We start from the raw sequence: 461,373 nt of genomic DNA on the forward strand, positions 1-461,373 counted from the left end.
TCTGCCCAGTTCATCCGTATCCGGTTGACGTATGGAGAAAGCTCGCGCTCACTAAAAATGATGGCTGGTTTTTCCTCGAAAGGGTCATTCTCGGTAATGCTGTATCCGGCAGCTTTCATTGTCTCGATGATGTTGTCGGCAATCGCATTTTTCCCAATATTTCGGAAAGCGCCTGCGAGCCTTCCGGCTATTGTGCTATGTCCACCTTCAAGGAGCTTGTGTAAAATCTCGGAAGCGTCAGAAATCATGGACAGTGCTGCCCTGGCTTCCACAGCATTGTTTGAATAATAGCCGGGGGCGCATGAAATCAATGCAGCGGGTAGGGTCATTATCTGCAAATTTTCTTTTCGTTCTATGTCGCTCTTGTCCGGCAAATTCAGGCGAACATCCATTATCGATGTTTCGTGAAGAAGATTTATCGGTTTATTACCCCCTTTTGGGGTGCGGACAAGGAGTTGTCCGGGGACATTCCAGTTTTCGCTATGAATGCTCAATGATTGTTCGGGGGAAAGGCACCACTGATTACCAAATCTTGATTTAAGGTAATCGGCACAAAACCCCCAAAATGAGGCATACCAGGCTGTGCTCTCTCCGGCTGGTTCTTCAGGGTGGGCTGGAATATACCATCCCTTCATCACTTCTTTGATGAATCCGTTCCTGAGGAGCCGTTCCCGGTGGGTGCGTGTCATGTTTTTTGTATGAATTGCAACAGTGCCTTCATCCTGAAGTTTTTTCAGAACAGCGAGAGACTCTGCGAGCTTATCTTGTGGTTTTGCCATTTTTGACCTTTATATCGATGTATATGTTTTGGTTATTTTAGGTTATTACGTTATATCATTTTTAGGTTATTGTGTCAATTTATTTTTAGGTTATTAAGTTATGCTATTTTTAGGTTTTTTAGTTTCGCAATATTTAGGTTATTTTGTTGTATTTAAAGCCCCCGGACGGTTTTCAACCTTCGTTCCGGTGTCACGCCGGAAAACCGATCCGGCCACTAAACCCACCCGAATGACCTGCGCGGATTTTGCGCTTCGGTCATACCGTCTGCTTTTGAGATAAAAAGTGTAGCTTTTCCGTCAGGAAGTTCAAGCAGACGGTTTTGAAGGCAGCGGCAGGTCAAAGTGCCCGAAGATGATCAGATCGGTATTGTCCGTTTAAATTTGACAGGTGGCTGGCTTTGTCTCTATTCTTCCAATATTCTGAATTGGGCACGCATTGGTGGATTCCGTCATCGCAAATAATGAATCGGCTCTGACGATAAATTAGCAGGAGCAGCAATGGTTCCACTATTGGCAGGGACTGCGGTTGCGATGACCGCAAGATGTGTGCGTGTAGTACAAAATCAGAGATTTTTCCCCACTCGCACCATCTTGGCAAGGGAGATGGCTGTCGCTCTCCCGTTGCATCCCTCTTGACCGCTCTAAGCCTTCAAAGCCAAAAAACGGCGTTTGAAGGCAAGAGCTGGTTTGGCACATTGAGGTAAGACCATCCTCAATGCACCACAAACGTCTGGCCGTTTGATCACCATTGGGGAGCCTTCAGCGCTCCCACAAACCCCATCGACCAGAGCTTGGAGAAGTGCCTCTCCATCTGGACTGAACCATGCACCAACCGTCCGCCGATTGGATGCCGTGAGTGTTTCGCCGCTCAATCACGACCACTGTTTCGCCAGTGGATGACGACCAAGGAAACCGTCCTTGGATGCTTTGTTTGCATATATCCGGTCTCAGTGCAGCAGCCTTAAATTAAGTAAATTTTCCATTTAAAGGTTTGTTCAAGCTTTTATGCGCACTTCTATTTCTACTGCAGAAGTTCATTCATTCGCTCCTGGAAATAGTTTGGGTATTTCTCCATTACAGCATTGGCTCCGTCCCGGTCTTTTTTCAGCGCCTTCACGAATCGCTGGAAGCGCTCCAGAAAGACTTGGACGAGTGGTTAAGCCACTACAATCACCAGCGGCCTCACCGGGGATACCGTAACCAGGGACGTCGCCCGATAGAGACCTTTGAACTGGGCAAACAGCGTAGAATAGAACTCTCAAAAGAAGCCGCCTGATAAGCCTACATCCGAGAGGGCGAACTGTCCGGAAGGTTTTTGACTTTTACACTTTATTATTTCAATGGTTTTGTAATTTCACCATGACGATGTATTATTTTCCATCCATCAGGCTCCTTTTGACAGATAATAGTCGCTCTAATGTCTATTACAGGTTTCCCTGGAAAAACATATTGTTCAGTTTGAAGTATATATGCTGAATCTCCGGTGATTGAAATCTTTATGGGCTTATATGAGTATGAGCCATCTAAAGCCATTTTTGCTGCCGCTGTTAATCTATCTTCAACGTTACTCCATCCAGGTTCGACAAAACCTCCATATCCACCAAATATCGTCACATCGTTGCTGTGTGACCAAACAGCTTTTGTTACATCCCCTACAATTCCTTTAGCAAACTCAGAGTTTGATGCTTGAACCATGTCAATGAATTTGATCCATTCTTCAGATTCCATTGAAGTATCCTTCTGTTCCATAAACTTTCCCTATAGTAATTATATGGGGTTCCTCGCTGTTTCATGTGGGTAAATCGAACTTCAGTTTGCCTGCAATAAGATAAATCATGGTGATAAGTGTTCGCTCAGTTCGATACCCTCGGGCTCTGGCTTTGGCAGCTTGAATCAGACTGTTTATCCCTTCTATGATTCCGTTATTGATCCTGGAGGTAAACCAACGCAGGACGCCGTCCCAGTGGTTCTTGATGGTGTATGCGGCTTTTTTCATGGGCTCCAGGCGGCTGTGGGTTGCCCAGAAATACCATTTCTTCAAAAAGGTTTCGGCGGTCCGGGCGGTCTGATTGTAGAATTCCTGAAAGTTGAGTTTGATGTGGTACGCCCGGCTGGTTTTGAGGTTGAGCTTTTTGATCGTCAATTGTTCAAGCTGTTCGGCCTGGGACGCCTTGAGGTTGGATGGGTTCTTCAGCCAAAGATAGCGGCTGCCCTTTAGCACCGGCCGGCCTTTGGATTCTTCCCGGCGAACCTGGTCCACCGCTTCGTTGAGGACTTTCAGCACATGGAACTTATCGAAGGTGATATGGGCTTCGGGAAAATGTTTTTCGACACCGCTGATGAACGCCGGAGACATGTCGCAGCACATCTCCTCGATAGCGCCGGGATTGCCGCCATGGTCGGTGAGATCTCTTTTGAATCGATCAACGGTTGATGCATCCTTGCCGCCGGTGGCGAACAGAACCCGGGTTTCGTCAAGATCGACAAACAGGCTGACATAGTTGTGGCCGCGGCGTCTTGAGGTTTCGTCCATGCCGACATGCTTGACCTGACTGTGGTCGGCGGCCTTACGCGCTTCGCCCACATAGTGATGCAAGATACGCCATAACCGGGTATCGTGCTCACGGACAAACTCGGCGACGGTTTTCACCGGCATAGCCTTGGCCAGTATCATAATCATCGCTTCAAACAACAGCGTGAAGCCGCTGCCGGGTCTGGCCCAGGGCACATCAACCAGACGGATGCCGCATTTTTTGCAGTCGATTCTGGCAACCCTGGCGGTCAGATACGCTTCGTGCTGGAAGAAGTTCAGATGCCGCCATGTTTTCTCGACGGTATCGTGGGCCTTGACTCCCGATAGCCCACATTTCGGGCAAGTGAAGGTGCTCCCTTTGGGAAAATCAAGGCGGATATCCAGACGCTTTTCATCGGGGTTGAAATCCGCTGTCGAAACCTGCCAGGGCGGTTTCAGACCAAGAGCCATTTGAAGGAGTTCTGTATCTTTCATAGTGCTTAGCGATTATCACTAGTGCGGTAAGTCAATCAACTATCTACCCATACGAAACAGCGAGGAACCTTATATGGCTTTAGTAATTTGTGCTGCATCGCTAATTATGACAATTATTCAGGAAAAAATTGGGTAACACTTCCTCCGGTTTACTGATCCTGATCAACTGATTTTTTCCCATCCATTTTCTGGCCGATACGCGCCAGGCGGTGGAACAGATTTCATTCTTGCCGGACCTTGCCGATATGTCAACGGCCAAGTCCCGGATCCAGTTATAAACCTCCTTTCGCTGGCGTCTGGTGTATCGCAACCGGTCAGCACAAAAATAAGACCGGCAGGCGTTTCTCCCGGACAGGCTAAGCCGGGGTCTGTGATTCAATGCATGGGCGGCATTATCAACCTGCAGGGCCAGTTCCCTTTTGGATGTAGCGGTAAGGAGTTGAAGGAGCGGGTGGATCAGTAAGTCCTGATTTGATAACGTTTTTATCTTAAAGAAGATAAAAAAATTACAATATCCTCTTTCGCCTTTTTCAAGGCAGCGGCATTATTACCAAGTTTTGCACCACCTTGAACACATGATTTGAGTGCCTTCTTTTTTTCTTCAGGGTCACTAAGAGTGTAGCCGGAATTAAGTTCAAATGTGTGGCCATCTTCTCGAAGATACAATTTGCATTCGGTCAAATTGTATGCCTTTGAACTCGTATGAACGGCAGATGAGTCATCAAACGCATGATAGGCATTTGGATAAACGATTGTAGTGACCATTTGCTGTGACGTCCCTAAATCAATGCAGGGTGCAGCAGGTGTGTAATTGTCCTTTTCACCAGATAGAATCAAGACCTTGGAAACGAAATTCATATCCTTTGGATGTTTGCTGAAACAAAGCGGGTACAGAGCAATATGAAATTTAAATTTATGACCCTCACCCAGCTTTTCCTGTACTTTGTCCCAGGCAGAATAGGTTGCGGTGATTCCCCCTTTGCTGTTTCCCATTATACCGATGTTGTTGGCATCGATTCTGGGATTCTCGGCCAGATATTTTAATGCGTAATAGGCGTCAGCGATCATCATTTCAGATGTGACCTGAATGTGGTCACCGACAGATGATTTGATATTGCGCCCCTTGAAACAATCCAATTGCAAGGTGGCGTATCCCAACTCTCTAAACATATCCAACCATTGGTCATTTTTTGATGATTTACCGCCTGATCCATGAACGTATACGAGGGCAGGCACTTTCTTAGTTTCGTCATCATTGGGAAATGTCAGTACCCCATTGATGGTAGCTGCAGGATCTGGTTCTGAATCAAGGATGTGGCAATAATCGTATGGACTTTTCGACTGGAGCTCAACCTTGGTGTTTTTCATGGTGGTGGCGTTACAGGCGGTCAGAATTGTCACCATCGCTGCAATCGCTAAAAGTTTAAAAAGAGTCGTTTTCATGATTTGTAAGCATTCACGGGGTACTTTGAGGATCCAACTGGTCTCGCAACCCCCCGAAATCAAAGCACAAAAAATAGATCATAACTAACCGAAATAATACAAAATAAATCTAGATTTTTCTTTTTGACTATGGTAGAGTGCTTTTCATGGCACTCAAAAGACCCTTTTCGGAACTCGATTGGCAACTGACACCAGAGCCGGTGCGACAGTATATCATGGCTCTGGAACGGATGCTTTTCGATATGGAACAGCGGATTGTAGCCCACGAAAAGCGGCTGGAGAAGCTTGAGGTTCGGTCCAGCAAAAATTCTCATAACTCCAGTAAGCCGCCGTCATCCGATCCGCCCTTTAGCAGGCAAAAGAGAAAACAGAAAAAGAGTACACGTGCAAAAGGCGGTCAGAAAGGCCACAAGCCGCATCAGCGGCAGATGCTGGATCCGACCGAGAGCCATTGGTTGATGCCGACGCGCTGCGCATGCGGGCATGCGCAGTTCGATCCGCAAAAGATGCAGCCGTTTTATGCGCATCAGCATATCGAGCTACCCGAAATCGAAATGCAAATCAGCCACTATATTCTCCAGCAATGTGACTGTCCCAACTGCGGCAGGACGGTCAAGGCCGCGCTACCTTCTGACGTATCCACCGGTTATGGGCCGCGCTTTACCGCGCTTATCGGAGAATTGAGTGGGATCAAGGCCATGAGCCGCAACGACGTCAAGCAGTTGTGTGAGTCGGTTCTGGGCATCGGGATTGCCACCGGAACCATCCAGAAGCTTGTCGACCGCACGTCAAATGCGCTATTGCCGGCCTACGAACGCATCGGCCGGGTCGCCCGACGCTTTTGGTGCAACTACATCGACGAAACTTCCTGGTTTAAGGAAAACGACCTGCACTGGTTGTGGGCCATGGCCAACGAACGGGTGGCGTTTTATCGCATCGACCCGCATCGCTCCAAGGAAGCTGGAGGTGGACCCCATCGGCTGGACAGCCTGAGGGGTAGAATAAGCTATGAGCCGAGAGCTTTTTAAAAGATAAAAAGGCATCAGGCAGCCTCGGCGAAAGGATGGGGCAGACCGTAATAAACCTCATCCGGGGTTCTGTCGTCAAGGGCCGAATGGCCCCGTTCGTGATTGTAATAATCGAGCCACCGGCCCAGACCCTGCCGCAGCGCCTTACCGGTGTCGAATGCGTGCAAGTAAATGTATTGGTGTTTGAGGGTCCACCACAGCCGCTCGACGAATATATTGTCCTGGCAACGACCCCGACCATCCATACTGATGGCGACCTTGTTATCGATGAGAACCTTGGTGAACGCGTTGCTGGTAAATTGAGCCCCTTGGTCGGTATTGAAGATTTCCGGTGGCTCATAGCGGCTCAACGCCTCTTTAAGGGCATCGATACAAAAGGCGCTGTCCAGGGTGTTGGATATCCGCCAGGCGAGCACCTTGCGGCTGTGCCAGTCCATGATCGCCACCAGATACATGTACCCACTGGCCATGGGGATGAAAGTGATGTCGCTGGCCCAAACCTGATTGGTGCGACTGATGGTCATACCCCTTAGCAGATAAGGATATACCTTATGCTGGGGATGGGGGCGGCTGGTCCGCGGTTTGGGATACACCGCCTCGATACCCATTAATCGCATCAGCCGCTGAACCCGTTTGCGATTGGCTGTTATGCCCTGACGATCCAGCTGGCGGCTGATCGTTCGGCTGCCCGAGGATGGATTGGTAAGATACAGTTCGTCGATCTTGCGCATCAGTTCCAGCTCGTCTTGGCTTATGGGTATGGGTTGGTAGTAATAGGATGACCGGCTAAGATCGATTAGTTCACACTGCCGGGAAACGCTCAGCTGCCGATCCAACGGATCGATCATGGATTTACGCTGTTTGCGATTCAGCTGCTGAGCTTGCGTGCTAAAAAATCGTTTTCCACCTTGAGTTGACCGATCTGGCGGTACAGTTCGGCGGTTTGGGCATCGGCCTGTTTTCTGGATCGGTGGCTTTTATCGAAGATATCGGCTGCACCGTCGAGCATCTGCCGCTTCCAGGTGGAAATCATGGTGGGGTGAACACCAAATCGACTGGCCAACTGTGCTGCGGTTTCTTCGTTCTGAATGGCAGCCAGAGCGACCTTGGCTTTGAACTGTGGACTGTGTGATTTGCGCTTGTTACCCATCGTCAGATCCTCCTCATTTTTGGTCTGACTCATAGCTTAGCACATTGTCCAGTTTTTGGGGTCCACCGCCGCTTTCGAAAAACTGGTCCGGGATTGGGACGGGATTCTGGTCAGCGATGGTTACGGCCTATATCGAAAATGGGTTAACCGCCAAACCTGCCTGGCCCATCTGATCCGCAAAGCCGATGCCCTGGCGGAACGAAAGAAAACCGATCTTTGCCGCTTCGGAGAAATCGTCGCCGCCTGGCTGAGGCAACTGGTATCGTTTGCCAAAGAACCTCCCGACCCGGAAATGTGGTCGGATTTTTATACGTTCTTTTTGTTTACCGTCTCCGTTTGGGAGAAGGACAAGACCGACGCCGGAAAACTCGCCCGGCAGATTGTTCGCGAAATGGACAGTCTGTGGACCTTTCTCGATCACCATGGCATTGAACCGACCAACAACCGTGCCGAACGGGCACTGCGCTTTGGGGTGCTATGGCGAAAGCGCAGCCTGGGCACCCAAAGCGAAAAGGGAAACCGGTGGGTCGAAAGGATATTATCCCTGAAAGAAACCTGCCGTCTAAATGCAAAACCGACGTTCCCGTTCCTCGTGGAATGTATTACTTCCTATTTTCGAAGGTCGACGCCCAATCTCTCCTGGATTTAATTCAAACTGGAATATCCCGTGAACGCGTACCATGATTTTATCCTTATGTAACCAATTGGATATTTGTAATGCATGCATAAACCATAGATGGTGGCTTTATAGGCATGATAATATCCGTTTCGGTCATATTTTTTTGAACTTTAGCGCATTTGCAGGAAAAATTTAGTAAAATTAATACCTTTTTTTACGGATCTATCTTGAAAATAACCACTCACTGATGGTTCACAGGCAGCCAGTTTCAATGAACGCCCTTTCAAGGTGCAATTTCATGGTACCAGTACATTCTCCACCACCTCTACCGTATACCATTCACACCCACATCCGCCATTCGCAATCCATACGTGAAGGGATGATGACTCCTCGGGATCTGGCGGAAAAAACAAGTGTATCAACGGCGGCAATATCCCAATGGTTGAAACCGTTTGTTGAAAGGGGTGTGTTGAGTCGGTGTGACGATATCGTGGTCGAAATTGGAATTGTTTCTTCCTAATTGCATGATCCGTGTAAAACGGCAAAGAGTTGAATAGGGTTATCTCTAACAAAAATTTTTTTATTGAATTGTTACCATATGTTTACTATGCATCCAAAATTCTATAAAGTTTTAGTTTTAAAAAAATTATTTTAATTTCAAACAAACTGAATCCCACATTGGCCATTTTTAATCCACTTAACAACTGATCTTATTGTTAATTCTTTATTTCTTTTTGCGAATGGGATTGTCACATGTAATTCTGATTCTTTCCTTATAAAAAAATTATTATTAATAAGGATATTAGCGCCTCCCTTGCTAAGGTTATTTATCATTGCGGAAAGTATTATTGAATCTGTAAAAATTGTTATTTTTCTTTGATACATTTCCCTGGAATTTTTTCTTCTATAAAACTGAATCCCAAATCGGTCATTCTCAATCCACCTTACGGTTGATTTTTTTTTTATGCTGCTTTGTTTATTTTGAAAAGGGATAGCAATTAATATTTCGTTTCCAACTGCGACATTTACTAGACTATTGTTACTTATCAGTGCCCCTCCTGTACTAATATTGATACATTTACCATGAACGGACATTGTCCCTCTAACGAAGAATATATCTTGTTGATAACTTTTCCGTTCAAAAATTCTTTTGTTTATATTTATGATTTTTTCTGATTTCATATGAATTAAAATGAAAAAATATTGTTGCCTTATGATCAGCATTTTTTATTTAAAGGACGCCGTCTACTAAGAAACCGACCTCTTATTTGTTGATAGGATGCAAAAAAAAGCCTATTTAACAACAGTCGGCCAAAAGGAGTTCTTTCTGCAACCGTATTGGAGTAGATTCCCTTAAGCAAAGCAACGTGTTAATAACAGGAGAATACTTTTGAAAGTCAGGAATTTGGAGTCAGAAATGTCAGAAGTGCTTCAGATGAAAAACGGTATCGAATCAATATCAATTGGGCGCGTTGCTTTTTAATGCAACCTATGTATTACGATAAATATGATTTAAAATACTTAAGTTACTAAATCCTGTCAAACTGTTTTATGGTTCATCCGGCTGAAGCGTACTTAAAGGGTTAAAAAAAGTTGACAATCGAATTTCCCACTGTGTGTTCGCCAAAACATCCAGAAAAAAGGAGACCCTCACGTCCACTAACATTTTGTACCATGGATTCGGCCTTCGTGGCTATCGTTACCTTCCTGCTTAGTATATAAGCGGTCATGTCTATTTTAGATCGCTGTAGAAACCCCCACCCTTTGGGTGGGGTAAAGGGGACTGGCTATGCCGGTCCCAGATAGGTGTTTCGTAATTCATGCCACCACATGCCGAAACTGTGTAAACCACGGTAAGCAGTGCCCAGTTCCATTGGAAGGTAGTTGCTCACACCTGATATTTGAACGAGGAAACAATTTCGGCTTATTTGCCGGAATAAGAGGTCTGGTTGCATATTTTCTCAGGGTTTGTATCCCATATGTGGCGTTAACCCAGGTTGGTTCGATCATGTATTTTTTTCTTTATACCGGCGTCCTCGCACTATTTTTCTACATCCTGCTCTTTCATACCGGCTGTCCGAACTGAATCAATACGAAGTGTCCCATGAATCCGGATTTCAATGCTTGATATGTTTGAAGGTCCAAAGCTTGATCGTGATTATATTCGTAAAGTTTATTTGACCGACCAAGATCAATCGGTGATCTATTTCGCCGATGGTGGGTAAAAAGAATACTTCATAAATGACTGAAGATATTCAACAACGTAGCATTCTGGGTAAAATAGCCGAATGAATGGTTAGCCCAATTGACCTCTGATACAGGCATCAAAAGCATATTTAAGGTGTTGCCCTTTTAAATTTTAAGAGCCCATCCGTTGAACCTACGCCCCCATTCAAATCTATTCAGAACAAGGACAATCAATAAAGCCATACTGCCCGCAATACACGCTGAAATAAATTTAATCTTTTCCATTTTATCCCCTTGGTGCTGAAATTATTTCTACGGTTCCAGGGTCAGTAAAAACTGCTTTTATCTGAACAAACTCAAGAAATGTAATTACCGTTCACTCGGTAATCTTTTAGATCAAATAAATTTGACCCCAAAGCCCGTATTATTTAGCCATTGAATGCTCCCTCTGCGTTTGACATTATTCCGACCAGAGGAAAAAGGGATACTAAGGGTAACAATATCTTTGGTGGAAAATTGATTTACGCAGTATGTTTCAATATAGGCACCACCAAGGCTGACATCTTTTAGACTGCCTGCGTATAACCGATTCGCGTGGTGAAAAACGATCTCTGCCGGATACTTTTTTCTTTCGTTAAATCTTCTATAATCGTTATTTTTAAAAGCGAATTCTTGTCCCATTTTTATTTCCTTATTCGTTAATGTCTGGGGAACAATGAGTTTAGATAATCTATTATTTATCTGCATATTTGTTGATGCGGTTCATTCAGTTTGTTGTATCCTCCAGTTAAAAATTGGTTTATTATTCCAGAACGCAATTCGTATGCCAAAAACTTTTTAATAAATAAATATGGTAGGTTATTGTGATTGAGAGGTGTGTACTGAATTGAAGATCAGTATATTGAAAGGATTAAGCTAAAAAATATAACCTTTTTTACATAAATATTGAGAAAAGGGATGGAAATGAGGAATACCATCATTGCATGATAGCATTCAATAAACGGCGTTTTCACGCACATCACACTTGGGAGTGTTACTTCATTTTTCGGATTTTGAAGTGCCATAAACTGGCGGTTAGCACACTGGATGATCGTTGACCGAAGTTCACCAAAGTAGTTGACATTATCAGACGATTATTAATAAAATTAATATGTCATAACCATCCTGACTTTTTTTTATCTGTGCATTGTCGCTAACCCTTCAACCATCCGTGGGAAAAGTCCATCGCTGATCAACGGGCAACTTTTCGGCTGATCGGCAAGACGAAACAAGGACGCTTCAATGGGAAGGAAACCCATCACAGGGACAAAATCCCCCTCCGGCCAACGCAAGCCCGCATCAGCGGACGGTGCTGCCAAATTCGGCAAGAGAAAGCGGCTTGAAAGCAATACCGGCGACCCGCACCCCGAGAGCCAAATGATCCCGGACGTCACGGTTGTGGGCATCGGGGCATCCGCCGGCGGTCTGGAAGCCCTGCAGCAATTGTTTAAACCCTTGCCTGCGGATTGTGCGCTGTCGTTTGTGGTGATCCAGCACTTGAGCCCGAACTATAAAAGCGCCATGGATCAACTGCTCTCCCGGACCACGTCCCTGCCCGTCGTCCAGATCAAAAACAACCTGACAATCGAACCCGGCCGTATCTATCTGAGCCCGCCGGAAAAATTCGTTTCCATGGCCGGGGACAAGTTTCGGCTGGCATCGTCAAAAGCGCCGGGCAGAAGAAGTTTTCTCCCCATCGATCATTTTCTCAACGCCCTGGCAGTGGAGAAACGGGAGAAAGCCGTATGCATCATCCTTTCCGGTTCGGCCAGTGACGGAACCCAGGGACTGAAAGCCGTTAAAGCCGCCGGTGGCCTGACCTTTGTCCAATCTCCGGATAATTCCAAATATGCCAGTATGCCCGAAAGCGCCATCGCCACGCAGATGGTCGATTTTATCCTGCCGGCGGCGGACATTGCCGAGAAACTGATCGCCGTTCTCAAGCATCCATATATCTGCCCCGTCGAGGCCGCACCGACGGAAGAAAAAGATCTGGGTTTTAACCTGAAACAGATATTTTCCATTATTCAAAGTAAAACCGGCCACGATTTTTCCAACTACAAGCCGAGTACGATCAGTCGCCGAATTGCCCGGCGCCTGGCCGTCCATCAGCTGAACACGTTTTCCGACTACGTCAGGGTCATGGCCAAGGACCCTTCCGAACCGGGCCGCCTGGTCAAGGACATGCTTATCGGGGTGACCAGCTTCTTCAGGGATGCCAAGGCCTTCGAGACCCTCCAGGAAAAAGTGTTGGTGCCGCTGGTCCAGTCCAGGCAGCCCGGGGACGGCATCCGGGTGTGGGTGGCGGGGTGCTCCAGCGGAGAGGAGGCCTATTCCATTGCCATCCTGCTGGCGGAAGTTATGGAACGGCTGAGCATCCCGTTGACCGTGCAGGTATTCGCCAGCGACATCGAAACCAATGCGATCCATACCGCCCGCATGGGGACGTATCCGGAAAACATCGCAGCGGATGTCTCCCCACAGCGCCTGTCCCGTTACTTCACCCGCAGCGAGAGCAATTATCGCATCAAGAAAAAGATCCGGGACAGCATCGTCTTCTCGATCCATAACCTGACCAGCGACCCCCCGTTTTCCAGAATCGATCTGATCAGCTGCCGCAACCTGCTGATTTACCTCAAAACGGATCTGCAGAAAAAAATCCTGACCATGTTCCATTACGCCCTGAACCCGGACGGGCACCTGTTTTTGGGCCCTTCGGAGACCCTTGGCGAGTGCGCCGACTATTTCTCGACGGTGTCGCTCAAGCACAAGATCTTTAAGCATATTGACCTGGCGCCGATGGATCGCGATGCCATGAATCATTTGCCCGCGCCGGCGGGTCCCGCGCTTTGTAATACGATGGCCAAAAAGAAGGGAAGATCCACCTTGCCGGACATTTATGACCATGCGGAACGAATCATTCTGGATGAATATACGCCGCCGGCCGTGCTGGTCGACCGCAGTTTCGAAATCCTTCATTTTTTCGGCCATACCGATCCTTATCTGAAAATGCCCAAAGGCAAGGCCAGTTTCAACCTGTTGAAAATAGCGCGTGAAGAGCTGGCTCCCCAACTGACCCAGTGTCTCAGCCGAGCCTTGAAATCCGGTAAAACGGAACGCATCGACGGGATCGCCGTCAAATCCGCCGAGGGATTGATCGGTACGACGATTTCCGTTCGTCCGCTGCTGGAAAAGCCGGCGGGCAGGGAATTGCTGATCGTCGTGTTTGAAGAGACGAAAAGAAGCCCACAGAAAGATGCGCCCCCGGCCCCGGTGGAGGACACCGGCGAAACGCCCCTGGATGTCAAACAGCTGGAAGATGAACTGAACACCACCAGGGAATACCTGCAGTCGACCATCGAAGAGCTGGAAACCTCGAATGAGGAGTACAAAGCCGCCAATGAAGAGCTGCAGTCGGTCAACGAGGAACTGCAGAGCGCCAATGAAGAGCTGGAGACCTCGCGCGAAGAGCTTCAGTCCACCAATGAGGAACTGGTGACCGTCAACTCCGAACACCAGCAGAAGATCGACGAGCTGACCAAATCCAACAACGATATCAACAACCTGCTGGAAAGCACGGAAATCGCCTCGCTGTTTCTTGACCTCAACCTGTGCGTGCGCCGTTTCACCCCGGCGGTAACCCGGATCATCAACCTTCGCCAGACGGACATCGGGCGTCCGGTCAGCGACATCACCACCCTGATGGAAACGGTGAACATCCATGAACACGCCCAAGCGGTCCTTGAACGGCTGGAACGCAAAAAGCTGGAGGTCAGGGATAAGAACGACCGGTGGTATGAGATGCGCATCATGCCCTATCGAACCATCGATAATGTCATTGACGGGGTGACCCTTGCTTTTATCGACATCACCGATCTGCGGCAGCTCCACCTGCTTCGGCGGATCACGGCCGTGTTTGAAAATTCATCGGACGCCGTCACGGTGCAGGACTTCGACGGCAACATCCTGTCGTGGAACCGGACCGCAGAAAGGCTCTACGGCTGGACGGAGCAGGAAGCCACCCACATGCACATCACCGAAATTACCGCGGAGAACCATCGCCATGATTACGCGGCGGTGGCCCGCCGGCTGCAGCGCGGTGAAACGGTGGCGCCCTTTGAAATAACCCGGATTCCTAAATCCGGTGACCTAATCACCGTCTGGCTGCATGTGTCGGCCCTGGTGGACGAAAAAGGCCGGCCGGTCAAATTCGCCACCTTTGAAAGGCCGGTGATCCGATAACCAGTCAGCACCCGATGTCCCACGGAGCCATTGGTATGGCAGCGCAAAAAGTCGAAGATAAACAGTGGTCGGTGCTGCGGCGCAAAGCTGAAAAGCTGGTGGGCCTGCCATCCTCGGAAATCGACCATCAGCTGGGACGCGAGGTTACGCGCCTGATTCACGAGATTCAGGTCAACCAGGCCGAGCTGGAGATGCAAAATGAGGAACTGGCCGAAACCCGTGACACCGCCGAGGCGGCCAGGCGCAAATACGAAACGCTTTATCGCAACTTCGCCAGCCTGTTCAACTTCGCCCCCATCGGTTATCTGATTATCAACCGGGATGGGGTGATCCATGAAATCAACCTTGCCGCTTCCGTCTTATTGGATGCACCCCGGAGTGCGTTGACCGGGCGCTGCATCACCGACTTCATCCACCGGGACGATCAGGACGGCTTTTATTATCAAAAACTGAACTGCCGGAAGCATTTGGAAAATTCCATTTTTGAACTGAAAATGAAGAAAGCGGATGGTCGCCTGTTCGATGCCCAGTTGCAGCTGCAATCCTTTTTAGATGCGCACAGCGATGAACGGCACTATACGGTCTCCATCGTGGATGTCAGCGAGCAGGTGCAGCTATCCTCCAGCTTTACAGTGCAGCAACAATCCCTCGAACTTGCCAGTGGGGCCACCACCATGGCGGCGTTGTTGGATGGGTATGTTCAACTGGTAAAATCGTATCTTCAATGCGATGCGGTGGGCATCCGTATCCGCGATGAGGCCGGCAACATCCCCTACCAGGCCTATGACGGCTTCAGCCAGGCGTTTTATGAGTCCGAAAGCCCCTTGTCCCTTTATACCGACCAGTGCATGTGCATCGCGGTGATCAACGGCACCATCGATCCCGCCCTGCCTTTTTTCACGCAAAATGGATCGTTCTACATCAATGGAACCAGTCGTTTTCTGGCCACGGTCTCCCCCACGGACCTGGGTGCCACCCGAAATGTGTGCAATGCCCACGGCTACGAATCCGTCGTTCTGGTTCCCATTGGCATTGGCGAAACCATCGAAGGGTTGATCCATGCGGCCGACCATCGGGAGAACCGGTTTCCTCTCCGGGTCGTCGAAAACCTGGAAAATCTCGGTTCGCGGCTGGGTATGGCGATTCAGCGCTTTCACCTGCAGAAAAAGCTCGGGGATTCAATAGACGCACTCAATGATCTTACCAGTCACCTGTTGACGGTTCAAGAAGATGAGCAGCGGCGAATCGCCATGGAGCTTCACGACGGCTGCGGCCAGGACCTGAACGTGCTCAAGCTTCGTCTGAAAAGCATCCAAAAACGGCTGCCCGCCGATGCGGCCGATCTGAATCAGGCGTGCGATGAGCTGCTGACTTTTTCCGACAAGATCATCGACGAGATTCGCAACATTGCCCACGGCCTGAAACCGGCGGCATTGGAGACCCTTGGGCTGAGCGCTGCCACCAGGCAGATGATTCGTGAATATTCAACCTACGCGAATGTCGAGGTGGAGGCGAATATCGAATTGCTTGACCAGATCAAGGATTCAAAAGCTCAGATATGCCTGTTTCGTATTTTTCAGGAAGCGCTGACCAACGTCCACAAGCATGCCCAGGCCACATGGGTGGTATTGGTTGCGATCCGCGACGGGGACGCCATCCGGATCCGAATCGAGGACAACGGCATGGGGTTTGATGCCCAAAAGGAATTCTACCGGGCTAATGGTCATGCGGGAATGGGATTGTCCGCCCTGGCCCTGCGCTGCCGGATGATTGGTGCGGACCTGACCGTCGACAGTCAGGCGGGCAAGGGATGCCGGCTGGTCATCCGCGTGCCCTGCTCACACCCGGAGGCCGTCCGATGAACGATTACCGCATCATTCTTGCCGACGACCATGTGATGATGCGGGAAGGCATCAAATCCATGATCGATGCGGTGCCCGGGATCGCCGTGACCGGCGAAGCCGGAGACGGCCTGAAGCTGTTGAAAATGCTCAAGAAATCGCAGCCCGACATGGTGATTCTGGATATCTCCATGCCCGGGCTGCGGGGTCTCGAAGCGGCCCGTGAAATTCACTCCCTCTACCCCGACGTCCATGTGCTCATGCTCAGCATGCATAAGAGCGAGGAGTTTCTCTCCATGGCATTGGCGTCGGGTGCCAAAGGCTACCTGCTGAAGGAGGATTCGGGGGATGAACTGCTCCAGGCCATCGACCGGATCCGCAACGGTGAAACATACCTGTCCAAAAAGTTGGCCAGCGCATTTCCCTCGGCCATTATTTCCATTTGCAAGGGCACGCATAGCGCCGCTCCGGACCTCCTCACCCCCCGCGAACGCCAGGTGCTGCAGATGATCGCCGAGGGGCATACCGACCGGCAGATCAGCGATCAGCTATGCATCAGCGTCCGCACGGTCCACCGCCACCACGCCAACATCCGGTCCAAACTCAACCTCAAGGGTACGGCCGCTCTGGTCCGTTACGCCATCGCCCAGGGGTATACCTCCAACCACTCCTGACCCGCCCGAACCATCTTGCCATAGGTATAATTACCTATAAGCCATCCAATAATTGGGCAGTTTTGCGAATTGTTTCTGCCGCACCGGCCGGAGTATAAGAAAAATGAAAGAATCTGTACCTGCCCCGACGCTGTTTCCCCCCTGTCCGAAAGATTCTTTATTTCCAAAACCGACGGAAAAGGAGAGGCCATATGCCACCAATGATCGCAAACCGGTCGGAACCCCAGCCCGGCTCCCGGTATCCCGTATCGTCCGATAACTATCACCCATCACTGGACGATCCACCTTTGCAGTCGGCTGATGGGTTAAGGCTTGATTCCGATGCCAGTCGGATCTTGATTGTGGACGACAATCCGGACATTTTGAAGCTGGTGTCAAAAATGGCGGTGTGTCTGGGCTATCAACCTACCACCGCCGAGAATGGTGTGGATGCGCTCTATTATCTGACCCGGGGTTATTACGATCTGGTCATCACCGATTATGACATGCCCTTCATTGATGGCTATCAGCTGGCCGATCAGATCAAAGAGAAGCATTTCGGGACAAAGGTCATCATCATGACCGGCCACTGCGAGAAGGAGGTTGAGGATCTGTTGGACGGGTCCGGCATTGTGGACGGGCTGCTGTTGAAACCTTTCAACCTGGAGGCCATGAGAGAAAAAATCGAGCGGGTGAGCCCCTCATATCCCGGGGAATGGGGGGCCTGATTTCGGACGGTAAACCCGCTCATGCCGCTGCATGCAGGGTCTGGGTGTCCAGGCTTTCCAACCTGTAAAAAATGCCAACACCCACCGGAGGTTGCCGTCGAGAATGGAGATTCGATAGTGTAATGAAATTGGTAGGATAGGGGTTTCTAAACCTCGGCATGTATTTTGCTGACCGTTTCGATGAGGATGATCGCAAGCAAATGACCAGATGGATGGAGGAGAACATATGGCCAGGAATTTTCGTGTCCATGCCAAAGAAACCGGCGATCAATCGCTGGCTTTGCAGCTGTTCGGTGATTTTGATGCATCATCGGCATGCGAACTGATCAATCTGTTGGATGAAACCCTTAAACCCTCCGGTAAGGTGGCCATTAATACGGATGGATTGAAAACGATCAATGCGTTTGGTCTCGATGTCTTTATTCCCCGAATGTCCAGGTTGAACAGCACCCTGGCGGATATCGAGGTGACCGGACGGTTCAGCGGGGTCTTTCGGGAGGAGTGAGTGGTCCGGGAGGTCTTTTGGATATTCTTTTTGATAGCATGTCGCATCTATCTGCAGAGTGCAAGTGGTGACGATCGGTTTTTGTGTGATTCAGTAAACGGAGGTTAACAATGGGCATTAATAAGCAGTTTCTGAAGGGTAAACCCGTGTGCAAGGTCACCTTTAAAATTTCGGAAAAGGAGGGGAAGGGTATAACCATGGCGCATGTGGTGGGTGAGTTCAACGACTGGTCCACCTCGGCGACACCCATGAAACGATTGAAAAACGGTGCGTTCAGCGCCACCGTGGAGCTGGAAAAAGGCCGGTCCTACCAGTTCCGCTACCTGTTGGGACAAACCCACTGGGAAAACGATCCCGATGCCGACAATTATCTGCCATCTCCTTTTGGAGACAGCCACAATTCGGTGATCAGCTTGTAACCGCTTTATCTGCTATCTGTTCCCTCGGTCGATCGGTGTCTGTCGTATTCCCTGCGATCGGGTTGACATCCCTGGCGAAGGCACCAGGTGGGATGAACACTGGTGTATAGAGGGAAGGGAGGGCAGAACCATGACCCGAATAGTAGCTGTCATTTGTATCCTTCTGTTGGCCGCCATGGTGGTCGGATTTTTAGCGGGCAACCATCCACGGACCTTGATAGACCCGGTGAACAAATTCGAAAAGATCGGCAAATTGAAGGCTCATCCTGCCGTTGCAATTGAACACGAAACTTCACCACTGACTACGCCAACGGCCATCGGACGCGTCATGTTTTCCATGGATGGAGAGGTGCTCGGAATTCTGTTTCTGACGCCCGAATGTGATTTGTGCGAAAGCCGGTATGGGACACCGGCAGGCATTGTTGGATTGCAGGATGAGAAACAGTCACCCTTATGAACGGAGAGTTTGATAATCAAGACCTACTGCATTGAGGGGTAACCCCTGACAGCCGTATGGAAGACGATGGCAAGATCGGAAAATAAACACACTTAAACAGGAGGAGCCGCCATGTTTGATTTAATGCCCCATCGAAGACGATCCGGCAGAGAACTGGTCAGTTTCAGAGATGAAATGGATAGTCTGTTCAACCGCTTCTTTGACATGGATCTGCCGATCTCCCGACGTTTCTTCGGCGACGGGGAATGGGCGCCGCGCCTGGATGTGATCGAAGGCAAGGGTGAAATCACGGTCAAGGCGGAGATCCCGGGCTGCGAGGCCAAGGACATCGATGTGAAGCTGGATGGCCGGATCCTGACGATCAGTGGTGAGAAGAAACAGGAGAAGGAAGAGAAGGATGAAAATTTTCACCGTGTGGAAAGAACTTACGGCAGCTTCAGCCGCAGGGTGGAACTGCCTGGGGAGGTCGATCCGGAAGCGATCGACGCGACCTACAATAAAGGGGTGCTGAAACTGGCCTTTAAAAAGACCCAGGCGACCGAGGCCAAAAAAATCCAGATCAAAACCGGCTAGCCATTTCCTAACCGGTTTTCGTGCAGCACGCCGGCGTTGCATCCTTTTTAATGGGAAGGGGTGTCCGGCGTGCTGCATAGACACCAGGATGCGGAGGGCGGGATCCGTCCCGGATGAAAAATGAAAAAACCACCGGAGGAAAAAAAGAGAAAGCGAGGGGCGGCGCGCAGTCCCACGGAAGCCGCCATTACCTGCCGGCCTTATACCAGCAGCGGGGCCGTTCATCTATCGGATGGCGTCATGCGTAATTTTTCAAGCGACGGATCCTATATCGAAACCTCCCACGAATTCAAATCCGGAACCATCCTCATCGTGCGGATGCTCTTCTATCCCCCCCCGGCGTCAACCGTGAATGAAGAATCGCGGCCGCGCACCATCTGCCTGGCGGAAGTCAAATGGCGGCAGAAACTGGCTGACGAAAACGCTGTTCGATTCGGCATGGGGCTGAGATATCTCGACTAACAGGCAGCCCAAAAGAGGAAGGCATGACATCCCACCGTCACCATCCACGAATTCTGGTGGTCACCCCGGAAGTGACCTTCGTGCCACAGGGCATGGGGCCGCCTTCCCGGTCCATCTCCGCCCGGGCGGGTGGGCTCGGTGACATCTGTGCCGCCCAGATCCATGCCCTCTACGAGCGTGGCGTCGATGTTCACCTGGCAATACCCAACTATCGGAATGTATTTAAAATAAACGCCAACCGCATGCCGGAGGTCGATATCCGCAGCCGCCGGCACGAAATGCCCGACAGTCGCATCCATCTGGCCCAGGACCGATCATTCTACTACCATCCCAAGCTGTTTTCGAACACGGACCGGGAAAATATCCGCATTTCCCTGGCATTTCAGCGCGAAGTGATCAACCGCATCATCCCCGAAGTCCAACCGGACCTGATCCACTGCTACGACTGGATGACGGGGCTGATCCCGGCCATGGCCCGCTGCAACGGCATCGCCTGCCTGTTTACCCTGTACCGCCTGGATTCACCCCGGCTGCTTCTGTCGACCATCGAAGAGCGCGGCATCGATGCAGCCTCATTCTGGCAGCATTGCTACTATTGCCGAATGCCCGTCAATTACCAGGAAACCAGGAGCACCAACCCCGTGGACCTGCTGACCAGCGGCGTGTTTGCCTCCGGCCTGACCGTCACCCTGAGCCAGACCTTTATAAATGCGTGTGCCGATGCCCAATGCCAATTGGGCGGACCCTTGCTGAAGGCGGAACTGCAGCACAAGTTGCGGAGCGGTAACCTTTGTGCCGTGGCCCCGGCCCTGGATCCATCCTTCAATCCGGCCATCGACCGGGCGCTGGCACGGACCTACGGACCGGATACCCACTACGCGGGTAAACTGTTCAACAAACTCCAGCTTCAGGAAACACTGAACCTGCGCATGGATTCGACGGCGCCGGTGTGTTTCTGGCCCACGCGGCTGGACGGCAGCCGGCCCGGATGCCGGCTGATGGCCGACACCCTGGCCGTCATTCTGGAGCGCTACCGCGAACAAAGGCTGCAGGTGGTCTTTGTTGCCGACGGCGATTGCCAACCGCACGTGCGCGCAATGATCGACCGGCTGCATGCCGCGGACCGTGCGGCCGTGTGCGATTTTGACGCCCGACGCTACCGGCTGGCCTATGCCGGTGCGGATTTTGTGCTCATGCCGCTGTACCTGGATCCCTGCGCACTGCCCTGCAGGATCGGCCAGCGATACGGCGCCCTGCCCATTGCCTTCAATGCGGGTGCCATCCGCGATTGCGTAACGCATCTGGATGTCGAATCCAACCGTGGCACCGGATTCCTGTTCGAGCATTTCGATGCCAGCGGTTTCCTGTGGGCGATCGATCAGGCCATGGCTTTTTACGGTCGCCCCCGCGACACCCGCTCATCGCAGGTGCAAAGAATCATGACCGACAGCCTGGCGCGGTTCGACGCCGGGGAAACGGCGCGTCGCGGCATCGGGCTTTATGCGCGTGTCCTTGGCTGCCCGCCGGCGCATCTGACCGCCGATTCCGAGCTGTCGGCCGACGTACAGATAGCGGCCTGATGCCGGTTCCCCTCGCCCTGTCCTCTTTACGCTGCTCTTAACCGTCCCGCCGGAAGGAGGTACCCATGCCTACGCCCACCGTCCATCCCAATTTCCACAATCTGCCTGAAAAGATCTCGGGACTCGCCAATTTAGCGGAAAACCTGTGGTGGAGCTGGCGCCCGCGGGCCCGGATGCTCTTCAAGATGCTGAACCGGCAGGCCTGGAAGGAGAGCGGCCACAATCCGGACAAGATGCTTCGGGAGCTGTCTCCCGAAATATTGTCCGCCGCCGCCGACAATCCCGACTTCCTGCGCCACTACAACGTCGTCATGTCCCTTTTTAACAGTTACATGGTCAGGAAAGAGAACCCTTTATTCAATGCGGAGCTTGAATCGGCCTCGGATACGGCGGCGGTAGCCTATTTTTCGGCTGAGTACGGCCTGCACCGGTCGCTGCCGTTTTACGCCGGCGGCCTCGGGTTCCTGGCCGGTGATTTTATCAAGGAGTGCAGCGATCTGAACATTCCGGTGGTGGCGGTAGGCTTCATGTACCCGGAGGGATATCTGCTTCAACGAATTCGTGACGACGGGTGGCAGGAGCATATCGATGAACGCTTCGACCGGGAGGCGGCCGCCATTTCACGGGTCATGACGGACAAGGGCCGCCAGCTGATATTCAAAGTCCCGCTGATCGATCCGCCCATCCATGTGGCGGTCTGGAAAATTGCCGTCGGCACCAATGCGCTCTACCTGATGGATACCGATATCGAGCAGAACGACCCCTGGAACCGGACCATCTCCGCCCGGCTCTATTCCGGGGATCTGGAACAGCGCCTGCGCCAGGAGATCGTGCTGGGTATCGGCGGAGCTGAAATGCTGGAAAAACTGGGACTGCACTTCCGCCTGATCCATCTCAATGAAGGCCACGCCGCCTTTGCCCTGCTGGAACGGATTCGTGACTACCGCCTCGACGGCATGTCCTTCGACGACGCCTTTACCGCCGTCCGGGATCGTACCGTCTTCACCACCCACACCCCGGTGGCTGCCGGTCACGATGTGTTCCCTTTTTACCTGATGGAGAAGTATTTTCGATCCTACTGGCCCGATCTGGGATTGGACCGCAACGGCTTTCTGCAGCTGGGTGTCCATCCGCAGTATCCCCACCAGGGATTCAACATGACCGTCCTGGCGCTGAAGGCATCGGCGTTCCGCAATGCCGTCAGCCGGAATCATGCGTTGGTTTCCCGCAAGATGTGGCAATCCCTCTGGCCGGACAAAGCATTGGCAGACGTTCCCATCGATTCCATTACCAACGGCGTCCACATCCCCACCTGGGTGGAACCTAAAATCAAGATGCTCTATGATCGCTATCTCGGGTCCACCTGGCGCGACAATCACGACAACCCGTATATCTGGGAACTGGTGGAAAAAATCCCGGACCAGGAACTCTGGCAGACCCACTACTGGCTGAAGATCAAGCTGATCGATGCCATTCGGGAACGCTGCCGGAAACGCTGGGTGTCCGAACATGCCAGCCCGTCCATTCTCCTGGCCGGCGGCGCCATGCTGGACCCGTCCATTCTGACCCTCGGGTTTGCCCGCCGCTTTACCACCTATAAACGGGCCGATCTGATCCTGAACGATCTGCCGCGCATCAAACGCCTGCTCAACGACCGCTGGCAGCCCATCCAGATCATTTTCGCCGGAAAAGCCCACCCGGCCGACGACCCCGGGAAACACATCCTGCAAAAGGTGTTCAACGCCTGCCGCGACCCCCAGATGGGCGGCCGTATGGCCTTCGTGGAAGACTACGGCGAGCAGACCGCCCAGGTTCTGCTCCACGGGGTGGACCTGTGGCTCAACAACCCCCTGCCGCCCATGGAGGCCTGCGGTACCAGCGGCATGAAGGCCGCCTTGAACGGTGTTCCCCATCTGAGCATCCTGGACGGTTGGTGGATCGAGGGGTACAACGGCAGGAACGGCTGGGCTTTCGGGGACGTATCCGGCGAAAGCGACCGCACCGGCATCGATGCCGGATCCATCTATCAGTTTCTTGAAGATGAGATCATTCCGCTCTATTACGATATGAGCGACGACGGCTTCCCCAAAGGCTGGGTGAGGGTGATGAAAGAGGCCATCCGCAGCAACGCGGCGCGGTTTTCCGCCCGCCGGATGGTCAAGGAATACGTCCAGCGGTACTATGTGAATGCCATAAAAACCGTATAGACATCGTTGATCGGAAGATGCGCATCATTGCAAATGGATGCTTCAATGAGGCCTTCAAATAATCCAGATCGCCTTGTTGTATGCCATGGAGAGAACCTTGCGCGTCACCCGGCCCATGGTGAATTCCTTTACGGAAGAGGCGCCATGGCGGCCGACAACGAGGGTTCCGAATTCATGGGCGTCTGCTTCCCTGACAATCGCATCCGCCCGACTGATCTTCTTTTTCAAAATGGCGGTCCGGAAAGTATCGGGATCGAATCCGATGCTGCTCAGATGCTTCTTCACATCGACCATTGCCGGGATGATCAGCCGTGAGTGCTCATCCAGCCAGTGCGCTTCGGTTTTGGTTGAGAAATAGGTGCAGGTTACCGGATGGGGAACGGACAGGGGGCGGATGATGTGGCAGAGCAGGATTTCCTCAAGGGATCTGGAAAACAGGCGGCTGACGCTTTCAAACCCCTTGCGGATGCTTCGGGAGCGATCGAATGCCACAAGCACTTTGGTGGTTTCGGGCTGGCCGCCGACGACGACCAGCGGCACATGGGACATGCTTTCCGCCAGTTTGGCGGCAATGCTGCCCATCATGAAATCGGGCAGGGTACCGAGGCCCTTCCGGCCGATGACGACCAACGAATACGCCTGTTTGGACTCGTTGATGATATCGCGGGCGATACCGGTTTTTCTGGACCGGATGGTGGTATTGACCGCATCCGGCGGGAACCCGGCAGTCGTGAACACCTTCCTGGCTTTGTCCATGAAGGCTTGTATTTCGGTTCCCTTCAGGTCGTTCCACTGGTTGATCTCCGCCTCATATGCGGTGGTTCCGTCATCGCCGCCCTGGTCAAACACGGCTTCCGGCACCCCGGCCCTGACGTGAAACAGCTCGATAGCGATCTGGTTCGGAGAAAGGATGCGGCTGATGTAGGTTATGGCATCCATACACGGGTCGGAACCATCCACGGCCACGAGAATGACCGGCAGTGTCGTCATGGTGCACCTCCTTGGGTTGGTGGAACCCGGTTAAGGAACAAGCTGTCCAAACGTGTCTGTTGGCCCCATGGTTTTTCAGATTCAGCGTTTCACCGATTCATTTTAGCAAGGGCCATGCCATGGGCCAACGCCGGTGTCACTTCCTGGAACCGATCGTTCAACCGTGTATTGGCGCATCGCGCCAGGCGGCAGGCAGCGGATTGGGGTCGGGATCGACATCCGATCCTGTCAGTTAATTTTTCAGTCTGTAAAGGATGACGATGGCCGGTTACCGCCGGCATCGTTATCGAGGGGGCGGATTTTACCCGCTTACGCAGCACCATGGCCCAAACAGAAAGGTCGGGGCCGGTTTGAATCATGAACGCAATTCTTCCGACGCTGACGGCATGGTTTTTGATGGATTCCATGGTGGACATCGCTTCCGCCCGGGAAAGGGATGGAACTTCCCGCAACGATTACTGCTCCATAATTTTTACACGCGGGCATGCTGTCTGGCGCCGGGCCTCGACGGTCGACCCATTCAGGAGGAAAACGTGGTGGATATCCAGTCAAAACCTGCCTTCCAGTCGGCGGATGCGCCGGATTTCACGGCTGAAGAAATGTCGGCGGTGGATGCGATCATCGACCGCCATCGATTCAAACCGGGATCGCTGATACCTGTGCTCGAAGAGGTTCAGGAAGCGCTGGGCTACCTTCCCCCAGCCATTCAACGCAAAATCGCGCTGAGCCTGGGTGTGCCTTTGGGCGAGGTCTATGGCGTGGTAACCTTCTACTCGTTTTTTACCATGGTGCCCCGGGGAAGGCACACCGTAAAATGCTGCCTGGGAACGGCCTGTTACGTGAGGGGGGGCAAAAAAATCCTTGAAAAACTTTCGACGACCCTGGGGATCGAACCCGGGACCACCACTGCCGACAGGCGTTTTTCCCTGGAAACCGTCCGCTGCCTGGGGGCCTGCGGTCTCGCGCCCGTCATTACCGCCGATGCCGATACCTTCCGGCATGTCAAGCCGGCGAGGCTGATGGAACTACTCGACAAATATGATTAAGTTGTCCGTTGCGGTTATCAACGCCTGGGGGAAGGACCATGCTTCAGCTCACCATAGACGATCTCCATCGGATTAAGGAAGAGGTCCTCAGGGCATCGGTGCTGGAAGCGGGTAAAACAAGCACCCGCATTACCGTGCACATGGGCACCTGCGGAATCTCTTCCGGAGCGGACAGGGTTTACCGCATATTCAGTGAGGAACTGGCGGCAACCGGGAGAAAAGACATCGCCATCACCACTTCAGGCTGTGCGGGAATCTGCAACCGGGAACCGATCATCAGCGTGGAAAGGGTCGGGGAGGAGACCGTTAAATATGCCGCGGTGGATGAGAACAGGGCCAGGCTGATCTTCCGGAGACACATTCTCGAGGGACAGGTCGTCGCTGACTGGGTATTCGCCCGGGGATGGGAGCAGAAGGACGCTGACGGAGGCGAGTCCGGGTCGTCGGAGGCCGCGGTGGGCGACACCATCCGGCAGCTGCCTTTCTTCGGCCGGCAGGAACTGCGGGTGATGCGCAACCGCGGATTGATACGGGCCGAGAAGATTGACGAAACTATCGCCCGCGACGGCTTCTTTGGTGCCGCCAAGGCGCTGCTTCACATGACGCCGGATGCGATAATCCGGGAAGTCAAGGATTCCGGCATCCGCGGGAGGGGCGGCGCCGGGTTTCCCACCGGGATGAAATGGGATTTTGCCGCCCGGTCGCCCGGCGATGTCAAATACGTCCTGTGCAATGCGGATGAAGGCGACCCGGGGGCCTTCATGGATCGCTGCGTGCTGGAGTCGGACCCCCATGCCGTGCTGGAGGGGATGATTATCGCCGCCAGGGCCATCGGTGCGCATCAGGGGTATATCTACTGTCGGGCCGAGTATCCGCTGGCGGTGAAAATGCTGATTCTGGCCATCGACCAGGCCCGTCAGTACGGCCTGCTCGGCGAGAATATCTTAGGGACCGGTTTTGGATTTGACATCGACGTCTACCGCGGGGCCGGCGCATTCGTATGCGGCGAGGAGACCGCCCTGATGACCTCCATCGAGGGCAGGCGCGGGACTCCCCGACCCCGCCCGCCTTTTCCCGCCGTCCAGGGATTGTGGAAAAAACCGACCATCCTGAACAATGTGGAAACGCTGGCCAGCATCCCTCAGATCATCCTGAAGGGCGCGGCGTGGTACGCCGGTGTGGGCACCCTGCGCAGCAAGGGCACCAAGGTGTTCGCCCTGACCGGCGACGTCGCCAACGTCGGGCTGGTTGAAGTGCCCATGGGCATCCCCCTGGGCGATATTATCTTCGACATCGGCGGCGGCGTGCCCAGGGGCAAAACCTTCAAAGCGGTTCAATTGGGGGGGCCGTCGGGCGGGTGCGTGCCGGCGGGCCACCTGAACACCCCGGTGGATTATGAATCGATCACCCGGCTGGGAGCCATTGTGGGCTCGGGCGGCATGATCGTTATGGACAACGACAAGTGCATGGTGGACGTCGCCCGGTTTTTCATGGAATTCTGCATGGAGGAGTCCTGCGGCAAGTGCACGCCCTGCCGGGTGGGAACCCGCAAAATGCTGGAGGTGCTGACGCGCATTTGCCGTGGGGAAGGCCGGGCAGGCGACATCGCCACCCTGGAACGGTGGTCGGCGATCATGCAGCAGTCAGCCTTGTGCGGTCTGGGACAGACGGCACCGAACCCGGTGCTGTCGACCCTGCGCTATTTCCGGGATGAATATGAAGCCCACATTTACGAAAAGCGATGCCCGGCGGCGGTCTGCGCCAGTCTGTTTAAGGCGCCCTGCCAGCACGCCTGCCCCATCGGCATGGACATCCCCGCCTATATTGCATTGGTCAGGACCGGAAGAGTAGACGATGCCTATCAGGTGCTGCTTCAGACCAATCCGTTTCCCAGTGTCTGCGGTCGGGTGTGCGACCACGTATGCGAAACGAAATGCCGACGGTCAGCCGTCGATGAACCGCTCAGTATCAAGCATCTTAAACGCTACATCACCGATCATGCCTCCCGGCCGCCGGTCAAGCGGATGCCGGTTACCCGCCGGAAAAAAGTGGCGATCGTCGGTGCCGGTCCCTCCGGCCTGACCGCCGCCCGGGATCTCATTTCCAGGGGATATGTGGTGACGGTTTTCGAGGGGCTGCCGGAACCGGGCGGCATGCTGCGCTGGGGCATCCCGGCCTATCGCCTGCCGCGGGAGATCCTGGCCCGGGAGATCAGGGATATCACCGACATGGGGGTGGAGCTGCGCTGCAACACCTGGGTGGGCCGGGATGTCGGTTGGGAAACGCTTAAAAAGAACGTCGATGGCATCTATCTGGCCATGGGTGCCCAGAAAAGTGCATCGATGGGTGTGCAGGGAGAAGAACTGGCCGGTGTCAGGGGGGCCGTGGAATTTCTCAGGGCTCACAACCTGGGGAGAAATCCCGAGGTGGGCAGGCGCGTGGCCGTCGTCGGCGGTGGAAATTCCGCCATCGATGCCGCCCGATGCGTGCTGCGACTGGGGGCCCAGACGGTCATGATCCTCTACCGTCGGCGGCGGTCCGATATGCCGGCCCAGAAGGAGGAGATTCGCGCGGCGGAAGCCGAAGGGATAACGATTCACGATCTCGTTGCCCCCGTCCGCCTGGAAGGCGGGAACGGCCGCGTCGGGCGGATCGTCTGCCAACGGATGGTCCTGGGCGAGTTCGGGTCCGACGGTCGCCGGAAACCCGTTGTACAGGCCGGTGCCGAGTTCGTCCTGGAGGTGGACCAGGTCATTGTGGCCATCGGCCAGCAACCGGATTTTTCGGCGGCTTTTCCCGCGCCCGATGTTCAATTGACTCCCCATGGCTTTATCGAAGCGAATCGGGACGGCCGTGCGGCCGCGGCCATGATTTTTGCCGGCGGAGATGCCGTCCGCGGGCCGGATTCGGTCGTTCATGCCATTGCGGACGGGCATCGGGCCGCGGCGGCCATGGACCGAACCATTCGGGAAAAAAATGGAGAACCGCCATACCGGCCTTCACCGGGAGACGGCATCGACATCCCCATGACCGTTGCCGAAGAGATCCGGGAGGCACCGAGAGTCCGCATGCCGGAGAGCGATGTCAGCCAGAGATCCAGGACGTTTAAAGAGATTGAACTGGGCCTGTCCCCCCAGGATGCACAGGCGGAGGCCGACCGGTGCCTGCGCTGCGACCTAACGTCTTCCGGATAAGGAGATGATCCCCATGGAACGGGAGGCCATTCAAGTGAAAATAACCATCGACGGGAAGGAAACCCTCGTCGGCGCCGGCCTCACTATCCTGGAAGCGGCCCGGCAGCAGGGCATCTCCATCCCCACGCTCTGCCACCATCCGGCCCTTTCCGAGCGCGGGGGGTGCCGCATGTGTGTCGTTGAGGTGGACGGCGCACCCCGGTTGGCCGCCAGTTGTGTCACACCGGTCAGGGACGGCATGAACGTGGTCACCGTCAACGCACGCATCATCGAAACCCGCCGCACCATGCTGGAATTTCTGTTTGCCGAGAGAAATCACCATTGCATGTTCTGCCCCCGCAGCGGTGATTGTGAATTGCAGGCGCTTGCCTACGCCCTGCATATGGATCACCTGACGGTGCCCTCATCCTTTGATGCCTTCCCGGTGGACGCCACCAGCGATTATATCGGACTCGACCATAACCGCTGTATCCTGTGCGGCCGTTGCGTGCGTGCCTGCGAGGAACTGTCCGGATGCCGCGTCCTCAACTTCCACAACCGGGGACCCGCCACCCTGATCGGTTTCGACCTGAACGAGACGCGCGAGCATTCCACCTGCACCAGTTGCGGCGCCTGTCTGCAGGTCTGTCCGACCGGCGCCCTGTACCATCGGCACCGGACCCATTACACGGTCAAGGGACATTCCAGAAACTGGCAGACGATCCGGACGGTTTGTCCGCTGTGCGGGTTGCTGTGTCCTACCGTCTCGACGGTCAGGGACAATGATTTGATAAAAATCGAAGGCATCTTCCCCGCCGGCGAGGACCGGCCCGACCGCGGCATCCTTTGCCATTTGGGAAGATTTGAGGTGCTCAAGCCTTCCGGCCGTCGCCTTCTGCACCCCATGGCCAGGCAAACGGACGGATCCTGGGCTGAAACGAGCCGGGAGCGCGCCCTGGACCTTACCGTTGAAGGATTGAACCGGGTGCGCGATGCCCATGGCGGCCATGCGGTGATGGGACTGGTTTCGGGCCTGTCCTCCAATGAGGAACTGGTCTGTTTCAGGGACCTGATGGAAAGCGCGTGGCAGGCCGGAGCCATTGCCACCGTGGAATCGTCCGAATTTCAAAATATATACGACCTCGGGCCGGATAACGGACAGCCCTTTACGGAAGCCTCCTGGAAAAAGATCGCCGAAGCCGATTTTATTCTTACGGTCGGCGCCGTTTCCCCTGACCGCCAGCCGGCGGTGGGCAACCTGATCCGCAGGTGCTTGATCGAGCACCACCTGCGGTCCGCCGTTATCGGCCCGGATGATTTTCTGTATCCCCATGGAACCCATCATCTTCCGGTTAAAAATAAAGATGCGCTGTTGCTGGTCAGGCTGATTTCAAACGAAGCCGCCAAAGGAATGAAAAAAACGACTGCTGCGGCCGGCCCGGGCGAAGCCGTCAGGCCGATTGAAACGGTAAAGGCCACGGATATCGTTAAACGGCTGCATCTGGACGGTACGGCTCAGATCGTTTTGCATGAAATCATCCGGGATTTCGTGGATTCGGTCAACCCGTTGATTCTCGTTGGCGAGAACGTCGCCGCCCAAGCGGATAAGACCGGCCTGGGAGCGCTGGTGAACCTGGCCCGGTTAAAGGGGCTTGATCATGATCGGCGGTTGCGGCTGATTGTGCTGAAGCCGTGCGGCAACAGCATGGGTGCCTGGCGGCTGCTGAACCGGTCGGGCCGGAAGCATCGGGCCCGGGCCGGGATAAAAGGCGGTCTGATCCTGCTTGAGCAGTACCCGTTTCAAGGCGCGGTCGATTTAAAAATCCCCGATGATCTGGGATTCCTGGCGGTCATCAGCCCCTGCTGGCCCGATAGTCTGGATGACCGTGCCCATGTGCTCATACCCAAATCCTCGTGGAGAGAAACCGACGGCACCTGGTCCGGCCTGGACGGCTGCGAAACCATGTTTCGCCGGAAAATGCTGGATGCCCCGGCCGGCATCCAAGCAGCCTGGCAAACCCTGGCGGATCTGGCCGTACGGGCGAATGTCACTTCAGGCTGCACCACATGGGAAGCCTTGCGCCGGCAGGCCGAACGCGAGATGCAGAAGGAGGCCATCGGTGAAAAAACCTAAACTGGCCACGGTCTGGTGCGAGGCCTGTGCCGGCTGCCACATGTCGTTTCTGGATCTGGACGAAGGGCTGGTCGATATTCTCTCGCAGGTGGAATTGACGGTCTCTCCGCTGACGGATGTCAAGGATTTCGCCTTTCCCCCCGTCGACGTGGGAATCGTGGAAGGCGGCGTGGGCAACCAGGAAAATCGGGAAGTGATCGAACGGCTTCGCAGGCAGTGCCGTTTGCTCATCGCCTGGGGAGACTGCGCCGTTTTCGGCGGCATCCACACCCTGCGCAACGGGCTGTCCACGGACGAGGTGCTGCGCTGCAGCTATGTGGAAACAGCCGGCACCGTAAACGGGGTCATTCCCTGCCATGAAGACATTCCCCCGCTTCTGGACAAGGTGCTGCCGGTCAACGCGGTGGTGGCGGTTGACGGGTATGTGCCCGGCTGCCCGCCGGCGCCGGAAGTTTTGGCCTATTGTCTCAAGGAACTGCTGGCGGGCAGGCTGCCTGTGTTGCCCGAGGAAATGATCCATTTCGATTAGTGCCTATCCGGAAACGGTCTTTTTGCCCGATATCTGCGTTGTGCGAAAAATTTTATCCTTGGAATATCAACTATATGCCTGCGGTAAAATTTTTCGCACGCCTTGATCTCGAACAAAAATCCTCGTTTCCGAACAGGCACTGGTGAGGATTCCGTGTAGTGATCAGGTCAGCAATAGCGACACCGATTGGTAACGTACCATAGGATGTCGCCCCAACAGGAAGGCGTTGCATGGCCCCATCAAAAAAAATTACCATCAACCCCCTCAGCCGCATCGAAGGCCACGGCAAGGTCACGATTCATCTGGATGAAAACGGCGATGTGTGCGAGTCCCGGTTTCACGTTACCCAGTTTCGTGGCTACGAGCGGTTCTGCCAGGGCAGGCCTTTTGAGGAGATGCCCGTGCTCACCCAGCGCATCTGCGGCATCTGCCCGGTCAGCCACCAGCTGGCCTCGGCCAAGGCCTGCGATGCGATCCTGGGCGTGGTTGTTCCACCCACCGCCAGACGATTGCGGGAACTGCTGCATATGGGACAGTTCATTCAGTCCCATGCATTGCATTTTTTCCATCTCGCCAGCCCCGACCTGCTGCTCGGCTGGGATGCCGATCCGGGCAGACGCAATGTCGTGGGACTGATGGCGGCGTTTCCGGATCTGGCCATGAAAGGCATTCGGCTAAGAAAATTCGGGCAGGAAATCATCAAGGCCCTGGGCGGCAAGAAAATCCATCCGGCCTTTGCCGTACCCGGCGGGGTCATGAATCCGCTCAAGGATGAGGATCGCGGCAACCTGTTGAGCGGCTTCTCCGACGCCTATGCGTCAACCCATGCCGCCCTGGGTATCGTCAAGGAATGGCTCGGGGCCCATGGGGATGAGGTGGCACAATTTGCCAATTTCCCATCCATTTACGCCGGACTGGTAGATGAAAAGGGATGCCCGGCCCTGTACGACGGCAACATGCGCATGAGGGGGCATGACGGCGGCATCCTGGCCGAATTCGAGCCGGCGCAATACCTGGGGTTCATCGCCGAACATGTGGAACCCTGGTCCTATCTTAAGTTTCCGGTTTTCAAGCCCCTCGGCTATCCGACCGGCTGCTACCGGGTGGGACCGCTGGGACGGCTGAATGTCGTCGATGCCATGGGAACTTTCCAGGCACAAGCGGCGTTCGACGACTATCGTCAACGGACCGCAAACGGGCTTAAGGGCGGATCCCTGTTTTTCCATTACGCGCGGCTCATCGAACTGCTTTACTGCCTGGAGAAGGCTGAAACGCTTTTGGAAGACGAGCGGATCTGCGGCCGGGATATCCGCATTTCATCCAACCCGGCCCACCGGGAAGGGGTGGGGGTCATCGAAGCCCCCAGAGGGACCCTGATCCATCATTACCGGGTGGATAAATACGGAATCCTTGAAGCCGTCAATCTTATCGTGGCCACCGGGCATAACAACCTGGCCATGAACCGGTCGGTCGACCTGGTGGCCAGAGCCTGTATCCGTGGCGGTGAGGTTCGGGAAGGCATGCTGAACCGGATCGAAGGCGCCATCCGATGCTACGATCCCTGTCTATCCTGTTCCACCCATGCCGTCGGACAGATGCCGCTGGTCATCGACATTTTCAGCAGTACCGGCGCACGGGTAAAAACACTCGGGAGCACGTAAACCATGATCCTGCCGGAAACAACAACATCTGAATATTGGATCATCGGCTATGGCAACACCCAGCGCCGGGATGACGGCATCGGCCCGTATGTCGTCAACCGGCTGCGGCCCCTCGTTGCGAACCGCAGGGATGTTCACCTGCGGGTTTCCCACCAGCTGGAACCGGATTGGATTGAACCGCTGAAAAACGCGACTACCATTTTGTTTGTGGACGCCGCCATCCAAAGGGGGGTGCCGGGGCGTCGCTGGACGGCCATTCAGCCGGAACTCAAACCCATGGTCTGCCTGGGCCACCAGCTTACCCCGGCCTTCATCCTGGGTTGGCTGCTGTGTTTGTACCGCCGCTGCCCGACCGCCTGGCTGGTCACCGTTGAGGGAAACGATTTCGGCTTCGGCAGCGGACTGTCCCCCGTGGCCCGGAAAAGGGCTGAACAGGTCATCGGCGAAATCACCGCGTTGGTGTTGACGCAAGGGGGGGAAACCCGACCGGAACTCCCGGACAAACCGGGAAAGGTAATTAATAACGGACAAAACCCTATCAGGAGGCCGACATGAGTGCCGGAAAAGATATACTCGTCATCGACGACGACCGGGACCTGGTGGATACCCTTAGGATCGTGCTGGAAAGCCAAGCCTATGCGGTCAGGACGGCCTATGACGGTCAGGACGGGTTTCGCCGCATCCAAGAAAAAAAACCCGATCTCATCATCCTGGATGTCATGATGGCTACGGTTACCGAGGGATTCGATCTGGCGTGCAAACTCAACAACCGGCCCGAATACCGGGACATACCCATTATCATGGTCACCTCGTTTCCAAAGGTCATGGCCGAAACAGGTCCAGACACGTTTCAACACATCCTGGGAGAGGACTGGCCGGTATCGGTCTTTATTGAAAAACCGGTGGATCCGGAGAAATTGCTGACCACCATCGAGGATATCTGGAAGGAAAAAGACGAGACATTATGACGGACGGCCTCCACATGCAACTGGGCGATGAACTGGTCAGGGAGCAGCTGTTTTTCCGCAAGGAACTCAGGGAACGGGTCCGCTGGTTGATCCGTCTGAGGTGGATTGCCGCCGGTTCATCGCTGGTCGCAAGCTGGCTGGTATATTATCAATGGCGGACGCTGCCGGTTGTCACCGTCGATCTTATCCTCCTTTTTGTCTTGCTTTACAATATCGGTTTTCATTTCATCTGGCGGCGGCTGCAAACGGGCAACCCCCGGGAAGTAAAGCCCTTGACCATTTTTACCCACGCACAGATCATTTGCGACTTCTCAGCCCTTTATCCGTTAATTTATTTTACCGGAAATTTACACAGCCCGCTGCTCATATTTTTAATTTTCCATGTCATCCTGTCCGGGATGTTGCTCTTCCCGTTGAGCTGTTTTTTATATTGCTTCTCGGTCCCGGCGGTCCTGGGCGGGCTGGTGACATTGCAGGCGTTGGAAATTCTCCCTGTCCAGCCGGCCATGTTCCACGGATCGTCGTGGGTTTATCGTTTGTATGTTCCGGTGGATAGTCCGGACATGGTGCCTTTCTTTCTACTCTTTGTTGCCGCCCTGTTCATCACCGCTTTTCTGGTCACCTCCCTCAAGTTGAGTCTGAGGGTCAAAGGCAGAGCACTTCTTCAGGTCTCTAAAGCACTGGATGCCGGTAATGTTAAATTGAGGGCCCTGTATAAGATGGTCACGGAGATGGGCGGCTGCGTGTCGCTGCAGCCGTTGATGGATGTGGCCACCCGAAACGCGGCCCGGATAATGGGGGTCGACACCTGCTCCATCAAACTGCTGGACGATCAGCGGGAAAACCTGATCTTTGCTTCCACCTTCGGTCTCGGCGAGGAGTATAAGAAAAACAGTCGGGGGGTCAAGGTTGCCGGAAACCCCATTGCCCAGAAAATCATGGATGGGACGCTGAGCGTCATCGGTAAAATAGATGAAAAAGATTATTCCCAGTATCCGGAAGATATCCGCAAAGAAGGAATTGCTTCCATGATCTGCCTGCCCCTTTCCGTGGGCAAGACCGTTTCGGGGATATTTTGCGTATACGGTGCCGAGCCCGGCTATTTTTCGGAGGATGACGTCAAATTTTTTTCGTTGATGACCGACCTGACCGCCCTGTCCATGGAAAACCTGAAAAGGGACCTCGATAAATCATGGTTCCTGCAGAAAGCGGCCCACCAGCTTCGCTCACCGTTGAATACCGTGTTGAGCATGCTCAACCTGATAAAAAACCGTTATCTCGGTCCTGTGACGCCGAAACAGGCAACTACGCTCGACCGCAGTGTGAAACGCCTCCAGATTCTGGGAGACGTGGTTGCCGACCTGCTCAATCTTGAAATTAAACGGATGGACCTGCAAAAGGTTGTCTTGCATCCGGTCACGGCGGCCAGTGTATTGAACCCCCTGAGGGAGCCATACCAGGTGCTGGCGGCCGAAAAGCATGTGGACGTCGCCTTCGCTATCGACAAATCACTGCCTCATGTTCTGGCCGATGAGAAGCTTGTCGACGACCTGTTCACCAACCTGATTGCCAATGCGGTGAAATATACGCCGGTGGGAGGGGCGGTGCGTGTGACGTTAAGCCGGGAAAACAGCAAGCATGTCCGGTTTCAAGTCCGTGACACCGGTATCGGTATCACGCCGGATGATCTTCCCTGCATTTTTACGGAATTTTTCAGATCCGCCAACGCCAGACAGTTTGAGGAAGAAGGGACGGGGCTGGGACTGGTGGTCGTAAAGGAAATTATGGATCGTCTGAAAGGCACCATATCCGTGAAAAGCACGCTGGGGGAGGGCACCTGTTTTACCTGCCGTCTGCCGATAGCCGACCGGCCTTCAGCCAATGAGGATAACTGAAAAGGAGAGATGCCATGTACAAAAAAATACTCGTGCCCTTGGACGGTTCGATGCGCGCAGAGGCCATTTTACCGCATGTGGAGAGTCTGGCCCTGTGCCTTAAGGCCAGCGTGGTCCTCCTGTATGTGGACGAGACATCCGATTTGGCGCTTGAGCGCGACGAAGTGGTCGATGTGAACACGTACCTGGAAAAACGCCGGAAACGGATAACCACGACCCAGGCCTACCTGCAGACGATCATCGATAAATGGCGATCCATCGATATCGATGTGCAGATGCGTATCGGTCGAGGCGGGGTGGTGGCCTGCATCATTGACACCGCCAAGCGGGAATCGGCGGATCTGGTGGCCATGGCCAGTCATGGTCAGGGTGGCGGGGAGCGGACCTTTTACGGCAGTGTGGCCGTGGGCGTGCTCAATCGCATCGACCGGCCGCTGCTGCTGATCCGTTCGCGTTTCGCGAAGTAGCCGGCAGACAGCGTCCCGGCCGCCGTTCATAAAGAGGGTTCGACAGTGCTGGTAAAAGGCTTGTTTTCCATGCTGCCGGCCGCCAGCGACCGGGTCACATCCACAGGCATGCCATCCTGGCGGTCGAGGGCCTGACGATACTTGTCGAGGTCGACGCGCCAGGCATGCCTGCTCATTCGTAAATGGAATAAGCCATATTGCTGAAGGTTTCCGACCCTGCCGTAGATGTCCCGATGGACTTCTACGAACACCCGATCCGCCAGCGTGCCGATCTTGACCGGTTCATAGACCATGGTGACCCGCGTCCCCGGTTGAACGCGTTCGAAAAGCCGTTCGATGTCCTCGGGATACAGCCGGATGCACCCACGGGTCACCGCCCGCCCGATCGACCATGGGAAATCGGTGCCATGGATACCATAGTGCGTGTTCTCAAGGCCCATCCAGAACGCTCCCAGGGGATTGTCCGGACCGGGCGGAAGATATTGAAAAACATACTTTTGTCTCAACGAGGGCGGTACGGCCCAACCCGGGTGGATCTTCTTCTCTTTGATGGCGAAGCTGCCCTTCGGCGTTTGCCAGGCTTTCCCACCGATGCTTATGGGAAAAGTGACGACGCTGCTTTGGTCCGCGCTGAAGCAATACAGCCTTAATTCGGCGATATTGACAACGATGCCATTGAAAACCCCCTTCGGCAGGACCCACTGGGAAGGGATGTCCATGAGCATGCCTTCGGGGGGCAGCCAGGGGTCAAGCTGCGGATAGAGGTCCTGGATTTCATTGAAGCCCAGGTTATATTGCCGGGCGATGTCCAGCAGCGGATTCGGCCCGGCTGGCGGCTTTTTCGGCCTGGGCAGCCGCATCCATGGCGCGGTCGGCAGCCAACTCGGCCCGCGAAGCGGCCGCATTGGCATCGGCAGACATGGCTTTGGCCTGTTTCGCCTCCTCCATCGCCCGGCTGGACTGCTCCAGCGCCTGGGGATGGGGGGGACAGCTGTGCATCACTGGCTATGCCGCATCAGGTCAGGTGGAATGGAATTCTTTATAATCGTTTTCGGGATGGGGAAACAATGCGCAGTATTAACCATTTGTATGCGTCAATATGAGTATTTATATCTATGCCGGTCAGGCGGTTATGTTTTGCCGCGCATTTGCCTTCCATCCATTTTGGTTCGATCAGGAATAGAAGGCCGGCGTCTTTTTGTCGCCTTATACGCTTCATCAGGCCAATGGTTGCCGCTCCGATGGCCAGAACATCGAACTATGACTGTATGGCCACACCATTTCTGCCGCTATGGTCAATCAAACCAATTCAAGCTGCCTGGCGCATGGTGTCCAGGATTTAAGCGGTCGCACGCAACCCTTGCAACTCATCTGGCCTTGCCGGATTTTGCAATAGGAGTTGACGACGTAGTCAAACATGCGGGCATTTTTAACGGCCAAACCGACTTCATCGGCAATTGCGATCAACATCCTTTTGTCGCTTTCGTCGAAATGATCGCTGCCGACCTTGTTGATCGCTTCAATGACGCCTACCTTCACCTCTCCCACGATGATCGGTGCCGCCAGGATCGATTTGGTCACGAAGCTGCTGTCATTGTCGAAATCACTGAAAAAATAGGGACATGTCGTGACATCATTGACGATTACCGGTTCCCCATCCTGCAGGGCTTTGCCGGCAACTTTCTGTGCTGATGTTGGCGTTGGTCAGAAGCAGATCATTCGTAAGGTCCCTGCTGCCGGGCAACGCATCCGGCGCTTCGACCGGTGAGAAGCCCCGGTCACCTGCCAATAGCTTTTCGCTATAGGCGGCGACGGCATTCCTAAACTCCTCGTTTTCCAAAAGTTCCTGCCGGTAGCGCCGGTGTGCGCGTTGAATTCGCTGAATCAGTTTCCTCAGCAGATGCAGTGATACATCGGGATCCCGCTTCAATCGGTCAACCAACAGGGCTTTGGTCAACGGGATCAGGCGGGTGCGGCTGATCGCGGTGATGGTGGCGGATCTGCCGCCGGTTTCCAGCAGTGCCATTTTCCCGAAAAAATCACCTTTTTCGAGAATGGCGATCACATTTTCGCTGCCGTTTTTGTCCTGCGAAACTTCGACCGCCCCGGACTGAATGATATACATGACATCCCCGGGGTCGCCCTGGCGGAATACGACTTCTCCCCTGAGGTAGGTTGAACCGAAAAGTTCGGGACCATATTTTCTGTCCACGTCGACCCGTCCTTCGCGTCTAGTGGTCAAGAGGCCATCCGTACGTGCGCCCTGGTGGAATCCGGAAATACCTGAATGGTTATAAATTGTCTCGACAAATGCCGATCAGCCCATAAAAGCCGGGCAGTGATCGAGGCAACTGCGCCGATCGGAGTTGCCGACCACATGGCATTTCACTATTGGGTTTGTATCTGGGATATAGTTGTCGGACTGCAAGAACACTGAACCCGATAATCGCGCATCATACCACCCATGGCTGACGTTGCAAGCCTATTCTCTGATTCGTAGACGACGGTCCCCAGGTGAATTGGCCAGAACCAAAAAGAGCTGAATCGCGGGACCCGCAATCTCCGACGGCTCGTCGAACTGCTCAGAATCCTATTCCTCGAAATAGCAAGATGCCTTAAACGCCTCACCTCGTGGTTCTTTATTGTGTCTGGTGCCCTTTCAGGATAAGCGTGTCGAACAATAAAACCCGTAGAATGCCTAAGGGTTTAATCAGTACATTTTTATTGTTTACTATTTCTGTTGATTCGATAATATTCATAATGGGATGAAATTCCCATTTATGTAGTATCTGTATTTTTTGCAAAATCCTCTCGCCTGATGGCAGATATACTTTTTAATACTGAAGTTTCCTTTTGAGTTTTGGTCCGCATTACCAACGGTTCAGGGTGATGGGTTATATTGTGCTCAGCATATCACCAACTATTTAAAATTTATATATTTTTATATTTGTAGCGGTGAATTTCTCACCTTTTGCAATTCGGTCATCTGTTTGTCCCAGGGTCGTTAACCTATATGGGCCCTTGAAGTCAGACCCGCCAACCTCCGTGTTTGATTTTAATGGCCAGCAGGGGGGATCTAAGATGAATGGGGTAGCGCCTTATTTTGTTCGCTTTTTTGTCGCTGTTTCACTGTTTATGGGTATTCCGGGCCTCGCTGTCGCTGCCACAGCGAACTGCGATCCATCGGCGGCCAGAGCTGTGTCCGTGCAGGGGGCGGTTGAGTCCAGATCACCCGGGGGGGGGCAGTGGCAGCAGGTCACGCTGGATGACACCTTCTGCCCGGGCGATGAAGTCCGGGTGCTGGACAACAGCCGGGCCAGTCTGGCACTGGCCAACGAGTCCGTCCTGCGGCTCAATGCCAATTCCTCCATCGTTGTCCAGAAATTCGAGGAGAAGACCTCTTTCATCGACGTGTTCAAAGGGGCAGCCCACTTATTTGCCCGCAAACCCAATAAACTCGAGGTCAACACCCCCTATGTCGTCGCCGGCGTACGCGGCACCGAGTTTCTCGTCCGGGTGGAGGACGACCAGACCTTCCTGTCCGTCTTCGAAGGTAGCGTGTTGGCTTCCAACGACGCCGGCGAGGTGGCCTTGGCCAGCGGGCAGAGTGCCGTTGCCAAAAAGGGCAGCGCACCGGTGCTGACCACGGTGGTGAATCCCCGGGATGCCGTCCAGTGGGCGCTTTACTACCCGCCGGTGGTGTACGTGCCGCCCGGCCAGCCGGAAATGCGCGAGGATCTGAATGATTCGGTCTTCCTGGCCAACCGGGCGTCCCAGTCTCTTTCGGTGGGCAACATCGACGCCGCCGAATCGGATCTTCAAAAAGCCCTGGCCATGGATCCGAAAATGGCCGACGCGCTCTCCCTTTCATCTATCGTGGCCTTGGTCCGCAACGACAAGGAGAAAGCCTACGAATTGGCCCAGCAGGCTGTCGCTGCCAACCCTAAGTCGGCTACGGCCCTTGTAGCCAAATCCTACGCCCAGCAGGCCAGATTCGATCTTGAAGGCGCGCGTAAAAGCCTGATGGACGCCGTGGCGGCATCCCCCGACGACGCCCTGACATATGCGCGGCTGGCGGAGATTCAGCTTTCTTTCGGCGAACTGGACAAGGCCCTGCAATCGGCTCAGAAAGCGGCCACACTGGCTCCGGACCTCTCCCGGACCCAGACCGTGCTGGGGTTCGCCAACCTGACCCAGGTAAAAACCGATGATGCCAAGGCGGCATTTGAGAAGGCCATCCAGACCGACCAGGTCGATCCGCTTCCCCGCCTGGGAATCGGGCTGGCCAAGATCCGCGAAGGTCAATTGGAAGCGGGCCGTATGGACCTCGAGGTCGCCGCAAGCCTGGATCCCAACAATTCCCTGATCCGCTCTTATCTGGGCAAAGCCTACTACGAAGAGAAACGCACCGGGCTGGATGAACGCGAATATAAGGCTGCCAAGGAACTCGACCCCAACGATCCGACACCTTGGTTTTATGAAGCCATTGCCAAGCAGACTACCAATCGTCCAGTAGAAGCATTGCAGGACCTGCAGAAAGCCATTGAACTCAACGACAATCGCGCCGTCTACCGTTCCAAGCTGACGCTTGATTCGGACCTGGCCGCCCGCAGCGCCAGTCAGGCAAGAATTTACAGCGACCTGGGATTCCAGCAGCGGGCCCTGGTGGAAGGGTACAACGCTGTCAACACCGATCCGACCAACTACTCGGCCCATCGCTTTCTGGCCGACTCATATTCGGTGCTGCCGCGCCACGAAATCGCCCGGGTCAGCGAATTGCTGCAGTCCCAACTGCTGCAGCCGAACAACATCACGCCGATCCAACCCAGTCTGGCGGAGAGCAACCTTTATCTCATCAGTTCAGGCGGAGCCGCGAATACTTCCTTTAACGAGTTCAACCCGCTGTTTAACCGCAACCGGGCAACTGTGCAAGCTTTTGGTTTAATAGGTGAAGATAATACTTGGGGCGGTGAAGGTGTCATTGCGGGGATCTATAATAGGTTATCGATGAGTGCCGGCTATTCCAATTTCGAGACCGACGGATGGCGGACAAATGCGGACCAGGAGGACAAAATCGCCAACTTCTTTGCCCAGTACGAGATCACCCACAAAACCAGTTTGCAGGCAGAATACAGGTATCGAGAGATTGAAAGAGGTGATACACAACTTCGATTCTTTGAGGAAGATTTTGACGTTAACCTCCGGCAAAACGATGAAATTGATACAATTCGTGTTGGAATCCGACATGCATTTTCTCCAGAATCGATAATACTTGGCAACTTTGCTTACCAAGATGGTACTCGCAAAGAACAGACAAAAGACGAACCAGTGCTTCAGTTACTTGATCTTGAAGGTGATGACGAAGCATACAGTGGCGAGCTTCAATATCTTTTTCGATCAAAGCCGGTAAAAATTGTTGGGGGTGTTGGATATTTTGATATTGACACTAAAGAAAAACTAACCACGGTGTTAGAGCTATTTCCCGGCTTTACCATTACCGATGTTGTCGACATCGACGCCGGATTAGAGCATAATAACCTCTATCTCTATTCCTATTGGGATCTTATTGATAATCTGACATTTACACTTGGTGCCAGTGGCGACTTTTTGGATTCCGAAACTGAGGACATCAAGGAAAGGGATCAGTTTAATCCAAAATTTGGCATAAACTGGTCACCGCTAACTGGTACTACCATTCGAGCAGCCGCTTTTCGGGTCCTGAAACGGACATTGATTACCGACCAAACTTTGGAACCAACCCAAATCGCCGGTTTTAACCAGTTCTTCGATGACGACAACTCGACAGACGCCTGGCGCTATGGCGTAGGGATTGATCAGAAATTTACCAAAACCATATTTGGTGGACTTGAATATTCTGATCGTGACCTGGAAGTACCTTATCAGGACATTGATCTTAACACTGGGGCGCTATCTTTGAAAGATGCCGAATGGGATGAATCCTTGTTCAGAGCCTATCTCTTTTGGGCACCTCACCCGATGTTCTCTTTTAGCGCGGAATACATGTACGAAGAGTATGAAAGGGATGAAGCGTTCGCGTTCGGCGTCAAAAACGTAGATACTAGTTATTTCCCTCTGGGCATCAATTTTTTTCATCCTACTGGTTTAAGTGCATCGATTAAAGGCACCTATGTCGATCAAAAGGGGGAATTTGAACGCGGCTTTATGGTTTTTGAGTCTGGAGAGGATGATTTCTGGCTGGTAGATGCCAGCATTAGTTTTCGTTTCCCAAAGCGTTATGGCTTTTTAACTGTTGGCGCCAGCAATTTGCTTGATGAATCGTTCAAGTATTTTGATACTGACCCTGAAAATCCTCGTATTCAACCAGCGAGAACAGTTTTCGCCAAGATTACATTGGCATTCCCATAGCATTTAAGAAAACCTGAAAATAAAGGAGTAAGAAACAACTGACTAGGGGAGAAAACAAACTTTAATTGATAGTAAGATCAAAATGGGGGGGGCGAACTCATGAAAAGATTCATTTTTCTGCTGGTAATTGTATTGTTGCTGTCTTCTTTTCTGTTTCTGCCAACGGAGGGGTTGACGGCCAATGAATGTTATCCGGGAAGCTTTAGTTTCACAACGCCTAAAGAAGGTTACTCTATTACCGTTACGGCATTTAAGCGTGACAACAAGTTTCCGTTTTCAAGCACAAGCAGCGATCCTGATTTTCCATGTCCCGGTAGTGTTGATTCATGTAAGGTGGCTGTTTATGATATTGAAGGAGATGTCTCGAAAATAACTAAGGCTTTTGTAAAATTTCCGATATGCTGTAATGACGAGACTGTTCCTTACAATATTGGTACTGTTGATGACAATCCCACACCTGTAGATTGTAAAGATCCGAAAAAAACATTTTTTGTAAATACTTGCTCAGACAATACATATCTGATTTCTTTTGATACATCCGCCGGAGATAAGAAACGGTACATCATCTATTTCCCTGATAAAGAAATCAGCTTAGATTTCGGTGATATGGTCATACAAGTTAATAACGATCCATATTTCGGGACGATTGTTGTGCCAGGGTGCGAAGAGAACTGCCCGAAGCCTATGTATTCTTCTGAACAAATCAGTGCCACAAAGTGGCTTATGACTGGTGACCCCAATAAACAGGTCCAAGTTGAATATTTCTACAACCTTGATACAGGATGCATAGAGGCAATTTTTTATACCGTATACGATGCGAACGGTGAAATCATAGTGCCGAGAACAGAAGCTGTTACTGTGGATGTTAGCATTGAAACCGGGCTTGGTGATGAATTGTTAGTTGAATGTGGAGACTCAGAGGGAAATCAATACTGCCGGACATGTCAGTTTACGACCAAAAGAAATCCTACCTGCGTTTATGTTCGATCAGGGGGGACAACAAAAAGAATTTGTTATTAGATTGAATTCAGTCGTCAAACAGAAAAACTATGAAAGGGGATATTATAGCGTGTAATAAATTTTTTTAAATTGGAGCCCCAAAAGTGTATACTTGTGGGGCTCTTATTTTGGATTTCTTCGACCGTTTATTAACGTGAAGTATTTCCCTTGTAGTTAGCTATTTGCTCTTCGGTTCGAACACACAATCCCAATCCTCCGGCGGCGGGTCGTCCTTGTAGGCCATGCAGCGAGCCAGCATGGTCTTGGACGGTCCGTCGTCGGGGCGCAATTCCAATGCCCGTTTGAAGTGGTCGATCGCCTTATCCCAGTGCTGCCGGCAGTACTCGTCATAGCCGGCGGCATAGGCCTCCAGGGCGCCCAGGTGTTCCGGTGACAAGGTCTCGCCGGCACGGGCGATCAGTTCGTAGACCCGCACGCACTGCTCCTTGCCCACCACCCGCACCAGGTCCATATCCCGCACAATGAAATCGTCCTTGACCAGTTCGTAGGTGTTCTCACCGATGATGATGCTGGTTTTGTACTGTTTATTGAGGCCTTCCAGGCGAGATCCCAGATTGACCTGGTCCCCCAGCACGCCGTAGGCGAAACGGTAGCGCGACCCCAGGTTGCCGATGAGCATGGGGCCGGAGTTGACCCCGGTGCGCGCGTGAAGAATCGGCCGTCCAGAATCGGCCCATTCCTTGGACAATTTATGGCGTGCGTCACGCATGGCCAGGGCAGTTTCGCAGGCCCGCTTGGCATGGTCGGGTTGCTCGATGGGCGCCCCGAAGAAAGCCATGACTTCGTCGCCTACATACTCCTTGAGGGTGCCGCGCTGTTTGAAGATTTCCTCTGACACGCGGTTGAAATATTCACTGAGAATCTTGATCATCTCCCTCGGCCCGTAGCGCTCCGAGTAGCTCGTGAAGCGCTCCAGGTCGGAAAAGAGCACGGTCAGCACCTTCTCCTCGCCCCCCAGGGTCAGTTGTTCGGGGTCCTTGAGCATCTCCTCGATGACCATCGGGGCCACGTACTGCCGGAAGGTGCCTTTGATCCGTTTGCGGTCCCGCTCCACCGTGGCATAGCTGAAGACGGTGACGAACGTGTAGCTGACCACCAGCGCGGTCAGCGGATAGACCATGTTGAGCCAGAGGTTGAACTGGACGAAGAGCCAGCGGGTGAAGAGAATATGCAGGGTGAATATGGCCAGGGCAATCAGGAGCCCGACGATGGCTTTCAACCGGGGTAGGAACAGTCCGGGCAGCAGGCCGATGGTGATGATGGCGATCAGGTCGAAGATTTGCGACCACTGCGGCTTGGTGATGAACCGGCCGGTGAGCATGTTGTCGATGATGGTCGCGTGGATCTCCACCCCCGGGTAAACCGGGCTGAACGGCGTCGAGCGCAGGTCGTGGGTGCCGACAGCGGTGGCCCCAACCAAAACGATTCGATCCTTGAATGTCCCTGCCGGGATCTCGCCCTTGAGGATGTCGGTGATCGAATAGTGGGGGAAGGTCTTGGCCGGACCGAGATAGTTGATCCGCATCTGCCCGTTTTCGTCTGTGGGGATAAAGCGCGCGCCCATCTGGATGCCTTCCACGCCGTAGCGGGGAACGTTCACGATCAACTGGGGCCGATCCAGGTACTGCCAGGCGCACTGCACCGTCAGGTGAGGAAAGAGGTCTTCACCGCATTTTATCATCAGGGGAACGTTGCGGACCACGCCGTCCCGGTCGCTGGTCACGGTGAAAAATCCGGACCCGTCGGCGGCATCGGAGAGTATTTTCAGGTTGGCCTCCGGTGCATAGGCGGTGATGAACGGAAGCCGGGAGGCGTTCGGGTTCTGTTGGAGAATCATGGGATACTTGGATTTGTCGATCAGTGCCAGCTGGCGGTCGATTTCTTTCTTTCCGATGTCGTAATTCAATTCCGACGGACTCATGTGGAAGAAATAGCCCAGCACCGTGGTCGAATGCGCCTGGCGGATAGCATCCGCAAGGATTCGGTCGTTGATATCCTTGCGCATCTGCCCGGACGTGAGATCGATCAGGCCTTCGTTGGTCTCGGCCAGACGGTCGAGAGCCTCTTGAAACCCCTGGGAAACCGTCGGGTCTCCATTCTCTTCCGGCTCCAGGAATCCGATGTCAAATCCGATCACCTTGGCGCCGTCCTCGGAAAGCCGCTCCACGAGGGTAGCAATTTTGGAGCGCGGCCACGGCCAGCGGCCTTCCTGATCAAGGCTTTTTTCATCGATCATGGCCAGCACAACTACCGGTGATGGCTTTTGGTAGCCCCGCTGCAGGAAACGCAGGTCGTAGAGCTTCAACTCAAAGAGTTGCAGGATGGGCACATCGATTTGAAACAGGAATACGGTCAAGGCCACTGAAAGGAGGGTGACGGCGGCGACGCCCTTCAGGTATTTCGGTATTTTAGGCAATTTCATTTACAAATCCGGGTACTAGATATCCGCCGGTTTTCCGTTGGCGAACAGGTAGTTGCCGAACACGTTGGATTGCAGGTTGGCGATCCATTGTTTGCCCTCGTGGGTTACCTTCAGGTATCCGAGGGCTTCTTGAACGTAGGGGCTGACCCTGTCCCAGTAAAATTTCGCGTTGCAGTCCCTGAGGTCCCCGGGGGTTTTGTAGCCGAGCTTCTGGTTGAGCCCCAATTCTTCGAACTCATAGAACAGAGCCGTGCATTTCTGCAGCCGGTTGGGGTCGGCCAGCTGCCCGATGAAATCAGCGGCGCGCACCAGCCCGGGGAATCCGGACGTATCCTTGTACCGGTCGTCATTGGGAACAGGGAAGCGGGTCATCTCGATGTACGAGGCGATCAGCTCTGCGTCCACCAGACCGCCCGACTCTCTGAGCATCTTTTTCCCGAAACGCTCGAGAACGAAACGTTTGCTCCGGTCGATGTGGTAGGGCGCCAGCTGGGCATCGGTGGTGCCTTCCGGAAGGGTGATCGTTTTTTTGCCTATCCCCGTGGCCAGCTTGTAGCCATTGTCATCCGCGCAGATTCCCTTGACATAGCCGATGTCGTGGCACAGCAGGGCGATCATGAAATGCGTCCAGTCTTTTGGAGATACGCGCCCTTCCGACAGGTGCTTGCCTTCAAGGATGGACTGCCCGGCCAGGGTGACCATGATCGTATGTTCTGCGTCATGATAAAGGGCGTCGGAATTGGCGATGTTCTCCAGGGCCAGGTGCGCCGTCCAGGTGATGATGTTGCCCAAGCCTTTTTCCATGTCACTGTAGGTTCGCTGATAGGCCTCCATGATCTGGGTTTTACAGTAATCTGCTTTGATTTTCTGAAGATTAAGCATGATCGCCATCCTTATTATTTATTCTAAGAAAAGCTGGTCCTTGGGCTTGATCAGAGGCCGTAGGTTACGCCTTGGCAGTTTGTGTCAAAATCAAAAATCACAAGCACCAAATTACAAATAAAATTCAAATTCCAATAACCAATGACCACAACCTTCCAGGGTGAGACCTTGTTTGATTTTTGTCATTTGATCTTTGGGATTTCGATAAATCAATGAATATCTAACAAAGCAAATTTCCTATGGGCGCCACGAATTTCCGGTCCGGGAATCTTTGATTGTCACATCTTCAGTTCGCGGACTCGGTTTTAAACGACAACGGGGGATCATCCTCGGATCTCAGCCTTTGCAGGGCATCCTCGAGGTGCCGTTCCCCATCGGTTTCGGCTTCCAGGCGGAGGGTGGTGTATTTAACATCGATCGACAAGACGATGGTTTTTTCAAACCGGGCCTGCAGCTTATCCAGATCGCTTCGCAGCCGCCGCACGACCGCGCCTCCGTTTTTTCCTGACGCGCTGGAAACCAGCACGGCAAAGGTATCCGTATCAACCCGGCCGACCATGTCACAGCGCCTGATCGTTGCGGTGAGGGTATCACCGATGCCGCGTAGGACATCGTTTTTAATCCCATCAAACTGGTTGCCGTCAGCGTCGGTGAACTGGACCTTTATCATTGCCATTACAAGGTCTTCCCGCAGCCGGTGGGCACGGTTGGCTTCCTGCTCGAGGGAACGGACGAAGCCCTTGCGGTTGTTCAGGCCGGTCAGGTCGTCCGCCAGGCTTTCATTGGCCAGGCAGGTGGTCAGGCGCTCCACCCGATCGCATAGAATGCCCATCATGTTGACGAAGAACTTCTGGGCGGTGGGCGGATAGAGCCATTGCAGCCGCTGGATCACCTTCCAGTTGATGGGCAGCAGTTCACTGTCCTGGGTGGCCATCACGGTAGCCGACCGGGGCGCGGAGCGCAGCAGCCCCATTTCACCTAAAATGTCGCCGGTGCCGACTTTGGCAATGCACTTCTGGATGGCTTCGTGACTGCTCAGCGTGCAGGTGGGATCATAGTCGATGACGTCAAAGCCGCCCGATATGATCGCATACATGGATTCGCTCTGGTCACCCTTGTAGAACAGCGGCTGCCCCGCGTTGACCTTCTTGATCGTGCCGGCCATGATGATCGAATGAACCTCTGCGCGCGAAAGCCCTTGGAAGAGGGGGATGCCCAGGCCGGTCTCCCCGCCCATCTTGATGCGCACCAGATCCCAGAGGGTCACCAGTTCGACGCGCTGCATCAGGATCGGCAGCAGGACCAGGTCGCCCACCAGGGCCGAAAGCATCGTGATGACCATCATCGTCCCGAAGATGGCAGTGGGTTTGAAACCCGAGAAGGCCAGGATGAAAAAGCCTGCGCTGATGGTCAGGGTGGTGAAGATGATCGGTCGCCCGATGTGGCTGATGGTCTCTCTCAACGCCCGCTTGTCGTCGAGGTCTTTCTTGAACTCGTGGTTGAACCGCACCAGATAGTGGATGGTATCGTCCACGGCCAGGCCGATGGCGATGCTGGCGATGAGGCTGGTCGCCATGGACAGTTCGATGCCCAGCCATCCCATGAGCCCGAAATTGATCACGATGGGGAACAGGTTGGGGACGATGGCGATCAGGCCCACCGTGGACGAGAGAAACAGGGCGAACATGATGATGAAAATAATGGTCATGGTCAGAAAGAAGCTCTTGACCTGCCCGGATACCAGGTGGTGGCTGCTGGCGGAGATGACGATGCCGAACCCGGTGACGTCCCATTTCAGATCCCGGTTGAAGGCTTCGGCGACATGGCGGAGAATCGTTTTGCGCAGGCCCAGGAAGTCTCTGGAACTGGATATGTGGGTCAACAGGAGGATGTTGGCCTGTGACAACGACGGTCCCATGAAGGCGTTGAACATGTCCATGCCCAGTATGGATTTATAGGTGTTCATCAGCATCCTGAGTTCCCAGGATTCCGTGGGCAATTTGTAGAAGGCGGGATCGAAGCGGTTGGAGGCGTAGTTGACCAGTTTCAGGTAGTCGGCAAAGGAAATGGTCTTATCGACGCCGGGGAGGGTGTCCAGAAACGCTTGAAGCGTTTCGATGGAAGCGATGTTTTCCGCGCTTTCGAAGTAATCCTCCGTCGGTGACGATATGACCACATTGACAGGAAAACTGCCCGACAGGTGCTGGTAGATGTCATGGAAATTTCTGATTACCCGGGTGTTATCCTTGAAATACCCGACCGGGTTGGTTTCCGCTTTCAGACGCAACAGTCCGAAACCGGCGAACAGCGCCATCCCCGCAATCACCATCAGGGTCATGCGCTGGTGATGGAGATTCAGATCGACAATCCAGCCGAGGAAACGATCCATCATCGACGATGCTTCTTTTTTTTCGGGGGAGACCTTTTGCCGGCAGGGGACCAAAGAGAGTACGGCGGGCAGGTAGGTCATGACCAGGATCAGAAACGCGGCCATCCCGATGCACGAGAAAAGGGCAAATTCCCGGATGGCGGAGATGCGGTTGACAAACAGGGACCCCAGGCCGAGCAGGGTGGTCAGGATGGCCAGAAGGGTCGGCAGGGTCGTCCGGGAAAAGGCGATTGCCGCTGCCTCGACGGACGACCGATCCGGGCTGGCGGATTCCCGATATTCAGCCAGGATATGCAGGCAGTAGGCCGTTCCGACGGCAATCAGAAAGACCGGCACGATCATGGTCAGGATCGACAGCGGAACCCCGAGAAGGGAAACCATGCCGAAGGTCCAGATCAGGCACAGGGTGACGCAGGAGAGCGGAATCAGCGTGTATAGTACATTCCTGAACAGCAGGAAGAGAACCACCGCGATCAGCAGGAACGTGATCGGCGGCAGGCGCAGGAAATCCCTTTGGGTGAATTGCGCCAGCGCCTGGGAAATCAGCGGCATGCCGATCTGGTAAAGCCGGATATCCGGGTCGGTTTTATCGATCAACGACTGGACGGCATCGATGACATCGTCCTGAATGGCGTCTTTATTCAGCACCAGGGTGATCGCGGTGGTGTTGTGGTCTTCGGAGATCAGATTGTGTTTGAACAGATCGGCGCCGGAAACGAAGGCCACGAATTGCTCCATCGGCCAATTCCCGGACAGGTCAACCGCGTTCTTGATTCCGGAGAGGCCGATAACCCGCTGGACCCCTTCGATCTTTTTCCCCGCTTCCTCCAGTTGGGCGATCTTCTGAAAGTTGAGCGGATCGAAAACATTGTTGCACTTGACGACCACGCGGATGATCTCCTCCGATCCGAAAACTGTCTTGAATGCTTCGTATTGAACATTTTCGGGGAGATCTTCGATAATCAGATCGTGGATCGATGTCTTGAATGAGAGTCGAGGGATGAAGGCGGCCAGCAGGAGCGTTACCCCGGCAATCACAGCGAGGGCAAGCCGGCGGTGTTCAAGCACCCGCTGGACATAATCGATCGGGTTTAAGGACCTGGCAATCCGGTGAAGCTGATTGTTGTTGATTTTCTGTTTCATTGTGAATGCTCTTACAAAATGATTAACGGCCCAGATAAATAATTACGATCATCATCCCTTTTTGGGGTGAGTATTCATCCGCTGTTTGCCGTAGGCGTGTTGATAGCGTCTAACAGGCTGTTGAAAAACTATTGTGTTTGACAATACAGCTTTAAAATTTGGTTCAAAATTCTCATTTATCACACATAAACTTCGCTTTTTCACCAAATTTTGCCTTGTCTTGCCTGCGTTCATGACGTTTTCAACACCCTGCTAATCGACGCTGACCCGCCAGCCGGGTCCGAATCGCTTTTCATAGTATCCCTTGAGACGATCAAACCACATGCCGAGTGCCCCGGGTTGTTGACAATCATCTCTCAACACGTCCTCCAGAAAAACATCGATCTCGGAAAGTCTGTTTTTGGGTAAGTACGCATCGGCACCGCCCCTCATTGATTTGGCGAAATCGTCGGGGCTGAGTGCATGGTTGGTGAGCATCACTGCGCGAACCTTTTTTTCTTTTGCCATTTTCAGCAGGTCATAGCCCCGGACGCCCATGATATCCAGCACGGCAACATCGTAGACTTTCGAATGGAGCAGTTCCGCCGCAGAATCAAAATCACCTGCGGTATCGACATCACAGCCATCCAATGCTTCTTCAATGGATTCCAGAATGTCGGGTTCATCGTCGACGGCTAATATCTTTTTGTCTTTCAGCAGGCCTGTTTTATCCATCAATGAGCCATCACTTTCTCTCTCATCGTTGTTGACGCTGCTTGATGGGGGTTGCCGGTCAAGCGCCCGGTATCGGGAAAACAGACCGTGAAGGTACTGCCTCCCGGGCAGATGCAATCACAGGCCCCATGGATATGCCTGCACAACGACATCCGTCCGGGGCAGGTGTCCCCCTCTCCGGGAAGGAAGCGGCAGCGCTCACTTGAAAAATCAATTTTAAATCCGAACCGTTCCGAATAGGTCTTCAATCGCAGAAGGTCGGTTCCCGTGCCACCCGCGTTGAAGGCATAGGGCGTTTTGGATGAATAATGCTGGGTCGGCTGGGTGTGAAAGAAGCCCTTGAAGATGTTCTTTTTGTTTTCGGCGGTAATGCCTACGCCGTGGTCCTGAAACCGTAGGAACACCTCTTCAGTTCCTGAACCCGCAGTCAATTCTATCCGGCCTTCATCAGGGGTGTTTTCAATGGCGTTTTTCAATAATCCCCCACATATCTTTTTCAGGATCGTTTTATCCATTTTGATATAGAGGTTTTCTTCCATCTCCAGTGAGATATCCAGGTCCCGCTCATGGATGGCTTCAACTGCATCGTAGTGAATGTCCTTCAGGAAGAGGTCGGCCCGGATGGTTTCGATTTTCTCTTCTTCGAATCCAAAAATAGATTTGATGCGATCGATGACCGATGCGGCCAGTGGACCGCAAGGGACAGCCGGATCCTCGCCGGTTTCTTCAATCAGGCTGATAAGGTCCTCGAAAATATGAATGTACTGTTTCTCGTGATCGATGCGTTTTCTGCCGACGATGTCTTCCACCTTCTCTTGAATCTGGTTAAGCCGGTCAATGCTGCGTTGACCCCGCTCAATGATCTTTACCATGTGAATCAGATCCCGATCATGCGCCGTGTCGGCGAATCGCGACATCACGGCAGTCAGGATCGCCAAAGGGGTTTTCAGTTCATGCGCCAGGTGGTTGACCACCTTCTGCCTGACCCTGTCGGTCGCCTTCAACTCTTCGTAGAGGGATGAATTGTCGAGGGCGACCGCCACATAACTGGCGATGTAGGTCAGGATGTCTGCATCTTCTTCGGTGAAGTCGCTCTCTCTTTTGTTGAGCACCTGCATGGTGCCGATGCAGCCGCTGCCATGTACGATCAGGGGAACGCAGAGTAAATTGACCGTTCGAAAGCCTGTTTTTTTGTCGACATCTTTAAGGAACCGCGGGTCTTTATAGACGTTGTTTACGATCTGAGGGCGCTGGTTGCAGAATACCCATCCGGCGATGCCCTGATCCTTTGGAAATTGAAATTGATCGGCGTCCAAGTCTGCAGATACGAAAGGGCAGAGGTTGTGTTTATTTTCATCGATCAGAAAAATCGAGCATTTTTCGACATTCAGTATGCTGCCGACCTGGCCGGAGATGACGTCAAACAGCGCGTCGAAATTCAATTCGGAAGTAATGACCTGCCCGGCTTGGATCAGGCGTGAGTATTTATCGAGCCGTTCTTGAAGATGCCTGTCCGCAAGCCGGCGTGTTGTCCTTCGGGTTATGGGAAGGTGTTTTGGCACAGGTGTACCCGGTACCACAGGGATTCGCGTGATATCAATCAATGTTGAATAAAATCGAGTATATAAAATTACTATTTAGATTCGGAAAGATAAAATTATATTAATCCAGGCATGTAACCGGTGTCAAGGTCGAATCAGGTCGAATCAGGGGTATCCGGAAGCAGGCATGAAATTTCCCGGTTCAACCGGTCCTAATAAGCCACGTCAACCAAGAAGAGGCCTTGGGGAGGGGCCGTGGCGCCAGCCTGTGAGCGGTCTTTCGACAGCAGAATGGTCGGCAGTGCTTGAGGATCGATTTTACCCAACCCCACTTCCACCAGCGTCCCCACGATGTTTCTCACCATGAAGCGCAAAAATCCGTTGGCTTCGATATCATAGGTCAGGTTGCCGCCGCCGGTTTCTTTTACGGTCGAATCGGTTACGGTACGGACGGTGTGGTCTCTGGGGCTGCCGGTTCCCTCAAAAGCCTTGAAATCATGCGTGCCAAGCAAACTGCCCGCGGCTTTCGCCATCGCCGCCATGTCCAGCGGTCTGCGGATGTGCCAGACGAACTGCCGGCCGATGGCCGTTGCGATGGGCCGGTTGAGGATATGGTAGCGGTAGCGTTTGGACGCCACATCAAAGCGGGCGTGGAAGTTGTCGGGCATCTGCTTACATGCGCGGATCACCACATCACCGGGCAGAAGACTGTTAAGGCCGTTGAAAAAAGCCTCGGCATCCAAACGGGACCGGGTTTTAAAACCGGCCACCTGGGCCAGGGCGTGAACGCCGGCGTCGGTGCGGCCCGAGCCGATGACGGTTACTGGTTCCCGGGTCATGACGGCGAGGGCGTTTTCGATGGTTTCCTGAACCGTGCGGTCATTTTTCTGCCGCTGCCAGCCATGGAATCCCGAACCGTCGTATTCGATGATCAGTTTGAATGTTTTTGGGGAGGATTCAGTCAACGGTTCATTCTCCTGTGCGTTAGAATGACAGTAGCACGGCGCTCATGGAGAAGAAAGACAGCAGCGTGGACAGGACGATGGCTGCGGAGGCTAATTCCGTGTTGCTGTTGAGCTGGGAAGAGAGCACGATGATGGCCGGCGAAGCGGGCAGGGCGAAAAAGAGCATGCCCACCTGGAAGGAGAGGGGCGAGGCGTCAAAGGCGTTGAGAAAAAACCAGCCGACGGCCGGCAGCATCAACAGCTTGATGGCGGATCCCAAAAATGCCTGACCCATGTGGGTTTTGAGGTTCTTCAGGGTCAAGGTACCGCCGATGGAGAGCAGGGCCAGGGGCAGGGCCACCATGGCGGCCAGACGAAAGGTGTTGTCCAGAAAAACCGGGAATTCGCCGACGAGCCGGGAATAGGCCATGCCGGCCAGGCAGCCGATGATCAGCGGGTTGGAAATCAGGGCGCGCAGGGTGATGCGCAGCCGTTCACGGGCGTGTAGGGTCTGGCCGGAATACCAGATCAGGGTGGAAACGGCCAGCACGTTGATGATGGGAATGATGAAGCCGATGAGAATGCCGAATCGCGACACGCCCGTTTCGCCCAAAGCATTCATGATCACGGCCATTCCCACGTAGGTGTTGAACCGGTAGCAGCTCTGTGAAAAGGAGCCAGCGGCAAAATGCGAGACCTTGAACAGTTTCAGGCAGACGGCGCTGACCAGGTAGATGGCGGCCACGGCGCAGATGGCGGCAGCGATCAGGTCAGTGGCGCCGTTGTCCACCGAGGGTGCCGAGCCGATCTTCCAGAAGAGCATGGCCGGGAAGAAGATGAAGTAGACCAGACGGTCAGAGGACCTGAGAAAATGCTCACCGGTCAGGTGGATGTTTTTGAGAAGCGATCCCAGGCCGATCAGTGCGAATACGGGGAACAGGTTGTTGAGGATCATCATAGTGGTTTATATCCTGTCACAGCGCAAACCGGCCAACTGCTGCTCCATGGCTTCGTCCATCAGATGGATGTATCTGGCCAGTGGGTGTTCCGTGCCGCAGCCCGTGCAGCAAAAAACGACCGAGCGTCATGTCCGTTTCAGTTCCAGGGGGCTTTCGCAATGCTCGCATATGGGTTTTTCCATCGTTGGATTACTCCTCAGTTAATCGAAAACGGCTCTTTCCCAAAGGGTTAATAAAATATGGTCGTATCTTGCAAACAGGCGAGTTCTATGCCATACGGCGGCGGTTTGCAAGGGGTGTTGATTGACAACGGACTGAAATTGAGCGATGGAAAACAAAGAGTTCGAGACGTCGGGGGCTCAGGGAACTCAGCACACCCTTGGTAAAGGCAATTACTGAATATGATCCAAAAAGGATAATGCTATGGTTCCATTGACCTGTAAAGGGTTCACGGCCTGCGGAATGGCTGCCGGCATCAAAAAAAACGGCAACCGCGATCTGGGATTGCTCGTATCCGACCGGCCGGCCCGGGCGGCGGCGGTGTTTACCAAAAACCTCGTGCAGGCGGCACCCGTTCAACTGGACCGGGAGCGGATCAAATCCGGTACGGCCCGGGCCGTGATCGTCAATGCGGGGAATGCCAACTGCGCCAATGGCCGGCATGGCCGGGTTGCTGCCCGAGCCATGAGCGCTGCAGTTGCCCGGGCCTTGAACGTACCTGAAGATCACGTGCTGGTGGCTTCCACCGGCGTCATCGGTGCCCCGTTTCCCATCGAGATGGTGGAATCGGCCGTGCCGGATCTGGTTGAAAAACTGGATCCAGGTGGAATCCCTGATCTGGCCCGCGCCATCATGACCACCGACACCCGGCCCAAAACAGGGGCCCGTCAAGGTGCGGTGGACGGCGTCGCCTACCGCATCGTCGCCGTGGCCAAGGGCGCCGGCATGATCCGGCCGGATATGGCCACCATGCTCTGCTTTATCTGTACGGATGCCGCCATACCCGTTTCCGATCTCCAGACGGCCCTGAAGCGGTCGGTGGACCTGTCTTTCAACCGGATCACCATCGACGGAGATTCCAGCACCAACGATACGGTGATTATCATGGCCAACGGCGCCTCCGGGGCCGGGATTGAAGCGGAAACCGATAAAGCCGCTTTCCAGAAGCTGTTGGAGGACCTGTGCATGGATCTGGCCCGGCAGATGGTCAAGGACGGCGAGGGCGTCACCAAGGTGGTCGACCTGACCGTGCGCGGGGCCCGTTCAGACCCCGATGCCCGGGCCATTGCCGATACCATCGCCCACTCGCCGCTGGTCAAGACGGCTTTCTTCGGGGAGGATGCCAACTGGGGACGCATCATCGCGGCGGCCGGCCGGGCCGGTGTATTTTTAGATCCGGAACGGCTGGATCTTTATTTCGATGATGTGCAGATGGTTAAAAACGGAATGGGCTGCGGTCCGGACGCCGAAGAAAAGGCCACCAAAGTTCTCAGAAAACCGGAATTCTCAGTAACCTTGGATCTGAATCTGGGGGAGGGGGCGGCGACGATGCTGACCTGTGACTTTTCCCTGGACTATGTGAAGATCAACGCCGATTATCGGTCCTAATCATTTTAGCGTCCGGTGGTGTCCGCTCCGCGCGGCAACTTGGCCAACAAGAAGGACTCCCAGTCGGTTCCACACGGATGGTTTCGGGGGCGCAAGATCCTATCGGCGGAATAATTGCTGAACCCAACCCATGGATCGCGCCCCTGGACCGGGGGGGGATTGTATGAACCTGACCCATGGGGCTATATTAGAGATCCCCATTAAAATGACCGTGGTTTTTCAACCAGTCTCGATCCATCCATGCCCGCTGACGAAGCCCTTTTTGCGATTTATTCAGAAAAAAATTCGCGGATACCACCGGATCTGAGGCCTTTGACTGATTTTTAAACGGCATTGCTGAAAGCAAGGGCTTGATAAGCCTTACCGACAGTTCAGCATTCCTCTGGATTTCTTTATTCCGCTCTTTCAAGAGATAAGAAAGAATCAAGGCGTAGATGATAAACTGAGGATAGCCGGAGGTAAGTTCCTCGACGGTGAAATCGTTAAATCGGTGGTTGTGGATGTGGGGCCGAACTAAAAAGGGCCTTCAGGCCGGCGTTATTCAGCGTGCAGGCCTCAAACACCCTGTCTGGGGTCATTGGGAATGAACTTTTTCAAAGGACTGGATTTTCGAATTGATTATGGATGTGAAATATTCGTTGGAAAGTATAAAAAATATTTCCTATATTCAGGTTGATCCTAAGAAAAAAGAAACTGTCCGTGGTCGTATTGGAATATCAGGATACCGCTTAGTTCCAGGGGAACGGTTAGGGCTCAATTTCTTGAAAAAACTAGATTTTACTATCTATTTTTTCAGGCAGGCACTCCAATGGAAGCCCAGACATTGTCGAAAATCGACATTTCCGAGAAGTTGGCTAAAAACTTGCGTACTGTTGATGAAAGCCGGTATGTTGCTCTTGTGTAAATAAGAACCGGATACCCTTGTTCCTGCCGGTGATGCGCCTGTTCGTTTATTGGCAACTGAAAGCGGAGAGTTACACCGATGGCTAAAGATAATGGCTCGTTACATGTGCTCTACGGTGCCATATTGAGGCTTTTGCGCCCGCTTGTAAGATTGTCACTTAAAAAGGGAATCTCCTACGGGACCTTCACGTCTCTGTTGAAATGGGTATTTTATGATGTCGCCTACAAAGAGTTCATCATCGAAGGCAGGAAGCAGACCCAATCCCGGATTTCCGTCATAACAGGCTTTTCACGTAAAGAGGTTAAACGTTTATCGGAATTAGACCGGCCGACGACGCGACTCCAGAAGGAACAGTACAACCGGGCCGCTCGAGTGATATCCGGGTGGCGAAGGGACAATGAGTACGTGGATGACCAGGGACAGCCACTTATCATCCCGATCATCGGCGAAGGCGCGACATTCGAAACGCTGGTCAAACGTTTTAGTGGGGACATGCCGCCTCGGGCGGTTCTGGATGAATTAATCCGCCTCGGTACTCTCAAGCTGGAATCAAGCAACCGGGTCCGGCTGGTTCAGGAAGCTTTCATGCCAACGGCTGACGAAGCGATAAAATTTCATATATTGGGCACCGATGTCGGGTTTCTGATTTCAACTATTGACCACAATATCGACCCGGATAAGAAAGAGCCTTTTTTCCAGCGCAAAGTTTACTATGACAACCTGCCTGACGAGGTGCTGGCCGACTTCAGAAAGATGTCCGGACATAACGCCCAAAAACTCTTAGACAGTATGGACAGGTATCTCGCAATTAACGATCGGGACAATAATCCTGAGATCGAGGGGACAGGGCGCAATGTCGCCGGCATCGGAATCTACTATTTCGAAAAGCCATTTGACGAAGAGGATTGAGATGGGACGGTCATTTAAAAACTCAGGGGGGGTGGGGTTTTCCCTGATTCTTGCCGCTGCCGTAATATTTGCCTGCGGAGGCGAGGTGGTTGGCGATCTGGCCTATACCGGTGGCGGCTCGGGAGGGTCAGGTATCGATGGCGGCGGCACGGGAGGAACGGGCATTAGTGTCGGCTCTGTCTCCGACTTCGGAAGCATATATGTCAATGGTGTACGATACGATACCAGCAATGCGGAAATCTTCGTTGAAGGCCAGAGCAAGGGCTTTGGCGACATGACGGTCTCAGAGCAGCTTGCAAAAGGAATGGTTGTGCGGGTCGAGGGTGAAATCGAGGATTCCCAGAACGGCACGGCTCGCAAAGTCTATTTCAACGATGATATCAGGGGCCCGGTTGAATCGGTCCGGTGGATTGATTCCTTACCGGTAGCACTTACCGTGTTGGGTAAGGAAATTATTCTTCAAGACACCACCCAAATCGGCGGTCATGGCATTAATTCATTGGAAGTGGGGGATTGGGTTCAGGTCAGTGGTTTCGAGGATGTTGATGGACGAATTCGTGCCACATTCGTGACCGATAGCTACATCACGGCCAAGGCGAATATAAAAGGGGAAATAATTAATTTAAATACAATAAATAAACAATTCGAGATCCATGGCCTCGTCATCGATTACCGATACGCTAATCTAATCGACATCGATCAACTATCACCTGATCTGGTGGTCGAGGTGACCGGGGATCTTTCCGCAGACCACTCTACACTGGTTGCGGATACGATTGGGCGCGTTGATATTCTGGGTGCTGATGATTCCCCAAATATTGAACTCGAAGGCATCATTTCTGAAAAAGTTTCGGATACGGAGATCCTATTGGATGGGGTGACATCCTTTTTAGATGCACAGACCGTTTACAGCGGCGGTGATTTTTCTGATATCGACATCGGTGTTCTTGTGGAGATTGAAGGTGAACTGATTGGCGGAATGATCTATGTCGAAAAGATAATTTTCAGGGATGACGTAAAAGTGGAAGCCAACGTCAAGGCGAATGACGTGGCTCAATCGGAAATAATCCTTGTGGGTTTACAAGACATCACCATTCAGTACGTGGACGGAACAACCAAGGTCACCGGGGATGTTGGTACGACAGCCGCTATCACATCCGCAGATTATGTTAAAATAATAGGACGACAAATACTTCCAGACACTTTGACAGCTGTTCACATCATCGTTAAAAGTGGTCTGAACGACACAGTTAAACTGCAAGGACCATTGGAAAGTTATTCAGATCCGATCGCTACCATCCTCGGTCACCCGGTCAACCTGGCGTTGATCCCCGATGACAGCTTTGAATCACCGGAAGGGGTGAGTGTAACCCGCGAAGACTTTATCGATCTGATCACCGCTGGCGATCCTGTCTTTGTTTCGGCAAAAGGGCAACTGGACATTAACGAAGAGGTCGTGTGGCAAAACATTACTGCCGATTAAACGAATATTGATCTTGATCAACGTCGATTAGCGTTCCGAAAGGCTGCATCTCCAGCCATGGCATTGGTTCGTCTGCAAAAATTCCTATCCGAAGCCGGGGTGTGTTCGCGTCGTAAGGGGGAGGCGCACATCCTTGCCGGTGACGTGTCCGTCAACGGGAGGGTGGTTTCCACCCTCGGAACCAAAGTGGACCCCGGGACCGACGTGGTGCATCTCAAGGGCGTGCCGGTGGGAAGGCCGGATCGGCAGGTCTATGTGATGCTCAACAAACCCGAAGGGGTCGTGGCCAGCTGCGAGCACCGGGGCGAGCCGGTGGTGACGGACCTGGTGGACCTGCCCGAACGGCTTTTTCCGGTGGGACGGCTGGATAAGGATTCTACCGGCCTGCTGCTGATGACCAACGATGGCCGCATCCACCACCGCCTCTCCCACCCCTCCTTCGATCATGAAAAAGAGTACGAGGTGACGGTACGGTGGCCACTTGACGACCAGGCCCTGGCAGCCATGGAAAAAGGAATGCCGTTGTCCGGTGTCATGACCCGGCCGGCCCGCATTGTCCGCCTTTCCGGCAATCGCTTCCGCATCGTGCTGATGGAGGGCAAAAACCGGCAGATCCGGAGGATGGTGAAAAAGGTGGGCAACCGGGTCGTCCGTCTGCACCGAATCCGCGTGGCCGATTTAATGCTGGGCGACCTCGCCAAAGGCTCCTGGCGGCATTTGCGTCCGGAGGAGAGGCGGGGGCTGTTGGAACGGCTCCAGCTGAAAGCATCGAAAGATCGGCAAAAGCAAAAAAACAAAGGACAAATTTCAAATAAACCACAATAACCAAGCGTGGTGTATGTAATTTGTCGATTTCCGTCCACTTGTCCAAGGCGTTGTCCATTGCACTACGAAGGCCCCATCTATCGTCCCCCCAGTGAAGCCAACTCGCTGCTGGTTCAGGCCACCATCGGCTGCCCCCACAACCGCTGCACCTTCTGCATGGTTTACAAAAAGGGCCCTCCATACCGTGAGCGGCCGGCGGCGGATATTATCGCCGATCTGGACCAAGCCCGGACGCTTCACGGCAGCGGTATTCGCACGCTCTTTTTTCCGGCGGGCAACACCATCGCCATGCAGACCGATGCCCTGTGCCGCATCTGTTCCCATGCCCATCAAATCTTTCCGCATCTGGAGCGCATCACCGTATACGGCTCCAGCCAGTACATCCATAAAAAGGGCCCTGACGAAATGAAGCGCCTGGCCGGTGCGGGGTTAAGCCGCATCCATGTGGGACTAGAGTCCGGGGATGACGTGATCTTGAGGCTGATCAAGAAAGGTTCCACGGCCAGGCAGCAGGTGGAAGCCGGGCAGTGGACCCTGGCTGCCGGCATTCAGCTGAGCCTGTATGTCGTCCTGGGCATCGGCGGTGTGGATCGAACCCTGCCGCACGCCTCCCGGACCGCCGATGTGCTCAACCGCATCGCCCCGGATTTTATCCGATTGCGGACCTTCGTGCCCAAGATCGATACGCCGCTGCTCAAGATGGTGGAGAGCGGTGTCTTCAAGATGCTGGGGCCTCACGGGGTGCTGAAAGAGGCGGCCACGATGATCCGGTTGCTGGACGCACCATCGCAGTTGACCAGCGATCACTACACCAATTACATCAACCTTGAAGGCCGTCTGCCCGACTGCCGCAACCGCCTGCTGGCCCAGATCGATGAAGCACGCAAAAGACCGGAATCGGATTTCAGGCCCTTTTTCATCGGCGACCAGTAGATGGGGTGTGATTCCCGGAAGGCCCCGACCACCACTAACTCTCCTTATTGTTCTTTTATCCCGGTTAGATATGATGTATGGTGGCGTGCGATTGTAAGCTGTCAAACACACACGGGCGTTTGCCCGTGTTCCAAGAACCTGTTGAAAACAAGGAGAAGTGGCTGATGTTGACATTTGACGCGCTGTCGGCGAGACGAGAGAAGATAGCGGTGGTGGGCCTGGGTTATGTCGGGCTGCCCCTGGCCGTTCACCTTTCCCGGTATTTCGATGTGGTGGGCTACGATTTCAAATCCAGACGAATCGCCGAACTGAACGCCGGCAGGGATCGCACCCTGGAAGTCTCCGATGAAGAAATGGCCGCGGCCGCGGTCGTCTACACGGATGACCCCAAGGCCCTTGGCGACTGCCGACTGATCATTGTCGCCGTTCCTACCCCCATCGACCAGTACCGCATCCCGGATCTGACACCCCTGCGGAGCGCATCCGAATCCACAGGACGCCATCTGGCCAAAGGCAGCTGTGTGGTATTCGAATCCACCGTTTACCCCGGGGCCACCGAAGAGGTTTGCGTGCCCATTCTCGAAAAGGAATCGGGACTGGTTTTCGGCAGGGATTTCACCGTGGGCTATTCCCCGGAACGGATCAACCCGGGGGACAAGGTGCACACCGTGGACAAGATCATGAAGATCGTATCCGGGTCTGACGCCCCCACGGCCCAACTGCTGGAAAAGGTATACGGCAGCGTAGTCAGGGCCGGAATCCACGTGGCCCCCTCCCTCAAGGTGGCCGAGGCGGCCAAGGTCATCGAGAACACCCAGCGGGATCTGAATATCGCCCTGATGAACGAACTGTCCATGATCTTCGACATCATGGGAATCGACACCATGGCGGTGCTGGAAGCGGCCGGGACCAAATGGAACTTTCTGCCTTTCAGACCCGGCCTGGTGGGCGGGCACTGCATCGGTGTCGATCCTTACTACCTGACCTTCAAGGCCGAATCCATCGGCTACCATCCGGAGATGATTTTGGCCGGCCGGCGCATCAACGACGGCATGGGCAAATATGTGGCCGAGCGGGTCGTCAAGCTGATGATCCAGGAGGGGAAACAGATCAACCGCACCCGGGTCGGTGTGCTCGGCATCACCTTCAAAGAAGACGTTCCTGACCTTCGCAACACCCGGGTTGTTGACATCATCGCCGAATTGGCCGATTACGGCATCGATGTCGTAGTCCACGATCCGTTGGCGGATCCCGACGAAGCCAAGACTTATTACGGTGTCGACCTGAAGACGCTGGACCAGCTCAAGGGCGTGGATGCGCTGGTGGTGGCCGTTTCCCACAAACCCTATAAGGAAATGGGATTGGTGAGTCTTGCCGGATTGTGCGGCGGAAGCCGGTCCGTGGTCGTGGATGTGAAAAGCGCCTTCGATCCGGGTGATGCCGGAAAGGCGGGCATCACCTACTGGCGATTGTAATTTCTATTTTTCCGGCCGAGCGTCGACTACGCGTAATACCCGACGAATTCTCCGCACTTGCTGTTGAAAAAATCCATGGCCTCCTCGACGCTGTCGAAAATGATCCAGTCCCGTCTCAGGGTTCGACCGGCCCGCTGTCTGATCCGCTCGATCTCGGTGTTTCCGAAATACTCGAAATAGTCGTGATAATCGGTGGTGAGTTCGTGCTTTCTCATGGATTTCCTCCTTTTTAGGATTGATCAGTTTGTTGAATTGTTGAACAGAGATTATCACCCGGTTGTGACAGATCCGGTCACAGCGGTTCTCTTTTTTTTCGTCGGTGTCGAAAAAAACAGATTATTGCCTTCCATCTGAATTTCGAATAAAAAAAGAATGTCGCCGTAGCACTCGATTGCATGGAGATATCAGTGTGGTAAACGGCACCTTATTTTTTCTAACCGATTTGAAAGGAGGAACTGAAAATGGCTAAGCGGCCCGTGGTCTTTATTTTTCTATGGCTCTTATTCGGTTGCGGCAACGCAGTTTACGCCGGTTCAGAACTGAATATGCAGGACGGGATGTGGGAAATCACCTCTCAGGTGAAAATGCAGGGTATGACGATTCCCCCGATGACTTTTTCCCAGTGCATCACCAAGGATAATGCAGTTCCCCAGAACAACTCGCCCGGAGAGGACGGCTGCAAGGTCTCCGACATGAAGACCGTCGGCAGTACGGTATCCTGGACGGTGACATGCAATGAACAGGCCGGCAACATGAAGGGCAAGGGGAAGATAACCTATCACGGTGACCGGTTCGAAGGTGAGATGACCACGGAGCACATGGGGATGATCATGGTAACCGAGATGAGCGGAAGGCGCACCGGCCCCTGCCAGTAAGCCGCATCGATCCAACCGGTGGATTATGGCGGTGATGCGTAACCCGTTTCCCATGGGGCCAATCGGGTTACGCGGATTGAAAAAGGCCATTCCGGCGTTATTTTAATAGGAGTTGGATCGGATTCTTGATGAAAACAATCGGTGAAAGGGGAAAAATCAATGAAAGACCAGTGGGAACGCGATCTGGCATGCGCGGTTGCCTGCAACCGGTGCAATGCGAAACTGGCCGCCAGGGACCAACGGATTCTGTCCGTCTTCGACCACCAGCCCATTTGCCTGGCATGCAAGCAAGCGGAAGAAAAACAGCCTGACTATGCTCAAGCGTCAAAACACATGATCGGAACCTGTATGATCGAAACCGAGGTGATGTACGGTGATCCGGGCGGGTATTGTTTTTTTCACTTCTATCCCTTTACCTGTGATGGCTGATTGGTTTCCGTTGGGCGACACCCATGAACTATTTTCTGGATAAATTCCCACCCACCGTGGAAAAAGCCGTGGATAAACTCGCGGAGGATATGACGTTTGCAGACAAAACCCGTCTGGCCAACATGAACGAGGCGGCCCTGATCAGGTTTCACCATGCCTACGGCATTTTCCTGCGAAGTGAATTCCGCCTTCCGGGCAACGATCCGTTGATGAAATCATGCATGTCCACCGCAACCGTGAAAACGATCACTCCCGAACAGGCATCCTTTGTGATTTTGAAGCAACTCCAAATACGACTGCTGGCCGGACATACCTTGAAGGTCGTCAAGTAAAATTAGGTTCCTTCAGAACATTCGACAGGTTGTCAGGTAAGGCATCCAAGAATGTAACCGGCAATTCCCGTCCAGGGGGCCCCCTCTTTATTATCCGCAAACGCTTCCCTATAATTTTGCATAGCCAGTCGCCGTCGACCGCGATGGATAAGTTATTTCCATTTGCTGAATGGATCCTGACCTAGCCTGCACGAGATTTTTTTCCAGACAGCGAATCGGTCACGATCCGGTTGGAGAAACAAGGAAGGAGGATAATTGACAAACGGTTGGGTTCCATATAGGCTTAATGAAAATATTCGCCTTGTTGAACCATTTCCGGGCCGGCTCATCGGTTGTGACAACCCCCCTCCCGCGTAACAGGGCCGCATCTTCCGGGCTGCCGTGAAGATGGCAACGGACAACTCGTTTGCGATACGGCACGTTTATACTCTCTGACCGCTATACATGGCTGTTAAGGCTCCCATGCATGGGGCCGGTGTGGACAAGCGGATGGTAGATGCGTCAACGGTGTTGAAAATAAAAACCCCTGGATTTTCCGGGGATGGACCATGCCTGCCGGTTTGAGGCAGGCTGGCCAGTGGAACTGGGGTTGCCCTGCTTCGCAGTGGCGAGATACCTTGGCACTTCGTCGACCATGGCCGGTACAAGATAAATCTGGAGAAAGACAATGAGACAGAAATTCCGCATTTGTAAGTCGAAAAAGAAGAAAACTTTTAATATCAAAGAATTTGCCGTTCTTGATAAAGATACCAAGAAGGTGGCTTCATCCATGCTTCGCGAGGACCACTTTGACCTCATTTGCGACCAGGATTACGACGGAGAGACGATCGCCAGAGCTGCTGAAGCGGGATGTAATGAACTGGTGGAAACATTAAGAACCCCAAACCTTTACCCCATCGAGCCTTATGCCACTAAAATTGCCGAGTCAATGATCGATCTGTCCAATGGGAATGAAGACCGCTGTGTGGAGCTTTTTTTTGACGACTGCGAATTGTTTGTTGCCGAGGTCCCCATGGACTAATGATTCGGCGGCTTAGGGGTCAATGGTGCCTCGCGTAATATTACCACAAGGAGAACTGCATGACAGAAGAGATTAAATTTGAAGTCGGCGAAAAATATGAAAATATGAAAGGGACCTTTGAGGTCATCGCCATACGAAGGGATTCCATGGATATCCGGTGGGAAGATGGCGAGGAAATATCGACCTCCATCGATCTGCAGAAGCGCATTATCGAACGAATGCAATTCGAAAAAGAACTGGAAATCACCGAGGTTGCCCAGAAGGCCAAAAAAGCAAAAGCCTCGACGGCCAAAGGGGGAAAGCATTTTAACGGCCTTGAAGATGCAGACTTCAGCAACAGTGTATCCAAAACCACATGGCGGGGTCGCGGCCAACTCGGCGGTGCGGTTGCCCTGCGGTTAAAAAACAAACAGTACAAGTTCAACTCATGGGCCGTGCTGCGCAAGCCTGAAGTCGCCTGGCTGGATGTCATTCGGCAGAAGCAGGACGATCTGAAGCTTCAGGCAAAATTCTATGCCCGGGTGGAAGATGAGGGCTTCTTTTTTGGTGTGAACATCCCCGCACCGGATCCATCCGGAACCGAAAAAAGCGATTGGCATGCATTTACGGCCTGGCTGGACAGGCCGGAAAACGATTCATGGCTCAATAAGCAGTGCATATCCCACGGCCTTTATTTGTGCGATCTGGGCAAACAGGGGTTCAGCGGGAAGTTGAAAGCAAAAAAAGAAAAATGGGTGATTGGTGGTCCGGAGAAAAAGGATGCGCCCGTTGAATCCTTGAGTGCCTTTTTGACAACTGCCGGCAAGTCGGGCCCCATAGACCTGCGCATCGAAAAGCAGATGGAGAAGGATGCGGTCATTGAAAAAAAACAAACCATCGCCAGCGATATGGCGACCCTTTTTGAGACCCTCATGCCGGTGTATGCGGGTGCGGCTGACCGTAAAAGCTGACAGGGATAATTAAAGCAGGAGCGGAGATCGAGCGAACCATAAAGATCCTGAAAGATGATCTGGGCATGTCTACGTAATTTCATTCGGATGGCTCTGTCCGTGGGGTTCCCGTCAATGCGGTTGATTGCGAATTGGACGGCCGTGGGCCGTTCGAGCATGGTGACCAGTCGCACCAGGTCCGTCTTCCCGCAACCCGATTCGCCAATGCCTGCCGGGGCCTTTAAGGTCATGAGTTTTTGAACTGCTCCGTCCTTTTTGATCCGGCAGTCTCCTACAAGATCACGCGCGTTGATCGCCTCACCGTTCTTCATTGCCGTGAAACTCCATTGGCACGTGGAAAATGGCATCATACTGCACAGTCAGTGCTGTCGGCGCAAAGCAAGGGCGGTGGCGGGTATTGACTCGGGTTGCAGACAATGGCCCCGCAATTGAAAAATAAGGACCCATCCATGTTCTCTGCCGATGTCTACAGCAATAGACGACAACGCCTCAAGACGGATGTCCATTCCGGGCTGATCCTGTTCCTGGGAAATGGAGAAAGTCCGATCAATGCCCCGGATAACTGCTATTTTTTCCGACAGGACAGTTCTTTTTTATATTTCTGGGGGCTTGACCTGCCGAAGCTGGCTGCGGTCATCGATGTGGATGCCGATACGGAAACCGTGTTCGGCGACGACTTGTCGCTGGACGATGTGATCTGGACCGGATCGCAACCTTCTTTGTCGGAGCGCTGCAGGAGAGGCGGTGTCAACCGGTCACTGCCATTGACAGAATTGCATGAGACGATTGGCTCGGCAATTAAAAAAAACAGGCTGGTTCATTTTTTGCCACCGTACCGCATGGAGCAGACGATGCTGATTGCCGAGCTTTGCAGCCTGGATCGACGCGCCGTTGTCGGCGATGCCTCCGAAACGCTGATTCGTTCAGTGATTCGCCAGCGTTCGGTCAAAAGCGATGAAGAGTTGGCTCAGATCGAAGCGGCGGTAGCGGTCAATGGTGCCATGCAGAGAGTCGCCATGCGAATGGCCACCCCGGGGCGATACGAACGAGAGGTGGTGGGAGCAATGGAAGGCCTTGCCTACGGACAGTCCGGTAGAAAACCGCCGTTCGCCACCATTTTTTCCATTCACGGCCAGACGTTGCACAACCACTGCCACGATAACCGGATGAAGATGGGTGATCTGGCGATCAGCGACTGCGGGGCAGAATCGCCCATGGGCTATGCCAGTGATACGACCCGCACCATTCCGGTAGGCGGCCGGTTTACCAGCCGGCAAAAAGATATTTACGAAATCGTGCAGGGGATGCAGGCGGATGCGATGGCCGCCATGAAGCCCGGCGTTCCCTTCAAGGATGTCCATCTGGTCGCTGCCCGGCGACTTTCGTCAGACCTCAAGACCCTCGGGTTGATGCGCGGAGACGTGGACCAGGCCATCGAAACCGGAGCCTATGCCCTTTTTTTCCCCCATGGCCTGGGGCACATGCTCGGTCTGGATGTGCACGATATGGAATGCCTCGGAGAAGATTATGTGGGGTACACGGACAGGATCCAACGGGACAGGCGGTTTGGCCTCAACCGCCTTCGGCTGGCCAAAACGCTGGATCCGGGTTTTGTGGTGACCGTGGAACCGGGCATTTACTTCATTCCCCCGCTGGTTCAACAATGGCGTGCCGAAAACCGATTTGCCGATCAGATCGATTACGATAAGCTGGAATCCTTTCTGGATTTTGGCGGCGTACGCATCGAAGATGATGTGCGGGTCACTGCCACCGGAGCGACGGTTTTGGGCCCGCCCATTCCAAAGACCGTGGCGGCCGTTGAATCCTGCTGCAGCACCTGAGGTGGTGCTACCGGGAAACGGCTGGATCAATCCTTGACGGTTTCGTAAAAAGCCCGATATCTGCGTCACGCTTCATCCCCCGTCAACTGCGGCGTACCATAAGTACATCTCATTTCTTACGGATTCGCAAGCCTCGATCTCGAACTTTTTACGAAGCCGTCGGAAATGCTTTTTACGAGTTCATCGATCCTTGGAATGGCGATGCGTGGATATGTCTTTGGCCGGGGGGGATGCAGCGGCTTGATCGTCTTCATCCAGCAGGATAATATACGAAAACGGAGATAGTGGGGGGGCGTTATCTTTCCCGCAACGGTCCTTTGTATCCGGTGATTTTTTCCGCTTTCGAATGTCGTCGATTAAAATGGGTTTTGGCATGATTCAGACTGGTGGCAGGCCTGATACACCGCTGGCATCGGTCAGCATGCCGCCGGATTGGGTTATGGCCCTTGTCGGTTCGGGATGAACTCAGAAAAGAGCACGTTAGTCAGTTCTATGTAATGGAACGTTTAAAGGACGGGACAACTTGTTCAGACTGCGATTTGCAGTGATTGAAGCCGGTAAGGCACATCAATCTGCTTGGCAATAGGATAATTATTCGTATATAAAATGAGTATACCGAATAGCGCTTCAATTTACAAGGGGCAATTGAAGGCGGTTTCGAAAGAACTTGACCCGCGAGCAAACGGCGGTGTAGCATATTTTCAGATGATTGCATCGACATTCAGTTCCCGGATTCATTCGATTCCCGCGCCTCCTTGTAATTGACCGAAATCCGCCCGCGCCGATTTCTCCACCGCCCATGCAACCCAAAGCGCCGCCGGTCGTCCGTTTTAATAAAAAAATAACATTCGATGGGTAGGATAACGCATGACTGTTCGACGAAAAACGAACCCAAAGGCTTGAATTGGATGGTTGGGTATGGGAGCTGTGACCGCACCTGCCGGGAAAGAAAAAATGACCCAACTGCAAGAAAAACGAAGGTATGCGCGGTACGATGGTGAAGGCCCGATCACCCTGGTGTCGGCCGATAGCCAATCCAGGCAATTCGAGGCCGGCCTGCTCAATTTCAGTGCGGAGGGCATCAGTTTTTTCAGCAACCGACCATTGAAACCCGGTACTACCATCATTGTCCGTGCTTCTGTGGAAAATTATCAGCACGTGTCCGCCGATGTCGATTGCCAACTTCGATCAGTGGGGGTGGCTACCATAAAATGGTGTCAGCAAGGCAATCGAGAGGGCAGACCTATCCATGAAATGGGAGCCGTTTATATGATGGCCTATTGATGTGAACCATTATTTCGAAACGCACTCCCGAGCGTTCATAAGCATCCGATAAGATCGTATCGAATCCCCAGAGAAACGCTGTCTTCCATTATGAACTCCGCCGAATTTCCGGGATTACCCGACCTGCCTTCACCCCCTTCGTATCCAAAAAAAAGATGATCGGCGATTTTCGGGTGTACGATTCATATCCCGTCCGGTTCACAAAGAAAATGACACCGTGAACGATAGAAAATTCATTAGCAAAAAATGTTGACAAAAATAGCAAATTATTGTGGATTAAGAGGGCAAAATGTCCCTTAATGGGTTTGTCTGTGAAATCTTAATTTTATATCCAAACAATTAGAAAAGGAGGAGCTCAATGAAAAAAGTGAGTTTATGGGTTAGCGCGGCATTGGTATTGACGATGATCACCGCCGGCAGTGCCTTGGCTGCCGATCGGATCTTTTTCGGCATCGCCACCGGTGGTACCGGTGGAACCTACTATCCATTAGGCGGCATGTTGGCCCAGTTGATTTCCAACGCCGTTGAAATCGACGGTAAAAAATTGTCGGCCACTGCAGAAACCGGCAACGCATCCGTGGCCAATGCGACCCTGCTGGGCAGAGAAGGCATCGAATCGGCCTTCGTGGCCGCCGATATCCTCGATGCGGCCTACAAAGGGGAAAAACAATTCGACGGCAAGGCGATCAAGAACATTCGCGCGCTGGGTGCCCTCTATCCGGAAACGGTGCAGCTGGTGGTGCGGGCCAATGCCGGTATCAATACCTTTATGGACATCAAGGGCAAATCGGTTTCCTCCGGTTCTCCGGGCTCCGGCCAGTGGCAGCTGCTGGGCGACCTGATGGTAGCCCACGGCATGGACCGCAAGGACATTTCCGAGGATTACTCATCATTCTCTCAGTCTGTGGAGAAAATCAAGGACGGCAACCTGGACGCCTCTCTGATCACTGCCGGCACCCCCACCGCTTCAGTGATGGAACTGGCCAATCACCACAGCATCAAAATCGTTCCGCTGACCGGTGCGCCCATCGCCAAGTTGCGGGAAGTGCAGCCCTATTACGCGGAAACCATTCTGCCGGCCAACACGTATGAAGGCCAGACCGAAGATGTAAAAACCATTGCCGTGCGCGCCATCTGGGCAACCCACGACAAGCTGGATGACAAAGTGGCTTACGAAATCGTCAAAGCCCTTTACGAAAACACGGAAACCCTGGCCAAGGTTCACGTCAAAGGCAAGGAGATCTCATTGGAAAAAGCCCTGGAATCCGTATCGATTCCCCTGCATCCCGGTGCGGAGCGCTACTATCGGGAAAAAGGCCTGATCAAATAATATGAAACCGGTTATTGCAGGCGTGCTGGCTCTGTTGCTGGCCGCCTGCACCGCCTCCGGTGTGCGGCCCGACAAGGCACACCCGTGCCTGACCCTCAGTCGGTTCCCTTCCTGCCTGATACTGGGACAATATCCACTGCCGGGAGACGGTGCGTTTTCTCTTTCATTCATCCATTCGGTTTCCCAAACACCGGTCCGGGATGATTACCAGACCCTCGATTCCCGGATTATCCAGACCGCCGAGACCTTTCAGGCCCATGGTGCGGGATTGCCTTCCGGGACCGATGAAACCGGTGTAACCGGATGGGAGCACCACGACGGCCATTTTATCATTCGCATGCAACGGCCTATCCACCGGCTCATTGTACGAACCGATCGGAATTATCGTAATCGGCTGCACATTGACGGCAAGGAAATCGACCTCAACGCATGGGAAGACCAGGCCCTTGAACTGGCCATTGTGCCATGCACGGCCCCCTGAACCGCTATTGCAATTTTCGAGTATAAAAGGACGATGTTATGGTTAATGATCCAGCCGATCCCAGGACCCAAGACGGACCGATGGCCCCTGCTGCAGATACCGGTGAGAAGGAGCTAAGCAAAGCGGATGTGGATGCCATCGTAAAAAAATACGATGCCGAGTCCAATTTCAGAAACCTGAAAGGCATCACGGCAAAAGTCACTGTCGTCCTGTGCGTGATGCTTAGCCTGTTCCACGTTTACACCGCCGGATTCGGGCTGCTCAACGAGGTGTTGCACCGGACCGTGCATCTTTCCTTTGTGCTGGGACTGGTGTTCCTGGTGTTTCCCCGGCGACAGCCGACGCGTATGGGGTTTGCCTGGGGGTTCGGGATCTGTTTCGCCCTGTTCTACCTGTTTTTGGCCTGGCAGCTCGTTGACCGTTTTCAGGGGGATTTGCCGGTATGGGGCCCGCCTGCCCTGTTCATCATGGTGCTGTTTCTCGCCGTTACCGCCCTGCCCGTGGACTTTCTCAAAGGCAAAGGGGACCGGCTCTCCTTTTCAGACTGGCCCCTGGCTATCGCGGCTTCCGGCATATCCCTGTACCTGATCGTTTTCTTCAAACAGATATTCATCGAGAACATCGGTTTCCCTCAGATTGAAGAATACGTCATGGGGCTGCTGGCTATCATCATGGTCACCGAGGCCTGCCGCCGGGTCATGGGCGAGACGCTGCCCGTCATCGGCGCCCTGGCCCTGATGTACGGCCTGTTGGGGCCCTGGCTGCCCGGTGTCCTGGGTCACCGGGGATATGATATCGTCCGGATCGTAGAACATCTCTATCTGGGAACCGAGGGCATTTACGGCATCGCCGTGGGTGTTGTGGCGACCTATGTGTTTCACTTTGTGCTTTTCGGTGTTCTGGCCCAGGCGTCGGGCCTGGGACAGCTCTTCATCGATCTGGCCATGATTCTGGCCGGCCGTTATTCCGGTGGGCCGGCCAAGGTGTCGGTAGTTTCCTCCGGGTTTTTCGGTATGATCTCCGGGTCGCCCATCGCCAATACGGCAACTACCGGGTCCTTCACCATTCCCATGATGAAAAAAAATGGCTTTTCCGCCCAGTTCGCCTCGGCGGTGGAGGCGTCGGCTTCCTGCGGCGGGCAGGTGACGCCGCCCATCATGGGTGCATCGGCCTTTGTCATGGCCGAAATGCTTGGCATTCCCTACAACAAGATCATTCTGATCGCCATCGTGCCGGCCTTGTTCCACTATCTGGCCTGCTTGAGCATGGTTCACCTGGAGGCCAAACGACTGGGGTTGAAAGGTCTGTCCCGTGAGCAGATTCCCCAGTTGATGCATATCATGAAAACATCCTGGCACCTGATGATTCCGCTGACCGTCATGGTGACCCTGCTGCTCATGCAGTACACCCCCTATCTGGCGGCATTCTGGGGGATTATTCTCTCCATTGCGTGTTCGTATATTCCATTGATTACCGGACGGATGGGGATCGGCCAGTTGGATGACTCGATGACCCTGACGCCCCGCCGACTCATCGCCGGTTTGGATCAGGGCGCCCGTTATGCCCTGGCCATCGGCGCGGCCTGTGCCTGTGTGGGGTTCATACTAGGGATGATTACCCTGACAGGACTGGGTTTCAAATTTTCCGGCGCCGTGCTGCAGATTGCCTCCGCTCTCGGCAACCTGCTGGCCGCTATGGATCCCTTTCAATTTTTGACCGTTCAAGGCGGAACCCTCTTTTTCGGCCTTGTGCTCGTTGCCATTGCCTGTATCGTCATGGGCGCGGGAATCCCGACGACCCCCTGCTACATCATCCTGGCCTCCATCGCCGGTCCCGCCCTTAACGATATGGGTATTCCGCTGGTGGCGACCCATTTCTTCGTTTTCTACTATGGCGTGCTGGCCGATGTGACGCCGCCGGTGGCGCTTGCCGCCTACGCCGGCGCCGGCATCGGTGGTGCGGACCCCATGGCCACGGGTATGACCGCCTTCCGGCTTTCCATGGGCAAGGCCCTGGTGCCCTTCATGTTCGTTTATGCGCCGAGCATGCTGTTCATCGATTTTTCATGGGTGGAGTTCTCCATTGCCATGACCAGCGGTGTGCTGGGTATTATTTCCCTATCCGCGGCTTATATCGGATTTTTTAAATACAAGGTGGGGCTTATGGGCAAAATCGCGCTGACCATCGGCGGTTTGCTTCTGGTTTCCAGCAACGTTTCGGTTATTCTTGTCGGTGCGGTATTGGTGCTTCTGATTCTGGTTCCCAACGTCCTGAAGACCGGTCGATCGATTCCCGCCTCGGCCTGACAGGACGAAGAATGCAACGTGTTCAGGAGATAACCCGTGGATCATCAACAAAAAGCGAATACGGACTATATGGTGCCGGCCCTGAAAAAAGGGCTCCAGATCCTTGAATTGTTTTCAGTTCGGCAGCGCGTGCTGACTATCGGAGAACTGGCCGAACGGCTGGAGGTCAGCACATCCGCCATCTATCGTACCGTGGTGACGCTGACTGAGATGCACTACCTTAAAAAGGCCGGCCGGAATACGTATGAGCTTGGCTCCATGGTGCTCTCCCGCGGGTTCTGTTATCTGGCTTCGAGGGATATCCTGAACACCGCGGCCGCTCACCTGGACGAACTGCGCGACGAAACCAGTGCCTCCTGCCATCTGGCCATCCGGGAAGGAGTTGAAGCCATCTACATCTACCGGGCGGCATCACCGCAGATCATGATGGTGAACGTCCCCGTGGGAACCCGGTTTCCCTGCCACACCGTAGCCATCGGGCGGGCGCTGCTCTGCGGCCTCAATGACGAAACCCTGCGTAAGCGCTATTCCGGGGTTCCCCTGGATGGATACGCCAGCGGAGGCGTTAATTCACTGCCGCAGCTGTTGGTAGCCGTGGCTGAAGCACGGCGGACGGGAATCAGCGTCAGTGGATCCGACTATTCAACGGCCATTGCCACCCCCGTGAGGGATTACACCGGAAATGTCGTGGCGGCCATCAATGTCTCCGCTCCCGATTTTTTTATTGAAACCCCCGGCGTTCGTGAACATCTGACCGGGTGTCTGATAAGAACCGCCAGAACCATTTCAACCGGAATGGGCTGGCCTGAGGACCCCTAAATTGGGTCCTGTGCCCGGCTCGTCGCGTCATGTTCCTTGATTCTTTTCCAATTCAATAAACCCATAGCGAGCGTATCATGAGAAAAATCGTTGAGTGTGTCCCCAATTTTTCCGAAGGCAATAACCGGGAAACCATCGAAGCCATCGCCCAGGCCATCAAAGAGACGCCGGGTTGCACCCTTTTGGATGTGGACCCGGGGAAGTCCACCAATCGGACCGTCTACACCTTTGTCGGCGACCCTGATGCGGTGGTTCAGGGAGCGCTGAACAGCGCCAGGGTGGCCAGGGAAAAAATCGACATGCGTGTGCACAAGGGCGAGCATCCCCGCATGGGGGCCATGGATGTCTGCCCGTTCATACCCGTGGCCAACGTCACAATGGATGAGTGCGTGGCGATCTCGAAAACCTTTGGCCGGCTGGCTGCAGAAGCACTGGGGGTGCCCTTCTTCCTTTACGAGGCGGCAGCGGTTGAAGATTACCGTCGTAAATTGCCCCACGTTCGTAAAGGGGAATATGAAGGACTGGCCGAGCGCCTGAAAGAACCTGAATGGAAGCCTGATTTCGGACCGGCCGAATTCATTCCCCAGTGGGGCGCTACCGCCACCGGCGCCCGTTCTTTCCTGATTGCATACAACGTCAATATCCTGGGCACCAGCAACCAGGCCCACCGTATTGCCCTGAATCTGCGTGAAGCCGGTCGGGGACCGGATAAACCCGGCCGGCTCAAAGAGGTCAAGGGCATGGGCTGGTTCGTGGACGAGTATAACCTGGCCCAGGTAACGGTAAATCTCAACGATTATAAAGTGACGCCCATCCATGTTTTATTCGAGGAAGTGAAAAGGGAGGCCGCTGCCCTGAACGTCGGGGTTGCCGGTTCGGAAATTGTCGGACTGGTCCCCCTGGCGTCGATTCTCATGGCCGCCGATTTCTACATGGAAAAAGAAAACCTGTTTATCCTCGACGAAGACCAGAAGGTCAGGCTGGCGGTGGAACGGCTCGGCCTTAACAGTGTAGCCCCATTCGATCCACGAGAAAAGATCATTGAATACCGCGTGGCCGGAGAAAGAAATGAACCGCTGGCCGACATGAGTCTGAGAGCCTTTATCGAAGAAGTGGCCTCCCGTTCGTCCGCCCCGGGAGGAGGATCGGTTTCGGCCGCCATCGCCGCTATGGGCGCCGGATTGGGAGCCATGGTGGGTAAACTCACCTATGGGGTTCGAAAGTTTGAATCGGTAGATGCCCAGATGAGAAAAAACATCCCGCCGCTGCACGACGCATCGGCCAGGCTGATTCCCATGATCGATGCCGACACGACGGCCTTTAACGACTTCATGGAAGCGCTGCGCATGCCCAGGGGTACCGATGCCGAGCGGACGGTGCGGGCCGAGCGAATGCAGGCAGGCCTGAAGAAGGCCATCGACATTCCCCTGACGACCATGAAACTGGGCGACGGTGCCTGGGATGCCTTTTGTGAAGTGGCCCGTTACGGTAATCCGGCATCCCGGTCTGATGTCGAGGTGGGGGCCAGGGCTCTGGAGACGGGAATCTGGGGTGCCTATAAGAATGTGATGATCAACATGGCGGACATCACGGACAACGCCTTCAAAACCCGTATCACTCAGGAGGCTGAGGCGATTGTGAACCGTGCGGCCCGGAAGTGTGCCGAAGTGCTTGAAATCCTGGAAGCACGGTAAATTATCGAATCCCGGAAGTGGGGCCGTCGCAGGAAATTAAGGGAGGTGATGTATGGCAGATGCATTGGGCCTTCTGGTCCTGTTGATCGGATTGGAACTGGTGCTGGGGGTGGACAATGTACTGGTTATTGCCATCTTTGTGGGACGATTGCCCGAAACCCAACGCCAGAAAGCACGCATTGTGGGGCTGAGCCTGGCAATGGTGGCCCGCATCATCATGCTGGCCGTGGTGGTGGCCCTGACCGGCCTGACCCGGCCCGTTGCTGCCAATCTTTCAGTCAGGGACCTGATCCTGATAGCGGGGGGACTGTTTCTGCTCTACAAAGCCGTCCGTGAGATTCACCACACCGTCGAATTCAGGGATGAGGACCAGGGGCCGGGCCGGAAGGCGCCCGGTGCCTTTGCCTCGATTATTGCCCAGATCGTCCTGCTGGACATCGTCTTTTCCATCGATTCGGTGATCACCGCGGTGGGCCTTACCCAACACTTGTGGATCATCGTTTCGGCGGTGGTGCTTTCCTTCATCGGCATTCTCTTCTTTTCCCGCCCCATCGGCGACTTCATCCTTCGTCATCCGGCCCTGAAGATACTGGCGCTCTCTTTCCTGATTACCATCGGAGTCACCATCTTTATGGAGGGCCTGCATAAACATGTGCCCAAGGCCTATATATACCTGCCCATGGGGTTTGCCCTGATGGTGGAAATGCTCCAGATGCGATATGAGCACAATCGTCGCGGGAAAAGGGCCTGATACCCGATGGCTGAGGATGTTTCTCTCAATTTGTCCCCCCGGCAGGCCGCCAGTCCGGAGGAGATCCAGCGGGCCTTGGCCCTGAAGATCGGCCGTGAAATTTCTGTCGGTCGGTATGTGATCGTTCGCCGCTCCGTCGATGCCCGCAAGCGCCGGGTCCGGATGAACCTGGGTGTCCGTGTCTATGCCGAGGATGAAGCCCTGACGCCGGAGCGGCCTGAATTTCGATACCGGGACGTCCGGTCTGCAGCGCCGGTGGTCATTGTGGGCGCCGGACCGGCGGGCCTATTTGCCGCGTTGCGGTTAGTGGAGCTGGGGCTTAAGCCCGTGGTAATCGAGCGCGGAAAGTCCGTCAACGCCCGCCGCCGGGATGTGGCGGCCCTGAACCGGCGGGGGATACTCGACCATGAATCCAACTACGCCTTCGGCGAAGGAGGCGCGGGAACATTTTCCGACGGCAAGCTCTACACCCGATCCAGGAAACGAGGCGATCACCGCGGGGTGCTCCACCGATTTCATCAGCACGGCGCCGATGAACGCATCCTTTACGATGCCCATCCCCATATCGGCTCCAATCGGCTTCCGGAGGTTGTTGCGGCCATGCGGGCCACCATCGAAGCCCACGGCGGTGAAATTCAGTTTCAGCAAAAAGTCGTTGGGCTGTCGCTTTCCGGCGGACAGATGTCCGGCATAATCCTGGAGGATGGGAACCGCATCGAGAGTCGTGCGGTGGTCCTGGCCACAGGGCACAGTGCCCGGGATGTTTACGAGATGCTCATGGACCAGGGGATTGCCCTGGCGGCCAAACCCTTTGCCATGGGCGTGCGCGTGGAGCATCCCCAAAGGCTCATCGATCGGATCCAGTACCACGGTCAGGCCCGGGACGAATATTTACCGGCTGCCGCCTACAATCTCGTCCAGCAGGTGGATGGCCGTGGCGTTTACAGCTTCTGCATGTGCCCGGGCGGGTTCATCGTACCGGCCTCCACGCAGGATGACGCCTTGGTGGTCAATGGCATGTCCTTTTCCAGACGAAATTCTCCCTACGCCAACGCCGGCATCGTGGTGGAGATCACGCTTGCGGATATTCCCGAGTTGCAATCAGCCGGTCCCCTGGCCGGTCTGGATTATCAGCGATCCTTCGAGCAGGCGGCCTTTGGGAACGGTGGGGGGGGGATGGTCGTTCCGGCTCAGCGTCTGGCCGACTTTGTCGACAATCGACCGTCGAACCGGTTGCCGGCCTGCTCCTATCCGCCGGGTGTGGTGGCTTCACCCCTGCACCAGTGGCTGCCGGATCCCATCCGCAGGCGGCTGCAGACTGCATTCAAGGTCTTCGATCGGAAGATGAAAGGCTTTCTCACCAATGATGCGGTCGTGGTGGGAGTGGAGTCCCGGACTTCCTCACCGGTAAGGATCCCCAGAGATCCGCAGACACTGCAGCATGTATCGGTCAGGGGGCTCTTTCCCTGTGGCGAGGGGGCCGGTTATGCCGGCGGCATCGTTTCCTGCGCCGTGGATGGCGAGCGCACCGCCGATGCGGTCTTCCACTACATCGCCTGTATGTAAAACCGTCAGTATCACCCAGGCTGGGGCAACAAGCCGTTTTCTTGCCAGGTTAAGCTTACGGCGGATCCGGATGTCCTTCTTTGGCGTAATCCAGAATCAGGTCCATGTAAATCTGGGCGGCGATTTTCACCTGGGACAGGGAGATGGATTCTTCTGCGGTGTGGGCCTTTTCAAGCCTCCCCGGTCCCAGCAGGATGGGCTTGATCCCGGCCGCCCACAGGGTGTTGGCGTCGCTGTGGCTGGGAAAGCTGGTGGGGGAAAAGGAGAGATGATGCCGGTCGTACACCGTTTTTAAAAGATCCACCAGCGGTCCTTTTTGGGGCAGTTCGTAACCGGCGTGGATGGAATTGAAGTGGATGGCGGCATCACACTGGGCATTGGCTTTCAGGTAGGTGGTATGCAGTTCCTCGAGTTGAAAGGTGAGCTGGCCCATGTGGGTCAATGCCGGTAGATGCAGATCGATCCAGGCCTCGCAGTTGTCGGGGGCCGCAAAACCGGACCGGGCGCTCGTCAGATCCCGCAGGTTGTAAACCCCGTCAACAAGTTCCTGGTCGAAATACTGAATATACGCCAGGAGCAATCGAAGCATGGCGGTGGCGGCATTATTGGCCTGGGGGGCCAGGCTGGCGTGGACCCGCTGACCCTGGGTCGTCAGCTGAATTTCCAGATAGCCATAATGGCTCAGGCAGGGAAGCAGATCGGTGGGCTCTCCCACGATGGCCGCCGAAAAGTCGTATTCTCTGACCAGGCGCTGGGCCCCGTCGCCATAATCCTCTTCTCCTACCACCAGGGCCAGGGCGACGGGTCGGTTGGTATGGCCGTTTTCCCACAGGGTGAGGAAGGCCTCGATCATGGCCGCACAGCCGCCTTTCATGTCTGCCGTGCCCAATCCGGCGGCCGTATCCCCATCCAGGCTGAATTCATAGGACTCCAGGTCGTAGGCTTCAACCGTGTCCAGGTGCCCCACCAGCACCAGTTCCGCTTCCACGTCATCGGGTTCCACGATCAGGTTGTGCCGGTCCTCGTCCACGGCCTGGCGTACCACGGGAAGTCCATGGCGTTTGAGGTAGTTGTAGATAAAGTCAACTATATCCTTTTCCTTGCCGGGGGGGCTGTAGATGTTGACCATTTTGCGCAGCAGCTGCTGAAGGCGTCGCGGATTGATTTTGAGTTTCTGCTCAGCCATGGTCGCCCCGGTCCCCTTCATGGTCGTCGACCGTATAACGGATGATCCGCTCTTTGCGCCGGCCCTCCAGGCGCCGGCGGTCCTCGTCAACATTCATGGTCAGATAAACATGCTGGCGGGAATTGTTGAATCCCATTTTACGGAAAAACCTGAGGGATGCAGCATTCTCGGCATCGGTGTCCACCATGATGATGCGTGCACCGGCATCGATCATCGCGGGTTTGAGCTGGCGGAACAGCCGCTGGGCAATACCGGTTTTCTGGTAATCGGGGCGGACTCCCAGCCAGATCAGATAGCCGTAGTTCCATGAATGGTGCTTTTCGATGACCGTGCCCAGGGCAAAGCCGACTACCGTCTTGTTTTCATCCTCAGCCACGAAACAGAATTCGCAGTCGGTCTGGAAAAACCCCACCACCTCATATTCGTCCCAGGTCCGGTGGGCGTTGGGGGCATTTCGCGCGGTAAACAGCCGTTCTCCCAAGTGGAAGATGGCGGGGATGTCGTCAATGGTCATCAGGCGGACCACAACACTTTGCCCTCCGGTCGAATCAGTGGGTGGCATCGGCGGCGGATGGTCCTCTTCTATCATGGCGTGCTCCTGTCGGCATTTTCTTGAAGGTGTAGCCCGTTACCCATTTTGTTGAGAGGAATCTACCACAACCCGGTCTTCATGCCAAACAGCTTTTACGCTGATTTTTTTTCCATTTTCTTTTGTGCCGGGATGCTTTAGAATTGAACCTGAAATGAACAGCATCCCAACCTTCACAACCTCCGTCGAACACGCCAATGGGGTGGCGGGAACCTCATATTCCATAGGGAGACCATGATGACACCTGCAATGCTGACGATCGGCGGTGCCCAGGGCGCTTTGATCGCCCAATCCGGCCGCATGTGCAACCGGCATGGACTGGTGGCCGGCGCCACTGGTACCGGAAAAACGGTTACCCTGCAAACCCTGGCTGAAGGCTTTTCCCGTATGGGGACGCCGGTATTTGCCGTGGATGTAAAGGGAGACCTGTCCGGTATCGCCGCAGCGGGTGCGCCCCATCCCAAAATCGATGAACGACTGTCGAAAATCCCTTTGCCCGACTACCGGCGGCAACCTTGTCCCACGCTGTTTTGGGACATGGACGGGAAAAACGGGCACCCGGTGCGCACGACGATTTCGGAAATGGGTCCGCTGCTGCTGGGCAACCTTTTGGAACTCAACGACACCCAGATCGGAGTGCTCTATGCCGGATTCGATCTGGCCGACGACCAGGGCTTGCTGCTGCTGGACCTGAAAGACCTTCGGGCGCTGCTGGCCTGGATGGGAGAGAACGCAAATACGCTGAAATCAGAATACGGCAATATCACCGGTGCCAGTCTTGGCGCCATCCAGCGGCGCTTGCTGGTGCTGGAAGAGCAGGGGGCCGAGCGTTTTTTCGGCGAGCCGGGCCTGCAATTGGCCGATCTGATGCACACGGATTTTTCCGGTCGCGGGGTCGTGAGCCTTTTCGATGCCGGCCGGTTGATCAACAGCGCCCCGCGTCTTTATGCGGCCTTTTTGCTTTGGCTGCTGGCCGAACTGTTTGAGCAGCTGCCCGAAGCGGGTGATCCGCCGGTTCCTAAACTGGTGCTTTTTTTTGACGAGGCCCATCTGCTTTTTTCAGGGGCGCCGAAACCGCTGCTGGACAAAATCGAACAGGTGGTCCGGTTGATCCGGTCCAAGGGCGTTGGGGTCTTTTTCGTCACCCAAAACCCCATGGATCTTCCGGATACGGTGCTGGGCCAGTTGGGACTTAAAGTTCAGCATGCCCTGCGGGCATTCACGCCCAAGGATCAAAAAAGCATTCGGGCCGTGGCCGCGTCATTTGTGCCCAATCCATTATTTCATACGGCCGACAAGGTCACCACCCTGGGCATCGGGGAAGCCCTGGTGTCGGTGATGGGCGATGACGGCAGGCCTCAGCCGGTGCAGGAAACCTTGATTGCGCCGCCGGAAGGGCGCATCGGTCCGATATCGGATGATGAGCGGACGGCCGTCATGCATCGGTCCCCCATCCGCGGCCGCTATGATGCTTCCATTGACCGGCAGTCGGCCTATGAGATGCTCAAGCAGCGGGCTGAAAGGGTCCAGGCAGCGGAAGCCCAGCGGCTTAAAGAACTGGAATCGGAGAAAATTCAACGTCAGGCGCAGCGGCGCCAGTCTCCCACCGGACGCCAGCGCCAGACTGTTGGGGAAGCCATGTTCAAAAGCGCCGCACGATCCATCGGCAGCACTATCGGCCGGCAGATCATCAGGGGCGTTTTGGGGTCCATTTTCGGCAAGCGCTAAGGAACATTTCCATGAAAGATAACGGCGACGAACAGGAAGGTGACGGCGTGACGGATGAAGAGAAAGTAGCGTCGGAAGCAGACACTGAAGATGACGCTATTTTGCATAAGAAAAATGAGCCCTCGTCTCTCCGCGAAAACTTCTGATGATCAATCCTTTTTCCATCCTCAATCGGTACCTGTTTCTGGAGATGCTGCCGCCTTTCTTCATCAACCTGGCATTTTTCTCCTTCATTTTTCTGATGAAACAGATCCTTGATATCACCGACATGATCGTCAACCACAAGGTCGGTGTCGGTCCGGTGTGTCTGCTGCTGGTTTATACCATGCCGTATTTTCTTCAGTATATCATTCCCATGTCCATCATGATGGCGGTTCTGATGGCGTTATTGAGAATGTCCAGCGATAATGAAATCATGGCGCTCAAAGCCGCGGGGGTAAGCATCTACCGGCTTTTGCCGCCGGTGCTGATTTTCAGCCTGTCGGGAACCTTGATTACCGGTTATATGACCCTTGTGGGTGTGCCGTCGGGAGCCGAACGTTTCAAAACCCTGCTTTTCGATGTGGCCACCTCCAATCTGAACGTCAGTTTACGAGAGCGGACCTTTAACGAGAATTTCAAACAGATCATGCTTTACGTCAATAAAATAGACCCGCAAAGTGGCGAACTGCATAATGTGTTGATCGAAGACAGCCGAACGTCAGGGGTCAATAATACGGTCGTTGCCCGGAGGGGAAGGCTTTTTGGCGAGCCCAAGGAAATGGTCTATCATCTGCGGTTGTTTGACGGAACCATCAACCAGATGGATATGCGCGACCGATCTTCTCACACGATTAATTTCGAAACATACGACATCCGCTTGGATTTCAAGGCGGCCCTTTCCCATCGCGGCATATCGGAGAAGACGCCGGATGAAATGACCTTGTCCGGTCTCCGGACCTATTTGAAACGGGTCGAGGCTGACAAAGGGAAATATTTTGGCGCCCTGATGCAATATTACAAGAAATTTTCGATACCTGTCGCCTGTCTGGCCATGGGACTGCTGGCCATGCCATTGGGCATCCAGGCCCGCCATTCCAAAAAAGCATTGGGGATCGGGCTGGGCCTTCTCTTTTTTCTGCTTTATTATATTCTCCTTTCGGTGGGTACGGCATTCGGAGAGAATGGGAGTTACCCGCCGGTGGTCGGCATGTGGCTGCCTGACGTGATCCTCGGTGGAGTCGGCATTTTTCTTATGGTCCGATCGGCAAAAGAAAAACAGCTGACATTCACTTGGTTGGAACCACTTCTGGCCAGAACCATGAAATGGGTCGGGAAAAAATGACAATTCTTTTCCGCTATGTCGTCAGGGAGATACTCACAACCTTTTTTATCGTGCTGGTGGCGGTGCTCAGTATTTATGTGGCGATTGATTTCATTGAAAAAATAGACAATTTCATGGAAGCCGGTGTCCCCGCAACGCGTTGCGTCGTCTACCTACTGTACAAACTCCCCTTTATTTTTGTCCAAATTGCACCGGTGGGTTTTTTTTTATCGATTCTGGTTGCATTGGGGTTGATGAACAAAAACAATGAAATCATTGCCCTAAAAAGCTGCGGTATCGGCAAAGCCAGACTGCTCAAACCAACGATGGCCCTGGGCGTACTTTTTTGTGCAGGATTGTTTGTGGTTGCCGAGATACTTGTACCGATCTTTATGGTCAATGCCAACCAGATCTGGCTCCAGGAGGTCCGAAAAGCGAACATCTACGCATCCAAGACCAACGATATCTGGATGCGGGCCGCCCGGCAGATCATCCATATCAAGCAATATGCACCTGAAGAGAAACGCGTTACCGGCATTACGATTCATACTTTCGATGACAACTTCCGGTTGATTGAGCGGGTCGATGCCGGATCGGGCGTGTTTAAAAACGGCCGGTGGCAGCTCCACGATGCCATTAAACAGGTTTTTGAAACTGATGGCGGTGTCCACCAAATCAAGTTGAGCGACACGATGACGGCCGATATCGATCTGAACCCCGAGGATCTGGCCCAGGCGGCGAAACAGTCCGATGAAATGGGTTTGGCCGAACTGGGGCGATATATCCAAAAAGTGGAGCGGGAAGGATATGGTGCCACCCGCTATCGGGTCGACTATCAAAGCAAAATCGCCGCACCGTTTGTCTGCATCTTTCTCAGTGTGCTGGGCACTGGAATTGCGTTGCGGGGAAAAATGCGCGAAGGGATGCCGGTGAGCATTACCTATGGACTGGGGATCGCTTTTCTTTACTGGATCTTCAACAGCTTTTGCCTCTCGCTGGGTTATGCGGAAATGATGCCGCCCGTGGTCGCGGCATGGGTGGCCAACCTGGTTTTTTTCAGTGTGGCCGGGTTTTTACTGCTCAATACCCATTGAAAAGCAGTCGGGTCGCATACGATGATGGAACAATTGGTGATGGCCGTCATGATGATCGTCTATAATGTGGTAATGGTTTTGGCGATTTGTCTGTTGTGGCCGATCTGGGTCCCTTTGGTGTGGTTTCGCAAAAAACACCGCCACTCCTTTCTCAACCGAATGTTCATGGAAGGGCTTCCCGAAAAGGACGTTGTAGCTGCATCCGACCGGAGGCGAATCTGGATTCATGCCCTTTCCGTGGGAGAAGTGCTGTCGGCGGAGCCATTGGTCGAGGCATTGGCCCAAAAGCATGGCGCCCATTCCCTGGTTTTTACGGCTTCCACCCAAACCGGTTTTGAAATGGCCACCCGTTTGATTGCTCCGAACGTGGGCGCGGTGAGACATTTTCCCTATGACACCCTCTTTTCCGTGAACCGGGCGCTGAATGTCCTTCATCCCAGACAGGTGGTGGTCGTGGAAACAGATATCTGGCCGAACTTCCTCTACGGGTTAAAAAAACGCAGGATTCCCGTGCATCTGGTGAACGCCCGGCTCTCGGACCGGTCATTCAGCGGGTACAAACGGGTTGGCTTTCTAATGGCGCCGCTGCTTTCCGTGTTCGGGCGAATCTGCGTACAGACGGAATCAGACCGTCAGCGTTTCCGGGCACTTGGGATTCCTGATGAACAAGTGGTGACGGTGGGGAATATCAAGTTTGACCAGGCTCCCGTCAGCATGTCGACGGAGGAACGCAACCAGTTCTCGGAAACATTCAACCTTTCGGCGGATACGACCCTATGGGTGGCCGGCAGTACCCACGAGGGAGAAGAAGACATTCTTGCTGATGCCTACCGTAAGATTTGTGCATCCGGCATCCATCCGGTGCTGATTGTCGCACCGAGAGATCCGGTCCGGGCTGCCGCCGTGTGCAATATTTTCAACCGATTCGGCTGCGATGCCAAGACCCTGCATCAGATAGAAAGGCAACCGGCAGCGTCAAGCGTGGTGGTGATTGACCGCATCGGAATACTTCGCCAATGGTATGCGTTGGCAGACGTCGCTTTTGTGGGCGGCAGCCTGGTGAAAGCGGGTGGCCACAACCCATTGGAGCCCGCTTCCGCAGCCAAGCCGATTCTTTTCGGTCCTTACACCGAAGATTTTCGCTGGATCTGCCAAACCCTCGAAGACGCCGGCGGCGCGATCCGCGTGCATGATGCGGATCAACTCGCTGAAAAGGTAATCCATCTGATCGAAAACAAAGAAAACCGTCGCTGTGTCGGGCGGTTTGCCTATGGTGTGTTTGCTGAAAACAGGGGCGCCGTGGCGCGAACCCTTGCAGTTATCGAAGAAGGTGCCACCGAGGGGATCCATGACCGGGTTAAAAAAAATAGTTGAGCGGTTCAGGTACCGAATTGAAACCGCGATCCGGGGGAAAAGCACCTCGCCGGTTTTTTCCATTGAAACCGTTTTACTGGTTCTCTCCATTGTATATGGAGGCCTCATGTGTCTCCGCGCCCGTTTGTATGAAAAAGGGCTGCTCCCATCCAGAAACCTTCCATGCCGTGTGGTGTCCATCGGTAATATCATTGCCGGTGGAACGGGCAAGACGCCCATGACGATTATGGTTGCCCGGATGATCCGGGACATGGGTTACCGCGTGGTGGTGATCAGCCGAGGATACCGGGGGAGGATGGAAGATTCGGGAGGTATTGTCAGCGACGGCCGAACGATATTCAAAGGCTCCGGGGATGCCGGGGATGAACCTTACCTGATGGCCAGGATCTTAAAGGGTATACCGGTTGTCGTGGGAAAAAGAAGGTACACATCCGGAATGATGGCCGTGAAGCGGTTCAATCCGGATGTGATCGTGCTCGATGACGCCTTTCAGCATCTCCCGCTAAGAAGGGATCTTAACCTGCTGCTTCTGGACAGCCGGTCGCCATTCGGAAATGGTTACCTGCTTCCGCGCGGCGTTTTACGGGAGCCGGTTTCGGCGTTGCGCCGGGCGCAGGTGGTCATCTTCACCCGCACCAGTTCGGCGGTCAAACCTTCTATCCCTGATGCACTGCCCGACCACTGGCCGGTCTTTTACACCCGGCACGTCCCGGTAATCAGAAAGAGCGGCCAGGGGGATGACACTTTTTTAACGGATACCATGGATATGTCCATATTGAAGGGTAAACGTGTCGTGGCCTTTTCGGGCCTGGCGGACAACCTTCAGTTTTTCGATTCATTGGAACAGGCAGGGTGCCGGCTTGACCATACGTTTTCCTTTGCGGACCATCACCGATATGGCCGCAACGATTTGGACCGAATCGCCGATGCGACTAAAGAAAAAGGCGCTGACGCTATCGTCACCAGCCTTAAGGATTATGTAAAAATCGAAAACCATTCCCACTGGCCGGTGACGTTGGTAACTGTTGACGTGAACATTGAACTGACCAGGGATGCGGATCTCTTTGCCGCCAGGCTTTCAACTGCATTGAATGGAATCAGGTATAAAAAAGATTAATAGTTGGGGTCGTTTTGCCGGTTCTCTGGATATTGTATAACCATACGAAATATATAGTTATTATCTTTTTCTACCTTGTTGGCTTTAAAAAACATTTAGGGTTTAGGGCCATTTGGGAGCGATTGGTTGCGAAACGGTGGGCAAGGCGCCCGATTACGGTTTAGTTCTTTGTGTCTATATAATGAAAGATTCCCATCAAAAATACTTTGATTTAATGGAATTGTTGAAAGTCGGAAGATCCGTGTTGTTGCCATCTCAAAAACTTTTAATGTGCAACAATTACATATAGATATATTTATACACCGTCGCTTTAATGGCACTTCTTGGAAGTTAAATAAGGGTGCGAAAAATGGTGTTTGAAATAGGTTGATCAATCCAAATGGGGTTATCTGCAAAAACCAAAAGCGTGTAATGGTATGGATTTTGTAAGGACTCGAGACATGCATAACATGGAGAAACCAATGGACAGACAATCCGGATTTACGCTCATCGAACTGATGATCACTATCGCCATCATCGCCATCCTTTCCGCCATTGCGATCCCCAATGGAATCGCCTGGATATCCAATGGCAGGGTGAACAGCGCTGCACGGGATATTGTTGCTTTGATACAAAAGTCCCGTATCGAAGCGGTAAAGGGAAATTCAGATGTTGATGTAACCTTCGGCTCCAACTGCATTGCCTTTGTTGATAACGGCCAAGGAACCGTCGATAGCGACCTTGACGGGATCCTTGATGGTGCTGGGAATGGAGTTCAAGATGGCACAGAAAGGACTATATATTCAGGTCCGCTTCCGGTTGGAGTGACTATCAGCGGCATAGGTAATACAGTTTTTAACTCAAGAGCCATGCCGTCTGTGGCAGGCACCATTACGTTGGCGAACAGCCGGGGATACACAGTTAATATTAATTTGGGCGCCGGCGGTATTCCCACCATTTAATTCAAACCGGAAAGAGAAAAGCATGGCGACGAACACAAAAAAAATCGGGCAGAGCGGTTTTTCGCTAATCGAACTGATGGTGGCCATGGCGATTGGCAGCATCGTCCTTGCCGGTATCTATGGGGCTTATCAGGATCAGTTGCGCACCAGCCTCACCCAACAACGTATTGTAGATATGAATCAGAATTTAAGAGTGGCCATTATGATTTTGGAAAGAGAATTGCGCATGGGGGGAGCCAACCCGACCGGCAATGCCACGGCCGGAATTACCACGGCGCAGACTAATAATTTGGTAATTGCTATGGATGATGGTGGTACACTGAGTGACGCGTTAACAGACGGTATAGACAATGACGAGGATGGGGCGATTGATGAGACTGGTGAAGGGGAAGAATGGTACGATGGGGATACGAATGACCAGGGCGAAGTTGTCATGTTCGACTTGGTCGGAGGGAACCTCAGATGGGGGTTCAATGCCGCAGGCTCCACTGATCCCACAGCCGTTCCTGGCAATATCGTTCCTATTGCATCAAATATCGACGCAATAGATTTTGTCTACATGAACGGTGACGATCCTCCTGCCGTTATTCCTGCACCGGTCACAGGCAATGATCTGGACGATATCCGCTATGTACAGGTGACCATTGTTGCCAGAGCCGGGGTAACTGATCAGGGTTTTGTCCGGAAACATACCGACAACACAGTCTATCGCAACCCCCAGGGAACCGTTGTTTTTACGGCCCCGGGTGATCAGTTCCGCCGGCGGATGGTCACCACGACCATCAAATGCCGAAATATGGGGCTTTAAGAAAAGAGGTGCTTCTCATGCTGCACAATCATCGATTGAATTCAAACGAGCAGGGTGGTTTCACCCTTATCGAAGTGCTGATCGCCATGGCCATTTTCGCCATCGGGATTTTGGGGGTCGCAACCTTGCAGATAACCTCGGTGAAAGGCAACACCTCCGCCGGCAACCTGACGGCCAATACCTTCGTCGGCGAAGATCGTGTTGAAACGATCATGTCCGCCGCATACGACAACGTGATTCTTGGTGACGGTACCCATACGCCTGCTCAGGATGCCGATGGTGTGGACAATAACTCCGACGGCCAGACCGACGAAGCCGGGGAGACCGGTCCCATCGTCGTTTCCTACACCGTCGCCGACGATACGCCGGTGCTCCGCACCAAAACGGTCACTTACACGGTGACACGCACCCATGCGTTCGGACGTAAAACCACGACGTTCATCCAAGTGATACCGGAGATCATTTAAAATGGAAAAACATATACGTGCGCTAAGTTCTCCCTTGAACAACGAAAACGGCTCGGCCATCATCGCCGCCATTTTCATCCTGGTGGTCGTGACGGTTCTGGGTATTACCGCGACGAATACCTCTACCCTCGAACTCCAGATCGCCTCCAACGATCAGTTCATCAAGATGGCGTTTTATAACTCGGACAGCGCCGTTTGGGGTACCTCCAAACTGATCTCGCTTGCGGTGAACCGCAGCGAGAAGATTGACGCCGGTACGGGAAACGATGCCCCCGGAATCGCCTATCTGCCGGCGGACGTATCAACTAGCGATGAAGCCTTTTACCGCCAGATTGCCGGCTACGACGTATATGTCAGCGATCTCGACATCGATTTTACGCCCGGAGGAATCAATGCACAGGCCGATGCCAGACGGGTGCGGCAGGTACACATGGAAGGCGGGGGAGCCGAGTTTGCCACCGGTGCGGAGGGCGTGGGGCCCAGCGCCATCGCCATCTATTATGATGTCAATACCGGCGGGTTCAGCAACCGTCAGACCACCAGCAACCTGACGGCCAGCTACCGCAAGATGGTTGGTATCCCCGGGGGGTTGTAATCATCGCCCAGGACCGCCGTGATGAAAGATTGGCACCCGGTTTACTCGGAAAAAGCAAAGGTGACACCATGAATAAAAAGATCATTATATTTCTGATTATGGTTGGTTTGATCAACGGTCTGTTTATCAGCGGAACGGTTGCGGTGGCTAACGCCACGCCGCCGGTGGCGGTCGATTACGAAGCCTATCCGCCTTTCCTGGCGGCTTCGGTGCCTCCTTTGGTTATGCTGGTAATGGGAAGGAACCATAAGCTTTACTACGAAGCGTACAACGATGCCTCGGACCTGGACGGCGACGGTACGCTGGATATCACCTACAAGCCGGATGACATCGATTACTACGGATATTTCGATTCCTTTAAATATTACGTATACGATACTACCGATAAACGCTTTGAACCGGTTGGGATCACGGCCGACAAAAAGGTGCCGGCCGGTGTCAACCTTTACTGGAGCGGCGATTTTCTCAATTATCTGACCATGTCCCGTATGGATGCGGTGAGAAAAGTGCTTTACGGCGGTATGCGTTCGACCGACAGCACCACCGAAACCGTGCTGGAACGGGCCTATATCCCCCAGGATGCCCACTCCTGGGGCAAGGAATACACCAGCGTCGCCCATGACGGCTACGACATTCGCGACTACACGCCGCTGAGCCTGCCGGTGGTAGGCACCCGCCACCTGTTTGCTTCGACCTCCCTTGCCGATGCCGCCGCCGCCACTTATGCCCCGCTGTTGCGGGTACTGCCCAACAACACCCATCGCATCTGGGATTGGGTGTCCAAGGAGCGGCCGGTTTGTGACGATTCACTGGAAACCCCTGCCGCCGCCGGATCATGGCAGATCGTTCCCGCCAGTACGACTGCCGGCATCCGGGCCATGACCCAAACCACCTACCCTAAAGACGGGTCCCATCCGGCGGACCATGCTGCATTTAATACCCTGGTCTCCACTTATGCTATAGCGGGCAGTGCATATGGAACCGGCTCGGCCCCAACCATCAATGGATCCGGCAACCCATACGGCGTTGACTCTAATTACCTGACCATTTTTGAAGGTACCCTGACGGTCCCGGCTGACGGAGACTATACGTTTTCTGTGGATGGCGACGATGCGGAAGAATTTATCATCGACGGCGGCGATGGCGTATTCGACGACGTCGACGATACGGTGGTCGCTGGCTTTTACTCTGGCCACGGTTTCTGCAACTGCAATATCCACAGTGGCACTATTACCCTCACTGCCGGCGAACACAAGTTCCAGTTCCGGCATGAGGAAGGCACCGGGGACGACAGCTACTACCTGCGCTGGGAACTGAACAGCGCCGCCAGCGAAATCACCGATTTAGTGGTGCGTGTCAAGGTTGCCGATTCCGCCGTCGGCCTGGAAACCAACTGCAAGCAATATCCCAATGGAAATTACAAACCCATTGGCCTGCTGCAGCGCCACGGAGAGAGCAACAGCATGTATTTCGGACTGCTGTCCGGCTCCTACACCAAAAATACCTCCGGGGGTGTGTTGAGAAAAAAAGTCGGCACCATTACCGATGAAATCGTTGCCAATACGGGGCAGTTTACGGCCCTCAACGGTATTATTAAAACCATCAACCAATTCAGAATCGTGGACTTCAACTACGGAGACCATACATACAACAGCAACTGCGGCTGGATCACCACGCGTCCCATCAGTGAAGGCGAGTGCCGCATGTGGGGCAATCCCGTCGGCGAGATGATGTATGAAACCCTGCGCTACTTCGCCGGCGAAGGTTCACCCACCGCCGACTTTACTTATAGCGATGCCAATGACAACGCCGCCGGTCTGGATCTGACCCTTCCCAAGCCCGGCTGGAACAACCCCTACGATACCAGTGACGGTGGTTTCGAATACTGCGCCAAACCCTTCATGCTGGTGCTCAGCGACATCAATCCCACCTTCGATTCCGATCAGCTGCCCGGTGCCTATTCCGGTTTTGGCAGCAAGCCGGCTGAAACCATCGGCAACGCCGGCACCAGTTTGGATGTGGAAGAGATCTCGGATACCATCTTTTCCAACGAAATGACTGACGGCAACCGTTTCATCGGCCAGCAGGCGAACAATTTTGACGGGGCCTGCACCGAAAAGTACGTGGACAGTTTCGGAAATATCCGAGGGTTGTGCCCGGAGGAACCCACCAAACAGGGCAGTTACTATTCGGCGGCTGTGGCAAACTACGGCTGGAAGGAAGACATGAACACGGTCGACGGGAAGCAGGCGGTCCGGACTTATGCGGTCGGGCTGGCGTCGCCGCTTCCCCGAATAGAAATTCCTCTGAATGGTAAAACCATCACCCTGGTTCCCTTCGCCAAATCGGTCGGCGGTAGCAGCATCAGCTCAGCGGAAGGCAGCTTCCAGCCCACCAACACCATCGTCGATTTTTTTATCGAGGAACTGCATCCCTATTACGGCCGCTTCCGGATCAACTACGAAGACGTCGAACAGGGGGCCGACCACGACATGGATGCCATCGTCCTGTATGAATATCAGTTGGTGGACTCCTCCGATAATCCGGTTGACGCATCGAACATCGGCGATGCCGTAGCCCTGAATATTACCCTGACCTCCGAATACGCCGCCGGCGGTATTGACCAGCACATGGGCTATATCATTTCCGGGACTAAAAACGATGGTATCTACCTGGAAGTCAAGGACGTGGGCGGCGCGAATGTGGACTATTTTCTGGACACCCCCAATAACGCGACCGACCTTCCATTTATCACTACGCGCCGGTTTGAGGCTGACCCCGACGGCGGCAGCCTGACTGCCGGACTGCTGACCAACCCGTTGTGGTATGCCGCCAAGTGGGGCGGGTTCGACGATGAGAACGACAACGGCATCCCCGACCTGACCGACGAATGGGACAAGGACGGTGACGGCAACCCGGACACCTATTTTTACGTAGTCAACCCTTTAAAGCTGGAAGAGCAGCTCAACAAATCCTTTGCCGACATCCTTGAAAAAGCGGCCTCCGGTACCGCTGCATCGGTACTGGCTACCAACAGCGAGGGTGAAGGTCATCTGCTCCAGGCTTATTTCAAGCCGCGGGTGACCACTGCTTCGGGCAACGAACTGACCTGGCAGGGCTACCTGCAGAGCCTGTGGGTGGACCCCCTGGGCAACTTGCGGGAAGACAGCAATTCGAACCATCGACTGGACCTGACCAATACGACCGATTCCGTTTTGGCCGGAGCTAACGTTGACAAGATTATTGCCTATACGACCGACGTCAACGGTGACACCAAACTGATACGGTACACTACCCATTACCTGTATCACCCCAAAAACGGCCTTACTTCCGACTGTCGTCTTGGCTATATCGGCGAGACTTGCCCGGACCTGACCGATTCCAATAATTATGAATTAAAGGCCATCAATGCAATTACACCCATTTTCGAAGCCGGCGACAAGCTGCGCCAGCGCACTGCCGACACCCGCAAGATTTTTACCTTTATCGACGGGGATGGGGTTGACGAAGACGGGGACGGGTTGATCGATCAATCCGGAGAAGACGAAGGTGGTGCCGTGAAAATTGTGGGCCAGGTGCTGTCGCCGACCACCGATTTACCTTTTGATAACATTGACGAACTCATTGCTTTTCATGAAGATAACCTGGCAAAATTGAAACCTTTTCTAGGACTCAGTGACTCGACCGCCTGGGATTATCTGGATCCCTCCACCGGCCCTGATCATGACACGCGCGTTAAAAACCTGATCAACTATATCCGCGGCAAGGATTCCGCCGATCTCGTGGGTAACCCCGACACCCGCATCCGGACCACGGACGAGGGCACGGTATGGAAGCTGGGCGACATTGTCAATTCAACTCCGGTAAGCGTTTCCAAAGCGCCGGACTACTATCACCTCATTTACGGGGATGAGTCTTTCCAGACCTACCTTGATTTTACCAAGGACCGGGAGACGGTCGTCTATGTGGGAGCCAATGACGGTATGCTGCACGCCTTTACCTCATGGTACTACAATGCATCCGGCCAATACACCCAGCCGGCGGCTACCACTGAAGGCCTTGGCGATGAGTTGTGGGCCTATATTCCCCAAACCTTGCTGCCCCACCTGAAGTTCCTGGCGGCACCCGACTATGCCCATACCTTTTATGTGGATCTTAAACCCAAACTGTTCGATGCCCGGATTTTTTATGCTGACGCCACCCATCCGGGCGGCTGGGGGACCATTTTGCTCGTCGGACTGAATATGGGCGGGAAGCATATCTGGGCCGAAGGCGATTTCGACGGTGATACATCAACCCTGGAAACCCGGAATTTTTATCCCACTTACATCTGCATGGATGTCACCAATCCGCGAGCGCCCCGCCTGCTGTGGGAGCGCTCTTATGAAAACCTGGCCATGAGTACCTCGTTTCCGGCCGCCGTCGCCGTCGGTGCAAAGCGAACCGTGTCCGGCGGCAAGTATGTCTGGTACGACTCACAATGGTCGGTGGCATTCGGCTCGGGTCCCACCGAGTATGACGGCACCAGCAACCAGAGCGGCTACATGTTCGTCGTCGATCTGAAAACCGGTAAACCCTTCGGGTATAACGATGGAACCGTCACGCATGACTGGCTGTTTACCACCGGTACGGCCAATACATCGATGAATTCGCCGACCGCCTTTGACAAGAACCTGACCTACAATGTGGACAGTATTTACTTTGGCAGTATTGCCGATGCGGGCACGACGCCACCCAGCCTGGAAGGCAAGGTGTACAAAATCAACACCCATACGGTGGGTGTCGATACCGCTGACCCAACTTTTGGCGTGCCGTCTGAGACACCGACCGACTGGACGATGTGGCCCATGGCCGACTCACCCGGTCCCATCACCGCTCCCATTGCGTTGAGTACAGACAAGAAGAACAACGTGTGGGCCTTTTTCGGCACGGGACGCTACCAGTCCAACGCGGACAAAATGGACGAAAACCAGCAGTACTTTTTTGGTGTCAAGGATCCTTATTTCAACAAGGACCATGTGACTTCTCCGGACGATTACTACTATAATACTGCCAAAGCGCTGGAAGTGGATTGGTCCACCGACCTGTTCGATGCCACCGGCTACTCGGTGCACACCAACCGGACGGTAACCGGCGGCGTTGCCGGTGTTACCGATTGGAGCACCCTGCTTACCGAGGCACGCAAATACGACGGTTGGTATCATGAGTTGGAAGCGGTGGCCGGCAACCCGTCGGAGCGGGTCATCTCCAAAGCGACCATTCTGGGCGGAATCGTCTTCTTCCCGGGGTACACACCCAATGACGACATCTGCGGGTTTGGCGGGGATACCAATTTTTACGCGAATTATTATGAAACCGGAACTGCCTATTACAAACACATCCTGCCGGGTACCATCACGACGGTTACCCAGGGCTCGGAAACCACCGAGTTGGTAAACAGCAAGTATTTCGTGGGGCATGGGGCGCCGCCGCCGGCCGCAGGCTTCCATGTGGGCCGCGAAAAGGGTGCAACGGCCTTTCTGCAGATGAGCACCGGCGAGGTGGTGAAGATCAACGTTGAAACCGCTTTCCCCATCAAGAGCGGCATTGCGGCATGGAGAGATAAGAACAATTAAAAAGCGGTAAGCAATCAATCATACCAGCGCGCTCCGTTTAACCACCAGCGGGGCGCGCTGTTTTTTTTTAACGGCTGCGATTCCGGGTATTCATTCCTGATGCACGTACCTTAGAAATTGAACACTTTGGCCTCAGCGGCCATGTCGATGAGGTGAGGCCCGCCGTCCAACTGCATGTTGGAAAAAAAATTGGCCTCGTCCATGTTTCGGTTTTTCGCGCAGGGCGTGCAAATGCCGACCTTGACCTCGTTTTCAACCAGGTAGGGCAGGTAATCGTTGGGGCAGTCGCCGGTGGCTGTTTTTTTGCCCAGGTCCCGGTTTTTGTCGGCCCAGGCGACGCCGCCGTCGATGAAGAACATGTCCACATGATGGCCTTTGGAATGGGCGATTTTGGCAAACTGGCAGCAGCGGGTGACGGCCTCGTTGTCATCCTTGCTCAGCACGAACAGAAAATTGGGCATTTCTTTCTCCTTTCTTATAAACGTTACCAGTCTATCCGCTGCCGGGTGCCGAACCCGAAGCGGTTGTCGATGTAATATACTTCTGCCGGATCAAACGCATAGAGCCGTGCCTTGAATCGTGAGAAGAAGGCATCCAGGTCCGGGTTTGGATCATCCGCAAAAAATTCCCGGGTAAAAGGAAATCGTTTCAGATACAAGGCAATCGTCTTGATCGACAATCCCATGGAATGAATCCGGTCCACGGTTCCTTTCATCTGGATGCCACGGATGGATTGCCACGAATCCGCCTGGTGAAACAGCGATGCCGCCGCCTCCCCTGACGCCATGGTCTGCAGAATGTGACGGCTTTGGGGCGATGAGAAGAAATAAAAACGGTTGTCGAGGTAGACATAGTAAACCGGTACCGACCAGGGTCCCGATTCACCGGCAGTGGCCAGTGTCAGGGTTGATTCGCTTTGGATCAAGGATCGCGCTGCTTGTTGCCAATCTTCGGTTGTCGATTTTCCGCTTGTCGTCAAGCTACCCTCCCGCCCCCCTCCTACGGGATGCCGGATAAAAGCCTGTCCCTGACAATGATCCGGCATGACATTTCAATCCAGGCGCTGCCCATGGTGACCGGAAAAAACAGGGCAACCGCAGGGGTACCCCTAACCTCGTGTCATGCCCGTGCCCTTTCTCTTGAACCCTGGGACCCTCGAATCCTTGAGCCCTGGTCGTGTTACTTCTTAACCAGACCCACGGCCCTGACAGCCCGTTCCATCTGTTCCATGCGCTTCTCCAGGCTGCCCGTGTAGCCGATGGAAAACCGGACCAATCCGGGAGAAAGCCCCATTTTCTCCTGTTCTTCCCGGCTGATTTCAGATGATGTGCTTGCACCGGAACAGGACATCAGCGTATCGAAGTATCCCAGGGAGACGGCGATATAACCGAAATTCTCCGTGTTCTGGAGTTCGTCCAACAGGTCGTCGGCCCGGTCGCGGGTGCCGCAGTCGATGGTGAACATGCCGCCGTATCCGTATCCTTCGTTGATCAGATCAGTGGCCAGGCGGTGCTGGGCAAAGGATGCCAACCCCGGATAGACGACCGGAACGCCCAGTTCTTCCAGTCGGCGGCAGGTGGCCAGGGCCCGGCGGGAGTGTTCGCGCATGCGCAAGGCCAGATGGGGCAGGCGCTGGATAATGTCGTAAGCCATGCGAGGGTCCATTGTGGGTCCCAGCAGCATGACCCGGCCGGTATGCAGGTCCATGAGTTGGTGAACCATCGCTTTGGTGGTGCAGATGGCGCCGGCCACCAGATCGCTGGCGCCGTTGATGTATTTGGTCATGGAGTAGACCACCACATCCGCTCCAATGCGTGCCGGGGAGATCATCATGGGGGTGAAGGTGTTGTCGACAACCAAAGAAAGGCCATGGGTTTTTGCCAGTTTGGACAGTGCACGGATGTCCGCAATTTTCAATGTCGGGTTGCCGACGGCTTCCGTATAGAGTACGCGGGTTTTCGGGGTGATGGCCTTCTCAAACGCCGCTGTGTCGGTGGGGTTCACAAAGGTGGTGGTAATGCCGAACTGTGGCAGCAGTTCATCCAGCAGGGCATGGGTGCCGCCATAGATAGTATCGCTGGATACGATGTGATCTCCCTTATGACAAAGTTGGAGCAGGGTAGAGGAGATGGCGGACATGCCGCTGGCGGTGCACACGGCAAACTCGGTGCCTTCCATGGCCGACAGATAACGGGCCAGGGTGTCCACCGTGGGATTGAAATGCCGGCTATAAAGGAAGCACCCGCCTTGTTCAGGGCCGCGGATTCCGCCGAAGATCTCCGGCATGGTTTCCGGGTCCATCACGGTAAAGGTGGATGACCGGGATATGGACGGGGTTACGCCGCCGTGCTCGCCAAACTCCCTGCGGGTTTCGCACAGGGCCTGTTCCGGATGGAAGTTGTTCATTTCTGTCCTCCCTCTTTCTTCTTGCCGATGGAAAATGCCTTGCCCACGATGTCACCCAATCGATGGTAATTCCCGGTACCCGGTGAATAGACCAGCGGGTCCACTTTGACGGCGTCGGCCTGGCCATCGGTCAGGCAGCTTTCATTGACATGGGTCTGGATGACTTCTCCCACGACCAGGGTGTGTGCCCCCAAATCCAGTGTGTGGCGCAGTCGGCACTCCAGATTCACCGGGCAGGACGCCACCAGGGGTGCATGCTTCAGATCGCCGATGAACAGATCGAAAGTTGTCGATTTGTCCACTTTGCGACCCGAATAGATGCCGCAGAAATCCACCTGTTCAACCATGTTTGCCGAAGGTACATTGATGGAAAATTCACGGTGGCTGAGAATGCCTTTCAGGGTATGGCGCTCACCGCGAATGGCTACGGAAATGGCCGGTGGTTTTGACGAGGCGATACCGCACCAGGCGGCGGTCATGAAGTTGGCGCAACCGTCCACCATGGTGCCGACAAGTACAGCCGGGGTGGGAAACAGCAGGGCTTCAGGCCCCAGACGGGATTTGTTCATTCAAACCTCCTGATAAATGTTTACCGGACTCATTGATCGTGGGTGATGAACCCGTATTTTTCATAGATGGTGTGTGCATGCTCGGATGCGATGATGTCACACAATTTTTCTGTGTTTTGCGGATGAGAGAATGAATTGTCATCTTTGTTAGGGTGCGTTGAACGATTCAATCCTATTCAGGGAATCGAACCCTCAAGTGTTCAATTTTCTCGAACACCGGTTTGCATTACGTGCTATCGACCCTCAAGGGGAGCTTCCGCATTGGCCCAATAAGGCACCGGCCCGGCTCCTTTTTCTCCCCAGTCGTTGTTATCCGGAGCGATTCCGGTCAGTTCCTTCAATGCCTCGCGAATTTCGCGGGATCCCCTGTCATGGATCTGTTTTACCGTGGCATGTTCACTCACTACCTGTGACAGTGAAAATCGCCCGTTGCTGTTTTTTAAATTGACATAGAGCAGGTCGCGTATGGATGCCCAACTGTCACGACGGGTCTGGTTGGGAAGCGGGGTCAGACCGTCCAGTTGCCGCAACCATCTTTTCAAAAATCGTGAGTAAAGGTATTTTTGTACCAAGGCAAGCCAGAAGATAAGAATGATGGTGCTCAGCAGCCCCGCACCGGTGATCTGGAGCACCGGGTCCAGGCCGGCAAAGGGCGGCAGGCCCATGAGCCCCAGTCCGCCGGCAACCCCACCCACCACGGACACGGCCAATCCGGTGAAAAACGCCTTTACCCGGAACATGCGCGCTTTCTTGCGGTAGCTGATCATACCTTCCAGAAAATGGCATAGTCGTTCACCGTGCGTTTCCACAAAGGAAGCCAGGTTGTCCAGCCGGTGGCATGGCGCCTGGAGCACCGCTTTTTTCAATTCTTCCCGTTGGTTCTCCAGATAGTGAAGATAGGCGGCCTGGGGGTCTTCGGAGCGTCCTGTTTTTTCCGCGGCCGACGGGGAATAGGTCAGATGAATCATGGGGATGTCCTTGCGGCCGGTAATCTGGGACAGATTCCAGCACAAGGTGCCGTATACACGCAGCAGGTCGGTCATGGAGGCACATTCGTCGATGCGGTTGAGTACGTATAGCACCCGATCTTCGAATGTTTTGGCCGGAAGGGTGTCCCGCAGGCTGGTATGCGCCTCTCTTACGGTACCGGCTTTGTGGGGGTCGAACATCACCAGCACCAGGTCGGCAATCTGTGCCAGGTCGCCGATGACATCCTGATAGTTATATCCCCGGTCCCGTTCGGTAATGCTGTCGAGCATGCCGGGTGTGTCGATGATGGCCAGGTTCTTCAGAAACGGTGAATTGATTTTTTTAAGTTTGAAATGGGAGGCGAACCGCTGGCCGTGTTTCTTAAGCGTCTCAAAGGGATATTCAGGATCGTTGAGCAGAAACTTGCCGTCGCGTTGATCGGTGACCCGGACCGGTGCACCGTCCGGTTCACTCTCGTCGAAAGTCAGGACGGTGAAGGAGTCATCGGTTGGCGCCTGTCCGGTACCCTGGACGGCTGTTCCCAGAAATTCATTGATCAGGGTGGATTTTCCTGACGAATAGTTACCCAGCACCAGGACCTGGGGGCGCCATTTGATGTTGGTTTCTAAGGGCACTTCGCTGTAGCCATAGCGCATGGCCACCGGCGTCAGTTGCGCGGATACCATCTCCAGCAATTCGGTTCGCAGGGCGGTAATATAGTTGTCACGATACATGAACGTCTCCGGGCGGCAGACTGGCGCGTTTGGTTAAATAAGTGATTTGCATCAGAAACATTAGTAGGTATAAGAGGTTCCCGAAAACAAATCAAGCCTATAACGACACCGGCCGGCTGTCCTCCGGTTGGCTTCATGGGTGGGGGTTAATGGCCGCCGCAGCCGCAGCCGCAGTTACTGCAGCTGCCACCGGCTGCCATGGCTTTGACTACTTCCCGGTCAAGCGCCCTTTCCACGTCGACCACGGTGACCTGGAGCGACACGGAGGCCGTAATGCCGGATTGTTTGGACAAGGGAAGCTCAAGATGGCCAACGGTTTCACAAAAACCGCCGGGGGTCATGTCCAATCTGATCCGATCGCCGACACCCTTTCCAAACAGCGCTTTTTCAAACGGGGTGATGCCGGATGGCCCGACTCCGTAAATAAATACAAATGGCGCGGTGCCGGCATCTTCAGGTGATGGTTCAGCATTCCGGATGTTCAGGGTGACTTTCATCAGGTTTTCGATAGTGGGGTTCTTTTCGGTCATGGTTCCCTCATAAATTACAGCGAGTTTTCGGCCACCGCCCTGCTTTTACCGGCTGCTTTGGCCTTGTAAAGACATTGGTCGGCCCGGTCTACCAGGCTCTTAACCGTGTCGCCATTCCGGTAGGTACTTACACCGATACTCACGGTGATGGACACCACGTCCGCCTTGGGGGAGTCATCAGCGGCGTATTGGGCAGCGGCAATGGTCCGGCAGAGTTGCTTGGCCTTTTTGGTGGCATTTCGAAGGGATGCGCCGGGCAGGATTAGCATGAACTCTTCGCCTCCGTAACGGGCCAGAAAATCGTCACTCCTCACCGCTGCACGGCATTTTTCGGCAAAGGCCAGCAGCATCCGATCCCCCACGGTGTGTCCGTAGGTGTCGTTCAACTGCTTGAAATCATCGAGATCCATCATCAACAGGGAAAAGGGAGCCCGGGTGACCGTGTTCCTTTCCACCAGGCTGCGCAGATGATTGTCAAGGGATTTCCGGTTGTTGACGCCGGTCAGGCCGTCTGTATTGGCGGAATGCCGGGCCTTGTCCAGTTCTTTTTTCAGGACATCCACCTGGCTGGAGAGAGAATCGAGGGCTCTCTGGTCCAGGTTCTCCTTGTCCCGGACCATATTCCGCATCTTGTCGACCTCGCGAACCAGTTCACTTTTAATGCGTTTGATGTCGTCCAGCAGGGTGATCTGTTCGAACCGTTCTCCCTGCGAGCGGATGCTGCTGTAAAAATCGCGGTTTTCGTTGTCCAGCCCCCCCATGGCCGCCGTCATCAGATCGATGATTTCCCTGAATTCGGTTTCGCGTTCGCCGATGTAGGTTTTCTGTCGTTGGATGTGTTCTAAAATTTTTCCCTTTTGTCGGTCGAATTGCGTGGCAATGGTTTTAGTTTTTTCATCCGGCTGAAATTTTTCCTGAAGGGCCTCCAATTGTTTTTTAAAGTCCTCGGCATCGATTTCAGTGATGTCCAGCGTGTATTCGCGTACAAAGAGGAACAGAGCCCGAATGCTTTCTGAAAATACGTTCAGGCGCTCACGGGTCTCATCGATCGTTTTGGCCAGTGTCGCCGGATCGGTGTCGGTGGTGTTGGATTTGCCAAAAAGTTTCATTCTTCATCGTCCTTTTCGAAAATGGCGCCATGTGTCTTGGAATGGGGGTTGATCCATTCCCCATCTTTGAGATAGTTGACGCTGATCGGCTTGAGGGTTTTTCGCATGCCCATAAATCGTTCCTTCATGCCGATGAGCCAGGTTTTGTGGTTCCTGACATCCTGCCGGGTCAGAAACAGCTGGTGATCGGCCATTTCCATTTCAATAACGGCAGCACCGTTTTCCATGTGCAGGGTGCCGGCGTTGCTGCAGAGCATGCAGCGAACCCTGTGCGGTCCCATGAACCTGAACGTATCGCCCCCGCACAAGGAGCAGCAGGGGGCAGATTTGGAAACTTTGGGGCCGAACAGGCTGTGGGCTAACGTTTGGGCAACTTTTCGGTTGCCGTCATCGAGAAAGATTTCGCCGGGCAGGGCACCATACACCACCTGGGTCTGCCGGATGTCGGCCAGAATCAGTTTGAGGAAGCTTTCGATGCCCAGCAGCGTACTGCCTTCCATGCCGGGAATGCCGGCCACCGCTACGCCCACGGCCGGTTTGCCCCACATCCTGTCCATTTCTCCGTAAAACGAAAGCCCGCGGTCCAGGAATCGTTTCAGGGCGCTGTGTGCCCCTAAAAAATAAGCCGGGGCGGCAAGGATGAGGGCGTCTGCCGAACTGATGGCCGCCAGCACTGTCGAGCAATCATCGTCGATCACACAATCCCCGTCCTTGAACAGGCAATGGTAACACCCCCGACACGGATCGATCCGAAAATCGGTGAGCCGCAGCAGGTTCAGTTCACACGGCCCGGCAAGGTTCCGGAACACCTCTTTGACCATGATTTCACAATTGCCCAGCCGCCGCGCCGAACTGACGATGCCCAGAATTTTTTTCATCTAAAACTTTCCTGGAAAACGTACGATAGGAATATCCATGATTGCCGTTGGCCTTCAACCCGGCAATCTTATTTGGTTACACCCAATATCCCCCTTATCGCCGTTGGAATCTCCGCCGGCATCAGCACCACCTTGGCGTTTGGCGACATGGACAGACTTTTCAGAGATTCCACGTATTTTTCACCGATCAGGTACATGACGGGGATTTCATTGTCGCCGATGGCCTCGGTGACCTTCTGGATGGCCCGCTGGCTGGCTTCGGCAAGAACGACCTTGGCCTGCGAATCGCGTTTGGATGCCTCCAGACGGCCTTCGGCCTCTAAAATCGCCGCGGCCTTTTCTCCCTCCGCCCGGGTCACCGCCGCCCGCCGCTGACGTTCGGCCGCGGCCTGCTCTTCCATGGCGGACTGCATGGTCTGGGAGGGGTTGATGTCCTGGATCTCGACGGTCTTCATGGTGATGCCCCAGTCCGAAATGTCATCGGAAATGGCTGTTTTGAGCTTGGCCTTGATGTGGTCGCGGGAGGAGAGGGCATCGTCAAGATCCATTTCTCCCACGATCGACCGCAGAGAGGTTTGTACCAGGTTCTGGATGGCGAACTGGTAGTTCTCCACACCATATACCGCCTTTTCCGGGGAGATGATATTGATGTAGGCCACAGCGTTGGTGATGATCACGGCATTGTCCCGGGTGATGACCTCCTGGGAGGGGATGTCCATCACAATGTCTTTGGTGGTGACTTTATAGGCCACCGAGTCGATGTAGGGGATGATAATATTCAGGCCCGGGCCGAGGGTTTTTTGGTATTTGCCCAATCGCTGAACCACGTACTTGCTGCCTTGGGGAACGATCCGAACGCCCAGAACCAGGGTCACGATCACCAGCACGACAAAGACAACAACAACGATCAATCCTTCCATGTTTCCCTCCGAAAATATTAGGTAAAAGCAAGTTTAAAAACGGAATGATAAACCAATACGAGAGTAATTTTATGCTTTTTTGACCACCAGGGTGTTGCCGGAGATGTCCGCCACCGTTACCCGATCGCCTACGACTACTGCCAGATCACAGATAAACGACCATTCTTCCGATCCCAGCAGGGGCGTGGTGAATCGCACCATGCCGCGCCGTCCATCTTCAGGAGCCCGGATTACCTGTCCGGTTTCGCCGATGGCAGACTCGCGGGCAATTCCCGCGCGGGTCCGATCGGTCATTCTCGGTCGGATGAATTTGAACCAGAGATAGGTGAACACGCATGAGGCGATGGCCCAGATGAACAACTGCCAGGTGAAACTGACGCCGGAAAAGAGCAGCAACAGGCCGGCCACCACCAGACCTCCAAGGCCAAACCAGAAGATGGTGAAACTGGGAACGAAGATTTCGGCCATGATGAGGACCATGCCAAACACCAGCCAGTGCCAGTATTGAACGGTGATATCCATGTCGTTTCCTGAAAGGGGTTGATGGTTTGGAGATCATCCGACGCTGCAAACGCCGGGCTCGGCTTGTCAGCCTCATAAAAAGTATAAATTTTTTGTGTCGCGCTTCAACCGGATATCGGCAATTTCGACTTGAACAAAAGGAAAATTGCCCATTTCCGACCGGTTCTCGAAAAATAAAAGCTTAGCACATATCCAGGGCCGGTGGAAGTCGAAGCACTTCCGGTGTGGCTGAAAAACCGACCAGAAATCCAGTCCAAAAGTCCAGGTTGATCAATAGCCCTGACTCGTCTATATTACTTTGCCATTCCGCGGGCGTTAAGGCGAAGTTGCCGCGGAAAATCCATAAGCAGCGATTCAAATGGAGGAAACGTGGTCGTTGACCAGATCGGAGAAATCGCATACGGCATCCACATGTTGGGGCACCGGGCCATGCCGGTTTTTTTGGTCGACGGCGACCGACCAGCCCTGTTCGATGCCGGACTGGCCTTTCTCGGACCCGTGTATGCCCGGCAGGTTCGGGATGTGCTGGACAATCGCCAACCGGCGTGGTGCTTTCTCACCCACTCCCATTTTGACCATTGCGGTGCCGTCGCCTATCTCAAAACCCAGTTCCCGCAGATGAAGGTGGTCTGCTCGAAAAAGGCGGCCAATGTGTTTGGCCGGCCCAATGCGATTTCGCTGATCTCCGAGCTCAACCACTTTGCCGCCGGGATGGCGGCTGATCTGGGTGTCGACCCGGGCGACACCCACTTCGAACCGTTCGGGGTGGATGCGACGGCCGGGGAGGGGGACTGTTTTGAGATATCGCCCAAGCTTACCGTCCAGGCCATGGAAACCCCCGGTCACACCTGGGATTTTCTCTCCTATTTCATTCCCCAACGTAAGCTGCTGGTGGCTTCCGAAGCCTTGGGCACCCCGGATGAGACCGGCTACATCGTGACCGACTGCCTCGTGGATTACGATGTCCACTACCAGTCCATGCAGCGGCTGAACACCCTGGATGTGGAAACGCTATGCTTGGGTCACATCTACTCCTGCACCGGCAGCGATGCCCGGCAGCATATGGCAGAATCCCTGGCGCAAAGCCGTCGGTTTCGCCACATGGTCGAACGGTTTCTGGAATCCGAAAACGGGTATGTCCCTGCCGTGATGAAGCGGGTCAAAGCCGTCGAGTGGGATGGCAAACCCGGTCTACGACAGCCCGAGCCGGCTTATGTGCTCAATTTGGAGGCCCGCATTAAAACCGTTATGAAAAAATGGCAGGCTACGCAGAAATCGAAGGACTGTTAACAGGTTTTGTTCAGAGGTAATCCTCGCAGATTATTAAGTCTCAGCCTAACTTATTGAGAATTCGATGTTGGACGTTGGTAGTCCAAAGCCTTTCAAAAAAGAATCGAGGGTCTCATGACCGTTCCTGACCTGACCGTCGACATCGGCGGCCTGAAACTTCAGAACCCGGTAATGACCGCTTCGGGCACTTTCGGCTACGCCCGTGAGTTTGAGCACTATATTGACCTGAACCGCTTAGGTGGCATTATCGTCAAGGGCCTTTCCCTGAAACCGTCCAAGGGAAACCCGCCCCCGCGCATCGTCGAGACCGACTGTGGCATGCTCAATGCCATCGGGCTGGAAAACGTGGGCATTGACGCCTTCATCCAGGACAAACTGCCTTTTTTAAAGACCCTTTGCCCGCCCACCATTGCCAACATCTACGGTAAGACTGTTGAGGAATATGCCCTGCTGGCCGAACGTATGGAACCTCTCGATGCCGTCAAGGGGCTGGAGGTGAACATCTCCTGTCCCAATGTAAAAGAGGGCGGGGTAGCCTTCGGCTCGGATCCGACACTTGCCCGAGAGGTGGTCCGTGCTGTTCGTGAGAAGACCACCAAACATCTGATGGTCAAGCTTTCTCCCAACGTCACCGACATCGCCCTGATGGCCAGGGTGGCCGAAGATGCCGGGGCAGACGCTCTGTCGCTGATCAACACCATCACCGGCATGGCCGTCAACCTGTCCACCCGCCGGCCCAAATTAGCCAACGTCACCGGCGGCCTCTCCGGCCCTGCCATCAAGCCCGTCGCCCTGCGTATGGTCTGGCAGGTGGCCCAGGCGGTGAAAATCCCCATCGTCGGGGTGGGCGGCATCATGAACGCCACGGATGCCTTGGAATTCATGATGGTGGGCGCAACCGCCGTCCAGGTGGGAACGGCCAATTTTGTCAACCCGGGCAGCACCATGGCAATCATCGACGGGATGCAAAAATGGCTGGTGGAGGAAGGCCTCGATGATGTGAAACAGTTGATAGGGACGCTGAAATAATCATTTGCAATTTATCTGAATTACGATAAATTGCCAGCGATGTTAGCAACGTCAACAAAACCCTGATCCGGTTCGTTTCCAAACTTGCCATCTGATTGAATAGGCATCGGATGGGCTTTGACAATTAAAGGAGAAAAAAATGAGCAGAAGACTGTTTGCCTGTGTCATGGCCGTGGTGTTCGTATTCGTCGTTGCCGGTATCGGTTATGCCGGCGAAGTGGAAATCCTGGGTGTGAAGTTTCCCACTGAGAAGGTTGTCGAAGGCAAAACGCTCAAGTTGAACGGTGTCTCCTACCTCAAGAAACTGGGTTTCGTGAAAGTCTACGCGGTTGGGCTTTACCTGGAAAACCCCACCAAGGATCCCAATGAAGTCATCGAATCCGAACAGGTCAAGCAGATGGTTACCCATTACCTGACCAGCAAGGCCACTGCTAAAAAGATCAGCGAAGGGTTTATTGAACTAATTGAAGAAGGCAACCCCAAGGAATTGGTGGATGCCAACCGGGCAGATATTGAGAAATATGCTTCCTGGATGGACAAGGACATGGCCCCCGGTTTGACTGCAATTTCTACCTATGTCCCCGGTAAAGGCGTTATCTACGAATACCAGGGCCAGATCAAAGGCACTATCCCGGGGAACACCTTCGCCCAGATGTACTATCGCTATAATGTGGGGGAGAAGGCCGATAAGAAGATTCGGGAGGGTTTGTTGGGGTTGTAGGGAGAGGTGGGTAGGCTGAAAGGCTGTAGGGTTTGTGGAAAAATAATCAGCAGGTTTTTCGACCATTTGCCTAACCGTTCCATCCTGTCCCTTTTTTTGTGCCAGACATGGCGTAAATCTTGAGGGTACAAGTCCCTTACAGAACGTCGTGGTCGGAACTGTTAGCTGAGGGCAAGGGCGTTGTCGCGAGACAAAGTGTCGATTACCCGTTTTCTGGAAAACAAGCTGGGTTTACGTGTGAATCAGACAAAGAGTGCGGTTGCGCATGTTCAGGATCGCAATTTTTTTGGTTACCGGCTGTTGCGTGAAGGCCGTCTGGGGATAGCCCAGTCCAGCCTGAAGCGAGTGAAAGGCCGAATCCCGCAAATTACGCGCCGGAGAACCGGGGTGTGAGTATGGAGACGGTTATCGATGAACCGAACGGGTAAACGAAAGCGGCCTTGACTATCTTCACACGCTTGGCATCGATGGCGACGGCTGGGACAGCGACGATAAAAAGACGCCATTCAACACCGACGTCGAATCCCCATGGGCCGACTTCAAGCCCACATTGAACCAGACTACCATTTTTATTTAAGGTTTTTCATGTGGAAACCTTACGCCGAATTTGCCGATGAACTGGGTGTGTCAGTGCCGGCGGCAATCTCCCATTATCACCATGCAAAGGATCCGATGACCGAGGCGCTCAAGTTTGCGGATAATCGGGTGGCAGACCTTGGTCAAGTGAAAACAGGCAATGGCGTGCAGCGAGAAAGCCTCCGGGAGTTTTCCAAAATATATGAAATGATTTTTTATGGCCAAAGTGTTCAACCTGTTAATATTGGTTGGAAACATGGCTGTTGATACCGAATCAACGCTCCATCCTGACACATGGCAGAAGCCTATTTCTGGGCGAAAATCCAATAAATCCGACACCAAAGCTCGACACCAAATAAAAAGGCCGACTTTTCAGTCGGCCTAAGTACTTGATTTTATGGCGCGCCCGGTTGGGATCGAACCAACGACTCCCAGCTCCGGAGGCTGGTGCTCTATCCACTGAGCTACGGGCGCGAATATGTCGGGGAAAATAGAGTATCAGCCTGAACAAGTCAAGGCCGTTTTAAATCTGAAACAGCGCTCCCCCTGATTTCTCTAAGGCCGCCTTGGCTTCACCGACCACGTACAGGGAGCCGGCGACGCAGACCGCATCCTCGGGCCTGGAGGTGGCGATGGCATGGCGAACGGCGTCTCCCACATCGGCAATGATCTGGATGTCGTCGATCAATGGCCTGGCCGCCGCTTCAAGGGTTTCCGGGGGCAGTGAACGGTCGATCTTGGCACGGGTGATGATCAGGCGGGAGCAGGGGGCCACCAGATCTTTAAGGATCGATTCGTAGGGCTTGTCCTCTAAAATGCCGGCCACCATGGTAATCCGTCGGCCGGCAAGGGCGTCCTGTAAATAACGCCCCAGACGCCTGGCGGCCATGAGGTTGTGGGCGCCGTCCAGAATCACGTAGGGTTTCTGGGAAACCACTTCCAGGCGGCCCGGCCAGCGGTTCTGGGCCAGGCCGGATTGGATATGGTCCTTGGACAGCCGGGCATGGCCGCGCATGATGAGTTCGCAGGCAGCCAGGGTCAGCGATGCGTTGTCCAACTGATGGTTGCCCATCAGGCCGGTGCGCATGCCTGCCCAGCGGTGATCCATGCCAAAATAGGAAAACCGGTCGTCGGCGGTGCGCCGTACATGGAAATCCCTGCCCTTCATAAAAAGGGGGGCCGATTGGCCGGCGGCGGTTTTTTCGATGACGGCCCTGGCGCTTTTCTGGGTCACGCCGGTGACCACCGGTATGCCGGGTTTGATGATGCCGGCTTTTTCTCCGGAAATCGCCGCGATGGTGTTGCCGAGGTAGTTTTTGTGTTCCAGCGAGATGTTGGTGATGATGCTTACTGTCGGTGTGATGACATTGGTGGCATCCATCCGCCCGCCCATACCGGTTTCGATAACGGCGTAGTCAACATGGCGCCGGGCGAATTCATAAAAGGCCATGGCCGTCGAAAACTCGAAGAAGGTGGGTTCCCGGTCGCCATGGTGGACGGCTTTGACCGCTTCCCAGGAGGCCACCACCGCATCGTCGGAAATGGGCGTGCCGTCGATGCAGATCCTCTCGTTGAACCGGACCAGGTGCGGTGAGGTGTAAAGCCCCACGCGATATCCGGCTATCTGCAGGATCGTTGCCAGGGCGGAAGCGATCGATCCTTTGCCGTTGGTGCCGGCGATGTGGATGGCGGAAAAGGTTTGCTGGGGATTGCCGAGGCCGTCAAGGATGTTGGTGATGGTCGACAGGCCCAGGATAATGCCGAACCGTCTCATGCGGAACATGGCATCGAGGCATTCGGTGTAGGCGGTGGCTGGCATGACGGCGACTCCTTACCAAACAAAAACCCGGCGGGAAGGCGCTCCCTGCCGGGTCATGTCGTCAAACGGGTGTCGCTAACGGTATCTCCTGCTTCTTGCAACAGCGATGCGCTGTCTGCGCAGGGCCTCACGTTCTTTGCGACGACGGAACTCGCTCGGCTTCTCGTAGCTTTTTTTAAGCTTCAAGCGTTTGAACAGACCATCGTTCTGAATTTTCTTCTTCAGAATCCGCATGGCCTTTTCGAGATCGTTGTCGAAGACTTTGACTTCAATTGCTTTCAAACTGGCTCAACCCCCTTTTTTTCCCATCGCGTAAACAAGTCGATTTTTCACCCTCAACCGTGATGGTTATTTCTAAATTTTATAAAACGTTCTCAATATCAGATAAAAAAAATATTTTCAACAAAAAGATTCTTTTCAGGACGCGGAAAAACCGTGTGATACCCATTCCCCCGATTAGGGGATCGACAGCTGGAATATCGGGACGGAAACTGGAAAACGGCGAGGTCTTCACCGTTTTCCAGTGGATACGCTTAATCCAGTTTGGAGACCAGTTCGGCGGTCACCTTTTGTACGCTGGGGGCGCCGTCCAGGGTGATGTACTTCATGGATCCGCCTTTTGCAGCTAGATCTCTGAAATAATAGGCTGATGCCAAGGTTCCGACAGTGGTGTCATAATAAATGTTATGGCGTTTGTTGATGGCCGCTTCGTCCTGATCATCATCTCTGGTTTTCAGGCCGCCGCCGCACACCCGGCACTTGTCGCCGTCGGGTTTAATGGCATCGATGTAGATGTTGTTGGGGTGGTTGTTGTCATTCACACACAGGCGACGGCCCATGATGCGGTTTTTGGCGACTTCGCGGTCCAGCAGGATCTCGACGACAATGTCCAGGGCCATGCCGGCTTTTTTAAGGGCTTCATCCAGTTTGATGGCCTGGTTTTTGTTGCGGGGAAATCCATCCAGGAGCCAGCCTTTTTTACAGTCGGCCTGCTGCAGCCGGTCGAGGATCATGGGGATGGTGATCTCATCCGGGACCAAGTCGCCTTTGTCGATGAAGGCTTTTGCCTTGGCACCCAGTTCGGTTCCTTTGCCGATGTTTTCACGAAAGATCGCTCCGGACTCGATGTGAGGGGTGTTGTACTTGTCTTTCAGGATTGCGCCTTGCGTCCCTTTGCCGCTGCCGTTGGGGCCAAAAAACAAGATGTTCATTCACCTACTCCTTTCTGTTTCCCGTTCACTTTCACAGGATCATTGAAAATACCAATCGCACCACGATACCGGGTATCCATGCATTCAGGCCAGAAAATAAAGATCTCCGTGCAATCGTCGGGTGCCGTTCTTTTCGTTAGGTGCGGTTTCGGGCCGCATCCGTCAGCGTCCATCCATAATCGGTTATTTTGCCCGATATCTGCGTAATGCTCAAAATTTTATCTTCGGAATATCAACCATATACCTGCGGAAAAATTTTTCGGATGCCTTGATCTCGACCAAAATTCCTCGTTTCTGGACAGACACTATTATTGATGATTGTTTTCAGGCGGGCTGGCACCGAAGTGAGGTTCTTCCAGCTATCCGCGTTAGTACAGAAATGAAGGAGGCTTGTCAAGCATCGGCATGGGGAAGATGTTGGTTTCTGGCTTCCGGTCTACTCGTAAGAAGATTCAATACCGATGATTAAAAAGCTGAACGTCTACCATCGAACATCCAACGCCGAATCAAAACCCGTTGCCATGGGGGCAATTCAGCATGGAAAAACCCATGGTCCTGACCGGTTTATTGGTCTCCGGCTTCCGATAAGAGACAGGCCTTGACCCATTCCAAGGCCTGATCCCGGGTTTCCAGTTCTCCGGACAGCCGGCGCTCATTCACCCGGTTCAACAGGGTTTTGAATCGGGGAGAGGGGGAAAGACCGAAGACCGCAATGAGGTCATTCCCGCTGATCAGCGGCGGCATGGCCGCCTGTCTGCTTTTGTAGGCGATGTAGGCGTCGAGCAGGCCGTCGCAAAAAGAGATGAAACCATTGTCCCGGTCCTGCATGCTTTCGCCTTTGGCCATGATATCCGCCATGGCATGCACGATGATCGGCAGGGTCAAGTCGCTGCACCGGTTAAAAAAACGGACCCTGCCGTTGCGGCCGAGGCTGCCATTTTCCGATGCCAGGTACAAAAAAAGCGGCCGGATATGGTGGCGGATAATGGCATCGGAAACATGGCGCTGCCGGTTGGACAGCCTCAACCGGCGACTGATTTTTATGGCGATGTCGGCACTTTTTGCAGCGTGCCCGGGAAAACGGACTTGCCCGTCCCGGTCGAGCTGCCGGGTGGCCGGCTTGCCCACATCGTGAAGCAGGGCGGCATATTTCAGCATGGCCGCGTGGCCGGGCAGATGCACGTGTTCAGCGATGCTTGCCAGACGTGGAAACCGGTCCCCAAAGCCGGTAAGCAGTGCTTCCAGTGCATCATAAACCCGGAGGCTGTGCTCAAACACATCGAACGGGTGGTGGCGGTTCTGGGTGCAACCGATGGCCGACTGAAGTTCCGGGAAAATCGCCGTGAGCAGCCCGCCGACCGCCATGCGCATGATGACGGGTGAGGAATCGGCCGTGCTGAATATCTTGACCAGTTCCGCCCAGACCCGTTCTCCGGCAATGCTGCCGACAAGGTGGCGATGCCTGCCGATGGCCGCTTCGGTTTCGCCGGCAATGGAATAATGCATCACCGCCGCCATGCGGTATGCCCGAACCAGTCTGGCCGGGTCCTTCTCAAAGGCCGCCGGTGAAACCATTCGGATCCTTTTCTGCTGAATATCCGCCTGCCCGCCGGTGCAGTCCACCAGGCGCCGTGCTTTGACGTCGTAGGCCATGGCGTTGATAGTGAAATCCCGCTGCTGCAGGTCGGCTTCGATGGATGGATGGTCAAGGGGCGTGATGTCGATGGTCGTCTCCGGCGAAGCGACCCTTAACACGTCAAAACCCTTTTTCCCCAGATCGATGATACTGCCCCCGGTTTTTTCCGCGATCTGTCCGGCGGCATGGACGATATCCCCGGCCACCACCAGGTCGATGTCTGCCGGGCAGTGACCCGTCAGCAGATCGCGCACGGTTCCTCCAACCAGGAAAATGCCTTCCGGATTATCGGGCAGAAAATTGAGGTTGATTCCAGTTAACTCATCCATTTATCACACAATAATGTTTTCGGCAGGTGCGGTTGCGGCCAGGCGGCCTGACGGTCAGGGCAACACGCGCGCCAGCAGGTTCAAATTCCCTTGACACCAGCGGATTCATAGTATAAAAATTTTACTTATTCTCACAGGCAGACCCGTCTGGTGGGGTAAATTCGAATAACTTCTATCACAAAAACACGCATATTCCTCCAAAAAAACCAACAGTCCAACCCCATTCACCCGAAAGGCACCGTTGTAAAGTGAAATCCGAAATGCTGGCTTAGGGTATTAAACCTATCGCCATTAATGGTAACCGGAAACCGGGGTCGCTGTTGTTTTCCATATTCAAGTGAATTGCTTTTGCCGGGCAGCATTTGCAGGTTATGTGCGCTAATCAATCCTAAAGTGGGGTGTGTTGATGAACATCGTAGAACTGAAAAACAAGAAGATCAATGAACTGACCAAATTGGCCAAGCAGCTTAATATCGACGGTGCCGCCGGTATGCGCAAGCAGGAGCTGATCTTTTCTCTGCTCCAGGCCCAGATTGAAAAAGACGGACTTATTTTCGGAGAGGGAACGCTGGAAATCCTGCCCGACGGTTTCGGCTTTCTGCGCGCACCGAACTACAATTATCTGCCCGGCCCCGACGATATCTATGTTTCCCCATCGCAGATCAGGCGGTTCAACTTGAGGACCGGCGACACCGTCTCCGGCCAGATCCGCCAGCCCAAGGAATCGGAACGCTATTTTGCCCTGCTGAAGGTAGAGGCCGTCAACTATGAAGATCCGGAAGTGGCCCGGGAAAAGATCCTTTTCGACAACCTGACGCCCCTCTATCCGGAAGACAAGGTCAACCTGGAAAACGAGCCGGAGAATTATTCCGCCCGGATCATGGACCTGTTGACGCCCATCGGCTTCGGCCAGCGCGGTTTGATCGTATCGCCGCCCCGTTCCGGAAAAACCATGCTGCTCCAGTGCATCGCCAATTGCATTGTAAAGAACCACAAGGACATCGTGCTCTTTGTCCTGCTCATCGACGAGCGTCCGGAAGAGGTCACGGACATGCAGCGGTCGGTGAAAGGGGAGGTCATCAGCTCTACCTTTGACGAACCGGCCGAGCGCCATGTCCAGGTGGCCGAGATGGTCATCGAAAAGGCCAAGCGGCTGGTGGAGCACAAAAAGAACGTCGTGATCCTGCTGGACAGCATTACCCGTCTGGCCCGTGCCTACAACTCGGTCATGCCCCCCAGCGGCAAGATTCTTTCCGGTGGTGTGGACTCCAACGCCCTGCAGCGGCCCAAACGGTTTTTCGGGGCCGCCCGCAATATCGAGGAAGGAGGCAGCCTGACCATCATCGCCACCGCCCTGGTGGATACTGGTTCACGTATGGATGAAGTGATTTTCGAGGAGTTCAAGGGCACCGGCAACATGGAAATTCAGCTGGATCGCCGCCTGGCCGACAAGCGCATCTTCCCGGCGATCGACATCAAAAAGTCCGGTACCCGCAAGGAAGAATTGCTCCTCGACGAAAAAACCCTGAACCGGGTCTGGATTCTCAGAAAACTGTTTGCCTCCTTAAATCCGTCGGACAGCCTCGAATTTTTACTTGAAAAAATGAACGGAACAAAGGATAATGCAGATTTCTTAGATTCAATGAACGCTTAAAATACTTACAGGGGGTTGAAATTACAATGAAAGCCAACATCCATCCGGATTATTCCGAAACAACCATCCAGTGTGCCTGCGGCAACACGATCGAGGTGGGTTCGACCAGACAAGACATACGCGTGGAAATATGCTCCAAATGCCACCCGTTTTTTACCGGCAAGCAAAAATTGATTGATACCGCCGGCCGTATCGAACGGTTCAGAAAAAAGTACGAAAAATTTCAGAATCAGTAGCGGTTTTACCCTGTCTTCCTTCAGGCTGCGTCCGGTGCCCGGTTTTAAAGCCGGCACCGGGACCTGCCGGCCCTGACCATTCCCGATTGTACCCTTTTTCTAAAATATCGAAACGGAAAGACCGCCCTTGAGGAACCGTTGAATGGTTGAGGCGGCTTTCCCTTATGAATGGGTGGTGCGCCATGTTTGATAAATTAAAAGGCGTTGAAGACCGTTTACAGGAACTGGAACGGCTGTTGTCCGATCCGAAGGTGGTCGCCGACAGAGACGCCTATCAAAAATATATTCGTGAACATGCGGAGATTTCATCCATCGTCGCCGCATTCAGGGAATTCAAACGGGTGGACCGGGAACTGGATGACAGCCTCGACCTGCTCAATGATGAGGACCCCGAGATGAAGAAGATGGCCGGCGAGGAGGTCGACCGGCTGGAGCGGGAGAAGGAAAGATTGCAGGAGGAACTGAAAATCCTTTTGGTTCCCAAGGACCCGTTGGACGACAAGAATGTGATCCTGGAGATCCGCGCCGGGACCGGCGGCGATGAAGCCGGACTTTTTGCCGGCGACCTGTTCAAGATGTACCAGCGCTATGCAGACGCCCGCGGATGGAAGGTGGATGTGATCGACCACCATACCACCGGTGTGGGAGGGCTAAAGGAGATCATTGCCAACGTTAACGGCAAAGGGGCCTACAGCCGCCTGAAATTCGAAAGCGGCACCCACCGGGTTCAACGGGTACCCACCACCGAAACCCAGGGACGGATTCATACTTCCGCCGTGACCGTGGCCGTGCTGCCCGAGGCGGAGGAGATCGAAGTCCATATCGATGCCAATGAACTGAAAGTGGATGTGTTTCGATCCTCAGGACCCGGCGGCCAGTCGGTCAATACCACCGACTCGGCGGTCCGCATCACCCACCTGCCGTCCGGCTTGGTGGTGACCTGCCAGGATGAAAAATCCCAGCATAAGAACAAAGCCAAAGCCCTGAAGGTTTTGCGTTCCCGGTTGTTGGACCAGATGGTCAGTGAGCAGAATGCGGAGCGCTCCCAGAATCGCAAAAACCAGGTGGGCACCGGTGACCGCAGCGAGCGGATCCGAACCTATAATTTCCCCCAGGGCCGGGTCACCGACCACCGCATCGGGTTGACCCTCTATAGACTGGAATCCATTCTCCAGGGCGACGTTGACGAGATCATCGATCCGCTGATCACCTATTACCAGAGTCAGGCACTCCAGCATGCCGAACGCGCTGACGGATAAACCGTCACCCTGGACCGTCCTGGACCTGGTCAAGTGGACGACCGGGTATTTCGGGGATCATCAGATCGAAAGTGCCCGCATCGAGGCGGAAATCCTGCTGGCCCATACCCTGGGGGCCCGGCGCATCGACCTCTATTTGAACTACGACCAGCCCCTGTGTGAAGATGAACTCAGGCGATTCAAGGCTTTGATCAAAAGGCGGGTGGATGGTGAACCCGTGGCGTATATTACCGGCATTCGCGAATTTTGGTCCATGCCATTGGCGGTGAATCCATCGGTGCTGATTCCCCGGCCGGAAACTGAATGCCTGGTGGAGGCCGTGCTGCCTTTTCTCGACAATCCCCCCGGATTGACGAAACGGGTGTTGGAGATGGGGGCCGGATCCGGAGCCATCGTCATTGCCTTGGCCCGCGAGCATCCCGAGAGTCACTTCGTGGCCATGGACCGATCCTTGGCCGCCCTGCAAACCGCCCGGCAAAATGCACGGACGCACAAGCTGGACCATCGAATCGACTGGTTCTGCGGAAGCTGGGAATCGGCCCTTGTGCCGGACCGGGAAACCTTCGACCTGATCGTTTCCAACCCGCCCTATATCCGCAGCGGTGATATTTCCATCCTGCAGCCGGAAATCCGCAATTATGAACCCCGGATAGCCCTGGATGGCAGGGGCGACGGCCTGGGGTGCCTTCGACCCATCATCCAGTCGGCCCACCGGTTTCTGAGACCCGGCGGCCTGATTGCGTTGGAAATGGGATGCGACCAGGCGGCCGACGTACGGTCCTTGAGCGAAGCGACGGGGGCTTACGAGGGGTTCAGGGTCGTCAAGGACTACAGTGGGCTGGACCGGGTTGCGCTGATGGAGAAGCGGGGTTGAAGGGTGAAGGGAATTCCTTTGGCCCTGAAAGGCTTCAGCCTTCGGTCTATTTACCGGGCGAATCGAAGATTCGACATTTTTGGCTTGCGACCTCACACTAATTTTGTTAAGTAAACTCGTTTTAAATTCACACGCCCGTGGACCTGATCCCGGTGCTCTCTGTGGAGAGTCGGATTCAGGGGGGAAGCGGGCGAAGGAAAAACCAACCCACAAGGAGAAAACAATGGCTTACGTGACAATGAAAGAACTGCTGGAAGCCGGTGTCCATTTCGGTCACCAGACCAAACGATGGAACCCCAAGATGAAACCGTACATCTTCGGGGCCAGAAACGGCATCTACATCATCGATCTGCAAAAAACCGTGAGAATGTTCAGGGATGCCTATGATTTCATCGTGGACACGGTAGCGGCCGGGAAATCGGTCCTGTTCGTCGGCACGAAGAAACAGGCCCGTGAATCCATCTACGAAGAGGCCAACCGGGCCGAAATGTTCTATGTTCAAAACCGCTGGCTGGGTGGGATGCTGACCAATTTTCAGACAATCAAGAAAAGCGTCGACCGCCTGAACTACCTCAACACCATTGAAAACGATGGATCCATCAGCCTGTTTCCCAAAAAAGAACGCCTGAAGCTGGGCAAGGAACGCCTGAAACTGGACAGCACCTTAGGCGGCATCCGCACCATGACCAAACTGCCCGGAGCCATTCTCGTCATCGATCCGGGCAATGAAGCCATTGCCGTGCGTGAGGGTCGCCGTTTGGGCATCCCCATCGTGGCTATCGTGGACACCAACTGTGATCCCGATGTCATCGATCATGTCATTCCCGGCAACGACGACGCGATTCGGGCCATTCGACTGGTTACCTCAAAAATGGCGGATGCCTGTATTGAGGGCAGGGACCGATACAATGAACGCCAGCAGGCAAAATTAGATAAGGGTGAAGAAGAAACCGAACTGGAGTCCGCCGCGGCAGAACTCAAGCCCGGTGAACGCAAGGTGATCTCCGATGGGTCCGACGGACCGGTGGTCGAAATCATCCGCAAAGGCACATCCGCTGCCGAAACTATCGAACCTAAAGAGGAAGCAGTGTCCTCAGAAGCAGAACCGACGGGAGAATAAATCACATGTCAGGTATCAGTGCAGCAATGGTCAAAGAACTCCGGGAAAAGTCCGGAGCCGGTATCATGGATTGTAAAACAGCCCTGGGCGAGTGTGACGGCGACCTTGAAAAAGCCATCGACTTTCTGAGAAAAAAGGGAATTGCCACCGCCGCCAAACGGGCCGGCCGGGCCACTTCCGAAGGCACCGTGCAATCATACATTCATATGGGAGGCAAAATCGGCGTCATGGTGGAAGTGAACTGCGAAACCGATTTTGTGGCCAAGACGGACGATTTTAACGACTTTGCCAGAAACATCGCCATGCATATCGCGGCCACCAATCCGGTGGGCATCGTTCCCGAGGATGTACCCCAGGCGGTGGTCGACCGGGAACGCGAAATCTACAAGGCGCAGGTTCTTGAGATGGGCAAGCCCGAGCAGATGGTAGAGAAGATTGCCGAGGGTAAACTGAACAAGTTTTTCAAGGACAGTTGCCTGATGAATCAACAGTACGTCAGGGAGCCGGACAAGACGATTGCCGATTACCTCAACGAAGTGATTGCCAGAACCGGTGAGAAAATTACCATCAAACGATTCGCCAGGTTTCAGATCGGAACGGAATAGCGGTGGCGGCCAAATTCAAACGGATCCTGCTCAAGCTGAGCGGTGAAGCCCTGATGGGCGATCAGGGCTTCGGCATCTGTCCCAATATGCTTTCCTACGTGGCGGGAGAGGTGCGCTCCATCGTTGAACTGGATGTGCAGTTGGCCATTGTGGTCGGCGGCGGAAATATTTTCCGCGGCGTGGCAGCCGGTGCTTTCGGCATGGAGCGGACATCGGCCGATCACATGGGCATGCTGGCCACGGTGCTCAACAGCCTGGCCCTGCAGGACGCCTTGGAAAAACGGGATATTCAGACCCGGGTGCAGACGGCCATCTCCATGCATGAGGTGGCCGAACCCTATATCCTGCGCCGGGCGCTGCGGCATCTGGAAAAAGGGCGGGTAGTCATCTTTGCCGCCGGGTCCGGGAATCCCTATTTTACCACCGACACGGCGGCGGTTCTGCGTGCCAAGGAAATCCATGCGGAAATCCTGCTCAAAGCCACCAAGGTCAACGGACTGTATGACTCCGATCCCGAACGCAATGTCGATGCCCGGTTCATCAAAACCATCAGTTATATGGAAGTGCTTGAACGGCAGCTGCGGGTCATGGACATGACGGCCATTTCCCTGGCCATGGACAATCAGCTGCCGCTGATGGTGTTCAACCTGAAAGAAAAGGGAAACATACTAAAGGTGGTCAGCGGAGAAGCCGTCGGAACCACCATCGGCGGATAAACGCCGGTTCGACCTGCCCGCCGCGTTAACTTTCAACCCCCGTGCAAACGAGGTGACTCAGCCATGATCGAATCCACACTTCAGGAAACCAAAGACCGGATGGGCAAAACCATCATGGATCTTAAAAACGAGCTCAAACGGGTAAGGACCGGACGGGCGTCGTTGTCTCTTCTGGACGGCATCCGGGTGGATTACTACGGCACGCAGACCCCACTGAACCAGATGGCCTCGCTGTCGGTGCCCGAAAGCCGCCTGATCGTCATTCAACCCTGGGATGTTTCCGCGATCAAGGAAATTGAAAAGGCCATTTTAAAATCCGATCTTGGTCTTACCCCGTCCAGCGACGGCAAACTGATCCGGATTTCCATTCCGCCACTGACCGAAGAGCGCCGCAAAGATCTGGTCAAGGTGGTCAGCAAGATGTGCGAGGAGCACAAGATCGCCACCCGCAACATCCGCCGGGATGCCAACGAACTGCTCAAGGGTTTTAAAAAAGACGGCGACATTTCGGAGGACGATGCCTTCAAGGCCCAGGACAGTGTCCAGAAGGTCACCGATGAGTATATTGCCAAAATAGACGAGATATACAAAAGCAAAGAGAAAGAGATCCTTGAATTCTAGTTCATCCGCTTCCATGCGAAATGAACTCGACCCCGACCGGATGCCCAAACACGTTGCCATCATCATGGACGGCAATGGCCGTTGGGCTAAAAAACGCTTGCTGAACCGCATTAACGGGCACGAAAAAGGGGCGGATGCCGTACGGACCATCGTGCGGACCGCCCGCAAGCTCAATATCGCTGCGCTTACCCTCTACGCCTTCTCCACCGAAAACTGGCAGCGGCCCCAACCCGAAATTTCAGGCCTCATGCTGCTGCTCCGGCGTTTTCTGTCGTCCGAACGCCAGACGCTGGTCGATAACGAGATCCGGCTGAACACCATCGGGCAGATCGACCGCCTGCCCCAAGCGGTTCGTGAAAACCTCGAGGCGGTCATGGACGCCACCGCAAACAACAAGCGGATGATCCTGAACCTGGCCCTCAGCTACGGGGCCCGCGCCGAAATCGTCGAGATGGTTAAACAGATTGCTGCCAAAGCCCGAGCGGGAGCCCTCGATCCGGCGGCGATAACAACCGAGACTGTTGCCGATCACCTGTACACCCGCGGAATGCCGGACGTGGACCTGTTGATCCGGACCAGCGGGGAAATGCGGATCAGCAATTTTCTTCTCTGGCAGATCGCCTATTCGGAAATCTTTTTTACACCGACCCTCTGGCCCGATTTCGGGGAAGAGGAGTTCGTGGCGATCCTCCACGATTACCAGCATCGGGAACGCCGTTTCGGCGCTATCCCGTCAACCTAGCCCGGTCAGCAACGGCCTTAAGGACGCCCATGCACCTGAAACGCTGGATCACCGGAATTGTTGCTCTGCCGATCATCTACCTCCTGGTGTCAGCCGGCGGCATGGTCTTCACGCTGTTGATTGCGGCCGTCAGTGTGATAACCCTGTGGGAGTATTACCGGGCGGTCTTTAAATCGAATGCCGACGGTCCGGCGCGACTGATCCCTGTGCTCGGACTTTGCCTGTCTCCGGTGATCATCGGGTCGGTATCCCGGGGAGCGCTGATCCACATCCCGTTGATTCTTGCCGTGGACCTTATCCTTGTGGCCGGATTGACCCTGCCGCTTTTCAAAGACGATACCCAGGCTCCCCATCGGGTGGGCAAGCAGGTGCTGGGGCTGGTTTACATTCCCGTTTTCCTGTCTTTTCTGGTCCTCATCCGCTTTGGCGAGAGCGGCGCCCAATGGATTTTCTGGCTTCTCTGCATCGTCGCGGCCGGTGACACCGGAGCGTTTTATTCAGGCACCTACCTGGGTCGCCACAAGCTTTGCCCCTGGGTCAGCCCCAAAAAGACCATCGAGGGCAGCCTGGGCGGACTGGCGGCCAATATCCTGGTTGCCCTGCTGTTTAAAATGATTCTGCTCCCTTCGCTGGCGACATTGCCATGCATCGTCTTTGCGGCGGTCATCGGTATCGCCGGGCAGGTGGGCGACCTGTTTGCATCTGAATTCAAACGATCGGCCGGCATCAAAGACTCCGGGACGCTGCTTCCCGGACACGGGGGGTTTCTCGACCGGCTGGATGCCCTTCTGTTTGCCTCTCCGCTTGCCTATCTGCTGAAAATCAGTATATTCTGATCGGGATTGTAAATCCGGCGCGAGAGACACCACGACCATGAAATCACTTTCCATACTGGGGGCAACCGGCTCTATCGGTTCCAATGCCCTCGACATTGTAAGGCAATTCCCGGATCGGTTCACGGTGAATGCGCTGACTGCCAAGACCCGGGTGGCGGCGCTGGCCCGGCAGATTGTCGAGTTCGCCCCCCGCATGGCCGCCGTGATCGACGCCGAGCATGCCGGACAATTGAAGGCGCTGCTGCCGCCGACCGCTGACGTGGAGATTGTCTTTGGAGAGGCCGGGTATGTTGAGGCCGCCACCTGTCCCGAAACCGACATGGTACTGGGTGCCATGGTGGGATCGGCCGGTCTGGTGCCGACCCTTGCCGCCATCGATGCCGGCAAGGACATCGCCCTGGCCAACAAAGAAACCCTGGTCATGGCCGGCGCCCTGGTGATGGAAAAAGTCGCCCGCCGTGGCGTTAAACTGATGCCTGTGGACAGCGAGCACAGTGCCATCTTCCAGAGCATGGCCGGTCAGGGGCGCAACGGGGTCCGTGAGATCCTGCTGACCGCATCCGGCGGCCCGTTCCTGAAACGGCCGGCCACGGATTTCAACGCCATCACCCCCCAAGACGCCCTGCGACACCCCAACTGGTCCATGGGCAGAAAAATTTCCATCGACTCGGCCACGCTGATGAACAAGGGCCTGGAAGTGATCGAAGCCCGGTGGCTTTTTGATGTGGACTTTGAGCGGATCAAGGTTGTGGTCCACCCCCAGAGCATTGTTCATTCGATGGTGGTCTACCAGGACGGCGCGGTGATCGCCCAGATGGGCGTTCCGGACATGAAGGGGGCCATTGCCTACGGCCTCTCCCATCCCCGGCGGTTGCCGCTGGATGTCCCGGCACCCGATTTTGCCCATATCGGTCAGCTTACCTTCGAAGAACCGGATCTGGAGCGGTTTCCCTGCCTGGCCCTGGCCTATCGGGCCGGTGAACAGGGGGGAACTCTGCCGGCCGTGCTCAATGCCGCCAATGAAGTGGCTGTGGACGCGTTTCTCGACAACCGGCTGCCGTTTATGGGGATTTACCCGATCATCGACCAGACCCTGAACCATCATTCCGGAATATATGGCGCTGACCTCGGTCAGCTAATCGAGGCGGACCGCTGGGCCAGAGAGACGGCCGACACGCTGATCCGCCGACAGGAGCGTTAACGTATCGCCTATGACCACTAATGTATTCGCCTTTGTCGTCGTTCTCGGTATCCTCATCTTTTTCCATGAACTGGGCCATTTTCTGGTTGCCAGGCTGTTTGGTGTCGGGGTTGAGAAATTCTCCCTGGGCTTCGGGCCGCGCCTGTTCGGCCGAACCGTGGGAATGACCGATTACCGTATTTCCGCCATCCCGCTGGGGGGGTACGTCAAGATGGTGGGCGATGAACCCGACGCCGAACTCGACCCGGAGATGATTCCTTATTCGTTCACCCACAAACATGTGTTCAAGAAAATCATGATCGTGGCGGCCGGCCCGTTTTTCAACCTGCTGCTGGCCGTCATCATCTATGCCGGCTTTTTTACCTTCATCGGCACCGAGGATATCCGCCCGGTCGTCAACCATGTGGTCAAGGAAAGCCCGGCCGAACGGGCCGGCCTGCAGGCCAACGATGTGGTGGTGGCCATCAACGGATCGACGGTCGCCTCCTGGAGCGATATCAACCGCCTGATCGCCGATGGTCAGGGAAGTGAAGTGCGCATTACCGCCAGGCGTGATGGAACTCTCTTCGATGTCGCCGTCACGCCCCAGACCAAGGTGGCCAAGGATCTTCTGGGGGACGATGCCCCTTACTATGACATCGGATTCTCCGGACTGGCGCCTCTCAAGGCCGTGGTCGGCGACGTCGCCGACGGCTACCCGGCTAAAAAAGCCGGCATGCAGCCAGGGGATCTGATCGTTGCCATCGACGATCACCCGGTAGACAGCTGGAATACGATGAAAGCGATCATCTCCCAAAGCAAGGGCGAGCCGCTGGCGGTCCGGTTTGTTCGCGGAGAAGAAACCCGGACGGTCGATATCACACCGGTTCTGTACAGTGAGGAAAATGTAATCGGGGAAAAGGTGGACAGCTACCGGATCGGCATTTCGACGCCGGGCATCAATATCCCCGAGGCCGATCGCATCACCATTAAGCGGGGACCCTTCCAGGCGGTTGTGGAAAGCGTGGATCAGACCTACCAGATCTCCCGGCTGACCCTTCTGAGCATCGGCAAGCTGATCAAGGGGACGGTCTCCACCAAGACATTGGGCGGTCCGATCATGATTGCGGAAATGGCCGGACAGCAGGCCAAAGCGGGGTTTACCAACCTGATCTTTTTCATTGCCGTGCTGAGCATCAATCTGGCCGTGCTCAATTTTCTGCCTATCCCGGTCCTGGATGGCGGTCATCTGATGTTCTTTTTCATCGAGGCGGTCATTCGGCGCCCCATCAACATCCGTATGCGCGAAATCGCCCAGCAGGCCGGTATTTTCCTCCTGATTCTGCTGATGATTTTTGTGTTTTACAATGATATCATGCGCATTTTTTCAAACTGAAGGATGCTTAACCATGCCGCAACGAATCGAAGTCACGTTAAAAGAGCAGCTTCTGGATGCGGAGGGGCAATCCCTTCGCCTCAAGGCCAAGAACTATTTTGATATCGATCTGCACCAGGTGCGCACGATTCATATCGTCACCATCGATGCGGATCTGACCACCGATCAGGTTGAACGGGTCCGCAGGGAGATATTCACCAATCCGGTAACCCAGGTGTCCTCCCTGCAGCCGCTGGATGTGGATTTCGACTGGATCGTCTGGGTCGGATTCCGTCCCGGCGTTCGGGACAACCCCGGCGCCACCGCCGTTGAGGCGGTGGAAGACCTGCTGCGGCTGCGACTCAAATCCGGCCAGGCGATCTACACATCAAAACGCTACTGCCTGAAGGGCAGCGGCGTCACCCGCCGGGATGCCGAAAAGATCGCCGGCGAGCTGCTGGCCAACGATATTATTCAGCAGTGGGCGGTGTTCGATCCCAACCAGTGGGATCCGACTGTCGGCATCGGGTTTATCATCCCCAAGGTGATGCTCGACCACCAACCCGAGGTGACCACGCTTTCCATCGACAGCGACGAAACGCTGGCCCGGCTCAGCGACGAGCGCAGCCTGTCCCTCAACCCCAGGGATATCCCCACCATCCGGTCTTATTTCCTGAAACCGGAGGTGCAGCACCAGCGCCGGCAGGTATCTCTGTCCGACCCGACGGACGTGGAGCTGGAATACATCTCCCAGGCCCGCAGCGATCACTGCAACCACAACACTTTTGGCGGCCGGTTCCGTTACCGGGACCTGGAGACCGGAAAAGAGGAAACGCTCGACAGCCTGTTCAAGACCTATATCCAGGGTCCCACCCTGGCGCTGAAAAAGAAAAAACCCTGGGTGGTCTCCGTATTGTGGGACAATGCAGGGGTGGGGCGTTTTGATGACGGCCACAACTACGTGATTACCGGGGAAACCCACAACTCGCCTTCGAACATGGAAGCCTACGGCGGCGCCATTACCGGTATCGTCGGCATTTACCGGGACCCCATGGGTACCGGCAAAGGCTCCCGATTGATCATGGGCAGCTACGGTTACTGCGTCGGGCCGCGTGATTACGCGGGCGATCTCAAACCGCGCCTGCACCCCAGACGGCTGCTGGACGGCGTTATCGAAGGGGTGCGCGACGGCGGCAATAAAAGCGGCATTCCCACGCCCTTCGGACAGGTGATGTTTCACCCGGGATACCTGGGAAAATGCCTGGTTTTCGTGACGGCCCTGGGGATCATGCCGGCTCAGATCAACGGCGAACCCTCGGATCAAAAAACCATCCTGCCCGGCGACCTGGCCATTATGTTGGGCGGCCGGGTGGGCAAGGACGGCATTCACGGCGTAACGGCCTCTTCGGCCTCCTTTTCCGAACACACGCCGGCCGGTCACGTCCAGATCGGCGACCCTTACACCCAGAAGAAGATGCACGATTTTCTGCTGGAAGCCCGTGACGAAGGGCTGATCCGCTTTATCACCGACAACGGCGGCGGCGGACTTTCCTCTTCCGTCGGCGAGAGCGCGCTTTTCTCCAACGGGTGCAACATCCAGCTGGAAAAAGTGCCCCTGAAATATGACGGCCTGGACCAGTGGGAAATCTGGATCTCCGAGTCCCAGGAGCGCATGACCGTGGCCATCGATCCCGCGCATCTGGACCGCTTCATGGCGTTGAGCCGGCAGCATGCCGTCGAAAGCACCGTGATCGGCACCTACACCGATACCGGGAAACTCCACATTACCTACAACGGGGCCACCTGCGCCTACATCGACCTGGATCTGCTCACATCGGCTTTTCCCCAATGGGAGTTCGAGGCGGTCTGGCGACCGCCGGCCTTGCGCGGCCTGACCGAGCCGGTACTGGGCGTTCCGGAAGCGTGGGAGCCGCTAATCCTGGATATGCTGGCGCGACCCAACGTCTGTTCCAAGGAGTGGGTGTGCCGCCAGTACGACCATGAGGTGCAGGGCACCAGCGTGATCAAACCTCTGATCGGCGCGGGGCGGGATGTGCCCACCGATGCGGCCGTGATTCGTCCGGTGCTGACATCGCAGCGGGGCCTGGTTTTTTCGCAGGCATTGATCCCCATGTATTCGGCCATCGATGCCTATCACATGACCGCCTGCACCATCGACGAGGCCGTTCGCCGGGCCATCGCCGTGGGCGGGGATCCGGACCATCTGGGCGGCGTGGACAATTTCTGCTGGCCCACCATCCAATACGATCCGTTGAAAAATCCCGACGGCAGGCATAAGGCCGCCCAGCTGGTGCGTTCGTGCCGGGCGCTCGAAACGATGTGCCTGGCCTATGGCATTCCGCTGCTGTCCGGCAAAGACTCGATGTACGTGGATGGGCATCTGCCGGGCCGCTATGGTGAGACCCATAAGGTTTCGGCGCTGGAGACCCTCCAGTTCTCGGTTACCGGCGTGATCCGTGACGTGGGCCGATGCCTCACCATGGATGCCAAAGTACCCGGCGATCGGGTCTGGGTTGTCGGGAGCACCAGAAATGAGTTGGGCGGGTCGGAGTACTATGAGCATCTGGGCCATGTGGGTGTAAATGTCCCCGAGGTCGACCCCGACGGCTTTGCAGCCCGCTATCGCACCATGGCCGAAGCGGTGAAAAAGGGGCTTCTGGCTTCCTGCCACGGCATTTATCGCGGCGGGCTGGCCGTTCATCTGGGACTGGTGGCCATGGGCGGCGAATTGGGCCTGACGGTGGACCTGGCCAAGGTCCCGTCGGACGGCGTCGACCGGGACGACACCCTGCTGTTTTCGGAAAGCGCCGGCCGGTTTATCGTTACCGTGGCGCCGGACAACCAGGATTCCTTCGCTGCGCTGTTTGCCGGGCAGCCGGCAGCCTGTGTGGGCGAGGTGACCGAATTGCCGCAATTGAAAATCACCGGCATTAATGGTAATTGCATCGCGGCATTGGCTGTTGAACGGATGAAGTCGGCCTGGAAAAGGCCTTTTGGGGATCTGATATGAGCACAAAACCGAATGTATTGGTGCTGACGGGTTTCGGCCTCAACTGCGATTATGAAACCGCCTATGCCTTTGAGCTTGCCGGCGCCGCGGCCAGGCGGGCACACATCAACGCCCTGATCGCCGGGGACGTGCGTCTGGATGATTTTCAGATCCTGGCCTTCGGCGGCGGCTTCAGCTGGGGTGACGACCATGGCGCCGGGGTGATTCAGGCCCTGCGCCTGAAGACGAACATCGGCGACCGGCTGCTCGATTTCGTGGCCGCGCAGAAACTGATTATCGGCATCTGCAACGGGTTCCAGACCCTGGTCAACCTCGGCCTACTGCCGGGGATCGGCGGGGATTACACCCGGCGATCCGTGGCCGTCACCTATAACGACTGCGGCAATTTTCGGGATCAATGGGTGCACCTGAAGGCCAATCCCGACGCGGCATGCATATTCACGAAAGGCATAGAAACCCTCGAACTGCCGGTCAGGCATGGTGAGGGAAAGTTCTATGCGGAAAGTGAAACGCTGAAAACACTGACGGAAAACCACCAGGTTGTCCTTCAATATGCCCTGCCGGACGGCCGGCCGGCCAACGGTGTCTTTCCTCACAATCCCAACGGATCCCTGGTTGACATTGCCGGCATCTGCGACCCCAGCGGTCGCATCTTCGGCCTGATGCCGCACCCGGAAGCCTATAACCATATTACCAACCACCCGGAATGGACCCGGCAGATGGAAAAGAAAAAGAGGACCGGGACGAGCGACGGGGGTAGGATGGGGGAGGGGATCCGGATCTTTGAGAATGCCGTGGCCTGTTTCAGCGAATGATGTTGCAGGTGGGGTGGAGATCGATGGCGGTTTGAAAAAAATAGTACTGATACGGTCAACTTACTCCCCCTTCGGTGGCGTCGAACGGGTGGCGCTGGGCCTCATCGACGGGCTGCTCAACAAAGGGGTCGACGTCACCCTGCTGACCTTCCCCGGCCAACCCTGGCCGGTGTCCAACGAACACCTGCACCTGGTGCCCATGGGCATCTTCCGCACTCATCGGCTGGTCCAGGCCTGGTCCTTCGAGCGTGCAGTGACCGGCTATCTGCAGCGGAACGCCTTCGACTGTGTCTTCTCGCTGGACAAGGTCACCACCTTTACCCACCTGCACGCCGGTGGCGGCACCCACCGGACCTTTCTGCGCATCAAGGCGGGATACTCAGGCAGGCTCTCCCGTTTTCTCAGGCGTTTCAGCCTCTTCCACCGCTATATTCTCCACCTGGAGAAAAAAGGTTTCGAGAACCCCCGGCTGGTGAAGGTGCGATGCAACTCCAACATGGTGAAAAAGGACATCCAGGATGAGTACGGGGTTGCCGAAGAGAAACTGGCCGTCATCCACAGCGGGATCCGCTGGCAGGAGATGGGCGACACCTTTGCAGACCGGGCCGCCGTCGGCAAGGCCTTGCGTCGCCTGCACGGCATTGAACCCGGGTGGTCGTGCCTGCTTTTTCTGGGCAGCGGGTTTGACCGCAAGGGACTGGACGTCGCCATCAAGGGACTGGCGGCCATGCCGGCGGATTTCCATCTGCTGGTGGTGGGCAAAGGGTCTGCGGGACCGTATCGGAAGCTGGCCGCGCGTCTCAACCTTGACGGCCGGGTCCATTTCCTGGGCCCACAGTCCCAGGGCTGGCGGTATGCCGCCTTGTGCAGGGCCCTGGTCCTGCCGTCGCGCTACGATCCTTTTGGTGGGGCTGCCGCCGAAGGCCACGCCATGGGTGTTCCCGTGCTGGTGAGCGATAAAACCGGTTACGCCGATTTTGTTTCACCCGGTGTCAACGGGGTGATTGTTTCCTCCCCCATGGTGCAGCCGCTGATTGATACTGCTTTTGCGGACTTTCATGATCTTATCGAACGTCCCCAATGGTCCCCGGAAAGGATCAGGGACCACGCCCGCCAGGTGGATGACGAGGTGATCCTGGAGAAATTGTTGAGCGAGTTTATTGGTTAACCTTGCTTTAATTCCAGCAACATGATTTGGCCCGTGTCCTTGTGCCGCCACCGTCCCAGGATCGTGAAATCCTGCTCAAAGGGGGCGGCCATGAGATCAAACGCCTGCCGGGGCCATTGATTTTCTTCGTAAAACAGATAGCGTTGTCCATCGGCCCGCATGGACGCGATGAGTGCTTGGTACTGACTGGGAATTTTTTTTATACCGTCCCGCGCACAGAGCGGGCCCGGAAAATCGCGATGGGCATAGAAGAAAACCCACTCGTAGACGGTTGATTGGGCGCCGGCGATCGCTGCCACCTGCGTCGGTGCTTTCTGACGGGCGATTATTTCCCCGGCCTGTCGGTAGACGATCTTGTCTTCGTGGTTGGGTCGTAGATTTTTAGCCATTCCGAAAAGCAAAACAAAAGTAACTGCCGTGACGGTGGCCGTCAATGGCTTGAGGCGGCAGTGGCTGGTCAACCAACCAACCAGACGGTCGATTCCAAAGCCTATAAAGAGAAACCCCGGGTAGATCACAATGGCCAGAAAACGGTTGTAGATGAGCCACGTCTGCAGCAGATTAACATAGAGCACCAGGGTGCTGAACATTAGAAGACAAACGAAATAACTGACGCCGCCATCTGTGGACAGCCTCCTGCGGATACCGATCCAGCCGATGAAGAAGAGCAGCGCATAGGGGTAAAAAAAACCTTCGAGCACCGTATTGAATATCAGCCCCAATGGGACCATCCAGGTGACCGTGCGGACCCCGCGTAAAAATTCACCGAAGAAGCCCGGCTGGTTTCTGGCCAGGGATTTTAACTGGTCCCGCACCGCATCGTAATGAGAAAGAAATTGTGTCAGTGCGGTTTGAATCTTCTGGGTGCGGAAAAGATCCTCAAGGGGTCGGTCTATCAACACCGTTGCGGCGGCCAAGGCAATAACGGCGACCAGGACGGGCAGGGAGAAGAAGAATATCCGTCGCAACCGATCATTTGACCTGCCGATGACAAGATAAACGCCGGATGCCAGGATAAAAACCATGCCTTCGTACCTTGTCCAGGCAGCCAGCATGAATAGCGCGCAACTCCAGGTGAGATCCAGGGGCCATCTGCGCTCCGCGGGGGACTGGAGGTGGCGCACAAACATCAGCATGCCGCCGCAGATCAAAAACCAGAAAATGGGGCCCCGGACGATATCCGCGCTGCGGCTGACGAATACCGGGATAAGGGCATATACCAGCAGGGTGATGGCCGCGATCCGCTCGTCAAAAAAACGTCTTATCAGAAAATAGAGCGGAAAGAGGGTCGCAACGCTGAAAAACAGGGATACGGACCGGCCGGCGGCGATCCAGTCGCCCGCCAGGCCGAACGCAGGTGCAATTAAAAAGGGCAGGGGTGATATGAAACTGATGCGGCAGGCGGTCAGGGCATGCCATTGGTGGTAGAAAATCGCACGCGCCTGGTGAATATAGTGGATCCCGTCGGGGTTGATGATATGGGTATTCAGGCAGGCAAAAAGGCGTACCCCAAATGCCGCCGCGAACACCCAGAAAACAGGCTGCTTGACGATGCCGAGAAATTTTTCCAGACGATGGGTCATTTTGTTAGCCGGTAAACGGCGCGGACGCCGCGGTCAGTGGTAAATCCCATGAACTCAATGGTTTTGAACTTCAAATGATCCTCGAGGATATGTTTCAACTTGTCGAGCGACCTGATGCGGCTTGGCGAATTGTCTTCAAAAAAGCACGTTTTTGCGCAGTATGTGTTGATAATGTCCCAAAGCGGCTGTTTATTGACATGGGACCAGATGGAAAGCACGAATACGTAGTCAAAGGGAATCGGTCCGATGCACGATGTTAACGCGTCAACCCCTTCGTTGATGTCAAAGGCATGCAGGGTGACGTCGATGTCGTTCTGATTGAAGTGCCGGTTCATGGCATCGACCACATCCTGGCGATGATCGATGCCAATGGCCCGGAGCGCTCCCCGCTTTTTCATGTCGACACAAATGCGGCCGATGTTGCAGCCGATATCCAGTACCGACGCATCATCGAAACGATCCGGTACGCCCAATACCGCATAGCGATGGTTCATGTCCCTGCCGCGCGGATCCGAGTCATCCAGCGATTGATAGAACTTTCCGTCCCAACTGGTTTCGATGGCTTTGAGGAGATCCTTCTCCTTGCCGTTGGTCGTGTGTGGTGTGGCTGCCAACTCCAGCTTTTGTTCGAGACGGAAGGCAATGTCCAGTTTCGTGATCAGGCCGCGTTGCTGCTGTTTGCGTTTCAGGTCCCTTTTCATATGAAGGGTCATAAACGGTGCCTGAAGCTCTTCATTGATCAACCTGAGAACGATATGGCGGATCTGGTAATGGGCCAGTAAAAGGTCCAGCACCTGATCGACCCGGTTGCCGTCGATGAGATTGAGAACCTGAAGGGTGAATTTTTTGACTTCACGGGCAGCAGATTTATCTATATCTTCGGTAAGATGGCCCATTTCGAAGTCGATGTGGACGGCCTTCTCCTGGTAGAGGATCAGGTTCCTCAAGTTGGCATCGTAATGGATCAGGCGGTGGTTCTGCTCGAAAATTGCCTCACAGTGCCTGCGGTGCATTTCCCGGTAGATCTTTGCGATGGCGGACAGTTTGGCCGCTTCATTTATGGCTGGATCAACCAAAAAGCGATCCAGTCGTTGCCCCCGGATGGCAGCAAGTCCGATCGCGGGTGCCTCGGGTTGCATCTGGGCCGGTATCTCGCGGCGTTCGGGAACGTCGAATCCCCTTTCGTGCCAAAGGGCAAGGCAGTCGATCTCAAAAGCCCTTCTTTGCAAAGGCGAACGGTACTCCACCGGAACCTCACGTCCCAATGCGCCGATCAATTTGTATTTGACCATTTTCAGGGTGAGCGGCTTGCGGCGATAGCTCTTGATGACCATTTCACCGGTTTGACTGTCGTTCAGGTGCGTCACCAGATTAGAGTCCTGGATGACCTCTTGACCTGAGTTGGTTGGCTGCATATCTCCCCTTTTCGATGAAACCGGAGCCTCATGTTTTTTGTCTGAAATATTATCTCCCGCCGGTGGAACGGCGCCGCCATGAAAACCGTTGCTACTGGACTCGGGCCGTCAATTCGTGTTCGACCGTGATCCTGGGTGTGTTTTGGTATGCCTGAGTTTGACGAAAAACAAGTTCTCCTTTCGGTTCACCATATCGTTGAATCAACCGTTGCCGTCGTATTTCTTCCGGGAGTTCCACTTTTAAGAGAATATCGGCGTAGGTGATGCGTGATTCCGGATTGGATTTGACATAAAACCGGATGGGTTTTTTTATGCAAAATCGGAAAAAGGGCCGCAATTCATCAATGCCCCGGCAGGGATCCACAAATTTCCGGCGAAAGAAGAAGAGGGTGTCGACGCTCATGCAGTCGTCATCGATCACCGCGATCTTCCCCGGTCCGAAAGGGCCGAATCCCTTCTTGCGGATCAGCTTGCCCAGCGTCGTCTTACCGGCGCCTTTGTTTCCGGTGATGCACACGATCACGACATCCTTCCGGTCCAAGACCTTCTGGATGAGGTCGGCCAGGGTCTGGAATTTTTCCGGAGGCATGCCACCATAGGAGATGGTGCGACCGGTATGATCTTTTATTTTAATTGTCCGCTGCGAGTGAATGGCTCTTTCTCCGAAATTGTCGTACCACGGTCTTTACTTTTCCTGAACCCCAGCCCGGACGGTCGGGGTCAGGTACTCCGGTCCAGTGGATCCGATCTGGGCGATCCGGGCAAGGACCGCTGCGTGAACCGCGTCGACGCTCAACATTTCCAGGCAACGTGCCCGGCCGCTGCCGTCGCACCCTTTCTGGCCGCAATGGATACAGGGCATCGGCTGGTGGACGATACGGTTGGCGTTGCCCAGCGGCGCCCAGACACCGGGTTTGCCGGGGCCGAAAATGGTGACGCAGGGCGTCGATACGGCTGCGCCGATATGCCCCACGGCGCTGTCCATTCCGATGAGCAGTAAACAGTGGCGCAGGATCGCCGCGAGAAGATCCAGTGTCGTTTTGCCGGCAAGGTTGACGGCATGGCCGTCACAGTGTTCGATGATCGTCTGGGCGCGCGCGTGCTCCGCGGATGATCCCAGGATCAGGGCGGTACGTCTGCTCCCGGCCGTCAACCGCCGAACCAGTTCCGTGGTCTTTTCCAGCGGCCATTCTTTGTAACGCCACAGGGCAAACGGATGGACGGCGATGAGGCGGCTTTCCGGGTCAACGCCCTGCCGGGACAGAAAATGCCCGGCCTGTTCTATCTGGTTGTCGGTGAGGGCAATTTCGGGATGACGGTGACGCACCGGGATCCCGCATTGCATCAACAGGCTTTGATAATACAGGGATTGATGCCGGTTGGGGTCAGGCATGAACGGTTTGAGATGGGTAAAGGCCAGATCGCGCCAGAAGGTTTCTTTGGTCGAGTAAAACCCGATGCGCAGGGGCGCCCCGGACAGGCGGGCCAGGATGGCCCCGCGGGTACCGGCCCGCAAATCAAAAACCAGGTCGGCGTGGAAAGCGCGAAATTCCCTGAAGAAAGCGAACTGGTAACGGGCCGCGGCCGCGAAGCGCAACCGGGGCTGCTCGATCGAGACGACATCGTCGGCCCAGGGACAGATGTCCATGATTTCCCTGGCTTTGGCGCGGATGGCGACCACCACGCGCGCTCCGGGAAAGTTTTCCTTCAGTGCGCGGACGCAGGGCAGGCTCACGACCACGTCACCAATATCTCCGAGCTGGATCAGCAGGATGCACCTGATCTTTTCTGGATCCAAAAAAGGAGGGGAACCCTTTAGCCACACGGTATCAATTCCTCACTTGCGCCGGACGGTGTCCGTAACTGTTGGATAATGTGTCATTTCCCAATATTTGGCATATTTCATAAAAGAACCGCCGGCATTTAACAAGGAGATAATCAGACCATCCAGGCCGTATATAAAACCGAGCTTCAATACGTAAACGGAAAAAAAGGTCCACCCGCCGTGCAGCAGCGGAGAACAGCAGTTGACCCTGGTTTTGCGGCCCATCATTTCCTGCGCGGCCAGGGAGGAATAGTGCTGCAGTTTTTCTATCATGTCCGCATAGTCGCGAAAACTGTAATGGTCGATACAGCCGGCAAGCTCCACGATCGGCCCTTCCGCTATCCAGCGTTCGTGGACCCTGCTGTCGCTGAAAGCACCTTTGTGGGGCCTGACCAGGCGCACCACCGTGTCGGGCCACCATCCACAATGCCGTATCCAGCGGCCATGCAGGTAGTTGCGCCTCTGGAGGCGGAATGCCGCCACGTCGTCGCCGGCATGGGTCAGTTGCCGCTTGATGTCATCGGCCGTCGACTTGGGCAACCGTTCATCGGCATCCAGAATCAGGACCCAGTCGTGGCGGCACTGATCCACGGCAAACTGCTTTTGCCGGGCAAAACCGGCAAACGGGTGCTCGCAGACCGAACAGCCGAGCGACCGGGCGATGTCGCGGGTGCCGTCGCGGCTGCCGGAATCGACCACCACAATCTCGTCGGCAAAGCGGACACTTTCCACACACACCGGCAGCCTGTCCGCCTCGTTAAAGGTAATGATCGCCACTGAAAGCTCGGGGTTGTTCGGCATGCTCGGATCCTAACTCGGTTGGGGCGCACCGGCGCCGTTCGGACGGTTCAGGGTCGCCGGGTCCAGGGTTTCGATCCCGTGCGCACACAGGTAGGTTCCGGCAGCCTGGGCCGCTGCCAGCAACTGGTCATTGGCGGTCAGCTGGGTGCGGTCGTTTTCAGGATGCCAGAGGTGGAAGCAGATTGCAGCAAACGGGTGTTCCTTGCGTTTGAGACCATACTTGTAGAGCCGGACGACCATTTCGGAATCTTCCCGCCCCCACCCGCGAAAGGCCTGATTGAATCCGTTCACGGCATACAGATCCTTTTTGAAAATGGCGGCATTGCAAAAACGGGTGCCGCTGAGGCGGACATTGACCAACGGCGGCAGCCAGCCGATGCGCAACAGGTGATGACGGTTGCCCAGGTGGCGCGAGAACAGCAGGCGCAGGCGATGTCCGGCCACGTTCTGGTGCGTAAAGTGGTCCGACAGCGCACGGTCTACCAGAATCCGTTTGCCCTGTACAAAGTAGCCGGGAGCCGACAAGCGTTCATGGTCCGCGACAAAGTCCGGATCCGGGATGCAGTCGCCGTCGAGAAAGATCACGTAGTCACCCCTGCAGACGCGCAGCGCTTCGTTGCGGATTCTGGCCAGGCGAAACCCCTCGTCCGGCTGCCAGACATGGGTGGTCGCCACGCCGGCGCGTTTCTGCATTTTTTCGACGAGGTCGCGGGTGCTGCCTGTCGAGCCATCGTCGGCCACGATGATTTCATCGGCAGGGCGGCGCTGTGCATACAGCCCGCCTATCACCCTGGCGAGGGCGTCCGGCCGGTTATAGGTGGTGACGATCACACTGATCAACATCGTTGTCGTTCCCTTTACTCGACGTGCGCCTGAATCGCAACGCCTTCGCCCCGGGTTGCCAGCCTGCCGACGGCAGACATGACCCGGTCGGCAGTGATGGTCTGCATGCATTTTTTCGATAAGGGGCAGTGACGTTTGAAACAGGGGCTGCAGGGCCTATCGGCCCGGATCACCTGGTGCCCACGGCCGTATGGCCCTGTTCGCCACGGTGCCGTGGGGCCGAACAGGGCCACGGTCGGGGTACCCATGGCCGCTGCGATATGCATGGGACCGGTATCGGTGGTGATCATCAGCTTCGCCTGCTGCAGCAGGGCTGCCAGGGTCAGCAGGTCGGTCCGGCCTGCAAGGTTGGGCGCCATGGTCTTCATTTGCCCCCGGATGTTGTCGATATAGGCACGGTCCCCGGGGCCGCCGGTGAAGACGACCGGCCATCGCGCCTCCTGCTGGAGACGATCTGCCACCCGGGCGAATCCTTTGCCGGACCACAGCTTGCTTTCCCATTGCGCCATCGGGTTGATGGCCACGAACGGGGCGCCGGCGTCCCGGTCTAACCCGGACAGCAACTGCATTGCCTTTTTGCGGTGAACATCCGCAACGGGGAGTTTGTATTCGATTGGCCCGCATTCGACGCCTATCGCCTGAAGCATGATCAGATTGCGGTCCAGGGCGTGAATGTCCATGCTGACGGCCGGTATGTGTTCGTTCAGTGCCACGTAGCTGCATTCCTGGTGCGCCAGCCCGTGACCGAATCCGATTTTTCGCCGCGCGCGGGTCAGTGCGATCAGAACCGCTCCCTTCAGCGAGAACTGAAAATCCAGTACCATATCGAACCGATGCCGTCGCAGGCGGGTGACAAACCCGGCCAGCGCCCGCAGGTGCTGCCGGCGCCGGGGTGTTTTCAATCCCTTGAGCCATGTCTTGCGCTGCGAGACCAGTACCTCGTCCACGTCCGGGTGCCCCATTACCAGATCGGCGGCGGCCTCCTCGACGAGCCAGGTGATGCGCGCCCGGGGATAGCGGCGTCGCAGGGCCGTCAGCGCAGGCAGGGTGTGCACCACATCGCCGATGGCGCTCAGCTTGACAATGAGAATCCGGGGAGATGACGTCATGCCGACCGTTCCCGTGATATTTTAAGCAGCGCCAATGCCTGGGTCATCACCATGTCCACACTGATTGCGGTCATGCAGCGGTGATCGATGATGGGGCAGTCCGGTTCCAGGCACGGGCTCAGCGGGCAGGCGTCGGGAACCTGCACCAGGCAGCTGGCACGGTTGACGGGGCCGGTGGCCACCGGGTCGGTGGGGCCGATGATGGCCGCCTGGGGGACCTCAAGGGCCGCCGCCACGTGCATCAGGCCTGAATCGTTGGTGACGAACAGATGACATTGACCGATGAGGCACATGGCCTCGCGCAAGGGCGTACGACCGCACATATTGACCGCGCCGGCCCCGATCTCTCCGGCGATTCGCTGACCGATCGGGGCTTCCCCGGCACTGCCGAAAATGATGATGCGCGCGTCCACTTCCCGGACCAGGCGCCGCCCGAGTTCGGCAAACCGGTCGGGCAACCATCGCTTGGCCGTGCCGTAGGTGGCACCCGGGTTCAGCCCGACCAGCGTCCGGCTTCCTCCCAGTCCGAGGCTGTCCAGCAACAACCGGGTCGATGTTCGTTCGTCGGCACTGATGTGGAGGGCCAGGCGCCTGCCGTGCAAGGCCAGTCCGGCACCTGCCAGGAGCCCCAGATAATAATCGATCAGGTGTCCCTGCTTGAGTGGCCGCCACGTGCGGATTCGTTCGGTCAGCAGGGCCGTGCGGCCGTCGGTGGTAAAGCCCATGCGCTGCGGGATCCCTGCCAGAAAAGAGAGCAGGGCGGCTTCGAAAGCGTTTTGCAGCAGGATGGCCAGATCGAACCGGCGTTTTCGGATATCTCCGGCCAGGGTCCACAGGCCGGGCAGGCCGGCATGGCGGGCATCGGTCGCATAAACCATCACCTCGTCGATGTCCGGGTTGTTTTTGAACACCGGTACCACCCACGGTTTGGCCAACAGGGTAATCCTGGCGTTCGGGAAATTGCGCCGCACACTGTGCAGCGCCGGTGTGGACATGATCGCGTCGCCTACCCAGTTGGCGGAACGGATCAGGATTCGATGCACATCAGCGAATCTCGGTGTCGTCATGAGGCTCGATTCATTATTTTTGTCCGCCGGGACACGCGCTGGTTTTTTTTACGCGGCCACGGCTGGTATGGGCGCGTCTTCCAGCGCTGGTGGATCCAGAACCATTGTTCCGGAAAGCGTCTGGCGTAGCATTCGATGACCCGGTTGTACATTTCCGTGTTCAGGTCTACATCCTTGACGCGGTCACCGGTCCGGATCAAGGGCAGTTCCGGTCCGAATACGGCGTGAAAGCCGCGGGGGGTCCGGATCATGAACGCCGGCAACACCGGCGCCTCGCTTTTCAGCGCCAGCAGGGCCATGCCGGTATTGGTGCAGGCCCGGTGACCAAAAAAGTCGACAAAAACGCCTTCATACCAGTCCACATTCTGGTCCATCAACATGCCCACGGGATAACCCCGTTTCAAATTGATGTAAATCTGTCGCATCGCGCCGCGGCGGGTGGAAATGGGCAAGCCTCCGAAACGGGAACGGTTTACCTTGAAAAAATGATCGAGGAAAGGGGTGTCCAGCGGGCGATAGACGATGCGTACCGGCATGTTTCCCAGATACGAAGCAATGGGCCATAATTCCCAGTTTCCGAAATGGGCTCCCAGTAATAGCACGCCTTTGCCTTTGTCCATCGCCTGCCGATACGCCTCCAGACCGGATACCGTGAAATGGTCGGCCAATTGGGTTTCATCCAGTCGCAGCGACCAGCTGATTTCAAAAACCATTTTAAAGAGGTTCTCAAAAACGGCGCGGGCGATGGCATGGATCTGCGTAGCCGTTTTTTCGTCGCCGAATGCACGCCGCAGGTTTTCCAGGGCAATGCGTCGGTGCTTGGCATCGACGGCGAACACCAGATGCCCCAGATGTTTGGCCATTAATTTCCGGGCACGGGCGGGAAACCGGCCCATCAGGAGCATCCATGCCATTAACAGGTGGTATAACAAAAGGTCTATTTTACGCATCGGACTGGGTCGGATTGGCTGGTGCCGTGCCTGCCTGGGAAATAGGGTTGCTGCCAGTAAACTGCATGTCGTAAAGTTTGGCGTACTCGCCTTTCATCGCAAGCAGTGTGTCATGGGTGCCCTGTTCGATGATTTTGCCATCTACCACAACCACAATGTGGCTGGCTTTGGACACCGTGGAGAGCCGATGGGCGATGACAAAGGTGGTGCGACCGCGCATCAGGTTTTCCAGAGCGCTCTGCACCAGCGCCTCGGCCTCGGTGTCCAAAGAGGATGTCGCTTCATCGAGGATGAGAATTGGAGAATCCTTGAGCAGAGCCCGGGCAATGCAGAGGCGCTGCCGCTGGCCGCCTGAGAGCTGACCGCCCAGTTCCCCGATATACGTATCGTATCCCTTGGGGAGCCTGCGAATAAAATCGTCGGCATAGGCCGCTTCTGCTGCAGCGAAAATGGCCTGTTCATCGGCCTTTGGATTTCCATAGGCAATATTATCGCGGACTGTCTCGTTGAATAGAATCGGATCCTGGGTCACGAATGCGATCTCTTTTCTTAAATCGGCCACCTTGTAATCCCGGATGTCCGTGCCGTCGATACAGATGCGTCCCTCGGAAACATCGAAGAATCGGGGAATCAGATTGACCAGTGTCGTTTTGCCGCCGCCGCTCATCCCTACCAGCGCGATCACTTGGTTTCGGGGGACCATCAAATCGATCCCCTTGAGGATCGGTTTGTCGCCATAGCTGAAATGCACGTTCTCGAAGCGTACGTCATGGGGGCCGCGCACCATCGGACGAGGGGATTCGGATTCCAGGATATCGGATGGGGTCTCGACGATATCGAACACCCGGTCGGAGGCGGCCAGACCCTGCTGGATAGAGTTGTTCAGGCGGCTCAGTTTTTTGACCGGATCATACAGCAACAGGACGCATGCCAGAAAACTCATGAACGTGCCCGGCGTGGTTTCGCCCTCGATCACCTCCGATCCACCGTACCAGATGACGAAGGCGATGCCCAGTCCGCCGAAAAATTCCATGACCGGCGAGGAGAGCGACTGCACGATGACGCCCTTGATCTCAAGGTCGAAGAGCCGACGGGTTCTGTCGAAGAAGCGCTGTTTCTCATGCTGCTCCATACCGAAGGCCTTGACAATCTTGTTGCCGGCAAAGGTTTCATGTAGAAAGGCGTTGAGTTCGGCCATGGCCTGCTGACAACCGGTGCTGACCCGACGGACTTTGCGCCCGAGGATAAAGACCGGCCAGAAGGCCCCCGGCAGGACGATGAAGGCAATGATCGCCATACGCCAGTTCTGATAGAAGATCACCGCTGCCAGGCCGATGATCGTGGACGCGTCCCGCACGGATCCGGTGACTCCCGTGGATACCATCGATTTGAGAATGTTCACGTCATTGGTGATGCGCGACATGAGCGTACCGGTACGTTCTTTCTGGAAAAAAGCCAGGGGCAGGTCTTGAATACGGTCGTAGAGTTGGTTGCGCAACCGGCGGATGATATCTTCGCCGACGTAGTTTATGAAATACTCCTGGCCGTAACTGCCCACTCCCTTTATAAAAAAAACGGCGACCACCAAAAGGGGCAACCATATCAAACCGGTGGTATCCTTATTGACGAAAATATCGTCGATTACTGGTTTGATCAGGTAACCCGTCGCCGTGGTGGATCCTGATATCATCAAACTACAGGCGGCGGCAAAAATCAGGCGCCCGCTGTTTTTTTTGATCAACGACAGGATGCGCCGATGCCGTTCCTTGAATTCCATCTTGAAAATAGGCTTCACACGCTTTCCCCTGTTAATCGGTAAACGAATAGAGTCATAAATATAACGTGCCCCGTATTTAACCCATGGGATACGTTTTGTAAATAATGCGGTTAAAAGTGACCGGATTGATGGTCGATGCGGAAAGAAAAGCAAAAAACGGCTTTTTGGATTGCCATTGCCAATACTAATTCGGCATAATATAAAACGCTCGATTTAGTTAAAAGGGACCACCATGCACAAACCTTATCATATTACTCAGGAGGCCCTGAGGGCAAACAACCTGCTCTGATATGAGAGACAATGAGAATGGAAGCAGAATCATGCCCTATCAAGAAATTGACCTTTCGCTATTAACGACCTACCCGGCATCGACGCGGGCTTCAAAGGTAACGACGGCGCTTGAAGGCCGCCCCCTGAGACCGGGCATGCGCTTTTTATCTTTTTTGGAGGGCCTGCCCGCCGTCCTGAAAGCGGATGAACTCAAGGCCGTTGCCCGGGCGGTGGTGGATGCCAGGCGCCTGAAAAAACCAATATTGGTCATGATCGGCGGCCATGTCATCAAAACCGGTTGCGCGCCCGTGCTTGCCGGCCTCGCTGCCGACGGCTTCATCACCCACCTGGCCTCCAATGGCGCGGCGGCCATTCATGATACAGAACTGGCGCGGTTCGGCCACACCTCTGAGGATGTGGCCTCTCAGCTGGAAGACGGATCCTTTGGCATGGCGTCGGATACGGCCCTTCTTGTCAACGATGCGGCCAAACGGGCGGCCGCCGGCCGGGAAGGGTTCGGCGAGGCGGTGGGGGCGATGCTGCTTGAAGAGGACGCACCGCATGTCCACCGCGCCTTGATCGTCTGCGCCCATCGATTGAAGATTCCCTACACCCTTCACGTGGCCCTGGGTACCGACATCGTCCATCAACACCCGACGGCGAGCGGTGCCGCCATCGGTGAGGCCTCGCTCAGGGATTTCCGCATCTTCGCATCGACCGTCTCTAAACTGGGCGGCGGTGGTGTGGTGATCAACATCGGCAGCGCGGTTATCATGCCGGAGGTTTTTTTAAAGGCGCTGGCCGTGGCTCGAAATCTGGGCCATCCGGTCAAGGATTTCACCACGGCCAATTTTGACATGATTCAGCACTACCGCCCCGGCGTCAATGTGGTCCGGCGGCCGGTCCTCGCCGGCGGCAGCGGCTACGCCATAACCGGTCACCATGAAATCATGATTCCCCTGCTTGCCGCAGCGATCTGCGAATACGCGGAAACCGGGACTTGATTCAGGGCATCGGAAAAATGCTGCAAATCAACCCCGTGTATGCTATTTCGAAACCCAGGAGATCGACATCCCCATGCTGAATGCAATGATCGACGCACATGTCCAATGCCTGCAAAACCTGAGAGCCATCGAACCGGCCTTGGAGCGGGTGGGCGATATGCTTTTGCAATGCCTGCTCGGCGGCGGCAAGATAATGATTTGTGGCAACGGCGGAAGCGCGAGTGACGCCCAGCACTTTGCCGCCGAAATCGTGGGCCGGTTTGAGCGGGAACGGCGGGCCTATCCGGCCGTGGCATTGTCCACGGATACGTCCATCCTCACCGCCGTTGGAAATGACTACGGCTATGATGAAGTGTTTGCACGCCAGGTGGACGGCCTTGGCCGACCGGGTGATGTCCTGATCGGCATTTCCACTTCCGGGCACTCGGAAAACGTTATCCGGGCCATCAGGCGAGGCAAATCTTTGGGCATGAAGACCGTGGGACTGCTGGGAAAGGACGGCGGCGCCCTCAAACGTCTGGTGGATCAGGCCATCGTGGTGGGCAGTGACACCACGGCCCGCATCCAGGAAACCCATATCTTTATCCTGCACTATTGGGCCTGGCAGATAGAGAGCGGTCTGCCCCAAACCCGTGGAGGACAGGTGTGAGCGGCATTTCCCTCCATGAACATCTGGCCGACCGGCTGAATCGTACAAAGGTTCTCGTGGTGGGGGATCTGATGCTGGACTGCTACTACTGGGGAGATGTCCGCCGGATTTCTCCGGAAGCGCCTGTTCCGGTGGTCCGGGTTAAGGAAAAAACGTTCTCCCTGGGCGGTGCGGGAAACGTCGCTGCCAATCTGTCCGGGCTCGGGTGCAGCGCCGCCGTCATCGGATTGATCGGTCAGGATGCTGCATCACACCAGGTTCAGGGCCTGCTCTCCGCATTGCAGATCAAGGACCATTGCATCGCCGATGCCGGGCGGCCCACCATCACCAAGACCCGGATCATGGCCAGCAAACAGCAGGTGGTGAGACTGGACGAAGAGGACGGAAGTGATATCGGCCCCGGGACCACCGATCGCATTCTTTCGGCTGTATTGGAAATGCTTCCGCAGGTGAACGCGGTTATCCTGTCGGATTATGGTAAAGGCATGTTTGCTTCTTACGACTTTATTCAGGCCATGATCCGTGCATGTAAAAGAGAAAACGTTCCGGTATTCATCGACCCCAAGGGCAGGGAGTGGGATCGTTATGCCGGTGCCACCTGCGTCACCCCCAACACCGCGGAACTGGAACTGGCGGCCGGCAACGAAGTAAAAACAGAAAGGGAGCTGACTCCCATCGCCCGGGATCTTCGGCGGCGGTTGGCTCTCGACTGGCTGCTGGTCACCCGGGGGCCCAAGGGCATGGCCCTGTTCGGCAACGATGCCGCGCCGGTTATGATTGCTGCCCGGGCCAGGGAGGTGTTCGATGTATCCGGTGCCGGGGACACGGTTATCGCCACCCTGGCCGCCTGCGTGGCCGCGGGAATGAATTTTGGCGATGCCGCATCGGTGGCCAATACCGCCGCAGGCATCGTGGTGGGCAAGCTGGGCACCCAGCCGGTGCGTTGGCTTGAACTGGAGCGGGGTCTGGAGGACGTGTCGCAGCGTAAGCCCGCGTCGACGCTGTGGAAAGTGGCCGACGTCCAGGAGGCCTCGGCGCGGCTTTCCCGGTGGCGGCAGGCCAGGCAGCGGATTGTCTTTACCAACGGCTGTTTCGATCTGTTGCATCCCGGCCATGTCAGCCTGCTTCACCAGGCCCGGCATCTGGGGGACCGGCTGATTGTAGGGTTAAATACGGACGCATCCATCAGACGGCTTAAGGGGGAACAGCGGCCCATACTTCCGGGGAAAGACCGGGCCGCCATCCTCAGCGCGCTGGAGGACGTCGATATGGTGGTATTTTTTGATGAAGATACCCCCTTGACTCTCATCAACCAACTCAAGCCGGACATCCTGGTCAAAGGTGCGGATTACCGGGTTGCGGACGTGGTCGGCAAATCGATCGTGGAGTCGTATGGCGGTCAGGTCCGCCTGGTGGATATTCTCCAGGGGCACAGTACGACCGCCATTGCCCGCAAACTGTCCGGAACAATAGAAGAAGGAGTAAAAGATGGCCATCAACCAGGAACTGCTTGACATCCTCGCCTGCCCCCAGTGCAAAGGGGAGATCCGCCTCACCGACACCGAAGACGGTCTGATCTGCGAAACCTGCCGGCTGGTGTACGAAATCCGCGACGACATCCCCATCATGCTGATCGAAGAGGCCAAACCGCTTAACCCATGAGCCTGCCCCAGCTTCCCACGCCCGCCAAACTCATTGCGGGCTTTTTCGTGAAAGACAAGGCCCTTGCCGCGGATATCGTCAAGGATCTGCAGGACCGATTGGGCCCTGTGGACATGATCAGCGCCTGGCTTAATTTTGATTTCACGACGTATTATGAAAAAGAGATGGGTGCGCCGCTGAGTCGCCGGCTGGTCGTATTTAAAAAGCTGGTCGAGCAGACGGAACTGGCCGCGATCAAACGGATGACCAATGCGGTGGAACAACGATACCAGCGGCAGGGGAAGCGTCGGGTCAATATCGATCCGGGATATCTGCTTCCGGAACGATTTGTTCTGGCCACCGGGAAAAACTTTACCCATCGTATTTACATTGGCCAGGGCATATATGCGGACCTGACGCTGATCTATCAGAAGGGGGCCTTTCGGGTCCTGCCCTGGACCTACCCCGATTATGCCGACAGGCGCCTGATTGACTTTTTGACCCTGGTCCGAAATAAGTACATGCTGGATTTAAAACAATTGAAGGACTGAATCATGATCAAAAGCATGACCGCTTATGCCCGGGCGGAAATTCAGGCAATGCCTTACACGGTTCGTGTGGAAGTGCGTTCATACAACAGCCGTCACCTGGATGTGGCCTTAAAGCTCTCCCACGGGTTCGAATCGCTGGAGGAGCGGATAAAAGGCGTCATCGCCGAAACCGTGGCCCGTGGGCGCGTGGATATTCGGGTGCAGATCCACGATGAGTCGGAGGCGGGTATCGCCTTCGACGTTAATCTGCCGCGGGCCCGGGCTTATCATGAGGCATTGACCCAACTGAACCGGGCCTTGGGCCTGACCGGCCAGATGACCATCGAGACGGTTCTGGCGGCGGGCAGCCTGATCCAGGCGGTGGAGGTGGAAAAAGACATGGATGCCATATGGCCGCAATTGGAACCGTGCCTGAGGGCGGCCATGACCGATCTGGATGCCATGCGACGGGTGGAAGGGGATAACATGGCCCGGGACTTCCGGCAGCGTCTGGACGCCATCGAGACCATGCTGGAAGAGATCGGCGGCTTGGCCGCGCAGTTGCCGGAAATGGTTCGTCAGCGGCTGAAAGAGCGCATCGACGCCCTCACCCACGGTGTCGTGGAGATCGATCAGACGCGCATTGCTCAGGAGGCGGCCCTGTTGGCCGATCGGAGCGATATCTCCGAAGAGATCGTTCGGGCCGAGAGCCATATCCAGCAGTTCCGGGCACTGATGGAAGACGATACGCCGGCCGGTAGACCACTGAATTTTTTGCTCCAGGAGTTCAATCGGGAGTTTAACACCATGGGATCGAAATCGGGCAAGGCCGCCATGTCCCATATCATCGTGGCGGTGAAATCGGAGCTCGAGAAACTGCGCGAGCAGGTCCAGAACGTCGAATAGCAATGGATTGAGAAGGGAAGGGAATGGGAAAAAAACTGCTGAACATCGGCTTCGGCAACACGGTCGTGGCCGAACGGGTGGTATCCATTGTTTCGCCAAGTTCGTCGCCCATGAAGCGGCTGAAAGATGAAGCCCGCAATGAAAGGCATCTGGTCGACGCCACCCAGGGCCGCCGCACCCGGGCCATTATCATCATGGACAGCAATCACATCGTACTGTCGGCCATCCAGTTCGAAACCATCTCCCAGCGTTTCGAAGACCTGATAACGGAAAAGTGACAACTGATGACCCCTTCGATACAAACAGACGGGAAGGATGGGAGGAGAATGAATGGCGGCCGGCTCTTTGTGGTCTCCGCGCCGTCCGGGGCCGGCAAGACCACCCTGTGTAATGCGGTGCGCCGGTACCTGCCCGACCTGGTCTATTCGGTAAGTTCGACCACCCGGCCGCCCCGTGAAGGGGAGCAGGAGGGTCGGGACTACTTCTTTGTCACCGAAGCGCAGTTCCGCGAAGGTATCGACAAGGGGCAATGGGCGGAATGGGCCCGGGTCCATGACAACTATTACGGCACCGCCGCCCGGTTCATTGAGGATCATCTGGACGCCGGCCGGGATGTCCTGCTGGATATCGACGTTCAGGGCGCCGCGCAGATTTTGAAACGCTACCCGGATGCGGTCACCATTTTCATCATGGCACCTTCCATGGAAATCCTCCGCCAGCGGATTACCGCCAGAGGGCTGGACAGTGGTCCGGTGATCGACAAACGCATGAAGAACGCGGAAGCTGAAATCGCCTGCCGGGGGATGTACCGGCACCTGCTGGTCAATGATGACCTGGAGGCAACCGTCGCCCGATTCGTGTCAATAATAAAAGGCGGGGCTGCCTGATATGGCCGGAATAACAAAAAAACGAAGGATTGCGCCGGATACCCGGGAGGTGCTCTACGGATTTCATCCCGTAATGGAAGCGTTGACTGCTGGTAGGCGGACCATCTATAGCTTGATGGTGGATCGGACGGCGCTTTCCGAGCGTCAGACCCAGGTGGTAGAACTGGCGGAAAGGCAGCGGATTTCCTGGCAGACGGTTTCACCCGACCAGATTCGCGCGGTCTCGGGCAGCGACCAGCACCAGGGGGTTGCCGCCGCCGCATCGGCCATGCCCACCGATTCCATTGAATCGATCGTTACAGAAATCCGCCGGGACAGTGGCACCTGCCTGCTGGTACTTCTGGACAGCATTGTGGATCCGAACAATCTGGGGGCCATTGTCCGCACCGCCCACTGCGCGGGCGCCCATGCGCTGGTGATCCCCAAGGATCGCGCCGTCGGGGCGACACCGGCGGTGTCAAAGGCTTCTGCCGGTGCCCTGGAGCACACGCGGTTGTGCCGGGTGACCAATCTGGCCGGCACTATTCAATGGCTGAAAAAAGAGGGTGTCTGGGTGGCCGGCCTGGCCATGCAGGCCCAACAGACTGTTTTTCAGGCGGACCTGAAAGGTCCCCTGGCCCTGGTGGTGGGGGGGGAGGAAAAGGGCCTGCGTCCGCTGGTCCGGCAGCATTGCGATTACCTGATCTCCATCCCGCTGCGCGGCCGTGTGGATTCGCTCAATGCATCAGCGGCCGCGGCCGTGGTGCTTTACGAAGCCTTCCGGCAACGCCAGACGACGGGGTGAGGATATAGTTTTGAATGATGAATTTTTATTTCGGAATGGTGGATGGAGCCATTTTTCAAACGGCACAAAACCATCGTTTCCCATAATTCAAAATTTAGAATTTATCATTGGGTTTTAATCAAGGAGGAACGGCCCATGGCAAATGCAGAAAAAATCAAAAAGAACCGTGACGGCAGCCTGAATGTGCCGGATCATCCTGTTGTTCCTTTCATCGAAGGCGACGGAATCGGTCCCGATATCTGGCGGGCCACCCGGTTGGTTATCGATGCAGCGGTTGAAAAGACCTACGGCGGGGATCGGAAAATTTCATGGAAGGAACTGCCCGTGGGTGAAAAGGGATATGCGGAAACCGGCAGCTATCTGCCCCAGGAGGCCCTGGATGCCATTGAAGCCAATGTGGTGGCCATCAAAGGGCCGTTGACCACGCCCATCGGCAAGGGGATACGGAGTCTCAACGTGGCCATCCGCCAAAAGTTGGACCTGTATGCCTGCATCCGTCCGGTGCGTTATATCGAAACGGTTCCCAGCCCCATGAAGCACCCGGAAAAGATCAACATGGTGGTGTTCCGGGAAAACACCGAAGACCTTTATGCGGGCATCGAATGGGCCTCCGGAAGCGATGAGGCCAACACCGTGGCTGATTTTTTCAAAATGAAAATGGGGGTTGAACTGCCGCCCGCGTCCGGCATCGGCATCAAGCCCATCAGTCCGGCTAATACCAAGCGCCTGGTGGCCAGCGCCATCGTCCATGCCCTGAAGAACGGTTTTCCCAGCGTTACCCTCATGCATAAAGGCAACATCATGAAGTTCACCGAAGGTGCCTTTGCCCAGTGGGGCTACCAGGTGGCCAGGGAGCGGTTTGGCGATCGGACAATTACCGAAGCGCAGCTCTACGACACCTACGACGGAAAGGCCCCCGAGGGAAAAGTGGTGATCAAGGACCGGATTGCGGATATGCTTTTCCAGCAGGTGCTGCTGCGGCCCGATGAATACAGCGTCATCGCCACACCCAACCTCAACGGGGACTATCTATCCGACGCCCTGGCCGCCCAGGTGGGTGGGCTGGGCATGGCGCCGGGGGCCAATATCGGGGATACCTGCGCCGTGTTCGAAGCCACCCACGGCACCGCCCCGAAATACACCGGCATGGATAAGGTGAATCCCGGCTCCCTGATTTTGTCCGGTGCCATGATGCTTGATTACATGGGATGGAAAGAGGCGGGTACCACCATTCGCGATGCCGTACAGGCGGCCATTAAGGCCCGTCGGGTGACCTACGACCTGGCGCGGCAGATCGAGGGGGCGCAGGAAGTGAAATGCTCCGAGTTTGCCGCGGCCATCGTCGGGCAGATGCAATAAGGCGCTGGCGTGCTGAGCCGGACGATGCTGCCCGATGCGCTGCAGCGGCTGCTCAACAGTATGGCTGATGCGCTGTTCCCGGCCAAATGTCTGGGATGCGGCCGGCTTTTCCAGCATGACCCCGGAACGCCGCCCGCGGGCCATCCAAATGGTTTTTCCGCCGCGATGGCCGCTCATTTTTGTCCGCCTTGCCGAGATACATGGGTAGCCGTGGCATCCCCGTTGTGTTCCCGGTGCGGGCTGGTATTCAAAAGCCGCGAGGGCGAGGATCATCTTTGCGGCCGATGCCTGGATCGTCCCGGTGCATTCACCCGGGCCCGTGCTGCCGGTATCTATGCAAATGCCCTGCAAAGCGCTATCCATGCGCTGAAATTCAAGAGCCAGGTGAGCCTGGCCGGTCCGCTGGGAGCGCTGCTTTTCGATACGTTCCGGCACCATTGGACAGATGGCGACATCGATGTGGTGGCCCCGGTACCCCTGCACCGGCACCGATTCCGGCGGCGGGGGTTCAACCAGGCATACCTGCTGGTTCGACGATGGGCGTTGCCCGATGCGATCCTCGTCGTCCGTGACCTGCTGGTGAGAACCCGGGCCACGGCGCCCCAGACCGGATTGGACCGGAAGCAGCGGCGGATCAATATCCGAAATGCCTTTTCCGTGAGCCGTCCCGGTCAAAGCACCGGCAAGCGGGTGCTGCTGGTGGACGACGTGCTGACCACCGGTGCTACTGCCGACGCCTGTGCCGCTGCCCTGATCCGGGATGGAGCCAGGCGGGTGGATGTGTTGACTTTGGCCCGGGCACTGTAGTTCTGCACGTGTCCTTCCAGAAACGGCATCTTTTGACCCAGGCCGGTGTTCTCGTTCTGCCGAGCACGCAGTGAAGCTTCAGCGCTATCCTCAACGTGGCGCTGCCACGCCTGCGGTTTCGACATCGCTGCAGCCTTGGCCTGAACCAAAAGCTATTCTTTCTGGAAGGACACCATATTGCAATTTTTCGATATATAGGGAGGCCGCTTGTTTCTGGTAAAAAATAGGCAAAACTATCTGTTTCAGTTCCCGCCGCTCCTGCGGTTTACCGGACTGGTCCATGCCGTCGTGAGCCGAATCGGGGGAAACAGCCGACCGCCTTTTGACGGAATGAACATGAGCCAGGGGGTTGGGGACGACCCGGAGGCGGTTACGGCCAACCGGAAACGATTGCGGCAAATCACCGGCAATGGCATCTGCGTGTACACCCGCCAGAATCACGGCACGTCGATCCGGGTGATCACCCGGGACGCAGTGGCCCGTGGAGAGGCGGTTCAAACGGAACCGGTGCCGGCCGATGCGTTGATTACCGATGTGCCCGGTGTCCGGTTGCTGATCCAGACGGCAGACTGCCAGGCGGTGATGCTTTTCGATCCGCAAAAGCGCGTGGTGGCCAACATTCACTGCGGCTGGCGGGGTAGTGTGGCCGATATCATCGGCCATACCGTCTTGCGGATGATTTCCGGATTCGGCTGTGACCCCGGGCGGATGATTGCTGCCATCGGCCCTTCCCTGGGGCCCTGCTGCGCCGAATTTGTCAACTATCAAGATGAAATTCCGCGTCGATTGTGGCCTTTTCGCGTGGGGGAGCACCATTTTGACTTCTGGCGCATCAGCCGGCATCAGCTGATCACGGCCGGTCTTTCGGATAGCAACGTACACGGCCCCGGCATCTGCACCCGGTGCAATCCCCACCTCTTTTTTTCATACCGAGCCGCGCGGAAAACCGGTCGTTTCGCCGCCCTGATCGGCATGGATGAGAATATCGCTTCGAGGCATTGAAAACATGATCGCTCAAGATACCGTCGTATTGTGGAACCAGCCGGCAGCGCCGGGCTATTACCGGATGGGCCTGGCCTGTGCTACCGGTTTCGACGCCGCCAGGCCCGGACAGTTCGTCATGGTCCGCACCGGCACCGAAGCCAACCCGCTGTTGCGCCGGCCCTTTTCCCTGTTGGGTTTGATCCGGGAAGGGGACCGGGTGGCCGGGATCGAGATCCTGTTTAAAGTCGTGGGAAAGGGCACCCAACAGTTGTCCCGTTGCCGGGAAGGCGACCGGTTATCCGTCATCGGACCGCTGGGGAATGCCTTTCTGGTGCCCGAAACCTGCCGTCAGCTGATTCTCGTGGCCGGTGGGGTCGGCGTGCCGCCCATCCGCTTTCTGGCGCAGTCGATGCTGGAGCGGGAGGGCAGCCTCAGCCGTTGCGTGGTTTTCGTCGGTGGCCGAACCAAGGACGACCTGGTCTGCATTACCGAATTCGATCTACCCGGATTTTTACTGGACGTATCGACGGATGACGGCAGCCAGGGGAATCAGGGGATGGTAACCCGCAGTCTGGAAAAGGCATTGGATGCCGGTCCGGCGGATCTTATCTGTGCCTGCGGCCCGTCGGGGATGCTCAAGGCGGTTTCCGCCATTGCCGAGAAGCGCGGTATCCCCTGCCAGGTTTCCATCGAAGCCATGATGGCCTGCGGAATGGGTGCTTGTCTGGGGTGTGCCGTAAAATTGCAGGAAGACGAAACCCGCTACCGGCACGTCTGCGTGGACGGTCCGGTTTTCGATGCTCACCGGCTCGCCTGGTGATGGTTTTCGGCGCTGTGGATCCAATTTGAGATTGACTTGGACCCCGAGCTGTGTTAGACGCACATATTCCGATCAAGGCCTGATCTGACGCCACTCTGCGGTCGGAGAAGGGTCGAATCCCATGAACAAAGAAACGCGAACGTGGATACGAGATCTGGCTTACTACTCTAGCCTGGGATTCTCGGTGTCGCTCTCCATTTTTATCGGACTCGGGATCGGAGTGTACCTGGACAGGCGCTTTGACACAACACCATGGCTGACGCTTGTCTTTTTGGGGTTCGGCATCGCCGCCGGATACCGCAACATTGGCCTGGCTATTAAAAAGAGCCGGAAACTGTGACCCGAAGCAGCGAAACATTTTTATAGTGAATATTCAGCAGCGCTTACTCACATTCGTTACCCGATCCAACTGGGTGCTTCTGGCTTCGGTCAGCCTGCTGGGCTTGCTGGCAACGACACCGGCATTCGCCCGGGGAATCATTTTCGGCGGGCTCATCGTCACGATCAATTTTCACCTGCTGGCCAAAACCCTGAACAAGGCCCTTCGCCCCCAGCAACTGACTTCTCCCAACGTGGTCCTGATCAAGTACTACATCCGATTCGTCATCAGCGGCGTGATCATCTTCCTCCTCATCAGCCAGAAGGTGGTCAATCCCATCGGTCTGTTCATCGGTCTTTCCGTCGTGGTGGCCAGCATCACCCTGGCCACCATGGTTGAGCTCAAAAAACTATTTTTCAAGGAGGCGGTCTAAGGATGGAGCATCCCTATCTATTTTTCGTGAAGATTTTCGAAGCGATCGGGCTGGGGCATTTCGCCCACACATACACGCATGTGGTCTACTCCTGGGTTCTCATGGCGATCCTGATCATTGCCGGTGCCCTGGCCACCAAAACCATCTCCATGATTCCGGGAAAAGCCCAGAACCTGTTTGAAGTGGTCGTCTCGGGCATCGAAGAGTTCATGGTGGAAACGGCCGGTGAAGAGGCGCGATGGCTCTTTCCCTTGGCGGCCACTATTTTTCTCTACATTTTCATCGGCAACCTGATCGGTATCGTCCCCGGGTTCTTCCCGCCCACCGCCAACCTCAACACCACGGCCTCCTGCGCTATCGTGGTGGTGGTGTTCACCCACATCATCGGTATCAAATACCATGGTGCCAAATACATCAAACACTTTATGGGGCCGGTCTGGTGGATGGCGCCGCTGATCTTTATCATCGAGATCATCGGACACCTGGCACGGATCCTGTCGCTCTCTTTCCGTCTATTCGGAAACATGATGGGCCACGAGATCGTTCTGGCGATTCTTTTCGGTCTGGCCGGCGCCTTCTTTGCCCCGCTGCCGATCATGGCCCTGGGCATTTTCGTGTCATTCGTGCAGGGATTCGTTTTCTTTCTCCTTTCCATCATTTACTTCTCCGGGGCCATGGAACACGCCCACTGATGGGAAAGCCTTAAAAGGAAGCCCGTCGATTCTCCGATGCGGATCACCCCGGTATCGGAGAATCGGCTTGAGTTCAATCGGTTTGGGGTAACTGGAAGAAGCCCTAATCATCAATCTTTTAAAGGAGGTAGTGTAGGATATGGAAGCTCAAGCATTGCAGTTCTTCATCGCGTGTGTGACAGCAGCTGGTTTTGGTATTGCAGTGGCCGCCTTCGGTTGCGGTATCGGACAGGGCATGGGCCTCAAGTCCGCCGTTGAGGGTATCGCCCGGAATCCAGAAGCTTCCGGTAAGGTCACCGTGACCATGTTGATCGGTCTGGCCATGATCGAGTCTCTGTGTATTTACGCACTCGTTGTGGCGCTGATCCTGATCTACGCGCATCCCCAGGCAGGCGCTATTGCAGCATTGTTCGGCGCTCACTAATTTTTATCTGCCAAAGCAAAACATGAAAAGGGCCGCTGCTTGTTTGCCGCGGCCCTTTTCCATTTATAACGTGTTACTGCACTTGGCTGCGGTGCAGGATCTGTTGCAGATAACGACCGGTATGGGATTCGGCCACCCGGCAGACGGTTTCCGGGGTGCCGGCAGCCACCACCCTCCCTCCCGCCGCACCTCCTTCGGGTCCTAAATCGATGACATGATCGGCCGTTTTGATTACATCCAGATTGTGCTCGATCACCACCACGGTATTGCCCGCATCCACCAGGCGGTTCAGTACCCCCAGCAATTTGCGGATGTCGTCGGGATGCAGGCCCGTGGTGGGTTCGTCCAGAATATAAAGCGTGTTTCCCGTGTCTCGCTTGCTCAATTCCCGGGCCAGCTTGATCCGTTGGGCTTCGCCTCCGGAGAGTGTCGTGGCGGACTGGCCGATGGGGACATAGCCGAGTCCGACATCCACCAGCGTTTGAAGCTTGGATCGGATGACATCGATGTTTTTAAACATGGCCAGGCACTGGTCGACGGTCATGTCCAGCACCTCGGCGATGTTCTTGCCTTTATAGCGGATTTCCAGGGTTTCGCGGTTGTACCGTCTGCCCTTGCAAATGTCGCAGGGGACATAGATGTCGGGCAGAAAATGCATCTCGATCCGGATGATACCGTCCCCTTCGCAAGCCTCGCACCGACCGCCGCGAATGTTGAAGCTGAACCGACCGGGTTTATAGCCTCGCATCCTTGCTTCCGGTGTCCGACTGAAAAGATCCCTGATCGGGGTAAACAGGCCGGTATAGGTGCCGGGGTTGGAACGAGGGGTTTTGCCGATGGCGGACTGGTCGATATCGATAACCTTGTTGATCTTCTCCAGGCCGAGGATTCGCTCGTGGTGACCGGCGGCCAGGTTGAGCTGCTGAAGGCTGCGGATGGCTGCCCGGTAAAGAGTTTCCAGCACCAGGGTGGACTTTCCAGACCCGGAGACTCCGGTGACGCAGGTGAACACACCGGTCGGGAAAGATACGTCGATGTTTTTCAGGTTGTTCTGGCACGCCCCGATGATGCGGATTTCGCCCTTGCTGATTGACCTGCGTTTGGCCGGCACGTCGATTCTCAATCTGCCGGAAAGGTATTTGCCGGTCAGGGACCGGTCGTCTTCCAGCATCATGGCCGGTGCCCCCTGAAAAACCACATGGCCGCCGTCGATGCCGGCACCGGGCCCCATGTCGACGACATGGTCCGCGGCCAGGATGGTCTCTTCGTCATGCTCAACCACCAGCACCGAATTGCCCAGGTCCCGCATATTCATCAGCGTACCCAGCAGCCGCTCGTTATCCCGTTGATGCAGGCCGATGCTGGGCTCGTCCAATACATAGAGTACCCCCGTCAATTTCGACCCGATCTGTGTGGCCAGGCGGATTCGCTGGCTCTCTCCTCCAGACAGGGTGTGGGCCGGCCGATCCAAGGTTAAATAGGAAAGGCCCACGTCATTCAGAAATGCCAGACGCGCAGCAATCTCCTTGATGATCCTTTCGGAAATCAAGCCGCGCTTGCCGCCGGGTCGATAATCGTTGAAAAATGTCTGCAGCTCCATTATGGATCGAGCGGTCAAATCGCCAACGGACAACCCGTCAATTTTTATATACCGGCTTTCCCTGCGCAACCGTGATCCCTTGCAATGCGGGCAGGTCGATTCGGCCATATAGCCATTCAGGGTGTTTTTCTCAGCGGACGACACCGCTTCGGCATACTGCTGCTGCAAGTGCGGGATGATCCCTTCAAATGGTTTTAAAGTTTTTATGGTGCGACCGTTCTCATGGGCGGTAAAGGGGATCTGACGGTCTGCCGAACCATACATGAGCACCGTTTTGAACGCCTCAGGAAGGTCCCGGTAAGCGGTATAGATATCCACGCCGTAAAAGGCGGTGAGATCTTCCAGAAACTCTCCAAAGGCCACCGAACGGCGATGGGCCCAGACGGAAAGTGCTCCTTCTCTTAAGGAGAGGTCAGGATTCGGGACGATCTGAAGCGGAGAGAAACTTTTAATCGAGCCCAATCCATCACAATGGGAACAGGCGCCATGGGGAGAATTGAAAGAAAAACTGGCCGAGGACAGCTCCGGATAGCTGACCCCGCAGCGTTTGCAGGCGGCGTTCTCACTGAAGTGCAGGGTCTCGATGACCTCCTCCATGTGTTTGCCGACAAAGGCCACTTCTGCTTGGCCTTCGGATCGGGCAATAGCCAGTTCCAGGGAGTCCGCCAGCCGGTTGCGGATGCCTGGGTTGAGAATCAGCCGGTCAACCACCACGTCAATGTGCGGGGAAAGCAGGTCGGAAAGATCGACGGCGCGATCCAATTCGTGGATCTTCCCATCGATGCGGACCCGGGCAAATCCATCTTTTCTCAATCGTTTTAACAAGCCTCTGAAACTGCCCGCGGGTTCATTCGAAAGCGGAGCGAGAACCATGAGCCGGGAGCCTTCGGCCCGTTTCATGACGGCCTCCACCATCTCGTCGATCGTCTGGGAAATGATCGGCTGGCCGCACTGGTAGCAGTAGGCGGTTCCGGCGCGGGCGTAAAGCAGCCGGATGAAATCATAGATTTCGGTTACCGTGCCCACCGTCGACCGGGGGTTGTGAATGGCGGTTTTCTGCTCGATGGCAATGGCCGGAGAGAGGCCCTCGATAAGATCTACATCGGGCTTTTCCAGCCGCTCCAGAAACTGGCGGGCATAGGTGGACAGTGATTCCACGTAGCGGCGCTGGCCTTCGGCATAGAGGGTGTCGAAGGCCAGGGTGGACTTGCCGGAGCCGGACAGGCCGGTGATCACCACCAGTTGGTTGCGCGGCAGACGCAGACTGATGTTTTTCAGGTTGTGCTGCCTGGCCCCTTCAATGATAATTTCGTTTATCGTCGTCACGGATTCGGTTGTATTGAAGGCTCGGGGTTCATGATTGAAGCGGAGCGCTGGTTATGGGCTGCAATTGCGTTTCAGCCACCCAACCTGGTCTGCTGCCATGGTGATGGCCGCCACCATGCTTGCCGGTGAAGCCTCACCGGAGCCGGCAATGTCATAGGCCGTGCCGTGGTCCACCGATGTGCGGACGATGGGCAGCCCCAAGGTGGTGTTGACGCCGGTATCAAAATGAATCATTTTAAATGGCCCCAATCCCTGATCATGGTACATGGACACCACCGCATCGAATACACCCTGGGATGCCTTATAAAAGACGGTATCAGGCGGGTGCGGGCCGGTGACGATAATTCCCTGAGATGCGGCCAGGTCAATGGCCGGGAGGATTATTTTTTCCTCCTCTGTTCCAAAGAGACCGGATTCTCCGGCGTGCGGGTTGAGCCCGGCCACGGCGATGCGTGGTGCCGGCAGGCCGAAGCGGGTTTTCAGGGCATGATCGGTCAGCATGATGATATTCGCTATCCCTTGTGTGGTCAGTGCTCGAGGGACCTTTTCAATAGGAATATGAATCGTTGCCAGGACGACCTTGAGCCGGCTGCCGGCCAGCATCATGGCATAATTTTGTGTGCCGGTGCGCTGCGCCAGGATTTCCGTGTGCCCGCTGAACGGGATATCGGCCATTTTTAAGGCGAGTTTATTGATGGGGCCGGTCGCGATGGCTGCGATCCGGCCGGCCAGGGCGTCATCGATAGCCGTATTCAGGTAGGCCGCCATGGCCATTCCGGAAATGGGGGTGGGCTTGCCCCATGCCAGCCCTTCGGTATCGATGGCAGCGGGATTGATTAGGGGTATGCCAGGGTCCCCACCGCGGACATCATGGATCGACGGCACTTCTGTGATCGCCAAACGAACGCCGGTTGACGATGCCCCAGCCCGGAGGCGGGTTGCATTGCCGTAAATAACGGGTCGGCAGCATTGCAAGACGCACGGATCGGAAAGCGCTTTGGCAATAATTTCCGGGCCGACACCTACCGGATCACCCATCGTGATGCCCACCAGCGGCAAGTTCGCTTTCATTATCTGCTTGGTCCATGACAATTGGGTTTTAAAATTCTATTATCATACTCAGCCGTTCCAGGTTTGTAAATTCATTTCCATTTATCCAGGCATTCATGTTTTCCACCTTTTGCGGCCCACCCTGTGCCCGGAATCGATCATGGGCACGGGAGCAGGAGGCGCACCCTGCACCTTCAGGAACTATCGCATCCGGACGGTGGACAGTGCATTAGGCGAGTCGACCGATCTTTACCGGAATAAAAGTGGGAAAAACGTAAATGAGAGTAAAACAGAAGAAAACGGTGAAAAACGGAGTTTACCAGATTGTTTACACTTTGTTGATAACTCCCGATCTGCTTAAAATGCTTATGGAAAAATCACGGGTTTGAAAAACCTTGTATTTCGAAGCAGTTGCTGGGCAAAAATACAATAACCAACAGAAATTAAAGTAAAAAAAAATCTATGTGAGCATCGTGTTAGCAAATTGATTAACCGACTGTCTTCCAGATTGACTTGGAACATCCTATTCTGTAAATAACTCGCCAGTCGCTGGATCTTGCGGCTACCTCTCTGAAAACCTCAGATAATTAACCAAAAGCTGCATATTTTAGACCAGTAATTGGCTGTTCCAACAAAGCGGCACAAAAAAATTAAACGTTGCTGAAGGGAATTTATTTTTTAAATGGACCAAATCTGGACGTCAGTGAAATCTTTGCTCAAGGAAAAAATTCCTGGCCACAGTTATCGAATGTGGATTGAACCCATCGTCTTTAGCGAAAATGAAAACGGCGCCATCGTACTGTCCTGCCCCAATCTTTTTTCAAAAAAGCGGATTACCGACAATTATGGTCAAATGATCGAAGACGCCGTCTCCACTGCGGCAGGCAGGGCCTACAAGGTTCGGTTAATCGTCGGGCCAAACCAAACCTCAGAATTTAAAGAAAAAAAACAGGACCGGCAGATGAAACTGCCGGACATTGATACGCCACTCCATAGCGGCCGATTGCTCAGAAAAGACTACACGTTCGATCAGTTCGTCGTTGGCAAAAACAGCGATTTCGCATACTCTGCTGCGCTGTCACTGGCAGCGCGCAACCAGGGAAACCAGAACGCCCTTTATCTGCTTTCGAAAACCGGTCTTGGAAAAAGTCACCTCTCCCAAGCCGTGGGGCACCACATCTTCCAGACATTCCCCAATGAACGGGTCTATTATATCACGGCCGAAGATTTCATGAATGAAATGACCGACTCCTATCGGAGTAATAATATTCATCGTTTCAAGGAAAAATACCGCCAAAACTGCGATGTCCTGCTGCTGGAGGACGTTCACTTTCTGAGCGGGAAAAGCGGCACTCAAGAGGAGTTGTCCAATACGCTGGAGTCGTTGATGAACGCCAATAAAAAAATCATTTACTCCAGCAGCTATCTGCCGTCGGATATTCCCAAACTTAACGATAAACTCAAATCGCGGCTCTGTTGCGGCCTGATTTCGAAAATCGATGCTCCTGATTACAAAACTCGTCTTCGAATTCTTAAACAGACGGCTGTTTCCAGTGGGTACACCATTCCCGAAGAGGTTTTACAATATCTGGCTTCCGAACTGACCGAAGATGTAAGGCAACTGAAAAGCGGGTTTATCGGTGTCGCCGCCAAGGCATCGCTGCTAGGATCGGATGTGGATTTAGACCTTGCCCGGAGTATCGTCAAAAACATCGTTACCTCACGAGAAGGAATTACTCTCGATTCAATCAAGCGGCTTGTCTGTAAATACTACAATGTCAGCATTGCGGACATCATCTCCCCCTCCCGACGGCAATCCATCGTCCGGCCTCGGCAAGTGGCCATGTACCTCTCCCGACAGTACACCGACCACTCTCTTCAAACCATCGGCAAAAGTTTCAACCGGTATCATGCAACGACCCTGCATGCCCTGAAGGCAGTGGAAAAGGGCGTCAAGGAAAAGGGTCCCTTTCAGAAACACGTCGAGTTCCTTTCCGAACGTTTGGAAAAAGGAAAGATCTGAATCGGCAGAAATACAATGGCGATCAATCCTGACTTTCTGGAACACCTGGAACGCATGGTTGGTAGACCCTATTTTTCCGCCCATCGTGAAGATCTGGTCTGTTACGGTTATGATGCCACCGCCGCCCTTTATGTTCCCGATGCAGTCGTCTTTCCGGCGTCGGCATTAGAGGTTTCGCAGATCATGAAGCTTGCCGCCGATTTCCGAACCCCCGTGATTCCGAGGGGGGGCGGGTCCGGCATGACCGGCGGCGCGCTGGCTGTAAAAGGCGGCGTTGTCGTCGTCTTCAACCGCATGAACCGGGTATTAGAGATCGACGAGGAAAATCTCATTGCCCGTGTTCAGCCGGGGGTGGTTACCGCCGAGTTTCAGAATCAGGTGAAACGTCGCGGGCTGTTTTACCCGCCGGATCCTTCCAGCGCCAGCATTTCCACCATCGGCGGCAATCTGGCCGAGTGCGCCGGTGGCCCGAAGGCAGTCAAATACGGCGTTACCCGGGACTATGTGCTGGGGCTTGAAGCAGTGCTACCGACGGGAGAAATCGTCAAGACCGGCGTGTGCACAGCCAAAGGGGTGGTCGGATACGATCTCACCCGGCTCATCGTGGGATCCGAAGGAACCCTGGCCCTGGTTACCGAGGCAACCCTAAAACTGCTGCCGCTGCCTGAAAGTGTAATTACCATGACGGTGGCCTTTGGCAGTATGAACAGTGCCGCCCATGCGGTTTCTCAAATTATTCGCAGCCATGTCGTGCCCCGGACGATCGAATTCATGGATAATGCCTCCATTCGTCTGGCGGAAGATTATCTGCATGTGGGACTACCGGTGAGCGCTGGTGCCCTGCTGATCATGGAGGTTGATGGAAGACGGCAGGAAATAGGTGGATTGGCACACACACTGGAAGATCTGAGCCGGCACCTCGGCGCAGTTTCGGTCACCGTGGCTGAAACCGAAGAACAGGCGCAGCGGTTGTGGCAGGCCAGAAAAGCCATTTCACCGGCGCTGTTCAAACTGGCCCCCCACAAGATCAACGAGGATATCGTGGTCCCCCGAAGCCGAGTGCCTGATCTGGTAGCCAAGATCGACGATCTCAGGCGCGAGACCGGCCTGACCATGGTGGCTTTCGGCCATGCCGGTGACGGCAATATCCATTTTAACATCATGCTGGACAAATCCGATCAGACCGAACTGGAAAAAGCCAATCGCGCCGTTGACGCCCTTTTCGACACCACCCTGGCTCTGGGCGGGACCATCTCGGGAGAACACGGGGTGGGTATAACCAAAGCCCCCTATTTCCGTAAAGAGGTCAGTGATGAGGCGATGTCGCTGATGCTGCGCATCAAACAAGCTTTTGATCCGCTGGGATTGTTGAATCCTGGAAAGATTTTTCCTGAGCCGATCGATTAGATGGGAATTTGCAACGGAAGTAAACCGGTGATATCCGGGGCGACTCCTGTTTAATTGATTTTCATGACCATGCTGCTGGCCGAAACCAACTCTTCCAACATTTCAAACCGTTCATTCTGATCGTGTTCAATGGCGCAACGCAGATTCAGCGCACATCGCTGGCGGCATATCAGATCGTTCTTCCGGTATCTGCCGAAACAACCCACATATTGATCAAACGAGAGTTCCCTATCCTGCTCCGATGGTGTATGCAAAGCCTATTACTCCAATAAGTTGAGAAGTTCATTATGGATGACGCCGTTGGTGCTCACAATTTCATTCTTGTCGATGGAATAGGGGGCTCCCGAAAAAACCGTGGTTCGGGCACCGGCTTCCGTGGCCACCAGAAAACCGGCCGCCGTATCCCACGGTTTTAGATGCTGTTCCCAGAAGCCGTCAAAGCGGCCACTGGCCACATAGCAAAGATCGAGGGCAGCGGAGCCAAGTCGTCGGACCCCCTGGGTGGCCGTCAGGCATCGGCCGAAACGCTCTATCAAGGAATCGAATAGGGTCTGGTGATCGTAGGGGAAGCCGGTGACCAGCAGGCTGTCGGCAAGCATGGGGGTGCTGGATACAAAAATGGGCGCGCCGTTGAGTCGGGCACCCTGATTCTGGACCCCCACGAACAGTTCGCCCAGAAGAGGCGCCAGGACGAACCCGGCCAAGATGCGGTCATCGACCGCAAACGCGATGGAGACACAAAAGAGCGGCAGGTTGTGGGCAAAATTGGTGGTGCCATCTAACGGATCGATGATCCATCGCCCACCGCTGCCCGGATGGGTGCCGCTCTCTTCAGCCAGGATGGCGTGGTCGGGAAAGGCCTTGGCGATGGTGTCGATGATGATTGCCTCGGATCGGGTGTCCGCTTCGGTGACGAGATCGATGACCCCCTTTTTGCGGATTGACCGAAGCTTGCCGAAATGCTCCTGAAGAACCTTGCCACCCCTGCAGGCAGCAGCTATCCCCACACGTTTGATCCGTTCTATGTCCATAAGAGGAAACGTTTACAAATATTTCATGCACTCTGTCAACCGAATTGTCAGTTGAACATTAACTGTTTAAATATTTTATAAAATATTAAAATATAAGACCTGCTCAGGCGTTGTTCCCGTAAAGATGTTCCACAGCAGCCTCCATCTTTTCAGACAGGGGCTTCAGCGTTGATCGGTTTAACGCGCTGACCGCGATCCCATCCAAACGGTGAATCAGATGGTCGCGAATTTCAGAATCCACCAGGTCCATTTTATTGAGCACCCGTATCGTGGGTATGCTGCACAGGTTGAGTTCGGCGAGGATGGTTTCAACAGAACGGATCTGGTCCGGGTGGCGTGGATTGCTGATGTCGATGATATGCAGCAGCAGGTCGGCATTTTCCAACTCTTCCAGCGTGGCCCTGAAGGCGGCCACCAACTCTTTGGGTAGATCCCGGATAAACCCCACGGTATCGGTGATGATCACCTCGATGTCCCGGGGAAACCGCAGGCGCCGGCTGGAGGGGTCCAGTGTGGCAAACAGCTTGTTTTCGGCCAGGACCCTGCTTTGGGTCAACTGGTTGAGCAGGGTTGATTTTCCCGCATTGGTATAGCCGATGATGGAGATGATGGGCAGGCCCTTCTTGCTTCGTCGGCTTCGCTGCTGGCTGCGGTTTTTTTGAACGGTTGCCACTGCCTGCTCAAGGCGCCGAATGCGGTCCCTGGCCCGTCTCCGGCTGATTTCAAGGCGGGTTTCTCCCGGACCGCGCCCGCCGATGCCGCCTGTCAGGCGGGACATGGCGGTGTCCTTGGTGACCAGTCGGGGAAGGATGTATTTCAACTGGGCCAGTTCCACCTGAAGTTTACCCTCCCGGGTCTGAGCCCGCTGGGCGAAGATATCAAGGATCAGTTGTGTCCGGTCAATCACTTTAATTTCAGTGCGGTCGGTAATGGAGCGTATTTGGGAAGGATTGAGTTCCTGGTCGAAGATGATCAATGTGGCTCCCCGGTGAAGCGCCATGATGGACAATTCGTCCAGCTTGCCGCTTCCCATGAGAAAACGGGGATTGGCTTTTTTGCGTTGCTGCAAAACGGTATCAATAATGCTGATATTGGCCGTACGGGTCAACTCCTTCAACTCATCCAGCGAATCAACGGCATCTTTTCGGGATCCGGTAAAAACACTGACCAGCAGGGCGCGTTCCGATCCTGCCTGGCTGCCCGTATCCGTCTTTTTGCGGGCCAATTCGGCTTCGAGCGCCTGAATCATGTCAATGCAGTCGATCTCCGGCCGGAAGGGCGGGATCGGATCCATGATCTGGTAAGGGCTCGATTCGCTTCCACCCGGAAGGATGTGGGCCCAGTGGATGGCTTCCGGTGCACCGGTTTCAGTCATGGTGATGACTGCCATGAGATCCAATCGAAGGAGAGCCAGGTCGGTCAGGTCGTCCTGGGTGAGGGGGCTTTCGGTCAGATGCGTGTGGACGCATCGGAGCCCCCGCAGACGGTCCGGTGCCAGCCGGTAATCTTTCAGATCGGGGATAACAATGCGGTCCACTTCCCCCATCAGGATTTGAGCGATCTTTCCACTGCGATCGATAAGCAGACCGATCTGTCGGCTGGTCTCGGCAGAGAGGGCGCATAGGTCTCGGCACAACTCGTGGGAGACGATGGATTGGGGAGGGACCCGTCGGCGGCCGAGATTTTCCAACCGCTTGATTTGGCTGGCCTTAAGCCCTAACCGGTTGCCGAAGATCTCTTTCATTCAGTGGCCAGGTTTTCGAACCGGGTGTAAGATTTCAAAAAAGCCAGGGGAGCCATGCCGGTGGGGCCGTTTCGCTGTTTTGCCAGAATGATTTCCGCCGTGCCCCTGTGGGGGCTGTTTTCATCCCGGTTGTATACTTCATCCCGGTAGATGAAGGCCACCAGGTCAGCATCCTGCTCCAGGGCACCGGATTCCCTCAGGTCAGACAATTGAGGGCGTTTGTCGCTTCTTTCCTCCAGTTTCCGGTTGAGCTGGGACAGCGCGATGACGGGTATGTTCAGTTCTTTGGCTAGAATTTTCAGGGAGCGGGAGATGTCCGAGATTTCAAGATCACGCCGTTCGATATTGGCGTTGCCCCGCATGAGTTGAAGATAGTCGATGATGATCATGCCAAGGCCCTTGTCCATTTTCATGCGCATGGATTTGGTCCGAATGGACGTGGTAGAAATATCCGGTGAGTCATCGATAAAGAGGGGGGCTTCGGTGAGCCGGCCGGCAGCGTCGGTGATTCGGTTCCAGTCCTCTTTGTTCAAGAAACCGCTGCGGATGCGGGATGAATCCACCCGGGCCTCGGCGCACAGCATCCGCATGGAGAGTTGCTCTTTTGACATTTCAAGGGAGAAGATGGCCACCGGCACTTCCCCCTCGATGGCTGCATTGCGGGCCATATTCAGGGCAAAGGCTGTTTTTCCCATGGCCGGTCGGCCGGCAATGATGATCAAATCGGAGTTTTGAAACCCAGAGGTGAGCGCGTCCAGCTTCGAAAAACCGGTGGTGACACCGGTGACCAGGGCCCGGTTGCCCTGCCTTTCCTCTAACGCGTCGATATTGGCTTCGATTATTTTACTGATCGGAAAAAAGGCCTGCTTGGTCTTTCCTTCGGAAAGTTCGAAAATGGCGCTCTGGGCGAATTCGATGACGTTTTCGACTTCTCCGCGGTCTTCGAAACACCGATTGGAGATGGCGTTGGAGCGTTCGATGAGACGTCTTAAGATGGCTTTGTCGTGAATGATCCGGGCGTAGTGGTGTGCATTGACCGCCATGGGCACGGCATCCACCAGCCGGGCCAGATAGGCGGCGCCGCCTATTTTTTCCAACTCGTCCTTTTCCCTGAGAATATTGCTCAAGGTCACCAGATCCACCGGTTCGCTCTTGGCATACAGCGTCTCTATGGCGGTAAAGGTGATTTTGTGGGCAGTCTTGTAGAAATCATCGGCGGACAGGATTTCGAGAATGTCGATGAGCGTGCTGTTGTCGATCAGGATGGCACTGAGAATCGATTCTTCAGCCTCGATGCTCTGGGGTGGAAGTTTATGGAATGCGGGGTCTTTGGGTGCCGGATGAAGGGTTTCTGGCATGGACAATCAACTTTTTGAATAAACGCCGGGAGCCTTTTGCCGCTTTGGCGCGAGGACTCCCGGCGATCAGTATTGAATCACGCTTCCTCGGGAACGATTTCCACGGTAATCTCCGGCTTGATGCCCTGGTATACGCGGATGGGGACCTTGAACGTGCCGATGGTTTTAATGGGTTCATTGAGCAGCACCATCCGTTTTTCCACCTCGACATCCTGTTTCTTCAGGGCGTCAATGATGTCTCGAACGGTTACGGAACCATAGAGCTTGTCCGCCTCGTGGACTTTTGATGCGATAGTCACCATGACGGCTTCAAGACGGTTGGCCATTTCGCGGGCAAACTCTTTTTCCTTGGCGATCTGCAGTTCAAATTTAGCCTTTTCCTGCTCAAGAAGCTTGCGTTGCTGGGGGGTAGCCGGAACGGCTTTGCTTTGGGGGAGCAGGTAGTTGCGTGCATATCCGTCTGCCACATTGACTTCGCTTCCGATGATGCCTAACGAACTGATGGTTTCTTTCAAAATTACTTTCATGCTTAGCCTCCAAAATAAGGACCGCCTGGATTTTACGCGGGCAGGTCCGGTTCACGCTTATTCGTGTCAATTTTTCTAAAATTGATCCACATGTCAAATAGCCCGATGCAGATGATTACCAGCAGGAATAGTTGTTGGAAAGCAATCATCATGTACAGGACCACCCGAAAGGCCCGCGGCAGTTTCTTTTTTTCAAAGAAAAACGAAACAATGGCGATACCCTGAATGAAATAGATCGTCAGCAGCACCAGCAAGCCGTTGACGCCGATCAGCCGGATCTCCGTTGCGGGCAAAAACATGATCAGGCCGCAGCAGATAACACCCCATATCAACGGTTCGGGAGCCCGCCAGTGATTGAGATGACCGAAATCCGGAAAAGAAAGACCCCGGCGTTCCATGATCGGCCGTGCGGCAATTAAATTGGTCCACGCCACAAACAGGATGGATGCGGCGGCCAGTGACGGCAATATCCGTACCAGCACATATTGAATCTGGTCAAGGGAGCCGGAAATGGTGTCAATGGTCTCCTGCGGAATGCCAATACCTTTATATAAGTCAAGGGACAACGCTAGATTCGTGGCTACGTACGTTGAAACCAGGGCGTGTATCCCCGTGTTGGCGACGGTGCAATAGAGCAGGATGCCAACCAGACCGGCACCTAATACAATGCTGCAGGCGGCCACGACGGTTATTTCCACGGACAGCTTTTTTTCGAACATTTCGCTCATGGCAAAACCCAGGAACATGAGCCCTGCGAAAAAGAGAATGTCCATGGTTAATCCACCAAAAACGAGACCCATTACCGCGATGGCCACCAGCGGAACAATCACGCCGCGGCGTCTGCCCAGTTTGGCCCGGTAAAAAAGAACCGGCAGGGGAATGAATATGGAGAAGAGGAAGCCTACCACCGGCATAAAGACCGAAACGGAAAAGATGACGAGGGTGGCCATCACGCCGGTAGCGATATCTTTCGATACTCCACTTTGAAATGGCAACGGCGCCATCCGTTTCTCCTGGAAATAGGCGTTCTTGTCCCACCGGGTGAACCTGACCGGCTACAGGTCAAAGTTCCCTACATATGGCAGCAGGGCAATGGTCCGCGCACGCTTGATGGCATGGGTCAGGGCCCGCTGGTGTTTGGCACAGGCGCCCGAAATTCTCCGCGGTATAATTTTTCCCCGTTCGGTGGTGAAATACTTCAGTGATCGAGGATCCTTGTAATCGATTACAAGGCTCTGGTCTGCGCAGAACCGGCAAACTTTGCGCCGGTGAAAAATTCTTTTTTTCTTTCTTCGGGGGCGGGGTTTTGAAACAGCCATGGGTTACTCCTCTTTTTTTGCTTCGATAGGTTCATTGTTCTCGGTGGGTGCTTCAGTTTCAACGGCTTCGTCAGCCTTTTCGGCTGCCGCCTGCTCCGCTGCTGCCGCTTTTTCCGCCAGATCGGATTTGATGACGTCAAGGTCAACATCCTCATCCAGCAGGACTGTCATGAACTTCATGACTTTGTCGTCAATTCTGAAAAACCGTTCCATCTCCTGAACCAATGCCCCGTCACCGCAAAAATCCAATCTCACATAGTGTCCCCGGTTTTTTTTCTTGATGTCGTAGGCCAGTTTTTTTGTGCCCCAGTCATCCGTTTCGATCAGAAACCCCTTATACTGGGGAATCAGGTCGTTTAGCCTCTCAAAGATAGGCGTTTCCGCCTCCTTCGAGAGGTCCGGGTCAATAATGACGATCGTTTCGTACCGCTTCATAAAACCTCCTTGTGGCTTAAAAGCCCCGACTCAGGGCCGGAGCAAGGATGAGTGATTCCATCGGAATCAACAAAAATTAATACAAATATCACCAACTGAGAAAAACTGTCAAGCGCTTAGTGCAAATCAGGCTACCCCAAACCGTGGTGAAGGTTTTTTGATTTGCACCATAAAAAAAGGGGCGGCGTTACCGTCCCTTGGAAAATTCGTTGGTGGGCCGTGAAGGAATCGAACCTTCAACCTACTGATTAAGAGTCAGGTGCTCTGCCTAGTTGAGCTAACGGCCCCTTTGTGTTGCCAAAACAAAAGCGTCTAATAACAGCCAGAATAGCTGATGTCAATGCGTTTTTTCCGTTTCAGGCCAAATAGACGATCTATTCATCCGGCCATCCTTTGGCCTTGGTCCGGTTGATTCGCGTCCTATTCCGCTTCCATTCATTTTTGCGCTGACGTGATTTTTTTTTGGATTGATCGCTGGCAGTCGAATTCATCGTCAGGTCCACCAGGTAACCTCCCGGTGTCTTTGGAACCGCTGGGGATTTGGGTATATCCACCTGCTTGGGACCCGGCTGTTTTTTGGGAAGGGGTGGCCCGCTGAAACTGCCAAGCGGCAAACAGTTTGAAAGGAACAATAATCTGCCGAAGCGCCATACGGTGGCACCTTTTTCCCGGGCATTTTCCGAATTCACGGTCAGAATTACGGGGGATTGATCGATTCTCCGGCCAAGCCGCTGGGCCATGACCATATCGTTGGATAGGATGATTCGATTCCCGGAGGTGGCAGCGGGCAGGCCTTTTTCTAAAAAGACGGGGTAGGCTCGCCGGCGAACCGGGTAAAATAGCAGTTTCGGAAAGCAGTCCGGGACTTCCGGAAAAAAGAGAAGGGATCGGTCAACGGCGCGGATCCGGTTGCTTTCGATCTCAACCGGTGGTGAACCGGTTGAGTAGATCGCTTCACGAATCTGAGCCAACCGCACATGGCGCCAACCGGGTTCTTCGCCCAGGGCCTTCATAAGGTCTTTGATGCTTACGTAGCCGTGCTCGTCGGGAAGCAGGCCGAATTCGTCCGGCTGTCGGCCAAGGATATAGACAAGAAATTTTGAGAGTTTATATACGGCTTGGCGATGTTTCATCGGTCGTCGGAAAAGCGTGTTGCGTTTGTTGGGTTTAAAATTCGATCAGCCATCATGGATTAAGCCCGACGGTCTTCCGTCTTCGAACTTCCGTTCTTTGCCCTCAGCTTCTGCCCGGCTTGACCTGCCAACTCGTGTTTGGTAGTTTCCGCATCCAATAACCAAAAAGTCAACAGGTTTCATTTCGATCCCCTTAAATCAGAAAGGATGCAAAGCAATGAACAAGGAGAGATCCACCGTATTGTACAAACGGGCACAGAAACTGATTCCCGGCGGTGTGAACAGCCCTGTAAGGGCCTGCCGTTCCGTGGGAACGGATCCGCTGTTTATCGATCATGCCGACGGGTGTCGGTTGTTTGACGCCGACGGCAACGCGTATATCGATTATATCGGATCCTGGGGCCCGATGATCCTGGGCCACCGGCACCCTGTGGTGATCGAGGCCATTTTATCCGCCCTGGAGAAAGGAACGAGTTTCGGGGCGCCAACCGAACTTGAAATTGAATTGGCAGAACTGATCGTCGAGGCCGTTTCTTCGGTGGATATGGTGCGAATGGTTAATTCGGGAACGGAAGCCACCATGAGTGCCATCCGGCTGGCACGGGGTTATACTGGTCGGGATAAGATCATCAAATTTGACGGCTGTTACCACGGGCATGCCGATTCCCTGCTGGTGGAAGCGGGTTCCGGCGTCGCGACCCTGCAAATTCCCGGCAGTTCAGGCGTCCCCGCCGCGTTTGTCGAGCACACCTTATCGCTTCCCTATAATGACATCGATACGGTAAAAAAGGTAATGGCGGAAAAGGGTGACCAGGTTGCCTGTATCATTGTGGAACCGGTGGCCGGAAACATGGGGTTGGTGCTGCCCGATGACCAGTTCCTTGAAACCCTCCGTGAAAAGACAGAAAAATATGGTGCCATACTCATTTTCGATGAGGTTATGACCGGCTTCAGGGTCGCTTTTGGCGGGGCCCAGGAACGTTATGGCATAACCCCTGACCTGACCTGCTTTGGTAAAATTATCGGTGGGGGACTGCCGGTGGGTGCTTACGGCGGCCGAAGTGATGTTATGCAGCATATCGCCCCCATGGGATCCGTTTATCAAGCCGGGACCCTGTCCGGTAATCCGTTGGCCATGGCCGCGGGCATAGCGACGTTGAAGCAATTGAAAACTCCTGGGTTCTATGAAAGCTTGAACGCGCAAGGTGAAAAGTTGATCGCCGGATTGACTTCGTTTGCCGAAAAAGCCCATATCCCGATTTCCTGTGCCAGGTCAGGCGCGATGCTGGGCATGTTTTTTACCGATCAACCGGTGAAAAATTTTGCCGACGCCAAAACATCCAACCTGCAGCGATTCGCGTCATACTTCAAAGGGATGCTGGAAAACGGCATTTATCTGGCGCCATCGCAGTTTGAGGCGTTTTTCCTGTCAGCGGCCCATGATGATGAGGCCGTCGAACAGACCCTGTCTGCTGCTGAGACTGTGTTTGCCAATCTTTAGAGAAAGATTATGCAGATAAGACCCCTTGCCGGCGACCTGTCCGGCAAGGGGTTTTGATGGTCAACTTTTTTCGGACGCGGATCAAAAGGAATAATTCAAGCGTAACCATGGATTCAGATGGTCGCTTCGCTCGTCTGCAGGGTCGAAGGCGGAGTCTTCCTGGACATACTCGAGAATGCATTCGACATCGATGTTCAGTGATGAGTTGGCGGAAATAGACAGGCAGACCCCGCGACCATCATCTACGTTAAGTGGGGGGAGTGTATTTGCATTGATCAGCGCATAGCCGGGGCCGGCAGTTCTAAGCAAGCTATATCCGGAACCGGTGGTGCAGCCACAGAATAAGATTGCCATCGCTGATAACATCAAGAAAACTGTTTTTTTCATTTTTGGATCCTTGTTTTTAATGGCGGTGTCTTGATGTCAGATTTTTCTGTGCATTTTTATTTCGCCCGAGTGACAAAATACGTCTGTTTTTGTGCAACCGTCCTCAACCGTTAATTTAAGAAATAGTTCATGGGATTGACGGCCACCCCATTTAAGCGGACTTCGTAGTGGAGGTGAGGACCGGTGCTCCGACCTGTATTGCCTACCAGGGCGATAACTTCACCCCGTTTCACGCGGTCGCCCTTTTTCTTGAGTATTTTCTGCGTATGACCGTACCGGGTTACCATTCCGAATCCGTGTTCAATGGTAACCATATTACCCATCAGCCCTTTATTGCCGGCATAGGTGACAATGCCGTCGGCCGGCGTAATGATCGGCGATCCTTCAAACGTGGCGATGTCAAGTCCTCGATGAAATTCGCGGCGGCCGGTAAAGGGAGACTCCCGGTATCCGAAACGCGACGATATCCACCCTTTTAACGGGCGGATCGAGGGAGTGGCCGCCAATAAGTTCCGTTTTCCTTCCAACTGGTTCAAGATCGACGAAAATGAATTTTGCTGGTCATGGGAAGCCTGATCGATTTCATTGATTTCAACGTGCATGTCTCTGACAAGCTCCTGGTAATCCTGTTCCATCATTGTCGAGGGATCCAGGTCTTCCGGATCAGAACCACCCACACCAAAGAGACTTGACCCGTCATTGCTGGGTTCAAGATTGGCAATGATTCGGATTTTTTGTTCGAAATTGCCAAGTTCGGCCAATTTTGTATTTAAGGAGTTAATTTTGTTTGAGAAAGAAACGATTTGACTCTGGTGCTGAACAGCCAGTTCTTCTTGTGTCCGCAGAGCTGTACGGAGACTATGGATATCCTTCACTTCGTTTTTCAAGCGAAGGTAGTCGGAAATGCCCAGATATAGGACGATTGCTGCAACTATAACAATCATGGCGGTCATCGGAAACAGGACTCTGGGAATGGTTGTCTGTTTGACAGGGGTGCCGGCAGCGTCAAAAATCAACAGGGTCAGTTTTTTCTTCATCATCACCATCATTGATCAAGCCTGTAAAGGCATTAATTCTGAAAGGTTGCCTGGTTAACCGGAACCAGGTCAATTGTGCAATGCCCCTCGAAACGGCCTTCCCGTTCGCTGGAAATGTGCCCAATGCGGGTTTCGATTTGTTTTTTGGGGCCTTGGGCGTCATTGCTGTAATAGGTCATGTTCAGAACGTTACCGGCCTTGAGCTTGGGAAGAACTGCAGAATTTTCCTTGACCACAACGAACATGGGACTGGATTCGCTGTGCCATATTTTGAATTGATAGAGTGGATGCGGTTCGTCTACAGCAAACTCCACACTGTAAAATCCTGCGGATTTCAATGATTGCCTAAACTCGCTGACGGTGCTGGTGTTCATTTCAATGGCTGTCATGACAATACCTCCGGAATACTATAGTCTGCTCAGTGCCAATTGCTCAATTCAACTTAGCAATCTTAAAGCAATTTTGATGCCATGAATTGCTTTGACAATTGGGGAGTGCATCAGACCTAATCTGAGTATCGGCAGTTTTGGGAATGTCTTAAATGGGAATGAAAAAAAGCAGGATCAGGCAAGATCCCGGATGTCATACCGGGTGATTAACCGTGACAGGTAAGTTCTCTGAATATCCATTACTTTCGCGGCCTTGCTTCTGTTACCACTGGTATGTTTAAGGTTGAGCAGGATAAATTCTTTTTTGAATTCATTGAGGGCTTCGTCGAGGGTGAGTCCGACTTTCAGACCGGCGAATTTGGGCAGGGATGAGGCGATGGGCAGATCTTCCGGCATGATTGTCTTTCCGTTTCCCATAACCACGGCGCGTTCGATTGCGTTTCTCAACTCGCGAATATTGCCGGGCCAGTCGTAGCGGCACATCTTGTCCATGGCGGCTTCAGATATGGTCAGGTCCGACAGGCCGGTCTCCTTTTTAAACACATCAAGAAAATGCTCGACCAGAAAGGTGACGTCTTCGAGGCGTTCTCTCAGCGGGGGTATATTGAGTTGAACCACGTTCAGCCGGTAAAACAGATCTTCACGGAATTTTCCCTCCTCCACCTCTTTCTTCAGATTCTTGTTGGTGGCAGATAGCACCCGCACATCAACGGTGATGGGGATGTTGCCACCGACTCGGTAAAAGACACCTTCCTGGAGCACACGCAGCAGTTTGGCCTGTATACCCGGGGCCATTTCGCCGATTTCATCAAGAAAGAGGGTTCCTTCGTGGGCGGTTTCGAACTTTCCGAGCTTGCGGCCTGCCGCACCGGTAAATGCGCCTTTCTCGTGGCCGAAGAGTTCCGATTCTAAAAGGGGTTCGGGTAGGGCTGCACAGTTCAGAACCACCAGCGGTTTGTCTTTGCGTGGGCTCTCACGATGGATCAGACGTGCCAGCAGTTCTTTTCCCGTCCCGCTTTCTCCTTGGATCAGGGCGGTGGTTTTGGTGCGGGAGAGTTTTTGAGCGTCTTCCAACACTTTGTTTAAAATAATACTTTTGCCGATGATCTGGTGCTTTTCCCCCAACTCCTTTTTCAGGTTCAAATTCTCCTGGCGAACCTGCTCAAGGCTTCGTGCACTGCCGATGGCCAGGGCGGCGAGGCTGGCAAATTCTTCGAGAACGGCCATGTCCGCCTGGGTAAACTGGGTGTTGTCTTTTTTGTTGATGACCTGAACGACACCAATGATACTGCTGTTTATTTTTAAGGGGACGCAGGCCATCGAACGGGTTTCATAATCAATGCTGTCGCTGATTTCGCGCATCCACCGGTTGTCTTGCTGGGCATCGGCAATGAGCAGGGGGTGGCCGGTCTTAGCCACGTGGCCGGCGATTCCTTGGCCAATCTTTATCCTGAATTCTTTGACCTCCTCGCCTTTGGCGCCGGTGGTCACCTTGAAATAGAGCGTGTCGGTCGTGGGGTCCAGCAGAAGCAGTGAGGCGGCTTCCCCTCGCACGACGCCCGTAGCCGATTCGATAATCAATTGGAGGAGTTTGTCCAGATCCTGTACGGAAGAAACCCAGGATGAAATGGCCTTCAACTGGTCAATGGGGGTGTTGGCATCGCAGGTGTCTGTGTTCATAACCTATGATCTTTGTGGCGATTAGGCCGGTTATTGGGGAAAAGAAAATTGTTGCCGAGTAAAGAAGTGTTATTAACTGGGCCTCATATTAGCTCATGCATCCATCAGGTGTCAAATCAAATGATGGATATCATTAAAGATTAACCTGAGCTGACGCGATTGTACGGGCCAGCGCGACCAGGGCTTCGCTGCTGGTACCTTTGATAAAGATTCCCTGGCGCGATTGCATGGCCAGACCGCCAAAAGGATTATCGGTCACGTTGATGTCAAACATTAGACCGCCGTTGCTGAGCACGAGGTTGACGATATGGTTGGGTAACGTTGTGGCTCCGGCAGTGCCAACGGTGATCAGCAGGCGGGTCCGCTTCGCCGTCTCAAGTGCGGTGTTAAAATGGTAATGGCGTTCGTTATAGGTTTCGTCGAACCAGAGTACGTGCGGTCGAAGCCAGCTGCCGCAGATGGGGCATTTCAGTTGCCGGCATTCGCTATCAGTCAACATGCTTCCTTTTGCCTTTGGGGGCAGATTTTCAGGCAGGGGAAAGATGTCATCCGTGCAGGCCGATGCACAGCGAGCCTGGAAAATATTGCCATGAATCTGAAGGGTTCGCGACAGGCTGTTTCCGGCAAGGATGTGCAGGTTGTCTACGTTTTGGGTGATCAGGGTAAATTGGTTTTTAAGATGGAATTCCATAGATGCCAGGGCCCGGTGACCGGCGTTGGGCCGGGCCTTTCTGCACAGGTCCATGCGATACAGATACCACACCCAGACCGCTTCCGGATTTCTGCTGAACATGGCAAGCGTGGCCATCTCCTGGGGGTGATATTCTTTGGAACCGATGATCCAGAATCCTTCAGGTCCCCTGAAGGTGGGAATGCCGCTTTCCGCCGATATACCCGCCCCGGTGAGAACGGTTACGCTTCCATTGCCCTGAATAACTTCAGTCAACAGCTGATTGGCCGATGCTATGCTCAAAAGTATTCACACTTTATGATGGGTATTGCCGACAGGCAAAATCAATTGGCTCCGGTGACGATATTTCTTTAATAGTAGACGGCCGGCGCGAGCATGCTCGTCGTCACCTGATGCGAGACGCGTCAATCGTCACCGGTTGAAAAGGGGCAGATGAACCGCTTGTGATTCACCGACAAATCGTCTACAAATAGATTCATTGTGCGCACTGGGTGTGCGCTGTTGAAAACGAACCCAATATGATTTTAAGGAATCGGACTTCATGATTCTGCCGGAAAACAACCGAATCCCGAAAAAGGTGAAAACCGTTCACCTGATTGCTGTTTGCGGAACGGCCATGGGTGCCCTTGCCTGCATGCTTAAAGACATGGGGTACCAGGTCACCGGTTCGGATAACAATATTTACCCGCCGATGAGCCGTTTCCTTGAAGAAAAGGGGGTTCCCATCATGGCCGGGTTTGACCGATCCCACTTGACCCACCGGCCGGACCTGGTTGTGGTCGGCAACGCCGTGTCGCGGGAAAATGCAGAAGTGGTCGCCACCGAAGAGATGGCGCTGTGTTACTGCTCCATGCCCCAGGCGGTCAATCGGTTTGCAGCCGCCGGCAAGCGACAGGTTCTGGTGGCAGGAACTCACGGGAAAACAACCACGTCGGCCATTCTTGCCTGGATCCTTTTTTCCGCTGGCCGGGAGCCTTCATTTATTATCGGAGGCATTCTGCCCAATTTTATGAGCAACTACCGGACCGGAACGGGAGACTGTATTGTCATCGAAGCGGATGAATACGATACCGCTTTTTTCGATAAAGGCCCCAAGTTCCTTCACTATACCCCGGATGCGGCCATCTTGACCAGTGTTGAATTCGATCATGCCGACATTTATCGGGATCTGGAGCATGTTCGAGACGCTTTTGGGCGTTTTGTCACGAACATCAGGCCAGATTCGCTTCTGGTCAGCGTTGACGACGATGCTAATGTGGCCGGTTTGACTGGATTGGCATCCTGTAAACAACTGCCCTACGGCATGAAAGCGGATTCGCCTTGGCGCCTTGGCGAAACTTTTATCGAACCGCCCGTTACCCGCTTTCAGGTCATCAATAATGGACATGACTACGGTATGTTCCGGACTCGGATGATCGGTGTGCACAATCTGAAAAATACCTTGGCGGCCGTCGCAGTGGCGGATTATCTGGGGGTAACACCCGATAAAATCGCCGAGGCCTTGAGCAGTTTTGCCGGCGTGAGACGGCGCCAGGAGGTCCGAGGTGAAAAGCGGGGCATCATTGTTATGGACGATTTTGCTCATCACCCCACTGCCGTAAAAGAGACGCTCAGGGCAGTCAGATCCCATTTTTCCAAAAACCGGATCGTTGCCGTTTTCGAGCCAAGAACGAATTCGAGTATGCGCAAGGTATTTCAGCAGGATTATGCGACCGTTTTCGGTCCCGCAGATCGAATTTGTGTCCGAAAACCGTCGTTGCTTCAAAAAATCCCTGAAGATGAACGATTTTCCAGCGAACAGCTCGTTGCCGAGTTGAAACAAAGCGGAAAGGATGCGGCCCATTTTGAGGATACGGAATCCATTATTGATGACCTGGCCGAATCATCCATGGGGGGGGATGTGATTCTGATTATGTCCAACGGAGGGTTCGATAATATCCATGAACGCTTGCTGGAGGCGCTGTAAATGCTGAGACGCAGGTTGTCAGCATGCGACCGAGTAGCGCGCAAAAAATTTATTGGTTTTGTGAAGCGGTTTATTTTAAAAAAATAAGTTTATTTTAAAAAATATGTTGAAAATTTAAATCAATGCGCCTAAACTCGAATAAATTCAGTTTTTGGGTTGCAGGATGTGGATTCTCCGGTTTTTCAATATCGAATAGCCGAATAGCTAAAAACAGAGAAGATGCTCCCGCATTTGATGAGATAAAGTCAGGAACGATTGACACATGGTTGACGATGAAAAACCGGTTCAATTTCCCATGAGTTCGTCCGCATATGCCAGGTTAAAAAAAAGGGCTAAACATGTGGGGTTATCTACCGGAAAACTGGTTGAAAATTTATTGGCATCTTTGGAACTGCGGCTTCAAAGAGCGTATGCTGCAGCGCAAATTCTAGAAAACCAGGTTTCAGAAAAATCGGATAAGTTGATGATCGAGGCAATTCTGATCGGTGATGGAGAAGGCTGGTCCGATAACTGGGAAAACAAGAAAATGGCGCAATATCTTTCATTTGTACGCAGAGATATTCTTGATGACGCCAACCCGTTCTCGACATGGACGCCTAAAATTCATATTGCCGACGATGACGCGGAAAAAGAGGAATAATTTGATCGTTTTTCCAGTACAATCGGCCATTACCAGGATGGTTGTCATTTTTAAATAACTAGTTTTCCGCTTGTTAGTGGTAGTAAAATAAGTTAACAATGTTTACTCTGTCGCCGATAAAAAATGGCACCGGTGTCCATAAAAACTTCCGTGCACATCCTTGAAAAGCATTAAAATTATTATATAACAATAAGTTAAATTCATAATTAGCCGTTTTTCTTCTCCCCGCTCATGCTGTTGCTTCCTGTGTCTTCTTATAAAACCTTGACAATGCCATGGCTTTCAATTACTTGCAACTTGCATTTGAAAAAATTTAATTTAATTAAAAACAAATAATTATATCGGTATCAATCAACTAAAAGCCGATTAAGTAGACCATTCATGTCGGGTATTGTTCATTTCTCTGCATAGAGGTTCTAACGATCCATGAGATATGCTGCCACAATTACCGGAACCGGCTGCGCGTTTCCTGAAAATCGCGTGACCAACGATGACATCGTCGTTCGGTTGGAAAGGGACAATATTTCCACCAACGATAAGTGGATTCGCGAGCGCACGGGCATTCGCGAACGCCGGTTTTCCAATCTGGACAACCCCGACGAACACAATTCATCCCTTGGCGTGGCTGCGGCCAGAAGGGCGCTGGACATGGCCGGCCGGACGCCAGGAGACATCGATCAGATCATCTATGCCACCTGTACGCCTGACACCCTGATTCCGTCGACAGCATGCTGGCTTCAACATAAAATCGATGCCCCACAAGCATGGGCCATGGATATCAATGCCGCTTGCTCGGGATTTATTTATGGACTATCCACGGCGGACAAATTCGTCCAGTCCGGCCAGACCCGGACAGCGTTGGTTGTCGGCGCCGAGGTGCTCAACCCGTTCATCAACTGGCAGGATCGAGGCTCGTGCATTATTTTTGGCGACGGTGCCGGTGCCGCCGTCGTGGAACGAACCGATCCCAATGCGCCGGCGCGCATCCTGTCCAGTCATCTGTTGTCAGACGGGAACCTGTGGGAATTGCTTTATATTCCCGCGGGGGGATCACGCAAGGAGGTCACCCCCGGGCGCTTTTCCAAAAACCTGCATAAAATACGGATGTATGGCAAAGAGATCTTCAAAGTGGCCGTCCGCACCCTTGCCGATTTTGCCTCCCGGTCATTGGAAAGCAACGGCTTCAGCATTGACGACGTCGACTGGTTTATTCCCCATCAGGCGAACTATCGGATTATCGAAGCAGTGGCCAAACGTCTGAATTGTCCCATGGAAAAAGTAGTGGTGAACGTGGACCGGTACGGAAATACATCAGCGGCCACCATTCCCACGGCGTTGGACGAGGCGGTGAGAGATGGCAGAATTCAGAAGGGACAACTGATCCTGCTTGATTCCTTCGGCGCCGGTCTGACATACGGCGCCATTTTGATGCGCTGGTAGCTTCACTTCAACAACGCGCAAGTGTGATTCGATTCAGGGGCTAATGGTCCCCCCGGAGGAAGAATATGCTTCTTGACCGATTTTTTGAAAAGGGCAGGCAATTCCTGGGTTGTGAGATTCCCAACATGTGCGGCGCCATGACCTGGGTGAGCGATCCCAGATTGGTCAGCCACATGGGCCGCTGCGGTGGTTTTGGCTTGTTGGCCGGGGGCAATGCGCCAGTCGATGTGCTTCGGGCAGAGATCGAGGAGACCCGGTCAATCTCGGACAAACCCTTCGGCGTCAACCTGATCACCATCGCACCGGCATATCAGGAACAGTTGGCGATGGTGTGTGAGATGAAGTGTCGCGTGGTTGTCTTTGCCGGTTCGATCCCCAAGGAAAATGAGATTCAGCAAGCCAAGGAGAGCGGGGCACGGGTGATCTGTTTTGCGCCGACCGAACAATTGGCTTTGAAACTGATCAAGATGGGTACGGATGCACTGATTCTGGAAGGATCGGAAGCCGGTGGGCATATCGGGCCGGTATCCCTGACCGTGCTGATCCAGCAGATTTTGTTCAATGTGGAATCGGTGCCCATTTTTGTTGCCGGAGGAATCGCCACTGGCCGGATGATGGCCCACCTGCTGATGATGGGGGCTGCCGGTATCCAGATGGGCACCCGTTTTGTCATGTCCGAGGAGTGTGCCGTGCATCCTCATTTCAAAGAAACCTTCAGACGGGCCAAGGCCAGGGATGCTGTTGCCACCCCCCAGTTTGACAGCCGCCTTCCCGTGATTCCGGTTCGTGCATTAAAAAATGTGGGTACGAATGAATTCGGCAAACTGCAGCTGAACCTTATCAGAAAACTTGAAGAAAACACCATCGATCGTATGGAGGCCCAGTATGAGGTGGAACGCTTCTGGATGGGAGCGTTAAAAAATGCCGTCGTTGACGGTGATATGAAAAAAGGATCCCTCATGGCCGGCCAGAGCGTAGGTCTGGCGGATAAAATTCTTCCCCTTCAGGGCATTTTCGATGAACTGGTCAACGATGGCGAGACTGAAATGCAGCGGCTTTCCAAAATTTTTTCAAGCTAATCCGTTTGTATTTCTTTTCCTGATTGCGCCAGTATGGTGTTGACATCCCTCCTTGAATTTGGTTAACCATACTCTATTTAGGGGTTAACCAAATGGATTCCAAACAGAAAATTTTCAACATCCTGAATCGGGCCGAGGGCGTCATTTCCGGTGAAACCCTCAGCGCCGAATTGGGGATCAGCCGGGTTTCCGTCTGGAAACATATCAAGGGACTCGTCGAGTCCGGCATTTCCATCATCTCCTCTCCCAAAGGCTATCGCATGACCCGTGATCCGGACAGTCTGGTGCCGTGGGCCTTGGGTGCATGGCAAGATCGCATCCATTATTTCCAGGAGACCGGTTCCACCATGGACGAGGCCATGGTCCTGGCGCGAAAAGGCTGTGCCGATTTTACCGTGGTGGTGGCCCAGCGTCAGACCTGCGGCCGGGGGCGTATGCAACGGACCTGGCTGTCGACCGATGGCGGCCTTTATTTCACCGTCGTCGTCCGCCCGGATATCCCCATGATGCTGGCCGGTTTGGTGAATCTGGCGGCAGCGAGCGACATGGCCAACCTGCTGCGGTCCCGGTACCAGATAGATGCTCGTTTGAAGTGGCCCAACGACATCCTGGTGAACAGCCTTAAGATCTGCGGCGTTCTGTCCCAGATGGAAGCCGAAGGAGATCAGGTGTCCCACATGAATATCGGTGTCGGCCTCAATGTCAACAACACTCCGGAAACCGAAGAACCCATTGCCATCTCCCTTAAAACGCTGTTGGGCCGACCCGTGCCGCGCCGGGAGATCCTTGTGGCTTTCCTGGATGCCTTTGAAAGGCGGATGTCGACGTTTGATCCCCACGCCGTCCTTGACGAATGGAGATTAAACAATGTGACCCTTGGCCGGCAGGTTCGCGTTATGACCGTTAAGGACAGGGTTGAAGGGACTGCCGTGGATGTGGATGCCCATGGCGGCCTGATTCTTCGGCTGGCCGATGGGACCTACCAAACGGTGATGGTTGGCGACTGTTTTCACCGTTAAGGGGATAGATCGACGGCTGAAGTGTTTCAATGCGGTGATGGTACCGTTTTTATATCTTCAACCCCAAAAAACCGACGAACTCAAAGAACCCAACGAACCGATAAAGGAGAACTCCTTTTATGGATGAATCTGCACAACAATTGAAACGGATGGTGTATGCGGCCCTCATGGCTGCCCTGACCGCTGCCGGTGCTTACATCGCCATCCCCATCGGTCCGGTGCCCATTGTCCTGCAAAACCTGTTTATCATGCTGGCCGGACTGCTTTTGGGCGGCCGGTGGGGATTGATCAGCATTGCGGTTTATCTGCTGGCCGGCGCCGCGGGGCTGCCGGTATTTGCCGGCGGAACCGGTGGTGTCGGAAAATTCGTGGGACCCACCGGCGGATACCTGCTGGGGTTTGCCGCTGCAGCCTACCTGATCGGGCTCATTTCGGAAAGCGGCCGGGGGCGTGTGGCCATTGATGTGCTGGCCATGGTTGCCGGCACTTTGATCATATACGCGTTCGGCGTTTCATGGCTGAAGGTGGTCACGGGGATGAGTTTTTCAAAGGCATTCGCCGTGGGGATGCTGCCCTTTCTGATCGGCGATGCCTTGAAAATTGCAGCCGCCATTCCCATCGCCAGGGCCCTAAGGCCAATGATGGACGGCACCTTCACCGCCGTAAGAACTGCAGGATAACCCGTGTCCATCATTCAGACTTCCCACCTGTGTCATCGTTTCGCCGACGGCACACAGGGGATCGACGATGTCACCCTGACTTTTTACGAGGGAGATTTCACGGTCATCGCCGGGGCCAACGGTTCCGGCAAAACCACCCTGTTGCGCCACCTTAACGGGCTGCTTTTTCCCGACTCCGGGACGGTGACCGTATGCGGCAAATCGGTGAAAGCGGATCCCTTGGCCGCTCGGCAACAGGTGGGGATGGTATTTCAGGATGCCGACAGCCAGATTGTCGGAGAAACCGTGTACGATGACGCGGCGTTTGGACCGGAAAACCTGGCATTTGAGCGGCAGCAGATCAACCAACGGGTAAATCAGGCACTGGCGGCGGTTGATCTTTCCGGATTTGAAAATAAACGGCCCCACCATCTTTCCGGTGGTGAAAAACGTCGTCTGGCCATTGCCGGTGTGCTGGCCATGGCCCCTCGTGTACTGCTGATGGACGAGCCTTTTTCCAACCTTGACTATCCCGCCACGTGCCGGGTGCTGAACCATATTCTCGACCTGCACAAAAAAGGGCATACCATTATCATTACCACCCACGATTTGGAGAAGGTCATTGCCCATGCCCAGCGGCTGGTGGTCATGGCCAAAGGACGCGTCGTAAAAGACGGGATACCGGCCGAGGTGATCAGCTGCATCGAGCGCTACGGCATCCGACCGCCGTGCTCCGTGCAACTGGGCAGAGGAATCCGGCCATGGGTGAACTGACCGCCATCGGCTTCAGGCCGGGCCAATCGCTGCTTCACCGGATGGATCCCAGAACCAAGCAGGCCCTGCTCATGGGGCTCAGCGTGACGAGCTTGTGGGGGGGGCTGACTTTTTTGGCGCTTTTCACCGCCGTGATGATGGTTTCATTTAACGCTGCCGGTTTGCGCATTCGCCGGTTGATTTGTGAGATCCGGTATTTTCTATTTTTTCTCTGCTTTGTCTTCGGAGTTCGAACGATCACTTTTTCTGGCGGATGGACGCCCGCCTTTTCTGCAGAGATCGCCGGAGAGGCCCTGATCGTGTGCTGGCGCCTGTTGCTGGTGGTAATCATGGGGGTGCTGTTGATGGCCACCACCCGGACTGCCGATATCCGGGCCGCCCTGGTCTGGTTCCTGAAACCGGTACCCTTGGTAAACGAAAAAATGGCGGCTACGATGGTCGGGCTGGTGGTCCGTTTTTTACCGGTAATTCTCTTTCAAGGGGCGGAGATAGCCGATGCCCAGCGTTCCCGGGGGATTGAAAGACGCAAAAACCCGCTGATCCGGCTTATGAAATTCACGATTCCCTTGTTCCGTCGTGTATTTTTAAGTGCCGATGAACTGGCCGCGGCCATGCAAGCCCGGTGCTACAGCGAGCACCGAACCCTTCCCGATCTCTTTTTTACCTGGCGTGATGGCATGGCACTGGGAGCCGGGATTCTAATATCCTTGACCGTTCTCCTTCCCTGAACAGATTTCCACATCATGACCAACGATTGCTGTACCTCATTGATCCTTGTGCCTGGGCATCCATGTCACTTTGTTTGACAGGGCAGGGGCGGTGGTGTAAGGCATTACGGCAAAAATCTTAGCAAGGTGGTGAAAAAGGAGTATTGCGGTGAAAATCGTGATTGTGGGTGCCGGTGAAGTCGGGTTTCACATTGCCAGCCGTCTGGCTCAAGAGAACAAGGATGTGGTGGTCATCGATTTTGATCCGGAAGCCCTGAAACGGCTTTCCGAAAGCCTCGACGTTCAGACGATCACCGGTTCGGGGAGCAGTCCCGCCATCCTGGAAGAAGCCGGCATCCGTGAAGCTGAAATCATGCTGGCCGTCACCGATTCCGACGAAGTGAATCTGGTGGCCTGCCTGATGGCCGACACCTTGTCTCCCACCACCAAGAAGCTGGCCCGGCTGCGGGGAGCCGATTTTGACCGCTATTATGACACATTCAAGGTAAACGCCCCCCATATCGATACGGTCATCAACCCCGACATCGAGGTGGTCCGGACGATCGAACGGCTCATGAGCGTGCCGGGTGCCGTGGACGTAGGTGAATTTGCCGACGGCCGCATCAAGTTCGTCGGTGTCTATCTGGAGCCCGGTTCTCGACTGGCCGGTGTGCGTCTGGCCGATCTGCCGAGTATTCTCCAAGAAGATCGACCCCTGATCGCCGCTGTTGTTCGTGACGACCAGCTGATCATCCCCAAGGGAGACAACCACCTTCGCGACGGAGACCTGGTCTACTTTATCAGCGAAGAGAAAAATTTGTTCAAACACCTCTCCATCTTCGACAAGCACGCCACGCCGGTAAAGCGGGTGCTCATTGTCGGCGGAGGGCGCATCGGCTATCGCCTGGCCAAACAACTTGAAGGCAAGCTGCTCTCCTGCAAAGTCATCGAAAAGCGTGCCATCCGGTGCGATATTCTGGCCGAGCGATTGGAGCGGACCGTTGTGCTCCACGGTGACGGGTCGGACCAAAGCCTGCTGGTGGAAGAGAATATTCATGACACCGACCTGGTGGTGACCCTGACCAGTGACGAAGAGACCAACATTTTAACGTCACTGTTAGCCAAACGGCTGGGTGCCAAGAAAACCATCACCCAGATTAATAAATTCAGTTATTTTTCCCTCATGTCCGCCATCGGTATCGAACAGGTGGTCAGTCCCCGATTGTCGGCCATCAATACCATCCTGCAACATATCCGCAGAGGAAAAGTGCTTTCGGCGATTTCCATTAAAGGAGAAGAGGGGGAGGTGATGGAAGCCCTGGCCCTGCCCACCTCGGATATTGTGTCCAAGCCTTTGAAAAAAATTGCCTTCCCCAAGGGATCCATGGTGGCCGGTATTATCCGCCAGGAGGCCATTATCATCCCCAGCGGCGACAGCGTCATCGAACCGGACGACCGGATCATCATTTTCGCCACCCGCGAGGCCATCCCCGGCGTCGAGAAGATTCTGGCCGTAAAACTGGAGTATATTTAATTGCGCTGGCGCTATATCCTCAAGACCGTCGGGGTATTGACCCTTTTTTTCGGCGGTACCATGGTGGTTCCCCTGACCTTCGACCTGTTTTCCATGGATCGCAGCCTGATGCCGCTGGTTAAAGCCATGGGCATTACCCTGGTTTGTGGTATCGCCCTAATGGGCTTGTTCAGACACGAGAAGACCGACACCATGAGCCAGCGCGAAGGCATGGCCATTGTATCCCTGGGATGGACAGCCATCGGTCTGTTCGGGGCGCTTCCTTTTTATTATTCCGACGGCTCCTTTTTATTTGTGGATGCGTTTTTCGAGTCCGTTTCCGGATTTACCACCACCGGATCATCGATCCTGACCGACATCGAAGGCCTGAGCCAGGGTTTGTTGATTTGGCGCAGTTTCATCCAGTGGCTGGGGGGGATGGGCATCATCGTCCTGTCCATCGCCATCCTTCCCTTTTTGGGTGTCGGCGGCATGCAGCTTTACAAGGCCGAGGTGCCCAGCCCGGTCCCGGACAAGCTCAAGCCCCGCATCCGCGATACGGCATTGATTCTGTGGAAGGTTTACGCCCTGTTCACTGTGGCCGAGACGCTGTTGCTGATGATGGGCGGCATGACTTTTTTCGATGCCTTGAACCATGCCTTCACCACCATGCCTACGGGTGGCTTTTCAACGAAAAACGCGTCGGTGGCCCACTTTGACAGTGTATATATCGATGCCGTCATTACTGTGTTTATGCTGCTGGCCGGCATCAACTTCTCACTTCACTACCAGGTTTTAAAGGGTCGTCCGCTGGCGTTCTGGAAAGACTCGGAGTGCCGGTTCTATCTGGTCATGTGTCTGGTCCTGACCCTCGTGGTCACGGCCAACCTTTACCGCACGGTGTATGCGGATGCCGGCCAGGCCCTGCGTTACGCCGCCTTTCAGGTGGTTTCCATCGTGACTACCACCGGCTACGCGACGGCCGATTATGAATTGTGGCCGGGTATGTCGCAGATCATCATCTTCCTGTGCATGTTTGCAGGAGCGTCGGCGGGTTCCACCGGCGGCGGCATGAAGTGTCTTCGCATCATGCTTTGCTTCAAGTATTGCTATAAAGAACTCTTTACCATGATCCACCCGCGGGCCGTTTCCCACATCAAGATCGGCGGGAAAACCGTACCCGAGGATGTCGTGAGAAGTGTGCTCGGCTTCCTGGCCCTCTACATGGCCCTGTTTGCCATTTCCACTGTACTGCTGGCCGGCACCGGGGTCGATTTTGTCACCGCTCTCGGGGCTGTGGCCGCTACGATCGGCAATATCGGGCCGGGCTTCGGCATGGTGGGACCGGTCGAAAACTTCGCCCAGATTCCATACTGGGGAAAGTGGCTGCTGTCGTGGTGCATGCTGCTGGGGCGCCTTGAAATTTTCACCCTCATCATACTGGTGGTGCCTGAATTCTGGAGAAAATAGCCCACGGGTTCAAGGATTCGAGGGGTCGCGGGATGAAGTAAACGGGACGATGGTGCAAGGATGACGATCGTTGAGGCCTATTGGGTTTATCTATCTTATGGTCCACAGCTGATCGCTAAAAGGGAAAAAATGGGTTCGATTCTTCCTACTGAATTTAGTCTAACCACCTTAATTTAGTGCTATATCACCTTAAAATCTCGAATCCTTGAAACCTCGAATCCTAAAAAGTTTTCCTATCCCTGATTTTCATATTGACAAACAGTTGCCGGGCGTGTACTTACGTTTTTTCTTTTGGGCCGTTAACTCAGTCGGTAGAGTATCTGCCTTTTAAGCAGAGAGTCGTTGGTTCGAGTCCAACACGGCCCACCAGAAGATAAAAGTTTGCGTCCCCATCGTCTAGCCTGGCCCAGGACACCGGCCTTTCACGCCGGCGACAGGGGTTCGAATCCCCTTGGGGACGCCACTTATTAAATATAATTAATTCCCTGTTTTCAGCCGCTTACGCAGATACTACCTGCAGGGCGGCTTTTTTGTTTCCAGTGAACGGGGTTGTTGACGGCTCCTCTGACGGCTTTTTGTTTTGACCGCCATCCTTATCCATTTTCATGGGAAGGACTTTGCCTTTTCCCGTTGACAGGTTCTCCAGCGCATCTCTGACGCGCTCCAAACCTATGCTTCGCAGGTAACGTTCAGTGGTATTGGGACTTTGATGGCGAAGAATGGTCTGAATTACACCGACGTCATAACCTTGGTTGAATAAAATCGATGCGCTCAAGTGTCGGATTGCATGGAATCCGAAACGTTTGACTTTGCAACGGTCACAAAGACGGCGCATGAATTGAACCCGAACCTTAAATGGCTGGCCAAAATATTCCTTGGTGAAGGGACTGTCTTCAAGACACAGAAAAACATGTGCCTGGTCCTTAATCGGCCGCTCTTCCCACCACCACCGTAGGGATTTTCGCAATTCCTGGGTCATGGGCAACCAATCGTATTCGTAGGTTCCGCCATGACGTTTCCGGGTCCAGAGTCTGATCCGGCTGTTCCCGAAATCCACATCCGCCCAGGTTATACGGAAAACTTCCCCTCGCCGGGCTGCCAGGTGCAAAAACGCCAGCAACATGACCTTATCTTGACCATCGGCGGCTTCGTATACTTTCCAGAAATCCTCTTCAGGGGGGACATAGCGGGGCTGCCTGATCTCGGGCATCCGTTCCACCAAGCAAGGGTTCGGGCCGGGTAGGGGAGGGTCCATGTATTTCATACCCCAATTCCAACCAGCTACCAGATTCTTACGATCCTTATTCGCGGCATATCCTGACCTGTCTGCCTTCTGCAACATTACATAACTGATGGCAGCCGCCGGCTTCAGGTTTTCAACGGGCATTGTCGGATCCACATGCTTCAAGAACCGTTTGAACATCGCCTTCTTTTCCTGGTAGGTCTTCACCGCGAAGCTGGTTTTGGCAAAATCCAGATACGACTGCACCCAATCATCAATACAGGCCGTGTCGGTCTTCTTTGACCACTCGCTTAATGGTTTTCTTCGCATGTCGGCTTCCCAGTCCACCGCTTCCTTCTTCGTCAGAAACACGCTTTCGCGCTTCTGGCCCTCTTTGCGGACTTGGGCATACCACTTCTGATTGCGCTTGTATGGCATTGATTAGCTCCTTTTCAAAGAACAAGATACGTGCTCCCACACGTATTCCGCCTAACGTTTGATAGTATTTGCGTACCGTCTTTACGTCAAGCCCTGTGTATTCTGCTACCTGTTTTGCGCTCAACACTTGACCGAGATGAGCTTTGATTTGTTCCACGATGACCTCTGTTTTCCGGGTCCAGAGGTAACATCTTCGGTTTATCGGTCTGATAAGACCCTTAACTGTTTCTTTGGAAAGGTAATTGGTGTGGGGTGGCCGCTGTCGTATTGCAGCGGCCGTAATTGAATCTCTAGGATTGGGACCCTGCTTTCTTTTAGTCTTTGAAATTTTTCTTTTTTCTTTTCGTTGCTCGCTTTTTCATACTGTGCCTTTTAATGACAATCGGCTTATATTCCTTTTCCCAACCAAGTTTCAGCCGAATTCGTCGTTTTTCATTTTCATCAACCATTTTTTTCACCACCTTTCATGGCCATGCTGGCCTTACTAAAATTTTTATGGATATGTAGTTTATTGGTATGCTATGAAGAATGCGGACATAATATAGCTTATCTAATTGTAATAATGGTAAATATACAATGAAATATATCGATATAATCATACAAGACATTGAAAATACGGAAAATAATCACATTTCAAAGGAAGAGTTGGGATGTATATCTCGATTGATCCACAATAGCGGGATACGTGAGGACGAAATTCCTGTATTGCGCGTACAGCATGTGATTGATGCCAATGGTGATGTAAAATCGGCTATCACCACAAAGAAAATTATTCGGGATAATGGTGAAATCCAGCTTACGGACGAATCCAGGGATGCCATAGCTGCATATCAGAAAGCTATGAGGGAAAAGGACCCTTCTTTAGTAATGAAGCGTCAACCGCTGTTTCCGTCTTACAAAACCGAGCGGACAATTAGGCGACATTTGAAGGCAGTAGGTACTAAATACAGTGAAATTCGTGAAATGGGCATTAAAAATCATTTTGCTAGAAACGCCTTTAGTGATGGACCCATTACACCTATCTATAAAGCGGGTGGAAAAATTTTCAGGATAGCTCCAAGGGAATATTATGCTGTTGGAGCCGACAAGAAAATACCATACGGGGTAGAAGTTCATGACGACAAACAAATAATAAGGTTGTTAGATTTGTGGGGCCAGGCCCAGAGACTTGACTCTAATGATCCAAATGCTAATTCACAGGCAAATGAAATCCTCCAGCAAGCCTATACTGCCTTTAATCGCATAGAAATTAAAAAAAATCGTGAAAATAACAAGATTTTACTGGAAACAATCTATGTCGAGCTTTCCCCCTTCCAATTTAAATTTTCAAAAATTTAGTTAATACAAATTATAATAAATAGTTAGATTTTATTATGTCCGAATTCTTCATCAATTAACAATAAATTATATACAATAAACAAAGAGAGACCTTTGGAAAATAATTTTACCCAATTACTTCATAAAACCAATTACAGGAGGCGCATATGGCCTAACATAGTTACCTTTTTCTGAGTGGTCTCTCTCCGCAAGGAGAGGCACATGGAAAAAGGTCGTAGTCCAGAAAGCAGTACCCAGGTTCAACCCTCCCGGGAGTCTCGAAAAGAGACCATCGGCGACAGATACAGTACCTGTCGCGAAGACATCGCTGAATTGGCCATCGCCGACATTCAGTCCTGCCCGATCATCCCGGATTTCAAAACGCCCACCCTGTCCAGCCATCCGATTGTCGTTCGGACGCAGGAGGCGTGTTTCTGTATCGATGGATGGCACTACATCGAACAGGCCAAGGCAGATGGTCGATCAACCGTCCGTTGTTACATTTCTGAAATCAACCATCATTCCGATACCGAACTGGCCATCAGGAAGGCTGCCGTCAGGGTCATGCCCCAGGGCGGAACGTGTAAGTACTCGGAATTGGTTCGAAATGCCTGTCAACTGTATCGGATTCTCCACGGGACATCGGATGACTTGGTGTTGTTTACCCATGGCGGTGCACGGCGTGGTGCCGGCTTCACCGATTCCAGAGATAACAACATCCGGGTGGTATTGGCTAATCGTCTCGGCAAATCGCCGACGACCATCAATAAATACCTGCAGCATGGCGACAGGCTTGACGATGCTGCCATGGAATCCCTGGTTGATGCCGGCGCCACCAAAACATTCTTCGAAGCGATTCAGGCCAAGAAGCAGATCGCAATAGCCATCCGCCAATCTGAACAAAAGGACCCAGCGGCCATTGCAGAATCCATATCCAATGAGGTGATGCAATGGCTGGCAGAATTCCAGAAGCCTGAAACACCTCCAATGCTGGAGCAAGTTGGTGAGCAATCCCCGCAGACAGAAAGGTCTGCAAGCAGAGAGCGCCACACACTCAACGGTAATCGAGGCCTCGCATCAGCACCAGAAATCCATCAAAATGATCCTGATGGCGATCAAGATCTGCCGGCCAATAATCCCACACCAACCGATGGACCAACTCTGACAGCAGAGCTGAAAAGAATCGGCGAAGCACTCATCGAGATCGCCGACAGTCAGGAAAGCCCCACCCCGCAGCAGGTTGAGACAATACGAAGGTTCATCCAGGAGCTTGCGGTATTGCATCAGCGTCTCGCCCATCCCTCCGAACCAGAAGGCAGTGGAAATGGAGGAACGGTTTGATGGGTGCTCCGATTTATTCCTGTGCGGGGGCTGACGCCAACAACTTGCCGTCATTGGTAATCGATAGTGTGCTCATCAACGTCCTTGATCATGGCTCCACTTCCCAGAAAATCAACGCCGCGAAGAAAATGTTTCGGAAAGCGAAGGCACGGCATTCGATTGGAGATTCAAGCGGCTATCAACTCCTGAAGGCTGAAGAAAAAGAAAAAGCGATAACGTTTGATTCGAGCCTCCCGTTGAAAAACACGGCCAAGGAATTGAACATATCGCCGCAGCAGGTCATGCAGGCGAATGCCATACACCAGCCCGATATCGTAATTGGACTGGATTGGCCGATTCGGAAGCTTGACAACGGCATCCAGAAGCAGCTGGAATTTTACAAAAAGCTCAAGTTCAACATTCCATGGGCCTTTGAGTCATTTGCCTGGAAGAACGCCCTTGTACCCCATGCCCAATATTTTCAGCCGCTGCAGAGTTATACCCTCGACCATGTCGATATCTTTTTAAATGAAATACGCGGTGTTCATTTCGACGGCGTGTCCATGCCGGTTCGCACCCTCAAACCTTTGGAACTGGCCCTTTTCCTGGTCAGCTTTTACAAGCGGGGAATAACACGGGTGCACCTGCTTGGCACATCCAGCCTTCCGGTCATCGTCATGTGTGCATATGCGGCCTGGAATCTATTTGAATGGGTGTCGCTCGATTCAACGACGTGGCGGTATGCGGCCGACAAGATGAGCTTCCTCAATCCTTTGGATTTGTCGAGGATAGACCTACGCACTTCCGTTCATGTGCCGCCGACCGCATTAAATCTTTGCCCATGCCCTTTTTGTAATGGTCAGAGTTTTCAGGCTATTCAGGCGATAACTCCGCGAAGAGACAAACTTCAGATGCTCCGGGAACACAATTGGCTGGCGATAGCAAATTTGGTCAATGACCTGTATGCCAACGGCTACACGATCCCAAACCTTGAAAAAGAGCTACGGTTCAGGTGCCGGAATCAACGCCAGGTTGACAGCCTCATAAACACACTTTCCGTCGTTGATGCGTTGAAGGATTGCGACATCTCCCTGCTTCAGACCGTCCTGGCTTCAAACCCAAAAGGTCGGCAGCGATCCCGTTTGGTCGGGCGGCAAACCTGTTTTGCATAATTGGCCCGGAAGTTGACCAGTGAAGGTTTCTCGGTCTCTGGCTGCTAACCAGACTTTTATGCCAGAAGGCAAGCTGGTCAATGTCCTGATCCGCCGGTAACAAAACATAAATTCTCAAAGGAGGTAGTATCCATGTCTTTAGAAGAAAAAGTATCTCTGACCATCAGCATCGCCAAAAGCTATCGGGATCGACTGCGGACGATAGCTGCCAAACGAAACCTTCATGATCTCGATCAGCTGACATCCGCTTCAACCATTGCACGTGAGATTATCTGCGATCAGATTGACGAACTTGAGCGCGTCGAGGCTGACTTTCAGGCGACCGACACTGAATCAAGTAACGAGCGAGTAAGCGGGCAAATTGAAGAATCGGTGATCGAACAATAGGGACTGGAACCATCTGATGCTGCTCACATTCAAAACCACGCTCGCAAGCGGAAAGCCATACAGCTCCATGTCCGGTGAGGATTTTCTGGCATTGCTGCATGACAATAGAAACAACATCTACGGCGGATCGTTCGGCGTATACCTGGCCAGAAAAGTTGTTGTCGATAGCCAGGAACTGTATCAGCCGCTCATTGATATCGATGGTGCCGATGGACTGGAAGGCTCCGACAGAATCATCAGTGCCATCACATTCGCACAGGCGACCCTCAATGCGATCAAAAAACTCGGCGTTGCCGATCATTTTAAAATCATCGCAACCGGTGGTACCGGATTTCGGGCCGTATCCAATCTGCTCTTTAATCGTCAAGCATATCTGGCGTTTCTGGATTGGATGCGGATCGAAATGCCACACCTTCATGATCTCAGACCTTCCACACAGACAGATTTTCCCCACCAGGTGTTTGCATATAAGGGTGATCCTCTTCAAACCGAGAAAGCCCTTACAGACGGTCACAGCGCCATAATTGAAAAGAATAAGCTGACCCAATCAGCGTTCACACTCGATGACTATGTGCAAGTTACCTCTGGCAGGCCCGATCCGGAGGAAGTCATCGCGTGTGTTCAATGGTTGGTCAATGGGCCGATTATTTCGGATCTGAAGTCGATCGGTCCGTTGGGAGAACGTATCGAGCAGTACCAGCGGATTGCAGCTGACGTCTCGGTAAATCCTTTCAGCCATGTTCAAATCAGAAAGGATATGGAGCCGATTGGGTTGACTGTAATGCAGGAAATGATTGGAGAAAAAGGCATTGTATCGAAGATTGAAAAAAGAGGAGATGCACAGGCGATATCCTTTCGAGGTCTAAACTGTCCGGTATGCGGAAAGCCAACCTCCAATGCCAGGGCATATCCACCGAGTTATCAACTACGATGCTTCAATGTTAATTGTGAAGCCCATAACGGTATGCCGCTTCATCGCTGGGCGGGAATAAAGAATAGTGGCGGTTGGTACAAGCCATCGAAAAACGGTTTTGATCTGTCCGTTCCAGAAAATTATATCAGCCTTGACGATGCCCGCATCCTGATTGTCCAGGAATTGAACAGCGGAGATGATGCCCTGATTGTCGTGACACCAGGCGTCGGGAAAACACATGCGGCACTACATGCAATTTCTTCGATCGGGAAGAATCGTATCGTCATCTATGCCGCCTTCAACCGTGCTCTTCAAAGTGAAGCCTATGCCAAGATTTGTGAACTGGCTGAGGAAAACGATGGCTTCTATCTGTTGCAACCCCGTGAGCAGACCTGTTTACGTCCGGCCGAATTAAAGGAAATCACTGCTAAAGGCTTCTCGCCATCCGAAATCCTGTGCACCGGCTGTGAACATCGTGCCACTGTTTGCGAATATTACAACCAACGGCGTGATTATGGGCCAGGCGTGTATTTCGTCACCCTTCACATGCTTCAGTATCTTCAGGATCAGATTTCCACGCCTGATCTGATTATTCTCGATGAAAATCTGAAAGCCGGGTTGATGCTTGAAGACTCCTGCTCGGAGCTGCAGATGAAATCCGTCTTGAAGATCGTCGACGGCGTGGATGCAGCAACGATCAGGCACCTGCTCAACATCATCCAGCAAATATCCACGCAACTTGTTGATAGTGGCTCCCATGCGATGATCATCAATGGACGCAAACTGATAGACTCGGACATCCAGGAAACCACCATCATCGAGCTGCTGGCCAAGCGTATGAACAGAACCGATGAAGATGTGATTGCTATCCTGACCAACCTTTCAAAAAACCTCGACAACCTGTCCAGAATCAACCTGTACCGGCAGGAAATCGATTTGAATGCCATTGGCTGGTTAATAGGTTTGACCTCGCCCAGCACTCTCTCCTTCGTTCATATCGCCAGAAATGGAGATGTCAAATACAGCACTAAACGCATTACCCGGTTCGGATATCATGGCACTCCTATTAAGATTCTCGATGCCACCGGTGATGCAAAGGCTTACAGCGCTCTAACTGGCAGAAGGCTGAAAACTGTGCGAGCGGATGTCGCCTGGAATAGTCACCGGGTCCATATCAAGATCAATACCAGCCGCAGGACCATGCAATTTTCCAGGGAACCAGATCTGGTAAAACTTTTGGCTGATATGCTTTCACAAACCACAGCACAGCGGATTATGGTTGTCACCTATATGTACAATGAGAAAAAGGTGCTAGACATCCTGAACAGAATCGATCCAACCAGACAATTCATGCAATATCATTTCGGTGGCCCACGTGGAATCAATAGTTATCAGGCATGTGACGCTGTGCTGGTGATCGGGCTGCCGTATCCAAACCTGAACAGTGCCGCCCAGGATGCCTGCATCTTGTTTCCAGATGCAAAAGACACAGACATGCGCATGGAGTGGATAGAGGCCTGTATGCAATGGGATCTTATTCAATGCATCCACAGGATCAGACCTGTCCATAAATCGCGTGTGGATATTATTCTGGCAGCTAACCGATGGCCTTCTACGCTTCCGGAACCTGACAATGTAATCGATAGATCCCAAAATGCTAACTGGAAGGAATTAGCGATCCAGCGATTGAGACCGTTTGTTGAGGAATTCGGATTCCTGAATCAGGACATCGGCTTTCTGGCAAATGTTTATGTGAAATCAAAGGGGGCTATAGCCAAGCAATTTCAGAGGAATTTGGCCAGATTGATCAATGACGTAAAAGATCTAATTCCTGAGCTTAAAGGCAATTGCATGACCAGCCAATTGTTTGGTTCGGAAGAGATTAATAGCAGTGGATATACCTGCTTTAAAGATGTTGATGAATTGTCAGTAAATGAGAAGATTAAGTTAATTTTGGCTTTAAATATATTATATAACCAAAATTCACTTGAACATAAAAATCTATATGTTCGGTTAGTTAATCTTATCCGAAAGCAATCAGTCGTATGGACCAATGAGGATATAATTCTTTCCAACCCCAATCAATGGTCGGATCTGTTAATTCACTTCAAATCTTCGAATTCTCACTTTGAGAAATTCAAAATCAAACTTCCACATGCTCGTGGTAATGCTGTTGCCGGTGTTGGGAATCCTGATCGAGTCAAGGATTTTTACAGACATATTAATGATCTTGGAGTTGTCGGCCGGATTGACATCGATTCGTATCAGCCGACTGAAGCTTGTCTGGAGCCAGTCAGTCCAATTCCAGCCGGATTGGTGTCGATCTATATTTCCGAGGATGAAAACACCGCCTTTGTTGGGTGGGGATCAGAATTTAAGGCGATAACATTGGATCAGGAATCATCAGAGCTGCGATCTTTCCTAAACGGCATCGTTACTGGAGCTGGCATTAAAATAGTTACCAATAGCGGCAAGCATGTGGCCAAGGCCTTTCTATCTTGCGGATTGTCTCTGTGTGAAATCATTGATGTGATCATCGCGGAAAAGCTCATCGCTAATGGCGAGGTCGAGTATCGGTGCATGAATTTGAAGACGGTGTTCAAACGCCACGGTTTACCGGAGGGACTGGAAAGGAGTGGCATAGTCCACAGGCTGGTTGATGTCTGGGATAGGCAAGAGCCGCAGGTCAAATCAATGGGGCTTCAAACGGTCTTTGCTCTTGAATCGAAAGTGATCTGGGTCACCGCCAAGATTGAGGCTGCTGGCATTGGTATCGATGCTGAAGGTCTGCTGCGATATTATGATTTTCTCAATGCCAAAATGGATAACCTCGCTGCTGAACTGTCAAAGACAATTCCGACAGGTATTTTATTAAATGACAGGGAGAAAATCAAAGAGCACTTGAATTCGGCACATGCTCTATCCTTAGCCGAATTCGATGAGTATTCCGTAAAGACGATAGCCAATGCCGGTATCCGGGCCATGTGCTGCAATCTTCTTGATTACTGGAAAACCGAGCATGAGTGCCGGGATGTCGAATTTTACATATCCCAAACGGGACACGATGACCGTATCCGAGATTCAATAGATCAGTTGAGTGCCAAGACCGGGCGTTTTTATCGGCAATTACAGACAGTGAAAAAAGACGGACCGATGCGGTCGCTGTTCCGGGCCAGGGAGGGGTACAAATTCATTGTGGCGGATTATTCCCAACAGGAAGCTCGGATCATAGCTGGGCTTTCGAATGATCAGGCAGCCATAAATTTGTTTAAGGCGGGTAAGGATATTTATTTGGAAATGGCAAGGATCATAATGAGGCCGGATGTGTCTGGAGACCGATACCGGAAATTGGGCAAGGAAATTGTGATTGGTCTTAATAATGGTCAGTCTGCCTATTCGATTTATGGAAATTTGGCACGCTTGGGATTCGGGTACGATTTTGAAAGTGTGCAGAGGATGATATTCAATTACGATATGGCGTTATCGGGGATAAAGGAATGGCGGGATGGGATTGAGTCATCAGCGAAGGATGAGGGCGTTATTTCGACTCGATTGGGAAGGACGCTTAAGGTATCGGAGGATACAAAAGTCAATTCCTTATACAATTATCCGGTGCAAGGAACGGCGGCCGACGGGTTCAAATTGGCGTTGCTTGAGCTGGATGATCAGTTGGCGGGTCAGCATGCCGGCATCGTTCACATTCTGCATGATGAAGTGATTGTCGAGGCAAGGGAAGATATTGCTGACGATGCGGCGATGACGGTTAAAAGCTGTATGGAACAGGCCTTTAAGGACATATTGCCAGAAGTGCCAATGGTAGTGGAACCTGTGATCAGGGATTCATGGAAATGATTCATTGAGACAAAATATTGAAACTGAACAGACAAAGCAAAGGAGAAATACAAAATGGTCTCAGAGGTAGGTTTATTCACAAGATGGGAGTTAACGCCTGAAGGCAAATTCGAAGATTTTTTACGTGAATTGCACGAATTTCTTAAAAACAAACTCGTATTAATAAAGCGACCTGGGATTACCCCATTATGGTCTTGTGTAAATGCCGGATATGGTCACTTCGACAGACTGGACAACTTAAAAGCATTATGTGAACAGCACCATTACAATTGGAAAGAAGTCAAAATGATGATCGACGAATATTATGGCTGTGATTGCCATTGCGATTGCCACATACTTCAAGCGGTGGAGATTGTGGGAATACAGCAAGAAAGAAGATTCTTTGGAGGAAGTTGGCGGCACGAAACCTTCCCCGATGATTGTTATGAGATCCTTTCGAAACCAGGGGAAAGCCCTTAATGCAAATTATCCTTGAGGATATTGACATGATGGTTTTGCTTGAGTTCCGGGCGGCGGCAACCATTAAAAAGTAAAGCGCTCATGATAGAAATTTTTCTTTTAAAGATCGTTCCTGGATCTGCGGTTTTAGGGAGATCAAAAGATAAAAATCGATTTTCCACTGAAATCGAAAAACGATTTTACTCAGAAACCGCAAATTTTTAGCAAGGAGGAAATCTTGAATGCACAATACCTTCACATTTCCCAGCAAAACCTACACCGATCTGGACCAGCCTGACATTTATCAGCGGTTCATGCGGGGATACCTTGAGCTGCTTCGGTCAAAGCTCCAACAATACAAGGTCATGGACCAAAATGGCGATTTGCGGGAAATCCGATATTCATGCGGCCAGGATCATGACCCTCGAAATCCTGCCTGGAAACCATTCAAGTATCTGGTGCCAGCGGCGTTCTAAAACTGTTTTCTTCCTGGCGGTTTGAAATAGTCCAGGTCCTTCCCCGTCCATTTTCTTCCATAATGTAAATTTTAAACGATCTTCTTCTCTTTTTCTTCTATCATTTTCTTGCCGCACCCGATTATTCAAATCGATCTCAATTCCTGTATCATTGGTACGCAGGAGGGCTGCGACCGATGCCAGGGATTAAGCGTAAAAAATGTTGTCATTGCCATATCTTATTCGTTCCCGATCCTCGAAATAGAGATAGACAACGCTACTGCCGCCAACCTGAATGCCGCAAGGCCAGCAAGGCTGCCAGTCAGAGGCGATGGCTCCAAAAACCAGACAACCGCGATTACTTTAGCGGGCCGGAGAATGTGCAACGGGTCCAACGCTGGCGAGACGACAACCCTGGCTACTGGCTCCGAAAACCAAAAATCACCTCCGATGCGTTACAAGATCCCTTGATCCAACAAACTCTTGAAACAATTGATAATAATACCGATTTTGCAGACAATGCGTTACAAGATCTCTTAACGCGACAACCTTCCGTATTAATTGGCATTATTGCCCAATTAACCGGGTATGCGTTACAAGATGACATCGTCATGGCCGCCCGTCGCATGCAACAATTCGGCAACGATATCCTTAACCCCCAATGTGAAGGAGGCCGCCATGGTAGCCAAACAACCCATTTGCCCCGACCGTATCCGTAGAACACCCAAACGGTTCAGTTGGCTCGATCACCGCCTGGTCAGCGACCACTATATTGATCGCTGTACCCATGCTGCTGCGGCGCTGTACCTGTTTCTGGTCACCGTAGCCGATGCCAGGGGGATGAGCTATTACTCTGCCCGAACCCTGGCCCAGCGTCTGGCCATGGATGAGCACACCTCGGTCCGGACCCGGGACGAACTGGTCGACATCGGCCTGATTGCCTATCGAAATCCGTTGTATCAGGTCCTGGCCATCGATGCCGAACCAATCAGGCAGACCGGCACCCTCCAATCCGTTGAACAGATTTTCAAGCACCTCGGGGAGGGCAGACAATGATCGATTACGCCCTTTTCAGCAAAATCAGGCATCTGAACCAACACGACGGGTTGACCGCCCGACAGATCGCCCGGGAACTGGCCATGGACGTGAGAACAGTCAAAAAATGGCTCGACCAAACGCGGTTCAGACCCAGACAAAGTTCCCCGCGAGCCAGTAAGCTCGATCCTTTCAAAAGCGATATTGTCCGTCTGCTCCAAGCCCATCCCTACACGGCAATCCAGCTTCTTCAACGCCTGCGTGAGCAGGGCTTTAAGGGCGGGTATTCCATCGTCAAGGAGTATGTCCGCAAGGTCAGACCGCCGAAGACCCGCGCCTTTCTCACCTTGTCGTTTGCTCCGGGGGAGTGTGCCCAGGTGGACTGGGGTTCCTTTGGTGCGGTTAATGTCGGTTCCACCCGCAGACGACTGAGCTTTTTTGTCATGGTCCTTTGCTACAGCCGTATGATGTATGTCGAGTTTACCGTCTCCCAAACCATGGAGCATTTTTTGGGATGTCATCAAAACGCCTTTGAGTTCTTCGGCAGGGTTCCCCAACGAATCATGGTCGACAATCTTAAAAGTGCCGTGCTCAAGCGCATTGTGGGAACGGCGCCGGTGTTCAACCCCAAATACCTGGACTTTGCCAATCATTACGGTTTTACCATCGCGGCCTGCAATGTGGGCAAGGGCAATGAAAAAGGGCGTGTGGAAAACGGTGTCGGCTATGTAAAAAAGAACCTGTTGGCCGGATTGGATATCTCCGATTTTACCGCGATTCATCCGGCAGCCCGGCACTGGCTCGACACGGTGGCCAACGTGCGCATCCACGGCGAGACCCGCGAGCAGCCGATTGTGCGTTTCGAAAATGAGCGGGCCTATCTCAATCCGTTGCCCCATCACCGGTTCGACATCGCCACCGTCTCCCAGGTCCGGGCATCGAGCCAGTTCCGCGTGGCACTCGATGCCAACCGCTACTCGGTGCCGGCCGAGTATGCCGGCCGACAACTGACGTTGAAAACCTATCCCGATCGGATTTGCCTTTATTATGACAACAAGCTGATTGCCCGCCACGCTCGCAGCTATGACCGCCATCTGGACATCGAAGATCCGGATCACCCCAAACAGCTTTTGCTCTGGCGCAAGAAGGCCCGTGAACAGAAAATCGTGATGCGCTTTCTCTCCTTGTCGCCCCAATCCGCGCTATACTATCAAAAGCTCGAACAGCGTCGCATGAACCCCTATCATCATGTGCAGAAAATCGTCGCCCTAAGCGAAATCTACAGCCCAGAAGCCGTCGCCAGAGCGTTGGAAGACGCTTTTACCTTCCAGGCGTTCTCCTGTGAGTATATTGCCAACCTGCTCGAACAGCACACACGTTGTCTGCCAAAACCCGGCGCTTTGCATCTGACCCGCCGTGAAGATCTGTTGGACTTGACGGTGGAATCGCCCGATTTGAGCATCTACCAAAAGGAGAGACCATGACTGACACGCAACTGCCGGACCCTCCCCTTGAACTCAACCTCAAATACCTGAAATTGCCGTTTATGCGTGAGCACCATCATCCGCTGGCCCAAAAAGCCGCCAAAAACAGTTGGTCGCACGAAGACTATCTGGAGAAACTGGCCGACGGCGAAGCGGCGTTGCGAAAAGATCGTTCCACCAAACGTCGCATCAACCAGGCACGCTTTCCGGTGATTAAAACGCTGGATCAGTTCAATTGGACATGGCCAAAAAAAATCAACCGCCTTCAGGTTCAGCAACTGTTCCGGTTGCAGTTTGTCAAGCAGTCGGCCAATGTCATTTTCTTGGGTGGCGTGGGACTCGGCAAAACCCATTTGGCGTCCGCCTTGGGCTACGAGGCCTGCCTCAAAGGATATACGGTGCTGTTTGCCACCGCCATCGATGTGATCAACACGCTTTCCGCGGCCCAGGCGGCGGGAAGAATGAAACAGGAACTGAAAAAATATACTCGCCCATCACTGTTGATCCTCGACGAACTGGGCTTTTTACCCATCGACAAGGCCGGAGCCGACCTTTTGTTCCAGGTTATCAGTCAGCGCTATGAACAGGGCGCCTTAGTAATCACGTCCAACCGCGCCTACAAGGACTGGCCGGAAATCTTCAACAACGACAGCACGCTTACGTCGGCCATTCTCGACAGATTGCTGCACCATGCCGAAACCGTTCTCATCCAAGGAAAAAGCTTCCGGATGAAGGAACAAATCGAATTATGATGGTTGTGTAAAAACGTAGCCGGGCTCACTCGAAATGGGTTCCGGCAACTGAAATCCTCATTGGTTGGATCATGCAATTTGAAATCGCCAAAAATAGAACATTTTCAGACCGCCGCTAACAATCTGGAACAGATCTGTCGTAAATGGGGATACGATGACATGGAGGCGCGGGATGTCATTGAGGAACAGATTGGCCGGCGATTGGAGTGTGAGTGCCAGTTGTTGGGTTAAGATTATTCGAATACTCCTGCTGGAAGGTAGATTGCGATATGGTATGAGAACCGACAAACCTAACAATCAAGAAAGCAACTCCTTGAGGTTTTTAAGGATGATGTCATTAATCAATTTAATTGGCTCATTACGAATTTTGGCAACAGCTTCTACGACAAAATGAACATCAGTTGGATGCATCGGCCGGCCTTTAATTTTCGTAAATGGACCATCGGTTTCTGTTAATAGCCTATCATTAGGCAATTCAGCAATAAGCTTCCTACCGCGTTCAGTTTTGGTCATTTCAGCATTGATGGAAAAATAACAGCCTATCGATGCTGCCCTCACTAAATCGGAACGGCCGCCTGTAAACCAATGCAAAACAACCTTGCCACGATCATTTGGCAAATATTCTTCTATCATATCAAGAACTAAGGGTGCTGTTCGAACGCTATGCACACTCAATACCTTTCCCCCAGATTCGGCACATTGCTCAAGTATGGTCCGAAATAAATCTTTCTGGATATTCATCGTTTTGTAAAAGCGGGGTCCCGCATCAAGTCCGACTTCTCCAATGTACCTAGCTTCAGGGAGATAGTGTTTCCATTCATTAATTTCATGTGCCCGTTCAGCTGCAAGCTGCGGATGAAGACCAAGCGCGGCTCTGACGAAATGCATTCCTTTAGTAAGATCACGGTTGCGGGGCCATGCCTTCGGTGTAGTCGTTACAGCAAGGGTGTATACGCCGGCTGTCTCGGAAGCATTGATAGCAGCTTCATGATCAGGATATAGATCAATATGGCAGTGAAAATCCACCGCTGGCTGACATGGTGTCTTAGTCATGCAGGGATCGTCCTGACACCTTCAAGAAAGGATCCAATTTCTTGTATCCCACGTAGGAAAACCGCTGCCAAGGCATCCTGACGTGCTGGCGATTCATCGGAAAGTGGACCAGGTTTATGAATCAAAATTCTCGCAAGCTCCGGCCTATCTTGCAATCGCTGAATAGTCATTTGGAACGAGCGAACGGCCTGACCTTCGGATTGTCGAGTGTTTAACGGGCGATCCGTTAAGTTTGTTAGCGTATACGTGGTTCGATCCACCCCTGGACCGAACCCTTTTTCAAATGCGGCCCTACGAATAAGACAAGGAAGACAATTACCGCAATGTTGGATGCCCAGACCTTGCCAGCGACCCTTTGATGGTGACGAACAGGACAGGGAAATTGGCGCGATGCGGCGCAGCAGGTCGCTATTTGTGCAGGCGGCGACCATCTCTCCTTTTGTACGGTTCCAGTATGGATTTTCCACCTTTCCAGGTATCCCAATCAACGTTAAAAGTTCATTCCAGCGTGCGGTGAAGAAAGGGTGTGTAGTACGGGTGCTAAGTGCTCCAAGACGCAACGGATCAAGCGGTACGTTGAGGGCAATTAGACCGTTCTCTGGAGCCAAAAGGGTGAATTCATCATCAAAGCCAGATCCAGCAAAGATGCCAAAAGAAAAAAACAGGAATGATCGGGCACGGGTTGTACTTTCGCTATCCGATCCGTCTACAAGGCCGTCTGGAAAGGACATCCAGAGGCGTAAACGCTTAAAGTCACGGTCTGTATATTCTTGTTTAAGAGCATCAAAAAGATTGTTTTGAGCCTCGCTTGTTGCTCCATCGCTTGCATGGCTAATAAATAGTGGTACAAGACCTATATCCAATCTGTCTATCGCACCAATTAAGCTATCGAGACCACCAGAAAATAGAGACAATGTATTGAAGGGTGGACCGAACAATTGTGCCGGTCGCAGAGGGATGGGTGAGCTGAAGTCTCGCGGGCGATTACGGAAACCAACGGACCAACGGTCTCCGGTCAGAAAATTCAGCATTCGTACCAATAATGATGACGAGGGTATCCATCTATCTGGATCACTGACGGGCACAACCAGTCGGATCTCACGCGTCCAGCCATCTTGAGATTCGCTTGCCCGCGAGATGCGTGTATCGGCAGCATGGACATGTGCGGCTAAGACCAAGATATCGAGACCGATTTCAGTCGGATAGAGCCCCAGCCGAAGGAGATGGCTCATTGCCCGACCGATACCGTAGGCGATTTTCCCCCTTGCCGCAACAAACTGTAAATTGGTGGCCATTTCACCAACACCGAGCCTGACCCTCCTACGGTCAGTTGGTCCAAACCGACCAATGATGACATGTCGCCTCATGTTCCTTGCACCTCCGCCTCACCCATGATTAATAGGATTTCGAATGCCTGTTCATAGACACCATCCACAAACCCCAATACACGATCAGAGGTCAGATTTTGTGTATCCGTGTGCGCCGAACTCAGTGCATCCGCCACGCCTCGCCGAATGAAGTCATGGAGTTGTGCTTGTACATTGGCTGCCTCTTGAAGGTCTTCGGGTAGCGTGATCGTTTTAGCGCCAATGTCATTGCATAGGCGGGCTTCAATGGCGTTAGTGGCATAAAGTTCAAGCACAGTCTGAATTTGTGCGGAGGTCAGTCTGTCGAGGTCGGTTACACCTTCTTCAGCAAGATCTGCAATGGTTTCGATAAAGGCGTGGCGGGCAATGCCTTCATCCACGCTTCCTCCATCTGGACAGACGTAGTCCATCAGTCCAGTGAAAATTTGTTCAATCGGCTGCCCTGCAAGGTTTTCAAGGTTCAGAAAGCGGAGCGCCTCACGAGCACCTCTGTCAGCGGCATTTGAAAGAAATCCAAAAATTCTGCCAGCCGATCCCCGTGAGGAACCCATGCGCATAGCTGCCATACGGGAACCACCCGATGCCGTGCCAATATAGTGAGATACAGCCCGACCAAGACTGGCTCTATCCTGACCTCCCGAACTTGCAAAGCGAGAAAAGTTGTTGCGTGCAGCGGTGAATCGATTGGGCGTGGCAGATGGTGGAATTGGTGGGAACTGTGGGATGGGTGGATTAGCGGGAGGGGTGTTCTCTTGCGGAGAGCTATCCTCACCTCCATCAGGAGGATTTCCTCCATTTCCGTCTAACCAGCTGGGAATAAGCGGGGTCCCCCCACCAGGTCCGCCAAATGAGCCTGATGTTCCCATTATTAACCCCCTTTTCTTGTGCGTAATACACCTTTGGCTGCAACCCTCAACATTGCCGCACCATTTTTCCCCCACAATCGAAGAACCCTATCGAAGCGGTCATTCGTTTCTATGGTATTGATCACACCTTCCCAACCACTGCACGCCCAAGGTCCCAATCGCCCGGGTGGTAGTGCCTCCAGAAAGTCAAGCAGATTGTCTTGTAAAGTTGGCTGTGCCTTTACAAGAACTGCTAAGCCAGCGGCTCCAGTTGGCTCTACATCAAAGCTATCGCTCCCAACAATTCGACCTCGGAGCAACTCAAAGACTTGCATCGCTTCAGGCGGAGCTAAGCGCTTTAAATCGGTTTTCATTGCCTGAACGGCAAATTTCGAGCCGAGCAAATTATCAGCAATAGCCGCCAAATGCCCCAAAACAGAAGCTGAACCAAAGTAATCTTTCCTTTCCTTGGCGACGAAAAGGTAGGGGCGAAGATCGTCATTGCCAATTGGAGGCTGGACATTGGCCCATTCTTTGATGGAAGGTGAAGAAAGCCATTCATTCAGTATGGCACTCGTAGTTGAATTAACTGTCCCAAGTTTCGGTGACGGTGACGTTTCACTCTCAGTTTTGGTATTTTCTTTGGCATCTGGTCCCTTTTGGTTCGTTTTCTTCGACCTTTCGACGAGCACAGCACTTTCGAGATCAAATAAATCCTGGCATTTGCCATCGGGTGCTGCGGCGGCAACTTCCGCTATTTGATCAAAAAATCGAGGGATGAAACGCTCGGCAAGCATTAGTTTAGCTAAAATTGGAAATTTCACCTCATCGCCAAACCCTCGCGCTTCGGCGGTGCGTTTTCTTAAGGATAGCGTGTTAAGAAACCGTTTGATTTGGCGGGGATTGCCTTTAGTTCCACTGGCGAGTATAGGTCCTATCTGATCGCTTAGCATGAGGGCACGCTGGGATAGCTCAACTTTGCCGCCCAGTGCCTTTTTTACAGTAGCCGCATCGAGGGCACCAGATCTCCAGGGACGTCGCAGTTTTTCGCGAGAAGCACTAATCAGATTTCGAAAAGCATAATCCTCCTCGCCAAGCTCGGCGCCTACAAGCAGAAGGGTGACGTAAATACGGGTTTCTGTCTCACCAAGAGATGGGATTCGAAAGGGCACCTGGATTAGCTTTTCAAGATAATTCCGAGCGTAAGTCTGGGGGCCTGTTGTGTCTGGCAGGTCAGGGAAATGTTTTCGTACGGCATATTCGATCATTGCCTCATCGGCGGCAATTACAAAGGCTGTCCGAGACGTAAAAACAAGTAAACGAATCGCCTCCAGAGTCTCAATTGCTATGTCGGGCAGACAGCGGTCAAGATCGTCAATCAGCACAATCAATTGGTCGACTCCCGCTTTCGAGAGGAGATCATCAAATTCTTTCAGGAATGAATTTACCTCCTCAGGGACATTCTGCACTTCCGCCTCAGCCTTAAGTAGCCCTTTTACATCTTGGAGTGTGGTGGCCAAATTTTCTTTATTGGCCATTTTGGTTGGATCAGCAAAGAGTCCCTCCAGCATACCGATGACACCTTGGATCTGGTCAGGTGCAGGGAAGCCGGTGAAAGCGGTGAAAGCCAGGCCACCTGATTTTTTAGCTACTTTTAGCCAATCGATGCGGCGCAGGATGGATTTGACCGCCTCGCCCGTCTTTGTCAACATTGATCGCTTTTCAATGAGTCCTGAGATGATGCCTTCGATAAGGGCAATCTTGGCGTCCTCAAATCCTTGAAAGCGCCAGCCATTAAATTTGAGGCAAAGTACTTTTTCGTCACCCTCAAAGTCGGCTTCAATCATCTCCAGGATACTTGATTTACCAGCACCCCAATCCCCATGTACACCAATGGTTATGGGATAATCAGAATGCTCTCGGACAAGCTTAATTATTGTTTCGGCGATGGCCTCATTATTGAGAAGATCAATCTTGGTTTCATTGTCTGCTAAGAACATTTTTCGGCGATGCCTCCTTAATCTCAGACCAATTGATTTTCAAATCTCAACGATCCACCCGCTCCTTCAGTTCCTTCCCCGCTTTAAAAAACGGCAGCTTCTTTGATTTGATCTTGACCTTTTGCCCGGTTTTTGGATTGCGTCCGGTATACCCATCGTATTCCTTCACGAAAAAAGAGCACAATCCACGGATCTCGACCCGCCCTCCCTTGGCAAGCTCCTTGGCCATTTCATTGAAAAAGGTGTCTACAACGTCGGCGGCTTGTGGTTTGGTCAGGTCGGTGGCGTCCTTCAATGCCTGGATCAGCTCAAGCTTGTTCATACGTTCGGCGCTCCTGATTGTGGGCTGTGCTGGGGATGAAAAGTGGGGAACTTGGGTAGGATAGACCTGATGGGGGAATTATGTCAAGAAATTGATCGGTTATCTATCTTCTGACGATTTAATATACGGCTTCGTTAATGAAAGATCAGATGAAATCGAGGATTATCCGGGACCGTTCTTATCTGATCAAACATGCATATTACATCCGATAGCTTTTCGCCCACGTGATTGGGAAAATGGCCAGGATTCCATCCAACTATTTCAATTTAAACAAATTCATGGCATCATAACGCAGCTCAATTTCCGTTCCTCCAATGGAAAAAACGGGGAACTTATGAAAAAGCTCAAATCAAAAAAATTAAAGGGACCGAGATCGTACTTCACCGATATCGATCCCCACGACCCCGCCTTCGACGAACATATAGTACTGAATAAACTCAAACTACAGCTTTTGACAAAAAAGTATGTTGTTATTGCTGCTTCTGCTTTGTTCCATGATCATATTGCAAGAATAGTAAAAAATATTGGTGGCATATCCGAGGCAGTCCACGGTGGAATTATAGTACCGGCGCTCAGAGATGAATATAGTGATGTAGAAGCTTTCTTTGGCAGGTATAAAAAGGAAGGGTATTCATCGGACAATCTTTCGCTATTCAAAGAGTGTGTAACCCATGTTGTTCCCTGGAATCTGACTGAAAATTCAAATTGGTTCAAAGGAACTTTCTTTTCAGAGCTTGAGGATCCAAATTCATTTCTGAGAAAATATTCTGAAATCACAGATGACCAGATTAAGAAATTCCGATCCGCGTTGTTGCTTATGTTTGATGAAACCTCCACCTATTTCCAACGCGAACATATATGGAAAGCCTCTGAGGATTTACCAATCAAGCAACAGAACGTATTAAGCAATTTCGGAAATCTCTTGTATCGATTATCTGGGTCAATGGTAGTGAATTCAGATCCTCATCTACCCGATGCAAATATTTGCAGCTTAACGGATGGTGAACTTTTAGCAATAAATGATGAGAGAATTTTTTGGGACATTTTCACTGAGAGTGTCATTGCAGCCACATCACCGATCTACCGAATTCGAGAAGAACATATCAACAAACTCTCCTTTGAAAAAATATTGCAATTAAGGCAGGATTTGTTCGACAATGAGTTCGTCGATAAATATGAGGACTTAATATCAGATATCACCACAATTAGAATGTTAAAGGATCCTGGTGATATTCTGAAAATACAGGAGAATATTGATAAAAGCATAAAAACTCTCAGAGAACGTTTTGATGTGCGCATAAACTTAGAGCAATCATTGAAAGATAGAAGACCTCTGGAAGGGGGGCTGTTTGAAGTTGCCAAAATAATTGTGCGACTTGGGATTGATTCCACATTATATCCTGTTTTTGCAACGATTAAAGGCATTCCAAAAATAACTGCGATTTGGTCACCAAAACTTGCTGACCAGATGGACAGACGTGTTCATTTATCCAAGAGGTGGATCAATTCAAAGTTCGAATGGTCAAAAGTAGACCGAAAAATTTTATTAGAAGGATATGAGAAAATTATGATGGCTGGCTATCCCACACGTTGACAATGCTATTTGATTTTTTTGTTTAATATTCAATACTATAGTTCCTGACACTGGGTAGCCTTTTACACTCTAATTAATTCCAAAACCATGAGCCTGAATTCTCGGATGACCACCACAACGTCAGTAATTACATAGTGGACGTAGCCTCCGGCGGTTTGGTCTGCTGGAAAATTCCCTATAACTGACAGTATCGGCAGGGTCTATAATAATTCCTCTAAAAACAGCCTCAGCTTTTTTACCTTGGCGTCGCTTTTTTGTCTGAACAGCTTTGTAATCTCCATGGTCACGGCCTCCCTGTCTTCAGAGACCTTTTCACCTTCCAGAAATGAAAAAAGCTCAGCCGGTGTGATTTCGAAGATGTCACATAATTTCAGTAGGGTGCTTAAGGTCAGATTGACAAGCCCGCGTTCAATCTTTCCATAATACCTGAAGTTAATCCCCAACTGCTCCACATCCTCCTGCCGCAGTCCTTTGGTTAACCGTGCCTGCTTAAACCGCAATCCTAATCTCTTTTTTACATCTTCAGGGTCCATTTGTTGCCTCCATAGCTATTTATAAATGAAGGTGACAGGACCTTACAGGCTTCTGTATGGCGTAAAAATATTGAAAAAAATCCTTATAGGTGGTAATCGGCCAAATAGGAATATCGTTTTATCGCCGACCTTAATTGAAAAACGTCAATGAACAAGGAGGGTTAAATGATTCAGAAGATTGAAAATGCGTTCCTCATCACGCTGCTTACAGTAGTATGCCTGACAATTTTAATAAGTGCTTCTTCCCTGTTCGCGCTTGATGTTAAGGGCCTTGCACATGAGGAAGAAAAGGTCACGACTGTCGCCAAGGAAGTGGAATATACGAGGGAATGGTTTTTTGAGCATGTCCATAAAAAAATGGACTCCATTTTGATAGAATATCCTGATTTTTCAAATTTTGCAGAAACAATGGACTTCTTCGATTTCCTGGATCTAACGGAATACGATCCGAACTACAATCAATGGGGAGATGGTTGGGGACCTGGAGATGTTAAGATGCTCCGGAAATTCTTGGTGAAGGATTATGGCCTCAATGAAAAAATTGAGATAGATACGGATGAATATGACGATATGCGCAGTTTGTTCGCAAAAATTGCCAAATATTATAGCTTCAAGAATGGACTTAAGGATTATCACACCAACGAAGAAAAACTCACGGCAGATATCCAACAAAGCATAAAAAGCCTATTCATGCATTTCAGACCGAGTTTGCCGGAAACAGAGAAAGATAAAGTGCTAAATTTTATTGGTGATTTCGATAAATTCTTGGAAACTTATTACACCGAAAAGACCGCGATATTTATAGCGAACACTGAAAAAGCCAAGAAAGAACAGCAGGATCATATCGCATCTATCAAGTCAGGTAAAGAAGCAGTCGATACATTCGAAAACGCCAAGATTTATTACGATGCACAGAATGGGTTCAACCTTATACAAATGCCGCCGGTTAAGCCAACCATGAAATATTACTATGTTTCTGGTAAACTTGAGTCTAAAGATGGCGATCTTTACATTGTTCAACGAGTTATATTGGGCGATATTAAATACTTTGTTTTTCGGTTAACAGATTCTGCCGGTGAAAAGAATTTTAGAATAGGCGGTGAGCTGGAAATTCTGGGAAAATTTGTTGATTTGTACAAATACACAACGACTATCGGTACAGAAAAATATGCCCCGGTATTTGATGCGGTTTATGTGGAACTATAATCTTCACAACTACTACACATAGAGAGCAGGCAGCATTCAAGCGTCAACAATCGCCCGATGAAAGGAGCCAGCGGATATGACAGGAGATAATGGGTTGTTGTGTCCAGCCGGAGTGGCGGAACTGCCTTATTCGGAAAGGCAATTGATCGTCATCGTCCCGGATGACGTTAAAAAGACCGAACTGGAGGCCATGCAGAAGGCCAGGCAGGAAGAATCCAAGGATAAGTCCATCTCATGGTGGAATTCTGCCATCGATGCCATCGCCCTGATCGCCCCCAGGATTACCGTTTATGGCCTTGGTGTGGAATTCGTGGTGGGCATCTATAAGGGCATCCAAAAACTCAGACAAAAAGAGATCAATATCCGGACCGTCAGTTATTCCGATGCCAATGGGCTGGTATTTCCTCCGGGGCATCCACAGAAAAAATGCGTCTATGTCGGAAGTCCGGTTGATCCGCTGCACTATTTTTCACTGGCCGATTTCCATCGCATGACACTCGAATCCAAATTTACCGAAATCGTCAATATTCTGATGGCATTGGGCGCAGAAACAATTCAAGCCGAGCGGGTGATAGGATGGGGTGCCGAAATAACCGCCAATGCCAAGGTATTGTCTGCCGATGATTGTGGGGCCAGCACCTCTCGTACGAACACCACGGAGAAATCGTTCCTGTTCGAAGCGAACCTGAATCCGGAAGGCAATCCTCAAATGCCTGAAAAAGTCGCCTGGTATCCCTTTGAACCCACCTGGCAGATGATCAGTCAGGGCAGGCTGCATCATGGTCTCAGGAATTTTGCTCTGAACGTGACCTATCAGGAAAACTACGGAATCACCACCGACTTGAATGCTTCGGTCAAAGGGGAGGGATTGTCAATCGGAGGCCAGTTCACGGAACACCAGTCAACCATATGGAAAATCACCGGTCAATTTTCAGAACAAGGTGTGAAAAAACCAGATGACCATACGACTGCCCCAACGAAACATTCTTGACGGCATTTTGCGGCTGTTCGGGAAAAGGCGTGCCATCGTCATGCCCAGGGAAGTGATTGGCGAAAGTGGACACTATTCGACTATTGTAGCCCGCAAGGAATCCTTTTTCACCGCCCTTTTTAGGACCAGAAATCGGAAACTGCCGGATGGGTTGGTGTATATGGAGGATTTCTACGAATCGGTAAAGTTGCCGTAATCTAATGTGAACTATCGCCATTCGTTTGGAGTTGTTGGGTCGCCTAAGCGGGGAAAGAGCTCGGAGAAACGAAATACATCTCAATCTCAGAACACAATCTGTAGTATTAGGGCGCACTTCTTATTGTTCTAAAATTTCGTACTCAAAAACGAAAAGCTTTTTCCCAAAATTTCCTGCTTAGCTGGAGGAGGATAGGCCCAGAATAAATGAAATGGGGCTTGAAGATTCTCGATGTGTAATCAGTACTTTTTAAACGAGTGAACTTGTTCGCAACCGATTTATTTTTGTTGCTGATTTCAGATGAACTTTTGCGTCAGGGTAACAGTGGATCGGCAGTATAATCGTTGTCCTGTTCAATCAATGTGGATGCTATTGTCGCAATTTAATTTTTTCCATGCGAGCATTCAATACCGTATTTGCAAATGCACGCACCAGCATTGCCTCGATGTTGTCAATCAGATCATTGTTAATCTCATATGCAGAAAAATAATGTGCTAAATCGTTGAGAAAGAAATATGTATTCTCTATTTGACGGGGCTGTTCGAAGGCTGGGGAGAAACTCTGACCAGTAGATGGATGGTTGACAGTAAGCAATTTCTGCGTTTCTCTTTCGCGGTTAAATGCGTTGTTCATTTCCTGCCACAGACTCTGATTCTTTGCCTTTCCGACATAAAGTGCCTTGCATTGAGAATCATAGAACACATAGATACCATTCGAATTTTCTAAGACTTTTCTGATAGCCCTGTATCTTTTGTTCTTTTTGAGCTTTGTGTCGAAGATCTCATACTTTGCACCCCTCAAGGAATCACAAGCCTCAATTTCATAGTATTCGACAATTGGTCGAATCGAGAATAGCCTGGCTTCCCTCTCACATTTAGCCACAGAACGATGTATAAGGCTTGCAAGTTGTGAAGTAGATATATCATCATTTTTGCGCCATCGATTAAGCGTAACCGCTGTAATCCCGAGACAATTGGCTAAGGCCGTGTCAGTGGGAGACTTAAACTTCTTTTTTAACGCGACTATCAACTTGTCAGCCTTCATTGTATTCCCCCGTAGTAGGTTAGCCATAATGTTACCGAACCTTTCCCATTGATCGCAGTAACGAAAAAATAAAGCTGTTCATCCAAATATTTTAATCTGCCAAAACGATATGATTGTATTGGTGTGTATCCAAAAGTTCCTTTTTGGGGTCATGCACTTCATGCACACCAAAACACTATTGAACCAAGATAAATAGCATATCTTATCTATCTTGATTTATTTCAAAACGGTTTCCACAGCTCACACAGTCATATGTATGTGTGTGCTCCGCTACCGTACCATCTTTTCTTTTATATCCTGACGATTTCATTTTATTTCGGGGAATATTTTTCAAATCCGATTTGCACACTGGACAGAATTTTATGTCTGGCTGTGGGCCTGTAAGATTGGTCATTTTACCCCCCCTGTTTTGTTCTGGAATTCCTGATGAACGACGATTAGGAATCATGGTTAATCATCATCAAAAACAAACCATGACCTGAATTTACTAATTTGATTTGCTCATATCAATTGTGAAGAGCAATTTTGTAGCAGGTTCGTTAGCAGGCAGATTGGTGGTCATATTTGAAATCTGAATTACCTGCTTGAGTTTTTTCCTTAGATTTTGAGCACCTGCTGCATATTTTTGTTTGAGCATCATATCGGAAGTAGCCTGCATATCGCTTTCCATATTTTCTATCTGTAGCTTTATTTTCTCAGATTCGCGGGCTAATAAAGGCTTGATGTCGCCAACAGTTCCGTATGCCAACTGTTCCGTTGGTAGATCACACTCGCCATTGTCCCAGATCCTCTCAGCAATTGGTGTTTTTACAGCTGCAACCACGTTAAAAAACAGCGCCTCGTCTTTTGGAACCATATTTTCTTCCATCAGGGTTTTGATGCTTTCCCCCATTAACCGAGACGAATCCGCGAAAGAAATGTTTTCATAACCTGCAATTCCACAGTGGTGAGTGACAAAAATCCAGTCATGGATGATATAGGCGGGAGCAAGGCCCCAAGGAGAGTAGCCTGGAATCGACCAGAAAATACGAGGAATTGATCCACCGTCTGTGTACATTGCATTAGGCTTGATAACGTGGGTGGCGTTGGCTGTAATGAACCGTAAAGGGTTATTCTTATTAGGAACAAACAGGAACCGGTCAGGTTCGAGCCAACGGACTTCTACTACTCCTTCAAACTTACCAACAGCGGTGTCCTGATAAGTCTTATGGGAGCAGGAAAATAGAAAGAGGGAAACTGTTAATAGCACTGCAGCTGAAGTTTTCATAAATCGTTTCCTCTACACGAATATTATGCCCGCAAATATCATGTTCGATATCGAAACATTGATGAATATTGGCTCAAAATAATTTAAGCTGAAAACCGAAATTTAGAATTTGAACCCTTAGTTAGAATTGTTTTGAATTCCATAAATTCGAAAATGAATTTTAATCATCAACACCTTCCTGCAATTGCAAAATCGTGAATCGCAAACGTGTCAAGAGGTCATCATAGGAAATTATATCAATGACGCTCTTATACTTTCGCTTTATTATTTCGAAATCATCTCGCTGAAAGGGGGAAAGCATATTTTCGCGCCCCATAATAATGATTCCCTTAGGATTAATTATCTTAAGTTGTAATCCTTTGGGTAATTCTTTTCTATAGCGTTCCGAAATTAGCTTCTCACCTCGATGTCCAATTTTGTTCAGATAGAAAATGTACTTTTCTAACTGCATGATGGTGCCGGATAGTTCCTTCATCGGAATATAGTTATCTCTGTATTGGATCTTCGAAACGATGCAATTTTCGAATGGTCGCTTAATTTCTATGATATCGATGTTTCCACATGAATCTACGAGCAAGATGTCAATATATCGATTTTTATCAATCTGATCCTTAACCTGCACATTTTTAAAGGCTTTTATGTACTTTGGGTAAAGCAGACGAATAATATCAAGGATTTCGTTCTGCCATTTATTCTCGCTATACGAAGAACATTCATTCTCTAACATACGTTCGAGTTTCTCAAGGAGCATCTCATACTTGGCGAGTTCGTTCGGTCGCACTGTATTGATTATATCACTGTCTGAAGGATAAATTTTTTTGTTCATGTATTTTTGAAATATAAGCTCTGTGTCGCTCGCAGTCTCAAAGTAGTCTCTCAAACATGCGCCAACTCGTGCTGAGGCATATTTAGTAAGTTCATAGCTGTTCGGAAACTTTTCGATCAGTTCTATGTAAGCGCTTTCAGGCATCGCATCCTCTCGATCTCCCCCTATATAAAGATTTTCTTTAACCAATTTGTCAATTTTTCTAAGGATTGATATATCGCGATACGCTATGAACAGGTCAGGTGTAATAGGCATGCTTCGATGTAGATAGAAGGTGTTTTCAGTAGCAACAATGTTGCTATTAATTTTAAAGTAAGAGTCGCTTAATAATTCACCAAAAATGAATACATATTCTTCATCTTCTTCGTGGTCATCGTACCATTCAGAATCAATTGTTTGAAGCAAGTCTTCAGCTTTTAGGTGAAAGCATCTTCTAATAGTTACAGGTTTCCCTTGGACAAAGCTTCGGGCCACCCATTGGGGCGCCCGTTCTGGGATGTATGACAGCAGCAAAAGATTCCCATTTACGACAAACTTAATCATGAATAAGTTTCCGAAATATCTATGATTTCAAGAATGCTTTTATGAATGCTTCTCCAATCGAGTCCAAGATTAAGTGTCCTTACTCGGATATTATGTCCACAGATCTTCCATGCCAAATCAACCTGATAACCATTGACCGGATAAAGAAGCAGACCTTCCGCAACTTTGTCCGGAAAATCTTTCATTTCCAAACTGCTAAGGTATGTGTGAATTTGATAGAGATTAGCAGAATTCACTTTAGGATTCCCACCACGATTAGATTTTAACGCATCTGCATAATATTTGGTATCTATAATCAAAGTTCGCTGGCCGGAACGGAGACTTATGTCCGTATACATAACTGGAAGGAATTTGAGATCATCGTGGCGCTCTTGGTCGATGGCCTCAGCTGGCCAATCCAAGCAATCAGCTTTTACACTATAGGTCGATTGTTCTTTTACAAGAAAGTTAAAGATGAACTGCTGAAAAATTTGCCACATTCGTTTTTTATCACTCAAAAAATCTATGAAACGGTAAGATCCTTTATGTTCGCTTGGCATTGTGTACGAGACAATTAGCTCGCAAACGTGTAGCAGGAATCGATAATAGCGGTTATTTTTGTGAAAAATCACATCGGAAAATACTGATGGTTTTAGTCGAATTTCTTCAATGCCTTGTAATCTCCGGTAGATTCCTCGAAGTTTTTCCTTTAACGAACTGTCAAGGTCTTCTGCGTAGAGAAGCCTCCGGATAGTGCTTTTGATAATCCGATTGTGCAAGACATCATGTATCAATTCATCGAATCTGCATCTCACCCGCCCTTTGTGTTGCAATCCATGCAGCACGGTATAGTTTAAATCAATTCGACCATGTATGAAACCAAGCGCTTCTTCTTGCTCCACGTATCCTCTGTCCAGTCCTTTTTTTAGGAGCCGACTTACTCCCCGATAAAGAACGCAAGCTAAAAGATCCAAGGCGTTATTGAATTCAGTGGATGCTATGTCACCCATCTCGCCTTCGTCAAAATGATTCCAGGCATAGCAGAGAAGATAATATATGTTTTCGATTGGAATCATCCAGCTATTGCCGTGAGTCTTTCCATCCAATCTTGGGCTACTTTTGGTTGGTCGAACCAGTATTCGCGAAGTAGCGGGGCAATCTCTGTATCAATGATACGCCGATACCCAGGTCCATCGAGAAGGGCGGTTTTTTCCAAGCAGAAATAGCTGTGACCTATTAAAAAGCCAGGACCTAAATTGTCGGTATCTGCTGCGATCTTGCGATTTAGTTCAAGAAAAGCTTCTGTGATTCTTTGACATAGTCCATCGCCGCATATTTCGGAGAGTCTCTGGTTTAGTTTGTCTTTACCATATGCAGGCACCAGATCGAAAAATGAGAAACGGCGTCTCAATGCGTAATCAACCATAGCAAGCGATCTGTCCGCAGTGTTCATAAGTCCAATGATATAGACGTTGGGGGGAACGTAGAAATCAATGTCACTTTCTTCCTGATATACAAGCGGAATCGCATATTGTGGAGAGCGTTTGTCGTTCTCGATAAGCATCATCAACTCACCAAGAATTTTTGAAAGATTGCCTCGATTGATTTCGTCTATGATGAAAACGTAGGGCCGATCATCATTTCGAGCTCTTTCGCAGAACTGATAAAATATACCATTTTTAAGCACAAACCCACCACTTAAATTCGGGCGTAAACCTTGGACAAAATCCTCATAGCTGTAGGATTGGTGAAATTGGACCATCCGCACCCTTCCCTCGTCTTTTTCAGCCATCAACGAAAAAGCGATGCGCTTAGATATATAGGTCTTACCCACGCCTGGCGGACCCTGTAAAATCACATTTCGCTTACTTTGCAGAAGATCAAGAATTCCTCGAAATATATTCTCATCCATGAAAAGATCTTTGACAGCATCTTCTATTAGATAAGGAGGTTTAATCGGGGGCAAGATTCCTTCTGTTAGTTCCCTGATCTCTATAAATTCATCGTCTGTTAATGAAAACAGAGTTCCCTGATTATTCAAGAGCGGCTCGCATTCTGAGAGTTGTTCGTCTTTTTTCAATTCCTCCCATTGAGGTTGCACATCAAATTGTTGAACTATCTCGCATTCGAAATATTCGTCCTCGTCTAAAGCTTTCGTTACATTAAGAAGAGTCGTAACCCGACGGATAGGCGAACTCACATAGGCAAGGATTTCGTCTCCAACGTCGATTTCTTCAAAGTATTTGAATATTCTACATTTAGTCCCACTCTCATTAATTGATACGAACCTCTCTCGATGTCCAATTGGTGCATTTGCTACGTCCCATCGAGACGGATTGCAATTGACCCACCAGTAGCGTTTTTTAGATGGGGGGGGGGTTGGTTCGCCAATAATTGACATCAATTTGGCTACATGATCTGGGTAAGGAGTCAGATTGGTCAGAGCTTTCATTGTAAGATTCATGCCTTGAGGCAGATTCCATATACCCTTCTTTTCCCATTTGACCTGTCGAACATGATGGTAATCGGTTCGAGTAGGGCGATATTCATAGCCACTCATAACAATGCCTACACCGATAATGGTACGCCGACCTTTCTTTGCAAGGATTGTATCTCCTGGCTTCACTTCTTTATACCACTGCCACATAGCCAAACTATCATTTCTGGGCTCTGTGCTTGGATTTTTTTCACGTTTTATTGCTGCTGAAATTTCCTCTCTGGTTTTGAATTTGTGGAGATCTGAAACTTCATTCCACCCTATAGCTGCGACGCCATCACTATAAAAATCGTCCCAATAAACAGCGCCTGCTCCAGGAGCGAATTCCCAAACGGTTTTTGTGTTATGTTTTTGTTGTATTCGTTTTCCCAACTCCTTTGTCTCATAAAGCCAACTGAAAAACTGATCCACTTCCAATCCAATAGGGACGTCGGTTCTCTTTCCCACTATTCTGCTATATGATTCGAAAATTGGTTGGATCGCTTGATTGAATCGCGCAAAACGACGGGCAGCATCATCGCCTCGCTGGAAACCAGGATCAATCCCCAGATATTCCGCAGCTTCTTCATCGCGCTTGTTAAAGAATACATGGTTATCGGCATAGAGTTGTCCAAAAAACTCACCGACCGAGCTTGCACCGAGATATTTACTTGTTGCCGAATCATCTGTTAAAAACCAACGCATCCGTTCTTCAACGCTGCCCTCGCCGTGTGCTATTTTGAGAAAGCTGTCACGGTATTGTTGGATGGGGTAGTTTTCATTGCCGAATGCGCGTGCTCTTGCCAATGCGTTTGTACCCAGTGAATGGATATGATCACCGAGTTTCTGTATTTCAGACCATTCAGCATTTTTTAAATTTTCTGATTTAAAGAAATTGTTAATAAACTTCCAATAGCTAACCACGAACGTACGTTTTGCGAACCATTCGTTAGCGATATCGGCAAACTCAAGAAGCAGTTCGTCGAGATCTTCAGGATTTATCTGGTCTAATGATTGATCATCCATGGATTTGGTTCGTGCTAAAAAAGTTTGGAACGAAGGATACTGTTTCAAAAAGTTAGTATCTATATTTTCAATCCCTGATTTAATGACGCGCTTTCCTTCATCGGTGATCCGCATTTGTCCGCGTTTGGGATACTCTATAAGGCCAGCTTGTTTAAGATATGTCTTTGCCCATGCAACACGATTCTCAAATACACCTTGCCGTTGACTTGGGAGCAGTTGAGCTATTTCATCCAGTGTCAGTTCAAACTGTTCCGATAAGGTTTCTATAGCTCCTTTCAGTGAAAAGGTTTGTCCTTTGACCAAAATTTTCAGAAGTGGCAGCATGCAAGATTGATAACTTGGTATCGGCATTAAAATTTACCTCAGATTTGATAAATTAAATAATCCTATCTCTAATTTTATCGATCCACCCGCTCCTTCAATTCCTTCCCCGCCTTAAAAAATGGCAGCTTCTTCGGTTTAATCTTGACCCGTTCCCCAGTTTTTGGATTGCGCCCAGTGTAGGCACCGTATTCCTTTACAAAAAACGAGCACAATCCCCGGATCTCCACTCGTCCTCCATTTGCAAGCTCTTCGGCCATTCCATTGAAAAAGGTGTCCACAACAGTGGCCGCCTCGGGTTTGGTCAGGTCGGTGGCGTCCTTTAATGCCTGGATCAGTTGGAGCTTGTTCATGTGATCGGCGCTCCTAATTGTGGGTCTGTATGGGGATGGAGAGTGGGGATCTTGGGTAGGATAGACCTGAAGGTGGAATTATGTCAAGAAATTGATTGGTTATCTGCAAAAGCGACAGTAAGGCAGTGAGGCCGCTGAATTAAATGTGATTTTCCTGTCTGATGTTGACACTAACCACGCCAAACCATAAGATCGCAATAACCGTTCGTAAGTGGGTTAGATTGATGGGCAGCGGAATGGTGCTAAAAATTTCCGCTGAAAAAGGAGGATTGTGCATGGCTGCAACATGGTATGATTTGTTAGCTGCAGCAATAGGAGGAGGTGTAATATCTACCGCAATCGAACATTTATACCTCTTTTATGTTAGAAAATCAGACGCTGACCGAACAGCAAAGGAAATAATCGACAAGCATCTTGAGTCAATACTAAAATCTGCCGACGATTTGGTTGGTAAAATTTTGAGTTTGGCAAAAAGAGATTTCAAGGAATTAATCGACAAAAAATCTTCGAATGATGATTTTATTTCACAACAACCTTTGTTGACACTAATGTATTTATTTGCTCAATTTTGGTCTCGAATTCAAATTTTAAAAATAGAAAGCCAGTTCGTTAATTTACGATCAGACGAAAGAGGAAGAAAACTTTTTGAATTTATAAAAACACTGGATGGAAAAAGGACAAGCATAATTGAGAGATCTTGGCAAAGAGGTATCGGAGAGTCGATAATATGTAGAGACAGTGATGACTTAAGACAACTGACGTTTTATGAATTTGTCGAATCATATCTATATTCAAAAGACTTACAAAAGTGGTATATTCCTCTGAAAGATATACTGGAAGACCTGATAGATAAATCGAAGAGACAAAGAGTTTTAGTGTACGGAGTTGTTCTTCACGCGCTAATCGACACTTTAGACGAAAAGCATCTTATAACGAAGGAACGGCCGAGTTGGCCAAATAAATTATCCTTTAAAAGTCGACGAGATTTGCAGGAACGCGTGTTTAAGGTATATCTGAATTTTGTTGAAAAGCCGGAACGTTATTTTGCAGTAGCCCACAAAAAAATGTAGCGCACGCGGGAGTTACCTCCAAGGAGATATTACGTCCGTTGTGCGCTGACTCTCTGGGTTAAGTTCTGGAGTACAACCATTTCCAGATAATTGAAAAAATACTAAGAAATAATTTTCTTGTCAAGCACATTATTATAACCTGTAGAATCAATTGTACATTGAATCCCCAAATTGTTATATTTTTCACACCTCCCTTAACCAGATTATGTCCATAGTATTCCTTCAAGAAAAACGAACACAATCCCCTGATTTCAACACGGCCTCCTTTGGCCAGGGCATCGGCCATTCCACCAAAAAGATGTCAGCAACGGCGGCAGCTTCAGTTCTGGAAAGTTCGGTGGCGTCTTTCAATGCCTGGACCAACTCAAGCTTGTTCATGCGGTCGGTGCTCCTGGTTGTGGGTCTGCGTGGAAAATGGAGAGAGGGAATCTGCAAAAACGTAGATCCTTAAAATTTATACGGTTCTCTATGAAGCTCCAGTTTGATTGGTTGTGACCGGATCTGTCACAGCCACGTGGTAACGTGGCCTTATAACCCAAAACAGGAGGCCACTATGACTGATTTTACCATTGCAGAGGATTTCCCAAAATCTGAAATCGAATTCGATCAACGTTTTTCACAACCGGATGCCTGTTTCGATTATCTGTTCCAACAAAAATGGCCCGATGGCTTTGTGTGCAAAAAATGTGGCCACACACGGTACTGGTTGAGTTCAAGAAACCTGTATATTTGCACCCAATGCGAACATCAACACTCCTTAACGGCCGGCACAATTATGGACAGTTCCAAAAAACCGATCACCTACTGGTTTAAAGCCATGTGGTGGTTCACGACCCGCAAATCAGGCATCAATGCCACGAACCTTAAGGAACTGCTGGGCTTCGGCAGTTACGGCACCGCCTGGACCTGGCTTCAAAAGCTCCGGCGCTGCACCATTCGTAAGGAGCGTGAAAAGCTTTCCGGCCGCGTCGAGGTCGATGAGTTTTTCATCGGCGGCCAACGCCCAGGCAAACGGGGACGGGGGGCTGAAGGCAAATCCATTGTTGCGATTGCCGTGGAACGGTGAGACATCGAAAAACGAATGGGTCGCATTCGTTTGCATGTCGCCCTGGATTGCTCGGGATTTTCTTTGGAAACCTTCATCCTCGACAATATCGAGCCCGGTTCGACCATCGCTACGGACGATTGGCAAGGCTATAACATCATTGGTAAAGAGCAGTATCGACACGAAATAACGAACCAAAGCAAAAGCAGGGATTTCGAAAAACTATATGGTGTCCATCTGGTGACGACCCTGATCAAACGACTGGTCAGAGGAACTTACCAGGGGCGATTCGAACCGAAATACCTTCAAAACTATCTTGACGAGTATGTGTTCCGATTCAATCGCCGCAAATCGAGAAACATCGGCAAAAAGTTCATGCGTATCGTTCAACAGGCGCTGAAGACACCCCCCATATCCTGGCCAGAGGTTCCGTGGGATATTGACCCCATCTCTGAGTATTTCGTGACAACTGGAGCTTCATAGAGAACCGTAAAAATTTATTAGTCAAGATTCTATTTGTTTAGGAAACGAAAGAGCCTGTACGGCTAAACCAGTCCATTTTGAGCCATAGCATAAAAGCAGTTGAATTCCACCAATTGCCCTGCTAACTAACCATATAATTCCCTTATTCATTCAGTGCGTTTTCCCATTTATATCACATTTGAGGCGGCAAAATGCCGATATCTTTAAGTCTGTGGCAATGTATCTTGTTAAGATTCTATTAGAAACGAGCGGATCGGGGGTATATTGATGGCGGTTGTCGCTTCTGATAAGCTCGGGTTGATTAAAGATAACTTGGGGCATGTTTTCACCTATCTTGAAAACCTTGAGCGATTAGACAGGAAACCCATATTCGATATCAACAGTCATAAAGCAATGGCTGTGTACGAACACCAGTTTGTTAGTTTACCAGGTGTTGATTACTGGTCTGATGAAAACCCTGCGGAAGCCTGGTTTCGTATAAATCGTTTGCATCCAACATTGCCACCAACCCCACCTGATGTCTTAACCGATTGGATAGATCTTAAAAAAGACCCTAACAGGGAACCAATTTTAAAACTAACAATTGTTGTGCTTGCATCCAGCTCAGCTGCTGAAAAAGAAGTTTTTGACCCACAAAATGGCAATTCAACTATCGTGTTGAATCTGGATGACGCTCCAGAGGTTCAAGATGCCTTCGATCAATACGTTGAAAATCAGTGGGTGCCGTGGTCTGAAAAGGAGAAACTGAGAAGATTTACCATCGGTTTGTACGAGGACTTGTTTCGATTTCAGCACCACAGCACTGAGCAAGTGCTCGAACTTGTTGTTGGTATGGGAATTTTGCGTTGGAAGGCCCCTGGTGCAAATATCAATTACCCCCTTATAACAAAGTCAGTCGAAGCAGTTCTTGACCCGGAATCAAAGATCATAACAATTTACCCTACGAATAGAGCGCCAAAATCTGAAATTGAATACCTCCAAAAATTTGATGTTTCCAATATAGCTGATCTTGAAGAGCATGTAGATGATTTATTGATGGATATGGACACGGAAATCAATCCGTTTATTCCAGAGTCCTTTAAGTCCATCCTCCACTATTTATCGGCGAATATAAGCAGTAAGGGCGTTTTTTACCCGGACATAAACAAAGATCGCAATGATCGCAGCCTTCCAATGGCAGAGCCGAACCCGGTTATGACGGATACCTGGGTCCTGTTCATTCGGCAGCGAAAAACCAATTTTATTGCCGAAGATATTAAGCGGATCAGGTCGTCAATTGACAGTGCCGAGTCGTTACCTGCAAGCTGCGGTATATTGGTTACGGAGCCCGATGATGTAATCATCGAGCGGCAGAAAATAAATTATCGAGGCATTTCATCGTTGGGTTTTGAGTCTTGGGCCAGTGGCACTGGTGTCAATGACGCTGAGAATTTATATTTCCCCAAACCCTTTAACCAAGAGCAGGTTTCAATCGCAGAACGACTTGAACAGGCAGATGGAATGGTTGTCCAAGGGCCTCCAGGTACCGGTAAGACACATACCATTGCCAACATAATAAGCCATTTTCTCGCTAACGGTAAAAGAGTGCTTGTCACCTCTCAAAAAGAGGCACAGCTTGCCGTTTTAAGAGATCACATTCCGCAAGAATTAAGAGATCTGACAATTGGTTTGCTCACAAGCGACAGGGAGGGTCTGAAGCTTCTTGAGCAATCGGTGCGTCGTATCGCATCGGAGGTTAGCAATCTCAATTTATCAGCACTGGAATTGGAAATCGCCCATTTTAAAGATCGGGTCGATTTGCTTTATGAACGCATTGCCACAATAGATGCCAAAATCAAGAGGCTTGCTAAAAACCAACTGGATAGGGTGCCATTTCTGAAGGAAGAAATTCAACCGAAAGATTTGGCTGTTCGGATCGTTGAAGGAAAAGAACAATATGGTTGGTTTCCAGATGTCCTCGGACCTGATGATAAATTTGCACCGCGTTTTGATGCTGACAGTATTTCCAAGCTGCAAAAAGCCCGGAAAAATCTAAGTGCCAACATTATTTATCTTTCCCACAAGTATCCGGAGCCAGATGTTTTGATGTCAACTGATGAGATCTCATATGTGCATCAAAACCTCGTACAAGCCTCTCATGTAGCCGACAGTATAAAAAATAGCAGAATACCGGAGCTTACCATAGTTTCATCTGACAATATGAAACGCCTTGAAAGCGCATTAAACAGGGCCATCAAGGCAGAAATTGTGATCTCCGATTCGTTTGATCATCCATGGTGTCAAAGCGTACAACAATTATGGCGGAAAAGCATTGCTGGGGATGATGATATTCCAGTTTGCGCGTCTTTGACCAAACTGATCAAAGATTTTAAAGTCATTGATCAAAAACGATCGGAATTCCTTGATACGCCCATTGAAATACCAGACGATGCTGAATTAGACGAAAAGTTTGCAACCGCCGTAAAACAAAAAGCCGAATCGAAGCGATCAATCTTTGGAATGATCGGCAAGAAAGATACAAAAATTAAGCTTTCACAGGTAAAAATTGAAGGCGTCGTGCCGTCTACAGCTGAACATTGGTGTAAAATCGAGGAATACATTGGCTTGTTGCAGGACATCAGAAAAATCGTCACACGGTGGAATGGTCTTAAGGATGAATTTAACGGACCTGAAGCAAATGATGTCGGGATTGCAGCCGTTTCCTTTCTTAAAGGAGTCTGTCAAAAAATATCAAATCTTAGAGTCATCGAGAAAGACTTTTATCCGAACTATTTTGAAACGCTTGAATCGTTGTTTCCCGGCAGCTTTAATCCGCATTCTTTGAAAAACGATCTGTTTGAATTTCAGCATTCAGTTACGGTGCTAAAGGTCCACAAAAAACTCAATGCATTAAAGGCTGCACAAAATGACAAAAACTTACAACTTCAACGTTTAAGTCCATTTACTGGTCCAGTCGTTAAGGAGATTATTAGATTTCTCACCACAGATCTTGGAAATGGAGATATCCCCAACGATGAGATTGTCACGAAATGGGCATCATTCCAAACGGTGCTTGAGACTTTGGCGAATCTGAAAGACGATTTTCAAACGGTTGCCGAAGTATCAAGTTTGATTGAAGATTCAGGGGCTGTTAGGTGGGCTAAACAGTTAAGAAGTGAGCCTTATGATGGATCTGAAATTAATCGCATTCCAAATGACTGGAAACAGGCGTGGGATTGGGCAAGAAGTGTCAGCTACCTGAAACAAATTGATGGCAGGGACCAATTTAGGAAACTGTCAACTGAACGAATTCAGGCTGAGTCTGACTTATCAAAAGCCAATTTGAAGCTGGTCGAGTTGCTTACCTGGGCGCAGCTTAAGAATAACATAACTGGCAAGGTAAGCGCAGCTTTGAGAAATTACCTCACTGCACTGCAAAAAATCGGCAAAGGCACTGGAATCCGTTCGGTGAGATTCCGTGAAGATGCCAGAAAAGCCATGAAGGTCGCTAACCAGGCAATTCCATGCTGGATTATGCCACACTGGAGAGTTTCCGAAAGCCTTCCACCCGAGATTGGCTCATTCGATTTAGTGATCATTGACGAGGCATCACAAAGCGATGCATACGCATTGCCATCGCTCATCCGCGGGCAAAAAATCCTGGTGGTAGGTGATGATAAACAGGTTAGCCCATCAGATGTTGCCCGGAAAGAAGCTGATATTCTGTATTTACGCGATAAACACCTGAAGGCGCTACCCTATGGTCATCTGTTTTTACCGGGCAGCTCAATTTATGATCTATGCAATACTGTTTTTGCAACCGATGTGATCCGTTTGCGGGAACATTTCAGGTGTGTTGAACCGATCATTCAATTTTCCAACAAACAGTTTTACGAGGGGGAGCTAAGGCCCATAAGGATTCCGAAGCCCTCTGAGCGACTTGATCCGCCGCTTATCGATATTTACATCCCTGGCGGCTACCGTGAGGGAAGGTCTAAAATCAACAAGCCTGAAGCAAGGGCAATAGTTGCTGAAATTGAAAGGGTCACCAGTGATAAACGATTTGAAAAACGGTCGATTGGAGTGGTTTCCCTCCTTGGATTTGAACAGGCACAACACATCCAAAATTTACTTCTTTCTGAACTCGGGGAAGACAAAATATTGGATCACAGGATCCAGTGTGGTGATGCCAAGTTTTTTCAGGGCAAGGAAGCCGACATTGTCATGATCAGCATGGTGGCAGCTGGAAGGATTCAGGCGCAAACAGGCAGAATTTACGAACAGCGCTTTAATGTTGCGGCCTCTCGCGCAAGGGACCGCCTTTACGTATTTCGCAGTTTTGAGCGAACGGATATTACCGAAAACGATCTTCGGGCTCGTTTGGTTGATCATTTTACAAACCCATCATTGCAGGGCTGCGAAGAAATTAAAGAACTTCGGGACCTTTGTGAGTCGGACTTTGAAAGGGATGTCTTTGATGAACTGACGGGCCGCGGTTATCGTGTCAGGCCACAGGTACATGTTGGCAATTACAGAATCGATCTGGTTGTTGAGGGCCTTGATGATGCAAGGCTTGCCGTGGAGCTTGATGGTGACAAGTACCATGGTATTGAGCGCTGGCTTGAGGACATATCGCGTCAGAGAACGCTTGAACGCATGGGTTGGATATTTTGGCGGTGTTGGGGGTCAAATTATATCTCCGACAAGGATGAATGCCTGAATGACCTGATCACAAAGCTGGATTCCCTAAAAATCGATCCCATCGGTTTTAAAACAACTGAGGTATGTGGAGTTTCTGATCATCGGATTGTTGGTGAAATTGATACTGAGGTTTTCGAGGAGGAGGTCGAGTCCTATGTTGTCGAAGAACCTGAGTGTTAGCGGCGGTCTGAAAATGTTCTATTTTTGGCGATTTCAAATTGCATGATCCAACCAATGAGGATTTCAGTTGCCGGAACCCATTTCGAGTGAGCCCGGCTACGTTTTTACACAACCATCATAATTCGATTTGTTCCTTCATCCGGAAGCTTTTTCCTTGGATGAGAACGGTTTCGGCATGGTGCAGCAATCTGTCGAGAATGGCCGACGTAAGCGTGCTGTCGTTGTTGAAGATTTCCGGCCAGTCCTTGTAGGCGCGGTTGGACGTGATTACTAAGGCGCCCTGTTCATAGCGCTGACTGATAACCTGGAACAAAAGGTCGGCTCCGGCCTTGTCGATGGGTAAAAAGCCCAGTTCGTCGAGGATCAACAGTGATGGGCGAGTATATTTTTTCAGTTCCTGTTTCATTCTTCCCGCCGCCTGGGCCGCGGAAAGCGTGTTGATCACATCGATGGCGGTGGCAAACAGCACCGTATATCCTTTGAGGCAGGCCTCGTAGCCCAAGGCGGACGCCAAATGGGTTTTGCCGAGTCCCACGCCACCCAAGAAAATGACATTGGCCGACTGCTTGACAAACTGCAACCGGAACAGTTGCTGAACCTGAAGGCGGTTGATTTTTTTTGGCCATGTCCAATTGAACTGATCCAGCGTTTTAATCACCGGAAAGCGTGCCTGGTTGATGCGACGTTTGGTGGAACGATCTTTTCGCAACGCCGCTTCGCCGTCGGCCAGTTTCTCCAGATAGTCTTCGTGCGACCAACTGTTTTTGGCGGCTTTTTGGGCCAGCGGATGATGGTGCTCACGCATAAACGGCAATTTCAGGTATTTGAGGTTGAGTTCAAGGGGAGGGTCCGGCAGTTGCGTGTCAGTCATGGTCTCTCCTTTTGGTAGATGCTCAAATCGGGCGATTCCACCGTCAAGTCCAACAGATCTTCACGGCGGGTCAGATGCAAAGCGCCGGGTTTTGGCAGACAACGTGTGTGCTGTTCGAGCAGGTTGGCAATATACTCACAGGAGAACGCCTGGAAGGTAAAAGCGTCTTCCAACGCTCTGGCGACGGCTTCTGGGCTGTAGATTTCGCTTAGGGCGACGATTTTCTGCACATGATGATAGGGGTTCATGCGACGCTGTTCGAGCTTTTGATAGTATAGCGCGGATTGGGGCGACAAGGAGAGAAAGCGCATCACGATTTTCTGTTCACGGGCCTTCTTGCGCCAGAGCAAAAGCTGTTTGGGGTGATCCGGATCTTCGATGTCCAGATGGCGGTCATAGCTGCGAGCGTGGCGGGCAATCAGCTTGTTGTCATAATAAAGGCAAATCCGATCGGGATAGGTTTTCAACGTCAGTTGTCGGCCGGCATACTCGGCCGGCACCGAGTAGCGGTTGGCATCGAGTGCCACGCGGAACTGGCTCGATGCCCGGACCTGGGAGACGGTGGCGATGTCGAACCGGTGATGGGGCAACGGATTGAGATAGGCCCGCTCATTTTCGAAACGCACAATCGGCTGCTCGCGGGTCTCGCCGTGGATGCGCACGTTGGCCACCGTGTCGAGCCAGTGCCGGGCTGCCGGATGAATCGCGGTAAAATCGGAGATATCCAATCCGGCCAACAGGTTCTTTTTTACATAGCCGACACCGTTTTCCACACGCCCTTTTTCATTGCCCTTGCCCACATTGCAGGCCGCGATGGTAAAACCGTAATGATTGGCAAAGTCCAGGTATTTGGGGTTGAACACCGGCGCCGTTCCCACAATGCGCTTGAGCACGGCACTTTTAAGATTGTCGACCATGATTCGTTGGGGAACCCTGCCGAAGAACTCAAAGGCGTTTTGATGACATCCCAAAAAATGCTCCATGGTTTGGGAGACGGTAAACTCGACATACATCATACGGCTGTAGCAAAGGACCATGACAAAAAAGCTCAGTCGTCTGCGGGTGGAACCGACATTAACCGCACCAAAGGAACCCCAGTCCACCTGGGCACACTCCCCCGGAGCAAACGACAAGGTGAGAAAGGCGCGGGTCTTCGGCGGTCTGACCTTGCGGACATACTCCTTGACGATGGAATACCCGCCCTTAAAGCCCTGCTCACGCAGGCGTTGAAGAAGCTGGATTGCCGTGTAGGGATGGGCTTGGAGCAGACGGACAATATCGCTTTTGAAAGGATCGAGCTTACTGGCTCGCGGGGAACTTTGTCTGGGTCTGAACCGCGTTTGGTCGAGCCATTTTTTGACTGTTCTCACGTCCATGGCCAGTTCCCGGGCGATCTGTCGGGCGGTCAACCCGTCGTGTTGGTTCAGATGCCTGATTTTGCTGAAAAGGGCGTAATCGATCATTGTCTGCCCTCCCCGAGGTGCTTGAAAATCTGTTCAACGGATTGGAGGGTGCCGGTCTGCCTGATTGGTTCGGCATCGATGGCCAGGACCTGATACAACGGATTTCGATAGGCAATCAGGCCGATGTCGACCAGTTCGTCCCGGGTCCGGACCGAGGTGTGCTCATCCATGGCCAGACGCTGGGCCAGGGTTCGGGCAGAGTAATAGCTCATCCCCCTGGCATCGGCTACGGTGACCAGAAACAGGTACAGCGCCGCAGCAGCATGGGTACAGCGATCAATATAGTGGTCGCTGACCAGGCGGTGATCGAGCCAACTGAACCGTTTGGGTGTTCTACGGATACGGTCGGGGCAAATGGGTTGTTTGGCTACCATGGCGGCCTCCTTCACATTGGGGGTTAAGGATATCGTTGCCGAATTGTTGCATGCGACGGGCGGCCATGACGATGTCATCTTGTAACGCATACCCGGTTAATTGGGCAATAATGCCAATTAATACGGAAGGTTGTCGCGTTAAGAGATCTTGTAACGCATTGTCTGCAAAATCGGTATTATTATCAATTGTTTCAAGAGTTTGTTGGATCAAGGGATCTTGTAACGCATCGGAGGTGATTTTTGGTTTTCGGAGCCAGTAGCCAGGGTTGTCGTCTCGCCAGCGTTGGACCCGTTGCACATTCTCCGGCCCGCTAAAGTAATCGCGGTTGTCTGGTTTTTGGAGCCATCGCCTCTGACTGGCAGCCTTGCTGGCCTTGCGGCATTCAGGTTGGCGGCAGTAGCGTTGTCTATCTCTATTTCGAGGATCGGGAACGAATAAGATATGGCAATGACAACATTTTTTACGCTTAATCCCTGGCATCGGTCGCAGCCCTCCTGCGTACCAATGATACAGGAATTGAGATCGATTTGAATAATCGGGTGCGGCAAGAAAATGATAGAAGAAAAAGAGAAGAAGATCGTTTAAAATTTACATTATGGAAGAAAATGGACGGGGAAGGACCTGGACTATTTCAAACCGCCAGGAAGAAAACAGTTTTAGAACGCCGCTGGCACCTGAGCAAGAAATCATTGCCGAGCCAAAACCAATTTTTGAAGTAAGTGACGAACCTCATCATGAATCACTAGAGCCAGTTACTGTGCCACCAGATGGAAATGGCCACCAAGGCGAATTTTACGTCCAAATTAACGATACAGTCACCTATGCCTTTATCGATGATCCTGATGAGAGGAAAATGGTTCAAATTGTTCGAGGTAAGGGATCGGTGTCTGAGGGTATTATCAGCCACACAAGTCCAATTGCTCAAACTTTACTGGGTGCCTTTCTTAATGAACAGGTAACAGCTTATTTGCCAACTGGAGCTAAAGAACTGAAAATTTTTGATATCGTAAAGAGTTGAGATCTGTATAAAATCAGCAGTTCCAAATTTCATCTGAAAGTGTATGATGAGTCGGTTAACCAATAAAAAGAGGATGCCGCCGGCTACGATCAAACCGATGCACGTCACGATATAATTTAATAAAATTCAGAGTCATCAAGTATACAATCATCATCGTAAGTGACAATGGTGTATGAAAAACCATCGTTTAGCAATATCGTGCTCGCGTATACCGACTCAAGGCAGATACCGTTTGATTTTGGAATTATCCAATCTGAGGCATCAACCGTTTCAAAGTCTGGAGGGTATGGCTCCTCCTTCACATCTACCGCTAAATCTTGCTGATAAGACGAGAGAGGGGACCTTTCGATATAAAAGTCAAAGCTGGAGGAAACCACAAAACGTCTAAAAACACCATTTTCGTGGATTATAAAAGCGGTTGGTAAATTTTCTAAGTTGCTCAATCGCCTATATGTTGCCTCCAGTGAAGATTTGCACAGCTCGGACAAACGTGAAATGTTAAACCAATTGATATCTCCGTCAAAATGTTTGTAAATCAGCCTCTTAGGCATCAGTAACCCCGATGCAAAGCCGTTTGCCTCTTTTTCAATAGGGTCGTCATATTGACTGTAAATTTCTTTTGAACCGCATTCAAATGAAGTCTTTTTTTGCGGCATTATGTGCATGCAAACATGACCAAGTTCATGGGCAGCTGTGAAATTAAACCGTCCCAGATCGGAAATGTTGGCATTCACATAAACGATGGCACCCTTATTGTTACCTTTCGCTGTGCCGAGTATGCCTCCAGAGTCGAACTCTTTCTTTTCAAAAATGAGCCTGAAGCCATCACAATTAATTGATGCCGCTACCTGATCGGGAATAATTGGCAAAGCATCGAACCCCAGAGCTTCGAGCGTTTCTTCGGCTTCTTCTGCCCCTCTTTGCTCTTCAAGCATTTATTTTTCCGTAATTTTTTTTAGTCTTTCTGCCATTCCCCTCAGCATTTTTTGATCTTCCAGGGATAAGCTTTCAAGTACATCCCATTTCCGATAGAACTCGCGATTGCGTTCGCTGGACTCAGAAATGTTTTGAGGCTCTTCACCCGTGATCTCATATGGCTGAACTTTTAGCGCGGAGGCGATTTTATTAAGTACAACAATTGTGGGAACACGGCCATCATTTTTTTCGATCATACTGAGGGCCGCAGCCGTGATACCAGCCTCACTTGCCAGCTTAGATTGATTCCACCCCAGTTTTTCTCTTAAATCTTTGATATTTTGACTAATTATTTTTGCTTGGTCGATTTTGTTTGGCATAATTTCAACTCCCGTTAAAAAATATATTAACATCAGTTGACAAACCTTACCAGAGGAATTAATTTATCAACGGTCGTTAAGTGCAATATTAACCATGGTTGAAGAATTGTAAAGGAGAATTGTTATGGCTACCAACCCACCAAAAGGCGATGGACACAGAAAAGGGGCCGTTCGAGGCCGATCACAAACCAAGACCCCTTCAGGGCATTACGTGAAACGAGATGCCGAAACAGGGCAATTTATGGATGTTAAAACATCAGACAAGAAGCCCTTCAAAGGCGTAAGAAAGGAAAAATAGCGATGCCAAATGGTTTGACTCATGCGGTTGCCGGGGGACTGTCCTGTTTGGCAGTCGCCGCATTGGACAAAGATGAAAACGGAAACATCAATCACAATCCACTACCGGCAATTGGGATGGGTGCTGTAATTGGCAAATTGCCTGATATATTGGAACCTTCACTGAAGAACCCGCACCACCGGCAATTTTTTCATAGTTTGGCGATACTGGGTTTAGTTGGGTATGGAACGAAGAAGGTTTACGACTGGCAACCGCAAGATACGCTTGAATCTATAGTGAGATTTTTAACGCTGTGCGCCGGGGCCGCGTATATGAGCCACTTGCTACTGGATGCTGCAACAAGCCGATCAATACCATTATTAGGAAAAATATAACAACAAGGCAGAGCATTGGAATGGAAATCGATTTAAAAAAAGAAAATAGCCGAAACGTCTTTCTTATTATGGCGGCTTCTCTAGTGTTTTCTGCGTTTTTTCAATTTAGTTCAGCATCAGTGACAAGTTTGATTAAGCTGGCAGTTGTGGGAAGTGGAAGTGTCATGCTTTCTGCGGTTTTATTGATGATTACAAATATTTTACCACAGAGCGTTAAACACAAATTTGTATTTACTCGTTTAAAAAACGAATTGCCAGCGTGTCGAGTGGATCAGCTATGTAAAAAAGATTCCAGAATCGAATATGATTTAGTTAAAAACCGATGGCCCGAGGTATTCGCAGATGAAATTGATGGTGATACGCGTAATAGTCGCTGGTATCAGCAGATATACAAGCCTGCAAAAGACACAAGAGAAGTTTTGCAAGCGCACCGTACTTTTTTACTGTACAGAGACACCTTTTCAGGGCTGACACTGATTTTTTTAGCAACGATAGTCTGGGCTTTAATTGGTGATGCAACAATTACCGGCCAAATAAAGCCAGTGGTTTTTTTTATTCAAGGTCTTTTGATTATTTTGTCATTAATTGCAGCCCGCATTTCAGGAAACCGCTTTGTTGTAAACGCCGTTGCGGCGGCTGAGTAAATCTATTTGGAGGTATTTATGGTCGCAAAGATAACATTTTTTCCAGTTGACAATGGAGACATGACATTGCTCCGACTTGCAGATTCTAATGCCACAAGTTTGCTAATTGACTGCAAGATACGGTCCGCTGCAGATGATTCAGACGATGATACGCGTGATGTAGCAAAAGATCTCAGAGACAGGCTTAAAACGGACAAAAATGGCCGTCCTTACGTAGATGCCATGCTGTTGAGCCACCCTGATGAAGACCACTGTCTGGGCCTGGAAAAACATTTTTGGCTTGGGCCTCTATCAGACTACCCGGATGACAAAAAACCGGAAAATGAAAAACGCATCGTCATCCGCCAACTTTGGTCATCGCCAATGGTTTTTAGGCGAGCATCAAAAAACAACGCGCTATGTTGCGATGCAAAAGCTTTCAATAAAGAGGCGAAACGTAGGATAAAAGTCTATAAAGACAGTGGGTTTTCAGTTAAGGACGGGGATAAAATTCTGATCATGGGTGAAGATGAGGATGGAAAGACAGACGATTTAACACCGATTTTGATAAAGTCTGGCGAAGAATTTACAGGTATCAATGGGCAAGCGTCTGAATACCTGACATCGCTGCTGCTTGGCCCATTCAGTGAACAAGATGAAGAAACTGAAGAGAAACTATCAAAAAATGAATCAAGCGTTATTATCAATTTTAAGATTAAAAATACAGAATTCGGTTCAAACACAAGCAAGTTTTTAGCAGGCGGAGATGCTGGCGTTGAAATTTGGGAAAGAATCTCAGACGAATTCCAGCCGTCCGACACAGAGTATGATTTATTACTTGCTCCCCACCACTGCTCATGGCGTAGTTTGTCACATGATAGCTGGTCAGAAAAAGGTGAAGATGCTCTCGTGTCTCAAAAAGCGAGAAAAACGCTTGAGCAGGCTAAATATGGTGCATTTATTGTTTCAAGCAGCAAGCCTATTACTGATGATGACAGTGATCCTCCATGCATCCGGGCTAAACGTGAGTATCGTTCAATACTCGGTCATTCAGGCATATTCAAATGCACTGGTGAGGAGCCAACAAAAACCAACCCTGCTCCACTGGAAATCGAAACAACTGGAAGCGGATTTAAGCTCGCAGCAACCTTACCCGCTGCGGCTTATGTTACTTCAAATTCTCCACCCAGAGCTGGCGTATGGAAGTAACTTATTATGATTGGGGAGGCGCTGACAATTCAGACTTTGATCAGTTTGATAAAGCTGTTCAAGAAGTACACCAAGCTTGTCTGGATAATCCTTCGTGTGAAATAATCGAATTAAGAGCTGACGATAGACACCAGCGCCAATTGATCATCGTCGAAATTGGAGATGGCTCATTCGAAGCCGACAATCCTGCAGGGATTCACCGGGTGGAGCGTCTTGCTCTGTCTTTTTGCGCTACTGATAAATTTTGCTGGGATGTAAGAGCGTTACGTAAAGATTTTCCTATAACACTTCATCAAAATCACGTGCTTGAAGGGGAGCCTCGCTCCCTTTGCTTATATATTGAGCCCTGGGAATCTGTCGAGAGGTCATGGACACCGCAATTATTTATAAAGCGTATTTTTTGGTGGTTGAGAGCGACCGCTGATGGAACAATTCATGGAGATGACCAGCCTATCGAGCACTTGTTTTTCTCAAGTCCTTTTAATATCCTACTGCCTGAAAAACATTTCGAATCCGAAGATAGTGCTAACAAAAAACTGTCATTTGAACCTGTTAGCTATGAGGGGATCAGGACAAAAACACTAATCGGCAAATATTGTAATAATAGCAAAAATTTTGTGCCTCTTTACGTGTCAGTTTCCCTACTGTTAAATCCGGTGGAAAACAGCCCAATAGAAGAGTACCCCCATACATTAGGCCAACTTCAAGATAGTCTTGAAAAACGAGGAAGCGATATTCTCGGTTCCTTAAAATCCGCTATTCAAGACCTGGCCTCTGAAAATGGCATTGAATCGAAGAAAAGCAATGATGAGTTCGTCCTTTTATTATTAGGGATTCCGCGTTCAATAAATGGGAATATCGAAAAAATTGATACTCAGGGATTTATTGTTGATTCTGAAGTAGCATCACTGGGAGAAAAACTTTCTGTGCTATGTAGAGCACCGGGACAAAAAAAATGGTATAGAGACCCTCTTAGGCAGGATCGAAGTGACAAATGGAAGTCACTCCTATTATTCCCCGTAAATGTCAAATGCTACCCAACCAGTAAAGAAATTAGACGTTATTCCGGCTTGAATCCCGATGATGATGGCCCTAAAGGTATTATTGCTGGCGTAGGTGCGTTGGGCGGTTTGCTGGCAATAATCTGGGAAAGAGAATGCTGGGGAAAATGGTCATACGTCGATGACGATATAATCCAAGCCCATAATATTGTTCGACACATATCCACACACCATGGCCTTGGTCATCCAAAATCCGTAGTCGTCAATTCAACTGTTAGCAATATTCATCAAACCAACAAGGAACGTACATCCCATCATTTTGTCACAGACATTTTATCTGATGATGCAAAATTGGTTGATGCGATAAACGATTCTGATCTCTTAATTGATGCAACGACCACTTTGCACGTTCCAAGAGCGATTTCCCGAAAGGACCACTATCCCAGGACAGCAAGCATTTTTATTACTCCTTCCGGTATGGCTTCAGTCATGTTGCTTGAGGATGCAAATAGAACCGTCCGATGCAATTCTCTGGAAGCCCAATATTATAGGGCAATATTAAATTCGGAGTGGGGGGCTAAGCATTTGTCTGGCCATTTTGGACGGCAATGGGTTGGTGCTGGATGTAGAGAAATCACGCTCTCCATGTCAGATGAATTAGTCCATCTGCATTCAGCGATTTTGGCCCGTCAACTCAGGAAAAACATTTCTCAGCCAGAACCAAAAATATGCATATGGGATTATCAGGAAGATACTGGAGGGGCCATCCCCTATGACATACCGGTTTTTCAAACGAAATCCATACAGATAAATGGATGGGAAATTATTTGGGACGATGGATTTATTGAGAGTGCAAAAAAATATCGCGCCGATGCCTTACCCAATGAAACGGGAGGGATATTATTTGGAATTATTGACCAAAAAGACAAAACAATTACTTTAGTTAAAGCCTGTTTTGCTCCTGAAAACAGTGAATCTACGCCTTCAAGTTTTGGCCGGGGCGCTTATTCTTCAACCGATATTCTTGATGAGTGCCATGAACGTACAGCGGGGATAGTGACATACGTTGGCGAGTGGCATTCCCATCCGCCGAATTTCGGTGCATTACCTAGCCAGGATGATATTGGTCAACTTTACTTTTTAACCAGCTCTTTGCAAATAGAAGGTATGCCAGCATTAATGATGATCGTTGCTAAGTCATCAGTTGGCTTTTATCTCAACAAACAAGGGGAAATCCTATCGCTAAACAAGTAAATTGGCTCAAGGGCAAGGTGCCCTTGAAACCAGTTCATTTTGAATGTTTTCGATGGATGCCAGAGCGTTTCTGCGCTGATGGCTTTCAGGTTCACTTCTGGCAAGTTCATTAAATGCATATCTGAGTAATGCACGCAGCTCGTTTTCATTCTTCGCTGCCAATTCAAATCGGGTAACCAATAACATTTTTACCTCCTGATCTTGGAGGCCGCGCCTATTCGCGACCTTTCATGAGGCCGCGTCAGCGCGAGGAGGGCATTCCTGCACCTTTGGTCGTAATTGGTATGGAGAAGCGTATATCACGCTTGCCAGGCTTGTCTGTCCGCCCCGCGCTATTGATCGGTTTTATAAAAGGGCAAGAAGCAAGGCCTTTTAACGCCAGTGAGTAACAATGATGGTGGTCTGCTATTTTTGTTTGAGCAGCTTGTGAAGACAGGCTGTAGGTTATATGCGTTTAACGCGCCAATCTGAATGAGCTAATTAAAAAAGCGAGGAGGGGGAGGTCAATTGATAACGTCGATTCTGGTAAATAGGCATTCTACCATTGCGTGTTTCTTATAACTCCAATACACTTGGACAAAATTGATGTATGTTTTCGGCCAAAGCGGATGCTTGAAAATATAAAAGTTGTATCAAACACAAGGAAAGGGTTCAATTAAATGAGTATGTTCCCTGAATGGCGGGGAGATATCATAATCCCTGCCTTACCTGAGAGGCGATTTAAAGTTGGTAACAATATGGTTGCGCAGCAGCCATTTTTAGCAACAAAACAGGCTGTGGAGATTTTCGATTCACAACTGGCCGGGCATTACCTTGTCCGTACCAAATTGGCAGGTCCCTTCAATGAAATTCTACTTCGTAAAAAAAGGGCAAGACAGATAGAAACTACTTTGGGTGTATTAAATGCTCCTAGCATCGAAAAACTTGATGACATATCAGACACAACAGACTTTTCATGGGATAGCCTCGGTGATCTTGAAAACCATGCGGTAACTCCGGAAAACGTCCTTGATTCTTGGCATAATAAATTTTTGTTTACACTAGAGGATGAAGAGCGTGGTATTCCCGGTCTACGTACCCCGCAGATAGGTGCTTTGCACGCTATATCCGCACACTTTTCAGTTGGAGAGAAGTTTGACCCTGCAACAGTCGTATTGCCTACAGGAACCGGAAAAACAGAAACAATGTTGGCTATGCAGGTTTATCATCAATTGCCAAAAACTTTAGTAATCGTTCCAACAGATGCCCTTAGAGTTCAAATTGTAAGAAAATTTATGTCTTTAGGTATATTGCCTGATGCAGGCGTTGTCCCCGTAGAAATTGCACGCCCATTTGTGGCACGACTTTCGACAGGGCTCCAAACTGTGGAAGATGCTCAGGAGCTTTTAAAACGTACCAATGTTATTGTAACACTGCCGAATACTTTACAAGTATCTAACGATGAAGCTGTAGCGTATCTGCTGGAAAATTGTTCTGATTTGATAGTTGATGAGGCGCATCATGTTACTGCACCCAAATGGGCTGCCATCCGGGACCAATTTAAAGATAAACGTATTACACAATTTACTGCGACACCGTTTAGGCGAGATAACAAACGGGTTGATGGTAAGATTATCTTCAATTTTAAACTCGGTGATGCTCAGGCATCTGGATATTATCGCCCCATAAATCTTAAAACGGTTGAAGAGTTTGGAGATGAGGACGAACGAGATCGCAAAATAGCGATTGAAGCCATCTCATCCTTACGTAGAGATAGAGATGAGTTAGGATTAGACCACCTTCTAATGGCCCGGACCAAAACTACAGAACGCGCTGAAAAAGTTGTTGCTATCTACAGAGAGCTTGCACCGGACCTAAAGCCACAGGTTGTTTATTCAGGTTCGGGACGAACTCAAGAAAACCGGGATGCGCTAAACTTATTATTAGATCGTGGAGAGGACGGTGCTCGCATTATTGTCTGCGTTGATATGCTGGGCGAAGGTTTTGATCTTCCCAATCTGAAAGTAGCAGCCCTGCATGATACGCATAAATCTCTGGCTGTAACTTTACAGTTTATTGGCCGTTTTACACGTAAAGGTGCCGTAGGCGAGATTGGTGAAGCTAGCGTCATTGCGAATATTGCAGATCCAGAAACAGAACGAAAACTATCAAACTTATATGCTGAAGGTGCTGATTGGGATGTTATAATTAAAAGACTAAGCGAAGAGCGCATTGAAGATGAGCTGAGACTACAAGATGTTGTTTTAGGCTTAAAAGAAAACGGAGACCTACATTCGCAGCTATCGCTATGGAATTTGCGCCCCTCTCTTTCAACTCAAATTTATAAAACAACATGTGAAGATTGGTCGCCCGAAAACTATAAAAATGTCCTGCCAAAAGATGCGGAAAGCTGGTACTCAATAAGCGAAGAAGACAGTGTTTTGGTAGCTGTTGTTTATCGTTCTGAAACGGTTGGTTGGGGAAATTATCAAAACTTATTCAATACATTTTATGATTTGATACTGGTTCATTGGAAAAAAGAAGAAGGCGCTCTTTTTATATATTCGAGTGACTATAAAGGGCTGCGAACTGGAAAAATGGTACAAGAGATATCAGGTGAAAAAGCTGAACTAGTAAGTGGGCCAGCCATTTTCAACATATTAAATAATGTTGAATTGCCTTTGGTCAAAAATCTAGGGTCGTCCAGAATAGGTGCTATTAGCTTCACCTCTTACTTTGGCCCAAATGTTACCGATGGATTGGCCAGTATTGAAAAAGCAGAGTCAGCTCTGAATAATATTGCATGTTTGGGATATGAGGAAGGGGAACGCGTTTTATGGGGCGGGACGCAAAGAAAAGGTAAGGTCTGGCAGCAAACGAGTGGCACAATATCAGAATGGCTCAACTGGTGTTCTAGGACGTGGCTAAAAGTTGCCAATGAAGATGAAATAAATGCAAATATAACACGTGACTTCCTGCGCCCGGAAAAACTTACCAGACCTCATAACTCGTGGCCCATTGCAGTCCAATGGGGAGAGCAAGCGCAAATAGGATTTAACGATAAGCAATTTATCAAGTTTGGAGAAGTTGAAGTTCCTTTATTTCTGGTCGATTTGGAAATTTCAGATGTTGCTGACGATAATTCTTTTACAATAAAAATCTTTAGTGACGAATACTCATCGGAATATAAATTTGAGATTTCAAGCGATTTTTCAGGAGGGTATAGGTATACGAAAATCTTGGGACCGGATGTATTTTTCAAAAAATCCAATTCAGTTCCAATTACTTTGGAAGAACACCTTGTTAGCGACCCTTTTATTATCAGATATTCTGACGGCACACATTCTTATAATTGCTACCATATACCAGTGCGCTTGGATGCGGGCATGTTTCCAAAAGATCAGTTGGAGATTTGGGACTGGGATGGTATTCCGCTCAATCAAGAATCTATGCACAAGACAGGTGATGCCGACACGATTCAATACAGAGCATTTGAACAAATCCAGGATGAATACGATCTTGTTTTTAATGATGATGGGTGCGGGGAAGCTGCTGATTTAGTAGCAATTAAAGATATGGATGATGAAACGATCCGGTTGTGTTTAGTGCATTGTAAAGGAGCAAGTGGAGCAAGAATTTCAAACGACATTGGGAATTTCTACACCGTTTGTGGACAGGCTCAGAAATGCATCACCGTAAAGCATGGTGGTATGCAGACGCTATATTATGACTTAAAGCGAAGACACGAGACTTGGATGCGAGAGGGAGTATCTCGTTTCTTAAAGGGTGATATGAAATTGCTATCCTTCTTCAAGGAAAAGGCTCGTAAGTCAAAACTTGAATTTGAGGTGTTAATCGTTCAACCCGGTGGTTCAGCAGCATCCATCAGCGATGATATTTTGAAGTTGCTTGGCACGACTGAATTATTCCTTGTTAAAACCACGCAAGCCAAGTTTAGAGTTATCGTTTCAGACTAAAAAACTTCTATTATAAAGATATCTGAAAATAGTCGTAATGTCCGTTTTCCTGCCGCCAGCATTCTCTCTTTTCCGCCCTAAAATCCATTTAACCGTCCGTAACTATATATATAAATTGATGAATAACAGGGGATCCTGTCAACCATCTTTATTTCAAGGAGGCGCTTATTGGATTTATTCAAACCGGCAATCACCATCGCCCTCATCGTTTTAGCAGTCATCGGTATCGCTTACATCGTTTCCGTCCTACCCCAACCCATCATATGGGCCGTCGTGATCCTGCTGATAGGCTCATTCATCTACTTCGGGAAACGTAGCTACTGAATCCAAATCGAACAGAAAGGAGTTTCGTATATGCTGAATCAACTCATTTTGACCGGCAATCTCGGTAACGACCCAGAAATCTTCTTCGGATCTGAAGGCGATCCAGTCACATCATTTTCTCTGGCATTCAGATCAGGCCGTGAAAAAACTGGCTGGCTAAAATGCGTATGCTTCAACAAGAACGCCGAGATCGTTGAAAAGTATCTCCATTCCGGCGCCCGAATCGCCGTTGTCGGCTATCTGCAGCAATCCAAATGGAAAACCAATGAAGGAGAGAACCGCAGCAGCTTCGAAATGATCGTCAGCAGTATTGAATTTATCAAGACCGATGGCCGTGGTTTTGAAGACAGAAACGATAAACCGCCTTTTTAATCAATGAAGGAGTGCAATGACCCAACGCACAATCGACCTGCTGGTAAGGATCGCCATCGAAATCGTGGACTGGATCAACATTTTACTGAAAGAGAAGAGGAGGCCTGACAACCATGACCGCAACGGAACTTCAAAAACGAAATGAAAAATCTGACCATCTGAGGGTGCTTCAGACTGACAGCGGACAATTCTTCGTGGAATCCGGAGAAGGCAAAATCCTGTACAGCGTGACCATCAATGATGCTGGCGATAGTTGCACATGCGGTGACTTCGCCAAGAACATCAAGCGTGACCCGGACTTTAAGTGCAAACACATCCTGGCGGTATTCAATGCGGTGCCCAAGCGTGAAGTCGAGGGTGCCGTATTTCTGGAAAAGCATGTGCCTCGGCTGGATGAACGCTGGATTACCAAGATTGAGGGCAAAGAGTTCGTCAAGTATCCTGGACTTTTGGATTTGGCCCATCAACATGGGCTCTCAAGCATTGAGGTCGATATCGTCCAGATGCCGACCAATGACAATGGCAACTTTGCTGTCTGCCGGGCAACTGTCATGTCGAAGATTGGGGAAACCTTCACGGACATCGGTGACGCTAACCCCAACAATTGCAGCTCCAAGGTTTCAAGGCATCTTTTAAGGATGGCCAGTACCCGATCCATTGCCCGTGCTCTTCGATCCTATACTAACGTGGGGATGACCGCCCTGGAAGAGCTCGCCGATTTCAATGACGCCATACCCGAAGGAGGAAAGAATGAATATCCTACGCAACCTAAAGCCGCCAAGAAACCCGCTGCGAAAACACCGAAGAAAACCAGTCCTGCCGCTGCTAAGCCGAAAGCGAAACCGGCGCCAGTGGCACCTGCCGTGGAAAACCAAACCCAGGAAAAACCTGCTGGCCAGACTGCTGGAAAGGATAATGCCGGTCCTCGGATGAGCGAAGCGCAAAAGCGGGCCATTTACAACCTGTCCAGACGTCGCGGCATATCTGTCGAACAATTGGAGCAGATGGTCGCCGATGCCTATGCTTGTGACCTTGAGACCCTAACATCAAGCGATGCCTCGGCGTTCATCCGGCAACTTCAGCAGGCAGCCTAACCTATAAAATCCCAGACGTTAACTTAAACCAATCTGAAGGCGATAGGCGGATCCTAACTCGACTGAACGGGATGCCTATCGCCTTCTTATTTTCAACTATCCGCTGTTTACAGCGCTTTTAGGATGCCTATGAGGAGGAATCTATATGGTTTTAAGTGAGCTTAGGCAGAATGACCATCTGAGTGCATCGGCGATCTTAGGATACGTCGATTGCAGTCTTGCCTATAAATTCGGGAGAATCGACAAATTGCCTATGGAATTCAAATCGGATGCCCTGGAATTCGGCACCTGCATCCATCGTGTGCTTGAAGAGTTTTACAGCGCTCGAATGATCGGTGAGAAGATGCTGTTAAAGGATGTCCACCAGCTATTCGAAACCACCTGGACCGGCATCGCAGCCGACCGGGACGATATCCGTTATGCTGAGGGCAATGATTTCAAATCTTTGTTGATGTACGGAAAAGATCTGTTGACCGCCTGGTATAACAAACTTCCCGATGATCAATTCACCATCTTGGCCATCGAGGAGGCCTTCACGTTCACCCTGCCTGGTGTCTCCATTCCCATCATCGGCGCTATGGATTTGGTGGAAGAGGACAGTGCCGGCACCATTATCATTACCGATTTCAAGACATCCGGTCGGGCCTACAGCAAAGATGAAGTCGATCAGAACCAGCAGCTGACCATGTATCAGATTGCCGCCAAGCGAAATGGATATGCTGACAGGGAAATCCTGCTTCGTTTCGACACCTTAATCAAGACCAAGACCCCGAAGTTTGAACAATACTGGACGGTCCGCAGCGAACTGGACGAAAGACGCCTGATAAAAAAGGCTGTTCAGGTCTGGGACGGCATCACCAAGGGTGTGTTCGTGGCCAACGATTTGTCATGGCGGTGCAAGGGATGCGCCTATAAAAAGGCGTGTGACGACTATCTGGAGGCAGAAGGAGAAGAGTATGACCAAGCGAGCAATCAATGATGTGCAATCGTTCCTGACATTCATGGAAACGGACGGGAACCGGGTATATCAAATCGTAAACGTGGAGCTGTTGCTGCGAAGACATCCACCTGAAGCTGTGATTTCATTTCTCCAAGAGCTGCACAAGGATTATGGGAAGACATTGTCCAAGCTCATTCAGGAGGACAAGACCAATTCGATGATCAATGAACTGGTGGCAAAACGGTTTCGATTGAAAATGGCCATCAATACCATCCGCAACTACGAAAAAGACATGGAGGCAGCATGAGCGAAGAATTGAATCCGAAACAACGTGAAGCAGCCGAGTTTAAAGCTGGCATTGCTGCGGTAATAGCTGTGCCGGGATCGGGAAAGACGCGCACGATGATGGAGCGGATCGGCATCCTCGTAACTGAATATGGCATCCCGCCGGAGCATATCCTCGGGTTGACGTTTACCAGAAATGCAGCGGACGAAATGAGATCCCGTCTGGTTCCGGTATTGGGCGATCTATCCTCACGGGTCCGGTTGTCCACTATCCATTCCTTCTGCCTGCATCTTCTCAAGGTTGAGGGCCGTGTATTTGAAATCCTGTCCGGTAAGGAGCAGTTAGTATTCATTAAAAACGTTATGAAACGTTTACGGATAAAGGATCTGACTGTGGGCACCGTACTGCGTGAGATATCCCTGGCCAAGAACAACATCATCGATCCCGAAGAGTTCAAGGCGCTGTTCGAAGGCGATAAAACCATGACCCAGATTGCCGACATCTATCAGGCCTATGATGAAGCCAAAGACAATAAAATGCTGCTCGACTTCGATGATCTGCTACTGGAGACATATTACCTGCTGCGTGAAAACCAGAATGTGCGGGAAAAATACCAGGGCAGTTTCCAGTCCATACTCGTGGACGAATTCCAGGACACCAATCCGGTCCAGTTCGAATTGTTGCGCCTGCTTATCCGTGAAGATGGTAATCCAGACCCGTCGAGTTTCTGGGTAGCCGGTGACGATCATCAAGCCATTTACAGTTTCACCGGCGCATCCGTGGGCAACATTATCAACTTTCAATCCATGTTTCCCGGTTCCCGCCAGTTCATCCTCGATTTAAATTACCGCAGCACGCCCCAGATCCTGCATGCCTGCCAGAACCTGATCCGGCACAACGTCAAACAGATCCACAAAGACCTGAAGACCGACAATCCTGACGGTGAAAATGTAATCGTGTTGGAAGCGTCCAATGAGGAAACCGAAGCGCTGGGTCTGGTCAATGAGATTGTCGACCTGATCGAAAGAAAGGGATTCGAATACAGCGACATTGCGGTTCTGTACAGGGCTAACTTCCAGAGTCGGTACATAGAGGAAGCCTTTCTGCAAAACAAAATCCCGTATCACATTCAAAATGGCCAGACATTCTATGACCGCTGGGAGGTGCGATGTTTGCTCGATTATCTACGTGTGATCCGTTATCCCGATACCGATGAGGGCGATGAAGCGCTTTTGAATATCCTGAATGTGCCAGTCCGATACGTCAGCAATGCCATAAAAGACCAGCTGAAGGAGTATAGCAGGCACCGTGGCTTCCGTCTTTATCGTGGTCTGCAATCCATGATCATCATGGTGCCTTACGTCAGGAAACTCATAAAAGAACTACTGGCGTTCATGGACCCGTTGATTGAAAGCGCCGAATACCTGGAGCCGGTGCAGGTCATCCAATCGATCCGCACCACTTTTGATTATGACCGCTTTATCGTCGATGAGGACATTCCCAGTCCCGATGACGTCAAAATATCAAATATCAATCAATTGCAGTTGGCGGCCGCCCGGTATTCAACCATTAGTGCTTTCCTCGAATACACCGACAGCTTTAAGGATGAGACCGTCGGTGATGACAAAGAGGGCGTGAGCCTGATGACCGTGCATAAAGCCAAAGGTCTGGAGTTCCCCATTGTATTCGTCATCGGTCTGGTCGAAGGCCTGATGCCCAGCAAGAAGGGCAACATGGAAGAGGAGCGCCGGATCTGCTTCGTGGCCATATCCCGGGCCATGCATCTTCTGTTCCTGTCCTATCCACTCAATTACATTGGCCAGCCCGCCAAGAAATCCATATTCCTGGACGAAATCCTCGGCAACCGCCAACCAGCCATCCAGAAATCCGCCGCTTAACTGTCGCACAATTCCTTCTCCATTAGTTCTCTGACCAATCAAAATCAGGAACAAACAGTCAACAACAAAACCACTTCAAGGAGGTCTGCCATTATGACTTTTCAACTTTTCCATTTCCGTGATTCGGACAGGATTTTAAAGGAAAAATCCATGCTCTGCTATATCACCCTGACCATGGAGCATGTCTTCAACGCCATCAAAGGCGTATATCTGCGCAATACCCTGCTTCGAACCGTCCTGGATGAGATGGGCTGGCATCAGGGGGATGTCTGGAACATTATCGCCGGCCGCCGTTGCCGCTACCTGGGATATAAAAACGGGGTGGCCATCGAGGCGAGCTTTACCGATTATTCGTATATCGCCGAAGGCCTGACCTGTCTTCAACTCGGTTATGACAAAGGCCAGATCGATGTCGGCATCCTGCTGTTGACCACCAGGGGCATTCCAGCGGGCAAGGAAAAGGATACGTCCGTCATATTGAACAAGGACATGGGTGCCATGGAACCCACCATAAGATTGCCGGTGTGCATCTGCCTTTACGATTTCGGCGATTCCGTGATCGGCAACTGCAATAACTTTCCCTCCTGAAACCCCTCACATCGTCTACAGCACCGGATCTATTCAGCTGCATATCCCATTGCCTGATTAACCCGTTGATCGTCACAGGCGGTCATGATGCCGGTGTAGAAGCGATCCATTCCGGCATCTTGAAATCCGCTGCTTAAACCGTCCCACAACTGCCACAGAGACAGTTCTTCATTAATCTATATCCCATCATGAATCGCGCATATTGACCTTATATATAGGAGGGCACGCCATGTTCGAGATCCTGCACTTCAGGAAATCGGAGAAAATTCTTTCCAACAAAAACATGCTGGAGGATGTCCAAGCAACCATGCAGTACATCGACGATGTCTTGACCGGAGCGCTCTATACCAGGGAACTGCTCCGCATGGCCTTGAAGGAAATGGACTGGGCGCTTGATACCGACACCATGCGAATCATTGAAAACCGACGCTACATGTATAAAGGCGTTAAGCGTGGAATCGCCATCGATGGAAATATTTGCGCCTATGAATACATCCTTGAAGGGTTGGTACGCCTGCAGATCGGGTATGACAAACAGCGCGTGGAAGCCGGTATCCTGCTGGTTAACTCCAAACGCAGCGACAAAAGCTCACTCGGTACCACTTCTCAAATCATCAAAGAGGAGATTGAATCGCTTTATCCAACCATCCACCTTCCTGTGGCAGTCTGTCTATTCAACACCGGTGAACCGATTCTTTACGATGAGGAGGGCAATGCCTATGTCGCATCCGTTTCGAAAAATGACCACCCGGCAACTGAGAAAGCTGCTGCAGGATGACCGGGAAAGAAACCGACTTTTGACAGATACATCCGAACCATCAGCACCCAACCCGCCCGTTGTTCAATCAATGAGAATCCATCCTCCCCAGTCCCAACATACAGATAATTCTTCCGATCCGCGTTAGTCGATAACTGAATCAATTTTCAACAAACCAGATCAATTCCGGGAGCCGCCCGTCCGCTTGCATGGATACGCACCCTGTAGAGTCGTCAGGGGAAATATAATGCGCCTGGTGGTGAAAGGCGTATCTCCCGGAATCAAACTAAATGGAGAAAAATATGAAACAAAAATTGACCACCCTTGGGAAAGTCTTTGACCGCGTCGATGCTATGTCCGCTGGTTGTTATGACCAGAATATCGACGTCCCCGATATATCATTCGATAACCTGGATGTGCTGCGCATTGCCGGTGAACCACATCCGGTGAGAACGGTGGCACAGCGATCGATTTCAAACCGCCTTGGTATTCCGTATCCTTATTTGAGACGGTGTCCGCCCGATGTGCAGGCGTTGAATCTGAATCATTGGATCACCCAGGAAAAGAATGAAAAGTTGCTTTTCCGTTTCGATGGGCAGGATGTGCGGGCGCTGTTTACGACAAAATATACACCCGTAGATAATTTTGAAGTTTGCGAGCGGTTGGATTCGCTTGGTTATGGACTGGATACCGAAGTCCAGTGCCATCTTGATCCGGAGTTCATGTCGTTGAGCATCCCAGACGGTGCCAAGGCATTCGATATTAACGGTGATCGTTTCAAACCTGGCATATCCATATCGAATTCTGAAGTGGGTCTGGCATCGTTGTCCATCTCGGCATTCGTGTTGCGCCTGGTCTGCACAAATGGACTGGTGTCTAAGTCGGATGTGTCCGCGTCATACCGGCATGTCAGCACCAAGATCCTTTCCGAGTTCCCGCAGGTTTTGGATAAAGTATCGTACGAGCTTGGCACCCAGCGATCACAGTTCAAGCTGTCAATGGAATCCCCGGTGGATAACCCTGAATCGACTCTGGCCAGTTTCAATCGTCAGTTTGGGTTGAATGCCCAGGAAAAGGAAGCGGTGGAGTGGGCCTGGCCAATGGAGATGGGGGATACGATGTTTGCTGTGGTCAATACATACACCAGGGCGGCACAGTGGGATGAACTGTCTGCGGAGTCAAGTTTCAGGTTGTCTCGTGTAGGCGGGAATATTTTGGGGATGTTGAATTGAGAAACGAACCCGGAGTTCGTTTTCTGGGATAGATGGGGAACCCTCCTGGTCGGTGGATTGGGAGGGGACCATGTATATAAGATATTAAATATTGGACAATGCTCATTGGATTGACTTAATACGAGCTTTCGGCCTAAATGGTCGCTGTTAACCTCAGAGTATCAAAGGTTTACAAGAATTTAAATCACTCAGTGGTCTTTAGGGATTCCATATCCCTTGCGTGTTTGAATCCCCTTGTGGTATTGGCACAGTGTTTTTTTCATCCGCTTATTACTAAGATCCATCCATAAATAGTGTTCCACGATTAAATTCCATAAGCGCACTTGTCGGGTTACTGGTTGGTCTATTATATTAAAGGGAGGGAAAAACATGCAGAACGCGCTTATTCTTTGAGTTGCGCTGGTAGTAGATTTATTTCTGGTTTGGGTTGCAAAAACAGGCATTGAGAAACTCATGTGGGGCTTTTGGGGTGGTTTCCTTTTCGATCGTGTTTATGGCCTTTCTCAACTATTTCTTCATGTCACTACTCTTTCTGGTTAGAGATAATCTTCAGTAATTTGAAACGAGAATAGTTTCGTGTCTTCCGTCATGTAAATATATTGTAACGTGTATCCGTCCTTCAGGATAGATCTCATTCCTGGGTTCTCTTTAATGGAATCAAGTACTTTACCTTTAATTTCTGCCTTGTACGACCAACTGAACTCCTGTGGTCTATCCGCTCGTGCAACCCCTGTCCTTCTACTACTCTGAGCAATGTCGTACGTCATCGTTAATATTTTCGCGGACCGTGTGATATTCGTCATAACGGTCATGGCATCGATTACCAGTGGTAATTTTTTCGAGTAGTCATCGACAAACCTATCAACCTCAGATTCGATCTTCTTTGAGTTTTCCGGTATCATGGACATCACCCACGCTAAAGGATTCGAGTATCCTGCTGCTCTCATTTGTTTCACAACGACCTTAGGTATGGTTGCCAGAAAAACTATTACGACAAACAAAAGTACATATTTTAAGAATTTACCTAACGGGTTCTTCTTCATTGTTTGTCTCCTTTTAAATAGGTTGTATTTCAAATATTCGGACTGAACCGGATCAATGCTTGACCATTGAGACAAATCCAAATACCGGCCAACCGGGTTCGTAGTCTCTTGGAATAAACGTCTACCCCTACCAAGAATCCTCCTCACCAATGGGGCTGCTCAACAATTTCATCGAAACAATGGTTGTTTATATCCTTTTTCTCGATAAGATCAATCTGAAATAGCACGAGATCTTTGAGAATTGGGACCGACTCACGTTTTAATGCTTTTTCGCACATAGCATTAGCACCTTGAAATTGACCGCATATTCTTAGCAAGTCTATTAAGATGGCAGATTCGCTGGCCTCATCATCAGCAAATGAGATCCCCACTTTTCTGGCACCATGAAACAAATCAATGGCTTTCTCTCGGCAGTGTCTGGCCTCTGTGACTTTATCATGGTCATCACAGACCCAAGCTGCATTTAGTGCTGCCCATCCAGCTTCAGCAGGATGACCGGTAGATCTTTCAATGATGAACCATCGTAAAAACTGATTTGCTAATTTGGGGATAACGTAATCTGATTTCTGTTTAATGTACTCAGCTGAATTTATCACACTATTAACGTTTGGTGAACCTTTGCTGATGACAGGTGCACAGTAACCGCATTCGTCACAGCATTGAACCCACATATCCATTGTGGATCTTAACATCTCTGGTGGCCGCATGTCCAAATCCGGAGAACCAAATTGATTAGTTGACGCCATATGGGGGAACAAACCTTTGTGGCCACAAATGAAACATTTACCGGTTCTAAATGTGATTGTTGTCAATATCAGACCTCCAGTATTATAGGTTAGTGATCCATGAATATTAGTTTAAATGTCCCTGTTTAATCTAAAAATACACAGCGCTATGGTTCTGACCAAAATCATGGTTCCTTAACAGTTGGCAAATTGCGTTAACGATTTTCTGTCCGCCAACCGCTGATGGCTCAATTGGAGATAATGGTGAATAGTCTCTGGCATCATTACACGTGAGCCGTAGATCGATTATTGTAAACCCTACTGATATAGCTTCTCTGATGATTACGTCATTGAATATAGATAGGGCTGTTACCGCTATTGGCTCCAAATCTGGTATCGAGTCATAGATAGTACAAACAGCAGTTGGCAGTTTGAGTGCCATTACGTGCTTCAGCATCTGGTTATACTGGGATTGAAACTCTAATCTGGCATCAGTAAGCATGGACAGAGCTTCAGCAACGGAATCGGCTGGCTCGTAGAGTATGCTGCTGGTCTGGAGGGCGTCATTACCTCCACAACTTACGATCAGATGTGAGGCATCCTCTGGCAAATCTTTCGTCTGGTACTGGACATCTCTGGATACGTTCCCATCTATGGCCAACAATGTGGCTTGCCAGGAATTGCCTAACTGGTGTCTGAGTTGATCGATCACAGCTGGCTTTCCTGGGACATAGCTTGCGTTATCAAATATTGAATCACCAAGTAAAACAACGTGGCTCATAGTGTTGACCTCCTTTGGGTGAATGGGTTATGGCATGTATTTCTGCCTTTACCTACAAATAGAGGAAAGATCTGTGCCAAACAGAATATCTACCTGAAAAAAGGGTTTTAAAAACTACAAAAATAAAGGAAATAGAGGTAGGTTATGAAATTGTAAGTGCAACATTTGGGAGGAAGTCAAATCGAAGGGTGGTCTCAATCTGTGATTATGTAGTAATTTAACGACTACAATCAATAAAGGTGTCTCCCACTTTCTAAAAACTCAAGCCTACACACCTTTCACCATAATATGCAGATACACAAAAAATGGAGGTACCTATTATAAATGATATCACAGAAAATTTTTACATTTATCAACACTGATACATAAATAAACAACAAACTATTTTAATAAGGTGCGCATTATGCGATGGTCAAAAAGTGATTATTTTATCCTTGTGTTTTATCTTCTATTCCTTTTTTCCGTATGGTGGTTTTGGGGAAGAGAACCTCATATAAAACTATGCTGCGGTTTTGATGATCCTGGCTTAATATATGTAGAACCGAAATGGAATGGTTGGCATAAGAGCGCTATTGTTTATATGAAAAATATACCACCTGAGTGGAAGGGAACACTTCCTGAAGTTAAAGGTTGGTGGTTCGTTAAAAGAAAAATTGCCGATATTCCAGACAACGTTATCAACTTTAACGAGTCAATGGAAACTAATATTCTAAAGTTTGAAAAGTATTTCGTGTGGGAACCTCTCGACAACAAAAAAATCTTTTGAAAGCTTGATAAGTTTCTCGTAGATGAAATTCTGTGAATTATAAAATATAGAAAATAATAAAATTCATAGCACCAAAAAAACCGACAGGTACCAAATTCCATCCGGATATCTCAATATAAAGTCGCCATAGGCGGCTATCGCCTCGCCACGTGGCACAATTCTTTCGTTAAATATTCATAGGGTGTCGATCCACGGTAGCGACCCACAATCTTGCACAGAATACTGTGAAGAAGACAGGGATAAAGACGGTGCCTTCGTTGCCAAAAATTTTATGATGGAGATTCTATGATGAGTTTATTAGATGAAGCACCATCGGACTTTGCTGATTTCAAGTATTGGCTTATTAAAGTAGCCGAAATGGGTGTATGCTTCAACTTCGATAATCATTGTAGTGATCCACTAATTTTGGATTGCAAGAACTGTGATGCTTTTATGGATGCTGAAATGTGTACTGATATTTTTTATGCAGGGTTGAGAAGGGCTTATCATCCATTGCCAAAAGAGAAAGAATCGAAGCCACCTATTATATGGCCTGAAAGCGAATGGCCAGAAAATAAGGAAGAAAAGTGATACTAATTTACTGTTGTTTATTACATTTGCATTTATCGTTTGGTTCTTGTCACGTTTAATTACTGGCTCAGTATTCATTACCCAGCATGCGACCGCAACTTGCTGCCGGGGGTGTCTGTGGAAATGGCACCGGATTGAAAAAGGACGGCCGCTGACATGTGATGAAATTGGGTTTGTGGTGGTGTAAGTTGCATGTTAGTTTGAGACTTGTTTTGAGCATAAAATTAAGAACGCAAAAAACCTGCCCGATTTTTGGTTCATAATAGAAATTGTATCACGGCTACTACCACCCAAAGTGGATATTGTCGTGACTCCTTTCACTATCAACTATCTCGCCGTTGAAATACTCCTTGTTGGAAGTTAGATTTTTTTATGTAATCCACTCTCAAAATCGTCAATATTGAAATATTCTGGATTCCATATTTTTTTTCCAACCCGTTTGGGATTCTCCTTGAAATATCGATTTCTTTCATAAAAATGCTTAGATATTGCGGTTTTCATTTCACATTCCGATCCATAATCACTGTTGAAAATTACTGCCTTTTTCAGCCCGCTAAAGACTGACTCGATGACGTTTAAGTATTGACACCTTTTGGGTAATAGAAGTGAATTGATCTCAGGACCGGTTTTCCGACTGTTCAGACTTTCAATAAAATTTTTCAGTTCCTTCGATCTATGCCAGGACGCACAGTCCCACGTGATATGCAATTTTGAGCAACCATGGTATTTATAATAAAGGATGAGTATCAACCGCTTAACGGTCTCGGTGTCTTTCGATTTTCTGAAGAAAAAGATCACTTGATTTTTTAGAGCATCCAATGCGCCAATGAAAGTCACCCGACCTTTGGGCTTCTGGATCTGGGGGACTATTTTGACGGTGCCCTTTTCGGTGAGACTTGTCCCACCATATTTTTTTACCTGCCACGGGCCGGCTTCATCGACAAAGAAAAAGGCCTCCCCAGGTCCCATGTTTCTTAGTGTTTCGAGGACTTTTTTAACCTTAATCTTATATTTTGGATCATTGCACATCAGTACGTACCTGGCTCTTTTCCAAGTGTAATCGGTCTCTTTTATCGCCCTTAGTACCGAACTTCGATGAAGTTTTTTACCGTATATACTCTCATAGACTTTTGCGATGTCATCAAGTCGCCAGGATGTTCGGTTGATGTCGTAGTCCTTTGGTTGATGATGGATTATTTTAACAATCCTACCTGTTCGTTTCTTTAATTCGGGATGACTTCTGCTGAAATCCTTTTTGGTCGCTATTATGGAGATACCTTTTTCCCGATATTTTCGAAGCCAGCCATAAATAGTTTTTGACGGCCGATTTACGACAGTGCAAATTTCGAGCATCGAATTGCCGTTATTCGCCATAAGAAGTGAGGTTGCTTTTTCTCGCTCAAGCCTATGTGTACCGCTTTTGGCATTTTCCAATATCCTGACTTCGTCATCAGTTAGTTTAGGGTAAAATTTTACTGATTTAGTTTTCGGTATTTTATAAAGGGAGATCATGTAGTCAATGAATTGTAGCGCCGATCTTTGCTTCAGAGGATAGAGTGGACCAATGGAATTAAGGATGGCTTTGATTTCTGTCAACCAGGATAATGGGTTGTTAAGATCGATTTCTATCTTTGCAGCAATTTTGTTTCCATATTTACGGGTTCTTAGAATGGATCTCTTTGGAATCAGGTATTCGAAACCATGTTTTTTTACCCCGGCAATTCGATGGTAAAGTGTAGATTGTGTAATATTAAGCGATACTCCAGGTAACGGATGGTGGGTGCGACTTGTAATTTCTTCGATGAGTTGCTTTTTTTTCTTCAACTTAAGACTTGGATCAAGGAAAGGATATACCGTGGCGTAATTGTAAAAGGCCAAATTGAAGGCCTTTTTATTAATCACCCTGAACCATTCCGGTATATTGATTTCGCAGGGAGGCGGTATCTCCGGGCGCAGATTTGGATTGCGCTTATGTTTTTGAATACCGTTAACTTCTTTTTCTATAGTGGCACCATCAACGCCCTTGGCACGAGGCTGGATCCAGCGATGGGAAATGGCTGCACGCCTGAAGCTGCTGTAACCTGGAAAATGAGCTCCGTCACGCCTGAAAACAGTAGAAAGTATCCGGTAATTATATGCGTACCCCCTGTTTGGATCTATGTATAATCTTATTGATTCGATGTCGATATTATCGAAAAAGCCATTGCCTTTCCAATGTCCAGATTTTGGTGCCAGAGAAAAAACTCCGTTTTTTTTATAGTTCCTTAAATAGGAATAGAATGTTTTCCAGTTGACTCCATTATCTTGGCAAAATTTCTTTAGGAAAGGCACTTTGCGAAACCTGGCTCCATGCCTTTGCGATTCTTTATCAAGGAGTTGCTGATATTCCTTGATGAGTAAATAGCGGTTTTGGGCCTTGATTCTTTGAAATTCGGCACAGCCTTCCAACTCATGGAGTTCAGGGTACGAAAGCTGCCTTTTTTCCTGAGACTCATTAAAGAGGTTCGTCATGGCAACCTCCTCGGAAATTAGAGGTTATGGTCATTCATAATATGTCCAAAGTGCCTGTGGAACCAAGAATTTGATAGGCAAAATGACATAAAACAAAGAAAACCATCGAAAAAATGGAGTAAGTAAAGGCACTTTAAAGCCTTTTTAATTGCTTAGTTTGTTAATCTTACATGTCAGTTGGTTAGCTGCTATTTTTCCAAAAACCACTTCAAAAGAAACACCCCTATGTCGGCCATTAGTCATGTTGCACCTGGGTTTAGGCGTCTGGTAGGCAAGTTCAACCACAATGCGATTAAAAAAACTTTGAAACTTCATAACGGATTCGGATCGAATTATGCGTCTGTTGAGGAAAAGAATTTTATACCCAACCCCGTACCCGTAGTCTTTGCGGGGCGGTTCAATACGAGGTGTGTGCGCGGATCCCGTGGAGGCCAAAATCTGCCATTGTTTGGTGTATCAGAAACTGCAAGGTGCCCCCATGTAGTGGGCAGCTACTATTCATAATAAGCGGGATGTCAGAATAACGGCAGGGATTGATTACCTGAGATTCTTCAACAGTGAACGCAAGGTATGAGCGCGGGTCCCGTCGTGCAAAGTTAGAGCTCTGCGGCCGCTGTGGAACGCCGATCGCAGACGAGGGACGCCGGATGTGGCTCGCGTTTCCGTCCCTTTGCGACTTTGGGAATGTCTCCAAAGTCCCGGCTTCATTCAAACCAACCTGCCACATTTTTTACAGCCTGCGGGTTGTCGACATAAAAGACGACTTGCCCAAATGGTCCGGTCATAAGAATAGTTCCGACCTCCTGTAGTATCGTATATTTATTCTCCGGTCATGGCAGGAATATATGGATTAGGAACGTTTTTTCTTACGAAACTCCCACGGCGCAACAGGATTTGGATGCGACCATAGACCTATATCCCCATCTATGGCCATTGATTCCAAATCAAACCAGCTCTCGCAGATCTCCATCATGCAATATTTTCGATATACCCAGGCCATACCACTTTCAACCAGCGATTCATTCACACAAACATCTCCCACGTAGACCATCCCGACAATACGACCATAGCGATCGATATCCTTTTTGACGACGCGGACCTGCTTGCCGAATACCAGATCAGAGGTAAATTGTTTGGCCCTGTTTCCAAAGTCCTGGTGGCTCTCGGGCGTATCGATGCCATACAATCGGATTTTGTATTGAGTGCGGTCTTGTAGAACGGTTATGGTATCGCCATCTGCAACGCCAACCACTTTTCCAACGATCACATCATCCGCGTAGCCTATGGCGGTAAGGGAAAGGATAAACAAGGCGATGAATAGGCGGGTAGCTTTTAACATTTCGATGTCCTTTAAAAATTATGAAGAATTTTTAAACGTCATTCCGGAAATGCACGGTCTTTAAATGTCGATTTGGTATCATCAAAACGCCACGATCTATTTTCCCATGAATCCGTGAATGCAGGCGCGTGTTCAAATTCCTGATCCCATCCATTTTCATTCGATGAAATCGCTGCCGTTCCTCTACATTTAGGAAATCTTGAACATCCGAGAAACTTTTCACCACTTTTCGCACCATTCTTTGATTCACGGATGACCATAGGACTCCCGCATTTTGGGCAGGAATCACTGTTCTGCTTTTCCTCAACAATTTGCTTAATGTGCTCTATATGTGCCTTGGTCGTTTTCCTCGATGACACTAGGCGCACTGCTTCAATTTTTGAAAGAATCATCTGAACATCGGCATTGAGTAACGCATGCTCGTCTTTGGATTTGATATATTTGATAAGACCAGGACCATTGATGACATTTTCAGGCATTTCAGTTTTGAAAGTGCTGCTGCCTACAAAAACGACAATGGAGAATATTTGCTGGTCATTCAGTTCCAACAATGATTTCAGGGTCTCTACGTGTTTGTAATTCTGATGGAGGGGATTCTGAAATTTCTTCGTATGCTTGAATATCTTCTGGGTCCACGTTTTCTGACGGGCGCCGCCAAAGATCCATCCCTTCATGTTTTTAGTCTCGATGACAAAAACGCCGTATTCCGAGACGATGATGTGATCAATCTGAGTGGTTCCGTCGGCGGTGGGAAGGGTGACATTTCTCAGGACGTTATATTTATCTTTGTTCAGGTGGATCTTTGCGGAGATGTGTACCAGCATCTCTCCAGCGAAACCCTTGAACCAGGGCGATTTCAGAAAGTATATGAAGGCAACGCCGAGTATGGAAATCATCATTACTGGTAAGAATGCATTGAAAACAACCATAGGCCCCATATCACCCTCCATTGTTAAAATTCACTTTCAATTTGGGGAGATGCAACAAATAAACCAATGACATAAACTATATATTGTGTAATGTAAGACGGTTAGGAAGTATATTTTGTGAATGGCTGGAAATTGTGACAAAATCTGGCAATGTGGGTTATAAAAAATGACACACAAACGAACACAAAGTTTTGCGGGTAGAAGTTATAGGTGTCTAAAATAATGTTGATTTCTGACTTTCAATTTTTCGGCACAGAACCTGCTCTTTCAATAACCAGCGAAGAGAAACAATACCCCATTGACCTGAGTTGATGCTTTGCTGGCTCCTAAACGACCTCCGGGATTACCAGCAAAACGCTGATCTGAACTGCCTCTCGCTTCTCCCTTTAAGGCAAGACTCTGCCGATCGGGGTCTTGCCCTTTTTTATTGTCCAATCATTTTAAGTTAATCGTTTATTTACCTAATTTTCAACGTTTTCATGTTCATTTTGAAGAATTTTTTTGTTTAATCCAACGGATTCCAAAATTTCCTCAATCGAAGAGTTATCAAAAAGCATAATATCAAAAATTAGAAAATTTTCATTTCCACTCTTTCCAATCGTTGTAGTACATCCTGTATCAATTTTATAATCATGGCCTGGTACCGTTTTCAATTCGTATTTTCTATAAGTTTTCCAATCATAATTGGGAAATGTTTTTTCGGCTAACTTTTTACTCCAATCGCGTAGATAATCCGCGGCACCAAAACATTGATACCATCTATATGAATTCTTTTTTGGTACATATTTATCATAAATAGATCTTATTTCATTATCAAATTTTTTAGAAATTTCTCTAATTTTCTCATCTTCATCATCTTCAACAGGTTCTAAAAATTCTTCAAGTGATACATCCTCCTCAAGATCTATACCCATATCAGTCAAAATTTCATAGTACTTATCAATCAATACATTGTATTCAGGATCTTCCGTCTGCTTTTCAAATGCGTATGTATCATGTGTATCAAACTTTGTATATTCCCACGGACCATGTTCGTTCTCTGTATCCCACAATGGCAAATGATTCCACTTGTCATCACGCAGCGAAAATCGGAGCATACCTTGATTAAGAAGTTCCACTACGTCAGGATCATTGAGGTGTGGTTCGACAAGATTCCAATCCTTTTCAAAGTTAAAAATATTGATTCGCATATATCGCCTCCATAAGAAATGTGGGTTTATTCTTATATCGGTAATGAAGAAAAATTCATTAGTGGAAAATTGTAAAATGATTTCAACTATATGGATTTATTTTTACATACAGCCTAATTTCATTTCAGCTGAAAATCTTTTAAGTTCACGAATAATTAACCGATATTTCAAATGACCTGAAATAATGTAACTTTCGTCAGGGAGGGTAGAATGACGCTGTCCATAGAAAAATGCCCAAAATGCAATGGCCAAGGAAAAATACGATATAGATTTTGGATGTCAGAAATTATAGTATATAATCTAATTCTATTAAAAGCGAAATATCCTTTACATGAATTAGATTGGAGCATGTACGTCATTTCTATTAAGTGTCCTCTTTGTGATGGAGATGGTATATTTGATTGGGTGAAAAAAGCAATGAAAAATAATATCGATAAAAATCAAAGGAAAATAAGCGGTAATATGGATATCTATTGGCAAAAGGCAGTCAACACATGGCCATTAAGTAATAACACACACACCTGGTTCTTATGCAGCGACAGCAATCTTTATAAAAACCCTATAAATGTTATTAACTGTAGCCAAAAGAGATATAGAGGTGTCAAACTTAACAAGAATGTATTAACAATGGGGGTTCGTCAACTTGAAGAGTTACATAACAAAATTATAAACTATTATAAATCGATGAATGATATGCAAAACAATCTCATAACAAGAAAAATTGTTATTAAAGAACTTCAATTGTTAGAATTGAATGATTATTTGCCAGACAAATTTTGTTATCCAAATAAAGACGATTATATTTCATATTATTAATGTTTTGAAAAAATTTATGATACAGAACAGTGAAGAAATATTAGAAAGGCAGATACGAAAATAAAAAAATTAAATTATAGAAAAAATTCGTAAAGAAATACCAAAAGATATAATTTAGCTCGCATTTATTTGATCAATTAGAGTTCCAAAAAGTTTATTGGAAGGACATTATTATGGTCCTGATTAATTACAGAAATTCAATCATCAACAAATGATATCAGAGACGGAATCATCACAGTGCTCACCGCCCTCAATAAATAAATATTCCGTTACAGCTTTAAATTAACGGATAAGGACCGTCAATACATTCAGAACAAGGGCATCGACACTATCCGCATTCACGCCTTTGATTTCACCACGGCTAAATTGGCGCCGGCCTCCTCCAAAAATGATGGCAAGCAGACGCCGATGTCAGGGCATCCGGTATTCATTGCACAGCATGCGACCGCGACCTGCTGCAAGGGTGTTTGCTGAAGTGGTGCCCAATTATAATAAATTGACCTCACCGAGATAATTGCAAAATTCTTATCTGCTAACCAATTTTATTATGATTTTAACCTCTTTTCCGATTCTTCGATTGCCGAATCAACATCATAATTAACATCATTTCCGCCCAATTTTTTTGCCATTTTGAAATCATCTAATGCTTTCCCATGTTCATTCTTGTCTGACCAGCACACTCCTCGCAAAAATAGAGAATCATAATCATCAGGACTTAATTCAACTGATTTTGAAAAAAAATTAATCGCAGAATCCAAATCATCCATATTTTGTTGATACAAAATTCCTAAATAATAGTAAGCATTATCTCCATCCGATAAATACGAGTATTTTTTATTATGTTTTGCTATATAATCTGGGTTCTTTTCAATAACCGTGTGGAACATATGCAATGATGTGTACATAAAATCAGTATCTCCGATATTGAAATAATTGATCGCATCATTGAATAGCTCATCAATTTCCTTTTCTTCCATTTCCTGTAATGATACCTGGAGCTTTGGTTTATGTAACTTTTTAATTTTCGACATGCTTATCCCCTTTTTATTATCCTAATAGAATTTACCATAAATCTGTTATCGGCGTTATTTATCAAATACTTAATTTTGCAATTTCGAATGCATTTAATATATATTCACTATCACAGGACATCCTGTATCCATTGCCCAGCATGCGACCGCGACCTGCGCCGGGGATGTCTGTGGAAATGGCACGGGATTGAAAAAGTGCGGCTGCTCACAGAGGATGAGATTGGGTTTGTGGTGGAATTGGTTATGGGGTGGATTGGGGACCAGATTTAATAGACTGTAGGATAGGGGACTTGACGGCTTTTTTGACGGCTTTTTGTTCCCTTAAACGGATTTTAACGGTTAAAAAAGGTAATAAAATCAGGCGGAATACGCGCTCGCTCGGCCTTTCACGCCGGCGACAGGGGTTCGAATCCCCTTGGGGACGCCACTTTTAAAATATATGTTATTCCCTATGTACTGGCCGTTTGCGAGGATCCGATCCTCGTAAGCGGTCTTTTTGTTTTTGGTGCCATGGGGTGAATACAAAACGAGAATACAAAACGGGTTGGAGACAGCTAATCTGAGACTGCTTTTTTATTTGTGATGGTTATAACTTCGGCAGGTCCGTTGAGTCTTTCCAGGGCTTCACGACTGCGATCATTGCCGAACATGCGGTGTAGATATCTCTCTGTGGTGTTTGGGCTTTTGTGCCGCAGAATGTCCTGGATTACAGCCACAGGCTCACCAGCCTGGTAGAGTGTGGAAGCCGTAAGGTGCCTTATGGCATGAAATCCGAAATGCTGGACCTTGGCGGCCTTGCACAGTCTTGCCATCAGGTGGCGGCGCTGCTTGAACGGTTGACCGTAATAGGGATTACAAAACGGTTTGTCGTCCAGACAGATGAATACATGCTGGCGGTCGATACCTGAGATGGCCATGCGCTTTTTTATCCATTCCACCAGGGCCGTTTTCAGGCGGGATGTCATCGGGATCCAGTTTTCTTCCAGGTGGCCGCCCAGGCGCTTACGTGTGCGCAGACGGATCTGGCTGTTCTTGAAATCCAGATCGTGGATCGTTAGGCGGAAAACCTCACTTTTACGGGCAGCCAGGTGCAGCAATGCCAGCAACATTACCCGGTCCTGGCCATTCGAAACATCATAAACTTTCCAGAAATCATCTTCAGGCGGTACGTATCGAGCCTGTCGGGTTTCGGGAAACTTGGAAATCTGTTGAAAGGGATTTTTGCTCAGGGGCCAATCAGGGAAATTGGCGCGGCCCCATTTCCAGGCAGTTGACAAATTCTTGCGGTCCTTATTGGCGGCATAGCCTGACCGGTCCTTGAATTGTTTTGCCAAGAATTCCCTGCAAATTTTTACAGTCAGGTTCTCAACAGGTGTGTCAGCCTGGATTTCTGGCTGTTTAGCCATGCGATCGAAGGCGCCTTTCTTTTCCTGGTAGGTCTTTTTGACGTATCTTAGCTTGGCATCGTCCAGGTATTCCTGCAACCAGGTATCAATCGAAAGAGATACCGTGGGTATTGCCGGTATGACGATCTGTTCTTGCAGTTCCTTTTTGGTATCCCTTTCCCACTCGGCTGCGGCCCGAAAGCTGTCCTTTGAACTGTCCGAAAAGAGCTTGTCCTTGCGGGTGCCCTTCACCATGACTGTTGCCCGGTACACTTGACTGCCGTTGCGGACTTTGATTAGGCTTGGCATTTTCTATCATCCTTTGCATTACCAGTTTTTCAAAGAACCGCCATCTACCGGGTGAAACCTCGACTCCACCCCACCGATCTGCATACTTGATCACCGTGCGCCGGTCAAGCTTGAGAAATGCCGCCAGTTCGATGGGTTCGATGGCACGGCCGTAAATTTCGGTTAGATCCAATGCGGTCATGATTTAGGTTAATTGGCTATGGATTATAGGGTTTTTGCACGTTTCCGGCACCATGTGTCGTGCCGCAGTCTGTTCTGATCCAAGTGTGCGATGACGAATCACCAGATAACCAAAGAGAACTATTTATCTGCCTCGGTTTTCTTCGATGTCAAATCCTGAAAATATCGATCCAGGTTGTCGGTATGGGCATAATAGCGATTGTCGATGACGCGCACCGGCAGCCCACGCCTGATGAATTTCATGACCGTAATTTCAGTCATCTGCAGATAATCCATGATCGCCTGCTTGCCGATCAGAATTTTATTGGAGCTGGCTATCATCTTGATCCACCTTGACGTTCAGTTGATGCGGCCTGGGGGAAGGCGATCCTTGCATTCCGGGCCGCCTTTTTCATAGCGCTTGACTCATCGGTTCAGCCATCGGGGACGCTCGTAGACGATGCGACGGGATTCGGGCGGTTCTTCCGGTGCCGGCCGGTCCAATGCCTTTTTCTGCGAATCCTTTTTCCGCCAGAACGAAATCCCCAGCACCTCATGGGCCAGCAATAACAGCGCCGCGCAGTCCCAGGCATGGTTCGGCCGTTCCTGCGGGTTCTCCCATACGCCCTTGTCGTTGATCCCCTCCACGGTCATCTGCCGGGCCCAGTCCTGGGTTAATTCCCTGTGGTAGTGCCAGCATCCCGGATCCCCGGGGGCGATCTCCAGGATCCCGGCCAGCTGGTTCTTGAAATAGTTGGTGTCGAACCTTACCAGCTTGATCCCGCCCGGGATCGGTTTCTTCGATCCCGGATAATATTCCCGGTTGGAATAGGCATAGGGGGTGGCCATGGTCTGCTTGCCCATGGTGGGCAGGATCCTGCCCCGGTGCATCCGGCAGAAATCATAGACCTCGCTGGTGCGGTGCCCCATGGCGTCCAGGAGGGCGAGCCGGACCGGATGCACCTTGCCATCGATATCCTTGTACTGGTGATCCCATAACACCTGGGCCAGGGCCTCGAACGTCGGCACCTTGCCTTCCCGGATGCACCACGAGGAACGTTCCATCCCGTAGCCGAAGGCCCGGATCTCGTAGTACAGGCCGTCGTCCTGGGTGTCGCATCCGGCCAGCAGGCAGGCCACCCTGCCGCCGGAGGGAACAACACCGCGCGGCCGGTCGTCGGCCAGGGCCAGGATGCGGTCCTCGCTACGCTCCACCGCCACCGTCAGCCACGGCTCGGCCGCATGGCCGTTGCGGAAGTCCTTCATCTTGTTGCGGTTGCCCAGGCCTTCCAGGAAGGCATGGGCAACCTCCCACAGCTTGACGAACGGGCTCAGCCATGAGGGGATGTGGAACCCGATGGTCACCGGCCGGATCGAATTCAAAGCTGTATTAAGGGACCGGCCCTTGCCCCGGTCGCGCCACTCTCCCGCGCGAACCGCCAGGTCCCGGTCGGCGTCATCCCACTTGGATGAACAGTGGACGCATTCGTACCAGGCCGACTGCTCGGCTTTCATTCGCAGGGGATCGCGCAGGTCCTCCGGCCAGCGGATGTTCTCGAAGGTCATTTTCTGGTAACCGCCGCAGCGGGGACAGCATACCCAGTAGTCAAACACCAGCTGGCACTCGGCGGTCAGGGCCCGCCAGATGGGACCGGTCTCCACCGAGGGCGAACTGGTCCGCCAGATCTTGCGCATGTGGGCGAACGTCCGCGTTCTTTTCTTGGCCAGGTCCGTGGGGCTGGCTTCCTTTTTGGTGGCCGTCTCCGGATACTTGTCCTCCTCGTCCAGGACCACGTAGGGCAGAGGCTTGTTGGCCAGCCTGGCCGCACTGTTGGCCCAGGCCATGTAGATGATGGCGTTCTGCAGCTTGATCTTGTTGGAGGACAGGTCGTCGGCGTACCCGGTGAGGTAGGAGCGCAGCCGGGGACTGTCCTCGAACATGGGCCTGATCCGGTCGCTGCTGTTCTCCCGGGCGGTGTTTTCGTCGGGCATGACCACCAGGGCGTTGCCCGGCCTGCGGTCCACCGCATAGCCCAGGCAGGTGTAGTTGATCTCCGACTTGGCCGTCTGCGGCGCCGCACATACGACAATCTCCTGGACCGACGGGAAGAAGCTGGCATCCAGGATGCCGGCGGCATAGGGCACGGTGGAATTCTTCCAGCGCCCGGGCACCGCGGCATCCTTGGGCAGGTGCCGGTGGCGCTCGGCCCAGACCGACGGCCGGATGGCCTTTTTCTTCTTCAGCACCCGCCGCTCCGCCCTCGAGAACCGCACGGAGGAAACACCGCCGCCCAGCTGCTCGAGCTGCTCCTCGGTCAGCCACCGGGTGCCGATCGGCACCGGGCTGTTGAAGAAATCGATCATGAAGATTTTTTCTCAGCGGTTTTGCGTCGTATCTCCTCGAATACTTCAAGCATCGCTTTTTCGAGGTGTGGGGCAAGCCCGTCACCCGAGACCGTTACCAGCCTGTGCTCGAGCAATAGCGCATGCTCGGCCTTTAGGTACTGGTACAGAGCCACCATTGCCATGGCCAGGCAGGCTATCCAACCCATTGTCTCAAACATTTTTGGTCACCGTAATTACAAACGTTGTCATTAATGATGAAATGCCTTGATTTTCGCTGAAAAATTGTATTGGCTTAGTCAATTATGATGATTTAAGAGGACGGCGAATGGATTTGCCTGATTTTCCCGTCGATATAATAATATCAGGGTAAATTTACCTTAAATTTGATGGCTACCAATTAAACAAATTAAGGAAAACAGATGCCGCATCCAAACGGAGGTAGGGGAAACACTTTTCCCACGACAAAGACTTTTGCTCAGGCCTATGCACATGTGAGTAGTTACGGCCTTAAGTTTAATTCAACAACAGGTGAGCCTATTACAGCTGCCCAGGGTGTTGCACAAGATAGGTTGACGGAGACTATTAATTTTCAAGGAGAAAACAGTCGTCATGGTAATGTCTGCGAGCAATGCTGGGGTTTTAGAAAAAACTGCTCTGGTGCTAGAATTGGCCACTGTGTAGAAGCTCTTAATGCATTTTTAGCTAAGGATTTATAAATGAAGCTACAATTCGAATCTTACGAAGAAGGAATGGGTGGTGAATTAAAATGCCCCTCGTGCGGTAATCATTTCCTCCACCATGATAAGATTGAAATCTTTGAACGTGAAGAAGATGCAGAAAAAGGACTTCATATAGAAATAGAAGATGGCATTTCCACAACAGATACCAACTTGTTTGGAAATCCGAGTGAAAGAAGGCATGGTCTGTTGATCCATTTTTGGTGTGAGGGATGTCAAGCCAAACCTGTGCTTTCTGTTTCTCAACACAAAGGAAGTACCTACGTTGATTTCAAGTAATCATGGAAAAAACCGCCCTCGCTAAAAGCGTAGTTACCAATACAAATTTTCAAAGAACGGTTGGCAGGTTTGATGATACTCTGCCTTTTTAAATTATACAGGGTTCGAACCCCTGTGGATTAACGACGGTCCTGCTTCTGATAACTCGGTAAATGGTGTTCCCAGTCGGTCGAAATGAAGTCAATATGGTCGACCCGGGCCGCCTCCGGGAAGATTCCGTTCCTGTCCTTGTAGTACTTCCGGTTCGGGTAGGCCCGCCGTGCGACATATCCGCCGGGAGAACACGCCCGCATCGCCTGCAGCATTTCCATCAGTCCCTCCTTTTCACGACCACACCGATCTCGTCCATGCGGCCGAACTCGTCCAGCAGCTCGTCGATCACCGGGTAAACCTGATCACATAATGCCTGCGGTTTGTTCCGGGCCTTTTCGATCGAGGCGATCCAGTCGCCCGCGTTGGTCCGCACCGCATGCTTCAAGCCGGCTTCCAGGGTTGCGATCTTCATGGCGGTGTGCAGCTCGACTTCATCGATCTTGCGATACAACCCCCGGTCCCTGGCGTTTTCGAATTCCTTGCGGTCCGCATCCTCCTTGGCCTTGCGCGTTTCGTGGCGCAGCTTCTGGATGTTGAGATCTTCAGCTTCGTCCGCGCGGTTGAATCCGGACTGCATCAGCTGCGCCCGGGCCACATAGGCCATCACCTCGGTCATGGTGATGGCCTTCTTGTCGGCAAACGACAGCAGCCCGGAACGCCGGTCCTGGTACACCTTGGATTTTTTAACCGGCTCATCCCGGCCGGGGGCACAATACCCCTCGACCCGCAGCCACCGGGCCACATCGGCAATGGTGCCGACGGTTGCATCCCTGTCCTGCAGGGTGGTACCGGACCCCTCGACATCCGCCACCGCCTCGGCCAGGGCCTTTTCCGAGGCCTGCCAGTCGCGCAGCTTCGATGCCGTGCTCTCCTGGTTGTAGGCCCTGAGGGTGGACACCGTGGCGTTGTACAGGGTCGTCAATCTCGCCTTGTCGCTGTCGCCGACGGTCTTTAAAAGCGTGTCGATCCGGTTGCGGTCGATGTTCATCTACTATTCCTAAACCAGTTTCGGGATTTCGGGCAGTTCGAGGGGCGCAAGCTCCGCTCCCCAGTCCTGCGTTATTTCAAAACCCACACTGCTTTTGTATTCGGTTTTCTCCAGCTCATGGAACGTGTAGGGAACGTTCATCTTCTTCGCGAGAATGAGCTCGTTGGCCGTCCCCTTGCTTCTGCCGTCATGGATGAAGATCGCCCGGTCCCCGTCGTTGAGCACGTCCAGGGACCGGTGTTCGAACGCTCCGCGCAGGTACTTGAAGTTGAGAAAATGCAGCTTGAGCGGGATCGCCTTTTCCTTGCACAGGTCCCGGGCCACCTTGCACACGCCCTCGGGCTCGGCATGGGTGACGATCTCGGTGATCCCGTACGTTTCAATCTCTTCCATGAGAAGAATTTTAACTCGTTCGTCGTTTAAGGTCCGGCTGCCGTGCACGGATAGTTTCATTGAATCGCCTCACAATTGCAGTTCAGGAAATTGTTTCCGTCCACCACCCGGGCCGGGTGGTTCATGACGTAGTCGAACACCACGGGATCCAGGAACACCGCCAGGTTGACCCGGCGGGAGATCTCCGGGTTGGATGCGGCCCAGGCCCGGTCCTCCTGCAGGCGGACGCCTCTGCCGTCCTTGACGATGCGCAGGGGGTATTGACCGAACCACCCGGCCACCTGCCGGACGTTTTCGGGGATCTCCGGTGTGTCTTCGACAGCTGCTTCCTCCCGGTCTCCGGCTTCCCCCGGATCACCGTCCAAAACAGGCAACCCGGCCATGCGGAACACCGGCGGCAGGCCGGCCAGGATCCAGGCCCGCAGGTTGACGCCGGCAGCGACCGCCTCTCCCGGATCCTTGCCCTCGGGCACCGGCCAGCGCTTGACCCGGGGGAACTCCTGCCGCCACCAGGCACAGGCTTTCCGTCCGGCGTCATCAAAGTCCAGGGCGTTGAGGATACACAGGGACTTGTCCATCACCGCCGCGGCCGCTTCGTCGGGTTTGGTGGAACTGGATCCCAGGGCGGCCGCACTGCAGATATCGCCGACGGCAGCAGCGCAGGCCACGGCGTCCAGCTCGGCCTCGACCACCACGAACGCCCGGGCATCGTCACCCGTGACCAGGGTGGCCGCACTGGATCCGGGCAGCATGAAGTAGGGCAGGTTGAACTCGGGAGTGAGGTCGGCCTTCTCCCGCCGGATCCGGATGCGGTGGACCGCCCCGCCGACGACCAGCGGGATGACGATCCCGCGCGGGATCCACAGCGGCCGCGGCCGGCCGTCCTTTCGCTCGTCGGGCAACCCCCAGGCGCTGCGGGCCCTGAAGATCGCAGGCTTGCCGTTCTCGCCGGGATTGTAGCCGATCCGGTACCGCACGGCCGCCGCTTCGGGTATGCCCCGGCCGGCCAGGTAAGCCAGTTGCTCCGGACACTCGAGCAGCTGCCCATGCGCCCAGTCCACGAAGGCCCCGGCCTTCTCCTGCCACTTCGCTTCCGGCGGCAGGTACCGGGTGGGCACGAACGGCGGCTTCCGCCGCTGCCTGGGCGTCGACGGCGAAAGGGGCAGGTTGTCCAGGTCCCGTCCGGTGGCCGCGGCCGCCTCTTTGAACGTGCGGCCGCAGAACTCCACCAGGTACTGGATGGCATCGCCGCCGCGATCGCAGCCGCGGCACCACCAGGTCCCGGCTTCGCCCTGGTCCGGCCAGACGTGGAACCGGTCCCGGCCGCCGCACTGGGGGCAGGGGCTGTGGTACTCCCCGCCGTGGGTGCCGGACACGCGCACGGGACCCAGCCCCCGGGCGTTGAGATCGTCAAGGATGACGCTCATGCTTGCGCCGGCGCAGCCGAGAGCAGGCCGATGCCGGCCAGAATGTTTTCCTCATCCGGATCGATCGAAAAGTATCGGGACAACACCCCGGCGAACCGGTCGACCGGCAGCGGAACCTCGCCGGTGTGTTTGAGGTAAAAATCGCTGAAACGCTCGTAAATCACATGTAGGGCTGTCTTGAATTCCTCTCCCAGTGAGCAGCACTCGTCGATAAAGTCCCGGACATAGCCATCGTCCGTGATGGTTCTTTTCAGGTCGACGCCACGATAAATGATGGGCCGTGTTTTCCGAATGAAGGTGCCGGCCTTCTTGCGTCTGAACCGCAGCCCCATTCTTCTGCCGAACCAGTTCCGGGAGGGAACCTCTCCGGACCGGTTGTGGTCGAACCAGTTCCGGAAGGCCTGGTAGAGTTCGGTGGCCGGCACCTGGTACCCGTCGCCGACCAGGCAGCAATCATGCACAAACGCATCGACGGTTTCCCTGTCGGTCTCGGTCTGCGCTTTCATGCCCGGCGGCAGGCGGTAGCTTTCAGCCAGGTTGATGCCGGTGAGTTCCTCCACCTTGGCCTGGGCCATGAGCGAGGCCTCCCTGCCAGAAGATGTCATGCGTTTGGCTATTTTATAGGCATGCTCGAAGAGCTGGTGCAGCTGGCGCTGCTCCTTGAGGATGTCACCATAGCCATCAGCAGTATCCTCATGATGTCCTTTTTTTCGGTGAGGACTCGGTGCTTCTTCCGGATCACAGTGATGGTAGGCGCCGGTCTTGCGGATCGATGGCAGCACTTCATGAGTGACCCAGCGCTTGAACGTTTTGGCCTCGGGCTTGCGGGATTTGAAGATCAGGGAGTACAGGCCGGGCTCGTTGATGATCGTGACATCCTGCCTGCCCCCGGGGGTGTCCATATTATGGACACCCTTTTCATCGCCATCCAGTAATGTCAGGCTGGATCGCGGGTTGCCCAGATCCAGTAAATCGCAGACCTCATTGGCCACCCACCACGGATTTCCCTTGTTATCCTGGAGGATTGTCAAAAGCCTGCCGTTGTAGCCATACCTGATCAGATCCATGGAAACACCTCCTGTTGTTGTCGGGGCTCCGGACCGAGCGGAATTTTACTACCCAGTGATTTTTCTCCGTCCGGAGCTCCAAAGGGCTGTTTTAAATACCTTTATTTTTTTCTCCGGACGAACTCCCCTTTATCGCCGGAATAAATAAAAAGTTTTTTCAGAAAAAATATTCTAGAGATATAGCCGGATATTGGTCCGATACGGGAGAACACTCCGGCATCGGCAGTAAAACCGGTGTTTTAAAGCCCCGGACGACTCTAAAATCGATCCGGTCTGATAGTTCCGTCGGTCCGGTCTCAGGTAAAAAGTTCCTCCACGTTCTCGAGCAGGCCCACGCCCAGGTACTTGTAAACCCCGTCCTTCTTGCGTTCGAACCGGCGTCCCATGATCGTGCCGAAGCGCTTTTGCTTGGGTGCGTTCTTGGACACGTTCTTCTTCCACCAGCGCTCGAAGATGTCGTACAGGGCCGTGGCCCCCACCTGGTATCCCTCGCCAACGATGCAGCATTCGTCCACGAAGTCGGCCAGGATGTCCTCGTCGCGCTGGTACTCCTCCACCGCCTCTTTCACCACCGGCGGCGGATCCAGGCCGCGCTGCTGGTACTCGAGACACCCGCGCACCATCCAGGCCAGGATCCCGGGATACTCGGGGATCAGCTTCGAGGCCAAAAGCGGATCCGCCACTCGTTCGGACTCGTTCTTCGGCCGGCGGTCGACAAAGGAGAGCCTGAACGGGATCAGCACCACCCGCTCCCAGAAGGCGAAGTCGTCCGCCGGCGCATGCGGCTTGTGGTTGGTCAGCAAAAACAACGTGTGGGTGGGGGAGAACTGCACCTCATACTTGTCATGGGGGTTGCGGCCGGTGAGCTTGTCCTTGCCGGTGAGCCACTTGACCCGGGAGGGGCTGACCCGGCAGCCGTCGTCGGTCTCCGAGGCGAAGGCCATGCGCAGGCCGCGCAATGCCATGATGTCCGGTGTGGGCCCGGTGGAGGAAGCCACCCGCATCTGGTCCAGGAGCATCTCCGATCGCACCGCTCCGGCCAGCGGCCCCATGATCTCGGAGAGCACCTCCACGATCAGGGACTTGCCGTTGCGGCCGATGCCGGTGAGCACCACAATGATCGACTCCTTCACCTCGCCGACCAGGGCATAGCCGAACACCCGCTGCAGGAAGGCCATCAGGCGTTCGTCGCCCGAGAGGATCTCGAGCAGCTTCCGGTTCCATAACGGGCACGGGGCATGGATGCCCTGCCACTCCACCGGGGAGGCCTTGAGCAGGTGCTGCTCCTGGCGCCCGGGTTCCAGTTCTCCGGTTTCAAGGTTGATCACGCCATTGGCGCAGGCCAGCAGCATGGGCTTCCGGTCGATCTCGTCTCCTCTGATTGCCATGGGATCCTCGCAGTTGTGTGCAAAATCAAGACAGTTGTTGGCCCGGCGCCGGCTGCGCAGCTGGCTGATCCTGGCGCGCAGACCTTTGGCCCGGGCCCGGAAAAAGGCGATTTGCTCGCCCACGCCATCGGCCTCGGCTTCTTTTATCTGTCTGGCCACATCGGCCAGCTCCTCGGCGTATTTGGCCACCACCTGTTCGATACCGGCCCGGGCCGCGCCCATCTGGTCCACGGCCCAGTGATGGGCGGCCCACACCATCCAGGAATCCATGGCCTTGTTGAACACCAGTTTTCCCTTGTTGACGGCCTTGAAGAGCAGGCCGTCGCCCAACTCGTTGGCGTCGAAGCAGGCGCGGATGAACTTCGCGTCGACCTGGCCGTTGACCGGGTCTTCCCCTGGGTCGGTCGCGGCTTCCTGGGCCACCCGGGCAGCCACCTTCCCGGCATACGCTTCCATCTGCGACTGCAGGTCGCCGGCGGGTTCGAGGGGCTCGGTCATGGCCGCCGGCCCCGGGGCAGCCGGTCGCCCGGGCAGCCGGGAAGGGCGATTGGAAGCAAAATTCCATTCTCCACTCCATTTTCAAATTTTGAATGTGGGCGGCTACTGAGCCTTTTCTCACCGTTATAGGAAAAGGCCCGGGAAGGACCCGCTGGCCTTCCAACCCGGTTAGACTGTTGGCCGGGCTGTCTGTATCTGTGAGGGTGTGGGGGAGCTGGCATCGTCGGTTCTCGCTAAGGTCGGCCCGGCTTGCGCCGGGCCGGTCGGTTTTGATTTCAGTCCAGGGAATCAGCCACCGGTGGACGCGGCAGCGGGATCGTCGGCAAGGATCTCGTCGGGCACCATGCCGCCTGTGTCTGCGCCGGACTCCAGGAACACCCGGATCAGCTCGCCCTTCTTGCAGGCCGTGAAGGCCTTGCGCTTAAGCGTATCCGCGAGAAAGGCCTGCGCCTGGGGATCCTCGAACAGGCCGAAGCTTTCCCCGAACGCCATCATTTCTGCCTTGGTTTTCTTATCGAGGTATTCGGCGGTAAAACGCCACTCGCCGGCCAGGTCGATGCCGATGTGCCGGGCCACCATGCCGCGCTCCTCGGTGGCGTACTCGTCAGAGAGGATCGCCTGCAGGGCCACGGCATTGATCTCATCTTTCACCTGCAGCATGTCCATGCAGGAGATCAGGGTGAACAGGGCAGTGGAGTCTATGGACAGGTATTCGCTGCCTTCCCAGCGCGGTTTGCCGATTTCAGGGTGACGCTCCATGTACCAGTCGTGGATCCTGGCATTGCCCTTGACGATGGTGAACAGGGCCACCTGGTTGGCGGTGATGCTGCCGGGCACCACGGTCTCGAAGCGTTGGGGCAGCTGCTCCTGGAAGAACGCTTCGCGAAAATATTGACCGTGCCAGGCCACGCGCGGACCGTCCTTCTTCTCGGGTTTGGAGTTGCCGGCGCCGGTACCGGTGGATTTGCCGGCCTTGGCCGCCTTGTAACAATCCTCGTCGCCGAAGCAGGCGCGATCATCACTGGACTCACCGCTGAGGTAGAGGATGGAGAGATGATTCTCGCAGGTCCGGCATTTCTCCGCGATCCGGTCGCTGCCCCAGAAGTGGTGGTAATCGTTCCAGCCGACCTCGTCGTCGAATCGGAACCCGGTGGTGCCGAACTTCCTCGGATATTTTGTCCGGCTCCAGGTTTTGAGAAGATGGGCCGCCTGTTTCTGCTTGAAGCATTTGGGCCGGTTGCAATGATCATCGCCGTCGCCCATATCGAACAGCTTGATCTGGACGCCGGTGTTCTGCGTGCAGGTGAGGCAGCCCTCTGCCTCGATGTTGAAGCGTGCCGACTTCAATGGCGGGGAGATGCGTCGGATCATGTCCTTGAGGGAGGCGACCGATACCTGACGGTGCTGACTCTCCTTGATCACCTGGTCGAACACCTGCATGCGTTGCTGTTTGTCGTCCATGCGGGCCAGCTGCTCCAGGTGGCCGTACTTGAGTTCGCCCTTGTCCCAGGCGGCCAGGATCTTTTTGGGCAGGCGCAGGATCAGGAGGCGCCGGCGGATGTACTGCTCTTTTATGCCGGTGCGCTGGGCCAGCTCCGGGATGGCCTCGATCCCCTTGCGGTCCACGAAGATTTTGAAGGCCTGCGCCTCTTCCAGGCCGTCCAGATCCTCGCGCTGCAGGTTCTCGATGGTCTGGATGTCCAGGGCCGTGTCGTCGTCCATGGGCTGGATCATTGCCGGGATCGTGGCGGACTCGACGCCGCCGTTGGCTTCGGCCACCGCCATACGGGCCCGCCAGCGCCGCTCGCCGGCGACCAGCTCGTAAGGCGTTTTTCCCTCCACCGGCCGGACCAGGACCGGTTCCAGGACGCCCACATTGGCGATGGACGCCACCAGTTCGTCGAACTTTGTTCCGCTGAACGCCTTGCGCGGGTTGAACGGCGACGGCGCGATCGCCGTCAGGCTGATCTCCTCGAATGTTCGTTGCATGCTTGCCTCCCGGATGGATGATTGGTTTGCCGGTCGTATTCGGGCAGGTTGCTCGGCAGTGTCGGGTGGATGCCGTCGAAGGTGATCCGTGCCCTGGTCGTTTTGGCCATCAGGTTCACGCAGATCGCCGCGGTCTGCAAAAGGCGCTTGTTGAGTTCCACCTGCCAGTGCGGATTGTCCATGCGGATGGCGTCGATCTTGGCCACGCGCTTGCGGAACATCCGCCGGAACTCTTCCAGGCCGCACGCGCTGTTCATGTCCGCCCAGAGGAATTCCTGGATGCTCCTGGCAGCCCGGATCACATCGGCGATGCAGCGCTCTTCACCGAAAAGGGTCGTTTTCCGGGAAGGACCGAAGAACTGCTCGATGCAGGTCGGTATGCCCCCGCCGGATGCGCAGGCGATCTCCTCGATGATCATTGAGGCCTCGGCCGGATCGATGGCGCAGTGGTCCAGGTATTCGGCAAACTGGTCGAACGCGCGGATCAGAAATCCGGCCACCAGTTTTGCGTCGGTGGGTTTCATGGCTCCTCCTGTCCCTGGGTAGAAAAAAGGGTGTAATCGTTGCCGGGCACGGCCATGGCCACCCGGTCCGGCGACGGCCGGTCGTATTCGGTCAGGATCCTGGCCAGCCGGCACTCTGGACACAGAAAGTTGACCAGCTGCTCGCGCGGGACGATGAGCCCGCAGCGGCACTGCAATCCCGGTTCGTCATTCATGCTTTTTGCCTTTCCCGAAAATCCGCTGCCACAGCCAGGCCGGTATGACCACCGCGCCTGGCGCAAACTGCACCTGGTCGCGCCTGAGCCGCAGCGGCCTGCCGGTATCCGCCAGCGTTACCGTTATCCAGTCCGGATTCGAATCATCCGGAATGCCCGATATGGGAACACGCTCCACGCGTTGCATTCTCATCGGTGTTGGACTTTCCATGGCGGCGCCGGGTCCGGGCGGTAATCCCCATGCGCCGCAGGTATCCCGACATCCCGCCCAGGGTGCAGCCGATCGATGCGGCCATGGCCGTGAATGTCAAGTCCGTTTCAACCATGGCCATGATGTCCCGGTGATGTTTTTTCAGATCGATGCGAAGGGGTTTTTTGACGAACGCCACCGGCTTGCCCTGCGGATCGGAAACGGTCCGGCGGCGCCCGGCGGTTACCGGTACGGGAATCGTGGTGTCTGTAAGCCGGCCGCATTGTTTGCAGACACAGGCGATCTTAATCGTTTCCATGCAGCGCCTTTTCCGTCCGCAACGGGTATTCCCGGCTGGCGGGACGATAGTCCCTGTCCGTCGGGCGCGATGCGCATTCATCGGCGGCATCGAGCAGCGCCCTGGCCAGCTCCCGCATCTGTGCGGGGGTCATTTCTGCGCCCGGTCCAGGAAGGTCGACTATAGCCAGTGGCCGGTTGCCGGCGGTTCTGGCATGACGGACGTTTAAAACCTTCATGAGACGTCCCTTCGGATTGCCCCGTTGGCAGGCTGATTTATTCAGCCGCTACTTGACCCGTCGGGGCGGCCGGGGAGGAGGCATCCGTTGCCGGCGCCACGCTCGCGAACTACTTCCAGCCGTGCTCGGCCAGCCGCACCATGAACCACCAGAAGGGCACACCGAGCGTTATCGCCAGGGCGATGAACTTGCCGACGATCTCCAGCCAGCAGCGCAAGGGGATGTCCGACCATCGTATGGGCGCCATCATCGGGAATACTCCTTCAGAAGTTGGATCAACTGCCGCAAAAGGTCTTTCTCCAGATCGACCGCCGCAGACTTCCCGCTTTCATAAACGGTCAGCTCAACCGTTCCGTCCCCGTTTCTGCGGACCGCATACAACATTCGGTTCCCGGGACCGGGTTCCGGCTGCTTCGGCTGCCCGGCCTCCCGGAAACCGTAGCGGATGACATGTTTCAGCTCAGCCGCGGCCCGGCGGGCATAATCGAAATCGGGAAGGGTTTTGACCGGCGTGCGTCTATCGGCGAACCACAGCAGGGTGTTGCCGGTCGGCGCCGCCTCGATATACTGAATCAGCGACACGATCCCCAGGTACAGCCGCTCCAGCAGCGCTTTGCGGATCCGTTTGGGCGGGTTCATGGCCGGCTCCTCTTCCTTTTGGTCTTTTTGCGTTTTCCCGGTTTGTCGGTCCTGCCGCGGGCGGCCATCCGTTCCAGGGTCATGCCGGAGGCCGCGAAGCGGTTGAGCAGGCGGCGGGTCAGGTTCGCGTCCCGGCCGAGCAGCCGGCACACGGTCCCGAAGGCGGTCACCCACCCTATGGCGTCCGGGTGGTCGTCGTTGACCCACCGCAACGTGCGCGACTGGAACCGCGGCCGGCCGATGTCCAGGATCGCCTGCCTGAGCATGCCCGCCGCCAGCTTCTTCAGGTCGACGACCGGATCCTGCGTATCCTGGACCGGCGTGATGTATCCGATAATGCTGCCGCCGCCGGCCGAGCCGCTGGAGTCAGCCATGGAGACGGGCATGCGGCATTTCGATCGACTTAAGATGCTCGGCGCTGCTCAACAGGTCAGCCAGGGCCATGCTTCTGCGGCGATGATCCGGATAGGTCGTCATGATCATCCTGGCCGCGGCCCGGATCAGCATGACCGCCTCCGGTTCGTTCATGGAAGGCGTTCCCATGATTCTGTCGAACTGCGCGTCCACCTGTTTGCAGGTTTGTACGAAATCGCCCATGGTCGGTTCCCGGTGGTACAGGGTTGCAGCGGCCGCCGTTATCCCCGCCTCGGCAATGAAGCCAAAAACTCCTGCTGCCGGCGGTTGATTTCTTCCAATATGACTTCGATCTCTTCCCTGACGATCCGCCGGATCGCTGCCTCCGGGTCCCGGCGCTCACTGTCATCGTTGTGCTTTTCTTCCATGCCCTTGTTCCTCCCGGACCGGTCTGGCCGGCCTCCGGTTTTCAACCGGCGAAGATGTATATCAGCAGCTGTGCACTGGCCTGGCAGACGATCCCGAACAGCACGCCGGACAGGTACGGATGTTTTTCGTCAAAGGGGAGTTCGATGTTGCCGATCTTCATTGGTTTTGCCTTTCGGTGATGGAATGAAAGAGAACCTTGCCTCGCCGCGCCTAGCCAACCCCAGCCCAGCCAAGCCGCGCCTTGCCCAGCCTTGTCCCGTCGCGCCCGGCCGGAAACAGACACCTACTTATCCTCGATCAGCCGGGGCACATCGATGCGCACCATCAGTCCCGGCTCGCAGCGGCTGATCGGGGTCTTGTTCAGAAAGCTCGTCATCATGCCGTTTTTGACCATGTGCCGGTCGTACAGGTAGGCGGCCTCCTCGCTGATCCGGTTGCGGTCGACCGTGTCCAGCACCCGGCGCTGCTTGGAAACCACGTTGCGGAACCGCCGGGCCAGGCGCTGGGTGGTCACCATGACGCTCTCCTCCGAGGTGGCGATCTTGTAGCCCTTTTCGCCGTCCGGGTTCTCGGCCCGGATGAAATCGATCTGGTATTCGGAAAGCAGGTGCTCGTTCAGGTTCATGACGGCGAACCGGAACCCGTCGGTGCCGGCGGGCTCCATCAGCAGCCCGGCCAGCTCGCCGTCCGTGTAGAAGATCTGCCCTTTCTGGTAGATGCGGCGCCCCGCCTCTTTGTATGCCGGATGAAGTTTCAAAGGAGTCCTCCAGTTTCAGGTGCCATGCCCCGCCAGGCCGCGCCGAGCCTCGCCATGCCACGCCTTGCCCCGACAGGCCTTGCCGAACGATCAGACCTCTACAAAATCCTTGACGATGAACCGCCCGAACTTGGGCCGGTAATCCAGCAGCCCCTTGAGCATGCCGGCCTTTTCGATGAATTTCCTGATGTCCTGGATGTTGAGCACTTCCTCGATGGCCATGACCTCGAAGCTGGCCGACCATCTGTTGAAGCGCGGACGCGTGCGCATAACCGTGGTCGATTTCTGCAGCTTGATCGGCCGCACGTCCACGAAGTTCTTGTCCTCGTACAGGTCCTCGGCCGTTCGCGGGCCGTCGTAGACCAGCCGGACCCGGTCCGGATCGACCTGCAGTCCCGCCGTCACCTGCTTGCCCTTGCTGTTGATTTTGGCCGCGTCGCGGATGCACCCTTCCAGGCATTCGCAGGGGATGAACGGGCCGATGTCGTCTGCGAGGTACAGGCCGCCCATGAACTCCAGGCGCATCAGCTCGATGTCGTCGGCATCCGTTTTCTTGGAGTGGTGCTTGCCGGTGATCTCTTTCATCTGCCTGACGATCGGGTTCATGGGATTGGCCAGCTGCCCGTTGTGCATCAGCAGCGGGGAAACCCCTTCGATCTCGACCATTGCCCGTTTGATTCCTTCGATTTTCATTTGCCTTGCCTCCTCAGGTTGTTGATTAATGTTGCCCAGCCACGCCAAACCTTGCCATGCCTTGCCGCGCCTCACCAAACCAAGCCAAACCTGGCCATGCCGTGCCCCGTCTTGCCATGCCAAGCCCCGCCGCGCCGTGCCCGGCCTTGCCTCGCGGGATCGCTATTTGACGGTTATAAAAAATGCCACCGTCGACTTGTAGCGCCGGTGCGCCGGGTCCATGATGTTGAACAGGTAAAAAATCCTTCCCACGGTGCAACTCTCATCCTGCACGCCGACGAATTCCAAAAATGTTTCGTGCACGTCGTTGGCCATGGCCGTGCGTTTCAGGATCGTCTGCATGGTTTCATTTTTCCCCATCGGACAGGCCCCGGTCGGACCGCCACTTCATGCGGTTCTGCTGCAGCTCGTAAATCGCCGCGTTCATTGCCAGGTCGACCTCGTACGGTTTCGAATCCGGGTCCGCCAGGACCTTGTGGTACCGGGCCAAAGAGGGCACGTCGTCCAGGCACTCCTCGGCCAGGGTGGCCTTGTCGGGAATGCATTGGTCATCGTTTTTTCTGAGATGGAAGCCGTCCGGCTCCAGGTATCTGCAGACGGCGGGGTCGCCGTCGGTGGCGATGACGGCGGCGTGGAGGAAATCCAGGGAAAGTTTGATCTCGCCGTCCAGGGTGGCGTAGACGGTGCGCTTGCTGATGCCCATGATGTCGGCGATGGCCGGGGTCACGCTGCTGTCGATGTCGTCGGAATAGAGCAGGCGGGTTTTAAGATCGGATGCGATCTCTGGGCAGTCGAACTTGCGCGGGATTTTATGATAGGCCATGCTCACACCTCATCATTTCTGCACATCCTGACCCTTGGTTTTCATAGGCTTTGACCGGCGGACTGCTACGCTGCAACCATGGGACTTCACGGGAACCGCTTTGTGCTGGCCGGTAAACATCATGGCCGGTTATGCCTCTGGCGATGCGTGATCGGGTTTAAACAGAACATCCACCGGGACTTCGAACATGTCGGCAATGGCCGATTTCACCTCGGCGGACCCGCGTGTGCCGTCCATGGTGGCGGTCACCGTGGGGCGCGAGATGCCCAGACGGCTGGCCAGCTCGGGCTGAGTGATACCGGTCAGCTTGTGCAGGGCCTTGCGAATGCTGGGAAGCGGGTAGCCCAGGGTCACCAGCACATTGACGGCCAGAAGATTGCGATTTTGCATTCGTTTCTCCCCTTGTAACCTTTGCTTCATTTTGTTAAGCATTTGGTCGACAGTAGAAGTTTGATTTATTTTTTCCGGACGCTTCGGTAACCTACGAAGCGGTCTTTTGTTACGAATATCCACTATGGCCGAGATATGTCAAGCAATAAATCGTCGATAGACGAAAATAAATTTAAAGCACAGTTAGCCGAACGCGTTATCAATTTGCTTGATACAAAACGTGGCATACAGTCTGAACTATCTAATTTAATAGGTAAAAAATCTAATTTCTTTGGCGAAATAAAAAGAGGGAAACCCGTTAATTCGCTTCATCTTAAAGCCATTGAATTAATGTTTGGCCCTGCCAAGTTAATCGAAATATTGTCTACAGACGTAAATAAGGTCCCTTCCAGCGAAAAGAAGTTGCCGCTCGAATCAGGCATATCCATGTCTTTGGACTCCTCAATTTTGGAGCAGGTGATCGAAGGCGTGGAAGTTCAGATAGGCAAACTTAAAAGAAAAATGGCGCCAGAGCTTAAAGCGAAGGTCATCACACTGCTGTATGATTCTTTTCTCAAAACAGAGGAAAAGGATTTCGTCGAACAAGAAACAAACAGTGAAAAAGCCGAGAGAAACCAAGTCGCATGTGCATTACTTGATAATGTTGACATCGGGTGGTTACTATCCTGCAAGGAACCGTCAAATAGTTCCAGGGGGAATTCCGATACAGGTGAATTAATGGAAATGACACGGGAGGTGCTTGATTCTGAAAACGGCTTAAGTTCATCCTTGAAAACTCTGATTCGTTCCATACACCAAGCCTTGAATGGTGAAGAAAAATATAAAGCCTTGGAAAAAAAACTTGAAAAGGTTGGTTGTAAACACCTTGTTACTATTGATGAAGTAAGAATTCGCCACGACGATCCACCGCAGGAAAGAGAAGAGATTGTAAAGCGTCGAGCAATTTAATCACCCTTTTTCCGAATTTGTCACCGGAGTTCCCAATGGGTCCGGATCTCGACATCACATTAGAAAAATCCATGGCAAGCAGTCCTCTTCCGTCCACTGCCGTTGTTGATCCTCCTGCCAAGGTGAATTGGATTCCCCTCAAATTTTGCTCCTGAACCGCCGCTGCTGTCTCAGCATGGCGGTGTTCTTTTGTGGGTCGTTGCGTATGTTTCGTGCCTAACAAGCAACTTTTCTGATCACTATGATCGGACTGTCTGTGGAAAAGTTGGGCAACTTACCGATGGAAACTAAAAACCTTGCCCACCTGCTTTGAATTCGCGTCTTGATTCATGCTGGAAATTGTGTTGGAAAACCATACAAGGCCTTGCCATAACAGACAAAAGAGTCGAGAAACAGTGAACCGCAACATTTTTTTTCTGCTGCTGGCAGCATTTCTTGCTTATAGCTTCAGTGTCGAAGCAAAGACCTATCGCTGGGTGGATGAAAACGGCGTTTTGCGCTTCTCCGATACACCGCCTCCGGGAATGGCGGTGGAAGAGCCGGCAGCGCCCCGATCGAAATCCACCGGCGATGAGGATCCTTTCGAACGGGCCCGTGCAAGCATCCCCATCCGCTTCGAGCTCAACGGCGAAATCGTCGATCCGGACGGCAACCCCTTGACCGATGTCACCATGACCATCGAGGAGCACCATTTTCCACCGAGTTCATTCGAATACAAAACCATCAGAAAAAAAAGCAAGATCAACAAGACGTTCGCGGTCGCCTGTACCGGATGCCCGATTCATTCGCTGAGCTTCAGGACGCCCGGGTATGTCTCGGAAGAATACACCATTTCAGCCAGCGAGCACGAAGAGCACTCCATGATGGCCCGCTTCGTTGCGGTAATGTCAGGTAAAGAAGATCCGGGGGGCGGTGAACCGTTCGTTTTTCGGCGTAGCAGTATTCGGATCGTTTTGCATCCGGAAAGCAGCTTTGTGCGGGTTATCCTCAGGGATGTTCAGTTGACAACCGGAGAGGAGGGTCCCTTCATGGTGCTGGCCGGTAAACCGACTGAGCTGAAATTCGTGCCCAGCTACCTGATCGAGAAGGAAAAGGCCAAGGCCCGTGATAAGGATGGTCCTTTCGCCGTTATTCTTTTCTCTACCGAAAACGCCGTGTTCAGCGAACTGGCCGATGCGGAAGAAGCGAACAGCTTTCACACCCTGGATATCCCATTGCACCTGGAACTCCAGGGGGTGGAGGGCGGTTTTCTCCCGGTAGAGACGACCGCCTTTAAAATCCGTGATAAGTACAACGAACTGGAAGAAGCTCCTGAAAACGGCTATCGGAAACAGCTCAAAATTATTCCATCACAAAAAAAATCGGTGTTTTTTTATTGCCGCATAGGAAAATACTATGGAAAAGGGCAGCTATACCAGCCGGTCATCCGAAAACTGCGGGATGTTCCCTATGTCCACGCGTTCGTCGTCCTCTATCTGAGTCCGGTTGCCGGCAGCCGCAACCTCAGGACCCACCTGTAGCCAAGTCGTCCGCCCGGCAGGTTGAACATTGATCGTTCAGGTTCCTAAATCCAGAGAATTTCGAAAACCGTTTGTCCACTGATTGACATATTCCAATTTCCTAAGATATTCTCAATGTATCTGTAATCTATATTTCAGATTAAAAATGGTTTCCTAAGGGATTACCAGTCAGGAGTTGACTATTTTTTGCCCCTTTTGAGCCATGTTGTCGGGACATCTTTTCAATACCAATGTCGAGCATCTCATAGAGCACCTATGTGTCTGAATTGGGGGAACAATGGTATCAACAATTATCGGGATAATCATTGCTGTTCTGATAGGTTTGTGTGGTGTATTCTTTAAAACTCGCCGTAAAGAAGATGCAAAAAAGGGTAATATTTTTGCAAACACAACTAATGCTGGATGGTTGATAGCAGCATTGATAGTTATTTCTGGGGTTATCACTATAATAGCTGCCATCGAAACAAAAAAAGAAGCTACCCGCCAACTGGAGGTAGAAAAATATGAGCGAGCTGAGATTTTAGAGAATTTAACGGAATCTATTGAACTATTAATTCAACGCGCTGATATTCCACATGATATTTACATAATAGATATAAAAACAGGAAGTGACCCAAATGATGCAGGAACAGACGCTAAGGTATATTGCAGAATACAGGGGAAGGAAGGATGGACACCATATAGAAAGCTAAATAATCCTGGCAACGATTTTGAGGAAAACGCAACCAACTCATTTCGGATACGATCTGATGTTACAAACGGAAACCCAACACATATTGAAATAAAGCGAAATAATGGTGGGAAGGGTGATAGGGCGTGGAAGATTGAATCGATATCTGTTAGAGATTTAAAGAGAAATTCCCGGTCTTATGTTGCAGATTTACCTTCTAATGGATTCTATTTGCGAGATAAAGGGCCACATTCAAAAGTGTTTAAATTAGTGCTGAATAAAAGTTAGCTATATTGTAATTGAGGGTTTTGCCCAACCAATCACTGGCGCGGAGTCAAAGAGCTGCGCTGCAAGGGTAAACTGTTATCAAACCTTAGTACAGCTCCAATTGATCACCAGATTTGACAGGTTTGGAATAACAAAGATTATCTCAATGTATCACCAGATCAGCCGACACGCTTCAGCCAACTTACTCCCTGTATTTACCGACGTAGTCAAATACCGAAATTCATTGATTTCTCTTTAAAAATCATGTTGGATAGTTGGCAAACAATGCTTGAAAAATTTATAGGGATAATTGACCTGATAATCAATGGTCATCTTAACATTAATTTTTAGGGATTTCTGTTATGAAATTTCCAACAAAAAGTTGGGATGAGATGAACTCTGAAGATCAGGATAATTTTCGGAATATGTCCGAAAAAGAACTGGTTACGAGATGGAACACAGATCAGGGTATAGAAATTAAAAAAAAGATCATAAAAATAAATTTTTCATATGGTAATAGCAAGGATTATAAGTCATTCATTGGTACTGTGAAAACATCTTGGGGCAAGTCAAAACCTAAAATAGATTTGAGAGGGATCAACTTTTCTTACTTTTCAAACCTTAAAGATGATGAAATTTTCAGATTTGATTTTTCTAATTGTGCGTTAACGTACTCTGACTTTTCCAGATCGGAATTCACGTCATCGAATTTTAAAAATTCTGATATTCTATATAGCAATTTTAGCAATTCGTTTTTTAATGAATGTGATTTTTCTCACACTAATCTAACCCTTACAGATTTTGACAACTCAAATTTAGAAGAAGCAAATTTCCGATCTTCGTGGTTGTCCGATATTTCGTTAAATGGAGTAAACCTTGGTTTTATAAAATTTGATAAAAACACGGATTTCCAAAATATTGACGTTTCAAAAGTCGATGGTTCAAGCAACCCCCTGTTCTTATCTTTCATTAGAAGAAAACATTATTTAAAACATTTTAAAACCCAAAGTACTGGGAACAAAATAATTTACTATCTCTGGCTTTTTATTAGTGATTGTGGTCAAAGTTTTTTCAGATGGACTATTGTCTCACTTATAATTTGTTTAATATTTGGATTTATATATTCAAATATAACAGAATCTTTCATCCTATCTGGCGAGCGGACTAGATCTGTCTTTTCATTTTATTACTATAGCGTTGTAACCTTCACAACTCTTGGTTTTGGAGATATTGTACCTAATAATATGTGGTCGGAAATTGTTGTTACAATCGAAGTAATACTTGGGTATATTATGTTAGGAGGTCTAATCAGCATTTTCGCCACAAAATTAATACCTAAAGATTAATGATTTTTAGAAAATTTAAATTGATAATTATTATTGACCTAACAATTTGATTTACATCAACCTCGGCTCAAAAAGCGGACCTCGTTGGTGAGCCACAGAGTTAGCTTTCTATATCATTGGAGGTCAAGTAAAAATGACTAATTATAGTGAAAAGAAAGTAGAGTATTTTACAAGAATAAAAATATCCACCATCATCGTAGCGGCTGTTGGGGTATTGATGGTTATCGTAAGCTTTAAATTTATCCCTGGTTCGACATCTTCATTGATATCTTATCTGCTTTTAAACTTAGGGGGTTTATTCATTTTTGGAGGAACGTATACATTTATTAGTGAGCTATATTTAAGAAAAAAGTACACAGTTCATATGGAATCGATGCTTTCAAATGCACTAAAAGAATTTACTTTTTGCCAGAATGTTTTCGACTATGGAATGCATAATGTAATAAAAGTGTATAACAACAATATATTAATAGAAAGGATTAAAAAGTCAAAAGAAGTAAAAATGTTGGTTATTCGGAACGCAAGTTTTTTTGAATATTATTCGCCTGAATTGAAGGATCTGATAATTCACAATGGGCTAAAGCTTGAATTGTTTTTTCTTGACCCTGAAAGTGATGTTCTACCAATTGTATCTAAAAGATTCTTAGATACGAGCAAAAATGATCTTACTGACAAAACGAAATATGTAGTGCAATATATAAAAAATCGAATTTATGATGAATTACCTGATGATTTGAAGAGTAATGTAAAGCTCAGTTACTATGAGTTGTATCCAGCATATTCAGCATATATTTTTGACGATTATGAAATGTGGTTCGTTCCATACTTTTTCAGAAAAGAAAAAAGACCTGTGCCGATTTTCATTTTTTCTGACCAAACCAAAATAAAATCTACTGAGATCTATAAAGACATTATAGCTGTTATGCAAAAATCTAAAGAGGTCAAATTTGTAGAATTAGGATGATTTATGAAGCTAATATTTAATGAACATGAGAATTTTATCAAGGAGTCATATATTGAGCTAATCAACCGATATAAACACCTGTCTATGTTGATTTCTGTCCTTAATGATAAGAACAATCTCTATATATTTGGAGGGTGGTTAAGAGACATACTTCATAATTATTATCATAATGATAATGTTTCATGGCAAGATATAGATATTGTAGTAGATGGCCAAATTACTGAGAAAAATTTGCCAGCCTTCACCCGAAGTAACTTCGGCGGTTATAGATTTAATTTTGCCCGAGATAGAAAAGCGGATTTTTGGGAACTAAAAGAGACATTTGCATTTAAGCAAAATATTCTATCAGCATCATCTGAAAATATTATTAAAACCACCGTTTTTGCAATGAATGGCCTTTTATTTGATATTAAAAAATATAAGCTTACGGGTCTTAAATCCATAGAAGATATTAAAAAAAAGTTAATAAAATTTAATTGTAAAGACTATTTGTATTATTTCCCAGAGCTTCAAGTTTTTAGAGCATTTCTCTATTCTGAGAAGCTTGGATACGAAATTGATGGAGAAATAATTGAATTTGCAAAAGAGATTTTACAAAATAGATCTGAAATCGAATTTTTTGATCTAATACTAAAGCATAAAAGTTGGGTTTCACTAGAGGAGGTAGAACTATTATTTACTTTTTTCAAAAACCTCTGAAGCTAACATATCGCTGGTTTAGGACTCGGTCCATTCGCCACACAGATGGTCGTTAGGCTTATAGAAGAAAATGAAACCTTCATTAAAACATTTGAAAAAATCGTGTGCTGCATGTGAAAGATCAAGTGTTGAAATTACTAAAGAACACGTTTTTCCCAAATGGCTCATATTAAAAACGAACACTAATAGTACCGGAATTCGGTGGATGAAAAATCGTAAGTTGCCAGCTTTGCGAGCTACCCTGCCCCTTTGCTGCGAATGTAATAGCCTTTTTGGGAAAGAGCTTGAGGGGCCTGTTTCAAAACTATTTGATGACATAGAATCAAACTGTGGAATTAGTGATATTGAGGCTGAGCGATTAATTCGATGGCTATGGAAAATCGACGGATTATGTTGGTGTGCAGCAAATCCAAAACATAAGTATACAACTACCTATACCCTCAGGGAGAGAGTCTTACGTCCAATAGATTCAATAAGAGATAATCTGATTTTGGCGGTCTCATTGATAAAAGCACTTCACCCAGAATCGGATGATTGGCCTATGGGTATTGACTCTCATACTTCTTGTGATGCGGTTTTTGTATCGGGCGTATTTTCTAAAATTGCTATAATGGTCTTGTTAGATCCATTTATTTTTCTTTTACCAAATAATTTTTCCTACTATCGTTTGGCAAACAAGAGAGATGCATCGTCAGAAGCAAAACTGTTTTATCCAAAAGTTGGTTTTGTTGATGATGTTGAGGCGGTAGGTGTTACGTATTTAGCATCCAAACCAATAGCTAAGGCGCATGATAATTTTTGGGTTGGAATGAATAAGTAACAGGAGCACACAACAATTGTCTGCAGTGGCTTGGTTCTCTCGATACAGAGACGAAGTGTTGCTGATAACTCCAACATAGTGAAGGTTTTGACAAACTCAGTTTTTATGAGATACTCTCAATGTATCTGAAATCAGATCCATCGCCACCTTTTCTATATAATACACCAAATGTGATGATATAAAGATCCAAATACTTACTGGTTATGCTAAACAGATAAAGGATAAAAATGCCGGATGAAAAGCAAATACAGGTCTTTCTTAATCCGCTACAATTTCATGAGGTAGACGAACCGTGGGCCTCAATTGACGAAAAAGAATTGTCCCCAACAGATATTTTAAACTTCATATGCATACCCGGTATTGGTTCCGATACAGAAAGCCTAATTCAAAGATACAAGGAAATCAGCATAGAAAAAATAAAACTTATTGCTGCGCCATATGAGCAAAGGATACTCGATAAGCTTGTGTGGCCATTGCGTAATGCTAAAGCAGCATACATGTGTGGAAATTATCTAAGCACCATTGCCTTATGCGGAATGGTTACTGAAATGGTTGCTATATTGCTCTTTGAAATAAGCGGATTTCAATTGAACAACAAACCAATGTCGGATAAAGACCAAAATTCAGTATTTGGCCGAAAATTCGAGAAACTGGGACAGATGCGTAGGGTAAGTATTCTTGCAGCATACTCTATTATTGATTCAGATATTTTATCTGCGTTTGAATCAATCCGTATAGTAAGAAACCGCTACCTGCATCTTTGGTCTCAGGACCACGACCAACTACCAATTGACGCTGTCCAATCTTATAAATCTGCTGTACAAATTGTGGTTGCTGCTATTGGGCAAAACATTAAAGAAGGAAAGCTTATTCTTAACCAGAATTTTGTAAAATACCTTAAGCGGAAAGGTATTTATAAAGAAGATAATGAAGCACAACAAGCGTGTATTGGGGACGACGAGGTGCATGCCGTCCCAGACACTTAGCGTTTTACCGCTCCAACTAATCACCCGTTTAGGCAATGACCTTTTAACAAAGATGATCTCAATTTATCACCATCTTCTGAACTTTTCGTTGGGTGCCTTTACAAAGTGAGGAGTTAAAATGAAGTTTATCAGATTTTTCATTTTAGCGATCATCTTAACCCTAGCATCCTACGCACATGCAGACACCCAGAAAATTGATGTTGGTACCTTGATCAAGCGTGTTATAGAAGGTGAGAACTTCGTCGGTCAGGAACTGATTTTATCCGGCGTCGTGCTCGTTGGTAGTAGTTCTGGATCTGGTCTCATCAATCTTGGCACGCAAGAGACCTATCGTTCGTCCACGTATGTAAATTTTGTATCAATCTATGAGTCCACTATTGCCTTACACGATGGGACGCTTGCTTTGATCCGTGTGGAAGTCGAGGAGTCCTCTTGCAACAAAATCGGTGACACTAATTATGTTATCATTGAAACCGTCTTTCGTCAGTGCTTGAGTTGCAAAGAATGACATGGAAGATCCCCGCTCAACCGCTTAACGATCCAATTACAAACATATGAATCTATAATTTATCATTAGATTTGGCAGGTTCTGAATGACAAAGATGATCTCAATTTATCTGCAATCGGAGGAAATGTTCCATTTTAATATCAATCCGAAAGTTTAGTGGGACAAGGCCTGCAATAGCCTTGGCGTTGATGGTGTTGGATTATACGGTGGGACTAAACACACTGTCGCAAAAGCATTAGGACAATTGTTGACTCCTGAAGAAATTAAACGAGGTGGTACAGGTTCAAAAAATAATAAGGCTTTTGATAGATATTTTCAGCCTATTAGATCAGAAAAATTAAAAGTTAAAGATGCTATTAAAGAATAGAAAATTAGTGTTAGATGCAAGGTTATAAATTAAGCGATTAATAATCGGAGTGTTAAAATGTCGTATTATGATGAGCGTTTTAATTTACATCCAGTTCACAAAACTATTAAAGACCTTAAAAATGAGATTGAGGAATCGATACCAAATATAGATGAGAAATTATCTCAGGAGTTCGCTTTTAGAGTTCTTAAGATAATTTCGTTGGCTGAGGTTACACTAAAGAATGCAGATATTGATTACGTCCAATTAGGTGTTCTAAATACGATAAATAAAGCGTGTTTAAACATAGCGAATGACTTTAAGGCCTATTTCGCAGATAATGATCAAAATCATTTAGAGACCGCCGCTAATACAAGAGGAGAGAACATCCTTAGCAACCTGAGTCAAGTATACAGAATACCTGAAACAGAAAAGGCAAAAGAACTTGAAGACTCTTTTAATGGGTTGTTGGAATCTATTTCGAAAGTAGTTCTTAACAGTAATTCGAAAGCCAAAGTATTTGAAGAAAAGTTTAAGTCTATAGTAGATGAATTACATAAATTAAAAATTACAATAAATGAACAAATCGAAGTTATTAATAAACAGAAATCTCGATTAGATAAAGCAATTTCACAATATCAAACTCAATTCCTTGAAGAAGAAGGACGTCGAAGAGAAACCTTCGATAAAAAAATTCATACTTTTGATACGGAGCACTTAGAATTCCAGAAAAAGTTCCAAAAAGAAATAGACGGATTTAAAAATAATTCTTTGAGTGAGATTAGCACTATATTAGGAAAGTTGCATGAAGATACTAAAGCTGTCAAAGAAAAATATATTTCTGAATTTAGTGAAATAATAGAGACAGCAAAAAAAGATACACTTGAAGTAAACGATTATCTTAATAAAAGAAAAGATGATGCTAAGCGGTTGCTTAATATTATAGCAAACATAGGTGTAACAGGTAACTATAATAAAATTGCAGATGATGAGAAGAAAACGGCAAACATTTTAAGATGGATTTCTGTTGGTTTTATGGGTATTGGTATTATATTGATTATTTATTTTGTTTATAATTTTTCAAAATCACCATTTGATTGGAGAATACTTATATCAAAGATTGGTGTGACTATTACATTATTTATACCGGCTTTTTATATGGCTAGAGAATCTAATAGGCACCGTCAAAGAGAAATACATAATCGAAAGATGGAGTTAGAGTTGGCATCAATTGGACCGTACTTGGAACTTTTGCCGAAAGAAAAGCAAGATGAATTAAAGGCTAAGTTGTCAGAAAAGTTTTTTGGGCAACCAGAGATAATTAGAGATGATGGTGAAGTTGTTACAAAAACTACACTTTTCGGATTGGTTGAAAAGATTGCGACTATTTTGGCTAAAGGGAAATAATTTTTTTTGTGCTACACATTTTTGTGGCGAATAAGTTATGGAACTAACTTAATTTAAATAAAAATAATGGTGGAGGCGACGGGAATCGAACCCGCGTCCAATTTGCAGATTTCTCCAACAAATCCTCGATCAATTCGGCGTGCAGGTTCCTGTATCATATCTTTACAGCTACGATTATTTCATCGCCCAATTTAGTAAACAATCAACCCGTCCATTAACTCAAAACATTCCGCCGGGACTATGGCAATAGAAGCCATAATACCCAATTTCCATCCTCGATATCGATCATTCAGATCCAAGGCTACAGCATCAGGCAGTTTACCGAACTTACTGGTAAAATCGCACTCACCGGGATTCCCATGGATCAACTGCCCAACTACCCACATCCGTGTAGAAAGCCGTTGCCGTGTGATGTATTCCCGTATCGACCGATACTTACCGGGAACATGTTTTTCCCATTCGAGTTTTTTCAATGTGTGGAGATTTCCTGCAACTACCAGGATCTTTGCCGATGGATGCCTGTCCAGCACGATCAACAATGACCGTGCCATCCACTCATCACGGGAAACAGTCCCATCGTACATGGAAACGGGCAGATCGATGGCCACCGGAGTTGGCCCACCGGATCCTCGTAAAACTTGGAACAGGTGCCGGTATTCCGGGCAATCGATTTGCTTGTGGAGATGGATGTCATCCAGGCGATCCCCGGTCTTCATGAAATAATCAATCTTTTCCTGTTCATCGGACGGAATTTCTAAGCCGAGGTGAGTCACCCCCACCTCTTTTAGAGAGGGGATCAACTTTGCAATAAAACTCAGGATCTCGGGCTTCTTGTGTATTGTCCCCAGAAAAACAATATCGTTTTGCTGGAGTTTGTAGTGGAGGTAATCGGCAGGATCGTACAAATCATCGCCGGCGACAGAAACCGCCGGCGAAAAGAACCGAGTAACAATGAGTATAAAACCTATAAGCCTCAAAATTTTCATAAAGCATTATTAAGATCGTTAATAACCATCAATCCCTGTCAGCTTGCCCCGATTCTTTCCGCCCTGATTTCAGAGATTCTTTTTCCTGTCAAGGGTTTGGTATTTATTGACAATCCGGTTCGGGAAAGATAAAGCTCAAAATACCTGTCTAAAGTACCCTTATGTTCCCAGAATGACCGTACAATCAGAAATCAATGACGGAATTTGCCAACCTGATTGATTTCATCGATAATAATCTGGGCTGTTGATGAAGTAACGGAGTGCCAAGGTATGAAAAGAATCACCACGTGGCTGCTGGCATTTATGATTTGTACCCTCCCGTCTTTATGCCGGGCATGGCACGATGAAACCCACCTTGCGATTGCCAAGGTCGCCGGTTATGAAAAATGGTATAATGCCGCCGGGGCGGATATTGCCAAAATCAAGGCCGACGCTGTTGAAAAGAAAAACCATTATGTGAACAATCCGCCGGGAACAGTCGTCACCTCTGAAATGGTTCTTGACCAGGCAGATCGTTACAACAAACCGAATGATTTGAAAGGGCATCTTTACGGTGCCATAATCGCATCGATCAGACAATACCGCACTACGACTCAAACTGGAAAATACGCTGAATACCATCTGGCCTTCTGTTCCCACTATGTCGGAGATCTTTCCCAGCCGCTGCATAACACCCTATACAACGACTACAACAGACGGAACCATACTGCCACCGATGGCATCATTGAGGGTGAAGCGCTTTACAATTTGGCTCTTATCGAAGTTTATCCCATCAATATTCAATCCGAGGAAGATCTTGCCGTGGAAGTTGCCCGGATTGCCAACCTCTCTCTAAACTTGGGATACAAACTGGAACTGGAAGGCCGGATGATGTCCCGGCAGGAGGCCTATGAACAGATCAGCCATAGTGCGTCCTTGTTCCGGGGGATATTGGGGTGGCTGCAAAAGTAATGATCAGCGATGGAAACTTGTACGGGAAGAAAATTCATTGATGTTGCATGCAGACTATTTCTATCATGATTGATGGCCAGTAAATGTAGGTTTTGACAATCCCATACAAGGAAAGACACTCTCAATACATCTCAGGTCCCTACATTTCTGTGATAGATTCTTTTTCCCAATGTAATCTGCAATGAACTGGAAATTCAGCGGCCCCAATATGTAGTGGTGTTTTGGATTGGCAAACAATCCTTCTATTTAGTGGCATACTGGCAAAAAAGCTGTCGTTTTTGCAAAAGCAAATAGAGCTTTAGTCCTTGCGATCTGCACCGAAACATATAGAGGCCCACGCCTCACACCATAGGCAGATTTACTAAAATAAAAAGACAGGTACGACCCTTTTTGGGAGGAGGTGCCGCGGGCCCTACCTGATTCGGCAGTAGGAGGACGGACTGCAATTTGGGCTGAAATATAAATGTGCTGTCGTAGAATTATCCTTTGGAGCCTAAGCGCAGACCCCCATGGATAAAAAAAACTTCGCCGCTTAAAGCTTCGTTTTTGTATATATCACCGACAAACATGGCCACTTCTTCCGGTTCCACCAAACGACCAATGGGAACTTGGGCGAGAATTTTTTCCAAGGCTTTTTGGTTCATGCCTTTCGCCATGGGTGTGTCGACGTAACCTGGCGCCACTGCCACACAACGAATCCGTTCAGCTATTCCCCGTCGGAAAAATTCAGCTGTAATCACTTTGGGCATCACGGACATGGCGGCTTTGGTTGAGGCATAATTGATCTGACCAGCAGTGCCCAGAGATCCAGTGGAGGAAACCAGACAGATCAAGCCTCGGCAGCCATGGTTAATCATACGTTCGCTGCATTCGCGAACCGTCAGAAAAACGCCGTTCAAGTTAATATCAATTACCTTCTGAAATTGATCCAATGACATTTTTTTCGTGACTTTACCGGTCTCACGATCAGGCGATACCAAAAGGCCATCAGAAATGATACCGGCAAAAGGTGCCACCAGATTGATCTGGCCAAACTTCTGGATGGCCGTCTCAGCAAGTAAGGCACAATCTTTCTCCCGAGTCACGTTGCATGGTATCGTGACCACATCGCCACTGAGTTTTTCAGCAGCCTGCTTGAGTGCCGACTCGGCCACATCACCAATTACCACTTTACCACCGTTCTCTAACCAGTACTTGGCAAGAGTGAAACCGAGACCGCTGGCACCGCCGGTAATAACGGCAACGGAATCTTTAATCTTCAACATTTGCGGGCATCTTCCGATAAAATAAGCGTTTAATTTTATCTGCCGTCTTTTCCACTCAACCAGTCAGAGCCATTCCTCTTTTTCAAAAACTTCACGCGAAGCATTTATCCCGTTGATGGCAGCTGGGCATCCTGCAAACACAGCCATTTGAAGGGTTATCTCGATAATTTCCTTTTGCTTGCAGCCAACATTCAGAGCCCCTTTGATATGGACTTTAAGCTGGGGCATGGCTGTTCCCATGGTAGTCAATGCCGCAACCCAGCGATTATCGCTGCGCAGTTTACCGCCGAAGGGTAGATTGAAGTCTTCGAATTCCAATTGTCGCTGATTGTGTCGATACATGGGCAGAGCCGGATAAAGTGCAAGGGTTTTGAATGAAATGGGAGCAAATACGTTTCACTTTTCCGGCCATTTATTACACAATTAAATAAATTTATCAATAGGTTAGTTAATATTCAGGAAGCCCTAAGTTGTTTCACTATACAAAAGTGTAAACATCTGATGACATGATGAAAAAATGACGGTATTTAGTCTAAATTACCTCAATTTAGTAAATTTGCCACATTTTTTTGGTTAAATAGATCAGATCATCAGATTTCTGTTGACAGCCTAAATTCTCATTGATATGCAGATAAACGATTTAGGCATTTGAATTATTAAAGTCTATCAAACTCATTAGATTTAATCAGTGCAACGAGGGTAAAAAATATTGGAAAAATCTCGTACGGCATGAACAAGAAAGTTCCATATCCTTAACCCAATTCAAGGAGGTATAAGAAAATTATGGCAACGGCAACGAGGGTAAAAAATATTGGAAAGATCGTACCGCTTGAACAAGAAAACCTATCGAGGTGTATAGCGGAGATTGATGATCCGGTAGGTGCCAGAAACTGGAGTTATGATCCGAAAATAGTCGAAGATATTAAAAAGCTGGAGATAGGCTCGAGGCTTCAAGGACTCCGGGAAGAAGTCAGGGTTACCACGCCCCAGTTATATATTAAAGATAGAGCCAAACCTGTGCTGGAAAGCTATAAGGAAACCAAAGGAGAGGACCCGGGAATAAGACAGTCAAAAGCGCTGGCAAGGGTCCTGCGAGAGATTCCGGTAAACATTAGACCAGGCGAATTAATTGTGGGTGCTCTTACCAAAACCCCCAGAGGCGCTGCATGGTTTCCTGAAATTGTTGATTGGCTTATCGATGAAATAGACGAAGTTCCCACCAGGGCCTGGAATCCATTTTTGATTTCCGAGGAAGATAAAAAATATTACCTGGAAGAAGTGCATCCTTATTTTAAGGATAGATGCAGCTTAAGCAGAATCCAAAAACAATTGCCGGACGATCTAAAAGAAAAATATCCGTATGGTCTATGGACCAACGGTATTTCGCAGGAAGGGCATATTGGCCATATCATCGTTTTGGATCGGCCAAGGTTGCTAAAGGGGATTTGCTGGTACAAAAAAAGAGCTCTGGAACTAATGGAAAAGGCAGATGCATACGATCCGCAATACCCTGACAAGCTTTTGTTCTGGAAAGGCATTGTTATTGTCTGCGATGCGGTGCGGGACTTTGCGAACAGGTACGCGGAAGAAGCGCGCAACTTGGCCAAAGTTGAAAAAGACGCCAAAAGAAAGGCAGAACTGGAAAAAATAGCTGAAATATGCGAGTGGGTGCCCTGGAATCCTCCTCGCACATTCCACGAAGCATTGCAGGCCGCCTGGTTTATTTACCTTGTTTATTACCTTGAAACCAATATGACAGCCCAGTCCCCCGGAAGAATCGACCAAAAATTCTATTCCTGGTTCAAAAAGGATGTTGTTGACGAGAAAACGCTCTCCATAGAAGAAGCCAAAGAGTTGCTAGGATGCTATTGGCTGAAGGTAGCCGAAAACTCGAAAATCAATTCAGAGGTCGAATCCAGATGGAGAACCGGCAACGTGATGTTCCAAAGTATCACACTGGGTGGAACCGACAAAAACGGTCAAAGCGCGGTCAATGAACTCAGCTACCTAGCATTGAAGGTCGAGGATCACATGCATTTAGATCAGCCCAATGTTGGCGTATGGGTCCACGATAACGTTCCCGATGATTTTCTGGAAGAAGCCGCAAGGGTCGTTGCCCGTGGGGGGGGGAAGCCCATGTTTATGGGCGTCAAAAGCAGAGTGCAGCACTTTATGGATGTGGCAGGCCTTCCTAAAGATGCGGCCATGCAATACGATTCACTTGGCTGCAGCTTTATGTGGAACCCTTACTACCCCCATTACGATCATTCAAACGATATTGTCCCGGGCAAAGCTTTGGAACTGGCCCTCAATAACGGCGCAGACCGAAAGACAGGAAAGCAGATTGGCCCTCAAACAGGCGATCCCAAGAAATTCAAAAGCATGGAGGATGTAGTAAAGGCATGGGAGGCACAAACCGCCTATGCAATGCAATGCACCTGCATCCACGCCAACACGATCCACAAGGTTTGGCAAGAGTACTTGCGCGTTCCTTACACTTCAATGTTGCTAGGCACCTGTTTGACGGATGGAAAAGATATTGTCAACGGAGGCTCCGGGGGCTTTAACAACAGTCCAATCGTATCCATAGGATCTGTTAATGTCATCAACTCCTTAGCGGCTCTGGAAAAGGTAGTGTTTAACGAAAAGAAAGTCACCATGGCCGAAGTGATCGATGCCCTGGATAAAAACTTTGAAGGCTACGAAGAACTTCAGAAGCAGCTGTTGAATGCCCCGAAGTACGGCAACGACGATGAAGTGGTAGATAAATGGATTCGGCCGCATCAATATTTTATCACGGAAGAATTACTCAAATATCCGATGCGCTCCGGCAGACAGCGGAAACACCCGGGTTGGGAGCACTTATCAGCCAGTGTGCTATTTGGATGGTCGACAGGAGCATTGCCCGACGGCAGGAAAGCAGGGGTGCCTTTTGCCGAGGGAGGAATTTCGCCTATGCAGGGAACAGACACCTCAGGACCAACCGGTTCAATGCGGTCTGCAGCCAAGTGGGATTTTATCAGCATGCTGAACTGTATTTACAACCAGAGGTACCATCCTACGGCGCTTGGAAGCGACGAGGACATTAAAAAATTCACCACATTGGTCAAAACATACCTGAATCGGATGGGCGATAAGGGCGGACAACATCTTCAATGCAATGTGGTTTCTTCGGAAACCCTTAGGGCGGCTCAGAGGGATCCGGAGAAATATAGAGATTTAACCGTCAGAGTGGCGGGCTACACCGCTTACTTTACGGAGATCGCCGAGGACCTCCAGGAAGACTTGATAGCAAGGACGGAGTATTCGGAAGTCGCTTGATAGAAAAAAAGAACCGGTGACCGTTCGTCGAAGCGAAGCGGAGACCTTTGACATGGAGCACACCCAGGTTAGATTTTTGGCAAGGAACACAGGCGGAGCTGGTCTGTCTTGGTTCCTGGAAACATGGGTTCGAGTCTCCATGTCAAAGGCGGTCACGGCCATTCAGCCCCATTACCGGTTTCCGGCTTTTTCAGCCGGTGCTTTGGTGCTGCATGAACGCCGCAGAACAGATCCTGGTTGTAGAGCTTGAAACTAATCATCTTGACGATTTCTTCAACCTCTACCGGCGTGTTCCTTGGAGCAGCGAGAGGGCGTCGCGACCAGCTCCCACTCCCGGAATTGTCATCTTTAAGATGGCCCCCGACCCATTTGTACACCCAAGCTCTTGGTTTACCGAACGATTTACAAATCGATTCCGGATTTTCGCCACGCTCAAATCGTTCAACGGCCAAAATCCATTGCTGCTTGTTCTCCTCTCCCATGAACAGATCCAATTTAATTCCGGTGTTGATGGAATGATGGAGTGACTATTAGATTGTCAATGAACTTTGTTTACGATGTGGTGGCACTCAACTACCATAAAATTTAAAACAATTCCCTTAGGACACGGAAAGAAGCGAGGGGTTTAGGAGGTCGCCTTAAATATGGAAACAGGAATAATTTTCGATATAAAAAACTTTTCGATCCACGATGGCCCCGGGATAAGAACAACAGTCTTTTTGAAAGGGTGCCCGCTACGATGCCTTTGGTGCAGTAATCCGGAATCGCAAAAAGCGCAACCAGAGTTAATGATGTACCCTGAAAGATGCGTTGGTTGCGGTAAATGCGTTGAAGTATGTCCAACGGGAGCAGCAAATGCTTCCAAAACCGTCAGGGAAAAGTGTAAAGGCTGTGGCAAATGCGTAGAAGTCTGTCTGAGCGAGGCAAGGAAGCTTATAGGAAAACGGGTGACATCTAAGGATATTGTTGAAGAAGTCGCGAAGGACAATATTTTTTATGCTGAATCCGGTGGGGGAGTAACTTTGAGTGGAGGAGAGGTTGCTATGCAGCCAAAGTTTGCTACTGAAATTTTTAAGATGTGTCAGGAGCAAGGTATTCATACTGTAATGGATACAACCGGTTATTGCAAATGGGAGACCTTTTCGAAAATAGTAAGATATGTAGACCTGGTTTATTTCGATATCAAATGTATCATTCCGGAACAGCATGTAGAAATAACTGGGGTGGACAATGGCATGATCTTAACGAATCTAAAAAAAATGGATGAAATAGGAAAACTTTTTTCCATCAGAATGCCGATAATTCCAGGTTATAATGATTCTGAAAAAATATTGCAGGCTACAGGGGAGTATTTACGGGAATTAAAATCAAATTTTATTGTGTTCCTTTTGCCGTTTCATGCCTACGGCGCATCAAAGTACGAGAAATTGAATCTTGTGTATAAGCTTGGAAAACAAAAAAACCTGGAGAAAGAAAAACTAGTACCGATCAAAAATAAACTTGAAGAATATGGATTGGAAGTCAGGCTGCAGTAATGCCTATTCCATGAATCCGGCAAGGCCCAAGAATGAACACCAGTCTATCCAAAATGATAACTTATTTTCCTATTATATTAAAAAGCGGAAGCTCGCGTAGCCGTCCTTGCAAAGTACGGCTGCGCACAACTTGCCGCCTTGGACCATCGGCTTGCGATTCCCCGTGAATAATTCAAAGGAGATTAAATTTATCTGTATGAGGACGGACTTGACTTGACACCTTGCTAAAAAATGGGTGGTCAGATACCTTCTGGATTGTCGCCAAACAATCTAAAACAGGAGGCACATCATGACCACCCAAGACAAAATCGCAAGAGCTAAACTCAGCATACTGGAACTGGCCGAATACCTCAAGAATGTTTCCCAGGCCTGCCGCATCAACGGCGTTTCCCGCCAACATTTCTACGACATTAAAAAAGCGTATGAAGAGCACGGCCTTGAAGGCCTCAAGGATAAAAGCCGGCGCAAGCCGTGTATCAAAAATCGGGTTGCTCCTGAAATTGAAGCGGCCGTGATCAAAATGGCATTTGAATATCCGGCTTATGGTCAGGCACGAGCTGCCAATGAACTGCGTAAAGAGGGCATTCTGGTGTCATCCGGCGGTGTTCGAAGCATCTGGATTCGGCACGATCTGGAAACTTTCAAAAAACGTCTGGCATCGCTTGAAGAGCGGGCAGCCAAAGAAGGCATTGTTTACACCGAGGCCCAATTGACGGCGTTGGAAACAGCCAAGCGCAGTCGGGAATCTCACCCGGATGAAATCGAAACCCAACATTCGGGTTATCTGATCAGCCAGGATACCTTTTATGTCGGGTATCTGAAAGGTGTCGGCCGGATCTATCAGCAAACGGTGGTCGATACCTATTCGTCGGTGGCCTTTGCCAAGCTGTATACGGCCAAGATCCCCGTCACCGCTGCCGATACGCTCAATGACCGTGTGTTGCCTTTCTTTGAGGAACACAATGTCCCTGTATTGCGGGTATTGACGGATCGGGGAACCGAGTTTTGTGGCAGCCTGGATAAACACCCTTACGAGTTGTTCCTGCAACTCAACGAAATCGACCATACCAAAACTAAGGTCAGAAGCCCTCAAACTAATGGTATTTGCGAGCGTTTCCACCAAACCGTGCTGAATGAGTTCTACCGTGTGGCATTTCGAAAGAAGCTGTATCGTGATCTTGAGACTTTACAGATCGACCTGGATGAGTATATGGACGAGTATAATACAAAACGAACCCATCAGGGAAAACGCTGCAAAGGTCGTACGCCAATGGAAACATTCATTGAAGGCAAGCAGCGATATAAAGAAAAGAATCTGGAAAAAATAAATGCTGCATAACTGTCGTTGACACATCCAGAAGGTTTCTGACCACTGTCAACTCAAGTTCCGTTCAGGACAATTTATCCGAAAAGCGACTTAATAAAAGCTTCTTTGGCAATCGACAGATGTACTCGCATCGCGCGTTCCGCACGTAAGCCATCGCCTGAAATTATAAATTCAAGGATATCCTTTGCTGTATTTATCGCTTTCTTAACATTACCGGGTGAAGAAGTTTCTAAAATAACTGACATTTTCTTATTTTCTATTAAGTGTATCGCTTTTAAAATTTTCCCAAGTTCGGGGTTTTTTGCAGCTTGAGCGATCGTCACATGGAAGTTGATATCTTCCTTCAGGTACAAGTGAACTTCTTTATAGGTTCTTTCCAATCTATCATAAGCTTCTTTCAATAAAACAATCTGCTCCTCACTGATAAATTCAGCCGCTTTTCTGACCGAATAGCATTCCAAAACCTCTCTGATTTCCATGAGATTGTATACACTGCCTGACTTAAAAATATCATTTATACCAGATTCAACAGGTTCAGTTTCAACAGTCTTTTCCTTTACAAAAGTACCTTTACCCTGCATAGAGACGATAATATCCATAACTACTAAGGCGTTGATCGCTTCTCTAATTGAGGACCGTCCGACACCATAATTATCTGCCATCTCTTGGTGGTTAGGCAATTTATCCCCAGGTTTCAATTTTCCGGACGAGATATCTTTAAGGATTTCCTTTATAACTTTTTCAGGGGCCGATTCAATTTTAATTTTCATGAAAATACCTATAAACTCAGATTTCGCTTGTTCAAAATTGCTTTTCAGAAATTAGTTCTTCTTTGTCACATTCTTAATTTGCTGTGTCCTCTGACAATTCAAAGTTCACGTTGCTTGTGGTAGGCATAGTCGATGGATGCCTGCCGGCGTTTATTCCGGACTTCAAGTTGCCTGATCACTTCCTCCAGTGTAACGGCTCTTCGTGGAAGTAAAAATTTGAGGATATTAACAATATCAAAGCAACTCAATAGCGGATACATGCCTTTGAAGAGCATCCGCTGTTCAAGCATGAACAGCATCGCCATCATTACCATGGCCATGTGGTGATGCCAACTGCGCCATTTTCTGGCTTAGTATTTGCCCATACCACATTTTGGGTCTTGGCCTCCTGAAAGTTTCGTTCAATCCAGTACCGGTGGGCCTGCATAGGCGCCAATCGTTTGTATGGCATCGATGCAGGCGCATTGCTCAGACTGTATTTGATATCAGTCCACAGCTTACCCTTGGCGGCATCGCGGACACGTATTCTTTAACATTTTGACGCCGGTTGTCGTTCAGCCCATTTGTCGACCCGGATCGATGCACATTGCACTTTCAACTTCGATGGCTTGCGCCCTTTTTTTCGATGTAACTGGTGGAACCGTCGGATCAGGATCTTCAAGATAGAGGTGCTGCCTTTTGAAACATCCGCCATGAAAGTTTCCTTCAGCCGGTCCAACATGTGCATGAAAGTCGAGTCTTTGCAATAAAAAGCATCGGTACCGATCCATCCGAATTAGGCATCGTAAACACCCGTTACGATAACCAAAATCACGGCCAGGTCCTGCTTGCGATGAAATTCGCGTTAGGAACGCCGGATTCCCGGCAGTGTTGTTCATCGTCAACCCACGATTGTGGTAAATATAAACGGAGGCCGATGGGTGTCGCGTGTTGACCGTGACACAGGGTCGAATAGACACCGACCAGGCAGTTGTCGGTTTTTCCGAGCTGCCCGCACCATTCCATTGTCGGGATACCTCAACGGATTTGTCGCCTTTTTTGGGCATGCCCGATTCGTCCAGGATCAGACAAATATTTCCTCGACCGCCAAGAAGAATGTTAGCATCATGGGCAACTTGTCCGACCACCCGTTGATCGTCCCAGGGCGAATTGGTTAGAAAATGCTGCAGGGCTTGATCGTCGCAGCCTGGAACAGCTTCGGCCATGTGTTCCGTAATTTTCTTGGAAGACAGAATCAATCCTTTAAAGTACTGCTGGGAAACTTGCCCAATATCTCTCGTACACAGCTGGAATATTAAGGAATATCTGCGATAAAAGTCGACAAAATAAGAATCTACGCCCCCGAAGGGGCTGTTGTCATGAGTAGCTCTTTTGTATTGTGTGTGCTGGCGTTCTGTTTGATTGGATAGTTGGGCTATTTACGCGAAGATCAATGCCCCATCGATTTCGTTTTCTCATAGCCCGCACATTAAACATTAAAATAATTATTACATTATGTTAAATGTATTCTAGTCGATATTTTTATATGTGACAAAGTAGAATTAGAAAATCAACAAAAATTCAAGTAAATGAATGAAAAAAGAAAAAAGGGGCTATTTTAAACGCTATTGCCACATAAATACCTTAAATAACTTAGAATACGCCTATTTTTTTCTTGTCAATAATATGTGATTTCAATTGCTTACGAAAAAGGCATTTATGCCCAAACCGGTCATCAACCAAGTCCGTACCAAATCGGTTGGATTTGCTCCGATTCTGGCGCATTATTTCGATAAATGCGTCATTGTGGATATCGTTGATGAGGATGTTTCAACCGATCCCAATTGAACGGTCGGCTCGTAAAAACATCCAGGCGCGGGGCAAAGGCCTGGAAAACTGTATGCCCAACCGTAAAGACTACCAGGCACCAGAAGCCGAATATTTGCTTCAAAAATTCGAGCACGTGGTCAGCAGGATTATTCGTCTTCCCGACGAAAAAAATTATGGCTCCGTATCCGAATTGACTGAACTGCAAAGCGACATTTTAGTCATACTCGATTTGCCCGAACGCTGATACTCCTATGCGTTTCTTTTCGATAGTTCATAGCGCCTCATAGCGCAGGCGGAAGGAGTTTGAATTATCGAAAATTATCAAAATCTGTTTTTCAAAGAGCGAAATCAAAGTAAAAATGTTTTTTGGTTTGATCAATGTCCAATTAGAGACCGCTGAATAACAAGTTGTGTTCAATCCTATCTGAATTCATGAAGAAAAACGCCCCAATGCGATGGTAGATTCATGTTGAATAAATATTGAATCCGGAAACCACATCACCAGCCGCCGCCACCTCGCCCGCCGCCTCGAGACCGGCCACAGTCGGCGCGACCGACGCCCCACCCGCAGGGTATTTTCCCTGGAGCGAAGGAGGCCGGCCCTATTCACCGAAGCGGTCTTCACTTTGATCAGTAAATCGCGAGATTCGGGAACGGGTGACGGCATCTCTTGCCAAGCCAGTTTCCTGACATCAGCATTCCTCTCAATCACCATCGCCTGCATGCACACCCTCCCTGTTCTTTTACCCTTCAAGTCAAAAGACTTGTATCGGTTGGCGCCCCTTTTTGACCGTCGAGACAATCACCTGTACGCGAACGCCGGCAGCCAGAGAACCAGTTGGGGAAAAAGAATAATGGCCAGCAGACCTATAAGTTGCAAGATAATAAACGGAACCACGCCCTTGTAAATGTCGCTGAGATTGATGTCTGGCGGAGTGATTCCCTTAAGATAAAACAAGGCAAATCCGACTGGAGGCGTCAAAAAAGATGTCTGCAGGGTGACAGCCACCATAAGTATGAACCAGATCACTTTTGGTTGGCTTACAACCCCATAGCCGTTCACGGAAATGTCCAGGGCCGAAACTACAGGTGCAACCAGTGGAAGAACAATCAGAGAAATTTCGATCCAGTCCAGAAAAAAGCCGAGCAGAAAAACGATAAACAGGATAAAGCAGATAATTCCATAATCTCCGAACGGAAGGCTCGTCAAGAGCCTTTCGACCAGTTCGTCCCCACCCAGACCCCGCAGCACCAGAGCAAAACAAGTCGCGCCGATCAATATCCCGAAGATGTAAGCGGTGGTGTTATAGGTAGAATAGAGGACCTCTTTGAGGACGGGAAAATTTAACCTTTTGTAAAAAATGGCGAGGGCCATGGCCATCAGAGCCCCGACTCCGCTGGCCTCTGTGACGGTGGCAATGCCGGTAAAGATGGACCCGAGCACCGATAAAATGAGGAATAAGGGCGGAATGATGCGTTTTATGACTTCGAAAAGGACACGCCAAGTAATGGGGCGGCGTTCCGGCGCCAGGGGCGCGGCATCCGGTTTGAGGTAGCAGTAAACGAGCAGATACACGAGGTAAAGAAACGCCAGCATAAGTCCCGGCAGAACGGCCCCCAAAAAAAGATCACCGACCGAGACACTCAACTGATCTCCCATCATCACCAGCATAATGCTCGGCGGGATGAGGATACCCAGAGTCCCGGCACTGGCCACTGTGCCAAGCGCCAGTGACTTATGGTAGCCCTGCTTAAGCATTGCTGGTATACTTATAAGCCCCAGCATTACGACCGAAGCACCAATGATTCCCGTGGATGCGGCCAGCAATACCCCGATAAACATCACGGTAATGGCAAGCCCCCCGCGAACCTTGCCGAAAAGCTCTTGGGCCGACACCATGAGTCGTTCGGCAATGCCCGACCTGTCCAGCATCAATCCCATGAAGATAAACATGGGCACAGATATCAGGACCCAGTTGCTCATCGTATTATAGATACGGGGTACAACCAGCCCAAAATAATTGAAATCGAGACCAGTGGTCGTCCCCAGGTACTGATCGGAAAAATACCCGATACCGGTAAACAGGATCGAAATCCCAGCCAGGCAATAGGCAATTGGATAGCCCGAAATCAGCAGCGCAATAAACGAGACAAACATCGCTAAAACGAGATAATCATTGATTTCCATGTCTATTCCCGAACAAAAATAGTAAAGACCGCGTCATTCGCAAGAAGATAGCTGTGCCGAAAAATACGAAACTGATAGGAATGACAGCCTTGATGGCCCATCGCCACGGGAGCCCCATCGGAGCCACGGACCGTTCGCTGTGAATCCAGGAATCAAGAAAAAACTGGTAGCCGTGGATGATGATTGCGACGGTAAAAGGCAGCATGAGAAACAGGGTACCCAGAACCTCAATCCAGTGCCGCACTTTTTCCGGGAACCGGTTACTGATAAGATCAACCCGGATATGGGAGTTTTTGACTACTGCGTAGGAAAGGCCGAACATTAAGGCTAAACTGTAAAGATGCCATTCGATTTCCTCCAGAACAACCAGGCCGTTGTTGAAACCGTAACGAAGCAACACCTGCAGTACAATGACCAGAATCAACAGACCGTTGGCCCATGCCATGATTCTGCCAAAGTCCAGGAACAGATTGTCCAGCCTGTCCAACGGGCTATCTTTTTTCTTTGAGGATTCCATTTTAACACCCGCCCTATACAATCGGATCAATGCGGTTTCCCGCAACTTGTGGGGGAAACCACATCCAGTTATCCAAATTCATCGATTGTGAGGATTCTTACACCTGCCCAGGTTGTCTTTGAACATCAAGGGCGTGCTGCAACCTCTATCGATCACCGACATGACCTGCTTTACTCCTGTTTCGGCAGATGGGCTACACTCTCATAAGGCTTGCATTGGTTCGACCAGGCTTTATAGTCTTCCCAGACCTTCTTGAAAAACGCGTCCTTGGCCGCCTCTTCTTCAACCACTTCAAGCCATGTTTCTTTATACAGCTTCAGCATTTCAGGAGACCATTCCCGATTTTGCGTACCGTGCTTTTCTAAATTTTCCGCTACCACTGGGCCCTGTTCAGAATACGATTTTGCCATGGACCACGTATTGATTGCACGGGTTGTGACCTCAATGATGGCCTGTTGCTGGGGACTCATGGAATTCCAGGTATCCTTATTAATCAGAAGCTCAAGATGGGTGACAGGCTGGTGCCAACTCGGAAAATAATTATATTTCGCTACCTTGTAGAACCCATACCCGGTATCGACGGAAGGCGTCGCAAACTCAGTCGCATCAATGGCACCTTTTTCAAGAGCCGGAAAACACTCGCCGCCAGGCATCGATGTAACGGAAGCCCCTAGCTTGCTGAGCACTTTTCCGCCAAGACCGAAAAATCGAATTTTTATCCCTTTAAGGTCTTCCGGGGTGTTAATCTCTTTTCTGAACCACCCGGCTGTTTCCGGTGCAAGAAAGCAGAATGGAAACACTTTTACATTGTATCCGGCGTTATCGTACATTTCCTGGTAGAGCTTTCCACCATTACCAAAGTACAACCAGCTGATATAATAAGGAGTACTCTGACTGAAAGGAATGGCCGTATAAAACTCGGCAGTTTTGATTTTTCCGGCAGTATATCCGGACGCAGTATAACCTGCGTTAACCTTTCCGGTGGAAACGGCATCGAGAATTTCATAGACCGGCATAAGTTTGCCAGGCTCGTAGATTTTTACTTTCATGCTGCCATCGCTCGCCGACTCGAGATACTCTTTAAACGTCAGCGTGACTTCACCGACGGTCGGCATGTTAGTGGAAAAGGCAACCGGTAGCTTCAGGAGGATTTTATTTTCCTTTTCGGCTGCCCACGCCGTCGTATTCAATGCCACTAAAGTGATTGCCAATAGTGCCAGGATAAATTTTTGCTTGGATCTCATATCGAATCTCCTCTGTTGATGTGGGTTAACTTCAAAACGAATCATGCATTGATTAAGTGAACGTAAAAAATTTAAGTCGCATTGATCCACGGCCGGGTGGTCAATGAGCATCTTAATTATGGTCGGCACAGTAAACATTTTGGTGACCCGGTGTTTTTCGATAGTATTAAACAACAGTTCTGGATCGAAAAATTTTGAATCGAGATATCACTTGGAATTAGAGTTGTCAATATAAATCAGATGATCTGATGTATAAAACGAATTTAGCGATAAAAAGCCCACTAAAACGCGGAAATTTCCGATTAGAAAGTTGTATGAAAAATAATATATCAGAAATCAGGAGGTTAAACGTCATTGATTACCGAGATAGGAGCGCTAATGCGGAGCTATTTTTTTTCTTACTAAAACAATGTATTATAATTCTTTCTAAAATATTATAGATACGAGGTCCTGCTTATGTAATAGAATTAGAATAGAGATTGCAAACGAACAACGGAACCAGATAGAGCTGATAGTCAGATCATCAGCTCCTCATGAAAATTCTATAGGCCGAAAGACACGCGATCCTTCTTTCGTTTGCGGCCAGTAAGCGGAAAATGGCCTCAAATCGACCTATCCAACCGGGGCGCATAATATAAAATCCATGAATTAGCACTATAGGGCGTGCTTCAGACGCTCAAAACATGTAGGCACACGAATCGCCTGTTGCGCTTTCAATAGTATAGAATACACACTTTATGCGTAAACATGTATCTGCAATTAAGGACCGCATTGGCAAAAAGACGGCCGACTACTACATATGGTGTTTGACCTCTTCCCGTGATTAGTTGTTTTTTATTTGGATATTACAGGGGAAAATTTGGCCTCAATTTTTCGTACAGCTCCAACTAATCGGTGTTATTGAGAATCTCCAGACGGTTTTGATACCATAATGGTAAAATAGAGTTCTGTGCATACAAAGACTGAATACAAAACGGCATGCCAAAGGTGCTTTTCAAGGGGTTGCATGCAGTTCTAACCCATTGAAATCAGGTATGACGTGGAGGAGTCGAGGAGCTTTCACGCCGGCGACAGGGGTTCGAATCCCCTTGGGGACGCCACTTTTAAAATATATGTTATTCCCTATGTACTGGCCGTTTGCGAGGATCTTAACCTCGTAAGCGGTCTTTTTGTTTTCAGGGGGCGGGGTAATTGACGGCTCCTCAGACGGCTTTTTGTTTTTCGGCTCCATACATGACTTTTGGGGGCATCTCAGTTACCGTAACTATGAACGTTGGAATTTTGTATGAATGGCTGGTGATGAGTTGGAGTAATCCCAAAAATTTTAAGCGTCTACAGATTTCAGATACCCATTTACGTATCTTTATCAGCGCCCAGCTCCCCACGAGGTTACATAATCCCGTCTATCCCAACATTTGACGGAGTCTGCCAACGCAAGCTAATCTCCATACATCACCACCTTGACATTAATTTATCGCGTACTGTAAGCTTAATTTATTCCTACCCCATATGACGCTTTTTGCGCCGAATAAAATTAGATCTATTGTGATATCAGACGTTTCCTGAAGTTCTGTTTCCTTTCTTGGACATCTACGCGTTTCCTATGCTGAAACGGGGTAACGGTTTTCATTAAATAGGGAATGATGCCTGCCGGGTATGGCGAAACGGTAGCAATATACGAACAGATAGGAGGAGAAATATGAAAAGATTTAGCATTTCATTATTGGTGATTGTTTTTGGATTGTTGGTCTCCATATCGATTGTAATTGCTGAAACGTTTATCGATACGACACATGATAGCCGCGTAATAGTCGCTTTCAAGGTTGCTGAGAAATCTGCCCAGGAATGGCTACCAGATGGGTGGTCCGTCGCGCCGTTCGGAAAAGGCCCACTTGCAGGCAGTAATCTGCTGGTCGTTTTCCATGACCGTCATCTAATTCTCGACCCTGACGGTAAACCTTCAGCGGTGCCACATTATCGCGACGTCGCTCTGGCAACCCTATCGAGCCAAGCCACCTCTGGTGAGACTCGGCTGTATGCAACGCGTGTCTACATCACCGATTCAAGCTTTGCAATTTTCAACCTGGTGGTTATCTCAATGTATCTGTAACTCAAAAGTCGGATGGTTCTTTCTGAATAACATTAAATTGGTGACGATACAAAGATCTTCACAGTAACTGGTTGGAGTAACAGATCGGTTGAAGAATTGCTGCAATAGGCCAATAGTCCCTAACCTTTAGATATAAGAAAGGAGGGCGACATGTTGTCAAGATGCCTCTTAGGGATATTCGGATTGATTTTTTTCCTGAATGCCGGTGCCTCAGAATGTCTTGCATATAAGCCCGTGACAAAAATGGATACTCAGACCCAATGGCCTTATCAAGATCCTGGTTCCGAATTTAAATTTGATGTACCTATGGACCCTTTTGATACTTCCTTCTGGCCTAAGACCCAAGTGCCAATGGACCCTCTTGATCCTTCCAATTGGCCCAAAACTCAAGTGCCTGGGGATCTCCTTAATCCTTCCAATGAGTATTTAAAGAAACTGTTAGAATATATAAACCAAGCAAAGGAAAAGAAATCTCAATCGGAAAAACCTGCATCAAGTCCTTCGGTTAAAGACATGCCTCCTGTTGAAGTTCTGATAGAAGCCCCTGATCTAAAAGAATCATACACAGAGTTAATGAAAGAGCGGCTGAAACTTGCCAAGGCGGAAGCTCAATATAGAAGCAAGGTGTTCGAAAAAATGTCCGAGAATGTTGATTCTCAACTATCGATCAGGAAAGGAGCCTTTAGGCTGCAACAGTTTTTCGGGTGGGCAAGCCTTGTAGTGGTTCATTTATTATTGATAATAGGTATTTTTGCATTCATTAAGGAATCTAAAGAGGCTTCTAAACTCAGGGCTTCAGGTCTATCAAACGAGGAACTACAGATAAGCATGGCTGGCATAGCCGTTAAATCATCCTTTCAGAGCCTAATAATCTTGGCAATCACGTTAGCATTCTATTTCCTTTACCTGAGATTCGTATTCCCGATAAGTGAACTATAACCCTTGAGATCCAAATCGCAAAACCGACTTACCGACGAAGACGCCTATCAACTTAAAAATTGCCTGACAATACGGGAATCCGGGACGATGTTTACAAATTGCACTAATGGAATAACTCTGATGGATATCTGCAATTTTATGGAAAATTGGATGGTCTCAATAAATCTGAAATCCAGCCAATACCAAGATGTGGTATTAGTATCTGTATCCGGAAAGTATACGATCCCAGAGGAATGGGAAGTGAATATCTGCAATTGGGGCCTATCGACATGATCTTCGATAGAATCACGCCCCTACCAATACATGTTAAGCATCGCCAGTTGGAACAATGCCGGCTGACGCATTAGGTTCACAACAGCGTCTCTTTGCTTAATGCAAGAGTGGTCACCCTTAGCCCCCATATAATAAACTGTCCTGAACGGAACTTGAGTTGACAGTGGTCAGAAACCTTCTGGATGTGTCAACGACAGTTATGCAGCATTTATTTTTTCCAGATTCTTTTCTTTATATCGCTGCTTGCCTTCAATGAATGTTTCCATTGGCGTACGACCTTTGCAGCGTTTTCCCTGATGGGTTCGTTTTGTATTATACTCGTCCATATACTCATCCAGGTCGATCTGTAAAGTCTCAAGATCACGATACAGCTTCTTTCGAAATGCCACACGGTAGAACTCATTCAGCACGGTTTGGTGGAAACGCTCGCAAATACCATTGGTTTGAGGGCTTCTGACCTTAGTTTTGGTATGGTCGATTTCGTTGAGTTGCAGGAACAACTCGTAAGGGTGTTTATCCAGGCTGCCACAAAACTCGGTTCCCCGATCCGTCAATACCCGCACAATACAGGGACATTGTGTTCCTCAAAGAAAGGCAACACACGGTCATTGAGCGTATCGGCAGCGGTGACGGGGATCTTGGCCGTATACAGCTTGGCAAAGGCCACCGACGAATAGGTATCGACCACCGTTTGCTGATAGATCCGGCCGACACCTTTCAGATACCCGACATAAAAGGTATCCTGGCTGATCAGATAACCCGAATGTTGGGTTTCGATTTCATCCGGGTGAGATTCCCGACTGCGCTTGGCTGTTTCCAACGCCGTCAATTGGGCCTCGGTGTAAACAATGCCTTCTTTGGCTGCCCGCTCTTCAAGCGATGCCAGACGTTTTTTGAAAGTTTCCAGATCGTGCCGAATCCAGATGCTTCGAACACCGCCGGATGACACCAGAATGCCCTCTTTACGCAGTTCATTGGCAGCTCGTGCCTGACCATAAGCCGGATATTCAAATGCCATTTTGATCACGGCCGCTTCAATTTCAGGAGCAACCCGATTTTTGATACACGGCTTGCGCCGGCTTTTATCCTTGAGGCCTTCAAGGCCGTGCTCTTCATACGCTTTTTTAATGTCGTAGAAATGTTGGCGGGAAACGCCGTTGATGCGGCAGGCCTGGGAAACATTCTTGAGGTATTCGGCCAGTTCCAGTATGCTGAGTTTAGCTCTTGCGATTTTGTCTTGGGTGGTCATGATGTGCCTCCTGTTTTAGATTGTTTGGCGACAATCCAGAAGGTATCTGACCACCCATTTTTTAGCAAGGTGTCAAGTCAAGTCCGTCCTCATACAAATAAACCACACGTTTGATTCGGTATAGTCCTGTGGGACTACTGTGCCTTTGTAAAACATCTCTGAGATAAGATATCCCTTATAACTTGCTCTGTTTCCGGTTTCTGCTATAGTAAACACAGCGGGTTCAAGCTTACCATCCTTACTAATTAGGAAGTCACGTTCAACTTACTTGGTTTGCCGGTTTCTTTGGGAAATGCAAAAAAAAATCTCAATTAAATACAAAATGATCCTCGGAGGTATCACCGCAGTTTTAATTCCCTTTTTGATTGCAGGTACGATCATTTATGTCCAGCTTTCCAAATCACTTCTTAAAAGATCCAAAGAGGTAGCTGTGCATGTGGCAGAGGATATATCCGCATCTATTGACGAAACGTTCAGACAAGAGGTCAAACTGGCTTCGGCTATTGCCGCGGATCCGAACATTGTCGAGTCTGCTCTCACTGGTGATTATCGAGCCGCCCAGAGGAGTCTACAGGCAATTTTTAGCCGCATCGGAAGCAAATTTTTCACGATTTTTTTGCTGGATCAATCCGGGATCGCCAGGGCAGATGCCGTTTTTAAGCAACAGATAGGATTGGATCTCTCCACCCGTGAATATTTTATTAAAGCCAAAGAAGGAAAGACCAGTGTGGTCGGCCCAGTACCTGCCAGAGGTAGTGCTACACCGAGTGCTCCTATTATCGTGGTAGCTGCGCCCATTTTACATGAGAAAGAATTCCTCGGAATGGTCGGTCTCCCATTTGATATTGATTACCTGGAAAAAATCATATTGAAGAAAAGGTTCGGAAAGACGGGGTTCGGCTACCTAATCAACAATGAAGGGCTGGTATTGGTTCACCCGAGAAAGGAATTCATTCTCAGGATGCGCCTTCTGGACCAACCCGGAACAGGGGAAATTAAACAGGTGTTGACAGGTGAAAAGACCGGTACCGCATCGTATCTTTTTGAAGGATCTAAAAGAATTGCTGGTTTTTCACAAGTTCCCCTTACCGACTGGATCGTCGCCTTTTCCCAGAGCGAAGATGAAATAATGATTCCAGTGAACCAGACATTGTTCGCCATTTTCATTAGTGGAAGCCTTTTTCTGATTCTTACTATCACTGGAATGTCTGTTTTTTATAGCAGAGTTAGTACCCCCATTCAAAAAATAATGGCGCTAATGAAGCAAGTCACACACCATTCTACCGAAGCGATTATGCAAATCGGGCTGGACCGAAAAATTATTCACGCCAATGAGGCCTTTGAAAAAATTACCGGGCAAAAAACTGAAGAGGTGATCCATCGAGAACCCATCCTCGATAATATGGGAAAAATCCCGGCGGAGGTGATCTGGCAATCCCTGGAACGCGGAATACCTTGGTCGGGTCGGGTAACAATTGAAGGGGACAAGCCGGAACCGGTGACTATGGACATCATGCTCGTGCCGCTAAGGGACGACAATGGTGTGATACACGGATACCTTGAAATTGGACGAGATGTCACGGCGGAACTGAAGCTTGAAAAACGGCTGCAACAGGGACAAAAACTAGAATCCATCGGAACATTGGCCGGGGGCATTGCACATGATTTCAACAATATTCTAAGCGGCATTTTCGGTTATGCAGAGCTTGCGCTGATGATAAAGGGGCATGATCCTGATACTGAAAGATCTCTTCGCGGAATCATGAAGGCCTCAGAACGGGCGCGCGATCTGGTCAGCCAGATCCTTACCTTCAGCCGCCAAACGGAAACCGAATTAAGGCCGATGCAGCCTAAAACAATATTGAAAGAAGTACTAAAACTTCTTCGGGCCTCCATACCGGCCACCATCGATATTCAAGCCCAAATAGACAGCGATGCAATAATTTTGGGGGAACCGACCCAGATCCATCAGTTGGTCATGAATCTTTTTACCAACGCTGTCCATGCCATTGGGGACAAAGCTGGATCGGTGCGATTGGAGTTGTTGGATTTCATGGTGGATGAAGAATTCAGCCAGACTCATCCGGACATGAATAAAGGACGCCACATTCTCCTTCGCATATCGGATACCGGGATCGGCATGGCACCAGAAATCCGTGAGAAGGTGTTTGAACCTTTCTTCACCACCAAACCACAAGGAACAGGGACCGGGCTCGGCCTTTCCGTGGTGCATGGCATCGTCAAGAAAATAGGTGGGACGATTTCCGTTTACAGTGAGAAAGGGAAAGGGACTGCTTTCAGCATTATAATCCCCTGCACGGAAAGCGAGGATCAGATTCTAATCCCAAGGGATTTAGCTCTCAAGCGAGGCAACGCGCGTGTGGCGGTGGTCGATGACGAGCCGGACATCACCGCGACCTTACAATCCATCCTTTCCAATCTCGGTTACCGTGTATCAGCCTTCACGGACGGCCGGGTGGCATTGGAAAGTATCATTTCGAATCCCGGCCAGTTTGACCTCATCATTACCGACTACACGATGCCCCAACTAACAGGACTCGAAATCGTACAGCATTTGAGGGATGCTGGCATCGAAATCCCTGTGATACTGACCTCAGGCTATATGGGCAAAGAAATCGATAATGCGGCCAAGCAGGCAGGCACTTTGGAATTCCTTGCCAAGCCGATCAATACATATCAATTAGCAGACGCTATGCACAGGATCCTGAAAACCCGTCAAATGTTGTGATAAATGGGATTATGTTAGCTCGTTGAAAATTTGGCGCGGGTAAAGATTAGTACAGGGTATCTATTGCAAATGTCCCCATCGAAACCGTGGATATCTCCAACTGATCACCAGATTGGGCAATGACCGAAAAACAAAGATGATCTCAATACATCTCAGGTGGCCACATTTCTGTGATAGATTCATTTTCCAGATGTAATCTGCACCGAACTGCCAATTCGGTCGCCCCATATGTAGTGGTGCTTCAAATTAAATATTATTTCAATTACTTTCCAGCATATGGCAAGATACATGTAGATGTCGCAAGCACAAATAGCTTCAGTTCTTGTGATCTATCCTGCACCGAAACATATCGAACGCCATGCCTCGCATCATAAACAGAATTAGCTACGATACCTTTCAAGAAAAAAGTACATGACAAACAGGTTGTCATATTGACAACAATGTTGCCGTATGTTATCTTGCCAGAAAATGACACCCCTACCCAACCAGAAAGGAGATTAAAATGGCTTTGGCAGCTGTTGCAAACAATTTTGAGCAGGATTCCCCTGGAGTAGATATTATGCCGCCCATGATATTCTATACGTGCCTGGCATTTGGGGCCGTGCTTGATTTTTTTATGCCACACGATTTCGCCCTGCTCTCGAGACCGTTGCGTATCCTTTTAGGGCTGGGGTTGGGGGGTGCTGGCTTTACCTTAATGATGATGGCCCACGAGAAGTTTAAACGCATTGGCACTAATGTACCTACGAATCTCCCCGCAACCACCTTGGTCGTGCATGGAGTGTATAGGTTTAGTCGCAATCCCATGTATGTCGGTGGTTCCGCCTTTTTCCTGGGTATCGGGCTTGTGGCTGGCAGCTTTTGGATGATGGCTTCCTACCTGCCATTGGGGCTTTACCTTTCATTCTATGTCATTCCACGGGAAGAAGCTTACATGAACCGGAAATATGGTGATGCCTACCGAACATATTCTCGTCAAGTCAGGCGATGGTTGTAGCGATGAGCGATAAATCCATTAAAAATGATTCAGGGCAGGCGCTGCACGATCTATTTCGTGAGCTCTTCGCGCTGCACTCGGCCCTGTCCGTTATTATGGACAAGGTTCATGAACAGGCCGGGCTGAACACTTCGCAGCACAAAATCATGCGTACCCTAATCCAGTTTGAACCGGCGACCGTTCCTGACATGGGAGCGAGGCTGAATGTTTCCCGGCAATTTGTTCAAACAGTATGCAATGATTTACTTGCCCGGGGGTTGATTGAATTTACGGAAAATCCCCGCCACAAGCGGTCTAAATTGGTAAAATCAACAGAAACGGGGCGTATTACCTTTCGGAAGGCCCGTCAGAAAGAAAACCAAATTATTGAACAGGCGTTACCGGAAATAAATATAGAGAGAGCAACGGAAGCCCGTGAGCTGTTAAAATGCATCAGGTTGGCTTTGAATGAAGGACCATAAAGTTCGCTATTTCAAATTTTCCGCTAGTTTCTTTTATGATTAAGCGAGAGAAGAAGATTTCTGCCATCCTTTTGATGTTCGGTTTCTGATCAAAAAGCGCTTGACAAGCGATCCATGGATTGATTATTAGAATCTTAAAAATATGTTTCAGATCTCTAACAATACGATTGATATGATGGTACCCCAAAATAAAAAGCACATAGCTGAAAAACCACTGACTTCCGTCATGGAGGACTACCTGGAGGCAATTTTTGATCTGGATAAGGAAAAAAGGGTGGTTCGCGTAAAAGATATCGCCAAGCGGATGGATGTCAAAATGCCCACCGTATCCAGTATGCTTAAATCCTTGAATAATAAAGGGTTGGTAAACTACGAAAAATACGAATATGTGGAGCTGACGAAAGACGGGGCGGAAGTCGGGAAGGAAATGCGGCGCAGGCATAAGATTTTACTCAAGTTTTTAACCGAAATCTTAAAAATTGAGTTTACAATTGCCGACGAAGAGGCTTGTAAAATGGAACATACCCTTAGTTCCGCCACCCTGGACAGCCTTACCGACTTTATGGAGTTTATCCAGACATGCCCACGAGCCGGCGAGAGCTGGCTTCACTATTTTGAAGAGTATCGGCGACACGGCCGCAGTCCTGAAAAATGTCAGGCGCGCAGTGAAGCGTTTTCTTGTGAATTCAAGAACCAGGTTGATTCCATCGAAAACACTTCCCCTCCTGATGGCGGTGAATGACATGGCAATCGGTGCTTCATTTGGGAGAGGGGCCCCATATTTTAAGGCCGATCGTAAAAGGATATTTGATAGAGAGTTTTGCAAGACCCTTTTTATTGATTATGTAAACACCCGTTCAGAAATATAGCCGTCTTTGGGCAATGGCTCGCAAGGCGGTAATTTTTTAAACTAATAGTTAGCATAATAAAACATAGAAAGGGGCGGCTAAGTTCATGGGGTTGGACAAACAAGATATTATCAACGCGATAAACACCAGCGTTAAAGAGCTACAGCAAGGCATAGATACGCATTGTTGCCTTGTCGCCTCCATATTGGAGGAAAAGGTGGATGAGCGTAATCTGCTGCCACTATTAGATCTTTGTCCTAAACGGTCAAGGGAGCTCAGGTTGGAGAAAGCGATCAAAGAGGCCATAGATGTTATCGAAGAAAGTAGAAAAGCGTTTAAATCAAAAAGGCTTGAAGCATTGCGCAAGAAGCTCACCTCTGTAATGATCGATACTGACTAACGTCAGTCAGGGATGTCTTACGGGTTCCATACTTGTTTGGTGTGGAAAAAGTGAAGGCGTAACTCGATATCGGGAACGATCGAGATGCGCCTTTTTTGTTTTTATCCAAGGCAATAGACGGGCATCGGAGGCGACAATTAGAAAAAAGGAGGTATTCATTAATGCAGGGGATAAACCAACATTCACAAGGCGGCGGAAGCAACCACATATACCTGGCGGATGAGGATACAAACCGGCGGATCCCATTGAGATTCTGGGAGATCGACCACTTTTTCAAATGTCCGGTGGTGGGTATGTGTCTTACGCTTTCTGAACAAAAGCAATTACTCAAGAAAACAGGCTTTTCGGTTAAAAATAAAAGCCCCTTTGAACTACACGAGATACTGGTTGCCAGTTCGGAAAGCGAGAGTCGGTTGTCCAGAAAAGTTGACAACCTGCTCAATCGCAAATTCGGAAAAGAGGCTGCGTCTTTGCTTGAGCTTGGTCATGAGGCATTCAGGATACATTTCAAAACTGCTTTTGAAGCCGGGGATTGTATCGGCGTTTCATGGGCTGCCGCCATCAATCCCAATTTGCCCATTGAATTAAAAAGAGAAATTTTCGGGGATATTCATATGGCCATGCACTGGAGTGGCGAACAGAGCATCAAACTGAAACAAAAGCTGGTCAGGCAACAGAAAGAGATAGATGGGCTGCGCCGGAGCACCAAAGAGATCACACGGCTTCGGTGCTCGCTGCAAAAGGAAAATATACGCCTGAAACAAAGCCATGCGGAATTGGGAGCAACCTTAGCTTCCGTGGAAAGAGAAAAAATCAAATTGGAAGAGGAATTTGCCGCATCGCATAGCCGATACCGCTATACCGAGATTGAGCAAGAAAACCGAATTTTGAAAAAGAAATTGGAGGCCTTACGGGTAAACGCTAAAAATGACCAGCGTCTAATGGCTTCATTCGAAGAAAAGAACATGCGCCTATCGTCGGAACTTGAGCGGCAGCTGGATTCGAACAGGCGATTCAGAAAGGAAGCCCAGGAAATAATCGGGGAGGTTTTTGCCTTGAACCGCTGCGACGCAACTTGTCCGTCGTTTGACCTGTGCAAAAAGCGCATTTTAATCGTCGGCGGGATCACGCGAATGGAATCCTTGTACCGGGAGCTTATTGAAAGCAGCGGCGGTGTATTCGAGTATCATGACGGTTACATGAAAAAAGGCGTAAAAAGGCTTGAATACTGCCTCAGGCGCGCCGATGTGGTGGTCTGCCCGGTTAGCTGTAACAGCCACGCCGCGTGTTCCATGGTTAAAAATCTGGCCAAAAAGCACAACAAAACGGTTCATATGTTGGCAAAGTCCAGCCTGAGGGCTGTTTCCCAAGTACTCTGGGGTGCCAACGATAAGGGCACTATCAATTAGGGACATAGAGCGGGGCCACAGGGACGTACAATTACGGCAGCCAAGATAATATCTTCAAATGATTACCATTTATCGGAGGAAAAATGCATGAGCACTAATTTTCAAATCGAGGTCAAAAAAAGCAACGGCGACCTGCATATTAGCACCAGTGGGGATTTTGATGGCAGTTCCGCCTGGGAGCTGGTCAACCTGCTTGACGATAAATACGACGGCAAGGGACGAGTCGTTATTGATACTCATAACTTGCGCGAAATGTGCCCTTTCGGATGCAGCACATTCCGATGCCGCCTTAACCAAAGCCGACTGCCATCAAATCGACTCTCATTCAAAGGGGCAAAAGGATATGAGATCGCACCCGAGGGGTGCAGCGTTTTTGTATCCACTAAAAAGCACGATTGCCGGTGCAGTGGAAATTGTGCGAACTGCCCATGCTCCGAAAAGAAGCAACAAAATTAAAAGACAGTTCTATTTTTGATATGGCAACGGCTGACAAAACAAGCGTGCGCGTTGAAATAACCGAAACAACGCTGGTCCGTCTCCTAACGGCAGGACAGGTGTGCGCAGCGGATTTTCGCTGCCTGGATTGTAAGTCGAAACAATGCCTTTGGCGGCTTTGTCTGAAAAGCTGCGCAACCCACCTGACGACCGGTATGGGGGATAGATCGGCTCGTAACGTTTCCTGTCAAAATTGTGGCCTGTGCCTGAAGAGAGGACACGGAAGGCGTGAATAGAAGTGTTGATGTGTTTTTTACAAAAAGTACTTGACAGAAAAATCCCGGAGAGTTATTCAGCATCTGCTTGGCAAGATAGATACTTCTAACTTGGCAAGTATAGTCTTACGGCTTTCGACCATTTATGGTGCGGAGGAAGTGAAGGCGTAACTTGAGACGCGTGTGGTGCGTCCGGTTGCGCCTTTTTTTGTGGTCATTTCAAAATATTAGTTATCCTTTATCGGGATTGAAGGTTGAACAGGGAGGTGCAATGGAAGACGTTATTTCAAGGGCTTGGCCATGGAAACCACTATGCAGGGGATCTCAAACGAAATTGGCTTCAATGACGAAGAGACCATGTGCCGACATAGGGAATTTTTCATTGCGCCTGGCTTGGGAAGGCGATTGGGTCAGGATCGTTTCGGTAAACGGCGGAAAAGGCGTCCATGACCGACTCACCGGTTTTGGTCTTCGTGTCGGTGCCGAAGTACAGGTTTTACATAATTCCATGAACGGAAAACTATTGCTCGGCCACGAGGGTTCCCGGCTATATTTAGGCGGTGGCATGGCCCATAAAATCCAGGTGGCTGTTATCGAAGGAGGAAAAAGATGAAAGCAACACTGCAGGACATGGCGGTCGGTGAGACCGGTACAGTTTCCGGCTACACCAAGGGAACAAGCGTCTATCGGGAAAAATTGCTGGCCATGGGGTTGACCCGGGGCACGGAAATCACCATCGAACGGATTGCCCCCATGGGGGACCCGGTGGAAATTCAAGTGCGCGGATTCGCCCTTTCTCTCAGAAAGGACGAAGCATCCGCCTTGATGGTAGAAAGGGGGAAACAATTATGAGTGACCATGTGATCGGGGTTGTGGGAAATCCCAACTGCGGTAAGACAACCCTGTTTAATGCAATGACCGGAACCAAACAGCGGGTGGGCAACTGGCCGGGTGTTACCGTGGACCGTAAATCCGGTGAATATGTCCATGAGGATAAAACAATTGAGGTGGTGGATCTTCCCGGCATCTATTCGCTTTCAGCAGCGTCGCTGGATGAAGAAGTGGCCCGGGACTATATCCTTTCAGGGGAGGTGGACCTGATCGTCAATATCATTGACGCCTCCAATCTGGAACGTAATTTCTATTTGACCGTCCAGCTTTTGGAAATGCAGGTGCCCATGTTGCTGGCCTTGAACATGATGGACACTGCTAAAGAACGCCGAATCGAGATTGATATTCCAATGTTGAGCAAGCGCTTGGGCTGCCCGGTGGTCCCCCTGGTGGCCTCCCAGGGAAAAGGGGTAAAAAAACTGCGTTCGGAAATCAATCGCTGTGCGCAAGCCAAATCTGTTTCAGAGCTTCAGGTCGTATATCCCGCAGAAATTCAGGAAGCGGTAGATGCATTGGGTCCATTGGTGCGGGACGCGGCCTTATACAAAAAAATGAATTCGCGCTACGCGGCAGTGAAATTGCTGGAAGGCGATGAATGGGTCGGTTCGTTTGTGAGCCCGGAGGCTTTGAAAGCGCGCGACGATCATCAACGGAAAATTGAAGACAAACTTGACGAGGAAGCCGATATCCTGCTGGCCGACAGCCGCTATGGACTGATCAACTGGCTGACGAAAGAGGCGGTTAAAAAAGCAAACCGTGTCGGTAAAACAGTGTCGGACAAGATTGATGGTATCGTGCTCAACCGGGCGCTGGGTATTCCCATCTTTTTGGCCGCCATGTATCTGATGTTCATGGTGACGATCAACGTCGGCGGCGCGTTTATCGACTTTTTTGACATTTTCGCCGGCACCATTTTTGTGGACGGCTTTGGCGCTCTGCTGACGTCCATGGGCTCGCCCGACTGGCTCAACGCGATCCTGGCCGGCGGCATCGGCGGCGGCATCCAGACCATCGCCACCTTCATTCCGCCCATCGGCTTCATGTTTCTGTGCCTCTGTCTTTTGGAAGACTCCGGCTACATGGCCCGGGCCGCCTTTGTCATGGATCGCTTTATGCGGGTGATCGGCCTGCCCGGTAAATCCTTCGTCCCTATGCTGGTGGGCTTCGGCTGCAACGTGCCAGCCATCATGGCCACACGCACCCTGGAAAATCAGCGTGACCGCACCCTGACCATCATGATGAATCCCTTCATGTCCTGCGGGGCACGTTTGCCGGTGTATGCGCTCTTTGCCGCTGCATTTTTCCCTGTGGGCGGGCAGAACCTGGTTTTCGGACTCTATCTGCTGGGGATCGGCTTTGCCGTTCTTACCGGGCTTGTTTTGAAAAGCACTTTACTCAAGAGCGACATCACCCCCTTTGTGATGGAGCTGCCGCCCTACCACCTGCCCACGGTAAGAGGCTTGCTGCTGCGGGCCTGGGACCGGCTCAAGACCTTCATGTTTCGCGCCGGCAAGGTCATCATCCCGGTGGTGGTGGTCTTGAGTTTCTTGAACTCCCTGGGCACCGACGGCTCTTTCGGCAACGATGACAGTGACAAGTCCGCCCTGAGCCATATCGGCAAATCGATCACCCCGGTGTTCGCCCCCATGGGGCTGACCGAAGCGAACTGGCCGGCCACCGTGGGGATCTTCACCGGCATCTTTGCCAAAGAAGCGGTGGTGGGCACCCTGGATGCCATGTATTCCCAGATGGACGCCGCCCCGGCCGGAGAAGAAGGCGAAAAAGAAGCCTTTGATTTCTGGGGCGGCATCAAGGAGTCCTTCATCACCATTCCGGATAACCTGGTGGGTGTGGCGGATACCCTGCTCGATCCGCTGGGCTTGTCCGTGGGGGATGTGAGCACGGTGGAAACCGCCGCCGAGGAGCAAGCAGTCGCCGTCGGAACGTTGGGCGCCATGGTGAGCCTGTTTGACGGCCGCATCGGGGCCTTTGCCTACCTGTTCTTTATTCTGCTCTATTTTCCTTGTGTGGCGGCTATCGCAGCTGTTTACCGTGAGACTAATTTAATGTGGACAATTTTTGTCGGCGCCTGGACAACAGGCCTGGCGTACATGGCGTCTGTCCTGTTTTATCAGACGGCCACCATCGGCCGCCACCCGATTTCCTCATTGGTATGGATTGTTGTCCTGTGCGGTCTTTTCCTGGGTGTGGTCTTGATCATGCGACAGATGGGTAATAAAGAAAAACGCTTAGTAGCTGGCATTCCGGACGGCGCACAGGCGTAGGTGTCGATGGAACACCGCGATAGCTGAAAGCCTTCGTTTGGAGGGCCCGGCACTTTAAAAGGGATATTGACCCAACTCATATGGAGTAACGAATGATACTTTCTGAAATTAAACGCTATTTGATGAAGCACAAGCGGGTTACACTGGGTGACCTTGCCCTTCATTTCGATACTGAATCAGAAGCCATGCGTGGTATGCTGGGGCAGTGGATTCGAAAAGGGCGTGTTCTGAAATTGGATGTGCAGGCAAGTTGCAACAAAACATGTTCGAAAGGCTGCGATGCGTCTGCAATGGAAATATATGAGTGGACGCATTGAACCGATTTGTCAGCCTCTATGGGACAATCTATCTGCGGGCATCTGATCTGCTGGCGCATAGGCACCGAGGAGACAATGGAAAGCTAAATATTCAAAGCAGTTAAGAAACAGCAAATGTGACGATTTTTCGGGTCGTCGTTGTCTTGCGGGTTCCGATAATAGGCGGAACAAGTGAAGGCGCAACTGGGCATTAATAATCGATGCCTGCTGCGCCTTTTTTTGAGCAAAAAATACACTGACCTTTTTAAAGCCACAAAAATTCAATATGTTATAGCGAAGCAAAGCAATTGGAAAATGAAAAATTATAAAAGAGGAGATTTCAGAGATGAAAAAATTGATTATGTCGTTGATGTTCATGGTTTTGATCTGCATCGCTCTCCCCGCAATGGCGCAGAATTCGATTGAGTCCAACAAAGGTTCAGCAGATCAAAAACCCGGTGGCGTAAAAAGCCTTGAAAAACGAATAAAACAGCTGGAGGAAGCCATCGACAGGAACGTGGAGAGTGACAAGTGGTATGACCGTATCCAGGTCAGCGGATTGGTTGAAGTCGAAGCCGGCTATTCGAAGTTCGAAGACAACAACGATCCGACAGCAGATACCGATGAAAGCGATGTGGACCTGGCCACCGTCGAGCTGGTCGTGGATGCCAAGATCATCAAGCACGTGGACGGTCATGTCATGTTCAAGTATGAGCAAGATGACTTGTTCGTGGACGAGGGATTCATCACCCTGGTGGGCACCGAGGCCTTTCCGGCTTACTTGATCGCCGGGCGTCAGTACATCCCCTTCGGTTACTACGACAGCCATTTCGTCACCGACCCCAACACCCTGGTCTTGGGTGAGACCAATCAGGGTGCCGCGGTGGCCGGCTATCGATTCGGCGGTGGGATGGTCGACCTGGCCGTGGGCGCTTTCAACGGAGAAGTTGATAAGGCTGGTGAGGACAACGCCATCGACAGCTTTGTGGCCGCCGTTACGATCCAGCCCCTATATTTTCTCATGGCTGGCATGTCCTACACTTCCAACCTTTCCTCATCCGATTCACTGTCCGCTGCAATCGAGGATATCGGCGTTACAGAATTGAACGACCTGGTTGGTGGTTGGAGTGCCTTTGTGACCGTCGAATTTTTGGATCGTTTCAAGGTAATCGTTGAATATGTGGCTGCCGTTGACGACTTCGAAGCCGGCGAGCTGTACGACACGACGGACACCCAAAAACGCAAGCCGACCGCCTGGAACATCGAACTCGGAGTCATGATCATCGAAGATCTGGAGCTGGCATTACGCTACGGGGGCTCCGACGACGGTGCTGATTTTCTGCCCGAATCCCAGTACGGCGCAGTGGTGAATTGGGGTTTTTTCAAAAACACCAGCCTGGCCCTGGAATATCTGCACGATGAATTCGAAGAGACCTCATTGGCCGTGGACCAGGAGGCCGATACGTTTACTGCCCAACTGGCTGTAGAATTCTAAAGTTTTTACAATAATCAACAACACATCTACCGATCTGTCGGCGATCGGTGATATTCAGAGCCGGGGGACATGTTTCCCCGGCTCTGAAATTTTTGCGAGGCTAACCCTCAACATGTTCTTGTTAACGCTTGCTATGTGGTATTAGTTTCTGTCCTTTTTAGGGTGTTACACTGTAAATTTTGATTTTGGGGATACACTTTGGTATGCTCCAGACCATTGTAGAAAAAGGCAATGACTGTCATTGATGGGAACAACACAAATTCAGGATGTTACAAAGTGTGGTGGTTATCGAACAAAGCGATTTTCCTTTTATTATTCCAGGTTGCCGTAAGCATCGTATTGGGAGACCCTTTTCTTTTTATGCGGAAAGCACAGGCCCATCCGCATGTATTCATCGTCCAACGGCTCAATGTCGTGTTCGATGAAAAGGGGCTCGCCGGGATCAAAGTACGCTGGAAGATGGACGACATGTTTGCCAGCATGATCGCTGAAGATCACGATCAGAACCGAAATGGTACATTGGAAACCAAAGAAGTGTTGGCAGTAAAGGAAAATGCTTTTATTTTTATCGCCGAACAAAGCTTTTTCACGTTCATTAAGATCGACAACCAACCCTTTGATGTGAAATTTATCCGGGATTTCAATGCGATATTGGAAAACAACCGGTTAATTTATGAATTCTTTATTCCCTGTCATGTAACGGCCACGGACCAATTCAAGAACATACGAGTGGCCAGTTACGATCCTACCTATTACACGGCTATTTACTTTGCGGATAAGAACCCTGTCGCACTCACGGCCGACGATGCCTTTGAATTGAAAACAGCCATTCGTGAAGACCCGGACACCAAAATTTATTTCGACATGATCCATCCTTGGACACTTTTCATGGAGTTTCGGAAAAAAGCATGAAGCGCCTTTATACAATTGCGGCCATTTTCATGCTTCTGCTTCCCTGGGTCGGGCAAGCATGGTGTCACAACCCATTCACGTCCAAACCGGAGTCCCAGCACATCACCCCCGAACCGCCCATAAAAAGCCAGTTTTTTGTGAAAATTATAGTCTGGCAGCATCAGTTGAAACAAAAGATGTCAGACCTTATTCGGGAATTTCAAAGCGATGGTCGTTGGGGGCCTCTGATCTTATTGATGGGGCTGGCGTATGCATACGGAGCTATCCACGCCGCCGGTCCCGGCCACGGCAAAGTCGTTGCCATGTCTTATGTTCTGTCCCATCGTCCTTCGGTTCTGGGTGGAATGGGTTTTGGTTTGTGCATCGCCATAATCCATGGATTGTCAGGTATCGTGGGTGTGTTGGGCCTGCGCTATATCATTCAACGAAGTGTCAGCCAAACGCTGGCCTCGGTCACAGATATAACCCAAATGGTTAGCTTCGGATTGATCGCCATCTTGGGGGTGGGTATCATGGCGAAACATACCTACGCATTGTTTTTCATACCGGAACCGAAATCGAAAAGGGAGACGGAACGGGTAGTGGAAAAAAGCGTTTGGCCGTGGGCCGTGGCAGTGGGAATCGTACCTTGTCCGGCCGTGGTAATGGTCATGTTGTTTTGCCTATCTATGGACGTGATGCTTCTGGGTTTGCTGCTGGCAATTTGTATTTCATTAGGGATGGGAACAACTATTTCCATAGTGGTATCTACCATCATCATGGGGAAGGCTGGGGTTCTACGTGTGGTACCGGAAGAGCGAATCAGGCGGGTTGAGACCACCGTTGGTATGCTTTCAGGGGCAGCCATTACGGTTTTCGGTATCATTTTTCTTATTCCGGCAATCAATGCCACTTTTTATTAAGGCCGGTTATATTCGCTTTTTCGAGAGGTCGGCGTATTATCTCATCATTTTGGTTACGGCGGGCAGGTGATTCAGTCGTAGTCAAATAAAAATGCCGTTATCATTGAGCCACTGCATCCATTGCTTACCAGAACAAACCACACAATCAGTTGAAGCTGGGATAACTGCCATTAAGGTCCGCATCGGCAAAAAGACGGCCGACTACTACATATTATATTTGACCTTTTCCCTTGATTAGTTGTTTTTTAATTGGATATCACAAGGGAAAATTTGGTCTCAATTTATTGGATGCCTCCAACATAGTGAAGGTTTTGACAAACTCAGTTTTTATGAGATACTCTCAATACATCTCAGGTCGCCATATTTCTGTGATAGATTCTTTTCCTCGATGTAATCTGCACCGAACAGGTAATTCGAGCGCCCCAATATATAGTGGTTCTTGGGATTGGCCCACGATCCACCTAATCGACAACCTATGTTAAGAAACATGGAATTCCGACAATGATGTTTTTTGTGGGATAGCCAGAGCGTATTTGCGTGGCCATGGAGATACTTGCCGCTGACCCGAGGAGCATCTATCCATACAATTGACAGTGATGCGATCTGAAAACTACTCTCAATTAATCCCAACTCGACCAGTCCGACCGCCTGACCCAAAATCTTGTATTTCCGCTGCAATCTGATAGGCTATGAAAATCCAAACCTGACCGACCGTTGTTGATTTTTACTCAAGCGCATTGCAGGCGATCAGCAGAATTGCGAATCTGATCCATTTTAGAATACCAGTCCTATTGTTGAAACATACGCATTTGCGGATATATGCAAGTATGGTTGACTTTTTAACCTAACCAAACATGCAAACACACCTCCGATAAATTTATTATGTCGGCATTCACTGTGATACTCACATCCTAAAGGATTCGGGTAATGAAAAACACTAGGAATCCAGTTTATCACGGATGCTTTTTTATGCGCTTGTTCATCGTGTTCGTGATGCTGTTATGCGCAGGGGCTCTGCCGGCAAATGCCGCTGATCAAATTATAAAAGTCGGCGTGTACGAAAATGCACCAAAGATTTTTATTTCGGAAGACGGCAAGCCTGCGGGCGTTTTTCTTGATATCATCGAGTATATTGCGCAAAACGAAGGATGGAAGCTGCACTATGTGCCCGGTTCCTGGGGGGAAGGATTGGACCGCCTGGAAAAAGGGGAAATCGATCTCATGCCCGACGTGGCCTATACGGCGGATCGGGATTCAATATTCGATTTTCACAAGGTGCCGGTGCTGTCCTCATGGTTTCAGGTGTATGCCCGTAAAGGCAGCGGGATTAAATCAATATTGGATCTCGACAGAAAACGAATTTCCGTGCTGGAGCGTTCGGTTCAGCAGGATGCGTTTGCTCGGCTCACAGGCGGCTTCGGGTTAAACCCCACCCTTATTTCTTTGCCGGACTACCAAAGTATTTTTGAGAAAGTTGCCAGGGGTGAAGCCGACGCGGCCATCACCAACCGTTTTTACGGACTGATGCATGCAAAAAAGCTCGGCCTTGAAGATACGGCAGTCATTTTTAATCCCTCGGATCTCTTTTTCGCCGCGCCCAAAGGCACCCATAAAGAATTATTGAAAGCGATTGATGCCCACCTTATGGATCTGAAAAAAGACCCACAGTCGATATATTACAAGTCCCTGAAACGATGGACTTCCGAGGAGGTCCGGTTCAAGCTGCCGTCATGGGTCAGGGTCGTCGGTATAGTCGTGGGTGCCGTCCTGCTGGTGAGCCTTGCGGGAAGCTTGTTTTTGAAGCATCAGGTGAATACACGCACTCGTGAACTGCGCGAGACGAACCGCGTTCTACGCATCCTAAGCGAATGCAACCAGGCACTGGTACGTTCCACCGACGAAGCCGGGTTGCTTGAGGCCATTTGCCGTATTGTGGTGGACATCGGAGGGTATCGCCTGGCTTGGGTCGGCTTCACCGAATCAGACACAGCCCAAACCATCCGCCTTGTGTCGCAGGCCGGTTATGATGAGGAAAAACTTGCAACAGCAAACATCACTTGGAATCATACCGAGCCCGGTCACAGTATAGCAAACAATGTTTTCCAGACCGGCCGTCTTTTTTGCGCCCGGCATATTTTAACTGATCCGGGCTTAGAATCCTGGCGGTCCGATGCGCTCGAGCGCGGGTATGCCTCAGTGCTGTTGCTACCGCTGCCGTCCAAGGGGACGAAGATCGGCGTCATGGGCATCCACTCAGTCGAGTCTGAGGCTTTCGACACGGAAGAGATCGCTCAACTCACCGAAATAGCCAACGATTTGGCTTTTGGTATCGTTGGTCACCGGACGCGAGTTGCGCATAGGCAGGCTGAAGTGCAGCGGCAGGAGGCGCAGCAACGATTCGTGGACATTGTAGAGTTTCTGCCTGACGCGACTTTCGTGATTGATCAGGATAAAAAAGTCATCGTGTGGAACCACGCCTGTGAAGCGATGACCGGTGTAAAAAAGGAAGCTTTGCTTGGCAAGGGCGATTATGCCTATGCCGAACCGTTCTTCGGTGACCGGCGCCCCGTTCTCATTGATCTGCTGGATCTGCCTATGCCGGAAGTGGAAGCCACCTATAAATACGTTGAGCGTCAAAACGAAAGGCTGTATGGCGAGTCTTTCATTCCGCACCTAAAAGATGGCCGGGGGGCTCACCTTTGGGGAGTGGCGTCCCCCTTGTACGACCGGAATGGCCGGCGTTGCGGCGCTATCGAAACCATCCGGGATGTGAGCGAGCAAAAGAACATGGAAGAAACGCTTCGCAAGAGTGAACAAAAATACCGCGAGCTGGTCATGCTGGCCAACAGCATCATCCTGCGCTGGTCGAACGATGGGCGAATCACCTTCCTCAATGAATTCGGACAGAGCTTTTTCGGCTATTCGGAAACCGAGATACTTGGTCAAAATGTTCTCGGAACCATTGTTCCGGAGAGTGACAGCACGGGCCGGAATTTAGGTTTGCTGATGGAAAAGATTTTATCCGACCCGCAACAATTCGAGCGTAATATCAACGAGAATATGCGCTGCAATGGCGAACGGGTCTGGATCGACTGGCGCAACAGAGTGATTTTTGATGAGCAGGGACAGATCAAAGAAATCCTGAGCATCGGCTCTGACATAACCGATCGCAAACAGGCCGAAGAACAAATTCACCGGCTCAATGATGAGCTGCGTCGGCAGGCGGAGGTCCTGGAACAACGGGTGGCGGAGCGCACCGCAGAGCTGGTTGTGGCCAAGGATCGGGCTGAATCCGCCGACCGTCTCAAATCCGCCTTTCTGGCCGCCATGTCACATGAGTTGCGGACGCCCTTGAATTCCATTATCGGATTTACCGGTATTTTGCTGCAGGGACTGGCCGGACCGCTGAACGAGGAACAGAAAAAGCAGATGAGCATGGTTCAGGGCAGTTCCCGCCACCTTCTGTCTCTAATCAACGATGTGCTGGATATTTCCAAAATCGAGGCCGGCCAACTGTCGATTTCCGTAACTTCCTTTGAATTGAAGCCTTCCATTGAGAAAATGGTCAAGCTGGTTTCGCCGTTGTCTGAAAAGAAAGGAATCAGTCTGCAGGTAGATATCGCCGATGATGTTTCAACCGTGACTTCGGATCAGCAACGTCTGGAACAGGTTATTCTCAATCTGCTCGCCAATGCCGTCAAATTCACCGAAAAAGGACATGTTTGCATTTCTTGCCGCATCGAAATCGATCATTACATTCTTTCGGTATCAGACACCGGTATCGGTATGCGGCCGGAAGAAATCCCGAACCTCTTTAAGCCGTTCCATCAAATTGATACGGGCCTTACGCGCAAGCACGAGGGTACCGGCCTGGGACTGTCCATATGCAAAAAACTGCTGAACATGATGGGCGGGACCATTGGCGTTGAAAGCGAATTAGGCAGAGGCAGCATCTTCACCATACGTTTCCCACAGGCCTTGCATGAAGGAGATTCGTCATGAGTGACACGCTATTGATTATAGAAGACAACGAACAGAATTTTTACATGATGCGCTTTTTGCTGGAAAAAAACGGTTTTATCGTCATCGGTGCAGAAAACGGCCGGGAAGGCATCGACAAGGCGCTGCGTCACAGTCCACGGGCTATCTTGCTGGACATCCAGCTGCCGGAAATGGATGGATATGCCGTGGCTGCGGAACTCAAAAAACATGGTGAACTGGGGGACGTGCCCATTATCGCCGTGACCTCTTATGCGATGGTGGGGGATCGGGAACGGATCTTGGCTGCCGGAGCCACCGGTTACATCGAAAAACCCATCAACCCGGAGACTTTTGTGTCGGAGATCATCGGATATCTGCCGAAAGATCTAAAAATTCAGGAGAGACAGCAATGAATATGCTTATTGTCGACGACTACGAAGAGAACCGGTATCTGCTGGAAACGATGCTCAAGGGAAGCGGCCATGATGTGCAGATGGCTGCAAATGGTGCTGAGGCCCTTGAAAAGCTTAAGGCTGGTGGTGTCGAGTTGATCATCAGCGATATCCTCATGCCGGTCATGGATGGCTTTCAGTTGTGTCGAAAAGTCAAAACTGATGAGACCTTGTGCCATATCCCGTTCATCATTTACACCGCCACATATACCGGTCCTCAAGATGAAGCGTTTGCCAAGATGATCGGCGCGGATCGCTTCATTCAAAAGCCATGCGAGCCGGATGTTTTTATGGGAGCTGTTGGCGATGTGATGGCAGCTGCCGGGCGCAGCGATAGTGCATCAACGCCGGAGCCCATGCATGAAGAGGAAATCCTCAAGCTTTACAGCGAACGATTGGTGAGAAAGCTCGAGAAAAAGATGCTGGAACTGGAAAGAGAAATCCAAGTCCGGGGCGAGATCGAGGAGACTTTAAGGGAAAGTGAACGGAAATACCGCTTGCTGGCTGATAACACGTTGGACATCATTTGGGCTATAGATCTCAACCTTGCATTCACCTATGTCAATCCGGCCATCCAGAGCCTGATGGGTTACTCTCCGGAAGAATTTATCGGAAGCCATTTGTCGGAGCACTGCGACGAGGAAAATTTCGGCAGAATGACCCAGGTCATAACAGATGAAATGGCCAAGGGGACGCAGGGTACCGGCGTTATGTTCGAAGCCGTTTTGCTCCATAAGAACCGGGAGCCGATTCAGTTCGAGATCCACGGCAGAGTGATCTACGATGAAAAAGGGGAACCCATGGTGCTGCAAGGCATAGCGCATGATATTACGAAGCGCAAGCGGGTTGAAAAGGCGCTAAAAGAAAGCGAGAAAAATTACCGTGAGCTGTATGATTTTTTGCCAATCCCAGTCTATGAGATGGATTTTGAAGCCAATATAACTTCTGCTAACCGCGCTATTTATGAAACTTTTAGGGGTACAGAAGCGGATTTCAAGAAAGGTTTTAAAGGATGGCAACTGCTTTCACCTGAAGATGCAGATAGATCTGCTAAAAACATTCAAAGGCTGTTTAACGGGGAGAAGATAGCAGGTACTGAATATGAATTAAAGCGGCTGGATGGGTCTGTCTTTCCTGCCATTATAATCTCAAGCGTCGTTTACAGTGATGGCAAACCTTTGGGCATCAGGGGAGCTATCATTGATATTGCGGAGCGCAGGCGGCAGGAGGAGGAACTGCGCAAGGCAAATGCTTTTCTTGACTCGATTGTTGAGAATATTCCGGACATGATTTTTCTGAAGGATGCCAAAGAACTTCGTTTCGTTCGGCTCAACCGGGCCGGAGAGAATCTACTGGGTTATTCCAGGGACGACCTCCTGGGGAAGAGTGATTGTGATTTCTTTCCAAAGGAGCAGGTAGCCTTATTCACCAAGAATGACCGGGAGGTTTTGAGCAGGAAAGAAGTACTTGATATTGCTGAAGAACAACTGCGCACTCGTAACAAGGGTGACCGCATACTGCACACCAAGAAGGTGCCGATCCTGAACGAAAAAGGTGAACCCGAATACCTTCTGGGCATATCCGAAGATATCACCGAGATCAAACTGGCCGAAGAGGAACGAAATAAGCTAACAGCCCAATTAATTCAAGCACAAAAGCTGGAATCCATAGGAAATCTTGCTGGTGGAATCGCGCACGACTTCAACAATATCCTGTCTGTAATCATAGGATTTACGGAAATCGTTTTAGACGGCGTCGAAAAAGGCTCGTATGTCGAAGACTGTTTGCAAGAGGTTTACAAGGCTGGGGAAAGGGCCAAAGACTTGGTAAACCAGATTTTGACATTTGCCAGGCAATCGGACGAAGAAATCAAACCGATACAAGTTAAACCCTTGATAAAAGAGGCGCTTAATTTTCTTCGATCCTCCATTCCTACCACCATTGAAATTAAGCAAAAAATCAAAAGTAATGCTTCAATCATGGGAAATCCGACAAAGTTGCATCAAGTCATTATGAATCTCTGCACCAATGCCGCTCATGCCATGGAAGAGAACGGCGGCACACTGGAGGTTGATTTAACAGATGTCAGGATTGATCGGGTCAATACAATCCATGGACTGGAACTGAAACCAGGAGATTACATAAAATTGAGTATCTCAGACACGGGCACGGGAATTCCCCCCGAAGTCATGAAATCAATTTTTGAGCCTTATTACACAACAAAGAAACCTGGGAAAGGCACCGGTTTGGGTCTTTCATTGGTTCACGGCATAGTTGAAAGCTATCACGGCAAGATCGAGCTTAAAAGTGAATTAGGGAAAGGATCTGTTTTTTCTGTTTACGTTCCTATAGTCAAAAAAGATGAAAGCTATCGATCTTATGAACTACCAATCCTGCCTTCTGGATTGGAAAGAATTCTATTGATCGACGATGAGGTGTCTATTGCCAAAATGGAAAGTCAGATTTTAGTGAGTCTTGGATATAAGGTAGCAACAAGGACGAGCAGTGTGGAGGCACTTGAACTGTTCCGTTCAAAACCCAGTGATTTTGATCTTGTTGTCACCGACATGACCATGCCGAACATGACCGGCGATAAGCTGGCCGTCGAGTTAATGAAAATACGGCGTGATATTCCAGTCATTCTATGCACCGGATACAGCAAAAAGATTTCTGGTGAAACAGCATCAGAAATCGGAATCAAAGCGTTTGCATACAAGCCTGTGGTCAAAGCGGATCTGGCGAAAACGGTACGAAAGGTCTTGGACGAGGCGAAATCTAAAAATCAAGGTTAATTATCCTATTCATGACTTCTGTAGTTTTGAAACGGATCAAACATACCAAGTCTATTCAAAAGTTGGAATCATCCATCACATATGGTGTGGGAATCTATTGAATGATTTGTGAGATAGACGCGAAATAGGCCAATGGTCTGTATGAGGACGGACTTGACTTGACACCTTGCTAAAAAATGGGTGGTCAGATACCTTCTGGATTGTCGCCAAACAATCTAAAACAGGAGGCACATCATGACCACCCAAGACAAAATCGCAAGAGCTAAACTCAGCATACTGGAACTGGCCGAATACCTCAAGAATGTTTCCCAGGCCTGCCGCATCAACGGCGTTTCCCGCCAACATTTCTACGACATTAAAAAAGCGTATGAAGAGCACGGCCTTGAAGGCCTCAAGGATAAAAGCCGGCGCAAGCCGTGTATCAAAAATCGGGTTGCTCCTGAAATTGAAGCGGCCGTGATCAAAATGGCATTTGAATATCCGGCTTATGGTCAGGCACGAGCTGCCAATGAACTGCGTAAAGAGGGCATTCTGGTGTCATCCGGCGGTGTTCGAAGCATCTGGATTCGGCACGATCTGGAAACTTTCAAAAAACGTCTGGCATCGCTTGAAGAGCGGGCAGCCAAAGAAGGCATTGTTTACACCGAGGCCCAATTGACGGCGTTGGAAACAGCCAAGCGCAGTCGGGAATCTCACCCGGATGAAATCGAAACCCAACATTCGGGTTATCTGATCAGCCAGGATACCTTTTATGTCGGGTATCTGAAAGGTGTCGGCCGGATCTATCAGCAAACGGTGGTCGATACCTATTCGTCGGTGGCCTTTGCCAAGCTGTATACGGCCAAGATCCCCGTCACCGCTGCCGATACGCTCAATGACCGTGTGTTGCCTTTCTTTGAGGAACACAATGTCCCTGTATTGTGCGGGTATTGACGGATCGGGGAACCGAGTTTTGTGGCAGCCTGGATAAACACCCTTACGAGTTGTTCCTGCAACTCAACGAAATCGACCATACCAAAACTAAGGTCAGAAGCCCTCAAACTAATGGTATTTGCGAGCGTTTCCACCAAACCGTGCTGAATGAGTTCTACCGTGTGGCATTTCGAAAGAAGCTGTATCGTGATCTTGAGACTTTACAGATCGACCTGGATGAGTATATGGACGAGAATAATACAAAACGAACCCATCAGGGAAAACGCTGCAAAGGTCGTACGCCAATGGAAACATTCATTGAAGGCAAGCAGCGATATAAAGAAAAGAATCTGGAAAAAATAAATGCTGTATAACTGTCGTTGACACATCCAGAAGGTTTCTGACCACTGTCAACTCAAGTTCCGTTCAGGACAAATGATCTCAATCTATCTGTTTTTCTGAGCATTAGATATTTAGAACTTTTCTGAGATAGTGTGCAAGTTTTTCGGTTTTCAGTCCCGGAATCGCTAACTTTTCTGACTTATGGATTTCAAGTCGAATCTCGCCGCGCACCACGCCGTCGCCATCCCTAAACCATTAATATCACCCGTCCATTCCCACTCGTTCCCGTCCATTCCCATCTATTCCCACCTCATTTCACTTTTCTGAGATAGTGTGCAAGGGGATAGTTTTTTCAGTGCCAAAGGTTTTTCAGAATGCGATGACCTCCGCCGTATCCGGCTTCACGGTTAGGCTTTGAAGAGCCTCACCCACGCGTTCCAGATCGATGTCATTTTTCAAATATCGTTCTGTAGTGCTTGAAGGGTAGCGCAGATGTCAGACTTTTTATAAACCCGGAAATGTTTCGTTGACACATTCGTCCGGGTGCCGCTATGGTCATATTCGAAATGCCTGCTTTCCCGCATTCATTGTTGCGGTAACGTGATACTGCGCCACAGAGGAAACCCAGTGAACAGAAAAAAGCCATCATTCTTTTCCGATGGAGGTTGTGCGACTTTAGGGTTGGCTATAAGCGATCAGATGCAAAATCGATTGAGAAAGCGGTAAAATGAAATCGGAAATTCTGGCAACAGGTGATGAAATCCGTTCCGGAGCACTGGTGGACAGCAACTCGGCGTTTATTGCCGAAAAACTGGAGGAGAACGGTATCGAGGTGGTGCGCCACACCAGCGTGGGTGACGATATCTCCATGTTGGTGTCCACCCTCCGTGAGATCGGCGATCGTGCGGATATGGCGGTGGTGACCGGTGGACTGGGGCCCACCACCGATGATCTTTCGGCGCAAGCGGCGGCAATAGCGGCTGGGGTGGAACTGGCATTTAACCAGGCAGCCTTTGAAAACGTCGAGAGTTTTTTTAAAAAATTCAACCGCCCCATGACCGAATCCAACCGGAAGCAGGCGTACCTGCCCGGTGGCAGCAAAATCTTGTATAATCCGGTGGGCACCGCACCCGGATTTGCATTGACCATTGGACGATGCCGGGTTTTTTTTCTGCCGGGTGTTCCTTACGAGATGAAGCGCATGCTGACCGACCATGTGATTCCTGAAACGCTTTCCCTGCAGGGGGATACGGCCATGCACAGCCGGGTGAAGACCATTACCACCTTCGGCCTGCCCGAATCGCTGGCCGGCGAAAAGGTAGCCGGTGTGGAAGTCGCCTTTCCGGGGATCAAGCTGGGCCTTCGGGCGAATTTCCCGCAGATCCAGGTTAAACTGTACGGGCGGGACAAGGATAACGCACTTCTGGATCGGCGCCTCGCGGAAGCGGGTCGATGGACGCTGGAACAGTTGGGACGAAACGTGATATCTGAAAAGGGCGAGAGGATGGAAACCGTGGTGGGAAGACTGCTACTGGAAAGTTCGGCCACCATCGGACTGGCGGAAAGCTGCACCGGTGGTCTGATGGCCAGTTGGCTGACCGACGTGGCCGGCAGTTCGGCCTATTTTCTTTTTTCCGGCGTTACCTATTCAAACCCGGCCAAGATCGATGTCCTGGGTGTTCGGCCGGAAACCCTGGAAAGATATGGCGCCGTTCACGAAGAGACGGCCAGAGAGATGGCTGAAGGAGTAAAGCGGGTCGCCGGAAGTACTTACGGACTTTCCACCAGTGGCATCGCCGGCCCTGACGGTGGAACCGAAGAGAAGCCGGTGGGCACTGTCTGCGTCGGAATTGCCGGGCCCGATCGATCTTTCGGGCGTCGCTTGTACTTTCCTTTCGGAAAACGCCTGATGAACAAGAAAATCTTTGCCATGGCGGCGCTGGATATTCTGCGGAAAGAATTGTTGGGTGCCGGTGAATGAATAATGAACAGCGCAACAGCGTACCAAGCCTTGACCCCCAAAAACCAGGAACGCAGAGCCCAACAAACCCAATGAACTCAGCTAACTCGACCCACTCGATTCTACCGGTAATCCTTGCAGGCGGCAGCGGCACCCGTCTCTGGCCACTTTCCCGGGCCCTGTATCCCAAGCAACTCATCAGCCTGGTGGACCGGCACACCATGCTTCAGAACACGATCCTTCGTCTCGACGGCTTGGAGGGTGCGGGAAACCCTGTCGTGATCTGCAATGACGAATACCGATTCATGGTTGCCGAGCAGCTTCGCGAGATCGACATCGAAGCGGACTCCATCATTCTGGAACCGGTGGGCAGGAATACGGCTCCCGCTCTGACCGTGGCGGCGATTCGGGCAATGGAGGCGGGTGACGATCCTGTGTTGTTAATCTTGCCTGCCGACCACCATATTCAGTCTGCCGATCGATTTCAAAATGTTATCAAAGCGGGCCATGCCTACGCCCAGGCAGGTCGACTGATTACCTTCGGTATTGTTCCGGAAAAGCCCGAAACCGGATATGGCTACATTAAAATGGGCGATCCCTTACCATCAGCCGACGTGGGTCAACCGGCCGTGACGATTGCCGCCTTTGTGGAAAAGCCGGACCTGGCAACGGCCAAACAATATGTGGCCTCAAAATCCTATTGCTGGAACAGCGGCATGTTCATGTTCAAGGCATCACAGGTGCTCAACGAATTGGTAACTTTTGTTCCCGATATTGTCACAGCCTGTCGGCAAGCCATTAAAAATGGAAAGTCCGATCTGGATTTTTTCCGGCTGGATCGTACGGCTTTCTTTGCCTGCCCCAGCGATTCCATTGATTATGCCGTGATGGAAAGAACAAAAAACGGTGCCATGCTGCCCATGGCGGCCGGCTGGAACGATCTGGGATCATGGGAAGCCCTTTGGCAGGTGGGAGAGAAAGACGATCAGGAAAATGTGATCAAGGGAGATGTCGTGCTGCACGATGTGGGGGATTCCTACCTGCACGCCGAACACCGCCTGATCGCGGCGGTGGGATTGAAGGACCACATCGTTGTAGAGACATCGGATGCGGTGATGATTTCGCCCAGGGACCGGGTCCAGGATGTCAAAGGGCTGGTGGATCGACTCAAGACACAGAATCGGGAAGAGACCCGAACGCATAAACGGGTCTACCGGCCGTGGGGCACCGTGGATCAACTGGTGGCAGGGAAACGGTTCCAGGTGAACCGGATTACGGTCAAGCCCGGCGGTGTCCTGTCGCTTCAAAAACATTTCAATCGTTCCGAACACTGGATCGTTGTTCGCGGCTCAGCCCTGGTAACCAAGGCTGACGAACAGCTTTTGCTGAAAGAGGACAGTTCGACCTACATCTCCACCGGTGTCGCCCATCGACTTGAAAATCCGGGAAAGATCCCCCTGGAACTGATCGAGGTTCAGACGGGCGGATATATCGGAGAAGACGATATTACCCGGCTCGAGGATATCTACGGCCGGCATCGGGAGGGTTGAAACGTTCAGGCCATCTCCATCTTCAGCACGATCCGACGCAGCGCTTTGGCAAATACCCCGTCCGGCGCCTTGGCCACACTGGGGACCAAATCCTTGGCGCTTTTCTGAATCTGCTTTTCAAAAGGCACACAGCCGAAGTAGTTCAGATCGATGGAGAGCATCTTTTCGGAGACTTTTTTCATGCGGGATACCAGTTCGTTCACCTGTTCTTGAGCTTCGAACATGGTGACGATCGTCCCCGGCCGGAAGCCGGCCAGCAGTTCTTTGATCAGCCGGTGATGGGTGGGCTTTGACCGTTCCATCTGTTTGACCAGATCGCTCATGTGACGGCCGTTGGTTGAGGTGTTGGAGAAGATGAATTCCTTGATCGACTGCTCCACTTCAAAATCCCTGAATTGGCGGTAATTGGATTCGGCAGCGAACAGGCGGGTGAGCTTTCGGTGCAGGGCCATCTTGATGAATCCGTAAGCATCCAGATAGGAAGCGGGTTCGCAGGTGGTCAGCACGAATCCCTGGTCGGCCGCTAGGTAAAAATCGAGGATATTGTAGGTGGTATCGCCCCCCAGATCCAGGATCACATAGTCCGCGTCGATGGTTTTCAGCGCCCGCAGCAGCTTCAATTTACGTGAGAAGTGAATGTTGGCGGCACCCAATTTCCCCCCGCCGCCGCCGATGAGCGCAGGACCGTATTTGGTCGGCGTCATGATGTCGCTGAGGGTCGGCACTTTCAGTGTGAGGAAGTCGTCGATACGGCGGGTCAGGCTCCAGACGCCCAAGAGAAGGTGAAGATTGGCACCTCCCAGGTCCAAGTCCACCACCACGGTTCGCTTCCCCAGCTGAGAGAGAAAAACGCCGAGATTGGCCACGAACAGGCTCTTTCCGATACCGCCTTTGGCGCCGCCAATGGCGATCATTTTACCGGGACCGGTCGAGTTTGGTTTTATCGGAGCGTTTTTCTGGACCATTGCTTGAGCCTGTCTGATATTAAAATTCACCATTTCGGGTTGCCGATGAAATCACTTTGAAATTCACTCCACCATGAACCCCGAAAGTTGCATGATAGCCTGCCAATGAGTTGCCCTACTAGCGAAATGCCAAACCGCATGGTTTGAAGTATCGGACAAATAGTGAAAAACTTTAAAGGAAGGCGATAAGATTCGGAAAATGGATGGAGGCGCCGGCGTGGATTCTATTGCCGGCTGTGAACCAGCAGGGTAACCGGGCCATCATTGACGATGGCAACCTGCATCATCGCCCCGAACCGACCGGTTTGGACATCGACGCCAAGCTTTTTCACACGCTCCACGAAACGATGGTAGAGCCCTTGAGCCAGATCCGGTTCGGCGGCTTTGATGAACGAGGGACGCCTGCCCTTGCGGCAATCCCCCAGCAGGGTGAACTGAGAGACCACGAGCATCTGTCCCTGAATGTCGACCAACGAGCGGTTCATTTTGCCACGGTCGTCTTCGAAAATGCGCAGGTTGGCCACTTTGGTGGCCAGGTAATCGGCATCGGTTTCCTCATCGCCAGCGGCCACTCCCAGCAGCACATTGATGCCGGAACCGATGGCCCCGGCGACCGATCCATCAATGGTGACGCTGCTGCTGATGACGCGTTGAACCACGGCGATCATAAGGCGCCCTTTCTACCGGCCTGACGGTTTTCGAAATGCGTCGGCAAAGGGGTTGTTGAACGGCGGGGGCGATGCCGGTTTGGGTGCGGTTTTAGATTTGGGGCGGTTGCCGGCCGGCCTTGTTTTCCGGGGAGGATCGGTCTGCGTCTTCGGCTCGGGCCTCTTTCCCGGTTGGCTCTTCATGGACAGGGAGATCCGCTGGCGGGGCAGGTCCACATCCAAAACGGTAACGGTGACCTTTTGCTGAACGTTGACCACATCGGACGGTGTTTTTACGAACTGGTCGCCCAGTTCGCTGATATGGACCAACCCGTCCTGGTGAACGCCGATGTCCACGAAAGCGCCGAAATTGGTGACGTTGGTGACGATGCCGGGAAGTTTCATGCCCGTTACAAGGTCCTGGATGGTAGAGACGTTCGCGTCGAAAGAAAAATGTTCGAAGGGTTCCCGGGGATCCCGCCCGGGTTTGGCCAATTCATTCAGAATGTCGGTAAGGGTCGGCAGGCCGATGGTATCGGTGACGTAGCGGTTCAGATCGATTTTTTTGCGCAGGCCGGCATCCTTCATGAGATCGGCCACACGGCACCCCAGATCATCGGCCATGGATCCGACCACCGCGTAGCTTTCCGGGTGCACCGCGCTTGCATCTAGAGGGTTTTCACCGCCTTTTATCCGTAAAAATCCAGCGCACTGCTCAAAGGCTTTGGGGCCCAGCCGTTTGACTTTTTTCAGTCCTTCACGGCCGGTGAAGGCGCCGTGTTCATCCCGGTGACTGACTATGTTTTTGGCCAGTTGCGGCCCCAATCCGGAGACATAGGTGAGCAGTTGGACGCTGGCCTGGTTCACTTCCACTCCCACGCCATTGACGCAGCTGACCACCACGTCGTCCAGAGATTTTTTCAGGGCGAACGGGTCCACATCGTGCTGGTACTGACCCACGCCGATGGACTTGGGATCGATTTTGACCAATTCGGACAGAGGGTCGATCAGCCGGCGCCCGATGGAGACGGCGCCGCGCACGGTGAGGTCGTGGTCGGGGAATTCCTGGCGGGCGATTTCCGATGCCGAATATATCGATGCGCCGCTCTCGTTGACCATGATCACCGAAAGGGATTGCGCATCGATGGTTTCCTCCACGAAGGCTTGGGTCTCCCTGCCGGCGGTGCCATTGCCCACGGCGATCGCCTCGATGCCAAATTGCCGGCACAACGCCTGGACGGTCTGAGTGGCGGCCGTTGCCTGGCGTTCCGAGCCATGGGGATAAATGGTGTCGTTGTGCAGCAGCTTTCCCTGCCGGTCGAGGCATACAATTTTGCAACCGGTGCGAAAACCCGGATCGATGCCCATCACCCGTTTGGCCCCCAGAGGGGAGGCCAGCAGCAGGTGGCGCAGGTTGTCGGCAAAGACGCGGATGGCTTCTGCGTCTGCACGTTCTTTGAGGGCCACCCGAACCTCGGTTTCCATGGAGCGGGCCAGCAGGCGCTTGTAAGCATCGTGGGCCGCGGCCCGCACCTGCTCGGCAGCCTTGTCTTCGCCCCTGACAAAAAGGTCTTCCAGGATGGCGATGGCCAGTTCCGGCGGCGGGGCAATGGACAAGCTCAGGACATCCTCTTTCTCCCCGCGACGCATGGCCAGTATCCGATGAGAGGGTGCCGCTGCCACGGCTTCCTCCCACTGGAAATAGTCTTTATACTTGGCCCCTTCATTTTCCTTGCCGGCCACGACCTGGCTGCGGATGGACGCTTTTTCAAAAAACATGTTGCGAACCCGTGCTCGGGCCTGCAGGTTTTCGTTTATCATTTCGGCAATGATGTCCCGGGCGCCGCCCAAGGCATCTTCAACGGATTCCACTCCTTTTTCAGGGTCTACACAGTCGGTGGCCAGCGTTTCCGGATCTACGCCCTCTTGGGCAAAGATGGCCAGGGCCAGGGGCTCCAATCCTTTTTCCCGGGCAATGGTGGCTTTCGTGCGCCGCTTAGGCCGATAGGGCAGGTAGATATCCTCCAAGCGGGTCATCGTCTCAGCGGCCAGCACCTGGGCCTTGAGGCCATCGGTGAGATGGCCGTGCTGTTCCAGAGAGTTCAGGATGGCTTCCCGTCGGTCATCCAGTTCCTGCAACTGGGTCAGCCGGTCCCGGATGGCGGACACAGCCACTTCATCAAGGCTGCCGGTGGCCTCTTTGCGGTAGCGGGCGATAAAGGGCACCGTGGCCCCGTCTTCCAGCAGTTGCGCCACGGATTTGACCTGCGGCGCCCCCAGATTCATCTCTGCGCCGATGACGCCAATATGGGTGAGGTTCGTTGGGTTCATTGGGTTCGTTAGGTTTATTGGGTTTAATTTAGCTCATAGCTCAAAGCGGATCGTTCATGAAAGAAGGATTCATGCGGCCTCCGTCCTCTGAACTCAGTTTTCCGTCTGCTCAACAGGCGCCTGGCGGTGCCGGCAGTCGCGATTGGGGCAGACCAGCACGGTACCGTCCCGCTTGGTTGTTTTTTCAACCATATAGGCGTTGCCGCAAACCGGGCAGCTGATGGCCACCGGACGGTCCCAGCTGGCAAAGCTGCATTTTGGATACCGGTTGCACCCGTAAAAAATTTTGCCCCGCTTCGAGGATTTTTCCACAATCTGGCCATCACACCCCTTTTCTGGGCAGGCGACACCGGTGGACTTGGCATTGGACCCACCGTTAAGGGATTGGGTATGTTTGCATTCCGGATAGCCGGTGCAGGCGAGAAAATCTCCATATCGGCCCCGTTTGACCACCATGGGTTTGCCGCACCGTTCACAGACTTTATCGGTGGCTTCGCTTTGTTGAACCGGCGCCACCGGCGCAATGATCCCTTTTTCATCCCGTTCGTAATCGCTGGAGTAAGTGCATTCCGGATATCCGGAGCAGGCCAGAAAATGACCGTTTTTGCCCATCTTGATGCGCAGGGCGTTTTTTTGGCACAAGGGGCAGGTCAGGTTCGTGGGCATGCCGACACCCTTGACACTGAGCATGTTCTCTCCGGCTTCCGCCAGTTTCCGGCTGAAGGGGCCGTAAAACTGGTTGAGGATGGTCAGCGCTTCCACCTCCGACTGTTCCACCCGGTCCAAATCGGTCTCCAGTCGGGCGGTGAACTCTACATCAAGGATTTCCGGGAAGTTGGCAATGAGCAGGTCATTGACGATAAACCCCAGTTCCGTGGGCTTGAAATACCTTTTGATCAACTCCACATAGCCCTTGCCACGAATGGTGGAGAGAATGGCCGCATAGGTGCTTGGCCGGCCGATACCGTTTTCCTCCAGCTCTTTGACCAGGGATGCCTCTGAAAATCGCGGGGGGGGTTGGGTGAAATGCTGCTTGGAATCAATTCCCAGCAGTTCCAGAAGCGATTTTTCCGCCAGTTCCGGCAGTGGCTGGCTTTTCTCGCTGCTTTCCGCCTCGTCGTCGGCGCTTTGGTACACGGCGAGAAAGCCGGGAAATTTTACCGATGAGCCGCTGGCAGTGAACGTATAGTCCCCGGCGGCGATGGAAAGGGACTGCTGATCGATGAGGGCCTGCGCCATCTGGGAGGCGACGAAACGCTGCCAGATCAAGGTATACAGGGCTAACTGATCTTTGGACAGATAGCGTTTTACCTGATCCGGCGTATGATAGACCGAGGTCGGGCGAATGGCCTCATGGGCATCCTGGGCCTTGTTTTTGTTTTTGAAAAAGCGGGGTTTGGCGATGGCGTATTGCTTGCCGAACCGCTCGTTGATCCAAGCCAGTGCCTCCTGTGCCGCCTCGTCGGCGATTCGGGTGGAGTCGGTCCGCATGTAAGTGATCAAGCCCACCGGCTCACCGGGTCCCAGGTCGATGCCCTCATAGAGCTGCTGGGCTACCATCATGGTTTTTTTGGCGGAAAAGCGGAGTTTCTGAATCGACTCCTGCTGGAGTTTGCTGGTGATAAAGGGTGGCAGCGGATTGCGCTTCGTGGTTCGCTTGACGACTTTGTCAACGATAAACTGAACCGGCTCCAGGTCCTTCAATATTGCAGTGGCTGCGGCTTCATCCGGGATTTCGATTTTTTCCCCGTTTTTGCGAACCAGCTTGGCCTTAAATGCCGGAGGTACCAACCCCCTCAGGTTGGCGGTGATGGACCAGTACTCCACCGGTGTGAATGCCTGGATGGCCCTTTCCCGGTCGCAGATAATGCGTACGGCGACGGACTGCACCCGCCCAGCACTGAGGCCGCCTTTCACCTTGCGCCAGAGCAGGGGCGAGATCTGGTACCCCACCAATCGGTCCAGGATACGCCGGGTCTGTTGCGCCTCATATTTGTAACGGTCCATATCCTGGGCCTTTGTCATGGCCTCGAGGATAGCTTTTTGGGTCAGTTCGTGAAACAGCACCCGGTGAAAAGTCCGCCCCTTTTTTTTAAGCACTTCGGAGGTGTGCCAAGCAATGGCTTCTCCCTCGCGGTCCGGGTCCGGAGCGAGATAGATGTCTGTCGCGTCGCCGGCGGCTGACTTCAACTGGCTCAGCACCTTTGTTTTACCGGGAATCGTTTTGTATTGCGGCGTGAAATCGTTTTCGATATCGATGCCCAGGTCTTTGCTGGGCAGGTCTTTGATGTGTCCCACGGTTGCGGCCACATTGTAGTCGCTTCCGAGATATTTTTTAATGGTTCTGACCTTTGTGGGTGATTCGACGACCACCAGGGGTTTACTCACTGGATACCTCTTGGTTTACATTGCGTTGATTCGATTGTTGTCGATCGATGCCGGGGGCCAAGGCAAACCGTTTGCCCGGTGACTGGGCTACCAGCCCTTTGAGTTCCAGCTGGAGCAGCAGTCCGGACAGCCGGCCTGATGGAAACGTCAGCTTTCTGGCCAGGTCATCGATGTGAACGGCGTCGGCTTCAAGACTATCGATAACCATGGCTTCGTCATCCGTCAATGGTGGTGCGGATGGTTTCGGCGTCGTCGATGCTCCCTGTTCATGGGGTTGAATATGTTGAAATTCATCAAGAATATCCCCGGCATGCACCACCAGTTTGGCTCCCTCTTTGATCAGGGTGTGTGTCCCGACACTTTTAAACGAGTGGATGTTTCCGGGGACGGCAAACACCTCCCGATTCTGTTCGGCGGCCAGGCGGGCGGTGATCAACGAGCCGCTTCGCCCCGTCGCCTCCACCACCACTGTGCCGTGGCACAACCCACTGATAATGCGGTTGCGGGCCGGGAAATGGTGAGCATCGGGTCCGGTGTCGAGGGAAAATTCGGTGACCACCGCGCCATTTTCGGCGATCTTGTGAAACAACCCCTTATTCTCACTGGGATAGATCCGATCCAGGCCGGTTCCTAAAACGGAGACCGTATGCCCACCGGCGGCGATGGCGCCTGAATGGGCCGCGGTATCCACCCCCCTGGCCATGCCGCTGACGATATTGACCCGCTGCCTGACCAGATCCATGCAAAGTTGTCGCGTCGAGGAGATGCCATAATCGGTGGCATTGCGAGACCCCACCACCGCGATGTTCAGGCCGGAGGCCGGCAGCGACCCGTAAACGTATAAAAATGGCGGTGGATCCGGGATCTGGCGAAGGAGCGGAGGATAGGTCGGGTCTGTCTGGGTGACGATGGTGTATCCTTTTTGACGAACCGCTTCCAGTTCCCGGTCAACCCAATCTGGAACCCGGTATCGTCGTATGGCTGCGGCCAAACGGGAAGTGACTCCTTGAACGGCCTGCAACGCAGTCACGTCTGCGGTAAGTACGGCTTCCGGCGATCCGAACTGCTCGAGCAGACGGCGAAACAACAGATTGCCGACCCCTGGCACGCTTTTCAGGGCGAACCAGGGCCGTAATGAAGACATCTATTTTCTCCGGGTCTGCCATGCCATCAGGATGGGGCTGGCCACAAAGATTGACGAATAGGTACCGACTAGGATTCCGACCAGGAGGGCAAAGGAGAAATCGTGAATGATTCCGCCGCCGAGGATGAACAGGGCGACGACCACGATCAGCGTCGTTCCTGAAGTAAGAATGGTTCGGCTCAATGTTTCGTTGATGCTCTTGTTCAGAATGGTGCCCAGGGGTTCTTTGTGATACTTGCGCAGGTTTTCCCGGATACGGTCGAAGACGATGATGGTGTCGTTGAGGGAATAGCCGATGATGGTCAGCAGCGCGGCAATGATGGGCAGGGTGAATTCTTTGTCGAAAATGGAGAACATACCCACGGTAATGGTCACGTCATGAATCAGGGCTACAATGGCGCCCATGGCGTATTTGAACTCGAAAAACCAAAAGATGACCAGAGAGACGATCAGGGCGGCCAGCATGAGAAAGGGAACGGAGACATGGAACAGGGAGAGCAGATAGACAGCCCCCATAATGGCAGCCGCCACGATGCCGCTGATAGCCCATTTCAGTTCAAACCGACCGGAGATGTAAACGGTGATCAGGAGCAGGGCGTAAAACATGGCGAACAGGGCCTTTTCCCGCAGGTCCTGTCCCACCTGGGGACCCACCATTTCAACGCGGCGGATCTCCACCGGTACATGGGTGGCCTCTTTCAGGCTCTTTTCGATATTTTCCGACAGTCCTTCCATGGCCGGGTCGGCTGCATCCGTGCGGATGAGGTATTCATGATCGTGGGCCTGGCCAAATTGCTGCACCGCCGATGCGGCCAGTTCCATGGTTGCCAGACCGGATTTGATTTGGTCGATAGTGACCGATGATTCGAATTTGACCTGGACCAGTGTGCCGCCGGCAAAGTCGATCCCGTAGCGGGGTCCCTTGTTTATCAGCAGTGAACCGATGCTGATCAGAATCATCGCCAGCGAAAGGACGAAGGCGATTTTGCGTTTTCCAATGAAATCGATGTTGATACCCGGTTTGATAAACTGCATGAATCAAGTCCTTGATTGTGGTTTTCCGTTGCCGGCCAAGGTGCAATTGCCTGCTCGGTCCGGGGCATCCGGCTTAGATGCTGATGGTCCGAACTTTACGATTGACCAGATAGTAATCGAATATGGCGCGCGTCAGCACCAATGCGGTGAACAGGCTGGCCACCACCCCGAGACTCAGGGTGACGGCAAAACCCTTGACCGGACCCGTGCCGAACTGAAACAGCACCAGAGCGGCGATCAGGGTGGTGACATTGGCATCCAAAATAGTCAGGGTTGCCCGTTCGTAGCCGGCGTCCACGGCGGCTCTGGGTGTTTTCCCCAGGGTCATCTCTTCCCGGATCCGTTCGAAGATCAGCACGTTGGCGTCCACGGCCATGCCGATGGTCAGAATGATGCCGGCGATGCCGGGCAGGGTGAGGGTGGCACCGAATCCGGCCAGTCCGCCGGCGATGAGCAGGATGTTGAGGATCAGGGCGAAATCGGCCACGACACCCGATCCTTTATAGTATATCACCATGAATAGGATCACTAGGATACCGCCCACACACATGGAAAGCAGGCCCATCTGGATGGAGTCGGTCCCCAGAGAGGGGCCGACGGTCCGTTCTTCAAGAATCTGGACCGGTGCGGGCAGCGCACCGGCTCGCAGCACGATGGCCAGGTCCCGGGCTTCTTCGGTGGTGAAATTTCCCGTAATCCGGGCCTCTCCGCCGGCAATTTTGTCCTGGATGACCGGTGCCGAATAAACGTTGTTGTCCAATACAATGGCCAGACGTTTTTTTATGTTTTCGGCGGTAATTCGCTCGAAGAGCCTGGCGCCTTTTTTGTCGAAAGTGATGGAGACATACGGCTCATTGTACTGACTGTCGATCTGTACCCGGGCGTCGGTCAGATACGCACCGGTGAGGGAGGTGCGCTTTTTAATCAGAAAGGGAATCTTCTGGACACGGCGGGTGGTCCGGTCTTCTTTTGTCTCGTAAAGGATCTCGCTGCTGGCGGGAACGTTGCCGTTCAGGGCGGCATTCACGTCATGTTCTTCGTCCAGCAGCTTGAACTCCAGCAGGGCGGTTTTGCCGATCAGTTCTTTGGCCCGCTGGGTGTCTTTGATGCCCGGCAGCTGGATCAGAATGCGCCGTTCACCCTGAATGCGGATGTCCGGCTCGCTGACACCGAACTGGTCAATGCGGTTGCGGATGGTTTCCAGGGCCTGATCCACCGCCAGCTTGCGGATATGGTCGGCTTCCTTGTCGGGAATGTCCAGAACGATCGTCATCACCCCGTCCTTGACGGTCCGTCTGGCTACCCGAAGATCGCGGAATTCTTTGTCCAGCAGTTCATCGAAACGCTTGACATCGTCACCTTCCGCCACTTTAACGGCCAACTTGACGGTTTCCACCCGTTCGACACCCAGGGTCCGAACCCGCTCTTTTTTCAACAGATCCCGCATCTCATGGCCCACCCGTTCGATGGTGTTTTCAACGGCCTTGTCGGCATCCACCTCCAGCACCAGGTGCATGCCGCCTTGGAGATCGAGTCCCAGATTGATTTTTTTATGGGGCCATACACCGGGTTGAAATGTCGGAATCACATAAATCACAGCGGCTACGATGACCGCTGCAATAACGATGAGTCTCCACGAAAGATTCTTCAACGCTTCGTTCCTTTCATGATATACACGCCAAAGCCCCAGCCGCCGTGTCATCCCTTGGCCGATCGCAGCCGAAACTGCGGTCGAGGCGGGTCGATGGTCCGGTGGCAATGGGGCTTTTCAGGAGAAACAGATTCGAATTTAGGCTTTGCCGTTGTCGGCTTTGTCTTTCTTATCTTTTTTGGGCGCAGCCGGGGGTGGGGTGGTCTGCATCAGTGCAGTCACGCTGCCCCGGTTTACTTTCACCCGTACTTTTTCAGCGATTTCTACGGTCAGCGCGCTTTCCGAAACGCCGGTGATTCGGCCATGAAGGCCGCCACTGGTGATAATCCGATCACCGGTTTTCAGGTTGTCGATCATCTGCCGGTGTTCTTTGGTTTTTTTCTGCTGGGGACGGATTAGCAGAAAATAAAATATGACGAACATGAGAATCAGCGGAATAAACGACGCGAATCCTCCTGAACCTCCTGCGGCTCCAGCCCCCCCCTGTCCCATTGCATAAGCGATATTCATCGGTGTAAAAACCTCCTGTCAGTTATTTGAAGACTCCCCACGGCAATCCGTGTGGAGTCTTCACCGTAAGGAAAGAAAGATTCCCCGTTCGTGCACTAAACCCGCCGTGAGCGCCTTGGGTGGGCTTGCTTTAGCGGTCATAGCGGGCGTCGCTGTCTTCTATACATTGCATTCACCGGCGCCAGGTTGTTTGGCAACCCTTAAAAGTGGCGCTGGTATACTGCAAATCACCCGCCCCGTCAAATGGTTCTTGTCGACGACAATCCAGCGAGGGATTGAATCGGCGGGAAAGGCCTATGCGGGCGGGGTCTCCACAGCTTTTGTTTTTTTCTCGTAGGCGACCTCCATCTGGCCTGGGATCAGGTCGTCCCGGGCGATAATGGTAATCCCTATCGCCCGTTTGGTCTCCAGCTCGCTTAGTTCCTTGCGTTTACGGTTGAGCAGGTAGGTCGCCACCGGAGCGGGCAATTGGGCCGTTACCTGCAGGATATCCGCCTTCAGGGTATCCAGTTTCAGCTTCCTTATAAAACTCAATCCCAGGGATTCCACAGACGATACCTGGCCTTTGCCGCAACAATGCGAACAGGTCTCCATGCTTCCAAAATCGATGGAAGGCCGCAGGCGCTGGCGGGAGAGTTCCAGCAGCCCGAATTTAGAAATTTTGCCGATTTTTACCCTTGCCCGGTCCTGTTTCATGCTGGCACGAAGGGTCTTTTCCACCTGATTGCGATGCTTTTGCTCGCGCATATCGATGAAATCGACTACGATGAGGCCCCCCAAATCGCGGATCCTGAGCTGTCGGGCGATTTCGGCCGCCGCTTCAAGGTTGGTCATCAACGCAGTCTCTTCGACATTTTTTTTCTGGGTGCCTTTGCCGGAGTTGACGTCAATGGCCACTAACGCTTCGGTGCGTTCCAGAACCACTGACCCGCCGGACTTGAGCGTCACCCGGTTGTCAAAAATGGTCGCAATCTGGTCTTCCAGCTGGAATCGGGTGAAAAGGGGCTTGTCCGATTTATGGAATTTGACGATACCGGTCTGTTTCGGCGCGATAATGTGGACGAAATTTTTTACTTCCTGATGGACCGCTTCATCGTCGATCAGAATTTCCTTGATGTCCGGCGTGAAATGATCCCGGATGGAGCGGACAGCCAAGTTCCGATCCTTGTAAAGGGCCGAGGGTGCCTGCGCCTTTACGGCCCGAGCGGTAATGTTTTTCCACAGGCGCAGCAGGTACTGAACATCTTTGGCCAGCATGGTTTTGGTGCATCCCTGGCCGGCAGTGCGGATAATTATGCCGAAGCCCTCGGGCAGATCCAACTTTTCAACGATTTCCTTGAGCCGTTTGCGTTCGGTTTCGTCTTCAATTTTGCGTGAAATGCCCCGGCTGTCGCTTCCCGGCATCAGCACGGCGTAGCGGCCGGGCAAAGAAATGAAGGTGGTGAGCATGGCCCCCTTTTTCATGATGGGGTCTTTGGTTACCTGCACCATCAACTCCTGGCCACGCTTCACCAGGTTCTGGATAGTATTGCCGTTGGCCGGTGGACCCTGAAAATAATCGCTGTGGATTTCCTGCTTCTGCAGAAAACCGTGGCGTTCGGCGCCGAAGTCAACGAACACGGCCTGAAGGCTGGGCTCGATGCGGGTGATCACACCTTTGTAAATACTGCTGTGCAGAATTTCCCGGGCTGCACTTTCGATGTGGAATTCTTCTAAGCGACTGTCCTTAACGATGGCGAGGCGAACCTCTTCGGGGTCCACAGCATTGATGAGAATTTTACTGGTCATTAGCTGATGATTCTGTTCCTTCCACTTTTCGTTATTAATATTAAATTTGTATAAATAAGGAATTGTTACAGTCAAGTCAACGGATTTTTAGGGTGGTATCCATAAAAATGGCGGGTCGGCAAAAAAGAAAAACGGTCGATCGACAGTCGGGCGGATCGTCCCAAAAGCCATCCAACCCCCAGCACAAAGGGCGTTTACGGTCCGGCGGCCGGCCAGAACGGCTCTTGATCTTTATCAGGCTTTATGGCATGAGGATGCACGCAAGCCCAACAAAATTAACAATATTCGCAAGAAGATAGGGAGATTCATGGATTCACGCTATGATCCTCAGGCAATCGAAACCAAGTGGCAGAAACGCTGGCAGGACGACAAGCTCTTCACTGTCGTCGAGGTTCCTGATCAGAAAAAATACTATCTGTTGGAAATGTTTCCCTATCCGTCCGGCAAAATCCATATGGGACATGTGAGAAATTACACCATTGGTGACGTCGTGGCCCGCTACAAGCGGATGCGCGGATTTAATGTCCTTCACCCCATGGGTTGGGACGCATTCGGTATGCCGGCTGAAAACGCGGCCATCGCCAACAACACCCACCCGGCCAGGTGGACCTACGAAAACATCGACACCATGCGGGCCCAGCTCAAACGACTGGGGTTTTCCTATGACTGGAACCGGGAACTGGCCACCTGCCGTCCCGAATATTACCGTTGGGAGCAGTGGCTGTTTCTCAAAATGGCACAGCGGGGCATGGCCTACCGCAAAGAATCCTATGTAAATTGGTGTGAACCCTGCCAGACGGTGCTGGCCAACGAGCAGGTGGAGGCCGGCCTCTGTTGGCGCTGCGGTAAGCCGGTACGTCAAAAGAAGTTGTGGCAGTGGTTTTTTAAGATTACCGACTTTGCCGAAGACCTGCTGGTCCACTGCGACAGGCTTCCCGGTTGGCCGGACAAGGTGACCACCATGCAGCGCAACTGGATCGGCAAAAGTGTCGGTGCGGAGATCCGATTCCCCGTGGCAGACAGCGATGCGGTCATCAGCGTATTCACCACCCGCCAGGATACGGTCTTCGGGGCCACCTTCATGTGTCTGGCACCTGAACATCCTATGGTTCCGGAACTGGCGGCAGGCACGGAGCAGGAACCTGCTGTGGCGGCTTTTGTCGAACGGATATCCCTTCAGGACCGCTCCAGTAAGGCCATCGAAACCTACGAAAAAGAAGGCGTGTTTACCGGTGCTTATTGCATCAACCCCATGAACGGTCGGAAAATGCCCATCTTCACGGCTAACTTCGCCCTCATGGAGTACGGCACGGGTGCCGTCATGTCCGTTCCGGCCCATGACCAGCGGGATTTCGATTTTGCCAGAAAATACGAACTGCCCATTGTCGTGGTGGTCAGCTCACCGAACGGGGACCTGGACGGAAATACCATGGAGGCTGCCTACACCGGCGAAGGCACCATGGTCAACTCCGGGGATTTCGACGGCATGGACAACCGCAAGGCCATGGAGGCAATTGCCGCCTACATGGATGAAAATGACATCGGCAAAAAGACGGTCAGTTTCCGTCTGCGGGATTGGGGTATCTCCAGACAGCGATACTGGGGGGCGCCCATTCCCATGATTCACTGCAGCAGCTGCGGCATCGTTCCCGTACCCGAGGCCGACCTGCCCATCGTGCTGCCTGAAAACGCCGATTTGCTGGAAGGAGGACGTTCACCGTTGTCTTTGCTGGCGGAATTCGCCAAAACCCGCTGTCCCCGCTGTGGGCGCGAGGATGCCCGGCGGGAAACCGACACCATGGACACCTTTGTGGAGTCATCATGGTATTTCGAGCGTTACTGCAGTCCCCGATGCGATGCGGCCATGTTCGACACCCGGGCGGTCGACTACTGGATGCCGGTGGATCAGTACATCGGCGGTGTGGAGCACGCCATTTTGCATCTGCTGTATTCCCGATATTTTACCCGGGTGCTTGAATCACTGGGGTTGGTGAAATTCAAGGAACCGTTTACCCGGCTGCTTACCCAGGGAATGGTGTGCAAAGAGACCACGGCCTGCAAGGAACACGGCTTTCTTTTTCCCGAACAGGTCGCGGAAGACGGCGATGCGCGGAGGACCTGTATGCAATGCGGCCAACCGGTGGCCGTCGGACGAGTGGAAAAGATGTCCAAATCGAAAAAAAATGTCATCGACCCCAACCTGCTGCTCGACGAATACGGGGCCGACACCACCCGACTCTTCTGCCTGTTTGCCGCACCGCCCGAACGGGACCTGGAGTGGAGTGAACAGGGGGTAGAGGGCAGCTACCGATTCCTCCAGCGGGTCTGGCGGTTGGCCGAGCGCTGGATGCCGTTGTTGACGGATGGTGAACTCGGCCTGACCGACATTCATGGTTTAAAAGAGTCCCTGCGGGAACTCTATCGAAAAACCCATGAGACCATCAAACGAGTGACGCAGGATATTGATGAGCGGTTCCATTTCAACACAGTCATCAGTGCGGTAATGGAACTGGTCAACGCCATGCAGGCCATCGACGAATCAGACTTGGATGACGCGGGGAACCAGGCCATGGGTTTCGCCCTGGAAACGACCGTTTTGCTCCTGTCTCCCATTGTTCCCCATTTCTGCGAAGAGTTGTGGGAGGCCCTTGGCCACGAAGAGAGCGTTCTGCTGAGTCAATGGCCACGCTTTGACGATCAAGCTACGATGAAAGACGAAGTGGAGGTGGTGATCCAGGTGAACGGCAAGGTGCGCAGCCGGTTCTCCGCTGCTCTGGATGCAGATGAAAATCTGTTGAAGCAAAGGGCCATGACCGACGAACGAATCATTCGGTTTGTCGACGGAAAGCCTATCAAGAAGGTGATTACTGTTAAAAACAAGCTGGTGAATATCGTTATTTAAAAAACGATACATCAGCTTCACACTTAACACGTAAACCGATATGCTATTGGAACGGTAATGAAAAACAAGTGGGCATTCAAAGCGATCCTGTCGGTTCTGCTGCTAACCGCATGCGGCTACCACTTTGCCGGAAGCGGGAGCTTTCCCGCCGGCGTATCCCGGATATTCATCACCATTCTGGAAAACCGGTCGGCAGAAACCGGTGCGGAGAGCACATTCACCAACGACCTGATCTATGAATTCACCAGGAACCGCAAAGAGAGCCTGGTTCAGGAGCGGTCGTCGGCCGATGCTATCCTGACCGGGGCCATTGTTTCGCTGTCCGTGGAAAATATTTCCCGTTCCACCGTCTCAACAGCGGTGGAGCGTCGGGTGAGAGGTACACTGAACCTGCGTTTGGAATCTCCGGACGGACGGATTCTCTGGTCGTCGGGAAATATCGTTGAACGCCAGGCCTATGCGGTTGTGGGTGGAAATAAAACGGCAACGGATCAGAACAAGTCCAATGCCATTGCCGTGCTTTCCAGTAAACTGGCAGAATCCGCCTTTAACCGGTTGACGGATAATTTCTGATGATCGAGAACCCGCGATGCCGCCGTCGGAGCAAATCGGGCAACGACAATCCTCGGGCTTTTTTTCCTGACTGCGGTCGCCGGGAAGGGTCAGGCTTGCCGGGCATTGACCTGCCGGTTGAGACGGGAAACTTTGCGGGAAGCCGTCTTTTTGTGAAGCACCCCTTTTTTCGCCGCTTTGTCGATGGCGGACTTGGCTGCGTTGAGCTGCTCAATGGCATTTTCCGCATTTTGAGCCACGGCAAGGCGCACATCCTTGACAACGTTTTTTACCCGGGTCTGAACGGCTTTGTTCCGCAGGCGCCGACGTTCATTCTGGCCGGCGCGCTTCAATGCTGATTTATGGTTTGCCACCTTCTGTTACTCCTTTCGGAAATTAATTGGAAAAATACAAAACTTCCTGATATCCAAAAAAATTGGGCAAGTCAAGGGTTATTGTGCCTTGCAATCAAGATCGGGGCCATATGTTTTCCGACGCCAGCCGTCAGGTAAAAAGTGAGAACCGCAATGTCACCCGCGCCGCCGGCGTGGTAGGGGCGGCGACCCTTCTCAGCCGTATCTTCGGCTACGTCCGGGATATGGTCCTGGCATCTTTTTTTGGTGCCGGGATGACAACGGATGCCTTTATTGCCGCCTTCCGGATTCCCAACCTGTTGCGCCGGCTGTTCGGTGAGGGATCGCTGAGCATCGCTTTTGTCCCCGTTTTTACGGAGACCCTGCTAAAAGGGAGTCGCGAGGAAGGTCTTCGCCTGGCCGCGAGTGCCCTGAAACTGCTTCTGGTCTTCCTGTCGGTGATAACGGTTATTGGTGTGGTCGCTGCGCCGCTCATCATTCAGGCGGTCGCCCCTGGCTTTTCCACCCTACCGGAGAAGATGGCCCTTACGGTAACACTAACGCGCATTATGTTCCCCTATACCATCCTTATCGGGCTGGTCGCCCTGTGTATGGGAATTCTCAATGCACTGGGTCATTTCGCTGCCCCGGCAATTGCGCCGGTCCTTTTGAACCTGGCCATGATCGGCGCTGTTTTTGCCGTTTCCCGGTTTTCGGATTCCGAAACGGTTCAGGTCATCGGACTGGCCAGTGGGGTGCTGTTGGGTGGGGTTCTTCAATTGGCCCTGCAGTTGCCTTATCTGGTGAAGCATGGCGTCCGGTTCTGGGTGCGATCCGGCCTGTGGCATCCGGCGATGAAAAAAGTCGGCTTCCTTATGCTGCCGACCATTTTTGGCGCGGCGGTCTATCAGATCAATATCCTGGTGGGGACCCTTCTGGCCTCACTGCTTCCCGAGGGCAGCGTTTCCTATCTGTATTATGCCGATCGACTGGTTCAATTCCCTTTGGGTATATTTGCCCAGGCGGCGGCAACGGCTGTTCTGCCAAGCCTCTCGCGGCAGGCTGCCAGCAGCGATCAGGCCGGCATGGGAGACACGTTCGGCCATGCCATGAGCCTAGTGCTGTTTATCACCATTCCGGCCATGGTGGGACTCATTGTGCTTCGAGAACCCATCGTCGCTCTGTTGTTTAAACGCGGGGCCTTTGATGCCCGGACCACGAGATTGACCTCCGATGCCCTTTTGTATTATGCTGTTGGACTATGGGCTTTCTCTGCGGTGCGTATTGTAGTTTCAATGTTTTACGCCATGCAGGATACCCGGACGCCAGTCAAAACCGCCACTATCGCCATCGCCGCCAACATCTTTTTCGGCATGGCCCTCATGGGCCCGATGAAGCACTGTGGACTGGCTCTGGCGACCTCGCTGGCCTCCATGGTAAACTTGGCGCTTTTGGTGGTTGTGCTGAAAAACAAGTTGGGGGTGATCCGGTGGCGGCCCATCTTTTCCAGTTGTCTGAAGACGCTGGCTGCATCGGGACTTATGGCTCTGGGCGTGGTAATGACCAGCGGGATTCTCATCCCTCCTGAAAACGAATCGGGAAGTCTTCGACTGCTGGCGGGAATCGGCGCAGGCATCATCGGTGGGGTCCTGATTTTTTCCGTTGCGGCTTGGAAACTGAAGATTCCGGAATGGCAAAACGTGATGGCGTTGATGAGAAGGAGTTTGAACCGGTCATGAATATTCGCCGGAAAATCATCGTTGCCGGTGCCGTCGTCGCATTGTTCAATCTGATGCTGCTGATTGTATTCGGTGATAACGGGCTGGTGGAAATGCACCGGCTGCGTGAAAAGGAGCTGTTGATGGCGCAGCAAAATGAAACTCTGGCTCGGGAGAACGTCAGCCTGTATCGGACCATCGGGCGTCTGAAAAGCGATCCGGCATTTATCGAGAGTGTGGCCCGCAATGAACTGGGCATGATCGGCAAGGATGATGTCGTCGTTATTTTTCCCGGTTCCAAGGATCAGAGGAAATGATATGGGGATTCCAGGGGACAAGACTTTTTATACGGTGACCATGGCACGCGTATACGCCGATCAAGGAAGATATGAAGAGGCTGTCCGAATTTACCGCTATCTGCTGGATCAAACGCCCGACCGGTCGGATCTCATACAGGCTCTGGAAGCGGCGACATCCATGTTGCCGGACATCCCCAGTCATTGGCATGACATTTCCGATCTGATCGAGCGGTGGGCGGGGCTGATGCTCCGGCAAAATACATATCGGCGCCTTAAAAAAATCCGTGTTCCGTCGGTCGATGAAGGCGTGTGACCGGTTCTCACATTTTAACAGCCTGTTCAAGGAGGTGAAATGGGTAAATGGCAAGGATTAAGCCATAACCAGGCAGGGTGGGTCGCTATTACCGTCTGCATGATCGTACTGCTCATGTCCGGATGCGCTTCCATGAAGGCAGGCGACTCCGGTTCCGATACCGGCGTCACCGCCGATAAAAATGCCCCCCTCTACTACGATTTTGGAGATGTGCTGGTGCCTCGGGCGATGAAGGTGGACAAAAATGCCTCGTTCGTCTTTCGCACGCCGGGCCTGTCCGCCGGTGTGCTGTCCCTGAAAGGCCGTGTAGACGGCTACTCCCTCATCACCTTTTTCGAAAACAATATGGCCAACGATAACTGGAGCTTGGTCAGCGCCTTTAAATCCTTCCGCAACATCCTGCTGTTTAAAAAAGAAAATCGTTGGTGCGTCATCAACATTACGGAGAAAAGATTCTACACCTATCTGGAAATATGGGTCTCGCCGACCGTTGAGGGCGCATCCCCGAATCTATAAATAGTCGTGATTTGAGTAATATGAAAAAAACCGTTCTTCATAATAAAAATATCGTTCTGGGTGTCTGCGGTGGGATTGCCGCTTATAAAAGTGTAGAGGTCCTCAGGCGACTGGTGAAGTTAGGGGCACGGGTAAGGGTAATCATGAGCCACAGTGCCACCCGATTCGTGAGCCCCATGACCTTTGAGGTGCTGTCGGAAAACCAGGTATGCGTAGACCTTTTCGATCCGACGGATGACTCGGCCATCCGGCATATTGCCTGGGCGGAAGCGGCCCATGGCGTGATCATTGCGCCGGCCACAGCCAACATGGTGGCTAAGCTCGCCCACGGTATCGCCGACGATGCGCTGAGCACCTTCATGCTGGCGGTAACCTGCCCGGTGATGATCTGCCCATCCATGAATTCAAACATGTTTGAACATCCAGCCAATCGGCGAAACCTCAAACAGCTTGAAACGGACGGTTGCTCCATTCTGGCACCCGGCGAAGGAGCGCTGGCCTGCGGTACCACCGGACCGGGACGACTGCCGGAACCCGCAGAGATCGTGGATCGGCTGGCCAGTTTTCTCACTCCGGACGACCTTGCCGGCTGCAACGTATTGGTTACCGCCGGGCCCACCCGTGAAGCCATCGATCCGGTTCGGTTCATCAGCAACCCTTCTTCCGGAAAGATGGGCTACGCCATTGCTAGGGCCGCTGAATACCGCGGTGCCCGGGTAACCCTGGTCAGCGGTCCGGTGAATCTATCCCCTCCCTTGAACGTTGAGGTGATTCCGGCCGTCACGGTGGACGACATGGCCGACGCCGTATTTGCCCGTCTGGAACAATCCCATGTGGTCGTGAAGGTGGCGGCGGTTTCCGACTATCGACCCGTCAAAAAAGAGGCCCACAAGATTAAAAAGGGTGAGGGCGGAATGCAGCTGGCATTGGAGCGGACCACGGACATTCTGAAGACCGTCGGGCAGATGAAAAAGCACCAGATCGTCGTCGGGTTTGCCGCGGAGACCCGGGACATGGAAACTCATGCCCGGAAGAAGCTCGAAGAAAAGCATCTAGACATTATTGCGGCCAATCTCATCGGTCCCTCAGACTCCGGATTTGCATCCGACACCAACCGCATGACCCTGTTCTTTGCAGACGGCCGAAAAGAGGTGCTCGATGTGATGGACAAGGATGCGGTGGCCCACCTGATCCTCGACCGGGTGGCCGAACTGGTCAAAAAAAGAACCGTCGCCTGAGATGATTCTTTCCACGACCTTTTTAAATAAATGTGTATTTCGAAAAGCAAGATGACCGCAGACGCGCCACATTTCCAGATCATCCGGGACATTCGAAACACCCTGTGTTATCTTAAACAAAACGGGTGCACGGGTTTTGACTGCAGCTCGGCGAGCCTGCAAATCCTGAATCGGTTGGGGATGCCCACTCATGATGCGGCGGTTGATCGGGAATCTCTGGCAGATATCCGCACCGATTTGGGCGACTGTACCCGATGCAAGCTGTGTGAATCGAGGACCCATATCGTGTTTGGTGAGGGCAGCCCGAACGCCCAAGTGATGTTCGTGGGCGAAGGACCGGGATTTGATGAAGATAAATGCGGTCAGCCCTTTGTAGGAGCGGCTGGACACCTCCTAACCAAAATCATCGCTGCCATGGGGCTCACTCGGGAGACGGTCTATATCGGCAATATTGTCAAATGCAGACCCCCGAACAACCGGAACCCGGAACCTGAAGAAATCCGCCACTGCCTGCCGTTTCTCAAACGGCAGGTGGCCGCCATCCATCCGCGCGTCATCTGTGCTTTGGGAAATGTAGCCGCCCGGGCTCTGCTACCAACCGAGACGCCTATCTCCCGCCTCAGGGGACGGTTTTATGAGGTCATGGGAATTCCGGTAATGCCGACCTTTCACCCGGCATTTTTGCTGCGCAACCCGGAAAAGAAAAGGGAAGTGTGGGAAGATGTCCAACAAATCATGAAAATGCTGGGATAACTGTCCAGCATGCCCCTTTCCCGCCTTCAAGGGGGTTGTTATGAGAAATCGATTCATCTCCGCCAGCTTATTTATCGCCCTGTTGTCGCTGCTGCTTATCCTTCCGGTGGATGCCGGATCGGCGCCAGTTTACTTAGTCCGGGTCACTGGCGCCATTTCACCGGGAAATGCCGATTTTCTGGACTCGGCCATCCACAGAGCCAACGCGGAAGGTGCCGGCTGTCTCATCATGATGCTGGATACTCCGGGCGGCCTGGCCGAATCCATGCGCAAGATGGTCATGTCTATCTATGAGAGCAGAATCCCGGTGGTTGTATATGTGGCGCCGTCGGGCGCCCGAGCGGCATCCGCCGGCGTGATGATCACTATGGCTGCCGATGTGGCCGCCATGGCGCCGGGTACCCATATCGGTGCCGCCCACCCGGTCAACGCCGGCGGCAAGGACCTGGATAAAACCATGGCCGAGAAGGTGACCAACGACATGGTGGCATTCGTGAAAAGCATCGCCGAAAAGCGTGGCCGCAACGTCAAGTGGGCCGAGGAGGCGGTGCGGGAGAGCGTGTCGGTGACGGAAACCGAAGCCCTTGAGAAAAAGATCATCGACCGGGTGGCCCGGGATGTGGATGACCTGATCGAACAGATCCGCGGTCTCGAGATCAAGGGAAAAGGACCGGTCGACATTGACCCGGCCAAGCGGGTCTGGATTGCTGAATCCGTGCGAACCCGGATACTCAAGGCCCTCAGCGATCCCAATATCGCCTACATTCTGATGATGATCGGCCTGGCCGGTCTCTATTTCGAGCTGTCCCATCCAGGCGTCATCCTTCCCGGAGTTATCGGCAGCATCGCCCTTATCCTGGCCTTTTACTCGTTTCAAACCCTGCCGGTGAAACCCGCCGGCGTTCTGCTGATCCTGCTGGCGCTGATCTTTTTTATCCTGGAAATGAAAATCGCCAGCTACGGCCTGCTCAGTGTGGCGGGGATCATCTGCCTGCTGCTGGGATCGATGATGCTTTTTGACCGGATGGGGGGGCGAATTGGGGTTTCGTGGACCGTTATGCTGCCGACCATCAGCCTCGTGGGGGGCTTCTTTGTGGTGGTGGCAGGGCTGGTATTCCGTTCCCGAGCCCGCCGGCCCATGACCGGGGAGTCGGGGTTGATCGGTGAAACCGGGGTGGTTAAGATGCCTTTGACACCCACCGGCCGGATTCAACTTCACGGTGAACTATGGTTTGCCCGATGCCGGACGCCGCTGGCCGCCGGGCAGCGGGTCCGGGTGACAGCAGTGGACGGTCTGACCCTGGAGGTTGAACCGGAGGCAGATGCCACCGGATCGCAGCGAGTCACGCCATAGCCGGCAGCACCGGACGGATCGCCTCCGACCGATGCTCACGGTTTACTCATCATTCACCCAATTGGGCTTAAGGAGAAATCTATGTTGCCAACTATCGGTGCCGTTGTCCTGGTCGTTTTTTTTCTTTCCGCCGCCCTGCGAATCCTGAACGAATATGAGCGGGGCGTCATTTTCCGCCTTGGCCGGGTAATCCAAGCCAAGGGACCGGGGTTGATCATCCTTATTCCCATTGTGGACAAGATGGTCAAGGTGAGCATGCGGCTGGTGGCCATGGATGTGGACCCCCAGGACGTGATTACCCTGGACAATGTATCGGTGAAGGTCAATGCGGTTATCTATTTTCGGGTGATCGCCCCCATCAAGGCCATTGTGGAGGTGGAAAACTACACCTATGCCATTTCTCAGCTGGCCCAGACCACCCTGCGCAGCGTCTGCGGCCAGGCCGAACTGGACGAACTCCTGTCGGCCCGGGAAAAGATCAACACCAAGCTTCAGGAGATTCTTGACACCCATACGGACCCCTGGGGCATCAAAGTAGCCAACGTAGAACTCAAGCATATCGACCTGCCCCAGGAGATGCAACGGGCCATGGCCAAGCAGGCCGAGGCCGAGCGGGAGCGGCGGGCCAAGGTGATCAATGCGGAAGGTGAATTCCAGGCAGCCGACCGTCTTGCCGCGGCGGCAAAAATCATCGACCAGTATCCCACCGCCATCCAGTTGCGCTACCTTCAGACCATGCGGGAGATGTCCGCCGAGCAAAACACCACCACCATTTTCCCACTGCCACTGGATCTGTTCCGGCCCTTTATTAAATTGGTAGAAGGGGGAAATAAAGAGTGAAAAACAATGGGGTATGCCTCGACCCGGGTGCCGCCCGGTGTTCAGTTGGCGCCATTTTAGGAAACGCCCTCGAAAAAAGGAGGATTCAAGGGGGCGAGGTTTTAAAAATACAATGTAAATGCTCACGCCCGACAAATGGCTGAGAACCGCTCATCCCCATTTTTTATAATCCAATATCTGTATTGACACGCCCGGTCTAATGGGATTACAAAAATACCTTTTTGCTGATGACGGTTGTGTATATTGGCGTGATGCCCGTGGCATCCATGACCGGTGGATTAAACCCTGCTTCATGAAAGGAGACTGGATCAAATGACCAAAGGTACGGAAGGTGCAGAAAAGCCGTTGGATAAAATGACCGTCAAAGAACTTCGTGAAATCGCCCATGCCATAACGGATCTCAAAGGCATTCACGGCATGAATAAGCAGGACCTGCTCGATGCCGTCAAGGCCCATCGGGGCATCAAGGAAGAAAAAACCAAAAAAGCCAGCCGGTCGCTTCGTCAGATCAAGCAGCATATTCGAGAGCTCAAGGTTCGTAAACAGGAGATTGCCGCTGAAAAAGACCCCAAGAAATCAGGAATTCTCCGCCGGCAGATCTCCCGGTTGAAAAAAAAGACACGAAAAATGGCCTGAAGGGCCGAAGATTGTGAAGTTAGGAAAGACCGATGATTGATCCGGCTTTACTTGCCTTTGACATCGATGGGGTGATTGCCGACACCATGCACCTGTTTCTGGATATCCTCAGGGACCATTACGATGTCCATACGGTGAAGTACGCGGACATTACCTGCTACCGGCTGGATCATTGCCTGGATCTCGACGAGGATGTCCTGGAGGGGGCGGTGGGCCGGATTCTCGATGGGCGTTACCGGGCCTCCCTGAAACCTTTCCCCGACGCCGGGCCCGTGTTAAGGCGCATCGGTGAGACCACGGGCCGCATCTTGATGGTGACGGCCCGGCCTGAACCGGGTCCCATTGAGGGCTGGTTGAACCGACTCCTCGACGGCCAGCACCACCGTGCAAGAATCGTCGCCACCGGTTCATTCGAAGCCAAGACCGATGTGCTGCTGGAAAACGGAATCAAGTGGTTTGTGGAGGACCGCCTGGAGACCTGTCACCTGCTCAAGGCGGCCGGAATCGAACCCGTCGTCTTCAGCCAGCCGTGGAATCAGGAACCCCATGATTTCCTTCATGTGGGATCATGGATGGAACTCGAGCAACGGATCGCTTTCCGATGACACGACCCCTGCTGGCAGAACAGATCGATCTTTTTCTGCAATCGTTGGATTCGGAAAAGGGTTACTCCGCCCACACCATCCGGGCCTACGGCCATGATCTGGCGGAGTTTGCCGGCTATGCCGTTCGCGGGGCAGGCCTGACCGAAGAAAAAGAGAAACGGTCGCTGGTCATAGACGATATCGACAGCCTGACCGTCCGAGGATACCTGGGGCTCCTGCACCGCAAGAACGAGAAGATTACCATCGCCAGGAAACTGTCGGTTCTGCGATCCTTTTTCCGTCACCTGGTGAGGCACCGGTTAACCGACGAGGATCCCACGGCAGCCATTCTGACGCCGAAACACAGCCGGCGGATGCCGTCATATCTCTCGGTTGACGACATGTTTCGCCTGCTGGACCGGATAGCCGCTGACACGGTGCTGGAACTGCGCAACCGGGCCCTGTTCGAAACCCTTTACGGGTCGGGAATCCGGGTATCCGAACTGACCGGTCTGAATGTGTTTGATGTTGATTTTTCCTCTGGATGTCTCAGGGTGTCGGGGAAAGGGGACCGTGAACGAATTGTTCCGGTGGGTGAAAAAGCCCTGAATCGTATTCAATCCTACCGGGACCGGCTTTTTACCCAGACTGGCATCGGGATGGTCGTTGATGGCCCGCTTTTCCTAAATAAAAACAAGGGCCGGCTGACCTCGCGGTCCGTTGCGCGGATTCTGGATGTACTGATTCGCAAGTGCAGCCTGGCGGTACCGATTTCACCCCATGGTATCCGGCACAGTTTTGCCACCCACATGCTGGATGCAGGGGCGGATCTGCGTACGGTTCAGGAACTTCTGGGCCACAAGAGCCTGTCTACCACCCAAAAATACACCCATGTGAGCATTGACCGGCTCATGGCGGCCTATGACAGCGCCCACCCCAGGAGATAGAAAGGTTCCGGGTTAAAACCATGCCCCATCAAATAATGGAAAATTCCCTGCGATTCCACGGCACCACCATCCTGGCGGTCCGGGCCAAAGATCGGGTGGTGATGGCCGGTGACGGCCAGGTGACCCTAAACAACACGGTCATCAAACACAATGCCCGCAAGGTTCGTCGCATTTACAACGATACCATCCTGGTGGGGTTTGCCGGCGCCACCGCCGACGCCCTGACCCTGACTGAGAAACTGGAACAAAAGCTGGAGCGCTACAACGGAAACCTGACCCGATCGGCCGTGGAACTGGCCAGGGATTGGCGGGCTGACAAATACCTGCGCCGCCTGGAAGCCTTGATGATTGCCGTGGACGGCACTTCCATGCTGCTCATATCGGGAAACGGGGATGTTATCGAACCGGATGAGGGGATTGTGGCTATCGGCTCCGGCGCTGTGGCTGCCCAGGCATCGGCTACAGCCCTTTTCCATCAGACTGAACTGGACGTGCGCCGGATTGTCGAGGTGTCCATGCAAATCGCCGCGTCCCTGTGCGTATTCACCAACGATCGTATAACCATTGAAGAGCTCTAGCGCATGAATGACCTGAAACCCATTGATATCGTATCTGAACTGGACAAATACATTATCGGTCAGAATGAGGCCAAACGGTCGGTTGCCATTGCATTGAGAAACCGATGGCGTCGGCAGCAGGTACCGGATTCGCTGAAAGATGAGATTGCCCCCAAAAACATTATTCTTATTGGCCCTACCGGGGTCGGCAAGACGGAAATCGCCCGGCGTCTCTCGCGGCTCAGCGACTCGCCGTTTTTCAAGGTGGAGGCGTCCAAGTTTACCGAAGTGGGATATGTGGGTCGGGATGTGGAATCCATGATCCGTGACCTTTTGGAGCTGACGGTCAACGCTGTTCGCACGGCCGAGCAAGAGGCTGTCAAGGACAAGGCATGGCGCATTGCCGAAGAGCGGATGCTGGATCTGCTGCTGCCCAAAGCGGACCGTGGTCGGACCGATGCTGCCGGAGAAGGCGGCCTGGAGGTGGTCAACACATCCGCCGATGTGACTTCGTCCACCAGGGAAAAGTTGCGCAAGATGCTGCAGGCTGGAAAGATGGACAGTCGCTATGTTGATCTGGATGTGGCCGAGCGCACCATGCCCATGGTCGAGATTTTCTCCAACGTGGGCATGGAGGAGATGGGGTTCAACTTCAAGGATATGTTGGGCTCTCTGCTGCCCAAGAACACCCGCCGACGGAAAATCAAAGTGCCCGAAGCCATGAAGACCATGGTTGCGGAGGAGGCCCAGAATCTGGTGGAAATGGACAAGGTGATCCAGGATGCGATTGCCAAGGTGGAACAGTCCGGTATCATTTTTTTGGATGAGATCGACAAGATTGCCGGCAACGGCAAAAGGCACGGTCCGGATGTATCCAGGGAGGGGGTTCAGCGGGATCTTTTACCCATTGTGGAGGGGTCCACGGTGAATACCAAGTACGGACCGGTGAAGACCGACCACATCCTGTTTATTGCCTCCGGCGCTTTTCATACGATCAAGCCGTCCGACCTGATCCCGGAGCTTCAGGGGCGGTTCCCCATACGGGTGACCTTGGATGCCCTGAACCGAAAGGATTTTTTTCGTATTCTGACTGAGCCGAAGAACGCCTTGCTGCTCCAATATATCGCCCTGCTCAAAACTGAAGGGGTGGAGCTGGTTTTCTCCGACGGTGCGGTTGAAAAAATTGCCGAGATTGCCGAAGAGGTGAATGTCCGGACAGAGAACATCGGCGCCCGGCGCCTTCATACCCTCATGGAACGTCTGCTCGAAGATATCCTTTTTGACGCCCCCGATGTGACGGATTCCCACCTGACGATTGATGATGCATACGTTTCGGATAAGCTCAAGGCAATCAAGGACGATGAAGACCTGAGTCGGTATATTTTATAATTATCAAGGAACCACCATGACAGCAGACAAGATTCCCCCCCACTCGACCGTAGCGGATATCCTCATCGAGGCGCTGCCTTATATCCGTAAGTTCTCGGGGATGACCGTGGTCGTGAAGTACGGGGGACACGCCATGGCTGACGAGCAGCTGAAGACCGATTTTGCCCGGGACATTACCTTGCTTAAGTTTATCGGCCTTAATCCGGTGGTGGTCCACGGCGGCGGTCCCCAGATCAACCGGGTCCTGGACCAGATGGGTATCCGTCCCCAGTTTGTGCGCGGTATGCGGCTTACCGACGGCCCCACCATGGATGTGGTTGAGATGGTGCTGGGCGGGAAGGTGAACAAGGGTATCGTGGCTCAGATCAACCAGCAGGGGGGCAAGGCCGTGGGGCTCAGCGGGAAGGACGGCGGGCTCATCGAAGCGATAAAGATGCACATCGTCCATCAGGCTGACGCGGGCAGTCCACCCGAAATCATCGATCCGGGGATGGTGGGTGAGGTCACCCGGATCAACCCCCAGATCATTCATACACTCTCCGAACAGGGGTTCATTCCCATTATTGCCCCAGTGGGCGCGGGAAGGGAGGGGGAAACCTACAACATCAATGCGGATCTGGTGGCCAGCCACATCGCCACGGCCTTGTCTGCCGGCCGGCTGATTCTGCTCACCGACGTGGACGGGGTGATGGATGCCGACGGCCGGCTGATCTCTTCCATCGATGCGGACACCATCAGCCGAATGATTGCCGACGGCAGCATCAGCGGGGGAATGATCCCGAAGATCGAATATGCCCTTCATGCCATTAAAAACGGCGTGGAAAAGGTGCCCATCATTAACGGCAAACGCCGCCACGCGATTTTGCTTGAGCTTTTCACCGATAGGGGCATAGGGACGGAAGTAACGGAATAGGGCTTAATCGTGAAGAGATATCGGCTTGATTCGATGCGACCGATATTGTATCGACGCTGAATCAGAACTTGGAACTCTTTTTTGGAGCGGGCAGATGACAGATACGATTATGAATACGGCGGACCAGGTGATGGCCGCAACCTACAAACGCTTTCCTATCGTACTGGAACGGGGCCAGGGCTGTACGGTCTGGGATACCCAGGGCCGCCGGTATACCGATTTTGTGGCCGGCATCGCCGTGTGCAACCTGGGCCATGCTCATCCGCGTATTGCCGATGCGGTGGCCCGCCAGGCTAAAAAGCTGGTGCACGTATCCAACCTCTATTACACGATCCCGCAGACTGAACTGGCCCGGATGTTGGTGGAACAGAGTTTTGCGGACCGTGTCTTTTTCGGCAACTCCGGTGCTGAGGCCAACGAGGCGGCTATCAAACTGGCCCGCAAATATTTTAAGGACGGCGGGCAGCCGAAACGGTTTCGCATCGTTTCCATGGAAAAGTCCTTTCACGGGCGTACCATGGCCACCTTGTCGGCCACGGGTCAGGATAAGATTAAGCAAGGTTTCGACCCGGTATTGGAGGGTTTTTCTTTCGTTCCCTTCAACGACATCGACGCATTGAAATCGGCTATCGACGAGCATACCTGCGCCGTGATGCTGGAGCCCATTCAGGGGGAGGGGGGCATCCGGTGCCCGGACCCCGATTTTCTCCGACAGGTTCGACAGCTTTGCGACCAGAGAGGCGTGCTGATGATCCTGGACGAGATCCAAACGGGCATGGGCCGTACCGGCAAACGCTTTGCCCACGAGCACTACGGCGTGACGCCGGACATCATGACTCTGGCCAAGGCGCTGGCCAACGGCCTTCCCATCGGGGCCATGTTGGCCACTGAACGGGTGGCGGCTGCTTTCGGGGTCGGCAGCCATGCGTCCACTTTCGGCGGTACCCCCTTGGTGGCGGCCGCTGCAGTTGAGACCCTGAAAATCATCGATGAGGAAAAGATCCTATATCGTGCCCAGGAAACCGGGACCTATTTCAAGGATGAACTCAAACAACTCAAGCTTCGTCACCGCTGCATTGTGGAGGTTCGGGGCAAGGGACTGCTGCTGGGCATTCAATTGAACGGACCGGCTGATGAACTGGTACCACTATTCATGGAAAAGGGTTTTCTGGTCAACTGTGTTCAAGGGGAGATCCTGCGATTCGTTCCCCCGCTGATCATCCAAGAAAGTGAAATTGACGCGCTGATCCAATGTCTCGACAACGTGCTGACCCGGTGAATGGTGAATAGTGAACGGTGAACGGTGAATAGTGAATGGTGAATAGTGAATGGTGAACGGTCACGAACACCAAAAATACAAGGAGATCAATGGTGACTGAACGAATAAATAAAGTGGTGCTGGCCTACTCGGGTGGCCTGGACACGTCGGTGATCCTGAGGTGGCTCATCGAAACCTATGATTGCGAGGTGGTTACCTTTTCCGCCGACATCGGTCAGACCGATTCCCTGGCCAACGTGGAAGCCAACGCCATGAAGACCGGTGCGGTCAAGGCCTATGTGGACGACCTCAAGGAAACTTTCGTCAAAGATTATGTATTCCCGGCATTTCGGGCCAATGTGATCTACGAAGGGCAGTATCTGATGGGGACCTCCATTGCCCGGCCCCTCATCGCCAAACGGCAGATGGAGATTGCCGCCCTGGAAGGGGCTGACGCGGTCAGCCACGGTGCCACCGGAAAAGGCAACGACCAGGTGCGCTTTGAATTGGGCTATTACGCCATCAACCCGGACATCAAGATAATTGCACCCTGGCGAGAATGGGACCTGAACTCGCGAACTGCGCTCATGGCCTTTGCTGAAAAGCACGGCATACGCGTGCCCACCACCCACGCCAAACCTTACAGCACCGATGGCAACCTGCTGCATATCAGCTACGAGGGGGGTATTCTGGAAGACCCATGGGCCGGCCCGCCGGACGACATCTTTACCCTGACGGTCTCACCCAAGGATGCTCCGGACACCCCCGAAACCATTGAGATGACCTTCGCCAACGGGGACCCGGTAGCCATAAACGGAAGTGCGCTGTCACCGGCCAACCTGCTGGCCGAGTTGAATCGCCTGGGGGGCAAACACGGCATCGGCCGCATCGATATTGTGGAAAACCGGTTCGTGGGCATGAAATCCCGCGGGGTATATGAAACGCCTGGCGGTACTATTTTGCGACAGGCTCACATGGCCATGGAATCCATCACCATGGACCGTGAAGTGATGAACCTGCGGGACTCCCAGATTCCGCGATACGCCCAGCTCATTTACAACGGGTTCTGGTTCTCTCCGGAGATGGAGGTTCTGCAGGGTATGATCGACAGCACCCAGAAAAACGTCTCCGGCGTGGTGCGTCTGGAGCTTTACAAGGGGAACTGCATCGTCCGAGGCAGAAAGTCCGACTATTCCCTGTACAGTGAAGCTCACGCCACGTTCGAGGACGATGATGTATACCGCCAAGCGGATGCCGAAGGATTTATCCGTCTCAATGCCCTGAGGCTGCGCATCCGAAAACTCATGCAACGGAAGGGGTAGGCGTGTATCATGGCTGAAAAACCCTGGGACGGGCGGTTTTCGGAGAAAACGGACAAAAGCGTAGAGGCGTTTACCTCCTCCATCGCCTATGACCGCCGGCTCTACCCCTTCGACATCGCCGGCAGTATTGCCCACTGCAGGATGCTGGCAAAGGTCGGGGTCATTACCGATGAGGAGTCCGTTCAACTGGTGGAGGGGCTGGGCACCATCAAACGGGAGCTGGATCGGGGTGACTTCACCTTTGACGACAGCCTGGAAGATATCCACATGCACATCGAGGCCCGGCTGCTTCAGGTGGCGGGCAAGGTGGCGCAGAAGCTTCACACCGCCCGCAGCCGCAACGACCAGGTTGCCCTGGACGTACGGATGTATCTGCGCGACGAGACCCGCCGCACCATCGACCTTCTGCGAACGCTGCGGGCGGTGCTGGTGGATCTGGCCGAGGATCACCAGGATGTGGTCATGCCCGGTTACACCCATACCCAGCGGGCCCAGCCGGTGCTTTTTGCCCACCACATGATGGCCTATTACGAGATGTTCAACCGGGATCAGGCGCGTTTTTTTGACTGTCTGGACCGCATGGACGTGATGCCGCTGGGTGCGGCAGCCCTGGCCGGCACCACTTACCCCATCGACCGGGTATATGCGGCCCAGCTGCTGGATTTTTCCCGAGTCAGCACCAACAGTATAGATGCCGTGGCGGACCGCGATTTCGCCATAGAATTCCTTGCGGCCGCCAGCATCTGCATGGTCCATCTGAGCCGGTTGTCCGAGGAATTTGTACTGTGGTCCACATCGGAGTTTGGCTTTATCGCCCTTTCGGACGCCTTTGCCACGGGCAGCAGTATCATGCCGCAGAAAAAAAATCCCGACATCCCCGAGATTGTCCGCGGAAAAACCGGTCGGGTGTTTGGCTCGCTGATGGCCCTGCTGACCCTCATGAAGAGCCTTCCCATGGCCTATAACCGGGATATGCAGGAAGATAAGGAACCGCTCTTTGATGCCGTGGACACGATCAAGGCCTGCCTGCATATCAACATCCAGATGATCCCGCGGATCACCGTGAACCGGGAGACCCTGCGCAAAGCCGCTTCCGTCGGATTCCTCAATGCCACGGACATGGCCGATTACCTGGTGAATCAGGGCATGCCCTTTCGCAAAGCCCACGCCTGCGTGGGAAGTGCCGTCGCCTATGCATTGGACAAGGGCAAGGAACTGGACCAGTTGTCCCTGGATGAACTCAAACAGTTCTCGCCATTGATCAAGGCGGATATCTTCGATCACCTGACGCTGGAACACATGATCGATCGGCGGCGGAGTCTGGGGGGAACGGCAACGGAAAACGTGGCCCGAGCTATCGCGGATGCACGAAAGGCGCTGGCCGATGAGACGCACGCGTAACGATTCGGTGAAACGATTCGTGATTGAACGGCCAATGGCGGGAAGGGCCGTCTGCGCCGCCAAAAGACTGATTTCGATAGGGCTTTTTTTGTTGCTCGGTTTCAGTTTTTTCGGGTGCGGGATCAAGGGGCCCCCGGTGCCTCCACAGAAGGCGCCGGTGCCGGCGGTGGCGGAACTGGACTATAAGGTGGCCGGCCAGACGGTCAGGCTGACCTGGCGACTGCCGGAGCCGCTATCGGCCAGGCAGGTAAAACATGCGGCATTCGGCATCTACCGGTCCCGCACCAGCCTGGCTGAACCGGGCTGCGAAGGCTGCCCGCTGGTATTTCAAAAAGTGGCGACGGTTCCATACGTTCATACGGAAACCAACCGCTTTTTCATCGATGTCCCCCTGGCGTCCGGTTATCGCTATGTGTTCAAAGTTCGACTGGAGACGGACAGGGATGAAGGGCCGGATTCAAACCCGGTGCAGTTCGATCATCTGACCGATAGACCTTCCGAAGGGTCGGATACCCCATGAAAACCATTCCCTTTTTTAAAATGAGCGGCAGCGGCAACGATTTTATCGTTATCGACAATCGGGAGCAGATGGTCCCCGAGGCCCAGCTTCATCAATTGGTCGTCGGGGCCTGTCGCCGAAAAATGTCGGTCGGGGCGGACGGGATGATCCTGATCGAACCGTCGGACAGCGTTGATTTCAAGTGGCGTTTTTTCAATGCCGATGGCAGCCTGCCGGACATGTGCGGCAACGGTGCCCGCTGCGCGGCCCGCTTTTCCTTCATCCATGGGATCGCCGGCCGGCAGATGGCCTTCGAAACCCTGGCCGGGACGATCGAAGCCAGCGTGGGTGACGATAGCGTAAAAATACGCATGACCCAGCCCAGGGACCTCAAAACCGGGTACGATTTGGACATGGGCGGGGAAAGGGTTGCCGTGGCCAGCATCAACACCGGCGTGCCGCATGTGGTGATGGTCGTGGACGACATCGAGGGGCTGGATGTCGTTGAAATGGGCCGCCGGATCCGTCATCACCGAGACTTCGCGCCGGCCGGCACGAACGCCAATTTCGTGACCATCGGGAAGGAAGGGCAAGTTTTTATCCGAACCTATGAGCGCGGGGTCGAAGATGAGACGCTGGCCTGCGGCACGGGCAATGTCGCCGCGGCGCTGATCCTGGCCCATGAACGGGGGCTGAGATCACCGGTCACCTTGACTACCCGCAGTGGGGGAAATCTGACGGTTCATTTTAAAACACAAGGCGGCCGCTATCAGGATGTATTCCTGGAGGGCGATGCCCGGGTGATCTATTCCGGAGAGCTGTGGGAGGAAGCATGGCGGTCGTAAAGACGGACCATGCCGTGTACATTTCCGTTGGATCGAACCTGGGGGGCAAGCTGGACAACTGTTTGAAAGGCATTGCTGGCCTGGTTGAATCCGGTCAAGCGTTGCTTCTGAAAACCTCCCGATTTTACCGGACCTCGCCGGTTGACTATGCGGATCAGGACTGGTTCGTCAATGCAGCTGTGAAGATCGGCACGACACTGAAACCTTCGGACCTGCTGGATGAACTGATAGCCATTCAGCAGGCGATGGGGCGAAAGGCCGATACGATCCGGTTCGGTCCGCGGGTGCTGGACCTGGATATCCTGCTCTACGACGACAGGGTGATCCGGACACCGAGGCTGGAGATTCCCCATCCGCGCATGCACAAAAGGGCTTTTGTCTTACGGCCTATCTGTGATATAGACCCGACGATCATTCATCCGGTGCTGGGCCAGTCCCTTGCCGATCTGCTAAGCCGGCTTGACGATGATGAACAGCGGGTCATTGCTTTGGAAAACCAGCCCATCCTGTTACAAGGCGGGATACCGTGAAACTGATTCTGCTGATCATCATCGTCTACCTGGCCTACCGGGCCGTCAAATCATGGGTGATGCGAAATCTTCAGGCCCCGGGCCAGAATGATTCCCGCCATCCCCGTATCGACGATGTGATGGTCCAGGATCCGGTGTGCGGGATATACTTTCCCAGGCGGGAAGGCGTGGAATTGAGACACGGCGGGCAGACATTCGTGTTTTGCTCGACGGCCTGCCGTGACCGGTTTTTGGAGAAACCAAAAGGATAAAAACGCGCTTAGCCGATAGCTGACGGCGCATAGAAAAGAATTAAAACCGGATTCGGGTAGCAGTGGACACGAACCCGAAAGTCGGGAGTCGGAATGATGGTTTCGCCTTCGGTCTGCCAATAAAGCGGTGCAACCGAGAAGCGATACGGCTAAACACGCGATACGCAGGAAGGAATCCGATCATGAAATTTTTTATCGATACTGCCAATGTAGATGAAATTAAAGAAGCACACAGCATGGGCATGGTCGACGGCGTGACCACCAACCCGTCGCTGATTGCCAAAGAAGGCCGCGTGTTCGAAGAAGTCATCAAGGAAATTTGTGAAATCGTGGATGGCCCCATCAGTGCCGAGGTGATCAGCCTGGAAGCCGCGGGTATGGTCAAAGAGGCGCGGGAATTGGCCAAAATCCACAAGAATATCGTCATCAAGGTGCCCATGACCGTGGATGGCCTCAAGGCCACCCGCCAACTCACCGAGGAGAATATCAAGACCAACGTCACCTTGATCTTCTCGCCCCTGCAGGCATTGATGGCGGCGAAAGCCGGGGCGACCTATGTGAGTCCCTTTATCGGGCGACTGGACGACCTTTCCCAGGATGGCATGCAGCTGGTTGAACAGATCGTGGAAATCTTTGCCAACTACGCTTACGACACAGAGGTCATCGTGGCCAGCATCCGCAATCCCCTGCATGTGCTGGACGCGGCGTTGGCCGGAGCGGATATTTCCACCATACCCTTTAACGTGCTGAGCAAACTGGCGGCACATCCGCTGACGGACAAGGGCATCCAGGCTTTTCTTGCCGACTGGGACAAAACTAAAAAATAGCGGGTGGATAATAAACAGAATGATTGAACCATCAATCTGAATCAAATGAAAAACGAGCAGATCAACTCACTTCTCACCCATCCCAACACGCTGACGTTGTTCAGGATCGTCTCGGTTCCAATCATCGTGGTGTTGCTGATGGTGCCCAACCGTTTCACGGCACTGCTGGCCGGCCTTATTTTCAGCGCCGCCGCCATCACCGATTATTTTGACGGTTACCTGGCCCGCCGATACGGGCTGGTATCCAATCTGGGGAAGGTCATGGATCCGGTGGCTGACAAACTGCTGGTCTCCTGCTCCTTGATCATGCTCACCGCCTTGGGATGGATGCCCGCCTGGATTGCCTGCATCATCATCGGTCGGGAACTGGCCGTCACCGGGTTGCGGAATATCATTGCCCAGAACAAGCAGGACGTCTCCGCATCGAGCCTGGGAAAATACAAAACCGGTTTCCAGATTGCGGCCATTATCCCGTTGATGTTTCATTATCCGGCATTCGGATTGGACTTTCAGGTTGTCGGCAGGTTCTTTCTCTGGGGAGCACTGTTGTTTACGGTCTGGTCGGGGGCGGATTACTTCCTCCGGTTCAGAAAATTACTTCGCGGCTAAAATTTTCTGTTGACATTGAAAACATAAATTAATAAAAGTGCCACTTCAACTGAGCGGGAATAACTCAGTGGTAGAGTGCGACCTTGCCAAGGTCGAAGTCGCGGGTTCAAATCCCGTTTCCCGCTCCATTTTTTTTTATAAGGGCGGCATAGCCAAGTGGTAAGGCAGAGGTCTGCAAAACCTCCACTCTCCGGTTCAAATCCGGATGCCGCCTCCATCCTACCATTGATTTCATTGCAAATTCCTTTATTAAGATGGCCCATTTTTGGTTGCGGGTGCGGAGTCACGATATTTCGCGCTTTGACCGTTTCCGAATAGGCACAACTTCTCCCCGCTGCGTCCGCTTCAAGGTCGATTGCACAAGTTTCGTTTCACCGATTTCCGGCAGCATGTATCTCTCAATGGCTTTTGACGTATGCTTCGATACTCCCCACCTGATCTGTTCCGGAATATAAATGGGACGTCTATGCTTTCATGCTTTACATATCCTATCCCATCTGATAGTCCGTGACCATGCCACGAAAAGCAAGAATAGATGCGCCAGGGGCGTTGCACCATGTAATCATCCGGGGAATCGAACGGCGGAAAATATTCCGGTCCGATTATGATCGTAACCATTTTATAAACCGGCTGTCGGTTCTGGTTCCAGAGACGAGCATGGATTGTTTTGCCTGGGCAATGCTCGATAATCACGTTCACTTGCTGCTCAGAACCGGCGCTGTTCCCATTTCCATTTTTATGAGTCGCCTGCTTACGGGATACGCAGGCTGGTTCAATCGTAAATACAAGCGTCATGGGCAGCTTTTCCAGAATCGCTACAAATCCATTTTGTGTCAGGAAGCCCCTTATCTCAAAGAATTGGTCCGGTATATCCACCTGAATCCGTTGAGATCCGGTTTGGTGAGGCGCTTGAGGAAAGGTATTTTTTGAAAGCCCGGGGAATTGATTTTGACCAGGTGGCATTAAAAGTTTCCAAAGTGATGAAGCTGACACCGGATCCGGTCACTGCCTGCGGGAAATCGCCCCAGACCGTCCAGGCCCGGTCGTTGCTATGTTTTTGGGCGCATCGGAAACTTGGAATGACCACCATCGAGATCGCGAGGCGGCTCAGAATAAGCCAACCGGCGGCAAGTCGCTCCTCGAAACGCGGGGAACAAATTGAAAAGAATAACGGATTCGATCTTATAGATAGAAAAAGTATGAAAACATAGACGTCCCCATTATCGCCTAGATAGGGAAAGTATGAAAACATAGACGTCCCCATTATCGCCCCACCTCCTGAATGCCCATTCTGATCGAAAATAAGGATGTGGCAGCCTTGACCCTCAAGGCTGTCAGTCCTTATTTTAGACGACAGGCGCACGGCTTGACAGACTGCCGGTTGGCGCTGAACATGTATGCAAAGGGAGGCTGCCATGAAAAACGTTCTGACTGTGTTGCTGGTTTTATTTCCTTCGATGCTCTACGCCGGCAACGCGGATGATAGACAGGCCCTGGCTGATTTGACGTCGGTTAAAATTATTTGCGATGTCAACGTGGGCGAGGCCAAGCCGCTCCTGCGGCGACTCGAGTTGATTGATGAAACCTACAGCCAACTGCTGGATGCCGGGGTCACACCAACCATTGTGGTCGCCTTTCGCGGCGGAGCCAGCCGTTTTGTCACCCGAGGGGTTAAGTATGTCGATGCCAAGGATGAGGGAACAAAAAAGGAAATTCAAGGCTGGATCGACCAGTTCAGCCAACACGGCTTTCGGTTGGAGCAGTGTGCCATCGCAGCCAGGGCGCAAGAGGTCGATCCTGCGGATTTCCTGCCGGCGATCACTGTCGTTCAAAACGGCTATATTTCAATCGTAGCCTACCAGACAAGAGGTTATGCGTTCCTGCCCATGGATTGAACCGAACCATATCTCCGTGCGAGATCGGCATAGCGCAGCCCGGTGCCGCCGAAGATGTCCAGGGCGCTGCCTACGGTAAAGTCGATGCTTCCGTTCCCCAGAGATTCGATCAGATCGATATCATGCTGTCCGGATATCCCCCCGGCATAGGTGACCGGCAGGCGATCCCATCGGCCCAGATAGGCCACCAGGTCGGCTTCGATGCCCGCACAGCGACCCTCTACATCCACGGCATGGATGAGAAATTCGTCGCAGTAGCCGGACAGGTGGTCCAAAAACGGGTACGTGACCGCCTCGGTGGTGAAGGTCTGCCAGCGATCGGTGACAACCAGATACCTGTCGCCGCGCTTGCGGCAACTCAAGTCCAGCACCAGGCGTTCTTTTCCGATTTTCCGGGTCAGCTGTTTTAGCTTTTCCATATGGATGCAGCCGTCGTGAAACACCCATGAGGTGACAATAACATGGCTGCCTCCGGCATCCAGCCATTGTTCGGCATTGTCAGCGGTGATCCCTCCACCTACCTGCATGCCGCCCGGCCATCGGGAGAGGGCCGACCGGGCAGCCGCCGCGTTGCCCCTGCCTAACTGGATCACGTGGCCGCCGGTGAGATTGTCCCGGCGATAGCGGTCGGCAAACCAGGTGGCAGGCTTTTTCGCCTGAAAGTTGGTTTTCAAACCGGCAGCTTCGGCATCGGACAGGGTGGCACCCACAATCTGCTTTACCACGCCGTTGTGAAGATCAATACAGGGGCGAAATCGCATTAAAAACTCCGGGATTCCCGATCCGGTGATAAAACAAGTTGAGATTCAAAATAGTCATTATACATTCCGGGGATGATTTTTAACCGGGGGGTCAGATCCGTTGCATTTCCTAGTTTTTTATGCGACTCCTTGAATCTTTTTGAAGCCCTTTTTCCTCTTTATCAGGCGGAGCAGTCGGCCGTCGTTGACGCTCAAGAAGATCCTTGAACTTTTCTACGGGAACGGGGTGGGCAAACAGAAATCCCTGCATGCTGTTGCATCCGTAACTGGCTAAAAATTCCCTCTGCGCTTGTGTCTCAACCCCTTCGGCGACAGCATCGATGTTCAGGTTGCGGGCCATGGAGATGATGGTTTTGATGATTTCCTGGTCTCCTTTGTTGTTCATCGCATCGGAGATGAAGGACCGATCAATTTTCAAGGTGTCGATGGGGAATCGTTTCAGGTAGCTCAGCGAGGAGTACCCGGTGCCGAAATCGTCAATGGAAAAGGTGATCCCTTTGGCCCGCAGGCTTCTCATCTTGGCAATGCAGACTTCCGGGTTCTGGATCACACTGCTCTCGGTGACTTCCAGTTTGAGGCTCTCCGGAGGAAGACCGCTTGCATCAACAATATCAACTACCATCTGTGCAAAATCAGGTTCCTGAAGCTGCCTGGCGGAAAGATTGACCGCTACGAACAGGTCCGAAAATCCCATATCGTGCCAGCGCTTGGTCTGGGTGCAGGCGGTCTGCAGCACCCACCGCCCGACAGGCACGATGATGCCTGTTTCTTCCGTGATGCGGATAAAATCAGCAGGGAGGATGAGCCCCAACTCCGGGTGGTTCCATCGGAGCAGGGCTTCCGTGCCCATGATGCGGTTGGTTTCGTTCACCAGCGGCTGGTAGTAAAGCACCAGTTCGTTCTGGTCCAGCGCTTTTCTTAGGCTGCTTTCCATCTTCATTCGGTACAAGGCTTTGCGGTTCATCTCTTCGGTGAAGAACCGGTAGTCGCTCCCGCCATTTTCCTTGGCGGCGTACATGGCCATGTCTGCATTTTTTACCAAACCTTCCACCTCCCATCCATCGTTGGGGAAAACGCTGATACCGATGCTGGTGGAGGTAAATATCTCATGGCCATTGAAGCGGAAGGAGCGGGTGAGGGCGTTCTGGATTTTGCGTGCCACGCGTGCGACGTCGATATCACGGCTCAAATTGGTGAGTATAATCGTGAATTCATCTCCGCCGAGCCGGAACAGGTGGTCCGTTTCGCGAAGACACGCCTTGAGCCGGTCAGCCACCCCTTTTAGCAGACGATCGCCGGTATCATGGCCCAGGGCATCGTTGACCTGTTTGAATTTGTCCAGATCCAGAAACATCAGCGCCCATGCGTGGTCTGAATTCCGGCGACTCGAATGTTGAAGCAGATCGTCGATGCACATATAAAACGATTTGCGGTTGGGAAGCCCGGTGAGGGTATCGTGATAGGCGACATACCTGAGTTCCTCGTCTTTTTTGCGGCGCTCGCTGATATCCTGAAGGGTATTGACGTATCCTTCGGGCTTTCCCTCGGTGTCGAAAAACACAGCGCCACTGATGGAGACGTCCACCAGTTGCCCGCTTTTGGTAAATCGTCGGGTTTCCACCCCCGAAAAGGAGGCCCCCTGATGAATTTGCGCCAAGAATTGCTGGGTCTCGGGCAGGTTCTCTTCGGGGACAAAGTCGATGGTCCGGTTTTGACAGTCGTCCAGGCTCCACCCGAAAACACGGGTAAAAGCGGGATTCAGGTAGATGACTCGCCCAACCATGTCTCTGACGATTACCGGATCAGGAGCGGCTTCCAGTACGGTGCGGTGACGCTCCTCACTTTTTTTCAATGACTCTTGTGCCTGCTTTCGTGCTGAAATGTCCCGGTAGATAACATAGATGGCCGGTTCGTCATTTTCCGTGGCGATCGGTTTTGCCAGGATGGACACATCCACCAGCGTCCCGTCTTTTCTCATCCGCCGGGTTTCCACTTCAAAGCAGGCACCACCCATGACCCTTGCGGAAAGAGAGAGGCTCTCCGCCTTCAAGTGCCCGGGTACGATCAGTTCATCCATCCGTCGGCCGATGCACGTTGGTTCAACGTATTGGAAAAGGCGGCAAAACTCTTCATTGATGCGGATTACCCGATCGTCCAGGTCGAGGATGGCAATGGCCTCCGGGGCGATGTCAATCAGTTGCTCGGCATAGCTTTTCTGGTCGTGCAATTTTTTTTCAGCCAGCCTGTGCATGGTGACGTCACGAATGACGCTCTGGTATCCATAAATGCGGCCGTCCGGATCATCCAGCCGCATGGTGGTCACGAGACTGTGTTTCACTTGACCACCGCTGCCGACGAAGATAACCGGTTCGTTGTGGATCAGACCCGTTTTATCCACCCGGCTGATCAACGGTGGCCGTTCGGCCATGTTGGCATAAAAGGAGGCGATGTTCGCTTCTTGCAGTTCGGATCGGGAAATGCAGAAAAAATCTAACGCGGCCGGATTGAAATCGAGGATACGTCCGTCCGGTGCGGTGACGATTACGGCATCGGGAGAACGTTCGAAAAGGATGCGGTAGCGGTCCTGCGCAACTCTGGTATTATGGGTGGCGTTTATTGCTTCGGTGCGGTTTTTCCCGGTCATTCGATAGTTCCACGGCAGCCGAACCACGGTGCCATTTTTACGTTGCGGCAAATCCATCTATTATCGGCAGGCAACCTGAGGTGGCTTTCGAAACAAATTGCCTGCCCTGCTTGCATGGTGGGCGGTCTGCCGCTTACCATTCGACGAAACGTATCTTGATATGCACCGATGGATGTGTTTTGTAGACGATTAAAAATCCAGCGTAATCCTGACCTGTGATTTCCTGTTGCGACCCTAACAAAAAAACATCTGCCTTGGCAAGTGGATTAAACGTATCAAACCGCGGGGGCCGCGCATGATCGTTGACACGGTGAGAACAATTTCCTGCCTGGGGTAAGGGTCGATTTTATCACGGGCGGACCCGCAACAACAATCGAAGGGAGAGGGGATGAACCAGCAACAATGGACACCGGAGCGCATCCTGGAGACATCCGGCGCTTATTGGGCCACCTGCGCATTGCACGGCGCGGTGGCTCTGGACGTGTTTACCCGCATCGGGGACAACCGGGTGGATGGAAAGGCCGTGGCAGAACAGCTGGATGCACCGGTTGACGGCGTCAACCGCCTTCTGGATGCCATTGCCGCCATGGGACTGCTGACCAAAGATGCTTCGGGCTATGCCAATACGCCGGCCAGCCGAACATACCTGTCCGTGGATTCGGACCGCTACCTCGGATACATCATCCGGCACCACCACCACCTGGTGGGCTCCTGGGCAAGACTGCCGGAAGCGGTTGCCACCGGGAAACCGATCCTGCTGCCTGTCCGGGAAAAAGGCACGGAAGAGCGCGAGGCGTTTCTCATGGGGATGTTCAACCTCGCCATGCGGCTGGCACCGCGGCTGGTGCCCGTCGTCGATCTTTCCGGTTACAGAAAACTGCTGGATCTGGGGGGCGGTCCCGGTACCTATGCCATTCATTTTTGCCGGCACTATGCTGACCTAACCGCAACGGTAATGGACCTGCCCACCACCCGGCCGTTTGCCGAAGAAACCATACGGAAAATGGGGATGGAGGAGCGTGTGGCTTATCTTCCCGGTGATTTTCTGCAAGACGACATCCCCGGCAGATACGATGTCGTATGGATGTCCCACATCCTCCACGGCGAATCGTCGAAGGGCTGCAACCGCATCATTCAAAAGGCGTTCCAGTGCCTGAATCCCGGCGGCGTGGGTGTCATCCACGAGTTCATCCTGGACGACACCCTGGACCAACCCTTGTTTCCCGCACTTTTTTCCCTGAATATGTTGTTGGGAACCGAAGGTGGACGGGCATACAGCCAGGCTCAGCTTGGCAGCATGCTCGAAACGGCGGGCTTTGTGGATATTCAGCGGCTGGATTTTACGGGGCCCAATGATTCCGGTATCGTCCGGGGTGTCAAACCCGCCTGATCAAACTAAAACGCAGCGTGCATTCCGTGGAAATCGATTCTGAAAAGTGGCGGCAAACGGTCATCGAGGGGGCTCTGGCATTCGGGTTGGCGGTAACCGACAGCCAGGCCCGAACCATGGGGGGGCATGCGCTGGAACTGCTCCAGTGGAACCGCGTCACCAACTTGACGACCATCACCGATCCCCTGGAAGTGGCGATTAAACACTATGTGGATGCTCTGGCGGCAACTCCCTGGATCGGAGACGGCCTGCGGGTTCTGGATGCCGGTTCCGGCGGGGGCTTTCCCGGCATTCCGCTCAACATCGTACGGCCCGACCTGACGGTTACCCTGGTGGACAGCGTACGGAAAAAGATCTCTTTTCTCAAACATGCCATCCGCAGCCTTGGGTTGAAGGGCATTGCGGCCGTTCATGGGCGTTTGGAGGATCTTTGTCGGCAGCCTGGATACTCTGGGAAATATGACCTGGTGGTTTGTAGGGCTTTTTCTTCACTGGAGGACTTTGCCCAAACAGCTTTGCCCTTTCTTTCTCAAGGAGGCAGCCTTCTGGCCATGAAAGGTCCGCAGACGGACCCTACTCACGAAGCCGTAAATCTCAGGAATGACGGGACAATCATCCTCAGCGGCATTTCTTTTTCCATTCAAATTCACCGCTACCATCTTCCTGTCCTGAATGCTCAACGAAGCGTGGTAATCCTGACGCCGCGGAAGGGGGGGATGCGGTCGGAGGATAGAAACACGCCCTCAATCGATAAATAGTTTCACTTCAGAACCCTGACAAACGACTGAAGCGTGCAAAGTGCGTCCTGCCCCTGTTTTCGGGCTGCGATTCCCTTGGCTGCTGCCAGCGCACCGGCCGGGGTAGTGATATCCGGAATGTTATATCGGATGGCGGTTTTGCGGATATAGGCATCATCTTGCTGGCTTTGACTGCCGCTTGGGGTGTTGACCACCAGGGCGACGTCCCCGGTCTTGATGCCGTCCACCAGGTCGGGGCGACCGAAACCGAGTTTTTTAACCAACTGGGCACCGATGCCGTTTTTCTTCAGAAACATGTGGGTACCCCGTGTGGCCAGGATGCCGAATCCCATTTCCGTGAACAGCCTTGCCGGCTCTAAAATGCTGGGTTTATCGGCGTCGGTAACCGTGATCAGCACATTTCCACTCAGTGGCAAGGGCGGACCGGCCGCCTCCTGGGAAGTGAAATAGGCCATTCCGAAAACATCTGCCAGGACCATGACCTGGCCGGTGGATTGCATCCGGGGGCCCAAAAGGGGATCGGTCTCCCTAAAGGTATCGAAGGGGAAAACCGATGATCGGATACCATAATGGGGCAGCAACCGGCGAGGCAGGTCCATCTCGTCCAGGGCCATACCCAGCATGATCTCCACCGCCCGTTCGGCCATGGGAACGTTGCATATCTTGGAAATCAGGGGCAGGGTCCGGCAGGCCCAGGGACGGGCCGCTAACAGGTAGACCGTGTCGTTGTATACGGCGAAACGGGTATTGAGCAATCCTTTTACATTGAGTTCCAAGGCGATTTTTTGTATGATCGCGCTGATCGTATCGAGGTGGCGCGGCGGGGTGCTGTAGGGGGGGATCACCATGGCAGCGTCTCCCGAATGAACGCCGGCCAGTTCGATGTGCTCCATTACCGCCGGTACGTAGATCGTCCTGCCGTCACAAAGGGCATCGGCTTCCACTTCGATGGCGTATTCCAGGAACTGTTCCAGCAGCATCGGCGACTCAGCGGAAACGGCTGTTTGCATCAAATCCTGTTCCAGCATGCGGGCATCCATGACAATGCCGTAACGATTCCTCCGTCTGTCTGCCGGCACACTGGTTACCAGGGGATAGCCGATGGTTTCGGCCAGATCCATGGCCTGCTCCGGGTTATGGGCCATGCCGATGGGGGGGTGGGGAATGCCCATGTTCCTCAGTAGGCTGCTGAACCGCAGGCGGTTCTGTGAGAGATTCACCTGTTCATGGGCTGTCCCCCATACCGGGAGACCGGCATCACTTAGATCGCGCGCCAGATCCATGGCTGCGTATCCTCCGAATTGGAGGATTACACCTTCGGGGTTTTCCGAACGGCAGACGGATTCGAGGTCGGCAGCTGTCAACGGTTCGACATAGGTGCGGTCGACATCGCTCAGCCCGCCTGCGGCGGCTGGATTGGCGTTGACCATGATTGCCTGGCGACCAGCGGTACGCAGGGCTCTGGCACCGTGTACACAGCAGTGATCCAGTTCGATGCTGTGGCCGATGCGACCAAAGCCCGGACCGACAATGAGAACGCTTTTTCCTGCGGGAGTGTGCCGGGTTTGTACGCCGGTGGGCGAGTTGAACCAGACCCGGGATTGTCCATGATCATTCGATGCATGGGGCCGGATTCTGACCCCTGCATCGGACATCAGGCGGTCGGCAGTCTCCGGCGATATTTCCAGCAGACGGGCCAGGCCGGATTCGGAAAACCCGGCCGCGGCGGCCTGGGCCATCAGGGATGCCGGCGGTGTTTTACCTGCCAGATCGGCCAACTGTGTCTCCAGAACCGCCAAATCAGCCAACTGATGAATCCATTGGATGTGGATACCGGTGACCGTGGCCAGGGCTTCCGGCGCAGCGCCCTTTTTCAGGGCTTGGTGCACCATGCACAGACGCTCCGGCGATGGCAAGACCAACCGGCGCATCAGATCATCGACACTGAGCGGGCTCAGTTCCGGTCTGAAGCCCACAAGCGGGTGCTGGGGTGATCGGCAACGGAATGCTTTCTGAATGGCTTCCAGCAGGCTGCGGCCGAGCCCCAAGACTTCTCCCGTGGACTGCATGCGGGCATCCAGCCTGGCCGTTTCTCCTTCAAAGCGTTCAAATTCCCAGCACGGCAGGCGGACGGCAACCGTGTTGCCGGTCATGATGCCCGCGATGGGTGATTCTTTTCCGTCCAGAACTTCGTCCAATCCTGTTCCCAGGCTGAGACGGGCGTGGATGGTGGCAAGATCGATGTCGAAGGCTTTGGCGCAAAAGGCGCTTATGCGGGAAAACCAAGGGTTTACGGCCAGGACCAGCAGTTGATCCGCAGTTGGCCCTACGGCAAGTTTTACGTTCAGCGCACCGGTTACCCGGATCTGTCCGGCCAGTTTGCATGCCGCCGTTTCAATCTGCCGGCGGGTCTGTTCCCCGAGGGTTACCGGGGGGATGACGGCTGAAGAATCGCCGCTGTGAATGCCCACGGGATCCATATTCTCGGCCATTCCGACGACCTTCACCCGGTTGTCTGCATCTCGCAGTAGTTCCACCTCCACTTCACGATACCCTGATAGCGCCTGTTCGATGCGCAATCGGCCCACCTTTTCGGACGGCAGGCGTCCGCCGGAAGCCAGCAGGCGTAATTCTTCGACGTTGTAGGCGATGCCCTGGCGAAGCGGACCCGCAGAATTGGCGGCGCGCACAAAAACAGGATATCCGATGGTCTCGGCAATGGCCGCCGCATCCGATATCCTGTCGGTGGATTGCCCGTTCGGAGCCGCCAGGCCGAGGTCATTCACGACATCGAAAAATGAGGACGGGCTGTCGATCAGACTGAGGGTCCTTTGAGTCGCGCCCAACAAGTGGATGCCGTTGCCTTTTAGCAGCCCCTTGCGATCGCATGCGTGGGCCAGAACCATGGCCCTCGGCCCGCCGACGGTGGGCAGCAGCGCGTCGGGCTTTTCCCTCAAGATGATTTCCGTCAGTGACTGAAGGGTCAGGGGCGCCAGGTAGGTGCGGTCCGCCGTTTCCATGTCCGCAGCCAGAGCAGACGGGTCGCAGTGGACCATTACCGTTTGAAGTCCCGCTGCTCGATAAACCTCGCAAGCCCGGCAGGCGGCGTCGTCGAAAGCGCCGGTATGGCCTATCTTGACGGGGCCGGAGCCAATGATGAGAACTTTTTCCATGGGGGGATTGGGCGACATGGTCTCTCCTTAAAAGGGTTTTGGATTCGAAGATTCAGTCCTTGAACCCTGGACCCCTCATATTTTACCGTAAAAAAATCATTTTCGGGTGCGTCCTCAAGAGTGGATCGCCAGTGTCAGGGGGCCAGATGGCCGTCATCCGTCGCTTTTTCAATCAGGTTTCGGGCAAATGTCCACAGGTCCGGGGCGCCGTCGGCAATTTTTCGGTTTCGGCCGATCACCTGGGATTTGATGATGCCGTGTTTTTTCCACATCCGTCCGTTGGTAAACACGTTGTGCATCAGCGGCTGAAGACGGTCCAGCGCGTTGGCGAATTTTGCTTCCGGCGTTTGGGATGCCTCGAATTCATCCCACAGGGCCCGGATTTCGGTGGCCTGGTCCGGCGGAAGCAGGTTGAAAATGCGGTCGGCTGCCCGTGTTTCCCGCTGGGTTTTATCCGCATACCCCGCTTCATCATAGCAGTAAGTGTCACCGGCATCGATCTCCACCAGGTCGTGGACCAGGACCATGCGGATCACGTGCAGCAGGTTTATGGCATCGCCGCCGGCATATTCTCCCAGTACCAGGGCCATCAGGGCCAGGTGCCAGGAGTGCTCGGCATCATTTTCCCGCCGCGACGCGTCGATGAGCAGGGTCTGGCGGTTGATGGTTTTGAGTTTGTCCACTTCCCGGACAAATTCGATCTGCTGTTTCAATCGGTGGAGATCCACGTCTGACTCGCTTTCCCAAAAAACGCTTAACTCGGGTCAAAGATAAAATAAATATATTGACCTAAAACCGACCCGTTTTCAAGGAACAATATCGGGAAATCCGCCTTTCTATTGGCTTGACACGAACCGGCTTTCAAAGTAAAAATCTTCGTTTATCATGAAAATACCGATACGGAGGCATCGATGGATTACAAGAAGACCCTGAACCTTCCAAACACCGGCTTTCCCATGAAAGCCAATCTCGCCGCTCGAGAACCCGATCAGCTGGCAACCTGGGAAACCATGGGGCTGTATGGTAAAATTCGGGAGAAGTCCAAGGGACGGCCTTCCTTCATGCTGCATGACGGCCCGCCTTATGCCAACGGTCATATCCATATCGGAACGGCACTGAACAAGATTTTAAAGGACATCATTATTCGCTCCCGGCAGATGGCCGGCTTCGACGCCCCCTATGTTCCGGGCTGGGACTGCCATGGTCTGCCCATCGAACACAATGTGGACAAAGAGCTGGGATCCAAAAAACAGGAGATGACCCAGGCTCAGGTGCGTCGCCGGTGTCGGTCCTACGCCGAGAAGTTCATCGATATCCAGCGCGACGAGTTCAAGCGTCTTGGTGTAATGGGCGAGTGGGACAATCCCTACCTGACCATGAACTACCGCTACGAGGCGACCATTGCCAGAGAATGCTGCAAGTTCGCCCTGGACGGCAGCCTGTTTCGCAGCAAGAAGCCGATCCACTGGTGCTGCAGCTGCAAGACCGCCCTTGCCGAGGCCGAGATCGAATACCATGATGAGACGTCGCCCTCGGTGTATGTTAACTTCGTGCTGAAAGACAATCCCGGAGACATTGCCGCAGAGTTGGCCGGGAAAAAGGTTTCCGTGGTAATCTGGACCACCACTCCCTGGACGCTGCCGGCCAACCTGGCCGTGGCCCTTCACCCCGATTTCGATTACACGGCCGTTGAGACCGGAGACGGGCAGGTTCTCATCCTGGCCCGGGATCTGGTGGACGCCTGCATGAAGATTTTCGGCATTGCCGATTACCGCATCCTGGTCGATCTCAAGGCCTCTGACCTGGAAAACAAGCGCTGCCGGCACCCTTTTTACGACCGGGATTCGCTGATCATTTTAGGCGACCATGTTACCCTGGAAGCGGGCACCGGTTGTGTGCACACCGCCCCCGGCCATGGTCGGGAGGACTACGACGTGGGTCTCCAGTACGGACTGGACGCCTATTCCCCGGTGAATGACAACGGTGTTTTTACCGACGAAGTGGAACGGTTTGCCGGGCAGTTCGTTTTCAAAGCCAACGACGCCATCAACCAGACGCTCAAGGACAAAGGCGTACTGCTGGCCAAAGCCGATATCAAACACAGCTACCCCCATTGCTGGCGCTGCAAACGACCGGTCATTTTTCGTGCGACGCCCCAGTGGTTTATCTCCATGAATAAGACGGGCCTGCGCAAAAAAGCGCTTGAGGCGATCGACCGGGTCCAGTGGATTCCCCACTGGGGAAGGGAACGCATTTTCGGCATGATCGAAAACCGGCCGGATTGGTGCGTCTCCCGCCAGCGGGCCTGGGGCGTTCCCATTACGGTATTTATCTGTGAACACTGCGATACCGTCCACATGGACGAAGCGACCATGAAGCATGTGTTTGACCAGTTTGCCGCAAACGGGGCCGATGTATGGTTCGAAAAGGAGGCGGCCGACCTGCTGCCGGAAGGCGCGGTGTGCAAACGCTGCGGCCATGCATCCTTTGCCAAAGAGACCGATATCCTGGATGTCTGGTTCGATTCGGGGGTCAGTCATGCCGCCGTGCTTGAAGACCGGGACTATCTGCAGTGGCCGGCGGATCTCTATTTGGAGGGCAGCGACCAGCACCGGGGATGGTTCCACAGCGCGTTGCTAACCGCCGTGGGCACCCGGGGAGAAGCCCCGTACCGCAGCGTATTGACCCATGGCTTCGTGGTGGATGCCGAAGGCAAGAAACAGTCCAAATCCTTAGGCAACGTGGTGGCGCCGAAAACGGTGATCGACAAATATGGTGCCGAGATTCTGCGCATGTGGGTGGCCGCCTCCGACTATCGGGACGATGTGAGAATTTCCGACAACATCCTCAAGCAGCTCAGCGATGCCTATCGTCGGATTCGCAATACCAGTCGGTTCCTTCTGGGCAACTTGAGTGATTTTTCGCCGGAGACCGACAGCGTGCCGGTCGATCAGATGCTGGATATCGACCGCTTTGCCCTGCATCAGCTCCAGGGGCTGGTGGCGCGGGTGCGCAAGGCGTATGATACCTACGAGTTTCATGTGATCTATCACCGGCTTTACAACTACTGCACCGTTGACCTTTCCTCTTTTTACCTGGACATTTTAAAAGACCGGCTCTACACCAGCCCGTCTGCGTCCACGGCACGGCGCAGCGCCCAGACGGCCATGTATGCCATTTTAGATGCCATGGCCCGGATCATGGCACCCATCATGCCCTTTACGGCCGAGGAGATTTGGAGCTATATGCCGGCGCTGAATGAAAAGGCCCAAAGCATTCACCTGGTCGCTTTCCCCAAACCGGACGCCGGACTGAAGGATGATGTCCTGGCCAAAAAATGGGAAACGCTGATCAACGTACGGGCTGAAGTGACCAAGGCGCTGGAACAGGCTCGGGCGGAAAAGGTGATCGGCCATTCACTGGATTCGTCGGTCACTGTCGGGCTCAACGATTCGCTTTTTACCGTTCTGGCCGATTTCCAGGATAATCTTCGATCCATCTTCATCGTTTCCCGTGCCGTCATGACCAAAGGGGAGATTCCCGGTGCCTATGCCGGCCAGGAAACCGAAGGCGTATGGGTCAAAGTGGAACCGGCCACCGGCGAAAAGTGCCAGCGGTGCTGGGTCTATGACGACAGCGTCGGAACACTCGCCGACCATCCCGCCATTTGCAGTCGCTGCTACAGATCACTGGCGCAGATCGACGAGATGGAACCGGCATCGTGATATGAAGACCACCAAACCGGAAACCACCGCATCCGGAAATCGTTCGGATGCGCCTGCGAAAAAGGCCGCCGGCGAGGCCCTGATTTCCTCGATGGGGTTCAAGCCATTTGCCGTGATTGCCGGATTGGTTGTGGTCTTGGACCAGACGACCAAACTGCTGGTTATGGTAAAAATGCCGCTTTATCATTCCATCACGGTGATCCAGGGTTTTTTCAACCTGACATATATCCGCAATCCAGGAGGGGCCTTCGGCTTCATGGCTGCCGGCAGCCAGGGGACCCGCAACCTGCTGTTTGTCGGTGTCTCGGCCATCGCCATGGGGCTGATCGTCTATTTTTACCGAAGCACCCCTAAAACTTACCCTTATCTGGCATCGGCCCTGGCCATGATTTTCGGGGGTGCCTTAGGCAACCTCATCGATCGGCTGCGCTTCGGTGAGGTGGTGGATTTTCTGGATGTCTACGTGGGAGCCTACCACTGGCCGGCCTTCAATGTGGCGGACAGCGGCATCACCGTGGGTATCACGATTTTCATTGCTCACCTCGTGTTGGGGAAAATGCCGAATTAGCCAATAGCTGATGGCTGATAGCACATAGGGAAAGCAATCCTTCATTTTATAGCGCCACCAACCAATAGCTTTGAGCTTTCAACTATTTATGCCAACTATTGCCTACAATGCGTTTGCCGACTATCTGAGCCGCACGTTCGCCGCCGACTGGCCGGCGGTCACCCTGGTATGCGGAGAAGAAATGCTTTGTAAAAAGGCGGTCGAGGGGATGCTGGATGTGTTGATGCCCCGAGGGGAAAGAACCCTCGGGGTCGAGCATTTCGATGGCGGTGAAGATACCCTTGGCGGAGTGCTGTCCAGCATGAATACCTATGCCCTGCTTTCCGCTACCAAGGTGGTGGTGCTGCAGGACGCCCGGCTTTTTTATTCGGCCATGGCCCAGCAAGGGCTTCGCGAGAAGATGGTGCAGGCTGCCCAAAGCGGGGATATGAAAAAGGCGTCGCGGCCATTCTTAAACCTGATGGCGCTTGCCGGATTGGCCTTTGAGGATCTGGCCACGCCGGCACTGAGAAGTAAGGTGGTCGACGATGTTGATGGCGAACCGGCATCCTGGTTTTCCCAATTGATGGAATTTTGTCGCGAGAACGGGCTTCGAATTCCGGTAAAGCGCGACGATGCGGATTTACTCAAAGCAGCCATGGAAAAGGGCTTTCCGGATGGGCATCGTCTGGTGATTACCACTGATTTCGTCGATCGTCGAAAAGTCCTGTTCAAAGCCATCGGTGAAACGGGCCTGGTGGTGGATTGCACCGTCCCCAAAGGGGAGACACGAACGGATCGGTCGGCCCAGGATGCGGTGATGCAGGCGGCCATGGATGATGCCTTGGCGCAGGCCGCCAAGCGGATGGCCGTGGATGCGCGCCAGCGGCTGTTGCAGTGGACCGGTTTCGATCTTCGTACCCTTTCCGGCAACCTGGAAAAGCTGATCAGCTTTGTAGGGGATCGAAAAACGATTGTCGACGCGGATGTGACCACCGTGTTGCAGCGCACCCGCAAGGATCCCATCTTCGAGTTTACCAATGCGGTCGCGGACCGCGATTTGCCGGCTATTCTGTTCTTCCTGAAAAGTCTGCTGGATGACGGGTTGCATCCCCTGCAGTTGCTGGCGGCGGTGGCCAACCAGATTCGCCGGCTGTTGCTGGCCAAAGACTTCATCGTGCGGGACCGGGGTCGGTCCTGGTCTGACCGCATGACATTTCCCCAGTTTAAAGCCGGTCCGTTCACGGCCGTTCAGGCGGATGATGGGGCCTCTGCCGCCCTTACGGAAGCGTGGGAGTCGATTCTGGACCCACCCACTGAGAGGACAAAACCGAAAAAGGTGGCATCCAGCGACCTGATTCTGGCGAAGAACCTCAAGAGCCCCTTTCCGGTTTTCCAGACCCTCAAAAAAACCGACCATTTTTCTCTGGAAGAATTGACATCGGCGGTCATTGATTTGAGCGAGACCGACAAACGCATGAAATCTTCGGGACAGGATCCCCGTATCCTTCTTGAAGCGTTTCTGATTGGCCTGTGCCAAAAATCAGGTAGACAGACTGAAGGCTGAAGTTGTTTTGGGTTGAATGCGTGCTGCTGCTGTATAGGCCTGCATTCCGCCCAACAAGGCATTAACACGGATTTCGCCTAACTTTAATGAGCGATAAGCTACTGAATTGAGGTCAACCGTGGGTTTTTTGAAAAATCAGCAGGTCAAGGTGGCCATTCGCCTGCTGGCCTGGCAGTATGAAAGGAACGGTCAGCCGTTGCCGGAAAAGGCGTTGCTGGAAGGACATGCCCGGCAGATCGTCGATGAAGCCCACCGCATCGCCCGGCAGCGGGGTGGAAATGTGCTTTCCATTCTAAAAGAGATGGTGACGGAGATGCGCCGCCGATAATCAACCCCCGACAACGGCCTGTCTCCACCTCGCTTGCCGGTTGCTGCTCTGATCCCAAAATCGGTTCCCGACAGAAAAACCAGTCTTTTCAATCTGTGGGCATGGGAAAATGTCGTTGAAAAACACATGGGCCCATGTTAATGAGGCAGACTATTCACTTCGGGGCGTGTATCCCCCCAGCTAACCCACCTAATCGGCAGTAAAAGGAGGAGTGACATGCGTAAATTTTCTAGTGGTCTCTTATTGTTTCTGGTTGCTGTAATTGCATTCACGTTTGTGGCTGTGGATGCCGGCGCAGCGGAAACCATCAAGATCGGTTTCAACATCCCCCTGACCGGCGACAACCCTGACGTGGGTGCATCATCGAAAAATGCTGCGGAAATGTATCTGAAGAAAAACCCGAAGGTCACCGTGGGGGGTAAATCCTACGCTCTCAAGTTTTTCTATGATGACAACGAGTACAAGGCCGAATCGGCCGTCAAGGTCAGTACCAAGCTGATCACCGAAGAGGGGGTGTTGGGTATCATCGGCCCCCAGTCATCCAGCCAGGCCGTACCCGCCGGTGAGGTGGCCAACAACTATGCCACCCCCATGATCAGCCCCTGGTCCACCAACCCCAATACCACCTTGAATCGGCCCTATGTATTTCGCGGCTGTTTCCTGGATCCCTTCCAGGGTCCGGTTATCGCCAATTTCGCCACGGATGAGCTGGGCGCAAAAAAAGCAGCCGTGCTTTACGACATTGCTGCCGATTACCCAAAGGGGCTGGCAGAATTTTTCAAGGAGGCTTTCGAAAAGATCCACGGTCCCGGTTCCGTTGTGGCCTTCGAAAGCTTCACCACCGGCGACAAGGATTTTTCCGCCCAGATGACCAACATCATGATGGCCGGTGCCGATGTGCTTTTCGTTCCCCAGTACTACAGCGAAGTGCCCCTGATCGTGCGGGCCGCTAAAGAGATGGGGTGGACCAAACCGATCCTCGGTTCCGATTCCTGGGGCGGCGGTGACCTGATGGGGCTGTGCGGTGACGATTGCAAGGGGTACTACTTTTCTACCCATTATGCTGCAGCCGGTGCCAAGGGTGCCACTAAAACCTTTATTGACGAATACACTTCCGCGTATGGCAAAACCCCCGACGACGTAGCCGCTCTGACCTGGGATTCTTTGGGGCTGATGGTCCAGGCCATCAAAGACACCGGCGGGCTGTCCGGCGACATCAAAGCCGACCGGACCAAGGTTAAAGATGCCCTGGCATCTATCAAGAATTTTCCGGGCATCACCGGCGCCATGACCTTTACGCCCGATGGCGATCCGAAAAAATGTGCCGTGGTGGTCAAGATCAACAACGAGGGCAAGTTTGAATTTTTTAAATCGGTCTGCCCCAAATAAGACCTGAAACCGACAAACGATCATTGTAATAAACCGGCCGCTTTCCTCCTGGGGGCGGCCGGCTCAACGAAAAAGGGATCAGGCGTGCCTGTTTCCCTTTCCTTTTGACGGGAGCCGCTGCCCATGACCGTTAACTTTCTCATGCAGAATCTGATCAATGCCCTGCAGTGGGGCAGTTTTTACGCCCTGATCGCACTCGGGTACTCCATGGTGTACAGCATCCTCATGCTGTTCAACTTCGCTCATGGCGACATTTTCATGGTGGGGGCCTACATCGGCCTGGGCGTCTCCTTGGGCCTGCTGTCCCTGTTTGGTAGCGGAGCCGCAGCCGTTTTGCCCGGCTGGGTGGTGCTGGTACTGACGATTTTAATTTCCATGTTCCTCACCGCATTTGTGGGAATCATCGTGGAGCGGGTCGGGTATCGGCCCCTGCGGGAGGCGCCGCGGGCATCGGCAGCCATCACGGGCCTGATGATCGGCATCATCCTGGAAACCGCCAATATCCTCTTTCTGGGTGGTTCACGGCTTAAATTCCCCCAGTTGATTGAATCGGTTACTTACAACATCGGCGGTGTATACGTGACCAACAAGAAGATTATGATCGTGCTGGTCTCCATCGGGCTGATGCTGGCCCTGCACCAGTTGATCACCCGTACCAAGTGGGGCATGGCCATGCGGGCCATGGCCTACGATTACGTGGTGGTTCCCCTGGTGGGGGTGCCCATGAACACCATTGCCGCCATGACCTTTGCCATCGGGTCGGCGCTGGCCGCCGCCGCCGGTATCCTCTTCGGGTTGGCCTATCCGGTCCTGGATCCCTATATGGGCGTCAGCTTCGGATGGAAAGCCTTCGTGGCCGCCATTCTCGGCGGGCGGGGCTCTATCATGGGAGCCTGCATCGCCGGCTTCATGCTCGGTTTTATCGAGATCATGACGGTTCCGGCCATCCAGATCATGAACCGCCTGTTCTCGCTGAATATCGGGTCCAATTTTCGTGATCTCATTGCCTATTCCATCGTCCTGCTGATCCTCATTTTCAGGCCGCACGGGCTCTTCGGGCAGGCATACAGCGCGAAACTACGACTCTAATCCTCATCCTGATCTTATCTGCGGACAAGGAAACGTTGCTATGGACGAAACACTCGCACCGAAACAGGCCGGCGGTATTCTCTACCGGGTGGGCCTGTTTTTTAAACCGGTGCCCCTTTTGGGTTATCTTCTCGGGTTTCTGGTTTGCGTGCTCTGGGAGCAGCTGGCCGGCGAAGAACTGTCATCGTTGTTGAGACTGCCCAAGATGCCGATTCTTTTCGGCCTCCTCACCATTTTTAAAGTGGTGGCCGGGATTGTCAATTTTCTCATCAAGGGGGATGCTTTCAATTGGGCCAGGCTGGTTGAAATCCCCATGGCCCTGGTCTATCTGACCGTTATCTACCTCGTACCGCTGGCCCTGGTCTCCCGGGCCGCCGTCAAGCCTGCCAATGCGATCGCGCGATACCTTCAGAAATTCCCCCTCATCATTACTGCGTTGGTTCAACTGGGTTTGATGTATGCGGTACTGCACGTGTGGGCCGAGGTAAGCGACTACCGGCTGATATTCCTCAAATTGACCCTGATCGCCGTCCTGTTCACCCTGAGCCTGAACATCATCAACGGGTACATGGGGGAATTTTCATGTTCCCACCCCGGTTTCATGGCCATCGGTGCTTACATGTCCAGCCTATTTACGGTGGGGCTGTTTACCAGTGACAAGGTGCTGGGCGATGCGGTTTTCACCTTTTCCACCGCCTACCTGACCTTTCCCCTGGCGTTGATCTTCGGTGGGGTGACGGCCGCCCTGGGCGCATTGATTATCGCCATCCCTTCCTTTAAAACCCGCGGGGACTATCTGGCCATCATCAGCCTGGCGTTTCTTTTCATCGTGAAAAGTTTTTTCGAAAACATGCAGGCATTGGGCGGCAGCCGGGGCATTTCGGGACAGCCGGACTGGGCCACCCTGCCGGTAATTTTCATTACCATGGCTTTCGGTATCTGGACGATCAACAATTTTGTCACCTCCACTATGGGCAAAGCGCTCAACGCGGTGCGCGACGACGAATCGGCGGCCGAAGCCATGACCGTGGACACCCGAAAAACCAAGATGGCGGCATTCTTGTTCGGCGCATTCTGGGCGGGTGTGTCCGGCGGCCTGCTGGCCCACGTGCTCCGCTATGTGAACCCGGCCATGTTCAGTGTCCAGAAACTGGCGGAAGTACTGGCCATGGTCTATTTCGGCGGTTTGAACTCGGTATACGGATCCATTGTCGGAGCCGTGTCCATCAGCCTGCTGGGGGAGGCGCTGCGGCCCCTGGAAATTTTCAAGTGGATCGTTATTCCGCTGTTGCTCATCCTGGTGATGATCTACCGGCCCACCGGGCTCATCGCTTTCAAGGAATTCAATGCCCGGCAGGTTTTCGGACCCAAGGAGGTGGATTGATATGCCGCTTCTTCACGTCACAGACATGAGCCACAATTTCGGCGGCCTGCAGGCCGTTTCCGGATACAACCTCAGCCTAGACCCGGGCCAGATTACCGGGCTGATCGGCCCCAACGGTGCCGGCAAAACCACCATCTTCAACCTGATTACCGGTATCTACCGGCCGACCCAGGGGTCCGTGGAATTCGACGGTGAGGAACTCGTCGGCAAAAAACCCAACGAGACCGCCTCCATGGGGCTGGCCCGCACCTTCCAGGAGATGAAGCTCTGGCGCCATATGACCGTTCTGGAACATATCAAGATGGCCCGCTATTCCAAACTCTCATATGGCCTGTGGGGGGCTTTCCTGGACACCCCCAAGCGCCGGTTGGAAGAGCGCCAGACCACGGACCTCGCCATGGAATATCTGAAGATGTTTGCCGTGGACCAGTTTGCCGACCAGTTGGTGGTCAACCTGCCTTATGGTGCCCAGCGTCGGGTGGAGATGGCCCGGGCCATGGTCATCGAGCCCAAGGTGCTCCTGCTGGACGAACCCACGGTGGGTATGACCCCTGACGAGATGATGGCCATGATCGAGGTGGTCCGCAAAGCCCATGAGCGCTTCAATCTGGCCATTTTTCTCATCGAACACCGGCTTCGGGTGGTTCACGAACTCTGCCAGCATGTGCAGGCCCTGGTGTTCGGCCAAGTCCTCGTGGAGGGAACGCCGACCGAAGTCCAGAATCATCCCAAGGTCATCGAGGCCTACATTGGTCAACAGGAGGTGGAATTCTGATGCTGCTCAACGTGGAAAACCTCCGGGTGTCATACGGCAATATCAAAGCCCTGCACGGGATCAGCTTCAATATCGATGCCGGTGAAATCGTCACCATCATCGGCGCCAACGGAGCCGGCAAAAGTACAACGCTGCGGGCTGTTTCCCGAATGGTACCGGTGGAGACCGGGTCGGTCATGACCTGCATGGGAAAAGACCTGCTTAAATTTCCGGCAGACAAGGTGGTCAGCCAACTGGGCATTACCCACGTACCCGAAGGCCGCCGTCTGTTCGGCAACCTGACGGTGATGGAGAACCTCCAACTGGCCACCTTTGCGCGCACGGATCGGGATCATGTGAAAAATGATTATCGCCGGGTGTTCGAAATTTTTCCCCGGCTCGAAGAGCGCAAGTCCCAGGCGTCGGGCACCTTGAGCGGCGGTGAGCAGCAGATGCTGGCCATCGGCCGTGCATTTATGAGCGGCCGCCGGCTGATGCTGCTGGACGAGCCTTCCATGGGATTGTCGCCGCTGCTCATGATGAACGTGTTCCAGGCCCTCAAGGAGATCAACCGGCAGGAGGGCACCGCCATCCTGCTGGTGGAGCAGAATGCCCGGTTGGCGCTGAAGTTCTCCAAAAAAGGCTATGTTCTGGAAAATGGCAACCTGGTGCTGGAAGGCGATTCCGAGACTCTGATCAATGATCCTGAGGTGAAGAAAGCCTACCTGGGTGGGTAAAGAAAGCTCAAGGCTCAACGCTGAAAGCTGAAAAGGAAAAACAAAAGGAGACCCCATGCTTCGTGCAGCTGTCGTTGGCGCTTCCGGGTACGCGGGTGCCGAATTGGTCCGAATCCTTTCCGGCCATCCGGATGTGGCCCTGTCCGTCATCACCTCCCGGCAGTATGCCGGAGTTGCCTTCGATACCATCTATCCGGCTTTAAACGGATTCGTAAAGCTGGATTGTGAGGGCAGCGAACCCACCGCCGTCGCTAAAAACAGCGATATCGTTTTTCTCGCATTGCCGCACAAGGCGTCCATGGCTATGGTTCCCGGCCTTCTGGATGCGGGACGACGGGTGGTGGACCTTTCTGCGGACTTCAGGTTCAACAACCGTGATGCCTACGAGGCGCACTACCAGGTCCACACCTGTGCCCACTTGATGGACAAGGCGGTGTATGGGTTAAGTGAGATTTATGGCGAAAAGGTGGCCGCTGCGGACCTGGTCGGCAACCCGGGCTGTTATCCCACCAGTGTGCTGCTTCCGCTGCTGCCTCTGATCAAAGAGAAGCTTGTGGATCCGGCCACCGTCATTGCCGATTGTAAGTCAGGCGTCAGTGGAGCCGGTCGCGGTGCCAACCAGGCCACCCATTTCTGTCATGTCAATGAATCCTTCAAGGCATACAAGGTCGGGGGGCACCGGCACACCCCGGAAATAGAAGAAAATATTTCGCTCTGTGCAGGCCGGTCGGTAAAAATCACCTTTGTGCCTCACCTGGTGCCCATGACCCGGGGGATGGAAAGCACGGTTTACGTCACGACTTCTCCCCGCGTCGATGAAATGCTGATCCGACAGTGCCTGGAATCGCATTACCACGACAAGCCCTTCATCCGCCTGCTGCCCGGCGGTCGCTTCCCGGACACCTTGCACGTCAGGGGAACCAATTTTTGCGATATCGGCTGGGCGGTGGATCCCGGCAGCGGCCGGCTGGTTCTGATGTCCGCCATCGACAACCTGGTCAAAGGGGCCGCCGGGCAGGCCGTCCAGAACATGAACCTGATGTTCGGTTTCGATGAAACCGCGGGCCTGGGCGGCGTTCCCTATCCGCTGTAGCTGTAACAGATTTCCAACAAGATCGCTTTGTTGACATCCACACTATTTTGGACTAAACAAGGGGCGATTTCATCATCTATCCTTGCCATTTTACTATTTGCCATAATCGTTTTTGAAAACGCCGACGGCTTTTCATTAGGGTATTTCGCACCGAAACCATAAATGTGAAAGGAGACTGGAGATGACAGCAACGCTTATCAAGGGAACCGAGATCCGGGAGCAGATTCTCGAGGAAATCACTGCCGAGGTGAAACAGATCAAGGAGAAACACGGTGTGGTTCCCGGACTGGTCACCATCCTCGTGGGGGAGAGCCCGGCATCCATTTCCTATGTGACCCTCAAGATCAAGACCGCTCACCGAGTCGGGTTCAAGGAGATTCAGGACAATCAGTCGGTAGACATCTCAGAAGCGGACTTATTGGCGCTGATCGACAAATACAACAAGGATGACAGCATCAACGGTATCCTGGTCCAACTCCCTCTCCCCAAACACATCGATGAGAAAAAAGTTCTCAATGCCATCGACCCGGACAAGGATGTGGACGGATTCCATCCGGTCAATGTGGGACGGCTGATGATCGGCGGGGCCGAAGTCAAGTTTCCTCCGTGTACTCCCGCAGGGATCCAGGAGATGATTGTGCGCGCAGGGGTTGAGACGAGCGGAGCTGAAGTCGTTGTGGTGGGCCGCTCCAACATTGTGGGCAAACCGATCGCCAACATGATGGTCCAAAAAGGCCCCGGTGCCAATGCCACCGTTACCATCGTCCACACCCGGACCAAAGACCTGGCTGCCCATTGCAAACGAGCCGATATTCTGATCGTTGCCGCAGGCGTACCGGATCTGGTGAAGCCTGAATGGATCAAACCCGGTGCCTGTGTCATTGATGTCGGTGTCAACCGTGTGGGTGAGAAAATCAGTGAAAAAACCGGCAAGAAGGTAGCCATCCTCAAGGGCGACGTGGACTTCGATGCCGCCAAGGAAATCGCCGGCTCAATCACCCCGGTTCCCGGCGGCGTGGGCCCTATGACCATTACCATGCTCATGCTCAACACCCTGAAATCTCTCAAATTCAAACTGGGTATTGCCTAGACGACTTGAGAAGCACTTCCCCCCCATCGGGCTGAATTCATTTGCTAATTAAAATGGGGAGTTAAATGGAAACAACGGCTACCGTGGTATTGACAGGAGGTCTATATCATGGTAGCCTTTTTTTGTTCATGCTGATTTCGTTAATAACCAATTGATATTTATGGATAAAACGTTAAATTTGCTTCTGGCATGGAAGGGTAATGGCTAAAAAAGTATCGTTTATCATGTTGAGCAACTCGGGAACGACGGTCAAACAGTTTACCATCCCCGTTGCCCTGTTGGTGGCTATGGCACTGGTGACTATCTTATGCGTTGCGTTTATCGGTATTTCCTTCCACGATTACCAACTCCTTCGAAAATCCCTTGCCGCCAACCACCATGTGGCCAAAACCATTGACGAACAGCGGGAAGAGATCGGGCAACAACGGCTGCAGATTCAATCATTCGCCCATGAAATCAATGCTCTCAAGGAAAAGCTGGTCGAATTGGACCAATTTGAGGAGAAAATTCGCGTCATTGCCAATCTGGCACCCAGACAGGCGGACGACAACCTTTTCGGCGTGGGGGGGGCTGCTCCCGAAGACCTGGAACCCCAGTTAGAGCTGACCCAGCGCCACGAGGGGTTGATGCGTGAAATGCACAAACAGGTGGACGAACTGGATACGGCATCCCAGCGCCAGGAGAACAGCTTCGGTTCCCTGCTGGACAATCTGGAAGGTCAGCGCAATCTGTTGGCTTCAACGCCCGCCATTCGACCCACCAGTGGCTGGATGACCTCCCGCTTCGGCTACCGGGTTTCCCCGTTCACCGGCAGGAAAGAGTTTCACAAAGGGGTGGACATTGCCAACCGAAAAGGAACCGCCATCCTGGCTACAGCCAATGGAATCGTTTCCTTTGCCGGCAATAAAGGAACGATGGGAAATGTGCTTGTGATCGATCACGGCCATGGCATGATCACCCGCTACGCCCATCTCAGCGAAACCCTGAAGAAAATTGGAGAAAAGGTCAAACGCGGTGACATCGTCGCCCAGATGGGCAACAGTGGCCGCAGCACCGGCCCTCATCTACATTATGAAGTTTACCTCAATGGCGTTCCCGTGAATCCTGCCACGTATATCCTGAATTGACCGGCAGGTGTCAAACCGACCCCAATAGCTGTTCTACCCCGACTGGTTATTCGGTTGTATCCCGCCCTTATCGGCCGACGGTATGGTTCCGAAAAAGGTGGATTGCCCCTTTGCGCTTGAGTGGTCCGGTAAAATGGTTTAGAATGCCGGCGCTTTAACACCGGGGTGGATACCGAAAAGACTGTCCCCGTGCAATTCATATCCAGAGACGCCATCCGATCGATGAAAGTGGAGATTGAATAGATGATTGGTAAAATTTTAACCCAGCTGTTCGGCAGCAAAAATGAACGGGAACTGAGAAAGCTTCAACCTTTTGTAGAGGCCATCAATTCCCTGGAACCGAAGATGAATGCCATGAGCGAAGCGCAACTCAAAGGCCAGACGGCTCAGCTCAAGACCCGCCTCGACAATGGGGAACCGTTGGATGATCTGCTGCCCGAAGCCTTTGCCACCGTCAGGGAAGCCTCGATGCGGGCGCTGGAAATGCGTCCCTACGACGTTCAACTCATCGGCGGCATGGTGCTTCATGGCGGAAAAATTGCCGAGATGAAAACCGGTGAAGGCAAAACCCTGGTGGCCACGCTGCCCGTCTACCTCAATGCACTCACCGGGCGAGGGGTGCATGTGATTACCGTTAACGACTACCTTGCACGGCGTGACACGGAGTGGATGGGACAGATCTACACCTACCTGGGGATGTCGGTGGGAACGGTCCAGCACGGGCTCGACGACCGTCAGCGAAAAGAATCCTACGGTGCAGATATTACTTACGGAACCAACAATGAATTCGGTTTCGATTATCTTCGGGACAATATGAAGTTCGATGCCCAGTCGTTGGTCCAGCGGGATCTTCATTTTGCCATCGTGGACGAAGTGGACAGTATTCTTATCGATGAAGCCCGGACGCCATTGATCATCTCCGGTCCTGCCGAAAAATCGACCCAGCTTTATTACCAGGTCAATGGGATTATCCCCAAATTCAAGGCGGAGGTGGATTACAAGATCGACGAAAAGGCCCGGAGTGCTGCTCTCACCGAAGAGGGGGTGGCCCGTGCCGAGCAGCTGCTGGGCGTTGAGAACCTTTACGACCCAGGCAATATCGAGCTGCTTCACCATACCAACCAGGCCCTGAAGGCCCACACCCTGTTCAAACGTGATGTGGACTATATCGTCAAAGAGGGCGAGGTGATCATCGTTGACGAGTTTACCGGGCGGCTCATGCCCGGCCGCCGTTACAGCGAAGGACTGCACCAGGCGTTGGAAGCCAAGGAGAACGTCAAGATCGAGAACGAGAACCAGACCCTGGCCACCATCACCTTTCAGAATTACTTCCGGATGTACGACAAACTGGCGGGTATGACCGGTACGGCGGACACCGAGGCAGCGGAATTCAAGAAGATCTACAACCTGGACGTATCGGTGATACCCACCAACATGCCCATGATACGGAAAGACTTTTCCGATGTGATCTACAAGACCCGCAGGGAAAAGTTCGATGCCGCTATCGAGGAGATCAAAGCGCTCCACCAGAAAGGCCAACCGGTGCTGGTGGGCACGGTCTCCATCGACATCTCCGAGCAGCTGGCCAAAAAACTGAAAAAACAGGGCATTCCCCATGAGGTGCTCAACGCCAAGAATCACGAGAAAGAGGCGGAAATCATCTCCATGGCCGGCCAGAAAGGGGCGGTGACCATCTCCACAAACATGGCCGGACGCGGCACCGACATTGTGCTGGGTGAAGGCGTGACCGAACTGGGCGGCCTCCACATCCTGGGTACCGAGCGCCACGAGAGCCGGCGCATCGACAACCAGCTGCGCGGCCGCTCCGGACGCCAGGGAGACCCTGGCTCTTCCCGTTTCTATCTGGCGCTGGAGGATGACCTGCTGCGTATTTTCGGCGGCGAGCGCATTACCGGGATTATGGAGCGACTGGGTATGGAAGAGGGCGAACCCATCGAACACAACCTGATCAGCCGTGCCATCGAGAATGCCCAGTCCAAGGTGGAGGCCCACAACTTTGACATCCGCAAGCACCTGCTGGAATACGACGACGTCATGAACCAGCAGCGCGAGGTGATTTATAAACAGCGCCGCGACCTGCTTACCGGCGTTGACCTGAAATCCACCATCGAAGATATCATGATGGAATCGGCCGAGGATATCGCAGCCAAATTTGCTGATGAGCGGGCCATTCCCGCGGAGTGGGAATGGGAGGCCATTTCGGATGCCGTTTTTCAGCAGTTCAATTTCCGGTTGGCGAAAATGGATGAAGATACCCTGGACGGCCTTACTGAAGAGGGGTTGGCACAGGAAATTTACGATCAAGCCCACCTCCTCTATGAGGAGAAAGCCGCTATGCTGGGCGGGGGGGATGATTTCCGGCAACTGGAGCGGATGGTTATGCTACAGACCGTGGATAATTTATGGAAAGATCATCTGCTGTCCATGGATCATCTCAAGGAAGGCATCGGGCTGCGCGGGTACGCCCAGCAGAATCCGCTGCTGGTCTACAAAAAAGAAGGCTTCGATATGTTCCAGGAGACCATCGACCGCATCAAGTCGGAAACTCTTGGCATTCTGTTCCGGATACAACTGGCCGAACCGGAACACATCGATGACCTGAAAAAGCCCAAGGAGCAGAAACTGATCTTTTCCGGCAGCGGCGATGCTCCGGCCACCCAAAAACCGGTCAAACGGGAATCCGAAAAAATCGGCCGCAATGATCCCTGCCCGTGCGGCAGTGGTAAGAAATACAAGAAGTGCTGTGGCAGATAGCGTACCTTCCGAAGTGCCGTCTTGCGGCCCAGCTCGGTGTTCTCGCCTTTTTAAAATCCTCGACGTAGCGCTGCTACGCCTCCGGTTTTAAAAAAGCTGCGGCCTTGACCTGAACCGCAATCCACCGTTTCTGAACGTACGCTGATAACCCAACGAACTCAACAAACCCAATGAACTCAAATAAACCAAAAAGCATCGGTATTCTCTCCGACACTCACGGCCTGGTCCGTCCGGAGGTGGAAAAGGTTCTGGCAGGATGCGATCAGATCCTGCACGCCGGTGACGTGGGCGATGGACAGGTGTTGAAACGGCTGGAACGAATCGCTCCGTTAATGGCTGTCCGTGGAAACACGGACCACGGTTCATGGTCCGATCCATTGCCGATCAGGGAGATGATAGAGATCCAAGGGGTCTTTTTTTACCTTCTCCATGACCTGAACCACCTGGACGTGGAGCCTTCGGCTGCCGGAATCCATGTGGTCGTCAGCGGGCACACCCACCAGCCTGAAATTTTCCAAAAAAATGGCGTCACCTACCTCAATCCGGGAAGTGCCGGCCACCGTCGGTTCAATTATCCGGTGTCGGTTGCTATGGTCCGAATTGAAAACGGAACCGCGATTCCCCGCATTATTGAAATCGAGCCCTGATCTTTCAGCATTCCAACCGATCGACAGGATTCCGATAGAAAAAAATGAACGAATTCCCGACCCTCCCGCGACTTCCCCGGTCAAGAAATCCACTTTACAATCCTTGTTGGCGATGATTATAATCAATGGCACGGATGCAGACGGCCGCTCATCGATCAATCTTAATGGATACGGATGATTACCATTTGAAATGAGTTGCCCGTAGAATAAGATATTTGTTTGGTATGTATTTTTTCTGCTGTTTGTTGTGAGGGGACGCCAAGGGCTGAGCGATCAGTCTTGGGCTATTTCTAACCTGATTAACGCAATTGACTATGGCCCGTGACCGTTTTCAGATAGAAGAACAAATCAGTTCGGAAACCCGGGATGAAACCAGGGAACCTCCCATGTACCGGGTGTTGCTGCATAACGATGATTATACCACCATGGAGTTTGTCGTCGAGATACTGATGTACGTGTTTAGCAAGTCACCCGAATCGGCGGCAAAGATTATGTTGAATGTCCATCACCAGGGCGTGGGGGTCTGTGGGAGCTACCCCCATGAAATTGCCGAAACCAAGATCGATACGGTTCACAATCTTGCCCGTGAAAGCGGCTATCCGCTGCGCTGCAGCATGGAACAGGAATAGACTATGATCAGTAAGGAACTCAGCGCCACGTTAGGCTTCGCCGTTCGCGAGGCCAAGAAACGGCGGCATGAATACGTCAGTGTCGAGCATGTGCTGTTTGCCATATTGCATGACAGTTCAGGACTCGAAATCGTTGAAAAGTGCGGCGGCAATGTGGAAAACATTAAAGCCAATCTGGAGATGTTCTTCAATGATAACATGCAGGTGCTTCCTGAAGAAAGCGAGTACGTGCTCCAGCAGACGATTGGTTTTCAGCGGGTGATCCAGCGGGCTGTCAACCATGTTCGCTCGGCCGAAAAAAAAGAGGTGGCCGTCAGCGACATACTGGCCTCCATTTTCATGGAGAAGGACTCCCACGCCGTATATTTTTTGAACGAAGAGGGTATCTCCCGGCTGGATGTGCTGCGGAACATCTCCCATGAAATAACCCCGGACGTGCCCGAGGATTCGCCTGAAATCGACGCCCCGGCCGAGCAGAAAACCATCAAGAAAAAGACCAGCCCACTGGAAGCCTACACGGTGAACCTTATCGACCAGGCGGCCAAGGGCAAACTGGACCCCCTGATCGGCCGCGAACTGGAAATGGAGCGCACCATGCAGGTGCTCTGCCGGCGCAGGAAAAACAACCCCATTTTCGTTGGCGACCCGGGTGTGGGAAAGACGGCCATGGCTGAAGGGCTGGCCCAGAAGATCTGGGGCGGGGAGGTGCCTGACCTGCTCAAAGAGGTGCGAATCTATTCCTTGGATCTGGGAGGCATGCTGGCCGGCTCGAAGTTCAGGGGCGATTTCGAGCAGCGCCTAAAAGGGGTGGTGGCCGAACTGAAAAAGCGCAAAAACGCCATCCTTTTCATCGACGAGATCCACACCATCGTGGGGGCCGGGGCCACCAGCAGCGGCTCCATGGATGCCAGCAATATATTGAAGCCATTCCTGTCCACCGGTGAACTGAGATGCATCGGTTCCACGACCTATGAGGAATACAAGAACCATTTCGAAAAGGACCGCGCCCTGTCCAGACGATTCGAAAAGATCGATATCATGGAACCGCCGGTCAAAGAGTCCATCAAGATCCTCAAAGGGCTGCGCTCCCGCTACGAGGAACACCACGAGATTGAATACACGGACGCGGCACTCAAGGCGGCCTGTGAGCTGTCGGCCAAATACATCAACGACCGATTCCTGCCGGACAAGGCCATCGACGTCATCGATGAAGCCGGTGCCGCCATCCGGCTCTCCGGTGCAACTCACCGTAAGTGGATTCACCCGTCGGACATCGAAAAGATCGTGTCCAAGATCGCCCGCATTCCAGCGGTCAACGTCTCCACGCCGGACAAGGCCAAACTGGAAAATCTGGGCGGCCAGCTGCGTCAGGTCGTATTCGGCCAGGACGATGCCATCGATGCCCTGGTGACCGCCATCAAGCGATCACGGGCAGGTTTGGGCCAACCGGAAAAGCCCGTGGGGTCGTTCCTGTTCACCGGCCCCACCGGTGTCGGCAAGACCGAAGTGGCCCGGCAGGTGGCCCGGCAGCTGGATGTGGAATTCATGCGCTATGACATGAGCGAGTACATGGAAAAACATGCCGTGGCCCGGCTGATCGGCGCGCCCCCCGGATACATCGGGTTCGACCAGGGCGGTCTGCTCACCGACGGCGTCCGCAAGCACCCCTACTGTGTGCTGCTGCTGGACGAAATCGAAAAAGCCCACGAAGACCTGTTCAATATTTTGCTGCAGGTGCTCGACCACGCCACCCTGACGGACAACAACGGCAAGAAGGCCGACTTTCGCAATGTCATCGTCATGATGACCTCCAACGCCGGTTCGCGGGAGATGAGCTCCGCCACCATCGGCTTCGGCGACACCAAAGGCGATTCCGCCGGCAAAGGTAAAAAGGCCATCGAGAAAATTTTCAGCCCGGAATTTCGAAACCGCCTGGACGGCATCATCACTTTCAACGCCCTCGACCGTGAGATCATGGGCATGATCGTCGACAAATTCATGAACGAGTTCGCCGACCAGCTGGCGGTCAAAAAAGTCTCCATGGGGTACTCGAAAAGCGTGAGAAAATGGCTGGCCAAAAAAGGCCATGACCCCCAATACGGCGCCCGCCCCCTGGCCCGTGTCATCCAGACCGAGATCAAGGATGTCCTGGCGGATGAAATTCTCTTTGGCAAATTGGAGAAAGGTGGCAGGGTGGCGCTGGATATGAAGGGGGAGGAACTGGTGTTCAATTATAGCTGATAGCTCACAGCTCATGGCTGATAGCTAATGGCTCATATCAATTTTGAATTTTTAGTTTTAAATTTTGAATTGTTAAAGGGAGGTGGGTTTCAAAATCCATAAGATCAAGCGCTGAAAATGAACAAGTGCAGGTTTTGTGACATTGGCTTCTGCTTCCGCTACACAATTAAAAATTGAGAATTCATAATTATGAATTGGCACATGCCTTGAAACCAAAAAACCAATGATCACAAAGACCCTTCAGCCTGAAAGCCTGCGACCTTCAGCCTAAACCCATGCCCGTCTTCACCCTTTCCAAACGGCTCTCCTTTCCCCCGCCGCATCTCGCTATAAAAGAAGGCCTGCTGGCCGTCGGCGGTGACCTGAGCCCCGAGCGGATTCTTTTGGCCTATCGCAACGGCATATTCCCATGGTATTCAAAAGGCGAACCCATCCTCTGGTGGTCGCCCGACCCGCGTCTGGTTCTTTATCCTGATGAACTGAGAATCTCCAAGTCGCTCCGCAAGGTCATCAAGAGAAATGTATTTCAGATTACTTTTGACGAAGCCTTTGACGCGGTTATTCAGGCCTGTGCCGACACCAAACGGTCCTATGGCGAAGGAACCTGGATCACTGATGAGATGAAAGCGGCATACTGCGAACTCCATCGGCAGGGCTATGCCCATTCGGCGGAAGCTTGGCAGGACGATAAACTCGTCGGCGGGCTTTACGGTATTTCCATCGGCCGGACCTTTTTCGGGGAATCCATGTTCAGCCATGTGAGCAACGCTTCCAAGGTGGCCTTCGTCACGCTTGTAAAAAATCTCAAACGCCTGAAGTTCGCTCTCATCGATTGCCAGGTGAGAACCGATCATCTGATTCGTTTTGGGGCCCGGGAAATTCCGAGAAAATTGTTTCTGGAGCAGGTGGAGAAGGCTGTTGACCGCTCAAAGCTGACAGCTGATAGCTAAAAGCTCCGTGTGGATCAACAATAATCAGCATTGTCCGGTTAGGGTATTGAATGAAAAAATTATAATATCAGAGTGTTAAATCATATTTTTTATTTGATAAACATCATCAGGCCTTGTCCGTATCAATCCTGGTTCATCCGTGTCCCATTCACCTATGTGCTCATCCCCGCATCGTTAAATCTGTACCTTGCCGTCCGTTTGTCGCCACTCTGCTCAAGAATTTTCATCTTCACACCCCGCTGCAGGTCACGGCTGGCTGTTGCGGTTGAGATGGTCTTGAAAATCACCTGGTAGTCTTTCCGGGAAAAGGAATTGTCGCCAAACGACTGTGCGGCCAATTCCAGTCGATCTTTAGCGGTGAACGTCACCGATCGGGTTGCGGTCATTAGGTCTGCTAATGATTCACGGATCAGGGTCAGCATTAAGACGACAAACCCGGTGCAGTCACCGGTATCATCGCCGGTGGCCAACTCCCGGTAATAGTTGGTTTGGCGTTCTTTGATCAAATCCTCCACCGGCAGGAATTCAAAAATGGGATAATATTCCATCAAGATGCGGGTTTGCCAGAGTCGCCCCATACGACCGTTGCCGTCCACAAACGGATGAATGTGTTCCAGTTGGAAATGGAATCGGCACGATTTTAACAGCCAATGGTCATCGGTTGTCTTCAGGTAGGCAAACAGGGTTTGCATCATCGGATCGACATGTTTCCAGGGTGGGGCTTTATGGAAGATATCCCCTGGCCGGAGCATCCCAATGGGTTCCATACGTATTGCGCCTGCAGAAGGGATTAAACCTTCCATGAGGATACCATGCGCTTTGAGGAATGAATCGATTGAGAGGGGACCGAATGTGCTCAGTTGCTGATAGGCACGAATGGCATTTTGAACTTCAAGGATTTCCTGACGGGGGCCGACTACTCGCTTCTTATTAAACACAGCCGTTACCTGATCGCGGGTCAATGAATTGCCTTCGATGGACAGGGACGATTGGATGGTCTGGATTCGATGCTTGCGGCGAAGTGCCGGATTGGGTTTGTGGATTTTGACTCCCTCCAGTTGACCAACAATTTCTGCGATGGCGGTAAGCAGGGTGATGATCAGTGACGTTACCCGGCATTTGTGAATTTCGGTTTTCATGAAAGCGATTGTATCATATGATACTATCATGTCAACGTGGATTCGCGTTTTAGCGGGAATGACACCATGTGTGCCGTCAGGTGTTTTAGGGGAAAAAGCGGTTGATAAGAGGACATTTCTATTATGGTCTCGCTATTATTCCTTAAAACAGGAAACTATCCCCGCCAATGGCTGAGAATTCTTCGAACGCATATCAACCGCTACCCGAACACAAGCGTTTTCAAGCGCTGCTGTTGTTTTACCTGTCGCCCTATCTGGTTTACGTCCTCCCTTTCCAGTTATACCCGAGCCCGTGCTTTCAGCGGTTATGGTTCAGGGGCTTAAGCTGCTGGCCACCGGTGCCCAGGAATCCTTTTCATCCCTCTACTTTTGCCTGAGACTGGTCAACTTGGTGATTCTGGTGGCGATTTTGGAAGAGCTGTTCATGCGCGTTTATGTGATGGGGTGGTTGCACCAGGCCGGGTTGCAACGGGGGGAAAAGGGCCTGGTGGGATCGATTCTGGATACGCTCGAGCAGCGTCCTGCCGCTTTGAAGGCACTGCCGTTGAGCACGTTTGCCGTGGTTGGCGCAACCCTCATCTTTACCGCGGGCCATCAAACCTATGAGTATCTGTCTGCCGTCCTTTATTTTCTTTTTACCACCTGGCTGTACAAAAAACCGGGAGCCTGTGGGTCTGCATCCTCATCCACGGCCTGACCAAACTGTCCATTGCCCTGATGGTGAGGTATGCCGGGATGACGTGGCTGTGGTAGAACCCATCTCAAAAATAGTCTAAGCGCCCCTGGCTGCGTTACGAAAGGGCGCAAAATGCTCACATACTGCATGTATGCTGAGCTTTTGCGCCCTTTCGTGCCTTGCCATGAACCCTGATCCTGATTTTTGTGATAGGTTCTAATTATATCGTTCACCGCCCGCTGCGCTCGAGTCGCAGAGGACTCATTTAATGTTGAATTTTTAGTTTTGAATTTTTAATTATGAATCGATTTTAAAACCTTAATTCACAATTCAAAATTTCCAATTCAAAATTATATACCTTTTTTCGGTGGTGAAAAAAGCAACCCGCCATCTATGCCTGCCCAATCCACGCCACGCATTTTCCCAAAATTTTCCGGTGCATGTCGGTTTCCGAACGTGACGATGACTGTGGCAACTTGAACGAATGGTTGCCGCCGTCGATGATTTCCAAGTCGTGGGGGCATGGCAGGTTATCCATTACGGTTTTCAGCTTGTCCATATTGCACAGCGGATCTTTGGTACCCGCAAAGAATAGCATCGGCACCTTGATCCTGTAGAGGTGGGCATCGCGCAGTTGGTCCGTTTTGCCCGGGGCGTGCAGGGGATAGCCCAGAAAAATGAGGCCCGCCACATCCATCTGGGCTTCGGCCACCATCTGCGATGCCACCCGGCCACCCATGGATTTGCCGACGGCGATGATTCGTGCGACCGGGAATTTTTGATTGGTCTTCATGTATTCGTAAGCACACTGCCAGGTATGGATCAGCTTTTCCTGGGAATCGGGTGATTTTTTGCCCTTTTCCTTGTAGGGAAAATTAAACCGCAAGGTGACGCAGGCGGCAATGGCCAGGCCGTCGGCAACGGCAACGATCAAGGGGTTGCTCATATCGTTGCCGGCGCCATGGGCAATAATTAATCCTGCTCCATTTGTCTGGGATGGATTATCCGGGCCTGCTATAATGGCTGAGACATGCTCCTGGTTGCCAAGATGGATGCGTACGTTTTCTGAAATCATCGAAGGTTACTCCCGTTTATAATCCGGCAGCCAGTGGGCGATGGCATTGGCATAGTATTTCAGCAGCGGTGTTTCCTTTGCCACGGCCATGAATCTGCCGTCGGAATGGGCAATCATCCCGCGCGGACGCATCTGGTCGACGGCGTCGGCAATGGCCGCCATGCGGGTGCTGCGCGGGGTTTCGAGTACCGGTGCGTGGTTTTTCTGAAGTTTGTCGATCAGCAGGGTCGCCCGCTGCTCAACCTGAAGGATGTCCAAATCGATGGCCGGTGCATCCAGGAAGACAGCAGAGACCAGAGAAACGGGTAAAACCGGTATCACCTCGGCGATGCTGCCCATGACCTGATGGCAGAGGGTTTCGATCCAATGATCATTGCCCTGATCGACGCATTCCCGCCTCCAGGTAGCCGCACTTTTGGTCCACCGTATCGGTCAGGCGGTTCAGGTCATCCTCCAGTTTCCGGCAGAGCGTGTCCAGGTCGTGCCCGAGAAGTCCGGCCGGGATGGCGACAGGTTCGCCGAAAGCGATGGTCATCCGGCTGAATGGTTTCGGAATAATGGTTTTGTCCCAGGCCCTGGGAAAGGTGATGAGGCGGTTGCCGGAACAGGCCATCGGTACAAACAGTGCCCCAGTTTGCATGGCGACGGCCACCATGCCCTTCTTTAATTTGCGAGCCGGGCCACGGGGGCCGTCAACGGCGGTGCCGCACAGGTATTTTTTCTGCCCGCCATTCATGACATCGATCATCTGCTGCAAGGCTTCGCTGCCCCCCCGTGAAGAGGAGCCGCGGACCGGGGTGTATCCGAATCGTCTGGCCACACCGGCGGCGATCTCTCCGTCGAGACTGCGGCTGATCATGATCAACCGATCCCCTAAATTCCGGAAGAAGTAGAACAGAAAGATGGCATTACGGTGCCAGGAGGCGCCGACCACATGGTGGGGTATTCCGATCTGCCGGAAGTGCCGGTCATAAACGTCCCCGTTGACAATAGAAATTCTTACGGTAGCAAACCACAGGCGGGCAAACCAGGTGGCTAAGAAGCTTATGGCGGCTGTTTTTGCGCGTTGCTTGAATGAGTAAGGCATGAATCGCTTTCGTGTTTAGGCATGGTCCGACTGAACGTTGGGATTGTGTGTGACCGCAATGCTGAAACGGAAATACGTCCATACCATGAAGTCCCGATGATGTCCATGATTCGAGAATGTTATGAAAGCGATGGCGTGGCGTTGACCTGGTTGGTTGTCCGCAGCAATGTAAGGCAGGAACGTGTTCCCCGGTCTGTGCGGCTATGCAGATGACCCAATATTCCACATGCCCGGTTTTCAAAATAAATGTGTACTTTAATTTGAACTCCCGGGAGAATACGCCTTGGATGGTGGATTTCCAAAGGTCTGGATATCTATTCCAACAACTCCAGGATGATGCGTTTTTTGCTTTTTCCCGAGGCGGCGTTCAGAATGGTTCGGATGGCCTGCACATTCTGGCCTTTTTTCCCGATGATTTTCCCCAGGTCCTGTTTGGCCACGGCCAGCTCGACGACGATGCTCTGCTGGCTCTCAATTTCATTTACCGATACCTGTTCCGGAAGGTCAACAAGTGCCTTTGCAATTTCCTCGACCAGCTTCTTCATGGCGCCTCTCCCTGGAAATAATTATGGAAGTTCTCGCTGCTCTCACTCAGCTTCAGGTTGACAGGTAAAAACAAACTGGCGGTCGTTTGACTCAATCATCGGTCGAAATCGATGACAAGTCAATCACTCTTAATAAATGGCTCCTGTTTGCTCCCCCGCGGCAAGAAAGGACCTCCTACCGCAGGTATTTCACCAACCCTTTGATGCCGCCTTTCCATGAACACCCCGTGCTGTGCACAACGGAAAAATCTTTATTGGACAGGTCGGCGTCCGAGGCCTCCGTGGGGAAGGGTACATTGTCCCAATCCACATGAAAGTATACATTTTCGCCGTTTTCATCTTTTACGAAAAACCGGTGGGTTCCACACTGAGGGCAAAGCAGATAGCGTTTCTTCATATCTGGCTCTCTCTGTTCAACAGTCATTGCAAGGGCCGACGCGAACAGGAAATCGTTCCCGGAAGGGGCCGCATGGCCGCAAAAGCACCCGATCACATCAATACTGGACCACTATCATTGAGATGCCTGAACGGCTGGAAGGACTATAATTATTATATGTAGCCTATCTGACGGGTGAACGCAATACTGCAAAATTGGCATATATCCGGTGTTCTCCTTGGTTCAGTGGAAGAATCGGCAAGCCTCCACAAAAAAGCGGGCCGGGCGTGCAACCTCCCGGTCCGCTTTTTTTCCCCCCATGGCAGGGGGGATGGGTTTAACCGATTTTAAGTATCAGCGAGGCGCCGCAGTCGCCGGCGGCACAGCCCGTCCACAGCAGGTACCCGCCGCCTTGCATGACCGTCTCTTCGATGCCTTCCATGATCAACCGGGTGGCCGTGGACCCCTGGGGGTGGCCATAGATTACTGAGGAGCCGTAATTGTTGAAGCTGTCGACGTCGATCTCCATCTTTTTGGCAAAATTGATGTCGTTGACCACAAAGGGGTTGTGGGTCTTGATCACCTTGATGTCGCCGATGGACAGTCCCGCTTTTTTCAGGGCCATGCGGGCCGCCGGCACCGGGGCGGCGGCCATGTAGCCTTTCTTTTCCCTTGCAAAACCGTAGGCGGTCACCTGGATGGGGATAGATGGGTCTGCGCTCAATTGAGCGGCCTTCTCTTTCGTGGTGACCACCATAGAGGCGTTGCCGTCGGCCGGGTGGGTCTGGGCGCCGAAGCTCAAGACGCCGCCGGGTACTAAAGGTTTAAGTTTGGCCAGTCCTTCGGCGGTGGTGGGCATGATGCCTTCGTCTTCTTCCACCAGTATGCTTTTCTTCCGGGAGATCTGGATTTCGGCGGCGAACATGTACCGTTTTTGGAAGGCCCGGTCATCGGCCAGGGCCATCTGATACTGCTCATAACGGCGCAGGGCAAGGTGGTCGCATTCCTCCTTGGAGATGCCTTCCTCCCTGGCAACGTTCTCCGCCGTCTCCACCATGCGCAGGCCCACATTGGGATCGGCATTGAAGTTGTCCATGAGCCAGTTTTCGCTGATCACTTCGCCGCCGGGGCCGTTGGGGTTGGGCCAGATGGTATGAGGTCCGTTGGAGGTGCGGTCGGTGGTGAGGACAAAGGCGTTTTCAGCCATACCTGTCTCGACGAATGTGGCCGCCTGAAAGATGCAGGTGGTGCCGGTGGTGCAGGCCTGGCTGATGGCGATGCCGGGGATGCCGCCACATCCCATCAGGGCGGCGGCGTAAGGCGCGCTGTAGAACTGGTGCAGCTGGCTGATGGTATTTCCGAAGACCAGGTAATCAAAGATGCCCGGGTCCCAGCTCTTGTCGGCGATCCATCGGGCGGCGGTCTTTGCGCCCAGCACGATGGAATTCTCGTTGGCCATGGCCCCCTGCCAGCGGCAGAACGGGGTCGAGTAGTAACCCTTGTAGGGGATGAACGCTTTGCTCAGCATGTAGACAACCTCCTCGTTTCTGGCGTATCCGTCAAGAAACGGCATCTTGCAGTCCAACTCAGCGTTCACGCCTTATTGAGCACCTAGTGAAGCTTTAGCGCTATCCTAGACGTAGCGCCGCAACGCCTCCGGTTTCAATAAAGCTGCGGCCTTGATCTGAACCCCAAACTACCATTTCTGGACGAACACAGTTCATTTCTTAAACTCTTGGTGGCAACCCTATCATGATCGCGGCTGGAAGCCGCTTCAACAATTCCTGAATCCCTAAATCTCCAATTCCGAAATCATTTCTCCGGTGCCGGACAGCTGTCGGTTTCCGGGAACACCGGTTCGCCGTCGGCGTATTGTTCCCGCAGAATCCGATGAAGAATCTTGCCCGTGGCGGTGCGGGGCATCTGGTCCTGCCTGATGAAAATTACCTGCTTGGGACGCTTGTAGCCGGCCATCCGGTCACGGCACCAGTTTAAAATTATCGCTTCGGTTAGATCCGAACCTTGCCTGGGAATTACTACCGCGGCGACCTTTTCCCCCCACTTGTCGTCCGGCAGACTGATGGCCGCCACGTCGAACACATCCGGATGGCTGCCGATGGTTTCTTCCACCTCGCTGGGATAGACGTGCTCTCCGCCGGTGATGATCATATTGTCCTTGCGGTCCACGATCTGGTAAAAGCCGTCTTCGTCCATCCGGGCCATGTCACCGGCGGAAAACCAGCCATCCTTGAATGCGGCGGCGGTTTTTTCGGGCAGCTTGTAGTACTCGTCAAATAGCATCGGACCCTTGGAATAGAGCTCACCCACCTCGCACGGCGGCACTTCCTTGCCTTGCGAATCAAGAATCTTGATCCGGTCGGTGCCCAGGCTTTCCAACCCGATGGAGCCCAGCTTGCGCATCTGGTCTTCGGGCCGCAGCACGGTGACGATGCCTGCTTCGGTTGAGCCATAGCCCTCGTAGAGCTGAACGCCGGGAAAAAATTCCATGATGGTGGTCTTCATGGTTTTCCTTACCGGTGCGCTGCTGCAAAGCAGTTTTTTGATGGACCGGGTGTCCCGTTGCCTGCCTTGGTCGGAGGTGTTGAGGATCAGGTTGTAGTGAGTGGGGATCAGGGAAATAAAGGTGATCTTTTCCCGTTCCACGATCTCCAGAATCTCTTCGGGCCGGAAGGACCGGGCCGGGTGAATGTATACCGTGGCGCCGATATAGGTGAAAGTGAAGGTAAAGAAGGTGGAGTTGATGTGGCACAGGGGCATGACGTTCATGCACACGTCGTGCGGGTCGAACCCGAAGTCCACGGCGTTGATCAGGTAGAAGGCGATGTGGGATTCATGGGAGCGAACCACTCCTTTGGGCTTTCCGGTGGTGCCGGAGGTATAGATCAGAATCCAGGTGTCCGACGGGGCGACCTGGACGTCCGGTTCATGGTCCGGTGCACCGTCCATCAGCGATTCGTATTCACGGTATCCCGCTTTGGCCCGGTCAACGACGATGTAATTCTCCGGCGGGATTTGTTTCAGCCGGCCCTTGATGGCGTCCACGCAGGGGGTAAATTCGTGATGCACGGCCATGGCATTGGCGTCGGCATTATCTACGATGTAGGCCACCTCAGGTCCCACGAGACGGAAATTAACCGGCACGATGACGATGCCGGTTTTGGCCGTGGCCAGATAGAGTTCGACGATCTCGATGCTGTTTTCCATTAGCACGGCCAGTTTGTCGCCTTTTTTCAGGCCCATCTCCATGAGGCGGTGGGCCAGGCAATTGACCCGGCGATTGACCTGGGGATAGGTGAACCGTCGACGGGCGTCACACAGGGCCACGGTCTGAGGATACTTCTTGGCGTTCATCTTGAGTTGCTGTCCCAGGTTCATCCAATGGGCCATGGGTCGTTCCTCTCCTTAGGTAGATAGGTATAAGGCTGAAGGCGTTTAGGGTGGGGTAAAAGCCGCCTTTCTTTTTCCAACTAACCAATCAAACCAAGCAACTAATCAAACCAACCCTTCACAGGGCAATACGCGCATCCACCGCCACGGCGCCTTTTTCGAAGGCCATGACCGGATTCAGGTCCAGCTCTTTGATCTGCGGAAAGTCGGTTACCAGTTTGGACAGTCGCTGAATCAGATCGACCAGCGCGGTTTTGTCCACCGGCTTTTCACCGCGCACCCCGTCGAGCAGGGCGGATGCCCGGATGCCGTCCACCATTTCCCGGGCTTCGTCATCGGTCACCGGGGTGAGGTTGAATACCACGTCCTTGATCACATCAACGAAGATGCCGCCAAGACCGAACATGATCAGATGCCCCACTCCGGGCTCGGCCTTGGCGCCCAGTATGATTTCCCGGCCACCGGGCACAAATTGCTGGACGAAAAAGCGCAGGTCCGCGGCGTCGATTCGTTCTTTCATCTTCCTGGCGGCATTTTTCACCGCATCGGCGTCGGTCAGGTTCACGGCTACGCCGCCCATGTCGCTCTTGTGGACCACGGAACCGGCATCGGCCTTGACGACAACCGGAAAGCCGATGGCCTCGGCAGCGGCCACGGTGCCATCGATATCGTCGGCCATGCGCCACTCGGGCACATCGATGCCATAGGCTTCGAGGATTTCGTAAACCTGATCGGCAGCCAGCATCGACCGGCCCACGGCACTGGCGAAAACGGCCTTGGTGCTATCGGTATCCACATCGCTGTAGGTGCGAACCCGGCCGGGTGGGCGATCCAGGATGTTGCGGTAGCGCACCAGGGCGCTCAGGGCCCGGGCGGCATCGCTGGGCAGGGCAAAGCAGGGCACACCGCCCGCCTTGAGGATGGCTTCGGTTTCGGCCCACTGGCGCCGGTCGGTCATCAGGTTGCAGACCATGGGCTTGATCTGCTGCAGGTTTACCTGGGCGATGGCGGTGGCGATGTTTTCCGTATCCACGAAAAAGGGCGTGACAAAGTGAACGAGGATGCAGTCGAAACTGTCGTCGGCCATCATGGCCTCAAGACAGGCCAGGTAATGTTCGGCGTTACCCGTGGCCAGCACATCCACCGGGTTGCTGACCGATGCTTCGGGATAAAGCTTCTCCGTGAGAACGGCTTTGGTTTTCTCGGAGAGCGGAGGCAGGGTCAGGCCGGCATCCACGAGGATGTCGGTGGCGATCACCGCCGGTCCGCCGGTGTTGGTGATGATGCCCACCCGGTTGCCCCCGGGAACCGGCTGTGAACCGAAAGCCACGGCCGCGTTGATCAGGTGCCCTTCATCCCTGAAATCGACGATGCCGGCCTTTTTGAAGATCAGGTCGGTGGCCAGGTCTTCCCTGGCCAGACCGCCGGTGTGGGAAGCGGCCGCCTTGGCACCTTCCATGGTTCGACCGGCCTTCATGGCCAGCACCGGTTTTTTAGCAGTGGCTTCCCGGGCCGCTTGGAGAAAGTCCATCGGATTCCTGAGCCCCTCCACATAGGTGACGATGACCCGGGTGCCGTCGTCGTCGGCCAGGTAGCGGATGATCTCCGGAATTGAGATATCGCAGGCGTTGCCGTTGGAAGCATAGATGCGAGTGCCCACATCCATGGCGGAGAATCCCTGGTGGATCACCTCGGCCACCCCGCCGGACAGGGCCACGATGGAGATGTGCCCGGCTTCGGGGAAGGTGAACGTGAAGTTGCAGTAGGCGCGCACGGCCGGGTCTGAATTGATGATACCCTGGCAGTTGGGACCGAAGATGCGGATGCCATACGCCTTGGCCTTTTCCAGAAAGGCTTTCTCGATTTCGGCCCCTTCGGGGCCGGTCTCGGAAAACCCGCCGGAGTTGATGATGATGTGTTTCACGCCCTTTTTGCCGCAGTCTTCCACGGCCATGGGCACGAACTTGGCCGGAATTACCATGTGGGCTACGTCCACCTGCCCGGGAACGTCGAGAATGGATTTATAAGCCTTGATCCCGCGGATTTCATCTGCCTTGGGGTTGATGGGGTAGATTCCCCCCTGGTAGCCGAAATCCAGCAGGTTCTTGATTACCCGGTTGCCGATGTGAAGCGTTTTTCCGGACGCTCCGATGACCGCTACGCCGATAGGATTGAATAAGCTATCCAGCATCATAATTACACCTTTTCCCTAACGCGTTCATACTGATTATGATCTCAAATACGGGATTGAGGGATTTTAGGATTCAAGGAATTCAATCTTTTATAGGGGTGAGCACCAATTCCTCAATTCCCCAATTCCTAAATTCGAAATCCTCATTTGTTTTCCGCCAGCTGCTCGATGAAGGCCTCCACGTTGGTTTTGGTTTGCTCGTCGGAAATCAGACGCAGGTCGTTCAGGTCGCCGTTGATGGTCAGGCTGGGGATGCCGGACTGCCGTTCGATGCGCTGGGGCATGCCGTAGCGGCAGTTGGAGTTGTTGGGGCAGGTTTTGGCATCGTGGTAGATGATACCGTCCACCTTGAAGAATTTCAGCATCTCCTTGATGTAGGCTTCCTTGGGTGCGTCGGCCCGCACGATGAACAGTTCCGTGTAGGCCCGGGCCATAGAGTTGAAAGGGTCGTCCGGGTCCAGGGCGGAGAAGATCCAGGAGTTGCAGTAGGTCGAGGCCAGTACATTGGTTTTCAGGGAGGCGAACAGCTTGGCGTGGGCGGACAGCCGGCCCCAAACGGGCATGCCGTCCCAGTAAATCCGGAACTGTTCGTCTTCAACGGCCCCTTCCTTATCGGAAATGCGCTGATTCAGCTCCGCCAGCAGGGTGCGATAGCAGTCATTGGCCCGCTGGGTTCCCCGGCCCACCACGGCAGCGCCCATGAGGGTGGTGCCGTCGAAGAAGGTGATGGGAGAGGGCACAACGGCGGCAGTGTCCAGTACCTGCTTCCACAGATCCGAGCATTCCCGCGACAGGGCCACGGCTTCCTTGAGTCGGTCCATATCGAACGTGTTGCCAACGATGCGTTCGAGCGGCGGGATCAACGCTTCCATCTGTGCGGCAATGGATTTTACGTGGGACGCTTCCACCTCCTGGACACCCACATAGGAGTGGACACCCACCACCGGCACGTCGTACTCCTCGCCGTAGAAGTTAAACCAGTCCTGCACGTCGCGGCACTGATTGGTGTTGAACACCAGGACGTCCGGTTTCGGTGGCCCCTGGATGCCTTCGAAGATCTTGGCCAGGGGCGATACCTTTCCCAGGTAGGCGCCGATGTCCGCGGTGAGGTAGGAGCAGATATCCGGTGAATAGCCCACGGCGTTGGCTTTTGGAATCAGCTCCGTGGCCATGCGCGAGGATCCCAGCATGGCCGAGTGAGTCTCGGGAAAATAGACCAGAAAACCCATGGCTCTCAGGATTTCCGCCGGACCCACACTGGTGCACCAGGCAATTTTCTTTTCACCGGTCTTGGCGGCGTTGTCCAGCTCGTAGTAGTAGTCGGCCATGAACTTGCCCAGTACCTTGGACGATTCCAGCCGTTTCAGTTTGATCTTTTTCTCTTCGGACATAGATTCACCTCCGGTGAATGAATTGAAAATTGGGAATTGAGGGATTTAGGATTTGATGGGCAAACGATTAAGCCGGCATTGAAACCTTCCAAAGCGGTCATTCCGGCGAAAGCCGGGCACGAATGAAGCTTTAGCGCTGTCCAGAAATTGACTGAATGCCGGATCGAGTCCGGCATGACGACGCGGGTTCATTAGTATACCGTAACAGTGATAAAACAATTCCCTAATCCCAGCATTCCTAATTCCTCAATTCTCAAATGTTTCTCTTGCATATAGCGCCGCGCCTAAAGCGCCGGTGAACTGGGGCAGGTCAGGAACCAGAATGGGGCGGCTGATCAGCTCCTGGGTCATTTCCACCAGGTAGGGGTTATGGGCTACGACCCCGCCGGTCATCACCACCTTTTCGGTGAAGGCGTCCATCTCCCTGATTCTTGAAATGACCGAGAAGAACAGTCCCTTGACGATGTCTTCCACCCGTTTTCCCCGACGGATGTTTTCCAACACCTCGGTGGCGGAAAAAACCGTGCAGAAGCTGCCCAGCTTGACCATGTTTGTGGATGCCGCGGCAAGGCCGTTCATTTCAGTCAGGGGAATGTCCAGGCGGGGGGACATCTCCTCCAGGAACGCGCCGGTGCCGGCGGCGCACTTGCGATTCATCTTAAAGGACGTCCGCTTGCCGTTTTCATCCAGTTTGATGATCTTGTTGTCCTGACCGCCGATATCGATAATGGTGATCGCAAAGGGAAAATAGTGGAAGCACCCTTTGCCGTGGCAGCTGATTTCGGTGCGGTAGTCCTGGGCGTAGGAGACATTCTTTCGGCCGTACCCGGTGGATATCGTACGTGCAATGCGATCTTTCTTAATATCGGCCATGGCCAATGCCTCGGTCAGGCATCGATCGGCAGTGGCCGAAAAATCCGTTCCTGAACGATCCACACAATAACCGAGCATATAGCCGTCGGCATCGATCACCGCTACTTTCGTTCGGGATGCCCCCACGTCGGCCCCGGCGAAGCAGGGTGGGTAGAGGTTCTGAGAAGTTGTCTGGCTGGATGTCGTCATGGTCCGCTCGTTACCTGAATCCCTTCATCCCCGGTTCTTTCAAAGCCTGGACTCCAACCCCTTCACCAGGCTTTGCAGGGTAATGTTATAGGGAGTCTCAATGCCGGCCCGCCGGCCGTATTCTACGAACTTGCCATTGATGTAGTCGATTTCCGTGCGTCGGCCATTTTCGATGTCCATGAGCATTGACGGCTTGTGGTTGCCGGCGCTGCGCATGTATTCGATGGCGTTGGGGTAGTACTCCCAGCCCAGCAGGATTTCGTTGGCACGGGCGACCTTGACGCACTCTTTAACCAGAGAGTCTACGAGGTTGAAAATGATCGGGTCGTTCATGGCCTGGGACATGGTCAGTCCGGTGACGGCGCACACCGGGTTCATGCAGGCGTTGAGCACCCCTTTGCGCCATACCATGGCAACGATGTCTTCGGTATGGCGGGTGGGCAGGCCGCAGGTGGTCAGCGTATCGGCAATGGCATCGGCGGCGAATTTGGCGTCCGGGTCCAGTTCCTGAATAAAGTGGGGCGGGTGGTGAAAGGGGATCGTAACATGGGCCGGCTCCAGGAGGCCGCAGCCGTAGTTGACCACCGCCCGCATCACCGGTTCCTTGCCTAAGCTATTGGCCAGTACCAGTTCGGTGTCGATGCCGTTCTGCCAGCTCACCACATAGAGGCCCTTTTTGTGGAACCCCTCGATGGCCGACGCGATAAGCGGCAGGGCATTGGCTTTGACGGTGACGAAAATAACATCGGGCTTGTAGTCGGGCAGGGAGTCGATGCTGGTGCAGGTGTGACTGACCGTCTGGGTCAGGTTCTCGGCACCTTCGATAATGATTCCCCGCTTCAAGGCAGGTTCGAGAAGGTCAGGGACGACATCGCACAGGATCACGTCATAGCCTCCCTTGGCCAGAAATGCGGACACGATACAGCCTACGGGACCTGCACCAATGACGGCAAAGGTTTTGGGGACAAAGGGTTGTTTGTCTGTCATGGTTGCACCTCCCGTCGTTCTGGTGGTTGTTCGGCTTATTTATCCGAGGCCATGGGCTGTTCGTGTCAAATCAGCCTGCCGATGCATGTTCTATTTTCTGAGAAGCTGTCAGATGTTCAGCGCACAGGGAAATCTGAACCGTTTTCCGTCGCGGCACAGGGTCCATCGGCAGGTTAGCAGGCTGCCAACTTCTCATCTCTATCCTGGTGTCGGATCTTTTACGATCACCGGAACTGTTTGGGCCGTTCATCAACCACGCGAAGGGCCTTGCCCTCGCTTCGTGCAATGAACTTGGGCTCCACGAGGTTGACCTCCACGCTGATCCCCATGTGACCGCGGATGTGGGCCATGATTTTGGCCTCCACTTCAAATTTCTTACGGTCACCGGCCGCGTAAACGTCCTGTTTCGCCTCCACCTGCACTACCAGTTGATCCAGATAACCTTTTTTTCGGACCAGCATGCGGTACTGAGGCTCCACTTCCTCGATATCCAGCAGCAGGGACTCGATTTGTGAGGGAAAGACATTGACACCGCTGATGATCAGCATGTCGTCGGTTCGACCAAAAATTTTATCCATCTTGACGAAGGTTCTGCCGCAAACGCATTTTTCGCGGTACAGGCGGGTGATGTCTTTGGTGCGGTAACGGATCATGGGCATGGCCCGACGCTGAAGGGATGTGAAGATCAACTCGCCCTTTTCACCCAGCGGAACCGGTTCCAGGGTGATGGGGTCGACCACTTCGGCCAGGTAGTAGTCCTCGTTGATGTGGATACCGCTCTGGGCCTCGCAGTCGAAGCCTACACCGGGGCCGCCCAGTTCGGTAAGACCATAGGCCTCCATGGCCTTGATTCCCATGCGCGCCTCGATCTCCTCACGCATGCCGGCGGTCCAGGGTTCGGCGCCGAAAATGCCGATGGAGAGCGGCAGTTTTTTCAGATCCACCTTGAGTTCCTCTGCCCGTTCGGCAATGGTCAGGGCATAGGATGGCGTGCAGCACAGCACGTTGGTCCCGAAATCTTTTAACAGGGTGATCTGGCGTTCGGTCAGCCCGGAACTGGTGGGCACAACCGTACAGCCCATGGTCGTGGCGCCCTGGTGAAATCCCAGGCCGCCCGTGAACAGGCCGTAGCCGTAGGCGTTTTGAACCACGTGCCCGGGGCGGACCCCGGCAGCATGAAAGTTGCGCGCCATGCACTCGCCCCACTGTACCAGGTCGTCGGCGGTATATGGGCCGGTGATGGGTTTGCCCGTGGTTCCGGACGAGGCGTGAACGCGCATCACGTCCTTTAAGGGAACGGCGCACAGGCCGAAGGGGTAATTGTCCCGCAGATCATTTTTTACCGTGAAAGGAAGTTTGGCCACGTCCTCGATGCCCTTGATGTCGGCGGTCTTGATACCGGCTTCCTTGAATTTTTTCTTGTAAAACGGAACGCGTTTGGTCACCCATTCAAGCGTTTCCTGCAGCTTTTCCACCTGAAACTGATGAATCTGCTCCACCGCCATGCATTCGAACTTCTCATTCCAGGGCATCGTTTTCCTCCTTCTCAATGGTCGGTTTTCCCCGGGCATGCCCGGGGCACAGTCACTTTTTACGCAGCTTCAGGCATTGGCTGCCGCGATGAAACCCAAGTCAAAGGCTTTCAGGTTTACATCCACAAAGGCCTTTTTGGTCTTAGTACGGATGGCTTCCAGCAAATTTTCCTTGGGGATAGGTAAAATACCTGTCTGGATCAGCGCGCCGAGCAGGACGATATTCACCGACATGACGTTGCCGGCAGTTGTGGCCCGTTCGACGGCATCAAAGGCGATGAGCCGTCTGGTCTTGGCTTTGATCAGCTTCTGAACCTGATCCAGGTCCGGATAGGTGCCTCTGCCGATCGCCACGGTAAAGGGCGGCAGGGGAGCCAGATTGGTAATGACGGTGGTGTCTGCATTGCACTTGTTCATGGCCCGCAGGGTTTCGGAGGGTTCGAATCCGACCAGTACGTCGGCTTCGCTGTCCGAAATAATGGTGCTGCTGGCATCGCCGAACACGATGGCAGACTCTACCACCCCGCCTCTCTGGGCCATGCCGTGAATTTCGCTCATGCGCACCGGAACACCGGAAAGCAGCGCTGCCTGGCCAAGGACTTTGGAGGCCAGCAGGTTGCCCTGACCGCCCACCGCTACAATAATCAGTCTTGTTGTTTTCATGGTCGTTTCCCGTATGATAAGGGCTGCCGGCCCTAAGACCGGGATGGTCGGATTTTTCTGAAAACGGTTGCCGGCAGCCGAAGGTTCGCTTTTCTCAGTTCAGGATTTCAGCCGGCCTTTTTGGCCTTAACCGGTGTAATGGCATTCTCCGGGCAGATCTGAGCACAGACCGCACAGCCCACACAGGTGTTGGGATTGATCTGGACCCGTTCACCTTCCAGGTAAAAAGCCGGGCAGCCGATCTGGTTGATGCAGTCCCGGTGGTTCTTGCATTTGTCCGTGACCGTGAAGGCCCGCACGTTGAGTTTCTTCAAGCTGCGGGCATACAGGGTGCACATCTCCTGCGAGATGATCACCGACACGCCCTTGTAATCCAGCGCCGCCTTCACCGCTTCGATGCTTTTATTAACCTTGTAAGGCTTGATGACGGTAACGTGTTCGACGCCAATGGCACGCACGACCGCTTCGATTGAAATGCGGCCGTAACCGGACAGGTTCAGGTTGCTCATGTCCACCCCGGGATTGGGCTGGTGGCCGGTCATGGCGGTGGTGCCGTTGTCAAGGATGACCAGGGTGAAATTGTGGTTGTTGTATACGGCGTTGACCAGGCCGGTCAGCCCCGAGTGAAAGAAGGTGGAGTCGCCGATGAAGGCGATCACCTTCTTGTCTGTCGCTTTGGAAAAGCCGCAGGCGGTGCTTACCGACGAGCCCATGCAGATGAGAAAATCGCCCATGGCCAGCGGAGGCAGAAAACCCAGGGTGTAGCAGCCGATGTCCGTGGGATAGACCGTTTCCCTGCCTTCGGCAGCTTTTTTTACCGCATAATAGGTGGCCCGGTGGGAGCACCCGGCACACAGGTTGGGCGGTCGCTGGGGGATTTCCGGCACGTCGGACAGGTCAGGCGGCTGGTTGGGGGCGTAAGGCACACCGAAATAACCGGCCATCACCCGCCGGACCATGGCCGGATCGAACTCATAGATCCTTGAGAACAGACGCTCACCCTTGCCGGCGATGGGCAGGGTCAGTCCGGCTTCCTGGGCAAATGCCTTGACGGCCTCCTCCATAACGGGTTCGCCCTCTTCGGCCACCAGCACTTTTTCGCAAGCGTTCAGGAAGGCTTTGATCAGGTTGGGCGGCATGGGGTGAGAAAAACCCAGGCGAAGGATCCGGGTTTTGTCTGCAATGCCCAAATCCTTAACCGCGTCGGAAACGTAGTTGTAGCTGACACCGTTGCAGATGATGCCCCAGGTGCCGTTGCCGTTGGTAAAATTGTAGGTGGAGGCTTCGGCCAGGGCTTGGGCCTTGTTCCAGTTTTCCAGCAGGCGCACGTGAAGGCGGCGGGAGACGGCCGGTACGGTGACAAAATTGAAGGGGTCTTTTTTAAAATCGCCTTTGGTTTTGCGGGGTGTTAATTCCCCCAGTTCCACGAAGGCGCTGGAGTGGTTGACGCGGGTGGTCGTACGCAGGATCACCGGCTCGCCCAACTTTTCGGACAGGTTGAAGGCCTCAGCGGTCATTTGTCGGGCCTCTTCCACCGAGGACGGTTCCAGGATGGCCAGGCCGGAGAGCTTGCCGTAATAGCGATTGTCCTGTTCGTTTTGGCTGGAGAACATGAAGGGGTCGTCGGCCGTGAGAATCACCAGTCCCCCTTTTACCCCCACATAGGCCAGGGTCATCAGCGGATCGGCCGCTACGTTCAGGCCGACGTGCTTCATCATGCAGAAGGTGCGCAGCCCGCTGTTGGCAGCGGCTGCAGCCACTTCCAGGGCCACCTTCTCATTGGTGCTGTATTCAAAGTACAGATCGCTTTCATGAGAAACCTGGAACAGGTTCAGGGAAATTTCCGACGAGGGAGTGCCCGGGTAGGTGGTAGCAAAGGCCACGCCGGCCTCGATGGCTCCGCGGGCGATGGCTTCGTTGCCCAGGAGCAGCATCTTTTTCCCCGGGCTGTCTGCGAGTAGTTTGTGCATCGTGGTTTCCTGTAAAGTCTTACTGCAGCCGTTCGAAATTTCCGTCAGCTGCAGCAACGGTTGTTGTCAACGATAGGGTCAGGGCACCATGATCGCCCGCTGAACGATCTTTTTGTGGTGCACCATGTCGAAGACCGTATTGATGTCCGACAGCGGAAATGTTTTGACAAACGGTGCCATCTTCACCTGTCCCGAAAGGACCAGGTCCCGCACCGGTGCATAATACCGGGTCAGGCAGCCCCAGTTGCCCCGTGCGGTGGCATGGAAGGCCATGAGGTTGGACAGGCGGATTTCCACCGTGTCCATGGTAAACCCCACCACGGAAAGGTTGCCCCCGAAGGTCATGAGACCGAAGGCGGTTTTCTGGCCGGCGGCGGTGCCGGAGGTTTCGAAAATCTTCCATTCGGTCCGTCGTTTTCCCTGCTCCTTGACGAAGGCGGAGACCGCTTTTCGAAGGTCCTTGAACGCCATCTCAGCGGCGTTGAAGGTTTTGTCTACCACAGGTGCCAGGGCATCCAGCTTGACCGGGTCTACATCGATGGCCACAACCAGAGCCCCGAAGGCCTTGGCGATCTGGGCGCCGAAGCCGCCAACCCCGCCGACACCCACGAAAATGGCTGTATCATCGGCTGACAAGCCGGCATCGACAATGGCCTGGTAGGGTGTGGTCAGGGCATCCGCCACCACGGACAACTGGGCCAGGGAAACGTCTGCTTCTCCAACGGGCCGGTATTGGTCGTCTACCGGAACCGGACACAATTGATCGGACGGAACGACGATGTGGCTTGCAAATCCTCCCTGGATATCGTTGCCGGGCATCTTCTGGGCGGTGCAGATGTTACCCAGGTCCCGGTTGCAGACGTCGCACTTCCCGCAGGGCATGACTGCAGGGATGATCACTGCTTTGCCTTCCCACTGACGGGCGTCGGGCCCGGCAGCGGTGACAACGCCGCTGATTTCATGGCCCAGGGTCAGGGGCAGCGGGGATTTGGTTTTTACACCATTGTAGTAAAACCCCAGGTCCGTATGACAAACGCCGCATCCGGCCACCTTGACCAGCACTTCGCCGGGTCCGGGGTCAGGGATCGGTGCTTCCACCTTTTCCAAGGGCTTTCCGGGTTCTGTCATCTGCCAGGATATCATGGACGCCATCGCTGGTTCTCCTGTGGGTTAAGGGTCAGTGATGAATTCATGGTTCTGCCTTGGCGGATACCGGTATGGATACAATTACAATAGAGCATATCCGCCAACGCCTCAATGACTATCGAACAACGCTTCAACCATGTCGGGAACATCGACTGTCAAATGAAGAAATGCGGTCATCTGGGGAATCGCATTACCTGTTTTTCCACAACGGCCGACGTTTTTCCTCGAAACTTTTGATCCCTTCCAGGGTGTCTTCGGTTTTCATCAGGGTGTTGAGAAACAGATCGCTGACATTGGAAAGGGCCTGCTTGAATCCCAGCCCCAGGTGGGCGGTGACGGCCCGCTTGTTGAGTCGGATGATCAGTGGGCTGCACGCCTTGATTTCACCCACGACGCTGTCCAGGGTCTCCGCAAAGTTCTCTTCACCGGACAGATGGGCCACCAGCCCCATGCGGTGCGCCGCTTCGGCTTTGTAGCGACGGCCGGTGGTGCAGATCTCAACGGCCCGGGCCGGACCCACCAATTGGGGCAGCCGGATGGCCGCGTAGGGCGGGAAGAAGCCCAGCTTGATCTCCGGCTGGCCGAAGACAGCCTTGGGGGATGCCACGATGATGTCGCAGGCCATGGCCACTTCCATGCCGCCGCCCAGACAGGCACCGTGGACCGCCGCAATGGTGGGCACAGCCATGCGGTGAACCCGTTCGAAGATGCCGTTGAAAGTCGCGATCATTCCGTCAACCATCTCCGGTTTGTGGTCGGCCACCTCTACGCCGGCACACCAGCTGGGTCCGTTGGCCGCCAGGATCACGCATTTGAGCGCCCCGTCATTGGCCAGAGTTTCCAACTGTCCATTGAGTTCGTTCATCATCTCGATGTTGAGCACGTTGTGCTTGGGCCGGTCGAGGGTCAGCGTGGCGACCCCCTCCACGCTGTCATGCTTGATGAATTTCAGATGCGACATGTTTTTCCCCTCACTTGTGAAAGACGTAGTTGACCCGTCCGTCGGCCAGTGGGTTGGCTTTGGCCGCCACGGCCATGCCGATAGACAGATCGGATTCGGCGATGCCGTCGGCGATGCGCCCGAAAACCTTGTACGCGCCGAAATCCACCAGGGCGATGGTGTAGGGAAGATCCCCCTCGAACCCCTTGGGCCCGAAGGCCAGCGTACTGAAGGTAACCAGCCTGCCCGTGCCCTGCACATCGAACCATTCCATTTCGGATGAGCGGCAGGCCCAACAGTCCGCCCGAGGCGGAAAGAACGCCTTACCGCAGGAAGTGCAGCGGGTGCCGGTGACTCTGCCCTGCTCCAGGTGGTCGATGAAGTCGTTGACCCGGGTGGTGCCGGTGAAGCTCACCGTTCCGAACTTCCTGAACCGTTCGTCTTTTTCCTTCTTTCCCATGAATGCGTTCCCTCTTATATAGCGTGTCCGCCCACAACTGTCTGGACGTATGTTATCTGGCCAGAATGGTCACATTTCCGTAAAGCCCCACACCGCCGATGTTGTGGACCAGCCCCACGCTAGCGTCGGGGACCTGGATTTCACCGGCTTCGCCGCGCAGCTGCAACACGATGGTGCGAATCTGGCTGCCGCCGGTGGCGCCGATGGGGTGGCCCTTGGAAAGCAGACCCCCATCCACGTTGACCGGTATGCTTCCATTTAAATAGGTTTCTCTGCCATTGATCAGGTCACGGCCTTCACCCGGTCCGGCAAATCCCAAATCTTCGTAGGCCATCATTTCAGCAATGGTGAAACAGTCGTGAACTTCGGCCACGTCGATATCCGTGGGGCCGACACCGGCCATTTTATAGGCCTGAGCGGCGGCCTCACGGGCTACGGACAACCCCGTGAACAGGTCCCGGCCGGCCAGATTGACCGGCGCGGAAGACGATCCGATGCCCCGGATCCACACCGGCTTGTCGCACAACGATTTGGCTTTCTCGGCGCTGGCAACAATGATGCAGGAGCTGCCGTCGGCGTTGGCACAGCAGTCTCCCACCCTCAAGGGAGAGGCTACGGATCCGCTCATCATGTTATCAGGGTCCGTGAACATGCCGGTCGTCACGGCCTTGCGGTATACGGCACGATCGTTGAGCTGGCCATAGGTGGACGCTTTGACCCGGATGGCCGCCAGGTCTTCAGGGGTGGTGCCATAGGCGTTCATGTGGGCGCGGGCATACATGGCGTAGTAGGCGGGCATCATTGTGCCGAAGGGGCTCTCCCACTGGATGTCCGCGCCCCGGCCCATTCGTTCCTGGGTTTCGGCGGAGGAGATCTCCGACATCTTCTGAAAACCGACCACGGCCACCACATCGTGCAGTCCCGATTTGATTAGACTGTAAGCCAGTTTCAAGCCGGTACTTCCCGATGAACACAGGGTTTCTACATAAAAGGTCGGGCCCGGGTTGAGTCCCAGATATTCGGCGAAGACCCCGGCCGGCGAGCGTTGCAGGTCGTACTCCGGGGCCGAGCAGACCACCGATGCGTCGATGTCCGCGGCGGTGATGCCGGCATGACCCAGCGCGTCCGAAAAGCCCTCGAAGGCCAGTTCCCGAACCGATCCCGGATAGTATCGCACGAAGGTGCTTTGTCCTGCGCCGATGATGGCGACGTCATTCATATTTGCAATCCTCTGCGGCTGGTTGGGTTAGAAATCATTTTGCAATTGTTGGAGTTATCGAGTAATTGTGGGCAAGGTATTTAGGTTAAAGGCATTTAGACCGTCTGGCTGCTCTCTCTTTCAGTCTAACCTGCTATAGCCTATTCACCTATATATACTGCCCCCCGTCCACCTTGATTACTTCGCCGGTAATGTGGCGGGCTTTTTCGGAAGCCAGAAAGGCAATCACCGATGCCAGATCTTCGGGTTGGCCTACGCGCTTCAAGACCATTTCCGCCATGGCCATGTCGATGATTTTATCCCGGGCCTCGGATTCTTTCAGCATGGCGGTTTCGATCAGGCCCGGGGCCACGGCATTGACATTGACGCCAAAGGCGCCCAATTCCTTGGCCACGGCTTTGGTGTAGCCGATGATGCCCGCCTTGGATGCCGAGTAATTGGTCTGCCCGAACTTGCCCCGCATGCCGTTGATGGAAGTGACGTTGACGATTTTACCGTACTTCTGGTCCTTGAACAAGGGTGCTACCTGGCGGGTGAAATTAAAATATCCCTTCAGATTTACACCAATTACCCGGTCCCACTGCTCCTCCGACATTTTCCAGCACACGCCATCCCAGTTCATGCCGGCGTTGTTCACCAAAATGTCGATTCGACCGAAGGTTTCCACGGCCGTCTTCACCGCGGTTTCGGCTTCGGCGAAAACGGCAATGTCGCAGGCCATACAGAGTGCCTTGCGTCCCATCCGTTCAATCTGGTCCACCACGGCCCTGGCCTCGTCCGCGTGGCGGCGATAGGTCAGGCAGACGTTGGCCCCCTCTTTGGCCAGTTCCAGGCTAACGGCTGTGCCGATGCCTTGGGATCCGCCGGTGACGATGGCATTTTTTCCTTCGAGCAGCATATGCGATTCTCCTTTAATCGGTGGGGCGACCAAGTACCGCGGCCATAAATTCCACGTCGAAGGCATCGCCGGAAGCCTGACGCCGGCGGTATTCGATGAAGTCGATGGTGTCCCGGCCGGTGATTTTTTTGGTGTTGAAGGCGTTGAAGCCCAGGTAGGCTTCGCTGTTCATGTTGGCGGCCAGCCAGTGGCGGTTGATGACCTTGGCCTGATCCCAGAAAAACTTCTTTTTCAGGCGGATGCCTTCCACACTCTTGATCAGGCAACCGGGGAAAAGGTTGGTATAGGTCCACAGAATGCGGTCGACTTCGTTGTCCAGCAGTTCGAAATCGGTCTTGGCCGATTTGACATAGGCCCGGGCCTGTTTGGCCGCATCGCCGGTTTTGTATTCGCCATAGACGATTTCGCCGTCGACCACGTAGCGGTCTGTTTCGATGGCGGGATTGCGCACCCAGCCGTCGGCATCCTTGATGACCGGAACGCATTTGGAGATCAGGCCGAGTTGTTTCATCTTATAGGCGCTCCACATCTCGCAGGAGATGCAGTTCCACATGGCCAGTTCGATAGGCAGCATCCACGGCAGGAAATCCGAGCTGCCGCCGTCGGGTGCGCTGCCATGCCTGGGGCCGGCTTGGCCGAAGATGGCCAGATCGCTGGAAAGGGTAATGTCGCAGGCCATGCCGATCTCCTGGCCGCCGGCCACGCGCATGCCGTTGACCCGGCAGATGGTCGGTTTTTTGCAGCCTAAAATGCCATCCACCATGGCGTTGAACAGATCCATGTACAGTCCGTATTCGTTGGGCCGCCCCGCATAATATTCAGCATATTCCTTGGTATTGCCGCCCGTGCAGAAAGCCTTGTCGCCCATGGCCGTAAAGACGGCGGCAACCACCGAACTGTCCGCCGAGGCACGGTGAAAACCGGCGATCACGCCCTTGACCATTTCGGTGGTATAGGAGTTATACTGCATCGGGTTGTTCAGGATGATCCAGGCCGAGAACAAACCGTCAATGGGGCTGCCCGACGGATCCAGAATGGGGCGCTTTTCGAACACAACCCCTGGCGCGTCAGCGGAAAAATGTTCCTCGCCCCACAGATGATGGTTTTTGATACCGGATTCTCTCGGCAGCCAGCTCAGATCACTCATCAGTACCTCCCTTTTGGCGGCCGGTAAAAGGGTCGCCGGTTTAGGAATATCATGGTTCCGGTTTACCCGGGACTAACTTTTTCAGGGTCAGGTGAGACGATTTGATCCTGTAACAAAGATCAAATTATGGATAAAATTCATTTGCTATAAGGTTACATATTAGCTATATATTAGCTACGAATAGGGTTAGTCAAGAAAAAAAACCAGGCTTTTCAATATCCTTTTCAAGGCAAGCGGTTCCCATGATCGCCCGACCTGTGGACGTTTTCTGCCCATCGGTTTCCATGATTGGCGGATAGACCTCCGGATGGTTGTGAGACGGAAATGGAAACCTATTCAGCGCCGCTCCGGACCGGAAACTGAATCCTTTTTCGGGGTCGGCGGATGCCACCGGCGAAGGAGACCGAGACCGTGAGATACCCGAAAGAGTGTGTCCTGAAAGAGTGCGTGGAAGCAGTCATCCGTCCGCTGGAACCCGGAGATCGGGCGTTGATGGAAGCCTTCTACAACCGGATTCCCGAATCGGACCGGTGGTTCATGAATTACGATGTCATGGATCCGGCCATCATGGGCCGGTGGTTCGATGCCGTGGAAAAAGGCAGCGTTTGTTCTATCCTGGCCCTCTGCGAAGAGACTGTCGTGGGGCAGGGAAGCCTTTATTTGCGCGGTTTCGGCGCCACCAGCCATGTGGGACGGTTCCGCATCGTGGTCCTGCCGGAGTTCCGGCAGATGCGGCTGGGGACCTGGCTGCTGCTGGATCTTATTCAACTGGCCATGGACCGGGGATTGGAGATGCTCCGGGCGGATCTGGTGGCCGGTGTCGAAGACGGTGCCATCGAAGCCGTTCAGAAGTTCGACTTTTTCAAGTTTGCCGAACTGAAAAATTATGTGAAGGATATTCACGGCAATCGTCAGGACCTGGTGATCATGATCAAGCGGCTGCATAAGGAGTGGAGTGACTTTTAGTTGAACACGACCCCTTAGGTTTGGCGACAAGCATTGATATCCAAAAGATCTCAACATCCCCTCGCCATGGAGAAGACAGACAATATTGAGTGATTCCAGACAAAAGGAGGTTGTCCGGTCCACCCCTGTCGGACCTATTCAGATCCGCCCATTCTGCACACCCAGTGAAATTCAGGCGTACCGTTTCGACGATCAGTTCGGTACCCACGCCCAGTATAAATCCATCTATACCAAAAGAGAAACCCTTGAAAAGCATGCCTCAAAAACGGATGCCAATGTGGTTTTGGCCCTGACGGAAACCGAGCAGATTGTGGGATTCGGGGTGTTCAGCCAACCGGAAGCCGATGAGCGGTGGACGGAACTGGGACCGGGGGTGATGATGGAAGTAAAAGCGGTGGAAGTGAGCCGCAGCCTTCGATCCAGGAAAATTGCGGGAGACCTGGTCCGTCTGATGCTGACCCACCCGAAGATCGAACAGATGATCGCATACATGGTCGGATACTCCTGGACCTGGGATCTGGATGGTTCGGGCATGACCGCCCAACAGTACCGCAACATGCTCATTCGTCTGTTCAACCCCCATGGGTTCATTGAGCTGCAGACCAACGAACCGAACATCTGCCTGAAACCCGAAAATCTCTTCATGGCTCGTATTGGCAGCGAGGTTTCCGATCGCGTTCGGCAGGATTTTAAGTGGCTTCGGTTCGGGGTTTCACCCTGATCGAAGCCTGTGCCCCAGTGAATTTTTTTTTGCTCGCGGCAGGGTTGGCCAGCGAACGACAAACCGGCACGATCGCCATTTCGACGCAAGACCTTGCCGTCATGCAATACGTTAACCGCGGTATGCCATGGAAAAATCTCAGACAGACTGATCATGTTACGCCGCCGTTTATAGGAAACGGTAAATGACTGGTTTCTTCTCAGGTCCATCCCTGCTTGTGCATATTCTGATCATCGCCATGGTCAATGCCTTTTTCTTTCCTTTTATCGCCCATTGGTCAGGATCCATCCTTTATGCGTTTCTGATCAGCGTTGGTATCCTCTGCATCTACGGGTTGATTGCGATCTGGCTGTTTGGCGGGAGCAAACGGTAACCGGGTGATCCAATTTTCAATGGGAAAAAGAACATTGCCAAGCACCGGCTATTTTGGATATAGAGTCCTTTCGAAACGGCGGGGGAGGGGGGGATCGAAGAATAATTCTCTTAACTCGATTAAAAAATTCTTTGCGGCTCACCGCGGGCCGATTATAATCAATCGTTATGGCCAATAAAAAATACTACGCGGTTGCCGTCGGCAGGCAGCCGGGCATTTATACCCAGTGGTTCGGCGAAGCCGGTGCCCAGAACCAGGTGGTCGGTTTTCAGGGTGCCCGGTACAAGGGCTTTCAGACCCACGAGGAAGCACGGGATTTTATCCGGGATCGGTGTTCGGGCGAAAAAACACGCGTCAAGGCTTCAGGGCAATCAATGACCCGGCCAACTGCCACGTCAACCGTGAAACCGGATGTTACCCTTGCAGACCGAATCATTATATACACAGATGGCTCCAGTCTGGGTAATCCCGGCCCCGGCGGTTATGGAGCCGTCATTTCATCGCCTGAGGGAAGCCGGGAATTTTCCGGAGGCTTTCGCAAAACCACCAACAACCGCATGGAACTGTTGGCCTGCATTGTCGGCCTCGAACAGCTTGAAGCGCCTTCAGCCGTTGCCCTCTACAGTGACTCCCGATACGTGGTGGATGGGATCACCAAGGGGTGGGCCAGGCGCTGGCGGCAAAACAATTGGTGCAAAGGATCCGGCGGCAAAGCCCTGAATATCGACCTGTGGGAACGCCTCCTGTCACTTTGTGACCGGCATGACGTGCATTTTGTCTGGGTGAAAGGGCATGCGGGAAACCCCGGAAACGAACGATGCGACCAGCTTGCCACCCAGGCCGCCAACCGACCTGACCTGCCGGCAGACGACGGATATGAAACAAAACCTTCGCCAACTTCCTGAAAGCGCAACCGGCGTCTCCTTTTCCTGACCCGAATGAGCCATTTTTCGGCGATCGGTATTTGACTCGCAGGTGAAGGCGGTTTCCATGATTTTGCGGAGTGTCGCCTGCAGGACTCAGCGCATGGAAACGCGGGCAATAAATCCTTTCCGCTTTTGCGGATCCGTTTGTCCGGCGGATTCCTTCTCAAGTTTTTCATTTACCTGGCGATACCCACTTAAAAGATACAAAAAGATAACAACGATAAGGGGGGTGCTTCCTGCTCCCGGAAGCAATTTTAAAATCTATGGCAAATATCACCGCAGGCTTGAAGGATGAAAGGAAAGAGCACCGGGTTTTTCTCAATGACCGGGGAGAAGGTACGTTTATCTGTCCGGTTTGTGAAAAAGGTGTCATCAGGGACTTGAGCCAGTTCATCGAGACGAAGACGGCGATTCGGCTCAAATGCAAATGCAGCTGTGGAAACGACTATCGGGTGCTGCTGGAGCGCCGGCGCCATTTTAGAAAACCGACCAACCTGGTGGGGATGTTTTTTTACCGGGGAGGCCACGGCTCTCCCATGAAAGGGTTGATCAAGATACGGGATATTTCCCAGTCCGGCATTCAGTTTTCGGTCAACAGCATGCCCGAATTCGAGGTGGGAGACAAACTGATCATCGAGTTTACCCTGGATGACGAGGAGCGATCCCTGATCCGAGAAGAGGGCGTCGTCCAACGGATCCAGTCCAACATTGTCGGGTTGGATTTTAAAACCACCGACCACTACGGCAAACTGGGCCGGTACCTGTTCCGATAAAGACCCGCCGATTACCCCGCCAGCATCTTGTTGTAGGCATCCACCCGGTTTTTTTTGTCATAGCCATACCCGTTTCGACGCGATTATCGTTGGAGGGATCTCCGTGGAATGGGTGTCGCTAAGATTCTTTCACACGGAGCTAATCGGCAGGTGCATTCCGGTAGTGGGATGCCATGGCGGCTGCTTGTCGGCTGACGGTCTGACGAAGCTCGTCCGGGGCCAGCACTTGTGCCCCGGCCCCCCAGCGCAGAACCCAATGGCTGATTTCTTCGATACCGGCCACGGTGGCGGTGAAAATCAGAGCGCCGTCAGCCTGATCCGACAGTTGCTGGCTCGGGTGCCAGATGCGTTCACGAACATAGCCGGCAACCGATTTGAGGAAGCGGATCCTGACCGTCACCGGTGGTCCCTGGTAGATGCCGAAGCTGTCCTGCAAAAAAGCCTGCATGTCAAATCCCTCGGGGATCTGAAATTCGTCGTCGCTGATCGCTACGGTTTTGATTCGGTCTACGGCAAACGTCCGAACCTCTTTTCGCAGGGCGCAATAGCCGATCAGGTAGAGGGTGTCCTCGACATGGCGCAGCCGGTAGGGATGAACGGTGCGCCGGCTCTCCTTCTGCCGGCCCATGGAGAAGTAGACCATGCCGATTTTTTTCTCGTCAATGATTGCCCGGTTGAGTTCGGCGATGATGGGCCCGAGCCGGGTGTAATCCTTCCGGGGAGCCGGACCGGCGTCCACCCGGTTGCGGATCCGGTCCAGGTAGTCGATGTATGCGGACGGCAGCGTGGCTTTTATCTTGGACAACAAGGAATCGATGGCTTCGTAAAAAACGGTTCCCCGGTAAGTTTTGAGCATGTCCTTGCCGAAGTAAAGGGCCATCAATTCAGGGATGCTGAAAGCCAGGGGGACCTGCTGCCGGCTGGCATTGAGGATGCGCCAATAACTGTGATTGTCCCGGGTCTCGTTCGTAATGGGAAATCCGCCGGCCTGAAGCGCCTCCAGGTCACGGTAGACGGTCCGCGGGGTGCAGTTCAGCCGACCGGCAAGGTCGGGAACGGTCTGTCCATAGGTGGACGCAGCCAGGGACTGGATGATCTTCCACTGCCGGCTCAGCTGGTCGCCTCTGGCCACTCGAAGTCAACTTTCCGGTTTGCGGTCGGCGTTGCGTTGCAATCGAAACAGGACCATGTGTTGCGTTCCCTGGTCGGATCGAAGGGTCTGCCGTCGGACCTTGACATCGTAGCGGAGCCGCATGCGTTCCCAGAATTCAACGCCGGTGCGGCGTACCCCTTCGGCCAGAATGATGGTGCCGCCGGGATTCAGATACCGGTCGAACAGGGCGTCAAGACCATCAATGTTTTCGGTCTTGTAGACGGTTTCGGATCCCACAATCATGTCGAACCGCTCTTCCAGTTCAGGGGCGTTCCAGTCCAGTCTCTCGATGGCCACCTCCGGGCAGCCGTTGGCCATGGCGTTGGCCCGGGCAAAATTCAAAGCGTCGGGGTTGAGTTCGGTCATGGTGATACGGTGGCCCGCCTTGGCGGCGGCAATGCCCACCATTCCCAGGCCGCATCCGATTTCAAGCATGGTCTTCATCGGATTCGGCGGCGGGCTCACCAGATAGCTGGCCAGGACCGCGGAGGCATCCCAGATCTTGGCCCACAGGGGAAAATTATCCATTACGTCGTCCGGATTGATGAACCGGTCAATGGATGCGGGTGTAAACAACCTCAGCGTTTGCCCGTTGATCGTTACCGGTGTGGTGACCGTGTCGTAGGTTTGGTGAAAGTGATCCAGAGAGAACATGGGCGTTGAGATTTCCTTGGTTATATTTGTCGGGAGGGGTCAGCGAACCACGAGCACCGGGCAGGGCGATTGCTGCAGCACCCGGTGCGCCACGCTCCCCAGCAGCAAACCTTTCAGGTCGGACCGGCCCCGGGACCCCATGATGATCATTTCACAATTCTCGATTTGGGCGACATCGCAGATCTTTTCTCTCGCTGGTCCCTCCATGATAAGGTCTTCAACGCTGACTCCTTTTTCTGTCAGTACCGACCGGAACGGTTCCAGCAGTGCGTTGGCCTCAGAGATAATCTTGTCGATGGCATTTTGAAAATAGGGCTCGCCCAGCTTAACCGGAAAAGGACGGTGGCAGTGAAGCAAAATCACGCGGGCTCCCATCAGGCCGACAATCTTCAAGGCATAGGCCGTTGCCCGGGTAGCATGTTCCGATCCGTCTACCGGTAGCAGGATTACAGGTGTTGACATGGCTCACCTCCTTCATGAAACGGTCACATAAACCGGCACGATGCCGGCTGGTCATAGGCTTGGCCCAAATGTTCCATCCATTCTTGCCAACCTTCGTTCAAGCATAGCCGGAGCCCGCTTTTTTGTCAAAAGAAGGCGGATCGATCAGCGGAGCATGTTTTCCGGCATCCGGACCGCCACCACTTCACCTCTGGCGCATATCTTTCCCTTGGCTGAAACCGTTGCCGATACCACCACCTTCTTCTCCTTCAGTTCTTTGATTACGCCACGGATTTCCAGCTCGGCGTCGATCGGGGTCGGGCGCAGGTAGTCCACATGCAGGGAGGCGGTGACGAATCGGAAAGGGGCCTCCTCGGGCCGGGCACGGCCGGCGGCGGCCGATGCCGAACCCGTGCCGTGACAGTCGATCAAAGAGGCTATCAGGCCGCCGTAAACATAACCGGGTATTGCCATATGACTGGGTCGGGGCCGAAAGTGGGCGACCGTTTCATCGCCATCCCAAAAGCTCTTCAACTGGAGGCCATCCGGATTGAGTCGTCCGCATCCATAACAGTGGCTCAGTTCATCGGGATAGGTGTCCTGAAATGCGTTCTCGCTCATGATGTTCCTTTCTGCTTCAGATCCGGCTGCCCGGGTCGATCAAGCGTTCACCGCCTGCGCCGCGATGAAAGTGACCAGCGGGCGCATGGGCAATTTGTAAATCGTTCGGTGCAGGAGAATACAGGGTGGTGGGGTTATGGCTGTGTCAGGTAGATGAACACAAACTGTTCGTCATTGATGTCGACGGTCATGTCGCAATTGCGGGATTCCGCATAATTGAGCCATCCCGGCTTCCCAGCGGAACCGCATTCAACGTTGGGATGCGATTCGCCGGTGGTGGCGTTATACCACGAAACCAGCATGGGGTCCGGGCACAATGATTTTACCTTCTCATCTGCCATGGATTGGGCGTCCATAAAATCCAGATCCGAATGGTCGGTTCTAATTTTAAGCGGGTTGATCAATTGGTACTTCAGCGGCGCTTTTGCCATTTTCGCCTCCTTTTGATGAAGCCGATCATCACAGCAGGTTTTGACTTAGTACGGGTTGGCCAAAAAATCAATAGCCTTGCCGATTGATTGAAGTGGCGCCCGCCCTGTGATAGGTTGGTTCCACATCGGTGAAACAAGGAGGCGGTGGTGAAGAAAACCCCAATTTCAGATGACTGGTTCTCGATACAAGCGATTCGGGCCCGATTCATGGAACCTTCCGGCGATCCTGCTGAGCGCATCATTCAGATTCGTGTCAACCCCATCTCCGGCCGAACCAGCCGAATTACCTTCAGTCGGGTGAATGAAAAAGAGGCGGGTGCCGAGCGCCTGCCTTCCCCCCCACCGGGTGTCCGGGAAACGGATAGATGCCCCTTTTGCCGTCCCCAGGTGCTGGCGCAGACACCGCAGCTGATTCCTCAAATCCACCCGGCCGGCCGGATGACACGGGGGGACTCGCTATTATTCCCCAACCTGTTTCCCTATGGGGCCTATTCGGCGGTGAGCCTGTTCGACAACACCCACTTCGTTGAGATCGGTACAGCCACCCAAAGCAGCTACATGGACTGCCTGATCAATTGTGCCGACTATTTACATCGGGTCAACCGGCACGATCCGTCAGCGTCGTACATGGCCATCACCCAGAACCACCTGCCATCGGCAGGGGGGTCCATGGTCCATCCCCACCTCCAGGTTCATGCCGACCGGATCGGTTCCAATCACCTCCGGTTCCTTTACGACCGGGCCCTATCTTACAGACATGCCGTGCAACGAGGGCTGTTTGGTGATTATGCCACGCATGAAATCAATACCCGCGATCGATATATCGGCAGCACCGGACCGTGGGTATGGCTGGCGGCTTTTGCGCCGGAGGGGTTTTTCGAGATCTGGGCCGTATACCCCGGGCGGACCTCCCTGATAGACCTGGAAGAAAGTGCGTGGAGCCATCTGGCCGCCGGTATGATCCGGGTTCAAAAGTTCTACCGCAGTATACACCGCAACGGGTACAACTTCGGCCTGCTTGCGGTGGAAACACCACAAAGCGCCTTGGAGCTGAGGGCTGTTATGGTGGTGCGATCCAACTATGCCCCCTGGACCCGAAGCGACCACACCGGCTTCGAGGTCATGCTGGGGGATATGGCCACGTTTTCCGCTCCGGAGGATACTGCGCGACTGGCCCGCGCCTTCTGGCAATGATGGCCGCGACGAAAACCGTTTGGCCGCTATTATTCCGACAAGGCTTTTTTCCGGAAGTTTTCCTCGAATTTTAAAATCGGTAAAACAAGCCAGTGAAAACCGCCCAGAGCAAGACGGCGGCCGTGCCGGACAGGCACAGACCGCCTATGAGCCGATGACGCATGTTTTCCTTCTTGCGTTCATGGTATCCCAAAATAAGTCCCGTGAAGATGCCGGCGACCATGCCGCCGCCGTGGGCCCAATTATTGATGCCCGGTACCACCAGCCCGAACAGGACGATGCTGATTGCCCAGCCACCCACCTGGCGGTAGACGGCCTGACCGTAATTGCCGCCACGGCTCTTGCCGTAGTACAGCGCCGCTCCGATGAGACCGCAGACCGCCGCGGACGCACCGATGGTAAAGCTGACGCCGGCCAGATAGGAAACAATAAAACCGCACACCCCGCTCAGCGTGTAGATGATGATCATGCGGTGATTACCGTATTCGCGAATTACCAGAGGGGAAATCTGGCGAAGGGCCAGCATGTTGAAAACGATATGAAGAAGCCCGCCGTGAAGATAGGACGCGGATATCAATGTCCACCAGTGATGGAGGCGATCGATGGGGATGGCGCCCGTTGCGCCCAGCAGGAGCAGTCCCTGGTTGTCCGGCGAGAGAAAGCTCATCGGGTTCCCCGACAGATTCAATCCGCGATTGCTCATCAACAGGGAGAGCAGGTACATGACGGCATTGACGGCAATGATGGTGTTGATCAATTGCTCGCCGCTGCTGAATCCCCGGGTAAAAACGGTGTTTTTCCACCGGGACCCCGGTGCAGGCAGACCGCAGTAGGGGCATTTGGGCTCATCGACGCTGACCAGTCTACGACAGCCGGGACAGAGCAGGGCACTTTTTCGGGAGGGGGTCCCGTTCACCATGGAGATCCTTTCTGCGCTACCATTTCCATTGCACCGGATTATCGTCGATCCGATCGATGACCGGACGGCTGATGCGGTCCATTTCATCCAGTTCGGCCTCGGTCAGAGTGACATCGGCCGCCTTGGCGTTGTCGACCGCTTGCCGGGCATTCCGGGCACCGGCAATGGCACAGACGCCCGGCTTGGCAATCACCCAGGCCAGGGCCAGTTGGGCCATGGTAATACCTTTTTTTTCGGCAATGGGACGCAGGGCGTCCAGGGTCTGTTGCACATGCGGATAGACGTCCGCTTGGAACAGGCGGTTGCTGCTGCGGTGGTCTCCGTTTTCAAATTGGTGGTCCGGACCAAACTTTCCGGTGAGCAGTCCCTGGGCCATGGGCGAGTAGGCCAGGATCGTCACCCGGTTTTCCTGACACCAGGCCAGGGTATCGGTCTCAACATGACGCCACAACAGAGAATAGGGGGGTTGGAGACTCTCGACGGGACCGATTTTACAGATTGATTTGAGTTGATCGAGGGAAAAATTGGATACGCCAATAGCGCGGATTTTCCCCTGATCCTTGAGGTCCGCCAGGGCCTTCATGGTTTCCTCCATGGGCACCGGCCTGGCGCCGAATGAACCCGGAGGCCAGTGGACCTGGTAATGGTCCAGGTAGTCGGTCCCCAGATTTTTCAGGGAGCGGTCGCAGGCGGCGATTACCTGGTCGTATTTGAGATGGTTGGAGAACACCTTGGACAGGATCACCACCTTGTCCCGGTGGCTGCCGATGGCTTTGCCCAAAACCTTTTCCGAGTGCCCGTTGCCATATACTTCGGCGGTATCGAAAGTGGTGATGCCGGCATCCATGGCCGCCTGGATTGCCTTTTCGCTCTGCGCATCATCGATACCGGTCCACATGGATTTGCCGGTCTGCCAAGTGCCCATGATTATCGGAGACAGGCGGATGTCCGTTTTTCCCAGCCTTCTTGATTCCATTGTCCCTCCCTTATTTATCGTATTTGAGATGGGGTTGGCCCTTGGACACACCCCTTCCGAGTTGCCGGCTTGACCAAAATTATTTCGACCTCTACAGTAGTGCGCGTTTTCGCCATTGGCAAGGAGGCGGAATCCGGAGAATCGGTCAGAAGGGAGAACCCGTTTGAAAGAACGACATCAAATTGCCGTCAGAACGCTGGTGGACGTTGTGCTCCGCGCCGGCGATCTGGATATGCGGTTTGCCGTTTCCGGGCGTCCCCTTGAAGGCATTCGTGTGCACCAGAAGATCCAGCGGCAGCGGCCTGATGAGTATCGCGCCGAGGTTCCGGTTTCAATGGAGGTAGAAACGGCGGATATGGTCCTGGTCGTTGCCGGCCGCATCGATGGGGTTCTCGAAACCGAGAGAGGGGTCATCGTCGAAGAGATCAAATCAACCACCACCGATCTGAAGGTCATCGAAAAGGCGCAGAATCCCTGCCATTGGGGACAGGCAAAGGTTTATGCCTACCTGTTGGCACGTGAACAGCACCTTGGGACGGTGACCGTTCGGCTGACATACTGCCATCTGGATACCGGCGACACCGTGGAACTGGTCGAGGTGTTGACCCATGATCAACTGGAATCTTTTTTTCAGACACTGGTCGACCGCTATCTGAAATGGGCCACGACCCTCGTCCGGTGGCGCCATATTCGTGATACCGCCATAGATATCCTCGACTTTCCCTTTACCCCCTATCGAACCGGTCAACGTGCCATGGCGGTCTCCGTCTATCGAACTATCCGGGATGGCGGTCAGGCGCTCATCCAGGCATCCACAGGCATCGGCAAGACCATGGCGGTGCTCTTTCCGGCGATCAAGACGCTCGGTGAGGGTTTTACCGACCGGATATTTTTTCTTACCGCCCGGAATACCGGCAAGGCCTCGGCGGTCAAGGCCCTGAACATCCTCCAGGAATCGGGACTTCGTTTGAAACGGGTGTCCCTGACCGCCAAGGACCGGATCTGCTTTTGTCCCGATGCCACCTGCAATCCGGAGGTATGCGAGTTTGCCCGCGGGCATTTCGATCGACTGTCGGCAGCTTTGGACGAGGCGTTTGTCCATGACAATCTGGACAGCAATACCATCGAGGCCGTGGCCCGATCCCACCGGGTATGCCCCTTTGAGTTTTCCCTGGAGCTGTCACGTTGGGCGGATTGCATCATCTGCGACTATAACTACGCCTTCGATCCCCGCGTGTACCTGAAGCGTTTCTTCGATGAGGAAAATGGTGCCTACGCCTTTCTGGTGGACGAAGCCCACAACCTGGTGGACCGGTCCCGGGAGATGTTTTCCGCCCACCTGAACAAAAGCGCATTCCTATCGCTCCGGCGGGCGGTGAAAACTCATCTGCCGGCGGTTTATCGAGCGGCGGGAAAGGTCAACGCCTGGATGCTCGATGCGCGGAAAAAAACCCAGGAAGCCGGCGGATTTCAATTTGAAAACCGTTTGCCAGACGGGTTGGAGCCCCTGTTGCGCGGTTTTTTGCGCGTATCGGAACGATGGCTGGCCAGGAATCAATCGACCCCCTACCGGGAAATCGTTCTGGAACGGTATTTCGAAACCAGCGGATTCCTGCGGGTGTGGGATCAATATGACGACAGCTATGTGACCTGCCGCCAGATAACCGGCAAGGACATTCAACTCAAACTTTTCTGCCTGGATCCCTCCGGGCATCTGAATCTGGCCCTGCGTCGCTCCCGGTCGGCCATCTTCTTTTCGGCCACAATGGCACCGGCACCCTATTTCAAGGAGATACTGGGATGCGCACCGACCGCGGCCATGCTGGCCATTCCTTCCCCTTTTCCACGAAAACATCTGAAAGTGCTCATTGCCAGCGGCGTATCCACCTATTACGCCCACCGGGAACAGAGCGTGGATCGAATTGTGGCCCTGGTCCGAAGCTTCATCCACTCTAAAAAAGGCAATTACCTGTGCTTTTTTCCTTCTTATGAATACATGACCATGGTGGTCGAACGATTTAAAGAGCATGAGAAGGATGTTCAGGTCATGGTGCAGGCCCGCGAGATGGACGAAACCGGACGCACCCAGTTCCTTGACCGTTTTTCAGCGCAAAATCATCAAACGCTGGTCGGATTTGCCGTTATGGGAGGAATTTTCGGCGAGGGTATCGATCTGGTTGGCGAGCGGCTCAGCGGAGCCATCATTGTGGGGGTGGGTTTGCCGGCCATCTGTCCGGAGCGGGATCTGATCCGCAGCTATTTTGATGGACGGGGAGCCGGATTTGACTTTGCATACCGTTTCCCGGGGATCAACCGGGTGCTGCAGGCCGCCGGTAGGGTAATCCGCACGGACCAGGATCGCGGCGCATTGCTGCTCGTGGACCAGCGGTTTTGCCGTTCCACCTACCTGGGCCTGCTGCCCGACCACTGGGCAACGGCGATCATCGGATCAGAACGGCAGCTGGAAGACCGGTTGAAGCGGTTCTGGTCATCCGGCGATTGACTGCCACACCTTCCGTAATGATGTCCGCTCATGTCCTGCATGGGCTGGATGACGGCGGAAAGAGCTTCTATCCGGTCTATTTTAGGTTGTTCAGCTTTCCGTTTTTCTTGGGCTCCGCTGGCGTGCCCTGACAATAGGCGCGCCAGTCGCAGTCAGTGATATCGCAGTCCGCATTACCCATTTTGAAACAGTCCGTCATTCCCGCGGTTCTCTGAAGGCTTCGGACCATGGCGATAATATCCACACGTCCGGCGGGACAATTTTTTTTCCCCCTGTCATCCCGGGGCGGAAGGTCGGATTTACTGCTGGAACGATAGGGTTCCTGGTTCTCTGGAACGGAAGATCGATGTTGATCCATCCTCGTTATCTCTTTTGTATGTGGGTCAATGACGCTAATACGGGCTCATCATCGCCGCAGACGGCGATTTGATGTGGTAGCGGCTTTCCTCCGTGCAGTCGATGGCACTGTAACAGATGCTTTTTGCGGTTATCAGATGGAATTCCTGAACGTCGTGCAGAATTTTACAGTCTTTCAGGCATTCATCCTTCGGGTCGTTCCTTCTTTCGCAGGTTTTGCATGGAGAAGATATCATCTTGTTCTCCTTTCGTGGCATGCGCCATACCCTCACGGGTGTTAAAAGAACATGGTACCCGTTAACCTCTCTATCTGTGACCCATTTATTAAAATTGCAGGCAGGGACGGTCTATTTTCCACCTCCTTTCAGACGGTCCGCTTTTCTCTGCTTACCCATAATATCGGCAGAAAACAAAAAGTCTATAGGGTATACGATTCATTTTTTTAGGTTTTTTTACTAGGTCCCGGGAGAAATTCCCGATTATGGAGAAATCTTGGGGGTGAGAAGGGAGTTAAATACAATATGTTGATATTCCAATTGAAGTAAACCGAATCGTCATACCCGTCAACAATAAAAAGATTTGGCTGAATGGCTGGAGAAAAACGCTGCGTTTACTCTTTCCACAGATCTATATCGATGAGTCCCAGCTTGGCAGCGTATCGCACGAGATCCATCGCACTGTGCAGATCGAGTTTTTTCATGATGTTGGACCGGTGATTTTCGACGGTTTTAATGCTGATGCAGAGCCGGGAGGCGATTTCCGATTTCGGAAGCCCTTCAGCCAGCATGCGCATAATTTCCTGTTCTCGAAGAGTGAGACGGCCATAGTCCGTATCACTCACCCGCGCCTCGCGGACCGGAGATCTCATCAGTCGTTCCACTACCTCGTGAGAGATGGAGCTGTCCAGAAAATACTCCCCTTCAGTAACGGCATGGAGCCCCTGAACCAGACGGCCGGCGGCAGATTCCTTGACCACATAGCCGGTTGCACCGGCCTGGAATGCCTCGACGATATAGTCGATCTTCGAGTGCATGCTGATAATCATTACCCGGGTGTCCGGGAGCGCCTCCCGGATTCGTCGGGTCAACTGCATGCCGCTCTCATCGGGAAGCGAAATGTCAACCAGGGCGACGTCCGGCTTGATCTTTTGGGCCATGTCAAAACCATTGCGTGCGTCTCCGGCCTCGCCTTCGACCGAGAAATGACGGTCCCCGGCAATAATCGACTTGAGGCCTTCTCTGAACAGCGGGTGGTCGTCAATAATCAGAATGCTCTTCCTGGAGGACACTGGCTTTCTCCTTTAAAGGGATGGCGATAAAAATGTAGGTGCCTTTGTCGGGTCGGGATTGGATGTTGATTTTCCCTTGCAGCAGACGGACCCGCTCCACCATGCTTTGCAGGCCCATGCGCTTTTCCTTCAGCGCCTGTTGCCGCCGGGCGTTGACGTCAAAGCCTTTACCATTGTCTTTGATACGAATAACGATGTCCGGCGAGGAGGCGACCACCCGAATGGTTACCCGGTTGGCGCCCGCATGCCGTTTGATGTTGTTCAAGGCTTCCTGGATCAGCCGGTAGATGTTGATTTCGGTTTCATATTCAAGGTTCAGTTCGTCCACACCGGCCGCCGCGAAATCGACTTCCGCATCACTGGATTTGGAAAAATCCTCGCAGTATAAATACAGGGTTTTGACCAGTCCCAACTGGTCCAGACCCGGTGGACGCAGATCGTAGGCCATGTCCCTGACCGCGGCAATCGACCTCTGGAGGATATCAGAAAGTTGCACAACCTTTTCCCTGGTTTCTGCAGGCTGATCTTTGAACAGGGTTTCAAGGCTGATTTTCAGGGTGGACAGGTCCTGGGCAATATGGTCGTGCAGATCCCGGGATATCTTAAGACGTTCGTTTTCCTGCGCTTTAATCAATTGATGGGTGAGAAACTGCACCTGATCCTGAGCTTGTTTGCGCTGGGTGACATCGACCCCGACGCTCAGGATTTCAACGATCCGGTTGGATTTGTCACACACGGGTTTGTTGGTCCAGGCAATCCAGGCCCGCGATCCACCCCGACGGATGTTTTCGATTTCATTGGTGGGATATCGCTCCGGATGCTTCAAAAAGTCCATCATCAGGGACCGATAGTCCCGTCCCGAAGATGACCGCCATGGAATGATGCTTCCCAGAATATTCCGTCCGATGATCTCCTGCTCGGGGTAACCAAAGAATTTCCGGGCATATTCATTGAAGAAAGTGATGTGGCCCAACGGGTCATAACGCACGATAATGCTGTTGGTATTCTGGACCAGTTCCCGGTATTTGGCCTCGCTGCGGCGAAGGGCGGCTTCGGATTTTTTGCGGGCGGTTATATCCCTGGCGATGGTGTGGGCACAGGCTTTGCCGGCGATCACAATCTTGCGGCTGTAGAACTCCGTAAAGATGGTGCGGCCGTCTTTTCTGGCGATTTTCACCTCGCCGGAGATGGATTGACCGGCCCAGATGCGCTTAAAAAAGTCACTGTGCCGTTCGGGGTCCACTTTGGCGTACATATCAAATATTTTTAGTTTCTTGAGTTCATCCGGCAGGTATCCGGTCAACTGGGAAGCCCTGCGGTTGAAGATCAGGATCGACCCGTCGGCGCCGCTGATGAAAATGGCATCCCGGGAGCCGTCGAAAATGATGCGGTGCCGCTCCTGGCTTTCCCGCAAGGTTTTCTCGATCTTTTTGCGGTCCTCAATTTCGTTGAGCAGGTGTTCGTTGATCAGTGTCAGGTCACGGGTCCGCAGGCGAACCCGTTCTTCCAGGTTGCGCCGGTGTCGTTCCAGTTCTTGTTCGGCTGTCTTCCGCTGGTGGATGTCGATGATCATGCCGAATTTGAAAATGGATCCATCCGGGTGCGACACGGGGGTGTCGATTTCGTAATACCAGCGCTGATCTTTGGGGCTCTTCACTTCCCAGCGAACGGTTTCTCCTTTGAATACACGGTCGTTGCAGCACCAGGGGCAAACCTTGTCCAGATTGTGTAATACCTTGTGGCAAAGCTGCCCGGTGCCGTCAAAGCCGGTTCGTTGGATCAACCGCTCGTTCATGAACGCTATACGAAAATCTTTGTCGCAAACATACACAAAACCGTCAAAAGCATGGATAATGGCAGACAGTTGAAGATCTCTTTCCTTCAGCACATCCTGCGGGGGACGGTGGTCGGTCGTAGGGGTCTCGATGGAAAAACCGAGAGTTCCACCGGATTGAAATTCCTTTGCAGGCATGGCAAGATGCTTCAATCGGCGGCGTTCGTTCATCCAGACGGCTCCCGTGGGTGACTGACGACAGGTCAATGGGGTGACTGCAGAAAAGCTATCTCAGAACCCTATTCCTGAAAAGAAAAAACTTTGAAAAAGATGAAATATTCGATAGAACACGTTACCATTGGCACAACGGCAGGCGCAACATGACTGATTATGAACCACTGGAAAAGAAGGATGATTGGCAGATTGATGTCAGACAGGCTATCTCGGCTTACACCCAGAGCGAGAAAGTGAAGTCGGGATTAATATGGATCTGCCAGGTTTCGGACCAGGTGGCGGCCATGGACGGTCCGGGTCGACAGCAGGGGCTGAGCCTGCTTAAAACCCTCGCCCATATGGTCGCCGATGAATCGGATTTGGCCGGCAGGATCACCGGTGACCAAGGCTGGCGAGAGATCGGAATAAAAATCAATATGGCGCTGGTGATGATCAATTCCGGCGTTCCACAGGAAACCGCATTTCATCTGACGCAGGCCCTGACCCGGGTCACCCGCATTGGAGGGCAGGCTGCATCGGTGTTAAAGGAAAACGGCCTGTTTTAGGTCGTGCCCATCCATGATCGGAGGACAATTGAAGGTATGAAAGACAAAATCGGTATCTACTACTACCCCGTTCCTGAGAACAAGCGGGTGCGCATGTATGTACGCGAGAAAAATGAGGATGTTGAATTCAGAATGAAAAACGAAGACGACCCCAGCGTCTGGAATGATCACGGCTGGGTTCCCTATGACGCCATTCAACAGGCTCAGGTGCTGTATGAGAAACGCGGTCGTTTCGATCCCCGCCGGGCATATGACATCCAGATCGCGAAAGTATTGATCAGGGACGGCGGATAGGACGGGTCCGCGATATCAGGGCGTCGGCAACGCTAACGGACGACTGGGACAGAATCCATGATTTTACAGGGATCGGCCGGACTGGTGGTTTTTCTTCTCCTGGCTTGGCTGATGGGTGAAAATCGCAAGCAGGTATCGTTGAAAATCGTTGCCGCGGGCATCAGCGCCCAGGTGATCACCGGCCTGATCCTTCTGAAGGTGCCGGTTTTCAGGCAATTTTTCCTGGTGGTGAACGATGGGGTGATGGCTCTGGAGGCGGCCACCACAGCCGGAACGGCATTCGTTTTCGGCTACCTCGGCGGCGCCCCATTGCCCTATGTCGAGGCCTATCCCGGGGCTGCCTTTATCCTGGCGTTTCGTGCCCTGCCGTTGGTTCTGGTGATCAGCGCCCTGTCGGCGCTGCTGTTTCATTGGCAAATCCTGCCATTGGTCGTCCGGGGTTTCTCCTGGTGTTTGCGAAAAACCATGGGGCTGGGGGGTGCCGAAGGCCTCGGGGTGTCGGCCAACGTATTTGTGGGAATGGTGGAGTCCCCGTTGTTTGTAAGGCCTTACCTCGAAAAGATGACCCGCAGCGAGCTGTTCACCCTGATGACGGCGGGGATGGCCACCATTGCCGGTACGGTGATGGTGCTGTACGCCAGTATCCTGGGTGGTGTCATTCCCGGCGTCATGGGGCATATTCTCACCGCCTCCATCATCAGCGTGCCGGCCGCCGTCACCGTGGCAAAGGTCATGGTCCCCGAAACCGGGTCTCCCACCGGTGGACGACTGGCGGAGGCCCATCCACATGCCGGCAGCATGGACGCAGTCACCCGAGGCACCCTTCAAGGTGTTGAATTGTTGATTAACATAATCGCCATGCTGGTGGTGCTGGTGGCACTGGTCCATCTTGTCAATACGATACTGGGGATATTGCCTGACATCGGTGGACAACGCCTTACCCTTCAACGTATATTGGGAGGTGTAATGGCACCCATCGCCTGGCTCATGGGGGTGCCCTGGCCGGAGGCGCCGGCGGCCGGCAGACTCATGGGCGTAAAAACCATGCTCAATGAATTGCTTGCCTACCTGGAACTCAGCCGCCTGGCCCCGGGTACGCTGAGTGACCGAAGCATGCTCATCATGACCTATGCCATGTGCGGATTTGCCAACCCCGGCAGTTTGGGGATCATGATCGGGGGCATGGGAACCATGGCCCCGGGTCGGCGCAGTGAGATCGTTGCCCTGGGTTGGCGATCCGTGGCGGCCGGCACGCTGGCCACCTGCATGACGGGCGCGGTCGTGGGGATTCTGGATTGAAGATTTAAAAACCGTTTTATGCAGAAAAATTCTGAAGGACCTGTTTGACGGTATTGCCATCGGCCGAAGACCCAAAGTGGGCCATAATGGTGCCCATGGCCTGCATCTTATTCTTGTAGGTTGAAAAATCGATATTGGCGGTGATCCACCGGCCAATTTCGTCTTCCGTAGCCATTCTGGGCAGGTAGGCATCGATGATGGCAATAAAGGGTGATGTCTCTCCCCGTCCGCTCTTTTCAAGCATTTCCTTTTCCGATTTAATCAGCTTCTTGAGTATCCGGATGATCTCGTCATCCGGTAATTGTTTTTTGTCCGAACGGGCCATTTCGCCCATGACGACCCGGATTGCCTCTTTCCGGGCTTCGTCTCGGGCCTTCATGGCTGATTTCAGATCTTCTTTCAGCTTATCTTGAAGTGTCATTGAAATAATCCTTTCCGAAGCATCGAGGTTGGAGGTACGTCGTATCTCCTAAGTCAAACTGGACATCATCGTGTCCATCGTAATCCAAGTCGATCAGAATGTAGCCATAGTCCCGGTAATGCAAAAAGGACAGCGTGATCAGCGAGGGGTCAAAGGGCGCTTCAAAATCGGCCTGTAAATGCAGCGTCGCCTCCCGTTGGGCGCCGTGGCAGACGATCATTTCACCATCTTCCAGGGGGTCGATGGCTTCCGGGGCGTAAAAACTCAGTTGGAATGCCTCTGGATCTACGGTTACCGGGGTTCCGTCTATTTCAACGGTCATCTTTGCCAGTCGGGTGTCGAGGGCGGACCGCTCGGCAAAAACCAGCCCCATGGCATGATCCAGGTCGTCGACGGACCACCAGTTATCCGCACCAAAAAGCGTTTTTAGCAGTTCCGCGTTGTCGTACCATGAGGATTGGATAGGGCTGTCTACGTCGGTGCAGCGGGCATCGATTTCACCTTTTTTGACCCGGGGAAGGCGGCCCATGCACAACTCGATAAACGTTCCTTTCCATTGAAGGGACAATCTTTTTCGGTTCATTTTTTTCCCAGTTTAAACTATTAGTTATGTTGGCGCCCACTGTTTCAGTGACCGTCGATTTTGTCAAGAAAATTGCGTTGCGGGTTTAAGATGCCGCATTTATGTATTTTTTCACGATGCCCGGCTTGCCAAGGGGTACGGACTCGATTATATTCCCAACCATGGCTGGCCAAACCCAAACGAAAGCAACGTAATTCTGTTGGGTTTTACCTGTGTGAATGACAGTTTTCAAGGATCGGTTAAACCGGAAACAAACAATGCGACTCCTACTGGTCGAAGACGATGTAAAAATCGCCTCTTTCGTTAAAAAAGGATTCAAGGCGGAAGGCTTTGCCGTGGATCATGCGGTGGATGGAATGGTAGGGCTGGACCTGGCTCTCAGCGAACCTTACGATGCCGCGGTGGTGGATATCATGCTGCCCGGGCTGGATGGCCTGTCCCTGATTGGGCGGATGCGACGGGAAAAGGTGATGACACCGGTGATCATCCTCAGTGCGAAAAGTTCAATCGATGATCGGGTCAGGGGCCTTCAGACCGGCGGTGACGACTACCTGAGCAAACCCTTTGCCTTCTCGGAATTGCTGGCCAGGGTGCAGGCGCTGATCCGGCGCGCCAGCGGGGTCAAGGAACCCACCCGACTGTCCTGCGGCGACCTGTCGATCGATATGCTGACGCGTGAAGTACTCCGAGATGGCGTCAAAATTGAACTGCAGCCGCTGGAGTATTCCCTTTTGGAATATCTGATGAGAAATGCCGGCCGTGTGGTGTCAAAGACCATGATCATGGAACATGTCTGGGATTACCATTTCGACCCGCAGACCAACGTGGTGGAGGCGAGAATCTGCCGGCTCCGCGACAAGGTGGACAAGGGGTTCGAGGACAAAATGATCCACACGGTTCGCGGGGTGGGGTATGCCCTTCGCCAGAAAAATTAAACTGCCCCGATCCCTCTCCTTCAGACTGACCTTATGGTACGGGATTATCTTCCTATTGTCCTCCTGCATGGCTTTTTTTTTCTTCTATGTCTTGATTTCCACCAACCTGAAGCAGCGTCTGGACAACCGCCTTTCCGATAAAATTTCGGAATTCGAGGCTGTCTATAACCTTCAGGGACTTGATGAGGTCAAATCCGCCGCGCTGATCGAATCCCAGGCCGCCGGTGAGAAAAAGATCTTTTTCCGCCTGCTGTATGCCAGTGGTGTGGCCTTTTCTTCATCCAACATGTCCTATTGGCAGGAGATCGGGATCAATCGAAAGGCTGTCGCCCAACTGGTTGAGGGCCGTTCGCGGGTCTATGAAACATTGACCCTTGCCGGTCGGCCGGATCGGGTGCGTATTGCCTACGGCATCATTGGCAGGGGCGTCGTGGTGCAGTTGGGTTATTCCATGGAAAACGACACGGCCTTCATTGCTATTTTCAAGAAGATTTTTCTTGTCACCATGTCCGCGCTGATCCTCACAGCGGTTCTGGTGGGCTGGTTCATGGCCAGACACGCCCTCTCCGGTGTAGAGGCGGTTACCCGCACAGCGCAGCAGATTTCCGAATCCGACCTTACCCGGCGGGTTCCAATCACGTCGCGCCACGAGGAGATCGACCGGCTGGCAGTGACCTTCAATCAGATGTTGGACCGCATCGAAAAACTGGTTGCCGGAATCCGTGAGATGGGTGACAACATTGCCCACGATTTGAAAAGTCCGGTGGCGCGGATTCGCGGAATGGCTGAAATCAGCATCTCCGACTCATCCTGCGGCGGCGATGACGTGACCCTGGCCGGCAGCACCATTGAAGAGTGTGACCGGCTGCTGGATATGATCAACACCATGTTGATGATCTCCAAATCCGATGCCGGCGCCGGAGATGCTAACATGGGGCCGGTGAACATGGCCGACGTGGTCCGCGGGGCGGTGGCGCTTTTTGCCCCCTTGGCTGAAGACAAGGGAGTTTCCCTGACCTGCAACATGCCTGAATCCCTGATGGTGGAAGGTGATCTGAAAATGCTGCAGCGGGCGATAGCCAATCTTGTGGACAATGCGATCAAGTATACACCGCCACCGGGTGATATTGACATTTGTGGGTTTCGTGATAAAGATACTGAAAGTATTAATGTTTCCATTAAAGATAGTGGCATCGGCATCGACACCGAAGATCTGCCCATGATATTTAACCGGTTCTTTCGATGTGATCAGAGCCGGGCAGCCGGTGGTTCCGGGTTGGGGTTGAGCCTGGCAAGGGCCATTGCCCATGTCCATGGCGGTGAAATCCATGTCGAGAGCACGCTTGGAAATGGAAGCGTTTTCACCTTCAGCTTACCCCGGATGCAATCCAGTTGAGCAGTGGCGACAGATAGAATCCATGCCTTGAACCCGCTCCTTTCCTTCTACCGCGATGCCGCATTTGCCAGGCGAAAAAACAACGGTGAATCATGAATTTGACCTTGGAGAAAGTTGATGTCGCCATTTCCTACAGCCTGATTCGAGTCAGCCTCCACCCGTTGACCCTGGCCTTTACGGGAAGTCATCAATTACTGGAACCCCTTTTTAAAAAAGCCTATTTTTCAAACTCTATCGATCATGTGCGACGATGCAAATTATACGCAATCCTTTTTTTCAGTGTATTCGGTGTTCTTGACGCCTATGTGTTTCCTGAACAGAAATTCCAGTTATGGTTCATCCGGTATGTGCTGGTGTGTCCCGTGTTTCTGGTTGGACTGATTTTTTCCTATACCGAAGCCTACCGGCGGCTGTGGCAGCTCATTAACGCCTTTTACATCATGGTCACCGGTTTTGCCTACGTGGCCATGGTGGTGATCACCCCTGCCCCCGAGGCCTATTATTACGGGGTGGGAATTATTTTTTGCGTCTTTTTCGGATACACCTTTATTCATGCCCGGTTTATTACCGCTTCCATTGCCGGGCTATTGGTGATCGCCGGCTACCAGGGAGCCATGATGTGGCTGATGCAGGCCACCGGTGTCATCCAGTTGATTTTTGGCGCCCATTTCATGGGAATCAATCTCTTGGGCATGCTCATCTGCTACTCCATCGAAACCCATCAACGCAAAAGTTTTTTCCTGAATTACCTGTTGGAAAAAGAGAAGGAGAAAACAGACAATATCAACCGGAATCTGGAAAAGCGGGTGGAAGAGCGCACCACCGCGCTTCAGCGGATTAATCGAGATTTGAATAAAGAGGTCCTTGAGAGAAAACAGGCCGAAGGACGGGTGCGGGCCAGTCACGAACAGCTTGCATCGATCCTCGACAGCATCGATGCGGATATCCATGTGTCGGATATGGAGACCCACGCCATTTTGCTGGCCAACCGCCACATGAAACAGACATACGGTGACGAGGTCGTCGGTAAACTCTGCCACGAAGTGATCCAGGGACTGGATAAGCCCTGCCAGCATTGCAAGAACCACCTGATGCTGGATGAGAACGGCCGGCCCGGTGAGAGCTATTCCTGGGAAGAAAAAAACCCGCTTAACGGTCGCTGGTACATCATCTATTCCCGTGCCATCGTGTGGGAAGACGGCCGTATCGTCCAACTCACCGTGGCCACGGATGTCACGGCGATGAAGGAGATGGAGGCGCGGCTTCAGCGGGCGCAGAAAATGGAGGCCATCGGTACCCTGGCCGGTGGCGTGGCCCACGATTTGAACAACATCCTTTCGGGATTGGTGGGATATCCGGAGTTGCTCCTCATGGATACCCCCGAGGGCAGCGAGACGCGCATCATCGTCGAAACCATTAAGAACTCCGGTGAAAAAGCAGCGGCCATTGTTCAGGATATGCTGACCCTGGCCCGGCGGGGGGTGGCCGCTACCGACGTCATCGGATTGAACCGTGTGGTTGAAGACTATCTGGGCAGTCCCGAATTGGCCAAGCTTAAATCCGTCCATCCCCAAGTGACGATTCGTTCGGATCTGGCTCCAGCGGTATTTAACATTATCGGCTCTCCGGTACATCTGGGGAAAACCATCATGAATCTGGTCACCAATGCTGCCGAGGCCATGCCTGACGGCGGGGAGATCACCGTAAGTACGCAGAACTGTTATGTGGACCGTCCGATTCACGGATTCGAGACGGTTTTGGAAGGCGAATATGTGCTGCTGCGGGTGGCCGACACCGGAATCGGGATTTCGGCCCGGGACCTGGAACGGATCTTCGAGCCTTTTTACACCAAGAAGAAAATGGGCCGCAGTGGCACAGGTTTGGGCATGGCGGTGGTATGGGGTACCGTGAAAGATCATGGCGGTTTTATCGACGCCCGCAGTATCGAAGGGCAAGGGACTGTATTTGACCTTTATTTCCCCATTACCCGACAGATTGAAAAAATGGCGGTTGAGGAACTTCCCATCGATCGATACCGGGGTGCCGGCGAGTCCGTTCTCGTGGTGGATGACATCAAAGAACAGCGAGATCTGGCTGCATTCATGCTTAAACGCCTGGACTACCAGGTGGATACGGTCGCCAGTGGTGCGGAAGCGGTCCAATATATCCGCAAAAAGCCGGTGGATATCCTGGTTCTGGATATGATCATGGAGCCGGAGATGGACGGCCTTGACACCTATCGTCAGATTCTGGCCGTTTCTCCAGACCAGAAAGCAGTCATCGCCAGCGGCTTTTCCGAGTCTGAGCGCGTGCGGGAAGCCCAGCGTTTAGGTGCCGGGCCTTATATCAAAAAACCCTACCGGATGGAGCAGATCGGCATGGCACTGAGGGAACAACTGGCATCATCATCTCCTGATGAGGCGCCCGAATCGTCGGGCAACAAATAAGGGTGTTCCACGACCACCCCCTCTCATCCCGCCTTTCTTCCCAAGATTACCTTTTGGTAATTTTTCAGTCATCTTTCCGTAACCCTGTCCGGTTATATTTGATTTCATTGAATGACGCGGGTGTTGAATATATTTCCATTTCGTTATTACCAAGGATGGTTAAGGAGGTCGTTTATGATCAAATTTAAGAAGATGTCTCAATCGGTTTTTGTTTTTTTTCTGGTCCTCGGTGCGGCAGCACTTCTTTGGGCGGCCACACCAGTGGTCGATACGGCGCACGCGTTCTCCGCACCGGAAAGTTTCAGCGAACTGGCCGAAGCTGCCAGACCCGGTGTGGTTAACATTCGTACCGTGAAAACAATAAAGGGCGGCAGTCCGGTTTTCCGTCATTTTTTCGGTAACCCCCATGGCGGTAACCGAAGCCCTTTTGACGAATTTTTCGGCCCGTTTCAGGGCGACGGCCAACAGCGCGACTTCAAACAGCGCAGTCTGGGTTCCGGATTCATCATCGATGACAGCGGTTTCATCGTCACCAACAACCATGTGATCGATGATGCCGACCAGATCAAGGTGATCCTGGCCGATGACAAGGAGTTTGACGCAGAATTGGTGGGACGGGACCCAAAGACGGACCTTGCCCTGATTCGCATCGAAGGGGCGAAGAATCTTAAACCCCTTGAACTGGGCAATTCAGAAAAATTGAAGGTGGGCACCTGGGTGGTGGCCATCGGCAGCCCCTTTGGCCTGGAACAGACGGTCACGGCCGGCATCGTGAGTGCCAAGGGGCGAATCATCGGTTCGGGGCCCTATGACGATTTTATCCAGACCGACGCCTCGATCAATCCGGGCAACAGCGGCGGGCCGCTGCTAAATATGGATGGAGAGGTGGTGGGCATCAACACGGCCATCATCGCCAGCGGCCAAGGCATTGGCTTTGCGATCCCCATCAACCTGGCCAAGGGCATCATCGATCAACTCAAGGACAAGGGAGAAGTTACCCGCGGCTGGCTGGGAGTGGGGATTCAGGACCTGACCCCGGAACTGGCCGATTATTATGGCCTGAAGGCGGAAAAGGGTGTGCTGGTAACTCAGGTGTTCGAAGGTGATCCGGCGGATAAAGCCGGAATCAAAGTCAATGACGTTATTTTGTCCGTGGACGGCCAAAATGTGACAACCGGCCGGGAACTCTCCTCCATGATTGCCAACACGCCGGTGGGGCATCAGACAAAAATCGACCTGATAAGGGACGGCAAGAAAAAAGCCCTGACGGTAACCTTGGCCAAACGGGAGGATGACGAGAAGACCATCGCCGCCCAGAGCCGGGAGAATGACGAACTGGGCATCGAGGTCACGGATCTGGATTCGGATATCGCCCGTCGTTTCGGTATTGACGGCAAGGAAAGCGGTGTGCTGGTTACGGATGTAAAAGATGAGAGCCTTGCGCGGGATGCCGATGTGCGGCCCGGCGATATCATCAAAGAAATCAACCGCACCGTCGTGAAGGACCGGAAAGACTTTGTCCAACTGATGAAAAAGAACGAGGAGAACAATACCATTCAACTGCTGGTCAAGCGACGTGACGCCGGGTACCTGGTGGTGAAGATAGAGCGTAAATAGGCAAGGTTGCTCCAGTGATGCGATCGGCGGATCCGGATGAGAGATTCGGGTCCGTCGATTTTTTTTCGGATTTCTGCGGCATACAAAACAGTTGCGATCGGGTCTTGACACGATACGAAAACGGAACTAAGTTGGCTCAAAAACGGGCACTTGCAAGTGAGAATGCCGCTTGCACAGGCTGCCTGACCCAGAAAGGAAAGAGTGATGCCGGTTTACGAATTTCAGTGCAAATGCGGTCATATTACCGAAGAACTGGTGCGGATGGATACCCAAGCGGTTGAGTGCCCCAAATGCCACGGTAAGGCCAAGAAAATACTTTCCGCATGCAGTTTCGAACTGAAAGGCGGCGGATGGTATGCCGATGGGTACGCCTCTTCGAAAAAATAGCCGGCTATCCCTGGTATTCCTGACGGAGAATCGGGGATGCGACCCATGTAAACCCGCCCGTCCTGTTTTTCATGCCTGATCATTTACAGTCGCGAGCATTTCTGTCGTCATTGCCGTTTGTTTCAGCCTTAGCACTGTTGCCTGATGATCCTTGCGTGTATGCCATAAATAGCAAAACCGACCCTCCTCACTAGGGGCGTGTCGGTTTTTGCATTTGTCCGGCCATCTGTGTTTGCAGGAAAACCGACTCTTAAACCATCAGGGGGTGAAATGAGACAGGAGCCAATCCATGGGATCGAAGCGTTGGCGGCGTTTGCCATCAACGCCATTCGCAGTGCCGGTCAAGCCGCGATGGAAAGCTTTGGCAAAGGCAGGGGGCCGACCAAATTTGATGAAGGATTGGTTACCCGGGCAGAACTGCAGATCGGCAAACGCTTCCAACAAGCCTTGAGCGATCAGTATCCCGACCACCGGATGTTCACCAGCAAAACGCTGGATACCGCCTATACCCACGATAGCCGACGATACCTGTGGATCTTCGATCCCATTGACGGGGTGGACAATTATCAGGCGGGTATTCCCATCTGGGGTATGTCGTTGGCGCTCCTGGAAAATTTCTGGCCGGTTTTCGGTGCCTTTTACATGCCGGCCACCGGTGACCTGTTTCATGCCCGGGCCGGCGGCGAGTCCTTCTGGGGTGAGAAACGTATCCGGATGACCGATGATCAGACCATAGACGACGAAAGCCTGATGTTCACCTTTTCAAGATTTCACCGGCACTATGTTTCCCGGTTTCCCGGAAAGATCAGAAACCTGGGATGCACCGGCGCCCACCTGTGTTACGTGGCCATGGGGCGTGCGGATGTAGCGGTGACCGCCAACGAATCCTTTCAGGATCTGGCCGCTGCGCGGATGATCGTGGAGGCGGCCGGCGGGAGGCTGTTTACAGCCAGCGGCGAAAAATTCTATCTCAACGACTATCTCAACGGAGAGCGGATCGAAGAACACCTGCTGGTGACCGCGCCAGGTAATTGCCAGGCAGTGCTGGACTGTTTGGAAAGACGCTCATGACCCGACATCCGTAGGCGTCTATAAATCGATGGTTATTCGGTCTTTTCGTCGATGACCGAGTGGGTGTTTTCCATGCGGTAGATCAACACGCATACGCACAGGCCGGCGGCAAACAGGGCGCAGAACAGGAGGAAGCTGTCTGCGGCTTTTTTCCAGGAGAGAAAAAACAAAAACGCGATGGTCATCAGAAATTTGGTGTTCATTGGGTTTTTATGCATCCTTCCGGTTTGCACCCCCGGTGTTCTATTTTGCATATCGGCTTTTTTTTTAAGATCTTGACTTCCTTTTTTGAAATTACCTTCATGATCCCTGCGTTTTGCGGATCGCTGTAAATAAGGAGATCGATGCATGCATCCTGTGACCCGAACGATTATCGGTTATTTTGAACAGATCAACCAGATTCCGCGATGTTCGAAACAGGAACAGCAGATTTCCCGGTGGCTGCAGCAATGGGCCATGGACAGGGGCCTGGCCGTGAAAGCGGATTCAGCCGGCAACCTGGTTGTTCAGGTTCCGGGCAGCAACGGTTTCGAACACGCACCCACCGTCATCCTCCAGGGTCATATGGACATGGTCTGTGAAAAACATGCCGGCTCGGATCATGACTTTTCCAAAGATCCTATCCGCATGGTGCAGGACGGCCCCTGGCTGACTGCCCGGGAAACCACCCTGGGGGCGGACAATGGGATAGCCATCGCCCTGGCTCTTGCCCTGGTGGACAGTCCGGATGTCACTCATCCTCCCCTGGAGCTTTTTTTTACGGTGGACGAGGAGACCGGCCTGACCGGCGTCCTGAAGATGGACCCGTCATTGCTGTCGGGAAGAATCCTCATCAACCTGGACTCGGAGGATGAAGGGGTCTTTATCGTCGGATGTGCGGGGGGTCGAAACACTACCATCAATCGGCCATTGGAGGTAAAGATCCTTGATGGCGGGTATGAATGGGTGGACGTGTCCGCCCACGGCATGAAGGGCGGGCACAGCGGGGTGGACATCGCCAAACATCGTGCCAATGCCAACAAGGTCATGGCCCGCCTGCTGAGTGCCGGGATTTCGGCCTCACCGATGCGGCTTGTGGAACTGAAGGGAGGCACCGGCAGAAATGTGATTCCCCGTGCGTGCGAGACGGTCGTGGCCTGTCGCCGTGATCGGATCGATGAACTGGTGAAAGCACTCGGTTCGCTTGCCCGGATCATCGACCAGGAGTACCGGACGGCAGACCCGGGACTGACGATTCATATTGAAAAAAAAGGACCCGTTGCCGCGGATGGCCGCGGCGTCACGGAAAACGATACGGCTATGGTGGTGAACCTGCTGGCGGCGCTGCCCTGCGGTCCGGCTGAAATGGCCGAGGATTTTCCGCTTCTGGTGCAGACATCCGCCAACCTGTCCATGGTGGAGATAAGCGACGATGCATTGGCGGTGACCTCCAGCCAGCGAAGTTCAGTGCCCTCCCGACTCGACGCCATGTGTCAGGCGGTTGAAGCGGTGGGACGCCTGGCCGGGGCCACGGTTCACACGGGTTCGGGCTATCCCTCATGGCCCATGAACCGGGAATCCCCGCTGCTCAAACGCTGTACGGCGCTTTATCGGGAGCTGTTTGATGCCGCGCCCACGGTGCAGGTCATGCATGCGGGCCTGGAGTGCGGGGTGATCGGTGACCGGTGCCCTGACATGGATATGATTTCCCTGGGGCCCACCATAGAGAATCCTCACTCGCCGTCCGAGCGGCTCTATCTGCCATCGGTAGAAAAGGTGTGGCGGCTGATGGTTGCCCTGCTGAAAGCGTTGGGCCGATAAAGCGTTATCGGCTCCTGCCGATTCCCCGAACCCGGCCTACCGGTTTAACCGGCCCCGGGCTTTCCGGACTGCCCACCGTACCCACGGTTCCCCCCCTGCGGCGGTATGGCCGGTAGCCGGAAGCGGTGCGGCGGTGAGCGGCGGCAGGGTTGCCCGGTTGGCGCGTCTGTGTGGGGGGGATGCCTCCACCGGCCATTTCATCGAGAACCTGTTCAAAGCTCTTTCGCCGGTTTGCACCGGTTTCATCGGCCGGCGGCGACGGCGGTTCGGCGGCACGGTTTCCCGCAAAGGCGTTCAGGGTGTCGAACAGGTGGTCGACCCAGGAACGCTTTTTCGATTTTTCATCGGGTGGTTCGGGGCGGTCGGTGGTGCCCTGATCCGGAGGAGAGGGGGCGGTGGCAGCGGTGACCGTGGGATCCGGCCGGTGCGTCGCCAGGTGTGCCTTGACCCGGGCGTAGGCGATGTTGATCTGCTTCAGTTGCTCTTCGGCCCCGGCCTTGGTGGCCGACCCTTCGGGAAACTGATCCGGATGCCAGCGCCGCACCTGGGCCTTGTAGGCGCGTTTGGCCTGCGCTTCATCCGTGTCCGGGCCTATGCCCAGTGTATTAAAGCTCGTCGTTAAATTCATTTCTGATCCCCGTTTGTCACCGTCTCAAAATAGGTGAAAAGGGCCATCGTGTCAATCCGTGCCTTGCCGCCGGTCCACCATCCGGTTCCATCCCGGGTTAACAATTTTCCCATAGCCCTTGACCCGGCGGCCAAAAGCTTTTATGCAACGACCGGATCCCATGGCTGCCCAAGGAGTGAACATGCAAAAACGCCCCATAACCGTTTCCTATATATTCTTTTATCTGCTTTTTTCAGAAGATATCTGGCGCATCGTCGCCGGTTTTATTTGCGCCCTTTTTTTGGGACCGCTGCTTACCCAGGGACGGAACCTGAGCCAGGGCGGGGAAGTGATGGCCTGGCTGATGGTTATGGCCATCGGATGGTCGGTGACGGCCTGGCCGGCCAAAAAGATCACCGGCGCCCTCCAGCGTGCCGTGAAACGGGCTTCCAAATAACGCATCCCGGGCCAAGGACAACGCTTTTTACTTGATGCAACGCGTTCATGATGATTGCGTCCTTCACCCTTCACCCTTCACCCTTCACCCTTCACCCTTCACCCTTCTTTCTATGGCCTGCACCCGATCCACGGTCAGGGTTACGGCGCCCCAGTTCGCTTCCACCTTTCCCGCCAGCAGGTAGGGTCGATTCCGGTCGATCATGTGACAGAAGCGGCGGTAGGGTTCGGTGAAAAAAGTGGTCTCAACAATACCGGTTTCATCTTCGAAAGTGAGAAATTCCATGGGATCCCCGCGGCGGGTATGCACCACCTTGCCGGTGACCAGCCAGGCGGCCAGGCGAACCCGACGGCCCACCAGACCCGGAAGGCGGTTCGCCTTCACGGTGTGCATCGTCATGATAACGTTGGCAAACAGGGTGATGGGGTGTTGGCTGCACAGAAAACCCAGAGCCGCATATTCCCGACGAAGGCGCGTGGCAGGATCCTCCGGCGGAAATACGGGCGGTGGCGTTTCAGTCACGGTGAGTCTCCGGGCTGTAAACAGATTTGCCTGTCCCTGTGACCGCCGCCGCGCGGCCTGCCATTGGGCCAGGGTCCACAGCAATCGGGTCCGCGAACGCTCGGTGTCCAACGTGTCCAGGGCGCCGCAGTGGATCATGGCACGAATCTCGTCTTCATGGGGCTGCACGCGATCGAGAAAATCGGTGATGTCTTTGAAATCCGATGTCTGCCGGCATGCTATGATTTTCTCCATGGTCGGTCCGCCCAATCCGCCAACCGCCATCAGGCCCACCTTTACATGGCGAGCTTTGCCGGTCCATCGGATCGAACTGGTGTTGACGTCCGGCGGGTCAACCACCAGCCCCATGCGCCGGGCCTCGGAAACGTAGGCAAAGGTGCTGTAGAAGCCTCCCTGGTTGCTGATGACCCCGGCGATGAACTCGGCCGGGTAATGGGTCTTGAGAAAGGCCGCCTGGAACGAGACCCGGGCGTAGGAAGCGCTGTGAGGCTTGCAGAAGGAGTACCCGGAAAAGCTCATCATCATCTGCCATACGGCACCGGCCTGATCCGGTGATACGCCCCGGATTGCGGCGCCGGCCATGAAGCGGTCATGGAAATCGGCCAACTGCCGCTGCCGGTCCTTTTTGGCGATAATCTTGCGCAAGCCGTCGGCCTCGGCGTCGGAAAAACCGGCCAGGGCCTTGGCTGCGCGGGAGACGTCTTCCTGGTAGACCATGATGCCGACGGTTTCGTCCAGCACGTCGGCCAGCAGCGGATGGATGGGGTCCCAACTGCCACCGTGCAGGCGGCGCAGGTACTCCTGAATATAGGCGTTGGCCGCCGGCCGGATGATCGAGGAGTGAACCACCAGGTGGTCGAAGTCGCCGTTGCCGGCTTTCTGGTGGAGCAGCCGCATGGCCGGGCTTTCGATGTAAAAGCAACCCATGGTGCGGCCCCGGGCCACCGTATCCCGGGTGGCCGGATCGTCCTCGGGTTCCCAGCGGCTTTCGTCGAAGTCGATGCCGTTTGCCCTCACGTTGGTCAGTGCATCCCGGATCACCCCCAGGCTCCGGTTGCCCAACAGGTCGATTTTCACCAGGCCGGCATCCTCGGCGCCCTCCTTGTCCCATTGGATGAGGGGGACCCCTTTGGGGGCTTTTTCGATGGGGACATAGTCGCGGATGGGACCTGGGGTTATCACCACACCACCGGGATGCACCGAGAGGTGGCGCGGGATGCCGATAATCCGCTGGGCCAGGGCCATGATCTGCGGCCAGGGGTGAACGAAATCCAGGTGGCGGGTTTCCGGGCGCTGCCTCAGGTTCTCCAGCAATCCCGCGTCCAGTTCTCCCCGCTGCCAGAACCAGGGCAGGCGCCGGGTGACCTCGCCGATCTCGGCATCGGGCATGCCGAAAACCTTGGCGGTCTCCCGCAGGGCCATGCGGGGCTGGAACAGAATATGGCTGGCGACCATGGCCGCTTGGCCGGCAAAGCGGTCCAGCACGCCGTCGATGACCGCGTCCCGTTCATCCCAGGCAAAATCCACGTCGATGTCCGGCGGGTCCGTTCGTCCAGGGTTGAGGAATCGGCCGAAGTAGAGGTTGTGTTTCACCGGGCAGACGTTGGTGATGCCCAGACAATAGGCGACGAGGGAGGCGGCGGCCGATCCCCGGCCGCAGGTGCGGGGGCTTTGGGACACGATTTTTTGTACCACCAGGAAATAGGCCGAAAAATCCATGCGGGCGATGATGGCCAGCTCGTGTTCCAGTCGCTCCACCAGGGCCTCGCCCAGTTCTTCCCCGTAACGGGTGTGGGCACCGGCATAGGCGGACCGGCGCAGGCAATCATCGGCGCTGAGGTTCCGGGTGTCTTCCCACGGCGGCATGACCAGACCAAAGGCCGGGCCGGCGAAGGCTAATTCATCGGCAAGTCTGCACGTGTTGTCCACCGCTTCCGTGCAAGCGGCGAATCGCCGGTGATATTCTTTGGCCGGCGCCAGCCAAGCCTCTTCCACGGCCGTGTCGCCGGGATCGAGCCGGGAAAGGGTCGTATTGCCGGCGATGGCCCGCAACAGGCGATGGACGGCGTATCCGTCCGGTTCCAGAAAAAAACTGCCCGGCGTGGCTACCAGGGGGATCCCCAGGCCTCGGGCCGTCTGCACCACGGGGTGGAAAGGGGACGGGGGCCGACGGGGCAGAGCCGCTGCCGTGTGGACTCCGGCCCGGTGCCAGGCCGCCAGCAGGCGGGCGTGGGTGGTGAGAACCAGCAGGCCATTGGCCAGGCGGGGCAGGGCGATGGACAGATCGAATGCCGGGTCCCGGTGGCGCCGGGTGATCAATCGGCACAGGTTGGCATAGCCGGTAGTATCCTTAACCAGGCAGACGGCGCGGTGGTTCTTGTTCGGATCGGTGATTTCAGCCCCTACGATGGGGGTGAGTCCTTCCTCCTGACAGGCGTTGAGAAATTTCCACATGCCGTAGAGGTTGTCCGTGTCGGTAAGGGCCAGGCGGTCGTATCCCATGCGTCGGGCGGCCCGGCAGATCGACGCCGGCGAATCGGTGCCCCACATGAGGGAATAGTGGGATCGGACGGTGAGGGGAATTAGCTTATTGCTCATAGCTGATAGCTGATAGGTGTGGGAATGGTCGCCGGCGTCTGGCAGCGATAAAAATGCTGAATGTCAAAAACCAAATGCCAAAATGAAAGAAGAGGGCTGATTTTATGATAAAATCGGCAAAACTACCGTTGCCATGAGCTATCCGCTGCGAGCTGTCTGCTGTCTCACTTGCCGATCCAGGCGGCGCCGATAACGCCGGCGGAGTCGCCCAGGCGGTGTTTCAAGATGGGGGTCTCCACGCGTTCGTGGAAGGCATAGCGCCGTACCTGCTTCAGCCCCAGGGTGTAGAGTTCGTCGATGTTGGACACCCCGCCGCCCAGCACTACGGCATCGGGGTCGAGAATGGAAATCAAGCCCCCCAGGCAACGGCCGAAATCGTCCAGAAACTGCTCGAAAGCGGTTGTGCATGCGGCGTCACCCTGCCGGTAGCCGTCGGTGATCTGCTCCAGCGTGAGCCGCCGCCCGGTGTGTTCGAAAAAGGATCGGGCTACGCCGCCGCCGCTGATTTTGGTTTCCACGCACCCCCGGTTGCCGCAGTAGCAGCGCATGCCTGCCGGGTCCACGGCAAAGTGGCCCCACTCCCCGCCGATGCGGTGCCGGCCGGTGTGGATGTGCCCGCCGATGCTGATGCCGCCGCCGCAGCCGGTGCCCAGGATGATGCCGAACACCAGGTGATACCCTTTGGCGGCGCCATCTCTGGCTTCGGCCAGGGTGAAGCAGTTGGCGTCGTTTTCCATGGCGATGGGGCGGCCCAGGAGGCGCTCCAGGTCCGCTTGGAAGGGGTGGCCGATGAGCCCGGTGGTGTTGGCATTCTGGACCCGGCCGCTTCGATCGTTGATGGTGCCGGGGATGCCGATGCCGATGGTGCAACCCTGACCGTTGGGCACTTTATCCAATGTGCTTCGGGTCAGCGCGTGGACGGCATCCCGAATCTTTTCGTATTCGGCAGGGCCGTCCGGATCACGCGGCGTGGCCATGCGTTCCCTGAGCAGGCTGCGGCCATCCGGGTCCAGCAGGATGGCCTCGATCTTGGTGCCGCCCAGATCGATGCCCAGGCGGTAGGTCGGGTCCATTGAGTTTGTTGAGTTCATTGCGTTTCCTGTGTTTGGGTTCGGTTAATTCCTGAATCTTTCAATCCCTTAATTCGGACTTCAGTCTTTTCTGACCTCTGTCATCCGGCTTACGCCGCCAGCATCCGCCCCATGGCCAATGCCTCGGTGCCGAAGCGCTGACGGATCCGATCCATGGTCGCCACCAGCCGGTCCTGTCTTTCCGCCATGCGGCGTTCCGGTTCGAACAACAGACGCTGGGCCGGCGGATAGGTCAAGCGGTCGCAGACGAGGGTCATGCGCCGCAGTCGGACCCGCCGGGTCCAGGCCAGATTGAGCACTCGCCGGGCATGGGTGAAAAGAGTGAAATCATTGGCCGTAGCCGGTGCGGCCGCTACCTGGCGGATTCGCCGGACACCGTCGGTGTGGTCCAGAACCAAGGCGACCCGCCGGGCGGCCAGGGCCTGGTGCCGCAACTGTC

General features: G+C 52.5%; 427 protein-coding genes, 6 tRNA genes and 8 pseudogenes (2 of these 441 running past the window's edge). 256 read left to right on the forward strand and 185 right to left on the reverse strand.

Translation table 11 applies throughout. The annotated features are described in order from the left end of the window. A protein-coding gene (locus tag ACHZBS_RS21525) for a Fic family protein (protein WP_319408560.1) crosses the window boundary here: on the reverse strand, positions 1-779 show its 5' portion. 751 nt of this gene lie to the left of the window's left edge; 779 of the gene's 1,530 nt are visible here — the first part of the coding sequence; its start codon is at positions 777-779; its stop codon lies beyond the left edge, outside the window. A 1,114-nt stretch (positions 780-1,893) separates the two neighbouring features. Between ACHZBS_RS21525 and ACHZBS_RS21530 the strand changes: the two are divergent. Then, positions 1,894-2,055: pseudogene (locus ACHZBS_RS21530) on the forward strand (integrase core domain-containing protein); the annotation flags it as partial. A gap of 56 nt (positions 2,056-2,111) precedes the next feature. On the opposite strand, the gene ACHZBS_RS21535 reads toward ACHZBS_RS21530, so the two are convergent. The 3 genes from ACHZBS_RS21535 to ACHZBS_RS21545 form a co-directional block, all read right to left on the reverse strand. Beyond that, positions 2,112-2,528, reverse strand: a complete 417-nt coding sequence (locus ACHZBS_RS21535; RefSeq protein WP_319408561.1) for a hypothetical protein — start codon at positions 2,526-2,528, stop codon at positions 2,112-2,114. A gap of 40 nt (positions 2,529-2,568) precedes the next feature. Then, on the reverse strand, positions 2,569-3,786 hold the full coding sequence (locus tag ACHZBS_RS21540) for an ISL3 family transposase (RefSeq protein ID WP_319406041.1): 1,218 nt from the start codon (positions 3,784-3,786) through the stop codon (positions 2,569-2,571). 483 nt (positions 3,787-4,269) lie between these two features. Beyond that, positions 4,270-5,229 (reverse strand): dienelactone hydrolase family protein, encoded by a 960-nt coding sequence (locus ACHZBS_RS21545; protein ID WP_319408562.1) that lies wholly within the window; start codon positions 5,227-5,229, stop codon positions 4,270-4,272. A 146-nt stretch (positions 5,230-5,375) separates the two neighbouring features. Between ACHZBS_RS21545 and ACHZBS_RS21550 the strand changes: the two genes are divergently transcribed. Then, complete coding sequence (locus tag ACHZBS_RS21550) at positions 5,376-6,257, forward strand: DUF6444 domain-containing protein (RefSeq protein ID WP_319408563.1); 882 nt, start codon at positions 5,376-5,378, stop codon at positions 6,255-6,257. A gap of 14 nt (positions 6,258-6,271) precedes the next feature. Here ACHZBS_RS21550 and ACHZBS_RS21555 read toward each other — a convergent pair. Further along, a protein-coding gene (locus ACHZBS_RS21555; RefSeq protein WP_319409109.1) for an IS3 family transposase occupies positions 6,272-7,407 on the reverse strand; the annotation gives its coding sequence in 2 pieces (ribosomal slippage) (positions 6,272-7,128 and positions 7,128-7,407; 1,137 coding nt in all). Between the two features lie 55 nt (positions 7,408-7,462). Between ACHZBS_RS21555 and ACHZBS_RS21560 the strand changes: the two are divergent. Both ACHZBS_RS21560 and ACHZBS_RS21565 read left to right on the forward strand, forming a co-directional pair. Continuing rightward, positions 7,463-7,609 (forward strand): annotated as a pseudogene (locus ACHZBS_RS21560) (transposase); the annotation flags it as partial. A gap of 195 nt (positions 7,610-7,804) precedes the next feature. Next, positions 7,805-7,952 (forward strand): annotated as a pseudogene (locus ACHZBS_RS21565) (transposase); the annotation flags it as partial. A 731-nt stretch (positions 7,953-8,683) separates the two neighbouring features. Here the strand turns inward: ACHZBS_RS21565 and ACHZBS_RS21570 are convergent. Together ACHZBS_RS21570 and ACHZBS_RS21575 are read right to left on the reverse strand one after the other, a co-directional pair. Beyond that, a complete protein-coding gene (locus ACHZBS_RS21570) occupies positions 8,684-9,208 on the reverse strand; it encodes a PilZ domain-containing protein (RefSeq protein ID WP_319408565.1) in 525 nt (174 codons plus the stop codon). A 1,401-nt stretch (positions 9,209-10,609) separates the two neighbouring features. Beyond that, positions 10,610-10,894 carry a PilZ domain-containing protein gene (locus tag ACHZBS_RS21575; RefSeq protein WP_319408566.1) on the reverse strand — a complete coding sequence of 95 codons (285 nt, stop codon included), beginning with the start codon at positions 10,892-10,894 and terminating at the stop codon, positions 10,610-10,612. A 600-nt stretch (positions 10,895-11,494) separates the two neighbouring features. Here ACHZBS_RS21575 and ACHZBS_RS21580 point away from each other — a divergent pair. From ACHZBS_RS21580 to glgP, 11 genes are all read left to right on the forward strand, one after another. Next, on the forward strand, positions 11,495-14,494 hold the full coding sequence (locus tag ACHZBS_RS21580; protein ID WP_319408567.1) for a CheR family methyltransferase: 3,000 nt from the start codon (positions 11,495-11,497) through the stop codon (positions 14,492-14,494). A gap of 35 nt (positions 14,495-14,529) precedes the next feature. Next, a complete protein-coding gene (locus tag ACHZBS_RS21585; RefSeq protein WP_319408568.1) occupies positions 14,530-16,356 on the forward strand; it encodes a histidine kinase in 1,827 nt (608 codons plus the stop codon). Beyond that, positions 16,353-17,009, forward strand: a complete 657-nt coding sequence (locus ACHZBS_RS21590) for a response regulator transcription factor (RefSeq protein ID WP_319408569.1) — start codon at positions 16,353-16,355, stop codon at positions 17,007-17,009. Before ACHZBS_RS21585 ends, ACHZBS_RS21590 begins: the two co-directional genes overlap by 4 nt. Positions 17,010-17,200: 191 nt before the next feature. Further along, on the forward strand, positions 17,201-17,716 hold the full coding sequence (locus ACHZBS_RS21595) for a response regulator (RefSeq protein WP_319408570.1): 516 nt from the start codon (positions 17,201-17,203) through the stop codon (positions 17,714-17,716). A 226-nt stretch (positions 17,717-17,942) separates the two neighbouring features. Further along, entirely contained in the window at positions 17,943-18,221 is a 279-nt protein-coding gene (locus ACHZBS_RS21600) for a hypothetical protein (RefSeq protein ID WP_319408571.1), read from the forward strand. Positions 18,222-18,331: 110 nt separating this feature from the next. Continuing rightward, a complete protein-coding gene (locus ACHZBS_RS21605; protein WP_319408572.1) occupies positions 18,332-18,640 on the forward strand; it encodes an isoamylase early set domain-containing protein in 309 nt (102 codons plus the stop codon). Positions 18,641-18,770: 130 nt separating this feature from the next. Further along, complete coding sequence (locus ACHZBS_RS21610) at positions 18,771-19,097, forward strand: hypothetical protein (RefSeq protein WP_319408573.1); 327 nt, start codon at positions 18,771-18,773, stop codon at positions 19,095-19,097. Positions 19,098-19,208: 111 nt separating this feature from the next. Then, complete coding sequence (locus ACHZBS_RS21615) at positions 19,209-19,670, forward strand: Hsp20/alpha crystallin family protein (RefSeq protein ID WP_319408574.1); 462 nt, start codon at positions 19,209-19,211, stop codon at positions 19,668-19,670. 120 nt (positions 19,671-19,790) lie between these two features. After that, positions 19,791-20,132 carry a PilZ domain-containing protein gene (locus ACHZBS_RS21620; RefSeq protein WP_319408575.1) on the forward strand — a complete coding sequence of 114 codons (342 nt, stop codon included), beginning with the start codon at positions 19,791-19,793 and terminating at the stop codon, positions 20,130-20,132. Between the two features lie 23 nt (positions 20,133-20,155). Further along, the gene (locus ACHZBS_RS21625) at positions 20,156-21,712 is read left to right on the forward strand and encodes a glycogen/starch synthase (RefSeq protein WP_319408576.1); all 1,557 of its coding nucleotides are present in this window, start codon (positions 20,156-20,158) and stop codon (positions 21,710-21,712) included. Between the two features lie 65 nt (positions 21,713-21,777). Further along, positions 21,778-23,919 carry an alpha-glucan family phosphorylase gene (glgP, locus tag ACHZBS_RS21630; RefSeq protein WP_319408577.1) on the forward strand — a complete coding sequence of 714 codons (2,142 nt, stop codon included), beginning with the start codon at positions 21,778-21,780 and terminating at the stop codon, positions 23,917-23,919. Between the two features lie 54 nt (positions 23,920-23,973). Here the strand turns inward: glgP and ACHZBS_RS21635 are convergent, their stop codons facing one another. Beyond that, complete coding sequence (locus ACHZBS_RS21635; protein ID WP_319408578.1) at positions 23,974-24,909, reverse strand: universal stress protein; 936 nt, start codon at positions 24,907-24,909, stop codon at positions 23,974-23,976. A gap of 89 nt (positions 24,910-24,998) precedes the next feature. Further along, a complete protein-coding gene (locus ACHZBS_RS21640; protein ID WP_319408579.1) occupies positions 24,999-25,361 on the reverse strand; it encodes a hypothetical protein in 363 nt (120 codons plus the stop codon). An 84-nt stretch (positions 25,362-25,445) separates the two neighbouring features. Here ACHZBS_RS21640 and ACHZBS_RS21645 point away from each other — a divergent pair, with 84 nt between their 5' ends. The 9 genes from ACHZBS_RS21645 (at position 25,446) to ACHZBS_RS21685 (ending at position 36,782) form a co-directional block, all read left to right on the forward strand. Beyond that, positions 25,446-25,955 (forward strand): NAD(P)H-dependent oxidoreductase subunit E, encoded by a 510-nt coding sequence (locus tag ACHZBS_RS21645; protein WP_319408580.1) that lies wholly within the window; start codon positions 25,446-25,448, stop codon positions 25,953-25,955. A gap of 38 nt (positions 25,956-25,993) precedes the next feature. Continuing rightward, the gene (gene nuoF / locus ACHZBS_RS21650; RefSeq protein WP_319408581.1) at positions 25,994-29,149 is read left to right on the forward strand and encodes an NADH-quinone oxidoreductase subunit NuoF; all 3,156 of its coding nucleotides are present in this window, start codon (positions 25,994-25,996) and stop codon (positions 29,147-29,149) included. 13 nt (positions 29,150-29,162) lie between these two features. Beyond that, positions 29,163-31,262, forward strand: coding sequence for a 2Fe-2S iron-sulfur cluster-binding protein (locus tag ACHZBS_RS21655; RefSeq protein ID WP_319408582.1), 2,100 nt, complete (start codon positions 29,163-29,165; stop codon positions 31,260-31,262). Beyond that, entirely contained in the window at positions 31,249-31,791 is a 543-nt protein-coding gene (locus ACHZBS_RS21660; RefSeq protein WP_319408583.1) for an NADP oxidoreductase, read from the forward strand. The genes ACHZBS_RS21655 and ACHZBS_RS21660 overlap by 14 nt, the downstream gene beginning before the upstream one ends. Before the next feature lie 230 nt (positions 31,792-32,021). Continuing rightward, positions 32,022-33,452, forward strand: coding sequence for a Ni/Fe hydrogenase subunit alpha (locus ACHZBS_RS21665; RefSeq protein ID WP_319408584.1), 1,431 nt, complete (start codon positions 32,022-32,024; stop codon positions 33,450-33,452). A 3-nt stretch (positions 33,453-33,455) separates the two neighbouring features. Further along, positions 33,456-34,007, forward strand: a complete 552-nt coding sequence (locus ACHZBS_RS21670) for a hydrogenase maturation protease (protein WP_319408585.1) — start codon at positions 33,456-33,458, stop codon at positions 34,005-34,007. Further along, positions 34,004-34,420: a response regulator gene (locus tag ACHZBS_RS21675; protein WP_319408586.1), complete on the forward strand. Its 417-nt coding sequence runs from the start codon at positions 34,004-34,006 to the stop codon at positions 34,418-34,420. The genes ACHZBS_RS21670 and ACHZBS_RS21675 overlap by 4 nt, the downstream gene beginning before the upstream one ends. Then, positions 34,417-36,315, forward strand: coding sequence for a GAF domain-containing sensor histidine kinase (locus tag ACHZBS_RS21680; protein WP_319408587.1), 1,899 nt, complete (start codon positions 34,417-34,419; stop codon positions 36,313-36,315). Before ACHZBS_RS21675 ends, ACHZBS_RS21680 begins: the two co-directional genes overlap by 4 nt. A 14-nt stretch (positions 36,316-36,329) precedes the next feature. Beyond that, complete coding sequence (locus ACHZBS_RS21685) at positions 36,330-36,782, forward strand: universal stress protein (protein ID WP_319408588.1); 453 nt, start codon at positions 36,330-36,332, stop codon at positions 36,780-36,782. Between the two features lie 26 nt (positions 36,783-36,808). On the opposite strand, the gene ACHZBS_RS21690 is transcribed toward ACHZBS_RS21685, so the two are convergent. From ACHZBS_RS21690 to ACHZBS_RS21705, 4 genes are all read right to left on the reverse strand, one after another. Further along, positions 36,809-37,642 (reverse strand): L,D-transpeptidase family protein, encoded by an 834-nt coding sequence (locus ACHZBS_RS21690; RefSeq protein WP_319408589.1) that lies wholly within the window; start codon positions 37,640-37,642, stop codon positions 36,809-36,811. Beyond that, positions 37,572-37,781 (reverse strand): hypothetical protein, encoded by a 210-nt coding sequence (locus ACHZBS_RS21695; protein ID WP_319408590.1) that lies wholly within the window; start codon positions 37,779-37,781, stop codon positions 37,572-37,574. The genes ACHZBS_RS21690 and ACHZBS_RS21695 overlap by 71 nt, the downstream gene beginning before the upstream one ends. Positions 37,782-38,081: 300 nt before the next feature. Beyond that, a complete protein-coding gene (locus ACHZBS_RS21700; RefSeq protein ID WP_319409110.1) occupies positions 38,082-38,447 on the reverse strand; it encodes a GAF domain-containing protein in 366 nt (121 codons plus the stop codon). Beyond that, positions 38,416-39,024, reverse strand: coding sequence for a cyclic nucleotide-binding domain-containing protein (locus ACHZBS_RS21705; protein ID WP_319408591.1), 609 nt, complete (start codon positions 39,022-39,024; stop codon positions 38,416-38,418). Before ACHZBS_RS21705 ends, ACHZBS_RS21700 begins: the two co-directional genes overlap by 32 nt. Positions 39,025-39,863: 839 nt before the next feature. Between ACHZBS_RS21705 and ACHZBS_RS21710 the strand changes: the two genes are divergently transcribed. Further along, positions 39,864-43,169, forward strand: coding sequence for a FecR domain-containing protein (locus tag ACHZBS_RS21710; protein ID WP_319408592.1), 3,306 nt, complete (start codon positions 39,864-39,866; stop codon positions 43,167-43,169). A 99-nt stretch (positions 43,170-43,268) separates the two neighbouring features. Next, positions 43,269-44,189 (forward strand): hypothetical protein, encoded by a 921-nt coding sequence (locus ACHZBS_RS21715; protein WP_319408593.1) that lies wholly within the window; start codon positions 43,269-43,271, stop codon positions 44,187-44,189. A gap of 157 nt (positions 44,190-44,346) precedes the next feature. On the opposite strand, the gene ACHZBS_RS21720 is transcribed toward ACHZBS_RS21715, so the two are convergent. The 8 genes and pseudogenes from ACHZBS_RS21720 to ACHZBS_RS21755 form a co-directional block, all read right to left on the reverse strand. Beyond that, positions 44,347-46,611 carry a CHASE2 domain-containing protein gene (locus ACHZBS_RS21720; protein WP_319408594.1) on the reverse strand — a complete coding sequence of 755 codons (2,265 nt, stop codon included), beginning with the start codon at positions 46,609-46,611 and terminating at the stop codon, positions 44,347-44,349. Positions 46,612-46,626: 15 nt separating this feature from the next. Further along, positions 46,627-47,493, reverse strand: a complete 867-nt coding sequence (locus ACHZBS_RS21725) for a hypothetical protein (RefSeq protein ID WP_319408595.1) — start codon at positions 47,491-47,493, stop codon at positions 46,627-46,629. 286 nt (positions 47,494-47,779) lie between these two features. Continuing rightward, positions 47,780-51,025, reverse strand: coding sequence for an MMPL family transporter (locus ACHZBS_RS21730; RefSeq protein WP_319408596.1), 3,246 nt, complete (start codon positions 51,023-51,025; stop codon positions 47,780-47,782). Positions 51,026-51,277: 252 nt separating this feature from the next. Further along, on the reverse strand, positions 51,278-51,739 hold the full coding sequence (locus ACHZBS_RS21735) for a response regulator (RefSeq protein ID WP_319408597.1): 462 nt from the start codon (positions 51,737-51,739) through the stop codon (positions 51,278-51,280). Further along, positions 51,739-53,301, reverse strand: a complete 1,563-nt coding sequence (locus tag ACHZBS_RS21740) for a GAF domain-containing sensor histidine kinase (RefSeq protein WP_319408598.1) — start codon at positions 53,299-53,301, stop codon at positions 51,739-51,741. The genes ACHZBS_RS21735 and ACHZBS_RS21740 overlap by 1 nt, the downstream gene beginning before the upstream one ends. Before the next feature lie 191 nt (positions 53,302-53,492). Then, complete coding sequence (gene truA / locus ACHZBS_RS21745) at positions 53,493-54,245, reverse strand: tRNA pseudouridine(38-40) synthase TruA (RefSeq protein ID WP_319408599.1); 753 nt, start codon at positions 54,243-54,245, stop codon at positions 53,493-53,495. 19 nt (positions 54,246-54,264) lie between these two features. Next, positions 54,265-55,182 (reverse strand): AEC family transporter, encoded by a 918-nt coding sequence (locus tag ACHZBS_RS21750; protein ID WP_319408600.1) that lies wholly within the window; start codon positions 55,180-55,182, stop codon positions 54,265-54,267. A 6-nt stretch (positions 55,183-55,188) separates the two neighbouring features. Further along, a pseudogene (locus tag ACHZBS_RS21755) lies at positions 55,189-55,293 on the reverse strand (dual CXXC motif small (seleno)protein); the annotation flags it as partial. A 313-nt stretch (positions 55,294-55,606) separates the two neighbouring features. Here ACHZBS_RS21755 and argJ point away from each other — a divergent pair. From argJ to ACHZBS_RS21785, 6 genes are all read left to right on the forward strand, one after another. Continuing rightward, on the forward strand, positions 55,607-56,791 hold the full coding sequence (gene argJ, locus ACHZBS_RS21760) for a bifunctional glutamate N-acetyltransferase/amino-acid acetyltransferase ArgJ (RefSeq protein WP_319408601.1): 1,185 nt from the start codon (positions 55,607-55,609) through the stop codon (positions 56,789-56,791). Between the two features lie 982 nt (positions 56,792-57,773). Next, entirely contained in the window at positions 57,774-58,604 is an 831-nt protein-coding gene (locus ACHZBS_RS21765) for a DUF6502 family protein (protein WP_319408602.1), read from the forward strand. A gap of 1 nt (position 58,605) precedes the next feature. Then, positions 58,606-60,087 (forward strand): DUF5666 domain-containing protein, encoded by a 1,482-nt coding sequence (locus ACHZBS_RS21770; RefSeq protein ID WP_319408603.1) that lies wholly within the window; start codon positions 58,606-58,608, stop codon positions 60,085-60,087. Between the two features lie 57 nt (positions 60,088-60,144). Continuing rightward, positions 60,145-60,912: a pseudouridine synthase gene (locus ACHZBS_RS21775; RefSeq protein WP_319408604.1), complete on the forward strand. Its 768-nt coding sequence runs from the start codon at positions 60,145-60,147 to the stop codon at positions 60,910-60,912. Positions 60,913-60,969: 57 nt separating this feature from the next. After that, complete coding sequence (locus ACHZBS_RS21780; protein ID WP_319408605.1) at positions 60,970-61,845, forward strand: radical SAM protein; 876 nt, start codon at positions 60,970-60,972, stop codon at positions 61,843-61,845. A gap of 164 nt (positions 61,846-62,009) precedes the next feature. After that, complete coding sequence (locus tag ACHZBS_RS21785; RefSeq protein ID WP_319408606.1) at positions 62,010-63,320, forward strand: nucleotide sugar dehydrogenase; 1,311 nt, start codon at positions 62,010-62,012, stop codon at positions 63,318-63,320. A 26-nt stretch (positions 63,321-63,346) separates the two neighbouring features. On the opposite strand, the gene ACHZBS_RS21790 is transcribed toward ACHZBS_RS21785, so the two are convergent. Then, entirely contained in the window at positions 63,347-63,535 is a 189-nt protein-coding gene (locus ACHZBS_RS21790; protein WP_319408607.1) for a hypothetical protein, read from the reverse strand. Positions 63,536-63,781: 246 nt separating this feature from the next. On the opposite strand from ACHZBS_RS21790, the gene ACHZBS_RS21795 reads away from it, so the two are divergent. The 14 genes from ACHZBS_RS21795 to ACHZBS_RS21860 all read left to right on the forward strand — a co-directional run bounded on the left by ACHZBS_RS21795 (position 63,782) and on the right by ACHZBS_RS21860 (position 78,999). Continuing rightward, entirely contained in the window at positions 63,782-64,195 is a 414-nt protein-coding gene (locus ACHZBS_RS21795) for a DUF3617 family protein (RefSeq protein WP_319408608.1), read from the forward strand. Positions 64,196-64,354: 159 nt separating this feature from the next. Then, positions 64,355-64,624, forward strand: coding sequence for a hypothetical protein (locus ACHZBS_RS21800; protein WP_319408609.1), 270 nt, complete (start codon positions 64,355-64,357; stop codon positions 64,622-64,624). 23 nt (positions 64,625-64,647) lie between these two features. Beyond that, positions 64,648-64,956, forward strand: a complete 309-nt coding sequence (locus ACHZBS_RS21805; RefSeq protein WP_319408610.1) for a DUF6794 domain-containing protein — start codon at positions 64,648-64,650, stop codon at positions 64,954-64,956. Between the two features lie 667 nt (positions 64,957-65,623). Continuing rightward, complete coding sequence (locus ACHZBS_RS21810) at positions 65,624-65,977, forward strand: hypothetical protein (RefSeq protein WP_319408611.1); 354 nt, start codon at positions 65,624-65,626, stop codon at positions 65,975-65,977. 59 nt (positions 65,978-66,036) lie between these two features. Beyond that, entirely contained in the window at positions 66,037-66,927 is an 891-nt protein-coding gene (locus ACHZBS_RS21815) for a hypothetical protein (RefSeq protein WP_319408612.1), read from the forward strand. Positions 66,928-67,376: 449 nt separating this feature from the next. Beyond that, the gene (locus tag ACHZBS_RS21820; protein WP_319408613.1) at positions 67,377-68,768 is read left to right on the forward strand and encodes an aminopeptidase P family protein; all 1,392 of its coding nucleotides are present in this window, start codon (positions 67,377-67,379) and stop codon (positions 68,766-68,768) included. A gap of 954 nt (positions 68,769-69,722) precedes the next feature. Further along, entirely contained in the window at positions 69,723-70,052 is a 330-nt protein-coding gene (locus ACHZBS_RS21825) for a PilZ domain-containing protein (RefSeq protein ID WP_319408614.1), read from the forward strand. Between the two features lie 358 nt (positions 70,053-70,410). Continuing rightward, positions 70,411-71,382 carry a TAXI family TRAP transporter solute-binding subunit gene (locus tag ACHZBS_RS21830; protein WP_319408615.1) on the forward strand — a complete coding sequence of 324 codons (972 nt, stop codon included), beginning with the start codon at positions 70,411-70,413 and terminating at the stop codon, positions 71,380-71,382. A 1-nt stretch (position 71,383) separates the two neighbouring features. Further along, positions 71,384-71,863, forward strand: coding sequence for a DUF1850 domain-containing protein (locus tag ACHZBS_RS21835; RefSeq protein ID WP_319408616.1), 480 nt, complete (start codon positions 71,384-71,386; stop codon positions 71,861-71,863). Between the two features lie 38 nt (positions 71,864-71,901). Then, positions 71,902-74,169 (forward strand): TRAP transporter permease, encoded by a 2,268-nt coding sequence (locus tag ACHZBS_RS21840; protein ID WP_319408617.1) that lies wholly within the window; start codon positions 71,902-71,904, stop codon positions 74,167-74,169. 36 nt (positions 74,170-74,205) lie between these two features. Further along, positions 74,206-74,988, forward strand: a complete 783-nt coding sequence (locus tag ACHZBS_RS21845) for an IclR family transcriptional regulator (RefSeq protein ID WP_319408618.1) — start codon at positions 74,206-74,208, stop codon at positions 74,986-74,988. Positions 74,989-75,065: 77 nt separating this feature from the next. Continuing rightward, positions 75,066-76,682, forward strand: a complete 1,617-nt coding sequence (gene ftcD, locus ACHZBS_RS21850; RefSeq protein ID WP_319408619.1) for a glutamate formimidoyltransferase — start codon at positions 75,066-75,068, stop codon at positions 76,680-76,682. Between the two features lie 52 nt (positions 76,683-76,734). Beyond that, positions 76,735-77,433, forward strand: a complete 699-nt coding sequence (locus ACHZBS_RS21855; protein WP_319408620.1) for a TerC family protein — start codon at positions 76,735-76,737, stop codon at positions 77,431-77,433. Positions 77,434-77,439: 6 nt separating this feature from the next. Further along, positions 77,440-78,999: an FAD-dependent oxidoreductase gene (locus ACHZBS_RS21860; protein ID WP_319408621.1), complete on the forward strand. Its 1,560-nt coding sequence runs from the start codon at positions 77,440-77,442 to the stop codon at positions 78,997-78,999. A gap of 55 nt (positions 79,000-79,054) precedes the next feature. Here ACHZBS_RS21860 and ACHZBS_RS21865 read toward each other — a convergent pair whose 3' ends face one another. Both ACHZBS_RS21865 and ACHZBS_RS21870 read right to left on the reverse strand, forming a co-directional pair. Beyond that, complete coding sequence (locus ACHZBS_RS21865; protein ID WP_319408622.1) at positions 79,055-80,185, reverse strand: M20/M25/M40 family metallo-hydrolase; 1,131 nt, start codon at positions 80,183-80,185, stop codon at positions 79,055-79,057. Next, entirely contained in the window at positions 80,178-80,774 is a 597-nt protein-coding gene (locus ACHZBS_RS21870; RefSeq protein WP_319408623.1) for a GNAT family N-acetyltransferase, read from the reverse strand. The genes ACHZBS_RS21865 and ACHZBS_RS21870 overlap by 8 nt, the downstream gene beginning before the upstream one ends. Positions 80,775-81,008: 234 nt before the next feature. Here ACHZBS_RS21870 and ACHZBS_RS21875 point away from each other — a divergent pair, with 234 nt between their 5' ends. The 11 genes from ACHZBS_RS21875 (at position 81,009) to ACHZBS_RS21925 (ending at position 95,816) form a co-directional block, all read left to right on the forward strand. After that, on the forward strand, positions 81,009-82,502 hold the full coding sequence (locus tag ACHZBS_RS21875) for a helicase HerA-like domain-containing protein (protein ID WP_319408624.1): 1,494 nt from the start codon (positions 81,009-81,011) through the stop codon (positions 82,500-82,502). Between the two features lie 11 nt (positions 82,503-82,513). After that, entirely contained in the window at positions 82,514-82,648 is a 135-nt protein-coding gene (locus ACHZBS_RS21880) for a hypothetical protein (protein ID WP_319408625.1), read from the forward strand. Continuing rightward, positions 82,648-83,826 (forward strand): LPS export ABC transporter permease LptF, encoded by a 1,179-nt coding sequence (gene lptF / locus ACHZBS_RS21885; RefSeq protein WP_319408626.1) that lies wholly within the window; start codon positions 82,648-82,650, stop codon positions 83,824-83,826. The genes ACHZBS_RS21880 and lptF overlap by 1 nt, the downstream gene beginning before the upstream one ends. Continuing rightward, positions 83,823-84,899 carry an LPS export ABC transporter permease LptG gene (gene lptG, locus ACHZBS_RS21890; protein WP_319408627.1) on the forward strand — a complete coding sequence of 359 codons (1,077 nt, stop codon included), beginning with the start codon at positions 83,823-83,825 and terminating at the stop codon, positions 84,897-84,899. Before lptF ends, lptG begins: the two co-directional genes overlap by 4 nt. Positions 84,900-84,920: 21 nt before the next feature. Further along, positions 84,921-86,273 carry a 3-deoxy-D-manno-octulosonic acid transferase gene (locus tag ACHZBS_RS21895; protein WP_319408628.1) on the forward strand — a complete coding sequence of 451 codons (1,353 nt, stop codon included), beginning with the start codon at positions 84,921-84,923 and terminating at the stop codon, positions 86,271-86,273. Beyond that, a complete protein-coding gene (lpxK, locus tag ACHZBS_RS21900) occupies positions 86,248-87,390 on the forward strand; it encodes a tetraacyldisaccharide 4'-kinase (RefSeq protein ID WP_319408629.1) in 1,143 nt (380 codons plus the stop codon). The genes ACHZBS_RS21895 and lpxK overlap by 26 nt, the downstream gene beginning before the upstream one ends. Before the next feature lie 461 nt (positions 87,391-87,851). Beyond that, positions 87,852-88,331, forward strand: a complete 480-nt coding sequence (locus ACHZBS_RS21905; protein ID WP_319408630.1) for a GspH/FimT family pseudopilin — start codon at positions 87,852-87,854, stop codon at positions 88,329-88,331. 22 nt (positions 88,332-88,353) lie between these two features. Beyond that, positions 88,354-89,139 (forward strand): prepilin-type N-terminal cleavage/methylation domain-containing protein, encoded by a 786-nt coding sequence (locus ACHZBS_RS21910; RefSeq protein WP_319408631.1) that lies wholly within the window; start codon positions 88,354-88,356, stop codon positions 89,137-89,139. Positions 89,140-89,156: 17 nt separating this feature from the next. Next, on the forward strand, positions 89,157-89,606 hold the full coding sequence (locus tag ACHZBS_RS21915; RefSeq protein ID WP_319408632.1) for a prepilin-type N-terminal cleavage/methylation domain-containing protein: 450 nt from the start codon (positions 89,157-89,159) through the stop codon (positions 89,604-89,606). 1 nt (position 89,607) lies between these two features. Further along, entirely contained in the window at positions 89,608-90,201 is a 594-nt protein-coding gene (locus tag ACHZBS_RS21920; protein ID WP_319408633.1) for a pilus assembly PilX N-terminal domain-containing protein, read from the forward strand. Positions 90,202-90,269: 68 nt separating this feature from the next. Beyond that, positions 90,270-95,816, forward strand: a complete 5,547-nt coding sequence (locus tag ACHZBS_RS21925) for a PilC/PilY family type IV pilus protein (protein WP_319408634.1) — start codon at positions 90,270-90,272, stop codon at positions 95,814-95,816. A 110-nt stretch (positions 95,817-95,926) separates the two neighbouring features. On the opposite strand, the gene ACHZBS_RS21930 is transcribed toward ACHZBS_RS21925, so the two are convergent. The 10 genes from ACHZBS_RS21930 to ACHZBS_RS21975 form a co-directional block, all read right to left on the reverse strand. Then, positions 95,927-96,277: a DsrE family protein gene (locus tag ACHZBS_RS21930; RefSeq protein ID WP_319408635.1), complete on the reverse strand. Its 351-nt coding sequence runs from the start codon at positions 96,275-96,277 to the stop codon at positions 95,927-95,929. A 23-nt stretch (positions 96,278-96,300) separates the two neighbouring features. Continuing rightward, entirely contained in the window at positions 96,301-96,795 is a 495-nt protein-coding gene (locus ACHZBS_RS21935) for a pyridoxamine 5'-phosphate oxidase family protein (protein WP_319408636.1), read from the reverse strand. A 200-nt stretch (positions 96,796-96,995) separates the two neighbouring features. Then, the gene (locus ACHZBS_RS21940; RefSeq protein WP_319408637.1) at positions 96,996-98,222 is read right to left on the reverse strand and encodes an aminotransferase class I/II-fold pyridoxal phosphate-dependent enzyme; all 1,227 of its coding nucleotides are present in this window, start codon (positions 98,220-98,222) and stop codon (positions 96,996-96,998) included. Next, positions 98,219-98,791 carry a flavin reductase family protein gene (locus ACHZBS_RS21945; protein WP_319408638.1) on the reverse strand — a complete coding sequence of 191 codons (573 nt, stop codon included), beginning with the start codon at positions 98,789-98,791 and terminating at the stop codon, positions 98,219-98,221. Before ACHZBS_RS21945 ends, ACHZBS_RS21940 begins: the two co-directional genes overlap by 4 nt. Before the next feature lie 233 nt (positions 98,792-99,024). Beyond that, a complete protein-coding gene (locus ACHZBS_RS21950; protein WP_319408639.1) occupies positions 99,025-100,494 on the reverse strand; it encodes a dynamin family protein in 1,470 nt (489 codons plus the stop codon). A 146-nt stretch (positions 100,495-100,640) separates the two neighbouring features. After that, positions 100,641-101,024: a hypothetical protein gene (locus tag ACHZBS_RS21955; RefSeq protein ID WP_319408640.1), complete on the reverse strand. Its 384-nt coding sequence runs from the start codon at positions 101,022-101,024 to the stop codon at positions 100,641-100,643. A 14-nt stretch (positions 101,025-101,038) separates the two neighbouring features. Beyond that, positions 101,039-102,133 (reverse strand): GGDEF domain-containing protein, encoded by a 1,095-nt coding sequence (locus ACHZBS_RS21960; protein WP_319408641.1) that lies wholly within the window; start codon positions 102,131-102,133, stop codon positions 101,039-101,041. Continuing rightward, positions 102,130-103,011: a flavodoxin family protein gene (locus tag ACHZBS_RS21965; protein ID WP_319408642.1), complete on the reverse strand. Its 882-nt coding sequence runs from the start codon at positions 103,009-103,011 to the stop codon at positions 102,130-102,132. Before ACHZBS_RS21965 ends, ACHZBS_RS21960 begins: the two co-directional genes overlap by 4 nt. Before the next feature lie 68 nt (positions 103,012-103,079). Next, positions 103,080-103,931, reverse strand: a complete 852-nt coding sequence (locus tag ACHZBS_RS21970) for a stomatin-like protein (protein ID WP_319408643.1) — start codon at positions 103,929-103,931, stop codon at positions 103,080-103,082. 69 nt (positions 103,932-104,000) lie between these two features. Further along, positions 104,001-104,453, reverse strand: coding sequence for an NfeD family protein (locus ACHZBS_RS21975; protein ID WP_319408644.1), 453 nt, complete (start codon positions 104,451-104,453; stop codon positions 104,001-104,003). Positions 104,454-104,822: 369 nt separating this feature from the next. Here ACHZBS_RS21975 and ACHZBS_RS21980 point away from each other — a divergent pair, with 369 nt between their 5' ends. The 4 genes from ACHZBS_RS21980 (at position 104,823) to ACHZBS_RS21995 (ending at position 108,336) form a co-directional block, all read left to right on the forward strand. Further along, complete coding sequence (locus ACHZBS_RS21980; protein ID WP_319408645.1) at positions 104,823-105,743, forward strand: MBL fold metallo-hydrolase; 921 nt, start codon at positions 104,823-104,825, stop codon at positions 105,741-105,743. A gap of 114 nt (positions 105,744-105,857) precedes the next feature. Further along, positions 105,858-106,772, forward strand: coding sequence for a dihydroorotate dehydrogenase (locus ACHZBS_RS21985; RefSeq protein WP_319408646.1), 915 nt, complete (start codon positions 105,858-105,860; stop codon positions 106,770-106,772). A 139-nt stretch (positions 106,773-106,911) separates the two neighbouring features. Further along, positions 106,912-107,493, forward strand: a complete 582-nt coding sequence (locus ACHZBS_RS21990; RefSeq protein ID WP_319408647.1) for a chalcone isomerase family protein — start codon at positions 106,912-106,914, stop codon at positions 107,491-107,493. 528 nt (positions 107,494-108,021) lie between these two features. Continuing rightward, positions 108,022-108,336 carry a hypothetical protein gene (locus tag ACHZBS_RS21995; protein WP_319408648.1) on the forward strand — a complete coding sequence of 105 codons (315 nt, stop codon included), beginning with the start codon at positions 108,022-108,024 and terminating at the stop codon, positions 108,334-108,336. 131 nt (positions 108,337-108,467) lie between these two features. On the opposite strand, the gene ACHZBS_RS22000 is transcribed toward ACHZBS_RS21995, so the two are convergent. From ACHZBS_RS22000 to ACHZBS_RS22020, 5 genes are all read right to left on the reverse strand, one after another. After that, positions 108,468-108,543, reverse strand: a tRNA-Arg gene (locus tag ACHZBS_RS22000). Between the two features lie 49 nt (positions 108,544-108,592). Continuing rightward, entirely contained in the window at positions 108,593-109,888 is a 1,296-nt protein-coding gene (locus ACHZBS_RS22005) for a folylpolyglutamate synthase/dihydrofolate synthase family protein (protein ID WP_319408649.1), read from the reverse strand. Positions 109,889-109,963: 75 nt separating this feature from the next. After that, entirely contained in the window at positions 109,964-110,170 is a 207-nt protein-coding gene (gene rpsU / locus ACHZBS_RS22010; RefSeq protein WP_319256007.1) for a 30S ribosomal protein S21, read from the reverse strand. A gap of 251 nt (positions 110,171-110,421) precedes the next feature. Then, complete coding sequence (locus ACHZBS_RS22015) at positions 110,422-111,099, reverse strand: adenylate kinase (RefSeq protein WP_319408650.1); 678 nt, start codon at positions 111,097-111,099, stop codon at positions 110,422-110,424. 564 nt (positions 111,100-111,663) lie between these two features. Beyond that, on the reverse strand, positions 111,664-113,064 hold the full coding sequence (locus ACHZBS_RS22020; protein WP_319408651.1) for an HD domain-containing protein: 1,401 nt from the start codon (positions 113,062-113,064) through the stop codon (positions 111,664-111,666). Between the two features lie 406 nt (positions 113,065-113,470). On the opposite strand from ACHZBS_RS22020, the gene rho reads away from it, so the two are divergent. The 15 genes from rho to ACHZBS_RS22095 all read left to right on the forward strand — a co-directional run bounded on the left by rho (position 113,471) and on the right by ACHZBS_RS22095 (position 129,296). Next, positions 113,471-114,718 (forward strand): transcription termination factor Rho, encoded by a 1,248-nt coding sequence (gene rho, locus ACHZBS_RS22025; protein WP_319408652.1) that lies wholly within the window; start codon positions 113,471-113,473, stop codon positions 114,716-114,718. A 26-nt stretch (positions 114,719-114,744) separates the two neighbouring features. Further along, positions 114,745-114,954 (forward strand): 50S ribosomal protein L31, encoded by a 210-nt coding sequence (gene rpmE / locus ACHZBS_RS22030; protein ID WP_319408653.1) that lies wholly within the window; start codon positions 114,745-114,747, stop codon positions 114,952-114,954. Positions 114,955-115,136: 182 nt separating this feature from the next. Next, positions 115,137-116,213, forward strand: a complete 1,077-nt coding sequence (prfA, locus tag ACHZBS_RS22035) for a peptide chain release factor 1 (RefSeq protein WP_394708018.1) — start codon at positions 115,137-115,139, stop codon at positions 116,211-116,213. Continuing rightward, positions 116,191-117,087 (forward strand): peptide chain release factor N(5)-glutamine methyltransferase, encoded by an 897-nt coding sequence (gene prmC / locus ACHZBS_RS22040; RefSeq protein ID WP_319408655.1) that lies wholly within the window; start codon positions 116,191-116,193, stop codon positions 117,085-117,087. The genes prfA and prmC overlap by 23 nt, the downstream gene beginning before the upstream one ends. Positions 117,088-117,310: 223 nt before the next feature. Next, the gene (gene rpsB, locus ACHZBS_RS22045) at positions 117,311-118,207 is read left to right on the forward strand and encodes a 30S ribosomal protein S2 (RefSeq protein ID WP_319408656.1); all 897 of its coding nucleotides are present in this window, start codon (positions 117,311-117,313) and stop codon (positions 118,205-118,207) included. Positions 118,208-118,212: 5 nt separating this feature from the next. Beyond that, on the forward strand, positions 118,213-118,812 hold the full coding sequence (gene tsf, locus ACHZBS_RS22050; protein WP_319408657.1) for a translation elongation factor Ts: 600 nt from the start codon (positions 118,213-118,215) through the stop codon (positions 118,810-118,812). Further along, positions 118,809-119,528, forward strand: coding sequence for a UMP kinase (gene pyrH, locus ACHZBS_RS22055; protein WP_394708050.1), 720 nt, complete (start codon positions 118,809-118,811; stop codon positions 119,526-119,528). The genes tsf and pyrH overlap by 4 nt, the downstream gene beginning before the upstream one ends. A gap of 63 nt (positions 119,529-119,591) precedes the next feature. After that, complete coding sequence (gene frr / locus ACHZBS_RS22060) at positions 119,592-120,149, forward strand: ribosome recycling factor (protein WP_319408659.1); 558 nt, start codon at positions 119,592-119,594, stop codon at positions 120,147-120,149. Further along, positions 120,139-120,891, forward strand: coding sequence for an isoprenyl transferase (locus ACHZBS_RS22065; RefSeq protein WP_319408660.1), 753 nt, complete (start codon positions 120,139-120,141; stop codon positions 120,889-120,891). Before frr ends, ACHZBS_RS22065 begins: the two co-directional genes overlap by 11 nt. A gap of 29 nt (positions 120,892-120,920) precedes the next feature. After that, positions 120,921-121,727: a phosphatidate cytidylyltransferase gene (locus tag ACHZBS_RS22070; protein WP_319408661.1), complete on the forward strand. Its 807-nt coding sequence runs from the start codon at positions 120,921-120,923 to the stop codon at positions 121,725-121,727. Positions 121,728-121,764: 37 nt separating this feature from the next. After that, positions 121,765-122,928: a 1-deoxy-D-xylulose-5-phosphate reductoisomerase gene (locus ACHZBS_RS22075; RefSeq protein WP_319408662.1), complete on the forward strand. Its 1,164-nt coding sequence runs from the start codon at positions 121,765-121,767 to the stop codon at positions 122,926-122,928. A 10-nt stretch (positions 122,929-122,938) separates the two neighbouring features. Next, positions 122,939-124,303: an RIP metalloprotease RseP gene (gene rseP, locus ACHZBS_RS22080; protein ID WP_319408663.1), complete on the forward strand. Its 1,365-nt coding sequence runs from the start codon at positions 122,939-122,941 to the stop codon at positions 124,301-124,303. Between the two features lie 13 nt (positions 124,304-124,316). After that, positions 124,317-127,313, forward strand: a complete 2,997-nt coding sequence (locus ACHZBS_RS22085) for an AIR synthase-related protein (protein WP_319408664.1) — start codon at positions 124,317-124,319, stop codon at positions 127,311-127,313. Continuing rightward, positions 127,310-128,128: a phosphoribosylformylglycinamidine synthase subunit PurQ gene (locus ACHZBS_RS22090; protein WP_319408665.1), complete on the forward strand. Its 819-nt coding sequence runs from the start codon at positions 127,310-127,312 to the stop codon at positions 128,126-128,128. Before ACHZBS_RS22085 ends, ACHZBS_RS22090 begins: the two co-directional genes overlap by 4 nt. Before the next feature lie 31 nt (positions 128,129-128,159). Next, a complete protein-coding gene (locus ACHZBS_RS22095) occupies positions 128,160-129,296 on the forward strand; it encodes a glycosyltransferase (protein ID WP_319408666.1) in 1,137 nt (378 codons plus the stop codon). On the opposite strand, the gene ACHZBS_RS22100 is transcribed toward ACHZBS_RS22095, so the two are convergent. From ACHZBS_RS22100 to ACHZBS_RS22145, 10 genes are all read right to left on the reverse strand, one after another. After that, positions 129,293-130,879 (reverse strand): glycosyltransferase family 39 protein, encoded by a 1,587-nt coding sequence (locus ACHZBS_RS22100; protein WP_319408667.1) that lies wholly within the window; start codon positions 130,877-130,879, stop codon positions 129,293-129,295. The two genes, ACHZBS_RS22095 and ACHZBS_RS22100, sit on opposite strands and share 4 nt — an antisense overlap. Continuing rightward, entirely contained in the window at positions 130,876-132,294 is a 1,419-nt protein-coding gene (locus ACHZBS_RS22105; RefSeq protein ID WP_319408668.1) for a class I SAM-dependent methyltransferase, read from the reverse strand. The genes ACHZBS_RS22100 and ACHZBS_RS22105 overlap by 4 nt, the downstream gene beginning before the upstream one ends. A gap of 91 nt (positions 132,295-132,385) precedes the next feature. Then, complete coding sequence (locus tag ACHZBS_RS22110; RefSeq protein WP_319408669.1) at positions 132,386-132,883, reverse strand: hypothetical protein; 498 nt, start codon at positions 132,881-132,883, stop codon at positions 132,386-132,388. A gap of 96 nt (positions 132,884-132,979) precedes the next feature. Next, complete coding sequence (locus ACHZBS_RS22115) at positions 132,980-134,092, reverse strand: glycosyltransferase family 9 protein (RefSeq protein WP_319408670.1); 1,113 nt, start codon at positions 134,090-134,092, stop codon at positions 132,980-132,982. Positions 134,093-134,131: 39 nt separating this feature from the next. Continuing rightward, the gene (locus ACHZBS_RS22120; RefSeq protein WP_319408671.1) at positions 134,132-134,920 is read right to left on the reverse strand and encodes a glycosyltransferase family 2 protein; all 789 of its coding nucleotides are present in this window, start codon (positions 134,918-134,920) and stop codon (positions 134,132-134,134) included. 9 nt (positions 134,921-134,929) lie between these two features. Next, the gene (locus ACHZBS_RS22125) at positions 134,930-135,763 is read right to left on the reverse strand and encodes a glycosyltransferase family 2 protein (protein ID WP_319408672.1); all 834 of its coding nucleotides are present in this window, start codon (positions 135,761-135,763) and stop codon (positions 134,930-134,932) included. Between the two features lie 14 nt (positions 135,764-135,777). Beyond that, positions 135,778-136,872 (reverse strand): lipopolysaccharide heptosyltransferase II, encoded by a 1,095-nt coding sequence (gene waaF, locus ACHZBS_RS22130; RefSeq protein WP_319408673.1) that lies wholly within the window; start codon positions 136,870-136,872, stop codon positions 135,778-135,780. Beyond that, positions 136,869-137,939 (reverse strand): lipopolysaccharide heptosyltransferase II, encoded by a 1,071-nt coding sequence (gene waaF / locus ACHZBS_RS22135; protein ID WP_319408674.1) that lies wholly within the window; start codon positions 137,937-137,939, stop codon positions 136,869-136,871. Before waaF (ACHZBS_RS22135) ends, waaF (ACHZBS_RS22130) begins: the two co-directional genes overlap by 4 nt. Continuing rightward, positions 137,936-138,889, reverse strand: coding sequence for a lysophospholipid acyltransferase family protein (locus ACHZBS_RS22140; protein WP_319408675.1), 954 nt, complete (start codon positions 138,887-138,889; stop codon positions 137,936-137,938). Before ACHZBS_RS22140 ends, waaF (ACHZBS_RS22135) begins: the two co-directional genes overlap by 4 nt. Then, positions 138,882-140,684, reverse strand: a complete 1,803-nt coding sequence (locus ACHZBS_RS22145; RefSeq protein ID WP_319408676.1) for an ABC transporter ATP-binding protein — start codon at positions 140,682-140,684, stop codon at positions 138,882-138,884. The genes ACHZBS_RS22140 and ACHZBS_RS22145 overlap by 8 nt, the downstream gene beginning before the upstream one ends. A gap of 302 nt (positions 140,685-140,986) precedes the next feature. On the opposite strand from ACHZBS_RS22145, the gene ACHZBS_RS22150 reads away from it, so the two are divergent. The 17 genes from ACHZBS_RS22150 to atpE all read left to right on the forward strand — a co-directional run bounded on the left by ACHZBS_RS22150 (position 140,987) and on the right by atpE (position 153,175). Then, a complete protein-coding gene (locus tag ACHZBS_RS22150) occupies positions 140,987-141,940 on the forward strand; it encodes a hypothetical protein (protein WP_319408677.1) in 954 nt (317 codons plus the stop codon). Between the two features lie 73 nt (positions 141,941-142,013). Continuing rightward, the gene (gene gmhA / locus ACHZBS_RS22155) at positions 142,014-142,589 is read left to right on the forward strand and encodes a D-sedoheptulose 7-phosphate isomerase (RefSeq protein ID WP_319408678.1); all 576 of its coding nucleotides are present in this window, start codon (positions 142,014-142,016) and stop codon (positions 142,587-142,589) included. Next, on the forward strand, positions 142,586-144,103 hold the full coding sequence (gene hldE / locus ACHZBS_RS22160) for a bifunctional D-glycero-beta-D-manno-heptose-7-phosphate kinase/D-glycero-beta-D-manno-heptose 1-phosphate adenylyltransferase HldE (RefSeq protein ID WP_319408679.1): 1,518 nt from the start codon (positions 142,586-142,588) through the stop codon (positions 144,101-144,103). The genes gmhA and hldE overlap by 4 nt, the downstream gene beginning before the upstream one ends. Then, on the forward strand, positions 144,078-144,251 hold the full coding sequence (locus tag ACHZBS_RS22165; RefSeq protein ID WP_319408680.1) for a Trm112 family protein: 174 nt from the start codon (positions 144,078-144,080) through the stop codon (positions 144,249-144,251). Before hldE ends, ACHZBS_RS22165 begins: the two co-directional genes overlap by 26 nt. Beyond that, entirely contained in the window at positions 144,248-144,781 is a 534-nt protein-coding gene (locus ACHZBS_RS22170) for a DUF4416 family protein (RefSeq protein ID WP_319408681.1), read from the forward strand. The genes ACHZBS_RS22165 and ACHZBS_RS22170 overlap by 4 nt, the downstream gene beginning before the upstream one ends. Before the next feature lie 3 nt (positions 144,782-144,784). Further along, positions 144,785-145,666 (forward strand): YicC/YloC family endoribonuclease, encoded by an 882-nt coding sequence (locus ACHZBS_RS22175; RefSeq protein WP_319408682.1) that lies wholly within the window; start codon positions 144,785-144,787, stop codon positions 145,664-145,666. Between the two features lie 23 nt (positions 145,667-145,689). After that, on the forward strand, positions 145,690-145,944 hold the full coding sequence (locus tag ACHZBS_RS22180) for an extracellular matrix/biofilm biosynthesis regulator RemA family protein (RefSeq protein WP_319408683.1): 255 nt from the start codon (positions 145,690-145,692) through the stop codon (positions 145,942-145,944). A gap of 48 nt (positions 145,945-145,992) precedes the next feature. Beyond that, the gene (gmk, locus tag ACHZBS_RS22185; protein WP_319408684.1) at positions 145,993-146,553 is read left to right on the forward strand and encodes a guanylate kinase; all 561 of its coding nucleotides are present in this window, start codon (positions 145,993-145,995) and stop codon (positions 146,551-146,553) included. Position 146,554: 1 nt separating this feature from the next. Beyond that, positions 146,555-147,337 (forward strand): 23S rRNA (guanosine(2251)-2'-O)-methyltransferase RlmB, encoded by a 783-nt coding sequence (gene rlmB / locus ACHZBS_RS22190; RefSeq protein ID WP_319408685.1) that lies wholly within the window; start codon positions 146,555-146,557, stop codon positions 147,335-147,337. A 135-nt stretch (positions 147,338-147,472) separates the two neighbouring features. After that, a complete protein-coding gene (icd, locus tag ACHZBS_RS22195) occupies positions 147,473-148,696 on the forward strand; it encodes an isocitrate dehydrogenase (NADP(+)) (RefSeq protein ID WP_319408686.1) in 1,224 nt (407 codons plus the stop codon). Between the two features lie 9 nt (positions 148,697-148,705). After that, positions 148,706-149,503 (forward strand): double zinc ribbon domain-containing protein, encoded by a 798-nt coding sequence (locus ACHZBS_RS22200; RefSeq protein ID WP_319408687.1) that lies wholly within the window; start codon positions 148,706-148,708, stop codon positions 149,501-149,503. Between the two features lie 207 nt (positions 149,504-149,710). Further along, a complete protein-coding gene (gene pgeF, locus ACHZBS_RS22205; protein WP_319408688.1) occupies positions 149,711-150,505 on the forward strand; it encodes a peptidoglycan editing factor PgeF in 795 nt (264 codons plus the stop codon). Positions 150,506-150,509: 4 nt separating this feature from the next. Beyond that, positions 150,510-151,307, forward strand: a complete 798-nt coding sequence (locus tag ACHZBS_RS22210) for a dihydroorotate dehydrogenase electron transfer subunit (protein ID WP_319408689.1) — start codon at positions 150,510-150,512, stop codon at positions 151,305-151,307. A gap of 121 nt (positions 151,308-151,428) precedes the next feature. Beyond that, positions 151,429-151,647, forward strand: a complete 219-nt coding sequence (locus tag ACHZBS_RS22215) for an AtpZ/AtpI family protein (RefSeq protein WP_319408690.1) — start codon at positions 151,429-151,431, stop codon at positions 151,645-151,647. A gap of 25 nt (positions 151,648-151,672) precedes the next feature. Further along, positions 151,673-152,059, forward strand: a complete 387-nt coding sequence (locus tag ACHZBS_RS22220; RefSeq protein ID WP_319408691.1) for an ATP synthase subunit I — start codon at positions 151,673-151,675, stop codon at positions 152,057-152,059. A 2-nt stretch (positions 152,060-152,061) separates the two neighbouring features. Further along, entirely contained in the window at positions 152,062-152,751 is a 690-nt protein-coding gene (gene atpB, locus ACHZBS_RS22225; protein WP_319408692.1) for a F0F1 ATP synthase subunit A, read from the forward strand. Positions 152,752-152,890: 139 nt separating this feature from the next. After that, a complete protein-coding gene (gene atpE, locus ACHZBS_RS22230; RefSeq protein ID WP_319408693.1) occupies positions 152,891-153,175 on the forward strand; it encodes an ATP synthase F0 subunit C in 285 nt (94 codons plus the stop codon). A gap of 73 nt (positions 153,176-153,248) precedes the next feature. Here atpE and uvrA read toward each other — a convergent pair whose 3' ends face one another. After that, positions 153,249-156,101, reverse strand: a complete 2,853-nt coding sequence (uvrA, locus tag ACHZBS_RS22235; RefSeq protein ID WP_319408694.1) for an excinuclease ABC subunit UvrA — start codon at positions 156,099-156,101, stop codon at positions 153,249-153,251. 51 nt (positions 156,102-156,152) lie between these two features. Then, a complete protein-coding gene (gene pdxA, locus ACHZBS_RS22240) occupies positions 156,153-157,172 on the reverse strand; it encodes a 4-hydroxythreonine-4-phosphate dehydrogenase PdxA (protein ID WP_319408695.1) in 1,020 nt (339 codons plus the stop codon). 661 nt (positions 157,173-157,833) lie between these two features. Between pdxA and dnaA the strand changes: the two genes are divergently transcribed. Further along, on the forward strand, positions 157,834-159,174 hold the full coding sequence (gene dnaA / locus ACHZBS_RS22245; protein ID WP_319408696.1) for a chromosomal replication initiator protein DnaA: 1,341 nt from the start codon (positions 157,834-157,836) through the stop codon (positions 159,172-159,174). Positions 159,175-159,189: 15 nt separating this feature from the next. After that, positions 159,190-160,581 (forward strand): FAD-linked oxidase C-terminal domain-containing protein, encoded by a 1,392-nt coding sequence (locus ACHZBS_RS22250; protein WP_319408697.1) that lies wholly within the window; start codon positions 159,190-159,192, stop codon positions 160,579-160,581. 260 nt (positions 160,582-160,841) lie between these two features. Here ACHZBS_RS22250 and ACHZBS_RS22255 read toward each other — a convergent pair whose 3' ends face one another. From ACHZBS_RS22255 to ACHZBS_RS22295, 9 genes are all read right to left on the reverse strand, one after another. Then, positions 160,842-161,612 carry an inositol monophosphatase family protein gene (locus tag ACHZBS_RS22255; RefSeq protein ID WP_319408698.1) on the reverse strand — a complete coding sequence of 257 codons (771 nt, stop codon included), beginning with the start codon at positions 161,610-161,612 and terminating at the stop codon, positions 160,842-160,844. A 103-nt stretch (positions 161,613-161,715) separates the two neighbouring features. Then, the gene (gene hflX / locus ACHZBS_RS22260) at positions 161,716-163,356 is read right to left on the reverse strand and encodes a GTPase HflX (protein WP_319408699.1); all 1,641 of its coding nucleotides are present in this window, start codon (positions 163,354-163,356) and stop codon (positions 161,716-161,718) included. Beyond that, positions 163,353-164,714 (reverse strand): replicative DNA helicase, encoded by a 1,362-nt coding sequence (gene dnaB / locus ACHZBS_RS22265; protein ID WP_319408700.1) that lies wholly within the window; start codon positions 164,712-164,714, stop codon positions 163,353-163,355. The genes hflX and dnaB overlap by 4 nt, the downstream gene beginning before the upstream one ends. A 77-nt stretch (positions 164,715-164,791) precedes the next feature. Beyond that, complete coding sequence (gene rplI, locus ACHZBS_RS22270; protein ID WP_319408701.1) at positions 164,792-165,241, reverse strand: 50S ribosomal protein L9; 450 nt, start codon at positions 165,239-165,241, stop codon at positions 164,792-164,794. Positions 165,242-165,273: 32 nt separating this feature from the next. Continuing rightward, positions 165,274-166,245: a YybS family protein gene (locus tag ACHZBS_RS22275; protein ID WP_319408702.1), complete on the reverse strand. Its 972-nt coding sequence runs from the start codon at positions 166,243-166,245 to the stop codon at positions 165,274-165,276. A gap of 51 nt (positions 166,246-166,296) precedes the next feature. Then, positions 166,297-166,560 (reverse strand): 30S ribosomal protein S18, encoded by a 264-nt coding sequence (gene rpsR / locus ACHZBS_RS22280; RefSeq protein WP_319408703.1) that lies wholly within the window; start codon positions 166,558-166,560, stop codon positions 166,297-166,299. A gap of 3 nt (positions 166,561-166,563) precedes the next feature. Beyond that, entirely contained in the window at positions 166,564-166,995 is a 432-nt protein-coding gene (rpsF, locus tag ACHZBS_RS22285; protein WP_319408704.1) for a 30S ribosomal protein S6, read from the reverse strand. Between the two features lie 210 nt (positions 166,996-167,205). Continuing rightward, a tRNA-Lys gene (locus ACHZBS_RS22290) sits at positions 167,206-167,282 on the reverse strand. Between the two features lie 87 nt (positions 167,283-167,369). Further along, positions 167,370-168,128 carry an RNA 2'-phosphotransferase gene (locus tag ACHZBS_RS22295; protein WP_319408705.1) on the reverse strand — a complete coding sequence of 253 codons (759 nt, stop codon included), beginning with the start codon at positions 168,126-168,128 and terminating at the stop codon, positions 167,370-167,372. 217 nt (positions 168,129-168,345) lie between these two features. On the opposite strand from ACHZBS_RS22295, the gene hemL reads away from it, so the two are divergent. Then, on the forward strand, positions 168,346-169,629 hold the full coding sequence (gene hemL / locus ACHZBS_RS22300; RefSeq protein WP_319408706.1) for a glutamate-1-semialdehyde 2,1-aminomutase: 1,284 nt from the start codon (positions 168,346-168,348) through the stop codon (positions 169,627-169,629). An 81-nt stretch (positions 169,630-169,710) separates the two neighbouring features. Here the strand turns inward: hemL and ACHZBS_RS22305 are convergent, their stop codons facing one another. The 5 genes from ACHZBS_RS22305 to ACHZBS_RS22325 all read right to left on the reverse strand — a co-directional run bounded on the left by ACHZBS_RS22305 (position 169,711) and on the right by ACHZBS_RS22325 (position 174,095). Beyond that, entirely contained in the window at positions 169,711-170,016 is a 306-nt protein-coding gene (locus ACHZBS_RS22305; RefSeq protein WP_319408707.1) for a hypothetical protein, read from the reverse strand. 110 nt (positions 170,017-170,126) lie between these two features. Next, positions 170,127-171,065, reverse strand: coding sequence for a M23 family metallopeptidase (locus tag ACHZBS_RS22310; RefSeq protein WP_319408708.1), 939 nt, complete (start codon positions 171,063-171,065; stop codon positions 170,127-170,129). A gap of 20 nt (positions 171,066-171,085) precedes the next feature. Continuing rightward, positions 171,086-171,442: a hypothetical protein gene (locus tag ACHZBS_RS22315; protein WP_319408709.1), complete on the reverse strand. Its 357-nt coding sequence runs from the start codon at positions 171,440-171,442 to the stop codon at positions 171,086-171,088. 174 nt (positions 171,443-171,616) lie between these two features. Then, positions 171,617-173,122 carry a sigma 54-interacting transcriptional regulator gene (locus ACHZBS_RS22320; protein WP_319408710.1) on the reverse strand — a complete coding sequence of 502 codons (1,506 nt, stop codon included), beginning with the start codon at positions 173,120-173,122 and terminating at the stop codon, positions 171,617-171,619. Positions 173,123-173,255: 133 nt separating this feature from the next. Then, a complete protein-coding gene (locus ACHZBS_RS22325; RefSeq protein WP_319408711.1) occupies positions 173,256-174,095 on the reverse strand; it encodes a Sir2 family NAD-dependent protein deacetylase in 840 nt (279 codons plus the stop codon). A 259-nt stretch (positions 174,096-174,354) separates the two neighbouring features. Between ACHZBS_RS22325 and mpl the strand changes: the two genes are divergently transcribed. The 12 genes from mpl to ACHZBS_RS22385 all read left to right on the forward strand — a co-directional run bounded on the left by mpl (position 174,355) and on the right by ACHZBS_RS22385 (position 185,543). Further along, entirely contained in the window at positions 174,355-175,779 is a 1,425-nt protein-coding gene (mpl, locus tag ACHZBS_RS22330; protein ID WP_319408712.1) for a UDP-N-acetylmuramate:L-alanyl-gamma-D-glutamyl-meso-diaminopimelate ligase, read from the forward strand. Positions 175,780-176,041: 262 nt separating this feature from the next. After that, on the forward strand, positions 176,042-176,419 hold the full coding sequence (locus ACHZBS_RS22335) for a hypothetical protein (protein ID WP_319408713.1): 378 nt from the start codon (positions 176,042-176,044) through the stop codon (positions 176,417-176,419). 426 nt (positions 176,420-176,845) lie between these two features. After that, the gene (locus ACHZBS_RS22340) at positions 176,846-177,859 is read left to right on the forward strand and encodes a beta-ketoacyl-ACP synthase III (RefSeq protein WP_319408714.1); all 1,014 of its coding nucleotides are present in this window, start codon (positions 176,846-176,848) and stop codon (positions 177,857-177,859) included. 65 nt (positions 177,860-177,924) lie between these two features. Further along, positions 177,925-178,938, forward strand: a complete 1,014-nt coding sequence (locus ACHZBS_RS22345; RefSeq protein ID WP_319408715.1) for a nitronate monooxygenase — start codon at positions 177,925-177,927, stop codon at positions 178,936-178,938. Positions 178,939-179,030: 92 nt separating this feature from the next. Beyond that, entirely contained in the window at positions 179,031-179,957 is a 927-nt protein-coding gene (locus ACHZBS_RS22350; RefSeq protein WP_319408716.1) for a biotin--[acetyl-CoA-carboxylase] ligase, read from the forward strand. 119 nt (positions 179,958-180,076) lie between these two features. After that, complete coding sequence (locus ACHZBS_RS22355; RefSeq protein WP_319408717.1) at positions 180,077-180,637, forward strand: biotin transporter BioY; 561 nt, start codon at positions 180,077-180,079, stop codon at positions 180,635-180,637. A 3-nt stretch (positions 180,638-180,640) separates the two neighbouring features. Then, a complete protein-coding gene (locus tag ACHZBS_RS22360) occupies positions 180,641-181,390 on the forward strand; it encodes an ABC transporter ATP-binding protein (protein WP_319408718.1) in 750 nt (249 codons plus the stop codon). After that, entirely contained in the window at positions 181,378-182,118 is a 741-nt protein-coding gene (locus tag ACHZBS_RS22365; protein ID WP_319408719.1) for an energy-coupling factor transporter transmembrane component T, read from the forward strand. The genes ACHZBS_RS22360 and ACHZBS_RS22365 overlap by 13 nt, the downstream gene beginning before the upstream one ends. Positions 182,119-182,266: 148 nt before the next feature. Continuing rightward, positions 182,267-183,631: a Trk system potassium transporter TrkA gene (gene trkA / locus ACHZBS_RS22370; RefSeq protein ID WP_319408720.1), complete on the forward strand. Its 1,365-nt coding sequence runs from the start codon at positions 182,267-182,269 to the stop codon at positions 183,629-183,631. After that, positions 183,632-185,080 carry a TrkH family potassium uptake protein gene (locus ACHZBS_RS22375; RefSeq protein WP_319408721.1) on the forward strand — a complete coding sequence of 483 codons (1,449 nt, stop codon included), beginning with the start codon at positions 183,632-183,634 and terminating at the stop codon, positions 185,078-185,080. It begins immediately after the preceding gene. Between the two features lie 293 nt (positions 185,081-185,373). Beyond that, positions 185,374-185,449, forward strand: a tRNA-Lys gene (locus tag ACHZBS_RS22380). 16 nt (positions 185,450-185,465) lie between these two features. Next, positions 185,466-185,543 (forward strand) — tRNA-Glu (locus tag ACHZBS_RS22385). A 36-nt stretch (positions 185,544-185,579) separates the two neighbouring features. Here the strand turns inward: ACHZBS_RS22385 and ACHZBS_RS22390 are convergent. Together ACHZBS_RS22390 and ACHZBS_RS22395 are read right to left on the reverse strand one after the other, a co-directional pair. Next, complete coding sequence (locus tag ACHZBS_RS22390) at positions 185,580-186,740, reverse strand: site-specific integrase (RefSeq protein ID WP_319408722.1); 1,161 nt, start codon at positions 186,738-186,740, stop codon at positions 185,580-185,582. A gap of 314 nt (positions 186,741-187,054) precedes the next feature. Beyond that, positions 187,055-187,189 (reverse strand): hypothetical protein, encoded by a 135-nt coding sequence (locus ACHZBS_RS22395; protein ID WP_319408723.1) that lies wholly within the window; start codon positions 187,187-187,189, stop codon positions 187,055-187,057. Positions 187,190-187,316: 127 nt separating this feature from the next. On the opposite strand from ACHZBS_RS22395, the gene ACHZBS_RS22400 reads away from it, so the two are divergent. The 11 genes from ACHZBS_RS22400 (at position 187,317) to istB (ACHZBS_RS22450) (ending at position 199,865) form a co-directional block, all read left to right on the forward strand. Then, on the forward strand, positions 187,317-188,078 hold the full coding sequence (locus ACHZBS_RS22400; RefSeq protein WP_319408724.1) for a hypothetical protein: 762 nt from the start codon (positions 187,317-187,319) through the stop codon (positions 188,076-188,078). A gap of 201 nt (positions 188,079-188,279) precedes the next feature. Continuing rightward, a complete protein-coding gene (locus ACHZBS_RS22405; protein WP_319408725.1) occupies positions 188,280-189,398 on the forward strand; it encodes a hypothetical protein in 1,119 nt (372 codons plus the stop codon). A 68-nt stretch (positions 189,399-189,466) separates the two neighbouring features. After that, positions 189,467-190,549 (forward strand): hypothetical protein, encoded by a 1,083-nt coding sequence (locus ACHZBS_RS22410; protein ID WP_319408726.1) that lies wholly within the window; start codon positions 189,467-189,469, stop codon positions 190,547-190,549. A gap of 132 nt (positions 190,550-190,681) precedes the next feature. After that, positions 190,682-190,936 carry a hypothetical protein gene (locus ACHZBS_RS22415; RefSeq protein WP_319408727.1) on the forward strand — a complete coding sequence of 85 codons (255 nt, stop codon included), beginning with the start codon at positions 190,682-190,684 and terminating at the stop codon, positions 190,934-190,936. 16 nt (positions 190,937-190,952) lie between these two features. Next, positions 190,953-195,701, forward strand: a complete 4,749-nt coding sequence (locus ACHZBS_RS22420) for a DNA polymerase (protein ID WP_319408728.1) — start codon at positions 190,953-190,955, stop codon at positions 195,699-195,701. A gap of 54 nt (positions 195,702-195,755) precedes the next feature. Continuing rightward, entirely contained in the window at positions 195,756-196,160 is a 405-nt protein-coding gene (locus ACHZBS_RS22425; protein WP_319408729.1) for a hypothetical protein, read from the forward strand. A 221-nt stretch (positions 196,161-196,381) separates the two neighbouring features. Then, complete coding sequence (locus ACHZBS_RS22430) at positions 196,382-196,615, forward strand: hypothetical protein (RefSeq protein ID WP_319408730.1); 234 nt, start codon at positions 196,382-196,384, stop codon at positions 196,613-196,615. Positions 196,616-196,791: 176 nt separating this feature from the next. Next, a complete protein-coding gene (locus ACHZBS_RS22435) occupies positions 196,792-197,313 on the forward strand; it encodes a hypothetical protein (protein ID WP_319404670.1) in 522 nt (173 codons plus the stop codon). Further along, complete coding sequence (locus ACHZBS_RS22440) at positions 197,273-197,650, forward strand: helix-turn-helix domain-containing protein (protein WP_319404671.1); 378 nt, start codon at positions 197,273-197,275, stop codon at positions 197,648-197,650. The genes ACHZBS_RS22435 and ACHZBS_RS22440 overlap by 41 nt, the downstream gene beginning before the upstream one ends. Next, positions 197,647-199,113 carry an IS21 family transposase gene (gene istA / locus ACHZBS_RS22445; protein WP_319404672.1) on the forward strand — a complete coding sequence of 489 codons (1,467 nt, stop codon included), beginning with the start codon at positions 197,647-197,649 and terminating at the stop codon, positions 199,111-199,113. Before ACHZBS_RS22440 ends, istA (ACHZBS_RS22445) begins: the two co-directional genes overlap by 4 nt. After that, on the forward strand, positions 199,110-199,865 hold the full coding sequence (gene istB / locus ACHZBS_RS22450) for an IS21-like element helper ATPase IstB (RefSeq protein WP_319404673.1): 756 nt from the start codon (positions 199,110-199,112) through the stop codon (positions 199,863-199,865). Before istA (ACHZBS_RS22445) ends, istB (ACHZBS_RS22450) begins: the two co-directional genes overlap by 4 nt. Before the next feature lie 297 nt (positions 199,866-200,162). Here the strand turns inward: istB (ACHZBS_RS22450) and qatD are convergent, their stop codons facing one another. The 5 genes from qatD to ACHZBS_RS22475 all read right to left on the reverse strand — a co-directional run bounded on the left by qatD (position 200,163) and on the right by ACHZBS_RS22475 (position 205,452). Beyond that, positions 200,163-200,918, reverse strand: a complete 756-nt coding sequence (gene qatD, locus ACHZBS_RS22455) for a Qat anti-phage system TatD family nuclease QatD (RefSeq protein ID WP_319408731.1) — start codon at positions 200,916-200,918, stop codon at positions 200,163-200,165. After that, positions 200,915-202,213: a Qat anti-phage system QueC-like protein QatC gene (qatC, locus tag ACHZBS_RS22460; RefSeq protein WP_319408732.1), complete on the reverse strand. Its 1,299-nt coding sequence runs from the start codon at positions 202,211-202,213 to the stop codon at positions 200,915-200,917. Before qatC ends, qatD begins: the two co-directional genes overlap by 4 nt. Before the next feature lie 68 nt (positions 202,214-202,281). Beyond that, entirely contained in the window at positions 202,282-202,851 is a 570-nt protein-coding gene (gene qatB / locus ACHZBS_RS22465; RefSeq protein WP_319408733.1) for a Qat anti-phage system associated protein QatB, read from the reverse strand. 302 nt (positions 202,852-203,153) lie between these two features. Next, the gene (qatA, locus tag ACHZBS_RS22470; protein ID WP_319408734.1) at positions 203,154-205,130 is read right to left on the reverse strand and encodes a Qat anti-phage system ATPase QatA; all 1,977 of its coding nucleotides are present in this window, start codon (positions 205,128-205,130) and stop codon (positions 203,154-203,156) included. Between the two features lie 46 nt (positions 205,131-205,176). Then, complete coding sequence (locus tag ACHZBS_RS22475) at positions 205,177-205,452, reverse strand: HU family DNA-binding protein (RefSeq protein WP_319408735.1); 276 nt, start codon at positions 205,450-205,452, stop codon at positions 205,177-205,179. A 91-nt stretch (positions 205,453-205,543) separates the two neighbouring features. On the opposite strand from ACHZBS_RS22475, the gene ACHZBS_RS22480 reads away from it, so the two are divergent. Further along, entirely contained in the window at positions 205,544-207,046 is a 1,503-nt protein-coding gene (locus ACHZBS_RS22480; protein ID WP_319408736.1) for a hypothetical protein, read from the forward strand. Between the two features lie 200 nt (positions 207,047-207,246). Here the strand turns inward: ACHZBS_RS22480 and ACHZBS_RS22485 are convergent, their stop codons facing one another. Next, positions 207,247-207,579 carry a helix-turn-helix transcriptional regulator gene (locus ACHZBS_RS22485; RefSeq protein ID WP_319408737.1) on the reverse strand — a complete coding sequence of 111 codons (333 nt, stop codon included), beginning with the start codon at positions 207,577-207,579 and terminating at the stop codon, positions 207,247-207,249. Positions 207,580-207,744: 165 nt separating this feature from the next. Here ACHZBS_RS22485 and ACHZBS_RS22490 point away from each other — a divergent pair, with 165 nt between their 5' ends. The 3 genes from ACHZBS_RS22490 to ACHZBS_RS22500 all read left to right on the forward strand — a co-directional run bounded on the left by ACHZBS_RS22490 (position 207,745) and on the right by ACHZBS_RS22500 (position 209,972). Beyond that, entirely contained in the window at positions 207,745-208,785 is a 1,041-nt protein-coding gene (locus ACHZBS_RS22490; RefSeq protein WP_319408738.1) for a hypothetical protein, read from the forward strand. A 76-nt stretch (positions 208,786-208,861) separates the two neighbouring features. Continuing rightward, the gene (locus ACHZBS_RS22495; protein ID WP_319408739.1) at positions 208,862-209,776 is read left to right on the forward strand and encodes a hypothetical protein; all 915 of its coding nucleotides are present in this window, start codon (positions 208,862-208,864) and stop codon (positions 209,774-209,776) included. Beyond that, entirely contained in the window at positions 209,742-209,972 is a 231-nt protein-coding gene (locus ACHZBS_RS22500) for a hypothetical protein (protein ID WP_319408740.1), read from the forward strand. The genes ACHZBS_RS22495 and ACHZBS_RS22500 overlap by 35 nt, the downstream gene beginning before the upstream one ends. Before the next feature lie 369 nt (positions 209,973-210,341). Here the strand turns inward: ACHZBS_RS22500 and ACHZBS_RS22505 are convergent, their stop codons facing one another. The 6 genes from ACHZBS_RS22505 to ACHZBS_RS22530 form a co-directional block, all read right to left on the reverse strand. Next, positions 210,342-211,016, reverse strand: a complete 675-nt coding sequence (locus ACHZBS_RS22505; protein ID WP_319408741.1) for a hypothetical protein — start codon at positions 211,014-211,016, stop codon at positions 210,342-210,344. A gap of 487 nt (positions 211,017-211,503) precedes the next feature. Beyond that, the gene (locus ACHZBS_RS22510) at positions 211,504-212,283 is read right to left on the reverse strand and encodes a DUF1353 domain-containing protein (protein ID WP_319408742.1); all 780 of its coding nucleotides are present in this window, start codon (positions 212,281-212,283) and stop codon (positions 211,504-211,506) included. Positions 212,284-212,443: 160 nt separating this feature from the next. Continuing rightward, entirely contained in the window at positions 212,444-213,652 is a 1,209-nt protein-coding gene (locus tag ACHZBS_RS22515) for a Shedu immune nuclease family protein (RefSeq protein WP_319408743.1), read from the reverse strand. Beyond that, positions 213,649-214,707: a 5-methylcytosine-specific restriction endonuclease system specificity protein McrC gene (gene mcrC, locus ACHZBS_RS22520; protein WP_319408744.1), complete on the reverse strand. Its 1,059-nt coding sequence runs from the start codon at positions 214,705-214,707 to the stop codon at positions 213,649-213,651. Before mcrC ends, ACHZBS_RS22515 begins: the two co-directional genes overlap by 4 nt. Further along, complete coding sequence (locus ACHZBS_RS22525) at positions 214,704-217,484, reverse strand: winged helix-turn-helix domain-containing protein (RefSeq protein ID WP_319408745.1); 2,781 nt, start codon at positions 217,482-217,484, stop codon at positions 214,704-214,706. Before ACHZBS_RS22525 ends, mcrC begins: the two co-directional genes overlap by 4 nt. 47 nt (positions 217,485-217,531) lie before the next feature. Beyond that, positions 217,532-217,807 (reverse strand): HU family DNA-binding protein, encoded by a 276-nt coding sequence (locus tag ACHZBS_RS22530; protein WP_319408746.1) that lies wholly within the window; start codon positions 217,805-217,807, stop codon positions 217,532-217,534. Positions 217,808-218,082: 275 nt separating this feature from the next. Between ACHZBS_RS22530 and ACHZBS_RS22535 the strand changes: the two genes are divergently transcribed. After that, complete coding sequence (locus ACHZBS_RS22535; RefSeq protein ID WP_319408747.1) at positions 218,083-218,877, forward strand: hypothetical protein; 795 nt, start codon at positions 218,083-218,085, stop codon at positions 218,875-218,877. 222 nt (positions 218,878-219,099) lie between these two features. On the opposite strand, the gene ACHZBS_RS22540 is transcribed toward ACHZBS_RS22535, so the two are convergent. Continuing rightward, on the reverse strand, positions 219,100-219,255 hold the full coding sequence (locus tag ACHZBS_RS22540) for a hypothetical protein (protein WP_319408748.1): 156 nt from the start codon (positions 219,253-219,255) through the stop codon (positions 219,100-219,102). Positions 219,256-219,430: 175 nt separating this feature from the next. On the opposite strand from ACHZBS_RS22540, the pseudogene ACHZBS_RS22545 reads away from it, so the two are divergent. Both ACHZBS_RS22545 and ACHZBS_RS22550 read left to right on the forward strand, forming a co-directional pair. Next, a pseudogene (locus tag ACHZBS_RS22545) lies at positions 219,431-220,405 on the forward strand (IS1595 family transposase). Positions 220,406-220,672: 267 nt separating this feature from the next. After that, entirely contained in the window at positions 220,673-225,265 is a 4,593-nt protein-coding gene (locus ACHZBS_RS22550) for an AAA domain-containing protein (RefSeq protein WP_319408749.1), read from the forward strand. A 115-nt stretch (positions 225,266-225,380) separates the two neighbouring features. On the opposite strand, the gene istB (ACHZBS_RS22555) is transcribed toward ACHZBS_RS22550, so the two are convergent. From istB (ACHZBS_RS22555) to ACHZBS_RS22570, 4 genes are read right to left on the reverse strand one after another with little or no spacing between them, the layout of a single operon-like run. Next, positions 225,381-226,136: an IS21-like element helper ATPase IstB gene (gene istB, locus ACHZBS_RS22555; protein WP_319404673.1), complete on the reverse strand. Its 756-nt coding sequence runs from the start codon at positions 226,134-226,136 to the stop codon at positions 225,381-225,383. Next, positions 226,133-227,599 carry an IS21 family transposase gene (istA, locus tag ACHZBS_RS22560; RefSeq protein WP_319404672.1) on the reverse strand — a complete coding sequence of 489 codons (1,467 nt, stop codon included), beginning with the start codon at positions 227,597-227,599 and terminating at the stop codon, positions 226,133-226,135. The genes istB (ACHZBS_RS22555) and istA (ACHZBS_RS22560) overlap by 4 nt, the downstream gene beginning before the upstream one ends. Beyond that, positions 227,596-227,973 (reverse strand): helix-turn-helix domain-containing protein, encoded by a 378-nt coding sequence (locus ACHZBS_RS22565; RefSeq protein ID WP_319404671.1) that lies wholly within the window; start codon positions 227,971-227,973, stop codon positions 227,596-227,598. The genes istA (ACHZBS_RS22560) and ACHZBS_RS22565 overlap by 4 nt, the downstream gene beginning before the upstream one ends. Next, a complete protein-coding gene (locus ACHZBS_RS22570) occupies positions 227,933-228,454 on the reverse strand; it encodes a hypothetical protein (RefSeq protein WP_319404670.1) in 522 nt (173 codons plus the stop codon). Before ACHZBS_RS22570 ends, ACHZBS_RS22565 begins: the two co-directional genes overlap by 41 nt. Positions 228,455-228,569: 115 nt before the next feature. Here ACHZBS_RS22570 and ACHZBS_RS22575 point away from each other — a divergent pair, with 115 nt between their 5' ends. Further along, entirely contained in the window at positions 228,570-228,992 is a 423-nt protein-coding gene (locus tag ACHZBS_RS22575) for a GreA/GreB family elongation factor (protein ID WP_319408750.1), read from the forward strand. A 116-nt stretch (positions 228,993-229,108) separates the two neighbouring features. Here ACHZBS_RS22575 and ACHZBS_RS22580 read toward each other — a convergent pair whose 3' ends face one another. Together ACHZBS_RS22580 and ACHZBS_RS22585 are read right to left on the reverse strand one after the other, a co-directional pair. After that, a complete protein-coding gene (locus tag ACHZBS_RS22580; RefSeq protein ID WP_319408751.1) occupies positions 229,109-229,927 on the reverse strand; it encodes an ImmA/IrrE family metallo-endopeptidase in 819 nt (272 codons plus the stop codon). Continuing rightward, on the reverse strand, positions 229,928-230,287 hold the full coding sequence (locus ACHZBS_RS22585; RefSeq protein WP_319408752.1) for a helix-turn-helix transcriptional regulator: 360 nt from the start codon (positions 230,285-230,287) through the stop codon (positions 229,928-229,930). It abuts the gene before it with no gap. 124 nt (positions 230,288-230,411) lie between these two features. Here ACHZBS_RS22585 and ACHZBS_RS22590 point away from each other — a divergent pair, with 124 nt between their 5' ends. Genes ACHZBS_RS22590 through ACHZBS_RS22610 form a run of 5 tightly spaced genes read left to right on the forward strand, consistent with a single transcriptional unit; the run spans position 230,412 to position 235,046 of the window. After that, a complete protein-coding gene (locus ACHZBS_RS22590; RefSeq protein ID WP_319408753.1) occupies positions 230,412-230,585 on the forward strand; it encodes a hypothetical protein in 174 nt (57 codons plus the stop codon). Positions 230,586-230,587: 2 nt separating this feature from the next. Further along, complete coding sequence (locus ACHZBS_RS22595) at positions 230,588-230,959, forward strand: metal-dependent hydrolase (protein WP_319408754.1); 372 nt, start codon at positions 230,588-230,590, stop codon at positions 230,957-230,959. 20 nt (positions 230,960-230,979) lie between these two features. Then, complete coding sequence (locus tag ACHZBS_RS22600) at positions 230,980-231,603, forward strand: hypothetical protein (RefSeq protein ID WP_319408755.1); 624 nt, start codon at positions 230,980-230,982, stop codon at positions 231,601-231,603. 18 nt (positions 231,604-231,621) lie between these two features. Further along, a complete protein-coding gene (locus tag ACHZBS_RS22605; RefSeq protein ID WP_319408756.1) occupies positions 231,622-232,791 on the forward strand; it encodes a hypothetical protein in 1,170 nt (389 codons plus the stop codon). Beyond that, the gene (locus tag ACHZBS_RS22610) at positions 232,782-235,046 is read left to right on the forward strand and encodes a Mov34/MPN/PAD-1 family protein (protein WP_319408757.1); all 2,265 of its coding nucleotides are present in this window, start codon (positions 232,782-232,784) and stop codon (positions 235,044-235,046) included. The genes ACHZBS_RS22605 and ACHZBS_RS22610 overlap by 10 nt, the downstream gene beginning before the upstream one ends. A gap of 6 nt (positions 235,047-235,052) precedes the next feature. Here the strand turns inward: ACHZBS_RS22610 and ACHZBS_RS22615 are convergent, their stop codons facing one another. Beyond that, positions 235,053-235,232, reverse strand: coding sequence for a hypothetical protein (locus ACHZBS_RS22615; RefSeq protein ID WP_319408758.1), 180 nt, complete (start codon positions 235,230-235,232; stop codon positions 235,053-235,055). A gap of 473 nt (positions 235,233-235,705) precedes the next feature. On the opposite strand from ACHZBS_RS22615, the gene ACHZBS_RS22620 reads away from it, so the two are divergent. The 11 genes from ACHZBS_RS22620 (at position 235,706) to ACHZBS_RS22670 (ending at position 246,493) form a co-directional block, all read left to right on the forward strand. Further along, positions 235,706-239,002 (forward strand): DEAD/DEAH box helicase family protein, encoded by a 3,297-nt coding sequence (locus ACHZBS_RS22620; protein WP_319408759.1) that lies wholly within the window; start codon positions 235,706-235,708, stop codon positions 239,000-239,002. A gap of 168 nt (positions 239,003-239,170) precedes the next feature. Then, positions 239,171-239,326, forward strand: coding sequence for a hypothetical protein (locus tag ACHZBS_RS22625; protein WP_319408760.1), 156 nt, complete (start codon positions 239,171-239,173; stop codon positions 239,324-239,326). A 30-nt stretch (positions 239,327-239,356) separates the two neighbouring features. Beyond that, positions 239,357-239,698 carry a single-stranded DNA-binding protein gene (locus ACHZBS_RS22630; protein WP_319408761.1) on the forward strand — a complete coding sequence of 114 codons (342 nt, stop codon included), beginning with the start codon at positions 239,357-239,359 and terminating at the stop codon, positions 239,696-239,698. 16 nt (positions 239,699-239,714) lie between these two features. Next, positions 239,715-239,843, forward strand: a complete 129-nt coding sequence (locus ACHZBS_RS22635; RefSeq protein ID WP_319408762.1) for a hypothetical protein — start codon at positions 239,715-239,717, stop codon at positions 239,841-239,843. Continuing rightward, entirely contained in the window at positions 239,812-240,792 is a 981-nt protein-coding gene (locus tag ACHZBS_RS22640) for an SWIM zinc finger family protein (RefSeq protein WP_319408763.1), read from the forward strand. Before ACHZBS_RS22635 ends, ACHZBS_RS22640 begins: the two co-directional genes overlap by 32 nt. Before the next feature lie 145 nt (positions 240,793-240,937). Further along, positions 240,938-241,771 carry a PD-(D/E)XK nuclease family protein gene (locus ACHZBS_RS22645; RefSeq protein ID WP_319408764.1) on the forward strand — a complete coding sequence of 278 codons (834 nt, stop codon included), beginning with the start codon at positions 240,938-240,940 and terminating at the stop codon, positions 241,769-241,771. Then, entirely contained in the window at positions 241,749-242,039 is a 291-nt protein-coding gene (locus ACHZBS_RS22650; protein ID WP_319408765.1) for a hypothetical protein, read from the forward strand. Before ACHZBS_RS22645 ends, ACHZBS_RS22650 begins: the two co-directional genes overlap by 23 nt. After that, positions 242,036-243,916: an ATP-dependent helicase gene (locus ACHZBS_RS22655; RefSeq protein WP_319408766.1), complete on the forward strand. Its 1,881-nt coding sequence runs from the start codon at positions 242,036-242,038 to the stop codon at positions 243,914-243,916. The genes ACHZBS_RS22650 and ACHZBS_RS22655 overlap by 4 nt, the downstream gene beginning before the upstream one ends. A 93-nt stretch (positions 243,917-244,009) precedes the next feature. Further along, a complete protein-coding gene (locus ACHZBS_RS22660; RefSeq protein ID WP_319408767.1) occupies positions 244,010-244,504 on the forward strand; it encodes a hypothetical protein in 495 nt (164 codons plus the stop codon). Positions 244,505-244,733: 229 nt separating this feature from the next. Then, positions 244,734-245,282: a hypothetical protein gene (locus ACHZBS_RS22665; RefSeq protein ID WP_319408768.1), complete on the forward strand. Its 549-nt coding sequence runs from the start codon at positions 244,734-244,736 to the stop codon at positions 245,280-245,282. Between the two features lie 281 nt (positions 245,283-245,563). Beyond that, positions 245,564-246,493, forward strand: coding sequence for a DUF932 domain-containing protein (locus ACHZBS_RS22670; protein ID WP_319408769.1), 930 nt, complete (start codon positions 245,564-245,566; stop codon positions 246,491-246,493). A gap of 536 nt (positions 246,494-247,029) precedes the next feature. Here the strand turns inward: ACHZBS_RS22670 and ACHZBS_RS22675 are convergent. The 3 genes from ACHZBS_RS22675 to ACHZBS_RS22685 form a co-directional block, all read right to left on the reverse strand. After that, complete coding sequence (locus ACHZBS_RS22675) at positions 247,030-247,536, reverse strand: hypothetical protein (protein ID WP_319408770.1); 507 nt, start codon at positions 247,534-247,536, stop codon at positions 247,030-247,032. A gap of 143 nt (positions 247,537-247,679) precedes the next feature. Further along, entirely contained in the window at positions 247,680-248,348 is a 669-nt protein-coding gene (locus tag ACHZBS_RS22680) for a hypothetical protein (RefSeq protein WP_319408771.1), read from the reverse strand. Between the two features lie 64 nt (positions 248,349-248,412). Further along, positions 248,413-249,042 (reverse strand): SGNH/GDSL hydrolase family protein, encoded by a 630-nt coding sequence (locus ACHZBS_RS22685; RefSeq protein WP_319408772.1) that lies wholly within the window; start codon positions 249,040-249,042, stop codon positions 248,413-248,415. A 403-nt stretch (positions 249,043-249,445) separates the two neighbouring features. On the opposite strand from ACHZBS_RS22685, the gene ACHZBS_RS22690 reads away from it, so the two are divergent. The 3 genes from ACHZBS_RS22690 (at position 249,446) to ACHZBS_RS22700 (ending at position 250,565) form a co-directional block, all read left to right on the forward strand. Continuing rightward, a complete protein-coding gene (locus ACHZBS_RS22690; RefSeq protein WP_319408773.1) occupies positions 249,446-249,808 on the forward strand; it encodes a hypothetical protein in 363 nt (120 codons plus the stop codon). Between the two features lie 285 nt (positions 249,809-250,093). After that, positions 250,094-250,378, forward strand: a complete 285-nt coding sequence (locus ACHZBS_RS22695; protein ID WP_319408774.1) for a hypothetical protein — start codon at positions 250,094-250,096, stop codon at positions 250,376-250,378. A gap of 46 nt (positions 250,379-250,424) precedes the next feature. Beyond that, the gene (locus ACHZBS_RS22700) at positions 250,425-250,565 is read left to right on the forward strand and encodes a DUF4186 family protein (RefSeq protein WP_394708051.1); all 141 of its coding nucleotides are present in this window, start codon (positions 250,425-250,427) and stop codon (positions 250,563-250,565) included. A 173-nt stretch (positions 250,566-250,738) separates the two neighbouring features. On the opposite strand, the gene ACHZBS_RS22705 is transcribed toward ACHZBS_RS22700, so the two are convergent. From ACHZBS_RS22705 to ACHZBS_RS22720, 4 genes are all read right to left on the reverse strand, one after another. Next, complete coding sequence (locus tag ACHZBS_RS22705) at positions 250,739-252,889, reverse strand: IS630 family transposase (RefSeq protein WP_319408775.1); 2,151 nt, start codon at positions 252,887-252,889, stop codon at positions 250,739-250,741. Positions 252,890-253,739: 850 nt separating this feature from the next. Then, on the reverse strand, positions 253,740-254,228 hold the full coding sequence (locus ACHZBS_RS22710) for a thermonuclease family protein (protein WP_319408776.1): 489 nt from the start codon (positions 254,226-254,228) through the stop codon (positions 253,740-253,742). 38 nt (positions 254,229-254,266) lie between these two features. Then, a complete protein-coding gene (locus ACHZBS_RS22715; RefSeq protein WP_319408777.1) occupies positions 254,267-255,166 on the reverse strand; it encodes an NERD domain-containing protein in 900 nt (299 codons plus the stop codon). 452 nt (positions 255,167-255,618) lie between these two features. Further along, positions 255,619-256,347, reverse strand: a complete 729-nt coding sequence (locus ACHZBS_RS22720; protein WP_319408778.1) for a hypothetical protein — start codon at positions 256,345-256,347, stop codon at positions 255,619-255,621. A gap of 210 nt (positions 256,348-256,557) precedes the next feature. Here ACHZBS_RS22720 and ACHZBS_RS22725 point away from each other — a divergent pair, with 210 nt between their 5' ends. After that, positions 256,558-257,163 (forward strand): hypothetical protein, encoded by a 606-nt coding sequence (locus ACHZBS_RS22725; protein ID WP_319408779.1) that lies wholly within the window; start codon positions 256,558-256,560, stop codon positions 257,161-257,163. 321 nt (positions 257,164-257,484) lie between these two features. Then, positions 257,485-257,637, forward strand: a complete 153-nt coding sequence (locus ACHZBS_RS22730) for a DUF4186 family protein (RefSeq protein ID WP_394708052.1) — start codon at positions 257,485-257,487, stop codon at positions 257,635-257,637. Positions 257,638-257,708: 71 nt separating this feature from the next. Here ACHZBS_RS22730 and ACHZBS_RS22735 read toward each other — a convergent pair whose 3' ends face one another. Further along, positions 257,709-258,194, reverse strand: coding sequence for a hypothetical protein (locus ACHZBS_RS22735; RefSeq protein WP_319408780.1), 486 nt, complete (start codon positions 258,192-258,194; stop codon positions 257,709-257,711). 87 nt (positions 258,195-258,281) lie between these two features. Between ACHZBS_RS22735 and ACHZBS_RS22740 the strand changes: the two genes are divergently transcribed. After that, a complete protein-coding gene (locus ACHZBS_RS22740; RefSeq protein WP_394708019.1) occupies positions 258,282-258,464 on the forward strand; it encodes a DUF4186 family protein in 183 nt (60 codons plus the stop codon). 284 nt (positions 258,465-258,748) lie between these two features. On the opposite strand, the gene ACHZBS_RS22745 is transcribed toward ACHZBS_RS22740, so the two are convergent. The 4 genes from ACHZBS_RS22745 to ACHZBS_RS22760 all read right to left on the reverse strand — a co-directional run bounded on the left by ACHZBS_RS22745 (position 258,749) and on the right by ACHZBS_RS22760 (position 262,611). Beyond that, entirely contained in the window at positions 258,749-259,888 is a 1,140-nt protein-coding gene (locus tag ACHZBS_RS22745) for a site-specific integrase (RefSeq protein ID WP_319408781.1), read from the reverse strand. A 300-nt stretch (positions 259,889-260,188) separates the two neighbouring features. Continuing rightward, positions 260,189-260,389 carry a hypothetical protein gene (locus tag ACHZBS_RS22750; RefSeq protein WP_319408782.1) on the reverse strand — a complete coding sequence of 67 codons (201 nt, stop codon included), beginning with the start codon at positions 260,387-260,389 and terminating at the stop codon, positions 260,189-260,191. Positions 260,390-260,473: 84 nt separating this feature from the next. Next, positions 260,474-262,411, reverse strand: a complete 1,938-nt coding sequence (locus tag ACHZBS_RS22755) for a terminase gpA endonuclease subunit (RefSeq protein WP_319408783.1) — start codon at positions 262,409-262,411, stop codon at positions 260,474-260,476. Next, positions 262,408-262,611, reverse strand: a complete 204-nt coding sequence (locus ACHZBS_RS22760) for a hypothetical protein (protein WP_319408784.1) — start codon at positions 262,609-262,611, stop codon at positions 262,408-262,410. The genes ACHZBS_RS22755 and ACHZBS_RS22760 overlap by 4 nt, the downstream gene beginning before the upstream one ends. A gap of 201 nt (positions 262,612-262,812) precedes the next feature. Here ACHZBS_RS22760 and ACHZBS_RS22765 point away from each other — a divergent pair, with 201 nt between their 5' ends. Both ACHZBS_RS22765 and ACHZBS_RS22770 read left to right on the forward strand, forming a co-directional pair. Next, positions 262,813-263,109, forward strand: coding sequence for a hypothetical protein (locus ACHZBS_RS22765; RefSeq protein ID WP_319408785.1), 297 nt, complete (start codon positions 262,813-262,815; stop codon positions 263,107-263,109). After that, positions 263,110-263,409: a hypothetical protein gene (locus ACHZBS_RS22770; RefSeq protein ID WP_319408786.1), complete on the forward strand. Its 300-nt coding sequence runs from the start codon at positions 263,110-263,112 to the stop codon at positions 263,407-263,409. Positions 263,410-263,528: 119 nt separating this feature from the next. On the opposite strand, the gene ACHZBS_RS22775 is transcribed toward ACHZBS_RS22770, so the two are convergent. The 22 genes from ACHZBS_RS22775 to ACHZBS_RS22880 all read right to left on the reverse strand — a co-directional run bounded on the left by ACHZBS_RS22775 (position 263,529) and on the right by ACHZBS_RS22880 (position 276,781). Next, positions 263,529-263,720, reverse strand: coding sequence for a hypothetical protein (locus ACHZBS_RS22775; RefSeq protein WP_319408787.1), 192 nt, complete (start codon positions 263,718-263,720; stop codon positions 263,529-263,531). Further along, entirely contained in the window at positions 263,720-264,490 is a 771-nt protein-coding gene (locus ACHZBS_RS22780) for a hypothetical protein (RefSeq protein WP_319408788.1), read from the reverse strand. Before ACHZBS_RS22780 ends, ACHZBS_RS22775 begins: the two co-directional genes overlap by 1 nt. Before the next feature lie 9 nt (positions 264,491-264,499). Continuing rightward, the gene (locus ACHZBS_RS22785) at positions 264,500-264,943 is read right to left on the reverse strand and encodes a hypothetical protein (RefSeq protein WP_319408789.1); all 444 of its coding nucleotides are present in this window, start codon (positions 264,941-264,943) and stop codon (positions 264,500-264,502) included. Continuing rightward, complete coding sequence (locus ACHZBS_RS22790; RefSeq protein ID WP_319408790.1) at positions 264,940-266,310, reverse strand: primase-helicase zinc-binding domain-containing protein; 1,371 nt, start codon at positions 266,308-266,310, stop codon at positions 264,940-264,942. Before ACHZBS_RS22790 ends, ACHZBS_RS22785 begins: the two co-directional genes overlap by 4 nt. Continuing rightward, entirely contained in the window at positions 266,307-267,377 is a 1,071-nt protein-coding gene (locus ACHZBS_RS22795) for a BRO family protein (protein ID WP_319408791.1), read from the reverse strand. Before ACHZBS_RS22795 ends, ACHZBS_RS22790 begins: the two co-directional genes overlap by 4 nt. Positions 267,378-267,673: 296 nt before the next feature. After that, positions 267,674-269,263, reverse strand: coding sequence for a phage/plasmid primase, P4 family (locus tag ACHZBS_RS22800; protein WP_319408792.1), 1,590 nt, complete (start codon positions 269,261-269,263; stop codon positions 267,674-267,676). A gap of 288 nt (positions 269,264-269,551) precedes the next feature. Next, entirely contained in the window at positions 269,552-271,252 is a 1,701-nt protein-coding gene (locus ACHZBS_RS22805) for a ParB/RepB/Spo0J family partition protein (RefSeq protein ID WP_319408793.1), read from the reverse strand. Further along, positions 271,222-271,776: a hypothetical protein gene (locus ACHZBS_RS22810; protein WP_319408794.1), complete on the reverse strand. Its 555-nt coding sequence runs from the start codon at positions 271,774-271,776 to the stop codon at positions 271,222-271,224. Before ACHZBS_RS22810 ends, ACHZBS_RS22805 begins: the two co-directional genes overlap by 31 nt. Next, entirely contained in the window at positions 271,773-271,970 is a 198-nt protein-coding gene (locus ACHZBS_RS22815) for a hypothetical protein (protein ID WP_319408795.1), read from the reverse strand. Before ACHZBS_RS22815 ends, ACHZBS_RS22810 begins: the two co-directional genes overlap by 4 nt. Beyond that, a complete protein-coding gene (locus tag ACHZBS_RS22820) occupies positions 271,963-272,163 on the reverse strand; it encodes a hypothetical protein (RefSeq protein ID WP_319408796.1) in 201 nt (66 codons plus the stop codon). Before ACHZBS_RS22820 ends, ACHZBS_RS22815 begins: the two co-directional genes overlap by 8 nt. Continuing rightward, positions 272,114-272,479 carry a hypothetical protein gene (locus tag ACHZBS_RS22825; RefSeq protein ID WP_319408797.1) on the reverse strand — a complete coding sequence of 122 codons (366 nt, stop codon included), beginning with the start codon at positions 272,477-272,479 and terminating at the stop codon, positions 272,114-272,116. The genes ACHZBS_RS22820 and ACHZBS_RS22825 overlap by 50 nt, the downstream gene beginning before the upstream one ends. Continuing rightward, positions 272,466-272,696 (reverse strand): hypothetical protein, encoded by a 231-nt coding sequence (locus ACHZBS_RS22830; RefSeq protein WP_319408798.1) that lies wholly within the window; start codon positions 272,694-272,696, stop codon positions 272,466-272,468. Before ACHZBS_RS22830 ends, ACHZBS_RS22825 begins: the two co-directional genes overlap by 14 nt. Positions 272,697-272,805: 109 nt before the next feature. Next, a complete protein-coding gene (locus tag ACHZBS_RS22835; protein WP_319408799.1) occupies positions 272,806-272,946 on the reverse strand; it encodes a hypothetical protein in 141 nt (46 codons plus the stop codon). Beyond that, positions 272,943-273,335 (reverse strand): hypothetical protein, encoded by a 393-nt coding sequence (locus ACHZBS_RS22840; protein WP_319408800.1) that lies wholly within the window; start codon positions 273,333-273,335, stop codon positions 272,943-272,945. Before ACHZBS_RS22840 ends, ACHZBS_RS22835 begins: the two co-directional genes overlap by 4 nt. Further along, positions 273,332-273,709 carry a hypothetical protein gene (locus ACHZBS_RS22845; protein WP_319408801.1) on the reverse strand — a complete coding sequence of 126 codons (378 nt, stop codon included), beginning with the start codon at positions 273,707-273,709 and terminating at the stop codon, positions 273,332-273,334. Before ACHZBS_RS22845 ends, ACHZBS_RS22840 begins: the two co-directional genes overlap by 4 nt. Further along, positions 273,702-273,932, reverse strand: a complete 231-nt coding sequence (locus tag ACHZBS_RS22850) for a hypothetical protein (protein WP_319408802.1) — start codon at positions 273,930-273,932, stop codon at positions 273,702-273,704. Before ACHZBS_RS22850 ends, ACHZBS_RS22845 begins: the two co-directional genes overlap by 8 nt. Before the next feature lie 38 nt (positions 273,933-273,970). Then, complete coding sequence (locus tag ACHZBS_RS22855; protein ID WP_319408803.1) at positions 273,971-274,117, reverse strand: hypothetical protein; 147 nt, start codon at positions 274,115-274,117, stop codon at positions 273,971-273,973. Positions 274,118-274,401: 284 nt separating this feature from the next. Next, on the reverse strand, positions 274,402-274,875 hold the full coding sequence (locus tag ACHZBS_RS22860; RefSeq protein WP_319408804.1) for a hypothetical protein: 474 nt from the start codon (positions 274,873-274,875) through the stop codon (positions 274,402-274,404). 90 nt (positions 274,876-274,965) lie between these two features. Next, positions 274,966-275,568, reverse strand: a complete 603-nt coding sequence (locus tag ACHZBS_RS22865; RefSeq protein WP_319408805.1) for a hypothetical protein — start codon at positions 275,566-275,568, stop codon at positions 274,966-274,968. A 162-nt stretch (positions 275,569-275,730) separates the two neighbouring features. Next, positions 275,731-275,928: a hypothetical protein gene (locus ACHZBS_RS22870; RefSeq protein ID WP_319408806.1), complete on the reverse strand. Its 198-nt coding sequence runs from the start codon at positions 275,926-275,928 to the stop codon at positions 275,731-275,733. After that, on the reverse strand, positions 275,915-276,391 hold the full coding sequence (locus ACHZBS_RS22875) for a hypothetical protein (RefSeq protein ID WP_319408807.1): 477 nt from the start codon (positions 276,389-276,391) through the stop codon (positions 275,915-275,917). The genes ACHZBS_RS22870 and ACHZBS_RS22875 overlap by 14 nt, the downstream gene beginning before the upstream one ends. A 129-nt stretch (positions 276,392-276,520) precedes the next feature. Then, complete coding sequence (locus tag ACHZBS_RS22880; RefSeq protein ID WP_319405336.1) at positions 276,521-276,781, reverse strand: helix-turn-helix transcriptional regulator; 261 nt, start codon at positions 276,779-276,781, stop codon at positions 276,521-276,523. A 135-nt stretch (positions 276,782-276,916) separates the two neighbouring features. Between ACHZBS_RS22880 and ACHZBS_RS22885 the strand changes: the two genes are divergently transcribed. From ACHZBS_RS22885 to ACHZBS_RS22930, 10 genes are all read left to right on the forward strand, one after another. Continuing rightward, complete coding sequence (locus ACHZBS_RS22885; RefSeq protein WP_319408808.1) at positions 276,917-277,729, forward strand: hypothetical protein; 813 nt, start codon at positions 276,917-276,919, stop codon at positions 277,727-277,729. Positions 277,730-278,124: 395 nt separating this feature from the next. Beyond that, positions 278,125-279,249, forward strand: coding sequence for a DUF4124 domain-containing protein (locus ACHZBS_RS22890; protein ID WP_319408809.1), 1,125 nt, complete (start codon positions 278,125-278,127; stop codon positions 279,247-279,249). A gap of 277 nt (positions 279,250-279,526) precedes the next feature. Further along, positions 279,527-280,207 (forward strand): PLAT/LH2 domain-containing protein, encoded by a 681-nt coding sequence (locus ACHZBS_RS22895; RefSeq protein WP_319408810.1) that lies wholly within the window; start codon positions 279,527-279,529, stop codon positions 280,205-280,207. Positions 280,208-280,548: 341 nt separating this feature from the next. After that, entirely contained in the window at positions 280,549-281,532 is a 984-nt protein-coding gene (locus ACHZBS_RS22900; protein ID WP_319408811.1) for a pentapeptide repeat-containing protein, read from the forward strand. Positions 281,533-281,665: 133 nt separating this feature from the next. Continuing rightward, positions 281,666-282,496: a hypothetical protein gene (locus ACHZBS_RS22905; RefSeq protein ID WP_319408812.1), complete on the forward strand. Its 831-nt coding sequence runs from the start codon at positions 281,666-281,668 to the stop codon at positions 282,494-282,496. 3 nt (positions 282,497-282,499) lie between these two features. Beyond that, a complete protein-coding gene (locus ACHZBS_RS22910) occupies positions 282,500-283,195 on the forward strand; it encodes a hypothetical protein (RefSeq protein WP_319408813.1) in 696 nt (231 codons plus the stop codon). Positions 283,196-283,400: 205 nt separating this feature from the next. Beyond that, positions 283,401-284,015 (forward strand): hypothetical protein, encoded by a 615-nt coding sequence (locus tag ACHZBS_RS22915; RefSeq protein WP_319408814.1) that lies wholly within the window; start codon positions 283,401-283,403, stop codon positions 284,013-284,015. Between the two features lie 227 nt (positions 284,016-284,242). Then, positions 284,243-285,001: a hypothetical protein gene (locus tag ACHZBS_RS22920; protein WP_319408815.1), complete on the forward strand. Its 759-nt coding sequence runs from the start codon at positions 284,243-284,245 to the stop codon at positions 284,999-285,001. Positions 285,002-285,119: 118 nt separating this feature from the next. Beyond that, positions 285,120-285,509, forward strand: a complete 390-nt coding sequence (locus tag ACHZBS_RS22925) for a hypothetical protein (protein ID WP_319408816.1) — start codon at positions 285,120-285,122, stop codon at positions 285,507-285,509. 424 nt (positions 285,510-285,933) lie between these two features. Then, positions 285,934-287,262: a hypothetical protein gene (locus ACHZBS_RS22930; RefSeq protein WP_319408817.1), complete on the forward strand. Its 1,329-nt coding sequence runs from the start codon at positions 285,934-285,936 to the stop codon at positions 287,260-287,262. A 191-nt stretch (positions 287,263-287,453) separates the two neighbouring features. On the opposite strand, the gene ACHZBS_RS22935 is transcribed toward ACHZBS_RS22930, so the two are convergent. Beyond that, positions 287,454-288,248, reverse strand: coding sequence for a hypothetical protein (locus ACHZBS_RS22935; RefSeq protein WP_319408818.1), 795 nt, complete (start codon positions 288,246-288,248; stop codon positions 287,454-287,456). Positions 288,249-288,518: 270 nt separating this feature from the next. Between ACHZBS_RS22935 and ACHZBS_RS22940 the strand changes: the two genes are divergently transcribed. Next, positions 288,519-289,199 (forward strand): hypothetical protein, encoded by a 681-nt coding sequence (locus ACHZBS_RS22940; RefSeq protein ID WP_319408819.1) that lies wholly within the window; start codon positions 288,519-288,521, stop codon positions 289,197-289,199. Between the two features lie 479 nt (positions 289,200-289,678). Here the strand turns inward: ACHZBS_RS22940 and ACHZBS_RS22945 are convergent, their stop codons facing one another. Both ACHZBS_RS22945 and ACHZBS_RS22950 read right to left on the reverse strand, forming a co-directional pair. Further along, positions 289,679-290,464: an SDR family NAD(P)-dependent oxidoreductase gene (locus ACHZBS_RS22945; protein ID WP_319408820.1), complete on the reverse strand. Its 786-nt coding sequence runs from the start codon at positions 290,462-290,464 to the stop codon at positions 289,679-289,681. A gap of 63 nt (positions 290,465-290,527) precedes the next feature. After that, entirely contained in the window at positions 290,528-290,782 is a 255-nt protein-coding gene (locus ACHZBS_RS22950; protein ID WP_394708020.1) for a carboxymuconolactone decarboxylase family protein, read from the reverse strand. Positions 290,783-291,247: 465 nt separating this feature from the next. Here ACHZBS_RS22950 and ACHZBS_RS22955 point away from each other — a divergent pair, with 465 nt between their 5' ends. Next, positions 291,248-293,785: a pyruvate formate lyase family protein gene (locus ACHZBS_RS22955; RefSeq protein ID WP_319408821.1), complete on the forward strand. Its 2,538-nt coding sequence runs from the start codon at positions 291,248-291,250 to the stop codon at positions 293,783-293,785. Positions 293,786-293,937: 152 nt separating this feature from the next. Here the strand turns inward: ACHZBS_RS22955 and ACHZBS_RS22960 are convergent, their stop codons facing one another. Next, entirely contained in the window at positions 293,938-294,267 is a 330-nt protein-coding gene (locus ACHZBS_RS22960; protein WP_319408822.1) for a hypothetical protein, read from the reverse strand. 162 nt (positions 294,268-294,429) lie between these two features. Between ACHZBS_RS22960 and ACHZBS_RS22965 the strand changes: the two genes are divergently transcribed. Together ACHZBS_RS22965 and ACHZBS_RS22970 are read left to right on the forward strand one after the other, a co-directional pair. Next, positions 294,430-295,320: a glycyl-radical enzyme activating protein gene (locus tag ACHZBS_RS22965; RefSeq protein ID WP_324292412.1), complete on the forward strand. Its 891-nt coding sequence runs from the start codon at positions 294,430-294,432 to the stop codon at positions 295,318-295,320. A gap of 289 nt (positions 295,321-295,609) precedes the next feature. Then, positions 295,610-296,659, forward strand: a complete 1,050-nt coding sequence (locus ACHZBS_RS22970) for an IS481 family transposase (protein WP_319408448.1) — start codon at positions 295,610-295,612, stop codon at positions 296,657-296,659. A gap of 62 nt (positions 296,660-296,721) precedes the next feature. On the opposite strand, the gene ACHZBS_RS22975 is transcribed toward ACHZBS_RS22970, so the two are convergent. The 4 genes and pseudogenes from ACHZBS_RS22975 to ACHZBS_RS22990 all read right to left on the reverse strand — a co-directional run. Beyond that, complete coding sequence (locus tag ACHZBS_RS22975) at positions 296,722-297,417, reverse strand: FadR/GntR family transcriptional regulator (protein ID WP_319408823.1); 696 nt, start codon at positions 297,415-297,417, stop codon at positions 296,722-296,724. A 98-nt stretch (positions 297,418-297,515) separates the two neighbouring features. Continuing rightward, entirely contained in the window at positions 297,516-297,737 is a 222-nt protein-coding gene (locus ACHZBS_RS22980; protein ID WP_319408824.1) for a hypothetical protein, read from the reverse strand. 490 nt (positions 297,738-298,227) lie between these two features. Beyond that, positions 298,228-298,422, reverse strand: coding sequence for a transposase (locus tag ACHZBS_RS22985; protein WP_394708021.1), 195 nt, complete (start codon positions 298,420-298,422; stop codon positions 298,228-298,230). After that, positions 298,383-298,835, reverse strand: a pseudogene (locus tag ACHZBS_RS22990) (transposase); the annotation flags it as partial. The pseudogene ACHZBS_RS22990 and the gene ACHZBS_RS22985, both read right to left, overlap by 40 nt. 386 nt (positions 298,836-299,221) lie before the next feature. On the opposite strand from ACHZBS_RS22990, the gene ACHZBS_RS22995 reads away from it, so the two are divergent. Continuing rightward, positions 299,222-299,470, forward strand: a complete 249-nt coding sequence (locus ACHZBS_RS22995; protein ID WP_319408825.1) for a hypothetical protein — start codon at positions 299,222-299,224, stop codon at positions 299,468-299,470. A 558-nt stretch (positions 299,471-300,028) separates the two neighbouring features. Here the strand turns inward: ACHZBS_RS22995 and ACHZBS_RS23000 are convergent. The 3 genes from ACHZBS_RS23000 to ACHZBS_RS23010 form a co-directional block, all read right to left on the reverse strand. Further along, on the reverse strand, positions 300,029-301,414 hold the full coding sequence (locus ACHZBS_RS23000) for a TRAP transporter large permease subunit (RefSeq protein WP_319408826.1): 1,386 nt from the start codon (positions 301,412-301,414) through the stop codon (positions 300,029-300,031). After that, a complete protein-coding gene (locus ACHZBS_RS23005; RefSeq protein ID WP_319408827.1) occupies positions 301,401-301,931 on the reverse strand; it encodes a TRAP transporter small permease subunit in 531 nt (176 codons plus the stop codon). The genes ACHZBS_RS23000 and ACHZBS_RS23005 overlap by 14 nt, the downstream gene beginning before the upstream one ends. Positions 301,932-302,101: 170 nt before the next feature. Beyond that, positions 302,102-303,175 (reverse strand): TRAP transporter substrate-binding protein, encoded by a 1,074-nt coding sequence (locus tag ACHZBS_RS23010; protein ID WP_319408828.1) that lies wholly within the window; start codon positions 303,173-303,175, stop codon positions 302,102-302,104. A 1,699-nt stretch (positions 303,176-304,874) separates the two neighbouring features. Between ACHZBS_RS23010 and ACHZBS_RS23015 the strand changes: the two genes are divergently transcribed. Next, positions 304,875-305,285, forward strand: coding sequence for a hypothetical protein (locus tag ACHZBS_RS23015; RefSeq protein ID WP_319408829.1), 411 nt, complete (start codon positions 304,875-304,877; stop codon positions 305,283-305,285). A 150-nt stretch (positions 305,286-305,435) separates the two neighbouring features. Then, positions 305,436-306,224 (forward strand): hypothetical protein, encoded by a 789-nt coding sequence (locus ACHZBS_RS23020; protein ID WP_319408830.1) that lies wholly within the window; start codon positions 305,436-305,438, stop codon positions 306,222-306,224. Between the two features lie 470 nt (positions 306,225-306,694). On the opposite strand, the pseudogene ACHZBS_RS23025 reads toward ACHZBS_RS23020, so the two are convergent. Then, a pseudogene (locus ACHZBS_RS23025) lies at positions 306,695-307,746 on the reverse strand (IS481 family transposase). Positions 307,747-308,038: 292 nt separating this feature from the next. On the opposite strand from ACHZBS_RS23025, the gene ACHZBS_RS23030 reads away from it, so the two are divergent. From ACHZBS_RS23030 to ACHZBS_RS23130, 21 genes and pseudogenes are all read left to right on the forward strand, one after another. After that, positions 308,039-310,495, forward strand: a complete 2,457-nt coding sequence (locus ACHZBS_RS23030) for a cache domain-containing protein (protein ID WP_319408831.1) — start codon at positions 308,039-308,041, stop codon at positions 310,493-310,495. A 502-nt stretch (positions 310,496-310,997) separates the two neighbouring features. Then, positions 310,998-311,492: an isoprenylcysteine carboxylmethyltransferase family protein gene (locus ACHZBS_RS23035; protein WP_319408832.1), complete on the forward strand. Its 495-nt coding sequence runs from the start codon at positions 310,998-311,000 to the stop codon at positions 311,490-311,492. A gap of 2 nt (positions 311,493-311,494) precedes the next feature. After that, complete coding sequence (locus tag ACHZBS_RS23040) at positions 311,495-311,953, forward strand: MarR family transcriptional regulator (protein ID WP_319408833.1); 459 nt, start codon at positions 311,495-311,497, stop codon at positions 311,951-311,953. A 142-nt stretch (positions 311,954-312,095) separates the two neighbouring features. Continuing rightward, positions 312,096-312,695, forward strand: a complete 600-nt coding sequence (locus ACHZBS_RS23045) for a metal-dependent transcriptional regulator (RefSeq protein WP_319408834.1) — start codon at positions 312,096-312,098, stop codon at positions 312,693-312,695. 212 nt (positions 312,696-312,907) lie between these two features. After that, positions 312,908-313,201, forward strand: a complete 294-nt coding sequence (locus ACHZBS_RS23050; protein WP_319408835.1) for a hypothetical protein — start codon at positions 312,908-312,910, stop codon at positions 313,199-313,201. A gap of 161 nt (positions 313,202-313,362) precedes the next feature. Next, positions 313,363-314,610 (forward strand): DUF2325 domain-containing protein, encoded by a 1,248-nt coding sequence (locus ACHZBS_RS23055; protein WP_319408836.1) that lies wholly within the window; start codon positions 313,363-313,365, stop codon positions 314,608-314,610. A gap of 87 nt (positions 314,611-314,697) precedes the next feature. Next, positions 314,698-315,066 carry a hypothetical protein gene (locus tag ACHZBS_RS23060; RefSeq protein WP_394708022.1) on the forward strand — a complete coding sequence of 123 codons (369 nt, stop codon included), beginning with the start codon at positions 314,698-314,700 and terminating at the stop codon, positions 315,064-315,066. A 525-nt stretch (positions 315,067-315,591) separates the two neighbouring features. Continuing rightward, positions 315,592-315,933: a FeoA domain-containing protein gene (locus ACHZBS_RS23065; RefSeq protein WP_319408837.1), complete on the forward strand. Its 342-nt coding sequence runs from the start codon at positions 315,592-315,594 to the stop codon at positions 315,931-315,933. Further along, positions 315,930-316,172, forward strand: a complete 243-nt coding sequence (locus tag ACHZBS_RS23070) for a FeoA family protein (protein WP_319408838.1) — start codon at positions 315,930-315,932, stop codon at positions 316,170-316,172. The genes ACHZBS_RS23065 and ACHZBS_RS23070 overlap by 4 nt, the downstream gene beginning before the upstream one ends. After that, positions 316,169-318,496, forward strand: coding sequence for a Fe(2+) transporter permease subunit FeoB (feoB, locus tag ACHZBS_RS23075; protein WP_319408839.1), 2,328 nt, complete (start codon positions 316,169-316,171; stop codon positions 318,494-318,496). The genes ACHZBS_RS23070 and feoB overlap by 4 nt, the downstream gene beginning before the upstream one ends. A gap of 92 nt (positions 318,497-318,588) precedes the next feature. Then, a complete protein-coding gene (locus tag ACHZBS_RS23080; protein WP_319408840.1) occupies positions 318,589-318,813 on the forward strand; it encodes a FeoC-like transcriptional regulator in 225 nt (74 codons plus the stop codon). 171 nt (positions 318,814-318,984) lie between these two features. Continuing rightward, a complete protein-coding gene (locus tag ACHZBS_RS23085; protein WP_319408841.1) occupies positions 318,985-319,218 on the forward strand; it encodes a hypothetical protein in 234 nt (77 codons plus the stop codon). After that, entirely contained in the window at positions 319,139-320,287 is a 1,149-nt protein-coding gene (locus ACHZBS_RS23090; RefSeq protein ID WP_319408842.1) for an LbtU family siderophore porin, read from the forward strand. The genes ACHZBS_RS23085 and ACHZBS_RS23090 overlap by 80 nt, the downstream gene beginning before the upstream one ends. Before the next feature lie 360 nt (positions 320,288-320,647). Continuing rightward, a complete protein-coding gene (locus ACHZBS_RS23095) occupies positions 320,648-321,199 on the forward strand; it encodes a DUF1007 family protein (RefSeq protein ID WP_319408843.1) in 552 nt (183 codons plus the stop codon). Beyond that, a complete protein-coding gene (locus ACHZBS_RS23100; RefSeq protein ID WP_319408844.1) occupies positions 321,196-322,101 on the forward strand; it encodes a hypothetical protein in 906 nt (301 codons plus the stop codon). Before ACHZBS_RS23095 ends, ACHZBS_RS23100 begins: the two co-directional genes overlap by 4 nt. 984 nt (positions 322,102-323,085) lie before the next feature. Next, entirely contained in the window at positions 323,086-326,103 is a 3,018-nt protein-coding gene (locus ACHZBS_RS23105) for a PAS domain S-box protein (protein ID WP_319409113.1), read from the forward strand. Further along, a complete protein-coding gene (locus ACHZBS_RS23110) occupies positions 326,100-326,495 on the forward strand; it encodes a response regulator (protein WP_319408845.1) in 396 nt (131 codons plus the stop codon). The genes ACHZBS_RS23105 and ACHZBS_RS23110 overlap by 4 nt, the downstream gene beginning before the upstream one ends. Continuing rightward, positions 326,492-329,326 (forward strand): PAS domain S-box protein, encoded by a 2,835-nt coding sequence (locus ACHZBS_RS23115; RefSeq protein WP_319408846.1) that lies wholly within the window; start codon positions 326,492-326,494, stop codon positions 329,324-329,326. Before ACHZBS_RS23110 ends, ACHZBS_RS23115 begins: the two co-directional genes overlap by 4 nt. Before the next feature lie 234 nt (positions 329,327-329,560). Further along, a pseudogene (locus tag ACHZBS_RS23120) lies at positions 329,561-330,612 on the forward strand (IS481 family transposase). Between the two features lie 695 nt (positions 330,613-331,307). Continuing rightward, a complete protein-coding gene (locus ACHZBS_RS23125) occupies positions 331,308-332,561 on the forward strand; it encodes a CinA family nicotinamide mononucleotide deamidase-related protein (RefSeq protein ID WP_319408847.1) in 1,254 nt (417 codons plus the stop codon). A gap of 71 nt (positions 332,562-332,632) precedes the next feature. Next, positions 332,633-334,090, forward strand: a complete 1,458-nt coding sequence (locus tag ACHZBS_RS23130) for a mannose-1-phosphate guanylyltransferase/mannose-6-phosphate isomerase (RefSeq protein WP_319408848.1) — start codon at positions 332,633-332,635, stop codon at positions 334,088-334,090. A 5-nt stretch (positions 334,091-334,095) separates the two neighbouring features. Here ACHZBS_RS23130 and ACHZBS_RS23135 read toward each other — a convergent pair whose 3' ends face one another. From ACHZBS_RS23135 to ACHZBS_RS23175, 9 genes are all read right to left on the reverse strand, one after another. Next, the gene (locus ACHZBS_RS23135) at positions 334,096-335,004 is read right to left on the reverse strand and encodes a P-loop NTPase (RefSeq protein ID WP_319408849.1); all 909 of its coding nucleotides are present in this window, start codon (positions 335,002-335,004) and stop codon (positions 334,096-334,098) included. A gap of 275 nt (positions 335,005-335,279) precedes the next feature. Continuing rightward, entirely contained in the window at positions 335,280-335,723 is a 444-nt protein-coding gene (gene dtd, locus ACHZBS_RS23140; protein WP_319408850.1) for a D-aminoacyl-tRNA deacylase, read from the reverse strand. Between the two features lie 12 nt (positions 335,724-335,735). Beyond that, positions 335,736-338,033 carry a Tex family protein gene (locus tag ACHZBS_RS23145; protein ID WP_319408851.1) on the reverse strand — a complete coding sequence of 766 codons (2,298 nt, stop codon included), beginning with the start codon at positions 338,031-338,033 and terminating at the stop codon, positions 335,736-335,738. Positions 338,034-338,126: 93 nt separating this feature from the next. Then, a complete protein-coding gene (topA, locus tag ACHZBS_RS23150; RefSeq protein ID WP_319408852.1) occupies positions 338,127-340,421 on the reverse strand; it encodes a type I DNA topoisomerase in 2,295 nt (764 codons plus the stop codon). Continuing rightward, complete coding sequence (gene dprA / locus ACHZBS_RS23155) at positions 340,414-341,565, reverse strand: DNA-processing protein DprA (RefSeq protein WP_319408853.1); 1,152 nt, start codon at positions 341,563-341,565, stop codon at positions 340,414-340,416. The genes topA and dprA overlap by 8 nt, the downstream gene beginning before the upstream one ends. Next, positions 341,566-342,600: a protein translocase subunit SecF gene (secF, locus tag ACHZBS_RS23160; RefSeq protein ID WP_319408854.1), complete on the reverse strand. Its 1,035-nt coding sequence runs from the start codon at positions 342,598-342,600 to the stop codon at positions 341,566-341,568. It lies immediately after the preceding gene. Positions 342,601-342,673: 73 nt separating this feature from the next. Further along, positions 342,674-344,251, reverse strand: a complete 1,578-nt coding sequence (secD, locus tag ACHZBS_RS23165; RefSeq protein WP_319408855.1) for a protein translocase subunit SecD — start codon at positions 344,249-344,251, stop codon at positions 342,674-342,676. Between the two features lie 138 nt (positions 344,252-344,389). Continuing rightward, positions 344,390-344,761 (reverse strand): preprotein translocase subunit YajC, encoded by a 372-nt coding sequence (gene yajC, locus ACHZBS_RS23170; protein WP_319408856.1) that lies wholly within the window; start codon positions 344,759-344,761, stop codon positions 344,390-344,392. A gap of 294 nt (positions 344,762-345,055) precedes the next feature. Further along, positions 345,056-346,549: an Rne/Rng family ribonuclease gene (locus ACHZBS_RS23175; protein WP_319408857.1), complete on the reverse strand. Its 1,494-nt coding sequence runs from the start codon at positions 346,547-346,549 to the stop codon at positions 345,056-345,058. A 307-nt stretch (positions 346,550-346,856) separates the two neighbouring features. Here ACHZBS_RS23175 and leuS point away from each other — a divergent pair, with 307 nt between their 5' ends. Both leuS and lptE read left to right on the forward strand, forming a co-directional pair. After that, positions 346,857-349,451 (forward strand): leucine--tRNA ligase, encoded by a 2,595-nt coding sequence (gene leuS, locus ACHZBS_RS23180; protein WP_319408858.1) that lies wholly within the window; start codon positions 346,857-346,859, stop codon positions 349,449-349,451. 57 nt (positions 349,452-349,508) lie between these two features. Further along, the gene (lptE, locus tag ACHZBS_RS23185) at positions 349,509-350,024 is read left to right on the forward strand and encodes an LPS assembly lipoprotein LptE (RefSeq protein ID WP_319408859.1); all 516 of its coding nucleotides are present in this window, start codon (positions 349,509-349,511) and stop codon (positions 350,022-350,024) included. A gap of 89 nt (positions 350,025-350,113) precedes the next feature. On the opposite strand, the gene rpsT is transcribed toward lptE, so the two are convergent. Continuing rightward, positions 350,114-350,377, reverse strand: coding sequence for a 30S ribosomal protein S20 (gene rpsT, locus ACHZBS_RS23190; protein ID WP_319408860.1), 264 nt, complete (start codon positions 350,375-350,377; stop codon positions 350,114-350,116). A 110-nt stretch (positions 350,378-350,487) separates the two neighbouring features. Between rpsT and murJ the strand changes: the two genes are divergently transcribed. The 27 genes from murJ to ACHZBS_RS23325 all read left to right on the forward strand — a co-directional run bounded on the left by murJ (position 350,488) and on the right by ACHZBS_RS23325 (position 371,850). Next, positions 350,488-352,095: a murein biosynthesis integral membrane protein MurJ gene (gene murJ / locus ACHZBS_RS23195; protein WP_319408861.1), complete on the forward strand. Its 1,608-nt coding sequence runs from the start codon at positions 350,488-350,490 to the stop codon at positions 352,093-352,095. Beyond that, a complete protein-coding gene (locus ACHZBS_RS23200; RefSeq protein ID WP_319408862.1) occupies positions 352,047-352,391 on the forward strand; it encodes a septum formation initiator family protein in 345 nt (114 codons plus the stop codon). The genes murJ and ACHZBS_RS23200 overlap by 49 nt, the downstream gene beginning before the upstream one ends. Before the next feature lies 1 nt (position 352,392). Continuing rightward, positions 352,393-352,686: a hypothetical protein gene (locus ACHZBS_RS23205; RefSeq protein WP_319408863.1), complete on the forward strand. Its 294-nt coding sequence runs from the start codon at positions 352,393-352,395 to the stop codon at positions 352,684-352,686. 39 nt (positions 352,687-352,725) lie between these two features. Continuing rightward, on the forward strand, positions 352,726-353,202 hold the full coding sequence (locus ACHZBS_RS23210) for a hypothetical protein (RefSeq protein WP_319408864.1): 477 nt from the start codon (positions 352,726-352,728) through the stop codon (positions 353,200-353,202). A gap of 20 nt (positions 353,203-353,222) precedes the next feature. Then, positions 353,223-354,440 (forward strand): bifunctional phosphopantothenoylcysteine decarboxylase/phosphopantothenate--cysteine ligase CoaBC, encoded by a 1,218-nt coding sequence (gene coaBC, locus ACHZBS_RS23215; RefSeq protein WP_319408865.1) that lies wholly within the window; start codon positions 353,223-353,225, stop codon positions 354,438-354,440. Between the two features lie 51 nt (positions 354,441-354,491). Then, positions 354,492-355,193 carry a uracil-DNA glycosylase gene (locus tag ACHZBS_RS23220; RefSeq protein ID WP_319408866.1) on the forward strand — a complete coding sequence of 234 codons (702 nt, stop codon included), beginning with the start codon at positions 354,492-354,494 and terminating at the stop codon, positions 355,191-355,193. Positions 355,194-355,233: 40 nt separating this feature from the next. Continuing rightward, positions 355,234-356,547 carry a nodulation protein NfeD gene (locus ACHZBS_RS23225; RefSeq protein WP_319408867.1) on the forward strand — a complete coding sequence of 438 codons (1,314 nt, stop codon included), beginning with the start codon at positions 355,234-355,236 and terminating at the stop codon, positions 356,545-356,547. 81 nt (positions 356,548-356,628) lie between these two features. After that, positions 356,629-357,387 carry a slipin family protein gene (locus tag ACHZBS_RS23230; RefSeq protein ID WP_319408868.1) on the forward strand — a complete coding sequence of 253 codons (759 nt, stop codon included), beginning with the start codon at positions 356,629-356,631 and terminating at the stop codon, positions 357,385-357,387. Between the two features lie 312 nt (positions 357,388-357,699). Beyond that, complete coding sequence (locus tag ACHZBS_RS23235; RefSeq protein ID WP_319408869.1) at positions 357,700-358,023, forward strand: transcription termination factor Rho; 324 nt, start codon at positions 357,700-357,702, stop codon at positions 358,021-358,023. 32 nt (positions 358,024-358,055) lie between these two features. Further along, positions 358,056-358,628 carry a haloacid dehalogenase gene (locus tag ACHZBS_RS23240; RefSeq protein WP_319408870.1) on the forward strand — a complete coding sequence of 191 codons (573 nt, stop codon included), beginning with the start codon at positions 358,056-358,058 and terminating at the stop codon, positions 358,626-358,628. Beyond that, entirely contained in the window at positions 358,625-359,554 is a 930-nt protein-coding gene (locus tag ACHZBS_RS23245) for a tyrosine recombinase XerC (RefSeq protein WP_319408871.1), read from the forward strand. The genes ACHZBS_RS23240 and ACHZBS_RS23245 overlap by 4 nt, the downstream gene beginning before the upstream one ends. Positions 359,555-359,574: 20 nt before the next feature. Beyond that, a complete protein-coding gene (gene hslV, locus ACHZBS_RS23250) occupies positions 359,575-360,132 on the forward strand; it encodes an ATP-dependent protease subunit HslV (protein ID WP_319408872.1) in 558 nt (185 codons plus the stop codon). A 3-nt stretch (positions 360,133-360,135) separates the two neighbouring features. Then, positions 360,136-361,500 carry an ATP-dependent protease ATPase subunit HslU gene (gene hslU, locus ACHZBS_RS23255; protein ID WP_319408873.1) on the forward strand — a complete coding sequence of 455 codons (1,365 nt, stop codon included), beginning with the start codon at positions 360,136-360,138 and terminating at the stop codon, positions 361,498-361,500. A 16-nt stretch (positions 361,501-361,516) separates the two neighbouring features. Next, positions 361,517-362,413, forward strand: a complete 897-nt coding sequence (gene argB, locus ACHZBS_RS23260) for an acetylglutamate kinase (protein ID WP_319408874.1) — start codon at positions 361,517-361,519, stop codon at positions 362,411-362,413. Positions 362,414-362,507: 94 nt separating this feature from the next. Continuing rightward, entirely contained in the window at positions 362,508-363,692 is a 1,185-nt protein-coding gene (locus ACHZBS_RS23265) for an acetylornithine transaminase (protein WP_319408875.1), read from the forward strand. Between the two features lie 89 nt (positions 363,693-363,781). Further along, positions 363,782-364,993: an argininosuccinate synthase gene (locus ACHZBS_RS23270; protein ID WP_394708023.1), complete on the forward strand. Its 1,212-nt coding sequence runs from the start codon at positions 363,782-363,784 to the stop codon at positions 364,991-364,993. Between the two features lie 9 nt (positions 364,994-365,002). Next, positions 365,003-366,394, forward strand: coding sequence for an argininosuccinate lyase (gene argH / locus ACHZBS_RS23275; RefSeq protein WP_319408877.1), 1,392 nt, complete (start codon positions 365,003-365,005; stop codon positions 366,392-366,394). Beyond that, entirely contained in the window at positions 366,378-366,914 is a 537-nt protein-coding gene (locus ACHZBS_RS23280; protein WP_319408878.1) for a hypothetical protein, read from the forward strand. The genes argH and ACHZBS_RS23280 overlap by 17 nt, the downstream gene beginning before the upstream one ends. Further along, the gene (gene dapF, locus ACHZBS_RS23285; protein ID WP_319408879.1) at positions 366,911-367,738 is read left to right on the forward strand and encodes a diaminopimelate epimerase; all 828 of its coding nucleotides are present in this window, start codon (positions 366,911-366,913) and stop codon (positions 367,736-367,738) included. Before ACHZBS_RS23280 ends, dapF begins: the two co-directional genes overlap by 4 nt. Beyond that, positions 367,726-368,268, forward strand: a complete 543-nt coding sequence (gene folK, locus ACHZBS_RS23290) for a 2-amino-4-hydroxy-6-hydroxymethyldihydropteridine diphosphokinase (RefSeq protein ID WP_319408880.1) — start codon at positions 367,726-367,728, stop codon at positions 368,266-368,268. The genes dapF and folK overlap by 13 nt, the downstream gene beginning before the upstream one ends. Further along, positions 368,265-368,519: a YHS domain-containing protein gene (locus tag ACHZBS_RS23295; protein ID WP_319408881.1), complete on the forward strand. Its 255-nt coding sequence runs from the start codon at positions 368,265-368,267 to the stop codon at positions 368,517-368,519. The genes folK and ACHZBS_RS23295 overlap by 4 nt, the downstream gene beginning before the upstream one ends. A 182-nt stretch (positions 368,520-368,701) precedes the next feature. Then, entirely contained in the window at positions 368,702-369,346 is a 645-nt protein-coding gene (gene fsa / locus ACHZBS_RS23300) for a fructose-6-phosphate aldolase (RefSeq protein WP_319408882.1), read from the forward strand. A 45-nt stretch (positions 369,347-369,391) separates the two neighbouring features. After that, positions 369,392-369,955 (forward strand): CDP-diacylglycerol--glycerol-3-phosphate 3-phosphatidyltransferase, encoded by a 564-nt coding sequence (pgsA, locus tag ACHZBS_RS23305; protein ID WP_319408883.1) that lies wholly within the window; start codon positions 369,392-369,394, stop codon positions 369,953-369,955. 53 nt (positions 369,956-370,008) lie between these two features. After that, positions 370,009-370,083, forward strand: a tRNA-Gly gene (locus tag ACHZBS_RS23310). 14 nt (positions 370,084-370,097) lie between these two features. After that, a tRNA-Cys gene (locus tag ACHZBS_RS23315) sits at positions 370,098-370,172 on the forward strand. Positions 370,173-370,468: 296 nt separating this feature from the next. Then, positions 370,469-370,885 (forward strand): transposase, encoded by a 417-nt coding sequence (locus tag ACHZBS_RS23320; RefSeq protein WP_319408884.1) that lies wholly within the window; start codon positions 370,469-370,471, stop codon positions 370,883-370,885. 485 nt (positions 370,886-371,370) lie between these two features. Further along, positions 371,371-371,850 (forward strand): DsrE family protein, encoded by a 480-nt coding sequence (locus tag ACHZBS_RS23325; RefSeq protein ID WP_319408885.1) that lies wholly within the window; start codon positions 371,371-371,373, stop codon positions 371,848-371,850. Here the strand turns inward: ACHZBS_RS23325 and hisA are convergent. Together hisA and ACHZBS_RS23335 are read right to left on the reverse strand one after the other, a co-directional pair. Beyond that, positions 371,826-372,611, reverse strand: coding sequence for a phosphoribosylformimino-5-aminoimidazole carboxamide ribotide isomerase (hisA, locus tag ACHZBS_RS23330; protein WP_319408886.1), 786 nt, complete (start codon positions 372,609-372,611; stop codon positions 371,826-371,828). The two genes, ACHZBS_RS23325 and hisA, sit on opposite strands and share 25 nt — an antisense overlap. A 109-nt stretch (positions 372,612-372,720) precedes the next feature. Continuing rightward, on the reverse strand, positions 372,721-375,312 hold the full coding sequence (locus ACHZBS_RS23335) for an EAL domain-containing protein (RefSeq protein WP_319408887.1): 2,592 nt from the start codon (positions 375,310-375,312) through the stop codon (positions 372,721-372,723). A gap of 331 nt (positions 375,313-375,643) precedes the next feature. Here ACHZBS_RS23335 and ACHZBS_RS23340 point away from each other — a divergent pair, with 331 nt between their 5' ends. Then, positions 375,644-376,645, forward strand: coding sequence for a methyltransferase (locus tag ACHZBS_RS23340; RefSeq protein WP_319408888.1), 1,002 nt, complete (start codon positions 375,644-375,646; stop codon positions 376,643-376,645). Positions 376,646-376,671: 26 nt separating this feature from the next. Next, positions 376,672-377,403 (forward strand): 16S rRNA (guanine(527)-N(7))-methyltransferase RsmG, encoded by a 732-nt coding sequence (gene rsmG / locus ACHZBS_RS23345; RefSeq protein ID WP_319408889.1) that lies wholly within the window; start codon positions 376,672-376,674, stop codon positions 377,401-377,403. Between the two features lie 2 nt (positions 377,404-377,405). Here rsmG and carB read toward each other — a convergent pair whose 3' ends face one another. Together carB and ACHZBS_RS23355 are read right to left on the reverse strand one after the other, a co-directional pair. Then, entirely contained in the window at positions 377,406-380,594 is a 3,189-nt protein-coding gene (gene carB, locus ACHZBS_RS23350; protein WP_319408890.1) for a carbamoyl-phosphate synthase large subunit, read from the reverse strand. 116 nt (positions 380,595-380,710) lie between these two features. Further along, positions 380,711-381,304 carry an HD domain-containing protein gene (locus ACHZBS_RS23355; RefSeq protein WP_319408891.1) on the reverse strand — a complete coding sequence of 198 codons (594 nt, stop codon included), beginning with the start codon at positions 381,302-381,304 and terminating at the stop codon, positions 380,711-380,713. Between the two features lie 183 nt (positions 381,305-381,487). Here ACHZBS_RS23355 and ileS point away from each other — a divergent pair, with 183 nt between their 5' ends. The 17 genes from ileS to aat all read left to right on the forward strand — a co-directional run bounded on the left by ileS (position 381,488) and on the right by aat (position 402,648). Further along, positions 381,488-384,301: an isoleucine--tRNA ligase gene (gene ileS, locus ACHZBS_RS23360; RefSeq protein WP_319408892.1), complete on the forward strand. Its 2,814-nt coding sequence runs from the start codon at positions 381,488-381,490 to the stop codon at positions 384,299-384,301. Position 384,302: 1 nt separating this feature from the next. After that, positions 384,303-384,869 (forward strand): signal peptidase II, encoded by a 567-nt coding sequence (gene lspA / locus ACHZBS_RS23365; RefSeq protein ID WP_319408893.1) that lies wholly within the window; start codon positions 384,303-384,305, stop codon positions 384,867-384,869. Between the two features lie 88 nt (positions 384,870-384,957). Next, positions 384,958-386,415 (forward strand): DNA polymerase III subunit delta, encoded by a 1,458-nt coding sequence (gene holA, locus ACHZBS_RS23370; RefSeq protein WP_319408894.1) that lies wholly within the window; start codon positions 384,958-384,960, stop codon positions 386,413-386,415. Between the two features lie 118 nt (positions 386,416-386,533). Further along, positions 386,534-386,743, forward strand: coding sequence for a hypothetical protein (locus ACHZBS_RS23375; RefSeq protein WP_319408895.1), 210 nt, complete (start codon positions 386,534-386,536; stop codon positions 386,741-386,743). Positions 386,744-386,959: 216 nt separating this feature from the next. Further along, positions 386,960-388,132, forward strand: coding sequence for an ABC transporter substrate-binding protein (locus ACHZBS_RS23380; protein ID WP_319408896.1), 1,173 nt, complete (start codon positions 386,960-386,962; stop codon positions 388,130-388,132). Between the two features lie 123 nt (positions 388,133-388,255). Next, entirely contained in the window at positions 388,256-389,221 is a 966-nt protein-coding gene (locus tag ACHZBS_RS23385) for a branched-chain amino acid ABC transporter permease (protein WP_319408897.1), read from the forward strand. Between the two features lie 40 nt (positions 389,222-389,261). Beyond that, complete coding sequence (locus ACHZBS_RS23390; protein ID WP_319408898.1) at positions 389,262-390,605, forward strand: branched-chain amino acid ABC transporter permease; 1,344 nt, start codon at positions 389,262-389,264, stop codon at positions 390,603-390,605. A 1-nt stretch (position 390,606) separates the two neighbouring features. Next, on the forward strand, positions 390,607-391,380 hold the full coding sequence (locus ACHZBS_RS23395) for an ABC transporter ATP-binding protein (protein WP_319408899.1): 774 nt from the start codon (positions 390,607-390,609) through the stop codon (positions 391,378-391,380). Continuing rightward, the gene (locus ACHZBS_RS23400) at positions 391,374-392,096 is read left to right on the forward strand and encodes an ABC transporter ATP-binding protein (protein ID WP_394708053.1); all 723 of its coding nucleotides are present in this window, start codon (positions 391,374-391,376) and stop codon (positions 392,094-392,096) included. The genes ACHZBS_RS23395 and ACHZBS_RS23400 overlap by 7 nt, the downstream gene beginning before the upstream one ends. A gap of 55 nt (positions 392,097-392,151) precedes the next feature. Next, positions 392,152-393,189 carry an N-acetyl-gamma-glutamyl-phosphate reductase gene (argC, locus tag ACHZBS_RS23405; protein WP_319408901.1) on the forward strand — a complete coding sequence of 346 codons (1,038 nt, stop codon included), beginning with the start codon at positions 392,152-392,154 and terminating at the stop codon, positions 393,187-393,189. Between the two features lie 181 nt (positions 393,190-393,370). Next, positions 393,371-394,279, forward strand: coding sequence for a bifunctional methylenetetrahydrofolate dehydrogenase/methenyltetrahydrofolate cyclohydrolase FolD (gene folD, locus ACHZBS_RS23410; protein WP_319408902.1), 909 nt, complete (start codon positions 393,371-393,373; stop codon positions 394,277-394,279). Positions 394,280-394,479: 200 nt separating this feature from the next. Next, the gene (locus ACHZBS_RS23415; protein WP_319408903.1) at positions 394,480-395,406 is read left to right on the forward strand and encodes a peptidoglycan DD-metalloendopeptidase family protein; all 927 of its coding nucleotides are present in this window, start codon (positions 394,480-394,482) and stop codon (positions 395,404-395,406) included. Between the two features lie 243 nt (positions 395,407-395,649). Next, positions 395,650-398,181, forward strand: a complete 2,532-nt coding sequence (secA, locus tag ACHZBS_RS23420) for a preprotein translocase subunit SecA (RefSeq protein WP_319408904.1) — start codon at positions 395,650-395,652, stop codon at positions 398,179-398,181. A gap of 170 nt (positions 398,182-398,351) precedes the next feature. Beyond that, the gene (locus ACHZBS_RS23425) at positions 398,352-398,828 is read left to right on the forward strand and encodes a metallophosphoesterase family protein (protein WP_319408905.1); all 477 of its coding nucleotides are present in this window, start codon (positions 398,352-398,354) and stop codon (positions 398,826-398,828) included. Positions 398,829-399,142: 314 nt separating this feature from the next. Further along, entirely contained in the window at positions 399,143-399,457 is a 315-nt protein-coding gene (gene clpS, locus ACHZBS_RS23430; protein WP_319408906.1) for an ATP-dependent Clp protease adapter ClpS, read from the forward strand. A gap of 3 nt (positions 399,458-399,460) precedes the next feature. Next, positions 399,461-401,698 (forward strand): ATP-dependent Clp protease ATP-binding subunit ClpA, encoded by a 2,238-nt coding sequence (gene clpA / locus ACHZBS_RS23435; RefSeq protein ID WP_319408907.1) that lies wholly within the window; start codon positions 399,461-399,463, stop codon positions 401,696-401,698. A gap of 275 nt (positions 401,699-401,973) precedes the next feature. Continuing rightward, on the forward strand, positions 401,974-402,648 hold the full coding sequence (aat, locus tag ACHZBS_RS23440) for a leucyl/phenylalanyl-tRNA--protein transferase (RefSeq protein ID WP_319408908.1): 675 nt from the start codon (positions 401,974-401,976) through the stop codon (positions 402,646-402,648). Positions 402,649-402,800: 152 nt separating this feature from the next. Here aat and ACHZBS_RS23445 read toward each other — a convergent pair whose 3' ends face one another. Next, positions 402,801-403,787, reverse strand: coding sequence for a Fic family protein (locus ACHZBS_RS23445; protein ID WP_319408909.1), 987 nt, complete (start codon positions 403,785-403,787; stop codon positions 402,801-402,803). A 292-nt stretch (positions 403,788-404,079) separates the two neighbouring features. Here ACHZBS_RS23445 and ACHZBS_RS23450 point away from each other — a divergent pair, with 292 nt between their 5' ends. Continuing rightward, positions 404,080-404,484 (forward strand): type II CAAX prenyl endopeptidase Rce1 family protein, encoded by a 405-nt coding sequence (locus ACHZBS_RS23450; protein WP_319408910.1) that lies wholly within the window; start codon positions 404,080-404,082, stop codon positions 404,482-404,484. A gap of 370 nt (positions 404,485-404,854) precedes the next feature. Here ACHZBS_RS23450 and ACHZBS_RS23455 read toward each other — a convergent pair whose 3' ends face one another. The 20 genes from ACHZBS_RS23455 to oah form a co-directional block, all read right to left on the reverse strand. Next, positions 404,855-405,538 carry an alpha/beta family hydrolase gene (locus tag ACHZBS_RS23455; RefSeq protein ID WP_319408911.1) on the reverse strand — a complete coding sequence of 228 codons (684 nt, stop codon included), beginning with the start codon at positions 405,536-405,538 and terminating at the stop codon, positions 404,855-404,857. Between the two features lie 6 nt (positions 405,539-405,544). Then, complete coding sequence (locus ACHZBS_RS23460) at positions 405,545-405,877, reverse strand: hypothetical protein (RefSeq protein ID WP_324292413.1); 333 nt, start codon at positions 405,875-405,877, stop codon at positions 405,545-405,547. 31 nt (positions 405,878-405,908) lie between these two features. Continuing rightward, positions 405,909-406,625 carry a lysophospholipid acyltransferase family protein gene (locus tag ACHZBS_RS23465; protein ID WP_319408912.1) on the reverse strand — a complete coding sequence of 239 codons (717 nt, stop codon included), beginning with the start codon at positions 406,623-406,625 and terminating at the stop codon, positions 405,909-405,911. A gap of 314 nt (positions 406,626-406,939) precedes the next feature. Further along, positions 406,940-407,170, reverse strand: coding sequence for a KH domain-containing protein (locus tag ACHZBS_RS23470; RefSeq protein ID WP_319408913.1), 231 nt, complete (start codon positions 407,168-407,170; stop codon positions 406,940-406,942). A 175-nt stretch (positions 407,171-407,345) separates the two neighbouring features. Next, positions 407,346-407,567: a hypothetical protein gene (locus tag ACHZBS_RS23475; RefSeq protein WP_319408914.1), complete on the reverse strand. Its 222-nt coding sequence runs from the start codon at positions 407,565-407,567 to the stop codon at positions 407,346-407,348. 316 nt (positions 407,568-407,883) lie between these two features. After that, complete coding sequence (locus ACHZBS_RS23480) at positions 407,884-409,143, reverse strand: thiolase family protein (protein WP_319408915.1); 1,260 nt, start codon at positions 409,141-409,143, stop codon at positions 407,884-407,886. Between the two features lie 215 nt (positions 409,144-409,358). Then, positions 409,359-410,954, reverse strand: a complete 1,596-nt coding sequence (locus tag ACHZBS_RS23485) for an AMP-binding protein (protein ID WP_319408916.1) — start codon at positions 410,952-410,954, stop codon at positions 409,359-409,361. A 118-nt stretch (positions 410,955-411,072) separates the two neighbouring features. After that, a complete protein-coding gene (locus ACHZBS_RS23490) occupies positions 411,073-413,148 on the reverse strand; it encodes an acetate--CoA ligase family protein (RefSeq protein WP_319408917.1) in 2,076 nt (691 codons plus the stop codon). A 140-nt stretch (positions 413,149-413,288) separates the two neighbouring features. Continuing rightward, positions 413,289-414,536 carry a 2-hydroxyacyl-CoA dehydratase family protein gene (locus tag ACHZBS_RS23495; protein WP_319408918.1) on the reverse strand — a complete coding sequence of 416 codons (1,248 nt, stop codon included), beginning with the start codon at positions 414,534-414,536 and terminating at the stop codon, positions 413,289-413,291. A gap of 246 nt (positions 414,537-414,782) precedes the next feature. Then, positions 414,783-415,598: an acyl-CoA dehydratase activase gene (locus ACHZBS_RS23500; protein ID WP_319408919.1), complete on the reverse strand. Its 816-nt coding sequence runs from the start codon at positions 415,596-415,598 to the stop codon at positions 414,783-414,785. 39 nt (positions 415,599-415,637) lie between these two features. Then, positions 415,638-416,585, reverse strand: a complete 948-nt coding sequence (locus ACHZBS_RS23505; RefSeq protein ID WP_319408920.1) for a 2-dehydropantoate 2-reductase — start codon at positions 416,583-416,585, stop codon at positions 415,638-415,640. A gap of 224 nt (positions 416,586-416,809) precedes the next feature. Continuing rightward, positions 416,810-418,117, reverse strand: coding sequence for a phenylacetate--CoA ligase (locus tag ACHZBS_RS23510; protein ID WP_319408921.1), 1,308 nt, complete (start codon positions 418,115-418,117; stop codon positions 416,810-416,812). 69 nt (positions 418,118-418,186) lie between these two features. Continuing rightward, on the reverse strand, positions 418,187-418,780 hold the full coding sequence (locus tag ACHZBS_RS23515) for an indolepyruvate oxidoreductase subunit beta (protein WP_319408922.1): 594 nt from the start codon (positions 418,778-418,780) through the stop codon (positions 418,187-418,189). A gap of 107 nt (positions 418,781-418,887) precedes the next feature. Further along, entirely contained in the window at positions 418,888-420,750 is a 1,863-nt protein-coding gene (gene iorA / locus ACHZBS_RS23520) for an indolepyruvate ferredoxin oxidoreductase subunit alpha (RefSeq protein ID WP_319408923.1), read from the reverse strand. A 78-nt stretch (positions 420,751-420,828) separates the two neighbouring features. Further along, positions 420,829-421,902 carry a 6-hydroxycyclohex-1-ene-1-carbonyl-CoA dehydrogenase gene (gene had, locus ACHZBS_RS23525; protein ID WP_319408924.1) on the reverse strand — a complete coding sequence of 358 codons (1,074 nt, stop codon included), beginning with the start codon at positions 421,900-421,902 and terminating at the stop codon, positions 420,829-420,831. A gap of 184 nt (positions 421,903-422,086) precedes the next feature. Further along, positions 422,087-422,857: an enoyl-CoA hydratase/isomerase family protein gene (locus ACHZBS_RS23530; RefSeq protein WP_319408925.1), complete on the reverse strand. Its 771-nt coding sequence runs from the start codon at positions 422,855-422,857 to the stop codon at positions 422,087-422,089. 10 nt (positions 422,858-422,867) lie between these two features. Continuing rightward, positions 422,868-423,296, reverse strand: coding sequence for a Zn-ribbon domain-containing OB-fold protein (locus ACHZBS_RS23535; protein WP_319408926.1), 429 nt, complete (start codon positions 423,294-423,296; stop codon positions 422,868-422,870). Between the two features lie 52 nt (positions 423,297-423,348). Then, a complete protein-coding gene (locus ACHZBS_RS23540) occupies positions 423,349-424,515 on the reverse strand; it encodes a beta-ketoacyl synthase N-terminal-like domain-containing protein (protein WP_319408927.1) in 1,167 nt (388 codons plus the stop codon). Positions 424,516-424,663: 148 nt separating this feature from the next. Beyond that, positions 424,664-425,413 carry an SDR family NAD(P)-dependent oxidoreductase gene (locus ACHZBS_RS23545; protein WP_319408928.1) on the reverse strand — a complete coding sequence of 250 codons (750 nt, stop codon included), beginning with the start codon at positions 425,411-425,413 and terminating at the stop codon, positions 424,664-424,666. Positions 425,414-425,426: 13 nt separating this feature from the next. Beyond that, positions 425,427-426,560, reverse strand: coding sequence for a 6-oxocyclohex-1-ene-1-carbonyl-CoA hydratase (oah, locus tag ACHZBS_RS23550; protein WP_319408929.1), 1,134 nt, complete (start codon positions 426,558-426,560; stop codon positions 425,427-425,429). Positions 426,561-426,971: 411 nt separating this feature from the next. Between oah and ACHZBS_RS23555 the strand changes: the two genes are divergently transcribed. The 5 genes from ACHZBS_RS23555 to ACHZBS_RS23575 all read left to right on the forward strand — a co-directional run bounded on the left by ACHZBS_RS23555 (position 426,972) and on the right by ACHZBS_RS23575 (position 430,319). Further along, positions 426,972-427,526: a GNAT family N-acetyltransferase gene (locus ACHZBS_RS23555; RefSeq protein ID WP_319408930.1), complete on the forward strand. Its 555-nt coding sequence runs from the start codon at positions 426,972-426,974 to the stop codon at positions 427,524-427,526. Positions 427,527-427,611: 85 nt separating this feature from the next. After that, the gene (locus ACHZBS_RS23560; protein ID WP_319408931.1) at positions 427,612-428,247 is read left to right on the forward strand and encodes a hypothetical protein; all 636 of its coding nucleotides are present in this window, start codon (positions 427,612-427,614) and stop codon (positions 428,245-428,247) included. Between the two features lie 184 nt (positions 428,248-428,431). After that, on the forward strand, positions 428,432-428,620 hold the full coding sequence (locus tag ACHZBS_RS23565) for a hypothetical protein (protein WP_319408932.1): 189 nt from the start codon (positions 428,432-428,434) through the stop codon (positions 428,618-428,620). Between the two features lie 167 nt (positions 428,621-428,787). After that, positions 428,788-429,525, forward strand: a complete 738-nt coding sequence (gene rnhA, locus ACHZBS_RS23570; protein WP_319408933.1) for a ribonuclease HI — start codon at positions 428,788-428,790, stop codon at positions 429,523-429,525. Between the two features lie 284 nt (positions 429,526-429,809). Beyond that, a complete protein-coding gene (locus ACHZBS_RS23575) occupies positions 429,810-430,319 on the forward strand; it encodes a PilZ domain-containing protein (RefSeq protein WP_319408934.1) in 510 nt (169 codons plus the stop codon). 139 nt (positions 430,320-430,458) lie between these two features. On the opposite strand, the gene ACHZBS_RS23580 is transcribed toward ACHZBS_RS23575, so the two are convergent. The 5 genes from ACHZBS_RS23580 to ACHZBS_RS23600 all read right to left on the reverse strand — a co-directional run bounded on the left by ACHZBS_RS23580 (position 430,459) and on the right by ACHZBS_RS23600 (position 433,619). Further along, positions 430,459-431,451, reverse strand: a complete 993-nt coding sequence (locus tag ACHZBS_RS23580; RefSeq protein WP_319408935.1) for a WYL domain-containing protein — start codon at positions 431,449-431,451, stop codon at positions 430,459-430,461. A 6-nt stretch (positions 431,452-431,457) separates the two neighbouring features. Beyond that, complete coding sequence (locus ACHZBS_RS23585; RefSeq protein WP_319408936.1) at positions 431,458-432,126, reverse strand: methyltransferase; 669 nt, start codon at positions 432,124-432,126, stop codon at positions 431,458-431,460. A 39-nt stretch (positions 432,127-432,165) separates the two neighbouring features. Then, positions 432,166-432,588 (reverse strand): universal stress protein, encoded by a 423-nt coding sequence (locus ACHZBS_RS23590; RefSeq protein WP_319408937.1) that lies wholly within the window; start codon positions 432,586-432,588, stop codon positions 432,166-432,168. A 144-nt stretch (positions 432,589-432,732) separates the two neighbouring features. Beyond that, a complete protein-coding gene (locus tag ACHZBS_RS23595; RefSeq protein WP_319408938.1) occupies positions 432,733-433,188 on the reverse strand; it encodes a PaaI family thioesterase in 456 nt (151 codons plus the stop codon). Between the two features lie 134 nt (positions 433,189-433,322). Further along, complete coding sequence (locus ACHZBS_RS23600; protein ID WP_319408939.1) at positions 433,323-433,619, reverse strand: AF1514 family protein; 297 nt, start codon at positions 433,617-433,619, stop codon at positions 433,323-433,325. A 147-nt stretch (positions 433,620-433,766) separates the two neighbouring features. Here ACHZBS_RS23600 and ACHZBS_RS23605 point away from each other — a divergent pair, with 147 nt between their 5' ends. Then, positions 433,767-434,813, forward strand: a complete 1,047-nt coding sequence (locus ACHZBS_RS23605) for a galactose-1-phosphate uridylyltransferase (protein ID WP_319408940.1) — start codon at positions 433,767-433,769, stop codon at positions 434,811-434,813. A gap of 70 nt (positions 434,814-434,883) precedes the next feature. On the opposite strand, the gene ACHZBS_RS23610 is transcribed toward ACHZBS_RS23605, so the two are convergent. Further along, a complete protein-coding gene (locus ACHZBS_RS23610; protein ID WP_319408941.1) occupies positions 434,884-435,732 on the reverse strand; it encodes a rhomboid family intramembrane serine protease in 849 nt (282 codons plus the stop codon). A 16-nt stretch (positions 435,733-435,748) separates the two neighbouring features. After that, positions 435,749-436,708: an aldo/keto reductase gene (locus tag ACHZBS_RS23615; protein ID WP_319408942.1), complete on the reverse strand. Its 960-nt coding sequence runs from the start codon at positions 436,706-436,708 to the stop codon at positions 435,749-435,751. Positions 436,709-436,871: 163 nt separating this feature from the next. On the opposite strand from ACHZBS_RS23615, the gene ACHZBS_RS23620 reads away from it, so the two are divergent. Continuing rightward, positions 436,872-439,211: a helicase C-terminal domain-containing protein gene (locus ACHZBS_RS23620; protein WP_319408943.1), complete on the forward strand. Its 2,340-nt coding sequence runs from the start codon at positions 436,872-436,874 to the stop codon at positions 439,209-439,211. 392 nt (positions 439,212-439,603) lie between these two features. Here ACHZBS_RS23620 and ACHZBS_RS23625 read toward each other — a convergent pair whose 3' ends face one another. From ACHZBS_RS23625 to ACHZBS_RS23635, 3 genes are all read right to left on the reverse strand, one after another. Further along, positions 439,604-439,804 carry a hypothetical protein gene (locus ACHZBS_RS23625; protein WP_319408945.1) on the reverse strand — a complete coding sequence of 67 codons (201 nt, stop codon included), beginning with the start codon at positions 439,802-439,804 and terminating at the stop codon, positions 439,604-439,606. A 374-nt stretch (positions 439,805-440,178) separates the two neighbouring features. Beyond that, positions 440,179-440,856 carry a response regulator transcription factor gene (locus ACHZBS_RS23630; RefSeq protein WP_319408946.1) on the reverse strand — a complete coding sequence of 226 codons (678 nt, stop codon included), beginning with the start codon at positions 440,854-440,856 and terminating at the stop codon, positions 440,179-440,181. Next, positions 440,825-442,861 (reverse strand): PAS domain S-box protein, encoded by a 2,037-nt coding sequence (locus ACHZBS_RS23635; protein WP_319408947.1) that lies wholly within the window; start codon positions 442,859-442,861, stop codon positions 440,825-440,827. The genes ACHZBS_RS23630 and ACHZBS_RS23635 overlap by 32 nt, the downstream gene beginning before the upstream one ends. A 149-nt stretch (positions 442,862-443,010) precedes the next feature. On the opposite strand from ACHZBS_RS23635, the gene ACHZBS_RS23640 reads away from it, so the two are divergent. Genes ACHZBS_RS23640 through ACHZBS_RS23650 form a run of 3 tightly spaced genes read left to right on the forward strand, consistent with a single transcriptional unit; the run spans position 443,011 to position 445,002 of the window. Next, positions 443,011-443,409, forward strand: a complete 399-nt coding sequence (locus ACHZBS_RS23640) for a hypothetical protein (RefSeq protein ID WP_319408948.1) — start codon at positions 443,011-443,013, stop codon at positions 443,407-443,409. A 36-nt stretch (positions 443,410-443,445) separates the two neighbouring features. Further along, positions 443,446-443,703: a hypothetical protein gene (locus tag ACHZBS_RS23645; protein ID WP_319408949.1), complete on the forward strand. Its 258-nt coding sequence runs from the start codon at positions 443,446-443,448 to the stop codon at positions 443,701-443,703. 57 nt (positions 443,704-443,760) lie between these two features. Further along, positions 443,761-445,002, forward strand: a complete 1,242-nt coding sequence (locus tag ACHZBS_RS23650) for a nucleoside transporter C-terminal domain-containing protein (RefSeq protein WP_319408950.1) — start codon at positions 443,761-443,763, stop codon at positions 445,000-445,002. Positions 445,003-445,018: 16 nt separating this feature from the next. Here the strand turns inward: ACHZBS_RS23650 and ACHZBS_RS23655 are convergent, their stop codons facing one another. Further along, the gene (locus tag ACHZBS_RS23655; RefSeq protein ID WP_319408951.1) at positions 445,019-445,423 is read right to left on the reverse strand and encodes a GatB/YqeY domain-containing protein; all 405 of its coding nucleotides are present in this window, start codon (positions 445,421-445,423) and stop codon (positions 445,019-445,021) included. Next, positions 445,407-446,006, reverse strand: a complete 600-nt coding sequence (locus tag ACHZBS_RS23660) for a hypothetical protein (RefSeq protein WP_319408952.1) — start codon at positions 446,004-446,006, stop codon at positions 445,407-445,409. Before ACHZBS_RS23660 ends, ACHZBS_RS23655 begins: the two co-directional genes overlap by 17 nt. Before the next feature lie 257 nt (positions 446,007-446,263). Here ACHZBS_RS23660 and ACHZBS_RS23665 point away from each other — a divergent pair, with 257 nt between their 5' ends. The 6 genes from ACHZBS_RS23665 (at position 446,264) to ACHZBS_RS23690 (ending at position 453,859) form a co-directional block, all read left to right on the forward strand. Then, positions 446,264-446,941, forward strand: a complete 678-nt coding sequence (locus ACHZBS_RS23665; RefSeq protein ID WP_319408953.1) for a response regulator transcription factor — start codon at positions 446,264-446,266, stop codon at positions 446,939-446,941. Further along, complete coding sequence (locus tag ACHZBS_RS23670) at positions 446,919-448,337, forward strand: ATP-binding protein (protein ID WP_319408954.1); 1,419 nt, start codon at positions 446,919-446,921, stop codon at positions 448,335-448,337. The genes ACHZBS_RS23665 and ACHZBS_RS23670 overlap by 23 nt, the downstream gene beginning before the upstream one ends. 92 nt (positions 448,338-448,429) lie before the next feature. Beyond that, positions 448,430-450,784, forward strand: a complete 2,355-nt coding sequence (locus ACHZBS_RS23675; protein ID WP_319408955.1) for an ATP-binding protein — start codon at positions 448,430-448,432, stop codon at positions 450,782-450,784. Between the two features lie 174 nt (positions 450,785-450,958). Next, complete coding sequence (locus ACHZBS_RS23680) at positions 450,959-452,401, forward strand: DegQ family serine endoprotease (protein WP_319408956.1); 1,443 nt, start codon at positions 450,959-450,961, stop codon at positions 452,399-452,401. Positions 452,402-452,605: 204 nt separating this feature from the next. Then, a complete protein-coding gene (locus ACHZBS_RS23685; protein WP_319408957.1) occupies positions 452,606-452,788 on the forward strand; it encodes a zinc ribbon domain-containing protein in 183 nt (60 codons plus the stop codon). A 270-nt stretch (positions 452,789-453,058) separates the two neighbouring features. Continuing rightward, complete coding sequence (locus ACHZBS_RS23690; protein WP_319408958.1) at positions 453,059-453,859, forward strand: inositol monophosphatase family protein; 801 nt, start codon at positions 453,059-453,061, stop codon at positions 453,857-453,859. A gap of 32 nt (positions 453,860-453,891) precedes the next feature. On the opposite strand, the gene ACHZBS_RS23695 is transcribed toward ACHZBS_RS23690, so the two are convergent. Beyond that, positions 453,892-454,062, reverse strand: coding sequence for a hypothetical protein (locus ACHZBS_RS23695; RefSeq protein ID WP_319408959.1), 171 nt, complete (start codon positions 454,060-454,062; stop codon positions 453,892-453,894). 145 nt (positions 454,063-454,207) lie between these two features. On the opposite strand from ACHZBS_RS23695, the gene ACHZBS_RS23700 reads away from it, so the two are divergent. Continuing rightward, positions 454,208-455,659, forward strand: coding sequence for an aminoacyl-histidine dipeptidase (locus ACHZBS_RS23700; RefSeq protein ID WP_319408960.1), 1,452 nt, complete (start codon positions 454,208-454,210; stop codon positions 455,657-455,659). Positions 455,660-455,663: 4 nt separating this feature from the next. Here ACHZBS_RS23700 and ACHZBS_RS23705 read toward each other — a convergent pair whose 3' ends face one another. Beyond that, the gene (locus ACHZBS_RS23705) at positions 455,664-456,287 is read right to left on the reverse strand and encodes a J domain-containing protein (RefSeq protein ID WP_319408961.1); all 624 of its coding nucleotides are present in this window, start codon (positions 456,285-456,287) and stop codon (positions 455,664-455,666) included. 181 nt (positions 456,288-456,468) lie between these two features. Here ACHZBS_RS23705 and ACHZBS_RS23710 point away from each other — a divergent pair, with 181 nt between their 5' ends. After that, a complete protein-coding gene (locus tag ACHZBS_RS23710) occupies positions 456,469-456,723 on the forward strand; it encodes a hypothetical protein (protein ID WP_319408962.1) in 255 nt (84 codons plus the stop codon). A gap of 84 nt (positions 456,724-456,807) precedes the next feature. On the opposite strand, the gene ACHZBS_RS23715 is transcribed toward ACHZBS_RS23710, so the two are convergent. The 3 genes from ACHZBS_RS23715 to ACHZBS_RS23725 all read right to left on the reverse strand — a co-directional run. Beyond that, complete coding sequence (locus ACHZBS_RS23715) at positions 456,808-459,843, reverse strand: DNA polymerase III subunit alpha (RefSeq protein ID WP_319408963.1); 3,036 nt, start codon at positions 459,841-459,843, stop codon at positions 456,808-456,810. 164 nt (positions 459,844-460,007) lie between these two features. Then, a complete protein-coding gene (locus tag ACHZBS_RS23720; RefSeq protein ID WP_319408964.1) occupies positions 460,008-460,934 on the reverse strand; it encodes an ROK family protein in 927 nt (308 codons plus the stop codon). An 89-nt stretch (positions 460,935-461,023) separates the two neighbouring features. Continuing rightward, positions 461,024-461,373, reverse strand: partial view of a hypothetical protein gene (locus ACHZBS_RS23725; protein ID WP_319408965.1) — the end only. 823 nt of this gene lie beyond the right edge of the window; the window shows 350 of its 1,173 coding nt (coding positions 824-1,173); its start codon lies beyond the right edge, outside the window — the gene reads right to left on this strand; its stop codon occupies positions 461,024-461,026.

The organism is uncultured Desulfosarcina sp., from assembly GCF_963664155.2.
Classification (GTDB): Bacteria; Desulfobacterota; Desulfobacteria; order Desulfobacterales; family Desulfosarcinaceae; genus Desulfosarcina.

Excerpts from the sequence above, each read along its gene's own strand:
- ACHZBS_RS21535 (WP_319408561.1), bottom strand. The coding sequence starts at position 2,528 with ATGGAACAGAAGGATACTTCAATGGAATCTGAAGAATGGATCAAATTC.
- ACHZBS_RS21540 (WP_319406041.1), bottom strand. The coding sequence starts at position 3,786 with ATGAAAGATACAGAACTCCTTCAAATGGCTCTTGGTCTGAAACCGCCC.
- ACHZBS_RS21545 (WP_319408562.1), bottom strand. The coding sequence starts at position 5,229 with ATGAAAACGACTCTTTTTAAACTTTTAGCGATTGCAGCGATGGTGACA.
- ACHZBS_RS21550 (WP_319408563.1), top strand. The coding sequence starts at position 5,376 with ATGGCACTCAAAAGACCCTTTTCGGAACTCGATTGGCAACTGACACCA.
- ACHZBS_RS21570 (WP_319408565.1), bottom strand. The coding sequence starts at position 9,208 with ATGAAATCAGAAAAAATCATAAATATAAACAAAAGAATTTTTGAACGG.
- ACHZBS_RS21575 (WP_319408566.1), bottom strand. The coding sequence starts at position 10,894 with ATGGGACAAGAATTCGCTTTTAAAAATAACGATTATAGAAGATTTAAC.
- ACHZBS_RS21580 (WP_319408567.1), top strand. The coding sequence starts at position 11,495 with ATGGGAAGGAAACCCATCACAGGGACAAAATCCCCCTCCGGCCAACGC.
- ACHZBS_RS21585 (WP_319408568.1), top strand. The coding sequence starts at position 14,530 with ATGGCAGCGCAAAAAGTCGAAGATAAACAGTGGTCGGTGCTGCGGCGC.
- ACHZBS_RS21590 (WP_319408569.1), top strand. The coding sequence starts at position 16,353 with ATGAACGATTACCGCATCATTCTTGCCGACGACCATGTGATGATGCGG.
- ACHZBS_RS21595 (WP_319408570.1), top strand. The coding sequence starts at position 17,201 with ATGCCACCAATGATCGCAAACCGGTCGGAACCCCAGCCCGGCTCCCGG.
- ACHZBS_RS21600 (WP_319408571.1), top strand. The coding sequence starts at position 17,943 with ATGGCCAGGAATTTTCGTGTCCATGCCAAAGAAACCGGCGATCAATCG.
- ACHZBS_RS21605 (WP_319408572.1), top strand. The coding sequence starts at position 18,332 with ATGGGCATTAATAAGCAGTTTCTGAAGGGTAAACCCGTGTGCAAGGTC.
- ACHZBS_RS21610 (WP_319408573.1), top strand. The coding sequence starts at position 18,771 with ATGACCCGAATAGTAGCTGTCATTTGTATCCTTCTGTTGGCCGCCATG.
- ACHZBS_RS21615 (WP_319408574.1), top strand. The coding sequence starts at position 19,209 with ATGTTTGATTTAATGCCCCATCGAAGACGATCCGGCAGAGAACTGGTC.
- ACHZBS_RS21620 (WP_319408575.1), top strand. The coding sequence starts at position 19,791 with ATGAAAAAACCACCGGAGGAAAAAAAGAGAAAGCGAGGGGCGGCGCGC.
- ACHZBS_RS21625 (WP_319408576.1), top strand. The coding sequence starts at position 20,156 with ATGACATCCCACCGTCACCATCCACGAATTCTGGTGGTCACCCCGGAA.
- glgP (WP_319408577.1), top strand. The coding sequence starts at position 21,778 with ATGCCTACGCCCACCGTCCATCCCAATTTCCACAATCTGCCTGAAAAG.
- ACHZBS_RS21635 (WP_319408578.1), bottom strand. The coding sequence starts at position 24,909 with ATGACGACACTGCCGGTCATTCTCGTGGCCGTGGATGGTTCCGACCCG.
- nuoF (WP_319408581.1), top strand. The coding sequence starts at position 25,994 with ATGCTTCAGCTCACCATAGACGATCTCCATCGGATTAAGGAAGAGGTC.
- ACHZBS_RS21655 (WP_319408582.1), top strand. The coding sequence starts at position 29,163 with ATGGAACGGGAGGCCATTCAAGTGAAAATAACCATCGACGGGAAGGAA.
- ACHZBS_RS21665 (WP_319408584.1), top strand. The coding sequence starts at position 32,022 with ATGGCCCCATCAAAAAAAATTACCATCAACCCCCTCAGCCGCATCGAA.
- ACHZBS_RS21670 (WP_319408585.1), top strand. The coding sequence starts at position 33,456 with ATGATCCTGCCGGAAACAACAACATCTGAATATTGGATCATCGGCTAT.
- ACHZBS_RS21675 (WP_319408586.1), top strand. The coding sequence starts at position 34,004 with ATGAGTGCCGGAAAAGATATACTCGTCATCGACGACGACCGGGACCTG.
- ACHZBS_RS21680 (WP_319408587.1), top strand. The coding sequence starts at position 34,417 with ATGACGGACGGCCTCCACATGCAACTGGGCGATGAACTGGTCAGGGAG.
- ACHZBS_RS21685 (WP_319408588.1), top strand. The coding sequence starts at position 36,330 with ATGTACAAAAAAATACTCGTGCCCTTGGACGGTTCGATGCGCGCAGAG.
- ACHZBS_RS21690 (WP_319408589.1), bottom strand. The coding sequence starts at position 37,642 with ATGCGGCTGCCCAGGCCGAAAAAGCCGCCAGCCGGGCCGAATCCGCTG.
- ACHZBS_RS21695 (WP_319408590.1), bottom strand. The coding sequence starts at position 37,781 with ATGCACAGCTGTCCCCCCCATCCCCAGGCGCTGGAGCAGTCCAGCCGG.
- ACHZBS_RS21710 (WP_319408592.1), top strand. The coding sequence starts at position 39,864 with ATGAATGGGGTAGCGCCTTATTTTGTTCGCTTTTTTGTCGCTGTTTCA.
- ACHZBS_RS21715 (WP_319408593.1), top strand. The coding sequence starts at position 43,269 with ATGAAAAGATTCATTTTTCTGCTGGTAATTGTATTGTTGCTGTCTTCT.
- ACHZBS_RS21720 (WP_319408594.1), bottom strand. The coding sequence starts at position 46,611 with ATGAAATTGCCTAAAATACCGAAATACCTGAAGGGCGTCGCCGCCGTC.
- ACHZBS_RS21725 (WP_319408595.1), bottom strand. The coding sequence starts at position 47,493 with ATGCTTAATCTTCAGAAAATCAAAGCAGATTACTGTAAAACCCAGATC.
- ACHZBS_RS21730 (WP_319408596.1), bottom strand. The coding sequence starts at position 51,025 with ATGAAACAGAAAATCAACAACAATCAGCTTCACCGGATTGCCAGGTCC.
- ACHZBS_RS21735 (WP_319408597.1), bottom strand. The coding sequence starts at position 51,739 with ATGGATAAAACAGGCCTGCTGAAAGACAAAAAGATATTAGCCGTCGAC.
- ACHZBS_RS21750 (WP_319408600.1), bottom strand. The coding sequence starts at position 55,182 with ATGATGATCCTCAACAACCTGTTCCCCGTATTCGCACTGATCGGCCTG.
- argJ (WP_319408601.1), top strand. The coding sequence starts at position 55,607 with ATGGTTCCATTGACCTGTAAAGGGTTCACGGCCTGCGGAATGGCTGCC.
- ACHZBS_RS21765 (WP_319408602.1), top strand. The coding sequence starts at position 57,774 with ATGGCTAAAGATAATGGCTCGTTACATGTGCTCTACGGTGCCATATTG.
- ACHZBS_RS21770 (WP_319408603.1), top strand. The coding sequence starts at position 58,606 with ATGGGACGGTCATTTAAAAACTCAGGGGGGGTGGGGTTTTCCCTGATT.
- ACHZBS_RS21775 (WP_319408604.1), top strand. The coding sequence starts at position 60,145 with ATGGCATTGGTTCGTCTGCAAAAATTCCTATCCGAAGCCGGGGTGTGT.
- ACHZBS_RS21785 (WP_319408606.1), top strand. The coding sequence starts at position 62,010 with ATGTTGACATTTGACGCGCTGTCGGCGAGACGAGAGAAGATAGCGGTG.
- ACHZBS_RS21790 (WP_319408607.1), bottom strand. The coding sequence starts at position 63,535 with ATGAGAAAGCACGAACTCACCACCGATTATCACGACTATTTCGAGTAT.
- ACHZBS_RS21795 (WP_319408608.1), top strand. The coding sequence starts at position 63,782 with ATGGCTAAGCGGCCCGTGGTCTTTATTTTTCTATGGCTCTTATTCGGT.
- ACHZBS_RS21800 (WP_319408609.1), top strand. The coding sequence starts at position 64,355 with ATGAAAGACCAGTGGGAACGCGATCTGGCATGCGCGGTTGCCTGCAAC.
- ACHZBS_RS21805 (WP_319408610.1), top strand. The coding sequence starts at position 64,648 with ATGAACTATTTTCTGGATAAATTCCCACCCACCGTGGAAAAAGCCGTG.
- ACHZBS_RS21810 (WP_319408611.1), top strand. The coding sequence starts at position 65,624 with ATGAGACAGAAATTCCGCATTTGTAAGTCGAAAAAGAAGAAAACTTTT.
- ACHZBS_RS21815 (WP_319408612.1), top strand. The coding sequence starts at position 66,037 with ATGACAGAAGAGATTAAATTTGAAGTCGGCGAAAAATATGAAAATATG.
- ACHZBS_RS21820 (WP_319408613.1), top strand. The coding sequence starts at position 67,377 with ATGTTCTCTGCCGATGTCTACAGCAATAGACGACAACGCCTCAAGACG.
- ACHZBS_RS21825 (WP_319408614.1), top strand. The coding sequence starts at position 69,723 with ATGACCCAACTGCAAGAAAAACGAAGGTATGCGCGGTACGATGGTGAA.
- ACHZBS_RS21830 (WP_319408615.1), top strand. The coding sequence starts at position 70,411 with ATGAAAAAAGTGAGTTTATGGGTTAGCGCGGCATTGGTATTGACGATG.
- ACHZBS_RS21835 (WP_319408616.1), top strand. The coding sequence starts at position 71,384 with ATGAAACCGGTTATTGCAGGCGTGCTGGCTCTGTTGCTGGCCGCCTGC.
- ACHZBS_RS21840 (WP_319408617.1), top strand. The coding sequence starts at position 71,902 with ATGGTTAATGATCCAGCCGATCCCAGGACCCAAGACGGACCGATGGCC.
- ftcD (WP_319408619.1), top strand. The coding sequence starts at position 75,066 with ATGAGAAAAATCGTTGAGTGTGTCCCCAATTTTTCCGAAGGCAATAAC.
- ACHZBS_RS21855 (WP_319408620.1), top strand. The coding sequence starts at position 76,735 with ATGGCAGATGCATTGGGCCTTCTGGTCCTGTTGATCGGATTGGAACTG.
- ACHZBS_RS21860 (WP_319408621.1), top strand. The coding sequence starts at position 77,440 with ATGGCTGAGGATGTTTCTCTCAATTTGTCCCCCCGGCAGGCCGCCAGT.
- ACHZBS_RS21865 (WP_319408622.1), bottom strand. The coding sequence starts at position 80,185 with ATGGCTGAGCAGAAACTCAAAATCAATCCGCGACGCCTTCAGCAGCTG.
- ACHZBS_RS21870 (WP_319408623.1), bottom strand. The coding sequence starts at position 80,774 with ATGATAGAAGAGGACCATCCGCCGCCGATGCCACCCACTGATTCGACC.
- ACHZBS_RS21875 (WP_319408624.1), top strand. The coding sequence starts at position 81,009 with ATGATGACACCTGCAATGCTGACGATCGGCGGTGCCCAGGGCGCTTTG.
- ACHZBS_RS21880 (WP_319408625.1), top strand. The coding sequence starts at position 82,514 with ATGAAAGATAACGGCGACGAACAGGAAGGTGACGGCGTGACGGATGAA.
- lptF (WP_319408626.1), top strand. The coding sequence starts at position 82,648 with ATGATCAATCCTTTTTCCATCCTCAATCGGTACCTGTTTCTGGAGATG.
- lptG (WP_319408627.1), top strand. The coding sequence starts at position 83,823 with ATGACAATTCTTTTCCGCTATGTCGTCAGGGAGATACTCACAACCTTT.
- ACHZBS_RS21895 (WP_319408628.1), top strand. The coding sequence starts at position 84,921 with ATGATGGAACAATTGGTGATGGCCGTCATGATGATCGTCTATAATGTG.
- lpxK (WP_319408629.1), top strand. The coding sequence starts at position 86,248 with ATGACCGGGTTAAAAAAAATAGTTGAGCGGTTCAGGTACCGAATTGAA.
- ACHZBS_RS21905 (WP_319408630.1), top strand. The coding sequence starts at position 87,852 with ATGGACAGACAATCCGGATTTACGCTCATCGAACTGATGATCACTATC.
- ACHZBS_RS21910 (WP_319408631.1), top strand. The coding sequence starts at position 88,354 with ATGGCGACGAACACAAAAAAAATCGGGCAGAGCGGTTTTTCGCTAATC.
- ACHZBS_RS21915 (WP_319408632.1), top strand. The coding sequence starts at position 89,157 with ATGCTGCACAATCATCGATTGAATTCAAACGAGCAGGGTGGTTTCACC.
- ACHZBS_RS21920 (WP_319408633.1), top strand. The coding sequence starts at position 89,608 with ATGGAAAAACATATACGTGCGCTAAGTTCTCCCTTGAACAACGAAAAC.
- ACHZBS_RS21925 (WP_319408634.1), top strand. The coding sequence starts at position 90,270 with ATGAATAAAAAGATCATTATATTTCTGATTATGGTTGGTTTGATCAAC.
- ACHZBS_RS21930 (WP_319408635.1), bottom strand. The coding sequence starts at position 96,277 with ATGCCCAATTTTCTGTTCGTGCTGAGCAAGGATGACAACGAGGCCGTC.
- ACHZBS_RS21940 (WP_319408637.1), bottom strand. The coding sequence starts at position 98,222 with ATGAACAACTTCCATCCGGAACAGGCCCTGTGCGAAACCCGCAGGGAG.
- ACHZBS_RS21945 (WP_319408638.1), bottom strand. The coding sequence starts at position 98,791 with ATGAACAAATCCCGTCTGGGGCCTGAAGCCCTGCTGTTTCCCACCCCG.
- ACHZBS_RS21950 (WP_319408639.1), bottom strand. The coding sequence starts at position 100,494 with ATGTATCGTGACAACTATATTACCGCCCTGCGAACCGAATTGCTGGAG.
- ACHZBS_RS21955 (WP_319408640.1), bottom strand. The coding sequence starts at position 101,024 with ATGACCGAAAAGAACCCCACTATCGAAAACCTGATGAAAGTCACCCTG.
- ACHZBS_RS21960 (WP_319408641.1), bottom strand. The coding sequence starts at position 102,133 with ATGAAACTTTTTGGCAAATCCAACACCACCGACACCGATCCGGCGACA.
- ACHZBS_RS21965 (WP_319408642.1), bottom strand. The coding sequence starts at position 103,011 with ATGAAAAAAATTCTGGGCATCGTCAGTTCGGCGCGGCGGCTGGGCAAT.
- ACHZBS_RS21970 (WP_319408643.1), bottom strand. The coding sequence starts at position 103,931 with ATGGAAGGATTGATCGTTGTTGTTGTCTTTGTCGTGCTGGTGATCGTG.
- ACHZBS_RS21975 (WP_319408644.1), bottom strand. The coding sequence starts at position 104,453 with ATGGATATCACCGTTCAATACTGGCACTGGCTGGTGTTTGGCATGGTC.
- ACHZBS_RS21985 (WP_319408646.1), top strand. The coding sequence starts at position 105,858 with ATGACCGTTCCTGACCTGACCGTCGACATCGGCGGCCTGAAACTTCAG.
- ACHZBS_RS21990 (WP_319408647.1), top strand. The coding sequence starts at position 106,912 with ATGAGCAGAAGACTGTTTGCCTGTGTCATGGCCGTGGTGTTCGTATTC.
- ACHZBS_RS21995 (WP_319408648.1), top strand. The coding sequence starts at position 108,022 with ATGGGCCGACTTCAAGCCCACATTGAACCAGACTACCATTTTTATTTA.
- ACHZBS_RS22005 (WP_319408649.1), bottom strand. The coding sequence starts at position 109,888 with ATGCCAGCCACCGCCTACACCGAATGCCTCGATGCCATGTTCCGCATG.
- ACHZBS_RS22015 (WP_319408650.1), bottom strand. The coding sequence starts at position 111,099 with ATGAACATCTTGTTTTTTGGCCCCAACGGCAGCGGCAAAGGGACGCAA.
- ACHZBS_RS22020 (WP_319408651.1), bottom strand. The coding sequence starts at position 113,064 with ATGGATGAGTTAACTGGAATCAACCTCAATTTTCTGCCCGATAATCCG.
- rho (WP_319408652.1), top strand. The coding sequence starts at position 113,471 with ATGAACATCGTAGAACTGAAAAACAAGAAGATCAATGAACTGACCAAA.
- rpmE (WP_319408653.1), top strand. The coding sequence starts at position 114,745 with ATGAAAGCCAACATCCATCCGGATTATTCCGAAACAACCATCCAGTGT.
- prfA (WP_394708018.1), top strand. The coding sequence starts at position 115,137 with ATGTTTGATAAATTAAAAGGCGTTGAAGACCGTTTACAGGAACTGGAA.
- prmC (WP_319408655.1), top strand. The coding sequence starts at position 116,191 with ATGCCGAACGCGCTGACGGATAAACCGTCACCCTGGACCGTCCTGGAC.
- rpsB (WP_319408656.1), top strand. The coding sequence starts at position 117,311 with ATGGCTTACGTGACAATGAAAGAACTGCTGGAAGCCGGTGTCCATTTC.
- tsf (WP_319408657.1), top strand. The coding sequence starts at position 118,213 with ATGTCAGGTATCAGTGCAGCAATGGTCAAAGAACTCCGGGAAAAGTCC.
- frr (WP_319408659.1), top strand. The coding sequence starts at position 119,592 with ATGATCGAATCCACACTTCAGGAAACCAAAGACCGGATGGGCAAAACC.
- ACHZBS_RS22070 (WP_319408661.1), top strand. The coding sequence starts at position 120,921 with ATGCACCTGAAACGCTGGATCACCGGAATTGTTGCTCTGCCGATCATC.
- ACHZBS_RS22075 (WP_319408662.1), top strand. The coding sequence starts at position 121,765 with ATGAAATCACTTTCCATACTGGGGGCAACCGGCTCTATCGGTTCCAAT.
- rseP (WP_319408663.1), top strand. The coding sequence starts at position 122,939 with ATGACCACTAATGTATTCGCCTTTGTCGTCGTTCTCGGTATCCTCATC.
- ACHZBS_RS22085 (WP_319408664.1), top strand. The coding sequence starts at position 124,317 with ATGCCGCAACGAATCGAAGTCACGTTAAAAGAGCAGCTTCTGGATGCG.
- ACHZBS_RS22090 (WP_319408665.1), top strand. The coding sequence starts at position 127,310 with ATGAGCACAAAACCGAATGTATTGGTGCTGACGGGTTTCGGCCTCAAC.
- ACHZBS_RS22100 (WP_319408667.1), bottom strand. The coding sequence starts at position 130,879 with ATGACCCATCGTCTGGAAAAATTTCTCGGCATCGTCAAGCAGCCTGTT.
- ACHZBS_RS22105 (WP_319408668.1), bottom strand. The coding sequence starts at position 132,294 with ATGCAGCCAACCAACTCAGGTCAAGAGGTCATCCAGGACTCTAATCTG.
- ACHZBS_RS22110 (WP_319408669.1), bottom strand. The coding sequence starts at position 132,883 with ATGCCTCCGGAAAAATTCCAGACCCTGGCCGACCTCATCCAGAAGGTC.
- ACHZBS_RS22120 (WP_319408671.1), bottom strand. The coding sequence starts at position 134,920 with ATGCCGAACAACCCCGAGCTTTCAGTGGCGATCATTACCTTTAACGAG.
- ACHZBS_RS22125 (WP_319408672.1), bottom strand. The coding sequence starts at position 135,763 with ATGTTGATCAGTGTGATCGTCACCACCTATAACCGGCCGGACGCCCTC.
- waaF (WP_319408673.1), bottom strand. The coding sequence starts at position 136,872 with ATGACGTCATCTCCCCGGATTCTCATTGTCAAGCTGAGCGCCATCGGC.
- waaF (WP_319408674.1), bottom strand. The coding sequence starts at position 137,939 with ATGACGACACCGAGATTCGCTGATGTGCATCGAATCCTGATCCGTTCC.
- ACHZBS_RS22140 (WP_319408675.1), bottom strand. The coding sequence starts at position 138,889 with ATGCGTAAAATAGACCTTTTGTTATACCACCTGTTAATGGCATGGATG.
- ACHZBS_RS22150 (WP_319408677.1), top strand. The coding sequence starts at position 140,987 with ATGCCCTATCAAGAAATTGACCTTTCGCTATTAACGACCTACCCGGCA.
- gmhA (WP_319408678.1), top strand. The coding sequence starts at position 142,014 with ATGCTGAATGCAATGATCGACGCACATGTCCAATGCCTGCAAAACCTG.
- ACHZBS_RS22165 (WP_319408680.1), top strand. The coding sequence starts at position 144,078 with ATGGCCATCAACCAGGAACTGCTTGACATCCTCGCCTGCCCCCAGTGC.
- ACHZBS_RS22170 (WP_319408681.1), top strand. The coding sequence starts at position 144,248 with ATGAGCCTGCCCCAGCTTCCCACGCCCGCCAAACTCATTGCGGGCTTT.
- ACHZBS_RS22175 (WP_319408682.1), top strand. The coding sequence starts at position 144,785 with ATGATCAAAAGCATGACCGCTTATGCCCGGGCGGAAATTCAGGCAATG.
- ACHZBS_RS22180 (WP_319408683.1), top strand. The coding sequence starts at position 145,690 with ATGGGAAAAAAACTGCTGAACATCGGCTTCGGCAACACGGTCGTGGCC.
- gmk (WP_319408684.1), top strand. The coding sequence starts at position 145,993 with ATGAATGGCGGCCGGCTCTTTGTGGTCTCCGCGCCGTCCGGGGCCGGC.
- rlmB (WP_319408685.1), top strand. The coding sequence starts at position 146,555 with ATGGCCGGAATAACAAAAAAACGAAGGATTGCGCCGGATACCCGGGAG.
- icd (WP_319408686.1), top strand. The coding sequence starts at position 147,473 with ATGGCAAATGCAGAAAAAATCAAAAAGAACCGTGACGGCAGCCTGAAT.
- ACHZBS_RS22210 (WP_319408689.1), top strand. The coding sequence starts at position 150,510 with ATGATCGCTCAAGATACCGTCGTATTGTGGAACCAGCCGGCAGCGCCG.
- ACHZBS_RS22215 (WP_319408690.1), top strand. The coding sequence starts at position 151,429 with ATGAACAAAGAAACGCGAACGTGGATACGAGATCTGGCTTACTACTCT.
- atpB (WP_319408692.1), top strand. The coding sequence starts at position 152,062 with ATGGAGCATCCCTATCTATTTTTCGTGAAGATTTTCGAAGCGATCGGG.
- atpE (WP_319408693.1), top strand. The coding sequence starts at position 152,891 with ATGGAAGCTCAAGCATTGCAGTTCTTCATCGCGTGTGTGACAGCAGCT.
- pdxA (WP_319408695.1), bottom strand. The coding sequence starts at position 157,172 with ATGAAAGCGAACTTGCCGCTGGTGGGCATCACGATGGGTGATCCGGTA.
- dnaA (WP_319408696.1), top strand. The coding sequence starts at position 157,834 with ATGGACCAAATCTGGACGTCAGTGAAATCTTTGCTCAAGGAAAAAATT.
- ACHZBS_RS22250 (WP_319408697.1), top strand. The coding sequence starts at position 159,190 with ATGGCGATCAATCCTGACTTTCTGGAACACCTGGAACGCATGGTTGGT.
- ACHZBS_RS22255 (WP_319408698.1), bottom strand. The coding sequence starts at position 161,612 with ATGGACATAGAACGGATCAAACGTGTGGGGATAGCTGCTGCCTGCAGG.
- hflX (WP_319408699.1), bottom strand. The coding sequence starts at position 163,356 with ATGAAAGAGATCTTCGGCAACCGGTTAGGGCTTAAGGCCAGCCAAATC.
- dnaB (WP_319408700.1), bottom strand. The coding sequence starts at position 164,714 with ATGCCAGAAACCCTTCATCCGGCACCCAAAGACCCCGCATTCCATAAA.
- rplI (WP_319408701.1), bottom strand. The coding sequence starts at position 165,241 with ATGAAAGTAATTTTGAAAGAAACCATCAGTTCGTTAGGCATCATCGGA.
- ACHZBS_RS22275 (WP_319408702.1), bottom strand. The coding sequence starts at position 166,245 with ATGGCGCCGTTGCCATTTCAAAGTGGAGTATCGAAAGATATCGCTACC.
- rpsR (WP_319408703.1), bottom strand. The coding sequence starts at position 166,560 with ATGGCTGTTTCAAAACCCCGCCCCCGAAGAAAGAAAAAAAGAATTTTT.
- rpsF (WP_319408704.1), bottom strand. The coding sequence starts at position 166,995 with ATGAAGCGGTACGAAACGATCGTCATTATTGACCCGGACCTCTCGAAG.
- ACHZBS_RS22295 (WP_319408705.1), bottom strand. The coding sequence starts at position 168,128 with ATGAAACATCGCCAAGCCGTATATAAACTCTCAAAATTTCTTGTCTAT.
- hemL (WP_319408706.1), top strand. The coding sequence starts at position 168,346 with ATGAACAAGGAGAGATCCACCGTATTGTACAAACGGGCACAGAAACTG.
- ACHZBS_RS22305 (WP_319408707.1), bottom strand. The coding sequence starts at position 170,016 with ATGAAAAAAACAGTTTTCTTGATGTTATCAGCGATGGCAATCTTATTC.
- ACHZBS_RS22310 (WP_319408708.1), bottom strand. The coding sequence starts at position 171,065 with ATGATGGTGATGATGAAGAAAAAACTGACCCTGTTGATTTTTGACGCT.
- ACHZBS_RS22315 (WP_319408709.1), bottom strand. The coding sequence starts at position 171,442 with ATGACAGCCATTGAAATGAACACCAGCACCGTCAGCGAGTTTAGGCAA.
- ACHZBS_RS22320 (WP_319408710.1), bottom strand. The coding sequence starts at position 173,122 with ATGAACACAGACACCTGCGATGCCAACACCCCCATTGACCAGTTGAAG.
- mpl (WP_319408712.1), top strand. The coding sequence starts at position 174,355 with ATGATTCTGCCGGAAAACAACCGAATCCCGAAAAAGGTGAAAACCGTT.
- ACHZBS_RS22335 (WP_319408713.1), top strand. The coding sequence starts at position 176,042 with ATGGTTGACGATGAAAAACCGGTTCAATTTCCCATGAGTTCGTCCGCA.
- ACHZBS_RS22340 (WP_319408714.1), top strand. The coding sequence starts at position 176,846 with ATGAGATATGCTGCCACAATTACCGGAACCGGCTGCGCGTTTCCTGAA.
- ACHZBS_RS22345 (WP_319408715.1), top strand. The coding sequence starts at position 177,925 with ATGCTTCTTGACCGATTTTTTGAAAAGGGCAGGCAATTCCTGGGTTGT.
- ACHZBS_RS22350 (WP_319408716.1), top strand. The coding sequence starts at position 179,031 with ATGGATTCCAAACAGAAAATTTTCAACATCCTGAATCGGGCCGAGGGC.
- ACHZBS_RS22355 (WP_319408717.1), top strand. The coding sequence starts at position 180,077 with ATGGATGAATCTGCACAACAATTGAAACGGATGGTGTATGCGGCCCTC.
- ACHZBS_RS22365 (WP_319408719.1), top strand. The coding sequence starts at position 181,378 with ATGGGTGAACTGACCGCCATCGGCTTCAGGCCGGGCCAATCGCTGCTT.
- ACHZBS_RS22390 (WP_319408722.1), bottom strand. The coding sequence starts at position 186,740 with ATGCCATACAAGCGCAATCAGAAGTGGTATGCCCAAGTCCGCAAAGAG.
- ACHZBS_RS22395 (WP_319408723.1), bottom strand. The coding sequence starts at position 187,189 with ATGGTTGATGAAAATGAAAAACGACGAATTCGGCTGAAACTTGGTTGG.
- ACHZBS_RS22400 (WP_319408724.1), top strand. The coding sequence starts at position 187,317 with ATGAAATATATCGATATAATCATACAAGACATTGAAAATACGGAAAAT.
- ACHZBS_RS22405 (WP_319408725.1), top strand. The coding sequence starts at position 188,280 with ATGGAAAAAGGTCGTAGTCCAGAAAGCAGTACCCAGGTTCAACCCTCC.
- ACHZBS_RS22415 (WP_319408727.1), top strand. The coding sequence starts at position 190,682 with ATGTCTTTAGAAGAAAAAGTATCTCTGACCATCAGCATCGCCAAAAGC.
- ACHZBS_RS22420 (WP_319408728.1), top strand. The coding sequence starts at position 190,953 with ATGCTGCTCACATTCAAAACCACGCTCGCAAGCGGAAAGCCATACAGC.
- ACHZBS_RS22425 (WP_319408729.1), top strand. The coding sequence starts at position 195,756 with ATGGTCTCAGAGGTAGGTTTATTCACAAGATGGGAGTTAACGCCTGAA.
- ACHZBS_RS22430 (WP_319408730.1), top strand. The coding sequence starts at position 196,382 with ATGCACAATACCTTCACATTTCCCAGCAAAACCTACACCGATCTGGAC.
- ACHZBS_RS22435 (WP_319404670.1), top strand. The coding sequence starts at position 196,792 with ATGCCAGGGATTAAGCGTAAAAAATGTTGTCATTGCCATATCTTATTC.
- ACHZBS_RS22440 (WP_319404671.1), top strand. The coding sequence starts at position 197,273 with ATGGTAGCCAAACAACCCATTTGCCCCGACCGTATCCGTAGAACACCC.
- istA (WP_319404672.1), top strand. The coding sequence starts at position 197,647 with ATGATCGATTACGCCCTTTTCAGCAAAATCAGGCATCTGAACCAACAC.
- istB (WP_319404673.1), top strand. The coding sequence starts at position 199,110 with ATGACTGACACGCAACTGCCGGACCCTCCCCTTGAACTCAACCTCAAA.
- qatD (WP_319408731.1), bottom strand. The coding sequence starts at position 200,918 with ATGACTAAGACACCATGTCAGCCAGCGGTGGATTTTCACTGCCATATT.
- qatC (WP_319408732.1), bottom strand. The coding sequence starts at position 202,213 with ATGGCCACCAATTTACAGTTTGTTGCGGCAAGGGGGAAAATCGCCTAC.
- qatB (WP_319408733.1), bottom strand. The coding sequence starts at position 202,851 with ATGGCAGCTATGCGCATGGGTTCCTCACGGGGATCGGCTGGCAGAATT.
- qatA (WP_319408734.1), bottom strand. The coding sequence starts at position 205,130 with ATGTTCTTAGCAGACAATGAAACCAAGATTGATCTTCTCAATAATGAG.
- ACHZBS_RS22475 (WP_319408735.1), bottom strand. The coding sequence starts at position 205,452 with ATGAACAAGCTTGAGCTGATCCAGGCATTGAAGGACGCCACCGACCTG.
- ACHZBS_RS22485 (WP_319408737.1), bottom strand. The coding sequence starts at position 207,579 with ATGGACCCTGAAGATGTAAAAAAGAGATTAGGATTGCGGTTTAAGCAG.
- ACHZBS_RS22490 (WP_319408738.1), top strand. The coding sequence starts at position 207,745 with ATGATTCAGAAGATTGAAAATGCGTTCCTCATCACGCTGCTTACAGTA.
- ACHZBS_RS22495 (WP_319408739.1), top strand. The coding sequence starts at position 208,862 with ATGACAGGAGATAATGGGTTGTTGTGTCCAGCCGGAGTGGCGGAACTG.
- ACHZBS_RS22500 (WP_319408740.1), top strand. The coding sequence starts at position 209,742 with ATGACCATACGACTGCCCCAACGAAACATTCTTGACGGCATTTTGCGG.
- ACHZBS_RS22505 (WP_319408741.1), bottom strand. The coding sequence starts at position 211,016 with ATGAAGGCTGACAAGTTGATAGTCGCGTTAAAAAAGAAGTTTAAGTCT.
- ACHZBS_RS22510 (WP_319408742.1), bottom strand. The coding sequence starts at position 212,283 with ATGAAAACTTCAGCTGCAGTGCTATTAACAGTTTCCCTCTTTCTATTT.
- ACHZBS_RS22515 (WP_319408743.1), bottom strand. The coding sequence starts at position 213,652 with ATGATTAAGTTTGTCGTAAATGGGAATCTTTTGCTGCTGTCATACATC.
- mcrC (WP_319408744.1), bottom strand. The coding sequence starts at position 214,707 with ATGATTCCAATCGAAAACATATATTATCTTCTCTGCTATGCCTGGAAT.
- ACHZBS_RS22525 (WP_319408745.1), bottom strand. The coding sequence starts at position 217,484 with ATGCCGATACCAAGTTATCAATCTTGCATGCTGCCACTTCTGAAAATT.
- ACHZBS_RS22530 (WP_319408746.1), bottom strand. The coding sequence starts at position 217,807 with ATGAACAAGCTCCAACTGATCCAGGCATTAAAGGACGCCACCGACCTG.
- ACHZBS_RS22535 (WP_319408747.1), top strand. The coding sequence starts at position 218,083 with ATGGCTGCAACATGGTATGATTTGTTAGCTGCAGCAATAGGAGGAGGT.
- ACHZBS_RS22540 (WP_319408748.1), bottom strand. The coding sequence starts at position 219,255 with ATGAACAAGCTTGAGTTGGTCCAGGCATTGAAAGACGCCACCGAACTT.
- ACHZBS_RS22550 (WP_319408749.1), top strand. The coding sequence starts at position 220,673 with ATGGCGGTTGTCGCTTCTGATAAGCTCGGGTTGATTAAAGATAACTTG.
- istB (WP_319404673.1), bottom strand. The coding sequence starts at position 226,136 with ATGACTGACACGCAACTGCCGGACCCTCCCCTTGAACTCAACCTCAAA.
- istA (WP_319404672.1), bottom strand. The coding sequence starts at position 227,599 with ATGATCGATTACGCCCTTTTCAGCAAAATCAGGCATCTGAACCAACAC.
- ACHZBS_RS22565 (WP_319404671.1), bottom strand. The coding sequence starts at position 227,973 with ATGGTAGCCAAACAACCCATTTGCCCCGACCGTATCCGTAGAACACCC.
- ACHZBS_RS22570 (WP_319404670.1), bottom strand. The coding sequence starts at position 228,454 with ATGCCAGGGATTAAGCGTAAAAAATGTTGTCATTGCCATATCTTATTC.
- ACHZBS_RS22575 (WP_319408750.1), top strand. The coding sequence starts at position 228,570 with ATGGAAGAAAATGGACGGGGAAGGACCTGGACTATTTCAAACCGCCAG.
- ACHZBS_RS22580 (WP_319408751.1), bottom strand. The coding sequence starts at position 229,927 with ATGCTTGAAGAGCAAAGAGGGGCAGAAGAAGCCGAAGAAACGCTCGAA.
- ACHZBS_RS22585 (WP_319408752.1), bottom strand. The coding sequence starts at position 230,287 with ATGCCAAACAAAATCGACCAAGCAAAAATAATTAGTCAAAATATCAAA.
- ACHZBS_RS22590 (WP_319408753.1), top strand. The coding sequence starts at position 230,412 with ATGGCTACCAACCCACCAAAAGGCGATGGACACAGAAAAGGGGCCGTT.
- ACHZBS_RS22595 (WP_319408754.1), top strand. The coding sequence starts at position 230,588 with ATGCCAAATGGTTTGACTCATGCGGTTGCCGGGGGACTGTCCTGTTTG.
- ACHZBS_RS22600 (WP_319408755.1), top strand. The coding sequence starts at position 230,980 with ATGGAAATCGATTTAAAAAAAGAAAATAGCCGAAACGTCTTTCTTATT.
- ACHZBS_RS22605 (WP_319408756.1), top strand. The coding sequence starts at position 231,622 with ATGGTCGCAAAGATAACATTTTTTCCAGTTGACAATGGAGACATGACA.
- ACHZBS_RS22610 (WP_319408757.1), top strand. The coding sequence starts at position 232,782 with ATGGAAGTAACTTATTATGATTGGGGAGGCGCTGACAATTCAGACTTT.
- ACHZBS_RS22615 (WP_319408758.1), bottom strand. The coding sequence starts at position 235,232 with ATGTTATTGGTTACCCGATTTGAATTGGCAGCGAAGAATGAAAACGAG.
- ACHZBS_RS22620 (WP_319408759.1), top strand. The coding sequence starts at position 235,706 with ATGAGTATGTTCCCTGAATGGCGGGGAGATATCATAATCCCTGCCTTA.
- ACHZBS_RS22630 (WP_319408761.1), top strand. The coding sequence starts at position 239,357 with ATGCTGAATCAACTCATTTTGACCGGCAATCTCGGTAACGACCCAGAA.
- ACHZBS_RS22635 (WP_319408762.1), top strand. The coding sequence starts at position 239,715 with ATGACCCAACGCACAATCGACCTGCTGGTAAGGATCGCCATCGAAATC.
- ACHZBS_RS22640 (WP_319408763.1), top strand. The coding sequence starts at position 239,812 with ATGACCGCAACGGAACTTCAAAAACGAAATGAAAAATCTGACCATCTG.
- ACHZBS_RS22645 (WP_319408764.1), top strand. The coding sequence starts at position 240,938 with ATGGTTTTAAGTGAGCTTAGGCAGAATGACCATCTGAGTGCATCGGCG.
- ACHZBS_RS22650 (WP_319408765.1), top strand. The coding sequence starts at position 241,749 with ATGACCAAGCGAGCAATCAATGATGTGCAATCGTTCCTGACATTCATG.
- ACHZBS_RS22655 (WP_319408766.1), top strand. The coding sequence starts at position 242,036 with ATGAGCGAAGAATTGAATCCGAAACAACGTGAAGCAGCCGAGTTTAAA.
- ACHZBS_RS22660 (WP_319408767.1), top strand. The coding sequence starts at position 244,010 with ATGACTTTTCAACTTTTCCATTTCCGTGATTCGGACAGGATTTTAAAG.
- ACHZBS_RS22665 (WP_319408768.1), top strand. The coding sequence starts at position 244,734 with ATGTTCGAGATCCTGCACTTCAGGAAATCGGAGAAAATTCTTTCCAAC.
- ACHZBS_RS22670 (WP_319408769.1), top strand. The coding sequence starts at position 245,564 with ATGAAACAAAAATTGACCACCCTTGGGAAAGTCTTTGACCGCGTCGAT.
- ACHZBS_RS22675 (WP_319408770.1), bottom strand. The coding sequence starts at position 247,536 with ATGAAGAAGAACCCGTTAGGTAAATTCTTAAAATATGTACTTTTGTTT.
- ACHZBS_RS22685 (WP_319408772.1), bottom strand. The coding sequence starts at position 249,042 with ATGAGCCACGTTGTTTTACTTGGTGATTCAATATTTGATAACGCAAGC.
- ACHZBS_RS22690 (WP_319408773.1), top strand. The coding sequence starts at position 249,446 with ATGCGATGGTCAAAAAGTGATTATTTTATCCTTGTGTTTTATCTTCTA.
- ACHZBS_RS22695 (WP_319408774.1), top strand. The coding sequence starts at position 250,094 with ATGATGAGTTTATTAGATGAAGCACCATCGGACTTTGCTGATTTCAAG.
- ACHZBS_RS22705 (WP_319408775.1), bottom strand. The coding sequence starts at position 252,889 with ATGACGAACCTCTTTAATGAGTCTCAGGAAAAAAGGCAGCTTTCGTAC.
- ACHZBS_RS22710 (WP_319408776.1), bottom strand. The coding sequence starts at position 254,228 with ATGTTAAAAGCTACCCGCCTATTCATCGCCTTGTTTATCCTTTCCCTT.
- ACHZBS_RS22715 (WP_319408777.1), bottom strand. The coding sequence starts at position 255,166 with ATGGGGCCTATGGTTGTTTTCAATGCATTCTTACCAGTAATGATGATT.
- ACHZBS_RS22720 (WP_319408778.1), bottom strand. The coding sequence starts at position 256,347 with ATGCGAATCAATATTTTTAACTTTGAAAAGGATTGGAATCTTGTCGAA.
- ACHZBS_RS22725 (WP_319408779.1), top strand. The coding sequence starts at position 256,558 with ATGACGCTGTCCATAGAAAAATGCCCAAAATGCAATGGCCAAGGAAAA.
- ACHZBS_RS22735 (WP_319408780.1), bottom strand. The coding sequence starts at position 258,194 with ATGTCGAAAATTAAAAAGTTACATAAACCAAAGCTCCAGGTATCATTA.
- ACHZBS_RS22740 (WP_394708019.1), top strand. The coding sequence starts at position 258,282 with ATGCATTTAATATATATTCACTATCACAGGACATCCTGTATCCATTGC.
- ACHZBS_RS22745 (WP_319408781.1), bottom strand. The coding sequence starts at position 259,888 with ATGCCAAGCCTAATCAAAGTCCGCAACGGCAGTCAAGTGTACCGGGCA.
- ACHZBS_RS22750 (WP_319408782.1), bottom strand. The coding sequence starts at position 260,389 with ATGATAGCCAGCTCCAATAAAATTCTGATCGGCAAGCAGGCGATCATG.
- ACHZBS_RS22755 (WP_319408783.1), bottom strand. The coding sequence starts at position 262,411 with ATGATCGATTTCTTCAACAGCCCGGTGCCGATCGGCACCCGGTGGCTG.
- ACHZBS_RS22760 (WP_319408784.1), bottom strand. The coding sequence starts at position 262,611 with ATGTTTGAGACAATGGGTTGGATAGCCTGCCTGGCCATGGCAATGGTG.
- ACHZBS_RS22765 (WP_319408785.1), top strand. The coding sequence starts at position 262,813 with ATGCCGCATCCAAACGGAGGTAGGGGAAACACTTTTCCCACGACAAAG.
- ACHZBS_RS22770 (WP_319408786.1), top strand. The coding sequence starts at position 263,110 with ATGAAGCTACAATTCGAATCTTACGAAGAAGGAATGGGTGGTGAATTA.
- ACHZBS_RS22775 (WP_319408787.1), bottom strand. The coding sequence starts at position 263,720 with ATGGAAATGCTGCAGGCGATGCGGGCGTGTTCTCCCGGCGGATATGTC.
- ACHZBS_RS22780 (WP_319408788.1), bottom strand. The coding sequence starts at position 264,490 with ATGAACATCGACCGCAACCGGATCGACACGCTTTTAAAGACCGTCGGC.
- ACHZBS_RS22785 (WP_319408789.1), bottom strand. The coding sequence starts at position 264,943 with ATGAAACTATCCGTGCACGGCAGCCGGACCTTAAACGACGAACGAGTT.
- ACHZBS_RS22790 (WP_319408790.1), bottom strand. The coding sequence starts at position 266,310 with ATGAGCGTCATCCTTGACGATCTCAACGCCCGGGGGCTGGGTCCCGTG.
- ACHZBS_RS22795 (WP_319408791.1), bottom strand. The coding sequence starts at position 267,377 with ATGGATCTGATCAGGTATGGCTACAACGGCAGGCTTTTGACAATCCTC.
- ACHZBS_RS22800 (WP_319408792.1), bottom strand. The coding sequence starts at position 269,263 with ATGACCGAGCCCCTCGAACCCGCCGGCGACCTGCAGTCGCAGATGGAA.
- ACHZBS_RS22805 (WP_319408793.1), bottom strand. The coding sequence starts at position 271,252 with ATGCAACGAACATTCGAGGAGATCAGCCTGACGGCGATCGCGCCGTCG.
- ACHZBS_RS22810 (WP_319408794.1), bottom strand. The coding sequence starts at position 271,776 with ATGAAACCCACCGACGCAAAACTGGTGGCCGGATTTCTGATCCGCGCG.
- ACHZBS_RS22815 (WP_319408795.1), bottom strand. The coding sequence starts at position 271,970 with ATGAATGACGAACCGGGATTGCAGTGCCGCTGCGGGCTCATCGTCCCG.
- ACHZBS_RS22820 (WP_319408796.1), bottom strand. The coding sequence starts at position 272,163 with ATGAGAATGCAACGCGTGGAGCGTGTTCCCATATCGGGCATTCCGGAT.
- ACHZBS_RS22825 (WP_319408797.1), bottom strand. The coding sequence starts at position 272,479 with ATGGAAACGATTAAGATCGCCTGTGTCTGCAAACAATGCGGCCGGCTT.
- ACHZBS_RS22830 (WP_319408798.1), bottom strand. The coding sequence starts at position 272,696 with ATGAAGGTTTTAAACGTCCGTCATGCCAGAACCGCCGGCAACCGGCCA.
- ACHZBS_RS22835 (WP_319408799.1), bottom strand. The coding sequence starts at position 272,946 with ATGATGGCGCCCATACGATGGTCGGACATCCCCTTGCGCTGCTGGCTG.
- ACHZBS_RS22840 (WP_319408800.1), bottom strand. The coding sequence starts at position 273,335 with ATGAACCCGCCCAAACGGATCCGCAAAGCGCTGCTGGAGCGGCTGTAC.
- ACHZBS_RS22845 (WP_319408801.1), bottom strand. The coding sequence starts at position 273,709 with ATGGCTGACTCCAGCGGCTCGGCCGGCGGCGGCAGCATTATCGGATAC.
- ACHZBS_RS22850 (WP_319408802.1), bottom strand. The coding sequence starts at position 273,932 with ATGGGCGATTTCGTACAAACCTGCAAACAGGTGGACGCGCAGTTCGAC.
- ACHZBS_RS22855 (WP_319408803.1), bottom strand. The coding sequence starts at position 274,117 with ATGGAAGAAAAGCACAACGATGACAGTGAGCGCCGGGACCCGGAGGCA.
- ACHZBS_RS22865 (WP_319408805.1), bottom strand. The coding sequence starts at position 275,568 with ATGAAAATCGAAGGAATCAAACGGGCAATGGTCGAGATCGAAGGGGTT.
- ACHZBS_RS22870 (WP_319408806.1), bottom strand. The coding sequence starts at position 275,928 with ATGGGGAAAAATGAAACCATGCAGACGATCCTGAAACGCACGGCCATG.
- ACHZBS_RS22875 (WP_319408807.1), bottom strand. The coding sequence starts at position 276,391 with ATGGCCTATCATAAAATCCCGCGCAAGTTCGACTGCCCAGAGATCGCA.
- ACHZBS_RS22880 (WP_319405336.1), bottom strand. The coding sequence starts at position 276,781 with ATGCAAAATCGCAATCTTCTGGCCGTCAATGTGCTGGTGACCCTGGGC.
- ACHZBS_RS22885 (WP_319408808.1), top strand. The coding sequence starts at position 276,917 with ATGTCAAGCAATAAATCGTCGATAGACGAAAATAAATTTAAAGCACAG.
- ACHZBS_RS22895 (WP_319408810.1), top strand. The coding sequence starts at position 279,527 with ATGGTATCAACAATTATCGGGATAATCATTGCTGTTCTGATAGGTTTG.
- ACHZBS_RS22900 (WP_319408811.1), top strand. The coding sequence starts at position 280,549 with ATGAAATTTCCAACAAAAAGTTGGGATGAGATGAACTCTGAAGATCAG.
- ACHZBS_RS22905 (WP_319408812.1), top strand. The coding sequence starts at position 281,666 with ATGACTAATTATAGTGAAAAGAAAGTAGAGTATTTTACAAGAATAAAA.
- ACHZBS_RS22910 (WP_319408813.1), top strand. The coding sequence starts at position 282,500 with ATGAAGCTAATATTTAATGAACATGAGAATTTTATCAAGGAGTCATAT.
- ACHZBS_RS22915 (WP_319408814.1), top strand. The coding sequence starts at position 283,401 with ATGAAAAATCGTAAGTTGCCAGCTTTGCGAGCTACCCTGCCCCTTTGC.
- ACHZBS_RS22920 (WP_319408815.1), top strand. The coding sequence starts at position 284,243 with ATGCCGGATGAAAAGCAAATACAGGTCTTTCTTAATCCGCTACAATTT.
- ACHZBS_RS22925 (WP_319408816.1), top strand. The coding sequence starts at position 285,120 with ATGAAGTTTATCAGATTTTTCATTTTAGCGATCATCTTAACCCTAGCA.
- ACHZBS_RS22930 (WP_319408817.1), top strand. The coding sequence starts at position 285,934 with ATGTCGTATTATGATGAGCGTTTTAATTTACATCCAGTTCACAAAACT.
- ACHZBS_RS22935 (WP_319408818.1), bottom strand. The coding sequence starts at position 288,248 with ATGAAAATTTTGAGGCTTATAGGTTTTATACTCATTGTTACTCGGTTC.
- ACHZBS_RS22940 (WP_319408819.1), top strand. The coding sequence starts at position 288,519 with ATGAAAAGAATCACCACGTGGCTGCTGGCATTTATGATTTGTACCCTC.
- ACHZBS_RS22945 (WP_319408820.1), bottom strand. The coding sequence starts at position 290,464 with ATGTTGAAGATTAAAGATTCCGTTGCCGTTATTACCGGCGGTGCCAGC.
- ACHZBS_RS22955 (WP_319408821.1), top strand. The coding sequence starts at position 291,248 with ATGGCAACGGCAACGAGGGTAAAAAATATTGGAAAGATCGTACCGCTT.
- ACHZBS_RS22960 (WP_319408822.1), bottom strand. The coding sequence starts at position 294,267 with ATGGGAGAGGAGAACAAGCAGCAATGGATTTTGGCCGTTGAACGATTT.
- ACHZBS_RS22965 (WP_324292412.1), top strand. The coding sequence starts at position 294,430 with ATGGAAACAGGAATAATTTTCGATATAAAAAACTTTTCGATCCACGAT.
- ACHZBS_RS22970 (WP_319408448.1), top strand. The coding sequence starts at position 295,610 with ATGACCACCCAAGACAAAATCGCAAGAGCTAAACTCAGCATACTGGAA.
- ACHZBS_RS22975 (WP_319408823.1), bottom strand. The coding sequence starts at position 297,417 with ATGAAAATTAAAATTGAATCGGCCCCTGAAAAAGTTATAAAGGAAATC.
- ACHZBS_RS22980 (WP_319408824.1), bottom strand. The coding sequence starts at position 297,737 with ATGGCCATGGTAATGATGGCGATGCTGTTCATGCTTGAACAGCGGATG.
- ACHZBS_RS22985 (WP_394708021.1), bottom strand. The coding sequence starts at position 298,422 with ATGGAATGGTGCGGGCAGCTCGGAAAAACCGACAACTGCCTGGTCGGT.
- ACHZBS_RS22995 (WP_319408825.1), top strand. The coding sequence starts at position 299,222 with ATGTTTCAACCGATCCCAATTGAACGGTCGGCTCGTAAAAACATCCAG.
- ACHZBS_RS23000 (WP_319408826.1), bottom strand. The coding sequence starts at position 301,414 with ATGGAAATCAATGATTATCTCGTTTTAGCGATGTTTGTCTCGTTTATT.
- ACHZBS_RS23005 (WP_319408827.1), bottom strand. The coding sequence starts at position 301,931 with ATGGAATCCTCAAAGAAAAAAGATAGCCCGTTGGACAGGCTGGACAAT.
- ACHZBS_RS23010 (WP_319408828.1), bottom strand. The coding sequence starts at position 303,175 with ATGAGATCCAAGCAAAAATTTATCCTGGCACTATTGGCAATCACTTTA.
- ACHZBS_RS23015 (WP_319408829.1), top strand. The coding sequence starts at position 304,875 with ATGAAAAGATTTAGCATTTCATTATTGGTGATTGTTTTTGGATTGTTG.
- ACHZBS_RS23020 (WP_319408830.1), top strand. The coding sequence starts at position 305,436 with ATGTTGTCAAGATGCCTCTTAGGGATATTCGGATTGATTTTTTTCCTG.
- ACHZBS_RS23030 (WP_319408831.1), top strand. The coding sequence starts at position 308,039 with ATGCAAAAAAAAATCTCAATTAAATACAAAATGATCCTCGGAGGTATC.
- ACHZBS_RS23035 (WP_319408832.1), top strand. The coding sequence starts at position 310,998 with ATGGCTTTGGCAGCTGTTGCAAACAATTTTGAGCAGGATTCCCCTGGA.
- ACHZBS_RS23040 (WP_319408833.1), top strand. The coding sequence starts at position 311,495 with ATGAGCGATAAATCCATTAAAAATGATTCAGGGCAGGCGCTGCACGAT.
- ACHZBS_RS23045 (WP_319408834.1), top strand. The coding sequence starts at position 312,096 with ATGTTTCAGATCTCTAACAATACGATTGATATGATGGTACCCCAAAAT.
- ACHZBS_RS23050 (WP_319408835.1), top strand. The coding sequence starts at position 312,908 with ATGGGGTTGGACAAACAAGATATTATCAACGCGATAAACACCAGCGTT.
- ACHZBS_RS23055 (WP_319408836.1), top strand. The coding sequence starts at position 313,363 with ATGCAGGGGATAAACCAACATTCACAAGGCGGCGGAAGCAACCACATA.
- ACHZBS_RS23060 (WP_394708022.1), top strand. The coding sequence starts at position 314,698 with ATGAGCACTAATTTTCAAATCGAGGTCAAAAAAAGCAACGGCGACCTG.
- ACHZBS_RS23065 (WP_319408837.1), top strand. The coding sequence starts at position 315,592 with ATGGAAGACGTTATTTCAAGGGCTTGGCCATGGAAACCACTATGCAGG.
- ACHZBS_RS23070 (WP_319408838.1), top strand. The coding sequence starts at position 315,930 with ATGAAAGCAACACTGCAGGACATGGCGGTCGGTGAGACCGGTACAGTT.
- feoB (WP_319408839.1), top strand. The coding sequence starts at position 316,169 with ATGAGTGACCATGTGATCGGGGTTGTGGGAAATCCCAACTGCGGTAAG.
- ACHZBS_RS23080 (WP_319408840.1), top strand. The coding sequence starts at position 318,589 with ATGATACTTTCTGAAATTAAACGCTATTTGATGAAGCACAAGCGGGTT.
- ACHZBS_RS23090 (WP_319408842.1), top strand. The coding sequence starts at position 319,139 with ATGAAAAAATTGATTATGTCGTTGATGTTCATGGTTTTGATCTGCATC.
- ACHZBS_RS23095 (WP_319408843.1), top strand. The coding sequence starts at position 320,648 with ATGCGGAAAGCACAGGCCCATCCGCATGTATTCATCGTCCAACGGCTC.
- ACHZBS_RS23100 (WP_319408844.1), top strand. The coding sequence starts at position 321,196 with ATGAAGCGCCTTTATACAATTGCGGCCATTTTCATGCTTCTGCTTCCC.
- ACHZBS_RS23110 (WP_319408845.1), top strand. The coding sequence starts at position 326,100 with ATGAGTGACACGCTATTGATTATAGAAGACAACGAACAGAATTTTTAC.
- ACHZBS_RS23115 (WP_319408846.1), top strand. The coding sequence starts at position 326,492 with ATGAATATGCTTATTGTCGACGACTACGAAGAGAACCGGTATCTGCTG.
- ACHZBS_RS23125 (WP_319408847.1), top strand. The coding sequence starts at position 331,308 with ATGAAATCGGAAATTCTGGCAACAGGTGATGAAATCCGTTCCGGAGCA.
- ACHZBS_RS23130 (WP_319408848.1), top strand. The coding sequence starts at position 332,633 with ATGAACTCAGCTAACTCGACCCACTCGATTCTACCGGTAATCCTTGCA.
- ACHZBS_RS23135 (WP_319408849.1), bottom strand. The coding sequence starts at position 335,004 with ATGATCGCCATTGGCGGCGCCAAAGGCGGTATCGGAAAGAGCCTGTTC.
- dtd (WP_319408850.1), bottom strand. The coding sequence starts at position 335,723 with ATGATCGCCGTGGTTCAACGCGTCATCAGCAGCAGCGTCACCATTGAT.
- ACHZBS_RS23145 (WP_319408851.1), bottom strand. The coding sequence starts at position 338,033 with ATGAACCCAACGAACCTCACCCATATTGGCGTCATCGGCGCAGAGATG.
- dprA (WP_319408853.1), bottom strand. The coding sequence starts at position 341,565 with ATGTCTTCATTACGGCCCTGGTTCGCCCTGAAAAGCGTGCCAGGGGTC.
- secF (WP_319408854.1), bottom strand. The coding sequence starts at position 342,600 with ATGCAGTTTATCAAACCGGGTATCAACATCGATTTCATTGGAAAACGC.
- yajC (WP_319408856.1), bottom strand. The coding sequence starts at position 344,761 with ATGAATATCGCTTATGCAATGGGACAGGGGGGGGCTGGAGCCGCAGGA.
- ACHZBS_RS23175 (WP_319408857.1), bottom strand. The coding sequence starts at position 346,549 with ATGACCAGTAAAATTCTCATCAATGCTGTGGACCCCGAAGAGGTTCGC.
- leuS (WP_319408858.1), top strand. The coding sequence starts at position 346,857 with ATGGATTCACGCTATGATCCTCAGGCAATCGAAACCAAGTGGCAGAAA.
- lptE (WP_319408859.1), top strand. The coding sequence starts at position 349,509 with ATGAAAAACAAGTGGGCATTCAAAGCGATCCTGTCGGTTCTGCTGCTA.
- murJ (WP_319408861.1), top strand. The coding sequence starts at position 350,488 with ATGTTTTCCGACGCCAGCCGTCAGGTAAAAAGTGAGAACCGCAATGTC.
- ACHZBS_RS23200 (WP_319408862.1), top strand. The coding sequence starts at position 352,047 with ATGGCAAAACGTGATGGCGTTGATGAGAAGGAGTTTGAACCGGTCATG.
- ACHZBS_RS23205 (WP_319408863.1), top strand. The coding sequence starts at position 352,393 with ATGGGGATTCCAGGGGACAAGACTTTTTATACGGTGACCATGGCACGC.
- ACHZBS_RS23210 (WP_319408864.1), top strand. The coding sequence starts at position 352,726 with ATGGGTAAATGGCAAGGATTAAGCCATAACCAGGCAGGGTGGGTCGCT.
- coaBC (WP_319408865.1), top strand. The coding sequence starts at position 353,223 with ATGAAAAAAACCGTTCTTCATAATAAAAATATCGTTCTGGGTGTCTGC.
- ACHZBS_RS23220 (WP_319408866.1), top strand. The coding sequence starts at position 354,492 with ATGACCGCAGACGCGCCACATTTCCAGATCATCCGGGACATTCGAAAC.
- ACHZBS_RS23225 (WP_319408867.1), top strand. The coding sequence starts at position 355,234 with ATGAGAAATCGATTCATCTCCGCCAGCTTATTTATCGCCCTGTTGTCG.
- ACHZBS_RS23230 (WP_319408868.1), top strand. The coding sequence starts at position 356,629 with ATGTTGCCAACTATCGGTGCCGTTGTCCTGGTCGTTTTTTTTCTTTCC.
- ACHZBS_RS23235 (WP_319408869.1), top strand. The coding sequence starts at position 357,700 with ATGACCAAAGGTACGGAAGGTGCAGAAAAGCCGTTGGATAAAATGACC.
- ACHZBS_RS23240 (WP_319408870.1), top strand. The coding sequence starts at position 358,056 with ATGATTGATCCGGCTTTACTTGCCTTTGACATCGATGGGGTGATTGCC.
- ACHZBS_RS23245 (WP_319408871.1), top strand. The coding sequence starts at position 358,625 with ATGACACGACCCCTGCTGGCAGAACAGATCGATCTTTTTCTGCAATCG.
- hslV (WP_319408872.1), top strand. The coding sequence starts at position 359,575 with ATGCCCCATCAAATAATGGAAAATTCCCTGCGATTCCACGGCACCACC.
- hslU (WP_319408873.1), top strand. The coding sequence starts at position 360,136 with ATGAATGACCTGAAACCCATTGATATCGTATCTGAACTGGACAAATAC.
- argB (WP_319408874.1), top strand. The coding sequence starts at position 361,517 with ATGACAGCAGACAAGATTCCCCCCCACTCGACCGTAGCGGATATCCTC.
- ACHZBS_RS23265 (WP_319408875.1), top strand. The coding sequence starts at position 362,508 with ATGACAGATACGATTATGAATACGGCGGACCAGGTGATGGCCGCAACC.
- ACHZBS_RS23270 (WP_394708023.1), top strand. The coding sequence starts at position 363,782 with ATGGTGACTGAACGAATAAATAAAGTGGTGCTGGCCTACTCGGGTGGC.
- argH (WP_319408877.1), top strand. The coding sequence starts at position 365,003 with ATGGCTGAAAAACCCTGGGACGGGCGGTTTTCGGAGAAAACGGACAAA.
- ACHZBS_RS23280 (WP_319408878.1), top strand. The coding sequence starts at position 366,378 with ATGAGACGCACGCGTAACGATTCGGTGAAACGATTCGTGATTGAACGG.
- dapF (WP_319408879.1), top strand. The coding sequence starts at position 366,911 with ATGAAAACCATTCCCTTTTTTAAAATGAGCGGCAGCGGCAACGATTTT.
- folK (WP_319408880.1), top strand. The coding sequence starts at position 367,726 with ATGGCGGTCGTAAAGACGGACCATGCCGTGTACATTTCCGTTGGATCG.
- fsa (WP_319408882.1), top strand. The coding sequence starts at position 368,702 with ATGAAATTTTTTATCGATACTGCCAATGTAGATGAAATTAAAGAAGCA.
- pgsA (WP_319408883.1), top strand. The coding sequence starts at position 369,392 with ATGAAAAACGAGCAGATCAACTCACTTCTCACCCATCCCAACACGCTG.
- ACHZBS_RS23320 (WP_319408884.1), top strand. The coding sequence starts at position 370,469 with ATGCCACGAAAAGCAAGAATAGATGCGCCAGGGGCGTTGCACCATGTA.
- ACHZBS_RS23325 (WP_319408885.1), top strand. The coding sequence starts at position 371,371 with ATGAAAAACGTTCTGACTGTGTTGCTGGTTTTATTTCCTTCGATGCTC.
- hisA (WP_319408886.1), bottom strand. The coding sequence starts at position 372,611 with ATGCGATTTCGCCCCTGTATTGATCTTCACAACGGCGTGGTAAAGCAG.
- ACHZBS_RS23335 (WP_319408887.1), bottom strand. The coding sequence starts at position 375,312 with ATGGATTTGCCGCAACGTAAAAATGGCACCGTGGTTCGGCTGCCGTGG.
- ACHZBS_RS23340 (WP_319408888.1), top strand. The coding sequence starts at position 375,644 with ATGAACCAGCAACAATGGACACCGGAGCGCATCCTGGAGACATCCGGC.
- carB (WP_319408890.1), bottom strand. The coding sequence starts at position 380,594 with ATGTCGCCCAATCCCCCCATGGAAAAAGTTCTCATCATTGGCTCCGGC.
- ileS (WP_319408892.1), top strand. The coding sequence starts at position 381,488 with ATGGATTACAAGAAGACCCTGAACCTTCCAAACACCGGCTTTCCCATG.
- lspA (WP_319408893.1), top strand. The coding sequence starts at position 384,303 with ATGAAGACCACCAAACCGGAAACCACCGCATCCGGAAATCGTTCGGAT.
- holA (WP_319408894.1), top strand. The coding sequence starts at position 384,958 with ATGCCAACTATTGCCTACAATGCGTTTGCCGACTATCTGAGCCGCACG.
- ACHZBS_RS23380 (WP_319408896.1), top strand. The coding sequence starts at position 386,960 with ATGCGTAAATTTTCTAGTGGTCTCTTATTGTTTCTGGTTGCTGTAATT.
- ACHZBS_RS23385 (WP_319408897.1), top strand. The coding sequence starts at position 388,256 with ATGACCGTTAACTTTCTCATGCAGAATCTGATCAATGCCCTGCAGTGG.
- ACHZBS_RS23390 (WP_319408898.1), top strand. The coding sequence starts at position 389,262 with ATGGACGAAACACTCGCACCGAAACAGGCCGGCGGTATTCTCTACCGG.
- ACHZBS_RS23395 (WP_319408899.1), top strand. The coding sequence starts at position 390,607 with ATGCCGCTTCTTCACGTCACAGACATGAGCCACAATTTCGGCGGCCTG.
- argC (WP_319408901.1), top strand. The coding sequence starts at position 392,152 with ATGCTTCGTGCAGCTGTCGTTGGCGCTTCCGGGTACGCGGGTGCCGAA.
- folD (WP_319408902.1), top strand. The coding sequence starts at position 393,371 with ATGACAGCAACGCTTATCAAGGGAACCGAGATCCGGGAGCAGATTCTC.
- ACHZBS_RS23415 (WP_319408903.1), top strand. The coding sequence starts at position 394,480 with ATGGCTAAAAAAGTATCGTTTATCATGTTGAGCAACTCGGGAACGACG.
- secA (WP_319408904.1), top strand. The coding sequence starts at position 395,650 with ATGATTGGTAAAATTTTAACCCAGCTGTTCGGCAGCAAAAATGAACGG.
- ACHZBS_RS23425 (WP_319408905.1), top strand. The coding sequence starts at position 398,352 with ATGAACTCAAATAAACCAAAAAGCATCGGTATTCTCTCCGACACTCAC.
- clpS (WP_319408906.1), top strand. The coding sequence starts at position 399,143 with ATGGCCCGTGACCGTTTTCAGATAGAAGAACAAATCAGTTCGGAAACC.
- clpA (WP_319408907.1), top strand. The coding sequence starts at position 399,461 with ATGATCAGTAAGGAACTCAGCGCCACGTTAGGCTTCGCCGTTCGCGAG.
- aat (WP_319408908.1), top strand. The coding sequence starts at position 401,974 with ATGCCCGTCTTCACCCTTTCCAAACGGCTCTCCTTTCCCCCGCCGCAT.
- ACHZBS_RS23445 (WP_319408909.1), bottom strand. The coding sequence starts at position 403,787 with ATGAAAACCGAAATTCACAAATGCCGGGTAACGTCACTGATCATCACC.
- ACHZBS_RS23455 (WP_319408911.1), bottom strand. The coding sequence starts at position 405,538 with ATGATTTCAGAAAACGTACGCATCCATCTTGGCAACCAGGAGCATGTC.
- ACHZBS_RS23460 (WP_324292413.1), bottom strand. The coding sequence starts at position 405,877 with ATGGGCAGCATCGCCGAGGTGATACCGGTTTTACCCGTTTCTCTGGTC.
- ACHZBS_RS23465 (WP_319408912.1), bottom strand. The coding sequence starts at position 406,625 with ATGCCTTACTCATTCAAGCAACGCGCAAAAACAGCCGCCATAAGCTTC.
- ACHZBS_RS23470 (WP_319408913.1), bottom strand. The coding sequence starts at position 407,170 with ATGAAGAAGCTGGTCGAGGAAATTGCAAAGGCACTTGTTGACCTTCCG.
- ACHZBS_RS23475 (WP_319408914.1), bottom strand. The coding sequence starts at position 407,567 with ATGAAGAAACGCTATCTGCTTTGCCCTCAGTGTGGAACCCACCGGTTT.
- ACHZBS_RS23485 (WP_319408916.1), bottom strand. The coding sequence starts at position 410,954 with ATGGCCCATTGGATGAACCTGGGACAGCAACTCAAGATGAACGCCAAG.
- ACHZBS_RS23490 (WP_319408917.1), bottom strand. The coding sequence starts at position 413,148 with ATGATGCTGGATAGCTTATTCAATCCTATCGGCGTAGCGGTCATCGGA.
- ACHZBS_RS23495 (WP_319408918.1), bottom strand. The coding sequence starts at position 414,536 with ATGTCCGAAGAGAAAAAGATCAAACTGAAACGGCTGGAATCGTCCAAG.
- ACHZBS_RS23500 (WP_319408919.1), bottom strand. The coding sequence starts at position 415,598 with ATGACGACATCCAGCCAGACAACTTCTCAGAACCTCTACCCACCCTGC.
- ACHZBS_RS23505 (WP_319408920.1), bottom strand. The coding sequence starts at position 416,585 with ATGACAGACAAACAACCCTTTGTCCCCAAAACCTTTGCCGTCATTGGT.
- ACHZBS_RS23510 (WP_319408921.1), bottom strand. The coding sequence starts at position 418,117 with ATGCCCTGGAATGAGAAGTTCGAATGCATGGCGGTGGAGCAGATTCAT.
- ACHZBS_RS23515 (WP_319408922.1), bottom strand. The coding sequence starts at position 418,780 with ATGAAAACAACAAGACTGATTATTGTAGCGGTGGGCGGTCAGGGCAAC.
- iorA (WP_319408923.1), bottom strand. The coding sequence starts at position 420,750 with ATGCACAAACTACTCGCAGACAGCCCGGGGAAAAAGATGCTGCTCCTG.
- had (WP_319408924.1), bottom strand. The coding sequence starts at position 421,902 with ATGGCGTCCATGATATCCTGGCAGATGACAGAACCCGGAAAGCCCTTG.
- ACHZBS_RS23530 (WP_319408925.1), bottom strand. The coding sequence starts at position 422,857 with ATGTCGCATCTGAAATTCATCAAGCATGACAGCGTGGAGGGGGTCGCC.
- ACHZBS_RS23535 (WP_319408926.1), bottom strand. The coding sequence starts at position 423,296 with ATGGGAAAGAAGGAAAAAGACGAACGGTTCAGGAAGTTCGGAACGGTG.
- ACHZBS_RS23540 (WP_319408927.1), bottom strand. The coding sequence starts at position 424,515 with ATGAATGACGTCGCCATCATCGGCGCAGGACAAAGCACCTTCGTGCGA.
- ACHZBS_RS23545 (WP_319408928.1), bottom strand. The coding sequence starts at position 425,413 with ATGCTGCTCGAAGGAAAAAATGCCATCGTCACCGGCGGATCCCAAGGC.
- oah (WP_319408929.1), bottom strand. The coding sequence starts at position 426,560 with ATGAGTGATCTGAGCTGGCTGCCGAGAGAATCCGGTATCAAAAACCAT.
- ACHZBS_RS23565 (WP_319408932.1), top strand. The coding sequence starts at position 428,432 with ATGACTGGTTTCTTCTCAGGTCCATCCCTGCTTGTGCATATTCTGATC.
- rnhA (WP_319408933.1), top strand. The coding sequence starts at position 428,788 with ATGGCCAATAAAAAATACTACGCGGTTGCCGTCGGCAGGCAGCCGGGC.
- ACHZBS_RS23575 (WP_319408934.1), top strand. The coding sequence starts at position 429,810 with ATGGCAAATATCACCGCAGGCTTGAAGGATGAAAGGAAAGAGCACCGG.
- ACHZBS_RS23585 (WP_319408936.1), bottom strand. The coding sequence starts at position 432,126 with ATGTTCTCTCTGGATCACTTTCACCAAACCTACGACACGGTCACCACA.
- ACHZBS_RS23590 (WP_319408937.1), bottom strand. The coding sequence starts at position 432,588 with ATGTCAACACCTGTAATCCTGCTACCGGTAGACGGATCGGAACATGCT.
- ACHZBS_RS23595 (WP_319408938.1), bottom strand. The coding sequence starts at position 433,188 with ATGAGCGAGAACGCATTTCAGGACACCTATCCCGATGAACTGAGCCAC.
- ACHZBS_RS23600 (WP_319408939.1), bottom strand. The coding sequence starts at position 433,619 with ATGGCAAAAGCGCCGCTGAAGTACCAATTGATCAACCCGCTTAAAATT.
- ACHZBS_RS23610 (WP_319408941.1), bottom strand. The coding sequence starts at position 435,732 with ATGGTGAACGGGACCCCCTCCCGAAAAAGTGCCCTGCTCTGTCCCGGC.
- ACHZBS_RS23615 (WP_319408942.1), bottom strand. The coding sequence starts at position 436,708 with ATGGAATCAAGAAGGCTGGGAAAAACGGACATCCGCCTGTCTCCGATA.
- ACHZBS_RS23625 (WP_319408945.1), bottom strand. The coding sequence starts at position 439,804 with ATGATATCTTCTCCATGCAAAACCTGCGAAAGAAGGAACGACCCGAAG.
- ACHZBS_RS23635 (WP_319408947.1), bottom strand. The coding sequence starts at position 442,861 with ATGAACGAACGCCGCCGATTGAAGCATCTTGCCATGCCTGCAAAGGAA.
- ACHZBS_RS23640 (WP_319408948.1), top strand. The coding sequence starts at position 443,011 with ATGACTGATTATGAACCACTGGAAAAGAAGGATGATTGGCAGATTGAT.
- ACHZBS_RS23645 (WP_319408949.1), top strand. The coding sequence starts at position 443,446 with ATGAAAGACAAAATCGGTATCTACTACTACCCCGTTCCTGAGAACAAG.
- ACHZBS_RS23650 (WP_319408950.1), top strand. The coding sequence starts at position 443,761 with ATGATTTTACAGGGATCGGCCGGACTGGTGGTTTTTCTTCTCCTGGCT.
- ACHZBS_RS23655 (WP_319408951.1), bottom strand. The coding sequence starts at position 445,423 with ATGACACTTCAAGATAAGCTGAAAGAAGATCTGAAATCAGCCATGAAG.
- ACHZBS_RS23660 (WP_319408952.1), bottom strand. The coding sequence starts at position 446,006 with ATGAACCGAAAAAGATTGTCCCTTCAATGGAAAGGAACGTTTATCGAG.
- ACHZBS_RS23665 (WP_319408953.1), top strand. The coding sequence starts at position 446,264 with ATGCGACTCCTACTGGTCGAAGACGATGTAAAAATCGCCTCTTTCGTT.
- ACHZBS_RS23670 (WP_319408954.1), top strand. The coding sequence starts at position 446,919 with ATGCCCTTCGCCAGAAAAATTAAACTGCCCCGATCCCTCTCCTTCAGA.
- ACHZBS_RS23675 (WP_319408955.1), top strand. The coding sequence starts at position 448,430 with ATGAATTTGACCTTGGAGAAAGTTGATGTCGCCATTTCCTACAGCCTG.
- ACHZBS_RS23680 (WP_319408956.1), top strand. The coding sequence starts at position 450,959 with ATGATCAAATTTAAGAAGATGTCTCAATCGGTTTTTGTTTTTTTTCTG.
- ACHZBS_RS23685 (WP_319408957.1), top strand. The coding sequence starts at position 452,606 with ATGCCGGTTTACGAATTTCAGTGCAAATGCGGTCATATTACCGAAGAA.
- ACHZBS_RS23690 (WP_319408958.1), top strand. The coding sequence starts at position 453,059 with ATGAGACAGGAGCCAATCCATGGGATCGAAGCGTTGGCGGCGTTTGCC.
- ACHZBS_RS23695 (WP_319408959.1), bottom strand. The coding sequence starts at position 454,062 with ATGAACACCAAATTTCTGATGACCATCGCGTTTTTGTTTTTTCTCTCC.
- ACHZBS_RS23700 (WP_319408960.1), top strand. The coding sequence starts at position 454,208 with ATGCATCCTGTGACCCGAACGATTATCGGTTATTTTGAACAGATCAAC.
- ACHZBS_RS23705 (WP_319408961.1), bottom strand. The coding sequence starts at position 456,287 with ATGAATTTAACGACGAGCTTTAATACACTGGGCATAGGCCCGGACACG.
- ACHZBS_RS23710 (WP_319408962.1), top strand. The coding sequence starts at position 456,469 with ATGCAAAAACGCCCCATAACCGTTTCCTATATATTCTTTTATCTGCTT.
- ACHZBS_RS23715 (WP_319408963.1), bottom strand. The coding sequence starts at position 459,843 with ATGAGCAATAAGCTAATTCCCCTCACCGTCCGATCCCACTATTCCCTC.
- ACHZBS_RS23720 (WP_319408964.1), bottom strand. The coding sequence starts at position 460,934 with ATGAACTCAACAAACTCAATGGACCCGACCTACCGCCTGGGCATCGAT.